Here is a 329,362-nt window from a genome sequence, read left to right on the forward strand (position 1 = left end):
CGGGGGGCTGGGGCTGGCCATGGGGCTGGACGGGCTCATCAACACCAGCGGCAGTCCCCTTTGCTTCCGGCCCTGCAGCCCTCCCCTTCTGGATACCATGAGCCTGATCTGGAAACGGGGCCAGCTGTTCACCCCGGCCGTCCAGGGGTTCCTGGATCTGCTGCTGCAGAATTTTGGGAAGACGGAATAAAAAAGGCTGTTGAGAAAAATCGGGAGTGCCTGAGGCACTCCCGATTTTTCTCAATCAAACTTCCGGTCATACAGATCGCTGTTGGCCAGGAACTCTTCCACTGTGGCAAAGCCCAACTTTTTCAGCAATTCGATCACGTAAGGATTTTCCGCTGGAGTCTTGTATTGGGCCTCATCGCTGTAGGCCTGTACGTTTTTCTTGCCTTCCTCCCGGTTCACCAAAGCCTTGGGACCGCCTACGCAGCCGCCCTTGCAGCCCATGCCTTCGAAGAAGTTCCCTTCATGGTTCCCCTTCAGGATGTTGTCGATCATGGCCCGGCATTCAGGCACGCTGTCCGCCCGGCGGATCTTCATCTCGATCTTCCGGTGGGGATTCAGCTTCTTCACCGTAGCATCCACAGCCGCCGCCACCCCGCCGGCGTAGGCGTAGCAGATCCCCGCCTTGGAGGCGTGGGGCACATTGTCCTCTTCCAGGGAGGCCAGATCCAAGTTGGTGGTGGAGAACAGGTCCCGGAGCTCTTCATAGGTGAGCACGTAGTCAATGGCTCCCTTCAGATCCGGTTCCTTGATTTCCGCTTTTTTGGCCATACAGGGCCCGATGAATACAGTCTTGGCTTCGGGATGGAGCACCTTCACCGTCCGGCCCCCCGCAATCATGGGAGAAACGGAACCAGGCACATTGGGCATCAGCTGGTGGTACAGCCGGCGGATCATGGCGATCCACATAGGGCAGCAGCAGCTGGTCAGCTGGAAGTCTCCTTCCTTGTTGACGTTCTTGTCAAATTCCAAAGCTTCCTTCAAGGTCAGGATATCGGCGAACACCGCCACTTCCAGCATCCCGGAAAAACCCAGCAGCTTCAGGGCCGTCCGCAGCTTGCCGGCGGTGACTTCCGGACCGAACTGGCCGGAGAAGGCAGGAGCCACCAGGGCATAAATGGGGGTATCCCCCTTCTTCAGTTCTTCCACCACGGGAATGATATCCTTCTTGGTCTTCAGGGATTCCAGTTTGCAGGCATCCACACAGGCCTGGCAGCCCACGCATTTGTCCGGATCGATCTGGACCCCATCGACACTGGGATGCATGGCGTCCCACTGGCAGACCTTCACGCAGTCCGCCTGCTTGTCTTCCGAACAAGTACAGGGCTTCACCCGCCACACCAGGCTGGTTTCTTCCGGATGGGCCAGACATTCGATCATCTTGGGATCGGCGTTGTCGATGTCTTCCACATTCTTCCCTTCCGCCGCCCGTTTCAGCATCTTGTGATACAGTTCATCCAAAGTCAGGTTTTTCGCTTTGCTGTCTTCCATTTTTTCTCCCCTCGTCAATGGAGATTGCTGCATGGCAGCAATCCCAAGCCGGAAGTCTGGAGTCCAAAGTCTGGAGCCTCCGGATAGGACCTGTCTCAACAGCCAGGTCCTTTTGATGATGCAGAACCAGGACCGAAATCATCATGAGATTCCCTTTCGATTAATGGTTTTACACATTCAAAAAATTTGCCTGCAAATTTATCATTCGGCTTCTGACTTCTGACTTCTGACTTCTTTACTCCTTACACAATCTTCGTGGACCATCCCTCGATGTTCCACACCTGGTCCACCCAGTCTTCGTAGAATTCCGGTTCGTGGGATACCAGGAGCAGGGTCCCCTTGTATTCCCGGAGGGCCCGCTGGAGCTCTTCCTTGGCCTCCACATCCAGGTGGTTGGTGGGTTCGTCCAAGACCAGCAGATTGGCCGGTCGCTGCATGATCTTGCACAGCCGCACCTTGGCCGCTTCGCCTCCGGAAAGGGCCGTCATCTTGGTGGTGATGTGGTCGTTGGTGAGACCGCAGGCGGCCAGGGCCCCCCGGACTTCCGAATTGGTCATCCCCGGGTATTCCTGCCACAGTTCCTCCAAGGCGGTGTTCTGGTTCCCTTTGGCACTTTCCTGTTCGAAATACCCTACGGACACGAAATCTCCCTGTTCCACACTGCCTGCCACCGGAGGGATCATCCCCAAAAGGGTCTTCAGCAGGGTGGATTTCCCCAGGCCGTTGGTACCCCGGATGGCGATTTTCTGGCCCCGTTCCAGCTTCAGGTCCACCTGTTTGGTCAGGGGCACATCATACCCCAGCACCAGGTTGCTGGCGGTAAGCACGAACCGGGATGGGGTCCGGTCTTCCAGGAACCGGAAATGGGGTTTGGGCTTTTCCGCCCGTTTGGTAAGGATCTCCATTTTGTCCAGTTTCTTCTGCCGGCTGTTGGCCATGCCCCGGGTGGCCACCCGGGCCTTGTTCCGGGCGATGAAGTCCTGTTCCTTTTTGATCTCCGCCTGCTGCCGTTCGTAGGCTGCCTCTTCCTGGCGCCGCTTCAGGGCTGCCATCTCCTCGAACTTCTCGTAGTTCCCGGTATACCGGTCCAGCTTCAGGTTGTCCACATGCCAGATGATGTTGGTCACGGCATTGAGGAAGGGTACATCGTGGGAAATCAGGATGAAGGCGTTTTCGTACTCCTGGAGGTACCGGGTAAGCCACTGGATGTGCTCCGCATCCAGGTAGTTGGTGGGTTCGTCCAGCAGCAGGATATCGGGATTTTCCAGCAGCAGCTTGGTGAGCAGCACCTTGGTCCGCTGGCCCCCGGACAGTTCGTCCACCTTGTGTTCCAGTCCGATGTCCCGGAGTCCCAGGCCTCCGGCCACTTCTTCGATCTTGGCATCCAGGTTGTAGTAGTCCGCCGCTTCCAGCCGTTCCTGGATCTCCCCCACTTCCTCCATGAGCCGTTCCATCTCTTCCGGGGAAGCGCTTTCCATTTTGTCATAGTCCGCCAGCATTTCCTGTTCCTGTTCCACCAGGTCCTGGAAGGCGGTGCGGAGGGTTTCCCGGATGGTCTTCCCGGGCTCCAGGGCGGAATGCTGGTCCAGGTAGCCCACTTTGGTCCGCCGGGCCCAGGTCACCTTCCCCTCATCGGGGGTCAGTTTCCCGGTGATGATGGACATAAAGGTGGATTTCCCTTCCCCGTTGGCCCCCACCAGGGCCACATGTTCCCCCTTTTCCAGGCGGAAAGAAACATCGTCGAAAATCTCCCGTCCCCCATAACTGTGGGAAAGATGGGCAACATCCAAAACACTCATGCAAGAACTCCTTTTGCTTGGGTCTCGAGACTCAAGGCTCAAGACCGGATTGCCTCTGACAATCCTTCTATAATCGGTTAAGTATACCATAAAATCCTCTTCCCGTTCAATGATTCCAATCGTTGCAGGAACAACAGACATCTGTACAGACTATCTGTTATAATATCCCTGATAGGGGTCTGCCGCACGGGCGGCGGACCCATGACCCTTATAACTGCGCTGCAAGAGGAGAAAAACATGGGTTATCAACTGACACAAGATGGGCTCCGTCAGGTATTCGCCGACTGGAGCCGGGAGTATGACATCTACGCTCCCAAACGGTTCGAAGGGACCGGCCGCTTTTCCGAAACGGACGTGATCCGCTACGGTACCGTCCGCACCCCGGAAGAAGTCGTCTGGGACCAGCGGTCCGACTATTCCTGGAAGGAAGCGGTGCTGCCGGTCTGCCAGACTCTGCTGTACTTTACAGAAGAAACGGTCACCGAAGCCAAGGATCCGGAACGGGGCAAGATCGTCCTGCTCCGGAGCTGCGACCTGGCTGCGGTGAAGCGGTTCGACTATATCTTCCTCCAGAATGGACCGGAAGATTCCTATTACAAAGACCGCCGGGACAAGATCAAATTCGTCCTCATGGGCTGTGACCATTCCTTTGAGGGCTGTTTCTGCGTCAGCATGGGCACCAACCGTACCGCCGGCTGGGACGCAGCCCTGAACCGCCGGGAAGACGGCTACCAGGCTGAAGCCGCCGACAGCTTCCTGGCCGCCGCGCTGGAAAAGGCCGGCACTCCCTGCGGGGATGTGGTCCCTGACGGGGTGGACGCCAACGACTTCACCGTTACTGTACCGGAAGACCTGACCAGTGCCGTGGCCCAAAGCACCATCTGGGATGAATACGACAAACGGTGCTTCAAATGCGGCCGGTGCACCCTGGTGTGCCCCACCTGCACCTGCTGGTCCATGCAAGATCTGTACTACACGGAAAACGGCCAGGCCGGAGAACGGCGCCGGGTCCAGGCTTCCTGCATGATCGACGGCTACACCGATGTGGCCGGCGGACTGAAGTTCCGCCAGAAGGGCGGAGAACGGATGCGCTTCAAGGTGCTCCACAAGGTCTTGGACTTCAAGAAACGGGCAGGCTACCAGATGTGCGTGGGCTGCGGCCGCTGCGACGCCATCTGCCCGGAATACATTTCCTTCGTCCGCTGCATCGAAAAACTGGCGGACGGCATGAAGGAGGTCACGGAAAATGAAAAATAACACCTACCTGCCCTTCCGGTCCGAGATCCTGGAAGTGATCAAGCACGCGGAACTGGAATATACCTTCCGGATGGCCTACGACCGGGGTGCAGAACATCCGGTGAAACCAGGCCAATTCTTCGAGATCTCCATCCCCAAATACGGAGAGGCCCCTATTTCTGTCAGCGGAATCACTGACCATTCCCTGGATTTCACCATCCGGAAAGTGGGCAGCCTCACCAATGAAATCTTCGAAAATTACGTGGGCGGTCATTTCTTCCTCCGGGGACCCTACGGCAACGGCTTCGACGTGAATATGTTCAAGGGGAAAGAAATCATCCTGGTGGCCGGTGGTTCCGGCCTTTCCCCCATCCACGGGGTCATCGACTACTTTGCAGACCACATGGATGAATGCGAACGGCTGACAGTGATCGTAGGCTTCAAATCCCCTCACGACATCCTGTTCCGGGACGACCTGAAACGGTGGAAACAGAGCGGCATGAACCTGATCTACACCGTGGACAAGGCGGACGACGACCCGGACTATGACGGCCATGTGGGCCTGGTGACCCAGTATATCCCGGAAATGAACCTCCAGGATCCGGACAACGCCATCGCTGTGGTGGTAGGTCCTCCCATGATGATCAAATTCTCCATCAAGACCCTGCTGGGCCTGGGCTTCGACGAAGAAAAGATCTGGGTCTCCGAATCCCGGAAAATGTGCTGCGGCGTAGGCAAATGCGGCCACTGCCGGATCGGCGAAATCTACGTGTGCCAGGATGGACCGGTGTTCAAATACACCCAGGTCCGTTCCTTCATTGACTAGGAGGCGTCCCATGCTGGATATGGATTGTGGAAAACTAAAAAAGAACGCCTACCGGGTGACCAAGCACCGGGGCATCACCTCTTCCCGGGTGCGGGTGCCCGGTGGCCATCTCACCGCCGATGTACTGGGGAAAATCCAGGAAATCGCGGAAACCTACGGCAACGGCCAGGTCCATCTGACCATCCGCCAGGGCTTCGAGATCCTGGGGATTCCCTTTGAAAAGGTTCCCGAAGTAAACAAGGCTCTCCAGCCCATCATCGAGGAACTGGACATCAACCAGGAAGCCCCCGGCACCGGCTATCCCGCTTCCGGGACCCGGAACATCATGGCCTGTGTGGGGAACCGGGTGTGCCCCTTCGGGAACTACGACACCACGGCTCTGGCCAAACGGATCGAAAAGGCCATCTTCCCCAACGATCTCCATGTGAAGGTGGCCCTTACCGGCTGCCCCAACGACTGCTGCAAGGTGCGGATGCACGATTTCGGGATCATCGGCATGACCGAGCCCCAGTTCGATCCCTCCCGGTGCATCAGCTGCGGCGCCTGTGTGAAGAAATGCAAACAGCTTTCTGTGGAAGCCCTCCATATGGACAAATTCCGCCCGGTGCGGAACGTAGAAAAATGCATCGGCTGCGGAGTCTGTGCCCATGCCTGCCCCAACCGGGCCTGGACCCGGAGCAAGACCCAGTATTTCCGGATCACCCTCTTGGGCCGCAGTGGCAAGAAGAATCCCCGGATGGGCGTGGACTTCATCAAATGGGCGGATGCGGACAGTGTGGTAAAGATTGTCAGCAATGTGTATGACTACGCTCGGAAGTACATCGACCCGGAAGCCCCTGGCGGCAAGGAACACATCGGCTACATGGTGGACCGGACCGGTCCGGAAGAATTCCTCCGGTACATCCTCCGGGACGTGCACCTGCCGGAAAAAGCAGAAGTATACAAACCTCTCTACTGGAACGGGATCCGGTATTGGGGATTGAAATAATCAGGACTGTTGCATAGGCAACAGCCCCGTCAACAGTCAGCTGTCAACGGTCAGCGGCCTAAGGAAAGGACCTGCTCCTCAGAATGGAGCAGGTCCTTTTGAATATGCGGCATCCGGCCACTGGCCGGTTCTCTGCACTCTGCACTCTTTACTCTTCCCTTTCCCAGCCTCTCCCATGCTATAATACATCCATAAGAAAGGATGATGCCCATGAAATACATGATTGCTTCGGATATCCACGGTTCCGCCCTGTATGCCCGGAAAATGGCGGAGGCCTTCCGCCGGGAGGAGGCGGACCGGCTGATCCTCCTGGGGGACCTTTTGTACCACGGGCCCCGGAACGACCTGCCGGAAGGCTATGCCCCCAAAGAGGTGATCGCCCTCCTGAACGGCCTGAAGGACCGGATCTTCTGCGTCCGGGGCAACTGCGAAGCGGAGGTGGACCAGATGGTCCTCCAGTTCCCGGTGCTGGCGGACTATGCCCTGCTGGAATGGAACCATCACCTGATCTTCGTCACCCACGGCCACCGGTACAACCTCCAGCACCCACCTCTTCTCCAGCCCGGAGACATCCTCCTCCACGGCCACACCCACATTCCCGCCGACGAGCCCTGGGGCCAGGACAACCGGTACTGGAACCCGGGCTCCGTCTCCCTGCCCAAAGCCGGCACTCCCCACAGCTATATGGTGCTGGAGGAGGACCGTCCCCTCTGGAAAGCATTGGAATAGGAGGAACAGGATCATGATTCCTTCCAGAAAGATTTCGTTTTCTCTTTTCCTGGCGGTGCTGGGAATGGCTTCTTTCGGGTTCCGTCCCTTCCCGGCCCTGACCCGGGAGGAAGCCTCTAAAGTCTCCCATGCCCAGAAGGCGGTGCCCCATCCCCAGGCGGCGCCCGTGCTCCTGGGCCGTACCCCCGGCAAAGAGACTCCGGTGATCGACGCCCACAGCGCCGTGGCCAATACAGACCTGATGCCGGTGGCTGCCGGGGTCACAGTGATCACCCGGCAGGAAATCGCCGACAACCATTATGATTCGGTGGCAGAAGCCCTGACCTATGCGCCGGGGGTCACCGTCACCGGCGGGGTGGTGAACACCTCCCAGCGGATCATCCGGATCGACGGGGACGAACGGGTAGCGGTATTCATCGACGGCCACCGGATGAACCTGGAAAGCGGCCTCACCAACGGCCGGAGCACCTACGACCTGGACATGGCGGTCCCCACTTCCGCCATCGACCGGATCGAAGTGATCCACGGAGCAGCAGACGGCGGATACCTGAACTACGACACCCCCGGAGGCGCCATAAACATCATCACCCGGAAAGGGTCCGGCCGCCAGTTCCAGCTGGAGGGAGCCCGGGGCCCCTACGATGGCTGGCGGTGGAACGCCCATCTGGAAGGCAGCGCCGAAGGCTGGAGCTGGCTGGCCACAGGAGGCCGTTCCAACCTGGATGCCCTCCACTACCGGGACAGCTCGGGAGACCGGCACACCATGCCCGATTCTGCCCAGAACCGCCGGGAAATGTTCTACCGGTTCGACCGGCAGTTCACCGATTCCACCTCCCTCGCCCTGTCCTACGCCCATTTCAGCAACAGCCGGGGGCTCTGGCTGGGCCGTTCCTACTGGGACACCCACCGGGAAAATTACGAGGCGGAAAAGCTGGCCAACAACGTGAACCTGACCTACAACTACAAAGAGGACACAGCGGCTCCCGGCTGGATCTCCCTGTACCACAACTACAACCAGGCTGATTCTTACTACCCCGCAGGAACGGAGGAGCAGGACCGTCTCCCCAGCTACAGCCGGTGGAAAGCTTATACCAATGGCCTGGACTGGCGGGACGGCTGGAAGGTGGGGAAGCATTTCACCGTCACTGCCGGGCTCACCTGGCAGCACACCTCCTTGGATACGGAGCAGAACCTGCTGGACGCCCGCAACTTCGCCAAGAATTACAACCAGGGCATCAGCAACCTGTCCGCCTACGTGACCACCAAGACCCGCTACGGCAAGCTGTCCCTCCAGAGCACCTCCCTGTTCAACCACAACACCCGATTCGACAATGAATATGTGTATGGGGATTCCCTGGAATACCGGCCGGACGACAGACTGACCTTCTACGGCTCCCTCCAGCGGATCTATTCCGTCCCCACCCTGGACGAACTGTACTACAGGAATTACAACCGGGATTCCGACGGGGCCTGGAAGATCCGAGGGAACGAACATCTCCAGCCGGAAACAGGTTTCAAATGGAACGGGGGCATCCGATATAAGATCAGCAGCCACAGCACCCTGGGGATCAACGCCTTCGTGTCCCATATCAACAATCCCATTGTGTGGTACAAGGAGGCAAGGACCTGGACGCCCAAGAACCTGGAAAGCCAGAACAAGGACGGGATCCAGGTCACCTGGGAGGACCAGCTCAGCCCGAAATACGGCTTGACCGCCTCCTACGCCTGGACCCGGACGGATACTACTTACGGCAGCGGCATCGATCCCCAGTACACCGATGAAGCGGCCCCCCACGCCGTCAAGGCAGCCTTGACCTACAGGGACAAACGCTGGACCAACAGCCTGCTGTTCCAGGCCGCCTGGGGCCGGGACAAGAGCTGGTACACCGGCAACGCCTTCACCCTGGACGCCAACGTCAATTACAAATTCAATCAGCACTGGAGCGCCTGGCTGAAGCTCCGGAACCTGCTGGACGAAAGTTACGAAGATGTAGGCTCCCGTACCCTGGGCGACTGCCCCGCCTATGGCCGGACGGCACTGGTGGGAGTGACGTATGCATTGTAAAAGAGGGGGTGCTGCACGCAACGTGCAGCACCCCCCTCTTTTTTCACTTCCCCGGTTCTTCTGCGATGACGCCGCCGCAGTGGGGGATGAGGTTCAGGGTATAATCCTTTTTCCCCTCCCGTTCCAACTGGGCCTGGGCCTTTTCCCAGGCTTCAGCGACGGTGGCGCAGGGGATTTGGTTGGTCTTCCGGATGGCCTCGAAATTCTCTTTTTTCGTCACCAGGTAGATGGTGTACCGGTGGGTCATGCAGAACAGGTTAAAAGCCACGAAGAAGGGAATGCTGAAATTCTTCCGCAGATCCTTTTCCATTTCCTGTTCACTGTCATACTTGAAACTGCCCAGATATTCTGGCGGTTCATACAGGTCACTGGCCTCCATGATGGCAATGATGATGCCCCCCGGTTTGGTGGTCACATCCGCCGGATCGTAGCATTTGCAGCCCTGGTATAGGGAAACATCCTTGGGATAGCCCCCAGCGCAGGCAAAGGTCACATCCGCCCGCTCCTTAAAGGAAACCGCCTGGTTGTCATGGCAGATCCGAGTCCCTTCCAGCCAAGCCTGGTAGGGATCCCCGGCCACGATATTGCAGATTTCTCCCTCATTGTTGATGATGGAATGGACCAGGAAAGTGGGCCGCACCATATCCATAGCTTCCAGCATATCGTAGTTCACTGGGTTGTCATGGAGCACCCCGTTCCGGGTCTTGGGATTGATGCCATCTCCGAAATGGTCCGCCAGGGCGTGGCAGTGGTTCTCCTGGATGGTATCCCAGCCGGCCACACCGGGCAGGAGCAGTTTCCGTCCGCCTCCATAGCCGGCAAAGAGATGGGCAGTGATCCCATCGATGATCACGATCTTGTCGGCTTCCACCACCCGCTTGTTCAGCATCACTTTGGTCCCGAACCGGGTAGTCCCTACACAGGTCAGTTCATCCTTGTTCCGGCAGTGGTGCTGGTACATCCGGATCCTCCGGGCCACTTCTTCTCCCACCACCCGGACATTTTCCTCCGGGGTCTGCTCCCGGTGGGTCCCTTGGGCAAAGACGATGTACATATCTTCATCCGGCACACCGGCCAGGTTCAATTCATTGACCACATGGATCACATATTCTGAAGAGCGGTTCCAGGAACGGGTCACATCGGCGATGACCAGGCAGACTTTGTCCCCTTTTCGGAACATTTCCTGCAGAGGCTTGCAGCCGATGGGATGACGCATAGCCTCCAAAGCGGCCTGTTCCACATCCACTGCCGGCACCGGACGTCCTTCGATGATGCTGCTGATCCGTTCCTCCGGCAGTTCCACTTCCTGGGTGGACCTGCCAAAATTAAAGCTGAATTTCCTGAGTCCCACGATATCTTCCTCCCTTTCAGATAGAAACTGCAGAATGCTGGAATAAAAAAAACTGTTTATACAGAATATTATAGCACAATCCTTATTTTTTTCTCTTCCCACCATAAAAAAGGTAGGTGTCAACAAGTTCTCGGTGATGGGCGGCCGGGCTGCCCGGTGGTGGGGGTAGATTCTGAAAAGACCGCATACCTTGCCGGATGTATGGGATCCACCATCCAAAGATACAGGAATGGGTTTGCAAGTGAGCCGCTCTTTCACCCCATGTTTCTTACCAAACATTTTCTTCAGCAATTATTACTGTACTCAAGGCTATACTCAAAAAAGTGATTTCTCCTTGCACACTTTCCCCGGAAGCACTATAATACTACGTATTGGGGCACTAGCTCAGCTGGGAGAGCGCAAGGTTCGCAATCTTGAGGTCAGGGGTTCGATCCCCCTGTGCTCCACCAGACCAAAAGCAAGCATCCATGCGGGGTTTGACCGTGTGGGTGCTTTTTTGTGCGCAAAAATCCCTGTGAAGGTTATCTCAAAAGCCATCCATTTGACAGCAGGGAAAGATGTGAACTGGGCGGGCGGCTCTGGCAACATTTTGCCGGAGGCAAAAATTTTGACCCGCCCCTACGGCATCCTATTCAGTTCCTGCGTCCTTTATACACATCAAAAGGACCTGGCCATCAAGCCAGGTCCTATCCTGAGATTTCCGACTCCAGACTGAAGGGGCTGCTGCTCCTGCAGCAGCCCCTCTTTTCACAACCCCTTCTTTTTCTGTTTTTCCACCAGATCTGCCAGGGTGGTGTTGTCCACGATGCTGTCGATGGCGTCCTGGATTTCTTTCCACAGGTCCAGGGTGACGCAGTGGGCGGCCCGGCTGCAGATCACGTGGCCAGGTTCCAGGCAGGCCACCGGGGCCAGGGATCCTTCCACAGCCCGGAGGATCTCTCCGGCAGTGTAGTCATGGGGGTCACGGACCAGTTTGTATCCCCCCTGAGCTCCTCTGGCGCTTTTCACCAGTTTGGCGCGGGAGAGCTGGGTAATGATCTGTTCCAGGTATTTTTCTGAGATTTCCTGTCTTTGAGAGACGCTTTTGATAGGTACATAGGATTCGGTGCCGTTCATGGCCAGATCGATCATCAGGCGCAGGGCATACCGTCCCTTGGTAGAGATTTTCATGTTTCCTCCTCGCAGCAAGAATAATTTCCTATAATTGTACTATAGAATTTTCCAAAAGGGAAGGTGAATCCCTAGTAATTTTTAGGAAATCCCTTTAGGATATCCTGCCAAAAAAATTTCAGTTCTTTTGAGATTTATCAGATTTTTCTATCGAAATTGTTGACATTATTTGCTCTGAAACTGTAAAATAAAGGCGTATCTGTTCATTTTGTTTTCAGAAATCGAACCAGGATTCTTTAAAGGGGGAGAAAATCGTGAGTCGTTTGCAAATCGAGACCCCGGGACGGGCCCAAACGGTCCTGAACGGCCTGTATCAGGATATGCACCGCCGGATCAGTGCCAGTTCGCCGGGGCTCTGTCCTGTGGATATGGCGTTGAATTTCCTGCGCTTCTGCCATGCCCAGAGCTGCGGGAAATGTGTCCCCTGCCGGGTGGGGCTGGGACAGCTGGAATCCCTGATCGAGCAGGTGCTGGAACGGACGGCGACCCTGGAAACCATCGATCTGATCGAGGATACTGCCCAGGTGATCGCCGATTCTTCGGACTGTGCCATCGGCTATGAGGCAGCGTATATGGTGCTGAAGGGAGTCCGAGGCTTCCGGGAAGATTATGAAGAACATGTGCTCAACGGCCGCTGTATCTGCGGGCTCAGCCATCCAGTACCCTGTGTCTCCACCTGCCCGGCCCATGTGGATATCCCCGGCTATATCGCCCTGATCCGGGAAGGCCATTACGAAGAGGCCCTGGAACTGATCCGCAAGGACAATCCGTTCCCAGCGGTCTGTGCCTACGTCTGTGAACATCCCTGCGAGCTCCACTGCCGCCGGCAGATGGTAGATGATTCGGTGAACATCTGCGGACTGAAGCGGTTCGCTGTGGACCATGCCAAACCGGCCCAGGCGCCTTCCCCGGCCCCGGCTACCGGCAAGACAGTGGCTGTGATCGGCGGCGGCCCGGGAGGCCTGACAGCTGCCTACTACCTGGCCCTCATGGGGCACAGCGTCACCGTCTACGAACAGCGGCCCCAGCTGGGCGGCATGCTCCGGTACGGCATCCCCAACTATCGGCTGCCCCTGGAGATCCTGGACAAAGACCTGGCTTACATCCTTTCTGCAGGGATCCAGGTCCACACCGGCGTATCCGTGGGGACGGACCTTTCCGTCGAAGAGCTCCAGCAGCGGTATGACGCGGTCTACATCGCCATCGGGGCCCACAGCGACAAGAAGCTCCATCTGGAAGGAGAAGAGGCCCAGGGAGTCTACAGTGCGGTCCGGCTGCTCCGGGACATCGGGGAAGGCCGGGTACCGGATTTCTCCGGCAAGCGGATCTGCGTCATCGGCGGGGGCAACGTATCCATGGATGCCACCCGCACGGCCAAACGCCTGGGAGCCGCTTCCGTCCAGTGCATCTACCGGCGGCGGCTGGAAGATATGACCGCACTGGAAGAAGAAATCCAGGCGGCCATGGCGGAAGGCTGCGAGATCGTCACCTTGGAAGCTCCAAGCCGGATCGAGACGGACGGAAACGGCCAGGTGACAGCCCTCTGGACCCAGCCCCAGCACATCGGCCCCTATAACGGCAAGAACCGGCCCAACCCGGTGAAAGCGGACCTGCCGGAACGGCGCTTCCCCTGTGATGCCATCATCGTGGCCATCGGCCAGTCCATCGTCACCAAGCCCTTCGAAGCCATCGGGGTCACGGTCAGCCGAGGGACCATCCAGGCGGACCTTTCCAGCAGCATCCCGGGCCTGGGGAACCTGTTTGCTGGCGGTGATGCGGTTTCTGGTCCCGCCACGGTGATCAAGGCAGTGGCAGCCGGCAAGGTCGCTGCGGACAACATCGATTCCTTCTTTGGATACCATCACCGGATCTCCTGCGGAGTGGAGATTCCGCCCGCCCATTTCACCAACACCCCTCCCTGCGGCCGGGTGAACCTGAAGCAGCACTGCACCCCCCATTGTGTGGGAGATTTCCGCTTGGTCTCGGAAGGGATGACCCCAGAAGAGGCCCTGCAGGAAGCCAGCCGCTGTCTGCGCTGTGACCACTTCGGCTACGGCAGCTTCAAAGGAGGGAGGAACCGGGAATGGTAACCTGTACCATCGACAACAAAACGTTCCAGGTGCCGGAAGGGACCACCATCATGGAAGCGGCCCGCAAGGTCCAGATCCAGATCCCTCATCTGTGCTACCTGAAAGACCTGAACGAAATCGCCGCCTGCCGGGTCTGCTGCGTGGAGGTGGAAGGAGAACACGCCATGGTGACGGCCTGCAACAGTCCTGTCCGGGACGGCATGGTGGTCCACACCAATTCTCCCCGGGCCCGGCGTACCCGGAAGATCAATGTGGAGCTGATCCTGTCCCAACACGACTGCCGCTGCGCTACCTGTGTCCGCAGCGGGAACTGCCGGCTCCAGACCCTGGCCAACGATCTGGGGATCCATGACAGCCCCTATGAAGAACAGCTGCCCAAGGGGCTGCGGAAAGCCTGGACCACCACCTACCCCCTGTACCATGATTACAACAAATGCATCAAATGCATGCGCTGCATCCAGGTCTGCGACAAGATCCAGGATATGCACATCTGGGATGTGGCAGGCACCGGCGGCCGGACCACCATCGATGTTTCCGGCAACCGGGTGATCAAAGATTCGGACTGTACCCTGTGCGGCCAGTGCATCATCCACTGCCCGGTGGCAGGGCTGCGGGAACGGGATGATACGGCAAAACTTTATGAAGCCCTGGCAGACCCGGAAAAAGTGACAGTGGTCCAAGTGGCACCGGCGGTCCGGACAGCCTGGTGTGAAGCTTTCGGCCTGCCCCGGCGGGAAGGGACCATCGGGAAGATGGCAGCAGCCCTCCGCCGGCTTGGCTTCGACCATGTGTATGACACCACCTTCGGAGCGGATCTGACCATCATGGAAGAGGCCAATGAATTCTTAGAACGTTTTTCCAAAGGAGATACCCGCGAGTATCCCATGTTCACCAGCTGCTGTCCCGGATGGGTCCGTTTCCTAAAGGGACAGTATCCGGAACTCACCAGCCAGCTTTCTACCTCCAAATCCCCCCAGCAGATGTTCGGGGCCATGGCCAAGACCTGGCTGGCGGAAAAACTGGGGGTGGAACCGGAAAAGGTCTATTGTGTTTCCATCATGCCCTGCCTGGCCAAAAAGGCAGAATGCGCCCTGCCCACCATGCGGACGGTCCATGGACCCGATGTAGACCTTTCCCTGACCACCCGGGAATTCATCCGCATGCTCCGGGCGGACCATCTGGATCCGGCCCTTTTGCCGGAAGAGCCTTTGGATGACCCCATGGGGACTTTCACCGGCGCCGGGACCATCTTCGGTGCCACCGGCGGCGTCATGGAAGCAGCCCTGCGGACGGCTTATGCCAAACTCATGGGGAAAAATCCGGACCCGGACTATTTCGCCGCCATCCGCACCGGTCCGGCTCTCCGGGAAGCCACCTATACTTTAGGAGGCAAAGAACTGCGGTGTGCCGTAGTCAGCGGTCTGGGCAATACCCGGAAGCTGATCCGGGCCCTGAAACGAAAAGAGGTCCATTATGATTTCGTAGAAGTGATGGCCTGCCCGGGCGGCTGTGCCGGCGGCGGAGGCCAGCCCATCCCCCAGCACGATGAAGAATTCCAGGAAGTGCGGGGCAAACAGCTCTACCGGCTGGATGCGGAAAATCCCCTGCGGTATTCCCACGAGAACCCCCAGATCCAGCGGCTGTACCGAGAATTCTTGGGAGAGCCCCTGAGCTCGAAAGCAGAAGAACTGCTCCATACGGATCATTTTGGATGGAAGATATAAAAATGGGAGCTGTTGCATGTGTGAGATTTTCACACATGCAACAGCTCCCACTTTTTCAGCACTCCGTCCCTCCGCTCACTTTCGCGTCTTCCTCGTTTTCTACCGCCGTCTCCACGGCCGCTTTCAGGCCTGCCACGATGGTCTCCAGGGCCATGCTGGGCTGGTCTTTCAGCCGGGCAGCCTGTTCCGGCAGGTAGGGCACGTGGATGAAGCCGCCCCTGCGTTTCCGGGTATCGTGGGCCAAGAGGTCCATCAGCCCGTAGAACACATGGTTGCACACAAAGGTCCCGGCCGTGTTGGAGACTTTGGCCGGAATCCCTTTGGCCGTCAGGGCCGCCACGATCTTCTTGATGGGCAGGGTGGAGAAATACCCCACGGGACCGCCGGGCACGATGGGTTCATCCACCGGCTGGTTCCCTTCATTGTCCCCAATCCGGAAATCATCGCAGTTGATGGCTACCCGTTCCACCGTAAGGTCCGTCCGTCCCCCGGCCTGGCCGATGCAGATGATGATATCCGGATCAAAGGCAGCGATGGCTTCCTTCACTTTGGCGATGGCCTTCAGCCGCACTGTGGGGATTTCCACCGTGTGGACCTGGGCCCCAGCCAGGGTCAGGCCGTCCAGCTTCTTCACCGCTTCCAGGGCCGGGTTCACCGGTTCCCCGCCAAATGGATCAAAACCTGTAATCAGTACGCTCATATCTTCTCCTCCTCTTTTTTCTTATTCGTTCTCCCAAGGAAAAGTCCTGCAGCTGGACAAAATATCCTTTTTTGCTTTATGATAAGAACTGAAATTTCAGTGAAAGGAAGCTGCTGTATGACCCATTGTATTTCCACCCTATTCCTCGCCGGTTTTGCATCCCTTGTCCTGCTGACTTCTCCGGTCCTAGCTTCTCCTGCAGGACTTGCAGTCCGAAAGCCGGTGGCGCAGCCCCAGACTGCTGCTCCGTCCACCCCTCCGGCAGCGGGCACGTCCCCCGCTTCCCAGCCTGCTTCTCCAGCACTGGATCCGACAGACATTGCAAAGGCCGCTGTTCCTGCCCCGGCTTCTTCTCCTGCAGCACTTGAGGCCCCCGTGTCTCCTGCTCCGGCTCCCCAGCCTCCTGAGGACCCCGTCACCACCCTGACGATCAGCGCTGCTGGAGACTGCACCCTGGGTACGGAAGAAAGTTTCGGCTATGAAGGGACTTTTCCGGCCGCCTGGGATGCAGCAGGCGGAGACAGTTCCGTATTCCTGGCCGGTGTGCAGCCCATTTTTGCCCACGACGACTTGACGGTGGTGAACCTGGAAGGGCCGCTTACCACCCGGGGAGAACGGCAGGAGAAGACCTTCGCCTTCCGGGGAGACCCGGCTTATGTGGAACTGCTGAAGGACGGCAGCGTGGAAGCCGCCACCCTGGCCAATAACCACAGCTACGACTACGGCAGCGACGGTTTCTGGGATACTTTCAAAGACCTGGGAGACAACGGCATCATGCCCTTCGGCTATGAAGAAAGCCAGCTGGTCACCGTCAAAGGGATCCCGGTGGGCCTGGTAGGCATCAACGTGCTGGAAGGAGGCGCCCCAGACCTCCTGCTGTCGGAAATGAAAAAAGTGAAGGACAAAGGTGCCCGGTTGGTGGTGGTCTATTTCCACTGGGGCAGCGAACTGGAAACCCGCCCGGATGAAGACCAAATCTATTTGGCCCACCTGGCCATCGACCAGGGAGCGGATCTGGTGCTGGGGGCCCACCCTCACGTGATCCAGCCCCTGGAGACCTATAAAGGCCACACCATCTGCTACAGCCTGGGGAACTTCTGTTTTGGGGGCAACAGCAACCCCCGGGATAAGGATACCTTCATCTACCAGCAGACCTTCCAGTTCCAGAAAGGCCATCTCCTGGGTGCTGACCCGGGGAAGGTGATTCCCTGTCGGATCTCCTCCACTCCGGACTGGAACGACTACCGCCCCACCCTGGTGGAAGGGGCGGAAGCGGAGCGGATAAAGGGGAAAGCAAAAGGAGCTGTTGCCTGAGCAACAGCTCCCCTTCACGCCCCCAAGATCCCGCCTACCACCATGCCCAGGTAGGTGCCGATCACGTAGCCGAAAGTCCCCACCAGCATACTGGGGCCCACCAGGCTGGTCCAGCCCTGGGAAATGGCCATCCCTGCTGCTGTAGTGGGCCCTCCGATATTGGCGTTGGACGCCAACACGATATCCTCCAGGCTGAAATGGAACAGCTTGCCGCCCACAAAACAGAAAGCCATGTTCACCAGGACCATCAGGAAACAGAACACGAACAGCAGCGGTGCGTTCCGGAGGATTTCCAGGACAGAAGCGGGCACCCCGATGGCAAAGAAGAACAGGTAAATGAAATACGTACCGATTTCCTGGGCACCGGCCAAGGCCGCCGCCTGTTTTTCAAAAAAGGTGGCAAAACCCATGGAAAACAGGGTGATCCACACATATTGGCTGCTGAAGAAGGTGTTGGCCATATGCCCCAAGCCGCTGCCGGCAGGAATGGCCGCCCCCAGCATCTTCCCCAGATTCTGGGAAAGGGTCACCACCGCCACAGCGTAGAACAGGTCCAACGCAATGTCTTTCAGAGAAATGTTCTTGGCCTGCCAATAGGCTGCCGCTTGGGTCTGGGCACCTTCCCGTCCCTCCCGGGCCACCCGGTCCATATGGGGATGCGGATAGTGCTTCTGGAAAAAGGCGCTGCTCACACATTTCAGCAGCACCAGGAAATAGACCGCCATGTTCAGGTTGTCCGCCACCACCGTTGCAGAAACCAGGGTGCCTTCCGTGTGGAAGGCATCGGCCAAAGCCACGAAATTGACGCCGCCCCCGATGTAGGATCCTGTCATCATAGCCGCTACCTTAGCCAATCCGTCGATCCGGCTCCCCAGCAGCCAGCACCCCAAGACGGCGCCACAGACAGTCCCTGCCGCCCCGATGAGGAAAATGAAGAGCAGCCGTCCCGTTTCCTGCCAAATCTTGCTCAGGTTGGCCTGGAGCAACAGCAGCGGAATGGCCAAAGGTACTGCGTACCCCCAGATCATATCATCATAAATGGGCGCATGGCTGGGAATCACGTTCAGGTTGACCAACACAATGGCCGCGATAAGAGCCAGTACAGCTCCGGAGATCCGAAAGGCCCAGGCATAAGTCTGTTCCAACCAGATGGCCCCTGCTACCACACCGCAGGTCAGAGCCAGCAGCAGCCAGGTATTTTCCGGTGCAATCAATGTATCCATAAACAACTTCCTTCCTTATTTCATTATTTCATTCTTTGCACACATCCACCCAGCGGTCCGAGCCTACCAGGCTTTCCAATTCCTCCACAGTGAGCCGGACTCCGCTGTGGTCATCTCCAGCGGCTGGATACACCACTGGATGCTTCTTCAGGCTCACATCCAGGTACACCGGTACCTCCGGATTGGCCCCGAAAGGACAGACTCCGCCGGGAGCATGGCCCACCAGGGTTTCCACCTGGTCTCCCGGGATCATCTTCGCCTTGGTGTGGAACACCTGCTTGAACTTGTGATTGTCGATCCGGGCCGTCCCTTCTGTCAAGATCAGGATGGCCCCGCCGCCCATCAGGAAAGAAAGGGTCTTGGCAATGGCTCCCGGTTCCGCTCCGAGAGCTGCAGCGGCCAATTCCACCGTGGCCGTGGAGGCTTCCGGTACGATGATCCGGTCTCCATATCCCTTTGCTTCCAGATATTTCCTTGCTTTTTCCATTGACAATGGAATCACCTGCCTATTTGCGTGATAACTTTTAGTATACTTCTCCCAGCCGGAAATGGAAAGGGGGTTGTTGACAGCTTTTGCTCTGCCTTCCTATAATAAGAAACAGACTGAAATACACTACTGGAAAAATAGGATTTTACAGTTCCTGCTTTTTCCCAGGAAAGGATGGCATCATGGATTCGGAAGGAACGAAGATTTGTCTCATTGCACCTACAGAAAACCTGGCAGTCAGGGCCCGTGCCTTGATTGCCCGGCAGGGGCTCCAAGTACGGGTGGAAGTGGCAGAGCTGGAAAACGCGGTGGCCTTGGCCCGTACCCTGCTGAAGCAGGGGGACTGGCTGTTCATCAGCCGCCGGGGCACCCGGGACCTGCTGCGGAAGAAACTGAGGATCGACGTGGTGAACATCCCCAGCGAAGCCTCCGACTATATCCAGGCTATCCAGCGGCTGCGGGACGAGACCCGGCCCATCGCTTTCTTTTCCTTTGAAGAAGAAATCAGCAATGAACTGCGGACCATCTGCTACCTGCTGCATCTGAAGATGCAGCACTACTCCTTCAAAGACAGCACCGAATGCCGCCGAGTGGTGAAACAGGCCGTCCACGATGGGGCTGCTTGGGGCCTGGGCGGTGTTGTCTCGGAGCACTATGCCGACCTTTTCCACCTGCCCTATATCCGGGTGGAAAGTTCCGATGCCGCCATCCTCCATGCCTTGGAAAATGCCCAGCAGCTGTATCTGAACAAACAGGAAAATGCCCGGAAACAGGAACAGCTCCGGATCCGGCTGGAACGCTACCAAAACATCCTGGATTATACCCACGATGCCATCATCGCCATCGATGAAGAAGGGAAGATCAGCACCACCAACCAAATCGCCAATGAACTGCTCCGCCCAGCCAGGCCGCCCTTCACCGGACGGCCCATCGAGGAAGTCCTTCCCAACACCCATCTCACCAACGTGCTCCGGACTGGGAAATCAGAAATCGGCCAAATGATGCAGCTCCAGGGCAGCCTGGTTTCCACCAACCGGGTCCCCATCCTGGTGGATGGCCAGGTAAAAGGAGTGGTGGCCACCTTCCAGGATATCAAGACCCTCCAGTCCACGGAACGGGATATCCGGGTGAAGCTCCACGAAAAAGGACTGGTGGCCAAATACCATCTGTCCGACATCCTGGGGAATTCCCCTGGCATCGCCAAAGCCCGGAAATTGGCCCGGGATTTCGCCTCTTCCCAGTTCACCGTGATGATCTACGGGGAAACGGGCACCGGCAAGGAGATGTTCGCCCAGGGGATCCACAATGCCAGTCCCCGGAAGAACGGTCCCTTTGTGGCCGTCAACTGTACCGCTCTGAACCGGGACCTGTTGGAAAGCGAGCTGTTCGGCTATGCGGACAGTTCCTTCACCGGAGCCCGGAAAGGCGGCAAGGCCGGGCTCTTTGAAATGGCCCACGGAGGCACAGTGTTCCTGGATGAAATCGGCGACCTTCCTCTGGAATTCCAAGCGCCTCTGCTCCGGGTCCTCCAAGAGAAGGAAGTCCGCCGGGTGGGTGACGACCGGGTCATCCCGGTGGATATCCGGGTCATCGCCGCCACCAACCGGAATCTCCTGCGCCTGGTGGAAGAAGAAAAATTCCGTCGGGACCTGTACTATCGGCTGAATGTGCTCAGCCTCACCATCCTCCCCCTGCGCCAGCGGGAAAATGATTACCTGAAGATTGCTAGGACCATCTACCGTCAGGTAGCTCTCCAGCAGGACCCAGAAAAAGAAAAAAGTTTCCTGCGGATCATGCGGGCCTGCAAAACATACCCCTGGCCCGGGAATGTCCGAGAACTGACCAATGTGGTGGAACGGATCTCCCTCCTGCTCTCCTGCGGCCAGACAGAAGGAGAAATCTTCCAGATTCTCCAGGCCGATTGGGAAGTCCAGCGGAAAGCGGCAGCACCTGCAGAAGATTCCGTCCCCAGCCAAAGAGGAGAGCTGGACCTTCCTGCCCTTCAAGAAGCCCTGGAGCGGAACCGCGGGAATGTTTCCCAGGCTGCCCGGGAATTGGGGATCAGCCGCAGTACCTTTTACCGCCATCTGAAACAGTGAGCTGTTCCATTCCTGTCCCATCCGCAACAGATTTGGGACAACTGATACAATTGGGGCAGCCATCGGATCAGGTTCCCTGCCCTATGGAGGGACCCTAAAAAGCAAAAAATCCTGTGAAAGAGACCGAAGCCATACCTTCAGCCGTCCTTTCACAGGATTTTTTATGGAAAAATGAAAAAAAATAGAAAAATCGAATTTTTGGCACGTCATTTGCATGATAGAAAGGCAAATGAATTGAATCGATTCGTTTGGAACCTTTTTCCGGTATGGCCAATCGGGAAAAAGCTGAGGGAGGTAACTATTTTGAATTCGACTCTTGCCATTATTTCTTTACTGATTTTAGTCAGTGTCATCATCACAGGATTTGTCCTGAAAAAGAATGTAGGCCTGGTAGCCATCCTGGCCGCCACCATCTTCGGAGCCTCGATTGGAGAAACCGATTCCATCATCATCAAAGGCTTCAGTTCCAGCACTTTCATCATGCTGCTGGGAGTTTCCCTATTGTGCACCATTGCCACCAACAACGGGACCCTGGAACTTACGGCCAAGAAATTCCTGAATCTGTCCGGAGGCCATGTAAAAGCCGCCCCCATCATCATGTACCTGATCGGCTACATCATCGCCGCCATCGGTCCCGGCTGTGTGCCGGCCCTGGGGATCGTAGCCGCTCTGAGTCTGCCCCTTTCCAAGACCACCGGCTACAATTCGGTGATGCTGGCCGCCATTGGGGAAATCGGATCCATGGCCGGACGGTTCTCCCCCCTGACCCCGGAAAGCGTCCTGATCGGGAACCTGGCCCAGGCACAGGGAATCACCGGCTACCAAAGTGCTGTACTGATTTATTCCACCGTGACCACCATCGTCCTTTCCTTTGTAATCTATTTCCTGTACAAAGGCTATAAAGTCAAGGAAATCACTGCCCAGGAACAGGAAGCCCTGCCGGCCCTGAACCGGAAACAGCTCACCACCCTGGCCGGTTTCCTGGTGATGATCATCCTGTGTGCCGCCTTCAAACGGAATGTAGGCCTGATTTCCTTCGCGGTCTCCATCGTCCTCCTGATCTTCAATGTGGATAATGAAAAAGCCACCATCAAGGCCGTGCCCTGGTCCACCCTGATGATGGTCACCGGCGTGGGCATGCTCATGAGCATCGTTTCTGCCGTAGGGGGCGTCACCATCATGTCCGCAGGCCTGGCCGCCATCATGACCCCGAAAAGCGCGGTGGCCATCCAGGGACTGTCCGCCGGGCTCCTTTCCTGGTTCAGCTCTGCCATCGGTGTGGTATGGCCCACCATGGTGCCTACGGTGGGTTCCATTGCCGAACAGGTGGGAGTACGGCCGGAAGGGCTGATCACCATCATGTGCCTGACGGCTTCTTTTGCCGGATTCAGCCCCGCTTCCACTGGGGGCAGCCTGATCCTGGCAGCCAATGCCACGGACCCTGCATTCACCAAAGAAAAGGAAAACAAGATGTTCGTCCAGATGTTCGCCCTGTCCGCCCTGCTGCTGACCCTGACGGTTTCCGCCGGGCTGGTGGGCCTGTACAGTGTCATTTAAGTCTTATTTCAGTCTTCACATCAATTTAAATTTACATGATAAAGAAAGAAGGATGCAAAATGGATGATGCAAAAGGTTTATTGGAAGGTATTGTAATCTTGGATCTGACCCGGGTACTGGCAGGACCTTACTGCTGCGCACTCCTGGCCGATATGGGGGCCACGGTGATCAAGATCGAGAACCCCAAAGGCGGGGATGATTCCCGTCACATGGGACCCTTCATCAACGACAACTCTGTATACTACGCCAACTTCAACCGCAGCAAATATGGCTGCACCATCAACTTCAAAGCTCCGGAAGGCAAAGAGATGTTCAAGGAAATGGTGAAACAGGCCGATGTGGTCATTGAGAACTACCGGCCCGGCACCATGGAGAAACTGGGCCTGGGCTATGACGATGTGCTGAGCAAGATCAATCCCTCCCTGATCTACGGTGCCGTTTCCGGCTTCGGCCAGACCGGCCCCTACAGCCGGCGGGCGGGCTATGACATCATCGGCCAGGCCATGGGCGGCATGATGAGCACCACCGGCTGGCCCGGCGGCGAACCCACCCGTGTAGGCACCCCCATCGGGGATGTATTGGGCGGCCTGAACCTGTGCATCGGCGTCCTGGCAGCTCTGGTGAACCGGGTAAAGACCGGCAAAGGTGAAAAGGTGGATGTGGCTCTGGTGGATTCCGTGGCCGCGGCTATGGAAAACATCACCATGATCTACCAGGCAACGGGCCGGATCCCTCAGCGGATCGGCAACCGGTACGAATCCACCTATCCGTACGATTCTTTCCCGGCCAAGGACGGCAACGTGATCATCGGTACCGCCAACAACAAGCTTTATGACATCCTCTGTGACGTGATGGGCAAGCCGGAACTGAAGACCGATCCCAAGTTCAAAGATGTGAAGGACCGGGTGGCCAACCATGTGGAAATGCGGAAAATCGTCTCCGACTGGACCAGCCAGTACACCATCGACGAAGTGGTGGAGACCTTGAACAAAGCCGGCGTGCCTTCCTGCCAGGTGAACACCCTGGACCGTCTGGTGAAGGAACCCCAGGTGGCCGGCGATCGGAAGATGTTCCCGGAAATGGATCAGCCGGGCATCGGCAAACTGAACATCACCGCCGCGCCCCAGCACTTCACCCGGACCAAGGCCTGCATCCGGAAAGCAGCTCCTCTCCTGGGCGAAGACAATGCAGCCATCTTCAAGAAGTTCCTGGGCTATGATGCAGCGAAACTGGCAGAACTGAAAGACAAAGGCGTCATCTGAGGGGAAGGTGCAGGAAATCATGGGAAAGAAAATCGAAATCGTCGAAGTGGGGCCCCGTGACGGGTTCCAGAACCTGAAAGAATACCTGCCGGCAGAAAAGAAACTGGAAATCATCGATTCCCTGATCGCCTCCGGCGTGAAGCATATGCAGATCACTTCCTTCGTCCATCCCAAGGCCATCCCGCAAATGCGGGATGCGGCCCAGGTGGCGGAGACCTGCCTGAAGAAATATCCGGATCTGGACCTGTTCGCCCTGATCCCCAACTACAAAGGAGCAGAGAACGCCCGGAAAGTGGGTATGAAGAAGGTCACCAACGTGATTTCCCTCAGCGAATCCCACAACAAGGCCAACATCAACCGGACAAGAGACGAATCCTTCGAAGGGCTGGAAAAAATCGTGAAGGATTTCTCAAAGGACATGGAAGTATGCCTGGATGTGGCTACCGCTTTCGGCTGTCCCTTCGAAGGGAAGTTCTATGATGTGAAGCCTCTCTTGGCCTTCCTGAAACGGGGCCATGACATGGGGATCCGTTCCTTCACCCTGTGCGATACGGTGGGCCTGGCGGATCCGAAACAGGTCCGGGAATTTGTGAAAGCCTCCCTGGAAGAATTCCCGGATTCCCATTTCGAAGTCCACATCCACGATACCCGGGGCATGGGCCTGGTGAACACCCTGGCGGCTGTGGAAGCCGGCATCAGCGGTGTCCAATCCACCCTGGGCGGCTTAGGGGGCTGCCCCTTTGCACCGGGAGCTTCCGGCAACACGGCTACAGAAGATCTGGTATTGATGTTCAACGAAATGGGCTACGACACAGGCATCGATTTTGCCAAGATCCTGGCCGCAGCCAAGAAAGAACATGCAGAAGTGGAGGGGAACTATTCCGGCCACAACATCAATATCCAGAACAATACCGGCTGCTGCACACCTCCCCAGCAGCATAACGAATAAAACTGTCGGCTTAAAAAAAGCTGCTGCGCGTAAAAACCATACGTGCAGCAGCTTTTTTGTCATGCTTCTTTATACAGGCCTGTCTTGATATACATCTCCATAATCTGACTCATAGTAGACAGATCATTCCGATTGGCATCTACCAGATTGGTAACGCCCAGTTCCGGATGGTTGTGGATATAGGTCACGAATTTATCCACTCTTGCCCGCAGGGGTGCTTCTTGGGCATTCTTTGCCTCTTTCTGCTGATTCCGGATTTCATTCGCCTTCCGGAAATATCCGTAGAACCGATCCTAATCGATGGCATAGGCCTTTATTACATTTGCAGATGTAAAATAGCGTGTTTTGTATGATAAATTCACTTTTCTAGGAAAACAGGATATATGTCTTTATAATAAATATACAAATACTAATTATTTATTCTTTATATTACATTTTTCTTTTTATATTGTCAATGATTCAGTAAAGTGCTACAATAAAATTGCATTGAATTTAAAATTTTCAGAGGAGTTGATTGCCATGGAATTGAAAAAATGGGCTGTGCTTCTAGCTTTGGGTGCCACTTTGGCAGCTGGAACGGCTTTTGCTGCAGGTTCTCCAGATTCTCCCTTCAAGCCGGATGAACAGGTCTACCCCAAAGAGGAGCTGTTCACCTTCGATAAACAGGATGTAGCCAAAGGAAAAGGTACAGCTTATGGGAAGTTTGCCTTTGCCCGGGATAAAGCAGCCCCGGATTCCGCCATCAAGGAAATCTGCTACCTGACTTTGGAAAAAGGTTCTTCCATCGGCTGCCACAAACATGGTTTCAATGAAGACGCCTATATCATCATTTCCGGGGAAGGGATCTTTACCGACGGCACAGGGAAAGAAACCCCGGTAAAGGCAGGAGATGTGACCATTGCCCGTCCTGGACAATTCCACGGCCTGCGCAACGAAAAGGAAACTCCTCTGGTCTTCCTGGATGTCATCGCCCAGAATGACACCTATCTGAAGGACCATCCGGAAGCAGCACCGAAGAAATAGTCCGGCCGTCCACAGTTCCCTGGGATTGCAAGAGAGGGATAGGGTCAGCCGTATATGTCAACCTACCAAAACAGAATAGAAAAACCCGGTGCTGCAACACCGGGTTTTTCTTTGTGTCAGATGAACACATTCTTTCGTTTCGCCTGCCAACTGCAAAAATACCCTTGCGGTCTTCCAACCGCAAGGGTATTGGTTTTTCATTTGGTGGAGACAAGGAGGATCGAACTCCTGACCTCTTGCATGCCATGCAAGCGCTCTCCCAGCTGAGCTATGCCCCCAAACGACTTCTTAAGTATACCTCAAAGAAAAGTCCTTGTCAACGACTTTTTTTATTTTTTGACCAAACTCGTCCACCCGTTTTCCTGGGTGATCTTCCCTTCTTTCATCAGCCGTCCCAAGGCCCGTTTGAAAGCGGCCTTGGAAATGCCGAAGGCGTCCTTGATGATTTCCGGAGGGGTGGCATCGCTGTAGGGCATGGTGCCCTGGCGCTTTTCCAGAAGGGCCAGGATACGTTCGCTGTCGGTGACCATGGCTTTTTCCTTCACTTCCCGGAGGGACAGATCCACCCGGCCGTCTTCCCGGACAAAGGTAACCCGTCCAGTGACTTTCTGGCCGAAATCCAGCCGTCCTCCAGGGACTTCGCTCCGGTGGATGAAGGCCAGATACCGCTGGGTGGTCAAAAGGAAGAACCCTTCCGGCAGGATGTTGTAGACGGTGCCAGTGAGTTCGTCCCCCACCTTCACATCTTTGGCCGGCACGGAAGCCCGGACCATATCCTCTTCCACCCGCATGGTCACCGCCTGGCGGCCGCTTTTATCCCGGTAGAGCTTCACCCACACCAGCTGCCCCGGAGACACATGGCCCCGCATTTCGCTGTAAGGCAGGAAGATTCCCCGTTCAGCGCCGATATCCACGAAACCGCCCTGCCGGGTCACGGACAGGACCTTCACATATCCCAGTTGCCCTTCCCGCATCTTGGGGAGCTTCATGCTGGCGGTCATCCGTCCTTTGGCATCCAAGTACAGGTAGACCTTCACTTTGTCCCCTGCCTTCACCGGACTGGTCTGCTGGTGCTGGTGGAGCAGGATGTCATCGGAAGTATTGCCGGTGCCCGCGTCCAGGAAAGCGCCCACTTCCCCTACCCGGCCCACGGTCATCTCGCACACATCTCCCACCCGGTACCGGCCCACGGTCTTAACGGTCACCGGTCCATGTTCTTTCCTCATGCTTCCGTCTCCGTATAGCTTTCGCTGGGTGCGTCCGCCCACAGCTGTTCCAAGTTGTAGAAATTCCGCTGGGATTCCTGGAACACATGGGCCACACAGTCGCCGTAATCCAGGAGCACCCAGTTCCCTTCGCTGTAGCCCTCCTTATGGGCCGGCAGCTTCCCTTCCTGGGCCAGTTTATCTTCGATGCCGTCGGCGATGGCCCGCACCTGGGTGGTGCTGGGAGCCGAGCAGATCATGAAGTAGTCGGTCACGGAAGAAAGCCCTTCCATGTTCAGCAGCAGGATATCCCGTGCTTTTTTGTCGGCAGCAGCCGCTGCAATCTTGTTGGCCAGTTCTTTTCCGGTCATTTTCATCCTTCCTTTCCTAAAAACTTTCTATTTCGTTCCACTGAACGTCCTTTGGTTCAAATACTGGGGATCCGCTTGTGGGGGATCTTCAGCTCATCCAGGGTAGCTGCAATCTTGGAGGGGGTGGTGACCCAGTAGCTGACGCCGCCGATGTCCCCGAAATCCCCTTTCAGGCTGGCGCTCTTCACGCCGCCTTCACCGAACAGCCGCAGGCAGTTGGCTGCCTTCACCATCTGGAGGAAGTCCATATCCGTCTTCACATAATCGGTGGCGGTACCGATGATCATGGGCAGTTTCACCATATTCCCCACGGTAAAGGCCTGTTTGGCCAAAGCCTTCATGAATTTCTGCTGCCGTTCCACCCGGCCGATATCCCCCATCTCATCATGGCGGAACCGGACGTACTCCCCGGCTTTTTCCCCGTTCAGATGCTGTTTGCCTTTTTTCAGGTGGATCTTCAGATCCGCATAGGGGTCTTCATAATCCATGTCCTGTTCCACATCCAGGTCCACGCCGCCCAGCATATCTACCACTTTGATGAAGCCCTGCCAGTCCACCTGCATGTAATGGTTCACTGGCACCTGGAGCAGATTGGCCACGGTCCGTTTGGCTAGGTTCACACCTCCGTAGGCATAGGCCGCATTGATCTTGTCATGGCCCCGCCGGCCGGGGATGGTCACCCGGGTATCCCGGGGCAGGCTCAGGACGGAAACCTGGCTGTTTTCCGGGTCGAAGCTCACCAGCAGCATGGCATCGGTCCGTTTGGGCGTATCCTTGCCGAAATCCTCGCTGTCCCCGTCATCGGTCCCCAGGAGCAGCACATTGATCCGGTTGGAAAAGCCTTCCGTAGTGAGGCTCTCCTGCTTGGTTTCGGCCACCTGGGACCGGGGCCGGAAGAAGCGGTTGTAGATCCGCATGCCGGCCGCAAAACAGCTGGCCATGAGGAAAAAGATCAGGACCAGGGAAAAGAACACTCTCCCTTTCCGCAGCCGTTTCTTGTAGCGCCGGGTCCCGGTTTTCTTTTGGTCTGTCATTTTCTGCTCCTGTCAGTTCTGGTTCTCTTTCTGTTTCAGGGTAAGTTCATTGTAGCCGGCCAGGCAGTCGGGATGGATCAAAAGGCCCTGGCTCAGGAGGTAGCTCATGGTATGGATATATGCCTTCCGCATGCCGTTTTCCAGTCCCTTCTCCACTTCTGCCCGCATGGTATCCACCCCGGGGAAATCCCGGTTGGGTTCCACCAGGTCCGCCAGGTAGATGACCATATCCAGGGGACTCATATGGGCCGCTCCGGTGGTGTGCCGGCGGATGCTGGAGAGGATTTCCGGATCCGTGACACCGAATTCATGCTGGGCATAATAGACTCCCAATTTGGCATGGATCAGGATGGGCTGGTGCTTTTCGATTTCGTCCAACGGGATGCCCAGTTCCGCTGCTTTGGCGATGAATTCCTTTGTAGAGATCTGCCGACCGCTGTCGTGGAGCAGGCCTGCAATGGCCGCCTTCTTTTCATCCACCCCGTACCGGCGGGCCAGTTCTACGGCCGTTTCGCTGACGGCCAGGGTATGACGGAAGCGTTTTGCCGGCAGTTCCTTTTCCAGCCGGGCTTTCATTTCCTTGATTTCCATGTGCATTTTCCCTCCCAAGAAAAAACAGAGAGCCCCTACTGACGGTAGAGGTCTCTCTGTTCGATGTATTCCGCTACTGCCTTGGGTACCATCGTGTCAACAGGTTCGCCCTTCCGGATCCGTTCCCGGATCTCTGTGGAAGAGAGGTCCAGTTCCGGCGTATCCACCCAGACCAGGTTCCGAAGTCCCTGCCGGACCAGATCTTCACTGACTTTCTCCTTCTGGGGGGCGAACCCGGGACGGGCGGCCGCCGCAAAAGTGGCATAGTGCATAGCCTCCCGGATGTTGTGCCAGGTGGGCAGCTGTTCTGCTGAATCGGCTCCGATGATAAAGTACAGGTCGTAGAACCGATGCCATCTCCGGTGGAGCTGCCGGAGGGTATCGCAGGTATAGGACACCCCGCCCCGTTCCAGTTCCATAGCAGAAACCGTATACCGGGGATCCTCTGCAGCCGCCAGGATGGTCATGGCCAGCCGGTCGGCGGAGGGAGAACAGTGCCAGCCCTGTTTGTGGGGCGGGATATAGTCCGGGATGAACAGGATCCTGTCCAGGCCCAGCTGTTCCTGCATGGCACGGGCGATCATCAGATGACCGTTGTGGATGGGATCGAAGGTCCCCCCAAAGATGCCCAGGCGCTGACGGCCCATGGTCCTCCACTCTCCTTTATCATGGTGATACCAGAGTATTATATCAGGGAAAAGAGGCGAAAACAAGAATGAAGCAGTGACAAATGTATGAAGGGAATGCTGCATGGGCAGCAGTCCCTATTCACAAAGCATCCGCTTCCGTTCTTTATAGTACACCAGAGTCAGTCCTGCTGCGTCGGCGATGGCTTTCCCTTTGGCGAAATCCCGGCCTACGTGTTCCTTGTAATGGGCGTCGCTGCCCAGGGTGGCGTACTTCCCGCCCAATTCCCGGAACCGTTTGTACAGTTCCAGAAGGGGTGGGATGGTACTGTCATCTCCCAGCCGGCGGGTATTGATCTCCAGGGCCTTGTTTTCCTGGATCAGCAGTTGGAATACCCGGTCCCACAGGTCCGGATGGTCTTTGTAATGGAGGTTGGGATCCTCATAGGGCATGTACCGGGAGATGTAGTCGATGTGGCCGTAGGAATCGAAATCAGGCTTCCTCTCCAGGCACCGGACGGAGTCTTCCAGATATCGGCGGACGGCCTGGTCCTTGGTGAGCCCTTCATAGGTGGTGGGTTCGTACATATCCAGCCCGTCGAAGCAGTGCATGGACCCCACCACTTCGTCAAAGGGATGGGCCTGGACCATCTTCCGGTCTTCCTCGATGGCCCTGGGCTGGAGCCCCACTTCGATGCCCAGGAGCACCCGGCCGCTGCGGAAAGGACCGTCTTTTTTGAAATAGTCGTCGATATCGAACAGGAACATCTCCGGATTGGTGGGATAGTACCGGTCCCAGTGTTCCGTCAGGATGATCCCGATTCCCTGGGCCTCAGCCGCTGCGGCAGCCTCCTGGATGGTCTGTTCCGCATCACAGGAATAATCCGCATGGGTATGGGTATCAAACAGCATGGACATACACCTCTTCCTTTTCCGTCTATTATACGTTGAAGCGGAATTCCACTACATCCCCATCCTGCATGATATAGTCCTTGCCTTCCAGGCGCACCAGGCCTTTTTCCTTGGCCGCCTGTTTGGACCCGCACTTCACCAAGTCATCGTAGGAGACGATTTCTGCCCGGATGAAGCCCTTTTCAAAATCCGTATGGATCTTGCCGGCAGCCTGGGGTGCCGTGGATCCTTGGACGATGGTCCAGGCCCGGGATTCCATTTCCCCGGCGGTGAGGAAAGTCTGGAGCCCTAGCAGCTTGAACCCGGCTTTGATAAGACGGTCCAGACCAGCCTCGGAAAGGCCTTCCATTTCCAGGTATTCCTTGGCTTCATCCTCCGGCAGCTCCGCGATTTCTTCTTCCACTTTGGCAGAGATCACGATCACCTGGGCATTTTCTTTGGCAGCGTAGGCTTCCAGAGCCTTTACATAGGAGTTCCCGGACCAGTCAGCGGCTTCTTCTTCCGCCACATTGGCCACATAGAGGATGGGTTTGGAGGTGAGGAGATCCAATTCCTTCAGGCCGTCTTTTTCATCGTCGGTCATATCCACCCGGCGCACCGGGATCCCTTCTCCCAGGGCATCGGAAATCCGCTGGAGCAGCGCAGCCCGGGTGGCCGCTTTCTTGTCCCCGGCCTTGATCAGCTTCTGGGCCTTTACCAGCTGTTTCTCCACACTTTCCAGGTCTGCCAGGCACAGTTCCGTGTCGATGATCTCCACATCCCGGACCGGGTCGATGGAGCCTTCCACATGGGTGATGTTCCCGTCTTCGAAACAGCGGACCACTTCTGCGATGGCATCGGTCTGGCGGATGTGGGACAGGAATTTGTTCCCCAGGCCTTCCCCTTTGGAAGCCCCCTTCACCAGGCCGGCGATGTCCACGAACTTCATGCCCGCCGGCACGATCTTTTTGGAATGGAACATGTCCGCCAGGACTTTCAGCCGGGCATCGGGCACATCCACCACGCCCACATTGGGCTCTATGGTACAGAAAGGATAGTTGGCCGCTTCGGCCCCTGCTTTGGTGATGGCATTGAACAGGGTGCTCTTGCCCACGTTGGGCAGGCCCACGATCCCCATTTCCAGATTGGTAGAACTCATATTGTATCTCTCCTTCATGCAGACTATTGTTTATTATACCATATTCCTGGCCTAGTGACCCATCTCCACCACCCGGAACCGGAACTTCCTGCCCCCCTTCAGGTATTTCAGCAGGAACCGCTCTTCTTCCGGGATCCGGCCCAAGACATCCACCCGCCGGTCTGCCGGCAGTTCCGTAAGGCAGATTTCCAGTTCCCCGGCATACCGTCCGTACCGGGGGTTGTCCAAGGTCACATCTCCGGCGTGACAGCGGCGGAAGGGGAATTCCGGGATCTCCGCTTCTTTCCACAGGGCCCGGCTGTTGACGGTCCGGATCACTTCTTCCGCTTCATCCGGACGGGTCTCGTACACATGGCCGGCCAAAATCTTGTACAGAGGCCGCGGTTCCCACACCTGGAGGGTCAGTTCCAACACGTCTCCAGAAAGCCGGGCCAATGCCTCCAGTTCCTGCCGGTCCGGCCCATCGTCCCCGATATACACCGCATCGGTCCCCAGGGCTGCCAGCTGCCGGGCCGCCAGGGAGACCTCCCGATGCCGGTCCTGTTCCAGGGTGGGGAGCCCCTCCTCCAGGGGCCCCCGTCTCCCGGCTTGGCTGGCCACAAAAGCACCCACCGGGATCCCCGCCTCATGGAACAGTGTATTCTGCTGGAGCAGATAGCCCTCCGAAAGGCCGGTATGGGGATGGGGATAGAAATTGTGCAGGGCTTCCACCCGGGAGAAGTCCACCCCTTCCCGAGCCAGTTCCCGAAGCTGTTCCCTATTCATGGCCGAAGCATTGAGCACCAGTTTCCGCCCTGGATACTTTTGCTGCAGCTCAGCCATGTCCGCCCCGGTAAAACCGTCATCCAGGCGCAGGGCCGTCAGCTCTTCCGGCACCGGATTCCCCGGCACCAGGTCCCCCACTGTTTCCATATCCCAGGCCCGGGCAGCCCGGAGCAGGGGCTGCACCGTTTCCCCAAAAGCAGCCGGATCCGTTTCTGGGATGTGGAAGGACAGGAACAGCCGGGAAATCCCCATTTCCGCAGCCGTCCGGAGCTGCTCCAGATTCTCCTCCAACGAATGCTCCAACCCCGGATACAATGAAATCCCCTTTGCCAAATCAGTCATCGTTGCACGCCTCCTTGATTGCGTGGTCAGGTCATAAATGGTTCAGTGGTTAGGTGTTTTTTCTCTTTACTCTGCACTCTTATCCTCAAACCCCATCACCCACGTGGCTGCGAAGCCAACTGCGTAAGACACCAGGAGCCCCGCCAGATACACGGGCACATTGGTGGTGCTGGGGGCCAGGGGCAGGCCGGAAATCCCCAGAGCTCCGGCTCCCACCTGGAAAGCCGCCTGGACCGCACCCCCGGCAGCTCCTCCGATACAGGCCCCCAAAAAAGGACGGCCCAGCGGCAGGGTCACGCCATAGATCAGCGGTTCCCCCACCCCCAGCAGTCCTGCCGGAAGGGCTGACGCCACCACTTTCTTCACCTGGGGATCCTTTGTCTTCAGATAGACAGCCAGGGCAGCCCCCACCTGTCCCCCGCCGGCCATGGCCAGGATGGGCAGCAGGATGGTATAGCCATATTGGGCGATCAGCTGGGCATGGATGGGGGTCAGTCCCTGATGGATCCCCAGCATCACCAGGGGCAGGAAGCCGCCTCCCAAAAGGGCTCCGGTCAAAGCACCTCCCTGGGCAACAGCCCCGGTAGCCGCAAAGCCGATGCCTTCCGCCAGCCATCCCCCCAGGGGTTGGAAGAAGAACAGGGTGGCGAAAGCCATGATTCCCAGCACCAGGAAAGGAGTCAGGAAAAGGTCCAAAGCCTCTGGGATGATCTCCCAGAGTTTCCGTTCCAGCAGGGCACCCAAGGCTGCCACCAGCAGCACGGCTACCACCCCGCCCCGGCCTGGGATCAGAGGCTGTCCGTACAGGCTCACCTCCGCCAGGCCCGGATGGCTGATCAGGGCCCCCAGGGCGCCGCCCAGCACCGGGGAACCGCCGAACTCTTTGGCCGCGTTCCAGCCTACGAACAAGTTCATCCCCCAGAACACGGTACTGCCCGCCAGCCCCAGGATCTGGAAGAAGGCGTGGCTGGCCAGGGCCGGATCCAGACGCCGGACCATGTTCAGGATCCCGGTGAGGAGACCGCAGCCGATGAACCCAGGGATGAGGGGCACAAAGATCCCGGAGATCCGTTTCAGGAACAGTTTCCCCGGGGTGGCATTCCGCTTCCGGATGGCTTGGTGGAGAGCTTCTCCCTCCCCTACTTTGCCGGCAAATCCCTGGAGCACCGTTTGGCCCGCCGGAGTTTTTTCCCCTGCCTGCTGCTGGGCCTCCGCATCCTCCCGGAGCAGCGTCTGGAAAGCCGCAGTCACCTGGGCTGCCTTCCCCGGCCCTAGGATGATCTGCAGCTCCGGCCCTGCCACATTGACTCCCATGACGCCCGGCAGCTTTGCCAGGGCCTCCCGGTCCACATCCTGGTCCTCCAGCTGGAGACGCAGCCGGGTCATGCAGTGGCTGGCCTGGCGCACATTCTTCCGGGGACCGGTGATGTCCAGGATGGCCTGAGCCAGCTCCTTATTTCCCATGGGCCGCCTCCCATTCCTCCACGGCCTTCCGGGCGCTTCCCCGGTTCCGGGCCAGGCTCAGCCGGGCTTCTTCCCGGGTGCAGCCGGTCACGGTGCAGACGATGTGGAGGGCCCGTTCCAACAGTTTCTCATTGGTGGCCCGGACATCGATCATCAGGTTGCCCCGGACTTTCCCCAGTTTCACCATGGCCCCGGTGGTGATCATGTTCAGGACCATTTTCGTAGCCGTCCCAGCCTTCATCCGGGTAGAGCCGGTGATCACTTCCGGACCCGGCAGCACCGTCAGGCACAGATCCGCCACTTTGGCCATGGCGGACTGGCGGCTGCAGCAGAGCCCCAGGACGGCACAGCCCCGTTCCCGGGCTTCCTTCATGCCACCCAGCACATAGGGTGTCCGGCCGGAGGCGCTGATGCCCATCACCACATCCAGCGGAGTCAGTTCCTTGTTCCAGATGTCATCCCGGCCCTGTTCCTCACTGTCTTCCGCCCCTTCCTTGGCCCGGAAGATGGCTTCATAGCCTCCAGCGATGAGGCCCTGGATCTGTTCCGGCTCGGTGCCGTAGGTGGGCGGGCATTCCACCGCGTCCAAAATGCCCAGCCGGCCGGAAGTGCCGCTGCCCATATAGAACAGCCTCCCTCCCCGGCTCAGCCGGTCCGCCACCAGATCCACCGCCAAGGCAATGGCCGGCAGGATCTTCTCTACTGCATCGGCCACCTTGTGGTCCTCCCGGTTGATGATTTCCACCAATTCCTGGGTGGATACTTTATCAATGGCAACGGAAGCAGGATTCCGCTGTTCCGTAGAAAGTCTGTCCAAATCGATCATTGCTATGAAACCTCCAGCCCTATGCTATAATGAAAGAGTCCCGTCCATATGCCCATCTGTTTCCTGCGCCATGGACGGCCAGAAAAGGAGATCCTGTATGAAAGCGATATGTAACGGCAGATTTATTTTACCACAAGAAATCCGGGAGGGACAGGCACTGCTGTTCCAAGAAAAGATCCTGGGCTTCTGCAGCCCGGACCGGATCCCTCCGGAAGCAGAACGGATCGATGTCCAAGGGGACTACGTATCCCCTGGGTTCCTCAATCTCCACATCCACGGCTGCGGGGGAAAGGATGTGATGGACGGCACCCAAGAGGCTCTCAGGACCATGAGCCGGCTGCTGCCTTCCACCGGAGTCACCGGCTGGCTGCCCACCACCATGACCAGTGGCAGAGGAGCCATCACCCAGGCCCTCACCGCCATCCGGGGAGCCCAGGGCACAGTGGCCGGAGCGGAAATCCTGGGTGCCAACCTGGAAGGGCCCTTCATCAGCGAAAAATACAAAGGAGCCCAAAAGGCCTGCCACATCCGAAAAGCCAGCTGGGAACTGGTGGAACCTTTCGCCGGCCTGATCCGGATCCTGGCCCTGGCGCCGGAGACCCTGGAGGACACAGATTTCATTTCCCGGTGCCACCAAGCCGGGATCATCGTCTCCCTGGGCCACAGCGATGCCACATTTGAAGAAGCTGCCCAGGCCGTGGCCACCGGCGCCAGCCACATCACCCACCTGTTCAATGCCATGAGTCCCCTCCACCACCGGAAGCCCGGTTTGGTGGGAGCGGCCCTGACCCTGCCGGTGACCTGCGAACTGATCGCCGATGGGATCCATATCCACCCGGCCGCCTTGGAACTGGCGGTCCGTGCCAAAGGGTTGGACCGGGTGGTGCTGATCACCGACTCCATGCGGGCCTGCCTCCTGGGAGAAGGAAAAAGCGAATTGGGAGGCCAGACGGTCTACGTCAAAGATGGCCGGGCCACTTTGGCAGATGGGACCCTGGCCGGCAGCATCCTCACCATGGAAAAAGCCGTCCGGAACATCTGGAAATGGGGTCATCTGACCCTGCCCCAAGCCGTCCAGCTGGCCACCGCCAATCCAGCCCGAGAACTGGGCCTCACCGACCGAGGCACCCTGGAACCAGGGAAACAGGCGGATATCACTGTGTTCGATGAGGATTTCCGGATCCTGCGGACATACGTAAAGGGGTGCTGCGCATTCTGCGCAGCACCCTGGTCTCGGGTCTCAGGTCTCGCGTCTCGAGCCGAATGAGAAAATTTGCAAGCAAATTTTTGAACGGGTAAAATCTGATCCGCTCTCGATAAAATATCCGTTTCTATATCCAGCACGATCCTGATTCTGTACTTTCAAAAGAACCTGGCCATGGGACAGGTTCTATCCAAAGGCCCGAGACTCGAGACCCATAGCTCGAGACCCCAAAGAGGGGCTGTTGTGATGTGACTCCAAAAAGTTAGACCTTAGTAACGAGATGGTTTTTACTGTCTCGTTACTTTTTTATGCTGCCAGCAAAGAAAGCCTGTATTGAACAGGACTTTTCCAGCCCAGTTTTTCCTTGATCCTTTGTTCGTTATAGTATTTGATGTATCGTTCGATAGCGGCTTTTAGTTCTTCGTAGCTGTAGTAGATCACTCCATAATACATTTCCTGTTTCATTAAGCCGAAAAAGTTTTCCATTACAGCGTTATCATGACAGTTACCCTTTCGAGACATGCTCTGAAAAATTCGTTCTTTTTTTAGTTTCCTGGTATAGGCCTTCATTTGGTATGCCCAGCCCTGATCGGAGTGAAACGTTCTTCGATATGGACAATCAGCAGTAATTTCGATTGCTTCAGCTTGAGCTTCCAGTATGCTTTCAGCCGAAGGACGTTTGGCTATTCCATAGCTGATGATTTCATCATCGAACATGTCCAGGAAAGGATCCAGATAAAGCTTGTGCAGGGTCAGATGTCCCTGTGTATCTACTTCATAATATTTGAATTCTGAAGTATCGGTCGTAATCTTCTGATGTGGGATATTCGTCTCAAAACGACGATGTATTCTATTCGGAGCAATGGTCCCTACCTTACCCTTATAGGAACTGTATTTACGGCTTTTCCGGGTAAAGGATGTTACCTGAAGGCTCAGTTTCTGCATGATACGTTGAACTTTCTTCTTGTTCACGCAAATCCCTTGATTCTTCAGCTCACCGGTCATGCGCCGATATCCATAATCTTTATGCTGGCTGCGGATTTCCTGTATTTTGTCCTCTACTTCCTGGTCTGGATTCACGCGGTCAAACCGTTTCTGCCAGTACATATAGGTCGCTTTGGGCATTTGAGTATAGGAGAGAAGGTCTTTCAATTTGAATGATCTTCGGAGACTGGAGATGATTTTCGCAACTCTCTCATTTTTGCTTCGTCCTCTAAACGCAGTCTCCTCAGTTCTTTTAAAAAAGCATTCTCTATACGGAGTTTAAGATTTTCATCCTCTAACTCCTTGACATGTTCCACACTGATGTCGACCATCGGCTACTGAACCTGGGTATCTGTTTTTTTGGTTTGAGATTTGTTCAAAGTTCTCTTCCTGCCTTTTTTATGTGACCGTAAAGCATCTGGTCCCGCAATTCTAAATTCATTGACCCATCTGGCAATCATTGATGGGTTGTTGATCCCTACTTGAATTGCTAGTTCCTGATATGAGATTTCATTTGTTAAGTAAGACTCTACCACAGAAAGTTTTTCTTTGAAAGAGTATATTTTTTGAGAGCGGGATCTTTTCAGTCCATCATCACCAAATGCCTTGTAAGCAGCAACCCACTTTAGCAGCTGGCTGCTACTTGCCATCCCATATTTACGTGAAATAGAAATACACCCTTCGTCACTGTTCAAATATTCCAGTACTATTTTTTTCTTAAATTCATAGCTGTGTTTTGCCATAAAAAACTGACCCCCAATTGTTAGATTTTTGGTCTAACAATTGGGGGTCAGCTCATAGCACACGCAACAGCCCCTCTTTCTTACACCGCTACACTCATGGCATCCAGGCCCAATTCCGCCCGGACTTCTTCCCAGATCACGATCTTGGCTTTCCGGAAGCCGTTGAAAGTGGTGGCGGAAGCGGAGGTATAGGCCCCGCACACCGGCACCAGCAGCAGATCGCCCACTTCCAGGGGTTCCGTCATCTTCCCCCGGAACATGATATCCAAGGAATCACAGCTGGGCCCTGCAAAGGTGGCGGGGATTTTCTTCCCTTCCTTGAAGCTGATCAGTTTGAAATCCCACTGGTCGAAGATCACTCCGGAGAAGGTCCCGTAGATCCCGTCATCCAGGAAATACCAATGCTGTCCATTCCGTTCGTTTTCCCCGATCACCCGAGTGATCAGGTTCACTGCCGTACCGCACATATACCGGCCCGGTTCAGCCCAGATCTCCAGATCCGAGAAGTCTTCCCGGAGCCGGGCAGCTACCTGGTCCAGGAGCGCCGTCAGGTTGTAATGGACGCCCGTTTCCGGGATGGGGAAGCCGCCCCCGATATCCAGCACCCGCATGGTCAATCCCTTGGCCCGTGCTTCTTCCATCAGTCCCTTGGTCACATCCATGGCATGGAAATAGGGATCCGCAGCGACCGTCTGGCTGCCCACATGGAAGGCGATTCCCGCCACATCCAAGCCGGCCGCTTTGGCCTTCAGCATCAGATCCAGGGCTTTTTCCCGGGGACAGCCGAATTTCTTGTTCAGGTCCACATGGGCCTTGGGATTGTCGATCCGCAGCCGGAGCAGCACCGTAGCGCCTGGACAGTGCTGGGCGATCTTTTTGATCTCGCTTTCGCTGTCATAGGTCATCCGGTAGACACCGGCATCGTTGCAGGCCCGGAAGCCCGCATCCAATTTGATGGGATTGGCGTAGATCATCCGGTCCCCAGACACCCCCAACTGGCTCAGGGTACGGATTTCTCCATCACTGGCCACATCGAAGCAGGCCCCCTTGTTGATCAACAGATCCAGGATCCGGAGATCCGGATTGGCTTTCATGGCATAATGTATCTTCAGCTGCGGGATATGGTTCCGCAGGATCTCGTAGTTTTTTTCAACCTGTTCCAGAGACAGCACCAGAAGAGGAGTTCCATACCTTTCTGCCAGGCTGGTGACTGCATCTTGTGACAATTGGAAAAAGCTTTGTTCGTTCATTATCCATCCCCCTTTGGGCCTTGAAAAGAGTCCCGGTCTTTCGCCGGAACTTTCCGGGCCATCCTTAAATTCGTAGTTCATTATACTACGGTTTGGGGAAAGTGCAAGAGGAAAATCGAGGAAAAAAGAGGAGTTTTGAGGACTTTTAAGGACCTTCAAGAAAAATATTCACCATCCTGTTTTAATCACAATAACGCGCATTTTTTCGATTTTGTCCAAAATAAAGCGATTCAGTGCGTATGAGCCAGCATGGTCCAGTTCTGTACAGACAAAACACCCGCCACAAAGGGCGGGTGTTGTATATTTATGCAATTGTAGCGAATATCCAAACTTTATCAGGAGTTGACTCCGGTGATCACATCACAGCCCATGTAGGGACGGAGCACTTCCGGCACCACTACGGACCCATCGGCCTGCTGGTAGTTTTCCAGGATGGCGGCCACCGTACGGCCCACGGCCAGGCCGGAGCCGTTGAGGGTATGGACGTATTCCGGCTTGGATTTGGCATCCCGGCGGAACCGGATGTTGGCCCGGCGGGCTTGGAAGTCTTCCGTATTGGAGCAGGAAGAGATTTCCCGGTATTTGTTCTGTTCCGGGAACCAGACTTCCACATCGTAGCATTTGGCCGCAGAGAAGCCCAGATCGCCAGTGCACAGGCACACCACATGGTAAGGCAGCTTCAGGGCCTTCAGGATGTCTTCTGCATTGCCCACCAGTTTTTCCAATTCATCGTAGCTGGTTTCCGGTTTGCAGAACTTCACCATTTCCACTTTGTGGAACTGATGCTGCCGGATCAAGCCCCGGGTATCCCGGCCGGCACTGCCGGCTTCGGCCCGGAAGCAGGGAGTCATAGCGGTAAGGTAGATAGGCAGGTCGTCCCCGTTCAGGATCTCACCCCGGTAATAGTTGGTGAGAGGCACTTCTGCCGTGGGGATCAGGTACATGTCCTGGCCTTCCACTTTGTACATATCTTCATGGAATTTGGGCAGTTGCCCGGTCCCTGTCATGGACGCGGTATTCACGATATAAGGGGGGATCACTTCGGTATAGCCGTCCTTCCGGGTATGCTGGTCCAGCATGAAGTTATAGACGGCACGTTCCAGACGGGCACCAGCCCCTTTGTAGTAGTAGAACCGGGCACCGGAAACCTTGGCAGCCCGTTCCGCATCCAGGATCCCCAGTTTCTCCCCGATTTCCCAATGGGCTTTCGGTTCGAAATCAAAATGGGTGGGTTCTCCCCATTTCCGCACTTCCGGGTTTTCCGTATCGTCTTTGCCTACGGGCACATCGGCCGCCGGCATGTTGGGGATGGTGAGCATCACAGCTTGGAGCCGGGCTTCCACATCCTTCACCTTTTTGTCCGCTTCTGCGATCTTGTCCCCCAGGGCCCGCATGGCGGTGATTTTCTCCGTTGCGTCTTCCCCATTGCGCTTCATCTGGCTGATTTCAGCGCTGACCGTATTCCGCTGGCTTTTGTCCGCTTCCACTTCCTGGAGCAAGGACCGGCGTTCCTGGTCCAAAGCCTTGAATTCTTCCAGATCCACTTTCGCATGACGGTTTTTCAGAGCCTGGGCAACCTTTTCCGTGTTGTCCCGGACAAATTTCAGATCCAACATAACTATAACCCCCAAAAATTCTATGCAATACTGTTGACATTATAGCACAAAACCGTAAGGAAAAGTATGCTTATCCTGCCACAATGCGTACAAATCAGCCAGCCCGCCGGTCTCTGACAGAAAAGGCTGCTGCACGCAGATCGTTTTGAGCTGACCCCCAATTGTTAGACCAAAAATCTAACAATTGAGGGTCAGTTTTTTATGGCAAAACACAGCTATGAATTTAAGAAAAAAATAGTACTGGAATATTTGAACAGTGACGAAGGGTGTATTTCTATTTCACGTAAATATGGGATGGCAAGTAGCAGCCAGCTGCTAAAGTGGGTTGCTGCTTACAAGGCATTTGGTGATGATGGACTGAAAAGATCCCGCTCTCAAAAAATATACTCTTTCAAAGAAAAACTTTCTGTGGTAGAGTCTTACTTAACAAATGAAATCTCATATCAGGAACTAGCAATTCAAGTAGGGATCAACAACCCATCAATGATTGCCAGATGGGTCAATGAATTTAGAATTGCGGGACCAGATGCTTTACGGTCACATAAAAAAGGCAGGAAGAGAACTTTGAACAAATCTCAAACCAAAAAAACAGATACCCAGGTTCAGCAGCCGATGGTCGACATCAGTGTGGAACATGTCAAGGAGTTAGAGGATGAAAATCTTAAACTCCGTATAGAGAATGCTTTTTTAAAAGAACTGAGGAGACTGCGTTTAGAGGACGAAGCAAAAATGAGAGAGTTGCGAAAATCATCTCCAGTCTCCGAAGATCATTCAAATTGAAAGACCTTCTCTCCTATACTCAAATGCCCAAAGCGACCTATATGTACTGGCAGAAACGGTTTGACCGCGTGAATCCAGACCAGGAAGTAGAGGACAAAATACAGGAAATCCGCAGCCAGCATAAAGATTATGGATATCGGCGCATGACCGGTGAGCTGAAGAATCAAGGGATTTGCGTGAACAAGAAGAAAGTTCAACGTATCATGCAGAAACTGAGCCTTCAGGTAACATCCTTTACCCGGAAAAGCCGTAAATACAGTTCCTATAAGGGTAAGGTAGGGACCATTGCTCCGAATAGAATACATCGTCGTTTTGAGACGAATATCCCACATCAGAAGATTACGACCGATACTTCAGAATTCAAATATTATGAAGTAGATACACAGGGACATCTGACCCTGCACAAGCTTTATCTGGATCCTTTCCTGGACATGTTCGATGATGAAATCATCAGCTATGGAATAGCCAAACGTCCTTCGGCTGAAAGCATACTGGAAGCTCAAGCTGAAGCAATCGAAATTACTGCTGATTGTCCATATCGAAGAACGTTTCACTCCGATCAGGGCTGGGCATACCAAATGAAGGCCTATACCAGGAAACTAAAAAAAGAACGAATTTTTCAGAGCATGTCTCGAAAGGGTAACTGTCATGATAACGCTGTAATGGAAAACTTTTTCGGCTTAATGAAACAGGAAATGTATTATGGAGTGATCTACTACAGCTACGAAGAACTAAAAGCCGCTATCGAACGATACATCAAATACTATAACGAACAAAGGATCAAGGAAAAACTGGGCTGGAAAAGTCCTGTTCAATACAGGCTTTCTTTGCTGGCAGCATAAAAAAGTAACGAGACAGTAAAAACCATCTCGTTACTAAGGTCTAACTTTTTGGGGTCACATCATTTCCCTCCGTGCAGCAGCCCCTCTTTTCCCTACAGTTGGATATGCTCTTTTTCTGCCAAGGCAGCGAACACCCGATCCATGTCTTCCGTCAGAGACAGCGTCTCTGCCTTCAGCCGGACGGAAAGGGGGTCCCGGTTCAGGATCACCAGCCGTTTCCCGTGGAAATAGTTGATGAAGGAAGCCGCCGGATATACCGTCAGAGAAGTACCGGCGATGATCATCAGATCCGCCTCCGAAATGGCCCGGACCGCATTTTCCACCGCTTCCTCAGGGAGCATCTCTTCATAGAGGGTGATGTCCGGCCGGATCACACCCCCGCAGGAGCAATGAGGGATGGGTTCTTGGGATTCGAAGATGTAGTCCGCCGGGTACCGTTTCCCGCAGCTCATGCAGTAGTTCCGCAGGGCACTGCCATGGATCTCGAACACCTTCCGGCTGCCGGCCTTCTGGTGGAGCCCATCGATGTTCTGGGTGACGATGCCCGTAAGCTTCCCGGTCTTTTCCAAGGCCGCCAGGTATTTGTGGGCATTGTTGGGCTGGATCTTCCGGGTATCCATCTTCTGCCGGTGGAATTCGAAATAGACTTTGGGTTCATTCACCAGACAGCTGTGGCTCAGCAGGTATTCCGTCCGATACTGTTCAAAGCGTACATCGTGCTGGTTGTACAGTCCGTCCTTGCTGCGGAAATCCGGGATCCCACTGGCCGTGGAAACTCCCGCACCTCCAAAGAATACGATATGCTGTGCTTCCTGGATCCAGGCATCCAGCTCTGCGATGGCCTGGTCGAATTTTTTCTGTTCCATGGATATCAGCTCCTTCTTGCAGTCCGCTCATTCTCCCCCATACTTGATCCGAGCCGGGGGTTCCGGTCCTTTTTTCCCGGTCCGGACGGCTGGCTCCGCCTTCTTCCACTGGAGGCTGTCCACTGAATGGTCAACGATTTTCTGCAGGCTCTCCCGGCCCATTTCCGTATAGTCCAGAGAAAGCAGCATTCCATCCTGGAGGAACACATATCCCAGCTGCGTGCCTCCTGGGGTCACCATTTCCTCCACCAGGCAGGTCCGGCCGGCGGCCTTGGAAAAATAGGTCTTGTTCTCCTTCAGGGGCCATCCCGGGTTCTTTTCCTGCCATTTGTCCTTCCGGGTTTCTGTCATCAATCGGCAGAGGTTCGCCTGGTCGCGGGGATCCAATCCCTCCAGGCTGTCCGGCAGGAAAGCATAGTCCAGGCTTTCCCGCAGCGGCTGGTACAGGACCGCCGTCACCAGAGAATGATCCAGATGGAGCCGGGTCAGCTGATGGAGGTCTCCCGGTTCCACTTCTTTCTGGACATCCACTGCCCCATAGGGGATTTCGTAGGAGATTCCGGTATGGGGCAATTCGATCCGTTCATAGGCTTCCCCGATCTTCAGGGTATCCAGCACCTGCTGGATCTCCGGTTCCAACGTTCCGAATTCTTTTTCCGCCGCCAGGAAGCTGAGGCTGTACAGGTTCTTCCGGTCCCCGAAGAAATACCGGTCGGAAACCTTGTCCCCTTCCTTCTGCCGGATGTGGATCCCCTCCCGGCCCGCAAAGGTCCCGATGGCAAGCCCCTGGACGGGGATCTTCTTGGCCTTGGCTTCTTCTTCATAGCTGCGCCAGGTCAAAAGCAGCATCACCTCCTGGGACTGGAAGGGCCGGGCTTCCTTCTGGCCATCGGTCTTCATCATGGCCCCGTTGGCCATGTAGACCAGGAGGGTGTCTCCCCGAGCCGCCCGCATGAGGATGTCTTCCTGTTTTTTCCCCCGGGCATAGATTCCCTGGATCTGGAACCCTTCCGGCAAAGAAAAGGTCACATCATTCCGGGGATCCTTGAAGGTCACCGGTTTCTTTTCCTGATTCCCGTATTTGGCCAGGAGCTCTGCTTTCAGGTCCTTCTGCCGGGTGGAGCCGGATTCCGCCAGAGGCTGGGCAGTTTCCAGATGGTCAGCTGCGGCATTCTTCTTGGGAACCGCCGTGACAGCTGCGGCTGTGTCTTTTTCACTTGCTGTGCTGCCGGCAGCCCAGGCTCCCGGCAGCAGGCTCCCCCAAAGCAGCATTGCCAGGAGCAGCCGTTTCCCTTTGGTTGCTTTCATAGGAACTCCCTCTGGGCCCAGAGGCCCTTTCTGTTGGATGATTCGATACAGTTCCTATTATAATCCATACGGGGGCAGGAAAAAAGAGGGGCTGTTGCACGTTCGGTGCAACAGCCCCTCTTTTTACGCTACAAAGTCTCCGTTCACGTCCACCAGTTTCCCTGGATTCATGATGTTGTTGGGATCTAGGGCCTGTTTGATGGCCTTGATCAGCTTCACTTCCCCTTCGGGGGTGCAGCGGGCGAATTCTTCCAGCTTCTTGTAGCCGATGCCGTGTTCGCCGCTCATCTTGCCGCCCAGTGCATAGACCCGGGGGAACAGATCCGCATGGAAGGCCTTGATGGTCTTGAACCATTCTTCCGGGGACAGGCCGTATTTGTTGAGGGGCAGTACATGGATGTTCCCGTCCCCGATATGGGCCACGGTCACCGTGTACAGGTTGTACTTCTTTTCCAGTTCCGGAATCTGGGCGGTCATTTCTGCAATCTTATCCAGAGGCACCACGAAATCTTCGGTCTGGAACATCCGGTCGATATCCCGAGCAGCTTCCGCGAACTGCTTCCGCAGGGTCCAGATCCGCTGGTCCGCTTCGAATTCGTCGATGGAACCGTTGGCTTCTGCCAGGTCGCAGAGTTTTTCCATCTTCCGGTCAGATTCTTCTTCATCGAAACTTTCCACCGTAACGATCACATAGCAGCAGCCTTCATCCACATGGGGCATTTCCATGTTGTCCAGGTATTTGCAGGTCATGGCAATGGCGGAATTCCCCATATATTCGATGGAAGTGGGGTCGATCCCAGCTTTCAGGATCTTATTGGGCAGGGCAAAAGCTTCTTTGTCCGTATTGAACACGCAGACCATGTTGAAGGAATAGGGAGGCAGAGGACGGAGCTTCACGGTGACTTCGGTGATGATCCCCAAGGTCCCTTCGCTGCCCGCAAAGAGCTGTTCCAGGCACAGACCGGTGGAGCATTTCTTCAGCCGGGCCCCTACATCCACGATGTCCCCGGTGGGGGTGACCACTTTCAGGGCATAGATCTGGTCCCGGGTGGTTCCGTACCGGACGGCCCGGTTGCCACCGGCATTATTGGCCACGTTGCCGCCGATCTGGCAGGATTCTGCACTGGAGGGATCCCCGGCATACATGACCCCGGCTTTTTTGGCTTCCGCCTGGAGCTGGCCGGTGAACACCCCAGTCTGACAAACTGCATAAAAGTAGTCTGCATCCAGCTTCAGGATCTTGTTCATCCGCTGGAGTTCCACCACCATCCCATGGTAGATGGGGATGGCGCCGCAGGCCACCCCGGTGCCGGCAGAACGGGGAGTGATGGGGACCAGATATTTGTTGGCCAGTTTCACCACTTCCGCCACTTCTTCCGTGGTGCCGGGGAACACGACGACTTCCGGTTTCTTGAAGAAATGGGGATTCCCCTCTTCATCGGTCTGGTACTGTTCCAGATATTCCTCATCGGTCTTTACATACCGATCGCCCACTACTTTTTTCAGTTCTTCTACCAGTTCCGGAGTCACTGGATTGTACGTTTGTGCCATTTTCGTTTCCTTCTTTCCAGTATATTGTAACTTGAACAGTTTTTCGTCTTTGTCTTGTTGACGATGATGTTCCCTAGTATATCACATTTTGTATACAAGTAAAGGATTTTTTTATCTTGTTCCAGGGCCTTTATACATCTATCCCCTTGTTTTTATACATAAATCACTATAATATGTAACATCTAATATAGAAAGTCTCTGATTTTCTGCATATTTTCCATGTGAATCATTTTTGGATACAGCTTTTCCTTCTCTTGTACATAAACGATTGTTTTTATTGTAGAGACATCCCTACAAAAAAAGAAACCCCGGAAGCACCGCTCCCGGGATTTCTTTGAAGGGAAATGGATTCTTTTTACAAGGAATCAGCCTTGGACAGGTTTGTCGGCAATATCCAGTTCGCCCCGGTCCACTTTCTTAGCCCGTTTCCAGAACAGGCAGAAAGCAACGATGGCGAAGACAATGCCTACAGGGTATGCAATGGAAGTGCTCAGCTGCAGCCCTTCCTTAGCAACCAGGATGTAGGTGCAGGAAACGGCACTCATGAAGGTTGCAGGGATGATGGCGATCCAGGCATTACCCTTATTGGCATACAGGTACATGGCACCGGACCAGAGCACCAGCATAGCCAGGGTCTGGTTGGTCCAGGAGAAGTATCTCCACAGGATGGTCACATCTACCTGGGTCAGGATGCCGCCCACAGCGATGATGGGCACAGCCAATTTCAGACGGGAAGCCAGGGTGTGCTGGTCGATCTTGAACCAGTCCACAATGGTGTACCGAGCGGAACGGAAGGCCGTATCAGCAGAGGACACAGGGCAGGCGATGACGCCGATCATGGCGATGACGGTGCCCAGATAGCCCATCAGGCCAGAGCAGATGTCGTAGACGACGCCGCCGGCACCATGGTACTTCACGAAAGCTTCGCCCAGGCCAGCGGTATTGCCGTAGAAGGAAACACCGGCAGCAGCCCAGATCAGAGCGATGATCCCTTCGCAGACCATGGCTCCGTAGAAGATCTTGTGGCAGTCCCGTTCACTCTTGATGCAGCGGGCCATGATCGGAGACTGGGTGGAATGGAAACCGGAAATGGCACCGCAGGCCACAGTGATGAACATGATCGGCCAGATCGGGGTTCCTTTCGGATGCATGTTGGTCAGGGTGATTTCAGGGACATGGTACCCTTCCACGAAGAGCATGGTCCCAACGCCCACAGCCATGAAGATCAGGCAGAATCCAAAGAACGGATACAGTTTCCCGATGAGCTTATCCACCGGCAGGAAGGTAGCACAGAAATAATAGATCAGTAAGATGACCAGCCAGAAGTTGTAGCTCAGAGGAGTGATCTTGGTCAGCAGGCCGGCAGGGCCCGTGGTGAAGGCAACGCCTACCAGGATCAGCAGCACGACGGAGAACCCACGCATGATATGTCTCATGGTCGTTCCCAGATATTTGCCGCACAGTTCGGAAATGGAAGCCCCATCATTCCGTTCGGACAGTACGCCGGAGATGAAGTCATGGACACCGCCGGCAAACACCGTACCGAAGGTGATCCACAGGAATACAGCCGGCCCCCACATAGCACCAGCCAGAGCACCGAAGATAGGACCCAGGCCAGCGATGTTCAGCAGCTGGATCAGGAAAACCCGCCAGTTTTCCATAGGTACGTAGTCAACACCATCTTCCAGACGATAGGCAGGAGTCTTTCTGTCATCGATCGGAGGACGGAAGCAGCTTTCTACGTATCCGCCATAGATGAAATAACCACCAATTAAGATAGCAAGACACACAAAGAAGCTAATCATTGAATAAACCCCCTTCTGCGGACCCCTTCAATCCGCAAGTTTCACTGTCGGGTCCATTATAATCCTTCTTACACAAAAAATCCATATGAATTGTAGTAATTCTGTGTATATTTACTATATTTGGTTAAATCAAATGGGAAGGTGTATCACCTTCCCATTTATTGTAAACACATGTTGGTTTGTCAGTAGACACTGCAAAATCTTACTTCTTCAAACCCCATTGGCTGAGCACATGGAGGCCGTCGGCTTCCGGCACCAGCCCGGTAAGCCGTACCAAGTCGAAGAGATTGAAGCCCTTCACCTTCAGCTGGGACAGCCGGCTCTTCTTGATCACTTCCGTGAAGTCCACGGTCAGGCTCTGGTCATTGAAGGTGCAAATCAGGTCGTCCCGGTTCACCACCGTCATATTGAAGATGGCGTTCACCAGGCTCATGATGATCCGGGTCCCCAGGAGACGCACCAGCAGTTCGCCCAGCCGATTGTCTGCAATGGAGAAATCATGGATCCGGAACCGGGCATAAGAGGCCGTATTGTTCAGGGCCAGGGCTTCGATTTCTACATCCGCCGTCAGGGATCCATATTTTTCATGGTCTACGGTGACTTCCAGCTGGTTCTCTCCCTGGTACCGGCATTCCCGGAACTGGAATTCGCTGTCCTTCATGGCTTCCCCCAATCCCTTGGCCAGATCGGTATAGGGGATCACCAGTTCTCCCCGGCGCAGCTGTTCGAAGGTCTGGGCATTCACCCACCGGCTCACCGCTTCTTTGAAGGGAGCCACCAGCACATTGAAATCTTCCACATAGGTGCCCATGTTTTCCGCCACTTCACCCAGGCGGTCTGCGGCTTCATCAGCCTTGCCCTTCAGTTTGTCGAACAGAGGCCGGGCTTTTTCTGCCACTTTCTTCCGTTCATCCCCCAGGGGCAGGTTCTTATTCTTATCCTTGGTGAATTCCCGGAATCTTTCCATGCCTTCCTTCCGGGCCTGTTCATACATCTCCTTGAACTGGCTCAAGTCATCGGGCCGGCCTGCATCCAGCCAGGCATTGGCCGCTTTCCCCACCGCATAGGTGATGCCCACGGCCATGGGGACCTGGAGAGGCGGGAAGGGGATGAAGGTGAACACGGTCTGGCCCACGAAGGAAGCCCCCAAAGAACCGATCAGCCCGGCAATGGCGCCGGTTTCCAGTTCCACGCCCCGGAGATCGCACAAGCGGGTGATCATGTAGACTTCATTGGCCATCAGGGCCAGGCTGCCCAGGAAGGGCGTCATGACGATGACACTGGCCCGGGCTGCGCCCCAGCGGATGATCCGTTCCGATTCCCGGGCGATGTCCTCCGGTCCCAGGTTTTCTTCCTCATCCACTGCTCCGTCCATAGGACGAGCTTCCGCTTCGATGGTTTCTTCATCTTTTTCCACAGCGTCCCGTTTATCCATTTCTTCTGTCATAAGAATCCCTCCTGTCATTGTCCGCAGCTTGCTTTGCGGAGATCCATCCTCTACCGTAAGTATAGCATATTTCCCTCAGCCCGTCAGGCTTTGGGGCCAGGTATCGGAAAAGTGTCACAAACCTCCATTCAGTCCGGGATCACCGCCACCCGGCCGTCCGGGAACACCCCTCGGCAGCAATCCGTATAGACTTCCACAAAGGCGTAGCCTCCGTACAGGGCCAGGCTCCGTCCCTTGTCCAATCCTTCCGGCAGGGCTTCCCCCAGATGGTAATGGCGGAGGATTTCCAGCCGGTAATCCAGGGTATGCACATCATAGGTATCGTCGATGTAGCACTTGGCCAGGACCCCCAGGAACTGCCCCAGGCAGCGGACGGCCGGGAACTCCTTCCGGATCTCCTCTGCCACCCGGGCGGCGAACCGGGGATCCAGCCTCCCATCCCCAGTATCCAGTTTCCCCAAAAGGTCCACATAGGCCGGGTTCCGGGTCTCCCGCAGGAGCCGGGCATTTTCCCCTGTAAGGGTCCCTGTCTCCGTAGGGGCGCCACCCTGGGTCCGGAGCTCGGTGCCGGAACGGGCCAGGGCTTCCTGCCGTTTCTGTCGGCTCATGAACATGGTCACTCCCCCTTTCTCCGCACCAATACCCGCCGGGCCAGGTTCCCCGTATGGGAGGGCAGCTTTTCTTCCCCGATGGGCCGTCCAGAAGCCGGCACTGCCCTTTCTTTGCCCCAACTGCGGATCTGGTCGATCTTTTCCGGGCTGGTCTGGGAAAGCGGCACCACATTTTGGAAGGAGGACAGGATCTCGCTCCGGGTCAGGTCATGCTCCGGCTCCGCCACCTTCCGGTAGGCCAATTCCCGCACCGCCGATTCCAGATCTGCGCCGGTGAACCCATCGGTGAGAGTCACCAGCTGCTTGGCGAACCCTTCATTGGAATGGATGTCCACCTGGAGATACCGCTGGAAGTACAGGTGGAGGATGTCCTCCCGTTCCTCTTCCGTAGGCAGGTCCACAAAGAACAGTTCATCGAACCGGCCTCGACGGAGGAGCTCCGAAGGCAGCCGGGATACATCGTTGGCCGTGGCCACCACGAACACCGCCTTCCGGCATTCCTGGAGCCAAAACAGGAACTGTCCCACCATCCGGGTGGAGACCCCTCCGTCATTGGAGGAACCGGCCCCAGCCAGGCCTTTTTCGATCTCGTCGATCCACAGGATGCAGGGGGACACATTCTCTGCCGTAGCCAGGGCATCCCGCAGCTGCCGTTCCGACTGGCCCACATAGCTGCCCTGGACCGTGGCGAAATCCAGCCGATAGAGGGGCAGTTCCCAGCTGGCCGCAATGGCCTTGGCGGAAAGAGATTTCCCGCAGCCCGGCACCCCCACCAGAAGGATGCCCCGAGGCGGCTGGAGATGGAGCCGGCGCATGAGTTCCTTTTTTTCCGGCCGGAGCAAGGTCTTCTTTTCATCCAGCCAAGCCTGGAGCCCCTGGAGTCCGCCCACTTCCTTCATGGTCGGGTCCACCTGGATCTTTTCCAGGCCGGAAATGTTGGAGAACAGGCGGTTCTTGGCATTCCGCACTTCACCCATATCTTCTTTGGTCACTTTGCCCTTGGCCAGGAGGGCCGAAAGCACATTGGTGGCTTCGATCTGGCTCACTCCGGCCAGGGTGGCCGCCGCCTCCCGGATATCCCCTTCATCCCACTGGATATCTACTTCATCCCGGTTCACATCCAGCTGGGAATGGATCAGCTGGGTCATCTCCTCTTCATCGGGCATGTCCAAGGTCACGATGAGGCCGTGGCGCTGGAGGTTGTTCCAGACCGGCCGGTGGCTCACCACCACCAAGGTCCCGTACATCTCCGATGCCAGAGAGACAAGGTCCAGCATCCGCTGGGCGTCGCTGCAGTCCTGGCTGATGTCGGGGATCTCCGTCAGGATCAAGGTCTGGTATTCCTTCTTTTCCTGGCGCATCTTCCCGATGAGGAAATCCCCGGCTCCCAGGACGGATTTGGCATTTTCTTCCACGCTCCGGTTGGTACACAGCTCATAGACACCCTTGCTCAGGGTATGGGCGAAGAAGCTCTGCTGGTCCAGCCAGTGCTCCTGGTCCAATTCCAGGGCGATCTCCCTCAGCAATTCCAAGGCCCGGGGCACTTCGATGGTCTGGAGCACGATGAAGGGGATCCGGGCGATGAGATACTGCCGCAGCAGCTGTTTGGCTTCTTTACGATTGCTCATGTTTCTCCTCCCATCGGTTCACTGGATACAGCTGTAGGAGATGCTGCAGCACACTGCTGTGGTCCTGAGCGGCCGAAGCTTCCAGACTGGTCTGGACCCGGTCCGCTCCCTTCTGGATCTCGGCCGGGAATTGGTTCCGGAGAGATTCCGGCAGGCCGGGGAGGGTGACCGCTGCCTTCAGCCGACCCAGCCCATCCCGGAGACCTCGGATCGTCCGTTCCGCCTGGTCCGGAGTCTGCAGGGCTCCCTGGGCCTGGAATTCTCCCACCAGATTTTCGAACCGCTTTTCCATGGCCTCATCCAGCCGGGCAGTGAACCGTTCCAGGACCACCTGGAAGCAAGGGATCTTCCCTGCCTGCATGGCAGGCAGCACTTCCCGGTCATTCTTCCCTTCTGCGAACTGTTTCAGCAGGGGGATCCACTCCCCATAGATTTCCGGTGGTTTGATCATCCCTTATTCCCTCCCCGTACCGGCATCCGGGGCGGCATCAGGTCCCAGTCCGGGAACTGATGGCCCTGGCGGCTCTGCTGCTTTTCCTGTTGGGCTCCAGACTGGGGCCCAACGGAAGCAAAGGGGCTCCCCTTTTCTTCTTGTTCCATCCTGCTTCCTCCTTTATGAATGGCGGATCCGCCGCTTCTGCATCATTTCAGCTTCTTTTTCCAACTGGGCGAACTGGGCCCGGATCTTTTCCTGTTCCCCGGTATAAGCCCGGTAATGGTCCCGGAAATCCGCTGTCTCCGCACAGGATCCCCGGACCAGGGCTTCCAGGGACTGCCACAGCTGTGCCCGGTCCTGGGCGAACTGCTTGGCCAGGGGCCGCTTCTTCCAATACTGCCAGAAGGTCATGAGTCCCAGGAAGACCACCATCCCCAAAAGAGGGGACTGGACATGGGGCATGGCCATGTGGAAGAGGGCCAGGATCACTATGGACCCCATGAACGAAAAAAAGAAGCTGGTGGATCTCCTCGCCATGAAGAAGCAAAAGACCCCTGTCCCCAAGGTAAAGAGTACACTGTGCTGGGCCATGAGCCTTCCCCCGTTCCCGTACAAGTACATCCCGGCCAGGAACCAGGGCAGGGTGGTCTTCATAGCGGCCCACCGCCAGTCTGCGTACCGCCGTTCCTCTGCCAGGGCCCCATCCATGCTTTCCTGGCACTGCCGGACCACGTCCCTTTCTTCCATCCCATCCTGGATGTCGCAGCTGAAGCAGTAGTTCTGCCGGTGGAAGGTATAATTGAAATTGTAGCGGATGGGCCCCGGTACCAGCCGAGCGGTTTCCCCTGTCACATCATCGAAGGCTTGGTGCAGCCAGCGGGCCGAATGGGCCAGCAGGAACCGTTCCACCCGAGGACTGGGCACCCCATCTTTTCCCTGTTCCGTCTGCCGGAGGGAAAAAGTCAGGAAATCACTGTAGGTCCCCTTCCAGATGGCCGCCGGCAGCTGCAGGCATTCAGACCGGAGGAAGGCTTCCAGCAGCAGACGGCACCCTTCCCGCATCTCCTTCCAGATTTCCTGCCGGCTTTGGTGCCGTTCCAAGAACTGTCCCACCGGCCGGGCCAGGAGTGCCCCTTGGAGCAGGGTCCCCGCCGTGGTCCCGGGCAGTTCCCGGAGATACTGGTACTGGTCCAGCTGAGGGAGAGCGATGTTCTTCCGCAGCTCCCGGAAATACCGGCGCCACAGATCCACCTGCCGTCCTTCCGCCTCAGCGGACCGGGACAGTTCTTCCTCCCAGCCTGCCAGCACCGTCTCCAGTTTCTTCCCTCCTGCCGGAGAAAGGGCCTTCCGGGCCCACAGTTCCAGCAGATACCGGAAGTCCCCGGTCACCAAAAGCTCGTTCTGGTTCCGGAGATACCTCTCCAGCCACCGGTCGCTCATAGGATCCCGCTGCTGCCAAGCCGCGGCCAGGAGGAAGAAAAGAGACGTCTTTTCCTCCTGGAGCCCCAGGGCCCGGTCCAAGGCCTTCTGGGCAGATCCCGGTTCATCACAGAACCAGAACACCAGGGCTGCCATACTGTAGCTGAGCCAATCCTGGGAGGCCCGCACCACCCATTCCCGGGCCCGGGCCAGCCAGCCCGCATCCGGGATCAATCCCTGTTCCAGATTCCGCAGTACGCCGATGTAATAATTCCCTGTCTTTTCGCCCCGGCAGGCCTTTCCCGCCCCCGGAGAAACCCCTTCTGCCATACTGATCATTCCCCTGTATCTTTACTTGTCAATTCTTTTCCATTGTACAACAAAAAAGGAGGTGATGCACGCGTGAAAACCACACACGTGCATCACCCCCCGATCAACCGTCAATTGCGGCTGGCCACCATCTTTTCCGTTTTGCGCTGTTTCACCGGCACCGTCAGCTTCTGCCCTGGCTGGATGGCCTGCCGCAGGTCTAGGTGGTTGGCCTTGGCGATCCGGTCGATCACTTCCCGGACATCTTCTTCCGGATGGGTATACCGCCGGGCGATGCCCCACAGGCTGTCCCCCCGCATCACCACTACCTGTTCTGTATGATAACTGGTGGGCGCCGCTTCCATCTGCAGCACCCCATACCCGGAAACCCCAAATAAAAGCAGCACCAGACCCAGTAAAATCCTTTTCATTTTTCGTCCCTCCATTCGAACTTTTGTTCGTCATGGCAAGGCTTTTATGAATATATGTTCGTTTTTTTCAGGATAAGCCATATCCTCTGGCTATAACCGTTCCCCCTCTGTTGGAAACCCGGAAAGTGGGCTATAATGAAAGGAAAAAGCAACGGAAGGAGCAATGGTATGTCGCTGATTTATTGTGTGGAAGATGACGAAAATATCCGGGAGCTGGTCCGCTACGCCCTGCGCAGCCAGAATTTCCAGGCAGAGGCCTTTCCCGACGGCACGGCTTTCTGGAAAGCCCTGGAAGAAAAAATGCCCGACCTGGTCCTCCTGGACATCATGCTGCCGGGAGAAAGCGGCCTGGACATCCTGAAGAAGCTCCGGGGCCAGGCTGCCACTTCTTCCCTTCCCATCATCATGCTCACCGCCCGGACCAGTGAATATGACGTAGTCACCGGGCTGGATGCCGGAGCGGATGATTACATCTCCAAACCCTTCGGGATCATGGAACTATTGAGCCGGGTGAAGGCCGTCCTCCGCCGGGGCAGCATCCAGAAACCCCAGGCCCAGGATCTCCTGGTCTGCGGCGACATCACCTTGGACCTGAAGAAACACCAGGTCACCACCCAGGGAGAGCCCTGTGAACTGACCGTCAAGGAATTCGACCTGCTCCATTACCTGATGGCCAATGCCGGCATCGTCCTGAGCCGGGACCAGATCATGGAAGCAGTCTGGTCCTTCTCCTACGCAGGAGAGAGCCGCACCATCGACATGCACATCCGGAGCCTGCGCCAGAAGCTGGGAGAAGCCGGCCGGATCATCCAGACCGTCCGGGGTGTGGGCTACCGGATCCAGTAAAACAGGGAGCCGTCTATGAAAAAACAGATCTATCTCCATCTGTTCCTGGTGGGGCTGGCCTGCATCCTGATCACCGCCTTAGTCTGTGCCTTTGCCTCCTGGCAGACCGCCAAACGCCAGACCTTGGCAGACCTCCAGCAGGTGGCCCAAGTCATGGGCACCGAGATGGAACATTACAGCGATCCCTATGTTTTCCTCCGTCGTTCCAGTAAGTCTTCTGTGGATCTGCGCTTCACCTGGGTGGACCACCATGGCACCGTACTCTACGATTCTTATGAAGAAGCATCCCGGATGCCCAACCACCGGGAGCGGCCGGAAATCGCCGAAGCCCTGGGAGAAGGCCAGGGCAGCGATGCCCGTCATTCCACCACCCTCCAGGAAGTGACCCTCTATGCGGCCCAGAGGCTCTCCAATGGCAGCGTGCTCCGGGTGGCCCGGACCCAGACGGAACTGTTCCGTCCCCTGGAAGCCCTGCTGCCCTGGTGGATTGTTTCCCTCCTGCTCTTGATCCTCATCTGCCAGTTCACCGTACGGCGGCTCACCCAGGGGCTCCTGGACCCATTGGACCAGGCCACCCGGTATCTGTCCCAGATCGGCCAAGGAGATACCACGGAAGAAGAACGGCAGCTGTTCCACACCTCCTATCCGGAATTGATCCCCTTCCTGGCCACCATCGACCGCCAGGGCAAACAGCTGGACCAGAGCCTGCGGAACCTGGAACAGGAACGGAACACCATGAAACGGATCACCGACAGCCTGAAAGAAGGTGTCATCCTCCTGGACGACCAGATGCGGATCCAGTGGATCAATGCCTGGGGGTTCCAGCTGCTCCAGCAGGAAGAACGCCCCACCGCCGGCCGGCCCCGTCTCCTGGGGAAATTCCTCATGCCCTTCCTGCCCCCGGAAGCCCGGATCCCCCTAAATCAGCTCAAAGATGGACGCTCTTGGACCCAGACCGTGAAATACCGGAGCCGCCAGTACCAGCTGGATCTCCAGTTCCTCACCCCGCCCCAGGGCCGGGCCACCCGCATGCTGATCATCCAAGACATCACGGAAGCCCGGGAACGGGAACAGCTGCGGAGGGACTTCACTGCAAACGTGACCCATGAGCTGAAGACCCCCCTGACTTCCATCAGCGGCTTTGCTGAACTGATGGCCGCCGGGATGTACCAGAAGAAAGAGGATATCACCCATTTCGGCCAGCTGATCCGGAAAGAAGCCGGCCGGCTGCTGGAAATGATCAACAGCATCATCTTCCTCTCCCGGATCGAAGAGATGCCGGCCAATGCTCTCCAGGAAGAAGTACCCCTGGGCGGGCTGATCCAGTCCGTGGTGGAATTCATGGATCCGTTCTGCAAGGACAAACAGGTGACCATCCACTGCCAGCTCACCGAAGACAAAGTCCGGGGCAGCAGCAGCATGCTCCGGGAAATGGCCATGAATCTCATCGACAACGGAGTCAAGTACAACCGGCCCGGAGGCCATGTGTACGTGACCATGAAACGCTCCGGGAGCCAAGTGATCCTCACCGTGAAGGATACCGGCATCGGGATCCCGGAAGACGTCCAGGAACGGGTCTTCGAACGGTTCTATCGGGTGGACGGCAGCCGGAGCAAACAAAGCGGCGGCAGCGGCCTGGGCCTTTCCATCGTGAAGCACATCGTGGAACAGCACCGGGGCAACATCAGCCTCACCAGCCGGCTGAATGAAGGGACCACCATAGAAGTCCATCTGCCGGGAGCGTGAAAATGGGGGGTGTGAAAAAATTCACACCCCCGGTCACGGGCCACGAGTCACGGGTCGCGAGCCTTGACGTTTAAGCCGTTTGTTCTTTTTCTATAGGATGATAAGGCAAAATCCATTGGAATTTGCAAAACGGGATTTTCGGCTTGCACCAACAAGCCCGCGGCTCACGACTCGCGACCAAAGGGGCTGTGAAAAAATGATTCTTCATTTTTTCACAGCCCCTTGTTTTATTCCACGATCTTCCGCTCATAGGGATCACTGCTGATCCCTTTGGCCAAAATTTCCTTGGCCCATTCCTGGGCACAGAACAGAGAATGATCCTTGTAGTTCCCACATTCCTTTTCTTTCGTTCCGGGCACCTGGTCCCAGGTGGTCTTGACCACCAGTTCCAAGGCTTCCTTCAATGCCTTGGCCACGTCTTTGGGATCATGGACGCCCCAGCACAGGAGATGGAACCCAGTGCGGCAGCCGAAGGGAGAACAGTCCAGATAGCCCTTGATCCGAGGCCGCAGGTAGAGGGCCAGGAGATGTTCCAGGGTGTGCATCCCCCCGGTAGGGATTTCCTGCTGGTTAGGCTGGCAGAGCCGGATGTCGAAGTTAGAGACGATATCCCCATGTTCCCCGGTCTCCTGTCCAATCAGCCGCACATAAGGGGCTTTCACTTTCGTATGGTCTAGAGTGAAACTTTCGATGATGACTTTTTCCATATTCATTCCTCCAATGAAAGAAGTGTTGCACGGTTCTGTGCAACACTTTCTTGTCAGCTGTCAACAGTCAGCGGTCAGCGGCCGTTGACCGTTGACGGGGGTGCTGCCCATTTGCAGCACCCCCTTTTTCATTTCTGCAGTGCCGGGTTGTCCCGGTTGGCAATCTTTTTCTGGTATTCTTCTTTCACGAAGTTGGTGGCCAGCATGTCGATTTCTTCCACCGTAGCCACCCCATGGCGCAGGTTTTCCTCTAGGAACGGATACAGCAGTTCGATCTGTTCCTTCTTGTCGATCATGGTGATGACCACCGGCAGGTTGATGGCTTCGGAAACACTGATGAACAGTCTCCGTTCCTTTCCCCGCACCCGGCTCCCATAGCCCTGGGTCCCCCGCATCACCGTACAGCCGGCGATCTTGTATTTCCCAGCAATGTCAAAGATGGCCTTGTAAAAAGGTTTGTCCTTGTAGAAGAAGTCCTCCCCTACATAGATGGTCAGTTTGGTCAGTTTCAAGAATTCAGCAGCCATACGTCTTCCCTCCATTTCGGATGAGTTTCTCTTTTCTTGGTTTTATTGTAACATAAATTAATTATTTTCGTAATAGGAAAGGATGATGTGAAAATACTTTTAAGCAAGAAGGCAGACTCGGCCCTTAATAAGAAGTCAGACTGGCCCTTACGGGCCTTTCAGATGTCAGACATAAGCTTGTTGGCGATGAGCAGGACGGACCAGCATCTAAGCCGAGCGAAGCTTACGTCTGACGTCTTAAGGCCCGTTAGGGCCGTTTCTAACTTCTTCTTTTTTCTCTTACAACACTTTCTTCCACTTAATGACGGCTTTTTTCCACTCAGGAAGGAAGTTCTTGTTTCTTAACGAATGGTATCACCATTGGACCCTTGCAAAAATAACAGAAAGATGGTGATTCCATGAAAATCTCTACCACTGTTGCCCAGGATCTGGGCACGTGGCAGGAAGAACAGGCGCTGGATGCTGCCTGCTGCCGACTTTTGGCTAACAAAATCATCCTGGCTCATATCCTCCAGGGCTGTCTTCCGGAATATGAGCATTGTTCCATTCCCGAACTGCTTCCCTGTCTGGAAGGGACTCCTGCCGTCTGTTCTGTGGCCGTGGATCAGGATGCCCTGAATCCCGGACGCGTCAGAGGCGAAAACACAGCGGACAAAAGCATCACAGAAGGAAATGTGAATTTCGATATCCTGTTTTCGGCGCGTACTCCTGACGGCAGTGATTCCCGACAAATTTTCATCAACGTGGAAAGCCAGGATACCTGGAGTCCTGGTTATCCCCTGCTGAAGCGGGCTGCCTATTACTGTGGAAGGCTCCTGTCCCGGCAGAAAGGGATTGTCTTCCAGAATTCCGACTACCAGAAACTCCAGAAAGTCTATTCTCTCTGGGTCTGCCTGGATCCGCCGAAATCCAAGGAGAACACCCTGACTGCCTTCCATATAAAAGAGGAAAATTTGGTAGGAAATGCCAAATATGGTAAAATGAATTATGATATGGTGTCCATGATGATGATTTGCCTAGGACAGCCGGACCATCGGCAGGAGGACATCATCCACCTGCTCAGTGTCCTCCTGTCCACAAAAATGGACCCTGACGTAAAGAAAGAGATCCTGGAACGGGAATATGATATTCCCATGACCATTGAGATGAAAAAGGAGGCGGAGACCATGTGCGGTATCGGACACGCCATTGCAAGGAAGAACTTGGAAAAAGGCATAGAGCAAGGCATTGAGAAGGGCTTGGAAAAAGGCCGCATGGAAGAACGGGAAGCCAACATTGTTGCTATGCTGAAGGAAAAGATCCCCATGGAGACCATTTCCCGGATCACCCATTACTCCCTGGATCAGATCCAGAAGCTGGGGAAATTGCATGGACTGCTGTAAGTAGGATAAGACATCAGAGCAGACCTTAATAAGAAGTCAGACCGGCCCTTCCGGGCCTTTCAGATGTCAGACATAAGCTTGTTGGCAATGAGCAGGACGGACCTGCATCTAAGCCGGACAAAGCTGACGTCTGACGTCTCAAGGCCTGTCAGGGCCGTTTCTGACTTCTTTTTTTGATATCTCAAAGCCCGCGTCAGGGCCATTTCTGACTTCTTTACACGGCCTCCCGGCTCTTTTGGACACACTAACGTACAGTGTTCCTTATTTTTCCCTTATACAGTTCTCTTCTCCAAATACTGCCTAATAAAACTTTCAATGACTTGGAGGACTTCATCTTGGACCCAGTATGCTCCCCCATGTCCGGCACCCGGTATCACATACCGTTCACTGGGGATTCCTTGGGCCCGGAGAGCTTGGAAAAGCAAATCTGTCTGGCTGGGAGAGACTTCCAAATCTTCACTTCCATGCATCAACAAGATGGGAGAACTTTTTTTACTGATATAACAAAGGGGATTGGCAGCTGCTGCTCTTTCCGGATTGGCCTGAAGGCCTCCCGGACTGCCTCCAATCTGAGGTATTCCATTGACAAAAAGCGATTGGAGAGACCCTTCTGACCTATGGAATGCCTGGATTTCTTCACGATAGTCCTCGGCTGCTTTGGAAAGATCTGAAGGTCCATACAGACTGACTGCACAGCTTACGTCACTTTTTACCTGCAGGTTCTCCCCTTTATCAAACCGCGCTACACCATTTGTGATGCCAGCAAAAGAAGCCAGATATCCACCGGCACTGGCGCCTACCAGTGCTATCCTCGTGGCATCCAGATTCCATCTCTCTGCATGGGACCGTAAATAACGGACGGCCCCTTTTACATCTTCCAGCGGTCCCGGGAACTGGGTACCGGGGGTCACCCGATACGCAACAGAGGCTACGGCGTACCCTCTTTCTGCCAGATAGTACCGCAGCTGCACTCCATTGTCCCGGTTGCTGAAGATAAATCCCCCGCCAGTAAGGAAAATGACCAGAGGCAGCGGCCCTTCCTGCTGGGGCTGCAGCAAATCCAGTGCCATAGGCATATTGGGGTATCCATGGCAGGAGACCTGCTCATAGATGATCCCAGAAATTTGTTTGATTTCCTGCTTTTTCAAGGAAATTTCCAGGAAGTGACTGAAACCATACGTACTCGATCTTTCGTTGATCATATCCATTGCTTACCTCCCAAAGTCAATTTTCAGCCAGAAAAAATCTTTCACCAGGTGAATCCTTTTCCCACGACTTCATTCACATCCTGTATGGCCACAAAAGCCTGAGGATCCTCTTCCTGTACGATGGCTTTCAGCTGGGCCAGCTGGGTCAGTTTCAGGACCACCAGGAGGACTTGCAGTTTTCGGCGGGAATAAGCTCCTTCTCCCTGGAGGAAGGTCACCCCCCTGTCCAGTTCATGAAGGATCCGGGTACTGATATTCTCCGGCCTTTCTGTAATGATCAGGATGCTTTTCTTGAAATCGAACCCCACCACGAAGGTATTGGTAGATTTGAAGATCACAAAGAACATCATCATGCTGTACAGCACTGGAGTCAGCCCCAGAAAGAAAAGAGCCGCCAGCATCAAGGTAAAATTGTACAGGAAATTGGTGGTCCCCACCGAAACATTGTAGTATTTCTGGCTCAGGAACCCTAGGATGTCCACTCCACCTGTGGTGGAACCGGCCCGGAAAACCAGTGCATAGCCCAGTCCTGTCAGGACTCCGCCGGCAGCCAAACCGAGGATAGGATCCTCTACCTGGACTTTTCCCTGGAGAAAAGCCAACCCATCCAATGCCGCTGAAAAAAGGAAGGTTCCAATCAGGCTGTCCACAAAGAATTTCCGGCTGATATACCGCCAGGCCAGATAGAACAAAGGGAAATTCAGCAGAAAACCTACCATCCCAGGAGGCCACCCGAAAAGATAGTAGAAAATAATGGCCAGCCCGGTAAGGCCCCCTGTCAGGAAATGATGGGGAACAAAAAAAATATGGAAAGCGCCAGCCATCAGGACACATCCTGCAAGGATGCTCCCATAACGGAGAAATGTCTGGGAAAAGGGTGTCCAGGGCTTCAACTTTCGACAGTCAGCCAAGATGGAACCCGTTCCAGCAGGGGATCCCCGTATAGGTTTTGGGTTCCTCTTCTCCGGTAAGGACCCGCAGGGCACCAGCTGCCAGTGCCTCCATTTCAAATTCTCCGGCCATTATTGTAACCGGCGCAATGAACTGCAGTTTCCGTTTCAGTTCTGCATCCACATAGGGATCATAGCTGATGCCCCCGGTCAGGACAATACCGTCCACCTTTCCTTCCAGGACTGCCGCCATGGCTCCGGCCTGTTTGGCAATCTGGTAAATCATGGCGTCATAGACCAATTTGGCATACCCGTCCCCGGCAGCGATCCTTTTTCCCACTTCCCGGGCATCACTGGTCCCCAGATGATCCACCAGGCCCCCATTCTTGGTGATTTTCTGATAGATTTCTTCTTCTGTGAACTTTCCGGAAAAGCACATCCGTACCACATCTTTCACCGGCAGAGCACCGCAGCGGGTAGGCGCCATCGGTCCGTCTCCCTGGGCGATGTCATTGGAATCGATCATCTTCCCTTTCCGATGGGCGGTAACGGAGATGCCGCCCCCGATATGGCAGATGATCAGATCTATCTCTTCATATCGTTTCCCCAGGCTTTTGGCATAACGGATCCCCACTTCTTTCTGGTTCAGGGCATGGAGCTTGCTTTCCCGGTAAAGGCCCTTGAGCCCGGTGATCCTAGCCTCATCGATGAACTCATCCACATCAGGAGGATTGACGATGAAAGCCTGTCCCCCGTACTCTTCTACGAATTCATGGGCCAGCTGGGCTCCCAAAATGGCTGGATGCTGGACACTGACTTTATTGCGCTGATCGGCCAGGATCCTGTCATTGACGGGATATGTACCCCCTACCACACTGACCAATCCTCCTCCCCTCCCTACGAAAGCATCGGTACCAGTAAGGCTCTGATTGGCTTCTTGGAGAGCTTCCAGGATAGATTTCTTTCGATAAGCCAGCTGATCCAGGATTTCCCGGAACTGCTTCAGTTCAGCAGCTTCATGGGTGATATTTTTGCTGAACACTTCCACGTCTCCCTGGAAAAGGGCAATTTTAGTAGATGTAGAGCCTGGATTGATGGCAAATACTTTATATTCCTTCATCATATGATTCCTCCCAACAGGATAAAAAGAGCCAGGAACGGAAATCTTGTAAATTTCCAGCTCCTGGCAAAAGCAGCATCACAGCATGAAAAGCGGATACAGAAGCCCCAGCCAGATGACCATTAGGGCCCCTCCGATCCGGGTGGAAATAGAGGCAAAAGCCAGAAGGTCCATCCGTTTGGCAGCGGTCAGCACGGCGATATCTCCGGAACCGCCGATATTGCAGCAGCACAGGCCGGCGGTAACTCCGGCTTCATAGGGATACAGCCCGGCAAGGCGGCCGAAAAGCATGGCCCCCACCATGGCACCCAAGACTCCCAAGAAAATCACAAGCAGCACGCCGCCGGAGAAATAGCTGGTCAGGTCGGTGATGCGCAGGGAGCAGACCCCGATGCCGGCAATCAGCATGGGCAGCATGGCCTTCAGGGCAAACTGCATAGAATAGACGCAGTCATAGGACACATCTTCCGGCAGGATGTTAGTGGTCTTGATCAGAATGGCCAGGATGATGGTCCAAGCCAGGCCGGCAATGTGATTCAGCCCCGGGATGTGGGCCAGCAGGACGCCAGCCAGGTAGAGGACCAGAGCCATGAAGATGCCCCCGCCCAGTTTCTTGTAATCGGCAGAAGTCACGTCTCTCTTTTCCCCCTTGACTTCATCTTCTGCTTCAATAGCATCTTGGTTCATCAGGATCTTCCCCCGCCCGTTGAGACCAGGGATCTTTTCTGTAAGAGGACCGCCGACAGCGGCAAAGAGTACGGCCAGTACATTGGAAATGGAGGCATAACAGAGGAACTGTCCTGCCAGCCCCGTCAGATCCTTTCCCGCCAGATTGGAATACAGAGCCGGCAGCGTGGTCATAGCACCGGCAGAACCGCCGGACATGCAGGGAGCGCCTACATAGAACATTCCTTCTTTCCAGCCGAACCCGGTGAGCCAGCCTCCCAGGATGCAGAAGCCCAAGGCAAAGACCTGGCTTCCTACCACTGTGGGCAGATACCGCACGGTAGCCTTCATCAGCACTTTCCGATCCATGACCAGGACGGATCCCACCAGCAGGAGAGCGATATAGGCATCCTGGAACCCTGTTTTCATCAGGACACGGCATCCATTGACCAAAGTCTGGGGAATCATGCCCATATAATTCATGAGAGAGGCCCCGAACAGAGGCAGCAGGCAGGAACCGCCCAGATATTTATTGACGATGGGAACCGCGTCCCCAAGCCAGAAAAAGAGCCCGCCGACCGCCATCAGGAAAGCTCCAGTGGCAATGTAGTTGGTCGCCACATATTTTCCTGCTGTATTGGCATAGACCGTGGTGGTAGGCAGCCAGCCCATATAGGTACAGATCATGATGATCAGGAAAAATGGCAGGAAATATTTGAACTGCAGTCCGCAAACTTGGAATTGGATATCTTGTTTCATATGAAATTCCCCTTGTCTTTTAACAGCCGTGGCCGATCAGGGCAGCCACTACAATGGACATGTATTTATCATCGGCAGAAGCGGCCCGGGAAACCAGGAGCACCGGAACTTTTGCACCCAGGACCACCCCACCGGTCCTGCCGCCTCCGATGACCGTGATGGCCTTGGCCACCGCATTGGCTGCCACGATATCCGGCAGTACCAGCAGATCCGCATCCCCTGCCACCGGACTTTCATAGCCTTTGATCCGGGCCGCTTCCGGATCCATGGCCAAGTCCAGACTGATGGGCCCTTCCAGTGTGCAGCCGGGGATACCTTCCCGTTTGATGGCATCCGCTTCCACCGTTTCCGGCATCTTGGGGTTCACTTTTTCCACAGCAGCAAGCATGGCCACCTTAGGATCCTTTTCTCCCAAAGCATGGAAAGCGCCTACCGCATTGCGGATTTCCGCTTTTTTCTGTTCCAGATCCGGATAGGTCAGAAGAGCCGGATCCGTAATGGCGAATACTTTGTGGTAATAAGGACTTTCAAAGAATCCCACCAGGCTCATGATGTCCCCAGTGCGGATTCCCGTATCCTTGTTCACCAGGACCTTCATCAACGTCCCGGTCTGACATTTGCCCTTCATGATACAGTCCACCCGGCCTTCCCGGGCCAAGTCCGCTGCTTTCTGGATACATGCCACCGGATCTTCCAGGTCGATGATGTCCACTTCCAGTTCTGGGCAGCCGATTTTTTCCAGGATTTCCAGGATTTCTGTTTCTTTTCCAATCAGTACCGGACGGACCAAACCGTCCCGAGCAGCCTGGCTCACCGCCTGGAGGGTATGTTCATCCTGGGCTACAGCTACTGCCACCCGCCGTTTCCCCTGCTGCTGCCGGAGCATTTCTTTCATCTGTTCAAAATTTTTCAGCATCACGGCACTTCCTTCTCAAAGTTTCCGAGGATCAGTCACTACGCCAGTAAGAGCCGTAGCCGCTGCCACTGCTGGACTGCATAGATAGCTCAGGGTCTTCTTGGTTCCCTGCCTGCCGATGAAATTCCGATTGGCTGTAGAGAGGATCCGCTCATCGTCATACATCAGCCCATAGGGCATACCGCAGCACAGCCCGCAGCAAGGATGGCAGATGACAGCCCCTGCTTCGATGAAGGTCCGGATATAGCCTCGCCGGATGGCTTCCTTAAAGACCGCATTGGTGGCAGGAACCACAATGAACCGCATGGTTTCCGGCACGTGTTTTCCCTTCAGGATTTCTGCAGCAATGGCCAGGTCCTCGATGCTCCCGTTGGTACAGCTGCCCAGATAAACTTCATCCATGGGAGTCCCTTCCACCTCTCGGATAGGATGGACATTATCCACGCCCTGAGGACAGGACAGCTGGGGTTCCAATTCATTCACATCATAGGTCAGTACTTTTTCGTACTGGGCCTCTTCGTCCATGGTCACCCAATCGATTTCCGAAAGGGGGACGCCATAGTAATCGGCCGTTTTCTGATCTGCCTCAAAAAGACCGCATTTGGCTCCTGCTTCCAAGGCCATGTTGGCCACAGTGAACCTAGCATCCATGCTCATTTCATGAGCGGCCGGACCGGTAAATTCCAGGCTCTTGTATTGTCCTCCATCCGCCTTGATATCCCCCAGGATTTTCAGGATCACATCTTTAGACAGGACCCCTTTGGGCAGATGCCCATTCAGGACGATTTTGATGGCTTCCGGGATCTTGAACCACAGTTCCCCGGTAATCAAGGCCGCCGCCATTTCCGCCGTCCCGATGCCGCTGCAGAAACACCCGGCTCCTCCGTAGGTGGTGGTATGGCTGTCCGTTGCTGTGGCTACGCAGCCCGGTCTGGCATACTTTTTTTCATGCATCAGGCTGTGGCAGATCCCTTCCCCGATGTGGAGTTTTTCGATTCCGTACTCTTTGGCCAGTTCCAGTCCTGCATCATAATGAGCCGAGTCATTTTTCGCCACCGCCGTAGGCATGCAATGGTCGAACACAATGGTCACCCGGTCCGGAGCAAAGATTTTTTTGGCTCCGATTTGGTGAAGGGTATCCAGCAGATAAGGGGTATAGATATCATGGATCATGAACATATCCGGGTGGGAAATCACGATATCCCCTGGTTTGACCTGTTCTACTCCCGCATTTTTCCGCAGAATCTTTTCCGCCAGGGTAAAGCCTTTCCTGCGCCGTTCCCGGTCATCCAGTTCTTTATGGGGTTCCGGCTGGAACCCTCCTGCCAATCTCCGTTTCGTATCGGCAATCAACCCACCGTGAGCTACGATATCGAAAAGATTCTGGGGAATGGCACCTACAGGGAACTCCTTCCCATTGGCGCTGACCTTGTGCTGTTCCAGGTCGACAGTGACGATGTCACCTCCCTTTACCACATCCTGGATCCCATCACAGGTCAGCAGGATGATGCCGCTGTTAAAGGCATTCCGAAAGAAAATCCGAGCAAAGCTTTTGGCGATGATGCACCGTACTCCATTGTGGCTGAGGACCGTAGCTGCCTGCTCCCGGGAAGACCCGCAGCCGAAATTGCTGCCTGCCACCAGGATATCCCCTGGCCGTACCGTAGACCCAAATTCCGGTTTCAGCAGCTCAAAAGCATACTTCTTCATTTCTTCGATGGTGGGAATGGTGCCTCGCTTGCCGGGGATGATGGTATCCGTATCGATATCATTGCCAAAGGTCCAGATCCTTCCGCTGAAAACTTTCTCCATAATTGCTTCTCCCCTTTTATAAACTCTTGGTCCAGGATGCCCGGATCACCGTTTCCACAGAAGCCGTATACACGGAGGAGTCCGGCACCCCCATACAGCCGGCATAGGTATAGAGCCCCGTAGTCACCAGAGTTTCTCCCCTGCCGATGACGCCGGCTCCCTGCCGTACTTCACTGCGGTCCCCTGCTGCCTGGATCTGTGCCCCATAATCGATGAAGTGTTCGATGATTCCTTCCTCCATTGCCTTGATGTAATCTGCGCTGGTGGCCGGGCAAACGCTCAGCCGGAAGCCCTTGGCCAGTTGCTTTCCCTGGATCAGATGATCAGCCCGCCGCAGGTCCTCGATGGTCCCGCCTGTATACCCGCCGATCTGGCCGGCTTCCACCGACCTGCCCCGCAGTTGAGAAACTGGGAAGATGGGCGCCGTCTTTTGATTTTCCCGGCGGCCGCAGGGGCCTACGGCCATGGCTCCGCAGCCGTCCAATTTCAGGACCCGGTCAGGCGTCCCGGCATCTGTACAAATCGCTGAAAAAGCGCCGGTTCCGCAGACCATGCTGCAGAACACGCTTTTCTGATGGAGATTCCACTGGGGAGCGATGATCTGGAGCATTTTCCCTGAAATATCCTTATTTTCAGTTAAAAACTGCAAGGCCGCATCCATGCTGCTGATTCCTTCCGGCAGGGTTCCCTGGATTCTCACCGTCAAGGTCTCTGGTACCACCACCTGATAGCTTCCGCTTTCCAAAATCCTGGCCAATTCCAAGGGGCTAACATCGATTCCCAAGGCACCTGCGGCCCCCAGAATGGAAGCATGAAAGCCGCCGCCCACCAAGATCTGTCCCGGCTGGACGATATGGAGCAGGCATTCATACGCACTTCCCAGCGCCTGATGAAAAGCAATCCCATATTTTTTAGCAAAATCTCGGAGGATGTCGAACACATGGGACGCTTCCGGATCTCCGGTCGGGACATTGTGGTCAAAATAAAGCTGGACCTTGGCTGGCTGTGCCACGTTCTGTGCTTCCAGTACCGCTTGATGGGCCACGCCATTGGTCACCAGCAACCAGTCCGGCTGGAAGGAAACCACAGTCCCTGCAGGAGCACCCAATATTTTTTCAATCAAGGGAGTTGCCATTTTTTACCGTCTCCTTTTTATCAAGCCGCTTTCCTCTGCTTCTTCCCAGGAAGCAGAGGAAATACAGCCTGTTCTTCCATTTCTGATGCTGTCTGTTATTGATTTTCTTTCATTGCCGCCAGTTCTTTGTAGCAGGCAAACCGTTCCCGAGCATCCTGTTCACTCTTGGCATAGAGAGCCGGCGCAATTTCCGGGAACTTCCGAGCCAGGCTGGAATACCGCACTTCTCCTTGGAGAAAAGCCTGATAATCGCCGGTAGGTTCCTTGCTGTCCAACTGGAAAGGATTCTTCCCTTCTTCGATCCGACGGGGATCATACCGGTACAGCTGCCAGTAGCCGCATTCTACAGCTTTCTTCATCTCCGCCATCACATTCCCCATGCCGCAGCGCAGGCCATGGTTGATGCAGGGAGAATAGCAGATGATCACAGAAGGGCCAGGATAGCTTTCCGCTTCCTGGACGGCTTTCAGCAGCTGGCCAGGATTGGCCCCCATTGCTACCTGTGCCACATAGACGTCCCGATAGCTCATGGCCATCATGCCCAGGTCCTTTTTCTTGGTCCGTTTCCCCGCGGCCGCAAACTGGGCCACAGCAGACCGGGGACTGGATTTAGAAGCCTGTCCGCCGGTATTGGAATAGACTTCTGTATCGAAGATCATCATGTTCACATTGGCTCCGGTGGAAATCACATGATCCAAGCCGCCGTAGCCGATATCATAAGCCCAGCCGTCACCGCCAAAGATCCAGATGGATTTTTTCCGCAGGTGTTCTGCATTGGCTCGGATATAATCCAGGGTTTCCTGAGCCCGAGCCGGGACCTGGGCCTGTGCCAACGCCTTTTTAAAGGCATCGCTGGCCGTCCCGCTCAGCTTTTCATCATCGAAGCTGTCCATCCAGGCTCTGGCAGCTTCCGCCAGTCCGCTGTCCGCCGGCAGGGCTGCCAGCAGTTCTTCCACCTTGCTGTACAGTGCTTTCCTCTGCTGTTCCACGGAAAGGCTGATCCCCATGCCGAATTCCGCATTGTTTTCAAACAGGGATCCTCCCAGCGCCGGTCCGAACCCTTTCTTGTCCTTGCAGTACGGGAAGCTGGGGAAGCTGGTGGCCCAGACCTGGCTGCAGCCGGTAGCCGTGGCAATGTACATATGGTCCCCATAAAGCTGGGTCACCAGTTTGGCATAAGGTGTCTCTCCGCAGCCGGCGCAGGCACCGCTGAATTCCAGCAGGGGCTGGTTGAACTGGCTGTTTTTGACAGTCTGTACCCCGTAGGGATTCCGGACTTCCGGCAGCCCATCCAGATATTCCCAGTTGGCTCCTTCTTTTCTCTGGCTGTCCAGAGGTTCCATGGAAATGGCCTTCACCGGACAGACACTGACGCAGCTGCCGCAGCCCTGGCAGTCCAGGACAGCCACCTGCATGCGGAATTTGAGATTGCTGGCTTTGGGCCGGGTGTCGGCCACCGCCATGGGTTCCGGAGCCTTCGCCACTTCTTCCGGTGTCAGCAGGAAGGGCCGGATGGCCGCGTGGGGACATACATAGGAACACTGGTTGCACTGGATGCATTTGGCAGCATCCCAGGCAGGGACTTTCACCGCTACGCCCCGTTTTTCATATTTGGAAGTGGCCTGAGGCCAAGTTCCGTCATTCCAGTCTTTGAAAGCGCTGACAGGGAGTTCGTCCCCGTGCATGGCATTCACCGGTTCCAAGATTTTCGTGATGAATTCGGGCACATCCTTCCGAGGCTGGGGCTTTTCATCCGGTAAATCGGCCCAGGATTCCGGATAATGGATTTCCACGGCACCGCCGATGCCCCGGTCCACTGCTGCATAGTTCATGTTCACGACCTTTTCCCCTTTGCGGCCGTAGCTCTTCAGAGCAGCTTCTTTCATATACTGCACTGCCTGATTATCAGGGATGATCCCGGTAATGTGGAAGAAAGCTGCCTGGAGGATGGTATTGGTCCGATTGCCCAGCCCCAGTTCTGCCGCAATGGATACGGAATCGATCACGTAGAAACGGATGTGTTTTTGGGCAATGGCACGGCGCATGGCAGCCGGCAGATGGGCATCCAGTTCCTCTACCGTTTTCCAGTCACAGGCCAGGAAGAAGCTGCCTTCCGGCTTCAGGTCGCTGATCAGGTCATAGGTCTGTACATACGCCTTGTTGTGGCAGGCCACGAAATCAGCATGGCGCACCAGATAACTGCTGCGGATAGGTGTATCCCCGAACCGGAGATGGCTCTTGGTGACCCCGCCGGACTTCTTGCCGTCATATTCGAAATAGGCCTGGACATATTTGTCCGTATGGTCTCCGATGATCTTGATGGTGTTTTTGTTGGCTCCCACCGTCCCGTCAGAGCCAAGGCCCCAGAACTTGCAGCTGTAGGTACTGCTCGGGATGATGTTGATTTCCTTCCCAACAGCCAGGGAACGATGGGTCACATCATCGTTGATGCCGATGGTGTAGTGGTTGGCTGGGGCCACCTGTTCCATGTTTTTGTACATAGCCACGATCTGGGCCGGAGTGGTATCCTTGCAGGCCAGGCCGAAGCGGCAGGCATACACTGGAAGATTGCTGCGGTATTCCTTCAGGACGGAGCAGACATCTTCATAAAGAGGTTCCCCGGTAGCTCCCGGTTCCTTGGTCCGGTCCAATACCGTCACAGCTTTGACGGTGGAAGGCAGAGCCTTCAGCAGATACTGTACCGGGAAAGGCCGGTACAGATGGACATCCAGATAGCCCACTTTCTTTCCCTGCTGCCGCAGGTAATCAATAGTTTCTGCGGCAGTTTCCGCCACGCTGCCCATGCCGATGAGGACCAGCTCCGCTTCCGGATCACCGTAATAATTCACACAGTGGTATTCTTTTCCGGTGAGGGCGCTGATTTTCTCCATATAGCCTTCTACAATGGCTGGCAGCGCATCATAATATGGATTCATAGCTTCCCGGCATTGGAAATAAGTATCTGCATTCAGACCCGCAGTCCGCAGCAGGGGCCGTTCCGGATTCAAGCTCCGCTTCCGGAATTTTTCCAATTCCTGCCAGTCCACCAGCTTGGCCAGATCCTGGAAATCCAGCACATCGATTTTCTGGATCTCGTGACTGGTCCGGAACCCATCGAAGAAATGGAGAAAAGGCACATGTCCTTTGATGGCGGACAGATGGGCCACGGCCCCCAGGTCCATGCATTCCTGCACGCTGGAAGAAGCCAGGAGGGCAAAACCGGTCTGCCGGCAGGCCATCACATCGGAATGTTCTGCGAAAATGGAAATGTTGTTGGCAGCCACGTTCCTGGAAGCAGCATGGATCACCGCCGGCTTCAGCTCCCCAGCAATCCGGTACATGGTAGGGATCATGAGCATCATGCCCTGACTGGCGGTATAGCTGGTGGCCAGGCTCCCGGCATCCAGTGCCCCGTGCATGGAGGCCACTGCACCGGCTTCGCTCTGCATTTCCACCAGTTTCACCGGCTGCCCAAATATATTCTTCATTCCATTGGCCGCCCAAGTGTCCACATGGTCGGCCATGGGGCTGGACGGAGTGATCGGGTAGATGGCTGCTACCTCCGTAAACGCATAAGAGGCATAGGCCGCAGCTTCATTCCCGTCCATGGTTTTCTTGTGTGCCATTTGAATTCTCCCTTTCTAATGCTTGTTTTTCAGGTTACGCGTGACTCAAAATAGCTAAAACGTTTTACTTGATTGCATTATAGTAAATCGTTTTAGCATTGTCAATTCTCCATAACTGTACATTTTATTTAATCAGTTTTAACGATTCATTCCCATAATTTCTTGATTTTGCTTTTTTATATTACATATTTCATCCTATCATTAACTTTACTGAACTTACTAACCATTGACGATTTTACTGATATTTACTATAATTTACTAAACAATATGTTCTGCAAAAAGGAGCTTTTCTATGCCAACCATAAAAGATGTGGCCGCTGCGGCCAAAGTCTCTCCCACCACCGTCTCCCTGGTCATGAACGGCCGGGGACCGGAACATCGGATCCCGGAAAGCACCATCGAACGGATCCGGACCGCTATGCGGGAACTGGGATACCAGCCCAATCTCAGTGCCCGCCGTCTCCATGATAAGGATGAACACAAACCAGTCATCGCCTTTTTCTGGCCGTTGGACTATCGGGCCAACCTGATGGGGTATTTCCTCTCCCTGATCCAGAATGCCCTAAAAGAAAAAGGGAAAGACTGCGAACTGTTGGTCCGTCCCTACATCAACGACCGGATCTCGAAATCCTGTTCTGAGCTGATCAAGAACAATTACACGGGGGCCATCATCGGAGCTGCCAGTGAAAAAGACATCCGTTATCTGGAAAGCCTGGATCTCCAACTGCCCCTGGTGCTGATCAACCGGGAAAGCAACAAATTCAGCACTTCCGGCTGTGACAGCAATAAAATCGCTCTCCAGGCGGCCAGCCTGATCCGTCAGAAAGGCTATAAAAAGATTGCTCTCATCCAAAGCGGCACTCGTTATATGGCTACATCCCGAAGGACGGAAGCCTTTCTCTTTGTCTGCCGGCAGTTCGGGATCCAGGTTCCGGATAGCTGGATTTTCCATGGGATCAACAACCCAGAGGGCGGAGCAGCTGCCACAGAAAGCCTCTGCGCCCAAAAAGAAAAGCCTCAAATGATCCTGTGCGAAAGCGATGCCATGGTCTCCGGAGTCCTCTATACTCTGCACAGATACGGCTTCCGAGTTCCCAGGGATCTGGAACTATTGAGTTTCGCCACCCAGAATCCCCAGAATACTCGTTACCTGATTCCCTCGGTCAGCACCGTGGCCATGCCCAGTGACGACATCGTCCGGCAGGCGGTGAATGCTTTGCTGGCCCAGATCAGTACGGGAAGCCGGGAACCGGTCCACATCGAAAATGAAGCCCGGATCGAGCTCCATGAGTCCTTTACCCTGTGACCCATCACAAAAATGGAGGGGTGCTGCACGAAATATGCAGCACCCCTCCATTTTTTTATTGACAAAACAAAAAAATCATGCAAAAATAAGTTAAACGTTTTAGTGAAACGATTTAGCAAGCTTGCAAAAAGAATTCTTTGATCCCTTAGACAGGGAAAGGAGTTGTGATGGAATTGTCGGCGGAACAACAGACAAAAAAAACAGGACCCTCTACTGGCGGGCCTTCTTTTGCCAGTACAGCACCTGTCCAGTTCAACAGTGTAGAATTCCGGGATGGAATCCAGTCCCTGCTGGCTACCCGGGTAAAAACCGAAGAAATGATCCCGTTTCTTTCCCGGATGGACCAGCTCGGCTATGCATCCATGGAAATGTGGGGAGGCGCAACTTTTGACGTCTGCATCCGCTTTCTCCAGGATGATCCTTGGGACCGGGTCCGTACCTTCAAACGGTATATGAGACATACTCCGCTGAAAATGGTCCTCCGGGGCCAGAATCTGGTGGGCTACCATGCTTATCCAGACGACATCGTGGAAAAGTTCGTGGAATGTGCTGCCAAGGCCGGCATCGATGTTTTCCTGATCTTCGATGCCCTGCAGGATCTGCGGAACTGTGAGACCGCCTTCCGGGCGGTACAAAAAATGGGCAAAAAAATCGAGGGGAGCCTCCAGTACAACCTGAGTCCCCTCAACACCATCGATACTTTTGTGAAAAACGCCCTGACGCAGCAAAAAATGGGAGCCCAGCTCATGCATGTGGAAGACATGGCCGGCCTGATGACTCCTCCTATGGCTTATACCCTGATCCACGCCCTGAAAGAGGCTCTGGATATCCCAGTCCATCTCCACTGTCACTGTACCGGAGGCATGGCGGAAATGTGCTATTGGGAAGCCATCCGGGCGGGCGCTGACGGAGTAGATGTGTGCGTTTCAAGCCTGGGCCTGGGGCCCGGACATCCCCCCATCGAAAGTTTCATTGCAGGCTTGCGTGGGACCTGCCGGGATCCCCAGATCGACTTGGCTCCCTTTGCAGCCCTGAACAAGGGATTCCAGTATCTCCGGGAGCTCCACAAGGATGTAGAAAGCCAGCTGATCGGGGTTGATGTGGGATGCCTCCAGCACCAGGTACCGGGCGGGATGCTCACCAACCTGGAAAACCAGCTGAAAGCCATGAACGCCTTGGACTGTCTCCCGGAAATCCTGGAAGAAGTCACCCGGGTCCGGAAGGACATGGGTTATCCTCCCCTGGCTACCCCCAGCAGCCAGATCTGTGGGGCCCAGGCCACCAGCAATGTGCTGATGGGAGAACGGTACAAATTCATCAGCAAGGAAATGCGGGACTACTGCCGAGGCATGTACGGCTGTCCTCCCGGTCCCATCGCTCCGGAGCTGCTGCAGAAAGCCCTGGGCGGAAAAGCGCCCATTGACTGCCGGCCGGCCAGCCTGCTGGAACCGGGCTGGGAAAAAGCCAAGAGAGATGCCGGAAGCCTGGCCCGCAGCGAGGAAGATGTGCTGACCTATGCTCTCTTCCCCACCGTTGCACCGGATTTCCTGAAGAAAAAGTACCATTGGGAGGCCTGAAATCATGAAACAAGAAAATCTTGAAAAACTGGCCCAAAGCCGCCAGTTCCTGGCACAACTGAAGCAAGCCCGGGGAGGGTCCATTATGGACAGCCACCGGAAAATGGGCAATGACCCCATGCTGGTCAAAGCTTTTCTGGACGGGTACAAAGACAATGCGTCCGATACCCAGATTCCCCGAAAGTATCGGGAACTGATCGTCATGGCTATCGGCATGGCCACAGGTACCGATACCACCATGAAAGTCCATGCCCGGCTGGCTCAGGAAAATGGCGCCACCGTAGACGACATCTGCGAAGTCATCCGGATCATCTTCTTCACCTGCGGCGTCACAAAACTCCTGCCCATCCTGGAAAAGCTGGATCTGGAACCAGTGGAAGATTGAGCCGGTCCACATCTCTACTCTTGCATACCTTCTGAAGATTGTCCATAAACCACACAAAACCCTGTTGGATGCTCCCCCTCTTTCATCCAACAGGGCTTTGCTTTATTAGGAAAAGGACTGCGGCTCACGCCCCAGTCCCCTTCATCCTTTTCCGTTTCCGGTAATAGGCGTCTCCTACGCCGCCTACCACCAAGAGCACCATGAGCCAGCCGGCGGCTTTCACCGGGTTCAGGTAGGTGACGGTGGCATCCATGGGTGTCTCTTCTCCCAGGGGCAGTTTCCAGGTGAGGACCCGTTTGTCATCGCTGACCTGGGTAGCGTTGGTGGCGTCCACTCCCGTGGGCAGGATCAGGGTGAACCGCAGGTCGAACTGTTTCATAATGGTCTGGAGCACGGCCTGGGCATCCCGGTTCTTCAGTTCTTCTTTGGGGGCCATGTTGATCCCCGTATGGACGCTGATGGTATCGAAGAGCAGTCCGCCCTGGAGCTGGACGATGGGTTTCTTCCCTTCCTTAGGAAGTTCCGCTTTTTTCCCCGTTCCCCCGTTCTGGGGACCGGCCGCGTCCTGGGCCGCATTTTCCCAGGTCCGGATGTCGAAGGTCTTCAGCACCTTGGAATCCTTGATGTCTTTCACCTGGTTGTAATGCTTGGTGGCGAGGAAACCTTCATACTGCCCTTCTTTAGCAGGCTGGACAGCGTAGCCGTCCTTCTGGAAATCTTCCTGGAAGGCGTCCACGGTGGGTTTCAGCACCGGTGCTGTCACCAGTTTACAGGTCAGGTCGGCCGCCCCCAGGCGGGTGATTTCCAAGGTGATATGGCCTTTGGCGCAGCCGCTGAAGAGAAGGCTCAGCAGCAGGCACCCAAGGAGCATGATTTTTCTCATAAAGCCCTCCCGGCTGTTCTGTTCTTTTCTAAAAGTTTCAAGGTTTCTTCCTGGAGCACATTCTTCCGGACTTTCCCCAGTCCGGTCCGGGGAAGTTCCCGGGCCAGGAAGTATTTTTTCGGGATTTTGTAAGGGGCGATCCGGTCCAGTAGGTACCGGCGCAGGGCGCGGAGATCCACTGCCGTCCCCGCTTCCGGAACCACCCAGGCTGCCGCGGATTGTCCCCGGAGGGGATCCGGATATCCGATCACCGCTGCTTCCGCCACTCCGGGATACTGGAGGAGCACCTGTTCCACTTCCCGGGGATAGATGTTCTCTCCGCTGGAAATGATCAGGTCCTTCAGCCGGTCCACCAGGTGGAGGAAGCCCTCCTGGTCGAAAAAGCCCACATCTTCCGTATGGAACCACCCATAGCGGAAAGCTCGTTCCGTTGCTTTTTCCTGGTTCAGGTAGCCCAGCATCACATTGGGTCCCCGGACGGCGATTTCCCCGGTTTCTCCCGGCGGAAGCTCCTGCCCCTGGGGATCCAAGATGGCCACTTCCACATCCCGGATGGGGATCCCGATGGTCCCGAACCGGGCCTTTCCTGGCCGATTGAAGCTGACCACCGGGGACGTTTCTGAAAGGCCGTACCCATCTAACAGGGGTTTGCGGCTCCAGGCGGCGAACCGCTCCCCCAGTTCCTTCTTCAGGACCGCTCCGCCGCAGATGAAGGCCCGCACCGAAGCCAGATCCGGCAGAGGGGCGCCGTCCAAGAGCAGTTCCATCACTGCCGGCACCCCCACGAAGATGGATACCTGCTGCCGGACCACCAGCCGCAGGGCCGTCTTGAAATTGTAGCTGGTCTGGATCACGATCCGGGCCCCCAGGAGGAGGCCGCTGGTGACGCAGACCGTCCAGCCGTAGCAGTGGTACATGGGCAGGAGGCAGAGAATCCTGTCCTCCGGCAGCAGTCCCACCGCTTCACAGTAGGCCCGGGCGTTGGTCAGCAGGTTCCGGTGGCTCAGCATGGCTCCCTTGGGATGCCCGGTGGTCCCAGAAGTGTAGATGATGGTGCAGTTATCCTCTTCCCGGCGCTCCGGCGGCTGGAAAGTCCATTCCACCGGCTCATCCAGATTTTCGTACAGGAACTGCCGGACCCCGCTGATCCCCGCTTCTTCCAGAGCTTCCCCAAGCTCCAGAGGACGGCGGCTGATCAAAAGGGAGATCCCGGCATCTTTCAGGATATAGGCGATTTCCCGGGGGACCAGTTGGAAATTGAGGGGGACGATGACGCCCCCAGCCCGGATCACCGCCAGATAGGCGGCCACAAAGCCATTGCAGTTCCGGCTCACCAGAGCCACCCGCTGTCCTTTCTGCAGCCCCTTCGCCTGGAGGAACGCAGCCCAGCGGTCCACCTTTGCCTCCAGTTCCCCATAGGTCAGCTCCTCTTCCTGGTCTACCAGGGCCAGACGGCCAGGAGCCTTCCCCTTCAGCAATTCATCATAAAACATGCTGCCTCCTTGCCTTTCCTGTGAAAAACGAGTAAGATGGAATTGTCAAAAATCTAAAAGAGAGAAGTGGATACCATGAAAGAATTCCGTATCGGCGCCGTGGGCGAAGCCACGGATACCGTTCTCCACACCAACACCGCAGCCGCCATGGGCAGCGGTTCCCTGGAGGTCTATGCCACCCCGGCCATGCTGGCCCTGATGGAAAAGGCAGCCTGCAATATCGTCAATCCCTGCTTGGATGAAGAAACCACCAGCGTGGGGATCAGCGTGAACCTGTCCCATGATGCCGCCACCGCCGTAGGCAAGACCGTTACGGCCAAAGCCGTCCTAGTAGGCGTGGACGGACGGAAACTGACCTTCAAGATCACTGTTTCTGACAACTATGGCACCATCGGCCAGGGCACCCATGAACGGTTCCTGGTGAACAAGGCCAAATTCCTTGGCAAGCTGGCTGCCAAGGACAAGAAATGATCAGAGGCGGCAGGTCAGGGTCTCCATCACCATCAGGTTGCTGACCACACCCACTCCGCCGGGAACCGGGGTATAAGCGGACGCTTTGGCGATCTTCGCCGCTTCGGACACATCCCCCACCAGTTTCCCGTCTACGGAATTGATGCCCACATCCACCACCACAGCGCCTTCCCGGATCATATCTTCTGTGATCAGGTTGGGTTTCCCTACGGCGCTGAGGATCACATCTGCCTGCCGGGTGATGGCGGGCAGATTTTTTGTGCGGGAACGGCAGACGGTCACGGTGGCATAACGCCCCATGAGCATCAGGGTGAGTGGCCGCCCCACCACTTCACCATAGCCCACCATCACCACATTCTGTCCCACCAGGGGGATCCCGTAATAGTCCAGGATCGCCATACAGGCTCGGGGGGTGCAGGGGGCCCAGGGTGTGATGCCCAGATAGAACTTTCCCCCGTTGATGGGATGGATGCAGTCCATGTCCTTTTCCGGATCCATCTGCTGGACCAGGTCCAGCCGCCGGATGTGTGGAGGGAAGGGAACCAGGGGCAGGATGCCGCTGATTTGGGGATCATCGCTGAGTTCCCGCAGGACTTTTTCTGCTTCTTCCTGGCTGGTCTCTTTGGGCAGTACTACATCCCGGGTATGGATCCCCAGGCTGGCGGCCGTCCGGAGCAGGCTCCGTTTGTAGACCTGGGCCGCCGGATTGTCCCCGATGAGGAAAGTGGCCAGGGTCAGGTCCTTTCCTGCGAATTTTTCCTGGAGTTCCCTGCGTATTTTTTCTGCGACCGGTTTCCCGGCCATGATGATCTGTTCCATGGTATCTCCTTGTGAGGGGCTGCTGCTTGCGCAGCAGCCCCTCTTTCCTTTTCTATTATTTTACACCCTGCTGCCGCGGCTGAAAAGAGCCGGGCAGCAGGGTGTGTGTTTACCGGAAATAGACGGTCACCGTATCCCCGCTGTGGAGGACCGTCCCTGGGGCCGGGGTCTGCTTCCAGCTGGTGCCGCTGCCGATGGGGATCAGGGACAGCTTCGCCCCGCCCAGGGCCGCCGCCACCTCCCGGATGGAATGGCCTGCCAGGTTGGGCAGTTTCACAGAGCCGTCTTCTCCTGCTTCCAAGGTAGCCAGGGGTGCCGCCTCCTTGGCCGTTTTGGACAGCAGGGATTCCACCGTAGGCAGCCCGTCCCAATTGCTGGGCTGGATACCTTCCGCCACCAGGATCTGCTGGAGGGTATCCCGGAAAATCGGTGCAGAGACCTGGGACCCGTAGAAGGCCCCCTTGGGAGAATCCAGCATGATGATCATGGCGTATTTGGGGGCATCACTGGGGACAAATCCCACAAAGGAGGCGATGTACACCCCAGGGATATAGCCTCCCTTGGGAGAGAGCTTCTCGGCGGTCCCCGTCTTGCCAGCGATCTTATAGCCCTTGATCTGGGCCGTCTTGCCGCCCCCTTCCGAGACGACTTTTTCCATCATGGTCCGCATCTCTTCTGCCACTTCCGGGGTGATCACTTTCCGGACTGCTTCGGTTTTCCCTTCTTTCAGGACGGTCCCGTCAGGAGCCACGATCTTCTGGACGATATACGGCTTCAACAGGGTACCCCCGTTGGCGATGGCGCAGATGGCCCGGAGCATCTGGAGGGGGGTCACCGCGATCCCCTGGCCGATGGCCATGGTGGCCACATCGGAAGGCACCATGTCTTTGGGATCGTACAGAATCCCGGCCTCTTCTCCCGGCACATCGCTGCCGGTGATGCTGCCGAAGCCGAAATCCCGGGCATAAGCCGTTTCCCGTTCGCCCCCCAGTTTCAGCCCCAGGGCGGCCATCCCCGTATTCAGGGAGAACTTGATCACATCGGTGAAGGTCACATGGCCCATCCCTTTGCCGTCCCAGTTCCGGATCCGCCGTCCCCCTACGTCGATGGAGCCTTCATCGTTGAAGGGCGTATTGGGGGTGATGACGCCTTCCATGAGGCCGGCAGACCCCATGATGGGCTTGAACACGGAACCCGGCTCATAGACGATGCCCACTCCCCGGTTCATAAACGCTCCCTTGGGGGCATCCCCGAAGTGGTTGGGATCGAAGGTGGGCCGGCTGGCCATCCCCAGGATCTCTCCGGTGTTAGGGTCCATCAGGATAGCCGCTGCACTGGCTGCGTGGGTCTTCTTGATGGCCTCATCCAGGCTCTTTTCCAGGATGAACTGCATCCGGGCATCGATGGTGAGCTGGACGGTGTTCATCCGCCGGGCCTGGACCTGGTTCATGGCACTGGGGCCGACCAGATTCCCTTTGGCATCGAAAAAGCTGCGTTTTTTCTGGTTCTGGCCCTTCAGGTACTCATCCTCAGAGGCTTCGATCCCTTCCAGGCCCTCATCATCGGTGCCCACAAAGCCCAACACCTGGGCGGCCAGGTTGTTCTTCGTGTAGAACCGTTTGCTTTCTTCTTTGAAATGGAAGCCGCTGAGCTTCTGGTCCTTCAGAATCTCTTCCACCCGGTCCGCCTCATGGGGGTCCAGGGTCCGTTTCACCCAGACGAACCGGCGGTCCGGCTCACAGAATTCCCCATAGAGTTCATCGGCCTTCAGGTCCAGCACCGGTGCCAGGGCTTCCGCCGCTACTTTTTTGGGGTCCCGGCTGGGCATTTTCCCCAGCGGCCACCGGGCCGGGTCATCCACCAGTTCCTGGGGATCCACATAGAGAGATTTGCTCACCACGCTGACTGCCAGCTCTTCGCCGTTCCGGTCTAGGATGCTGCCCCGAGGGGAGATCTCGATATGTTCCCCGCTGATCTGATCCAGGGCTTCCCGTTCCATGGCCCGTCCCTGGACCACTTGGAGATAGAACAGTCTCCCCACCACCAGGAGGATGCCGAACCCCAGGACCCAGCCCAGGGTGGTCACCCGGCGGTTGCCCTTTTCCAGCACATCCTGATGGGAGGAATCCAGGTGCAGCAGGGAAGACTCCCTAGCTTTTTCTGCGTTTTTTTGTTTTGCTGCTTGCTTTTTTGGGGCTCCCGGAAAGCCCGGGAATTTGGGAAACTTCAAGGCCGCCACCTCCCTGTTCCTTTTCTTTCAGCCTGGTGCCGGAAGGCTCCCTGGGGAGCTTCCGCCCTTTCCCTGCCTGCTTTTTCCAGCCGGCAGACAGAAAGCACCAATCCGATGGCAGCCTGGGTGATCACGAGGGACGTGCCCCCATAGCTGATGAAGGGCAGTGGGACCCCGATTACCGGCAGGATGCCGCAGACCATGGCCATATTGGCAATGGCCTGGCCCACCACCAGGAAATTGACCCCGGTGACCAGCAAAAAGCCCCGCCGGTCCTGGGTCTCCTTTCCGATCCGGTACAGGGCCAGCCCCATGATGATAAATACCAGGAGCATCAGCAGGGCTCCCAAAAAGCCCCATTCCTGACAGAAAACGGCAAAAGCGAAGTCCGTATGTGCCTCGGGAAGGAAGAAAAATTTGCTGGAACCCATCCCATGGCCCATGCCACTGATCCCTCCGCTGCCGATGGCCACAAAGGATTGGACGGCCTGATAGCCGTTCCCCTGGGGATCCGACCAGGGATCGAGCCAGACCAGGACCCGGTTCAGCCGGTAAGGGGCCTGGATGACGGCTGCCGTGGCCAGGGCCGCTCCCGAAGCCAGGAGGACGAAGATTTCCCGGTAGGGGAGTCCGGCCACCACGTACAGGACGATCATCAGGGCCAGGATGATGGCGGCGGTGCCCATATCCGGCTGGATCAGCACCAAAAAGGACATGAAGGCTGCTTCCAGGAAGGCCAGGCAGGTGTCCTTCCGGAGCAGATGGGGCTGTTTTCCCTCTTCCATCAGACGGCCCAGATAATTGGCCCCCAGGAGGATCACTGCCAGTTTCACCAGCTCTGAGGGCTGGAAGGAGATCGGCCCCAGGATCAGCCAGCGCTGGGCCCCTTTGAGGGTTTTCCCGTAGCCATCCACAAAGAGCAGGAGCCCGATCAAAAACACACAGATCCGCTGAACATACGGGAAGAGCTTGTGGTAATCCCCTTTCCGTCCGATAGCGTGCATCAACACAAGGCCCGGCAGCCCAAAGGCCCAGTAGCGGATCAGGTAGTGGTATTCGTTGCCGAACATATCCTGGGACGCTACGAAGCTGGCACTGAAGATGTTCTCTCCCCCCACGAGCATCAGCACATACACCAGGCTGACCAGGGCGTCCCTAGGATCTGCCCAGAGTAGTAAAAACCGTTTTCCCATGCTTTGCCTCGGTCCTTTAAAAAACCACTTCGCAGAAATTGATGTTCTTGCCCCGGGCGCTGAACTTCTGCTCGTATTCCGTCTGGGCCTCGTTGAGAATGTCCGTATGGTGGAGGTCCGTAGAAAGTGCCACGATTTCCAGTCCGAATTCTTTGAACTCCTCTACAGAAAAGGCGAATAGGTCATCATTGTCCGTCTTGAAGCGGAGATGGCCGCCGGGCTTCAGGATCTCTTTGTACTGGGACAGGAAGGTCCGGTAGGTGAGCCGCCGTTTGGCATGGCGGGCCTTGGGCCAGGGGTCGCTGAAGTTCAGGTAGATCTGGTCCACTTCCCCGGGCGCGAACCATTCCAGGAGATGGGCGGCGTCCGCATGGACGATCCGGGCATTGGGGATCTCCCCCTCCCGGAGCTTTTTCACGGCATAGTAGCAGACTTCCCGCTGGGTCTCGATGCCCAGGTAGCCGATTTCCGGATGGAGGCCGCTCATGGCAGTGAGGAACTGTCCCTTGCCGCAGCCGATTTCCAGTTGGACCGGGCGCCCGCCCAGGACCAGTTGGGACCATTTCCCCTTATACTGTTCCAGATTGTCTTCCAGCAGTTCTTTCCCCCGAAAATCTTCCAGGGCCTGGGGGATCCAGGGTTTCTTACGTAAACGCATGCCATCTCTCCTTATCGTCTGAATAAGCGGGCTGTTGCATTGGCAACAGCCCGTCGGTTTACTCTTTTTTCGCTCTCTTTCCCCGTGCCTTCTTTTCTTCCGGGCCCAGGTTGAACTTCTTCAGATACCGGTACAGAGTCACCCGGCTCACATCCAGCATCAGGGCCAGTTTGCTGATATTGCCCCCGGCAGCTTTCCAAGCGGCCACGAAGGCATCCTTGTCATGTTTCCAGGATTTTTCGATCCGGTGTTCTCCCGGCAGTTTGATGTGGGAAGCTTCGATGACGCTGCCGGAGGTATGGAAGAAAGCCTGTTCGATGACCCCTTGGAGCTGTTTGATGTTCCCAGGCCACTGGCAGCTGTTCAAAAGCTGCAGGGCTTCCTTGGAAAGGGTCTTTCCGGGCATATTGTGCCGGGCGGCCATTTCGGTGAGGATGTGGTTGGCGATCACTTCCACGTCTTCCACCCGTTCCCGCAGAGGCGGTACCCGGATCACAGTCCCGATGACCAGTTCGTACAGGCTCCGGGAGAAGAGCCCTTTGTCCGTCAGCCGTTTCAGGTTGGAATCGCAGGCAGCGATCACCCGCACGTTGAATTTCCGCCGGGTCCCGGTCTCCCAGTTCAGTACTCCGTTGCGCAGGGCATCGGCCAGCACATCTTCCAGCCGGGTGGGGAATTTTTCGATTTCATCCAGGAACAGGGTCCCCCCGTTGGCCAGTTCCAGGGCCCCTGCCGTCACATGGCCGGCCCCGTCGTCACTGCCGAAGAATTCGGCTTCCAGTTCCGCTTCCACCCCTTCATGGCCTCGAACGGTGATAAGAGGCGCCGCCGCCCGGGGGCTGGCCTGATGGATCCCGTGGGCCAGCCGCTGTTTGCCGGTGCCCGGTTCGCCCTGGAGCAGCAGGTTGTTGTCTCCCCGGGCCACCCGGGCGGCCTTGTGCTGGAGTGCCAGGAATTCACTGGAATTCCCTACCATGCTGTACAGGCTGTACCGGGAACTGTATCCGGTGGCGTGGGCGATGGTGGTCTTCAGGTCCTCGATGGCCATGGTGATGATCACCACACTGTCCACCTTGCCCCCGGCCCGCACTGGCAGTACGCTGGTCACATCTTCATAAGTCCGGTCCTGGGTGATCCAGGTGATTTCTTTCCGGATGGTGCTCTTCCCCGAAAGGCCTTTCTGGATGGGGATATGTTCGTAATTCAGGAACACTTCATCCAGCCGGTTCCGGCCTTCCAGGCGCTTTTTCCCGTTGGAATTGCAGTAGCGCAGGGTCCCGTCCGGGTTCACCCAGTACACAGAAGCCGGGATCTCTTCAGAGATCAGTCCGCAGACCTTCCAGTAGGCCAGCATGGTCAGGAAATTCTCTACGGAATACTTCATGGTCATCAAAAGGCTCAAGAGGATGTCGTAGGGCAGATCGTTCTGATCCAAGGAGAACAGGGACAGGATGTACCGTCCCTGGCCTGCCACATCGATGGGCGCCGAGCAGGCATCCCCGGAATGGCTTTCCCGGATCCACATTTCCGGTCCGAACATCAAAAAGGGCACATTGTGGCTCCGGGCCACGCAGATGCTGGAGGTGCCCACATCTTCTTCCAGGACCCGCATGCCCTGGATGTCTTCGATGCTCCGCTGGAAGAACGGCAGGGCATAGTTCTTCAGCACATAGCCGTCTTCATCCACCAGCAGCATGCTCAGGTTGTGGGAATTGAAATACTGCTTGTTCTGTTCAAAGAGCCCATCCACATATTTCACCACATCCTCATGGACTTCCAGGGCTCTTTCCAGTTCCTGAGGAGACAGCCGCACCCCATGGGCCGGCATGGTTTCATGGTTCAGTTTCCGGGCTTCGCACCGGCACCAGGACTCCGCTACCCACGGATGGACGTTGGGATCTATGATTCCTTCGTCAATGAACTTGTTGTAGTAGCTAGTCAATTTTTCCTTATTGCGTCGTTCCCTAATCATCGATTTACCCCCTGATTCGCTTCAGCGATATGATTTGTGTACCGGGACCAGGACCCGCTTGGCACCGTAGTATCTTGCTTTCCAGTAATCGTCGGACAGGCTGCACAGCCGCACTCCCTGGGAAGAGGTGGCATTCCAGAACAGCCCGTTCCCTGCGTAGATCCCCACATGGGAGGCCCCAGGTTCGTAGGTGGAGAAAAATACCAGATCCCCCGGCTTCAGCTGCCGCTGGGTCACGAAGAGCCCTTTTTCGAACTGCAGGTCCGCGGTCCGGGGCAGCTGGGCCTTGTGCTGTCGGAATACATACTGGACGTAGCCGGAACAGTCAAAGGCCCGGGGAGTGGTCCCTCCGAAGCTGTAGGGTACGCCCTTGTAGCGGGAAGCCGTCCGGACCACATCTTCTCCCTTCACCCCGTGGATCCCTTCTTTTTCAAAGGCGGCTTCCTGGATCCGGAAGTAGGTGGTGTCATCCACTTTTCCCGTGGCCTGCAGCTTGTGGCTGCGCTGGAAATTCCGGACCTGCTCCTCCAGGTCCCGGGTATATTTCCCGGTCATGGGTGTCTTCATCCCGATGGCATTCAATTTGATCTGTACCGTCTTGACTTTCCAGCCCTTGTCCCCCACTTTCAGAGGAGCCGCCTTCCGGGCAGCCGCGCCTGCTGAAAGGGGCAGAGCCAGCACAGCCAGGACCAGCGCTGTGATGAGTCTATGCAGTTTCATACAAGGTGCCTCTTTTCCTGAACCAAAGGATCCTTTCAGATCCGACAAAAATGAAACATTCTCAATACTCCATATTAGTATAAACTTCCCAATCCGTCAATTTGGAAAGTTTCCCGATGGACACTTCCAGTTCCCGGAGCAGACGTTCCTTATCCTGGGGCAAGGTGCCGGCCAAGGCCACGTAATTAGAAATGTGGTTGCTGCGGAACAGGGTATGGTTCTCCGGCCGGATCTCCACATTTTCCAGCATGGTGTGGGCTTCCTGGGCCAGGCCTGCCGGAGAAAGCAGTTCGAATTCTCCCTTTTCGAACTGCCGGAGCATCTCCGTCCCCTTGTACAGCCGCAGGGTCAGCACGCTGAGCATATTGGGCTGGATGGCGGTGACAGCTTTGCCGGTCTCCACGGCGTGGCGCTCACTGTCAGCTTTCCCGCCCAGGCCGGCGATCACCATCATGGAAAGCTTCATCCCGCTGCGGACCACCTTTTGTCCGGCAGCGATGGCTTCTTCTGCCGTGACGCCTTTCTTGATCCGGGCCAAGAGGGCATCGTCTCCCGTTTCCAGGCCGAAATACAGCATCTTCAGCCCAGCCTCCCGGAGCTGTTCCATTTCTGCATCGCTTTTCCGCAGGATATCCCGAGGGCCGGCGTAGGAGGTCACCCGCTGGAGATGGGGGAAGGTCCGGTAGAGCACTTCCAGGATCTTCAGCAGTTTCGAGGTGGGGAGCACCAGGGCATCCCCATCCGCCAGGAAGATCCGCTTCACCTGATCCTGGGCGTACCGGGCCGCCAGGGCAATCTGCCGAGAGATTTCCTCATCCGGACAAAGGGCGAACTGCACGTCCTTGTACATGGCACAAAAGGTACATGTATTGTGGGCACAGCCCCGGGTCACCCGCAGGATGAAGCTGTTGGCTTCACTGGGGGGCCGGAACACCGGTGTCTCATAATCATCGAAATACAATCCGAACATAGGCGCTTCCTCCCGCATGCTGTAAATTCTCTTCATTATATATACGAAAGTGTAGACAGTTTTTTCATAAGATTTTTCAAATTCTTACATTTGTACAAAAATCCTCCTGCTACGATCATTATTATAAACTATTTTACACTCTCCTGCATGTTTTTTTGTAAACTTTTTGGGAAGAAAAATTTTCCCCGCTTTCTTCCCCCTTCCTCTAAGAGAGTCTTTTCAGCCCCTTGTTTTTTGTGATTTAACAATATATAATTTTTACTTGAAGTTGACACATGAAAGGTTAGAGGTGAACTGAATGTCTGCACAAGAAGCAAGTTTCATGGGCGGTGTAGAAGTACCCCCCAGCAAGTCCTTGACCGACAAAGTGGCCATCGAAAGATGCCCGGCCCCGGACGTGGTGTACATTCCTCTTTCCCAGCACATTGGTGCTCCGGCAAAGCCGGTGGTCAAACCAGGGGATAAGGTCACGATCGGGCAGGTGATTGGTGAAGCAGGCGGCTTCGTCAGCACCAATATCCACGCCAGCGTAAGCGGCATGGTCATGAAATTGGAAAATCGGTATATGCCCAACGGCATGATTTCCCAGTGCGTGGTCATCAAAAATGATGGCCAGGATACCATGTGCGAGGATATCAAACCCCGCAGCGAAGCTGACATTACCCCGGATCTGATCCGTCAGGTCCTGCGGGAAAAAGGGATCGCCGGCATGGGCGGCGCCACCTTCCCTACGGCGGTGAAGTATGCTCCTCCCAAGGAAGGCCACTGCCCCATCGACACAATCCTCCTGAACGGTATCGAATGTGAACCCTTCGTCACGGCGGACCACCGTACCCTGCTGGAATACGCCGATGAGATCATCCAAGGCCTGAAGTATTTCATGCTGGCTGCCGGCGCTGCCAAAGGCGTCATCGGCATCGAAGACAACAAGCCCGATGCCATTGAACTGATGCAGAAGAAAGTGGCTGGAGAAGCCAATATCGAAGTCTGCGTCTGCAAAGAAAAGTATCCTCAGGGCTCTGAAAAGCATCTGATCTATGCGGCAACGGGCCGTACCGTTCCCGACCGGGGGCTGCCTGCGGATGTAGGCGTCATCGTGGACAACGTAGGGACGGCTGTGGCTGCCTGCCGTGCTGTGAAAGACAACATCCCCCTGTACGAAAGAGTCGTGACCATCAGCGGTGACGGCGTGAAGAAACCGGGGAACTATATCGTCCGTCTGGGGACTCTCTACAGCGATGCTGTGGAAAAAGCCGCCGGTGGCCTGGAAGGGGATCCCGGAAAGATCGTTTCCGGCGGGATGATGATGGGCTTTGCCGTCAACTCCCTGGATTACCCCATCACCAAGGGTTCCAGCGGTCTCCTGATCTTCAATTCCAAATCTCCTTTCGCCCAGTATCATGAACCGGATCCCTGCGTGCACTGCGCCCGCTGTGTGGATGCCTGCCCTATGAAGCTGGAACCCACGGAAATCGTCCAGGCTGTGAAGAAACAGAACTGGGATGATGCAGAACGGTTCTTCTGCCATGCCTGCATCGAATGCGGTTCCTGTGCTTTCGTATGCCCTGCCCACATTCCTCTGGTGCAGTACATCCGGATGGGCAAGCAATTTATCAGAGGGAAAGGTGACGGCGGTCACAACCCCTTCTATAAATTCGACAAATAATTTCGCGAAAGGACTGGATATCGATTATGGAACCTATTAAAGAACCGAAACCGCTGGTTCTCGTTTCCTCGTCTCCCCACATGCACTGTGGGCTCACCATCAGCAAGTCCATGCGGGAAGTCATCCTGGCACTGGTACCTGCTGTCCTGGCTTCTGTCTATTATTTCCGCGTTGACGCCGTACGGGTCATCGTGTGCTGCGTGCTTTCTGCTCTTATCTTTGAAAAACTGGCCAACAAGGTCATGGGCGTGAAGAAGGACACCATCAAAGATGGTTCCGCTGCTCTGACTGGTCTCCTGCTGGCCCTGTGCCTGCCGGCCTCCCTGCCTAGCTACATGGCTGTCCTGGGTGGCATGTTCGCCGTAGTGATCGGCAAGGCCATCTTCGGCGGCCTGGGCAAGAACATCTTCAACCCGGCCCACATCGGCCGTGCCATCCTGCTGGCTTCTTTCCCCCAGCAGATGACCACCTGGGTCATCCCCGCTACCAAGGCGGCTGCCGTCACGGCTGCCACTGCCGGGGCTGATGCCACCACCGCTGCCACCCCTCTGGCTGTGATGCGGATGACGGAAAAAGTATGGCAGGCCGGCGGTGCTGCCGCTTCCCAGCTGCCTCCCCTGTCCGATCTCTTCATCGGCAACATTGGCGGTTCCCTGGGTGAAACCTGCGTACCGGCCCTCGTCCTGGGCGGCCTGTACCTGATCTGGAAAAAACTCATCGACTGGCGCATCCCTGTGTTCTACCTGGCCACCGTGGCCGTGATCACTGGGATCTATGGTGCTGTCATGGGTTATCCCTCCACCTTTCCCCTGTACCATCTGTTTGCCGGCGGCCTGATGATTGGTGCCTTCTTCATGGCAACGGACTGGGTCACCTCCCCCATCACCAAAAAAGGCAAGATCATTTACGCCATCGGGTTGGGTCTCCTGACTTCCCTGATCCGTCTGCGGGGCAGCTACACGGAAGGCGTCTGCTATTCCATCCTGATGATGAACATGGTCACTCCTATGATTGACCGGTTCGTACGGAATGTATCCTTCGGAGGAGGTCAGAAGAAATGAGCAACCTCTTTGTTAAATACACCGGCATCCTGGCCGTCATCTGCGGCGTCAGCGTAGGTCTCGTCGCTGCTGCCAATGAAGGGACCAAGGATACCATCGCCAAGAAACACGAAGCCGATACCCGGGCCGCCTACAAAGTGGTGCTGCCGGAACTGGGCGATCTGAAGAAGCTGCCGGCTCCCGGCGGGCTGATCACCGATGTGCAGCAGTCTTCCAAGAACGGCAAGCCCAACGGCTACATCTACACCGTGACCCCCAGCGGCTACGGCGGAAAAGTGACCCTGATGGTGGGCATCTCCAAGGACGGGGACAAGATCACCGGGATCAAGGTCATGAACCACAGCGAAACCCCTGGCCTGGGTGCCAAGAGTACGGAACCCGCCTGGCAGGCCCAATTCAAAGGCAAACCTCTGAAAGATGCTCTGGTAGTTACCAAACAGGAAGCTGGCAAGCCCAATGAGATCAAAGCCATCACTGCGGCAACCATCACTTCCAGAGCCGTCGTCACCGGCGTCAACGCCGCCCGTGAGGACTACATGAAGAATCATGCCAATGGAAAGGACTGATCGAGATGCTGCATGAATTGACCAAAGGTATCATCAAGGAAAACCCGTTGTTCGTCCAGCTGCTGGGTGTATGTCCGTCGCTGGCAACGAGTACTTCCATGACCAACGCAATCGGTATGGGCTGTGCCTTTACCTTCGTTCTGTTTTTCACCAACATGATCATTGCTGCCATCCGGAAACTGATCCCGGATCAGATCCACATTCCCTGCTACATCGTGGTTATCGCTTCTGTGGTAACTGTGCTGGAAATGCTGATGAACGCTTTCGTACCGGCGCTGTATGCAGCCCTGGGCGTATTCGTCCCTCTGATCGTGGTTAACTGTATCGTATTGGGCCGTGCAGAAGCCTTCGCCTGCGACCACGGGATCATCGATTCCGCCCTGGACGCCATCGGCATGGGCATCGGCTATTCCTTCGCCCTGTGCTGCATCGCCTTCTTCCGGGAACTGGTCGGGGCCGGCAAACTCTTTGACCACGCCGTCCTGCCCGCTTCCTACCAGCCGGTGCTGATCTTCATCCTGCCGGCCGGAGCCTTCCTGACCATGGGCTTTGTATTCGCCGCGGTCAACTACTTCAAAGAAAGAGGTGCTCACAATGCATAGTACTTTCGGCATTCTCTTTAGCTCCATCTTCGTTTCCAACATCATCCTGTCCCGGTTCCTGGGGATGTGCTCCTTCCTGGGGGTTTCCAAGAACTTCAAGAACTCCGTGGGCATGAGCGCCGCCGTATCCTTCGTTATGCTGCTGGCCTCCATGCTGTCCTACGCCTGCTACCATCTGCTCCTGGTTCCCTACCATCTGGAATACCTGAAGACCCTGGTCTTCATCCTGGCCATCGCCACCCTGGTACAGCTGGTTGAAATGTTCATGAAAAAGGCCATGCCTTCCCTGCACAAGGCCATGGGTATTTACCTGCCTCTGATCACCACCAACTGCGCCATCCTGGGTATCGCTCTGATCAACGTGGAAAGCAATTACAACTTCATCGATTCCTGCGTGAACTCCATCGGTACGTCCATCGGCTACACCATGGCTATCCTGCTGTTCTCCTGCATCCGTGAACGTCTGGATGAAAAGGCCCTGCCCAAATGCCTCCAGAACCTTCCCATTGCTTTGATCACTGCCAGCTGCATGTCCATTTCCATGATGGGGATGAGCGGCATCCATTGAGTTAGGAGCTGAAAATTATGATTACGACTGCTGTGATTCTGGTCGCAGTGCTGGGCGGTGCGTTCGGCCTGGTACTGGCTACGGCCAGCAAGAAATTTGCCGTTGAAGAAGATCCCCGGATCGGGGAGATCACCAACCTGCTGCCCGGCGCCAACTGCGGCGGATGCGGGTTTGCCGGCTGCGGTGCCATGGCTGACGCCATTGTTTCCGGTCAGGAAAAAGACGCCACCAAGTGCGTGGTCTGCAGCGCAGAAAACAAAAAAGCCATTGCCGCCATCATGGGGGTGGAAAGCAACGATGACGAAAACGCCGTCCGCAGCATCCCCCGTCTCCACTGCAATGGCTGCACCGCCAACCGGACCCCTGTGGCCAACCGGGAAGGCATCAAGAACTGCTATGTGAAGGCTGCCAATGCCGGCGGCCCCGGCCAGTGCAACTTCGGCTGCTTCGGGGACGGTGCCTGCGTGGATGCCTGCAACTTCGGCGCCCTGAAGATCGGGGAAAACGGTCTGCCGGAATTCGACTACAACAAATGCGTCAGCTGCGGTGCCTGCTCCAAAGCCTGCCCTCAGCTGCTGATCGAAATGATCCCGGCAGACAAGAAAGTCCTGGTCCAGTGCAACAACCGGGAAAAAGGCAAAGCCGCCATGACCAACTGCAAGGTGTCCTGCATCAGCTGCGGCATCTGCGTCAAGACCTGCCCTAAACAGGCCATCACTTTGGAAGACGGCCCCAACGGCAGCATCCCGGTCATCGACTACACCAAGTGCGTGGGCTGTGGCCTGTGCACCATGAAGTGTCCTCGGAAGTGCCTGGTGAAGATCAACCCTGTCACCGGTACGCCTGAAGCCCCCGCCAAAGCAGAACCCACTGGCTGCGCCTGCTGTGCCATGGCCGACCAGTGCCCTTCCGCCCAGGCTCAAAAGCAGAAATAACATGAGGACCTCTATGAAAAAACTATTAGCTTCGCTTCTGGTTTTCAGCAGCCTGACTTGTGCAGGCTGCTTTTTTCAAACCGAAAAACACGAAGACACCCGGTTCATGATGGATACCATCGTGACCATCACCACCACCGGTGACAGCCAAAAAGATCTGACCGATGCCACCAATGACGCTCTCCAGCTGTTCCAGACCATTGCCAACCAGACGGATCCCTATACGGCACAGGGACCGGAGGACCTGTACGCGGTGAATCAGAGTGCTGGAAAAGGCCCCCACAAAGCTTCTCCCTATCTCATGGACATCCTGAGCAAAGTCCAGCCCATGGGGAACCGGGATCTGGATCTGACCCTGGGCCCTGTGATCCAGGTATGGAACGCCCATAAGGAAGCCAAGACCGTCCCCAGCCAGGAAGAAGTGGCCCAGGCACTGGCCAAAACCGGTCCTGAGAAGTATACTTTAGACACAGCCGCCAATACGGTGACCCTGGCCCCCGGTGCCCAGCTGGATCTGGGAGCGGTGGCCAAAGGCTATGCAGTGGAACAGACCGCAGACCTCTTGAGCCGGGACAAACGGATCAAGACCGCCCTCATCAACGCAGGAGGCAACATCAAGGTGCTGGGCACCAAAGACGATGGCAGTCCTTGGAAGATCGGCATCCAAGACCCCCGGAACCCCCAGAAGATCCTGGGGACCCTGGCAGTGAAGGACGGTACGGCCATCGCCACCAGCGGGGATTACCAACGGTACTATGAAGTGGACGGGAAGCGGTACCACCACATCCTGGATCCCCAGACCGGCTGGCCTGCCTGGCATGCCCGTTCCGTCACCGTGGTCACCCATTCGGCCTTCTGGGCGGATTATTATTCCACCCTGCTCTTTGTACTGCCGGAAGACAAGGCCATGGCCCTGGTGGAAAAAGATCCCAACCTGGAAATGCTCTATGTGGATCTAGAGGGGAAGACCTATGTATCCTCCGGCCTGAAAGACATCTATACCCCAGAAAAATAAGGAGACCTTATGCGCAAGAATGATTTTTGGCTGATCTTGGTCCTGCTGGTACTGGCAGCCGGGAGCTGGTTCCTGTTCCGTTCCGACAGTACGGCCCGGGATAAAGTCCTGGTGGTCCGGAAAGACCAACAGGTGCTCCAGCGGATCGAACTGAAAAAAGTGACTTCGGAGACCAAGCTGATCGTACCGGTGGAACATGGAGAAATGGTCATCGCCTATGACAGAGAAGGGGGCCGGGTGCTCTCCTCCCCCTGTCCGGACCAGGTCTGCGTCCACCAGGGAAAGATCACCCGTTCCGGCCAGACCATCGCCTGCGTACCGGAAAAGGTCCTTGTCACCATTACCACAGCAGCAAAGGAAAATGATCATGATGCCATCCTCCGCTAAACTATCCATCCACGAAATCACCCAGCTGGGCGTCCTCCTGGCAGCTGCCATCGCCCTCCGGCTGGCAGAAACCAGCCTAGCCTGGCTGCTGCCCCTGCCGGGAGCCCACCTGGGGCTGGCCAATACGGTGACCATCATCGTCCTGTACCTCTACGGCCCAGGCAAGGGAGCGCTGTTCCTGGCCAGCCGGATCCTCCTGACCGGTCTCCTGTTCACGGGGCTTTTGAGCCCCGGTTTCCTGATCGGGCTGGGAGGCGCCGCCCTGAGCTTTGTGGGCATGGCCCTGGGAGAGAAGCACCATTGGTTCTCCACCATCGGGATCGGCCTTCTGGGAGCCTTCCTCCACAACTGCGGCCAGATCCTGATGGCGGTGGTCATCATGCGGACCCCGGCCCTGTTCTCCTACCTGCCGGTGCTGATTGCCATCGGCATCCCCACCGGCCTGTTCACCGGATTTTTGGCCGGGTTCTTCCTGGAGAGGATGAAGGAGAAGGGGCCTGCTGCCTGAACAGCAGGCCGTCAACCATACAAGGAGCATACAAATCCATGGAACCTGCAAACTTTGACGAACTGAAAAAACAGCTGGAAGACTGCACCGCCTGCCCCCTCCGCCAGGACTGCCAAGCCCCGGTAGGCTGGTTCGGCAGCCTGGAAAGCCCTCTCATGATCGTGGGAGAAGGCCCCGGAGGCGTGGAGGATGACTACGGCTGTCCTCTCATCGGCCCCAGCGGCCAGCTGCTGGACCGAGCCCTCTGGTCCGTCCGGATCACCCGGGACCGGGTCTATACCACCAATGTAATCAAATGCCGTCCCAAAGGAAACCGGACCCCCACCGTGGAAGAAGGGGCCTTCTGTGCCCAAAAATGGCTGGAACAGGAAATCCGTCTCCTCCAGCCCAAGGTGATCCTGGCGCTGGGCAGTGTGGCTCTCCGGTATTTCAAAGGCCCGGAAGCCCGGATCACCCGAGCACGGGGCCAATGGTTCACCACTCCCGAAGGGATCCCCTGCCTGGCCACTTTCCACCCCTCCTATCTGCTCCGGCTCACCGGCCAGTCCCAGATTGCCGCCAAGTGGGAAGTCTTTCACGATCTGGAAGCCGTCAAAGCCAAAGTGGAGGAACAGTGCCCCGGGTACAGCTGGAACAGCGGCGCCCCGGTCCATCTGTTTGAGTTGTTCAGGAAAAGGAGCTGAAAAGGCTGCCGCAATGCGGCAGCCTTTTCTGTGCTAAAATAAAGGAAAGAGAGGTGTTTCCTATGACAATCCTTGCTTCTTTTGCTGTCCCCCATCCCCCCATCATCCTCCCGGAAGTCGGCCGGGGGGAAGAGAGGAAGATCGCCGCTACTACGGCCGCCTATGAGGCCGCCATGAAACAGGCGGCGGAATTCCAGCCGGATACCCTGATCATCACCAGTCCCCATGCGGAAATGTACCTGGATTACTTCCACATCGCCCCAGGCCGGGAAGCCCAGGGGAATTTCGCCCAATTCGGCGCATCCCAGGTAAAAATTTCCGTCCAGTACGACCGGGATCTGGCAGCCCTGATTGCCGATGAGGCAGAAAAATCCGGCATCCCTGCCGGACTTGAAGGCGAACGGAATCCGGACCTGGACCACGGTACCCTGATTCCCCTCTATTTCTACCGGAAATTCGGGTCCCTGGAAAAGGTCCGGATCGTGCGGATTGGCCTTTCCGGCATGTCTCCTGCGATCCATTACCGGTTCGGCCAGTGCATCCGGGATGCAGCAGAAAAACTGGGTCGCCGGGCGGTGTTCATCGCCAGCGGAGATCTGTCCCACAAACTGAAAGAAGACGGCCCTTATGGGTATGTACCGGAAGGCCCTATCTTCGACCGGCAGTGTACGGAAGCCCTGGGCCAGGGAGATTTCTTCCGCCTCCTGACCCTGGACCATTCCCTATGCACCCGCGCCGCCGAATGCGGCCTCCGTTCCTTCTGGATCATGGCCGGTGCCTGGGACGGCACTGCGGTCCGATCCCGTCTCCTGTCCTATGAAGGACCTTTTGGGGTAGGGTACGGGGTAGCTTCCTTCCTGGGAGAAGGGCCGGACCCCAGCCGGAAATTCCTCCGTCCTCTGCTGGAAACAGAAAGAAAGCAGCGGGCAGAGCGGATTGCCCAGGAAGATCCCTATGTGAAGCTGGCCCGCTTGGCCGTGGAAACCTATATAAAGAACCATGAAATCGCCCCCCTGCCGGCTGATCTTCCCTCGGAAATGCTCCATACCCGGGCCGGTGCCTTTGTGTCCCTCCATCTCCAAGATCAGCTCCGGGGCTGCATCGGCACCTTCCTGCCCACCCAGGACTGCCTGGCCCGGGAAATCCTGCTGAACGGGATCGCCGCCGCCACCCGGGATCCCCGTTTTCCCGCCGTCCGCCTGGAAGAACTGCCTTATCTGGAATACAATGTGGATGTGCTCAGCACCCCGGAACCGATTTCTGGGCCGGAGGAACTGGATCCTCGGAAGTATGGGATCATCGTGAAAAGCGCTCAGGACGAACGGAGAGGCCTTCTGCTGCCCGATTTGGATGGAGTGGATACCGTTGATGCCCAAATCTCCATCGCCCGTCAGAAAGGAAATATCGCGGCCAAAGAGCCTGTCAACTTATTCCGGTTCCAGGTGGTGAGGCACAGATGACGGAAGCGCAATCCCTCCTCACCTGCTCCCTCTGTCCCCATCACTGCCAACTGGCCCCGGGACAGACCGGTTTCTGCCGGGCCCGGAGCCATCGGGAGGGGAAGATCCGCCCGGACAATTATGGATTCCTCACCTCCCTGGCCCTGGATCCCATCGAAAAAAAGCCCCTCCGCCGCTTCCATCCCGGAAGCCAAATCCTGTCCCTGGGCAGCTGGGGCTGCAATCTCCGCTGCCCCTTCTGTCAGAACGCCTCCATTTCCCAGGCCGGGGCAGAAACAGCTCGGCTCCAGCTTAATCCGGAACAGCTGCTGGCCCTGGCCCTAGAATACCGGGATAAAGCCGGCAGCATCGGAGTGGCCTTCACCTACAACGAACCCCTAGTAGGTTATGAATATGTCCGGGACTGCGCCCAGCTGCTGAAGGAAAATGGGCTCTGCACCGTCCTGGTGACCAACGGGACTCTCTGCCGGGAGCCTTGGGAAGCCCTGCTGCCCCTGGTGGACGCCGCCAACATCGACCTGAAAGGGTTCACCCCGGCATTCTACCAGTGGCTCCAGGGGGATCTGGAAACAGTGAAGACCAATATCCAGCTGGCGGTGGAAGCCGGCTGCCATGTGGAAGTGACCACCCTGGTGATCCCAGGCAAAAACGACGGAGACGAAGACATGGAAAAGGAGGCCCGTTGGCTGGCCTCCCTATCTCCGGATCTCCCTCTCCATATTTCCCGATACTTCCCCCGCTGGCACTTGGAACTCCCTCCCACTCCGGTAGAAACGGTCTATCATCTGGCCGCCCTGGCCCGGAAGTGGCTGAAGTACGTGTATGAGGGGAATTGCTAAAAAAGGGGTGTTGCGCAAAACGTGCAACACCCCGGTCGCGGGCCGCGAGCCGCGGCCCCAAAAAGAAGGAGCTGTTGCCCACGCAACAGCTCCTTCTTCTTTATCTCCACCACCCTGCTTTCTGCTGCATGGGCGGACGTTTTTTGTTCTGATTCTGCTGACGCTGTCTCCGTTCTTCTTCTTTTCTTCTCCGGATCTCTGCTTCCCGTCTCTTCCGGGCTTCCGCTTCCCGTTTCTTCTGGATTTCCTTCTGGCGTTTTTCAAAAGCCTTCTGGTTCCCATTGTCCCGCCGTTCCATCCGAGGTCCTTGGTTGTTCCAGGGAGTGGCCGCTTCGGCTTTGCTGCTCACCATGGCGCTGGCACCCAGCACCAGGGTCACGCCCAGCAGGAAGATGCTGGTCACTTTTTTGAAACGGTCCTTCAGGGTTTCATAAGGTTTGGCCATTGCATAGGTCACGATCTTTGTCATAATGGATTACCTCCTTCAGTCCAGCAGCTGCTGGATGGGATTCAGTTTATGGACCTGTCCATGGAGGACCTGTCCGTTTTGGGCATCTACCAGGAACTGGTAGCGCATGCCGTCTTTTTCACACCGGGCCAGATACACTCCCGGGAAAGATTTGGCCGCTTTGGCCATTCCCGGACGGGGCATTCCCTGCTGGTCCATGGCACCGGGCTGGTTCTGGATTCCCTTCCGGTTTTCCTGCACACCGTTCCGTCCAGGCTGTCCTGCCGGCTGCTGTCCCTGGACATCTCCCTGTCCTGGCCGGTTCTCCTGGCTGCCGGGCTGACCGTACTGGCCAATCTGTCCAGGCTGCCCCTGCCGGTTTTCCTCTTTCCGTCCGGATTCTTCCCGGCGGTCGGACTGTTTCTTGCTGTCTTTTCTTTCCTGTTTCTTTTCCTTCTTGCTGTCCTTCCGGTCTTCTTTCTTTTCTCCCGGCTTCCGGTCATCTAAGGTGATGCTCTGGAAAGTGATGGTGGAAGGATCGGTCCCCAGGGTGCTGGCAATGTTTTCCTTCACTGCATCGGTAGAAACCAGGGTGATATTCTGTTGGGCCGCCAGATTCTGGAGCATCCGGGTCTTAGCCTGGGCTTCCTGGATCTTGGCCTCTGCCTTGGCCTTGTGCATGGCGAATTTCCCGCCCCCTGCTACAATGGCCAGAGCCAGGAGACAGCCGGCTCCCTTTTTCAGCCGCTGAGGGGTGATCTGTTTTCTGCCCCAGTTTGCTGCTTCAACCAAACGTGCTTTGCATTGTTCCATCTTTTCTTTTTCCATGTCGAACCCTCCTCAGGACTTTTGTGGTTTCCCTTTGATGGTTCTCAGTATACAAAGGAAAAATGAAGCGGAAATGAAAGGAAGCGGGAGCTCTGTGAACTATTTTTCACAAAACTCCCGCCAACTCTCCGGTTATCTTTCCTGGGGAGGCAGCCAGAGAAAGAAGGTGCTGCCCTTCCCCATCTGGCTTTCCGCCCGTACCTTCCCTTTCATCAGCTTAGCAGCCGCCGCTACAAAGGAAAGGCCCAAGCCCAGGCCCATATTCTGTTTTTTGTTCCGGGAGGGATCTGCCTGGTACAGCCGGTTCCAGATCTTATCCAATTCTCCCGGTGGGATCCCATTGCCGTCATCCTCTACGGCAAGACAGATCCCTTCCTGTGTTTTTTTCAGGCTCACAGCGATCCGGCTCCGGGCAAACTTCAAGGCATTATCCAGATAGTTGCTCAGGATCCTGTGGAGGAGAGGTTCATCCCCCAGCACCTGGAGGCCCGATTCGATCCGTTCCTCCCACTGGAACTTTCCGGATTGGGGCAGCTTCTGGTAATCTTCCAGGGTTTCTCTGATCAGTTTGCTCAGATCCACGGGGACCAGCTCCAGGTTCTTCCGGTTCCCCAGCCGGGACAGTTCCAGCAGCTGGTTGATCAGCTGGCTCATCCGCCGGGACTGTTGGAAGATATGTTGGAATTCCTCCCGGGCTTCTTCCAGGTTGTCCGTATAATCCTTGCCGAACTCGCTTTCCGCCATGATCACCGCTGTAGGGGTCCGCAGCTCATGGGATACATCGGAGGTGAACCGCTTCTCCCGCTCCAGCAGTTCCTCCAGCTGCCCCAGCATCCAGTTGAAGGTCCTCCCCATCTGATGGATCTCATCCCGGCTGTCATCCAGAGGGATCCGCTGGGATAGGTCCCCGGTTTCCCCGATGGCCCGAGCCGCCTCGCTGATGGCCCGGACGGGAGCAAAGCTCCGTTTGATGATCTTGTAGCCTCCCAATGTGACCAGGAGCAGGAACAGGGGCAGAGCGATCAGGGCCCCCACCAGAAGTACCCGGTAATACCGGGAATACACCGTATCTGCCAGATACCCCCGGACAAACCGGCCCGGTCCATGGAACTTCCCTTTACGGATTTCCTCCTTATCCGGACGCAGGGGAAGATCCAAGTAATGGTAGGGAACGCCGTTGATCACCACAGGCTGAGGTCCCCGGCCAAACATCGGTTCTGCTGCCCGAGGCGCATTTTCTGGCTGCGTCCCTTGGAGCAGTTCTCCCTGATCGCTCCAGAGGGCCAGATATACATTGTCGTCGTAGGCCCGGAACTTCCCTTCTTTTTCCATATACCGGTCCCCGGCTTTTTCCACCGCTTTGATCAAGGTCCGGGTGGCTGTCCGTTTCTCATAATCTTCCCCCATCTTCAGGATCACTCCGGTAAAAAGGAGCAGGATGAGGGACAAGAACAGGGTATACCACAGGGTGACCCGGAGAGAGACCGGCAGGTTCTTCAGCTGTTTCAGCCGCCGTTTCAGCCAGCGGCAGTACCGGCTATTCTTTAAGGACATAACCCGCCCCCCTTACCGTGTGGAGCAGTTTGGGTTCGAAATCTTTATCGATCTTCTTCCGCAGGGTCTTGATATACACATCCACCATATTGGAATAGCCTTCATAAGAAAAATCCCAGGCATGTTCCAAGATCTGTTCCCGGGAAAGGACGGTCCCCTGGTTCCGCAGGAGATAATCCAGCACGGAAAATTCCTTGGGAGTCAAGGTGATCTCCTGGCCGTTCCGGGTCACCTGATGGGTCCGGGTATCCAGGGTCAGATCCGCCAGGGACAGCTGGGTCCGGGCCGTCTGCTGGGAATTGCTCCGTCGGAGCAGGCTGCGGATCCGGGCCAGCAGTTCATCGAATTCAAAAGGCTTCACCAGATAATCATCTCCGCCGCAGTCCAGTCCGGTGACCTTGTCCTGGGTGCTGTCCAGCGCCGTCAAAAACAGCACAGGCACCTGGCTGCCCTGGCTCCGGACTTTCTTCACCAGGGTCAGGCCATCCATTTCCGGCATCATGATATCTACAATCAATAAATCATATTCGGCAGCGTCCAAGTATTCCAAAGCTTCCTTCCCGTTGAAGGCGCAGTCTACGGAATAGGCTTCGATCTTCAGCCGCTTGGCAATGATTTTATTCAAGGTGGGTTCATCTTCCACCACTAAGATCTTCATCCGACATCCCTCCTATACTTCTACATTGTACAGGATAGCAGGGGAAAATGAAAAGGCAATGAAAAGGAAAGTGGGAGGGAAAAGATTTGTTTTTATGGTTAGTGTTAACTAAATTATAGCAAGTCGGATTACGTCCGCATTTCACCTTGCTTTTTAACAAAAAAGAAGTACAATATCTATGGGGAGAAAACAAGAGAAGAAAAAGCTTTAAAAGTTTTTTCGAAAAAAGCTTGCATCCTGTCTGGATGTATGCTAGAATAACTCCTGTAAGTAAAGACTAACCGCATTGTCTTTATTTTTTTCAAGGCTAATGGTTAGAATTTCCTAACCATTAGCCACTCCCCTTGCTTATTGTCGATGAAGAACTTGCCTCGGCCGGTTTTTCAACTCATTGTCATAGGAAATGCCGGAATGTGTGCCCCGGCATTTTCAACTCCCTCTCAATGGGAGGAACCGCCACTCCTCAGGTTCCTCCATCCAAACCCTTTTTTATTGTCAACCTTCAAGCAAAAACAGCGGCAGAGAAGCGCAGCTCTGCCGCTGTTTTTGTTGTGCCTGCTGCAAACGCAGCAGGCACTTTTTGATTACATCTGGAACACGCCGATGATCCCGGCAGCGAATACGGTAATGATGCTGAGGATCCACAGATAGGGAGCGGAAAATTTCAGCTGTTCCTTCAGGGATACCCCGGCCATGCCGATCAGCAGCCAAGTGGTGGCGTTGTGAGGAGTCACCATGATGCAGAAGTCCTTGCCGATCAGCATGCTCATGGCAATGTCGTGAGCAGCCACCCCAAACTTCTCCGCCACCCCGATGCACAGCGGCATGAAACCGAAGAAGAAGGAGTCGGTGCCCAGCATCATGCCAAACGGCACGGACAGGCAGCCCATGACAGTAGCCAGTTTGGGTCCCAGAGCATTGGGCATGATGTTGATCAGGATATTGGCCATGCTCTTCATCATCCCAGTGCCGTTCAGGATCCCTAAGAAGATCCCGGTGGTCAGCAGGATCATGGGAGTCAGCAGAGCAGCGGAAGCGTGGCGTTTCACCGCGTTGGCCTGTTCCGTAGCGGACCGGAAGTTGATGATCAGAGCGGCGGCCAGACCGATCATGAAAGCTCCGTACAGAGGGATCTTGGTGAAGCACATGAGCAGGATGACCACCAGGGTCACCAGCCAGTTGATCCACACCAGTTTGGGCCGTTTCAGGCTGGGATCAGCAGGAGCATCGTTCCCGGCCATGCTCATGTCTTCGGTGAGTTCAGCCGCTTTTCCAGTAGGGTTCAGGCCAGCGCCCCGTTTCTTTTCCAAGAGGCCCATGTAGATACAGAAAGCCAGGACAATGATCAGGCCCACACCCTGGAGGGGCAGCAGTTCATGCCACAGGATGCTGGCATCGGTTTTCAGGATAATGGCGGTACGGGCCACAGGACCGCCCCAGGGAGTCAGATTCATGATGCTGATAGCGGCGGAAATGATGCAGCACAGCACCACGGGACGGATGTGGAGCTTTTTGTACAGGGGCAGCATGGCAGGGACGGTAATCAGGCAGGTGCCGGCGGTGGTGCCATCCAGGTGGGCGATGGTGGCGATGATCCCGGTAGCGATGGTGACCAGGACAATGTTGTTCCCGGCTTTCTTGGCCAAGAAGTTCATGAGAGGATCGAACATGCCCACATCATTCATCAAAGCAAAATAAACAATGGAGAACAGGAACAGGATGGCGGTGGACATGGTGGTGCCCACGCCTTTTTTGATGAAGGCGAATACCTCTGCAGGAGCAAAGCCGCAAAGCAGGGCAATGATAATGGGGAACGCCACGAAAATGGGAATGGCATTCATTTTGGAGGAGATCAGACAGTACACGACCAATCCGATCAGTACGAAACCGGCAATACCTAACAACATGTTTTTCTCCTTTCTGCTAGGAAGGAGGAGAAGGAGGGGCCAGTCCCCGCCTTCCCCGCTTCAGCATGGACGGCAGATCTTACTTTTTGCTCCCGGCATAGTAATTGATCAGGCAGCCTGCAGCCAGGATGTCTTTCTGGGACGGTTCCACGCTGCCCAAATGCAGGGTGATCTCCGCCGTCTTCTTTCCATCCCGGATGACATAGGCCTTGTAGGTGTCCGTCTCTCCCAGAAGGATTTCCCGCACGTGGGGCACATAGACCAGATCTCCCACGGCCAGTTTTCGAGAATCTTCATAGGAAGCCAGGAAGGGAAGCATCCCCCAGTTCATCACATTGCTCCGGTACCGCTTGGTGGCATATTCCAGGGCGATGTTGGCAGCACCGCCCAGCACCCGCTGGCAGGAAGCTGCCTGTTCCCGGGCAGAGCCGTCACCGGGCTTGTTGGCATAGACCACGGAGCCGAGGGAAGTATCCTTTGCCATCTCTTCCACTGTTTCCGGCAGGGCCAGGGCTTCTTTCACAGTGCGGTAGACGGCTTCCAATTCTCCGCTTTCCGTTCCGTCCTGTCTGGCTTTTTCCAGGCACCGTACTGCTTTAGCCCGCCCCACATATTCCGGCACCTTCCGGCTCAGGGCAAATTCACTGAGGGCATAAGGATCGCTCCGGTAGGAAGAAGTTTCCCCGGAAGGGATCAGTTCATCGGTGGTGGTCACCGGATCATCGATATACGCCGCCACTTTCAGCAGCAGGTTCTCGTTCATAGGTTCAATGGAAGGCCAAGGCTTGATGGAAGGGCCATAGACCAGTTCTTCCTTCTTATCCGGCTGGCCGATGCCATCGAACACTTTATGGTCATAAGGCAGGGAATCATAATGGTAGGGCGGGATGGTTTCATCATATTCCACTTCCGTAGCCGGCGTCAGGGCTCCCTGATTGGCAGCGGTAGCAGCCACGCTCCGGGCATCCATCAGTGCCACAGAGGCGATCTGCCCCTTCCCCGGTTTGCTCCCTTCCCGGTTGGGGAAATTCCGAGTGGTATGACGGATGCTGAATCCCTTGTTGTTGGGCGTATCTCCAGCCCCGAAGCAAGGACCGCAGAAAGCGGAACGGACCACGGCGCCGGCATCCATCAGATCGGCCAGAGCTCCATTGCGCATCAGTTCCATGTAAATGGGATGGCTGGAAGGATAGACACTGAAGGCGAACCGTTCGCTGCCGATGCTCTTCCCTTTCAGGATATGGGCAGCCGCCACCAAGTTCTCATACAGCCCGCCGGAGCAGCCGGCGATCAGGCCCTGGTCGCAGTGCATCTTCCCATCATAATATTTGTCTGCCAAGCCCAGGGACAGTTCCTTGTTGTCCAGCATATTCACTGCCTGTTCTTCGATTTCCGCCAGCAGGTCTTTGCCGCCTTCATTCAATTCCTTGATGGTATACACATGGCTGGGATGGAAGGGCATGGCAATCATGGATTCCACCTTGTCCAGATCCACCACTACAGCCCCATCATAGTAAGCCAGGTTTTCCGGCTGCATCTCTTTGTAGGCTTCCGGCCGGTGATGGAGTTCCAGATATTCTTTCACCGTAGTATCCGTGGCCCAGATGGTGGTGAGGCAGGTGGTCTCCGTGGTCATCACATCGATGCCGTTCCGGAAATCCATGGACAGTCCGGCGATGCCAGGGCCCATGAATTCCATCACCTTGTTCTTCACAAACCCATTCTTGAAGACCGCTTTTTCAATGGCCAGTGCCACATCCTGGGGGCCCACCCCATGCCGGGGTTTCCCTTTCAGATAGATGGCGATGACCTGGGGCCGCCGGACATCATAGGTGTGGCCCAGAAGCTGCTTCACCAGTTCCGGTCCCCCTTCCCCGATGGCCATGGTCCCGAAAGCCCCGTACCGGGTATGGCTGTCAGAACCCAGGATCATCTTTCCGCCACCGGCCATTTTCTCCCGCATGTATTCGTGGATGACGGCCATATGGGGCGGTACGTAAAGGCCCCCGAACCGTTTCACCGCAGACAGGCCGAATACATGGTCATCTTCATTGATGGTTCCCCCCACGGCAGCCAAGCTGTTGTGGCAGTTGGTCAGGATGTAGGGGATGGGGAAATGATCCAGCCCGCTGGCGATGGCCGTCTGGATGATCCCTACGTAAGTGATATCATGGCTGGTCAGGGCATCGAATTTCAGATGCAGATCTTCCATCCCTGCTCCCTGCTGATGGGCTTTCAGTACCTGATAGGCCAGGGTCTTCTTGGCACCCTTCCCAGCGTCCGCCTGGATTCCCTGAGCGGCCAATTCGCTGCCTGTAAGCAGTTGTCCGTCTTTGTAATAAACTCCCTCATGGATCAGTTCTACCATTTTGACTCCTCCGTATCGAACCAAATCAGATTTTCTGTATCTTGCTTGTCTCTATAGTAGAATTCTCTGTGAAATAATACAAATACCTGTTTTTTGGTATCTGGTATCGATTTTTTTTATGCCTTTCAGAAGGCTGGAACAGAAAAAACGGCAGCTTCCGCTGCCGCCGTTTTTTCCGTTGCTGGTTTTCTGAGGTTGGAATCTTCCTTTTCAGGAATTGCCCGTGATTCCTTCCTGCAGGGACCAGTCTACCTGTTTTCAGCCCAAAAAACAAATAGGAATTTATTCGGATTTGCGATAAAATAAATCTATCTTTGAAATGAGGAGGCCAGCCATGGACAATAAGGATATCCTGCTGCTGAAAACCCTGTATGAAGAAAAGAACATCACCCATACCGCCAAACGGCTGTTCCTCTCCCAGCCAGCCCTGACCGACCGGCTGAAGCGCCTGGAGGCAGAATTCGGCTGCACTCTTTTTTTGCGCCAGCCCAGAGGCATCCAGTTCACTTCCGAGGGAGAGCTGCTGTACCGGTATTTTCTCCAGGCAGAAGCCTCCTATCAGAAAATCCAGGATACCCTTTCCGATGCCCGGATCCACCCGGCTGGCACCCTGTCCATTGCCTGTTCCAATGTTTTCGCCAAGTACCACATGCCCCGGATCCTCACCCAGTTCCGGAAAACCTATCCCCGGATCGAGATCCACATGAAAAGCGGGTTCAGCCATGACCGGTATCGAGATTTCCTGGAAGGCAAATACCACATCTGCATCGTCCGGGGTGAACACAACTGGAACGAAGAGAAACGTCTCCTGTGGCAGGATCCTCTCTGTGCCTTCAGCAAGGATTCCCTGAACATGGACCTCTTGCCCAGCTATCCCTATATCCACTATATGACGGATCCTTTGTTCCAGAACGTGCTGGATGACTGGTGGTACGCCCATTACAAGAAACCGCCCTTTACCATCATCGAAACCGATGCCATGGATACCTGCCTGAAAATGGTCCAGGAAGGGCTGGGATTCACCCTGCTTTCCCGGAGCTGCGGCCAGGACACTCCCCATATCCATCCCACGGTGCTGACCACCGTGGAAGGGAAACCCCTGCTGCGGGAAACCTGGATGTTCTACCGGCACAATTACCATCTCCTGACCAGCGTCAAGGCGTTCGTGGATTTTATGAAGGAGAAATATTAGGGGGCGGCGCTAGTGCCGTCCCAGTCAACGGCCAGCTGTCAACAGCCGCTGATCGCCGACTGTTGACAGCTGACAAAAAAGGACCGTGAAGAAATGTACAATTCATTTCTTCACAGTCCTTTTTTACATATGATGCATCCCGTCCATCTGGTGCATCTGCGCCGGCATGGGCTGCCAGCCGGTAATGGTGGGATCCACCATGCCGAACACCATGGCCACGTGGCTCACCACCAAGAACCCGATCAAAAGACCGAAATGGCGCAAGGTCCGCTGCTGGTCCGTGAGATGCTTCCCAGTGATTCCCAGTTCCATGAGAGCAATGGCCCCCAGGGGGAAGATGCCCAAAAGGTAGGCCGCGATAGCCAGCTGATCCGCCCAGCCCTTCCAGTGGATCCCGGGGATCACATTCACCAGAAGGTACAGCACCGCCAGGGCAAAATAAGCCCCGGCTGCGATCCCCAGCCGATGGTTCCAGGCTTTCCAGCCGGCTGCCCTGCCGCCATAATAGGTGGTATAGAACTCCGTAGCCACCAGAGATTCCGCCAATACCACCGGGATCACCATGAAAAGGATCAGGTTCCAGGGCTGGTTGGCCGCCAGCAGATCCATATAATTCGTCATAACCATTGCACATCGCTCCTTTGCTGCATTTCCTTAAAATCATAGTTGTATTATAGGGATAGAATGTGCAGATGGTGGGAAGAGAATATGAAGAAAATATGAAGGGGCTGCTGCTTATGCAACAGCTCCTCTACAATTCCACCACAAACTCCGCCCCGCCCTCTTTCCGGTTCCGGGCGGTGATGGTCCCGCCCTGGGCTTCCACGAAGCTTTTGGCCAGAGAGAGCCCGATACCGCTGCCTCCGGAAGCCCGGTTCCGGGATTTGTCTCCCCGGTAGAACTGTTCAAAGATATGGTCCAGGTCTTCCGGCGCGATGCCCGGCCCTTCATCGGCAATGATCAGGCGCACCCGCTTTCCGACCGGTTCCGTCTGCAGCAGGATGGCCGTCCCGGGATGGGTGTACCGGATGGCATTGGTGATCAAATTGTAGAGGATCTGGTTCACCCGGTCCGGGTCCAGCTGCCGCACCGGAAGAGAAGGTGCCATATTTTTGACGAAATGGAGCCTCTTTTCTTCCAGCAGCGGTTCCAGCAGCTCCGCCGCCCGTTCTGCCTTTTCTCCCAAATCCACCGGCTGGAGATGGAGTTCCAATTGATGCACCTGGGCCAGGGAAAGATCCCGGAGATCCCCCACCAGCCGAGTCAGCCGCATGACTTCTTCCTGCATGGAAAACAATTTCTCCGGCTCCGGTTCTTCCACTCCGTCCAGCATGCTTTCCAGATGCCCCTGGAGCACTGCCAGAGGCGTTTTCAGTTCATGGGCGATATTGGCCAAAAATTCCTGCCGGTTGCTTTCATTGGCAGCCAGCTCGGCAGACATCTGGTTGAACACAGCCGCCAGCTGCCCCACTTCATCCTGGGTCTCCACAGGCACTTCCTGCTTCAGATGACCCTGACGGATCTTTTCAGCCGCCTGGGACAGCTGCCGCAGGGGCCGGGTGATATTCCCGGACAGGAAATAACTCACCACCAAGCCCATTCCGGCAAACAAAAAGCCGATCCACCACAGGGACTTGTGATAAGATTCCACAAAGGTCCGTTCTGCTGCCCCCAGCATCATCCGATGGTGCATGCCTCCCATGCCCATCATCCCCCGGCCCATGCCCCGGCCATACCCGCCGGCAGCCTGACCGCCCTGGCCCGCCAGGGCAGAAGGATCCTGGAGATACTGGAAGAAATGGGTTTCCATCTGCTGGCTGCAGATGTAGATCACCACCAGGGCACAGATCAGGATCAGCAGGAAGGTGCTCACCATCATCTTATTCCGAACACTGTGAAAGCGCATGTTCAGCCTCCGAATTTATAACCGATGCCATAGACCGTCAGGATGTACCGGGGATTCCTGGAATCCGGTTCGATTTTCTTTCGCAGGTTCCGGATATGGGCATCGATGGTCCTTTCATACCCATCAAAAGCAAACCCATGGCTATTTTCCATTAATTGCAGCCTGTTATATACATGTCCAGGGCTTTTCATAAGGACTTCCAGCAAACTGAATTCGATGGGTGTCAATTCAATGGGTTTCCAGGTCTCCGTTCCCGGTTCCTTTTGGAACAGCAGGTGCCGGTCCATATCCAGTTCCAGATCCCCTGCCCGGATCACAGTTTCCGCCGGACTTTCCTTACCTTTGCCATACGCCCCGTAGGTCCGCCGAAGCAGCGCCCGGACCCGTGCCACTAGCTCCCGCATGCTGAAAGGCTTGGTCACATAGTCATCCGCCCCCAGTTCCAGCCCCATGAGGCGGTCGAATTCCGCATCCCGGGCCGTCAGCATGATGATGGGCACCGTGCTTTCCTGCCGGATGGTCCGGCACACATCCCGGCCGTCGATCTTGGGCAGCATCAAATCCAGCACCAGCAGCTGAGGCTGATCCTTCCGGAACACCCGCAGGGCTTCCTCCCCGTCCCGAGCCGTCAGGACTGTGAACTGCTCCTTCCGGAAATAATTGGCCAACAGTTCCAGCAGCTTGGGATCATCATCCACCAGCAGTACAGAATAGTTTTCCATAGTTCCCTCCTTGCTGGGAACATTATATAAAAAGGGGGTGTTGCTGAGCTGACCCCCAATTGTTAGACCAAAAATCTAACAATTGGGGGTCAGTTTTTTATGGCAAAACACAGCTATGAATTTAAGAAAAAAATAGTACTGGAATATTTGAACAGTGACGAAGGGTGTATTTCTATTTCACGTAAATATGGGATGGCAAGTAGCAGCCAGCTGCTAAAGTGGGTTGCTGCTTACAAGGCATTTGGTGATGATGGACTGAAAAGATCCCGCTCTCAAAAAATATACTCTTTCAAAGAAAAACTTTCTGTGGTAGAGTCTTACTTAACAAATGAAATCTCATATCAGGAACTAGCAATTCAAGTAGGGATCAACAACCCATCAATGATTGCCAGATGGGTCAATGAATTTAGAATTGCGGGACCAGATGCTTTACGGTCACATAAAAAAGGCAGGAAGAGAACTTTGAACAAATCTCAAACCAAAAAAACAGATACCCAGGTTCAGCAGCCGATGGTCGACATCAGTGTGGAACATGTCAAGGAGTTAGAGGATGAAAATCTTAAACTCCGTATAGAGAATGCTTTTTTAAAAGAACTGAGGAGACTGCGTTTAGAGGACGAAGCAAAAATGAGAGAGTTGCGAAAATCATCTCCAGTCTCCGAAGATCATTCAAATTGAAAGACCTTCTCTCCTATACTCAAATGCCCAAAGCGACCTATATGTACTGGCAGAAACGGTTTGACCGCGTGAATCCAGACCAGGAAGTAGAGGACAAAATACAGGAAATCCGCAGCCAGCATAAAGATTATGGATATCGGCGCATGACCGGTGAGCTGAAGAATCAAGGGATTTGCGTGAACAAGAAGAAAGTTCAACGTATCATGCAGAAACTGAGCCTTCAGGTAACATCCTTTACCCGGAAAAGCCGTAAATACAGTTCCTATAAGGGTAAGGTAGGGACCATTGCTCCGAATAGAATACATCGTCGTTTTGAGACGAATATCCCACATCAGAAGATTACGACCGATACTTCAGAATTCAAATATTATGAAGTAGATACACAGGGACATCTGACCCTGCACAAGCTTTATCTGGATCCTTTCCTGGACATGTTCGATGATGAAATCATCAGCTATGGAATAGCCAAACGTCCTTCGGCTGAAAGCATACTGGAAGCTCAAGCTGAAGCAATCGAAATTACTGCTGATTGTCCATATCGAAGAACGTTTCACTCCGATCAGGGCTGGGCATACCAAATGAAGGCCTATACCAGGAAACTAAAAAAAGAACGAATTTTTCAGAGCATGTCTCGAAAGGGTAACTGTCATGATAACGCTGTAATGGAAAACTTTTTCGGCTTAATGAAACAGGAAATGTATTATGGAGTGATCTACTACAGCTACGAAGAACTAAAAGCCGCTATCGAACGATACATCAAATACTATAACGAACAAAGGATCAAGGAAAAACTGGGCTGGAAAAGTCCTGTTCAATACAGGCTTTCTTTGCTGGCAGCATAAAAAAGTAACGAGACAGTAAAAACCATCTCGTTACTAAGGTCTAACTTTTTGGAGTCACATCATGCTGTGCAACACCCCCTTTTTATCAACTCTGCTGCCCCTGCCCCTGGCTGTCATCTCCCCAGCAGGGGGGCTGATCCTGGTTCCAGCAGCCGCCTCTGCGTCCGCCTCTCCAGTGCCGGCCGTTCTGGTTGTAATAAGGACATCCAACCTGGTTGTCCAACGCTTGTACAACCGGCTGTTTACCGCTTACTGCTTCCGAAGCATGGACTGCTGGTGTGGAAAACAGCCGAGGACCGGCCACGCTCCCTGCTGCAAAGAAAACAGCTGCCATTGCCATTGTCTTGAATTTTGTTGTCATGATGGATCATCCTTTCTTCCTCATCCAGGAGGGTTTCACTTCTCTTTGTCTTTATTATACCCGTTCCCTATGCAGGAGTTGTTGGGGAATTATGAAGAAAATGTGAAAGGAAGGGTTCACGAGTCGCGGGCTTGTTGGTGCAGACCGAAGAACCGGTTTGGCAGATTCTGACCGATTTTGTCTTATCATCCTATAGAAAAAGAACAACCGGCTAGAACGTCCAGGCTCGCGACCCGCGACCGGAGGCTGCTGCTTGGGCAGCAGCCTCCTTACTTCAGGCTCTTATAGATCCTCTCCAGGTTCTCTTCCATCTGCTCCAGATAGCCGCCTTCTCCCTCGCTGCCTTCCAGGGTATGGATGGGCACTACTTTCGCGCCCACTTCCCGGGCCAGGGATTCGCTGGTCTTGGGACTGACTGCAGCCTCCGTAAAGATGGTACGGACCTGATGGGCTCTGCAGTATTCCACCAGTTTCGCCAGCTGCCGGGCATTGGGTTCTCCGGCGGCAAATACCCCTTCCACACTGTTCTGCTCCAGTCCGAAATCCCGGCACAGATACGCAAAAGCCGCATGGCCGGTGACGAATTCTTTCCGAGAAAGGCCCTGGAATTTCCCTTTATAGGTTTCTTCCATCTGCTGCAGACGGCTGATGAATTTTTTTCCATTGGCCTGATACTCAGCTGCATGGTCCGGGTCTGCCTGGGACAGTCCCTGGACAATGGCCTCCGCTTCCAGCCGGGCGCAGGAAGGACTCAGCCAGGCATGGGGATCATATTGGCCATGTTCCCGGATTTCTTCCTGGTCTTCATTGGCAATGGGAACTACCTTTTGGGCAGCTATGATCCTGACCATATTTTTGTTTTCCGCCGCCCGGACCATTTCCTCCGCCCAGGGTTCCATGCCCAGTCCCTGCTGGACAAACACCCGAGCCTGGCTCAGCGTCTTCATGCTTTTGGTGGTGGGCTGGAACTCATGGGGTTCCGTCCCTTCCGGGATCAAAGAAGTCACTTCCACCCGATCCCCGCCGATGGCTTCCGTCATTTCTTTCATGGCATAGAAACTGGCCACCACCGGCAGTTTCCCCTGACCATCTTTCTTCGGAGCCGGCTTTCCGCCGCATCCAGCCAGCAGCATCAAAAGACCCGCCAGCAGCAAAAATAAGATTCTTTTCATCGCTCTGTTTCCTTTCGTTGGGAGATTCCCATACTGTGCAAATCTGAACCGCGGGCGACGGGTCCTGCCGTCCCTACGGTTCCGTCTTACACGTTCAAAAAATTTGCCTGCAAATTTTATCCGACCGCCGTTGACTGTTGACAGCTGACCGTTGTGACCGGGGCGTCTCAGCACCCCCAATTGCAAACCATTTGCATTTTCGCGAGAGATATCATATCATATAGAATATGTTCCGTCAATAAACGCAAATCATTTGCATTTGCAATTTACAGAAAGAAGAATCGTTATGCTGCAAATTTCCCATCTTTCCTTTGCCTATGAGCAGGGTCCCTACCTGCTCCATGATCTGTCCATGGAAATCCGCGACGGCGACTATGTAGCCATCGTAGGTGAAAACGGCAGCGGCAAAAGCACTTTGGTGAAGCTGATCCTGGGACTCCTCTCCCCCAGCAGCGGCACCATCTCCAGCACCTTCCGCCGGCCGGCCTACGTACCCCAGCCCACGGATATGATCAACAAACAGTTTCCCATTACCGTCCGGGAAGTCCTGGATTATACCCGCCAGGTCCTCCAGATCAAGGACCGGAATGCGGTGGACCGGGCCCTGGACCGGATGCACATCGCTTCCCTCCAGGATCATCTGATCGGGGCCCTTTCCGGCGGCCAGTACCAGAAAGTCATGATTGCCAAAGCCCTCTTGGGCAAACCGGATTTGATGATTTTCGACGAACCTTCCACCGGCATGGACCTGAAGAGCCAGGACGACCTATATCCCCTGATCCACCATCTCAATGAAGAACGGGGGATCACCGTCATCACCGTGGAACACAATCTCCGGTATGCCGCCCACAACGCTTCCAGCTTCTTCCATGTAGTCCGGGGCCAGGGCCATTTTTGCACCCCCCACGAATATATCCAGGAATACCTGACCGAAAATGGAGGTGACTGCGCCCATGTTTGATTATGCCTTCATGCGGAATGCCTTCCTGATTTCCCTGCTGATTTCCCTGATCTGTCCCCTGATCGGCACCTTCCTGGTGCTCCGCCGTTATTCCATGATTGGGGATGCCCTGAGCCATGCGTCCCTGGCCGGAGTGGCCACCGGCCTCTTGTTCCATGCCAACCCCATCATCAGTGCCTTCTGCCTCACTTCCTTCTTCGGCCTGCTGATCGAAGTGCTCCGGGAGAAATTCCGCCGGTATGCGGAACTGACCCTGGTCATCGTCCTTTCCCTTTCCGTAGGGATCGCCATCACCATCATCAGTTCCGGCCTGGTCCACGCCAATGTGGATTTTTTCCTGTTCGGCAGCATCCTGACCGTCAGCCAGGGAGAAGTGACCACAGTGGCCATCCTGACGGTGGTTTCCCTGCTGACCATTTTCGGTCTTTTCCCCCAGCTGGTCCTCCTTTCCTTTGATGAAGACGGGGCCCGGATCCTGGGAGTCAAAGCCCGGGCCATCAATTACATCTTTTCCATCCTGGTGGCTGCCACCATCTCCGTCTCCATCCGGATCGTAGGGATCTTGGTGATCAGCTCTCTGATTGCCCTGCCCGTAGCCACTGCTCTCCAACTCCGCCAGGGATTCAAGAAGACCATGGCGCTGGCCGTCTTTTTCAGTTTCCTGGACGTCATGGCCGGTCTCCTCGCCTCCTATTACATCGGTGCCGCTCCGGGAGGGATCACGGCCATTGTCTCTGTGCTGCTGCTTCTCCTGGTGATTTTCTTCCAATCCTGCAGCCAGAAACGGGAGGTGCCCCATGCCCAGTCCTGAACCACCCCTCAATGCGGAACATCTGATCCGGCAAAGCGGCCTGAAATGCACCCGCTCCCGGCTCCAGGTGCTGGAAATGCTCCTGGCACAGCGGGAAGTGCTCACGGCCGATGAAATCTATGAAAAACTGCTCCAGACCGGAGCCCGCCTGAATTTTTCCACGGTCTACCGGATCCTGGAAAATTTCACGGAAAAGAAACTGACGGAAAAAGTCCTGCTTCCTCAAAGCCGGAAATACGGATTCCTGCTCTACACCCTCAGCCATACCCATCACCTGATCTGCCTGGGCTGCCACAAAGTAGTGAACATCGACGGCTGCCCCCTCCACGGTTTCGAAGAAGACCTGGCCCAAAAGACCCATTTCGAAATCGTGGGCCATTATCTGGAACTGTATGGGTATTGTGAGGAGTGCAGGAAAAAGGGGCGCTGCTGACGCAGCGCCCCGTCAATGTTGAATTGTCAATGGCTGAACCATTCTCTTTATCAAGAACACTTTTAATAGGAATCGTCTCTATTTGGGCAGTCCATCAATCCGGAACCCTTTATATTCTATTCGGTAAGATGGAAGGAAAAGCCTCCGATATCCTCTTTCAGATAGACAAAGATGATTTTTCCGTCAGCGTTCCGGCGGATGGTATCTTCCTGGAAAGAGATCCCTTTCCGGGCCAGGTCCGCCATGGCCAGCTCCACATCGGGAGTCTGGAGGGCAATGTGCCCATGTTTTCCCCGTTTGCTGTTCTTCATTACTTCAAACAGCCCGGAAGCAAAAATATGGGTATCATTTTCATTTCCTGTCTCCAGGTCAAACAGGCTGCATAAAAGAGATACCAGCTGTTTGGCCTCCTTTTCATTCTCACAATTGATACCCACATGCTTTAGTTTGTAAGGAATTTTGTTTGTCATGGCATATACCTCCTGAATCAAAAGACTCTGCTGCGGGAATGTATCGTTTTCTCTTTATTCTACCTGAAAAAAGTCCTTTTTGTCAGCATGGAAACAGGGGCTGTTGTACGCAACGTGCAGCAGCCCCTCCTTTTATTCTTCCTTCCCCTTCGTAAACCGATTGGCCGCCACAGTGATGCAGAAAGCACAGAAGGCGGACAGGAACATGCAAAGGGCAAAGCCCAGTACATTGTTGGACAGGGTGGGCGCCACGATGCTGGGCACATAAGCCGTCCCCCGCACATTGAAGTAGCCCACGGCCACGCCGCCTACGCCGGCAGCAATGATGGCGCCGGCCATCACTACTTTATTGGAAAACATGAAGGGATACGCCGCTTCTACAAAGGTCCCGAAAGCCATGTTGATGAACAGTCCCGGGATGGCCAGGGCCCGGTCGTCTTTCCGCCGGGGAGCCAGGATGTTGGCAGCCATGATCCCGGCAGAGACCATCACCAGCCCCACCATATCGATGGCGCCCAGGAAGGAGTTCCCGGTCTTTTCCATTTCCAAAAGGATGATGGGCAGGATGGCTGCATGGTACATGCCTCCCATGATTGCCGGCCAGATCAGGAGCCCGGCCAGGCCCCCGCAGAGCACTGGATGGATGGAGAAGGCCCAGTCGATCACATAGCGGATCCCGTTGCCCACCGCTTCCGCCAGGGGAGCAATGAACAGATAGATCAACAGGCCGGCCGCCAGCCCGGCAATACCTCCGGCCACGATATTGGCCGTGGTGGCAGGAAAGTTCAGTTTCAGACATTTGAGCAGCAGGGACTGGACCAGGATCCCGGCGATGATGCCCCCGATGATGCCCCCGATGAGCCCGCCCTTGACGGACAGGATCCCGGTGACCACCCCGGCCACGATGGCTACATCCCCCATGCCGGAAACCTGTTTGGCAGCCACCGTGGCTACGATCACCGGCAGGGCGTCGATCATCACATTGAAGATCTTTTCAAAGTAGTCCAGTCCAGGCACCTTACTGAGGATCAATGTCAGCGCCATGGCGATGAACCCGGGCAGGGAGGCCATCAGGATCCCCCGAACGCTGATCCGTGCCAGGAGGCTGGTCCTTTCTCCCGGCCCTTCCGTGGTCACGCCTCCATTCATGGCCGGACGATAGCTCAAGTTCCAAAACTTGGCCAGGGCGAATACGTTGGCAATGGCCCGGGTCCGGTTGGTGGTACCGGTGGTCCCGGAAACGGCCACCACATTGAGCCCCATGGATTGGGCCAGGGCCATGGAGGTCCCGCCAGTACCGGTGGCAGCCAGCTTCTTTTCCGCAGCAGCCGCCATGGCCCGGGCATTGGCACCCTTGGGGTCGCAGCTGGCCAGGATCAGCCCGTCCACTTTCCCGGCATCGATGAGCCCGGCAATCTTTTCATCTTCCAGGACCGCTTCCCGGTTCACTTCTTCCAAGGTTCCCCGGAAAATGACCCGAGGCTGCTCACCGTCCCAAGTCCACAATGCCGCCTTGGTTTCCGGCTTGGCCGTATCCATGGAAGCTTCTGCTGCGATGAACTGGATAGCCGCCAGCTGGATGCCCGCCGCCTTGATCTGCCGGACCATTTCCCCCAACAGGGATTCCGGATCCTTGCCTCCCAGATTGTATAGGTTTCCCCCGCTGCTGCCCAAGATTGCTGCTGCTTTTGCCATATGCATGACCCCCTCAGAAATTGAAACGGTCCGTCTTCCTCAGCCGGACCGTTTAGTTGTTTTACTTTACTCCGCTAGTGTACTAAAATATAGGGATCCTGTCAAGATGCGGCTCCCGCAGCAGCGGAATTGTCCCTTCACTCGATCCACCGGATCCATTCTTCCCGGAACCGATGATGCTCCTTGATTTCCCCTGCTGGATACCCCAGGGAAAACATGGCAAAGGCTTCCTCTTCCGCCGGCAGGCCGGCAATTCCTCCCACAGCCGCCATCCGCTCTGCCCGGGGATAGACTCCCATCCAGACGCCCCCCAAGCCCTGGGCATCCGTTTCGATCCAAAGATTTTCCAAGGCCGCACTGGTATCTACAGGGGCAAATTCCGGCAGCTGGCAGTCTTTCCGATAGCTGATGACCAGAAGCACCGGAGCCTCCGCTGCAAAGGCCGAAAAATGGCTGACAGCCGCCAGCTCCCGGATCTTTTCCCGGTCCGTCACCACCGTAAAGCGCCAGGGCTGTTGGTTGCAGGCGGAAGGAGCCGCCATGGCTGCCCGGAGGATCTCCAGGATTTTTGCTTTTTCCACCGGTTTTTCAAGATATTTCCTCACACTGGTACGATGAAACAGATTTTCCATAAGCCAGGATCTCCTTTTCCTATTTTCGTAAGTTTACTATACCAAAGCAGCCAGGCACCTGCAAGAGAGAACCCTGCTGTCCCTGTTCGAGAGATTTCATTCCAGTCATTTATTGACAGATTCCGACGTATATGATACAATCCGTCTCATATTTCACGAATCTGTAACATAAATTGTTTTGACTTGCATTCTCTGAAGAGTCTTTATTTCTTCCCTTCAGGGAATCTATGCTGTTTTACAGGAGGTTTTTTCGACAGATGAGTATGTGGGTTGCTTTATTGATTGTCCTGGCGGTCTTTGCCTTTGGAGATGTGGTTTCCCGGCTCACCCGGGCCCGGCTCTCTTCCCTGTTCGTGATCATGATGACCTTTCTGGTGCTGTTCATTTTCAAGGTCATCCCTGGGGACATCATCAAACAGGCCGGCCTCACCACATTGGCGCCCATTTCCATGGTGATGCTGCTGCTGAACATGGGGACGACCATCGATCTGGCCATGCTGAAGCGGGAATGGCGTTCCGTGGCCGCCAGCTGCATTGCCATGGGCATTGCGATCGTTTCCTGCCTGGTGCTGATTCCTTTCATCGGACGGGCCAATGCCCTGGCAGCTGCCCCGGTAATCAACGGCGGCATCATCGCCACCACCACCATGGTGAAAGCCGCTGCGGATCAAGGTCTGGCCATGACCGCTGCCCTGGCCGCTTTTCTGTATGCCACCCAAAAATTCGTAGGGACCCTGCCGGCCTCCTATTTCGGCCTGAAGGCTGCCCGCCGGTATGTGGAAGAATTCCGCCAGCTGAAGGCAGAGGACCCGAAAGCCGTCCTGTCTGAGGAAAGCCTGCCCCAGGACAGTCCCCGGCAAAGCTGGGCGGAACGGAATACCCGTCGGTTCACCATCTACATCAGCCTGTTCATCGGAGCGGCTGCCGCCTGGCTGGGCACCCTCGGCGGAAAGCTGACCCACAACTGGGTGGGGATGTTCCTGTGGTGCATGATCATCGGCCTGGTGCTCCGAAACCTGGGCCTGGTGCCCGCCAATCTGCTGAAAAAGAACGCCAATGCCAGCGGTTTCTTCATCTTCGGTGCCCTCACCGCCATCGTCCCTTCCTTGGCCAAGGTAGATTTCAGCATGCTGGGACAGCTGGGAGTCACAGTGGTTGCCGTATTTGCCGTCACCGTAGCCGGCATCATCCTGGCCTTTAAGATCCTGCCGCTCTGGAAAATCGTAGGGGACAAGGACCTGTGCATCGGCATCGCCATGTGCCAGATGATCGGCTATCCGGGCACCCAGCTGATCAGTGAGGAAATCGCCAAAACCGTGGGAAAGACACCGGAGGAAATCGACTACCTGGAAAAGCGGATCGGAACGGCCTATGTGATTTCCGGATTCACTTCCGTAACCGTCCTTTCCATCGTCGTGGCCACCATCATGGCCAAAATCCTGTAAGAGCCGGCTGGCAAGGAGGAGAAAATGGATATCATTGAAGAATTCAAGGAACTGGTCATGATCGATTCGGCTTCTGGCAAAGAAAGAGCCATTGCCGATGCCTTGACAAAGAAGCTCCGGGATCTGGGTTTTGCCGTGAAAGAAGACCGGGCTGGAGATACCTTTGGGGGCGATACAGGGAACCTGACCGCCGTCCGGGAAGGGACCCGTCCCGGTGCCATCCTGTTCTGCAGCCACATGGACCGGGTGGCCAAAGGGCTCAGCATCCATCCTCAGGAAAAAGACGGCTATCTGGTATCTGACGGCACCACCATCTTGGCAGCCGACGATGTGAGCGGCATCTGCGCCATCCTGGATGGGGTACGGCGGGCCATCGCTTCCCAAAAGCCCCTGCCCCGGCTGGAAATCGCCTTCACAGTGGGAGAGGAAGCCGGTCTTTGGGGAGGACGGGCCCTGGACCTGTCCCAATTCCAGAGCCCCTTCTGCTATGTGCTGGACAGTCCTGGCACCCTGGGCCGGCTGATCAACGGAGCTCCCGGCCTGGCCAAACTCCAAGTAGAAGTCCGGGGCAAAGCGGCCCATGCAGGGAACGAGCCGGAAAAGGGCATCAATGCGGCCCATATCCTATGTCATATCCTGGATACCCTGAAAGACGGCCGGTTGGATGAAGAGACCGTCTCCAACTTCCCCCTCCTGGGCACCGGCAACACAGCCACCAACATCGTCTGTGCCCAAGCCTGGGCCAAAGGCGAGAGCCGCAGCCGGGATCGGAAAAAGCTGGAAGCCTATATGGCCTACTTCCAATCCCATTGCCAGGAAAGTGCCCAAGGAACCGGAGCCGCCGTCACCACCCAGGCAGAAATCTCTTTCGCTCCCTTCCTGCTGGAAGAAAACGAACCGGTGATCTGCCATGCCCGCAAAGCCCTGGAAGCCATGGGGATCGAGCCCCGGATCGAACAGGGCGGCGGAGGGATGGATGCCAACATCTACAATGCCAAAGGCCTGCCCTCCTTAGGAGTGGCCACCGGCTATACCAAAAACCACACCTTGGAAGAGAACCTAGACCTGGCCAGCTTCACCCGCAGCGGAGAACTGGTAGCAAAACTGATTGAAACCATTTCCTGAATGGACTAATGGGCTGTTGCATGCGCAACAGCCCATTCTTTTTCTCTCCCCTTAGTGTAAAATAGTTCTCGGTAAAAAGTGAAACGAGCAGCACCGAAGAGGAAGATAATGTCAGGAAACTGCGGGATTACCTGGAACGGAATTGGGAACACCTGTTACGGATTGCAGTACTGAACTGGTGACAAGAACGGCCCCAAAGTCCGCCCTGTGAGGGGCGGGGGACCGTGCGGAGCACGGTGGTGGGGGCATCGGCGACAGCCGATACTTCGCAGGACCGGCCGAAAACAAGGGAGTGTCTGGCAGAAGTAGAAATATGATGACCGCAGTATCCATTGCTGGCTCTCAGGTAGATAGTTTCCATACCACCGTCAAGGTATTCGGTCCTTTCAGGACCTCATGCCCCCACCACCGGGCAAGCCCGGTCCCCCGCCCCTGCAGGGCGGACTTGGCCTCTGGCCTTGCTGGTATTTTGTGCGGGTATACATCGATTCTCCAGGAGCCGGGAGGGCAGGCCCAGGAGGAGTCGGCGGGATAACATCGGCAGTAGTCGCTTCACGAGTGGAGCACGCGGGCGAGGCCATCCGGCTTCCTGGTCCATAGCCGCTGCCTTTGACCGTCAGGGCAAGGCGATAGGCTGTGAGCCTCCCGCCAGGGGACGAACGGGTCTGCTCTCCCGGCGGAGAGCCTTCACGGGTGAAAGGGTATAGAAGCTTTTTGCCCTCTGGGCGGCCGGGATGGGCTTCCCACGGGAAGCCCCTACAGCGTCAGGGTCAGAGTATGGTACAGATGGCGGACCGCCTGGTGTGCGGACCCTACAATTCTGTGCTCTGCACTCTGCACTTTCGGCCCATGAATGAATAACTATACTGTGGTGAAGGTCCTCCTGAGAACTTGTTGACACATACGTGCCGGGATCGGGAAATATAAAGAATCGGAAAAGTATGTTATAATAAAAGTTAACGACTATAAACTCTCCAAAAGGCAGGTGATTCCATGGTACATTCCAAGACGAAAGATATGACGGCGGGCAGCATTCCCCGCCTGATCCTGGAATTTGCCCTGCCCCTCATGATCGGCAATATTTTCCAGATGCTGTACAATACGGTGGATTCCATCGTCGTAGGGAATTTCGTAGGGACCCAAGCCCTGGCCGCCGTCAGTTCCACCACCATGATCACCAACATGTCCGTATTTTTCTTCAATGGGTTCTCCATCGGAGCTACGGTGATCATCGGCAAATATTTCGGAGCCAAAGACCACAAACTGCTCCACCGCGCCGTAGAGACCACCATGGGGGCCACCTTTGCCCTTTGTCTGCTGTTTACCGTATTTTTCCTGGCCGGCACCGATTTCATGCTCCGCTTCATGAAGACCCCTGCCGATGTATTCGACCAGGCGGCGCTGTACCTCCGTATCTACTTTGCCGGCGTCACCGGCCTTCTCCTCTACAACATGGGCAGCGGCATCCTCCGGGCGGTGGGAGATACGAAACGGCCCCTGTACTTCCTGATCCTCACCAGCATCCTGAATATCTTCCTGGACCTGCTCTTTGTCCTGGCTTTCCATTGGGGCATTGCCGGTGTGGCCTATGCCACCATCCTGGCTCAGTTCATCTCTGCCGGGGCCACCATGGCCGTCCTCCTGCGGACCCGGGATATCTACCGTTTTTCCTTTGCAGATCTGTGCCTGGACCGGGGGCTCCTGAGCCAGATTTTCCGGGTGGGCCTGCCCACGGCCATCCAGAGCATCATCACCTCTTTTTCCAATATTTTTGTCCAGTCCTATATCAATTTCTTTGGAGCCATCGTCATGGCCGGCTGGGGCTGTTACAACAAACTGGACCAATTCATCATGCTGCCGGTCCTTTCCATGGCTATGGCTGCTACTACCTTCGTAGCACAGAATATGGGAGCCCACAATGAAAAGCGGGCCATCGACGGAACCGTCACTTCCATCCTCATGAGCCTGGCCATTACAGGGGCCATCGCTGCCCTGCTTTTCATTTTTGCCGATACGTCCATGCGCCTATTCACGGGAGACGAACCTGTGATCAAAGCCGGCGTAGCGCTCATCCACATCAATATTTTCTTCATGCTCTTCAACTGCGTGAACCAGGTCTTGGCCGGTGCCCTGCGGGGACGGGGCGATTCCATCGGTCCTATGGTCATCATGCTGCTGTCCTTTGTCCTGATCCGCCAGATCTACCTCTACCTCATGACCCGATTCATCAGCAACACCCCGCTTACCGTCGGTTTCGGCTACCCAGTAGGCTGGATGACCTGCTGCGTGCTAGAGGTACTGTATTTCTATCTGTTTTGGAAGCATAGGAAGTGAAAAAAGAGGAGCTGTTGCGCACGCAGCAGCTCCTCTTTTTTACAATACAAATGCCACGATGAAATTATAGGCAGCCGCTGTCAGTACACTGACAGGCACAGCCCGGAGCAGCAGCTTGTTGAACAACGTGTTCCGGTCCTCCTCTTTGGGTGTGGACCCTAGGATCAGGGAACCGCCGGAAGAAAAGGGGCTGATGGCACTGGACTGGGCGCCCAGTACGGTGCAGGCAAAGAGCACGGCAGCCGACAGCCCGGTACTTTCCGCCAGTCCCGGAATCAGCGGGAACAAAGCCGGTGTCACGACGCCAGTGGTGGAGCTGAAGAAGCTCATGATGGCGGCGATGATGGAGAAAGCCAGGGGAATCAGAGGCGTGGGCACATGGGCTCCCACCCAGGCACTGAGCATCTTGATGGTCCCGGCCTTCACCGCTACGGCAATCAGCATGCCGGCTCCGGCAATCATGATGATGGTATTCCAGGGAATCTTCGAAATGGCTTCCTTCTGGGGAGCCAGCTTCATCAGCAAGGCGATCACCGCGAAAATAATGGCCACCAGGCCCACATCCACTTTAGCGGCCAGGTAAGAGATGGCTGGATTTCCCGGCATCAGGATCTTCAGCAGCGGGAAGATCAGGACCACCACCATCATCACCAGCATCAAAGTCAGCGTCCGGCTCTGGATCGGGGTAAAAGGCTCCGGTTTTTGGAAGGTCACACCCTGGCCGATATTCCGGTTGGCTTTGATTCCATACCGGAACACCGTAATCAGGAGCAGGGAGAAAACAAGAGAAAGCAGGAAGATTTCCATTTCCATGTTGAATGAATCCATAGGTGCCTTGACTTTCAGGGCCTCATAAGCGGAATCGGAGAGACCGCGGAAAATCACCCCCAAGTTGGACGTAGGGAAATTCCCGCCGCACAGGGCTCCGCAGTTGATGGCCACAGCCCCGGTCAGTTTGTCCATTTTGGATTCATCACAGATCAACATGGTGATGGGCGCCAGGAAAGCCAGTACAGTAAAATACGTCGCTCCCATCACCGAAAGGATCACCGCCACTCCAAAAAGAGCGTAGGGCAGCAGACCCGGAAATTTCCGGCAGGAATACAGCAGGGATCCGGACATCTTTTCCAGGGTCCCGTTAATGGCAGCCACATTGTAGAACAGCGAAACGGATAAAATCACAAACATGGTACTGACAGGCCAAAAACCGATGATGGCCTTCGGTTTCAGCCCCATCACCAGGCACCCGATCAGATAGGCAAAGACGATACAGAACAGGCCGGTGTTCAGGCCGGTCTTATAACCCAGATAAATGGCGATGGCAATGGATAGGATAATGACGGCACTCAGCATATGTGTTCCTCCTCCGGATCAGGCTTCAGTCCTTGGCTGCGCCCACAGGTTCCTCTTTGATGCCCAGCAGACGGTAGGGAATGGTCTTGGTCATGTAATAGACCTGTTCTTCCGGGATCCCGTATTCCACCAGGTAATGCATGTATTCATAGATTTCCGTTTCCCAATCCGGGTTTTCCGTCTGGCCTCCGTCCGTATCCACCATCACATGCTGGTACCCCACGGCCTGGATCAATTCGGCATTTTCCCGCAGATTCAGATGGTACTTCTTCCCTTTCCCCATATTTTGGGCATAGCACCGTTCCAGGATCACATCATAATCTTTCACCAGCCGGAGCTGATCTTCCAGGGTATAGCCGCAGACCCACCATTCCGGATGGGTGATCACGATTTTTCCCACGCCGGCTTTCTGGGCAGCTTCCACCACCACAAAAGCTTCTTCCGGAGAAACATGGGCCGTTGCCAGCACCGCATCATAGTCTTTGACCAGACGGAATACGGTTTCCAGTTCCGGGATCACTTTCCCGTCTCGGATCAGCTGGATTCCATCAGCGGGATCTTTCCCCATTTTTTCCAGATGCCGCCGGGCCGACTGGGTAGGCAGCCAGATGACCTTGGCTCCCAGTTTCAATCCCTTTTCCACAGCCTCCGGATTCACGCCCCCGATGACTTTGTTCATCACCACGCCGCCATACATGGTGAACGGAGTGTTTTCTCCATAGACTTTTTTCACATAGGCATTGGCAATGGCCGCCCGATTGACCGTAAAGCCCAGATGGGATTTGATGACAATGGCACGGGCCCCCACCCTGACAGCCGCATCAGCCAGCTCCAGATCGTTGTAGGCCCGCAGCCGCAGGTCCGGATTGGTGTGGACGTGCATATCGCAAATTCCCTGCAAAGATACTCTGCTCATATTCTTCTCCCCTTGTTTCACAAGTATTCTGAATAGCCTTGCTTTTAGTGTAGCTTGTGCAAGGCTATTGCAGAACGGGAGAATATGCTATATGATGTATCGGAAAAACCGATATCCAAGGAGGTTTCTATGGATCTGCGCGAACTGCATTACCTGATTGCCATTGCCGAAGAAAAAAGCATTTCCCGGGCGGCAGAACGGCTGTATATGGCCCAGTCCAGCCTTTCTCAATTTTTAAGTATGACAGAGGCCCATCTGGGCTATCGCCTGTTCATCCGGACCGCCAGCGGTGTCCGTCCCACGGACCAAGGCAAACGGCTGATCCAGTTTGCCCGGGATACCCTGACGGAATTCCACAGAGCCAAAGATGAAATGCAGGACATCAGTGAACTGAAAGGAGGCAAGGTGATCCTGGGGATCAGTTCTTTCCGGGGATCCTTCCTGCTGCCCCCGGTCCTCCAGACCTTCCGGACCCGCTATCCGGGCATCCACGTCCAAATCGTAGAAGAAAATTCCCTGGATCTGGAACAGATGCTGCTGACCGGAGAAATCGACCTGGCCCTCCTGGTTATGCCGGAAAAGCACAGCCGCATCCAGACCCGTTTCCTGATGAACGATGAAATCTGCCTGATCACCCATCCCAGCCACCCAGTGATGGAGCTGGTGCACCAGGGCCAGGACGGGCAGCATCCCTCCCAGCTTTCCCAATACATCGATATCGAAGAAGCCGCCCAGTTCGAATTCCTGCTCAGCGGCTACGACACCATCCTGGGACGGGAAGCCCGCAGGATTTTCCTGCGCCATGGGATCAACCCTACAGCCTACAATGAAAATCTTTCTGCCCTGTTCGCCGCTTCCCTGGGAGCCAACGGCCTTGGCCTAGCCTTTACCTATGCCAGTTCCCGCCAGTATTTCCACAAAGCCCAGCTGCTTTCCTTGGGCAAAGACGGCACCTCCATCGCCCTGGGCACCGCCATGGCCCCGGGCCGCTACCATTCCAAAGCCACCCAGGCCCTGGATCAGGTGATTTTCGAGACACTGGGGAGATGAGAGACAATCCATAAAAAATAAATTTCGTACCAAAAATATTGCAAAATCAATATTTTTGGTACGAAATTTATTCTATGTACAGCCTATTTCCCTTGAAAAATATTGTTTTATGAGATATGATGGACAGGAAAGGAGGTTCCATCCATGCTGAAACGAAAAATCAATCAACAACTGGCAGCCTGGAAAAAGCGACCGAATCACCAGCCTCTCATCATCAAGGGAGTCCGGCAATGCGGAAAGACCGCTTCTGTACTGGATTTTGCCCATTCCCACTATGCCCATACTGTTTATCTTAATTTTTTCGAAAATCCTCAATATGCCAAAATATTCCAGAACAGCCTGTCCGTGGATACCCTGACCATGCTCATGTCCGTCCAGCTCCCAGACGCGGTCTTCGAACCGGGCAGCACCGTTATCATCTTGGACGAAATCCAGGAATGTCCAGAAGCCCGGACGGCTTTGAAGTTTTTTAGCCTGGACGGGCGTTATGATGTAATCGCCACAGGGTCTCTGCTGGGCGTCAGCGGCTATGGAACCCCCAAATCCATCCCAGTGGGCTATGAACAGCTCATGATCATGTATCCCATGGATTTCGAAGAATTCCTTTGGGCCCAAGGCATCAAGCCGGAAGTCATTGGTTTTCTCCGCACCTGCCTAGAAAAAGAACAGCCCGTTCCTTCAGCCCTCCATGAAAAAATGAGGGAACTGTTAAAGCTGTATACGATTGTGGGCGGGATGCCAGCTGTCGTCCAAAGCTTTGTAGAACGGCACAATCTTCAAGAAGTCCTTCTGCTCCAACGAAATATCATCCATTCTTATGAAGATGACATGGTCAAGTATGCAGAGAATCGGGATAAAGGCCGCATCCGTCAGTGCTTTGCTTCTATTCCCCGGCAGCTGGCCAAAGAAAATAAGAAATTCCAATATTCTGTAGTAGAGTCCCGGGGCAATGCCAAAAAATTCAGCAGTTCCCTCCAATGGATCGAAGATGCCGGCATCATCTGCCGGTGTTACAATCTGTCTCTGCCAGATTTGCCCCTGGAAGGGTATGCGGTGGACAACATATTCAAAGTCTATATGGCAGACACAGGACTTTTCGTCAGCATGCTGGAAGACGGCACCCAGTCAGATATCCTGCACGGGAATATGTTGGGATACAAAGGTGCCATTTATGAAAATCTAGCCGCTGATTTTTTCCACAAAATGGGACGAAAACTGTACTATTTCCATAAGGATTCCGGGCTGGAGATTGATTTTGTCATCCGTTTAAAAGGAAAAGCCACTCTGGTAGAAGTAAAAGCCACCAACGGGTACGCCAAGAGCCTGAAAACCATCCTGTCTCAGCCAGAACGGTATCCAGTAAACCAGGGAATCAAACTAGCCGACACCCAGCTGAACCGCCAGGGAAAAATCCTGAACCTGCCGTTCTATATGGGATTCCTGCTGACGGAAGTATAAACAAGGGACTGCTGCAGAGCTAGAGTCTGCGTTCAGAAACGGCGCTCATTATTCCTTCTCATTAAACAGATATTTCTTCTCCAGATACCGGAGGAAAGGACGGGCATCCAGCCCCTTGCCCGTCAGCCGCTGGAGCATTTCCGTCCCCGTAAACATACATCCGTACTGACGGATATGGCCATCCAGCCATTGGTTCAGCCGGGCAAAATTCCCCTGGCTCAGATCTTTTTCATAATCAGGGAGATCTTGCTGCAGCCGTTCCAAGATCTGCCCATCATAGATATTCCCCAGGGCATAGCTCTGGAAATACCCGATATAATCTCCGGCCCAATGCATATCCTGGAGGATCCCTTCCGTGTCATTGGCCGGCTCCACGCCCAGCCATGTCCGATATCCTTCATTCCAGGCATCCCGCAGTTCTTCTGCTTTGATCTTTCCCGCAAAGACATCCCGTTCCAGCTCGAACCGCAGGATGGCGTGCAGGCTGTAGGTCACTTCATCTGCAGAAATCCGCCGGGGAGAAGGTTTGACCCGATTGACAGCCCGATAGAAAGTTTCTTCTGCGACTTCCTTGTAGCGGGGAAATACCTGCTGCAGCAGGGGATAATAATGCTCCCAGTAGCCCCGGCTCCGGGCCACCATATTTTCATTCAAACGGGACATGGCTTCATGGAAGCCTCCCTCGATGCCTCCCCACAGGTCCGCCCCATTCACTTCTGCATTACCCCCTGTGGCATACATGGCATGGCCGGCTTCGTGCATACAGGTAAAGATCAGCGCAATGCTTCCATTCCGATACGTGGAAATACGGGAATCCCGAGGCCCCAGAAAAGAAGTGAACCCATGGACCACTTGATCATTGAAATGGCCCTTTTGCGGATCGTACCCGCTCTCATAAGCCAGCTGATGGGCAAAGGCTTCCATCCGGTCTGGGTCCTCCTGCTGCTCCAAGAAATCATCCGCCGGGCTATTTTGCGCAGCCAACGGAAGCTTTTCCAGCAGCTGACGGATTCCCTGCTTCAATACCGTGAACTGTCCACTGACTTCCCGGCAGTCCAATCCTTCATCCGTCATCCCCACCAAAGTATCAAACGCAGGCTGTCCCGGTTCGATTTTTTCTGCAATCTGCTTTTTCAATTGGAAAGCCTGTTCCAGCCAAGGTCTGAAAATATGGTAATCCTGCTGCTTCCTGGCTTCCTGCCATTTCTGCATCAAAGTCACTCGTAACAGGTTGTACTGTTCCAGGACTTTTCGGGGCATCCGCACCGCATTGCGGTACCGGAACAGAAACAGGCGGACCAAGCCTCTTTCCAGATCAGAATCAATGGTCTGCCAATCCCCTCCCGAAAAATAAGCAAAAGCTTCTGCGGCCCCAGGAGATGTAAACAGGGCGTTTTTCTGATCAGCGACAAACGAGCCCACCTGCTGCCGATAGGCAGCACCTTCCGGGGGAAGCGCAGACCACTGATCCAGTTCGAACAGGGATTCAATGGATTTGTAACAGCGGAACGCATGATTCAGCTCTTTCACCACAGCAAGCTGTTCCTGATATCCCATGATGGCTCCTCCTCTCAGTGCAGGAAGACGCCGGCGCCCGGTCCCAACGGAAGATTGAACGCCATCCATACACAGACTTGTACGATCCAGACCAGCAGGAAAGCAATGGAGTACGGAAGCATCAGGGAGATGATGGTTCCGATCCCGGTTTCTTTATTGTATTTCTGGGCCATCCCAATGACGATGGGCAGATAGGGATAGATCGGGGTAATGGGATTGGAACAGGAATCCCCGATACGGTACACCACCTGGGCAAAGGCCGGAGAATATCCCAGCAGCATGAACATGGGCACAAAAATGGGAGCAAAGATATACCATTTAGCTGAACCGCTGGTCATGACGAAATTCACCAGGGTGGTCAGCAGGATCATGCTGAGGACCAGCGGGATTCCCGTAAAGCCAGCATTTTTCAGGGCATCGGCTGCATTGACGGCAATGACCATACCCAGATTGGTATACCCAAACATGGCGATGAATTGAGCAATGACAAAGACAAGGACAATATACCCCGTCAAGGAGCGCAGAGAATCAGCCATCATGACCGGAACCTGGTTCATGTCCTGGATGGTCCCCACCGTTTTTCCGTAAACAATACCGGCCAGGACAAAATACAGGATCAGGATCGGTACCAGTCCGTTGATGAAGGGAGAATTGATGATGCTGCCTTCTTTCCCGCGCAGCAGGCCGTTTTCCGGCACCAGGCACAGCAGCAGCAGGAACAGGAAGAAGAGGGTGAACAAGCCGGTCTTCCGCAGGCCTTTTCTTTCAATATCGGTGATCTGCCGTTCTTCCGCTTTTTCCGTTCCCTGATACACACCCAGCCGAGGCGTGATGATCCTGTCATTGACAAAGACGCCCACTGCCGTCAGCGTGAAACAAGAAACAAACATGAAATACCAGTTGATGGCAGGAGTCAAAGTGACAGAAGGATCAATCAATTGGGCCGCCTGCTCTGTGACCCCATACAGCAGCGCATCCGTCCCCGTCAGGATCACAGCCGCCGTAAATCCTGCATTGGTAGCCGCATAGCCTGCGATCAGCCCTGCCAAAGGGTTTTTCCCCACTGCCTGGAACGCGGCCGCCGCCAGGGCTGGCACAACGATAATGGAAGCTTCGGAAGCAATGCTGCCGTTGATCCCCAAAAATAGGACCGTTGCGCTCAACGCCCACAAGGGAACCCCCAGGATGGCTTTTCTCATGAACGTGGTCAGGAGTCCGGCCCCCTCTGCCAGGCCAATGGCCATCTGCATCGCCAGCACAAGCCCTAGAGGGGCAAAATTAGAAAAGTTCTTCAGCATATTCTGGAGCAGCCAGACCAGACCGTCCCGACTGATGATGCTGCGGACAGCGACAATTTTGCCGGTGGTCGGATTGGTGACCTGGACCCCCATCCCAGCCAGGACGGCTGACAGGACCATCAAAGCTCCTGTGATGTACAGAAAAAGGATGAACGGATGAGGCAATGCATTCCCGATTCGCTCAATGGTCCCCAAAAACCCCTTCATTTTTGGTGCTGCAGCATTTTCAGCCATATTCTTCCCTGCCGCTTTCATAAACATCCCTTCTTCACTCGATTTTTAAATATGACCGCGGTCATATTTATACATTGATTATAGTGCAGGGGACTCCCTGTGTCAATTTCCTGGATAAGGCAGTTTGAAAAAGTCATTTTTGAAAACCTTGCAGCAATGCGTCTGTAAAATCCTTTGTCTCTTTCCGCAAATCGAAATTCCCATTTTCCATGGTCCATTCATAAAATACCCCTCTGATGGCACGGATCAGCCAGATGGTCATTGTGTGAGCAGTCCACTTGCGGCAAAAGATCTTTTGTTCCTGCCCCTGTTCAAAAAAATGCTTGAAAAGCTGATAAAGCGGACGATGGTAATCCATTTCTCCCTGCTCTGCCGGATTTTTATGCAGCTGTTGAATATATAAAACCCGTATCAGATCCACTCCGATGGTTTCACAGGTGAATCTGCAGGATTCCCCAATCAAGTTCTGGATCGCTGTCAGTGGCGAACAAGGATACGGAAGCCGGGCTGCCGTTTCTTCATACGTATCATCATAGTAATGGAGCATTTCTGTAACCACGGCTGCTTTAGAGGGGAAATGGATATAGAAAGTCCCTTTGGCCGTCCCTGCTTCCCGGGCGATTTCACTGATGGAAACATTCTCGTATCCTTTTTCGCGGAAAAGCCGGAGAGCCGTTGTATAAAGCTCCTTTTTGGTCTTATCCCCTTTCGTCTCTCTGTGCTTTCCTTTTGCCTGCTCTTCGATTTGACGCGACATAACGGCCTCCTGTTTCCTTATATTCTTTCTATTAGTATAACAGATAGAAAATGGTGCTGGGAACTTCTTGGCTGGCCCGAAAAGAAAAACAGGGCTGCAGGACATCGGTTTTGCTTGCCGATATCTTCTGCAGCCCTCTTGCATAGGGAACGCTGTACGGTCTTTTTCTCAGTGCACAAACAGGACGGACAGGATGTATACCACAATGATGGTAGTGATCCCCATGACTCCGGTCATACCGGTCTGGCATTTATAAGCCTGGGAAGTACTCATATCCGAAAACTGGGAGACCACCCAGAAATAGGAATCATTGGCATGGGAAACGGTCATGGAACCGGCCCCGATGGCCATGATGATCAGCACCCGTCCCAGAGGAGAGGTAAAGCCCATGGCCCCCAGCATAGGAGCCACCATGGCGGATGTGGTGATCATGGCCACTGTGGAGGCCCCCATAGCGCATTTCAGCAGTGCCGCGATGATAAAGGGCAGGAACACCCCCACCCCCATGCCCATCAGAGAAGAGCTGATGACATCGGCAATGGGGAGCTTCTGGATGATGGCCCCAAAGGACCCGCCGGCCCCAGTAATGGCCAGGATCCCTGCAGAACTGGTGACCCCTTCCGTCACCCAGTCCAGCACATTTTTCTGTTCACTGCCGGGGATCAGGGTCATGGCCAGGAACACCCCTAGGATCAGGGCGATCACCGGATTCCCGATGAAGGAGAAGAAATATTTCACTGCCCCATTCCCAAAAGGAGCAGAAGGGAAATCCCCGATGGATTTGATGGCAATCAGCAGGATGGGAACCAGGATGGGAGAGAAACTGTGGAGAGCCCCCGGCAGTTTTCCGTATTTTTCCACCAGTTCTTCCACTGTGAATTCTGGATTGGCCGGAATATCGATCTTGGAAGAAATGTATTTGGCATAGAGATAGGCTGCCAAGGTAGCCGGGATGGAAATCACCAACCCTACCAGGATGGTCAGTCCCAGATCCGCATCCAGGGTCCCGGCCATGGCAATGGGGCCAGGGGTCGGTGGAACCAGGCAGTGGGTGGCATAAAGGCCTCCGGAAAGGGCCGTAGCCATGACCGCCAGGGAAATATTGGACCGAGCTGCCAAAGCCCGGGAAATAGGGCTCAGGATGACAAATCCAGAATCACAGAAAACCGGGATCCCGGTCACATACCCAGTAATGGCCATGGTCAGCACACTGCGGCTTTTCCCCACCAGTCCCAGGATGGTATTGGCCATGGTCAGAGCCGCACCGGTCTTTTCCAGGATGGTCCCGATGATGGTCCCGCAGAGGATGACGATACCGATATTCCCCATGATGCTGCCGAACCCATTTTTGATGATGACAATGACCTTTTCCGATGGGATTCCGCAGACCAGCCCTACCAGGACAGAAATCACCGTCATCACCAGGAACGGATGCATATTGAATTTCTGGATGGCAATGATCATCAGCAGTACAGCAACGAAAATCACCAGAAAATAGAACATGATACTCCTCCTTACTTTTTCCCCTTGTTCTCTGCCAGCAGCAGACGGATCACAAATTCTCTGGCAAACCCTGAAGTATTCTCCAGGCCCAGTCCTTCATACAGTCGGTGGAGCCGATACTGCAGGGTGTTCTTGTGGATGGCAAGTCTGTCCGCCGCTTTCTGGAGAGCTCCTTCTTCCTCATAATAAGCCCGCGCCGTATCCAGCAGCATCCGTACCTGGCCAGGAGAGACTTCCTGCTCCAGTTGATGGAGTTTCCGCCGGGCCAGGGCACCACCCCCATGGTTTTCCATCCGGGCCAAGAGATAACAGACGGCATCTTGGGGATTTTCTGCAGAAGCAACAGCTCCTTCCCCCTCCTCCAGAAGGAGCTCCACTTCCCTCCCCGCTTCCGGCAGTTCTTCCAAGGTTCCGCAGCAATGGCTGGCCGCCAGCTTCAGAAAAGATTTCCGTTCTGCCTGATCCAGGAGTTTTCCCAAGAGACCCTCTCGGATTTCTCCTAGATTCCGGAGCCGTTCCCTTTCCCCTTTTTCCAGAGAATGGAGCACCAGCAGGATCTGGCCCGGCATCCCGAAAAGATTTCCCCGGCGGAGCAGCCGGTCCGTTTCCCACCAACTGTCCATCTGTTCTGCCAAGTCCTGGAGCGTTTCCGTGTCCTGCTGCGCTCCGATCCCCAGCAGTATAAAAGGCGGCTGCAGCTGCAGTCCTAGCGCCCGGCAGAGGCTCTGGGCCTCATCATTTTCTTCCCGGATCCCGGAAAGCAGCATCTGCAGCAAACGGGTGCGGTTTTTCTGGCGGGATTTCTTTTTCCGGTACTGCCTCTGCTGCCGGAAGAACTGGGTCACATAACCCCCCAGCAGATTCGCCGCATCCCGGATTTCTTTTTCTTCTCCGTAAAGTCCCACCACCCCGATGACCTGTCCGTTATCCAGTATGGGCAGATTGGCGCCTTCTTTGGCCCCAGGATATCGGCTCACATTCTGCGCATCGATGATCACCGGTTTTCCGGTTTCCGCCGCCAGCCGGGCTCCATGATGATAGGTCCCGATCCGTTCCTTTTCTGTAGAAGCCAAGATGGTCCCATCCGCCGCCATGATGTTGATGGTCCGCCCACTGACCAGAGGAGATGTCGCTTCTACAAAAGCCTGGGCCAGAGCTGCAAATTCCGTCTGTTTCAAGTGGTTCATAGTCTTCCTTTCATTCCAGGAATAAGGTATCTCCCGCCCCGAGATACATGGCATGGAGATCCGGTTCTTTCCTGACCCGTTCCCGGAAGGTTTCCCCTGTACAGTGGTTGAAGCCGATCAATTTCATCCCGAACTTCTTCATCTGCACCAGGGTTTCCCCGATCCGCGCTTCGGAAGCTTCCATCAGGTGGGTACCGCCGGCCACCCCGATGATGGGCTGTCGGTATTGTTCCTGTACAGAAGACAGGATGTTCAAGATTCCCGGATGGGAACAGCCCACCAACACGAACAGCCCTCCCTTCAGCTGATGGACCAAACAGATCTCATCGTCGAAGAGATCCGGTTTCCATTCCTCACCTTGACGCAGCCGGAACCGCTCCGGAATGGTTTCGAAGGAATGGCTCCGCCGGAATCCTGTCATCACGGAAACGGAAGGTGACAGCGGAAGCACTCCGCTGCACTCTTTGTGGAGGATACCCTTCTCTTCCAGGAAATTTTCGTCGAAACCCACCCCCAGATAGGTGGCCCGGATGTCTTCCACCGCGTATTTTTCTGTAAAATATCCCTTCCCGGTCACAAAAGGCGCCCGGACCCCCGCTTCCACAAAAGCCGGGTATCCTCCCCCATGGTCATAGTGCCCATGCCTGCCCACAGCAAACTGGATGCTTTCCAGAGGCACATCCAGCTTCCGGGCATTTTCCACTGTGTCCGGGCCCGGTCCAAAATCGAACAGGACCTTTGCATCCGGGAACTGGGCATAGAAAGACAGGCCGTGTTCATGCATCAGGCCAAGATTCTCTCCAGCGCAGTTGTCCATCAGCGTAACCAGTTTCATCGCCTCACCCCATTCTTCAACAAACGCCAATGAATAGACAAATAATTCTAACTTTATTATAGCAAACCCCATTATTTTTTCATTGGTCTGGGGACTAAAATTCCAGATTGTTTTTTGGCACCGTCTCTATTTCGTTTTCTTACCATTCCCCTCCCGATTTTCAGCTGTCTTTCCCCATGATAGACTTGCTTCAAAATCTTCCATATGTGTCATTCGCTTCGCTGAAGGGCTGAAAGAGTAAAATCCTATAAAAATATCGAGGCCTTGTGGACAATTCTGTTCACAAGGCCTCTTATCTTACGGTAGAATAAGACGTTCTCAAAATACATTTCAATCCGACCGCCATGAAGATCTGACTAAAAGATAGAAATATTTTCTTTTTATTTTATCGGAAAAGCTTCCATGAAAAGTGCGTTCAAACAAAGGAATCCTTAACAAAAGATTAAAGGGGCTGTGAAAAAATGATCTTTCATTTTTTCACAGCCCCTTTGCTTCATAATTCGTGGATCACATCGATGATGCTGCCATCCCGGTATTCCACCACGCCGCAGATCTTGTCGCTGAGTTCCAGGGGAGAGGCTTTGCCGGAGAGCTTCACGGCTTTTTCCCGCAAGGCTTCGATGGAAGTGAGGGGCAGCCCTTTGCCTTTCAGGCATTCAGCAATATCCGGGCGCCGAGGATTCACGGCGATTCCATATTCTGTCACCAGTACATCCACACTTTCGCCCGGGGTGACTACGGTGGTCACATGGTCCAGCAGCATGGGCAGGCGTCCCCGGAGGAGAGGCATGGTGATCAGGGTCATCTGGGCTCCGGCTGCCGCATCCGGATGGCCGCCGGGAGCGCCCAGCAGTTTGCCATAAGAATCCGTCAGTACATTCACGTTGAAATCCACATCGATTTCCGTAGCACTGAGCACGGTGAAATCCAGCATGTTCACATAAGGACAGGCGGAGAAGGGATTGGCATAGGCGGAAGCAGAAATCTCGTGATGTTTGATATCCGTCCGCAGGGAATCGATGGCGGTCAGATCGAAGTCCTGGGGATCATAGAAGGTCTTGATCAGTCCTTCCTTCAGCATCTGGACGTGGAACCCAGAAACCCCGCCGACCCCGGCAGCTGCTGTATAGTTCTTTTTCAGCATCTCCTGCCGGATGTAGCCGGCCGTAGCGATAGCCATGCCGCCGCTGCCGAACTGGAAGACCATATTGTCATGGAAGTAGGGTGTAGCAGCGATCACCTGGGCAGCGTACCGGGAAATCAGCAGTTCCGCCGGGTTCTTGCTGACCCGGATGGAGCCTGTGGCAATGCCGGCCGGATCCCCGATGGAATCCACGGTGGTCACATAATCCACCTGGGTCTGAGGAATGCTCACATAATCCAGTGGGGTATCGGAAAGCCCGTCGGTGACGGCAATCACATGGTCCGCATACTCTGCATCGGGCATGGCATAGCCCAGGGATCCGCAGGCACTCTTGCCTTCCACCCCGTTCAGGTTGCCGAACCGGTCGCAGGCAGGGGCTGCAATGAAGGCGGCATCGATATGGAGCTCTCCTGTTTCAATGGCCCGGGCCCGTCCTCCGTGGGTACGGAAGATGGCCGGTTTTTTCAGGCCGCCTTTCTGGATGAAGCTCCCCAGCTTGCTCCGGGCACCGCTGGTATCCACGGCCGTGATCACTCCGCTTTCAAAATAGGGCAGCAGGCAGTCTTGGACCTTGCTCAGGGAAGAGGCAGAGAGGGTCAGGTCTTTGATCCCTTTTTTGGCAATGGAGTCCACCACATACAGCATGACCGCATCTCCGTTCCGCAGGCAGTGATGGAAAGAGATGGTCATCCCGTCTTTCAGCCCAATGGCATCCAGGATGTAATCCAGGCTTTTCACTTTGTCCGTACCGGGACGGAAGAATTTGACCGGGCGGGGAGCCATCCGAGAACCTTCCGGATGGGCATTGTAGGCACCGGAAAAGGCCTGTTTTGTTTCCCATCCAGGGACTTTCCGGATTTGTTCCATATATTTTTCGTCAACCATGGGTCAGATCTCCTTTCCGGCCGCTTTGGCATAGGCCAGTACGTCCTTGGCCCGGGTCACGATGGGCATATCGATCATCTTTCCGTCCAGAGCGATGACACCGGAAGCGTTGGCCATGGCTTCTTCATAGACAGCTACCACCTTTTTAGCATGTTCGATTTCCTTATCAGTGGGAGTATAGACTTCATGGACCAGCCCGATCTGGGTGGGGTGGATTACGGATTTACAGGTGAAGCCAAGCATTTTCCCAAAGGCTACGTCTTTCTTGAAACCTTCCGGATCCTTGAAATTGCTGTTCACGTAATCCATGGGGATGACCTTGGCAGCATGGGCACAAAGGGAAATCTGGTTCCGGGCAAAAAGGATCTCTTCCGCATCTTCGCTGCGGGCCATCCGCATATCCGTGCGGAAATCCTCGGCCCCCAGGCCGATGGCGAAGACCCGGGGAGATGCTTTGGCAATCTGATAAGCATTATAAACGCCAAGAGCCGTCTCGATGGAGCAGGCAATTTTTATCGTCCCAACGGAAATCTTGTTGGCCTGTTCCACTTCTGTAATCAGCGCATCCAGAGCCTGGACATTTTCCGCGGTCTCCGATTTGGGCAGGCGGAGGAAATCCGGTTTCAGGGGGACCATAGCCCGGACATCGTCTTCATAATAGGGCGTATCCTGGCCGTTGATCCGGATCCCAATCCGGCAGTCCGGCCGGTACGTGGAAAGGAAACTGCTGACCAAATCCCTGGCAGCATCTTTTTCATTGACGGAAACCGCATCTTCCAAGTCATAGATTAAACAATCGGCTCCATAGATTTCTGCTTTGGCGATTTTTCCAGAGGCATTCCCCGGGACAAAGAACATGGTCCTATATAAAGAATTCATGCCGGTTCGCCTCCTTTTTGAGCCAGTGCCCGCTTCACGGCGGTGCGGACCCGTGCCTTGATAGCGAAGTCCCAGGCTCCCAGATCATCGATCTGGATCTTTACGCCGCGGATCCCGAATTCGTCCAGGACCTGTTCCACATCCTCCTGGATGGCTTCTCCGAATTTCTTTTCCACTTTGCTGTGGATTTCCACTTCTCTGGCATCTCCGCCCAGTTCCAGCTGGACCATCAGGTCGTGCTTGGCATCACTGCCTGCACGGACCGCATTTGTAGAAAACTCCATCTGACAAGACCTCCTCTAAATCAAATCCAGCAATCAGTATCATTCAGCATGTTTCACATAACTGAAAATAAATGCAGCAAACATACAGACACTTGAAGCATTAGAAGCCCAGGGATATAACGTCTTCCGTATCCACACCAGCAAGCTCCCATTCCCACTAAAAATAGCCATTGTCTGGATCAGCACAAGGGCAATCCCCACCAGCATAAATAATGGCATCGTAATTTCAAAAATTGTCATACACAACGTTTTTAATGTTTTCTTCATCTCTCCATCACCTCACGCACCAATAACAGGGATGATCCTTGCCATAATCAGTATCGCTAGAAACATGGTAGGCAGAACATAATAAACCATGATGGGACGGAAAATTTTAGAGGGGTCCTCCAATCCCGAAATCCCACTGGCAATGTAAAGAGGGGCCGCATTGGGAGGGATTGCGCCTTCATTAGAAATCAAATTCAAGAAAGCAACACAGCAGACGACGGGGGGCAGCCCAATGGCCCGTAAAGCTGCATATACGGCAGCTCCCAGTGCACTTGTAGTCGCAGTCCCTGAAAAAGGACCATCCATCATAGTAATCAGTACCGCAATGACGAGGATGACAAGGAGCGGTGAATAAGATCCCAGATGGGCAAAGATATTCTTGACTTCCTGGGTCATGCCTAATTGATTGAGGACCCCGGAAGCAGCAAATGCCGTGAAGAGCAGCATGCCGACATCTGCATATTTTCCGATGGATTCCTTAATCATTTTTCTCCATCCAGCGAAAGTATGGGGAAGATATTTCCATCCTTCAATCATGGTAAACAAAGACATCCAGATGGGAATCCAGAATACGATGGAAATAGATTTAAAAGCTTTCGGAAATGAACCATTCATAGCACTCTTTACCCACGCCCCAGTAGGTCCCATCGTAGCTGCCAAAGGAATCAGGACACCCAGGAAAATCAGCAGAGAAGAGCCATTTTCTTTCAAAGCCTGTCCAAAAGGCATGATTTTTTCGGCAGGAATGGGTTTCAATCCCGATTTTTTAGCAAAATAATAAATCACTGCCAAGCGATATGCCAGGATAATAAAACCAGCCCCCAGCAAGCCTACATATAATGTCCCTGGAGATAATTCTTTTTCAATACTTTCCATCCCCAACAGGAGCAGCATGGAGGTAGAGGGTGGAAAAATCATTCCCATCCCGGCATTGCCGGCACAAATCAAGGTTGCCTGTTCAACAGACCAACCGGTCTGCATCATCCAGGGAATCGTTATGGAACCGATGGCTGCTGCATTTCCCGATCCGGAACCTGACACCATACCAAAAAGAGCAGAACCAATGGTGGACACATAGCCACTCCCTCCAGGCAGACGTCCGATTACACTGTTTAAGATATTGACCAACCGCATGATCACGCCTGTTTTTTCCATCAGATAAGACATGAATACAAATGCCATTGCAGCATAAACAACTTCAGCATGGATTCCGTAAGAAAAACTTTTTACAAAGACCGACTGCAGTGAATGTTTTGAAAAAGCTCCCGCAATGGCTACAATAATAAGATATGACCACATCATCGCTTCAGAAGCTCGGCGTTTGAATCCCACATTGAGTATTAAGATAATTGCAACATACAAAACCAATGAGATAATTCCCAATCCAATCATGCCGCCCATTTACAATGCTCCTTTCATGAATCCTTTCCTGCCAGAACCGGTTCATCCTGTGCCTCTTATACTTCAAATATATCTGAATATTTTCAGTTTGTATAATGGAATAATTGGATGACCATCATAACTAAAGTGCATGGTAGAACTCACAAAAAAGCACCTTGCAAAAATCCTGCAAAGTGCTTTTACCAGTCATCCGTTAAAGGGGATTTCTTTAGGCTGCAAAAAATCTTTAAATTCTCGTTCTTTTATAAACTCAAGGAAATTTTTCAATAACGATGTATTGATATTCTTTTTCTTAAATATCAGCCAGGTATGCCGTTGAATCGGAGAACCATTCTTATCTTTTAAAATCAGCTGATGGAGAAAAGGCGCATCCGTGAGCAGCACAGAAGGCAAAAGTCCAAACCCGATGCCGCTGAACACCATCTCCCTGCAAAGATCCAGACTGTTGACCAACACTTCCGTATGGGGCGGTGTCTTGAAATTATTGTCCCACCATAAGTCCAGCATTTTCATATAATATGCATCCGTTGTATAAGCAACACGGCTCATATTTGCCAGATCTGCCAGCTGAAAAGGCTGAGTGGAGGCTGCTGCAATGAAATTTGTTGCCAGATGGATCCGTTGGCTCTCATCCCAACCAAAATCATTCCGTAAAAAACCAAAATGGCATTTGTTGTTGTTCATCAGCGAAACCACTTTGCTGGAAGGCGCCATGGTAATGGAAAATTTCACCTCAGGATAGATTTTCTTAAATTCCTTGATCAACGTCGGGAAATAATATTCACAAATAATATTGGGAGCCGTCAATTTGATGATGCCGGCATTCCTGTTGTCAATGGCCGTAATCCTCGTTTTTAATTCATCATAATGGCGCAGTGCCTCATCCGCATATGCTGCTGTTTCCATGCCGGTTGGCGTCAGTGCGATCCCTTTATTGGTACTCCGGATCAAATGAGTGCCCAGCTCTTTTTCCAGTTGTTGGATTCTCTTTGTCAAGGCCGGCTGAGAAATAAACAATGCGTTTGCCGTCTTGGTGATATTTTTGAACTCCGCCAAATACTTTAAAATCAGTAAATCTCTGTCATCCATACTTCCAAATCCTCACAAATCGATCTGCTTCTGTTTGCTCTGCTTCGATTGGGTTACTCCCTGCCATATAAGCGTTCAGTATATCAAGTTCCCGCTCTTTTTCCCCTTTTCCATCAGAAGTTCCCGTCGCAAAAGGAATTCCATCTCCTATTATAAAGAAAAGCAGCTCATCTCTCAAGGAAGAGCTGCTTTAATAAATTTCAAAACGACAATACAACAAAAATGAAGGAATATCCTGCCTATAATAGCAGGAATTGATTGCACGATTAAAGACTCCCTGCTGCATCACTGCCATGCTTTTTGATTTTCTTATTCAACTGTCACTTTATCGCAATTTCTAAAAGCTGTATCAGATAATTCCTGTCCAATGCCCGGTAAATCCGGTATTGAAAAGGCTCCATTATGAGGTTGATAATCATATTTACACAGTTCTCTGTTACAGGGGGACAAATTATAGGTATGGTGCTCATGGATTACAAAATTGGGAATGGCACACTCTACCTGCAGCGCCGCAGCTGTCGAAATGGGGCTGCCGCAGGCATGAATCTGGACCCCAACATCAAAAGTATAGGCCATATCACAAATCTTCTTCACTTCTGTAATTCCGCCACAGGTTCCTATATCCGGCTGGATGATTTGAATTGCATTTTGTTTGAAATATTCAATGTATTGCCACCGAGTATAGATCCTTTCTCCGTTGGCAATGGGCAGACCTGTTTCTTCATGGACAAATTTACAAAGTTGAGGCGTGGGGGTCGTCGGTTCTTCAAAATAAAAGATATGATATTTTTTCAGCATTTTTCCCAGCTGGCTGGCAGATTGAGCATCAGTATAGGAATGGTTCTCTACAATCAAATCCACATCTTCACCAATTGCTTGTCGGACCGCCTGCACCCTTTTTTCAAACATACGCATGTATTTGGGTGCCAGAAGCCCAATCCTATCTTCTGCTGTATAGTTCCCCTCATCTGGTCTGAACGTAAAGAAATCGATTTTAATGGCATCATAGCCCTCCTGGACCGCTTTCAAGGCCTCTCGGGCATAATCTTCCGGAGTCCGCTGCGGAATGATATCAGGACCCCAGCCAAATTGAAGCTGACTGGCATAGGCTCTTAAGGTTTTTCGTCTCTTTCCTCCCAACAGCTGATATACCGGAGCATGGTAATATTTTCCCTTGATGTCCCACAGAGCAATATCGATGGCACTGATTCCCGCAAAAATGACGGGACCTCCATTTTGTCCCCAAAAAGTAGACCGATATAATTTATCCCATATGATTTCATGATTCAGTGGGTCCATCCCAATGATTAGTTTTGCAAAATTTCTTAAAATACCAAAAGCGGCAAACTGTGCTTCACCATAAGCCAGGGCGGCTTCCCCATCTCCATAGATCCCTTCATCTGTATAAATGCGGCAGACAATGGGCCGCCAATGCCCTCCTTTCTTCAAATTGGTTTTCAGATGCAGGATGTCAACCTTAACAATTTCCATGAAATTTTCCTCCTTATTCCCTCTTACAGATATCGAACATCTCATAAAAAAATGAGATGTTCGATATTTCTTCTGTATCTTATTCCAGCTTTTGCATCAACTTTTCTTTAGGATTGGACATCATAGACTGAAGGGTCCACTATATGAGGCCACCGCTCACCCTTGCAGACGGCGACACATCCTTTGGCACATTCCACGCACATATTTCGCAATGCTTCTTTCGTCAGCGCCGCACTGTGAGGAGTCAAAATGGTATTCTTTGCATGGAGCAGCGGATTGTCCATAGTTATCGGTTCTGTGCTGAACACATCGATTCCTGCCGCTGCAATGCGATTTGCGTTCAACGCATCAGCCAGGGCTTTCTCATCCACCACAGCTCCTCGACTGGTATTGATGAGAATGGCACTTTGTTTCATCAGTGAGATTTCCCGAACTCCCAGTAAATGCTTGGTATTTCCCTTCAACGGAACATGGAGTGTGATGACATCACATTCTGACAGCATATCATCCAGGTTTTCACAATATGCACACCCAGCCGCTTCAACTTTGGCACGGTTATGAGAGTGACTGTAACCGAAACATTCCATTCCGATTGCAGAGCACAGTTGTGCAACCAGTTTCCCAATGGCACCTACACCAATGATGCCCACTTTCCGTCCGGCCAGTTCCACAGCTTTCCCTGCATCACGGATCAACCAATTGCCCTTGCGGATCTCACTGTCTGCTTCTTTCATGTTTTTCGCACAGGCAAACATCAGCGCCAAAGCATGTTCCGCAACGGACCGGCTATTTGCTCCGGGTGTAATGACAACAGGAATGCCATGTTTTGTAGCGTAAGAGACGTCTACATTGTCATACCCGACTCCGGTCCGTCCAATGACTTTCAAATGAGAGCATTGTTCAATAATTGAGGAATCACAAACTCCAACTCGCAGGATAAATGCATCCGCCGTTTTCAGTTGATCAATATAACTAGATGGATTAGGAGAGTTGGCAACATATAAAACAAAACCTTGTTTTTTTAAATAATCGACAGCTGCTGGATCGAGCTGATGAGAAGCAACAATTTTCATATGCAGTACACACTCCTTATTTTTAAGATAATGCTAGATATCAGGATATAGTCAGATATCCACTCCAACCATATCCTGATAATATGCCAGCTCCGTTTTACCCTTGCCCGAAAAATTATGATAAGTGTTTTACTAGTTCTCTAATACGCCGGAATCCTTCTTTAATGTCTTCTTGTGAGGCCGCATAAGAAAACCGGACATAAGTATCCGTCTCTTCACCCAATCCAATAGCTGGAACAGTTGCTACATAGGCTTCTTCCAGGCATTTTTGGCTGAATTCGGTTCCTTTCATGTGAAGCCCACTCACATTGACAAGAATATAAAAAGCTCCCTGAGGAATACTGTATGAAAGTCCCGGAATGGTATCCAGTTCCTGCATGACCAAATCTCGACGGGCAGCAAACTCCTTCAGCATGCTGTCTACTTGCTTCCGAGTCAAATCCGAGTTCATCGCCTCTGCCAAAGCAACTTGGATAAAGGTGGGAGAGCAGGTTGTGGAATATTGATGACACCGGAGCAGCACCGGAAGATATTTTGCAGCGGTACAAATATAACCTATTCTCCATCCCGTCATGGCAAAAGTCTTGGAAAAGCCACTGACAACTATGGTCCGTTCTTTCATATCAGGGAAGGAAGCAACCGAATAAAATTTCGCATCTCCATAAATCAGCCGTCCATATATTTCATCAGCCAAAATGATAAAGTTATATTTTTTCGCCAGCTCACAAATCCCCTTCATCGTTTCATAGGGAATCACCGCTCCCGTGGGATTGCACGGATTATTCAAAACCAGCATCTTTGTTTTTGCAGAAACAGCCTTTTCCAAATCTTTTAATTGGAGTTGAAAATTATCTTCTCCCCGCAGCGGGATTTCTACTATGGTTGCACCGCACATGGCTGTCAGGGCTTTATAGGTTACAAAGGAAGGTGTAGGGATAATGACTTCATCCCCCGGATCTACAAAGGCAAACATCGCATTGTTCAAAGCTTCTGCAGCACTGCTTGTAACAAAGATTTCCGTTTTGGGTTCAAAATAAACTCCGGTAAACTCTTTCATGTACTTGCTGATTTCTTCCCGCAAAGGATCAAACCCCTTATTAGAAGTATAATGCGTATAATTATTGGTAATTGCCCGGATTGCGGCTTCTTTAATGTCCGAGGGAGTGTTGAAATTGGGTTCTCCTGCACTGAACTTGATAACAGGCTTCCCTTCCTCCTGCAATTCAGCTGCCCGATTCATAATGGTACGAATTAAAGATGCCGGTACATTGGCCATGCGCTTAGCGCCTTGTGTAAAATCATATGCTTTATCCATCATCACTGCTCCTTTCATAGTCCCATAATTTTTTCATTTTTTCTGCAGCACATTTTGCAGAAGTTTTTCCTTAGAAGCAACCCAGTTATTCGATTGCTTTGATATATTCCTTCACTTCCTCATGTTTCAATGCTGTCTGGATGGCAAAATCTGACAGTTCTTGACCGATACCGGGACGATCAGGGATATGGTATTTGCCATGAATGGGTTGCATTTCATATTTACCCAGTTTATTGATACATTCCTGGGTAGTTCTAAAATGATGTTCATGGATAGCAAAATTGGGGATAGCTGCTTCCAGCTGCAAGGAAGCAGCATTGGTGATGACTGCTCCTGCAACGTGTACCTGTACTCTTGCATCGAATACATGAGCCATATCCGCAATCTTTTTTAACTCAGTGATTCCTCCGCAGTTGCAGGTATCAGGCTGGATCAGCTGGAGGGAATAATCCTTGAGAAAATTATAATATCCCCAGCGGGAATAGATGCGTTCTCCCCCTGCCAATGGAGTTTTGACCCGCTGGTGCAGCTCTTTCATAATTTCTGGATTCAACATACTGACTGGTTCTTCAAAGCAATACATATTATATTTGTCACACAGTTCTCCCATACGGGTCGCCGAAGTCAAATCCATCTGACAATGATTTTCAACCAGGATATCCAAATCAGGATAGACTTCCCGTATGGCATTCATCCGTTCTTCAATCATCTTGAAAAACTTACCGTCAACAAAGCCTTCTTTCACGTTATGAGGAAGCAGCTCTCCATTTTCATCAAAGGTAGTAAAGTCAATCTTTACAGCATCATAGCCTTCTCCCACTGCATGGGTAACAATATCAACATATTCTTTCGGCGATCCCCAAGGTCCGATTTTCGTTGTCCATCCATATTGGATCTGAGAAGCATAACACCGAAGCTCATCCCTGGTTTTCCCTCCTAGCAGCTGGTATACCGGAACCCCCAGGACCTTTCCTTTAATATCCATTAAAGCAATATCAATTGCGGAAATGGCTGAAAATATGACGACACCGCCTCCCTGTCCCCAAAAAGTTCCTTTATAGAGTTCTTCCCAAATGGATTCTGTCTTCATTGGATCATAGCCAATGATATGATGAGCTACATCAATTAGCATGCCATAAGCACCGCGCCAACCTGTGCCATACGCGACCCCTGCTTCTCCATCTCCGTAAAATCCCTCATCCGTATAGATTCTGCAGCAAACAGGATGTCTTTCACTTCTTTGTTCACCAGCATCCAAGACCCAAACATCAACCTTCGTTATTTTCATCAAAACTCCTCCTTTGGATTAGAAAATAAATTACGATTTCAAATAAATACGTGCTACTCGTTCTGTAATATGGGTAAACATTGCCAATCTGGTTTCTCCCATCAAATGGCCGATTTCCAATCCGGAAATACGGTTGCCCAACCCGTCTTCTCCAAATAAAGTCACTGTATCACCAATTTTACAGGGGATTCCCGTCACATCGATGAATGCCTGATCCATACAAATGCCTACGAAGCGACATCTTTTTCCGTTGATCAAGACAGGCGCACCGGCCATGGCGAAGCTTCTTAAATATCCATCTCCATAACCAATTCCAATGGTAGCCACTTCCGTATCTCTGACTGGCATGAAATTACGGCCATAGCCGACGCTTTCCCCCAAATGTACTTTCTTGAGATTCACAATAACTGTTCTCCAAGAGGCACATTCCTGGACACCAATCGGATTCCAATCATCCTGGATGGAAGAATAGCCCTGATACAGGCTGCCGATTCTGACATGGGTACTGACCGGATAGGCTTCTTTCAGCCAGGTAGTGGCTCCTGTATTGCAGCAGTGTACCATGCGGGGAGATATGCCCGCTTGATGAAGCTGCTCCAGCGCAAGTTTAAAGAGACGGAATTGTTCTCTTGTGAAATCATTTCCCTTCCCATGTTCAGCAATGTCAGCCGTTGCAAAATGCGTATATACTCCATCGATTTCGATATTTCCCGCTTTTTGGATTCCATATAATAATGATTTCAAACCATCCCCCGGTTTCACGCCGATCCGATTCATGCCTGTTTCAATTTTCAGCTGTGCCTTGACTTTTTCTTTTCCTTGTCTTCTGGCCTCTTCGCTCAGTATCTTTACTCCCTCTTCATGAAAGACAGGAATTTGGATGTCCCTTGCTACCGCAATAGGGACAGAATATGCTGGAACTGGACCTAGAATCATAATGCCAGCTTGATTACAGCCTGAATCCAGAATCTGACATGCTTCAAAAATCCGTGCCACGGCTAAAAAACGGATGCCACATTCCTGGACTAGATATTTGGCAATTTCTACAGTCCCCAAGCCATATGCATTGCTTTTGACTGCTGGAAGTACTTCCAGTCCTCCAGTATACTTCCGGATTTTATTGATGTTCTCTTTGATTCGGTTCAAATGGATTTCTAAATAACTGTTATAATACTTTGGATCGTTTTTTTCCATACCTCTTTACTTCCTTTCAATCTGCTTTTTTTGATTGATGGGTGCCTGATCAGCACGAATCGGTTTCCCTGTTTTGGGATCCACATACCATACGGCTACGCCAAGAAAAGCAAAGATCAAAGAAATAATCGGTGCCAGGTAACACAGATATACGTAAGGGATATATTCAGCATACGTTACCCCAAGCGTTCCTGTAAAGAAAACAGCATTGGTATGCCAAGGCATCAGCGTACCCCCAAGTGTCCCGCAATCTTCCATGGTTCTGGAAAGCACATCCGGAGAGACCCCTTCTTCCCGATAAATCGGAGCAAACAGTTTCCCTGTAATCACATGTGCCATGGACATGGTGCATCCAATGGCTCCGGATAAATAAGAAGTAGCCATGGTAGCAAAGACAAGGCTGCCCAGAGAATGGATTTTCTTGATAAACAGATTGATGAAATTTTGCAGGACACCCATCCGTTCCAACATCCCGCCAAGACCCATGGCAAAAATCATAATCATCATGATATCGTACATACTGGTGATACCGCCGCGGTTCAACAGTTTATCCACCAGGAAAATACCAGATTTGATGGAAAACCCCTTATGCATGACTTTGACCACGGTAATAAAAGTTGCTCCCTCACCGATCATGGCCACAGCACCGCCAAAAACTGCTCCCAAGAGAATCGTAGGAAGTGCCGGTGTCTTCAAGACCAGCATGGCAATGACAAGGAACATGGGAATGAGGGGAAGCAGGCCAATATGGAAATGGCTGGCCAATCCAGCCATATATTCATTAATGGTCGTAGGATCGTATGTACCAATGGAATAACGGCTTCCCATGATGGCAAATATCACAAGCGTAATGATCCAGGCAGGAATCGTATTGTAGCACATGGACCGAATATGGCCGTACAATGTCCCTTTTGCCATAGCAGGAGCCAGATTCGTCGTATCAGAAAAAGGCGACATCTTATCCCCAAACAACGCCCCGCAAATAACGGCGCCGGCAATCACTCCTGCAGGGAACCCCATGCTCAGGCCAATTCCCATGCAGGCCAGTCCTGCAGAAGCAGCCGAACCATAAGAAGTACCCGTTGCAAGGGAAAGAATAGTACAAAGCACCAGCGTTGCCGGCAAGAAAATACTGGGCTGGATGACCTGGAGGCCAAAATAAATCAAAGTGGGAACTGTTCCACACAAAATCCATGCTCCAATCAAGCAGCCTACAGCTCCCACGATTACAACTGACTGGAAACCATCCCGTACACTTTGTAAGGCATACCCCTCTATTTCACCCCAGTCATATTTTTTGATCAGGCTATAGACGTACATGATGACCCATGTCAAAAATAGCGGAACAGCCAAATTCAATCCGCCTCTGACACAGGTAACGATTTCGGCAATAATGACCAGCATCAAAACAACCGAATCAAACATAGGCACTTGTATCTTGCGTTCTTTTTCTTCCATAGTTTTCTCCTCCTCAGCCTTAATCCAGAGTTCTTCCATGATTCCAAAAAATGAACTTTATGTTATATTAAGCAAAAATCATGCCAGTTTATCTTGCCTATGCGATTCTCTTTTACGATTTTTTTTGTATTATATAAAACACATCTACATTACATACTGCCGATTATGATGCTAATAAAGTGCAAATGCGCAATTTTACACAACTTTCTTTGCACATTTGCACTTTATGTTCGTTTTTTTTACGATTATAAAAGGACCATAGGAGCAATAATACACAAAATAATCACACTAATGACAAATAACGGTCCACCGATTTTTACATAATCAATAGGTTTGTAACCTGCCGGCAAAATCTGCATGTTCACGGCAGTCCCAATATGGGAAGCAATGGCCATATTGGTCGTAGCACCGATGATGATGATAAAGGGCAATGGGCTAATACCCAAGATTTTAGCCATGGAAATAAAAATCGGGGAAAATGCTGCAGCCACACTTCCATTCTGCATGAACAGCGTCAAAACACTGGTGAAAACAATCAGTACGGTCATCAATTGAGAAACTGAAGTATTTGCCCCTTCAAAGAACTGATTCAGAACACCATTGGCCAGTACTTTCCCTGCACCAGATACATCGATACCAGTCCCCAAAGCGGTAACGGCTCCAACCATGATCAGGATATCCCAGTCAAGTTTGGCAAGAGTCGGTTTCAGCGGTACTGTCTTGGTCACAAAAAGGATAAGAGCACCAATCATAGCCACATCAGCAATGTTCAAGAATTTTTTGAAGAAAGGATGGCCTGACAGTACAAAACCAATGATACAAAGGACCATCACAAATACAGACATCTTCCCTTTCCATTCAGGAATACTGTCAAATTCATGGTCGTCCAGATTAGAAGATGCTGTAGCATAACAATTACCCTTATCAAAATCCGGGCTGCCCGGTTTCAATGCCCAAACGAGGATATTGTACCCAAAAGTTCCCCAATACACCAGCTGCAGGAGGCAAATCGGCCACATGATTTTGGTCATATCAAAGACACCCATGCCGGCTTCATAACCAGGGGTCCCCATCAACACTGCATTGGCTGCGACCTGAGAGACGGAACCTGTCAATGTCGCCCCACCGCCAATGATACAGGCAATCCCAGCAGGCATAATGACCATCTTGGAACGGATTTTCCCTTTTGATCCGGCAGCAACGGCAGCAATGATGGGCATCCACATGGCGATACAGCCTGAATTGCTCATGAAGGCAGACATCAAGGTACAAATGGTTACAACCACAAGGATAAATACTTTTTCATTTTGGGCAATTTTATACTGGCAGATTTTGGCACCGATCCGCTGGGCAATGCCTGTTTGGAACAGGGCATCGCCTACAATCATCATTCCGGCGACCATCACGATGGAACTCCCGCCAAAGCCGGAATAGATTTGTGAAAGTTTCATTTGCGGAATACAGATACCCATCGCCAGTGCACAACCGACGGCTGTGACACTCATAGGGAATTTCCCTACGAAGAAGAATACCATGGTAATCGCAGCAATGATAATTGCAACGGTACTGCTTGTCATTTTACTCACCCCTCGTTAAAATTTTCATGTATTTTGAATTTTTTGTATTTTATGTTTAGCAGTTGTGTGGATAATCTGCCTTATCCACACAACTGCTGCTATTCACTTTTTGCTGTAATCGTACCAGCCCTTACCAGTTTTACGGCCCAACTCCCCTTTCTTCACTTTTTCAATCACCAGCGGGTTCGGTGCATCTCTCTCGTCATGGCTCTCTGCATATCTATCTTTTCTCACCAGATAGTTGACATCAATTCCCGTCAGATCCATCAGACGGAAAGGTCCCATGGGATAGTTCAGTCCATTTTCACAGGCAGTATCGATATCTTCCACAGAAGCAACGCCTTTTTGCAAAAGGTCAAGGGCCTCATAGGTAACCGCTGCATTGATGCGGTTAGCCACAAACCCGGGGATTTCTTTCCGCAAGATGATAGGAGTTTTCCCCGTCTGGGCAGCAAAGGCTTTGGCTAGCTGAGCCGTTTCTTCACTAGTATGGGGTCCTTTGACCACTTCAACCAGCTTCATGACCAAAGCAGGATTGAAATAATGCATATTGCACAGTCTTTCCGGATTCTTGGTTACATCTGCCAATTTCGAACTAACGATGTTGGAAGAATTGGTAGCCAATAGAGCATCCGGCTTCGCAATCTGGCTTACATGGGCGAACAGATCTCGTTTGGCATCCAATTTTTCAATGATGGCTTCAATAATCACATCAGCTTCCGGCACATATTTATCCGTATCCAAAGATACCGTCCAGCGAGAAGCGATCGTATCCGCTTCTTCCTGGGTGATCCTGCCTTTTTTTACACGGCCGGCCAGGTATTCCTTGGCCCAGGCAGTAGCACTTTCCACCGCTTTGGGAAAGCTGTCGCACAAAGTGACGATGTACCCATACTTACGGCCATTCAATGCAGTGTTCATGGCAATCTGCCGTCCCATGGCACCGGCCCCAACTACAACCACCTTTTTAACATCTTCTATTTTCATATCCAATCCCTCCTCTGGACTGTTTTTTAAACTCTTTCGATCATGGTTGCCATGGACTGGCCGCCGCCGATGCACAGCGTTGCGAGACCGGTCTTGCCGCCCGTCCTGATCAAGTTATTCAGCAGAGTAACAATCAATCTGGCACCGGTGCATCCCAGCGGATGCCCCAGGGCAATGGCGCCTCCATTGATATTCACCTTTGCAGGATCCAGTTTCAAATCTCTTACACAGGCTACCGCCTGAGAAGCAAAGGCTTCATTCAATTCCACCAGATCGATCTGATCCACTGTCATATCCAGTTCTTTCAGCAGTTTCGTCGTAGAAATCACAGGACCATATCCCATGATTTCAGGATCCAGAGCAGCCCGTGCGATTCCCTTTATTTTAGCCAGAGGCTTCAGGCCGGTCTCTTTTACTTTGCTTTCACTCATCAAGACCAGAGCAGAAGCACCGTCATTCAAACCGCAGGCATTCCCAGCCGTTACAGTCCCTCCGGGTTTCACAATGGGTTTCAGTTTAGCCAAAATTTCCATTGTGGTTTTCGGTTTGATGAATTCATCTTCCGCAAAATCAAATTCCTGGTGTTTCAACTTCACATGGACAGGAACGATTTCATTTTTAAAGTACCCTTTTTCCCGTGCTTCCGTTGCCCGTTTTTGGCTTTCACAAGCAAAAGCATCCTGCATTTCCCGGGTAATCCCGAAACGCTCTGCCACATTTTCTGCCGTCTGGGACATGCTCATCAGCCCATACAAAGAAGCCGGCTGGTCTGCCAATCCCCCTTCGATATTGGAATCGACCAGTTTCATCGGGCCGTCGCCCCAACGGCCTTGGCGGATATACATAGGAGCCCGACTCATATTGTCCGTTCCGCCGGCAACTACGGTATCTGCCATCCCCAGCCAGATTTCTTCACATCCATTCAGCGTTGCCTGCATGGAAGATGCACACAGCCGGTTCACAGTATAGCCAGGGACGGTTTCCGGCATACCCGCTTCCAATGCCACATACCGTGCGATATTAGAAGCTTCGGAGCTTTGCCGAACCTCTCCCAGGATGACTTCATCCACCATATCTCCGGTAACATGCGTCCGTTCCAGAACACTTTTCACAACCGTAGTGGCAAGAGTATGAGCAGGAATGCTTTTCAAAGATCCGCCATATTTCCCAATGGCAGTCCGGCAACCGCCCATGATGTATACATTTTCCATAAAAACTCCTCCTTTATTCTCTTTTCAATAGAAATTCCTTTCAAAAAAGTATCTGCAAAAATTATGCCAAAAAGAATGAGTCTTTTGTCTCTTTCATGGAGTTTCTTTTTCTCACAAATTATATGGAATTTGAGGAATTCTTTCTGTCTGTTCGTTATTGATTTACCCATAAATGATATATGTAAATTTTGCACTTTATCGTGCAATAAGTGCATATTTGTGCACTATATGCATTTATTGCACTTGTTGTAATATTCTAATTTTTATTTCATTTTTCATTTTTATATTGTCCACTCCCTAAGCTTGTAAAAACAAACAGCTTTATTAAATTGGCATGGATTTTGCATAATAAGAAAATAGACAAAGGAAAATTCTTCAAGGAGGCTGCTATGGAACTGCATAATGTACTCTATGAAGTCAAAGAAAGCATATTGTATTTGACTTTGAATCGACCGGATGTGTATAACGCACTTTCTCCGGAAATGTGGAAAGATTTAAATACGGCGATTGACGCAGCACGTAACGATCCAGAAATCCGCGTCATTATCATTACAGGCGCTGGAGACAAAGCATTAGCCAGCGGTGCCGATATCAAAGAATTGCACAGCCGCTATTATATGGAACAGATGAAAGGAACGGCAACATTGGCCCTGCGGAATCTGGAAACCCTGTACAAGCCGGTCATCTGTGCCATCAACGGGTATGCATTGGGGGGCGGATGTGAATTGGCAGAAGCCTGTGACATCCGGATTGCAACGAAACGTTCTAAATTCGGTCAACCGGAAACAGGTCTTGGTATTATCCCCGGAGCCGGCGGGACCCAGCGTCTGGTACGGATTGTCGGCGTGGCAAAAGCCAAGGAACTGATCTTTACAGGAAAAATCATCCCAGCAGAAGAGGCTGAAAAAATAGGCCTGGTCAACCAGGTTACAGAAGATTCCCGTGAAGCTTTGATGGAAGCTGCAACAGCCATGGCAAAACAGATTGTGAAAAAAGGTCCTGTTGCTTTGAGCATGGCAAAGATTTCCATCACCTATGGCCAGGATTCCTCCATTGAAACTGGATTGATGATGGAAAGACTGGCACAGACCATTGCTCTGAGCACAGAAGACCGTAAAGAAGGAACAGGAGCTTTCATTGAAAAAAGGAAGCCGGTATTTACCGGTCGTTAAATCATATTAAAGGAGGATACAAACCATGAAACCTTTGGAAGGAATTAAAGTCATCGAAATGTCCACCATGCTTGCCGGTCCTATGTGTGCCCGGATTCTGGCTGAATGGGGTGCAGATGTAATCAAGGTCGAAACGGTGCATGGTGACGCCTGGCGCAAACAGGGTGGAACGACCATGTCCCCTACCACTGACGTAGCCAACCCCAACTTCGATATGCAGAATATGAATAAACGATTTATTTCTCTTAATCTGAGGTCCCAAGCCGGTAAAGATGTCATGATGAAGCTGTTAAAAGATGCAGATGTCCTTGTCACGAACTTCCGGGAATCTGCATTGGAAGGCATGGGTCTTGCTTATGATCAGTTAAAAGAAAAATTTCCTCGCCTCATCCATGCCGGTGTCCTTGGATATGGTGAAAAAGGTCCTGATGCCAATAAACCCGGTTATGACTACACTGCATATTTTGCCAGATCCGGCTTGATGATTGATCTGGCTCCCAAAGGTGCTGGTCCGTTGATTCCTGTGGGCGGCATCGGGGACCACAGTGTGTCCGTCGCTCTGGCAGGCGGGATTGCGGCCGCACTGTACGAACGGGAACGTACTGGCAAAGGAGACAAAGTGGATGTATCTCTGCTGCAATGTGCCACTTTCATTCTTTCCACCGGTATCCTCAATGGTGTCAATGGACGTGAACTTCCCAGAGACCGTTATGACTGCGGCCATGCCTGCAGCAACAACTACCAAGGATCTGACGGTGAATGGTTCTATCTGGCAGTCATTGACTACCGCCGGTTTAAAGAATTTGTCACTTTGATTGGTCTGCCTGAGCTGGCGGATGACCCTCGTTTCAATACCCAGCCGGCATATTATAAAAACAAAGCAGAACTGACCCGAATCTTTGACAAAAAATTTGCGGAACATCCTGTGGCTTATTGGCACAAATTACTGGAAGAACATGATATGCCTCATGAAGTCCTGCGTCATTTCAAAGACGTTCCTGACGATCCTCAAATCATTGCGAACAATTACGGATTCAAATACACTTATCCGGATGGCATCAAGACCTTCCTGACAAATGGTCCTGTCCATTTTGCATCCATAGATCCTGCCAAGATCCCCTTCAAGCCTTCTCAGCATCTGGGCCACGATACCCGTCCCGTGTTGGAAGAGCTGGGATATTCTGATGAAGAAATCAATAACATGTACACAAATGGTGAAATCAAATAAAGGAGGCTGATTTCATTATGCCAGAAACAATGAATGCTGCTACTGCCACTGCAACGGGAGCCGCACCCAGCAAGCCAAAACGGCCGAAAGCCAAATCCATGCTGATGCTGGGTGAACAAACCAACGATTTGTATGAACGTGCCCGCAAAGCCAAAGAAGCAGGAGAAAAGGTTGGCTGGTCCGCTTCTATTTTCCCCCAGGAAATCGCGGAAACGCTGGGTCTGGTTGTCTTGTATCCTGAAAACCATTCGGCCGGGATTGCTGCCCGGCACCAGGCTGACCCCTTCCTCCAGGAATGCGAGGGTCCTCTGGGATATAATAATGACCTGTGTGCCTACGCAAAAGTCAATCTTGCCTATGCTTCCACACTGGAAGGCAAAAGCCACGTAGAACTGCCTGATGGAGGTAAGATGGTCAAACCAGATTTTCTTCTGTTGACCAATAACATCTGTACCCAGCTGACCAAATGGTATGAAAATCTGGCTTATTCCATGAAAATCCCTGTCTTTTTCATTGATACCTGTTATAACCCCTGGGACCATGTGACAGAAAGCCGAGTCCGTTACGTCCGTTCTCAAATCGATGCACTGATTGAAAATCTATGTAAATTCACTGGTAAGAAATGGGACGAAGAACGGTTCAAGAAAATCATGAAAATCAGCCAGCGAAACAGCTATCTCTGGGAACGTGCCAACAATTTAATGGATCATATTCCTTCTCCCTTAAGCGGTTTTGAGCTGTTCAACTATATGTCCTGTATGGTATGTCACCGTGGCAGAGAATCTACCACAGCCATTCTGGAACAATTAAACAAAGAAATCGAGCAGCATTTAAAAGATGGGACTTCCACCTATCCTGTCAAAGAACAGTATCGTGTTTCCTGGGACGGCATTGCCTGCTGGCCTTATTTGAAGCACAACCTGCATACCCTGAAACAATACGGGATCAACATGGTAGCTTCCAGTTATGGGAAAGCCTGGGCCATTGAGTATGAAGACCTGGACGGGATGGCACGCGCTTACTGCTTTGCTTCCACCAACGGGGACAACGCCAGCACCATGATCCATCGCCGTCTGGAAGCTTTGAAGCGTTTTCATTGCGAAGGAACCATCTATCATGTGAACCGCAGCTGCAAAGTGATGGACTGTCAAATGATGGAAGTCCAGCGGCAGCTGGCTAAACTGGCCGGTGTTCCTTTCACTGCCTTTGATGGTGATCAGGCAGATTACCGGAACTACAGTGAAGCGCAATTCGAAACACGGATCCAGGGCCTGGTGGAAATCATGCAGGAAAATAAAGAAAAAAAGGCAGAGGAGGCTAAATGAAATGTCCGAATTACAGGAAAAACTAAAACAGCTGGAAACTGCCTGTACACATCCTCGTCAACAATTGGACGCCTATTTAAAGGCAGGGAAGAAGGTCATTGGCTGCTTCCCTGAATTCACACCCGAGGAACTGGTACACGCCAGTGGGATCATCCCTATGGGATTATGGGGTGGAAACATCACCCCTTCGCTTGCGAAAAGTTATCTGCCTCCATTTGCCTGTCCGCTCATGCAGTCAAACATGGAATTTGGTCTAAAAGGAACCTATAAAGGGCTTTCGGCAGCCATTATCCCTACCCTGTGTGATACTCTCCGCTGCATGACCCAAGACTGGCGGTTCGGCGTGACTTCCATTCCCATGATTCCCATTGTCTACCCCCAAAACAGGACTGCCCCTGCTGCGGTTGATTATCTGGTAGATGAATTTGAGACCGTCCTGACCATCATTGCTACCGTTACCGGAGAAATGATGACGGAACAGGCTCTTTGTGACACGATTCAGATTTACAACGAACACAATGCTATAATGCGTGAATTTGCAAAGACTGCCAACAATCATCTGGATATCATTACACCAAAAGTCCGCCACTACGTGATGAAAAGCTCCTATTTCTTTGAAAAAGCAGAACATACGGCCATTGTAAAAGAAATCATAGACGAGCTGAATCAACTGCCGGCTTATCAATATACCGGAAAACGGATTTTACTGACAGGAGTTACCTGTGAACCGGATGAAGTGCTGGATTTATTCAAAGAAAATGAAATGGCCGTAGTATATGATGACTTGATGCAGGAATCCCAGCAATTCCGCACGGATACTCCCCTGCACGGCGGTGGCGGCATCAAACGTCTGGCACTGCAATGGATGGATCGTTATGGCTGCAGCCTGCTCCATGAAGACGGCAAACCCAGAGGAGCCATGCTGATCAAGATGTGTAAAGAAAACCAGGTCGACGGAGTCATCAACTGTATGATGAAGTTCTGTGATCCAGAAGAATATGATCAGCCTTATTTGGAGAAAGATCTGCAGGGAGCCGGCATTCCCGTTACCGATCTTTCCATTGATCAGCAGAAAGACAGTATCGAACAGCTTCGTACCAGGATTGAAGCCTTCAGAGAAATGCTCTAGTTATTTCAATAGTGAGAGGGTGTTGCCCGTTTTGTGCAGCACCCTCCTTTTTATTTCTTTCTCAGCTTATACAGTGTGCTTTTTTTATGCTATAATGATAACAGTCACTTTGATGGAGGCCTCCAATAATGTTCAATCCATTTGAAGAATTACAAAAGCACCTGTCAATTGTTGATATCCTTGATAATATCGATGCCGGAATCGTAATCTATGATGCCAGGGGAAACTTTGTCTTTATGAACACCATGATGGTCAATTGGCGGAATATTCCCCGTGATGAATATCTGAAGATGAACGTCCATGATTTTACGAATGTCTTAGATGTCTGCGTCTTTGATCTGGTATTGCAAAACAAAAAGAGGGTTTCCCGACTGCAAAATTATCGCGACTATCAAAATGTAAGCAGCGAAATCCGATTGCGGATGGTTACAGGCACACCGATCTTTGATGACTCCGGAAATATCAGATATGTGGTCATGCTGATGCAGGATATCCAGGATTTTGAACACCAGTACCATACTTTGCTCAAAAGCCACGCCATCCTCAATAACGGGTTATCAGGAGGACGCGAAAGCAAAACTGGAATGGTGGCAAAAAGCAAAGAAATCCTTCGGCTATTATCAGTCACCGATAATATCTCCGTGCTTGACTCCACCGTATTGCTTTATGGAGAGTCAGGATGTGGGAAGGAAGTTTTTGCCCATTATATCCATGAACATTCAAACCGAAAAGATGCTCCCATGATTACGGTAAACTGTGCAGCCTTTCCAAAAGATTTGATTGAAGCAGAATTGTTTGGCTATGAAAAGGGCAGCTTCACAGGAGCCAATAAAGAAGGGAAAAAGGGACTGGCCGAGGCGGCCAATCATGGGACCCTGTTTTTAGACGAAATCAATTCATTACCCCTTTCCGTCCAAGGAAAAGTGCTGCGCATGATTGAAGAAAAACGGATCCGTCCCATCGGATCGGTTCAGTCCAAACAAGTTGATTTTCGGCTCCTTGCGGCCACCAATCGAGATCTTCGAAAAATGGTCGAACTGGGAACATTCCGGGAAGATCTATACTATCGCCTGAATGTAATTCCCCTCATGATTCCGCCGCTGCGCAACCACCGTGATGATATTATCCCCTTATGTTTGCATTTCTTGTATCATTTCTGTCAAAAATATAATTTGCGAAAATCTTTTTCAAAAAAGGTCTTAAATGAACTTTACCAATACAATTGGCCTGGGAATATCCGGGAATTAAAAAATTTTGTAGAAAGGATTGTCGTCATGACGCCTTCCTCAACAAAAGAAATATTGGAAATTCCCCACGGTTTATTGGGCGATGTTTTTTCGTCCTTGCCGTCATCTGATTCCAACCATGAACCAATGACTCCACCTCCAGTGACCATGCCGACCTATTTCCCGCGAAAATTGGGCAGACAGGAAATTCTCGATGCTCTTTCCATCTGTGGGGGAAACCGTGAAAAATCAGCGGCCTATCTTGGCATTTCCCGTCGCCAATTACAATATAAAATAAAGCTCTATCATCTCTCAAACAGATGTGTTTATAATGAATAATAAAAATACCCTGCAGGGACTCTCCAATAGTCCCTGCAGGGTATTTTTATTATTGTTAAAGCAAAGCAGAATAGCCAGGTCCCACCGGTAAGCCTGCCATCACCCAAACTACCAGGAATGCAATCCAGACAACGCCTGTAATCAGCGTATAAGGAAGCATGTAAGCCATGACGGTACCAACTCTGGCCCGCGGTTCATAAATTTGAGCATATCCCAAAATAGCTGCCAGATAAGGAAATACCGGTGCAATATTATTAGTCAATCCATCTCCCATTCGATATGCTACCTGGATAGCCGCCGGATTGATTCCAGCAATCATCATCATGGGAACAAACATCGTAGAAATCAATGCCCATTTCCCAGATGCTCCCGTCATAAACAAATTGATGAAGCTTGCCATCACAACGAAGCCAGCCAATAAAAGTGCTTTTGGCAGCCCTAGATGAACCAGGAAATCACCGCCCCAGATTGCTATAATGGTTGCGATGTTACTTTTTCCAAAAACTGCAATGAATTGAGAAGCAAAGAGACAGACCATGATAAATCCAGAAAGACCCTTTATTTCTTCAGTGATCATAGGTATGGTGTCCCCAAATTTCTTAATGGTGCCCACTGTCTTTCCGTATACATAACCGGGCAAGAAGAACATGAACATAATCAGAGTCGGGATGCATTTGAACAATTTCCCCGTCGTTATGCTTCCTCCTTTAGGAGCCGCAAAAGGCATCCCCGGCAGGCACATAAGGGCTACTGCAGCAAAGAACAGAATCAGCATCAGTAAAGCACGTTTCATCCCCGTTTTTTGAAGGTCACTCAATGCTTCATTTTCGATATCTTCCGTTTCATTTGATTGTCCCATTCCCATCCCGGTCTTTGCCAGCCGAGGTTCTATCACGTAGATGCTCACAGCAGCGCAAACAATCGTAACAACAAAAGTTGAAGCAAACAAATAATACCAGCCCATGGCAGCATTGGCGACAAAATTCGCATCGACAATGACTGCTGCAGCCTGCGTGAGCCCTGCCAGCGAAGCGTCAGCTGACCCAATGAGCAGATTTGCCCCAAACCCCACAGAAACACTGGCATATCCTAAAAACAAGCCGGCGAGTGGATTGCGATGGACACTTTTAAAAAGCATGGCCACCAGGGGCGGAAAAATGAGGAAAGCGGCATCCCCTACCAGGTTGGCATTGACTCCAATAAAAGATACTATCAGCGCAACACTCCAGATTCCCTCACAGTGTCCTGTAAGACGCAGACCTGCTTCCAACAGCCCAGTTCTGCTTGCAATGGCAAGTCCTACCGTGCATACGGGAACCGTCAGCAAGGGAGCAAAATTCATCCATCTTTTATTGATATTCTGCAGAAAGTCTGCCGTATTCGCTGACGTGAACAGATTGATTACAGAAACGGTCTTCCCAGTAACGGGATTCACCGCAGAAACCCCCATGGTGCTCATAATAAATGAAGCAATATAGGTAATAACGAACAATCCCATAAACATAAATGCAGGACCAGGGATTTTATTGCCAAGTTTTTCCACCAGTCCATAGAATCCCGTCATCTGGCACTCTTCGTTTTTCACATCGATCACCGCAGTGCCCATACTTTGATTTGTTTTAATGGTTCCTGTTGCCGCCATTTCAGCCATCTCCCCTCAAAATCAAACCAAGATCCTTCACCCTTACAGTACTTTTTTACTGGGCAAGATATTGTTGAACAACTGCAATATATGCAGCCATACCTATAACCATGCTGTTCTCATCGATATTAAAATTACAGGAATGCAGCGATTCCTTCATTTCCTCATTTCCTGTTCCCAGGAAGAAGAATACAGAAGGTTTCTCCTGGGCATAATAAGCAAAAGAATCACACCCCATAAATGCATGAGGCAATCTGCCCACATTTTCCATCCCGATAACTTCTCCTGCTGCCTGATTAAAAAACTCTGTCAACTGCGGATTGGAATACAATGCGGGATTGCTTTTCTGCCGTTCCAGTTCATAGCTTCCACCAAATGCAGCAGTGATTCCTGCTAAGAGTCCCTTGATTCTCTGGTTTAAGAATTCTCTCGTCTCCCCATTCAGGCTCCGTATAATTCCATTGATCACGACTTCATCACAGACTATATTTCTCGCCGTACCTCCCTGTATTGTGCCAAAGGTAATGATAGCTGACTGAAAAGCATCTTTTTCTCTCGCCATCATCGTTTGGACTGCAAGGATGAAATGACAGGCCATCGTCATCGCATCAATTCCCAGATGTGGCATGGCGCCATGGGCAGACTTCCCCATGATTTTAATGATCAGTCGGTCAGAAGCAGCCTCCATTTCTCCTGGACACGTATATACAGTCCCTACCGGAAATCGATTTTCGCAATGCATTCCCACCACTGCATCCGCATCGTCCAGTACCCCGTTCTTTATCATAAACTGGGCACCGCCAATATCTTCTTCTGCCGGTTCAAACATGAGTTTGACATTGCCCTGCAATTCTGACTGATGTTTGACCAATATAGCGGCCGTTTCCATGAGAGTGGCACAATGACAGTCATGTCCACACGCATGCATGACACCGGGAACTGTAGATTTATAAGGGATATCATTTTTCTCTGTAATATGCAGTGCATCCATATCCGCCCGCAAAGCAATGGTCCTCCTTTTTTGGGCACCAGGAATGACAGCCACCACACTGGGCAAATCTCCGCCGTACGTTATCTGTACCTGCAGACCTAAATCCTCTAAATATTTCTTGATGTAAGCTGCTGTTTGAAATTCATGCTTACTCGGTTCAGGATGCATATGAAAGTAACGCCGAAGTTGAATGGCTTGCTGCAAATGTGCTTTTGCTTCTCCTAGACAATCAATCATATTTGCGCCTCCAAATACGAATTATTTTTTATTTATGCATTTAATAGTTCTTGTTAATATCGAACTTTATTAAAGTATAGTACAATAATAATCGTTTTTAATCGTGTTCACGCTTTTTTCACATTTCCTTGTGTTGATTCATGAAAGTTGTAACCATTTTTATAAATCCGAATCAAATCACCCCTCATAGACCAAATCATGACAGTAATTGTGACTCACCTCAATAAAATGAATCACCTTTACCATGTCTCAATAATTTACCCTCCATAACACCTTGAAAAACGTCATCTTTCACCACACATTTTCCTCCTATCCAAACATATACAATTCCCTGTCCTCTCTTTTTCGAATCAGTAAACGTTGCCAAATCTTTTATAGTTTCTGGATTGAACAAAACCAAATCGGCATCCATCCCGATCCGGATCAGTCCTTTTGTCTGCAGGCCATAAACCTGAGCAGGCAGAGATGTCATTTTCCGAACGGCATCTTCCCATTTAAGGATTTTCTTCTCTCGGACATACTCGCCAAGGACCCGGAGGAACGTCCCAAAAGCACGGGGATGGACTCCTGCGCACCCTTTATAATACAATCCATCAGAGCCGATCATGGTCCTGGGATAACGCATGATCCGTTCCACATCCTCATCCTGCATACAGAAATAAATTCCATTGGTTGTCAAATGATCATCGCATAGGACATCCATAACCAGCTCACAGGGATCTTTTTGAAGGTCACGGGCCACGTCAAGGACCATCTTTCCCGTATATTCAGGGTGTGCAGGAGAAGCACCAAACATCGTTGTCCCGAATCGCTGTTCCGGGTTCATACCAGCCAGGATTGCATTCTGCATCATGCTTCTCTGTTCTGGATCTGACATCAGAGAAATCAGCTGATTTTCCCCCAAACTATGCAAATGCTGCGGAATCCGGGATTTCAGGCCAGTCGAAGAAGCTGTGTAGGGATATTGATCACAGTACACATTGCATCCCCTTTGATTGGCCTGTTCTATCAGGGAAAGGGTCTTTTGAGATTTTCCCCAATTAGGCTGATTAATGGCTTTATGATGCGAAATGACCAGCTTACAATGGCTGGATCTGGCGACCTGGATCATTTTCTGATCCGCTTCCAGCAAATGGTTTCCCTCATCCCTGACATGAGCGGCTATGACACCATCGTATTTGGCTGCTACAGACGATAAATGGACCATCTCTTCAGTTGATGCATAAGCACCTGGAGGATACTGCAGCCCATAAGAAATCCCCAACGCTCCCGCCTCCATACATTGGTGCAGCGTCTCTTCCATTTTTTGTAATTCCACCGAGGTAGGTTCTCTGTCATCCATGCCCATGACAAAAGCCCGCAGTGTCCCATGGCCTACCATCAGGACATAATTATTCCCTGCCGGGATATGTTCCAGATGATCCAGGTATTGTTGATAATCAAACCGGCATCCGGCCGATTGCAGAAAATCACAATCCACTACTGTGGCAGCGATCTCCAGGGCACTATCCAGATGAGTTTCAGAAAAAGGAGCTGCCGATATGCCGCACATTCCCTCAATCTGGGTAGTGACACCTTGCTCCACTTCCTGAAAAAAAGAAGGATCCAATTCAAACATCATGTCCCCGTGACTGTGTGAATCAATAAATCCAGGGCATAAGGTCAGTCCATCCGCATCGCAAGTTTCTCTGGCAAGGCCAAGGTCATTGCCTATGCCAACGATTTTCCCATCCTGTACCGCCACATCTCCCCAAAAAGAAGGACTTCCCGTGCCATCAATGATCCGTGCACGCTTGATCAAAATATCGTACATTCTGTTCCGCCGCCTTTCCTCCAACCAACAAGGTTCTCACTAATGAAAAATACAGGAATGGAACCTCCGATCCCGGACTTCCACTCCTGTATGCAGATTAAAATTGAGCGTTATAAATTGCCGGATATCCAGGACCCATGGGAATATCAAGAGCGATCCAAATCATCAGGAATACAATCCATACAAAGGTGCAGATCAGTGTATAAGGCAGCTGATAGGCAATGACGGTTCCTGTCTTGGCACGAGGATCATATTGCTGGGCATATCCAAGCAATATTGCCAAATAGGCCAAAGTAGGCGTTATATTGTTAGTTACACCATCTCCCATCCGATAGGCAGCTTGAGCCGTGGCTGGATTGACTCCGGCAATCATCAGCATGGGTACAAACACAGATGAAATCAGCGCCCACTTTCCATTGGCAGATCCCATGAATAAATTCAAAAAAGCAATAAGGATGACAAAAATGCCTGCAAGGGCCCACGCAGGAAGTCCTAATCCTTTTAACCATCCGCCGCATATTACGGCGATTACAGTGGCAATTTTACTGGCGCCAAAAATGGAAATGAATTGGGATGCAACGAAGCAAACCAGGAAGAAGCTGGCCAATGTACTCAGTTCCTTGGTCATCATAGGAATCGTATCACCAAAATTTTTAATTGTCCCGGCAACTTTCCCAAAAGCATATCCGGAAACAAAAAACAGCACAAAAATAATGGTCGGAATACATTTCCACAAATATCCAGTCATGATACTGCCATTTTTAGGTGCTTGAAAAGGCATACCTGGCAAGCAAAGAAGACCGCAAACGGCAATGACACCGACCATGCCCAACAGCCCCGCCCTCATGGCTTTCTTTTCCTGTGCCGTCAATTCGAATTTATCTTCGTTTACGGGTTTGATATATGCTGTTCCTAAATTTTCACGATTCAGCCGAGGTTCGACGACTTTTAAATTGACCCAGGCACACATGAATGTCATCACGAAGGTTGATACAAACATGAAATACCAGGACATGACCGGCGTTGCGATAAAATTTGGATCCAAGGTCTGGGCAGCGGCTTCCGTCATGGCCGCCAAGGATGCATCGGCAGAGCCTGGTAAAAGATTGGCCCCAAATCCGATGGACACAGATCCATAGGCCAGAAACAGTCCGGCAAGGGGATTCCGATTGGTGGCAATGAACAGCATGGCCACCAGAGGCGGAAAGACGATAAAGGCAGCATCTCCTGCCAGATTGGCCATGACACCAATGAATGCTACAACAAGACACATTTTCCAATCACTTTTTGTAGCGCCAGCACTTTTTAGCATAGCGTTCATCATCCCGCTATGGGTCGATACAGCCATGCCCAAGGTACACAAGGGCACCGTCAGCATAGGAGCAAACGTCATCCACGTTTTCCCCATATTTCTTAAAAATTCAGCCCATTTTTGAGAAGTCATCATATTCACAACTGTTACTGTTTTGCCATTTGAAGGATTAATGACAGAAATCCCAAGAGAGGACATGATCCACGATGCAGCCAGTGCCAATATCCATAGACAGATAAATAAATAGACTGGATGAGGAATTTTATTCCCCACTTTTTCAATAAAAGAAAAAAATCCACCGTTCTTTTCTGCAGCTTGGCCGTCCATAAATACCCCTTCCCTAATTTGTCTTTCGTCTAACCTATACATACCAAAACATAATTATTTAGTTTTTGTATGTATAATATTATCATTTTATATTATAACGTTCAATTTATTTTCGAACTTTTTTATATAAATTAATATTTTTATTCATATTTGTTTCATTGTTTTCATTTTTAAATTTCTATTAAAAAAGGTCTAAAAAAATTAGATGAAACTACGTTTTCCTACCATTCCCCTCACGATTTTCAGCTGTCTTCCCCTGTGCTATACTTAATTCAGAATCTTCCATTTTTATTTCACAGGAGGTAGGACCATGCCATTTATTACAACCAACGACAATGTATCCATTTACTACGAAATCCATGGAGAAGGAAAGCCTTTGTTCATGCTTCCCGGCTGGACCTGTTCTACGAAATTCTGGAAATACAATGTAGAGGAACTTTCCCGGCATTTCCAGGTTGTCCTGATGGATATGCGAGGCCATGGGGAATCTGAAAAAGTGCTCCACAGCCACCGCATTTCCCGGTACGCCATGGATGTGAAGAATTTGCTGGATGCTTTGGACCTGAAAGATGTTACGGTACTGGGCTGGTCCATGGGCGCTTCCATCCTCTGGAGCTATATCGAATTGTTTGGGAACTATCGGATCGACAGCCTCATCTGCGTGGATCAGTCTCCGGCCCAATATGTGAAACCTGACTGGCCCTGGGGACAGAAAGCCTGTTTCGATGTAGAAACCTTCATGGAAACCTGTTTCGCCGCCAAAAGTGATCCCCGAGGAGCTGCAGAAGGGCTTGTGGGGGCCTGTCTGAAACATGCTCCTTCAGCTGAGGACCACAAAATGCTGGTGGATGAAATCTGCAAATGCCCGCCCTATGTGCGGATCGAAATCATGCGGGACCACACCAACCTGGACTGGAGGGATTTCCTGCCTCACATCCAGCTTCCTACCCTGGTCTGCTGCGCCCGGGAAAGCAAGGTCTTCGATGTGCACGGAAGTGCCTGGGTCGGAGAAAACATCCCCGGCGCCCAAACAAAGATTTTTGAAGACTGCAGCCATATGCTGTTCTGGGAAAAACCGGAAGAGTTCAACCAGTGTGTCATCAGCTTTATTGAAGGGCTGAAGAAATAAATTCCAAGCTGTAACAAAGTCCCATAAAACGCAAAGAAAAGGCCCGCTGGACTGGCATTTTTGAACATGCCGTCCAGCGGGTCTTTTTTCTTCCTTTAGATTTATTTTTTCATCATATCCACAGTCCGGATCATACCATCCGGGTTAGGAACAAACCCCTCGATTTTCTTGGATAATCCAAAGACATTGTTGTCATGATACAGGAAAATATAGGGTTCATCCTCACTCAGCTGGGCCATGATCTGCTGGTACATTCCTTTTCTCTGATTCTGATCCGTCAATCCCCGGGCTTTTTCCAGCAGTTCGTCTACAGCAGGATTGCTGTATTTCATATAATTCATGCTGGTTCCCGTATGGAACCAGTCATACAGATTACCGTCCGGATCCATCCGGCCGCTCCAGCTGATGGTAGCCGCTTCAAAATCGCCTTTTTTGCCCCGGTCCAGCAAGGTTCCGAAGTCCATTTTCTGGATCTGCATATCAATATTGATTGTCTTCAGCTGTTTTTGGATGACTTGGCAGACCTGTTGGGAAATGGGATCTGTATCAGTCTGGATCGTAAAGGAAAATCCTTCTGCCTTCCCTGCTTCAGCCAACAATTTCTTTGCCCCTTCAATATCCTGGGCGGGTGCCTTGTCCAAAGCTTCATCATATGCCCAGCTGGATTTGGACAGGGCAGAATGGGCAGGTGTGCCCACTCCCGAAAGGGCAACAGAAACGATGGCATTTCTGTCCAATGCCTTATCGATAGCTTGCCGTACCCGTTTATCCTTGAATTTTTCGTTGGCCGTATTCAGGACAATCCCTTTGAATCCAGGACTGGGTTCGTTGATAACAGCAAAGGACTGTTCGTTCTGGGATTTTTTCACTTCATTAAGTGGGAACCGGTTGATCATGTCCACTTGTCCGCTTTTCAGATTGACCAAAGCAACGTTCCCATCAGTCATGATCTTATAAACAAGAGTATCTGCTTTGGGAGAATCCTTCTTCCAATAATCCTTGTTTTTAACCAGGACGATACGATTGCCTTTAGACCTTTCTTTAAAAGCATAAGGGCCCGTCCCCACAGGATGATTCAAGAACTTGTCTTCATCTTTCTTCACGGCAGTGGGAGAACACATCATGCCTGCACGGTCTGTGAGATTGGCCAGCAGCGGTGCATAAGGCACATCCAGATCCAGTTCGACGGTGTAGGGATCAATCACTTTGACGGCAGTGACAGCTTTCAGTTCATTCCTTCTGTTGGACTTTTTCTGTTTGTACCGTTCCAGATTGAACTTTACCGCCTCCGCATTGAACTCTGTTCCATCATGGAATTTGACTCCCTTCCGCAAATGGAAAGTGTATTTTTTCCCATCCGGGCTGATTTCCCACTTTTCGGCCAGCATGGGAACGATATTCCCCTTGCTGTCAAGATCCACCAGTTTATCAAAGACAGACTGGAAGACCATACGGTCAACAAAGGCCGTCGACATCATAGGGTCCAGCTTGGGCGGATCCTGGTGCAACGCGATATTGATGGTCTTTCCTCCGCTCCCGGAGCTTTTTCCACCTCCGCAGCCTGCACTCAGCATCCCCAAAGCCAAAATACCCGGCAGAAGCAAACTCGTGATTTTTTTCCATGATGTTTTCATAGATTCTCCCCCCATCCAGATCTAATCTTAAAGAAGAGCCGTTATGGTTGAATCAGATGACAAGCTGCAAAATGATTTTTCCCCACCTCCCGAAGTTCAGGGATTTTTTCACTGCATATAGGTTTTGCATAAGGACATCTTGTATGGAATACACATCCTGAAGGCGGATTTGAGGCACTTGGGATGTCCATTCCCAAAAATATCTTTTTCTTTTCTCGGCGCCGGTCAAGTCTGGGAGACGCAGCCAAAAGGCCCTGGGTATAAGGATGCAGGGTATGGGTAAACAATTCTTCTGTTTCCGCCACTTCCATGACTTTTCCCAGATACATGACAACGATCCGATCACTGATGTAGCGGATCACGGACAGGTCATGTGAGATGAACAAATAGGTGAGCTGATACCGTTTCTGCAGATCCTGCATCAAGTTCAGGATCTGGGCCTGCACAGAGACATCCAGGGCAGATACTGCTTCATCAGCGATAATCAGTTCTGGTTTATTGATCAATGCCCGTGCAATGGCAATCCTTTGCCGCTGCCCCCCGGAAAATTCATGAGGATAACTGCTGTAATGGCGATTATCCAGCCCCACTTCTTCCAGCAGGTTCTCTACCGCTTGCCTGCGGCTCTGGGCATTTCCAATCTGATGGATGAGAAGTGGTTCTTCCAGAGTCCTTCCAATAGTCATCCGCGGATTCAGCGATGCATAGGGGTCCTGGAAGACCATTTGTACAGACTTGCGCAGCTGGCGCATTTCTTCCGGAGACAACTGCACAATATCCTTCCCATGGAAAAGCACTTTTCCGTCAGTGGGTTCGATCAACCTTAAGATTGTTTTTCCCAAAGTTGATTTTCCGCAGCCAGATTCTCCGACAATACCCACTGTTTCACCTTTATTCACGGCAAAGCTCACATCATCGACGGCTTTTACGTCTCCTTTTTTGCGTCCCAGAAGCCCTCCGTTGTCATAAATCGGGAAATATTTCTTCAAATGCTGGATCTCTAAAAGCGGTTCTCCGTTTGTCAACTGACTGCACCTCCCTGTACTCCTTCTCCGTTGCAGTAAAGGCAGCGCACCGATCTGTGTTCATCCAGACGCCGAAGCGGAGGCGGCGCCATACGGCAGAGCTGGGTACAGTACTGGCAGCGGTCTGCAAACTTACACCCAGTGATTTTGGTTCCTGGCGGAGGGACCGTACCCGGTATACTGTACAGCCGTTCTCCTCCCAGCCACCGTTCCGGCATAGAATTCAAAAGCCCTTGGGTATAAGGATGCAGGGGATGATCCAGCAGATCATCGATGGCAGCTGTTTCCACGATCTGCCCAGCATACATCACATACACATATTTGCACATTTCAGCCACTACTCCCAAATCATGGGTAATGAGGATGATCGCCATATCCAGCTCATCTTTCAGGGCATTCATCAGGTCCAGAATCTGTGCCTGCACGGTCACATCCAATGCCGTAGTGGGTTCATCTGCAATCAGGAGTTTGGGATTGCAGGACAAAGCCATGGCAATCATGATCCGCTGCCGCATCCCTCCTGACAGTTCAAAAGGATAACTTTTCAGCATCTGTTCAGGTCTCGGTATCTCTACTTTTTTCATCATATCGATGGCCTTTGCTTCAGCTTCTTTCTGGCTGATTCCCTGATGCAGGATGATCCCTTCTGTCAGCTGTTTTCCCAAAGTGTAAACTGGATTCAAAGAAGTCATGGGTTCCTGGAAAATCATGGACATGGCATCCCCTCTGACTTTTTCAAGTTCAGATTCTTTAAGAGAAAGGAGTTCTTTTCCTGCCAGTTTGATACTGCCGTGACTGATGCGGGAGTTGTGGGGATCAAGGAGCTGCATAACAGCCAGGGATGTAGTAGATTTTCCACACCCTGATTCTCCTACCAGCCCAACGGTTTCACCAGGAAAAATATCCAGGGATAAATGATCGACTGCTGTAATACTCTTTCCTCTGTCCAAAAAATCAACGCATAAATCTTTTATCTGCAATACTGGTTCTGTCATGGCATGCATCCCCTTCTTCAGTCTTTGATTTTGGGATCCAGAGCACGGCGCAGCCCATCTCCCATCAGGTTAAACCCCAATACGACTATGGAGATGGACAATCCTGGAAAAAATGCCACCCATGGCTGTGTGCCCAGATAGCTTTGTGCAGTACGCAGCATGGAACCCCAGCTTGGCTGTTCAGGGCTTGCACCCAACCCGATATAAGACAGGCCTGCTTCAGAAATAATGGCACTGGCCATAGCCAGCGTAATCTGGACCAGCAGGGTGGGCATGACATTCGGCAGGATATGGACGACTGCAATCCGCAGGTCCGAACAGCCAATGGAACGTGCAGCCTGGACATATTCCAGATTTTTGATTTGGATGACCTGTGCCCGGGTAATCCGGATAAAAGCCGGCAGGAATCCGATTCCGATGGCCAGCATGGCATTCATGAACCCTCCGCCCAGCATAGCCGCCAAAGCAAGTGCCAGGACCATGGAAGGAAATGCCTGGAGGGCATCTACGATCCGTGTGATGATCCACTGATCGATGAAGCCGCCCTTATATCCACTGTACAGACCAATGGGAACCCCCACGCAAAACGCAAATGCAACGGGCAGGATTGCAGCCGCAGCCGTCAGCCTGGACCCGTACACAAGACGGGTAAAAGTGTCTCTCCCCAAATCGTCTGTACCAAAGATATGTGTTCCTCCCGGAGAAGCCAGGACAGCACTGTAATCCTGATCATAGACAGGATCATACTGGGTCAAAAGAGGCGCACATAAGGCAGCCAGCAGCAGAAGTCCGACAATGACAGCTCCCAGGATTGCCTGCCGGTTGCTGCAATACCTTCTGATGAAGATTGACAGCATCGAACGTCTTTCAGGAAACTCTACCATACTATGCTCCCTCCTTTCCCAAACGGATTCGAGGGTCAACCAAGGCATAGAGGATATCGACTGCAATATTGACTACAACGACAAAAACCGCTGAAACAAGGATGGCACTTTGCACTGTAATGAAATCCCGATTGAATACAGAATCGATGATCAGTTTTCCATAGCCGGGAATGTTGAAAATCGTTTCTGTAATGACAAGTCCTCCCAATAAACCGGCCAACATGATTCCACTTGTAGTGATAACAGGAATCATAGCGTTTTTCAAAGCATGACCAAACAAGATTGTTCTCTCTCCAAGGCCTTTGGCCTTGGCCGTGCGGATATAATCCGACTGCATGACTTCCAGCATACTGCTGCGCACCATACGGGTAAGGACCGCACTTTCTCGAAATCCCGTAGCAACAACAGGCAAAATGATTGTTTTCAGGTTTTCTACAGGATCATCGAAAAACGGAACATATCCGGATGCCGGCAGGATTCCCAGTTCTACCGCAAATAAAATGATACACATCATGCCCAGCCAAAAATGGGGAATAGACATCCCAATCAAAGAAATGAATGTGCAGAAATGGTCAATGACCGTATTTGGCCGTGCCGCAGATAAAATGCCGCAGGGCAACGCAATCAGCAAAGCAACCAGAAAAGAACCAAATGCCAGTTCCAACGTCGCTGGAAGCCGCTCGGCAATCAAATCATTCACGCTGGTCCCGTCAACCAGTGACTGGCCCAAATTTCCCTGCAGTACATTTCCCAGCCAATGGAGATACTGGATGAGCAAAGGCTGATTCAGTCCAAGCTGTTCCCTCATGGCTTCAACCGCTTCAGGTGTTGCTTCCTGTCCTAAAATAACTGTTGCCGGATCCCCCGGCAACAGTTGAAGCATGAGGAAGACCATGATACTCACTATAAACAGGACCGGTATCGCTGCTGCAATTCTCTTAATAATGATTTTCATGAGCCGCACCTCGTTTAACCTTATACGTTCTTATTCTTTTGTCATATCCAAAGTACGGATCATGCCGTCTGGAACAGGAGTAAAGCCCTTTACAGCTTTCGAAAGACCGAATACATTGTTTTCATGGTAAAGGTAGATATAAGGAACATCCTCATTCAGTTTCTGCATGACTTTTTTATAGACTTCCTTACGTGCTCCCTGGTCCGTGAGGCTGCGTCCTTCTTCCAGGAGCTGATCCATTTCGGGATCGCTGTACTTCATGAAGTTGTCCGTGCCTTCAGAATAGACCCAGCTGTAGAAGTTTCCATCAGGATCAGTTCTCCCGCTCCAACCCATATAGGCCATCTGGAAATCACCCTTTTGGGTCCGGTCCAGTAACGTCCCAAAATCCTGTTTCTGGATTTTCATATCGATATTGATGGCTTTCAGCTGCTTCTGGATCAGCTGGCAGGCCTGTTGAGAAACCGGATCCGAGTCAGTAAGGATAGTGAAGCTGAATCCATTTTCTTTTCCCGCAGCTGCCAGGAGTTTTTGGGCACCCTCCACATCAACGGCCTGTGGTTTATCCGATTCAGCATCATAAGCCCAGCTGGTGGGAGACAAAGCCGACCGTCCAGGCGTCCCTACTCCAAACAGAGCTACTTTGACAATGGCTTCCCGATCGATCACTTTGTTGATTGCCTGACGGACCCGTTTATCCTGGAAAGCTGGATCCTTCAAATTGAATATTATACCCTTGAAACCAGGCCCCGGCTGATTGACGATCCCGATTTTGCTGTCGCTGGCATACTTGCTGACTTCATTCAGAGGGAAGCGGTTGGTCATATCCACTTGACCGCTTTTTAAATTAACCAAAGCCACATTGGAATCGGTCATGATCTTGAAAATCAATTTTTCGGTTTTCGGATATCCTTTTTTCCAATAGTCCGGATTCTTTACCAGGACAAGCTGATTGCCTTTTTTCCGTTCCTGGAATTTATAAGGACCTGTCCCCACAGGATTGTTCTGGAATTTATCCCCGTCTTTCTTTACAGCTGCAGGAGACACCATCATCCCTGCCCGGTCCGTCAATTGGGAAAGCAGCGGTGCATAGGGTCTGCTCAGCACGATTTGTACTGTCAGTGGATCAACGACTTTGACCTCTGCCACAGCACTGAGTTCTCCCTTTCGGTTGGAATTTTTCTGCCGGTCTCTGTCCAGATTGAATTTAACGGCTTCAGCGTTGAATTCCGTCCCGTCATGGAATTTTACGCCCTTCTTCAAATGGAAAGTATACGTTTTCCCATCAGGGCTGATTTCCCATTTTTCGGCCAGCATGGGAATGATATTGCCTTTGCTGTCAAGATCCACCAATTTGTCATACAGGTTCTGGAAAACAATCCGATCCACAAATGCACTGGAAAGCATAGGATCAAGTTTCGGTGGATCCTGATGCAGCGAAATCGTAATCGAATTCTTTGCACTGCTGCTTTTCTGGCTACCCTTGCCACATCCCGAAAGCATTCCCATCAGTAAGATTCCTGGTAAAATAATGCTAACTGTCTTCTTCCAATTTTTGAACATTCAAAGCACCCCTCATCAAAATATGGTTCATATTCAGCTAAATCCATGAACAAGTTGTTTTAAAATAATTACATATTAATAAATTATTTGCTTTTATGTCCCTCTCTTTGTAATTTTATTTTGAACGTTTTTAATTATAAATCCTTATTTATTCATTTATATATTTTTTGTTTCGTGTCACATTAAATTCACATCTTCTTTTTTAAAGTGTATCTTTTTTTATATATCCTATCTCCGACAGGAAACATCGCAAAAAAAAATGATTTGTTGCACGTACTTTTCCATGTGCAGCAAATCATTTTTATGGACTCAATAAGCCGCGACGGTTCCATCAGTCCTCGGTTCCGTTGCTCCCGCCAGGACTCCTTCTTTATTTCTCCAGATAATCTGTCCTCTGCCAAAACCGGTCCGGTCTGTTTTTACGATGACCTGGTGGCCTCTTGCTTCCAGCTCTTTTATAATTTGAGGATCTGTCTGGGCCTCGATTTCTACTTCTTTCCCTTGGATCCACTGCCACCTGGGGGCATCCAGAGCAGCCTGCGGATTCATATGGAAATCAATGGTATTCAGGATCATCTGCAAATGTCCCTGCGGCTGCATGAATCCGCCCATGACGCCAAAAGGTCCTACGGCTTCTCCGCCCTTGGTCAAAAATCCTGGAATGATCGTATGATAAGGTTTCTTTCCTGGGGCCAGACAATTATCCATAGATGGATCCAGGCTGAAATTATTCCCTCTGTCATTCAGAGCGATACCAGTCCCAGGAATGACGATGCCTGAACCAAACCCTCGGAAATTGCTCTGGATGAAAGAGACCATATTGCCCTCCCCATCAGCGGAACACAGATAAACGGTCCCTCCGCTGAAAGGTTTTCCACAGGTGGGAAGAATTGCCTTATCACTGATGAGTTTCCTTCTTTCATCAGCATAGGCTTCACTCAGCATATCTTCCACCCGGGTTTTCATATACCGAGGATCAGCCACATACTGTCTGGCATCTGCGAAAGCCAATTTCATCGCTTCGATCTGTTTATGATAACTGTCTGCTGTTTCCCGCGCTTCCAGATGGAATCCCTTCATGATATTCAATGCCATGAGAGCCGTGATACCATGTCCATTGGGCGGAATCTCCCATACATCAAAGCCTCTGTAATCTACATGGATGGGATCGACCCATTCTGCCCGATAAGAAGCCAGATCTTCCTTCCGGAGATAACCACCGGTTTTTCTGCTGAAGCGATCCATCCTTTCAGCCAGTTCTCCCCGATAGAAGCTTTCTCCATAACTTTCGGCAATTTTTTTTAATGTTTTTACATGATCGGGCAAAGCCACCGTTTCCCCAACCTGAGGGACTTTTCCATCCGGCATAAAAGTTTCGAACCAGCCTGCAAAAGCCGGATCGCTTTTATACTTCATGAAAAGATTTTTCCCCGCTTCCCAGAATTTCTGGATTGTCGGAGAGACCGGATATCCTTCTGCAGCATATTCTATAGCTGGTCCAAAAAGCTTTTCAAAGGGAAGTCTGCCAAACTTTTTATGAAGCTCAGCCCATGCAGAAACAGCACCTGGAACAGTCACCGGGAGCCAGCCTCTTTGCGGCATTTCATCATGTCCAGCACTTTTCACAACATCCCGTGTAAGCAAAGCAGGTGCATACCCACTCCCATTCAGTCCATACAGCTTGTTTTTGAACCACACCAGTGCAAAAGCATCACTTCCCAACCCATTACAGTTGGGCTCTACCACGGTCAAACAAATTGCCGTGGCAATGGCTGCATCGATGGCATTGCCCCCTTCCTGGAGGATACGAAGGCCAGCCTGTGCAGCCAGTGGCTGCCCCGTACAAACCATCCCCTTCCGGGCAAATACGACCCTTCTACGGGAAGCATATGGGTAAGCGGACGAATCAAAAGAAAACCCCACTGCTGTTCATCTCCAATCGTCAAAAGTTTCCATGAATACGTTTTTATAAACATATAAGCTATGATGTTTTGCAAAATTTCTTTTTTATTGTAATCTTTCTTCCTGGAAATTTCAATATTTTCTTATGAAAAATGAGCTATGGCACAGAAATCCGTTTTCCATGCCATAACTCTTCTGCCTCTTCCATTCACAGCACATTCCTGATTTCGTCGATCACTGTCCCATCCCGGTATTCCACTTTGGCCACTACCCGGTCCCCGGTCTGGAGGGGCTGGGGGATGCCGTTGATCTGTTCCGCCATATCTTTCAGTTCCTGGATGGACCGCACGGGCAGCCCGGCCTGCTTGAATTTGGACAGCAAGTCCCCCCGCTGGGGATTGACGGCGATTCCCCGCTGGGTCAAGATTACATCGATGCTCTTTCCGGGCGTGGAAATGGTCTGGACCCGGTCTACGATCAGGGGCATCCGGGCCCGGCTCAGAGGTGCCACGATCATAGCCAGTTTGGCCCCGGCCGCTGCATCGCTGTGGCCCCCGCTGCCCCCCATGATCACGCCCTGGGAATTGGTATGGACATTCACATTGAAATCCACATCCACCTGGGTAGCACCAAGGATCACCGCATCCAGGCTGTCCACGATGCTGCTTTTGGCCAAAGGCGAAGCATAATGGCTGGCAGAGACCTCCACATGCCTGGGGTCATGGGCCAGAGATTCCACCGCTTTCAGATCAAAGCACTGGACATCCAAGATGTTCTGGAAACAGCCGGCTTCCAGCATATCCACCAGGTACCCGGTGATGCCTCCCATGACGAAACTTCCTTTGATCTTTTTCTCCACCATCAGATCTTTCAGGAATACGGCAGCTGCCAGAGATGCTCCTCCGGCACCGGTCTGGAAGGAAAATCCGTCCCTCAGCAGGCCGGAAGCCCGGATCACCTTGACCGCCATGTCCGCCATCCGAAGTCCCACTGGATCCCGGGTAATCCGGGTGGTCCCGGAAACGATCCCTTTGGGATCCCCGATGGCTTCCACCTGGACCACATAATCCACTTCTGTTTCCGGGATAGAAAATCCTCCCAGCGGATAGGGAACCAGTTCATCGGTGACCACCACCACCTTATCGGCATGGGCCGCATCGCTCATGGCATACCCCAGGGCCCCGCAGGCAGATTTTCCATACTTTCCGGTGCAGTTTCCCTGTTCATCTGCCTGAGACGCCGCAATGAACGCTACATCGATGTGGCTCCGCCCTGTATCGATGGAAGCCGGACGTCCCCCATGGGTCCGGAACACCACTGGTTTGGCCAGGATCCCGTGAGAGATCCCTTCCCCAACGGCCTTCCCCATGTAATCGGTTTCGATGCCGCCCACCGTTCCTTCCTGGATGTGTTGGAGCAAAGGTTCATGGACATCGAAAAGGGAACTGGCATTGACCGTCAGATCTTTGATGCCCAGGCTCCGGACGGCGTCCAAGACACTGTTGAGCACATAATCCCCATTACGGAGATGGTGATGGAACGAAATGGTCATATGGTCCTTCAGCCCGCATTTCTGTATGGCCTCGGTCAGCGAAGCTACCAGCTTAGTCATCCGGGAACACCTCCTTTTTCATATGGGAAGCCATTTCCAGTACATGGGCAGCCCGATCCACGATGGGCTTGTCGATCATCTTCCCATGGAGGGCCACAGCCCCCCTGCCCAGTTTCTTTCCTTCCTCGATGGCCTCGAAGACCATCCTGGCATAGGCAATGTCTTCTTCCGAAGGAGAGAACACTTCATTGACGATATCCACCTGCCGGGGCGATCCGCTGCTGCTGTCCTCCGGAAAGATCGCTGGGATAGACTTCTTCCATCCCATCCAGGCTGGTATGGTGCAGGGCCTCTTTCACCCGCTGTACGATGTCCGCCTTGGGCAGTTTCCGGATCTGCAGCGGGAAGGCTACATTTTCGAAGATATTCATATGGGGCCAGACAGCGAAGGCCTGGAACACCATCCCCAATCCCCGCTCTTCCGGAGGCACATAGATGTTCTTCTCTTTGACGGAGACGGGGCGGCCGCACAGTTCGATTTCCCCTTCTGACAGGTCTTCGAACCCGGCGATCATCCGCAGGGTGGTACTTTTGCCGCAGCCCGATGGTCCCAGGAAGGAAAAACATTCCCCTTCTCGGACGGTCAGGTTGAAATCATTGACAGCTGTGATGGTGCCCAATTTTTTGGTGGTAAAACGTTTGGTCACGTGCCGCAGCACAATTTGGTCAGTCACGTTTTACACCCCCTTCTTGTCTTTGGTGATCTGGGTAACGATGAAATTGCAGATGATGATGATGCAGATGGCCACGGCCGCCAGCGCCGAAGCCTGAGGGATCTGTCCGCTGTCCCGGAGGGCGAAGATCTGCACCCCCAGAGTCCGAGTATAGGGTCCATAGAGCAGGATGGAAGTGGTCAGTTCCCGCATGGAGGGCAGGAAAATCAGGAAGAACCCAGCTACCATGGCCGGCCGGATCAGAGGCAAGGTGATGTCTTTCAGGGATTCCGTATGAGACGCCCCACAGGCACGAGCCGCTTCTTCCAGGGACGGGTGGACCTGCTGGAGTGATGCGGAAGCGCTCTTCATAGAGAAGCTCAGGTACCGGGCCATGTATGCCACCAAAATAATCCAGATGGTGTTATACAGGCTGATGCCCAATTGGCCGGACCAGGAAAGGATCACCCCGATGGCCAGCACAGTCCCAGGGATGGAATAAGGCAGGACGGAAAGCATTTCCAGGATTTCCTTCCCTTTGGGTTTGATCTTGATGACTACATAGGCGATCATCACGCCCAGGAACATACAGAGGACCCCGGCGCTGACAGACAGGAACAGGGAATTCCGGATGGCATCCATGGTCTGTTTGCTGGTGATGATGTTGTGGAAATTGTCCAGGGTGAAGTTCGCCGGGATCAGCGGCAGCCCATAGGCTTTCACCAATCCTTCCAGGAAGATCATGATGAGGGGGACCAGCACGATGAGGACCAATGTCAGCACCGCCAGCAGCAGCAGGGGATATTTGGCCCCCCGGAGCTTGATCAGGGTGGGACGCATGCTCTTGCCTTTGATGATGTCATAGGACCCGCTGGAAAGGACCACTTTCTGCAGGATCAGTGCCATGGTGACCACAAAGACCAGGAGGATGGACAGGGCTGCTCCCTGACGGATCCCCTCAAAGCTGCCCCCAGCCCGGTCGATGTAGGCATAGATCACCGTAGGCAGGGTATAGATCTGTTTGGAGAAGCCCAGGATGGCTGGCACCCCGAAATGGGCCAGGGAAGAGATCAGGATCAGCAGGGCCCCTGCGGAAATGGCCGGAGTCACCAGCGGGATGGTGATTTTCCGGATGACGGTCCCCTGGCTGGCCCCAGCGATCCGGGCACTTTCTTCCAGGGTGGGGTCCATCCGCTCCAGGGCGCTGACCACCTGCATGAACACAAAGGGGAAATAATAAGAGACTTCCACGAAAATGATACCGCCCAGGGAATTGATATTGAACGGCGGCGACGCCAGGTGGAAGGTGTTCATCAGCCAGGTGTTCACATAGCCGCCCCGTCCCGAAAGGAGCATATCCCAAGCCATGGCCCCGAAGAAGGGCGGGAACATGTAAGGGATCATGAACAAGGCCCGCATCAGGTTCTTGCAGGGGATGTCGCTGCGCCCCAGCAGCCAGGCATAGAAAAGACCGATAATCGTCCCCACCACCGTCACGCTGAGGCCGATGATGACAGTATGGGTCATGGCACTGATATTATCCTGGCTGAATACAACGGTCTTGAACATCTCGATGTCCAGATGCCCTTCATAGAAGAAAGCATTGTAGACGATCATGAAAATGGGGATAAAGACGATGACGAACAGCAGGACGAAGCTGACCAGCGTCATGGCCTTATCCAGGCTGAAGGTTTTTCCGTCCAGGGCCGCCAGATCGGACGACCCCTGGCGGGTTCTACGCAGATTCATCATGGTCCTCCTTTCTGGCTTCATAATACCGGGGCTGGAGGAAACGCAAACCCACTTCCTGGCCTTCCTCCACCTTATTGTTCTGCATCACATCCAGGGCATTGACCTGCATCCGGATCTCCCGGTTCCCCAGCTGGATGAAATACACGTATTCGCTTCCCAGGAACACGCTCCGGGTGATTTTTCCCCGGATAGGAGACTGGTCGTCAAAGACCATATCGTTGAGACGGCTCCCCATTTCCATGGGCTTGCCGCTGGCAAAGATTTCCGGAGGGCATTCATCATAGAGGAATTTCTCTCCGGCCACCAGATAGGTGTGTCCATTTTCCCGCACCAAAGGGAAGAAGTTGGATACCCCGATGAATTCAAAGACGAACCGGTTGGCCGGCCGCAAGATGATGTCCTCATCTTCCCCGATCTGGCACAGCTTCCCTTCCCGGTCCATGATGGCCATCCGGTCACACAGCTGGAGAGCCGCCTCCTGGTCATGGGTGATGTACAGGATGGTAGTCCCGATATCATGCTGGATCAAACGGATCTCGGTGAGCATTTCTTCCCGCAGCTTGGCATCCAGGTTGGTGATGGGTTCGTCCATGACGATCACTTCATCACTGCTCACCAAAGCACGGGCGATGGCCACCCGCTGCTGCTGCCCCCCGGAAAGCTGGCTGGGGAGATGTTCCTCATAGCCCAGCATCCGCACTTGTTCCAGGGCATGATGGGCTCTTGCCTTCATCTCTTCTTTGGGCAGCCGCATCTTCTTCATGGGATACAGCACGTTTTCCAACACGGTCATATGGGGCCACACCGCATAATCCTGGAATACCACCCCGATGTGACGATGCTCCGGAGATACGTCGATGCCTTTTTCCGCGTCGAACAGGCAGCGGTCCCCTACATAAATGGAGCCTGTCTCCGGTTTGATGAACCCCAAGAGGCAGCGGACCAAGGTCGTCTTGCCGCAGCCGGAAGGGCCGACCAGACACATGATCTGGCTTTCTTCCACGGTCAGGGAAAGATCTTCAAAGATGCACTTTTTCCCATAGTGGAAGGTAATATGGTTGAACCGAACATCGGCCATACTTTCACCTCCTGAAAAACGGACGGCAGACTGTCCTGCCGTCCGTTCCGACGTTAATTTTTCTTGAAGATGGCATCGAATTCATCCAGTACATTCTTGGCATTGGCAGCCAGTTTCTCCAGATCCACCTTCATGGCATTCTTGGCGATTTCCTCAATGGTCACACCCTTCTGTTTCACATCTTTGCGGACGGACAGCATATTGTTTTGTACCAGGACTTCCTGGCCTTCTTTGGAAAGGATGAAGTCATAGAGCTTCTTGGCATTTTCCTCGTTCTTGGCTCCCTTCACCAGGGCGATGGGGCTGTAGATGGAGATGATGTCCTGCTTCGGATAGACGAATTCGATGGTGGAACCTTTGCTCTTCAGGTTTTCCGTGACGTAATCCAGGCACATCCCTACTTTATAAGCACCGGCCGCAATCTGGTTGTGGGTCGCCGTGGTCCCGGACTGGAGTTCCGTGCCGTTCTCCTTCAGTTTTTCAAAATAGGCTTTCCCGTACTTGGAATTGGAAATCAGGGCCCCTACTGCATATTTTGTGGTACCCGCCGTGCCGGGATCCGTCATGACGATCTGGCCCTTCCATTTGGGATCCAGGAGATCTTCCCAAGTCTTGGGAGCTTCTTCCTTGGAAACCTTCTGGGGATTGTAGGCAATGCCCATGTTCATCATCCGGGCACCGGTGTAGTAGCCTTCCTTGTCAATGAAGACCGGATCGATGGCCTTGGCTTCCGGAGAAGTGTATTTTTGGAGGATCCCCATTTTCTTGAAACCGATGTAGTCCGCCGGGTCCCCTACCCAGATCACATCTGCCGCCACCTGGCCGGATTTCGCTTCCGTAGCGATTTTGGTAATCACTTTCCCGGTCCCGGCAAAGTAATAATCCAGTTTGATATCCGGATATTTCTTTTCAAACGCTTTCTTGATGGCATTCAGCTGGTCTTCCTGCATGGAAGAATACAGCATCACCGTATTCCCTGCAGATTTCTTGTCCTGTTTGGAACCGGGGATCGCCCCGCCTCCGCCGCAGGCACTGATTCCTGCAGCCAACACGCACAGCATCCCTACAGACAGCCACTTCTTCAGATTCATGGTAATTCAGCCTCCCTTATTGGAATCTCTTTGCCGGGCAAAGTGTTTTACGAGGTTATTTTACCATATCTTTACTGAATTTTTACATGTTTTTTACAATTCAAACAAAGCTGTCCGGAAGTGTATGGTTCGTAACAGAAGAAGGGGGTGTTGCACGTTGCGTACAACACCCCCTTCTTCTGTTCACTTCTCATAACATGCAGTCCCGCAGATCCGGGTCTTGGTGATTTTTCCTCCGGTGACTTGGGTCTCTGCCCGGATCAGGCTGGGCCGGCCCATGGCTTCCCCCTGGTAGACGGTGCAGGGGTTCCAGCCTTCCGCCACCGGGATCAGCTGATGACGGACCAGATAGGCCCCCAGTGCGGAAGCCGCCACTCCCGTTGCCGGATCCTCATTGTAGCCGGATCGGTTGGGGAACTGTCTGGCATGAAAAACAACGTTGTCTGGGCGGTTGTTTTCCGGTGCAAAGATATAAAACCCAGTTGTTTCACAGCGGTCACAAAGGTCCCAAAGCGCCGGGAAATCCGGTTTCACTTCATGGACCCAGTGAGGCGCTGCCAAGGGGACCATCAGTTTCATCCGAGAAGTCGCTGCCGATTCCACTGGCCCCTTTCCCAACGCTTCCTGGGGGATCCCCAGGACCCGGCACAGTTCCTCATCGGAAGGCCGCTTAGCCTAGAATTTCGGCAGGAACTGCTCCACCCGGATCAGGATCTCTCCGTCTTTCCGTTCCCATTCCACCGGCAGCGGGCCGTAATGGCTTTCAAAGACAATGGGAGAATGCTGGATGATGCCCTGATCCACCAGCACCATGGCGCTGGCAACGGTGGCATGGACACACATCTCCATTTCGTGGAGAGGGACGAAATACCGAGGTTTCACATCACAGCCCGGCGCAGTAGGAGACAGTAGGAAAGCCGCTTCCTGCTGGAACTGGAAAGTCATCTGCTGCATCTGTTCCCCGGTCAGCCCATCTGCCTCCAGGGTCACCGGGCAGGGATTGCCGCCTCCTGGCCCATATTGAAATGCAACGGTATGGAAAGTCTTCATGGTGACGCTCCTTTCTTGTTCCAAAACGGGTTCCGCCTTATTTTTCCTGGATTTCTTCATCCCGTACCGGCGGCTGCCCCAGCCAATCCAAGGCTTCATCCAGATCCAGGGTCACCTTGCCGTCCTCCCGGACAAAAGCAGGGATCCCGATGAAGGACTGTCCCTTTTCCCCTTGCCGCACAGGCGCAAAAGCCGGTTCCCGGTCCCGCAGAGTCAGGAAGGCCTTCATATTGGCCGTATCCGCCGTCATATCTACAAAGCGGAACTGATCTTCCAGGTTCCGTGCCTGCAGGACAGCCAGGGTGTTCCGGCAGTCGATGCAGATTTTACTTCCATAGAATAGAATCATGGTGCACTCTCCTTTGGGTCTTTTCTTCGTATTGTAGCGGTTCCGGAATCCAGATGCAAGAGGGGGGCTGCTGCACATTGCGTGCAACAACCCCCTTACCAGTCAGTCTTTCTTCTTCATCCGGAAGCAGAAGGTGCAGTGATGGTCTTTATACATGATATGGTCATGTATACATTCCAGATCTTCATTGTAGCCCTTGCAGATGGCCGGATCGATGTTTTCGCAGTAAATGCGTCCATACTTCTCTTCCCCGGCATCCATCCAGGTCTTGGCGAATACACAGCGGTCGAAATCCTGGTTGATTTCCTCCTTGCCGTATTCCGTATCATATCCGAACAGCTCGCTGCGCTCCATATCGTAGTTGGGCAGATAAGCAGCCAGATCATTTTTCTGTCCCCGTTGGGCAGCCCGGCGGGCAATGTCTTTGCCCCGTGCCACCCCCCAGTCGATGACGCTTTGTTTCAGGATTTCCAGGCCCTTGGCCCCGAATTCCTTTTCCAGGTTCTTCGCCAGGATGGAAAAGAAACGGGCGAACAGGACAAACATGGAAACCGGTTCCTCCATTTTTTGCGGTTTCAAGTTTTTCACTCCCCTTTTTGCTTGCACACACCGTCCTCTGTTTTTCGGACAGCCGGACAACGCTCCAGAATGCCTTATTTGCTGTCTTTGATATGCTGTGCCAGGCCATTCAGGTAATACAGGAAGGCCCAGTTGACCACATGGGCCGCCGTCTGCAGGGTAAACACTTCCGGATATGTTTCCACGAAGTCGATCCCCCGCGCGCCTGCCAGTCCTGCTTCATGGAGCATCATGAGCAGTTCATAAGAAGTCAAGCCCCCCATATCCTGGGGTGCCTGCGGCATGTTGGCCGCATCCAGGCTGTCTGCACAGACGGTGATATAGATGTATTCCGTATCTTTGCTGACCACTTCCAGAGCTTTGGAAATGGCAGCTTTCCAGCCATCTTCATGGACGTCGATAGCCCGGATGACTGTTGCGCCATATTTCATGGCGTTGTTGTATTCTTCCCGATGGTTTCTGGGTCCCCGGATCCCGATATGGGCAATCTTCGTAGGATCCATATTGGGATCGTTGTATACCCGGTAGAAAGGAGAACAGCGGGACAGTTCGTCATCCCCGAAATGGGAGTAGTTATCCAGGTGGGCATCGAAATGCAGGACCCCGACCTTCTTGGGATGCCGTTTGGCGATTTCACTGATGATGGGGTAAGCGATCCCATGGTCCCCGCCGATGGTGATGGGAATGATCTTGGCATCAGCCAGTTTGCCGATCCGTTCCCGGATGGATTGGAAGGTAAAGTCATAGTTGCCGTTCTGGGTGGCTACGTCACCAGAATCTGCCACTCGCAGATAATCAAAGCAGTCCAGATTATAATCCGGCAGGAACCCCGTGTAACGGATGGAAGTGGAACGGACCGCCTTCGGGCCTTCCGTGGTGGAAGAATAACCGCCGATGGTGCAGCCCCCTTCCCAGGGCACCCCTACCACTGCCGCATCGATTTTCTTCAGGTCCTCGTCGTTTTCGATCACGGACAGATTCAGCCAGGACGGCACCCCGCTGTAAATCATATTGGGCAGGAAATTGGGATCATAAATCGTTGGCTTGCTTTCTCTCATGTCAAAACATCTCCTTTAAAATATAACAGTCAGGCCAAAGGCCTTTCTTACAGCAAACTGATGACACTGCTGACACCCAGGATCAGAGAGATGATGAAAATCGCTCCCCCCAGCACATTTTCCAGGGTGCTGTTGGCAAACTGCCCCATAATTTTCCGGCTGGCCGTCAGATAAATGGTCACTCCCACCACTACGGGCAGCACCACACCATTGACCATCTGGGCCGCCATGATGAGGGCAATGGGGTTGAACCCGGCACCGGCAATGATGATTCCGGTCAAAAGAACCAGGAAATTGGTGATGGTATACCGTTTGTCACTGCGGTTGGTTTCCCAGCCGAAAAGGCCGGCCAGTACATAGGAAACTCCCATAGGAGTGCAGACGGCGCTGGAAACCCCGGCGGCCACCAGACCGATGGCCATGAAAGGTTTGGCAAAGGTCCCCAGAGTGGGTTCCAGCTGGATGGACATGTCCATGGCGTTCCGGACAGGCATCCCCAGCATGACGGTTGCGGCCGTCACCATAATGGCCCCGGTGACGATGCCGCCGATGATCATGGGAACATTGGTCCCGAACCGGCAGAGGGGCAGTTCATCGGTACTGTGCCAGGTCCGTTTGGCAGAAGCTGCATGGAGGAACATATTATAGGGCACCACAGTGGTCCCGATCAGGGACAGGCAGGTCATCAGACCACCCTTGGGAATGCTGGGCATACAGCCGGCCAGCAGTTTTCCCAGATCCGGTTTCACCACGAACATGGTCACCAGGAACACCACTGCCATGATGATGACACAGGCTCCCAACAGTTTTTCCAAGTATTTCAGGGCATCCCCGGCAAAGCTCAGGAGCAGCAGGATGCAAAGGCCCCATACGGGAGCGATGATCCGGGTAGAAATCCCCGTAAGGGCACTGATGCCGATGGCCGTCCCGGTCAGGTCCCCGCTCATATAGGCAAATCCGCCAATGGTGATGGCCACAGCCACCAGGCCGCACAGCAGAGTCCGCAGCACAGGGCGGTTCTCAAAATCTTTCACCAGGTTCTGGGCCAGTCCCATCTGGGTCACGATTCCCAGCCGGGCTGCCATCCCCTGCATCACAATGACCGCAATGACTGAGAAAATGATGCACCAGAACAGCTGGAAACCATAATCGGCCCCGGCTTTGGTGGAACTGGTCACCGTCCCCGGCCCGATGAAGGAGCCTACGATCAGGAAACCAGGTCCCAATGCTCCCAACTTTTCCTTTAGGGTAAACTGCTTTTCTTGTTTTTCTGCCATTTTTTCTCCCCTTTTTTCAAAATAGTAAATCCTACGCCGCATTACCCTAGTGATTCACTTCTGTTTGACTACATTGTCGTTTTTATTTTTGCATTGTAGTTTTATACAGGTTTTATATCACCAATATTCCTGTTTGTCAATCAAAATCTTTTGTGTTACTCTAATTAAAGAAAATGGTCTGTCCAAAGGAGTTCTTTTATGGAAAAAAAGTTACAAAAACCCATCCAGTCCATCCAGCGGGCCGTGCAGATCCTGGACTGCTTCACCCCTACGACGCCCAGTCTTCCCCTGGCCGCCATCAGTGAAAGGACCGGACTGAACATCAATACTGCCCGGGGCATCGTGAACACCCTGGTAGAAAGCCAGCTGCTCCTCCGTGACCGGGAAAGCGGCTTCTACAAACTGGGCTATTATTTTATGACCAAGGCTTCCATGATCCGTCAGGATATCGACCGGTATGTGGAGCTCTTTAAGCCCTTGGTAGATGCGGTTGCTGAGAAATACCATTTTTCTGCCAGCCTCCAGATGGTCTACCAGAATCAGATTTTCAGCGTCTACTGTGCCTATCCCACCAAACAGGCCTACTACATCGTCATGAGTGAATACACGGATCTGCCCCTCCATGCCACCAGTTCCGGCAAACTGCTGCTCCTGGATGAAGTGACCCATGGCCGGGAAGAGCTGCTGGAACAGCTGGAATACCGGGCCTATACCCCCTGCAGCATCCAATCCAGCAGAGCGCTCCGGGAACAGCTGAAAGTCATCCAGGCAAACGGCTATGCTACGGAAATCGAAGAATTCTTCAATGACGTAGGCAGCCTGGCCGTCCCTTTGTACGATGAAAAAGGCCGTCTGCTGCTGACCATCAGTGCCACTTTCTTTGTCAAATCTCTGCCCCAGATCAAAGCGGATCTCCTGGCAGATTTCCAGAAAGCAGTACAGACCTGGAAACAGGCCTTACGAAAGGAGTCCATACAATGAAAACACTGCAAACCATCTGGCAGGAACTCTTCCAACCGCTTTCGGCTTTTGGTTATGAAAAAGGCCAGGGGACTACCCGGCTTTCCTGGTCCAAGCCTTTCCTAGAAGCCCAGCAGTATCTGCGCCATTATGGTGAGGCCATCGGCCTCCAGTGCAGGCGGGATGGCTGGGGCAACCTGCTCATGACCGTACCGGGAGAAACGGATCTTCCGCCGGTGTATACCGGATCCCATCTGGATTCCGTCCCCCATGGGGGAAAATATGACGGGGCCCTGGGCATCACTGTCCCGCTGGCCATCGCAGCCGCCTGGCACGAGAAGGGATTCCGTCCCTACCGGCCGCTGACCATCATCGCCTTTGCAGAAGAAGAAGGGACCCGCTTCGGGACACCCTGCCTGGGCAGCCAGGCCATGGCCGGAAAACTCCAGGGCAAAGATCCTGACCGTTTCGTGACAGCAGAAGGCCGTACCCTGTCCCAACTGCTCCAGGAAGCCGGCTTGGAAGGGGATCCCTTTGCACCCCATCTGCTGCCTGGAAAATGTTTCTTGGAACTCCATATCGAACAAGGGCGGGCGCTGGAAGATGCCAAACTGCCCCTGGGAATCGTTTCTGCCATTGTAGGTATCCGCCACTTCACCGTGACCATCACCGGCACAGCCAACCATGCCGGCACCACGGCTATGAAAGACCGGAAGGATGCCCTGGCAGCCGCCGCCCGGTGGATCTCTGCCGTATTTGAGAAAGCCCTGGCTTCCCAGCAGCAGTATGTGGCTACCGTAGGCCATATCCGGGTCTTCCCGGATGCCGGGAATGTGGTCCCAGGGAAAGCCGAGCTGTCTCTGGAAATCCGTTCTGCCAGCGATCAAACCATGGATGTTGCCCTGGCAGAATTCCAAGAAGAGCTCCAGAAAATCGCCCGGACCTTCCAGGTCACATTCCAGTGGAAGCAGCTGGACCAGATCCCGCCCCTGCCCATGGAGCAAAGCCTGATGGATCTTTTCGAACAGGAGGCCCAGGACTTGAAGATCCCTTATCAGATCCAGCCCAGCTGGGCCGGCCACGATTCCATGATCCTGGGGCATGAACTGCCCACAGCCATGCTCTTCGTCCCCAGCGTAAAAGGGATCAGCCATTCTCCGGACGAATATACGGAGCCAGGACCCATCGGCCAGGCAGCAGAAGTACTGGAAAGGGTTTTGAAAAAATTGACAGCAAAATAAAAAACAAGGGGTGCTGCACAAAACGTACAGCACCCCTTGTTTTTTCCGTTATTTTACATATTTCCCATATGCCTTTTCCATCCGTTCCAGGGCTTCCTGGATATACCGGGTGGGACAGGCCAGGTTCCACCGCTCGAAGCCTTCTCCCTGTTTTCCAAAGATGTATCCTTCATCAAAGAAAAGCCGGGCCTCCTGGCGGTTGATCCGTTCCAGTTCCTTATGATCCAATCCCAGGCCCCGCCAATCCATCCAAAGCAGATAAGTCCCCTCCAGCCGTTTGACTTTGATCTGGGGGAATTTCTGCGCCATGGATCCAACAACCAGTTTCCGGTTGGCATCGATGACCTGGAGACATTGATCCAGCCAATCCTCACAGTGCCGGTAGGCGGTCTCACAGGCAAGATATCCCAGGAGATTGCACTTGGGATTGGGGTTGATTTCTTTTAAGTACGCCATATACTGAGCCCGCAGCGAAGCATTGGGGATGAAGATGTTGGAAGTCTGCAGCCCGGCCAAATTGAAGGTCTTGCTGGGAGCCGTCAGCACCAAACAGTTCTGCCCGGCTTCTTGGGAAAGAGAGGCGTAAACCGTATGCTCATAACCTGGCATGATCAGATCATCGTGGATTTCGTCAGAGACCACCAAGACTCCATTGGCCAGACAGATTTCGGAAATCTTCTGGAGTTCCTCCTGGGTCCAGACCCGACCGGTAGGATTGTGAGGACTGCAGAGGATCAGCATCTTGGTCCGGTACGCTTTGGCCTTTTGCTCGAAATCGGCAAAATCGATTCCATAACTGTCCCCCTGCTCCACCAGCGGGCAGTCCACCAGCTGCCGTCCCGTATCCAGGACCGCATGGTACATGGGATAGTAGACCGGAGTCAGCAGCATGACTCCATCTCCCGGCTGGGTATAGGCTTTCACCGCTGTGAAGAAAGCATCCACCACCCCATGGGAAGGACATATCCATTCCGGTTTGGCTGCCCAGTGATGCCGTTTTTCCTGCCATGCACAGCAGGCTTCCCGATAAGATGCCGTGGGATTGGCATACCCCAGCACAAAATCATCGATTTCTTTCTTCAATGCTTCTTTGATTTCCGGCGCCGTTTCCAGTTCCATATCCGCTACAGAAAAAGGAATGATGTCTTCCTCCGGACGGACCCCATACCGTGCCATTTCCTGCCATTTAAAGGACCCTTTCCCATACCGTTTGTTGATGGTGGTAAAATTGTATGCCATAGGATACTCCTCCCCAGTCTTTTTTTATTATTCTAGCTTCCTGAGAAGGATTTATCAATAAGCAGGAAAAGGGGCTGTTGCAAACGCAGCAGTGATGTGACCCCAAAAAGTTAGACCTTAGTAACGAGATGGTTTTTACTGTCTCGTTACTTTTTTATGCTGCCAGCAAAGAAAGCCTGTATTGAACAGGACTTTTCCAGCCCAGTTTTTCCTTGATCCTTTGTTCGTTATAGTATTTGATGTATCGTTCGATAGCGGCTTTTAGTTCTTCGTAGCTGTAGTAGATCACTCCATAATACATTTCCTGTTTCATTAAGCCGAAAAAGTTTTCCATTACAGCGTTATCATGACAGTTACCCTTTCGAGACATGCTCTGAAAAATTCGTTCTTTTTTTAGTTTCCTGGTATAGGCCTTCATTTGGTATGCCCAGCCCTGATCGGAGTGAAACGTTCTTCGATATGGACAATCAGCAGTAATTTCGATTGCTTCAGCTTGAGCTTCCAGTATGCTTTCAGCCGAAGGACGTTTGGCTATTCCATAGCTGATGATTTCATCATCGAACATGTCCAGGAAAGGATCCAGATAAAGCTTGTGCAGGGTCAGATGTCCCTGTGTATCTACTTCATAATATTTGAATTCTGAAGTATCGGTCGTAATCTTCTGATGTGGGATATTCGTCTCAAAACGACGATGTATTCTATTCGGAGCAATGGTCCCTACCTTACCCTTATAGGAACTGTATTTACGGCTTTTCCGGGTAAAGGATGTTACCTGAAGGCTCAGTTTCTGCATGATACGTTGAACTTTCTTCTTGTTCACGCAAATCCCTTGATTCTTCAGCTCACCGGTCATGCGCCGATATCCATAATCTTTATGCTGGCTGCGGATTTCCTGTATTTTGTCCTCTACTTCCTGGTCTGGATTCACGCGGTCAAACCGTTTCTGCCAGTACATATAGGTCGCTTTGGGCATTTGAGTATAGGAGAGAAGGTCTTTCAATTTGAATGATCTTCGGAGACTGGAGATGATTTTCGCAACTCTCTCATTTTTGCTTCGTCCTCTAAACGCAGTCTCCTCAGTTCTTTTAAAAAAGCATTCTCTATACGGAGTTTAAGATTTTCATCCTCTAACTCCTTGACATGTTCCACACTGATGTCGACCATCGGCTGCTGAACCTGGGTATCTGTTTTTTTGGTTTGAGATTTGTTCAAAGTTCTCTTCCTGCCTTTTTTATGTGACCGTAAAGCATCTGGTCCCGCAATTCTAAATTCATTGACCCATCTGGCAATCATTGATGGGTTGTTGATCCCTACTTGAATTGCTAGTTCCTGATATGAGATTTCATTTGTTAAGTAAGACTCTACCACAGAAAGTTTTTCTTTGAAAGAGTATATTTTTTGAGAGCGGGATCTTTTCAGTCCATCATCACCAAATGCCTTGTAAGCAGCAACCCACTTTAGCAGCTGGCTGCTACTTGCCATCCCATATTTACGTGAAATAGAAATACACCCTTCGTCACTGTTCAAATATTCCAGTACTATTTTTTTCTTAAATTCATAGCTGTGTTTTGCCATAAAAAACTGACCCTCAATTGTTAGATTTTTGGTCTAACAATTGGGGGTCAGCTCACAGCCCCTCCCTTTTATACCCTAAATTCCCGTCTTACCATCCCCGGGACCTCCACTTCATACCCGGTGATCTTGGATTCTGCCGTACTGGAGTCCAGCGTCCCCAGGGTCAGGATTTCCAACAAGATTTCCAATTTTTTCGTCATCGCATAACCGCTCTTGGCTGTCATTCCCATGATCCATCCCTCCTGCTCTCTTACTTTTCTGCCAGGGACCGATTCCTTTTATTCGAAATCGAAATATCCCATGGGATCCCAGTCCTTCAGACTGGGGACATCGCTTCCGGACAGGCTGGGAGCGAACAGTTCCAGGATCTTCTCTTCTACACCAGCGGTTTCTTTGCGAGCCATTGTTTCCACTTTGCTATTCATTCCCATAATAACCCTCCTTTTTCGTTCGGTTATTTCCGAACTATCTTTATTATAACTTATAAATAGTTTATGTATAGTGTTTCACATTTCGTTCACATTTCATTGTTTCATTTGCGTTTGAATTGTAAATAGTTTTACGGAATTTAAGATAATTTAAAAAAGGCTGTGAAAAAATGATTTCTCATTTTTTCACAGCCCCTTTACCACTCTTTTCTCGCGCTTTTGTCTCCGATGCCCATCTTGACCCGATACTTGTTCACCGTCCGCCGGGCCATGCGGATGCCCTGCCGGGCCAGGGCATCACAGATTCCCTGGTCACTGAGAGGTTTCCGCTTGTCTTCTTCTTCGATTACTTTCCGGATCAGCTCCTGGAGTTTTTCCTCGGTCACCGCCCCCGCAGACTGGGTAACCGCCTGTCCTACCAAGAAGCTCCCTGCTGGAAAGCTTCCCCAGCGGCAGGCAATGACCTTATGCTGGAGGGCCCGGCTCACCGTAGAAATGGCCAGCCCTGTCTCTTCTGCCAGATCAGCCAGTTTCAAAGGCTGCCGGTGCCCGGGTCCCAGCCGGAAGAAAGGTTCCTGATGGCTTACCAGAGCCTGGAACACCAACAGCAGGGTCTGCTGCCGTTCTTTCAGCATCTGCTGGAGCTGCCGGGCTTTTCCCAGCTGCTCCTTCAGGTAGGCTTTTACCTGCCCATTCCCCTGCTCTCCGGCCCAGTCCAGATATTCCTGGTTCAGGACGAATTTCCGTCCCCAGGTATCGTACACCGTGACTTGCAGCCCTGCTCCAGTATCATCCACCCGGGCATCCTCCCGCTGGTACACCACTGGTCCGGCTTCCGCAAACCGGGCTCCCGGCTTGGGATCTAAAGCACAGATCTGGGCTTTGGCATCCAGGACTTCCCGAGCCGTCACATGGAATTTCCTAGCCAAGGCCGGGATTTGGTTCTGTCCCAACTGTTCCAGTCCCGACTGGATGATCTTCCGTGCCAGTTCCGTCCCCTCCGGTGCCTGTTCCAGCTGCAGCAGCAGGCACTGGGAAAGATTCTGTGCCCCTACTCCTGCCGGCTCCAGCTGCTGGACCTTTTGCAGCGCCTGCAAGACCTGCTCTTCAGGAACTCCAAAGGCCCGGGCGGTTTCTTCCACACTCTCCGTCCACCAGCCCCGGCTGTCCAGGGTCCCCGCAATATAAAAAGCCAGGGCCCGCTCTTGATCAGACAAAGACAGGCAGCCCAGCTGTTCTTCCACCACCTGCTGGAGAGTCTTTTCCTGCCGGGAAGCATTGGCCACCGGATCCGGAAGGGGGTCATCCTCCTTATCCCGGATCCGTTTCCCCCGATATGCTTCCTGGGCCGTTTCCTGCCAGGCCGGACCTGTCACTTCACTGGGGAATTCCAGGAGAGGATTGGCCTCCACCGCCTCCTGGACGTACTGTTCCAGTTCCAGGGCTCCCAGTTGGAGCAGTTTCATCTGCTGGACCAGATGGAGATTCAGCTGCTGTTTCTGCTGGGGAGCCAGTGTCAATTTGGTGATGCCCATAATGAGAGAGGGCCTCCTTTCTTCCATAGTTTTTGTATAAAAAAATCCCATAGCCTGTAAGGGCTATTAGGATCAGGATCCAGGAGATTGGATACGATAAGTATACCATTTCCACCCCGCATTGGGGAAGGGCTAGCTGTACAGATCTTCCACTCCCAACAGGAGGGCTCCTTCCCTGGCTGCCCTTTCTTTAACCGGTTGGGTATAGCCTCCCTTGCTGAAAAACAGCAGATATTTTTCACGGATCTGGGGAAATGCCAGGGTGGCAGTGAGCAAATCTTCGTATTCCTCCATGGGCAGCGGCCGATTCCTGTATTTGCATTCGCAGAAAAGGCCTCGGGTCCCGGTCCGGTCCAAGGCCAGGATATCCACATCATCCTGCTGCCGCAGCACTGGATTGTTCCCCCACCATTTACCTATCTTGGCCGGAACGAAAGGCAGTTTTCCCGCTCGGGCTTTATCCTGGAGATACTGCTTGCAAATCCGTTCAAACACAGGCCCCATATAATCCGGAAGGTTTTCCATGATTTCACGGGCTGCCTCTTTTTCTCCCAACAATTGATTGTAATTCTCCCGGCTGAACACAAACCGATACCAGAAGGTGTAAAAGAAATCCGTCAGTTCATAAATCCCCTTTCTGCTCCGTTCCGGCTCTCCGCAGGGAACGGTCCGCTGCACCAGCCGCAGGGTCTGGAGTACCTGCAGGTATTTGCTGCATTTTTCATTGGATTCATGGATCCGGTCCCCGATCCGGGTCACCTGATTGGCCCCATTTGCGATGGCCTCCAGGATGCTGTTATAAACCCCCGGTTCCCGCAGTTCCATCCGCAGGAGCATCTGGGGTTCGTCATGAAGAAAAGCATTGGGAGAAAGGATTTTCCGAGCAATGTTCTCTTCCAAGGACAGCCCGGGATCAAAGGCCCGAAGATACCGGGGAATCCCCCCCAGGATCCCGTAAGCCAGAAGCTGCTGTCCCGGATCCCAATTAGGAAAAAAAGCAGCGGCTTCCCAATAGGAAAAAGGCTGGACTTCCATCTGTCCGGTAATCCGTCCGTAAAGAGGACTCTGGTATCCCATGATCTCATTGACCATGAAGCTGACACTGGAGCCGCAAAGGATCAGAAAAATATTCTTCCCTTCCCAGGCATGGTCGATCACATGCTGAAAAATGCTTTTAATGGAAGGATTCTGCCCAGCCAGAAACGGAAACTCATCGATGATGAGAACGGTTTTTTCTTGGGGATTGACCCGAGCGGTAATGAAATCCAGGGCCTGTTCCCAACCCTCAAAAGGAGCCACCGGACTGCCCAGCAGCCGGGTCTGGATCAAACGGGAAAAATCCTGGAGGTTCAGGGCATCATTCTTTTCCTGGGCCGAGAAAAACAGACAAGGGTGCCTGTGGGCAAATTCTTGGAGTATGGTGGTTTTCCCTACCCGACGGCGGCCATACATCACCAAAAACTGGAATCCCTTCGTTCCATAGGCTTCTTCCAGTACCGAAAGTTCTTTTTCCCGTCCGATCATATCCTTCCCCCCTTAAAAAATATACTCGTAAGTATTATACTTACGAGTATTATACTTTAAAGTATATTATTTTTCAAGAGAAGCAAACGCCGCCTTCAGCTGCTGGAAGGCCTTTTCCACTGTGGACCGGGGACAGGCCATATTGAACCGTTCGAACTGGGCGGTAGCCGGTCCGAAGATCTTCCCGGAATCCAGCCACAGTTTGGCCTCATCAGTAACCAAGTGTTCCAATTCATCATCAGAGAGTCCGTAGCCGGAAAAATCGATCCACACCAGATAGGTCCCTTCCGGCTCCACAAAGGTGGCTTTGGGGAAATTTTCCTTCACGAAATCCCGGACCCAGGCGATGTTCCCGGCAATGTACTCCACCAGTTCCTTCACCCATTCATCCCCTTTGGTGTAGCAGCTCTTCACCGCCACCTGGCCCATGATGCTGCCCTGGCTGTAGCCGGCGGCGGCGTTGGCCTTCCGGTATCTCCGGCGGAGTTCTTTATTGGGGATAATGATATTCCCGGGCTGGAGTCCCGCCACATTGAAGGTCTTGCTGGGGGAGTTGAAAACAACCAGGTTGTCTCTGTACTTTTCATCCAGGGCCAGGAAGCTGGTAAAATGGTGGGGCGCATAGACGAAGTCGCAGTGGATCTCATCGTCCAAGATGATCACGTTGTGTTTCAAGCAGATATCCCCCATCCGGGTCAGCTCTTCTTTGGTCCATACCCGTCCTGCCGGGTTGTGGGGGCTGCACAGCAGGAATACTTTTACATTGTTATCTTCGATTTTCTGCTCAAAATCAGTGAAGTCTATGGTATATTTTCCATTTTCATAATGGAGCTGGCTATTGACGAACTTCCGGCCATTGTCTTCGATCACTTCTCTGAAGGGGTAGTACACCGGCTGCTGGATCAGCACTGCATCCTCCGGCTCCGTGAATGCCTTCACCCCAGTGGCCAAGCCATAGACCACGCCGCAGCCCAGGGTCACCCATTCCGGCTGGATATGGTAGCCGTGATGGACGGAGAACCACCGGTCCAGCGCTGCGTAATATTCGGCATCCGGATCCGTATAACCGAAGATCCCGTGGTCGATCCGTTTGTGGAAGTCAGCCAGGATCTCTTCCGGCAGGGCAAAATCCATATCCGCCACCCACATAGGCAAAAGATCCGTGCGTCCCTTCCGCTGCATGCCGAAGTCATATTTCAGGCAGCTGGTGTTCTTCCGGTCGATGATCTGGTCAAAATTGTATTTCCCCATAGTATCGCTCCTTTTTCCTAGTAAAAATCTATACAATATATCATACTGGATGGAGCCAGGGTTGGCAATGGAAAAGGCTTAAAGAAGGCTAAAACAACATCTATCCTACGTTTGTAAGACATAAGTTGTTTATCCTATCCTGATCCAATCCATTCCAAAAGAATTTTTTCTCCCCTTTTCCAATCCTGCTATAATAAAGCCATCTGAAAGGAGAAGAATGATGATGAAAAAACGATGGTTTCTCATTACGGCGCTGCTCACGATGCTAGCCTGCATCCTGCCCATGGCCCCTATGGACCACACCGTCCAAGCTCGGCGTTACGAACGGATCGTTGTATGCAGCGATGTCCATTATGGCAGCAAGACCTTGGACCCGGACCTCCGGACCCGAAAAATGAAGAACAAGGAGAACGCGGTCCGGGAAATCAACGGATGGGACGATGTGGACCTTTGTGTATTTACGGGAGATATGGTCCAGAAAACCGGCAGCTCGGCCGATTACAAGCTGGCCCGGAAACTGACGGACCGTGTCAAGAAGCCCAAGGAATTCCTAGCCGGGAACCATGAAGTCATCTACAGCAGTGAACTTTCCAGCACCGGCCGTCTCCGGCCGGCAGATTCCTATGAACGGTTCCGGCATATGGAAGACTATGAAAAAAACTTCGGTCCCCTGTACCATTCCCGCAAGCTGGGACAGTACTTCCTGCTGTTCCTTTCCCCGGATACCCTGGAAAGCAAGTATGCAGTGGAACTGTCCAAAGAACAGTTGGACTGGCTGAAGAAGGAACTGAAAGACCATCGGCAGGAACCCACCTTGATTTTCTGCCATGCACCCGTTTCCGGCACCCTGCTCCCCGGCAGCAAGCTGGACAAACCCCGGAACTATGCCCAACCAGCCAAAAAACTCCAGAAGCTGCTCCAGGAAAATCCCCAGATCCTGCTTTGGGTTTCCGGCCACACCCACACCTCTCCCAAAAATCCCAGTTTCACCAATCCAGTAAACAAAATCACCGGAACAGAAATCCTGGATGTCCACAATCCCACCTGGGATGGGAAACAAGTCTGGACAAATTCCCTCTTCCTGTATCCGGAAAAAATTGAGATCCGTACCTACAGCCACAAAAAGCACCAGTGGCTGCTTCAACTAGACCGGACTGTGACGGTACCATGGGAAATGAGAAAGGGGGTGTGAAAAAATTCACACCCCCAGTCACGGATCGCGAGCCTGGATGTTGAAACCGTTGGTCCTTTTTCTATAGAATGATAAGACAAAATCGACAGAAATCTAGAAAACCGGATTTTCGGGTTCCGCCAAGAAGCTCGCGACTCACGGCTCGAGACCCGAGACCTCAAAAGGGGAGCTGCTGCGCATGCAACAGCCCCTTCTTATAAAGTACTGTAAACTGTTTTCTTCCCGCTTTTTTCCGGATTCTTTTGGATGGACGCGAAATAATGCTCCGTATCTTCCACCAGGCTGTTGGTGAGAAGGCTGCGGAAGGCTGCGGGTTCCATCCCCTGTCCTTGGACAGCGAATACATAATTCCCGGTTTCCCACCGGGCGGCGTAGGATTGCGGCCCAAGCTGGGCAATTTCCATATTCGTCTCATTTATACGTTGCTTATGCCATTCCGCTCCATATATTCCACTTAATTCTTCTTTACTTATCTCTTTTTTCAAGGCTGTACGGATCCGCACTTTGGCCTCTGGCTGTCCCAAACGAAGGAAAGATAAGTCTGCGGACCGTCCGCCGATTACAGAATATCCTTCAGGGGTGTACCCGGAATCTCGGCTGAGAGTCAGAGGCGCAAAACCCAGGACCCGGGCAGCGGAGCCATAGGTCCCGTAGCTGACTATGGGATTGGGGATCTGTTCCCGGCCGGTGGCAGGCGCCCCAGCCACCACACTGGAAGCTCCCAAGATCAGCAGGGAGACGGATGCTGCAAAAAGCTGTTTCGTTTTGAGAGAGAACTTAACAGGACCTCATTTCGGATAAAATAGAAAGGCATGCCTTCTGGATAAGTGTAGCACGGGAAGGAGAACCGGACAAGGCCAAAAAGAGTCATGGAAAAGGGGGAGGCACCGGGGGAAAGGAAAAGTGAGTAAAAAAAGTGCAGGAATTTGCAGAAAAAAAGGGATGGGCTGCTGCAGAAGCAGCAGCCCCTGTCTCTGGTCAACGGTCACTGGATGTAGAAAGAAACCCGCGGCTGGCTGCGTTTTCCTTCTTTTCCTTTTCCACGCAAAAAAGAAGCTGTTGCCGGAGCAACAGCTTCTTTTCATTTTAAATTGGTGGGATTATGCGGATTCGAACCGTAGACCTCATCGATGTGAGCGATGCGCTCTAACCAACTGAGCTATAATCCCGATAAATTGTATTATACTCTTACTTGCCGCAGAATGCAAGAGGATTTATAAAAAAAGTCCTGCGCCCACGCCAGCCACCAGCAGCCCCGGCAGCATATTTCCCACTCGGATCTTCAGCAGATGGGTCATATTGATCCCTACTCCCAGGATCATCAACCCGCCGCTGGCGGAAATCTCCTGGACCACGGTCTGGCTCATATAGGGACCCAGGATACCGGCCAACGCCGTTAGGATCCCCTGATAGATCCCTACAGATAGGGCAGAGAACAAAACCCCGATACCCAGATTGGCGGCATAAATGATGCCGCTGAGCCCGTCGATCATGGCTTTGGTGTACAGGGTAGTGGCATCCCCGCTGAGCCCGTCCTGGATGGAGCCTACGATGGCCATGGCCCCTACACAGTACAGGAGGCTGGTGGACAGGAAGCCGTCTACAAAAGCTTCCGTCCCTGCATCTCCCTGGCCTTTTGCCTTCTGGACTTTCCCCGCCAGCCAGGTACCGGCCTGTTCCAATTTTTCTTCAATGCCCAGGGCCTCCCCCAAAATAGAGCCGATCACCAGGCTGATGATGGTCAGGAGGATATGCTGCCCCTGGAGGGCCATCTGGATACCCAAGAGGATCACGCACAGGGCCAGTCCATAGATCACCGTTTCCTGGTATTTTTCTTTGATACCCCGGCCTACCAGGAGGCCGACCAGGCTGCCGCCTGCAATGGCGGCCACATTCACAAGGGTCCCGCTTCCAATCATCCTGCCCTCCTCAGACCGTAAAGGGACTGGCTTTTTTCCGGCCTCCGGTCCGCTCCGGTCCTTTCAGCAGATCATAGAGCCGTTCCAGATCCTCCGGACCGTAATATTCGATGAGGATCCGTCCTCCCCGCTCTTTCCGGGAAGGCTCGATCCTGACCCGGGTCCCCAGGTATTGGATAAGCTTTTCTTGGAACGCTTTGGTATCCACATCCATTTCCTCTGTGGAAGCGGCCAGGAGCTGATCCAAGCTTTTTTGCGGCTTTTTGGCAGACCGGTTCCCTTTGGCAGGAGGGATCAAGTTCTCTTCGGTCTGCATATAGATGTGATAGGGCTTGCCCTCCCGTTCTGCCTTGACCACTTCTTCCATGATACGGGCAGACCAGCCTCCCGCTGCCGCCCGCCGGGCCAGCTCCACCGCCTGTTCCGGTTTTGCCAGTCCCAGCAGAGGACGGATTTGACCCACGGACAGTTTTCCTGCCGATACCATTTCCGCCACTTCCGGAGGCAGTTTCAGCAGCCGGAGGGCATTGGCCACCGCAGCCCGGCTCTTGCCCAGTTTCCGGGCCGCTTCTTCCTGGGTAAGCTGCAGGGATGCCATGAGATGCTGGATGCCCCGGGCTTCTTCCATGGGATCCAAATCGCTGCGCTGCATGTTTTCCACCAGCGCCACTTCCATCATGGCGGCGTCGTCATAGTCTCGTACCACCACCGGGACCTGGTCCAGGCCCGCTGCTTTGGCTGCCCGCCAACGCCGTTCCCCGGCCACGATTTCATACTGCCGGCCCTTTTTCCGGACGATCAACGGTTGGATCACACCGCTCTGCCGGATGCTCTCTTCCAGTTCCTTCAGCTGGTCCGGATCAAAAGTCTTCCGGGGCTGGTAGGGATTGGGTTTCAGGTTCTTTACGGGGACTTTTCCCACCTGTTCCCCCGCTTTCTTTTCTTCCACCACAGGCGCCGGTGTCTTCTGTTTCCGGACACCGAACATCTTATCCAGCCCGTTCGTGCCCAGGCCGCTTTTTTTACCTGCCATGACGCTTCACCTCCCGTGCCAGAGCTCTGTAGGCCTCTGCCGCCTTGCCGTGAGGGTCGTAGACCGTAATGGGCTGCCCGTAGCTAGGTGCTTCCCCCAGCCGCACGGAACGTGGGATCATGGTTTTATACACCAAATCGGGAAAATGTTCCCGGACCTGGGCCACCACATCATTGGACAGATTGGTCCGGCTGTCCGTCATGGTCATGACGATTCCCTCGACAGCCAAATCTGGATTGGTGGACTGCCGGATCCGGTCCACAGTGGACAGCAACTGGGAGACCCCTTCCAGGGCATAGAATTCACATTGGATGGGGATCAGGACGCTGGCAGCGGCTGTCAGGGCATTGACCGTCAAGAAGCTCAGAGAAGGCGGGCAATCGATGATGATAAAATCATAATTGTACGTAATTTTGGACAGATGTTTTTTCAAGGCATTGGCTGGATTCTTTTTTTCGATCAGATCGATTTCCGCCCCGGCCAAGTTCATGGTGGCCGGTGCCACCCACAGATTTTTCCATTCTGTGGGCTGGATGATTCCATCCATTTCTGTATTGTTGATCAGCACATCATACATGCAGCGGGACAGACTGCTCTTATCGATGCCCAGACCGCTGGTGGCGTTTCCCTGGGCGTCCAGATCCACCAGCAAGGTCTTCTTCCGGCCTTCAGCCAGACAGGCAGCCAGATTGATGCTGGTGGTGGTCTTTCCCACCCCGCCCTTCTGGTTGGCCACAGCAATGACTCGGGTCATAGGGTCCACTCCTTTCCTTATTTCCTTTGGGACACTGTAGGATATTGTAACATAGAAATGAGGTTGTTGCACATATAAGCAACAACCTCAGGTCACGAGCTATGAGTTGCGGGTCACGGGCTTGTTCCTGCAGCTCTTTCTGTCTTTTTCTTTTCAAAAGAACGGCAATGCAGTTATTCCCTGACTCCAGGACAGTACCAACTATCCCATACCAACAAGCCCGGGATTCACGGCCCTAGATCCTGTACCCTCTCTTCCCGATTTCCACCACCGTTTCACAGGCCTTCACCAGGCTGGGGATGGGCAGATATTCGAACCGGCCATGGAAATTGGCCCCGCCCGTGAAAAGATTGGGACAGGGCAGTCCCTGATAGGACAGCCGGGCTCCGTCCGTACCGCCCCGGATGGGTGCCACGCAGGGTTTCACGCCCACTGCCTCCATGGCCCTCCGGGCCAGTTCCACCACTTCCAGATGGCCGTCCCGGATCTTTTCCAGCATATTGTAGTACATATCATGGTGTTCCACTTCCACACTGCCGGCTCCGTATTTCTCATTCAGGAAAGCAGCCAGCTGGTCCAGGAACGCCTTCCGTTCTCCAAACCGGTCCTTGTCATGGTCCCGGATCAACATATGCATCCGGCAGGTCTCCACATCTCCCGTCACCTTGTGGACATGGAAGAATCCTTCATACCCTTCTGTATATTCCGGTTTCTCCCCTGCCGGCAAGGCCTGCTGCCATTCCGCAGCCATGGTCAGGGCATTCTTCATTTTTCCTTTGGCGGAACCGGTATGGACACTGCGGCCGTGGAAGGTAATCACCGGATTGTCCGCATTGAAATTTTCATATTCCAAGCCTCCCAGTTCCCCGCCATCCACTGTATAAGCAAAATCCGCTCCGAATTTTTTGACATCGAAACCGGAAGAGCTCCGGCCGGTTTCCTCATCCGGGGTAAAGCCCACCCGCAGGGTCCCATGGGGGATCTCTGGATGATTCTGGAAATATTCCAGAGCCGTTACAATGGCTGCCACCCCAGCTTTGTCATCGGCTCCCAAAAGGGTAGTACCGTCGGTGAACAAGATATCCTGTCCCCGGTATTTCCGGACTTCCGGAAAATCTTCTGCAGAAAAGACGATGTGTTTTTCCGGATGCAGCAGGATGTCTCCGCCTTGGTAATTCCGGACCAGGAGCGGTTTCACATCTTTGCCGGAAGCTTCCGGGCTGGTATCCATATGGGCGATGAAGCCCACCGTAGAACCGCTGATCCCTGCCGTAGCCGGAAGGGTTCCCATGACATAGCCCTGGCTATCCACCGAAACATCTGCCAGTCCCAAGGCTTCCAGTTCCTTTGCCAGGGACCGGGCAAATACCATCTGCCCCGGCGTACTGGGCAGCACAGCTGTATTTTCTTCATCTGATTGGGTATCAAAAGAGACATACCGCAGGAAGCGGTCCACCAATTTTTTCTCTTCGATCATCTTCCTCTTCCTTTCGTTACTTTTTTTGTTCAAACAGCCAGTCTCGGATCCCATCGATGTCATAGGCAAAAGTCCAAGTATACATATGGTTTCCTTCCCGGAATACAGTATAGTTGATGGGCGATTCCTGTTCCTCCATCACTTTCACCATCTGTGCGAACTCTGGTTTCCCAGCAGTGCTGTCCCACATCCGGCTCCGGGCCACCCGTGCCCCGGCTTTTTCCCACAGGGCTGTGGCTTCATTCATACCCGGAAAAGCCTTGCCATCGCCCTGACAGACGGTGATCCAGAGATTCTTATCCTTCAGGGCCTCCATTTCCCGGGTATCCCACTGGCAGGCTACCAGGTATTGGGCTGCAAACAGCTCTGGATACCGGTCGCTGATGGCGATATTGGCCATCCCTCCCTGGGACTGGCCTGTCCCATAGATCCGCTGAGGATCCACTTTATACCGTTTCTTCACATCCTGGATCAGGTCCGTCACCAGCTGGAGCCCCTTGGTCCATTCGTGGGTATCCGTAGTCATCATACCGATGGAACGGATCAAGTCTTCGGTATACTGGGGAGCCAGCACAATGGCAGGATGCCGGGCCTGTTCTTCTGGAGAGGCCCAGACAACAGCCCCATTCCCCTGATACAGCACCGCCTGGGGATCATTGATATTGGCGCTGGCATCTGCGATGAACACTACCATGGGATAGCTCTTTCCCTGTTCATACCCCTTGGGCAGATAAAGATTATACGGCATGGTATAACCGGTGGCCGGATCCCTGTAAGTGAAAGTCCGGAAACTTTCCTTCACCGGGTCCACGGTCTTTTCGGCTGCCAGCGCCGTTTCCCAGGGGCCATAGACCGTGCCGTCTTCTCCAAAGACCGTGCCAGTCTGGCGGACAGCAACAGAAAGGTCCGGTGCTTTCCGGTCGGAATACATGGGAGCATCCCCTCCTGCCAAGGCCCCCGCTTCTTTCTCTTTTCCTGTATCCCGATGGGCAGCCTGAGAGGCTGCTGTGGGAAGCGGTGCTGCCGGATGGTCCAGTTCCAAGATCACATAAGGTCCCTCCTTGGAAACAGCAGGGACTTCCGGGCGGTCGTTGGTCTTGACAGCACGGATGGCCTTGCCTTCCACTTGGAACGCAGCCGCCTGGAAGCGCTTTTCGTCAATGGTCTTAGGATAGCGGAGGACCACTGCCGAGACACTTTCTCCGTCCCCATAGACAGTACTGATGGCCGTGATTTGGGGGCGCACAGCAGGAATTGCTTTCTGGACTGCGACGGTATTTTCTCCCGTGGCTGAAAGAGTAGCTTGGCTCCCGGCTGAAGCGCCAGCTGTCAGCGGCAGGCTGCAGAGACTGCACCACAGTGCCAGTCCTAGAAAAATACTTCTGTTCATCAGATCAGATCCCTTCTTTTTCAGAAATCATGCAGCCGGATCACAGTTTGAAATCCACAATGGCACTGACGCCGACCCCTTCCACCCGATTGATATTGCTGATACTGGTGGCATCGATGGGGATCATGGCTTTGATCCGGGCCACGCTGGCAAAATTCCCTTCCAGCTGACCCACGGCTTTTACTTGGTCCACCTGGGCCTTGGGGCCTACTACTTGGACGGCACCGATATAACTGCCATTTCCCAGGCTGAGGATGGGGACCACCTTGGTAGCATATTGGGTATCCAATCCTTTCTGGAGGGTCAGTTTGTTGATAAAGGTATTGATTTCTTCTCCGTACCGGCTGACCAAATAGCTGATCCCACCCAACTTCAGGACAGATCCCAGGTCAAAAGCCTGGACCGGCAGGGCATGGGAGGCAGCTCCCAGCAGATAGGCAGAAAGGACAGCTGCAGCGATTTTCTTATTCATAGATGGAACCTCCTTGTCTCTGTATCGGGTTCAGGATACCACAAAGAAGTTACGTTTGTGTGACATGGAGAAACAAAAGCTCCTCTTTCAAAAGTCAAAAGGACAATGTTTCACGTGAAACATTGTCCTTTTGACTTTTTATTCCTTTATTGACTGCCTGCTGCCAACAGGTTCCTTATAATGGCTTTTTCACCGCCGTCCCAGCCTTCCGGGGATATTGTTTGGGCGTGGGACGCACTTTCTCGACAGTGATGATGGCCCGCTGATCTGCCAGCCCGGGAAGCCGGACCGGCCGGACAGCTGTGATCCGTCCGCCCAGTACTTCCACTGCATGATGGGCTGCTTCCACTTCTTCCTGGTATCGGCTGCCTTTCATGGCATAGAATACACCGCCGACCCGGACCAAGGGCAGGCAGTATTCCGCCAGGACCGGCAGAGCCGCCACGGCCCGGGCTACCGCCACGTCGAATTTTTCCCGCAGGGCAGGATCCTTTCCCGCATCTTCCGCTCGGGCATGGACGCACCGGACCTGACCCAGTCCCAATTTTGCCACCACCTGTTCCAGGAAGTTCAGCCGTTTCTGGAGGGAATCGATAAGGGTCACCCGCATCCCTGGGTCATAGATCTTCAAAGGCAGTCCTGGGAACCCGGCCCCCGTCCCCACGTCCACGATGGTATGGTTGTGGAACCGCTGGGGATCATAGACCAGGAGGGAATCCACCATATGTTTCACCGCCACTTCATCCGGATCGGTAATGGCCGTCAGGTTCAGGCTTTGGTTGGTTTCCAGCAGGAGATCCGCATACTGGGAGAACTGTTCTAGCTGCTGTCCGCTGAGAGAGAAGCCGGCGGTTTCCGCCGCCTCCTTCAAAGTTTCCCGATAGCTCATGCCTCTCCTCCTTTCCGGCGGAGGGTTTCCAGATAGACCATCAGCACGCTGATGTCCGCCGGAGAGACCCCGGAGATCCGGCTGGCCTGTCCGATGGAGACCGGCCGCTGTTTGCTGAGTTTTTCCATGGCTTCCGAAGACAGTTCATGGATCAAGGTGTAATCCAAGTCTTCCGGCAGCAGTTTATCTTCCAGTTTCAGGGCCCGTTCCACTTCTTGTTTCTGTTTTTGGATATAACCCTGGTACTTCACCTGCACATCCACTTGTTCTGCAGCATCCACCGGCAGTTTCTCCAAATCGAAGGCTTCTGCCAGCTTCTCATAGGTGACTTCCGGACGGCGGAGCAGATCCAGCATGTTGATGGAACTGCGCAGGGCCGTGGACCCCATGCCGGTGATCTTTTCCTGGTTTTCCTCACTGGGAGCCAGATTGATCTGGGCCAGATTGGACAGGGTCCGCTCAATCACATCCCGTTTCTTCGTAAAGGCCTCGTACCGTTCATCGGTCACCAAGCCCACATCCCGGCCCTTCTGGGTCAGCCGCAGGTCCGCATTGTCCTGGCGCAGCAGCAGGCGGTACTCTGCCCGGCTGGTCATCATCCGATAGGGCTCGCTGGTCCCTTTGGTCACCAGATCATCGATCAGCACTCCGATATAGGCATCGCTCCGCTTCAGGATCAGTGGCTTCCGCCCCTGGAGTTTCAAGGCTGCATTGATTCCGGCCATGAGCCCCTGAGCCGCTGCTTCTTCATAGCCGCTGGTACCGTTGGATTGACCGGCACTGAACAGCCCGCTGATCTGTTTGTGTTCCAGATTGGCTTTCAGCTGGAGAGGATCCAGACAGTCATATTCGATGGCATAGCCGGCCCGCATCATCTTGCAGTGTTCCAAGCCCGGGATGGTCTGCATAAAAGCCACCTGGATCTCAGCCGGCAGGGAAGAGCTCATACCTTGGACGTAGACTTCATTGGTCCGGAGTCCTTCCGGCTCCAGGAACAGCTGATGCCGTTCTTTATCAGCGAAACGGACGATCTTGGATTCGATGCTGGGACAGTACCGGGGTCCCACCCCTTCGATCATCCCGTTGAACATACAGCTCCGGTCCAGATTGTCCCGGATGATCTGATGAGTCCGGGGATTGGTATAAGTGAGATAACAAGGCACCTGGTTCCGGGTGGTGATGGTGCTCATGAAAGAGAAATTCCGCACCCGTTCATCTCCGTACTGGGGTTCCATCCGGCTGTAGTCCAGGCTCCGGGCATCTACCCGGGCCGGAGTCCCAGTCTTGAAACGCATGAGCTGGAGCCCGGCTTCCTGGAGGGAGCCGGTGAGCTTCATGGCAGAGCGCTGGCCGATGGGACCGGACATATAAGCCACTTCCCCATACAGGATCTTTCCTCGGAGGTAGGTCCCGGTGCAGAGGATCACACAGTCTGCTTCGAACACTTCTCCGGTTTCGGCTTCCACGCCCTGGACCTGGCCATTGTGCACCAGCAGCCGGTCGATCATCAGCTGCTTCACATCCAGGTTCTCCTGATTTTCCACCACTTCCTTCATGATGGTATGGTAGAGGGGTTTATCTGCCTGGGCCCGGAGAGCCTGGACTGCATAGCCCTTCCCGGTGTTCAGCATCCGCATCTGGATGCAGGCTTCATCCGCCGCCAGTCCCATCTGCCCCCCCAGGGCATCGATTTCCCGGACCAGGTGGCCCTTGGCCGGTCCCCCTACGGATGGATTGCAGGGCATCAAGGCGATATTATCCATGGACAAAGTGGCCAGGAGGGTCTTCTGCCCCAGCCGGGCCGCTGCCAGGGCCGCTTCGCAGCCTGCATGGCCGGCCCCCACCACCACAACATCATAATGATCCACGACGATCATGTTCATTCCTCCGCAACTTACTTGCCCACACAGAATTGGGCAAAGATCTCATCGATGATTTCATCGGGGACATCTTCTCCGGTGATTTCGCCCAGATCATGGAGTGTCTGGGTCAGATCGATGGTCAGACAGTCATAGGGCAGGTGCTGCCGGGCCCCCTCCAGGGCATCCTCTAGGCTCCGGAGCGCCTTTTCCAACAGATCCTGCTGCCGGGCATTCTGGGTCATACTGCTGCTTTCGCTGTCGGATCCTTCCCCGTAGACGAACTCCCGGAGCCACTGTTCCACCTGTTCCATGCCTTCTCCGGTCTTTACCGACAGGACGATCACATCGGAGCTGCCATATTCCCGCTGGAGTCCTTCCGTGTCCAGCATCTGGGGAAGATCCGATTTGTTGACCAGGATCAGCTTCTTCCGATCCTTCAGGCTCCGGAGCAGTTCCCGATCCTCCCCGCTGAGGGGCTGGGACCCATCCAGCACCACCAGAGCCAGCTGGGCATCTTCCAGGGCGGCCCGGGACCGTTCCACCCCGATTTTTTCCACCAAGTCCTCCGTATCCCGGAGCCCTGCAGTATCCGTCAGGACCAGGGGAATGCCCCCGATGGTCATCTGTTCTTCGATGATATCCCGGGTGGTCCCAGGAATGTTGGACACAATGGCCCGGTCCGCCTGGAGCAGGCTGTTGAGCAGGCTGGACTTTCCCACATTGGGACGGCCCACGATGGCGGTCCGGAGCCCTTCCCGGAGGATCCGTCCGGCACTGCCCTGGCGCACCAGCCGGGCCACCGCTGCCTGGCCTTCTGCCAGCACCTCTGCCGCCCGATCGTAAGTCACTTCTTCAATATCTTCTTCCGGATAATCGATGGCGGCTTCCAGCTGGACCACCAGGTCCCGGAGTTTCTTCCGCAGTTCCCGGACTTTCCGGGACAGTCCCCCCTCGTGGCCCCGGTTGGCAGCCACCAGAGCCTGCCGGCTCTTGGCATTGATGATATCCATGACGCTTTCCGCTTCTGCCAAGTCCAGCCGTCCATTCAGGAAGGCCCGCTTGGTGAATTCCCCCGGCTCTGCCGGCCGGGCTCCCGCCTGATAAGTCAGGGAGAGGATTTCCTGCAGAGCCTGTCGGCCTCCATGGCACTGGATCTCACAGACATCTTCCCCCGTATAAGAATGGGGACCCGGCATGTAGACAGCCAGTACTTCATCGATGGGCTGCCCTTTCCAGTCAAGGATATGCCCGTACAGAAGCTTCCTGGCATTGTCCTTTCCAGGCTTTTCCCGTCCAGCAAAGATCCGGTCTGCAATGGCCAGGCTGTCCGGCCCGCTGAGCCGGATCACGCCGATGGACCCCACCCCAAGGGCGGTAGCAATGGCACTGATCGTATCGTCCATATTCCCTCCAAAAAAAGAGCTCCGAACAAGTCTGTCCGGAGCAACGTTCTAGCTATATTATTTCAGATCGATGACTACTTTGCGGTAGGGTTCTTCCCCTTCACTGTAGGTAGTGATCGCCGGATCGTTCTGCAGGCTCATGTGTACGATCTTCCGTTCATACGGATTCATCGGTTCCAGCATGGCCTTTTTGCGGGTCCGTTTCACCCGGTCCGCCAGGTTCTTGGCCAGCCGTTCCAGGGTCTGCCGCCGCCGCTCCCGGTAATTTTCCGCATCCAGGATCACCCGGTTCCAGCTCCGGTGGCCCTTGTTGCCGGCCAAATTGGTCAGATACTGGAGGGCATCCAGCGTCTGACCGTGTTTGCCGATCAGCACACCGATCCCTTCCCCATGGATCTTCAGGATGATCTCATCCTCTTTTCGACTGATGAACTTTTCGATGAGCAGATCCATTCCCATGGCTGCAAAGATGTTTTCCAGAAAAGCCTTGGCCGCCGCTGCCGTTTCCTGACGTTCTTCTTCCCGTTCTACAGCAGGATCTCCGCTTCCGTCATCTGCCGCCGGTTCGGCTTTCTCTGCTTCAGCTGGTTCTTCCGTAACGGCAGGCGCTGTTTCCGGTTCTGCCGGAATCTCTTCCCGGACAGTGACCCGGACTTTGGCGTCCCGTCCTCCAAAGAGGCCCAGGATGGAACTCTTGGAAGCTTCCAGGACTTCCACATCAACCTGTTCCCGGCTGACGCCCAATTCAGCAAGAGCTGCCTGCACCGCGTCTTCGACGGTTTTGCCCGTCTTTTCCACCACGTTCATCTTCCTGCCTCCTTACAGGCCATTACGGCACTTTTTATGATTCTTTCTTATTCCGGTCCAGCAGGAACTGCTGGCCGATCTGCATGATGTTCATGACCACCCAGTACAGCACCAGGCCTGCAGGGAATTTCAAGCTGATATACCCGATGAAAAGAGGCATGAAATACAGCATGATCTTGCCCTGGGGATTGTCCGAAGGGGGCATGGTCTGTTTGGATTGGATGAAGGTAGTGGCTGCAGACAGGATGGGAAGGATGTAATAAGGATCCGGATCCGCGATGCTCTGCATCCACAGGAAAGAACTGGGCCCTGCATACTGGAAATCACGGATGCCGTAGAAAATCCCGATCATGATGGGCATCTGGATCAAAAGAGGCAGACAGCCGGCCAAGGGGTTGACGCCCTCCTGCTTGTACAGTTCAGACATCTTCTGGTTCAGGGTCACCTTGTCGTCCTTGTACCTTGCCTGGAGTTCCTTCATCTTAGGCTGGATCCGGCTCATGGCACGGGTGGAAGCGATCTGCTTGGCCGTCAGGGGAGACAGGATCAGCTTGATTAAAATGGTCATGATAATGATGGCCAGCCCGTAACTGGGTTCACCGATCAGACGGGTCAGTTCATAGATATGGGCCACCACCTGTTGGACAAACGAGCTTAAAATTTCCAAAGTTCGACTCCTTTTCTTCCTGTCCGTTACGGCACAGGATCATATCCACCCTTGTGGAAAGGATGACATTTCAGTATTCTCTTCACAGCCAGATAGGATCCTTTCAGAAAACCGTATTTCTGCACTGCCTCCAGCGCATATTGGGAGCAGGTAGGATAAAACCTGCACCGGGGCGGAAAACAGGGAGAAATCCACACCTGATAAAAACGGATCAGGGCAATCGCAATTGTTTTCATAGGCCTCTCCGGTACTACAGTTACAGCAGCCCGGCCTTCCTGGCCAGCCGCCGGAAAACTTCCTGATAGACTCCGTAGGGAGCATGGGCCAGACGATGGCGGGCAACCCAGACGATGGCGTTCTTTCCCTTCAGGCCGGCCTGTTCCTTCCGGAACACCTCCCGCATCCGCCGTTTCACCTGGTTGCGCAGCACAGCATGCCCCAGCCGTTTGCCCACAGCCGTCCCCAGCTGGTTCCGTCCAGTGGCGGAGGGAAGCACATAAAAAACGCCGTACCGGTCCACGTAAGACCTGCCTTTTTCATAGATTTCCTGGAACCGCTCATGGGACTTGACCCGATTGGCCTGGGTATATTTCTTTCGGGGAACATTCTGTTCCAAAGTCCTGCACCTGCCTTGTAGTAAAATAGGCCGCGAAGAGCGGCCTATCTTATTCTTTATGCAGACAATCTCTTTCTGCCTTTTGCACGTCTTCTCTTTAAGACTTGTTTACCACCCAAAGTCTTCATTCTTTCTCTGAAGCCATGAGTCTTTTTTCTCCGATTGTTATTCGGTTGAAAAGTTCTCTTCATGTTCCTAACCCTCCCTTGCCTCCAAAGATACGTCAAGATCTATAATATGTAAATCGTTTGACAGCTCATATCATTATAAGAGGAAAAAGGAAGAGTGTCAATATATTTACAAAGAAAACCGAAAAAACCTGGATTTTTTCTTACTTCTCATGGACCCGTTTCCCGGTCATGTGTTCTGGGATCAGTTCCAGCATGGTTACCCGGCTGGCGGCACGTGTCATCACATCATCCACTGCGGCTTCCGTAGGATAATATTTCAGTCCGATCTGCCGCAGGAGGGCCATTCCCCGTTCCCGATCCTCCAGGATCCGGAGGCGGCCGAAAATGATCACGGAACGCACCGTATAGGCCCAGTCTCCCTCCAGTTTCACGCCTTCATCATGGACACAGAATGAAACTTTGTCGCAGCGCCGGAGGGCATCGATTTTGTGTCCTTCACCAGCACCGTGGAAATAGATCCGGTGGGATCCCGGATCGAAATAATAATTGATGGGCAGGGCGTAAGGATAGCCCTCATCGCCGGCAAGGGCCAAAGTTCCCCGCCTGCCCTCTTTCAGGACTTCCAGGCATTCCTCTTCCGGGAGAGCCTGTTTGAAACGCCGCATAGGACGGAACATGGTATCAACCTCCTTTGTGTGAGGGGCTGCCGCTTGGACGACAGTCCCCTTATTTCCCATACGCTCTCGGCATCACTTCTGGGGGAATGGGGCATCGATAAGTCCGGCCAGACAGCCGTTTCTGCAGTTCGGCTTTGGCTGCTGCCAGCACGTCCGGCTGTCCATACAGGATCTTTGCCCCTTCTGCCAGGACCCGGGCCGCAAAGAAACAGCCCTTCAAGGCTGCGCTCCCTTTTCCCTGGGCCACCCACTGCCAGGAATGGGCGCTGGTACCGATGGCGAAACAGGCTGCAGCAAACTGTCCCAGGGGCGTGATCCAGCTTACATCCCCCGTATCCGATGACCCCATGGCTGAAACACTGGTGGGCTGATAGGGCAGGAGGAAGGCCCCGGAGGGGTCTTTCCGGATCAGTTCTTCCCGGAGTTCCGGATCTGGAAAGGGAGCCATCCCCGGGTCTTTCAGCACCCGTTCTTCCCCGGCCAATTCCTGGAACTGCCCCAGGAACGCTTTTTCTTCTCCGGTCCGTACCGGGACTCCCACACGTTCCATAGCATCATGGAGGACCTGCCCCAGGACCCGATTGGGGATGATATTGGAAACCGCTTTGTCGAACCGGACAGTCATTTCGGTCTCCGTCATCAAGGCTGCTCCCCGAGCAATGTTCACTACTCGTTCATACAACCTTCTGGTTTCCTCATTGGTCCGGGAACGGATCAAGTAGAGGACTTCTGCTTTGGGTTGTACAACGTTGGGTGAAACGCCTCCCGCATCCAAGATGGCATAATGGACCCGTTCATAATCGGCCATATGTTCCCGCAGGTAATTGACCCCTACATCCATCAGTTCCACGGCGTCCAAGGCACTCCGGCCGTTCTGGGGAGCTGCCGCCGCATGGGCCGCCCGGCCCCGAAAAGAAAAAGACGCCTGGATATTGGCCTGGTTGGATCCCACCATCACTTCGTTCTGGGTCCCCGGATGCCAGGTCAGTGCCCCATCTACATCTTGGAAGAGCCCTTCCCTGACCATATAGGTCTTGCCGCTGCCCCCTTCTTCCGCCGGACAGCCATACACCCGTACTGTCCCTTTCCCAGGGTGATCCTCCAGGTATGCCTTCAGCAGGAGTCCGGCGCCGGCTGCTGCTGTTCCCAGAAGGGAATGGCCGCAGCCATGGCCGTTGGCACAGTCTTTCCGGGGCAGAGGACGGAAGGTCCCTGCTTCCTGGCTGAGTCCGGACAAAGCATCATATTCTCCCAGGATGGCGATCACGGGCTTCCCCGTACCATATTCTGCCAGGAAAGCCGTGGGCATATGGGCCAAGCCTCGGGTGATCCGGAAACCGTGCCGCTCCAGCAACCCGGCCATGGCTTCTGCCGAACGGAACTCCCGGAATTTCAGTTCCGCGGCATCCCAGATCAGGTCATTCAGTTCTGTCAGTTCTTTTTCATAGGGTTCCAGCCCCTCCATAGGTCCCCTCCTTTTTATAAACAACTGTTGTACGATGATTGTAGGACACTGGTTGTTTTACTTTTCCCGCCGGGCGTCCAGTTCCTCCAGCAGCCTTTCCCTGGCCAGGTCGTAGCAGGCATCGATGTAGGCCTGTCCAGCCTGCCGGACCAGCTGATACCCCAAAAAGGCAGAAGCGGCCTGTCCTACCACCGGGACCGCTTTCAGGAAACTCCTGGCAGCGAATTTCCGCCCCAAGGTCTTGATGATCACCTTGATGCCTTCCTTGCTCATCCCTCCCAGGATCATGGCCTTGTGCCCCAAAGAAACCTTCCGGCTGCTGTGGACCACTTCTGGCGTGATGCCAAAGGCCTCCCGGATACATCCGTACATCTGATAGAGGATCAGCAGATCCACCGCTGCATCCACCCCGATGATGGGATTGACACCATTGTAGGCCGCATACGCACAGCTGCGGCGCACATAGCTCCGGGCCGCTTCCCGTTTGGCATCCAGCTGTTCCCGGGTCCTGGCTTCCGCTGTCAGGATGTATTTTTCCCGCCGGGCCGCCGGCATCTTTGCCATAATGGCGTCATTCAACTCTGCCAAGCCGGCAGGGGCATCCTGGCGGGAGCAGACAAAGACCAGGGTGAAATCTTCCCGTCCCAGCTGTGCGGCTACGTCGTTCCGGATGGCCTCCTCGCTTTCTTCCAGGCTCATGCCTTCCTCATAGATCAGATCCGTCTTGTTCCGCACGAAGATGCAGGGCTTCCCATGGGCTGTCAGCTGCCGGAACAGTTCCGTATCTCCCTGATGGAGCTTGTCGGAGAACACACACAAGAACAGGTCATACGCCAGGAGATGGAACTGCTCCAGGAAATCTTTCCAGGGAAAGGTCTGGGTCCCATATCCAGGCAGATCGATGAAGGTGGCATCTCCATGCTCCACCAGGAGCGGTTCCCGGGTAGTATCTGTTTCCACCCCCACAGGAGCCGCCTGATAGCCGCAGATGGCATTGATCAGGCTGGATTTTCCGGAGCCGGGCTGACCGAAAAGGACGATGCTCACATTCTCTTCATCCAGTTTTTTCAGTTTTTCTCTGATTGCATTTCCGTCACTTGTCATGGTTCCCCCATCTGGATCTCTGCCCGGAGCCGTTCCAGAGCATACCGGTAACAAGCATCGATATACTTCTGCCCCAGGAAATAGAGACTCCCTGCATTGAAGCCCATTACGGCGGCACCGCCCACCACGGGGATTGCCTTGGCTGCCCTGCCTGAGGCCTTCTTCCGGAGCAGCCAGGTCAGTCCTTTGGTGACCCGTTCTCCAGTGACCCCTTCTGCCAGTTTCTTCACGATCTGGGAACTGGGCCCTTCCGGCTGCACCTCTTTCTCATTGACCCCGAACGCTTCCCGGATGGACCGGTACAGCCCCTTCAGGATCTGGGCATCCAAGGCCGCATCCATCCCGATCACCGGATTCAAGCCGTTGGCTGCCGCCAGTACCATGAACTTTTTCAAAGACCGTTCTGCGCTGGCCCGTTTCACCAGCAGCGCTGCTTCCGTATAGGCTTTGGCATGGCGGAAAAACCGATCCCTCCGGGCTTCCGGCAGGAGCATCCCCATGGCCGTTTCCAATTCTGGGAGCCCCCGCTCTGCCGCAGGCTTATTCCGCCGGCAGCTGGTGAACACCACTTTTTCCCGGGGACCCACCAAGCTATGGACATCCTGCAGGATCCGGCGTTCCAGCTCTTCCCGGCTGCAGGACGGATCATAGAGCCCGTCGCATTTATTCCGGACAAAGAGACATACCCGGCCGGTCCGGGCGATTTTCCCGAAGAAATCCACATCCGCCCGATGGAGCTTTCCAGCAAAGACACACAGGAACAGATCGTACTGGAGGGGATTGAATGCACTGAAATAGGCATTTTCCGGGAATGCACTGGTATCATAGCCGGGCAGGTCCACATAGATCACATCAGGACATTCCACGATCTGGGCCTGCCGGGTAGTATCCGTGGCCTGGCTGACCCGGGCCACCCTCTGTCCCGCCAGTTCATTGATCAGGGAACTTTTCCCGGCTCCTGGCTGTCCGAACAGGCAGATCTTGATTTTATGATCCCGCTCCCGCTGCCAGGCCTGCAGGAACTGGGCTACGATGGCTTTGGTGTCCCCTGCCATTTTACCGCCTCCTTTATTCCGGCTGTTCATTGGCCAGGCTCCACATGAGCCGGGTCACAGCCGCTTCCAAGGTCATAGGACCGCCGGATTCTACTCCGGCCTGGGCCGCCAGGATCCCCATGGGATACAGGGACAGGTCCACTCCATCAAACAGGCACTGGCTGACACAGACCACTTTCACTCCTTTTTTCACCGCACGGCGGATAGCCGGCAGGAAGTTCTGCTGTTCCGTGTTCACCCCTCCGGCTCCGTAACATTCCAGCACCAGGCCCTTATACCCCCGGTCCACTGCATAATCGATGATATCCGGCTTCAGTCCAGGAGTCATGGTCACCGCCATGACCCTGGGTTCCAGTTTTTCTTCCACCCGGAAGCCTCCCACATTTTCCCGGCTGGGCAGGTTCTTTTTGACCCCTTCTTTACCGAAATAGAGGACCGGCGCCTCGTTGACACTTTCGAAAGCATTGGGATTCCGGGTAAAGATCTTCTTGGCACAGTCTCCCTTGATCACCTTGTTCCCAAAAGCCACAAATACGCCCGGAAGGCCGCTGGCCGCCACGGAAAAAGCCAGTTCCAGGTTGCTCCGGGCATCGCTGTTGGTCAGGCTCAGGGGCACTTGGGCTCCGGTGAGGACCACCGGCTTCCCCAGATTGATCAGCATCCGGCAGAGAGCGCTGGACGTGTAAGCCAGGGTATCCGTACCATGGGTCAGGACAAAGGCATCATAATCGCTGTAATTGTCTCCGATCAGACGGGCCCAGGCACTCCAGTGGGCCGGTTCCAGATTGCTGCTGTCCAGGAGGGTCAGATCCCGCACTGTGATTTCCCCCAAAGTCCGGAGCTCGGGCACCTGTTTCAGGATGTCCTCCCCCTTCAATGTCGGTTCCAGTCCATCATCCGTCACCGTACAGGCAATGGTTCCTCCGGTGGTCAGAAAAAGTATTTTTTTCATGGATTTTTGGTTCTCCTTGTCCTATAATCTTATCAAAATAATTATATCATATGTGTCCGGTTCGGACAGAGGAAGTGGGACGGTTTCAAGAAATTTCACGGTTGTATAAGGTTGTTTTGTAATAAAACAACGATTGTTTTGTGGTTGTTTCTTTCTTTTTTGTTACTTTCGAAAGGGATGTTTTTATGGAATGTCGGCTGACCCAGAAACTGAAAAAGAAACTTTTCCCCGTTCTGTCAGGACTGCTGCTCACCAGTGCCTTCACCCTGTCCCCGGCAGCCCTGCCGGCAGCGGAAGCCTTTGACTGGAGCAATGCCATCGGCTCCGTGATCCTGGTTTCCGCCCAATACAGCATGCTGAACAAACAAGTGGCCTACTTGGACGGCAAGGGACGAGGCGAATACCTGGAACAGATCAAGGGACAGGAGGGCGTCAACGAGGATCCAGAAGCCAATGCCATGCTGGACCGGGTCATGGGACGGCTTTCCACAGCCATTGCCAAGACGGACCCCTCCATCGAAAAGAATCCCTATCATTATTTCGTCAACGACAGCACCAAATTCAATGCCTACTGTACCTTGGGACACAATGTATCCGTCAATATCGGCCTGTTCACCACCCTGAACTACAACGAAGATGAATTGGCCTTCGTCCTAGGCCACGAACTGGGCCATGGGGAACAGCATGACCCGGCCAACGGCGTCAAACGGACTTTCCCCATCGCGCTCCTGGCAGCAGTGGCTGGCAGCCAAAGCAATATGCTGGAAGCGGTGGGCACCAATCTTTTGGCCAACCTGGGCAGCGCCAAACTGGTGACCCTGCCCATGGAAAAGAAAGCCGATGTGCTGGGCTTTACCTACGCTACAGAAGCAGGATACAACCCAGGAGCCGGCAGTGCCCTCTGGCAGCGGGTGATGGAAAAGATGGGCAACAACCGGGAAACCTTCCTGGGAACCATCTTCATGCCCAGCGACCATCCCAACAACGGATCCCGCCGGGACAAGTATACCCAGCGGATGTATGAATACAGCGGAAAACATGTGAACGTGGATAAAAAGACTGGGGCCATCCTAGTGAACAAGAAAGACCTGGGCTTGGTCCAGCCCGGAGGCGATATGAGCAGCCGGGAACGGACCTATCTGGTAGCCGGCAGCCTGGCCAAAGTTTACCATGACCAACCTTCCATACAACCTTCTGCTGAACAGGACGGAACCAATCTCTACTTCGGCGGCCAGCGGATCATGAGCCTTCAATATAGGGACAACGGAGCAGAATGGGCGGAAAAGCTGAACGCAGCAGTTGGAAAGAAAAAAGAAAAACAACTGGCTGAACAACCAGTTGTTTTGAAGGGAAAAGGGGCTGTCGATTTGCTTCCTGCCTCAATCGGCCATTGACATTTGACCAATGACAGGGGGGTGGAAGAGGTTTGATCACACCCCTTCAGTCATAAAATCAGAAGTTGGAAGTCTGCTGCAGAAAATCGATTCCTACGAACTTATTCCGCAGATTTTATGATATTGAACCGATTAAATTTCTGCTGTTTCATGATAAGTGAAAAGCGAAACAATGATCAAAAGAACAACTGAGAGCAATGAACTTGCGATATCTACGGGAATTCCCAGAAAAGAGACTCCATGCCAGCCCAATGCAACAAAGAACAATCCCCCCAGAAGCCCGGCAAAGGCACCTTGCCGGGTTGCTTTTTTCCAAAGCAGCCCACAGACTACCGGTGCAAAGACTCCGGCAGTGAACAAGGTATAAGAAGAATTCAGTACAGCTAGGACGGAAGGAATGGCTAAAGCGATGACGGTAGAAACGATTCCCACCGCAACCGTCATGATTTTGGACAGTCGCAGCAGTTTCTGCTGGGTTTGCTGGTCTTTCAGATCATCTTTGCAAAGATACCGCACATAAATGTCATTCACCACATGAGAAGTTGCCGCTGTAAGGATGGAATCCGCTGTTGAAACCACTGCTGCAATGATAGCCGCCAATGTAAATCCGGAAAAAACAGGAGGCAGCATGGCCCTGATGATGGTTGGAATCGCAAGAGAAGGATTGGAAAGCTGAGGAAAGAGACCTCTGGCTGCCATTCCCAAAATCACAGGAAAAGCACAGATAATCAGCAGGCAGATACAGGAAAGTACAGCAGAACGATAGGCTGTACGGGTATCTTTGGCCGCGAAAAACCGCTGATACACATCCTGTCCGATCAAAGTGTAGATAAACATAGGAAGGATCAGCCAAAGGACATAGGAAGGCTGGGTCCCCTGCAAAAGATGGAAATAATTGGAAGGCACGTTCGCCGCTTCTATTTGGGCAATGACAGAACTCCACCCTCCTCCCTTATAAATGATGAAACACGCCGCGGAAATCAGACCCAGGGCTGCAACAATGATTTGGATGAAATCCGTAACCGTCACTGCCCACAAACCACCGAAAGCCGTGAAGCCAACAAAAAATGCAGATACAATGATTGCACAAACGGTTGTATTACCAATCCCCAAAGAGGCCAGGATACTTCCTGCGGAATTGATCTGTCCTGCCAAAATCCCCAACAAAGCCAATAGGGATAAAATCGTAGTCAGAAGCCGGAGCAGGGGACTTTGATAGCGGTTCTCCATGATTTCTGTTACCGTATAGACTCTCATCCCTTCCATTTTTTTCAAAACGAGGCAGACAGCCAAAATCCCCACAGCCCCTGCAATAGGACTCCAATAGGAACTGGCCCCCATTTGGTAGGCTTCGCTTCCCACCCCGATGACATAACCTCCTCCAAAATAAGTTGCCACCAGGGTCCCTGTAGCCAGGCCAAGGCCCAATCGACGTCCTGCCAATAAGTAGTCATCAATTGTGTTATTGAATTTATTGCAATAAATTCCAACCCCAAAAATAGCTATAAGATAAAAAATGATGATTGCCAGTTCCATATACGGACACCTCCCTGTCAAACTCCGTATTCCTCCGGGAATTTCCCAAAGGGATCAAAACAGCAGTTTTCCGATCTGCTTTTCAACCAAAGCAATCAGGGACCCATTCCGGACCTCAGCAAGGATCCAGACAATATCAGGATACAAGAAACGATCGTTTTCTACAAAAGGTACTTCCCGACGCACATAGTCCCGGACTGTCTGGACTACAGGAGATGGTTCCAGTGGCTTGAGGAAATCCAGGGCCTGCAGTGCCACATAGATTTCAATGGCCACCATATACTGGAATTTTTCCACGGCCTTCATGGCCTTTTTGGATGCATAGTAGGCCATGGAAACTGGATCTTCCTGATTGGCACAGGTAGAGATGCTGTCAATGGTCACTGGGATGGCCAGATGTTTCAGTTCATTCTGCAGCCCGGCAGAAGTATACTGGGTAATCATAAGACCGCTGTTCAATCCGGGATTTTTCACCAAAAAAGCAGGCAGACCGTCATTCAGGTTCCGGTTGAGCATCCGGTCGGTGGCTCTTTCCACCAAATTCCCCAGAATAGCACAAGCCATAGCAATCATGTCCGCATGTTCTCCCACATAGGTCCCGTCGAAATTGCCGCACATGAGAGCAACACCGTCCTGTTCCCCTGTAGCAAAGATTTCCGGATTGTCGCTGATGGAATGCATTTCATCCAGGATGACTTCATACGCTTCTTTGATCAGCTTATTGGCAGCGCCCTGGATATGGGCCATGGAACGAAGCACATAACAGTCCTGTACTTTATGATCTCTGTATTTTTCCATAATGGCGCTGCCTGCCAGGATCTTGCGGAGATTGGCCGCCGCATTCTGCTCTTCTTCATGGAGCTTCATGGCATGGATCCTCGGATCCAGGGCTTTGGTCGTCCCACGCAGCGCCTCATAGCAGAGTGCTCCGGCAATTTCTGCAGTCTGCACGCTGAGGATGGATTCATACAATGCCAAAAGCCCCAGGGCCGTTACCGTAATGGTCCCATTGAGCATGGAAAGACCTTCTTTGTAAGACAGTTTGACAGGCTTCAGCCCGTATTTTTGCAAAATCATCCCGGCAGGAAAAGTCCTTCCATTTTCATAAATCTTCCCTTCTCCAATATACGCCATGGCCAGATGCCCCTCCACGCCCAAATAACCGACGGACCCTTCCCCCGGAGCAAAGGGGATCAAATCCTGGTTCAGCATCTGGCGGATCAGTTCCAGTGTTTCCAGCCGGATCCCAGAATGGCCTTTCCCTGCATTCAGGATGGTCATCAGCATGATGGCCCGTACCTGTTCCCGGTTGAGGGGCTCTCCTACAGCCACAGAATGAGTCCGGACGATATTCTCCTGAAGGGTTTCCGCATCCTTGGGTGAAATGGTGTAGCGGACATTTTCGCCAAATCCAGTGGTTACGCCATAGATGATCCTTCCCTCCTGCAGGAACCGTTCCAGGAGTTTCCGATTCTCATTGACCTTGTCCTTCATTACCTGAGAAAATTCGAGTATTGCACCAAATTTGGCAACAGCAATGAATTCTTCCAAAGAAGGTTTGCAGTCCGTCAGTACAACCTTTTGGATTTTTCTTGCATTTCTTACTGAAATCATCATGGGATCCTCTCCTTTTCCATTTATGGATTTTCTCACCTGCCTTTTTCCATGCAAATTCCGTGCCAATGCCAATTCTACACTTCGTCAGCCGCCGCAGCTCTACCCAGCCCGTCCCAAAGCCATCCTTCAAAAAAAATTGCCCTCCATCAGGAGAGCAATTTTTTGTCTGAAAAATAATTTAGCGCCAAATTATTTTTCTTTTTTCATTTGGAGATGATATTTCCTGGCATAATATTGGAAATTCTGTCTGCTGATCTTCAATAGTTCCGCCGTCTTTGTGGCATTGCAGCCGCAGTGCAGATAAGCATCTGCCAGGAGCTGCTTTTCATACTCCTGGACCAAGCTGTTCAGACCCTGCCCATAATCCACTGTCCTTTCTGAAGCCGTAGGAAGGATCTCCTTAGGACGCTGCTGCTGATGCCGCAAAAAATAAGTGGGGAAATCCTCTGTATCCAAGATTCCATTTTGGGACATACTCAAGGCATAATTGAGGATATGGAACAATTCCCGGACATTGCCCGGCCAGTCATGGTTCCGGAGCAGCTGCCAAAACTGGGGAGTGATGGTATGGATGGGCTGGCTGCCCCCATCCTTGTGTTTTTGCAGATACCAACTGACCAGCTCATCCAAATCCCCCATCCGTTCTCGTAAAGGAGGAACCTCGATGATCACAGACGCCAGCCGATAGAACAGATCTCTGCGGATCTTTCCTTGTTCCATCAACTGAAAAGGGTCTTCATTGCAGGAAGAAATCACTCTTACATCTATAGGAATTTCCCGAGTACTGCCGATTCTCTGCACTTTCTTTTCTTCCAGCACTCGGAGGAGTTTGGCCTGCATTCCCAGGCTCATGGAATTCATTTCATCCAGGAACAGGGTTCCATGGTTGGCAGCTTCCAGGAGTCCCGCCTGTTCCGTGCTTCCCGTAAAAGCCCCTTTGCTGGTACCAAAAAGCATGGATTCAATCAAAGATTCCGGAAAAGCCGCACAATTCACAGCAAGGAATTTCTCCTTTTTCCGAGAGCTGAATGCATGGATTCCCTGGGCAAACAGTTCTTTCCCGCTTCCTGTTTCTCCCTGGATCAGGATATTCATTTCTTTCAAGGCCATTTGCTTGGCCAGCTGCACCGCTGCCTGGAGGAGGGCGCTGGAGCCGATGATGTCGTCAAAAGTGTACCGCGTCTGAGAAGCATTGGATAACTGCCGGGTCAGATGCCGGGTCAGGATCTGTTGGTTCTCTTGGAGCCGTGCCAGTTCTTTTTTGATCATACCCACATCCTGCTCCCGTACAACAGCTCCCAACAGAGAGCCGTCCGGCCGGAATACCGGCCACCCGTCATTGACCGTCATCAAGTCCTTTCCCGTAGTGGATTTATAATGATCATACCGCTGGGCAACCGGCTTCCTGGTAGCCAGGGCCGTCAACGTAGTGCTGTACTGGGGATCCACAGCAAAAACATCCAAAAGACGCTGTCCTCGGATTTCATCTTTCAAAGAAATGCCCATCATCCGCCGGGCAGCCCGGTTGAAAAACTGGATATTTCCCCCAGCGTCATACAGCTGCAGCGCATCCGTCATACGATTCACGATTTCAGCCAATAGCTGTTCACAGACATTTTCTTCTTGGATCAGCAGCAGGCTTCCCGGGGGATCCTCTATCCGACAGCAGGAAAAATGACATCCTTCCCACACCAGGGTCCCTTTTTCCAGATCCAATTGAAAATGAGGGATTTTCCCCACGGGGACTCCCACCAGAGATCCTGCTGTTTTTCTCAACATCCCCTCTGCAAAACCAGAAGAAAAAAGGACCTTTTGCACTTCATTTTTCCCATTCAGCCGGATCATCATCCCATAGAAAGGCATCTGCACACACCTCCAGATTCACAGAGAACACGCTGCCAAGAGGCAGCTCTTTTATTTCATCTCCTCCGGCAGGATGAAATTCAGCACTACGGCCACTACGAACACCACTGCCACACAATTTTCGGCAAAGACACTTTTCATCAGATCCGGAAAGATCTTGAAAATGGAGGGATTTTGGGTAAATCCGATGCCGATGGACAGGCTCAGGGCGGCAATGATCATATTCCGCTGGCTGTAGCCGCAGCTGCCCAGCATCCGGACCCCGCTGACCACAATGGAGCCGAACATCATCAGGGTGCAGCCGCCCAGCACCGCTTCCGGCAGGGAGGCCAGGATCACCCCCAGCACCGGGAACAGACCGGCTAGGATCATGATGGCTGCCCCACTGGCCACGGCTTTCCGGTTCACCACATGGGTCATGGCGATCAGTCCTACATTCTGGCTGAAAGAGGTGATGGGCAGGCAGCCGAACAAGGAAGAAAGGGCACTGATGAAACCATCCACCCCGATGGATCCTTCGATTTCCTTATCGGTGGCATTCCGGCCAAAGCCCATGACCGTCAGGGCAGAAGTATCCCCCAGGGTCTCTGTGGCGGACACCAGGAAAATCAGGAATACGGAAAAAATGGCATCTGGATGGAATTCCAAGGCATAGGGAAGGGGCTGGGGCAGAGAGAACACTCCGGCCGTTCCCAGTTTGGACAGGTCTACCATACCGTAGAAGAAAGCCGTCACATACCCCACCACCAGACCGAACAGTACAGAAAGCTGTTTGTAGAAAGACTTGGCCTTGATGTTGAAGATCAGACAGGAAAGCAGGGTCACAGTCCCTACGATCATATAAGGAGCTTCTCCAAAATGAGGATTGCCGAAACCTCCCCCGAAGGAATTGGCTCCGATGCCCAGCAGGGAAAACCCGATGGAAGTGACCACGCTGGCAGAGACGATGGGTGGGATGAACCGGCGCCACCAGCGGGCGATGAGCCCCAGACAGCCTTCCAGGCATCCGCCTACCAGTGCCGCCCCCAAAATGGCACCGTAGCCGTATTTGGCTCCAATGACACAGAAAGTGGAAACAAAGGTGAAGCTGATTCCCATGATGATGGGCAGGCGGCTGCCCAAGGGGCCCACTGGGAACATCTGGAACAGGGATCCCACGCCAGCCATGATCATGACAGCCTGGATCAGGGCAGCCGCCTGTTCTGTGGGCATCTTCACGGCGCCGGTGACGATCAGGATGGGAGCGATATTGGCCACAAACATGGCCAGCACATGCTGGAGCCCAAAGGGGACAGCTTTCTGCAGACTGATTTCCCCGTCAAACCGGTAAATGGGATCGGACAGATCCAGAGGCTGGGATTGCTGGTTTTCCTTTTCCATAGGACCTCCTTCAGCGGAACAGGATGGATCCGGTAGCCGCATCCATCTTTTCGATAATGGCCAGGCTCTTCACATCATATCCCTGTTTCCGCAGGGCATCTCCACCGCCCTGGAAGCCTTTTTCGATGGCAATGCCCACGCCTTCCACTTCTGCTCCGGCCTGATGGACCAGATCGATGAGCCCTGCTACCGCACAGCCGTTGGCTAGGAAATCATCGATGATCAGCACATGATCCCCGGCATTGAGATACTTTTTGGAAACGATCACATGGTTCACCTTGTTGTGGGTGAAGGATTTGATTTCCGTACTGTAGACTTCCTGATCCATGTTGCTGCCGGCACTTTTTTTGGCAAACAGCACCGGGACCCGGAAATGGACAGCCGTAAGACAGGCGATCCCGATTCCTGAAGCCTCGATGGTCAGGATCTTGCTGATAGGCCGGTCTTTGAACAATTCGTAGAATTCCTTTCCCAATTTGCTGATGAAAGGAACGTCGATCTGGTGGTTCAGGAAGCTGTCCACCTTCAATACATCGCCGCTTTTGATGGTCCCGTCGGCCAAGATTTTTTTCTGCAGTAAATTGTACTCTGCCATGTTTTCCTCCCCATTTTTCCAGACAGTGAAATTCTTTTTCCGTGAAAGAATATTATATCATAAACACCTTTCTCGGAAAATAAAAAAGCCTGCCGCCATAGCGACAGGTTATTTCTGAAATTGGAGCGGGCAATGGGAATCGAACCCACCTCTAAAGCTTGGGAAGCTTTCATTCTACCAATGAACTATGCCCGCATCAGATAAAATATATATTAGCAAATTTTTTTCTATTTGTAAAGAGGGATTTTCTCATCCCTCTTTTTTCATCTCTTCCACCCGTTTCAGGAAATCAGCAAACAGCTGCTCCATCTCCGGATGCTCCTGCCACATATTTTCCGGATGCCACTGGACAGCCACCACCTGCCGGTGATCATGGCTTTCCACACTTTCCGCCACTCCGTCAGGAGCTTCCGCTGTGACTTCCAACCCTTCGGCCACCCGGTGGATGGCCTGATGGTGACGGGAATTGACAAAAGCCCGGGCCCCCAGGGTCTCATACAAGCTACTGCCCGGCTGCAGATCCACATGATGGGTGGGATAGCCTCCCGGCGCTCCCTGAGAATGGCGGATGGTACACTGGGGATTTTCACTGGGCAGATCCTGATACACATTGCCTCCCAAGGCAATATTGATCAGCTGGCAGCCCCGGCAGATCCCGAAAATCGGTTTGCCGGCCTGATAAAAAGCACGGAACAGTGCCAGTTCGAACAAATCCCGTTTATAGTTGGTCCGACCGATTTTCCAAACTGGTTCCTCTCCGAATAGGGTAGGATCCACGTCCGCTCCCCCGGGAAGGATCAACCCATCAAACATTTCCACATACGCTTCTCCCCTCACACCGGCAACATCCGGAAGGATCACCGGGACAGCCCCCAAACGGGCGAGGACTTCCACCAGCCCCCGGGGAGCAAAAGGAGCTTCCACCAAATTGGTCACTTCAGAAGCATAGGGATAGGTATCAGCAGTAATGGCAATGCGCAGTTTCCCAGACATCATGTTCTCTCCTTCCCACAGGCCGGTCCGGCTGGAACCCTGCCGCGGATATTTTGGTGGTTCCATTATAGGAAATCCATCGGGAATGTGCAAGAAATGCTGTTTTCCATAGAACATCTGTTTGAAATTTCCCTTCCTGCCCCGTGTTTCCAGACTTGTCCCCAAAGTTATCCACACCTGTGGATAACTTTCTGTGGAAAACTCTTTTTCCTGTGGAAAAGTCCTCAAACCGGCCGCGTCCTATCCTCCAGCCCTTTTTCCGCTCTACTTATCCACATGGCAGGAATATGCTATAATGAAAAAAAATCCCCAAGGAGAAAGGAGGTTTGCCATGACGAAAAAAAAGCCTGTAGAATTGGATCTGTTTGCCGAACAGGATCCGTTCCCCCCTCTTCCCGCCAAACCTCCGGAAAAGAAAAAACGGACAGTTCCTTCCCGTCCTTTCATCACCAATCTTTCTCCCCGGTATACGTTTGAAAATTTCGTAGTGGGCAATTCCAACCGTTTTGCCAAAGCCGCCTCCATGGCAGTAGCCAACAATCCAGCCTTTGCCTACAATCCCTTTTTTCTGTTCAGTGATTCCGGCTTGGGCAAGACCCATCTGATGAACGCCATCGGGAACCAGATCCTCCAGAACCATCCTGAAATGAAGGTCCTGTACATCTCCAGTGAAACCTTCACCAATGAACTGATCGAAAGTGTGGAACACAACCGGCTGGAAGCCTTCCGGGAAAAATACCGGAATATCGATGTCCTGCTCATCGATGATATCCAGTTCCTGCGGAATAAAGAATCCACCCAGGAAGAATTTTTCCACACCTTCAATACCTTGGAAAAGGCCAACAAGCAGATCATCATTTCCAGTGACCGTCCCCCAGCCGAATTGGATACCCTGGAAGAGAGGATGATCAGCCGGTTCAATTCCGGCCTGACTGCGGATATCCAGCACCCTGACCTGGAGACCCGTATGGCCATCCTCCAGAACTTGGCCCACAAAGACAGCGTCCTTTTCCCCAATGATGTGATTTTACTGATTGCCAGCAGTGTCACCAGCAATGTCCGGGAACTGGAAGGTGCCTACAACAGGGTCTGCGCCTACGCCAGCATGACCAAACAGCCCATCACTCTGGAACTCAGCCGGGCCGCTTTGAAGGAACTGAACCTGCTGGATACCCCCCAATTCGTTACGGTGGATACCATCCAGCAGCAGGTGGCGGACCATTTCCGGCTCCACCGTTCCGAACTGATCGAAAAAAAACGGACCAAACGGATCGCCGTTCCCCGGATGATCGCCATTTACCTGACCAAAGAAATGGCCGGGCTTTCCCTGAAAAAAATCGGAGAATGTTTTGGAGGCCGGGATCACAGTACCATCATCCATGCCTGTGAAAAGATCCAAAAAGACCGGCAAAAGGATCCGGAACTGAACCGGGAAATCGAATCCTTGATCCTGGAACTGAAAAAATAGAAGGTGTTGCATTTTCTATGTAATAACCAGCCTTTAATCCGGGTGCTCTGTAACCCATGTCCCTGCCCTTTGCACAGGGACATGGGGATTTTTTTGTCTTTGAGATAGAGTTTTCCACAGGGAAAAATCTCCGTCCACAGACCGGAAGCCCCATGAAACGGCCTTATCCACAAAGTTATCCACATCTGTGGATAACTTTCAGTGGAAAACTTACTTTCCTGTGGAAAACCTCCAGTCCCCCCAACTAAGCCAGATTCCAGCTCTTATCCCCAAACTTATCCACATGTCCACTGGAGGTGTTGCACGAAACAGGGAACACCTCCTAAGTCGGGAGTCAGAAGTCTGCTGTCGGAAACCAGTAAAACTGGCTTTGAACAACGGAAAATACATGCAACAGTCATTGTTTCAAAATCAATTTATAAGAATTGATTTCCAACGGCCGCTGACTGCCGACTCAAGATATCCACACCCCCTCCTCCCTCTCCAGCCCCGTATACTGGGCTTATCCCCAAAGTTATCCACACCTGTGGATAACTTCCAGTGGAAAACTTTTTTCCTTGTGGAAAACCTCCAGCCCCCCCTTTTCACGCCCTTCCTTTCCCTTTCCCAGATTCTTTTATCCACAGACAAGCCAAATATGCTATACTATATCCATACAACCTTTGGAACTGACTGGCTCCCCTAAAATACAACGTTGTATGAAGTTTGCAGGATGCCAGTTGTCTGAGAAACCGCTGAACACTCGGCGGTTTCTTCCCGTTCCGGAAATCTACACCATACTGAGGGATGCCTGTCATGATCACCATCAAAGACTACGCCAAACAAAAAGGGGTTTCCTATGAAGCCATCCGCAAACAGATCAAGCGGTACGATGCAGAGCTGGAAGGCCACCTGATCAAACAAAACCGGTTTCTTATGCTGGATGATGAAGCCGTCCAATTCCTGGATGGAAAACGTTCGGAAAACCCTGTCATCGTCTATGAACAAAATAAAGATGAAGAGCTGGAACAGCTGCGCCAGGAAAACAAGATGCTCCTGATCCAGATGAACACCGTCCAAGATCAGCTTGGAAAAGTCCAGCAGAAGCTCATTGCGGAAATGAGCACCACCAAGCTGCTCACCCAGGAAAAGGTCCAGTATCTGGAATACAAAGCCCAGTCGGAACAAAAAGAACTCCAGCTCCAGGATCTAGCCAAAGCCAGAGATGCCGCCCAAGCCAGAGCTGATCAGCAGGAAGCCGTCCTGCGCCTGAAAGAACAGCAGATCGGAGCCCTGACAGCAGCCAAGGAAACAGCTGCTGCCAATCTGCAGGAAGCCCGTGTCCGTATAGAGGAAGCGGAAGCTCGTGCCAAAGCAGCTGAAGAAGAAACCGAAAGACTGAAAAAACGCAGTTTCTGGGATCGTCTTTTCAACCGCTGAAACGGACTGCCGGAAGAAGTTATCAACAGCTGTGGATAACTCCCTGTGTATAACTTGGCTTTTGTGGATAACCTTGAAAGACCGCTGCTACTGTTTCTTCCTTTCTTTCCAGCCGGAAGTTATCCACACTGTCCACAGATTTTTCCACAGGTTCGTGATATAATGGAATCTCTATAAAACCACAAAGGATGGATCGGATATGATGACGAAAAACCTGGCCCAGGTCTGGGCCGAAATGCTTGCTGCCGTAGCCGCCAGCAGTGAGGGAGGAAGCTGGAAGATTTGGCTGGATCCGGCGCATCCACGCACCTTGACGGAAGACAGCCTTTCTCTCGACGTACCCAACAACTATACCAAGACCACCATTCAGGAACGGTTCCTTCCCATTATGGAAGAAAGCCTTTCCCAAATCTGCGGCCGTCCCATGAAGATCCTCATGGAAGTCATGGAACCCCCCAAAGTGGAGCAGACCCTCTTTCCGGAATCCACACCCCCTGCTCCACCAGCCTCCGCACCTGTCACAGCAGCACCTGCTCGGCCAGCTCCGGCTGTCCAAGAATTCGACTCCCACCTTTCTCCCAAATATACTTTCGACAATTTCATCCGGGGCAAATCCAATGAAGAAGCCTTCAATTTCTCCATGGGTGTGGCCAATGCCCCGGCCAAAAGCTATAATCCCCTGTTCCTGTACAGCGATCCCGGACTGGGCAAGACCCACCTGATGAATGCCATCGGCAACTATATCCACCAGAAATTCCCCCAGATGAAGATCCTCTATACCTCCAGTGAAACCTTCACCAATGAATTGATCGGCGCCATCCAGCACAATACCAACGAAGCGTTCCGAAACAAATACCGGAACATCGATGTCCTGCTCATCGACGATATCCAGTTCCTGCGGAAAAAAGAATCCACCCAGGAAGAATTCTTCCATACCTTTGAAGCCTTGAAACAGGCGGATAAACAGATCATCATCTCCAGCGACCGTCCGCCCAAAGAACTGGATACCCTGGAAGAAAGGCTGACCAGCCGCTTCATGCAGGGGCTGATCATTGAAATCAACCATCCTGATTTTGAAACCCGCAGTGCCATCCTGCGGAGCATGGCAGAAAAAGATCATCTGGAATTCCCCTTGGAAGTCATCCAGCTGATTGCCACCAACGTAAAGACCAATATCCGTGAATTGGAAGGCGCCTATACAAAAGTCAGTGCCTTTGCCAGTCTGAACCAGCAGCCGGTCACCATGGAGCTGGCCAGGAAAGCCCTCAAGGATCTGGATATGGGAAGTACGGCGGAAAAAGTCATCACCGTGGAAGCCATCCAAGAATTGGTAGCTGCCCATTACAAGATCCGGGTGGAAGACTTGAAGGCCAAGAAACGGACTCGTTCCATCGCCTATCCCCGTCAGATAGCCATGTACCTGACCCGAGAGCTGACCGATCTTTCCCTGCCCCGGATCGGTGAATATTTTGGCGGCCGGGACCATACCACAGTGCTCCACGCCTGTGACAAGATCGCCGAAGACAAAAAAAATCATCCCAATCTGGAACGGCAGCTGGCCAAACTCATAGAAGATCTAAAAAAATGAGACTGTCCCCCTGCTGACTCGTCCTGTTCCAAGTTATCCACAAGTTGTGGATAATGCTGTGTATAACTTGTTGTTAAATTTGTGGATAACTGTAAAAGTCCCTGAAAAAGTGGATATGTGGATAAATGGACAAAGGTTATCCACAAGGTTATCCCACTGGCTTTTCCGGCTTTCTACAAGGCCGGATGGACTTTTCCACATACCCACAGGCCCTACTACGAAGACTACGGATTTTTAATATTTCATCGTTTTAGAAACAAGGAGGTACTGCCATGCAGTTTTCATGTGAAAGCAAAGAACTGGCGCAAAGCGTCAATATCGTAAAAAGAGCCATTTCATCCAGTAACAATGCACCGATTTTTTCAGGGATCCACATGATCCTCCAAGAAAACAACCTGCAGTTGATTGCCATGGACAACACGTACATGATGAACAAACAGCTGGAAGTCAACGGTGAAGAACCAGGAGATATCTTGATCCCTGCCAAGGCTATCGGTGATCTTTTGGCTCGGTTCGATCCTGATGAAGTCCTGACGCTCCAGCAGCTTCCCGGTGAAAAAGAAATGACCTTGAAAGCAGCTAAGGCAAGAGGCCAGTACCATATTCCCCTGATGGATCCGGAAGAATATCCAGCCATGCCTCGGTTCCAGGGTGAGCGGGTTTTCCAGCTTTCGGAAGAAGTCATCGGAAAACTGATCGACACCACTGTTTATGCCTGCTCCACCGATGCCAGCCGTCCCCTGTACACTGGGGTTTACCTGGAAAAAACAGGAAAAAGCCTGACCGCCGTCGGGACCAATACCCATCGTTTGGCCATTAAGGAAGCGGAACTGGAAGAAGGAGATGACAGTGAATTCTCCATGCTGATCCCGGCTCGGCTCCTAAAAGAAATCCGCAGCAACCTGAATGGAGAACTTCCTGAACCTGTGACCCTAAGCCTTCAGGGGCGGCAGATCATGGCCCAGGTGGGGAATTTAACCATTATTTCAAGCTTGATTGAAGGAAAATTCCCCGATTACAAACGACCTATCCCGCCTTCTTTCAGCAACCGGACAGTATTCAATCGAGTGGATATGGAAAAAGCCATCCAGCGGGTCGCACTGTTCTCTCAGTCTGATTACAACATCGTCCGGCTGGCCATCGATACGGACGGGATCACTCTTTCTTCCGCCGTCAGTGATATGGGGCAGGGAAAAGAGATCATTGCCTGCCAGACCATCGGGGAATCCCTGCCGCTGAACATTGCTTTCAATTCCCGCTACATGATGGATTTCTTTAAGAACTGCGGCAGCGAACAGATCAGTCTGGAGACCAATACATCCCTGTCCCCGGCCCGGCTGATGCCAGAGGGCGACACCAGCTATACCTATATCCTGACACCGGTCCGGGTCATCTTCTGATGCGCCTGGAACACCTCCGGCTCCTCCATTTCCGGAATTATCAGCAGGTGTCCATCCCACTGGAACATGACATAACCGTTTTTTATGGGGATAATGCCCAAGGCAAGACCAACCTGCTGGAGGGTATCTATTTTGCGGCCCGGGGATTCTCCTTCCGGACCCGGCATGAAGAGGAAATCCCCAGCTTCGGAGCAGAGGAATGGGCGGCTGAACTGCAGTACGGAGACCGGTATGGGTCCAGCTGCCTATTGGTGAAGCGGTATAAGGTACGGGGTCGGCTGAAAAAAGAGAATCTCTTGAATGGGAATCCGGTGAGCCCCAGGGAACAGTACGGCCGGGTGAATCTGGTGCTCTTTACGCCGGATGATCTGCAGCTGGTCAAGGGGGATCCGGCTCTGCGCCGGAAGTTCCTGAATATGGAGATCGCCCAGATCAGTCCGCTGTATTATGATCTCCTGGCCCAGTACAATCGGGTGCTCCAGCAGCGGAATCGATTCCTGAAACAGTGCAGGGAACGGGAGAAACTGGAGGAAGCCCAGCTGTCTGTGTGGGATGGGGCTCTGGCCCGGCTGGCCGGTGGGATCCTGGATTTCCGGCTCAAGGCGCTGGAAGGGATCCGGACTGCAGCACGGCAGGTCTATGACGGCATCACCGGTACCCAGGGAGCCCTGACCCTTTCCTATGTCCAGAAACAGGGCAGCGGGGAAGCCGTGCTGGAAGAAAATCTAGGCCCGGCAGCCTGGGAAAAATTTTATCGAGAACAGCTGTCTCAGCGGCACCAGCTGGATTATCTCCGGGGTTATACCAGCCTGGGACCCCATCGGGATGATCTGGAGATCTTCCATGCGGGACGGCCGCTGCGGATCTATGGGTCCCAAGGACAGCAGAGGACCGCTGCCCTGGCCCTGAAACTGTCAGAACTGGAATTCATCCGTTCCGTCCGGGAAGAATATCCGGTCCTGCTCTTGGATGACGTGCTCAGTGAACTGGATGAGCACCGCCGGGAAAAATTGCTGGGCTTCATCAATGGGACGGTGCAGACCTTCCTGACAGTGAATGACCGTTCCTTGGCTCCGGTCAGGGGAGATGCAGCCGCTTACCGAGTACGGGAGGGCAGACTGGAGGCGGAAGGATGAAAGATTCAGAACTCCTGGTCCTAAAAGTGCTGCGGACTCCCTGGGCCCGCCAGCAGTTTCTGCTCCACTGGCTGCGGAGCCATTGGGCGGATATCCTGGGCCATACGGCGGCCGATCATTCTCAGCCCTACCGGCTGGAGAACGGGACACTCTACGTCCATACGGACAATCCTATGTGGTCCAACCAGCTCCACATGATGCAGGGAAAACTGCTGGGCCAGCTGAACCGCCAGCTGGTACCGGCTCTCCAGGGGCGGAAGCGGATCCTGCGGGAAATGAAGTTCTACCATGGCATCATCCAGGAGGAAATCCAGCCCCGGGAGGACAAGGGTCCGTTCATGCCCAAGGTGGATCCTTCCCGCCGCTGTCCCGTCTGCGGAGTACCGCTGATCGGGGAGGAAGAAATCTGTTCTGCCTGCCGGCGGGAACAAGTCCAAACCCTGCGCCGGGAAATCCGGAAGCAGCTGGTGCTCCGTCCCTGGCTCCGGTACGAAGATTGCCGGGAACTGGTGAAATGTGATAGAATAACATTTACTGACGTGAAGGCAGTACTGGGAGAATGGGCCTTGAACCGGGCTTTGGATCCCAAGGCGACTGCCCAGGAGAAGGCTTTTGCCGTGCTGCTGGAAACTGGGCTCCGCCCGAAAGAACTCCAAGAGGAGACCATTGTCCGCACTTTGGAAAAAGCCAGAAGGAGCCGTTATTATGTACCTGCACGTAGGAAATAATTATGTGGTCCGCTGTGATGAGATCATCGGGATCTTCGATATCCGGAACAAGCGGACGAATATCTACCGGTTTTTCCTGAGACCCAAACTGGGGAAAGCAAATGTCATCGATCTGACAGACGATTTTCCGCCTTCCAGCTGCGTGGTGACCCGGGATAAGATCATCCTCTCAGGGATTTCCAGCAAGACCTTGCAAAAACGCTGACATCGGGAGGTTTGTATGGCGAAAAAGAAACAGACGATTGAAGAAGAGATTGCCGTCCACGGAGATTACGGGGCGGAACAGATCCAGGTCCTGGAAGGCCTGGAAGCCGTGCGGAAACGTCCCAGTATGTATATCGGCAGCATCAGCGGCCGGGGGCTGCACCATTTGGTGTATGAAGTCATCGACAACAGCATCGACGAGGCTCTGGCTGGATACTGCGACCATATCCATGTGACGATCCATCCGGACAACAGCATCACAGTCACGGATAATGGACGGGGCATCCCGGTGGAAATGCACAAGGTGGGGAAACCGGCCATCGAAGTGGTCATGACCGTCCTCCATGCCGGGGGAAAATTTGGCGACGGCGGCTATAAAGTCTCCGGAGGGCTCCACGGGGTGGGGGTTTCCTGCGTCAATGCCCTGAGCAAAAAAATGGTGGTGGAAGTCAAGAAGAACGGGAAGGTCTATGGCATCGAATTCGCCAAAGGAAAGACCACCCGTCCTTTGTATGTGAAAGGGGAATGTCCGGAACAGGAAACAGGCACCAGTGTCACCTTCTGGCCTGACGATACCATCTTCACGGAAACGGTCTACAGCTATGACACCCTGAAACACCGGATCCGGGAACTGGCCTTCTTGAACAAGGGTGTGAAGATCCAGCTCACCGATGAACGGAGCGGTCAGGACGAGACGTTCCATTACGAAGGCGGCATCGTCTCTTTCGTGGAATTCATCAACAAAGGCAAGGAACCCCTCCATGACAAACCCATCTACGTGGAAGGGGAGCGCCAAGACACCATCGTGGAAGTGGCCATGCAGTATACGGACGCCTACACGGAAAACATCTACACCTTTGTGAACAACATCAATACGGAAGAAGGGGGTACCCACCTGGCCGGCCTGAAGCAGGCCCTGACCCGCTGCATCAACGATTATGCCCGGAAAAACGGGATGCTCAAGGATAATGAGGAGAACCTGTCCGGGGATGATGTACGGGAAGGGCTCACCTGCGTCATGAGCCTGAAGGTGCGGGAACCCCAGTTCGAAGGGCAGACCAAGACCAAACTGGGGAACAGTGAAGTCCGGGGCATCGTGGACAATATGGTGACCGATGCCCTGACGGAGTATTTTGAAGAGAATGCCCCCATTGCGAAAAAAATCATCGAAAAAGCCATCATGGCCAATCGTGCTCGGTCTGCTGCCAGAAAAGCAAGGGACCTGACTAGACGGAAATCTGCTTTAGAAGTGAGCAGCCTTCCTGGGAAACTGGCAGACTGTTCCAGCAAGAATGCAGAGGAAACCGAGATCTACCTGGTGGAAGGGGATTCCGCAGGAGGCAGTGCCAAGCAGGGACGGGATCGGAATTTCCAGGCCATCCTGCCGCTCCGGGGCAAGATCCTGAACGTGGAAAAGGCCCGCCTGGACAAGATGCTCAACAGCCAGGAGATCCGGGCCATGATCACCGCTTTTGGCTGCGGCATCGGAGATGAATTCGATATCAGCAAGGCCCGCTACGGGAAAATCATCATCATGACCGATGCGGATGTGGACGGGGCCCATATCCGGACCCTGCTCCTGACCTTCTTTTACCGCTACATGAAACCTCTGATCATCCATGGGAATGTGTTCATCGCCCAGCCGCCCCTGTATCTGATCCGTACCGGCAAGAAGCACACTTATGCTTACAGCGATGAGGAACTCCAGAAGAAGCTGGATGAAGTGGGCCGGCAGAACAATCCCTATGTCCAGCGCTACAAAGGGCTGGGGGAAATGAATCCGGAACAGCTGTGGGAGACCACCATGGATCCCAGCAAGCGCACAGTGCTCCAGGTACAGCTGGAAGATGCCGCTACTGCTGATTCTGTCTTTTCCATCCTGATGGGGGATAAAGTGGAGCCTCGGAGACAGTTCATCGAAGAAAATGCCGGGAAAGTGACCAATCTGGACTTTTAAGGAGAGCCGTTATGGATAAGGGCATCCAGCTTCCCCAGGGACGGATCCAGTGGAGCCGTCCGGGCGGAGAGACAATCGTGGTGGTGGCCGGCGGAAGGCGGCCCGATCCCCAATGGCTGCGGAAGGCAGCCGCTGCTTTTCCGGTGGCTGCGGCGGACCGGGGAGCCGATCACTGCAAAGCCGCCGGGGTGGTGCCCGGTTTTCTCTATGGAGACCGGGACAGCACAGCTCCGGGAGCTTGGGAAGAATTTGTCCGGAAGGGGGCACGGGCCAAGACTTATCCGGTGAACAAGGATGACACGGATCTGTCCCTGGTCCTCCAGGATCTGCCAGGAGACCGGACGGTGCTGGCTACCGGCATCTGGGGAGGCAGAGCCGACCATCTGTTCGGCAACCTCTATACCCTTCTGGCCTATGTGGAACGGGGCGGTTCCGCACTCTTGGCAGACGACCAGGAAGTGCTCTGCTATCTCTTGCCGGGAGAAGGACTTTCTTTTACGGCGGGCAAGCATCGGCCACGGGCCGTCAGCCTGCTTCCCCTGTCCGCTTTCTGCCAGGTCAGCATCGACGGAGTCCGCTGGCCCCTTGACCGGGCGGAATTGACCCAGGCCAATCCTTATGCGGTGAGCAACAAGATGACCGGGAACGTGCTGCACGCTTCCTGTCAAAAAGGGATCGCCGGCGTCTATTTCACCTGGAAGGAGTAAAGCCATGCTGGAATTCCATTGGCAGGAACTGTTCTTTCTGCTGGGTGCCGGATTCGTAGGTTCTTTTGTGGATGCAGCCGTGGGAGGCGGCGGACTGATCACCCTGCCGGCCTTCATGGCCACCAGCGTCCCCACTCCCTATGCCCTTGGCTCCAACAAATTTGCCGCTTCCATCGGAGCGGTCACCAGCTTCTTCACCTTTGCCCGTTCCGGCAAGGTAGATCCCAAGATTTTGAAGCTGATGCCCCTGTCCTTTCTGGGCAGCGGTGCCGGGGCCTGTATCGCTTATCTCCTTCCGGAACAACTGCTCCGGATCATTGTGGTCCTGGCTCTGGTAGGCACCGCCTGTTACACCTACCGCCGGAAAAACTGGGACGGCATGGGTCGGGTGGATGCCATGACCCGTTCCATGGCCTTTGGCATGGCTGCCATGGCTTGGTTCCTGGGGATGTATGATGGTTTTTTCGGACCGGGGACCGGGTCGTTCCTGATCTTCGGATTTTTGTATTTCGGTTACGACTTCGTGACGGCTGCAGGGAATACCAAAGCCCTGAACCTGGCCAGCAACATCGGAGGCTTGATTGCTTTCCTGCTGCTGGGGCGGGTCTATCTGGCCTATGCTCTGCCCATGGGAATGGTGGAAATCATCGGAGCTCGGCTGGGCGCGAAGTTTGCTATAAAAAAAGGGGTGGGATACATCCGCACCCTGTACCTGATCATGACTGTGGTGCTGATCGGCAAACAGGTCTATGATCTCCTTTGGAAATGACCGCGTCACAGGACGCAGGAAGGAAGCGTGAGAACGTGGATGATCAGCAGAATGACAAGCAGACCATTACTGCAGGCAAAGTGATCCCCGTTTATGTCGAAGACGAGATGCAGAAATGCTATATCGACTACGCCATGAGCGTCATTGTCCAGCGTGCTCTGCCGGATGTGCGGGACGGCCTGAAGCCGGTCCACCGCCGCATCCTTTATGCCATGAATGAGGCAGGGATGCTGCCCAACAAGGCGTATAAAAAAAGTGCCCGTATCGTGGGCGATGTTTTGGGGAAATACCATCCCCATGGAGACTCTTCTGTGTATGACGCCATTGTGCGCCTGGCCCAGGATTTCTCTACCCGGTATCTGATGGTGGACGGCCACGGGAACTTCGGTTCTGTGGACGGGGATCCACCGGCTGCCATGCGGTATACGGAAGTCCGTATGGGAAAGATTGCCGTGGAAATGCTCCGGGACATCGAAAAGGATACGGTGGATTTCATCCCCAACTATGATGAATCCCTGAAGGAACCTACGGTGCTCCCGGCTAAGGTCCCGGCACTCCTGATCAATGGATCTGCGGGCATCGCCGTAGGGATGGCCACCAACATCCCGCCGCACAATCTGGGAGAAGTGGTGGATGCCTGCGTGATGCTCATCGACCATCCTGATGCCACCATCGAACAGCTGATGACGGCCATCAAAGGGCCGGATTTCCCCACCGGGGCTAAGATCCTGGGGCTTTCCGGGATCCGCCAGGCCTATACTACCGGCCGGGGTGTGGTGAAAGTCCGGGCCAAGGCCCATGTGGAACCCATGCCCAAGAACAAGAACCGGATCGTGGTCACGGAAATCCCCTATCAGGTGAACAAGGCGAAACTCATCGAGAACATCGCCCACCTGGTCCAGGACAAGACCCTGGAAGGGATCACCGACCTGCGGGATGAATCGGACCGGAAGGGCATGCGCATCGTCATCGAACTGCGCAGCGATGTGGTCCCGGAAATCATGCTGAACAAGCTGTACAAGCACACCCAGCTCCAAGATTCCTTCGGCATCATCATGCTGGCCCTGGTCAGCGGCCATCCCCGGATCCTGAATCTGAAACAGATCCTGGAGTATTACCTGGAACACCAGAAGAACGTGATCACCCGGAAATGCCGGTATGAGCTGAACAAAGCCCGGGAGCGGGCCCATATCTTGGAAGGTCTGAAAATTGCCCTGGACCATCTGGATGAGGTGATTGCCACCATCCGGGCCAGCGCCAACGGAGATGTGGCCAAGGCTGCCTTGATGGAAAAGTTCGGCCTCAGCGAACGCCAGGCCCAGGCTATCCTGGATATGCGTCTCCAGCGCCTCACCGGCTTGGAACGGCAGAAAATCGAGGATGAATACAAAGAAGTCATGGCTACCATCGCCTATTTGGAAGATGTGCTCAGCGATGAACACAAAATCATGGGAATCGCCCGGGAAGACCTGCTGGATGTGAAGAAACGGTTCGGGGATGCCCGCCGGACTTCCATTGTGCCGGATACCGGGGATCTGGAAACGGAAGATCTGATCGCCGAAGAAGATGTGGTGATCACCATCAGCCACCAGAGCTACATCAAGCGCCAGGCGTTGACCAATTTCCGGAACCAGAACCGGGGCGGCCGGGGCATCAAAGCCGGCAGCGGGAAAATCGTCAAGGAAGACAATAAGGTAAAGGGTGATTTCTCGGAACACCTGCTCATGGCCAGCACCCATGACAATATCCTGTTCTTCACCAACCGGGGCCGGGTCTACCGGCAGAAGGGATTCGAGATCCCGGAAGCCAGCCGGACAGCCAAGGGGACTTTTATCCGCAACCTGCTCCCGCTGGAGGAAAACGAAAAGGTCAATGCGGTGATCGCTGTGAAGAGCGGCATCAGCGAAGACGAGAAGAAATTCCTGTTCATGGCTACCAATCTGGGGGTCGTGAAACGGACCAGCGTCAGCGAATTCAAATCGGCCCGGAAGGGCGGCCTGATCGCCATCAACCTGGACGAAGGGGAAGAACTCATCGACGTGAAGCTGACCAGCGGCCACAACGATATCCTGTTGGCCACCCGGGATGGGTATGCCATCCACTTCCAGGAAGATGATGTACGGCCCATGGGCAGGACCAGCCACGGGGTACGGGGCATCAGCCTGCGGCCTCATGACAGTGTGGTTTCCATGGACAGCTGTGTGGATGATACGGGAGAAGTGCTGACTGTCACGGACAAGGGACAAGGCAAGCGCACCGATATTTCCGAATATCGGGTCCAGAGCCGGGGCGGCAAGGGCATCATCAACCTGAAGGTGACCAATAAGACCGGCTTGATCGTTGGTTCCAAATTCATCAATGAGTCTCAGGAAATCATGCTGATTTCTGCAGCGGGAATCATCATCCGGATGAATGCGGCTGATATTTCCACCTATGGACGGAATGCCCAGGGCGTCAAGCTCATGGATCTGGACGAAGGGGACAAAGTAGCGGCATTGGCCGTGGTGAATACGGTAAGCGAGGAAGAATAAGAAAAAAGGGGGTGTGAATTTTTTCACATCCCTTTTTTCTGTGGATATCCTGTGCACAAGTGGAAAAGTCCCTCTGGATATAGTGGGGTGAACAGTCTTTTGCACTATATCTGGGACTTACCCACAGAGTTATCCACAGGAATTGTGTATAACTTCTGGATTTTTGTGGATAAGCCTGTGTATAAGTGGAAAACTTGACGGGATTCCGGAGATGCTTTATCCTGTAAAGAAAGAAAGCGGATACAGTCCCGCTGAAGGAGGATATAAATGGCAGAATTGAATCAGAAAGCGGAAAGCTTCAAGCATTTTGTAGAAAAGAAAGACCCCAAAGCTTTTGTGGTAGATCCCATCAAAGACGATCCTTTCCATACAGTGGTATTCCGGTCCCATATGGATGTAGATGGGACTCCGCTCCAGCTGATCGTGGTGCTGGATGACAGCGCCTTCGGAGTGATCCGGGTGCTGTTGGCTCCCAAGGCCCTGAAAGAAGGAAACAAAGAAGCCCTGCTTTCCCTGCTGAATGAGTATAATAGGACTTACAAGGCTTTCAAATTCTATCTGGACAAAGAAGAATCCCTGATCATGGATACCTGTGTGATCTTCCGGGAACCCCAGGTGGACGGGAATATGATGTACGGTCTGTTCCAGATGATCAGCAAGGAACTGAACGAAAAATACAAGGATATCATGAAGACCATTTGGGAATGAACCTTGCAGCAAAGGACGCGGCCAGGGGCTGCCGACTGTTTCTAAACAGTCGGCAGTCCCTTTTTTACAAACCGCACGAACTCTTCCATGGCCGGATTGAAATGGAGATCTTTGTTCCAGTCCAAGGTGATATAGGCCGGGCGGAACTGACGGACGGAAATGGCATGGAGGTCCGGTTCCTGCTGGGCGATTTCTTCTGTCAGGAAACCGGCTGCTCCTTCTGAGCGGATGTATTCCAGGATGGTGAATACCTGGGTGGTCTGGTGGACAATCCAGGGATGGACTCCGCTTTGGGCGAACATGTGGCGGATGTAGGCAGTCTGGTCGAAATGATCGGAAAAAAGGACCAGAGGCGTATCTTTCAGTTCCGTCAGATCTACAGCTTCCCGTTGGGCCAGGGGATGGTCCTGGCGGACGAACAGCTTCAGATAGCTTTTCCGGAGCAGCAGACAATGATTGGGTTCTTCTGGCAGCCGGTTGGTGACGCAGAGGGCAAAATCGATTTCTTGCCGGTCCAGGAGTTCATAGAGGACCTTGGTGGTTTCCTCCACCGTTTCAATGGTGATCTGGGGATGGGTCTTCAGGAAGGAGCCGTGGATCTGGGGAAAAATGGTATTGCCCCGCATGGTAGCGATCCCGATCCGGATCAGGGCCTTGCCGGTGCTCAGAGAACGGACCACTTGGCACAGGTTCCGGTAATGGTTCTCAAATTGGCGGGCATGTTCCAGCAGGATCCGTCCCCGACGGGTGATCTGGATGTTGTTCCGGTTCCGTTGGAACAGGGCCACCCCGCATTCTTCTTCCAGTTCCCGGATGGCTTTGGAGATGCCGGGCTGGGAGATGTGGCATTTTTCTGCGGCTCGGGAAAAGCTTCCGCATTCGCAGACGGTGATGAAGTATTCGATTTGAGTGAGTTTCATGATGGACTCCTTGTGAAAATCGGGCAGCCTGGCTGCTCGCAGACAAAATGGCTGTTTATAGCAGCCATTTAATTATAACCTAAAGTTTGGGTCAGAGAAAATAAAATATTGTACTTTTGGGAGCCAGGTGGTTACAATGGAGCTATGGAAACAAGCAACAGGAAATATCTTTGTGCAGTGGGAAAGAGAGGAATACCATGGCAACCAGCAAACGTGGGTATGATTTACTGAATGATCCATTTTTAAATAAAGGGACGGCTTTTACCCGGGAAGAAAGGAAAAAGTACGGTCTGATCGGCATCCTGCCTCCTCAGGTGGAAACCATCGAACTCCAGGACCAGCAGGCTTATGAAAACTTCTGCGAACGGCCCAATAAGGCGGTCCAGCGCCATTACCTGATGAAGCTGTTCAGCCGGAACCGGACCCTGTTCTTCCATTTGTTTTCCCATCATCTGGAAAAACTCATGCCGGTGCTCTATGCCCCGGGAGTGGCGGAAAGCGTCAAGCAGTACAGCGAATATTTCACCACCCCCCAGAACGCCGTATACCTGTCCATCGACAATATGGACGATATCGAGGAATCTCTGAAGAACAGGGCCTCCGGGCGGGATATCCAGCTGATCGTGGTCACCGACGGGGAAAGCATCCTGGGCATCGGGGACTGGGGGACCAATGGAGTCAGCATTTCCACCGGGAAAATCCTGGTCTATACGGCGGCTGCCGGCATCGATCCGGCGAAAGTGCTGCCGGTAGTATTGGATGCCGGGACCAACCGCCAGAGTCTGATTGCTGATCCTCTGTATCTGGGCCTCCATCACGAACGGATCAGCGACGGACGGTATGATGCTTTCGTGGATGCATTCATCCAAACGGCAGAAAAACTCTTCCCCCAGCTGTACATCCATTTTGAGGATTTCGGCCGGGAAAATGCAGCCCGTCTCCTGGATCGGTATGAAGAGCATTATGCGGTCTACAATGACGATATCGAAGGAACCGGAGCTGTGACCTTAGCGGCCATCCTGGGCGGGCTGAAAGCTTCCGGAGAAAAACTGACGGACCAGACTTTCCTGTGTTTCGGGGCTGGTACTTCCGGTATGGGGATCGTCCGGCAGGTCTTTGCAGAAATGCAGCTCCAAGGCCTCAGTGAAGAAGAGGCAAGGAACCGATTCTATCTGGTGGATCAGCAGGGCCTCCTGTTCGATGATATGACGGACCTGACGCCCCAGCAGAAACCGTTTGCCCGGAAACGGAGCGAATTCCCGGCGGGTGCAGGATTGGGTACCCTGGAAGAGGTGGTAAAAGCCGTCCATCCTACCATCTTGGTAGGGGCTTCTACGGCTGCCGGAGCTTTTACGAAAGAAGTGGTGCAGGAAATGGCGGCCCATACTCCACGGCCCATCATCTTCCCCCTGAGCAATCCGGCCGATTTGGCGGAAGCCAGTGCGGAAGATCTGCTCCATTGGACGGCTGGGAAAGCCCTGGTGGCTACCGGGACAGCTTCCCGGAAAGTGGCTTACCACGGGACTGTCTATGAAATCGGCCAGGCCAACAATTCCCTGGTATTCCCAGGGATGGGACTGGCGGTGGCTGCCTGCCGGGCCAAAAAAGTATCTCCGGGGATGCTGGCTGCGGCTGCCCATGCCCTGGCAGATCTGGTGGACATGGAAAAACCGGGAGCTTCTGTACTGCCTCCTGTCCGGGAAATGGGGAATTTCACCAAGATCTTGGCGGAAAAAGTAGTGTGCCAAGCAGTGAAGGAAGGGCTCAACCGGGTACCGGTAGAAGATCCGAAAAAAGCCATCGAAGCCATCCAGTGGAAAGCGGAATATCGGGAACTGTAAGAGGAAAGGGCTGTTGCGAAAGCGGCAGCTCTTTTTTCGTGCCCAAAGGAGAAAGTTCCGCGGCCCTCCTTGTTTTCAGAAAATGTTCTTTAAATAAATACAAAAATCCTTTCCAGACGAACTAGTTTAAAAATGTACATAAAACAACTGTATATTTTTTAAAATGGCAATCTGTTTTGTAAAAAAGAATGTTGCAAAAATGTGAATTAGTGCGTATAATAACTGTAGCTTGCAAGGCCGACCGGTTGCTACACGGGTCCCCGGCAAGAAATCTCAAGAAAGCAAAGGTGTTGTTGATGAAAGCATGGAAAAAAGCGGTCGGCGCGCTGGCGATGACAACTCTCGTAGCGTCTATGTTTACCGGCTGCGGCAAAAAAGATGCAGCGAAAGACAATAGCAATGAAATCAAGATCGGTGCTTTGTTTGAACTGACGGGGAACGTGGCCAACTACGGCAAATCCACCTACAAAGGGGTACAATTGGCGGTGGAACAGATTAATGCCAAGGGCGGCATCAACGGCAAGAAGATCAAACTGGTGGAAGCGGACAACAAGTCCGAGCCTTCTGAATCCGGGAACGCAGCTACCAAACTGATTACCAAGGATAAAGTTTCCGTCATCATCGGGCCGGCAACCAGCGGCTGCGTATCGGCTGCTACGCCGGTGGTGACCAACAGCAAGGTGCCTCTGATGGCTCCTGTGGCTACGGCTCCCGGCATTACGGTGGACGAAAAAGGCAAGGTCCGCCCCTTCATTTTCCGGGCCTGCTTCACCGATCCTTTCCAGGGCAAACTGATGGCGAAATTCGCTGTGGAAACCCTGAAACTGAAGAACATCGCGATTTTCTATGATTCCTCCAGCGATTATTCCAAAGGGCTGATGGATGTATTCGGCAAGACCTTGGAAGAAAAAGGCGGCAAAGTGGTGGGCAAGGAAGCCTTCCTGGCCAAAGACCAGGATTTCAAATCTGCGCTGACCAAACTGAAAGCCTCCAATCCGGAAGCGCTGTACGTCCCCGGCTATTATGAAGAAGTTTCTAAGATCATCAAACAGGCTCGTGAAGTGGGCCTGACCTGCCCGATCCTGGGGAGCGACGGCTGGGATTCTCCGAAACTGGCCCAGATCGCCGGTGCAGAAGCCCTGAACGGCACTTATTTCACCAGTGCTTATTCTGCACAGGATAAGGATCCTCATGTCCAGCAGTTCATCAAGGACTACAAAGCCAAATTCAACGAAGAACCGGATACCTTCGCCATCCATGCGTATGATGGGACCCTGGCTGTGGCAGAAGCCATCAAACAGGCTGGCGGTACGGACGGCACCAAGATTGCAGAAGCCCTGAGCAAGATCAAGGATCTGCAGGTCGCTACCGGTAAATATACCCTGGACAAGGATCACAACCCTGTATCCGGCGGTATCATCATCGAAATGAAAGACGGCGTACAGACCTTCAAACAAAAGATTACGCTGTAAGATCATTCATAATGCGGCGTCGGATCGGGTCTCCGGTCTGACGCCAAACTTTTTCACAAGGAGGGGTGCTTATGGATACAGGATCCTTTGCCCATCAATTTGCCCAGCAGATTGTCAATGGGGTATCCCTGGGCAGTATCTATGCTCTGATTGCCCTGGGATATACCATGATCTATGGGATCATCAAACTCATCAACTTCGCTCACGGGGATATTTACATGCTGGGGGCCTACATCGGTTTTGTGGCCATCACCAAAGCCGGGCTGCCCTTTCTGCCGGCCCTGATCGTTTCCATGATCGGTGCAGCTCTGGCAGGGATCATCATTGAACGGATTGCCTATCGGCCCATGCGGCATGCGCCCCGAATCGCTGCTCTGATCACGGCCATCGGCGTATCTTTCTTCCTGGAAAACGGGATGATCCTGCTGGTTACGCCTCAGCCCCGGACCTTCCCGGCGGTGTTCGCTCCTACGGTATACCATATCGGCGGCGTGGTAGTGAACAACCAGCAGATCCTTATCCTGGCCAGTGCCCTGCTGCTGATGCTGGCGCTGACCTATATCGTCAACAAGACCAAGGCGGGGAAAGCCATGCGGGCTGTCAGCTATGATTCTGATGCTGCCAAGCTCATGGGCATCGATACTGACCGGGTGATTTCCACTACTTTTGCCCTGGGTTCTTCTCTGGCCGCCGCTGCCGGGGTCTTGGTAGGGATCTACTACAACTCCATCGATCCTCTCATGGGCATGATGCCCGGGATCAAAGCTTTTATCGCGGCAGTGGTAGGAGGCATCGGGATCCTGCCCGGCGCCATGCTGGGAGGCATCATCATGGGACTGGTGGAAGCCATGGTCTCCGGTTTCTTTTCTTCCACTTACCGGGATGCAGCGGCTTTCGCCATCCTGATCCTGATCCTGCTCTATAAGCCTACGGGGCTTCTGGGCAAGAACGTGAAAGAGAAAGTGTAGGTGGATGCCATGAAGAGTTTACGTCAATCCCTGCATAAACAGGACCTGCTGGGCCTGGGCATCATGGTCGTCCTCTTTGCGGTCTTTTATCTGCTTTTTGAGGAAGAGATCCTGGATGACTACTGGGAAACCAACGTGGTCCTGATCTTGATCAACATCATCATGTCCGTGAGCCTGAACCTGATCAACGGCCTCACCGGACAATTTTCCATCGGTCATGCGGGCTTTATGGCTGTAGGAGCCTATACTTCGGCCATCATTACGGTGAAACTGGGGATGGATTTTCCCATTGCCCTGATTGTGGCCACGGTTTCAGCGGCTTTCCTAGGCTTCCTCATCGGTATGCCCACCCTGCGGCTGAATGGGGACTATCTGGCCATTGCCACCCTGGGCCTGGGAGAAATCATCCGGATCGCCATCCTGAACATCGATTATGTGGGCGGGGCTTCCGGCTTCATGGGGATTCCCCGGCTGACTACGTTCCCCATTGCGTTCTGGATCACTGTCTTTGTGGTCTACTTCATCAAGAACTTCAAGAATTCTGCGGACGGACGGGCCTGCCTGGCCATCCGGGAAAATGAAATTGCAGCAGAGACCATGGGCATCAACACCACCAAGTACAAGGTCATGGCTTTCACCATCGGCGCCGGGTTCGCCGGGACTGCTGGAGCCTTGTTCTCCCACTATTACTATATCGCCCATCCGGCTTCCTTCACCTTCATGCGTTCCTTCGACGTCCTGACCATGGTGGTGCTGGGGGGACTGGGATCCATCAGCGGGTCCATTTCCGGGGCCATCCTTTTGACAGGGATCTCGGCTGCCCTGGCTGACTATCCGGAGTGGCGGATGGTGATCTATTCCATCGTCCTGATCGTCCTGATGCTGAACCGGCCGCAGGGGATCTTCGGCAACAAGGAACTGAGCCTGAAGATGTTCCAATCTATCAAACTGGGAGGTGGGTCTCGTGGCGGAACTGCTCAAAGTGAATAATGCATCCATGATCTTTGGGGGCCTGCGGGCTGTATCCAACCTGACCATGCAGATCGATGAAGGGGAACTGATCGGCCTGATCGGTCCCAACGGCGCCGGCAAGACCACGGCATTCAACATGCTCACCGGCGTGTATGAACCTTCGGAAGGCGAGATCACCTTCAATGGGCAGCGGATCAACGGGAAGAAACCCTACCAGGTGACCCAGATGGGCATTGCCCGTACTTTCCAGAATATCCGGCTCTTTTCCGAACTGTCCGTGCTGGACAATGTGAAAATCGCCTTCAACAGCCAGGTCCGTTACGGCTTGGCGGAAGCCATCGGCCGTTTCGGCCGGTATTTCAAAGAAGAAGAGACCATCGAGGAAAAAGCCCTGGCCCTGCTGAAAATCTTCCACCTGGAAAAGCTCCGGGACGAAACGGCCAAGAACCTGCCCTATGGGGAACAGCGGCGGCTGGAAATCGCCCGTGCCCTGGCTACGTCTCCCAAACTGCTGCTCTTGGATGAACCGGCAGCCGGGATGAATCCCCAGGAAACCAAGGAACTGATGGAAATGATCCGTTGGATCAAGAAGGAGTTCAGCCTGAGCATTCTTCTGATCGAGCACGATATGGGACTGGTCATGAATGTGTGTCAGCGCATCTACGTACTGGAATATGGCATCTGCATCGCCAACGGCACCCCTGATGAAATCAAACACAACAAACGGGTCATCAAAGCCTATTTGGGCGAGGAGGTATCCTGATGCTCACCATTAAAAATCTAAATGTCTACTACGGTTCCATCCACGCCGTCAAAGACCTGAACCTAGAAGTGGGGGATGGGGAAATCGTGACCCTGATCGGATCCAACGGGGCGGGGAAATCAACCACCCTCCATACCATTTCCGGTCTGATCAAACCCAAGACCGGCAGCATCCTTTACAAGGGGAATGAAATCGTAGGGATCCCGGCCCATAAACTGGTGGGACAGGGGCTGGTCCAGGTTCCGGAAGGCCGCCACGTATTCGCGGAGATGACCGTTATGGAAAACCTGGACATGGGGGCTTATCTTCGGAAGGACAAGGATGGGATCGCCCGGGATAAAGAAAAAGTCTTTGAGAAGTTCCCCCGGCTGAAGGAACGGATCAGCCAGACTGCTGGAACCCTTTCCGGCGGGGAACAGCAGATGCTGGCCATGGGACGGGCTCTGATGAGCCGACCCCAGCTGCTGCTCCTGGATGAACCCTCCATGGGGCTGGCCCCCCTCCTGGTGCGGGAAATCTTTTCCATCATCAAAGAAATCAACAGTGAAGGCACCACGGTCCTTCTGGTGGAACAAAATGCCAATATGGCCCTTTCCATCGCCGACCGTGCTTATGTACTGGAAACCGGACGGGTGGTCCTGTCCGGAACAGCGGCGGAGCTGGCAGCCAGCGAAGCCGTGCAGAAAGCCTATCTGGGCGGCTGATAAGGAGGCAGAACCATGCAAGTCAAAGATTTGATGACCAAAGTCGTAAAAGTGGTTACGACCAATCAGTCCCTGCTGGAAATCCGGGAGCTGATGCTGAATAACAACCTGCGGCGGATCCCTGTGGTAGATGGAGACGGCTATCTGAAAGGCATCGTCACCGATGGAGATGTCTCCCGGGCCACTCCGTCCGATGCCAGCACCCTGGACCGGTATGAAGTCAATTATATCCTGGGCAAACTGAAAGCCAAAGACCTGATGACCAAGGCTGTGATCACGGTGAAGGCAGAAGACGGAGTGGAAACAGCTGCCTATCTCATGTACAAATTCAAGATCGGGGCGCTGCCGGTGGTAGATACTTCCAACAAAGTGGTGGGGATCATTTCCGATACTGATGTGTTCAAGGCTTTTGTGGATCTTTTAGGGTATGCCAAGACCTCCACCAAGATCACCGTGGATACCCAGGACCGGGTAGGTGTCCTGGCAGATCTGGCGAAGATCTTCAAAGACAGGGGTGTCAATATCATTTCCGTCCTGACCCGGAAAATCGGTCCCAAACGGGCTGCCATCACTGTGCGGGCCGATCTGACCAACGCCATGGACATCATCCAGACCATCCGGGATGCTGGTTTCGTGATCACTGATATCTCTACCCTGAAAGTAGATGGTGCCCATGAAGAATGATACGGATTATAAAGTGGGGGATATCGTCCGGATGAAGAAAGCCCACCCCTGCGGGTCCTACGAATGGGATGTACTCCGGGTGGGGATGGATTTCGGCATCAAATGCCGGGGCTGCGGCCATTATGTACTGCTTCCTCGAGCCAAATTCGAAAAGGCCGTACGGGAAGTCCTGGTCCATAAGGAAGACTGACTGAGGAGGTGTGAAAAACATTTTTTCACACCTCCCTTATTCATGCTATAATGGTCAAAGCGGCGAAAAAAATAAAGCGATGAGAATGGGATTCCGGAGGTGTCGGTTATGAGAAAATGGCTTGGAGCCTGTGTGGTGGGGCTGCTGCTGACGGTCCTTCCCCTGCCTGCCCTGGCGGTGCACTGGATGCCTTTGGGAGAAAGTGAAGAAGGACAGATCTTTGTGGACCGGGACAGCCTGAAACGGCCGGTGGATACTTCTCTGACCGTATGGGAAAAGGTCATTTGGACAAAACCGGATCCTCAGGGCCGGACGGGAGAACTCCGACACCGGGAATACGATATGAAAAATAAGAAATGGCGGCAGCTGAGCAGCTATCAGCTGGATGCCAGAGGGCGCAAGACTGCTGGAAACCGGAAAGTACAGGAATGGCAGGAATTCCTGCCCATGACCAGTTTATTTACCCGTGCCCGGTACGAATGGGATTATTCCCGGTGGCGGGGACCCTGGGTCTTCATCAAGACACTTCCCGGACTGGGGCGGAAATGGTTCAATCCGGAATCACTGGAAAAGAAGGGCCCCAATTCCTATCAGGTATGGGAAAAGACCGTGATGAAGAAACCGGTGAACGGTACCAAGATCCTCCTTTCCCAGACTCGGTATGATGTGAAGAATGAAAAAGCAAGGACTTTGTATCTGTGTACCTTTGATGAGCAGAACAATATGACGGATCATTATGCCGTCAATGATGTGTGGAACAAGAAAAGTGACACCTATGGTGAATTCATCGGGGATCAGCTGGCTTCCTACTATGCCAAGCATCCCCGGAAAAAATAAAGGAGAAAGCTATGAAAACCTGTCCAAAATGTCATAAAATCTATGAGGACTCCCAGAAGTTCTGTTCTGAATGTGGGACCCAGCTGGTCCTGACCCCAGTCAGTCAGGCTCTGCGGGGAGGCGGAAACGGCGGGAATCAGCAGGAAGGCGCAGGGACTCCGGTGCAGGACCAAAGTACAGGAGAAGGCACGCAGGAACAGGGGAACAGCCAGCCGGGAAACAATTGGCAGCAGTATCAGCAGCAACAGCAGTATCAATATCAGCAGAATCCCTATGGCCCCGGGAACAATCCCAGTTTTGGAGCCCGCTTCCAAGCCAATATCCCAGATGCCAACACCTGGAAGCCCATGTATTTCTCTTTCGAAGGAAGGATGAGCCGGGGAACCTATGTGTGCCGGTGGCTGATCCTGCTGCTCAGTGCCGTGGTGATCGGCTTGATCTGCGGGATCATTTCGTTCTTGGCTCCCTTGGGGCTGGTGGCCCTGATCGCTCTGGCCGTTTCACAGATTTCCTTGGCTGTCCGGCGGCTCCACGACCGGGGACATTCCGGCTTATGGCTCCTGGTCTGCGTGGTTCCGGCCCTGAATCTGCTGATGTTCGTCTACCTGCTGTTTGCCCAGGGGCAGCCCGGACAGAATGAATACGGCATGGAAGAATAAAACAGTTGACAAGAAGACCTATATTTGGTAATATATACAAGCTTTCTCTTTGAGGAAGCAGCAGATGATCTGCTTTTCAACAATGGAATGTTTCAGTTGAAACATTGAAAGAAAAAAGTTGTTGACAAGAATGATCGAATCTGCTAATATATAATAGCTGTCACTGAGACGGCAAGACGAACTTTGAGAACTGAATATTGTTGACAGATGTGCGGGTCAAGTCACCTTTACGGTGATGAGATCGAGTCACCTGGATGACAACCAGGTTAAAAAATCAAAGCTAGTTTTTCAAGAGCCAAGCGGCTCTTCAAAATATCTATTTTGGAGAGTTTGATCCTGGCTCAGGACGAACGCTGGCGGCGTGCTTAACACATGCAAGTCGAACGGAGAACTTTCTTCGGAATGTTCTTAGTGGCGAACGGGTGAGTAACGCGTAGGCAACCTGCCCTCTGGTTGGGGACAACATTCCGAAAGGGATGCTAATACCGAATGTGATCCCCTCTCCGCATGGAGAGGGGATGAAAGATGGCCTCTACTTGTAAGCTATCGCCAGAAGATGGGCCTGCGTCTGATTAGCTAGTAGGTGGGGTAACGGCCCACCTAGGCGATGATCAGTAGCCGGTCTGAGAGGATGAACGGCCACATTGGGACTGAGACACGGCCCAAACTCCTACGGGAGGCAGCAGTGGGGAATCTTCCGCAATGGACGAAAGTCTGACGGAGCAACGCCGCGTGAGTGATGAAGGCCTTCGGGTTGTAAAACTCTGTTGTCAGGGACGAACGTGCCGATCTACAATACATTTCGGCAGTGACGGTACCTGACGAGGAAGCCACGGCTAACTACGTGCCAGCAGCCGCGGTAATACGTAGGTGGCAAGCGTTGTCCGGAATTATTGGGCGTAAAGAGCATGTAGGCGGGCTTTTAAGTCCGACGTGAAAATGCGGGGCTTAACCCCGTATGGCGTTGGATACTGGAAGTCTTGAGTGCAGGAGAGGAAAGGGGAATTCCCAGTGTAGCGGTGAAATGCGTAGATATTGGGAGGAACACCAGTGGCGAAGGCGCCTTTCTGGACTGTGTCTGACGCTGAGATGCGAAAGCCAGGGTAGCAAACGGGATTAGATACCCCGGTAGTCCTGGCCGTAAACGATGGGTACTAGGTGTAGGAGGTATCGACCCCTTCTGTGCCGGAGTTAACGCAATAAGTACCCCGCCTGGGGACTACGATCGCAAGATTGAAACTCAAAGGAATTGACGGGGGCCCGCACAAGCGGTGGAGTATGTGGTTTAATTCGACGCAACGCGAAGAACCTTACCAAGGCTTGACATTGAGTGAAAGGCTTAGAGATAAGCCCCTCTCTTCGGAGACACGAAAACAGGTGGTGCATGGCTGTCGTCAGCTCGTGTCGTGAGATGTTGGGTTAAGTCCCGCAACGAGCGCAACCCTTATCCTATGTTACCAGCACGCAGCGGTGGGGACTCATAGGAGACTGCCAGGGATAACCTGGAGGAAGGCGGGGATGACGTCAAGTCATCATGCCCCTTATGTCTTGGGCTACACACGTACTACAATGGTCGGCAACAAAGGGCAGCGAAGCCGCGAGGCGGAGCCAATCCCAGAAACCCGACCCCAGTTCGGATCGCAGGCTGCAACCCGCCTGCGTGAAGTTGGAATCGCTAGTAATCGCAGGTCAGCATACTGCGGTGAATACGTTCCCGGGCCTTGTACACACCGCCCGTCACACCACGAAAGTTGGTAACACCCGAAGCCGGTGAGATAACCTTTTAGGAGTCAGCTGTCTAAGGTGGGGCCGATGATTGGGGTGAAGTCGTAACAAGGTAGCCGTTCGAGAACGAGCGGCTGGATCACCTCCTTTCTAGGGAGAACCGAAGGAGTCCAAGGACTTTCTTCTATTCTTCGTCGACGCACATCTGTCAAGAACAATATTCGGTTCTCAGGGCTCGTCCCTGAAACATGAACCTTGAAAACTTCATAGAAGAGACAAACAAAGTCTTATCTGATGTGATGATCAGGTAAGCACCTCTGATCTAAATGCGAATTTAGAAACGAGTAACGAGAACTAGGCACACGTAAGTGTGACCTTAGTAAAAGAACCGGAGTCTTAAAGTAATTTAAGATTCAAGCTCGCGAAGAGAAATCGGATGGATGCAAGGAACGCCGAGCACAGCGAAGGAGACTATACTCAAGTATGTCGACTGAGCGGAGCGGAGGCGTGACGCAGCAGACGCCGGTTTATCGCAGCGAGGAAGTCAAGCTACTAAGGGCATACGGTGAATGCCTTGGCACTAAGAGCCGATGAAGGACGTGGTAAGCTGCGAAAAGCCACGGGGAGCCGCAAGCAGGCTTCGATCCGTGGATGTCCGAATGGGGAAACCCGCCATCCGTCATGGGATGGCATCCTTCGGGAAGGGAACCCGGTGAACTGAAACATCTAAGTAGCCGGAGGAAGAGAAATCAAACGAGATGCCCACAGTAGCGGCGAGCGAAGAGGGCAGAGCCTAAACCAGAGAGCTTCGGCTCCCTGGGGTTACGGACTGGCATAAGCGAAGTCCAATCTAGTCGAATCACCTGGAAAGGTGAGCCACAGACCGTGAGAGCCGGGTAGATGAAAGATCGGATGAGTGGCCAGTATCCAGAGTACCGCGAAGCACGAGGAATTTTGCGGGAAGTCGGGGGGACCACCCTCCAAGGCTAAACACTCCTTAGTGACCGATAGCGCATAGTACCGTGAGGGAAAGGTGAAAAGAACCGCGGGAGCGGAGTGAAAGAGAACCTGAAACCGTATGTCTACAAGCAGTCGGAGCGCAAGCGACGGCGTGCCTATTGAAGAATGAGCCAACGAGTTACGGGCACCAGCGAGGTTAAGCAGGAAATGCGGAGCCGTAGGGAAACCGAGTCTGAAAAGGGCGGATAGTTGGTGTTCGTAGACCCGAAACTGTAGTGATCTACCCATGATCAGGTTGAAGCACGGGTAAAATCGTGTGGAGGACCGAACCGGTGAGTGTTGAAAAACTTTCGGATGAATCGTGGGTAGCGGTGAAATTCCAATCGAACGCAGAGATAGCTGGTTCTCCTCGAAATAGCTTTAGGGCTAGCCTCAGGCAGTAAGCATAGGCGGTAGAGCACTGATCGGGATAGGGACTGTAATGGTTACCGAACCCTGTCAAACTACGAATGGCTATGCTGCAGAGCCTGGGAGTCAGACTACGAGAGATAAGTCCCGTTGTCAAAAGGGAAACAGCCCAGACCATCAGCTAAGGTCCCCAATGCCATACTAAGTGGAAAAGGATGTGGGGTCTCATAAACAACCAGGATGTTGGCTCAGAAGCAGCCACCATTTAAAGAGTGCGTAATAGCTCACTGGTCGAGAGGCCCTGCGCCGAAGATTCCCGGGGCTAAAGTATGGAACCGAAGCTATGGATGCATGCTCAGGCATGCGTGGTAGAGGAGCGTTCCCATCGGGCTGAAGCCGTACTGGAAGGTGCGGTGGACTGGTGGGAAGTGAGAATGTTGGCATGAGTAGCGAAAAGAATGGTGAGAATCCATTCCACCGAAAGCATAAGGATTCCTGAGCAACGATCGTCGTCTCAGGGTAAGTCGGGACCTAATCCGAGGCAAAGAGCGTAGGAGATGGACAACTGGTCGATATTCCAGTACCGGCAGTGATCGTTTGAACGAAGGAGTGACGCAGGAAGGCAGGTCCGCACGAGATTGGTAGATCGTGTGCAAGCGTGTAGGCTGGTTGCCAGGCAAATCCGGTAACCAAGGCTGAGGCGTGACGCGGAGGGAACTTGTTCCCGAAGGGATTGAGCCTACGCTGCCGAGAAAAGCTTCTAGTGAGAAAGCTGCCGCCCGTACCGTAAACCGACACAGGTATGCGGGGAGAGAATCCTAAGGTGCGCGGGAGAACCCTCGTTAAGGAACTCGGCAAAATGTACCCGTAACTTCGGGATAAGGGTAGCCACAAAGGTGAAGGGACTTGCTCCTGGAGCCCGGTGTGGTCGCAGAGAAGAGGCCCAAGCGACTGTTAACCAGAAACACAGGTGCCTGCGAAAGAGAAATCTGAAGTATAGGTGCTGACACCTGCCCAGTGCTGGAAGGTTAAAGAAGGATGTCCGGGTTCGACCCAAAGCATTCGACTGAAGCCCCAGTGAACGGCGGCCGTAACTATAACGGTCCTAAGGTAGCGAAATTCCTTGTCGGGTAAGTTCCGACCCGCACGAAAGGTGTAACGATTTGGGCACTGTCTCAACGAGGGACCCGGTGAAATTGAAATACCTGTGAAGATGCAGGTTACCCGCGACTGGACAGAAAGACCCCATGGAGCTTTACTGTAACCTAATATTGGGTTCTGATACTTGATGCACAGGATAGGTGGGAGGCATGGAAGGCAGTCCTCTGGGATTGCCGGAGCCGACGTTGGGATACCACCCTTCAATTATCGGGATTCTAACCGGGCGAGCAACGATCGCCGGGACAGTGTTAGGCGGGCAGTTTGACTGGGGCGGTCGCCTCCTAAAGAGTAACGGAGGCGCCCAAAGGTTCCCTCAGCGCGGACGGAAACCGCGCGCGGAGTGTAAAGGCAGAAGGGAGCTTGACTGCGAGCCAAACACGGCGAGCAGGTACGAAAGTAGGGCTTAGTGATCCGGTGGCATCCAAGTGGAAGGGCCATCGCTCAACGGATAAAAGCTACCCTGGGGATAACAGGCTAATCTCTCCCAAGAGTCCATATCGACGGGGAGGTTTGGCACCTCGATGTCGGCTCATCACATCCTGGGGCTGAAGTCGGTCCCAAGGGCTGGGCTGTTCGCCCATTAAAGTGGTACGTGAGCTGGGTTCAGAACGTCGTGAGACAGTTCGGTCCCTATCCATCGCGGGCGCAAGAGATTTGAAGGGGGCTGCTCCTAGTACGAGAGGACCGGAGTGGACGGACCGCTGGTGTACCAATTATCCTGCCAAGGGTATAGTTGGGTAGCTACGTCCGGAACGGATAAACGCTGAAAGCATCTAAGCGTGAAACCATCCTTAAGATGAGATCTCTCACAGCGTAAGCTGGTAAGACACCTGGAAGATTACCAGGTTGATAGGCAGGGTGTGGAAGCGTAGCAATATGTTAAGCTGACCTGTACTAATATGTCGAGGGCTTGACTTAAATCGGGCCGTTAGATGAAAGAACGTCTCTTCATGAAGTTTTGAGGGCTCATGCCTTCAGTTACATAATCCGGTGGCGATAGCTAAGGGGATCCACCTGTTCCCATGCCGAACACAGCAGTTAAGCCCTTATACGCCGAAAGTACTCGACTGGAAACGGTCCGGGAGGATAGGGAGCTGCCGGTTAGGAAAATTCCGCATCTGATGGATGCGGAATTTTTTTATGTCAGCTGTCAACGGTCAGCGGGCGATGGAGGAAACCCGCCCCTGGCGGGTTTCTACCTTTCCTTCTATAGAAAAAAACAAACGGATTGAACTTACAGGCCGCGACCTCAGATTTTTATTGAAGAGCTTGACAGGAACCCTACCACTTATATAAACTATACAATAAACATCCTTTGAAAACGAGGTTCTGTGTATGTCCATCCATGAATTAGAAGAAGCCAACCGGTGTCTCCAGTGCAAAAAGCCCCTATGCCGGGAAGGCTGTCCCATCCATACCAATATCCCGGAAATGATCCGGCTGTTCAAGGAAAATGATTTGCTGACCGCAGCCCAGATGCTGTTCGACAACAATCCCCTTTCTGTGGTCTGCAGCTTGGTGTGCAACCATGCGGCCCAGTGTGAAGGGCACTGTGTCCGGGGCATCAAAGGTGCTCCGGTGCACATTTCCGCCATCGAAAATTATATCTCTGATTCCTGTTTCGACCGGCTGAAGATCCAGCAGGCCCCTTCCAATGGGAAGAAAGTAGCCATCATCGGTGCCGGGCCTGCAGGGATCACCATTGCCATCATCCTGGCCAAACGGGGGTATCAGATCACCGTCTTTGAATCCCGGGATAAGATCGGGGGCATCATGCGCTATGGGATCCCGGATTTCCGGCTGCCTCGGTACATCCTGGACCGGTTCGAGGAACGGATGAAGGCAATGGGGATCAAGTTCCGGTTCAACTTTACCATCGGCGGGAACATCACCCTGAAGGACCTGTTCGCTGACGGCTATCAGTCCGTATTCATCGGCACCGGTGCCTGGCGGCCTAAGCGGATGCGGATCCCAGGAGAGACCTTCGGGAATGTCCACTATGCCATCAGTTACCTGAACAACCCGGATGCCGTAGATCTGGGCCAGAGTGTGGCCATTTTCGGTTCTGGGAACTCCGCTATGGACGTGGCCCGTACCGCGGTACGGCACGGCTGCAAGAGCGTCACGGTCTATGTGCGCCGGGATCATGTGTCCGCTTCCCAGGATGAATATGAGTATTCTCTCCTGGACGGCGTGAAGTACGAATTCAACAAGACAGCCGTGGCCATCAAAGACGAAGGCCCTATGGTGGCAGATACCAAAGTGGAAGACGGCCATGTGACCGTCCTGGAAGATACGGCCCGGCTGGTGCCCGTGGACAGCGTGGTGATTGCTGTTTCCCAGGTGCCCAAGCACCGGCTGGTGGAACACAACCAGGGCTTGGAGCTGAACGACCGGGGGAATCTGAAAATCACGGAAGACGGAGAAACCACCCTGCCCGGGGTCTTTGCTTCCGGAGATGTGGTCACTGGTGCCAAGACCGTGGTCCACGCCGTGGAATATTCCAAGAAGATCGCCGATGAAATGGATCTTTACATGAAAAATTTGGATAAAAAGGGTTGACAAATCCTGCGAAATCAAGCTATAATAATTAAGCTGTAACGCAATGATTCACTAGCTCAGCTGGTAGAGCACCTGACTTTTAATCAGGGTGTCCCGGGTTCAAGTCCCGGGTGGATCACCATTTGAATGTTGAAAGGCCTGTCCTGTGGAGGACGGGCCTTTTTTCTTTATCCTCCCTTTTCGTTTGACAAACGAACATTGCTATGAAATAATGCAGGTATCATTAGAAAGCGAGGGGAACAGCATGGCAAAAAAAGAGGAATGGCGTCTGGAACGGGATTCCATGGGAGAAATCAAGGTCCCGGCGGACAAATACTGGGGTGCTCAGTCAGAACGGAGCTTCGAGAATTTCAAGATTGGGACGGAAAAGATGCCCATGGAAGTGATCCGGGCTTTTGCCTACCTGAAAAAAAGTGCTGCCCAGGCCAATGAAGCCTTGGACAAGCTGGACAAGAAACGCTGCCAGATCATTGGCAAGGTCTGCGACGAGATCCTGAAGGGAAAATTGGACGGCAACTTCCCTCTGGCAGTGTGGCAGACCGGCAGCGGGACCCAGAGCAACATGAATGTCAATGAAGTCATTGCTCATCGGGGGAATGAACTGGCCGGAGAAGCACTCCTCCATCCCAATGACCATGTGAACATGTCCCAGAGTTCCAACGATACCTTTCCTACGGCCATGCACATTGCTGCCGTCTGGGAACTGGAAAAACAGCTGCTGCCGGCCCTGGATGAATTGGTAGCTGCCTTCAAGAAGCTGGAAAAGGCCAACAAGGGCATTGTGACTACGGGACGGACCCACCTCCAAGATGCAGTGCCGGTGGCTTTTTCCCAGGAGATTTCCGGCTGGCGGACCATGCTGGAGCGGAATCGGCAGGAAATCAAGGCTGCGGAAAAGGGCCTGCTGGAATTGGCCTTGGGAGGGACGGCGGTAGGCACCGGCCTGAATGCACCCAAAGGCTTTGACAAAAAGGTGGCTGGGTACATCGCCAAGAACACGGGCTTTTCCTTTGTGACAGCACCCAATAAGTTCCATGCCCTGACCAGCTTGGATGATATGGTCTTTGCTCACGGCGCTTTAAAGGCTCTGGCAGCCAACCTGATGAAGATGGCCAACGACGTCCGCTGGCTGGCGTCCGGGCCTCGGGACGGCTTGGGAGAAATCACCATTCCCGCCAACGAACCGGGTTCTTCCATCATGCCTGGGAAAGTGAACCCTACCCAGTGTGAGGCGGTGACCATGGTGGCGGTCCAGGTCATGGGGAATGATGCGGCCATTGGATTCGCTGCTTCCCAGGGGAACTTCCAGCTGAACGTGTTCCTGCCAGTGACCATCTACAATTTCCTCCAGTCCGTCCGGCTCCTGGGAGATGTGATGGTGTCCTTCCGGAAGAACTGTGTGGTGGGGATCAAAGCCAATAAGGAAAAGATGGCCCACAACCTGCACAATTCCCTGATGCTGGTGACGGCCCTGAGCCCGTATATCGGCTATGACAAATGTGCCCAGGTGGCCAAATTGGCTTTCAAAGAAAATATTTCCCTGAAAGAAGCGGTCCTGAAGCTGGGTTTCATGGAAGAAGGAGAATTCGACAAAGTGTTCCATCCGGAGAAGATGGCGTAAAAAAACGGGGCTGCTGCATAAGCAACGGCCCCGTTTTTTTTATTCCCCCAACATCTCCAGGATCTTGGCCCCTGCGGTGCAGGCGGGGCAGAAGCAGTATTTGCCCCCTTCGGCCTTGACTTTCTGGCCCTGGGCCAGCATCTTGGCAGCGGTTTCTTCCCCGAAGGCCTTTTTGGCCGCATCGGATGCAAAGAAGGGCAGCACTTGGTCGATGGTGCATACGTCTTCTTTCAGGGCAGCCCGGAGAAGGGCCGTCAGGTTGGCCTGGGCTGCCGTTCCTTCTGCAGTCAGCCACTTTTCTGCCAAGTCCTTCAGCCCGCTGTATACACTGGGGGCTGCTGCCAGATTTTTGACTTCTGCGACCAAAGCTTCATGGTTTTCCATAGAGATCATCCTTCCATGTAATATTAGTAATTATATCATATACTTTTTTTGGGGGAGTGCAAGCCCCTGTTTTTGCAAAAGAATTGTGATAAAAAAGGAAAAGACAAAGAAAATTCACAAATAAAAAGCAAAAAAATGCAAACAAGGAGCGCCTTTTGTGACAGGGCCCAGTCCCCTTTGGTATAGTGGAAACGTGGAAATAGACCACAAGCCTGGAACGAAGAGAAGCGCAGGATTGCCGGCGCCTGTAGAGGAAACAAGGCCACTCGCACAGAACCCGGGAAGCAGGCGGTTCCCTTCCGGAAAGGAAATTACCAGAAGGGGGATTTTATCATGAAAAAAACCTTAGTGTATGCTCTGGCCATGGCTATGGGCATCAGCGCCACGGCATTTGCCGCCAACCCGTTCTCTGATCTGCCGGCAGGCCACTGGGCTTATGGAGCCGTAGCAAAACTGGCAGCGGCCGGTGTGGTGGACGGATATCCGGATGGCACCTTCAAAGGTGACAAAACCATGACCCGGTATGAAATGGCACAGATCGTAGCCAAAGCCCTGGCCAAAGGTGCCATCGGTGCCGATGACAAGCTGGTCAGCGAATTCGCTGATGAACTGGACAACCTGGGTGTCCGGGTGGCCAAACTGGAAAAGAATGCCGACAATGTGAAGATCACTGGGAATGTCCGGCTGAGCTATGACCACAGCAGCGGCGGTGCCGTCAACAGATGGCAGGCTGCCAAAGCCGGCCGTGACAACGACGACGCCCGGCTCCGTACCCGTCTGTTCCTCACCGGGGAAGTCAATGACAACTGGCATTACGTATCCATGCTGGAAAACAACCAGCACTTCATCGGCAACAACGAATCCGGTGATGATGATACGGATTTCCAGAGAGCCTATCTGACTGGGAACATCGGTGTGGTCAACCTGACTGGCGGCCGGTTCCAGGATTTCATCGCTGACGGGAACATCTACGATAGCCGGGTAGATGCCATCAAAGCCAATGTGAAGATCGGACAGGCCTATATCACCGGGGTCTGGGGCAAGATGGCCAACAAGAGCGAATACAGCTGGAGCGATTCCAACAACGATTCCGTAGCTGACAAATATTGGAGAGCTGAAGTAGGCGGCCGTTGGGGCAACCTGAACATGGCAGCCAACTATGTCCGGGCAGATGATGTAACCGCCATGGGCATGGGTGGCGATGATGATTCCATCTGGACCGTAGGGGCTGACTACACCGCCGGCAAGTTTAACTTCGGGGCCATGTACCTGAATGGGGACAATGATCACCTGGATGACATGAACAAAGATGACGACGGGGTTGTAGCCTGGCTGAAATACGGCGGTGCCACCGCTTCCAAACCGGGGAGCTGGGGCCTGTTCACCAAATACTATGATCAGGCTGCTACCACTACCATTGCTCATACCATGAACGGCCGGTATGATGTGTTCCCGGAAGAAGGGTTCAAGGGCTGGCACTTCGGCGGCAACGTAACCCTGGCCAAGAACATGGTGGCCCAGGTGGAATACTTCGACCTGAAGGGCAAGGACAGCGACGAACATGCCCGGACCCTGTGGTCTCAAATGGTGGTAACGTTCTAAAAGAAGGAAATACGGAGGGGGACTGCACACTGGCGGCAGCCCTCCTTCTTTTTTGCCGGGACGAAGGGAAAGTTCTGGTATAATGGGCATGAAAAAGCCTGCATGCCAAAGGGGGAACTTGTTATGGGAAGAAGAAAAAAGGGGGAGACCCTCCAGGAGGAGAACAAGGAACTTCAGAAAAGGATCCGGCATACCGCCAAGGAAATGTTCCTGGAACTGGGCTATGTCCGGACTACCCTGCCCAAGATCGCTGATGCGGCTGGAATCCCGCTGCGTCAGCTGAATATCCTGTATCGGAACAAGGAAGAACTGCTGAACGATCTGGCCAGCCAGCTGATGGAACGGACCCGGGAATACATCTTCCACACCCTGCTGCCGGAAAAAGCCTTCCCAGAAACCTGGTCACCGGAAGAAGCCGCCTTGTACCGGTATGTGATGCTGCTGGGGATGGAAATGGAAGTGCTGGACTCCAATACCATGCTGTGGAGTTTCTGGAAAACCGCTTACTGCATCCCCCATCTGTTCGAACGGATCGTGGAGCGGCATTACCAGTATGTGACGGCGCTTTTCTCAGTCCGGATGTCCAGCCAGTTCAGTTATGAGAAGGTGCTGCTGGTGTGTTCAGCCCTGGGCGGTTATGTGATGGCCCACGGCTTCCGGCAGCCCTACAACTGGCCGCGGATCCGCCGGACCTTCCTGACCCATTCCCTGCGGATCTTCGGGATCTCCAGCGGGACCATCCAGAAAATGTTGGACAGGCTGGAAGAACAGCGTCCTCAGTTGACGGAAATCAGCGGAAAAATCCTGGAGACCTTATAGGCATTCCTGGAAAAATCTTTTATAATAAAGAAAAAATGATGGATGCCTGACAGGGCTCTTCCGGAAGGAGGGGTGCCGGGGCGGCGAAAGGAACGATTTCCATGCAATTTTTTCCTGCATTGACTTCTGCGGTGCTGGCAGGCATATTGGCGGCCGGTCTGTCCCTTCCGGCGGGAGCGGCTTCCAGCCGGAATTTCAGCGATGACATGAAATTCCAGGAGCCGGCCAAGATTACCGCGGATCAAGGGGCTGCTTCCCTGGAACGGAAGCTGGATCACAAAAAATCCATTTATTATGCTCATCCGGATTTCTACCACATGCATTCCAAAGGATCCCTGGTGCTGCTGCCGGCTTTCAAGACACTCCAGCAGTCCAGTGAATGGTCCTGCGGACCAGCGGCGGCCCTGATGGTGCTCCGGTGGTATGACCGGCAGAAAGACTGGACGGAACAAAAACTGGCAGATCTGCGCCACCCCCTGCAGGATGTGGCAGTCCCCGGCTTCCCGGAGGGCTATCCGGGCACCACCTTGGAACAGATGAAGGATATTTTCCGGAAGGTAGGGGGCTTCGATCTGGTGACTACAGAAGACTATGTCAAGGCCGGAAAGATCTTTGGCCCGGAAGACATCAAAGCCACCCTGAAGGCCGGAAAACCCATCTTGGTGGGGTGGATCGACTGGGGCGGCCACTGGCAGGTGGTCATCGGTTATGACGACATGGGAACGGCCGATCCCCAGGATGATGTGCTGATCGTAGCGGATCCCTATGATACCACGGACCACAACCAGGACGGCTATGGCATCTACCCGGCTGCCCGCTTCTTCTCCACCTTCGACATGTACGGACAGTTCCCGGAAAAAGAGGGAGGGAACCACAACCTGTTCCTGATTGCATCTCCGGCAAGGGTGAAGCTGTGATTTTTTAAGGGAGTGTTGCAAGTATGTGGTTTTCGTACGGGCGACACTCCTTTTAAAAAGTCAAAAAAACTTTGACTTTTTAGCACTCAACGCTTGACAGTGCTAACAATATGTGCTATTATAATACCAGAACGAAGGAAAGACCACTGAGAAGGGTTCCCAAGGAACCTGGAAAGTAGGACGGGCTCCAAAGGGGGCCCCGGGAATCCAAGCCTTTCGGTAGTTCCAAAAGCTGACCTTCAAGGCCAAGATTGAATGGAGGAATGGCTTATGTTACTGCCTGCTGTTTTCAATGACAATGTGTTCGATGATCTGATGAATGACTTTGACGATGTGTTCTCTGCACGGAATCCTCTGTACGGAAAACATGCCAGAAATATGATGAAGACCGATGTACGGGATGTGGGCGACCACTACGAACTGGATATCGATCTGCCGGGCTTCAAGAAGGATGAAATCCATGCACAGCTGGAAAATGGCTATCTGACCATTAGTGCCAGCAAGGGTGTGGACAAGGATGAAAAAGATAAGAAAGGCCAGTATATCCGCCGTGAACGTACTTTTGGCCAGTGCGCCCGGAGCTTCTATGTAGGGGAAGGCGTCACCGAGGCTGATGTGAAAGCCAAATACGAGAACGGGATCCTGGAACTGAGCGTTCCCAAGAAGGAACCCCAGAAGGTGGACAGCAAGAAATACATCGCTATCGAAGGATAACGAGGCAGGGAGGTCTCGGAAGAGGATCGGGATCTCCGATAGGAACCGGAAGGGACTGCTGCAGGGGCAGCAGTCCCTTCCGGCTTTATTTTTGACTGTCCGGTCACCTTAAAAAGCGGATAGTTTACAGGGGCTTCAAGGGATCTCTGTGGCAAAAAAATGAAAAAGATGAATTTTTTCGCAGAGAATTGATGGAGGTTTTGTCACGTGCTATAGTATTTTATTATAGAGGTCATTTATAGGATAAAGAATGGAGTCATAGGTTTTATGGGCAGAAACAGAAAACAAACGTTGGTAGACGCTACTCCCCAGGATCAGGCCATCCGGAACCAGATCCTGCGTACGGCAGCCAAATTGCTGCAGGAAGTGGGATACCAGCGGACGACCCTGAGCCGGATCAGTGAAGTGTCCGGGGTGGGGCCTACAGAACTCCGTCACTGGTACAGGACCAAAGACGAGATCCTGGCGGCGCTGACGGAACAGCTGCTGACCCGTTCCCAGGAAGTGATGGAAAAAGAACTGGCACCTTCCGAAATCCTGCTGAAAGAAAATCCCAAAGAGATGCTGGCCCTGTACCAGTACATTATCCCTTTGGCCATCGCTCTGGAGGCCATGGATGCAAGCGCCATACTCTGCAGCATCTACAAGACCATGTATACCACACCCCGGCTCTTTGAAATGCTGGTGGACCGGCATGCTTCCTATGCCCACCTGACTTTTGCCCGGGATTTTACGGCCCAGGAATGCTATGAGCGGGTACTGGTGGTGCGGTCTTCCCTGAGCGGGTATATCCTGGCCCATGAATTCCGGTATCTGTTCCCCCGGGAGCAGCTGAAGCGGCTGATCCTGACCCAGGCACTGGAAATCTTCGATGTGCCGCCGGAGAAAACCGAAATGGTCCTGGTGGAACTGGAAACCCAGCGGGAGAAAATGTTGGAAGTGGGAAAGCGGATCTTTCAGATGGTATGAAGAAGGGGCTGCTGCACGTGTGAAAAACATACACGTGCAGCAGCCCCTTTTTCCTTGACATCCTCCCCGCTGCCCCATAAACTATATTCTATAATCCATTGCAGCAAAGGAGCATCGTATCATGGATAAACCGATTCCGGATCTGATTACGGTGGAAGCAGCACGGGATACCCATCGCTGGGTGGCGATGACGGCGCTGCTGCTGGCCATCGGTGTCATCCTCCATACCATCAGCCCCAATGTGGGCGGGGTGACCCCCAACTGGACCATTGCCATGTATTCCATCACCATCAGCCTGACCAAACCCGGTCCCACCCGGGCCTTGGGCATCGGGTTCGTGGCTGGACTGACTTTGATCCCCTCTTCCAAATCCGCTTTTCCTCTGGGAAATATCGCCAGTGAACTGAGCGGAGCCCTGACGGCCTGCCTCCTGGTGAAGGCATTTGCCCTGGCCCATCTGGAAGGGCTGAAGGTCAAACCGTTCATCATCGGCTTCTTGGCTACCTCCGTGAGCGGCAGCGTGTTCACCTATATCCTGAAGCTGGTACTGGGACTGCCCCTTACGGTGTGGACCCATGCCATGCTGCCGGTGGTGCTTACCGTGGGCGTCCTGAACGGAGTGGTGACCCAGGTGCTGTACGGCCCGGTCCGGAAGATTTTCTTTGCCACGGAGGGAAAACGCCATGAGTGATACAGCCATCCGGATTACGGATTTTTATTTTGCCTATCTGAACAGTGACCTGGTGCTGAAGGATATCAACCTGGAGATCCAGAAAGGCAGCTTCACCGCCATTGCCGGGCCCAGCGGCGCCGGCAAGACCACTTTGTGCAAGGCCATGACGGGAATCGTCCCTCATTATTACGGCGGCCGGTACCATGGTTCCGTAGAAGTCCTGGGAGAAGACATCCGGGGCCGGAAGATCTCTGAAATCGCCATGCGGGTGGGGATCATGATGGACGATTACGAAAGCCAGATGGTTTCCCTGACGGCCGGAGAAGAAATCGCCTTCGGCCTCTTGAACCACGGCTTCTCTCCGGAAGAAGTGGACAAGCGGGTAAGCCAGGCCCTGGCGGATGTGGGCCTTCCTGGCCGGGAAAACTATCAGCTGGATGAACTGTCCGGGGGCCAGCGCCAGCGGCTGCTGCTGGCTTCCGTGCTGGCCTGCCGGCCGGAAGTGCTGATCTTGGATGAACCGGTTTCTGCCTTGGATCCGGATGGGGCCCGGTCTCTGTATGCCCTGCTGTACAAGATCTACCAGCAGCACCGGATGACGGTGGTGGTAGAACATGACCTGAACTATCTGCTGCCCTATATGACGGATCTGGTGCTGATCAGCGGCGGCGAAGCCCGGGTGCAGGGCAGATTCGAAGCAGCGGCCCGAGCTGCCTTTGCCCAGGAAGACCTGCGGGAGAATCTGCCGGAACTGTGGCTGGTGAAGCTAGGCTTGGAAGAAAAGTATCAGGTGCGGTTGGGCAGCTGGAGAACGGAAGAAGAAGCAGAGAAAGAACTGCTCCAGAAATTTCAGGGAGGCGGCAAGGCATGATTGAAGCAAAAGCAGTGAACTTTGCCTATCGGCGGGGCATCCCTGTGCTCCAGGACATCAGCTGCCGGATCGAAGACGGGGAAGCGGCAGCCCTTCTGGGGCGCAACGGCAGCGGCAAGACCACCCTCAGCCGGCTGTTCATGGCCCTGAACCATCCTCGGAGCGGACAGGTGCTGGTGGATGGAGTGGATATCGTGGATTACGAACCGGCGGACCTGGCCGACAAGGTGGGATACGTATTCCAGAATCCGGATCTGCAGCTTTTGGGAGATACGGTCTACGATGAAGTGGCTTATGGGCTCCAGAATCGAAAAATGCCCAAAGAAACCTTGGACCGGCAGGTGCGGGATGCGGTGGAAGCCATGGGGCTGACCTCCTATCTGGACCAGTATCCCCGGGGACTCTCTTTTGGCCAGAAACGGCGGCTGGGAGTGGCGGTGGCTTTGGCCCTCCAGCCCCGGACCCTGATCCTGGACGAAATCACCAACGGCCAGGATGAACAGGAAAAGCAGCATATGATGACGTATCTGGCCCGACTCCAGAAAGAGAAGCATATGACGTTGATCTTGATCACCCATGATATGGAGATTGCCCGGAAGTATACGGACCATGCCCTGGTGCTCCATGACGGACAGCTGGTCTATGACGGGAAAACGGCGGAACTGTTCGACGGGCAGCGGCCTATAGGGGAATGGGGACTGCGGCAGCCGGTCCTGGCCCGTCTGGGAGCCCTGTTCCATGTGGAAGCCGACAGCCCGGAGGCCTTGTGCCGTCAGCTGCAGCTGAAAGAAGGTGGCAAGGCATGAAAATCACAGCCTTTACGAAATTGATCCTGGTGCTGGCGGTGACGGCCTGGGTGTTCCTGCTGCCGATCCCGGCGGTGGCCACGCTGCTGGTATTGGAACTGGTGATCCTGCTGTACATCAAGCGGGACCGGATGACCATGGCCGCCATCGGGACCTTGACGGTGTTCACCGGCATGATGGTGGTGCTCCAGCTGCTGTTCGGCTCCCCCCTGTATGTGGCTCTCACCGGGGGCCTGCGGATGTTCGTCATGACCACCGCTTTCCTGTGCCTCCTGGCTTCTACCCGGATCCAGGACATCGCCCAGGCCCTGGTGGAAAAATTCCATATGCCCTATGAATATGCCTTCATGCTCACTACGGCCCTGCGGTTTGTGCCGGATTTCCTGTCGGATTCCGCCATTACTCTGGACGCCCAGTCCTGCCGGGGCTATTCCAACCGGGGGAATGCCTTCAAACGGCTCTATGCTTATCTGGCGGTGGTAAAACCCCTGGTGATGTGGGCCGTGGCCAAATCCGATACCTTGGCCCTTTCCATGGAACTGAAAGGCTTCGGACCCAATACCTATAAGAACCGCCGGCCCATGCGGCTGCATCTGGGGGACTATGTGACGCTTGTGATCGTCATCGTGCTGAGCACGTATCCCATCTGGGTGAAGCATATTTAAGGCTGACGCATAACCCAGGCGCACGATATGGGCCCATCTGCTTTGTCAGGAGGGATTTGGAAGCCGGGCATATACCGGCTATGTATTATGCCCAACTTCCAAATCCCTCCTTTCGCGCATCTGGACCCATCTCGTGTGCCTGGCCCACCCTCCTTATATCCGCCCTTTTCAAGGGCGGGGGATCATCCGTAAGGATGGTGGTGGGTTAGCAGCCTCCGGCTGCGTCTTTTTTCCAGAAAACCGCGGTGCGGTTTTCCTCCTTTGGCCAGAGACCAGAGACCAGAGACTAATGACGTGTGCGGCTGCTTGGACAGCCGCACACCTTTTCACGAAAGGACAATAATATGAAACAAACTGACATCGCCCCGGTCATTGCCCGGGAACTTTCTGTCCAGCCCTGGCAGGTGGAAAAGACCGTGGAACTGCTGGATGGAGGGAATACGGTTCCCTTCATCGCCCGCTACCGGAAGGAGATGACGGGGTCCCTCTTGGATGAACAGATCCGGACCATCGAAGAACGGCTGGGGACTCTCCGGAATCTGGTGAAGCGCCAGGAAGAGATCCTGGCCAAAATCGACGAACAGGGGAAACTGACCCCGGAACTGCGCCAGGCTATCGAAGGAGCAGAAAAACTCACAGAACTGGAAGATTATTACCTGCCCTATAAACAAAAGCGGCGGACCCGTGCCCAACAGGCTCGGGAAAAAGGACTGGAACCTTTGGCTGCGGCGTTCCTCCTTCAGCGGGAACAGAAGGGGGATGCCCTGACTGCTGCCCAGGCCTATGTGGACCCGGAAAAAGGCGTGGAAACGCCGGAAGAAGCGTTGGCCGGAGCCAGGGATATCGTGGCAGAACTGGCGGCAGAAGATGCCGCTCTCCGGCAGACTCTCCGGGAGCAGCTGTGGAACCATGGATTCCTCCAGACAGAACTGGTGGAAGAGGCTCCGGAAGCCCAGACTTTCCTGATGTACAAAGAGTACCGGGAACCGGTGCGGACCCTGCCTTCCCATCGGGTGCTGGCCATCAACCGGGGAGAAAAGAAAGGCTGTCTGAAAGTCCATTTGGTATGGGAAGAAGAGACGGCTATCCGCCGGATGGAACGCCGGGTCTTCCGCCGTCCCTGCATCTATACGGACCAGCTGAAGGAAGCCTTGGCGGACAGCTGGAAACGGCTGCTGTTCCCGGCCCTGGAACGGGAAATCCGGAACCAGCTGACGGAACAGGCAGAGGCACAGGCCATCAAGGTGTTCGGGGCCAACCTGCGGCAGCTGCTGCTCCAGGCCCCTCTGGGCGGCCATACGGTGATGGGCTTGGACCCGGGTTACCGGACCGGCTGCAAGGTGGCGGTGGTGGATCCCACCGGCCAGGTGCTGGACCATGGAGTGATCCAGGTGACCCAGGGAGAGGGGCAGAAGAAAAAAGCGGAAGAGCTGCTCCTGTCCCTGATCCAAAAGCACCATGTGACCCTGCTGTCCATCGGCAACGGCACGGCTTCCTATGAAACGGAACAGTTTGCGGCCCAACTGATCCAAGAACACCATCTGCAGGATGTCCATTACCTGATCACCAACGAAGCGGGGGCTTCCGTGTATTCTGCGTCCAAACTGGCCCAGGAGGAACTGCCGGAATACGATGTGACCATCCGGGGTGCGGTATCCCTGGCCCGGCGGATCCAGGATCCTCTGGCGGAACTGGTGAAGATCGATCCCCAGGCCATCGGAGTGGGACAGTACCAGCATGATGTGGATCAGAAGGCACTGGCAGGGACCCTGGACGGGGTGGTGGAAATGGCGGTGAACCATGTGGGCGTGGACCTGAATACGGCTTCGCCGGCCCTGCTCCGCCATGTGGCCGGAATCACCGCTGCCACCGCCGGGAATATCGTAGCTTACCGGAACGCCAACGGCCGTTTCACCGGCAGGCGGCAGCTGCTGAAGGTGCCCCGGCTGGGACCGGCAGCCTTTACCCAGTGTGCCGGGTTCCTGCGGATCCGAGACGGGAAATCCCCTCTGGATGCGACCCCTGTCCATCCGGAATCTTATGGCCTGGCCGAGAAACTGCTAGAGAAGCTGGGCTTTGCTCTGGACGATTTAAAAGATAAAGAAAAGCTGGCCCTCTTGGCCGCTAAACGGAAAGAAGCGGACGAAGCCCGGCTGGCCCGGGAACTGGGGGCGGGGGAACCCACCATCCATGACATCCTGGATGCATTGGTGGCACCGGGCCGGGATCCCCGGGCGGACCTGCCGGCTCCTTTGACCCGGCAGAACATCGTCAAACTGTCGGATATCAAAGTGGGGACGATCCTCCGGGGCACGGTGCGGAACGTGACGGATTTCGGCGCCTTTGTGGATATCGGCATCAAGACCGCCGGCCTGATCCACATCTCGGAAATGAGTGAGCGGCGGATCAAGCATCCCCTGGACGTGGTCAGCGTGGGAGAGACGGTCCAGGTCAAGGTCATCAGTGTGGATGAGAAGAGGGGGCGGATCGGCCTTACTTTGAAAAAATAAAATGGAAAAAATCTAAAAAGTTCCTTGAAAAATGGACCCATTTCTTGTAAAGTGTAAGGAGCTCAGTAAAATCATGAACCGTATCCCATTGGAAAAGAAAGAGGAGTCCTATGCTTCAGCGCAAGATCGAAAAGTTCCTGCAGACCTGGAAACGGGTCCCGAAACACAATCCCCTGGTGGTCAAGGGATGCCGCCATTGCGGAAAGACCACCTCCATCCTGGATTTTGCCAGGAAGGAATATGCCCATGTGGTATACTTGAATTTCCTGGAAAAACCAGATTATGCTGCCATCTTCCAGGATTCCCTGGATGTGAATTACCTGGTGATGCTGATTACAGCACTGGTAGGGCCGGAAGCGGTCTTCGAACCTTACCGGACCGTGCTGGTGCTGGATGAGATCCAAGAATGCCCGGAAGCCAGGGCTGCCCTGAAAGCCTTTAAACTGGACGGAAGGTACGATGTGATCGCAGCCGGATCCCTGCTGGGGGTCAAGGGCTATGGGAAAGAACCCGCCCCTATTGCCGTAGGCTGTGAGACCGTGGTGAATATGGTCCCTCTGGATTTCGAGGAATTTCTCTGGGCCAACGGGATCACCACTCCGGTGCTGGATATGCTCCACCAGAGCCTGGACCGGGAAACTCCGGTGCCGGAAGCCCTCCATCTGCGGCTGAATGAACTGCTGCGCCAGTATGTGCTGGTGGGGGGGATGCCGGCCGTGGTGGAAGAATACGTCCGGAGCCATGACCTGCAGAAAGTCCTGGAGATGCAGCAAAAGATCCTCCAAGATTATGAGGAGAACCTGTTCGTCCAGGTGAACAAGCGGGCCCGGGCCAAGCTGAAGACGGTGCTGGATGCCGTCCCTCTCCAGCTGAACAAGGAAAACAAGAAATACCAGTATGCCCAGCTGAAGAAGGGGTCCAAGGCCTCTCAGTTCGAAGGGGCTCTGCTGTGGCTGGAAGAAGCCGGGATCGTCACCCGGAGCTACAACCTGACGGAACCGGGGCTGCCCTTGGAGCGGCATGCCATCGATTCCATCTTCAAAGTCTATTTGAAGGATGTGGGGCTGTATGCAGCGATGCTCGCCGGGGAAGACCGGCAGAAGCTCCTCCAGGGGGATCTGTCCGGCTGCCAGGGAGCTGTCTATGAGAGCCTGGCGGCGGATCTCCTGAGCAAGAGCGGACGGAAGCTCTATTATTATCACAAGAATTCCGGACTGGAAGTGGATTTCGTCATCCTCCACGAGGGGAAAAGCACCCTGGTGAAAGCGACTCCTTCCACCGGGAATACCAAGAGCCTGAAGACACTGCTCCAGCAGCCGGAAAAATACCAGGTGGAACAAGCTATCCAGCTGGGGATGGACAATGTGGCCCGGAAGGGAAAAATCCTGGAACTGCCTTTGTATTTCGGCTTCCTGGTGGGAGCCTACTGAAAAAACAGGAGGTGCGGAAATGGAATTTGATGCGTCTGTGTATCCCTATGCTTCCCGGAGGCGGACCATCTTTGCCCGGAAAGGCATGGTGTGCACCGGTCAGCCTCTGGCAGCCCAGGCCGGGCTCCGGATGCTGCTCCAAGGGGGAAATGCAGTGGATGCGGCCTTGGCAGCAGCCATCTGCCTGACCGTGGTGGAGCCTACCAGCAATGGGCTGGGCAGCGATGCTTTTGCCCTGGTGTGGACGGGCGGGAAACTGTATGGCCTGAACGGCAGCGGTCCGGCTCCCGGTCTCCTGAACCGGGAGAAAGTCCTGGATGCCGGGTACCGGGAGATGCCTCAGCGGGGCTGGCTGCCGGTGACGGTGCCGGGAGCGGTGGCAGCCTGGGCAGAACTCCATCGCCGGTTCGGTCGGCTGCCTTTTGCCAAACTGTTTGAACCAGCCCTGGAATACGCTCGGGAGGGTTTTCCGGTTTCGCCCACCATCCGGAAATTATGGAAGGCGGCAGAAGGGACCTTCGCCCCTTACCGGGAAGATCCAGCTTTTGCCGGCTTGTTTGCCACCTTTTTTTCGAAGGGACGGGCACCGGAAGTGGGAGAGACCGTCACTCTGCCGGACCATGCCCGGACTTTGGAGACCCTTGCCCAGACGGAGGGGGAGGCATTCTACCAGGGAGAACTGGCGGACCGGATGGACCGTTTCAGCCGGGAGACCGGGGGCTGCCTCCGGAAGGAAGACCTAGCCGCCTACCAGGCCGAGTGGGTGGAACCTCTCCATGTGGATTACCGAGGCTATGATGTCTGGGAGATTCCTCCCAATGGCCACGGGATCACCGCTCTGATGGCCCTGAACATCATGCAGGGATTCCAGCTGGAACAGCGGGAGACGGTGGACAGCTGGCACAAACAGATCGAAGCCATGAAACTGGCCTTTTCCGATGCCCAGCACTATGTGGCCGATCCCCGGTTCATGCACACCCGAGTGGAAGATCTGCTGAGCCCGGCCTATGCGGACCAGCGCCGGAGCCTGATCGGAGAACAGGCCCTCCTCCCCCACTGGGGCAAGCCTTTCAGCGGCGGCACTGTGTACCTGTGTGCGGCGGACGGGGAAGGAAATATGGTTTCCTTCATCCAGAGCAATTTCCGGGGCTTTGGCTCCGGCATCGTGATCCCTGGGACCGGCATCGCCCTGAACGATCGGGGGAACAATTTCAGCCTGGATCCGGCCATGGACAACTGCCTGGCTCCGGGAAAGAAGCCTTATCACACCATCATCCCCGGTTTCCTGACCAAAGACGGGCAGGCTGTAGGGCCTTTCGGAGTCATGGGCGGTTTCATGCAGCCTCAGGGCCATCTCCAGGTGCTGCTGAATACCTTGGATTTCCACATGAACCCCCAGGCCGCCCTGGATGCTCCCCGGTGGCAGTGGATCGAGGGGAAAAAAGTGGAAATCGAAGCCCAGGCTGGGCCGGAAATCATCGAAGGTCTCCGGCAGCGGGGCCACGAGATCGTGGTGAAGGAGGACCGGACTTCTTTCGGCCGGGGACAGATCATCTGGCGCCGGCCGGATGGGACCTTGGTAGGGGCCACGGAGCCGAGGACGGATGGGACGGTGGCGGCTTATTAACGGGCTGCCGCATAACCCAGGCGCACAATATGGACCCATCTGCTTTGTCAGCGCGGGATTTGGTCCGTGACATGTACGACCTTGTACTATGCCACGAACCAAATCCCGCGCTTTCGCGCATCTGGATCCATCTCGTGCGCCTGGAAGGAAACCGGGGCCTATTTCCTGGCCGCTGACCGTTGACAGCTGACCGCTGATAGGAGGTGCTGCCAACGGCTGAACCTCTTTGTTGACATTCCATTGCAAGGGCTGTATAATGCAACACATCAAGCATAGAGGGGTTGATGGGAATGGCATCCGTAAATGTAAATATCCGTATGGATGCGGAACTGAAAAAAGAATTTGAAGCATTCTGCAGCAATGTGGGAATGAACATGACTACTGCATTCACCATTTTTGCCCGACGGACAGTCCGGGAGAACCGGATCCCTTTCGAAGTATCGGCTGACTGCCGGAGGGAAGAGGGACGTCCCGCAGTGGCTGAGGCGGGCGAAGGGCTGTAAAGAGAATGTCATAAAGGGGCTGTTGCATGTGCAACAGCCCCTTTTCATATACAAATGAGCATATACAAAAGACAAATTAATAAAGGAGACACATTCAAGGAACGATATACTCAATAAATAACGAAGATTGACAAGTGACTGACAGGTCAATATAATGGAACCAGTTTTATTTTCTTTTTAAGTTCCTGTCATAACTGTTTGCCTGTCAAACAGGAAGACAAAAAGAGGTTGTTCTTTAGCAATCAGTTTGAGCTGTCAGGAGGAATTCAATGATGAATAAAATCTATAAAGTCATCTGGAGCCGGGTCCGGAACTGCTATGTGGTGGTTTCGGAGCTGGCCAAACGGGCTGGAAAGGAAAAAAATTGCCATCTGGGACCGGCGGCCCATTTGGCGGCCGGGGCCCTGTGTCTAGGCCTCTTGACCTTTGGGGGCCAAGTGCTGCCGGCGGAAGCTGCCGGAGAACCCACCGTGGCAGATACTACCCAGAACCAGTATGTAGCCTTTAGGGTCACCGTGAATGACGGGAATGTGAAGGGCAACGACAACGGCCGGGACACCAACACCTTCAATGGAGCCATTTACCATAAGGTGACCCTTTCCGATGGCAAGACCCAGTACTGGGTCAGGGATGGGTATACCCTGACGGAAGGGACGGCGGAGAAATACACCGCCCTGTCTCGGACGGACAGCAAATTCGATGTGGCCTATACAGGCAGCGGGAAACAGCCGGCGGACATCCTGTCCAGCGCCACTTCGGCTGTTTCTTCCGCCGGGGTCTCTACCAATGCGGGGGAAACCCTGAACCAGGTCACCGCCAGCGCCTTTGAAGGCCTGAGCCAGGGGGGAGGGACCCAAGTGCCTGGGAACTGGGACTATATCATCTACGATCCTTCCTGGGAGGGGCATACCCAGGCCAACACTTCCACCCGTACCTATTACAAGGACGGCTATGCGGATATGTACAACCGTTCTGCCAGCGCCACCGGGTCCCCGTTGGGCTTTGTGACCACCACCGATGCCAATACCAAGCTGGTGTGGAATGGGACCCTGAACCAGTACACCTACAATGGCCATGCAGTGGATACCTCCCATCTGTATGTGATCGGGGGCAAACTGGGGGTGTTCACCTCCTATGACGGGTCGGAAGTCTATACAGGAACGGTGTACGGCGCCAACAACGAAATTCTCATGACGGCCATGAAAGACGGGAAATATTACAGCTATTGGGCGGCGCCTGTAACGGACCCCAATGCTACGATGGGCACTTACCGGGTATCGGACTATAACAAAGACCTGGAAACCCTGAAGGATAATGATGTGGCTCTGTACCACAATGACATCAAGTCGGTGGATCTGGCTAAGGGCGGCGATACGGCCAATCCCAGCCTGACCATCACGGCCATGCGGAACGGCAGCGGCACGGCCCAGGCGGTGGATGGGGCCATCACCGTCACCGGCGGGGGCGGCACTGGCGGTCAGGATACCACGGTCACCTTGTCCAACACCACCAATGGATCCACGGTGTCCCAAGTCTTCACCACCGGGTCCAAAGTGACGGCCAATACCACCGCCGCTCCTTCCGCCGCCACGGAAATGAAGAGCCTCACCATCAACGGCACCACCTATGCCACGGATCTGAAATTCGGCGGGGATAACCATGCTTCCGCCACTCTTACCAAGAATCTCAGCGAAGAACTGGATATCCTGGGGGGAGCGGACAGCACCAAACTCACCGATGGCAACATCGGAGTCAACGCTTCTGACGGCACCCTGAAGGTCCAGCTGGCCCAGAACGTGGATCTCACCAGCGCCGGTTCCCTGACCGTGGGGAATACAAAAATCGATACCAGCGGCCTGACCATCACCCATACGGACAGCACCGGGGCCAGCAATAATGTGATCCTTACGGGCAGCCAGGTCTCCATGGGGGGCAACCAGATCACCAACGTGGCTTCCGGAGGCGATACGGGTACCAATGGGGCTAACATCAACGATATCATCCGGGTATCCCAAGCCAAGAACATTGCCACTGGGGACAAGAATATCACTGTGACCTCTTCTACGGATACCAGCACCAATGTGCGGACCACCACGGTGGAGCTGAATGATACGGTGACCTTGGGCAGCAATGCCGCCAACCAGGTGACTTTGGACGGGACCAAGGGCACAGTTTCCATCGGGAATACCGGGGATGCTTCCAGCAAAAATGCCATCCAGCTGGACGGTACGGCGGGCACGGCCAAAGTAGGGGCCATCACCATCGGCCAGCAGACCTTCGATTATTCCTATCAGCAGCCGGTGGTGAGCAGCAGCGGCGGACTGTCCCTGCAGACGGCAACCGGCACGGCCAGCGGCACCTTTGTCACCGGTCTTTCCAACACCACCTGGACCCCAGGGAACTATGTGAGCGGCCGGGCGGCTACGGAAGATGAACTGGAACAGGCGGGACGCCATTTCCTGAGCATCGGAACGACGGTGGCGGAAAATACTCTGGCCAACTACTACAATGACGGGGCCACTGGGACTAATTCCATGGCCTTCGGGGTGGGGACAAAATCCAGCGGCAATTTTGCTGTTTCCATGGGCATCAATTCCACCGCCAGCGGCCTGGGAGCCTTGGCTGTAGGGTATAATTCTGCGGCTTCCGGTACGGAATCCGTGGCTGTGGGCACCCAGAACAATGCCAGCGGAAACTACTCAGTGGCCCTGGGGGTGGGGGCCAATGCGGGGACCGCCAATACAGATTCCTCTTCCACCGCCAACGGGGCAGCGGTAGCTGTGGGCTTTACGGCTTTAGCCACCAGGACCGGGAGTTCCGCCTACGGCTACAACGCCCAAGCTACGGCCGATGAAGGTACAGCTCTTGGCGTGGCTTCCATTGCCAGCGTGGAAGGGGGCGTGGCCCTGGGCGCTCATTCTGTGGCCAATACGGCAGAAGGAGTCAAAGGCTACCTTGCTGAAACTACCGATACTTCTCCTACCTGGGTTTCTACTGGGGGCGCCGTGTCCCTGGGAGGCAAGACCACCGATGAAGAGGGCAATGCCATCACCGTTTCCCGGCAGATCACCAATCTGGCTGCCGGGTCTGAAGATACGGATGCAGTGAACGTGGCCCAATTGCGGTCTCTGGAACGGGAAGGGATGAACTTCCAGGGGAACAATACGGATACCACCGTCCACATGAACCAGGGAGGCACCCTCCAGGTCCAGGGCACTGGCACCAAGGCGGCCACGGAATATTCCGGGGAAAATATCTTGGTCACCGGGGTCAGCGAAACGGCCGATGACGGGAAGACCGTCACCACCAAACTGAACATCGGCTTGGACAAGAACATCCGGGTGGACAGCGTTACGGCTGGTCAGGCTACTACGGATTCCGTCCAAGGTTATGCCGGTTCTGTGAAAATCGTGGGACCCAGCGCTGACAGTACCCAGTATGTGGCGACCTCTCTGGGGGTGGGCTACGGGACGGCAGACGTCACCGGCACCAATATCAACCGGCTCCAGTATATCGATGGGGACGGCACCACCCGCCATGCTGTGGCTACCCTGGAGGATGGGCTGAAACTGGCCGGGGATGCGGGCACCGGAACGGTGAAACTGGACAGTACCCTGAGGGTCACCGGCGGGGGAGGGGGGTCTGCCAATCTGGNTTCCGTCACCGCCGGGACCGTGGTCATGGGCAGCCAGGCCGATGGCAGTGACGCCACCCAGACTGGAGATTTTGTCACCGGCCTGGACAATAAGACTTGGACCGTGGGGACCACCAAAGCCGTCAGCGGCCGGGCGGCTACGGAAGACCAGCTGCAGAGCGTGGCTACGGTGGTGGACACCAACCGGACGAAAATTGCTGCCAATACGGCGGACATTGCCAAAGGGCTGAACTTCACCACCAACACTGCTGATGCCAGCGATACTACGGGTTACAAAGTAGTGAACAAGGCCCTGGGGGATACGGTATCCATCAAGGCCCATGATGCCCAGAGCGGCCATACTTACAAGACGGACAACCTGACTACTTCTATCGATGACAGCGGGAACATCACCATTGCCATGGATACCCAGCTGACGGCGGACAAGATCACCGTGGGGACGGGGAGCAACGCCCTGACTTTGGATGGGTCCAATGGTACCCTGACCACCGGCTCTTCCGCTCTGAACGGCACCGGGCTCACCATCACCGATGGTCCCAGCCTCACCACCAGCGGCATCAGCGGCGGCAGCCAGCAGATCACCAAAGTGGCCAGCGGAGCCAGCGGAGTGGATACGGCCGGGAAAGCCGTCTATGGGACGACGGACAACGCTGCCAACATCGGCGATGTGAAGACCATCGCCGCCCAGATGGTGACGGTGAGCAAGGACAGCACCAAGAACAATACGAAAGTCACCAAGACCACCAAGACGGATGGCACCGTGGATTATGAAGTGGCCCTGAACGATACCCTGACATTAGGGGATAACAGCTATGCCGTACTCAACGGCACGGCCGGGACCCTGTCTTTGGGGAACCTGCTGTTCCTGGACGGGAGCAATGGATATGGCACCATCGGGAGTCTCCATCTGGGGAATTATTCCGGTACGGACAGCTCCTGGACCCTGACAGACAACAAGAATGGAACCGTGGCGGCAGGCACCTATCTCACCGGCCTTACCAATACTGCCTGGACCACTGCGGACCCCACCTATGTGAGCGGCCGGGCGGCCACGGAAGATGAACTGGCAGCCGTTTCCTCTACGGTGAACACGGGCTGGAATGCCCAGGTGGATGGGATCACCCTGAAAGCAGTCACCCCTGCCAGCAATCTGAACTTTGCCGCCGGGGACAATATGCAGCTGACCGGCAGCGGCAGCACCATCACCATCGCCACCCAGCCCGATGTGGACTTTACCACCGTCCGGGTGGGCGGTACCAAGGGCACCGACGGCACCTATACGGGGGGCATCTACATGGGCAGCCAGGCCGGCGGGGGAGCCAACAGCGGCACGGGATTCTATATCACCGGGCTGTCCAACACCAACTGGGATGCGGACAATATCGTGGGCAACCGGGCGGCCACGGAAGCCCAGCTGAAAGCCGCCATCAATGACGTGAATGAAGGGACGGTGGCCAACGACAACTATGTGACGGATGGGTCAGTCACCGATGATACAGCCAATCCCGGTTCCATGACAGCCTCTCTGACCATGCGGAACAAGAATAAGGTGAACATTTCCGGCCTCCACGATTACTATGTGACCGGGGGCAGTGTTTCCACGACTGCAACTACGGCAGATGATGGAACTACATCTACTGCCGCTACCCTGACCCTGAACAAAAACAATGGCACCAGCGTGGATGTGGATCTGTCCAGCCTGTCCAACATGGATTACCATCTGGTGGAAAATTCTGCTTCCGGTTCCAATGGAGCTTATTCCGTGGACGCCAACGGGGATGTGAAGCTCACCGTGGCCAGTCCTACGGATACGGTGGGGAAGGAAATCACCATTTCCGGCCTGGCCAGCAAGACGGCATTGGAACAGGGCCTGACCTTTACCGCCAGCGCTCTGGCGGACGGTGCCACATCCCTGACCCACACGGCCCAGCTGGGGGATACCATCGGTATTTACGGTGGGACCAAACAGGACGGCCATACTTACAATACCAACAACATCACCACCACCATCAGCGATAAAGGGGATATCCGGGTGCTCCTGGACGACAACTTGACGGCCACCAGTCTCACCGCCGGTTCCAAGACCACTGATGATGCCGCCGGAGTGGATGGCAGCGTCATGGCCACCGGCCAGGGCGGGGCCTATCTGAAAATGAACGGGGCGGATGGTTCCCTGCGCATGGGGGACGCCAGCGGGAATTTCGCCGCCATGGTCCAGAACTATGGGGGACCCAAATTCCTAGACAGCACCGCGGCCGGTTCTCCCCGGATCCAGTACTGGGCCGCTAGCGCCGGCCAGACGGAAAGCGACGCTTCCCAGACCCTCTATACCCTGGCGACCCTCAATGATGGGCTCCAGCTGGCGGGGGACAGCGGTACCGGATCTGTGGCTTTGGACAAGACCCTGACAGTCACAGGCGGGGCCACAGCTTCTTCTGACCTTTCTTCCGGCAGCAATATCGGAGTGACGGCTTCCGGCAGCACTCTCCAGCTCCAGCTGGCCAAGAAGCTCACCGGGCTCACTTCTATTTCCCTGGGGAATGACCTGGTGCTGGGGAACCAGGCTAGCGGCTCGGCCACCGGGGATTACCTCACCGGGCTGGACAACACCACTTGGAGCGGTACGCCGGTGAGCGGCCGGGCGGCTACGGAAGACCAGCTGAAATTGGTCAGCGACAGCCTCAGTGAGGGGACGAAATCCACCGGGGGCTTTGGCCTTACGGCGGATGTGGCGGACAGTACCACCAGCAGTCAAGATGTGAAGCAGAGTTTGGGCAAGACCATCAAGATCACCGCAGAAGATGATGACAACCTGACCACCACGGCGGATGCCACCAATACGGCTATCAAGCTGTCCCTCAGCAAGAATCTGAAGCTGACTTCCGCCGCCTATACAGATACAGCGGGGAACAACACCACGGTAACTGGCACGGGGATCACCATTGCCAAGGCCGGTTCCACGGACGCAGGAAAAGTATCCCTGACCACCGCCGGACTGGACAACGGTGGCAACCAGATCGTGGATGTAGCCAGCGGTCTGGGAGGCACAGAACTGGCCAAAGCTGCCGGGGAAACCCTGAACCATGCGGCTACCATCGGAGACCTCCAGGCGGCGGCCAAAGGGGTGACGGACAGTTCTGATACCAAGGGACTGAACTTCGTGGGGAATAGCAACCCTGTGGACAGCACCACTGGCAGTACAGCGGCTCTCCACGCCAATCTGGGAGGCACCGTATCCATCCTGGGGACGGGCACCGATGAGGATGGTAACTATTCCGGCCGGAACGTAAAGGTGATCAACAAGAATAACGCCCTCTATGTGGAACTGGACAAAGACCTGGAAGTCCGGTCCCTCCAAGCAGGGTATGGGGAAAGCGGCAATAATGTCCAGGGCCAGCTGCTGCTTTATGGAGCCGACAACGACGGAACCTATTCCAATCTGATCCTGGAAAGCCAGTATATGGACGGGAAACCCTACCTGACCAATACCACGACCAATGGGAACAAGCGGCTTGTCTATAAAGAAGGTGAAGACAGCACAACTGTCCATACCGTAGCCACCATGAGCGATGGCCTGAAGTTCAGCGATGACAACGGCAGTACAGCGGCGGTGACCCTGGGCAGCACGCTTGCAGTCACTGGCGGTGCCGCCCAAGAGAAGCTGGCCAAAGACGCCAACGGAAACCTGATCACCGGGAACATCGGTGTGGTGGCAGCAGAGAATGCCGACGGCACCAGCGGCAGCTTGGCCCTCCAGCTGGCTAAGGATATCAACTTGGGGAGCCAGGGCAGCCTGACGGCGGACAAGACCAAAGTGGGATACCAGACAGCCACTACCAAGGTGAACCAGTCTGCTGAAACCGGGGATTATGTCACCGGCCTCACCAACACTACCTGGAGCGGTACCGATTATGTCTCCGGCCGGGCGGCTACGGAAGACCAGCTGAATGTGCTGAGCACCCAGTTGAAAGACAATCTGGCCAACAGCACCTACAGCATCACCGCCGGAGGTTCTGGAAATACAGGTACGGATACGGTGACGGCCAAATTGGGGACCGGCACCATCCGGATCTTCGGGGATGCCCCGGTAGTGACCAGCGGCGGTGACGGGGATGGTTGGGACCGGAGCAAGGCCAACATCCTCACCAAGGTGAAATATGACAGTGCCAACAACAGTTATGTTTCTGTGGAACTCCAAGATCATCTGGAAGTGGGGGTCCATCAGGTCACCGATGCCAGCGGCAATGTGACCACGGAAGGTGTGGACGGGACCATGCAGTTCAAGGGTTCCGGCAGTTCAGAAGTGAACATCAGCGGGGACAATGGCATCACCCTGACCCATATCCGGTCCGACGGCAACCCGGCCGCTTCCAGCGTCCGGATCACCGGTCCCAGCGAAAGCGATGGGAAAGAACTGAACGGAGCCATGTCCATCACCACCTTTAACCAGACTGCTAAAACCACTGATTCGGCAGCCAGTATCTACGGGGAAAGCGGGGAAGGGCATCTGTACCTGAATACGGTGAACCCGGGAGAAGGCCAGGGGAATGCGGCCGGTCTGGGGGCTTCTGCCGATGTGGTGGCCCAGTACGGGGCAGCCAGCCTGGATGCAGAGAAAAATGACAGCCCCAGCTCCGGCGGCGCTGCCGGGACACCCATCATGACCCGGCTCACCTATACGGACCAGAGCGGCAAGACCCATCAGGCGGCCACCATGGATGATGGTCTGCTCCTTACCGGGGACAGCGGCACCGTGACCCGCCTCCTGAACAGCACTTTGAAACTGTCGGGAGGGGTAACAGATAAAGACAAACTATCTGACGGGGCCAATCTGGGCGTGGTGGCCAATGCAGCCGGTGACGGGTTCGACATCAAACTGGCCAAAGATCTGACCGGGCTTGACTCCATCACCCTGAACGGCGGGCTGAAGATCAGCGGCAGCACGGCCGGGGCCAATACCATCACCGGATTGTCCAATACCACCTGGAACGGAACGGCAGTATCCGGCCGGGCGGCTACGGAAGACCAGCTCCAGGCGGCGGTGGCCGGTGTCACCGATGCCTCCAAAGGCGGCGGTTTCGGACTCACCGATGATGCAGGGAAGGCCGCCAAGGCAGACCTGGGCGGCACGGTAGGTATCCATGGGGACCGTAATATTACTACGTCTGTTTCCTCTGATGGCAAGTCCATCAATGTCGGCCTGAACAAGGATGTGGATTTAGGAAATGACGGTTCCATCAAGGCCGGAGGCGTAACCATAGACAGCTCCGGCATCGATGCGGGGAGCAAGAACATCACCAATGTGAAGAGCGGCATCATCAATCACGATGCCAGCGACAATACCAACGCCGCCAACATCGGTGATGTGAAGAGTATTGCCAGTGATGCAGCCAATGCGGCGGTATCCGGGGGCCGGGTCTTCCAGGGAGATGACGGGGCGGACAATAAGGTCACGGTGACCATGGGGACAGCCCTGAAGCTTACCGGAGGCCAGACAGATACCGCGAAACTGACCGATGGGAACATCGGAGTGGTGAAGAACGCCGATGGGGACGGACTGGATATCAAGCTGTCCAAGGAGCTGACGGGGTTGACCAGCGTCACCGCAGGAAACAGCACCCTGAACAACGAGGGCCTTACCGTCAATAACAGTGCCGGATCCGCTGGGACCACCGTAACCGGAAGCGGCATCAAGATCGCGGCCAACGGGGAGAATACCCATGCAGTGGAAATCAGCAACAGCAACGTCTCCCTGGGCGGCCAGCAGATCCATGATGTGGCGGCGGGGACGAAACCCACCGATGCGGTGAATGTGAGCCAGCTGGGCGGTGTGGTCAGCGGTGTCAGCAATGCCATCACCCGCCTGGACAGCCGGGTAGACCGGGTGGGAGCCGGTGCCTCTGCCCTGGCAGCCCTCCATCCTCTGGAATATGACCCTGAGGACAAACTGAACTTCGCCGCCGGTTTCGGTCATTACCGGAGCGCCAATGCGGCGGCTATCGGGGCTTTCTACCAGCCCACGGAAAGCGTCCGCGTCAATGTGGGCGGCAGCTTCGGCGGCGGGGAGAACATGGTGAATGCCGGGGTGACCTTCTCTCTGGATCCCCAGCGGCGGGACCGGTTCCAGAGCCGGATCGCCCTGATACGGACGGTCCAGCAGCTGCGCAGCGACAACGAAACCCTGCGCCAGGACAACCAGAAGGTCCATGCCCAGCTGGATGCCATGAACGACCGGCTGAACCAATTGTCGGCCCTGGTGGAACAGCTGAGTGCAAAGAAGTAAGAGATTGTCGGCGGCCAGCGGCCGAAGGAAAGGACCCGCCCTTTTTGGGGACGGGTCCTTTTTTTATGGGATAAGACTGTACAGGGCGGGCGGACCGGGAGACACGGCTGCCCAGAGGGCAAATCCGTCCAAAGCCGGCGGAGCCGGCCTCCACAACGATGAACGACAAATGATGGACCATTTACCCCCGCCCCTAATTCCGCCCCAAAATCTTCACCCATCTTTCTTTTATCCATGTTATAATAATTTATTATCCCGGTTGATACTGGAGTAAGGTATCTGAGATCTGATTTCAATGCGGCTTTGGGGACGTGGATTAGGCCGTTCCCAAAGATCGGGCGCTCTGCCATGCTCATGTTTACACAGCTTCCTAATAGGCGAAATGCTCCGGGGAAAATTTACGAAGGCCCATAGGATTTATGGAGCCGGAGAAGGGAGCCATTTTACAATGGAAAGAGAAGATTGGATCAAAACGGGTTTGGTTGCTGGAGGCGCTGTACTGGGCCTTCTGGGAGAACGGGTGGTCAAATCCAAGCTGGTGAAGAAAGCCCTGGTCAAGACTACCGCTGCGGCCCTGCGGGTGCAGAAATGCGCTGCGGAAAGCTCTGCTTCCCTCCAGGCACAGGCTGACGATATCGTAGCTGCTGCCAAGGAAGAAAACCAGAAGCTGGAAGACGCGGAAGCTGCAGAGAAAGCCAAGGAAGAAGCGGCTGCTGCCGTTGTTGAAGACCAGGCCAAATAAGCTCTTTTCTTTAGAGAAAGGAGCAGAAGCCTTATGAAATTCCAAATTCAACATGAAACAGCCGGCCGTCTCCGGGTCCGCTGCCTGGCCCAGGAGGGACGGATGGTCCGTTCCTTCAGCCTGGAACAGGGTGCGGCCATCCTGGGCGGTCTGGAACGGGTCCCCGGGATCCGGAAGGTAAAGCTGTATTCCGGCGCTGCCGGGATCGCTGTCCTGTACCGGCCCGATGACCTGGGGAAAGTCTGGGAAGGGATCCTCCAGGCCCTGGCCCGGCTGAACATGAACGATCCGGAACTGCGGAAAGCCACCAAGGAAAAAGCCGGAGCCCTGATGCTGAATCGGCAGTACCGGAACCGGCTGCTGACCCTCCTGGCCCGGCATTTTGCCTGCAAGTGGTTCCTGCCCCTGCCGATCCGGATGGCAAGAGGCTGGTACCATACCCTGGGCTTCATCCGCCTGGGACTGAAATCCCTGCGCCACGGCCGGCTGGATGTGCCGGTACTGGATGCCACGGCCATTACGGCGGCCATGCTCCAGAAGGACATCAGCACCGCCGGTTCCGTCATGCTGCTGCTGCGGATCGGGGAACTGCTGGAAGAATGGACTTACAAGAAATCCGTCCATGATCTGGCGGACAACATGTCCCTCCACATCGACACAGTGTGGAAAGTGGTGGATGGCACGGAAGTGGAAGTATCCCTGTCCGATGTGCAGGCCGGGGATCTGGTCAGCGTGAAGATGGGCAGCACCATCCCTCTGGATGGGGAAGTGGCCAAGGGCGACGCCATGGTGAACCAGGCCTCCATGACCGGGGAATCCATGCCCGTCCACAAGACACCGGGCCTGACGGTATACGCCGGCACCGTGGTGGAAGACGGGGAAATCACCGTCCGGGTGAAAGGCGGGGCCGGCAGCAACCGGTATGACCGGATCGTGAAGATGATCCAGGATTCCGAAGCCTTCAAGTCCAACCTGGAAAGCCGGGCCAGCCATCTGGCAGACCGTCTGGTACCCTGGTGCCTGGGCGGGACCCTGCTCACCTATCTGCTGACCCGGAACCTGACCCGGGCCATGTCCATCCTGATGGTGGATTTCTCCTGTGCCCTGAAGCTTTCCATGCCTCTGGCGGTACTGTCCGCCATGCGGGAATGCAGCACCCACAAGATCACCGTCAAAGGGGGCAAATTCCTGGAAGCGGTGGCCCAGGCGGATACCATCGTCTTCGACAAGACCGGTACCCTGACCCTGGCCAAGCCAAAAGTGGCTGACGTACTCTGCTTCAACGGGTACGACCGGGCTACGGTGCTCCGGTATGCAGCCTGCCTGGAGGAACATTTCCCCCATTCCGTGGCCAACGCCATAGTGCGCCAGGCAGCGGACGAAGGGCTCACCCATGAAGAGATGCACAGCAAAGTGGAATACATCGTGGCCCACGGGATCGCCTCCCGGGTGGATGGGAAACGGATCGTGATCGGATCCGGCCATTTCATCTTCGACGACGAGAAATGTGTGATCCCTGCAGGGGAAGAAGCCTTGTACGAAAGCCGTCCGGAAGAATATTCCCATATCTATATGGCCCTGGACGGGAAACTGGTGGCCATCATCTGCATCCAGGATCCTCTCCGGCCGGAAGCACCGGCAGTGCTCCGGGAACTGCGGAAAGCCGGCTTCAAGCAGCTGGTGATGATGACCGGGGACAGCGAACGGACTGCGGCGGCAGTGGCGGCGAAAATCGGCGTGGACAAGTTCTACGCAGAGGTGCTGCCGGAAGACAAGGCCCGGTTCGTGAAAGAGGCCAAAGCCAGCGGCCACCGGGTGGTCATGGTGGGAGACGGGATCAACGACTCCCCGGCCCTGTCCGAAGCGGACGCCGGTGTGGCCATTGCCGAAGGGGCGGATATCGCTCGGGAAATCGCGGATATCACCATTTCGGCCCACGACCTGCGGCAGCTGGTGGTGCTGAAACAGATCAGCACCCTGCTGATGAAGCGGGTGAACTTCAACTACGATTTTGTGGTATCTTTCAATGCAGGCCTGATCGGCCTGGGGGTGATGGGCATCCTGCCCCCGGCCACCACAGCCCTGCTCCACAACGGATCGACCATAGCCATCAGTCTCCACAGCATGACGGATCTGATGGAAGCGTAAAAAAAAAGGAGGCTGTTGCATGTGCAACAGCCCCTTTTTGAGGTCTCGAGACTCGAGACCGAGCCGCTATGCGGCTCATGAGGCCGGGGTGTTGCACATAACGTGCAACACCCCCTTTTTTCACGGCTTCAACGGTTCCAGTACGAATCCAATCAATTTGTCCAGCAGCTGTTCTGCGGGATGGCCTTCCGGGTTCAGGGACAGGGGCCGGTCCTTGATCAGGAACAGCATTTCTGTAATGGCCGTCAGGATGAAGGCGACATATTCATATCCGTGGTCCTGCTGGGGCGTCTGGAGTTCTCCTGCTGCCACCCCTTTCACCAGCAGGCTCTGGATGTAATCCCCCAGCCGGGTGAGCCGCTGCCAGGAATCGTCATTGAGGAGCCCGGAAGGAGTGAGCAGTTCTTGGTACAGGATGATCATGTGCTGGTGGGGATCCAACTGGCTCTTCAAAATGGCGTGGAGGTACTGCTTCAGCCGCTGGAGAGGCGGTTTATCCTCTTTTTCAATGGCTTCTTCCAATCGGTGGAGCACTTCCAGCTGGCTGTCGATGATGGACTGATACAGGGCCTGCTTGCTCCCAAAATGATAGGAGATCAGGGCGCTGTTGCAGCCGGCCAGCCGACCGATTTCCTTGATGGAGACATTGTGATATCCTTTTTTGTCAAACAGTTCCGCTCCAGCATCCATCAGCCGCTGCATGGTTTCTTCCGAATTCCGTCTATGCATGATTGCTCCCCTCTTTACTTAAAATAATTAGTTATGTGATTAATTTAATTATAACGCAGAAAAGGGAGGGGGTAAAGGGGCTGTTGTATAAGCAACAGCCCCGTCAGCGAGCAAAAGCCGAAGGAAAAGACCTGACTCCTATGAAGGCGGGGCTTTTTTGAATTTATGCCCTCTGGGCGGCCGGGACGGGCTTCCCTGCGGGAAGCCCCTACAACGTTGCTGTCAGACTTTCTTACAAAATCCAAGAAACGAAGGTACCGGGAATCCCGTTTTCCCGACCGTTGCAGCCGAACCTCCGACTCCAACGGTGTAGGGGTGAGCCGCAGGCCCGCCCGTCCGTGGCCGCCGGTTTTAATCCTTCAAAGGAACCCGCTCCGGCGGATTCCTTCCATCGGCTGCGGACTGGTGACTAGTGACTGCCGGCAGAGGACTGTTGTCCTGCAGCAGTTCTCTCTATTAAAACACCTGTTCGCCACTCTTCTTTTTTGCTATAATGGAAGAAGAATTTTACGAAAGGCGGAAACTGTCATGGAAACCTTTTTGCTGGGGGCGGTGCTGTGCGCCCTCCTTGTTTTGATTGTAATGCTGGTACAGCTCCAGCGTTCCTTGACGGCCGGGGAAGAAATCCGGAACCAGCAGGCCCGGGAAGAGGCGGACCGGCTCCGGGACAGCCTGGACCAGAAAGTGACCCTTTCCATGAGCGTGGTCAGCGACCGGCTGGCCATGGTGAACCGGGGGTTGGGATCCATGCAGTCCCTGGCCCAGGGGGTGGGAGACTTAAAGAAGGTCCTGACCAATGTGAAGAACCGGGGGATCTGGGGAGAAATGCAGATGGGGAACCTCCTGGGGGACATGCTGGCCCCAGAACAGTACGGGACCAACGTGGCCATCCGTCCCCGGAGCCAAGAACGGGTGGAATTTGCCATCCGCCTGCCGGGACGGACTGGGGAGAATCCGGTGTGGCTGCCTATCGATGCCAAATTTCCCCTGGAAGATTACCAGCGGCTGGTCCAGGCTCGGGAAGAGGGAGATGCCGATGCTGAGACCCTGGCCCTGAAGCAGCTGGAAATCCGGCTGAAAAGTGAGGCAAAGGACATCCGGGATAAATATATCGCGCCGCCCTATTCCACCGATTTTGGACTGCTGTATCTGCCCCTGGAGGGGCTTTTTGCAGAAGCGGTGTCCCGGCCCGGCCTCATCAGCGAGCTCCAGCGGAAATACCGGGTGACCCTGGTGGGCCCCACCACCCTGGCCGCTGTAGTGAACAGCCTCCAGATGGGCTTTCGAACCCTGGTGGTCCAGAAACAGACTAGCCAGATATGGCGTCTGGTGGCCCAGATCAATACGGACCTGGGTGTTTTCGAAACGGCGGTGGAACGGGCGGAAAAGAAACTGGCGGAAGCCCAGTCCGCCATGGAGTCCGTGGGAGACCGTACGAGGATTCTAAAAAAACACCTGGACCGGGCAGAAAAATTTACGAAAGCTCTTGACAATAGCGGGGAGAATGACTAAAATCGTAAGCAAGTGCTTGAACTGCCTAAATTGATATACTGAAGAAAGTGTCCATGAAGGAACCAAGTACACAAGATCTTTTCTGACAGAGAGCTGCTGGCTGTGGGAAGCAGCGGAGGGTTTTGTGGAATCCACTCCTGAGACGATGGGGGCAGCAACCCATCCGGCCAAGCCGTTATCCTGGAAATGAGGCTGCACTGCAGCGAAATAAGGTGGCACCACGTGAGAGGTTCTCCCGTCCTTGACATACCCGTTTAGGGGGTCAGGCACGGGAGTTTTTATTTTGCCTTTCGGCGGAAAACAAGGAGAGGAAAAAGCATGGATAAGAAAAAAGTCATCGTGGTGGAACGGATTTCGGACAAAGGTGTGGAAATGCTGAAAGCCCAGCCGGATCTGGAAGTGGATGTGAAATTCGACATCCCCCGGGAAGAATTGCTGAAGATCGTAGGGGATTATGATGCCATCATCGTCCGCAGCGTCACCAAAGTCAATGAAGAATTCTACAAGGCAGCCAAGAATCTGAAAGTGGTGGGCCGTGCCGGCAACGGGGTGGACAACATCGATATCGAAGGGGCCACCAAACGGGGGATTATCGTGGTGAATACTCCGGAAGCCAATGTGATCTCTGCGGCGGAACACACCATCGGCTTGATGCTGGCTTCCTGCCGGAACACGGTACGGGCCCAGAAGATGATCGAAAGCCGGGTGTGGGACCGGAAGAACCTGAAGGGCGTGGAACTGTACCACAAGACCCTGGGCATCATCGGCCTGGGCCGGATCGGCACCTTGGTGACCAAACGGATGCAGGCTTTTGAAATGAAGGTCATCGCTTATGATCCCTATATCCCCGATGCCCGGTTCAAACGGCTGGGGGTGGAAAAATGCGAAACCCTGGATGAACTGCTGGCTAAGGCGGATGTGATCACCATCCATACTCCCAAGACCGAAGAAACCATCAACATGATCGGCAAGGAAGAACTGAAGAAATGCAAGAAGGGGGTCCGGCTGGTGAACTGCGCCCGGGGCGGCCTCTACAATGAACAGGCAGTGGCGGACGCCATCAAAGAAGGCCAGGTGGCCAGCATCGGCCTGGATGTGCTGGTGGATGAACCCAAACCCATCTCGCCTCTGATCGGCCTGGACCAGTGCGTCCTGACTCCCCATCTGGGAGCCGATACGGCGGAAGCCCAGGACAAAGTGGGCATCTCCATTGCCCAAGAAGTGGTGAACGTACTGAAAGGCCAGATGGTGCCCAACGCGGTGAACCTGCCGGCTCTCCATCCCCAGGAACTGGAAGGGATGCTGGGGTATCTGCAGCTGGGTGAATGCTTGGGCAAACTGTATTACCAGATGGAAAAGGATCCGGTGGACAAGGTGGAAGTGGTCTATGAAGGACCGGCCGCCAACTTGGAGACGACCCTGATCACCCGGAGCATCCTGAAGGGACTGTTCGATCCCATCCTGAAGGAACGGGTCAATATGGTCAATGCGGAACTGGCTGCGGAAACCCGCGGGGTGGCCGTGGTGGAAGGCAAGATGAACGGAGAGAACCGGCTGAACCGGGTGGCTGTGAAGTTCTACAGCGGCACTAAGGTGTTCACGGCGGCTGGGATGGTGGCACCGGATGAAACACCCCATATCACGGAAGTCCAGGGATATCATTACGATCTGGTGCCGGAACGCTATATGATTTTGGCCAAGAACGATGACAAGCCCGGGATGATCGGCCAGATGGGGACCCTCTTGGGGGCGGCCCATGTGAACATCGCCAATATGCAGGTGGCTCGGAAACCCAAGACTGGCAATGCCATGATGATCATGACCGTGGACAGCCCGGTGGAAAAGGCGACCCTGCAGATGATCGCTGGGCTGGATGGGATCCAGAGCGCTGATTTCGTGACACTGTAAATAAGCAGGGGCTGTTGCACAGGACGTGCAACAGCCCCTTTTTAAAATTCCTTCGTATCGAATACATGGAGCCCCAGGGATTCGGACAGCACCCGGAGGATCCGTTCTCCCCCTACGCTGTTCCCTTTCTTGTTCAGCATGGGGCCGAAGGTACCGATGCCGACGCCGTGCCGGGCAATGGCACAGATGCCGCCGCCCACACCGCTTTTGCTGGGCAGGCCGATCTTCACCGCATATTCTCCCGATTCGTCGTACATGCCGCAGAGCATCATCAACGTGGTGACGATCCGGACGATGGTGGAATCCACCAGCTGTTTTCCGGTCTGGGGATCCACCCCGTGGTTGGACAGGATCATCCCGTAATGGGCCAGATCCCGGGCCGTCACCATGACGGAACACATCCGGAAATACACATCCAGGACTTCCTCCGGTTCTCCGTCCAGCACATTGTCGCTTTTCAGCAGGTAGGCGATGGATCGGTTCCGGGTCCCAGTCTTTTTCTCCGAACGGTACACCGATTCATTGAGTCCGATCCGGGGATTCCCGCACAAGGTCCGGACCAGCTCCAGGAAGGACTGGTAGGGATCCGGCGTCTCGATGCAGCTGGCCGTCACGATGGCCCCCGCATTGATCATAGGGTTGAAGGGGCGCCAGTCTTTCAACTCCAGCTGGAGGATGCTGTCGAACCGGTCCCCGGTGGGTTCCATGCCGATCTTGCTGAATACCTTGTCGTAGCCGGCAGTCTGGAGGGCCAGGATCAGGGAAAATGTCTTGGAGATGCTCTGCATGGTAAAGGGAATGTCATAATCCCCGGCACAGTACACACTGCCGTCTTTGCGCATGAGACAGACCCCCAGATTCCCAGAGTTGGCCTTGGCCAGTTCCGGGATGTAGCTGGCTACCTTACCTTCGTACAACACATTCCGTCCTTCCGCCAGTGCCTTTTCCAATATTGCCTGGATCTCTTCCTTGTCCATGACCATGCTTTCATCCCCCTTGGTGCTTCTATTGTCCGGTGCATTATTGTGTAAATTATCTATTAACTTATTATAGCATACAGAGAGGTCAAGAAACAGAGGGGGTTGCAAATTGTCGTGTGGTAAGACATATCAAATATCTTTATATACAGAAAAGGGATAGAATAAAAATAAATACTAAATTTTCTGGAAATTAAGTGTTGACATCTATAATTTGGTTTATTATACTAAAGTCATAAAACATCAGACAATCAGATATCTGATGAACGGAACAATAAAAGAAGCCATTCAATTATTTCATACAAGACCTACCAAGAAAGTTACCAGTGCATCGAATCAGGACAGAAAGAGGTTTATATGTTTAGAGTAAATGCTACAGATATTGTTGTGAACTCAGTGAAGGAGGCCCTGCAAACCGGGAAGCTGCATGTAGGAGACAGATTGCCAAAAGAAGCTGATATGGCGAAAGAGTTGGGCGTTGGCCGTTCTTCTCTGCGGGAGGGCATGAAAATCCTGGCTGCTTATGGAGTCATTGAATCTCGTCAGGGTGAAGGAACTTTTGTAGTTGATCATTGTGCCCAAAATTTTTCCGAGTTTCTGGGCTTTTTCCCAAGTCAGGAAAACAGAATGCCATTCTTGGAACTGCGGAGAGTCATCGAAGTGGGAAATATCCTTACCATTTATGACAAGGTCACGGAAGAAGATTTTGTTGTGCTGGATAAGCTGGTGACAGTGTTTGATGAAAAACATCCAGAAAGGGATTACGTGGAAGCTGATAAACAGTTCCACGCTTATCTGTTGGAATTGACGAAAAATCCGATGCTGACACAAATCAGCAAGCTATTGGAAAATATGAGAACCGAATTGCTGTGGAAGTTGTTTGAGCATAAAGAAATCATTGAAGACGCAAGAATTGCCCATCATCGTATCTTGGATGCTTTGAAGTCCAGAAATCGGGTGGCCTGTGCTGAGGCGGTGCTGCAACATCTGGATACGACTGCCAAACGAGTGATTCTCATATCTCACGGTAAGGAGTAAGGAATAAGAGCTATATACAAAAAGAGATATAAGGGGAGATGAGTGTATTACAGTCAACAAAAGGTCTGATGACCTGATTAATAATAGACTAAATATACAGAAAAATAAAAAACAAATAATATAGACAATTTAGAGATGGTAGTACCTCGTCATAATTTTATTTGTGATGAGAAAAATAAAAACTTATTTTTATCAAGGGGGAAGGGCAATGAAGAAATCATGGCAAAGGAAAAGCATGATAGCGATGGCGTTACTTTCTATGAGTTTACTAATCTTTACAGCAGGCTGTGGCGGAAATTCATCAGATAAGAAAGCTGCATCAACAGAAAAACAAGGTGTAGTCACGTTATCCTGGGCCCATGGTTCTTCACCTGAAGACCGGTTGGGAAAAGCCAGTGAAAATTTCAAAAAGAATGTAGAGAAGAAATCAAAAGGGACCATCTTGATTAACCATTACCCAGCCAATCAGCTGGGATCGGAACGGGAAGTGATGGAAGGGGTTTCCTTGGGCAGCATCGACTGTGGGGTTATTTCTTCTGCAGTGGTCGCTGGTTTTTCCAAAAGCGTAAACGTAACCAATTTACCCTATATGATCGAAAATCGACAAAAAGGTTGGAAAATTTACGATGGTCCCTTTGGTCAGAAGTTAGGTGCTCTGACTGAAAAAGAAGGAGGATGGAAATTTCTTGGATGGGCAGAAAATAGCTTACGCCAATTTTCCAACTCCAAGAGAGAAATCCGCACGCCAGCTGATATGGCAGGCCTGAAAATCAGGACCCAGGAAAATGATGTGCATATGAAAATCGTTAATGATTTGGGCGCTTCTGCAACTCCCATCGCTTTTGGTGAACTTTACACAGCTTTGCAGCAGGGAACCGTGGATGGACAGGAAAATGGTGTAGCACTGACCTATTCCATGGGATTTGCTGAAGTCGTAAAATATATGACCCTGCTGCCCCATATTTATGATCCGTATATTGTAGCCATCAGCAAAGAAAGTTGGAACAAACTTTCCCCCGATCAGCAGAAAATCTTCCAGGAATGTGTGAAGGAATTCATCAAAGATGAAAGAAACCTGAATGAACAAAACGATAAGGAATTCCTGTCCATCATGGAAAAGAAGAATGGACTGAAGACTTATACGCCTACGGCTGCTGAAGCTGCTCAGTTCAAGGCAGCTACAAAAGATGTGGAACCTATGATCCGCAGCAAAGCGGGGGATGAAATCGTGGATGCTTTCAAAAAAGCAGTTACAGAATCTTAAGGTATCATCCGGAACAGGAGTCGACGGAAAAGATGATTGAGCGATTTTCCGCCGGCTCTTTACGGAGAGAGGTGTTGACATGAAAAGGATTATTGATTTTATCGATAATGTACCGGTTACCCGCTGTATTTCCAGTATTCTCATGATGGCCATGGCCGTGATTATGACATTGAATGTGGTCCTTCGCTATGGATTCGGTTTTTCGTTTAATTGGGGGGATGAAATCCTACGGTATATCTGCGTATATATGTCCTTTCTGGGCATTGCTGCAGCCTGGCGGTATAACTCTCATGTACGTGTGGCATTGTTCGTGGAAAAACTTTTTCCAGAATGGCTTAAGGTACCAACTCGGATATTAACTTATATTATAACGATTGTTTTTATGGCAGCATGTACGTATTTTGGACTGGTTTTGGTAGAACGTATTATTCAAAGTGGGCAGATATCACCAGCTCTTCACTTGCCGATGTATTTGCTGTATGGAATTGTTCCACTGACCAGTATCCTTTCTATCATACAACTTCTTTTGCAGCTTTTTAAACATCGAGCTTATCGAGTTCCAATGGAATGAATTGATTTAAGTCAAAAATAGAAAGGGATTTTACAAGCCAAGAATGGTTTTTTTGAGAAAGGAAGGCAGCTATGATTACCGTATTGTTCATCGGCTTGGCGGTCCTCCTGTTTATAGGAGTCCCTATTGCCGTCTGTATTGGAGGCGCCCCTCTTTTGGCTATGGCGGTTGCTGGAAATAGCCGACAGATGTTTATCGCAGCCCAGCGGATGATTACCGCACTGGATTCTACTCCTCTCCTGGCTATTCCTCTATTTGTATATGCTGGGGTCATTATGGGAAAAGGTGGGATTTCAAAGCAGATTGTTGACTTTTGTTATGAGCTTTTTGGCTGGATCGATGGCTCTCTGGGTATTGTGGCTACCATCGCCTGCATGTTTTTTGCAGCGATTTCTGGTTCGGCTCCGGCTACGGTGGCTGCCATTGGAAGCATCATGATTCCGGCCATGATCAATGATGGGTATCCTCCAGGTTTTGCTGCTGCTCTGGTGGCCTGCGGTGGGATTATTGGGTGCATCATTCCTCCCAGTATCCCCTTTGTGAATTATGCGCTGATTACAGGGCAGTCCGTCAGTGAACTGTTTGCAGCAGGCGTAATCCCTGGGATTATTATGGGATTGGCTCTTTGCTTGATGACCTATGTCAAAGCACGGAAAAACCGCTGGGGCAGTAAAATGGATGGAGTCCATCTGGACCGAGTAATCAAAACATTTTTTAAAGCCATCTGGGCAATTTTAATGCCGGTGATTATTCTGGGGGGGATCTATTCAGGAGTTTTTACGCCGACTGAAGCAGCTGCGGTAGCTTGTGTGTATGGGTTCCTGGTATCTTGGCTGGTGTATCATGCGCTGAAACCCAGTGATATGATGGAAATATCCTTTGAATCGGTAAAAACTTCTGCGATGATTCTTTTTATCGTAGCTACGGCCAATATCTTCAGTTTTATCGTTTCTACTCAGCAGGTTCCTATGAAGCTGTCCAACTTGGTTTTGGGGATTACTCACAGCAAAGCCTTGGTCCTTTTGTTGATTAATATCATACTGTTGATCAACGGGTGCTTCATGGAAACCACTGCTTCTACATTTATTTATACACCGATTCTGTATCCTTTGATAAAAAAATTGGGAGTGGATCCTATCCAATTCGGTGTGATTATTGTGATGAACTTAACTATGGGACTCGTGACACCGCCTTTGGGCATTAACCTCTTTGTTGCTGACGGTTTGGATAAGCGAGTGAATTTTAACGAACAAGTAAAGAATGTCTGGCCACTTTTTATTGCGCTGGTCGTGGTACTGATGCTGGTTACCTATGTACCCGGATTTTCAACTTTCCTGGTTGAGCTTATGCGTGCTCATAAATGAGACTAAATGATTTGGAAGGGGGAAAATTGATGAGAAGTTTTACATTTAAAGTTCCGCAAAATGTTGTCTTCGGGCGGGGTGCTCTGAAGCAGCTGCCTGATATCCTACAAACAGAGAATGCGGCTTCCGTATTTTTGGTTGCGGATAAAGGACTGCAGCAAGTGGGTCTGGTGGATAAGACGAAAGCAATCTTGGCGGAAAAAGGAATCGCCTGTCAGGAATTCATCGATCTATCGGTCAATCCTACGGTAGGAAATGTGGAAACAGCGACGGAAGCATTCAAAGCGTCCGGGTGTAAAAGCATTGTGGCCTTAGGAGGCGGCGGTCCTATGGATGTGGCCAAATCGGTAGCCATCCTGGTGACCTATGGGGGGAAGATCACGGATTATGCCGGATTGGGAAAAGTGCCCGGCCCTGTCCTTCCTTTGATCGCCATTCCTACGACTGCTGGGACTGGCAGTGAAGTGACGGCTTCCTCTGTGATTACGGATGAAAAAACTCATTTCAAGATGGCAATCATCAGTTACAATATCTGTCCTACCTATGCGCTCTTAGATCCAGAACTGGTCATGACAGTGCCCCGTTCGGTAGCAGCAGCCTGCGGTGTCGACGCGTTCATCCATGCTATGGAAGCCTATGTGTCGAAGACATCGTCACCTTTCACGGATGCCATGGGAGAACATGCCATGCGGATGATTGGTGGGAATATCCGGCGCTATGTGGCTTCCCGAGATGATGAAGAGGCAGCTTCCAATATGCTAGTTGGGTCCATGCTGGCCGGTTTGGCCTTTGCCTGGGGGAAGTTGGGCAATATCCATGCCATGAGTCATCCGGTCAGCGGATTTTTCCATGTGCCTCATGGTGTGGCAAATGCCATTTTAATGCCAGTGATTGTGGAATATAATGCCTTGGCTGATCAAGGAAGATATCGAGTAATCTATGACAGCATTACTCAAGGTGCAAAAGCCGATGAATATTTCATTCCGGAAATGCTGGTGGAAGAATTACGAAATTTGAATCGGGAACTGGGAATCCCGGAGAAACTGTCTGATGTGGGTGTGACGGAAGACAAGATCGGCGTGATGGCCATTGATGCCATGAAGAGTGTCAATGTGGTGGTCAATCCACGGCAGACAACGATTCAGGATATTGAAGCTCTGTACCGGAAATTGTTGTAAAAATAAGTCTGATGACCTGATTTTTAAATGGAAAAATTAGTAAGTAATTGGTTCCCTTAAGGAAAAGGATATTTGGAAAGGAGTATATGATTATGGAACAGGCAGTAAAAGATTATTTAGATAAAATGGTTGCAGCTTCTCGCATTGCACAGCAGGAATTTGCTACATATCCTCAGGAAACAGTTGACAAGGCCGTGCGGACAGTGGGGAAAGCCATTTATGATAATGCCGAATTGTTGGCTCATATGGCAGTCGATGAAACCAAAATGGGGAACTATGCAGATAAGATTGCCAAATGTGTCAATAAATCAAAGAGTGTCTGGTGGCGGATGAAAGACAAAAAAAGTCGGGGCATCATCAAACGGATCCCGGAACTGGGGCTGGTGGAAGTGGCCAAGCCCATAGGGGTGATTGGGTGCGTAGCGCCAACTACGAATCCCGTCATCAATGTGATGCAAAATGCAATGTGTGCCCTGAAATGCGGAAATTCTATGATCGTAAGTCCGCATCCCCGGGCAAAACATTCCAGTGTGAAAACGGTAGAAGTAATCAATGAAGCACTGGCTGCATTGGGAATGCCGAAAAATCTGATCCAGGTGATTACGGAACCTAGTATGGAACTTTCTGCGGGACTGATGAGTGCGGTAGATCTGTGCATCTGTACCGGCGGTCCTGGGCTTGTCAAGGCTGCTTATTCTTCCGGAAAACCGGCTATCGGCGTGGGGCAGGGAAATGTCCAGGTCCTGGTAGACCGGGATGCGGATTTGGATCAGGTAGCCGCCATGGTCATCAAAGGACGGACTTTTGATAATGGGGTATTGTGCACCTGTGAACAGAATGTCATCTGTCCGGAAGATAAAAAAGAAGAGATGATTGCTGCCCTGAAGAAACATGGTGCTTATTACATCGGCAATTCGGAAGATGCAGCTAAGCTGAGAGATACAGCGTTCCCCAACGGTGGTCCTGTGAGCAAGGAATATCCTGGGGCCAGCGTGAAAAAAATCGCTCAGCTGTCCGGTATCCAAGGGATTCCAGAAGATGCCAAAGTCATCGTTTCCTGTACTCGCGGTTATGGGAAGGATGAACCTCTGGCCAAAGAAAAACTTTTTCCTGTGCTGGCCTTCTTTACCTATGACAAATGGGAAGATGCCATCCATATTGCCAAGACTAATCTGGAAATGGAGGGCATTGGGCACAGCGTGGTGATCCATTCCAATACGCCGGAACATATTGAAGCTGTGGCAGAAGCAATCCCGGTCAGCCGTTTTGCCGTGAACCAGGTGGGCGGCACCAACCTTGGGGGTGCTATGGATAACGGGCTGAATCCCACCACTACCCTGGGCTGCGGGACCTGGGGCAACAACAGCATCAGTGAAAACTTTACTTATTATCATCTGATGAACCTGACTCGCGTTTCTTACCGTGTTCCGGATATGTATATCCCTACGGATGAAGAAATCTGGGCCGAATAAGTCCTTTCCTTTCTCATAGCGGGAAGCGGCTGCAGGGATGCCTATGGGCAATGCAGCTGCTTTTCGCCTGAAAAAGGACGGATGCGACAGGAGGGGAAGAGTCAATGGAGCGCTATCTTCATAAATACGTGAGCCCTGATAAAGCTGTGGAATTGGCAATAAAATCAGGAGATTGGGTGGATTTTGGCTTTGGAAACGGATTCCCGGAATTGATGGATGAAGCTCTGGCCCGCCATAAAGAGAAACTACAGGATGTAAAAATCCGCGGGGGATTGGTTTATCGGCCTATCATCCATACCATCGACTGTGACCCGGATATGAAGCATTTCCAATATTACAGCTGGCATCTGGGAAACTATGAACGAAAGATGTTTACGGCCAAGAGACTGCATTTCGTTCCCATGCTGCTGCGTCTTCTGCCGGAGATGTATCGGGATTATCTTCAGGTGGATGTGGCCATTGTTCCAGTATCTAAACCGGATAATCAGGGGTATTGCGGCCTTGGCTTGGCAAATTATTGCTGGAAGACCATCATCCAGAAAGCCAAGACGGTCATTTTTGAAATCAATGAAAAGATGCCCAATCTCCAGGGAGTGGATGGTTCTCATCGTGTTTCCTTGGATGAAGCCGACTATATCGTGGAAGGGGAACATCAGCCACTTTGCGTATCCAGTTATCGGGCACCCAGTGAGGCGGATCTGCAGATTGCCAAAAATGTAGTTCGAGAAATTCCGGATCGTGCGGTTCTATCTCTGGGAGTGGGGGCCATTCCTTTTACCATTGCCCAGCTTCTGGCGCAATCGGAACAGGAAGATTTGGGCTGTCATACGGGGACGCTAAGCGATGCCTTTCTCATGCTCCATAAGGCGGGAAAACTGACCAACCGTTGGAAGGAAGAAAAAACGGGGCTTTCTTCCTGGAATCTAGTCAGCGGATCCCAGGAGCTGTATGATTGGCTTCAGGAAAGGCCAGAGGTCTTTTATCCTGCTGAACTGGATTACATCCATAATCCCCGTGTGATGGAGCGGATTTCCCGATATATCAGTATCAATGGGGGAATCCAGCTGGATTTGATGGGGCAGGAAAATGCCGAATCCGTGAGTACCCGCCAGATTTCCGGCGTGGGAGGACAGCTGGATTTCCTGGAAGGAGCGTTCCTGTCCCGGGGCGGTGCAGGATATATTTGTATAGAGTCTTCTCGGGTGGACAAGAAAGGTGTGCGTCATTCGAATATCGTTCCGGCCATTGCTGCCGGCAGTGCCATTTCAGGGCCTAGGGCTTTGATCCAAAATGTGGCCACTGAATACGGGGTGGCTCATTTAACGGGATTGTCCCTAGAAGAAAGAGCAGAAGCGATGATCCGCATTGCTCATCCGGATTTCCGGGAAGAGCTGCGGGAGTATAAAGCCAGAGTGTTCTCCTGAAATCATTTATATGGCAGCAAGACTCCCTCTTGGGAAAAGAGGTTTGTACAGAGTGAGAGTGTTTGTGCGGATAACGTATAGACACTCTCTTTATTTATCTTTTTTGACGATTTCCCGATACCCTCTATGGTATAGTCTTGCCAAATATCCCTTTTCGACCATGGAGGTGCGTGATGAAAATTTTGCAAGGACTGCTTTCTGCCATCGCTGCCGGGTTCTGCATCGGATTGGGCGGGGCCGTGTTCCTGCTCCAGTCGGAAAAACTGGTGGGGGCGCTGCTGTTCTGTGTAGGGCTTTATACCATCTGTGAGATGCAGTTCCATCTGTTTACCGGCCGGGTCTGTTATGCGCTGGAACAGCCGTTATGGAGCTGGTTCCGGTTTCCCCTGATCTGGATCGGCAACTGGCTGGGGGCCGGATTGGCAGCCAGTCTGCTGGGCCTGACCCGGGTAGGGCCGGCGGCCCGGCAGGCGGCTTTGGTCCTGGTGGCAGGAAAAAATGGGGATACCTTTTTGAGCCTGTTCATCTTGGGCTTTTTCTGCAACATTTTTGTTTACATCGCCGTAGAAGGATATAAGACATTTCCTCTGGCACTGGGAAAATACCTGGCCATTTTTGTGGGTATCACGGTATTCATCATGAGTGGGTATGAGCACAGTGTAGCTGATATGTTCTATTATTTTATGGCCGGGCAGATGGATCAGGAAGCCCTGGTGCGTCTCTTGGTGATCACCGGCGGCAATATCTGCGGGGGGCTGACAGCCTGGGGAGCCCGGCAGGCAGCTAGGAAGGCCGCAGGCTGAGCAAGGATGGGACTGGCTTCCCAGAGGCTTTTTTGCTATACTCGAAGTATCTTTTGTGAGGAGGAAGGCTGATGGACTCATTTCAAATCGATATTCCTACCAAGGTGCTGTTCGGACCTGGTCAGCTGGGGCAGCTCCATGCCCAGGAACTGCCAGGGAAACGGGCACTGATCGTGATTTCTTCCGGCAAGTCTACCCGGGTCAATGGCTACCTGGAACGGACGGAAAAAGAACTGGCTGCCGCCGGAGCTGTGACGGAAGTGTTCGACCGGATCCAGGCCAACCCTACCCTGGCATCGGTGGAAGCTGGGACGCAGGCGGCCCGGGATATGGAAGCGGATCTGGTGGTGGCCCTGGGAGGCGGGTCCGTCATGGATGCAGCCAAAGCCATCGCCTTGATGGCTGTCAATGAAGGGAGCCTGTGGGATTATGTCAATGCGGGAACGGGAAAAGGTGTACAGCATGCCCATCGGGCACTGCCGGTGATTGCCATCACCACTACGGCAGGGACTGGCTCGGAAGTGGATGCCTGCAGTGTGATCACCAACCAGGGGACCCATGAAAAGATCGGCCTGAAGCTGCCGGATCTGTTTCCTTGGCTGGCTATCGTCGATCCGGAACTGATGTTGACCGTCCCTCCTCGGCTCACCGCTTACCAGGGCTTCGATGCCCTGTTCCACAGCTTGGAGACCTATGTGAGCCGGAAGGCCAACCCCCTCAGCGATATGGTGGCGTCTACGGCCATCCGGGCGATAGGCCGGTATCTGCCCCGTGCCGTAGTGGATGGCAGGGACCTGGAGGCTCGGACCCAGCTGGCTTTTGCCAACACCCTGTCCGGGTACGCTATGGTCACCGGAGGCTGTACCAGTGAACATTCCTTGGAACACGCCATGAGCGCCTACCACGAGACCCTTCCTCATGGGGCCGGGCTGCTGATGATCACCCTGTCGTATTTTGGCTGGATGCTGGAACAGCATATCTGTGATGACCGGTTCGTAGAAATGGCCAGATTCTTGGGAAAAGAAAATGCCAAAAAACCTTACGAGTTTTTAGATGTTCTGCAAAAATTGCAGGAAGCATGCGGCGTAGCCGGACTGAAGATGAGCGATTATGGAATCTTGCCGGAAGAATTCCCTAAAATGGCGGAAAATGCTTCCACGGCCATGAAAGGACTGTTCCTGAATGATCGGCGGTCTCCCTCCCGGGAAGAATGTGTGGTCATTTATCAGAAGGCCTATCGGTAAGACAGAAACCGTATACAACCTTAAAACAACGGTAGTACAACCATATTGCACAGGAGGCGCAGAAGGTTTTTTCGCCTCCTTTCCGTTATGCTATAATAGAAGGACTCACAATCTTGCGGCAAAGGATGGCGTTTCCATGGATCTTACTTTTCTTTCTCCCCGTTCCCGGATGCTCCTGGCCCTGGTCATTTTTGGGACGATTGGCCTGGTGCGCCGGTACATTCCCCTGGGGTCCGTGCCTCTGGCATTCCTGCGGGCTGCCCTGGGCTGCCTGACCATGCTGTTCCTGATGCGGGCGGGCCATATCCCCTTCCATTGGGATAAATTGAAGGACCGGGCACCGAAGCTTCTGCTCAGCGGGCTCCTTTTGGGGTTGGACTGGGTGTTTTTCTTTGAATCCTTTAACCATACCACGGTGGCCATCGCTACCCTGTGTTATTATATGGCGCCGGTGTTCATGCTGGCGGCGGCACCCCTGGTCTTCCGGGAACAGATCACGCGGCGGAAAATGGTGTGCGGCGCCATTACCGTTGGTGGCATGCTGCTGGTTTCCGGGGTCTTGGGCAGCAGCGGAGACGTGGGCGATATCACTGGGGTGTTCTGTGCCCTGGCAGGAGCCTTCTTTTATGCAGGGATCATCATCATCAGCAAGACCATCACCGGGCTGGACCCTTATGAACAGACTTCCGTACAGCTGGGGACGGCAGCCTTTTTCCTGCTGCTCTACTGTCTGCTGACAGGGCAGCTGGATTTCCACACCATGGATGGGGCTGGGTGGGCTCTGACGATGCTTTTGGGCATCGTCCATACGGGGCTGGCTTACGGGATCTATTTCGGCAGCCTGACCCAGGTGCCGGCCCAGACTACTGCCCTGCTCAGTTATGTGGATCCGGTGGTTGCAGTGTGTATTTCCGTATTCCTGCTCCAGGAACCCATCACTGGACTGCAGCTGGCTGGGGTCCTGTTGGTGCTGGGCGGCATGATCGGCGGGGAAAGGAGAAGATAAATGGAAAATCGTATTTTTCATCCAGGGGATATCGTGCGGCATTTCAAGCGGGAACGGCTGACGGAAGAGGAAAAACGGACCAACCGGTATCTGTACCGGATCATCGGACCGGCGGTCCATTCGGAAACCCGGGAACCTTTGATGGTGTATGAAGCCCTGTATGGGGACTTTGGCCTGTATGTCAGGCCAGCCGCCATGTTCTACAGTGAAGTGGACCATAAGAAATATCCGGAAGTGAAGCAGAAGTACCGGTTTGAGAAGGTGTAGGGGGCTGCCTTTTGGCAGCCCGGTCACTGGTCTCTTGTCACTAGTCACTGGACGAAGGAAGGCAGCCGGGCTGCGGCTGCCTTTCATTGTATGATGCTGGCTCAGACGCGCCTTTGGCTTGTCCTTGCCTTTCTAGAAGAAACTAAGACAAGCAACGGATGAAAAGAAAGGCACATTTCTATTTTTTATTCGGAAGAACCCGTCAGCCACGGGTTCTTTCCATCGGCCAGTGACCAGTGACCGTTGACCAGTGACAAAAAGGGAATGTGAAAAAATAATTTCTCATTTTTTCATAGCCCCTTTTACGTTAACTATACTAAAATACTAGGTTGACTAAATAGCCCGCTTCCTGTATGGTAAGGAAGTCTGAAAATTCTGGAGGTGAGGCTGTGCGTTTGCGTGAAATGGTGTTGTGCGGGCTGTTCATTGCCCTGGTGGCAGTGGGGGCCCTGATCCGGATCCCGGTGGGGAGCGATGTGTACACCCTGCAGTTCATGTTCACCCTGCTGGCGGGACTGCTGCTGGGAGCCCGGCTGGGGGCCCTGGCGGTAGGGACCTATGTGGTCATGGGCCTTGTGGGAATCCCGGTGTTTGCTTCCGGAGGGGGCCCTCCTATGTGCTCCAGCCCACCTTTGGGTATCTGGTGGGGTTTACCATCCAGGCCTGGGTCTGCGGGAATCTGGCCCGGCAGGGAGCTGCTGAGGTGACCCTGTCCCGGCTCCTGGGGATCAACCTGGTGGGGATGGTCATCGTCTATGTGCTGGGGATCAGCTATTTCTGGCTGTCCTCCAACTATCTGGTCCAGGCCCCCATCGGCTTCTGGGCGGCCCTGTGGTACTGCGGGGTACTCCAGGTGGTGCCGGATTTCCTCCTGTGCCTGGGAGCGGCCTTTGTAGGGCTCCGGTGCCGGAAAGCGGGAATCTGGGTGTAAGGAGAGGAATGGAATGGGTAAAGCGATATTCATTACGGGAACGGGTACGGATGTGGGGAAGACCTATGTGACCGGGCTTCTGGTGAAGAAGATCCGGGAAGCGGGGCTGGACGGCAGCTACTACAAGGCCGCCCTCAGCGGGGCGGAACCGGACGGAAACGGGAACCTGGTGCCCGGGGATGCGGCCTGGGTGAAGGAAACCGCCGGGATCCCGGACCCTCTGGAAGATCTGGTGACCTATGTGTACCGGGAAGCGGTGTCTCCTCATCTGGCGGCCCGGATCAACAACCATCCGGTGGACCTGGACAAGATCCGGCAGGCCTTCCGGAAGGCCAAAGACCGGCACCAGTATCTCACCATGGAAGGCAGCGGGGGCATCCTGTGTCCTCTGGGCTGGGAAAAGGATCACCACCTGCTGCTGGAGGACATGATCCAGGCTCTGGACCTGGGCTGCCTTCTGGTGGCGGATGGGGGACTGGGGACCATCAACAGTACGGTGCTGACGGTGGAATATCTCCGGCACCGGGCCATCCCAGTCCGGGGAATCCTGTTCAACCGGTGGAAACCGGGAGACCGGATGCAGGAAGACAACCGGATCATGGTGGAAGAACTTACCGGCCTGCCGGTGCTGGCCTGCGTAAAGGAAGGTGACCGGGAACTGGAAGGCCCTCTGGACAGACTGCTGGAAGCTTATACCTAAGGAGACGAAAATGGAACACAAAACAATGGAACAGCGGGACCTGGACCTGATCTGGCACCCCTGTTCACAAATGAAAGATTACGAAACCCTGCCTCCCATGGTCATCGATCATGCCCAGGGAGTCTGGCTCTACGACATCCACGGCAAAGCCTATCTGGACATTGTCAGCTCCTGGTGGGCCAATCTGCTAGGCCACCGGAATCCGGTGCTCAATGGACGGATCAAAGACCAGCTGGACAAACTGGAACATGTGATCTTTGCCAATTTCACCCATGCCCCGGCCATTACCCTGGCGGAACGGCTGAAGGCCCTGGTGCCGGAAGGGCTGTGCCGGTTCCAGTTCCACGACAACGGATCGGCGGCAGTGGAAGCGGCTCTGAAGCTGTGTTTCCAGTACTGGGCCCAGACCGGCCATCCGGAAAAACAGCGGTTCATGTGCCTGACGGAAGGGTACCACGGAGAAACCATCGGGGCTCTGTCCGTGGGGAGCATGGATCTGTTCGCCAAACTGTACAAGCCCATGATGATGGACAACATCCATGTGGAAGCCCCGGACTGTTTCCGCTGCCCCTATGGAAAGGACCGGGACCACTGCCAGTGTGAATGCTTCGCCAAAGCGGAAGAGGCCTTTGCCCTCCACGGCCGGGAAACTGCCGCCATGATTGTGGAGCCCCTGCTCCAGGGCAGCGCCGGCATGCGGGTGTACCCGGCTCTCTATCTCCAAAAGCTCCGGGCGCTGTGCGATGCCTATGAGGTGAAGCTGATCGCCGACGAAATCGCTACCGGCTTCGGCCGGACCGGTACCCTGTTCGCCTGCGGCCAGGCAGGGATCACCCCGGATGTGATGTGCCTGTCCAAAGGACTGACCGGAGGGTACATGCCCATGTCCCTGACGGTGACCACCCGGGAGATCTATGAGGCTTTCTACGACGATTACGGCAAGCACAAGGCCTTCCTCCACAGCCACACCTATGCCGGGAATCCCCTGGGGTGTGCGGTGGCCCACGGGGTGCTGGATGTGCTGGAACAGGAACAGATCCTGCCCCGGGCCCGGGAAACCGCCCGGTGGCTCACTGGAGAAATGGAAGCCCGGTTCGGGAACCATCCCCTGGTGGGAGAAATCCGCCACATCGGCCTGATCCACGCCCTGGAACTGGTGGCGGACAAAAAGACCAAAGCCCCCTTCCCGGCGGAAAAACGGCTGGGGTATTACTTCTATCAAAAGGCCCTGGAACGGGGAATGGTACTCCGGCCTTTGGGAGATGTACTGTATTTCAACCCGCCTCTCACCATTACCCGGGCGGAACTGACCCAGGCCATGGATATCCTGGAACAGGTGCTGGCCTGAGAGCCGGCTGCCTGGGATAAGGTAAACCAAAAATAAAATAAGGTTGACACAAAACGTAATCTGTCCTATACTAAGGACAACGAATTCAACGAGCCTGATTTCGTCCTGATCCGTCCCTCCGGATCGGCCCATGAGAAACTCTCAAAAGGAGCTGCTGTACGTTTTCCGTGCAGCGGCTCCTTTTTCGTGGTAAGATGGGGGAGCATGATCATAGAAGACAACAGGAGGAACATCCTATGGCTATTTTGGAACATGATATCCTGATCAGTGAAGACTTGCGCCGGGTTCCCCGGGAAGAACTGGAAAACCGGCTGACACGGCTGCGGGAAGCCCTGGACCGTCAAGAGCCAGGCTGGCAGATGGCCGTGATCACAGATAAATTGGATATGTATTATTTTACCGGTACCATGCAGGAAGGAGCTTTTATAGTCCGGCCCCAGGACGCCATCCTGTGGGTGCGCAGGAGCCTGGCCCGGGCCCTGAATGAAAGCCTCCTTCCGGAAGGCTGGATCCGCCGGATGCACAGCTATCGGCAGCCGGCGGAATACTATGGGGCGGATCTGCCATCAGAAGTGTATCTGGATGAAAAGCACACCTCTCTGGAATGGCTCCGGTTCTTCCGGAAATACTTTCCTTTCGAAACCAGGAGAAACTTGGATGCGGTGCTCAGCGGCCTCCGGAGCGTGAAAAGCGACTACGAGCTGGCCCTTTTGAGCCGCAGCGGACAAATCCATGCCGATGTGCTCATGGAAGAAGCTCCGGTGTTCCTGAAAGTGGGGATCAGCGAAGCGGAATTGGCCATCCAGCTGTACCTGCGGATGGTACTGAAGGGCAGCCAGGGGGTAGCCCGGACCAATCGGCCCACAGGAGAAGATGCCATCGGTCTGGCTTCTTTTGGGAAGAGCGCGCTGGTGCGGACGGCCTTTGACGGACCTGGAGGGACCAGCGGTACCTGTGTGGCGGTCCAGAGCATTGGCTCAGCCTTCCGGCTGCTGAAGCCGGGCCGTCTGGTTTACTTGGATATCCCCTGTGGGGTGGATGGGTACAATACGGATAAAACGGTGGTGTATTATTTCGGGGATTTGGAACGGGATCCGGCCAAAGAGGAAATCCTCCGGGCCTACAACTATTGCCTGGACCTGGAACAGCAGACTCTGGCCCTTTTGAAACCAGGGGCTGTTTTGGGAGAAATCTACGACAAGGTGATGGCTGATTTCGATCCCTACTATGAAAATATGTTCATGAACGGGGGCCGTTTCCTGGGACACAGCATTGGTATGTGCATGGATGAGACACCGGTGATCGCCGGCGGCGTCAAAGATCGGGTGGAGGAGAACATGGTTTTTGCGGTGGAACCCAAGATCGCCCTGCCGGGACTGGGTATGGTAGGGACGGAAAACACCTACCGGATCGGACCGGAGGGACCGGTCTGTTTGACGGGAGGATCCCAGCCGCTGCGGGTCATCCGTTGATTTTCCCTTGCCGGAAATGGTAAAATAACAAAATAAAATCTTTCAGGACAGCGGGTTGGCTGCAGCCTGGAAACAAGGGGAGTAAAAGAAAAATATGGCAACAGAAGAAAATGGGCTCCTGGATAAACAGGATTTCCTGGAACAGAAAGAAGTCATCAAAAAGCAGATCCTGGGGAACGGGAAATTGACAGGGCCTCAGAAACGGCAGTCGCTGCAGGTCCTGGAAGGGTTCGAAAAATCCATCCTCCAAGGAGGCGTCCGCCAGCACGGCATCACCAAGGCCATGCTAAAGACCGCTCTACCGGTATTCGGGAAAATGAGCGAGGACAAGCGGCATAACGAAAAGGAACTGCGGGTGCTGAAATTCCTCACCTATTTCGTGCTCCAGGGGATCCGGAAATGAGTGCGCTGACCCTATTCCTGCTGGCAGTGTCCCTTTCCATGGATGCTTTCGCTGTATCTGTCTGCGGAGGGCTGAAAATGGAAGGTCGGGAACGGTTCAAAGGCGGGCTGATCTTCGGTGCCTGGTTCGGGGTGTTCCAGGCCCTGATGCCGCTGGTCGGCTACGAGCTGGGCAGCCATTTTGCCAAGGTAGCGGAGGCTTATTCCCATTGGATCATTTTTTTGATCCTTTCTTATATTGGCTGGAACATGATCCAGGAAGCGGGAGAAGACCAAGAAAAAGAAAAAGTCACTGGCTTCCGGACTATGCTGGGACTGGCGGTGGCTACCAGCCTGGATGCCTTGGGAGTGGGCGTGGGCTTTGCCTTCTTGGATATCCGGATCCTGCCGGCAATACTGGAAATCGGCACCATTACCTTTTGCCTTTCTTTCCTGGGCTGTGCCTGCGGATCGGTGATTGGCATGTGGGGCAAGGAACGGGCGGAGAAAGCCGGCAGCTTTGTGCTGCTGCTGATCGGTCTGAAGGCTGTCATTGAGCATTACGGGATCCTGGACAACTGGACGCCGTTTCTGTTCTAAGCCAGCGGAGCTGGCTTCCTTTGGCCATTGACAATCGACCATTGACGGGGGCTGTTGCGTAAGCAACAGCCCTTTTCCAAAAGGAGGCATCAAGATGGTCCGCCAACGTTACATCATGCATGTGGATATGGATGCATTTTTTGCTTCTGTGGAACAGCTGGACCATCCGGAATACCGGGGAAAACCGGTGATTGTGGGAGGCCTTTCCGGCCGGGGCGTGGTTTCCACCTGCTCCTATGAAGCACGGAAGTTCGGGGTCCATTCGGCCATGCCCATGGCCACGGCCCACCGGCTCTGTCCCCAGGCCATTTATGTCCAGGGCCGGTATGGCCGCTATCAAGAAGTATCCAGGGAGATCCGGAAGATCTTCCAAGAATTTTCTCCCCTGGTAGAGCCCTTGTCCATTGATGAAGCCTTCTTGGACCTGACGGGGATGGAAGCCCTGGCGGGAGATGTATATGCCCTGGGACCGAAAATCAAACAGGCAATCCGGGAACGGACCGGCCTCACCGCTTCCGTGGGGCTGGCTCCCAACAAATTCCTGGCCAAACTGGCCAGCGACCTGCGGAAACCGGACGGAATGGTAATCATCCGGCCGGAGGAAGCAGCTGCCACAATCGCACCCTTGCCAGTGGGCCGGATCTTCGGACTGGGACAGCGCTCTGTGGCTGCACTGGAAAAAATGGGCATCCGGACCATCGGACAGCTAGCTGCCTGCGATCCCCGGCTGCTGCGGCCGCTCTTGGGGAAAAATGCGGAAGAGATCCGGAATCGGGCCCAAGGCTTGGACAGTCGGCCGGTGGTGCCGGATGAGCAGCGGAAATCCCTGGGGAAGGAGAATACCTTTCCCGTGGATCTGGTGGGCATGGAAACCTGTCTGGGGGCCCTGTGGGACCTGTGCCAACAGGTGGGATGGCGGCTGCGCTGCGCCGGCCTTTCCGGCTGCACCGTGACCCTGAAGGTGAAGACCGGGACTTTTCAGCTGCTGACCCGGAGCCGGATGGTGGAGGAGCCTCTGTCTCAGGATGAGGAGCTGATGGAACAGATCCGCCTGCTGGCCCGGCAGCTTTCCTGGAGCCAGCCGGTACGGCTGCTGGGGGTCAGCGTCAGCCATCTGGTGCCGGCAGGTTCCCAAAGCCTGGCCTTGGACGATGAACGGCGGCAAAAACGGAACCAAGCCCTGGATGCCCTGAAGCAGCGGTTCGGGGAGGACATCATCCGGAAGGGCTGGGGAAAACGGTAAAATCCAGCTGGCCAGAGCTCGGGAAAAAAGGTAGAATAGAACTGTCTGAAGGAGGGGGCCGGAGGGCGGAAAGGAGACGGGCAATGGAACGGCGGAAGAAAATCGGTGTGGGCATGGTCCTTTTGGGGGCCGGGCTCTGGGGAAGCAGCAGCAATAGTGTGGAATATCTGATGGTGCACCAGCACTTTACCTGGGCGGCTATCCTATTCTGGCGGATGGTCTGTACCGGTGTGGTATTCCTGGGCACCTGCCTGTATCAGAAGCAGGACCTCCTGGCCCCCTTGAAAAACGACTGGAAATGGCTCCTGAAATTCGTCCTGCTGGGGATGTACCTGATGCAGGTCACTTTTTTCAAATCCATCTATTACAGCAATGCTGCGACGGCTACGGTGCTCCAGTACACCATGCCGGCCATCCTTCTGTTCATGTACCTGATCAAGGAAAGGAGACGGCCTACCCGGCGGGAAGTAGTGGCTGTGGTCCTGGCCTTGGTAGGGACGGCGCTGATTGCCACCAAGGGAGAAGGGGCGGCCTTGGCCATCTCGCAGGAGGCACTGTTTTACGGGATCCTGGGTGCTTTTGGGATGGCGTTCTATACAGCTTATGCAGCCGTCCTGCTGAAAAAATACAGCTGCTTCCTGATCCTGGGCTGGGGAAGCCTGGGGAATGCTCTGCTGTTGGGAATCTTCAATCATCCTTCCTTGGAAGGCGCTCTCTTCGATCTCCATACGGCGGAGGCGTTCGGCATCCTCTTCGTCCTGGGGACGCTGGTTGCTTACTACGTGTATCTGGAAAGCACTAAGTACATCCCTCCGGCGGAAACCGGGGCCCTGGCGGCGTTCGAGCCCCTGTCCGCGTATTTCTTTTCTGTGGTGGTCATGGGCAACAAGGTGGGACCGGTAGAAATGCTGGGAGCTCTGTGCATCATGGTCATGGTCGGCGTCTTGGCACGGAATGACTGATACGGGAAAAAGAAAACAAATTCTATTGACAGACTGAATTTGAGTGCCTATAATGTAAATCATATTAAAATAGTGGTAATTAAACGGGAATGAATAGGGAGGCAATGACAATGAGCGAAGAAAAGAAGTATCATTTTGAGACGCTGCAGCTCCATGTGGGGCAGGAACAAGCTGATCCGGCAACGGATTCCCGGGCAGTGCCCATCTACCAGACCACTTCTTATGTGTTCCGGAACAGCCAGCATGCCGCTGATCGGTTTGCCCTGAAGGATGCAGGCAACGTTTACGGCCGGCTCACCAACCCCACGGAAGATGTCTTTGAAAAACGGATCGCAGCCCTGGAAGGCGGGGTGGCGGCCCTGGCAACGGCCAGCGGTGCTGCTGCCGTGACCTATGCCATGCAGGCACTGGTCCATGCAGGCCAGCACATTGTCTGCGCTACTACCGTATACGGCGGGACCTACAACCTGTTCGAACATACTTTTCCGGATTTTGGCATCGAAACCACTTTTGTGGATCCTACCAAAGGGGTACAGGTCTTCGAAGATGCGGTACGGGAAAATACCCAGGCCATCTACATTGAATCCGTGGGCAACCCCAATGCCAACCTGATCGACATCGATGCAGTGGCCGCCATTGCCCATAAGCATAAGATCCCTCTGGTGGTTGACAGCACTTTCGCCACTCCCTATCTGCTGCGTCCTTTTGAACACGGCGCTGACGTGGTGGTCCATTCTGCCACCAAGTTCATCGGCGGTCATGGTACCACCCTGGGCGGCATCATCGTGGACAGCGGCAAGTTCGACTGGGTGGCTTCCGGCCGGTTCCCTTGGCTGGTTGACCCCAACCCCAGCTACCATGGCATCAGTTTTGCCAAGGACGTGGGCGCTGCTGCCTATGTAACCTATATCCGGACCCTGATCCTGCGGGATACGGGGGCTACCATTTCTCCCTTCAATGCCTTCCTGCTGCTCCAGGGCACCGAAACCCTGTCCCTGCGGGTGGAACGTCAGGTGGAAAATGCCCTGAAAGTGGTGGAATTCCTGGCCCACGATGCCCATGTGGCCAAAGTGAACCATCCTTCCCTGCCCAACCATCCGGATCATGAACTGTACAAGAAGTACTTCCCCAACGGCGGGATTTCCATCTTTACCTTTGAGATCAAAGGCGGTGCCGCCGCTGCCCAGAAGTTCATCGATCATCTGAAGATCTTCTCCCTCTTGGCCAATGTGGCCGATGTGAAGAGTCTGGTGATCCACCCGGCTTCCACCACCCATTCCCAGATGAACGAAGAAGAGCTGGCCGCTTCCGGAATCACCCCGGCTACTATCCGGCTGTCCATCGGGACCGAACATATTGACGATATCATCGATGATCTGAAACAGGCTTTTGCCGCTTTGGATTGATCCAAAAGAAAACAGGGGGCTGCTGCATCTGCAGCAGCCCCCTGTTTTTTCTTTTGAAATGTAACGGCCGTAACAACAATTAACAATATAAGAATAAATCAATACTAAATATAATAAAAATGTTGCAATCCTCCAAAGATATGCTACAATAAAACGGCAACACGAATAATAAAAAACGTAAAGTGTAAAGTGTTCGCCCTATACAATCTTTGCAATTAGAAGGAGGAACTCCTATGCGCGCCATCCACAAGATCCTGGTCCCCAACCGAGGGGAAATCGCTATCCGGATTTTCCGGGCCTGTCATGAACTGGGCATCCGTACCGTTGCCGTCTATTCCCAGGAAGATATCCTGTCTCTGCACCGCAGCCGGGCAGATGAAGCCTATCTGGTGGGAAAAGGGAAAAAACCGGTGGATGCTTATCTGGATATCGAAGACATCATCCGGATCTGCAAAGAACATGAGGTGGATGCCATCCATCCAGGCTATGGGTTCCTGGCAGAAAATGCCCAGCTGGCCCGCCGCTGTGAGGAGGAAGGGATCATCTTCATCGGTCCCCGGGTGGAACATTTGGAGATGTTCGGGGATAAGGTGAATGCCCGGATCCAGGCGGAGAAAGCGGGAATCCCCATGATCCCTGGCACCAAAGGAGCGGTGAAGAGTTTTGCGGAAGTGAAGGCCTTCGCGGAAGAAGTGGGCCTGCCGGTGATGATCAAGGCGGTCAATGGAGGCGGCGGCCGAGGCATGCGGAATGTGGACCGGATGGAAGACCTGGAAGAAGCTTACAACCGGGCCCGTTCAGAGGCTCGGATGGCTTTTGGGGACGAAGATATCTATGTGGAGAAATGCATCCTGAACCCCAAACACATCGAAGTCCAGATTTTGGGAGATGAACAGGGCCATGTGGTCCATCTCCATGAACGGGACTGCTCCATCCAGCGGCGGCACCAGAAGGTCATCGAAATGGCTCCGGCCTGGTCCCTGCCTCGGGAACTGCGGGAGGCCATCTGCCAGGCAGCTCTGAAACTCATGGAGAATGTCCATTATGTGAATGCCGGGACGGTAGAATTCCTGGCGGATCAGGACGAAAAGCATTTTTATTTCATCGAAGTCAATCCCCGAGTCCAGGTAGAACACACGGTGACCGAAGCCATTACGGATGTGGATATCGTGAAGGCCCAGATCCTGATCGCCGAGGGACATGGCTTGGATGATCCGGAGATCCATGCGGGGCGGCAGGGAGACATCCCCTGCAACGGGGTGGCCATCCAATGCCGGATCACCACGGAAGATCCCCAGAACCAGTTCATGCCGGATACGGGGAAAATCATTGCCTACCGGAGCGGCGGCGGACCGGGGATCCGTCTGGATGCGGGGACCGCGTATCAGGGAGCGGTCATCACCCCTTATTATGATTCGCTGCTGGTCAAGGTGACGGCCCATGCTATGGATCCGCTGGCCACCATCCATCGGATGCTCCGCTGCCTGGACGAATTCCGGATCAGCGGAGTGAAGACCAATATCTTCTTCCTGAAGAATATGCTCCAGGATCCAGCGTTCCAGGCTGGGGCCTGCGATGTGAACTACATTGACCGGCATCCGGAACTGTTGGTGGATCCCGAGGAAGTCAGTGACCGAGGGACCCGGATGCTGACCTATATCGGAGAAGTGACGGTGAACGGATATCGGGGGAATGGCCATCATACCAAACCGGAATTCCCGCCGCCGGTGCGGCTGGAAACGGACGGAAGCCCCTGCCCGGCCGGGACGAAGCAGCTCCTGGATCAACTGGGACCGGACGCTTTTGCCCGCTGGATCCTGGATCAGAAACAGGTGCTGCTGATGGATACCACCTACCGGGATGCCCACCAGTCCCTCCTGGCCACCCGGATCCGGACCCGGGATATCCTGGGGGCCATCCATTATACGGCCCAAAAGGTGCCCCAGCTGTATGCTTTTGAAAACTGGGGCGGTGCTACCTTCGATGTGGCTTACCGTTTCTTGGATGAAGATCCTTGGCAGCGGCTCCGGCTCATGCGCCAGGCAGCCCCCAACATCCTGTTCCAGATGCTGACCCGGGGAGCCAATGCGGTGGGGTATACCAATTATCCCCCGGAAGTGATCCGGGAATTTCTGACTTTGGCGGCGAAAAACGGGGTGGATGTGTTCCGGATCTTTGACTGCTTGAACCAGCTGGATCATATGACCTTCTCCATCGAAGCGGTCCGCAAGCTGGGGAAAGTGGCAGAAGGGACCATTTGCTATACGGGGGATATCTTGGACGACCGGCGGCAGAAATATTCCCTGCAGTATTATACGGATCTGGCCAAAGCCCTGGCTGATGCCGGGGCCAATATCATCGCCATCAAGGATATGGCAGGGCTTTTGAAGCCGGAAGCGGCCTATGCTCTGGTGTCGGCCCTGAAGGACGCAGTGGATCTGCCCATCCATCTCCACAGCCATGAAGGAGGCGGCTGTACCCTGTACAGCTATGCCAAAGCGGTGGAAGCCGGGGTGGATATCCTGGATGTGGCCACCAGTGCCCTGTCCGGCGGGACCAGCCAGCCATCCATGACGGCGCTGTGCTATGCCCTGGAACATACGCCCCGGCAGCCGAAGCTGGATCTGGATGCCTTGGAGACCATCGACCGGTATTGGCAGGTGGTCCGGAAGTATTATGCCGGAGTGGATGCCCGGATGACCTGTCCCAACACCACGGTGTTCCAACATGAAATGCCGGGCGGGCAGTATTCCAACCTGCAGCAGCAGGCTGCCGCGGTGGGACTGGGAGACCGCTGGCCGGAAGTCTGCCGGATGTATGCACGGGTGAACCAGCTGTTCGGGGATGTGATCAAAGTCACGCCTTCTTCTAAGGTGGTGGGGGATATGTCCCTGTTCATGGTCCAGAACCATCTGACGGAGGAAGACATCTACCAGCGGGGAGATACCCTGGACTTTCCCCAGAGCGTGGTGGATTTCTTTGACGGAAAATTGGGGACGCCCTATGGCGGGTTCCCAGAACTGCTCCAGAAAATCATCCTGCGGGGTGCCAAACCTCACTTGGAGACGCCTCCCCAGCCCATCGATCTGGACAAACTCCGGGAGGATCTGAAGAAACTGCACATCCCGGATACTCCGGAGGCTGTCAGCAGCTGCTGCCTGTATCCCAAGGTCTATAAAGACTATATACAGAGGTACCATCAATACGGGGACATGAGCATCCTGGATACGCCCACGTTCTTCTTCGGCATGAAGCCAGGGGAAGAAATCCGGGTGCACATGGATGGAAAAATGGTGCTGGTCCGGCTGAATTACCTGACCCGGCCGGATCCGGAAGGGTATCGGGAGGTCCAGTTCGAAATCAACGGGATGCCCCGGGAAATCAAAGTCCGGGATGCCAAGGCTTCGGAAGGCAGCAGCCTGGCCCGGAAGGCAGATCCTACGGTGCCGGGAGAAGTGGGAGCCACCCTGTCCGGCTCGGTGCTCCGGGTCCAGGTGGAACCGGGAACTGTAGTGAAACAGGGAGATCCGCTGATGGTCACGGAAGCCATGAAGATGGAAACCACCCTGACGGCGCCGGTGGACGGCCTGGTCAAGGAAGTGCTGGTCAAAGCCGGCAGCCGGATCCAGTCCGGGGATCTGCTGGTGGTGATCCAGTGATGAGAGATAAAAGGGGCTGTTGCACGTTAATGGTCGATATTCGAATCCGCTTCCCGCCAACGCGCTGACGATTGAACGAGGCTCCCAGCGGATGAGCGAAACCGAAAATTTCTTCACGCTCCGCTCAAGGGTCGTTCAGCGGTACCCCGCCTGGCTCTGGCCTACTGCTTTCTAAAAAACTAAAAAAAAGACTTTCGGTCTCCAGGAGGCCGAAAGTGGTGTAAAATTTTAGTATGAGAGAAAAAAATTTTACAAAAAGATTATACAAAATTGGGCATGGTTTTGCAACTTCATTTGCCCATGGATATTGAATTTTCGATCCCCAAAGACAATCCGGTCTGGCTGGTCCACGATGGTGTAGAAAGGATGGATTTAAGCAAGCTGTATGGCACCTACGCTCATTTGGAAAGCAATGAAGTGACCCCTCGTCAGATGCTGAAACTCGTTGTCTTTGCTGCAATGCACGGAGTACGCAGTTCCCGTGCCATCGAGGATTTCTGCCAGAACCGGATCGACTGCCGGCTCCTGCTGGATGAGAAGAAAGCCCCGGACTACTCCACCATTGCCCGGTTCCGTTCCCTCCATCTGGCAGCCTGTGCCAAAGACGTCCTGGTAGAGATGGACCGCTATCTGGGGTACCACGGTGAACTCTCCGCTGATACGCTGTTCATCGACGGGACCAAGATTGAGTCCTTTGCCAACAAGTACAAGTTTGTGTGGAAAAAAGGCGTCACCAAGCGTCTGGGCAAAATGATGGAGGAGATTCCGGCATTCTTCCTGGAAACGGAGACGTCTTTCGGAATCTGCTGTGAAGACGCTGCTTCCTTTCCTTGAAGATATGCGGAGCCATTTGGGAACCAACTACCGAAAGATAGTGGCCGATGCGGGATACGAAAGCGAAGAAAATTACGAATATCTCAAGAAAAACGACATGACTTCCTACATTAAGCCAAAGACCTACGAATGTGAGAAAAAGCGGTCTTTCAAGAATGCCATCGGCAACCGGGAAAACATGACCTATGATAGGGTTACGGACAGCTATATCTGTGCCAACGGGAAACGGGTGGAATGCCAAGGGACCAAAAAAGGAAAGAGCCGGAACGGGTACGTAACTGAAAAAACGGTATATGCGTGCCATGACTGTGCAGGATGTCCGTACAAGAAGGACTGCATCCGGGGCAACAACTCCAAGCTGCCACTGGAACAGAGAGAGAAACATTTTGAAGTTTCAAAACGTTTCCTGGAACTGCGGGCAGAAGACAAGGAACGGATAACGTCGGAAGAGGGAAAAATGCTGAGGATGAACCGGTCGATCCAGTCGGAAGGAGCCTTTGCGGATGTGAAGGAAACCCAGCTGTTCCGCCGCTTCCTGGGGACCGGGCATCTGAACGCGCTTACAGAGACCGTGATCTGTGTCCTGGCGCACAACTTCAACAAATTGCACCACAAGATCCAGAACGGGACCCAGGGCCGATATCTGTTTCCCTTGAAAAAGCTGGCCTAACTTACTTGAAGAACTAAAAAGTGGCAAGAAAAAAGCCGCCAAAATGGACGGCTTACATTATTGTACTCAATTTTAGGGAACTTGAGATATTTTTTTGATTTTCCATTGAAGACTTTAAAACTGAAGAAAAAAGAAAGCTGTTGCATGTGTGAAAATCTCACACATGCAACATCCCCTTTTTTCCGCTGTCCGGCTTGAAGAACCTCCGGATCACAAAGGGCACCCCCATGGCCAGCATCAGTACCCGGACCAGCTGATAGGTGAGGATTACGGCCACATCCTGGTGCATTTCCATGCCGGTGAGGCACATTTCTGCAATGCCCCCGGGAGCCAGGGCCAGGAAGCCCGTGAGGGTGGAAAAACCGTACAGACGGGACATAAAGACGGACAGGGCGGCACTGGAAGCTACCATGAGCAGGGAACCCAAGAGCACATTGGGAATCAGTTCCCGGGTCTTCAGCAGCTTCTCCCGGTCCAGCATGGTGCCGATGTACAGTCCGATGTGGAGCTGGGCAAAGGCCATCGCGGGCGCCGGGACTCGGGGCACACTGCCCTGCCAGAGAGCGAACAGAGAAGTGACGATGATGGGGCCCAGCAGCTGCCCGGTAGGCATATGGATGGCTTTCGCGATGGACCGGCCGATCAGGACCAGGGGGACTACCAGCAGCCAGCCAGGATGGAAGAGGCTCAGGAAATCGGCCATGGAGGTGGACCATAGGCTGGCTCCTGCCGAGCGGGTGACTTCTCCGCCGAATAAGTTGATGGCCAGGAAGGGCACGCTGACTTCTACTACGAACAGGCGCAGGCATTGGGAGACTACCACCACATTTTCATCCGCTTCCTCATAGTCGTCCATCAGCACGGTCATGGCTGTCAGGCCCCCGGGCAGGCAGCCCATGATGGAGCTGAGCAGGTTGGCAAAAGTGTGCCGGTGCATATGGACAGCAACCCCTACAGATACGGCAAGGGTGAACAGACAGGCTCCGAAAATCCCCAGGGTTTCCTGGCTCAGCTTGAAAAATGTGTCAGGAGTGCAGTTGCTGCCGATGCCGTAGCCGGCTACCCCCAGCATCAGGCCCCTCCAGGAACGGGGCCATTGGAAGGCATTGTCCAGGAAGGAACGGACCGCAAACCCGGTGACGATGCCGCCCAGCATATAGGGAATGGGGATACCCAGCTGCCGCAGCAGGAATCCGATCAGGGCTGCAGCCAGGAATGCAGTGAATCTTTTCATCATAAAGGCTCCTTCCGGCGGTACAAAATGGCTGTTTGTACGGTAAGATACTTTTATTATAGACAATCTGTTCCATAGTGTAAAATCTTAATAGTATAATAGGACTATAGCAAAAATGATATGGTAAAGAAAGGAGGGAACTTTATGTTCCATGAGAAATACCTGCGGGACTTCCTGCTGGTCTGTGAGAAGGGGAATATCACGGGGGCGGCTAGGCAGCTGGGCCTTTCCCAGCCTTCTCTGAGCCGGATCGTCAAAACAGTAGAAAAAGAAGCCGGGATGCCCCTTTTGGTACGGGATCCCAACGGAGTCTATCTGACCCAAGCCGGGGAGATCTATGCCCGGATGGCCCGGAAACTGTTGGAGGAATACCGGGAAGCCCTCCAGGAAATCCATGATATCCGGGATTCCCGGAGCGGACAGATCCGGCTGGGGCTTTCCCGGATCTCCAGTGAAACCCTGCTGCCGGTGATCTTGGAGCAGTTCCGTGCCCTGTACCCTCGGGTGGAACTGCTGCTGACGGAGACCTTGATCAGGAACTTGAATCCTCTGCTCCACCAGGGACGGCTGGACCTGGCCCTGACCTATTTCCCTGATGACCCGGAACTGGCCTATACAGAGCTGCTGACGGATACGGTATATCTGGAGGCCCCTCCTTTTTTCTACCGGCAGCGGCCTGGCTGGAGGTACGGCACTGGCAATGTGCTGGAAGGAACGGCCTGTCTCCAGCAGCAACCCTTCATCCTGCTGAAACCAGGGCGGGGACTGCGGTATATGGCGGAAAACTTCTTCCGGCAGGAAGACCTCCAGCCCCGGATCATCTTGGAAACGGACAGTGTGGAATTGGCCCACCGGCTGGTCCTGGAAAACCATGGGTTCACCCTGATCCCTGGGCTGGCCTTCCACACCCTGCAGAAAGTGGACCAGTCGGTCTTTTACCAGGTCCCCCAGCAGCCTTTGAAAAGGACCCTGTATCTGGCCAGCCGCAAGGGGGCCTATCTGACCCGGGCTATGGTGGCCCTCTGCGGACTGATCCGGAGCAGCGTAGCCGAAAAACCTCCCTGCTGACGAAGGGATTTCTATGGTACAATAGGGCCAGGAAACGGAGGTGTTTTCCATGGACAGAAAACAGATGACTCTGCTGCTCGGACTTTCTCTGGCCCTGGGACAGACGGCTTTTGCGGCCGATCATGTGGCCGTGGTGGAGAAAGACGGGAAACAGGGCGTGATCGACCAGGCGGGCAAGGAAATCCTGCCCCTGGCCTATAAAAAAATCGTGGTAGGGGATCCCAAGGAAGATCCGGTGATCCTGGTCCAGCTGAAGGGCAAATACGGCCTCTATGACCGGGACGGAAAACAGCTGCTGGCACCCACTCTGAAGAAGATCACCGATATCAATGAAGGGATCATCGGGGGAGTGGCAGAAAAGAAATGGAATTTCTATACTCTCCAGGGGGAAAAGCTGCCTGGGGAGTATGATGAAGCAAGAGCCTTCCAGGAGGGGCTGGCTCCTGTAAAGGTCCAGGGCAAATGGGGCTTTGCAGACAAGACGGGGAAACTGGTGATCCAGCCCCAATACAAAGAAGTGCGCAGTTTCAGTGAAGGGCTGGCTGCTGTGAAAAAGGACAGCCAGTGGTTCTATATCCATAAAGACGGCAGTCTGCTGCCCAGTATGAGCGTGAAAAAGGCCGGGGACTTCCACCAGGGGGTGGCTGTGGTGGACGGAGGCTGGCTCATGGATACCCAGGGCAAAAAGTACGCCAAGCTGAAATCCTACGCCTTCGTAGGGGACTTCCAGGAAAACGGACTGGCGGAAGTGGGGGTCCGCCGGGCCAGCCACAGCTTCCTGGATTACATCTCCATCGGCTGGGGCTGGGGAGACGGCTGGGGCTGGGGCGGCCCCTACTGGGGCGTGGGCCCGGGCTGGGGTCCCTATTGGGGAGACTACGGCTATTACCATTACCACCACCATCACGGTTGGGGCGGCAGTATCGGCATCTCTCCGGGAGCGGTGATGCCTTCCAGCCTGTACCGGGGCTATGTGAACAAACAGGCCCAGGAAGTGATCTCTCCTACTTACAGCTATGTGTCTCCTTTCTATGGGAAACTGGCTCTGATCCGGGATGATGGCCACTGGGGCATGGTGGATGCCAAAGGCCAGGTGGTGATCCCTGCTGCTTACGATGGACTGCTGCCTTTCAGTGAAGGATTGGCAGCCTTCCAGTCGGATAAAAAATGGGGCTTCATCGATGAAACCAACAAAGTGGTGATCCCCAACCGGTTCGACAGTGCCCAGAGCTTCTTCCAAGACCGGACCACGGCTGTGGAGAAGGAAAAGGGAGGCATCATCGACAAGGCTGGCAATCCGGTGGCTCCCTTCCGGAGCGAACTGCGGGAACTGGGGCCCCTTACGGCGGACCGGGCAGCCTACCGGGATCCCAAAGAGAAGAAATGGGGTTATGTGGACGAGAATGCCAAGATCGTTATTTCTCCGCAATATGACAAGGCTGGAATATTTGACTGAATTCAAAAAATCGCTACAAAAAACTATTGACAGAAAGAATCGTCAATGGCATAATGTAAACCATACCATTTCAAACGAAAACAGGTAATGAACGGGAGCGGATCCTCAGGGATTTCCAGAGAGCTGGCGGCCGGTGCGAGCCAGTAAATTCCAGGGAGCCTTCTCACCCGGGAACCGCAGGGATGAACGTGAGTAGTTCCTGCCGTCGGCAGTGCGTTAAACTGAATGAGAACCAACATAGGGTGGTACCGCGATCCTTCGCCCCTATCTGCTTTGCAGCAGGTAGGGGCTTTTTGGTGCAAGAAGAGAGGGGAGTCAAACATTATGGGAATGACAAGAACACAAAAAATCCTGGCCCGCCATGCCGGCCGTCCGGAGGTGGAAGAAGGGGAACTGCTGGTTTCCCAGGTCGATCTGACCCTGGCCAATGATATTACCGGGCCTCCGGCCATTGATGAATTCGATAAGATCGGCCGTCCTGTATTCAACAAGGACAAGATTGCTTTGGTGCCGGATCACTTTTCTCCCCCCAAAGACATCAAATCCGCTACTCTGTGCAAGCATATGCGGGACTTCGCCCGGAAACACAACATCACCAACTACTTTGAAGTGGGCCGGATGGGCATCGAACATGCTTTGGTTCCGGACAGCGGCCTGGTGGCGCCCGGGGAACTGGTGATCGGGGCCGATTCCCACACCTGTACCTACGGAGCCGTCAATGCTTTTTCCACTGGGGTGGGCCAGACGGACCTGGGGGCTGCCATGGCCAGCGGCCAGACCTGGTTCAAGGTCCCCAAGGCCATCAAAGTGGTGCTCACCGGGAAGAAACCGGACTATATCTCCGGCAAGGATGTGATCCTGACCCTGATCGGGATGATCGGTGTGGATGGGGCCCTGTACCAGTCCCTGGAATTCTTCGGGGAAGGGGTAGGAGAACTGTCCATGGCGGACCGGTTCACCATCTGCAACATGGCCATCGAGGCGGGGGGCAAGAACGGGATCTTCCCGGTGGATGACAAGACCCGGGCTTACTTGAAGGAACGGGGGGTCACCCGTCCTTGGGAAGCCGTAGAAGCTGATGAAGATGCGGTCTATGACCGGACCGTGACCATTGCACTGGATGAACTGGTGCCGGTGGTGGCCTATCCCCATCTGCCGGAAAACACCCATCCGGCGGCAGAAGGCAAAGACATCGCCATTGATCAGGTGGTGATCGGATCCTGCACCAACGGACGGTATGAAGATCTGGTTTCTGCCGCCCGGATCCTGAAAGGACGGAAAGTGGATCCCCGGGTGCGCTGCATCATCATCCCTGCTACCCAGGAAATCTACAAACGGGCTATGGACAATGGGCTGCTGGATATCTTCATCGATGCCGGCGCGGCGGTTTCCACCCCCACCTGCGGCCCCTGCCTGGGCGGCTACATGGGGATCCTGGCTGCTGGGGAACGGTGCGTTTCCACCACCAACCGGAATTTCCGGGGCCGTATGGGCCATGTGGACAGCGAAGTCTATCTGGCCAGCCCGCTGACGGCAGCAGCCAGTGCGGTAACCGGCCACATCACTGATCCCAGGGAGGTATTGAAATGAGTAAAGTATGGCGTTACGGAGACCATGTGGATACGGATGTGATCATTCCTGCCCGCTACCTGAACATCTCCGATTTCAAAGAACTGAGTGAACATGCCATGGAAGACATCGACACCACCTTTGCCCCCCATGTGCAGCCCGGAGACATCATCGTGGCCGGCCGGAACTTCGGCTGCGGGTCTTCCCGGGAACATGCTCCCATTGTGATCCAGCAGAAAGGCGTGGCCTGCATCATTGCAGAAAGCTTTGCCCGGATCTTTTATCGGAATGCCATTAACATCGGCCTGCCGGTGCTGGAAATCGGGGAAGAAGCCAAAAAGATCCAGGCTGGCGACCAGGTGGAAGTGGATTTCGACAAAGGGGAGATCCATGTGGTCAATAAGGGACTGACCATCAAGACCCATCCGCTGCCGGCTTTTGTCCGGAAAATCGCGGAAGCCGGCGGTCTGGTCAATTATGTGAAAGGAGCGCAGGACTGATGAAGATTACAGTACTGGCGGGAGACGGCATCGGTCCCGAGATCACCGATGCGGCTCTGGCTGTCATGGAGAAAACCGCGGAAGTATTCGGACTGGATATTTCCTATGATCATAAACTCATGGGGGGCTGTGCCTATGACCGATTCGGCACCCCTCTGCCGGAAGAAACGGTTGCCAGCGCCAAAGCGGCTGATGGAGTGCTGCTGGGTGCTGTGGGCGGCCCCAAGTGGGACCATATCGAAGATGTGACCAAACGGCCGGAAAAGGGCCTGTTGGGCATCCGGAAGGCTCTGGGACTCTACTGCAATCTGCGGCCGGTCCAGGTACGGCCTTATATGGCCCATCTCTCTCCGCTGAAGACGGATCGGGCAGAAGGGGCCGATCTGGTCATCGTCCGGGAACTGACCGGGGGCATCTATTTCGGGGAACACAAGGAAGCTGCCCTGGTGGACGGGGTGGAGACCGCTTCCGACGTGGAGAAATATACCCGTCCGGAAGTGGAGCGGATCGCTGTAAAGGCGTTTGAGGCTGCCCGGCTGCGCCGGGGAAAAGTCACCAGCGTGGATAAGGCCAATGTGCTGGGGTCTTCCCGGATGTGGCGGAAAATCGTGGAGGAACTCCATGATGCCAAGTATCCCGATGTGGAACTGAACCATTTTTACGTGGACAACTGCGCCATGCAGCTGGTGCTGAACCCGAAACAGTTCGACGTGATCCTCACCAACAACATCTTCGGGGACATCTTGTCTGATGAAGCTTCTACCATTGCCGGCAGTATCGGGCTCCTGCCTTCTGCCAGCCTGGGAGACGGCACCGGGCTCTATGAGCCCATCCACGGCAGTGCGCCGGATATTGCCGGGAAGGACATCGCCAACCCTCTGGGGACCATCCTGTCCGCCGCCATGCTGCTGCGTTATTCCCTCCATCAGGAAGAAGCAGCCCGGGCCATCGAAAAGGCCGTGGACGACGTAATGAAAGCTGGTTATCGGACTCCGGATCTGGCCGGAGAAGGCCTGACTACCGTGGGCACGAAGGAGATGGGCCGATTGGTGGCGGAAGCGGTGAGAAAATAAGGGGTCTGTTGCGTGGGCAACAGACCGTCAGCGGTCAGCTGTCAATGGTCAGCGGCCGAAGGAGAAAAAGCTGCCTGGAAAGGCAGCTTTTTTGATGAAGGAGATGAAAATTATGACCCAATGGGCGGACGGAAAACAGCGGTGCTTCTGGGCCAACCCCAACAATCCCCGGTACATCCGGTACCATGATGAGGAATGGGGCCGGCCGGTCCATGAGGACCGGAAGCTGTTCGAAATGCTGCTTTTGGAAACCTTCCAGGCCGGTCTTTCCTGGGAATGTGTGCTTAACAAACGGGACGGGTTCCGGCAGGCCTTTGACGGCTTCGATCCGGAAATCATTGCCCGTTATACAGAAGAAAAAATAGAAGCACTCCGGCAGGATCCTGCCATTATCCGGAACCGGCTGAAGATCCGGGCGGCGGTGGCCAACGCCCGGGTGTTCCTGGCCATCCGGCAGGAATGGGGAAGCTTTGACCGGTACCTGTGGCACTGGACCGAAGGGAAGACCTTCCGGGAAACCGGCCTCACCCATTCCCCTCTGTCCGATGCCCTGTCTAAGGACTTGAAGAGACGGGGTATGAAGTTCGTGGGAACCACGGTGATCTATTCCCTCCTCCAGGCTGTAGGAGTCATCTGGAGCCATGAGAAGGGGTGCTGGCTGGAGCGGCAAAAGGGGGTGTGAAGAATCCCCCCCCCGGTCGCGACCCGCGACAAAAAAAGCTGTTGCATGTGTGAGATTTTCACACATGCAACAGCTTTTTTTCATTTACATCTTCTTCACCGGCACCAGTCCCCGTCCCAAGGAAATCTGTCCGGTCCGGGCGATTTCTATGATTTCGTAGTCCTCCAGGACTTCCAGCAGGGCGTCGATGTGGTCCTCCCGGCCGGTGAGCCGGAGCACCAGGGATTTTTTCTGCACGTCCACCACTTTGGCATGGAACAGCTCTGCCAGGTTGGTCAGTTCTTCCCGCACTTGAGGAGTGGGGGCGCTGACCTTGATCATGGCCAGTTCGTAGCTGACAAAAGGCGCGTCGTCCAGGTTCACTACCTTGATCACGTCGATGAGCTTGGCCAGCTGCTTGATGGCTTGGTCCAGCTCGTACCGGTCCTCCACGGACACCACGATGTTGATCCGGGTCACGTCCCGTTCTTCCGTATAGCCGGCATTGATGAACTCGATATTGATGGCCCGGCGGCTGATGAGTCCGGCTACATGGGTTAGGACCCCGGGCTTGTTGTCGGCCAGGATGGCCAGATGCTGTCGGATCATGGTTGGTCGCCTCCTGTTACTACCATTTCATCCAGTTTCTTCCCGCCAGGGACCATGGGATAGACATTTTCGTCCGGGGGAATGGTGACTTCCAGGAGAGCCGGACCTTCCTGGGCAAAGAGCTGGCCCAGGGCTTCTGGCAGCTGGTTCTCCTTTTCCACCGTCCAGGCTGGGACGCCCATGGACCGGGCAATCCCTGCGATGGAAGGATTGGCTGTCAGATCGGATTCCGCAAAGTGTCCTTTGTAGAACATCCCCTGCCACTGATGGACCATGCCCAGGGTGTTGTTCCGCAGGACCACGGTCTTGACGGCGATGCCGTATTTGTGGAGGGTGGCAAATTCCTGACAGTTCATCAGGATGCTGCCATCCCCGGTTACAAGGACCACCGGTTTGTCCGGTTCTCCCAGCTGGGCTCCCAGGGCGGCAGGCAGGCCATAGCCCATGGTGCCAAGCCCGCCGGAAGTGATGAAATGATGGGGCTGGGACACTGGATAGAACTGGGCCGCCCACATCTGGTGCTGGCCCACATCGGTGGCCACGATGGCTTCCGGACCGGCTTTCCGGGCCAGCTGCTCCAGCACCACCTGGGGGGAGAGGCCTTTGGCAGAAGAGGGCCGGGTCCCAGAGGGATGGCCGGCTTTCATTTCCTGGAGATCCTGGCGCCAGGTGACGGTCTGGACTGCCGGGATGGGATGGGCTTCCAGCTTCTTCCAGAAAGCCGGCAGGGACCAGCGCAGATCCCCGTTCACACTGAGATCTGCATGGACAATCTTGTTGATCTCCACCTGGTCGATGTCGAAATGGACAATCCGGGCTTTGGGAGCGAAATTGGCTACGGAGCCGGTGACCCGGTCGTCGAACCGGGCACCCACTGTCAGCAGCAGATCACACTGGGTGATGCCCATGTTGGCCGTCCAGGTGCCGTGCATCCCTGCCATGCCCAGGTTTTCTTCCCAGGCATCGGGAATGGCACCTTTGCCCATGAGGGTATAGACCACCGGCAGGCTGGCTGCCTGGACGATCTTCCGCAGGGGGGCCGCCGTATTGGACAGGACCACTCCGCCTCCCACCATCAAAAGAGGGCGGTGGGCCTGCCGCAGGGCTGCCAGGGCTGCTTCCACTTCTTCCTCCCGGCCTTCCTGGAGAGGCTGGTAGCCCCGGAGGGAAACCGTTTCCGGATATTCATAGTCAAAAGAGGTGTCGAACACATCTTTTGCTACGTCCACCAGTACCGGCCCCGGCCGGCCGCTCCGGGCGATGTAGAAAGCTTCTTTCAGTACCCGGGGCAGATCCTGGACCTTTTTCACCAGGTAATTGTGCTTGGTGATGGGAGTGGTGATGCCGGAAATATCCGCTTCTTGGAAAGAATCCCGGCCAATGAGGTGGGTGGCTACCTGACCGCTGATCACCACCAAAGGGATGGAATCCATATTGGCGGTGGCGATGCCGGTGACCATATTGCAGACCCCGGGACCGCTGGTGGCGAAACAGACGCCTACTTTTCCCGTAGCCCGGGCATACCCGTCCGCTGCATGGACGGCTCCCTGTTCATGGCCGGTGAGGATATGGGGGAATTTCATCCGGTACAGGGCATCATACAGGCTCAGCACCGCACCTCCAGGATATCCGAAGACGACCTGGACCTGTTCTTTCCGTAAACTTTCTATGACCGCTTCTGCGCCGGTGATTTTCATGGCTTCCCCCTGCCTCCTTTAAAATTGGATTTTTGGATTACTCGTTCTTGTCGTTTTCATGGAGCCAGGGCATCATGCTGCGCAGTTTTTCCCCGACTTTTTCGATAGGATGTTCGGCATGCTGGCGGCGCATGACCAGGAAGTGAGCCCGGCCTCCTGCACGGTTTTCCAGCAGCCAGTCTTTGGCGAAAGTGCCGTCTTGGATGTCTTTCAGGACCTGTTTCATAGCAGCCTTGGAATCCTGGCTGACCACTTTCGGGCCGGCGGTGTAGTCCCCGTATTCAGCGGTGTCAGAGATGGATTTGCGCATCTTGGCCATGCCGCCTTCGTACATCAGGTCCACGATCAATTTCATTTCATGGAAGGTTTCAAAATAAGCGATTTCAGGCTGATAGCCGGCTTCGCACAGGGTTTCGAACCCGTTGGTGATCAATTGGCAGACCCCGCCGCACAGGACAGCTTGTTCCCCGAACAGGTCGGTTTCCGTTTCTTCCTGGAAAGTGGTCTGGATGACCCCGGCACGGGTGCCGCCGATGCCTCTGGCATAGGCCAGGGCCAGATCGAAGCATTTGCCCGTGGCATCCTGTTCCACGGCGAATACGTCAGGCACGCCGCCGCCTTCCACGAAAGTCCGGCGGACCAGATGGCCCGGGCCTTTGGGGGCGACCATGAATACGTCCACATCAGCGGGAGGGACGATCTGTTTGAAATGGATGTTGAAGCCATGGGCAAAAGCCAGGGCGCTGCCGCTCTTCAGGTTGGGAGCGATTTCGGCTTTGTATACATCGGCTTGTTTTTCATCCGGAATCAGGATCATGGTCACATCGGCGGCTGCAACGGCTTCCGGAACGGTCTTGACTTCCAGGCCGGCGGCACGGGCCACAGCGGCCGATTTGCTGCCTTTGTACAGGCCGACCACCACATTGACGCCGCTTTCTTTCAGGTTCAGGGCATGGGCATGGCCCTGGCTGCCGTAACCGATGATGGCCACCGTCTTGTCTTTCAGTACGCTCCAGTTAACGTCCTTGTCATAAAATACTTTTGCCATGGGAAACATCTCCTTTGAAAATAGAAATAAAATGGGGGGGGATACGCAGCAGAGTCGGGTTTCTCGTATAAAAAAATCCGTCCCTATAGAAATAGGGACGGAAACATTTCCGCGATACCACCCTGGTTCTCCGGCCATTGCTGGCGCGAAGCACTCTGCAACGTACTAACATACGCGTTCCGTCTAACGGGGGAATACCGTCCATGCTTACTGGCTTTCAGCAGGCTCCTGGGGGAGGATTTTCGTTTGCCGGTTTCTGCTGACTCCCACCACTTGTCAGCTCTCTGGGAGAAACGGGAGGCAAAGTACTCGTTCCCTTCATGGGATTTGCCTTGTTCACTTGGTTTGAAAAGGATGTGCTCAGTATACATGGCGCGTGAACAGATGTCAACAGGATTTTTGAAAAAAAGTTCCAAAACGAAAAGTAAATAACGAAAAATGTAAAGATTGTAATAACCGCTGCTTCCTATTTCCGGAACCGGTAGCCCACACCCCACACCGTTTCGATATATTCCGGCTTGGTGGTGGAGGATTCGATCTTTTCCCGGATCCGGTTCACGTGGACGGAGACCGTGGCGGTGTCTCCCAGGGAATCTTCTCCCCAGATCCGTTCGAACAGGGTTTCCTTGCTGAAAACCACCCCGGGATTTTCTGCCAGGAACAGCAGCAGGGAAAATTCCTTGTTGGGCATGGGGACTTCTTTTCCCTTGAGATAGACCCGATGGCCCTCCCGATCGATGGACAGGTCTCCCCGTTGGAGCAGCTGGTTCCCGGTATGCTGCCCGGTCAGCTGCTGGTACCGGTGGAGATGGGCCTTGACCCGGGCCACCAATTCTCCTGGGCTGAAAGGCTTCACGATGTAGTCATCGGCGCCCAGGCCCAGCCCCCGGATCTTGTCCACATCTTCCTGCCGGGCGGAGACCAATAGGATGGGGATGTTCCTTTTTTCCCGGATCTGCCGGCAGACCTGGAATCCGTCCAGGCCCGGCAGCATGATATCCAGCAGGACCAGATCCACATCGGCTTCCAAAGCCTTACGGATCCCCTCTTTTCCATCACTGGCAATCTCCACCCCATAGCCGTTGGCTTCCAGGTAATCTCGTTCCAATTCCGCGATATCCTGGTCATCTTCCACTATCAAGATCTTTTGCATTGGTTCGATTCCTCCAAAGAAAATTCCATGCAGATTTTCAGGCCCTGGGGCTCGTTGGCCTCGGCCCAAATCTTACCTTTCATGGTTTCTACGATCTTCCGGACTACGGCCAGTCCCAGTCCGCTGCCGGCTGCCACATGGCTCCGGGCCCGGTCCGTCCGGTAAAAGCTTTCAAAGATCCGGTCCAACTGGTCGGGAGCTACGCCGGACCCGTTGTCCGCCAGTTCCAGCCGTACCCGGCCAAGGCCGGATGATGTGATCCGGAAGCAGGCCTTGCCGGTTTTTTCTGTTTTATATTTCCAGCTGTTGCTCAGGAGATTGTCCAATACCCGGGCGAACTGATCTCGATCCATACGGACCGGGGCACGGTCCAGCGTACTTTCCAAAACAATCTGGAGACCATTCTGCGCCCAGTGGTCCCGCTGCTCTTCTACATAATCTGCCAGATACCGGCACAGATCCACCGTTTCCCATTGGAAAGGGACTTGATCCAGGTCCAGCTTGGAAAAGAGGAAAAGGGTCTGGTTCAGTTTGGCCATGCTTTCTGTGGTTTCCAGGATTTTCTGGAGATAGCGCTGCTGTTTTTCCGGCGTATCGGCAATCCCGTCCTGGAGTCCTGAGGCATAGCCCTGGATCTTGGTGAGGGGCGTAGCCAGGTCATGGGCGATTCCCGCCAGCATTTCTTTCCGGCTCCGGTCATACTGTTCCCGTCTCTCCCGGGCGTGGCGCAGCTCTTGACGGGTCAGTTCGAAGGCACGGAGGGTGTCCCCGATTTCATCCCGGCTGTCAGCCTTCACCGGGGTATCTAAGTCCCCTCGGCTTACTTGGGAGGCCACCTGACGCAGCTTGCCCAGAGGCTTCAGCAGCTGGACGGCCATGAGCCGGCTGAGGGCCAGTCCCACCAGGGCCGCTGCCAGCATGACCAGGAGGAAGGCACCGATGAAGCTGCCCTTGAACAGTTCCTTGGAATACATGGAGAACCGGTCATCGCTTTCCACCAGGGGATCCGCCCCTATCACATAACATTCTACCCCGGTCTGGAGGGAATGGTAGTAGAAGGCAACGCCCTTTTTCCCCCAGCTGATGCCGCCTCGGCCTTCCGGAACCTGCTGGAGGGTGGAAGTGCGGATTTCGTCGGGCTGCTGTCCTTCTGTCACGTAGAAGGGCTGCCCATTCTGTTCCAGCAGCACCCGCAGTCCCTGGTCCTCCAGGTGATCGCTTACCAGCAGGAGGGGACGGGGTTTGTCCGGATCATAATGGTCCGACCGGACCCGGAGCCGGGTCAGTTCGAACTGGATGGACAGGGTGGGGCCGCTTTCCGGCCAGATAAAGGATAAGACGCTGCTGCGGTTCAGGTTCTCCATCCCGAAGATCCAGAAAATCCCCACACTGAGCAGCATGAAGCAGAGGACGGGGGTCAGGATCATCAGGTAGTTGGCTGCCAGCAGCCGTTTTCGGATGGGAAGGTCTTTCCAGCGCATCATGGTTCCAGCCTCCGGTCCCAGGGCGGAGGCACTCCTTTCTTTGCAAAGTCTTTCTGCTTTGTATTATACCATTTTCTTTTGCCTGGCCCCAGTATGGTTCCATTGTTTCAAAAGATTTTAAATCCATACAGTGTATATTCCTTTACATTATGAAAAACAGATTCCTGATTTTGCAACTTTTATACTTTCTTTTATTGACATTCGTCCAGGCAAAGGCTAGAATATACCCAATTCACAATTTCAAATCCCAATCCCAGGATGGGAAAAAGTACTTCTGAAGGGCTTTGCAGAGAGGCAGCGGATGGTGAGAGCTGTCAGGCCGGGCAGGAGGAAACTGGTCCCGGAGGAGACAGGCTGAACCCACTGGCAGTAGGCCTGGACGGCATTCCCCGTTACAGGAAGCGCGTATGATTGTACGTGGCAAAGTGTCCCGGAGCAGCAATGCCCGGGGAATCAGGGTGGTACCGCGGAGCTTTCCGTCCCTTTTCCAGGGACGGATTTTTTATTTCTGCGGCACTGTCAAATCGACTTTCCACAGACTAGGGTCACGATACCAGGACCCATTTGAAAAGGATACGGGCTTCGATACCAGAGCCCATTTGAAAAGGACAGAGTGCTAAAAGGAGGAACCTTATGGAAATGACCGGCGCAGAAGCCATCCTTGCAAGTTTGAAAGAAGAACAGGTCCCGGTGGTCTTCGGGTATCCCGGAGGCGCTGTCCTGGGCCTGTATGATGCCATTTACCGCACAGGGTTCCCCCATATCCTCACTGGCCATGAACAAGGGGCGGTCCATGCAGCGGATGGGTATGCCCGGGCTACGGGAAAAGTGGGGGTCTGCATCGCTACCAGCGGTCCCGGAGTCTGCAATATGGTCACCGGGATCGCCACCGCCAATATGGATTCCATCCCTCTGGTGATCATCAGCGGCCAGGTGGCTACTTCCCTGATCGGCCAGGATGCCTTCCAGGAAGCGGACACGGCGGGGGTCACCACCCCCACCACCCAAAAC

284 protein-coding genes, 5 tRNA genes, 3 rRNA genes, 3 pseudogenes and 3 other annotated features (1 of these 298 running past the window's edge) are annotated in these 329,362 nt (G+C 53.7%); of the genes and pseudogenes, 135 read left to right on the forward strand and 160 right to left on the reverse strand.

Annotated elements, in window-relative coordinates; genetic code table 11:
• Window positions 1-190: the final stretch of a LysR family transcriptional regulator gene (locus tag BQ2657_RS01890; RefSeq protein WP_075579121.1), read on the forward strand. 692 nt of this gene lie to the left of the window's left edge; 190 of the gene's 882 nt are visible here — the last part of the coding sequence; its start codon lies off the left edge, out of view; the stop codon is at window positions 188-190.
• A 50-nt stretch (window positions 191-240) separates the two neighbouring features.
• On the opposite strand, the gene BQ2657_RS01895 is transcribed toward BQ2657_RS01890, so the two are convergent.
• Entirely contained in the window at window positions 241-1,497 is a 1,257-nt protein-coding gene (locus BQ2657_RS01895) for a [Fe-Fe] hydrogenase large subunit C-terminal domain-containing protein (RefSeq protein ID WP_075579122.1), read from the reverse strand.
• 242 nt (window positions 1,498-1,739) lie between these two features.
• Window positions 1,740-3,296 carry a ribosomal protection-like ABC-F family protein gene (abc-f, locus tag BQ2657_RS01905; RefSeq protein WP_075579124.1) on the reverse strand — a complete coding sequence of 519 codons (1,557 nt, stop codon included), beginning with the start codon at window positions 3,294-3,296 and terminating at the stop codon, window positions 1,740-1,742.
• A 237-nt stretch (window positions 3,297-3,533) separates the two neighbouring features.
• On the opposite strand from abc-f, the gene asrA reads away from it, so the two are divergent.
• The 5 genes from asrA to BQ2657_RS01930 all read left to right on the forward strand — a co-directional run bounded on the left by asrA (window position 3,534) and on the right by BQ2657_RS01930 (window position 9,140).
• Window positions 3,534-4,553 carry an anaerobic sulfite reductase subunit AsrA gene (gene asrA, locus BQ2657_RS01910; RefSeq protein ID WP_075579125.1) on the forward strand — a complete coding sequence of 340 codons (1,020 nt, stop codon included), beginning with the start codon at window positions 3,534-3,536 and terminating at the stop codon, window positions 4,551-4,553.
• Window positions 4,543-5,358: an anaerobic sulfite reductase subunit AsrB gene (asrB, locus tag BQ2657_RS01915; protein ID WP_075579126.1), complete on the forward strand. Its 816-nt coding sequence runs from the start codon at window positions 4,543-4,545 to the stop codon at window positions 5,356-5,358. The genes asrA and asrB overlap by 11 nt, the downstream gene beginning before the upstream one ends.
• 10 nt (window positions 5,359-5,368) lie before the next feature.
• On the forward strand, window positions 5,369-6,346 hold the full coding sequence (gene asrC / locus BQ2657_RS01920) for a sulfite reductase subunit C (protein WP_198524506.1): 978 nt from the start codon (window positions 5,369-5,371) through the stop codon (window positions 6,344-6,346).
• 210 nt (window positions 6,347-6,556) lie between these two features.
• The gene (gene yfcE / locus BQ2657_RS01925; protein ID WP_075579127.1) at window positions 6,557-7,075 is read left to right on the forward strand and encodes a phosphodiesterase; all 519 of its coding nucleotides are present in this window, start codon (window positions 6,557-6,559) and stop codon (window positions 7,073-7,075) included.
• Between the two features lie 13 nt (window positions 7,076-7,088).
• The gene (locus tag BQ2657_RS01930) at window positions 7,089-9,140 is read left to right on the forward strand and encodes a TonB-dependent receptor plug domain-containing protein (RefSeq protein WP_075579128.1); all 2,052 of its coding nucleotides are present in this window, start codon (window positions 7,089-7,091) and stop codon (window positions 9,138-9,140) included.
• A 43-nt stretch (window positions 9,141-9,183) separates the two neighbouring features.
• Here the strand turns inward: BQ2657_RS01930 and larAH10 are convergent, their stop codons facing one another.
• Window positions 9,184-10,491 (reverse strand): NPN-dependent 2-hydroxyacid racemase, LarAH10 family, encoded by a 1,308-nt coding sequence (larAH10, locus tag BQ2657_RS01935; protein ID WP_075579129.1) that lies wholly within the window; start codon window positions 10,489-10,491, stop codon window positions 9,184-9,186.
• Window positions 10,492-10,864: 373 nt separating this feature from the next.
• Here larAH10 and BQ2657_RS01940 point away from each other — a divergent pair.
• Window positions 10,865-10,940: transfer RNA gene (locus tag BQ2657_RS01940), tRNA-Ala, on the forward strand.
• Window positions 10,941-11,238: 298 nt separating this feature from the next.
• Here the strand turns inward: BQ2657_RS01940 and BQ2657_RS01945 are convergent.
• A complete protein-coding gene (locus BQ2657_RS01945) occupies window positions 11,239-11,661 on the reverse strand; it encodes an RrF2 family transcriptional regulator (RefSeq protein WP_075579130.1) in 423 nt (140 codons plus the stop codon).
• 254 nt (window positions 11,662-11,915) lie between these two features.
• Between BQ2657_RS01945 and BQ2657_RS01950 the strand changes: the two genes are divergently transcribed.
• Both BQ2657_RS01950 and BQ2657_RS01955 read left to right on the forward strand, forming a co-directional pair.
• On the forward strand, window positions 11,916-13,751 hold the full coding sequence (locus BQ2657_RS01950; RefSeq protein ID WP_075579131.1) for an NAD(P)-binding protein: 1,836 nt from the start codon (window positions 11,916-11,918) through the stop codon (window positions 13,749-13,751).
• The gene (locus BQ2657_RS01955; protein ID WP_075579132.1) at window positions 13,745-15,475 is read left to right on the forward strand and encodes a [FeFe] hydrogenase, group A; all 1,731 of its coding nucleotides are present in this window, start codon (window positions 13,745-13,747) and stop codon (window positions 15,473-15,475) included. Before BQ2657_RS01950 ends, BQ2657_RS01955 begins: the two co-directional genes overlap by 7 nt.
• A gap of 55 nt (window positions 15,476-15,530) precedes the next feature.
• Here BQ2657_RS01955 and pcp read toward each other — a convergent pair whose 3' ends face one another.
• Entirely contained in the window at window positions 15,531-16,175 is a 645-nt protein-coding gene (gene pcp / locus BQ2657_RS01960) for a pyroglutamyl-peptidase I (protein WP_075579133.1), read from the reverse strand.
• Window positions 16,176-16,292: 117 nt separating this feature from the next.
• Here pcp and BQ2657_RS01965 point away from each other — a divergent pair, with 117 nt between their 5' ends.
• A complete protein-coding gene (locus BQ2657_RS01965) occupies window positions 16,293-17,489 on the forward strand; it encodes a CapA family protein (protein WP_075579134.1) in 1,197 nt (398 codons plus the stop codon).
• 14 nt (window positions 17,490-17,503) lie between these two features.
• Here BQ2657_RS01965 and BQ2657_RS01970 read toward each other — a convergent pair whose 3' ends face one another.
• Together BQ2657_RS01970 and BQ2657_RS01975 are read right to left on the reverse strand one after the other, a co-directional pair.
• The gene (locus tag BQ2657_RS01970) at window positions 17,504-18,712 is read right to left on the reverse strand and encodes a DUF819 family protein (RefSeq protein ID WP_075579135.1); all 1,209 of its coding nucleotides are present in this window, start codon (window positions 18,710-18,712) and stop codon (window positions 17,504-17,506) included.
• 28 nt (window positions 18,713-18,740) lie between these two features.
• On the reverse strand, window positions 18,741-19,205 hold the full coding sequence (locus BQ2657_RS01975; protein WP_075579136.1) for a YbaK/EbsC family protein: 465 nt from the start codon (window positions 19,203-19,205) through the stop codon (window positions 18,741-18,743).
• 176 nt (window positions 19,206-19,381) lie between these two features.
• Between BQ2657_RS01975 and BQ2657_RS01980 the strand changes: the two genes are divergently transcribed.
• From BQ2657_RS01980 to BQ2657_RS01995, 4 genes are all read left to right on the forward strand, one after another.
• A complete protein-coding gene (locus tag BQ2657_RS01980) occupies window positions 19,382-21,298 on the forward strand; it encodes a sigma-54-dependent Fis family transcriptional regulator (protein WP_075579137.1) in 1,917 nt (638 codons plus the stop codon).
• A 303-nt stretch (window positions 21,299-21,601) separates the two neighbouring features.
• Window positions 21,602-22,855: an SLC13 family permease gene (locus tag BQ2657_RS01985; protein ID WP_075579138.1), complete on the forward strand. Its 1,254-nt coding sequence runs from the start codon at window positions 21,602-21,604 to the stop codon at window positions 22,853-22,855.
• A 59-nt stretch (window positions 22,856-22,914) separates the two neighbouring features.
• A complete protein-coding gene (locus BQ2657_RS01990; protein ID WP_075579139.1) occupies window positions 22,915-24,117 on the forward strand; it encodes a CaiB/BaiF CoA transferase family protein in 1,203 nt (400 codons plus the stop codon).
• A 19-nt stretch (window positions 24,118-24,136) separates the two neighbouring features.
• A complete protein-coding gene (locus BQ2657_RS01995) occupies window positions 24,137-25,066 on the forward strand; it encodes a hydroxymethylglutaryl-CoA lyase (RefSeq protein WP_075579140.1) in 930 nt (309 codons plus the stop codon).
• 59 nt (window positions 25,067-25,125) lie between these two features.
• Here the strand turns inward: BQ2657_RS01995 and BQ2657_RS12945 are convergent, their stop codons facing one another.
• On the reverse strand, window positions 25,126-25,266 hold the full coding sequence (locus BQ2657_RS12945; RefSeq protein WP_154667099.1) for a hypothetical protein: 141 nt from the start codon (window positions 25,264-25,266) through the stop codon (window positions 25,126-25,128).
• A gap of 319 nt (window positions 25,267-25,585) precedes the next feature.
• Here BQ2657_RS12945 and BQ2657_RS02000 point away from each other — a divergent pair, with 319 nt between their 5' ends.
• Window positions 25,586-26,089, forward strand: coding sequence for a cupin domain-containing protein (locus BQ2657_RS02000; protein WP_143224819.1), 504 nt, complete (start codon window positions 25,586-25,588; stop codon window positions 26,087-26,089).
• Between the two features lie 202 nt (window positions 26,090-26,291).
• Here BQ2657_RS02000 and BQ2657_RS02005 read toward each other — a convergent pair.
• The 11 genes from BQ2657_RS02005 to murQ form a co-directional block, all read right to left on the reverse strand.
• Window positions 26,292-26,367, reverse strand: a tRNA-Ala gene (locus BQ2657_RS02005).
• 51 nt (window positions 26,368-26,418) lie between these two features.
• A complete protein-coding gene (locus BQ2657_RS02010; RefSeq protein WP_075579141.1) occupies window positions 26,419-27,315 on the reverse strand; it encodes a CvfB family protein in 897 nt (298 codons plus the stop codon).
• On the reverse strand, window positions 27,312-27,665 hold the full coding sequence (gene rsfS / locus BQ2657_RS02015; RefSeq protein ID WP_012937544.1) for a ribosome silencing factor: 354 nt from the start codon (window positions 27,663-27,665) through the stop codon (window positions 27,312-27,314). The genes BQ2657_RS02010 and rsfS overlap by 4 nt, the downstream gene beginning before the upstream one ends.
• Window positions 27,666-27,721: 56 nt before the next feature.
• On the reverse strand, window positions 27,722-28,699 hold the full coding sequence (locus tag BQ2657_RS02020; protein ID WP_075579142.1) for an LCP family protein: 978 nt from the start codon (window positions 28,697-28,699) through the stop codon (window positions 27,722-27,724).
• A gap of 12 nt (window positions 28,700-28,711) precedes the next feature.
• Window positions 28,712-29,290 (reverse strand): bis(5'-nucleosyl)-tetraphosphatase (symmetrical) YqeK, encoded by a 579-nt coding sequence (yqeK, locus tag BQ2657_RS02025; RefSeq protein ID WP_075579143.1) that lies wholly within the window; start codon window positions 29,288-29,290, stop codon window positions 28,712-28,714.
• A gap of 35 nt (window positions 29,291-29,325) precedes the next feature.
• On the reverse strand, window positions 29,326-29,937 hold the full coding sequence (nadD, locus tag BQ2657_RS02030; protein ID WP_075579144.1) for a nicotinate-nucleotide adenylyltransferase: 612 nt from the start codon (window positions 29,935-29,937) through the stop codon (window positions 29,326-29,328).
• A 117-nt stretch (window positions 29,938-30,054) separates the two neighbouring features.
• Complete coding sequence (locus tag BQ2657_RS02035; RefSeq protein WP_232708987.1) at window positions 30,055-30,834, reverse strand: histidinol-phosphatase HisJ family protein; 780 nt, start codon at window positions 30,832-30,834, stop codon at window positions 30,055-30,057.
• Between the two features lie 22 nt (window positions 30,835-30,856).
• Entirely contained in the window at window positions 30,857-31,966 is a 1,110-nt protein-coding gene (ychF, locus tag BQ2657_RS02040) for a redox-regulated ATPase YchF (protein ID WP_075579145.1), read from the reverse strand.
• Window positions 31,967-32,017: 51 nt separating this feature from the next.
• Window positions 32,018-33,073, reverse strand: a complete 1,056-nt coding sequence (locus tag BQ2657_RS02045; RefSeq protein ID WP_075579146.1) for a MupG family TIM beta-alpha barrel fold protein — start codon at window positions 33,071-33,073, stop codon at window positions 32,018-32,020.
• 66 nt (window positions 33,074-33,139) lie between these two features.
• On the reverse strand, window positions 33,140-34,537 hold the full coding sequence (locus tag BQ2657_RS02050) for a PTS transporter subunit EIIC (RefSeq protein ID WP_075579147.1): 1,398 nt from the start codon (window positions 34,535-34,537) through the stop codon (window positions 33,140-33,142).
• On the reverse strand, window positions 34,527-35,363 hold the full coding sequence (gene murQ, locus BQ2657_RS02055) for an N-acetylmuramic acid 6-phosphate etherase (RefSeq protein WP_075579148.1): 837 nt from the start codon (window positions 35,361-35,363) through the stop codon (window positions 34,527-34,529). The genes BQ2657_RS02050 and murQ overlap by 11 nt, the downstream gene beginning before the upstream one ends.
• A gap of 97 nt (window positions 35,364-35,460) precedes the next feature.
• On the opposite strand from murQ, the gene nagA reads away from it, so the two are divergent.
• A complete protein-coding gene (gene nagA, locus BQ2657_RS02060) occupies window positions 35,461-36,630 on the forward strand; it encodes an N-acetylglucosamine-6-phosphate deacetylase (protein WP_075579149.1) in 1,170 nt (389 codons plus the stop codon).
• 243 nt (window positions 36,631-36,873) lie between these two features.
• Here nagA and BQ2657_RS13510 read toward each other — a convergent pair whose 3' ends face one another.
• The 5 genes from BQ2657_RS13510 to serS form a co-directional block, all read right to left on the reverse strand.
• A complete protein-coding gene (locus BQ2657_RS13510; protein ID WP_408607743.1) occupies window positions 36,874-37,749 on the reverse strand; it encodes an IS3 family transposase in 876 nt (291 codons plus the stop codon).
• A complete protein-coding gene (locus BQ2657_RS13515) occupies window positions 37,716-37,883 on the reverse strand; it encodes a hypothetical protein (protein WP_408607741.1) in 168 nt (55 codons plus the stop codon). Before BQ2657_RS13515 ends, BQ2657_RS13510 begins: the two co-directional genes overlap by 34 nt.
• A gap of 3 nt (window positions 37,884-37,886) precedes the next feature.
• Window positions 37,887-38,294 (reverse strand): transposase, encoded by a 408-nt coding sequence (locus tag BQ2657_RS13520; protein WP_408607742.1) that lies wholly within the window; start codon window positions 38,292-38,294, stop codon window positions 37,887-37,889.
• Between the two features lie 80 nt (window positions 38,295-38,374).
• Complete coding sequence (locus tag BQ2657_RS02075; RefSeq protein ID WP_075579150.1) at window positions 38,375-39,544, reverse strand: type III PLP-dependent enzyme; 1,170 nt, start codon at window positions 39,542-39,544, stop codon at window positions 38,375-38,377.
• Window positions 39,545-39,879: 335 nt separating this feature from the next.
• Window positions 39,880-41,160 (reverse strand): serine--tRNA ligase, encoded by a 1,281-nt coding sequence (gene serS / locus BQ2657_RS02080; protein WP_075579151.1) that lies wholly within the window; start codon window positions 41,158-41,160, stop codon window positions 39,880-39,882.
• A gap of 201 nt (window positions 41,161-41,361) precedes the next feature.
• On the opposite strand from serS, the gene BQ2657_RS13525 reads away from it, so the two are divergent.
• Both BQ2657_RS13525 and BQ2657_RS13530 read left to right on the forward strand, forming a co-directional pair.
• A complete protein-coding gene (locus BQ2657_RS13525; protein WP_075578809.1) occupies window positions 41,362-41,940 on the forward strand; it encodes a helix-turn-helix domain-containing protein in 579 nt (192 codons plus the stop codon).
• Complete coding sequence (locus BQ2657_RS13530) at window positions 41,910-42,782, forward strand: IS3 family transposase (protein ID WP_408607740.1); 873 nt, start codon at window positions 41,910-41,912, stop codon at window positions 42,780-42,782. Before BQ2657_RS13525 ends, BQ2657_RS13530 begins: the two co-directional genes overlap by 31 nt.
• A gap of 92 nt (window positions 42,783-42,874) precedes the next feature.
• Here BQ2657_RS13530 and BQ2657_RS02095 read toward each other — a convergent pair whose 3' ends face one another.
• The 11 genes from BQ2657_RS02095 to BQ2657_RS02140 all read right to left on the reverse strand — a co-directional run bounded on the left by BQ2657_RS02095 (window position 42,875) and on the right by BQ2657_RS02140 (window position 54,593).
• The gene (locus BQ2657_RS02095) at window positions 42,875-43,648 is read right to left on the reverse strand and encodes an NAD-dependent protein deacylase (protein WP_075579152.1); all 774 of its coding nucleotides are present in this window, start codon (window positions 43,646-43,648) and stop codon (window positions 42,875-42,877) included.
• Window positions 43,649-43,675: 27 nt separating this feature from the next.
• Window positions 43,676-44,956 (reverse strand): hypothetical protein, encoded by a 1,281-nt coding sequence (locus BQ2657_RS02100; protein WP_075579153.1) that lies wholly within the window; start codon window positions 44,954-44,956, stop codon window positions 43,676-43,678.
• 123 nt (window positions 44,957-45,079) lie between these two features.
• Complete coding sequence (locus BQ2657_RS02105; protein ID WP_075579154.1) at window positions 45,080-46,507, reverse strand: FAD-binding oxidoreductase; 1,428 nt, start codon at window positions 46,505-46,507, stop codon at window positions 45,080-45,082.
• Window positions 46,508-46,872: 365 nt separating this feature from the next.
• Complete coding sequence (locus BQ2657_RS02110) at window positions 46,873-48,312, reverse strand: carbon starvation CstA family protein (RefSeq protein WP_075579155.1); 1,440 nt, start codon at window positions 48,310-48,312, stop codon at window positions 46,873-46,875.
• Window positions 48,313-48,514: 202 nt separating this feature from the next.
• On the reverse strand, window positions 48,515-49,759 hold the full coding sequence (locus BQ2657_RS02115; protein ID WP_075579156.1) for a hypothetical protein: 1,245 nt from the start codon (window positions 49,757-49,759) through the stop codon (window positions 48,515-48,517).
• Between the two features lie 128 nt (window positions 49,760-49,887).
• Window positions 49,888-50,373: a hypothetical protein gene (locus BQ2657_RS02120; protein ID WP_083236137.1), complete on the reverse strand. Its 486-nt coding sequence runs from the start codon at window positions 50,371-50,373 to the stop codon at window positions 49,888-49,890.
• Between the two features lie 2 nt (window positions 50,374-50,375).
• A complete protein-coding gene (locus BQ2657_RS02125) occupies window positions 50,376-51,998 on the reverse strand; it encodes an AAA family ATPase (RefSeq protein ID WP_075579157.1) in 1,623 nt (540 codons plus the stop codon).
• Window positions 51,985-52,449 carry a hypothetical protein gene (locus BQ2657_RS02130; protein ID WP_075579158.1) on the reverse strand — a complete coding sequence of 155 codons (465 nt, stop codon included), beginning with the start codon at window positions 52,447-52,449 and terminating at the stop codon, window positions 51,985-51,987. The genes BQ2657_RS02125 and BQ2657_RS02130 overlap by 14 nt, the downstream gene beginning before the upstream one ends.
• Window positions 52,446-52,598 (reverse strand): hypothetical protein, encoded by a 153-nt coding sequence (locus tag BQ2657_RS12950; RefSeq protein ID WP_154667100.1) that lies wholly within the window; start codon window positions 52,596-52,598, stop codon window positions 52,446-52,448. The genes BQ2657_RS02130 and BQ2657_RS12950 overlap by 4 nt, the downstream gene beginning before the upstream one ends.
• A 13-nt stretch (window positions 52,599-52,611) precedes the next feature.
• Window positions 52,612-54,192 (reverse strand): hypothetical protein, encoded by a 1,581-nt coding sequence (locus BQ2657_RS02135; protein ID WP_143224820.1) that lies wholly within the window; start codon window positions 54,190-54,192, stop codon window positions 52,612-52,614.
• 101 nt (window positions 54,193-54,293) lie between these two features.
• Window positions 54,294-54,593, reverse strand: a complete 300-nt coding sequence (locus BQ2657_RS02140) for a LysM peptidoglycan-binding domain-containing protein (RefSeq protein WP_075579160.1) — start codon at window positions 54,591-54,593, stop codon at window positions 54,294-54,296.
• Window positions 54,594-54,761: 168 nt separating this feature from the next.
• On the opposite strand from BQ2657_RS02140, the gene BQ2657_RS02145 reads away from it, so the two are divergent.
• Entirely contained in the window at window positions 54,762-55,439 is a 678-nt protein-coding gene (locus tag BQ2657_RS02145; RefSeq protein ID WP_075579161.1) for a response regulator transcription factor, read from the forward strand.
• 15 nt (window positions 55,440-55,454) lie between these two features.
• Window positions 55,455-57,185: a sensor histidine kinase gene (locus BQ2657_RS13195; protein WP_075579162.1), complete on the forward strand. Its 1,731-nt coding sequence runs from the start codon at window positions 55,455-55,457 to the stop codon at window positions 57,183-57,185.
• Window positions 57,186-57,412: 227 nt separating this feature from the next.
• Here the strand turns inward: BQ2657_RS13195 and BQ2657_RS02155 are convergent, their stop codons facing one another.
• The gene (locus BQ2657_RS02155; protein WP_083236138.1) at window positions 57,413-57,892 is read right to left on the reverse strand and encodes an S-ribosylhomocysteine lyase; all 480 of its coding nucleotides are present in this window, start codon (window positions 57,890-57,892) and stop codon (window positions 57,413-57,415) included.
• A gap of 128 nt (window positions 57,893-58,020) precedes the next feature.
• Window positions 58,021-58,419: a DUF190 domain-containing protein gene (locus BQ2657_RS02160; protein ID WP_075579164.1), complete on the reverse strand. Its 399-nt coding sequence runs from the start codon at window positions 58,417-58,419 to the stop codon at window positions 58,021-58,023.
• A gap of 398 nt (window positions 58,420-58,817) precedes the next feature.
• Between BQ2657_RS02160 and BQ2657_RS02170 the strand changes: the two genes are divergently transcribed.
• On the forward strand, window positions 58,818-59,801 hold the full coding sequence (locus BQ2657_RS02170) for an RpnC/YadD family protein (RefSeq protein ID WP_075579166.1): 984 nt from the start codon (window positions 58,818-58,820) through the stop codon (window positions 59,799-59,801).
• A 272-nt stretch (window positions 59,802-60,073) separates the two neighbouring features.
• Here the strand turns inward: BQ2657_RS02170 and BQ2657_RS02175 are convergent, their stop codons facing one another.
• From BQ2657_RS02175 to nifJ, 8 genes are all read right to left on the reverse strand, one after another.
• Entirely contained in the window at window positions 60,074-61,009 is a 936-nt protein-coding gene (locus BQ2657_RS02175) for an alpha/beta hydrolase (protein ID WP_075579167.1), read from the reverse strand.
• A 41-nt stretch (window positions 61,010-61,050) separates the two neighbouring features.
• On the reverse strand, window positions 61,051-61,920 hold the full coding sequence (locus tag BQ2657_RS02180; RefSeq protein ID WP_390621263.1) for a YitT family protein: 870 nt from the start codon (window positions 61,918-61,920) through the stop codon (window positions 61,051-61,053).
• Complete coding sequence (gene buk / locus BQ2657_RS02185) at window positions 61,913-63,019, reverse strand: butyrate kinase (protein WP_075580950.1); 1,107 nt, start codon at window positions 63,017-63,019, stop codon at window positions 61,913-61,915. The genes BQ2657_RS02180 and buk overlap by 8 nt, the downstream gene beginning before the upstream one ends.
• Window positions 63,020-63,097: 78 nt before the next feature.
• Window positions 63,098-64,444, reverse strand: coding sequence for a 2-hydroxycarboxylate transporter family protein (locus tag BQ2657_RS02190; RefSeq protein WP_075579169.1), 1,347 nt, complete (start codon window positions 64,442-64,444; stop codon window positions 63,098-63,100).
• 19 nt (window positions 64,445-64,463) lie between these two features.
• Window positions 64,464-65,360: a phosphate acyltransferase gene (locus tag BQ2657_RS02195; protein WP_083236140.1), complete on the reverse strand. Its 897-nt coding sequence runs from the start codon at window positions 65,358-65,360 to the stop codon at window positions 64,464-64,466.
• Window positions 65,361-65,375: 15 nt separating this feature from the next.
• A complete protein-coding gene (locus BQ2657_RS02200; protein WP_075579171.1) occupies window positions 65,376-67,172 on the reverse strand; it encodes an aconitase/3-isopropylmalate dehydratase large subunit family protein in 1,797 nt (598 codons plus the stop codon).
• Window positions 67,173-67,188: 16 nt separating this feature from the next.
• The gene (locus BQ2657_RS02205; protein WP_075579172.1) at window positions 67,189-68,307 is read right to left on the reverse strand and encodes an aconitase family protein; all 1,119 of its coding nucleotides are present in this window, start codon (window positions 68,305-68,307) and stop codon (window positions 67,189-67,191) included.
• Window positions 68,308-68,402: 95 nt separating this feature from the next.
• Entirely contained in the window at window positions 68,403-71,933 is a 3,531-nt protein-coding gene (gene nifJ / locus BQ2657_RS02210) for a pyruvate:ferredoxin (flavodoxin) oxidoreductase (RefSeq protein ID WP_075579173.1), read from the reverse strand.
• Window positions 71,934-72,225: 292 nt separating this feature from the next.
• On the opposite strand from nifJ, the gene BQ2657_RS02215 reads away from it, so the two are divergent.
• The 3 genes from BQ2657_RS02215 to BQ2657_RS02225 all read left to right on the forward strand — a co-directional run bounded on the left by BQ2657_RS02215 (window position 72,226) and on the right by BQ2657_RS02225 (window position 75,201).
• Entirely contained in the window at window positions 72,226-73,239 is a 1,014-nt protein-coding gene (locus BQ2657_RS02215; protein ID WP_075579174.1) for a LacI family DNA-binding transcriptional regulator, read from the forward strand.
• 167 nt (window positions 73,240-73,406) lie between these two features.
• A complete protein-coding gene (locus BQ2657_RS02220) occupies window positions 73,407-74,816 on the forward strand; it encodes a pyruvate carboxylase subunit B (protein WP_075579175.1) in 1,410 nt (469 codons plus the stop codon).
• Window positions 74,817-74,820: 4 nt separating this feature from the next.
• Window positions 74,821-75,201 carry a carboxymuconolactone decarboxylase family protein gene (locus BQ2657_RS02225; RefSeq protein WP_075579176.1) on the forward strand — a complete coding sequence of 127 codons (381 nt, stop codon included), beginning with the start codon at window positions 74,821-74,823 and terminating at the stop codon, window positions 75,199-75,201.
• Window positions 75,202-75,325: 124 nt separating this feature from the next.
• Here BQ2657_RS02225 and BQ2657_RS02230 read toward each other — a convergent pair whose 3' ends face one another.
• A complete protein-coding gene (locus BQ2657_RS02230) occupies window positions 75,326-76,084 on the reverse strand; it encodes a hypothetical protein (protein ID WP_075579177.1) in 759 nt (252 codons plus the stop codon).
• Entirely contained in the window at window positions 76,081-77,577 is a 1,497-nt protein-coding gene (locus BQ2657_RS02235; RefSeq protein WP_075579178.1) for a class I adenylate-forming enzyme family protein, read from the reverse strand. The genes BQ2657_RS02230 and BQ2657_RS02235 overlap by 4 nt, the downstream gene beginning before the upstream one ends.
• 75 nt (window positions 77,578-77,652) lie before the next feature.
• Between BQ2657_RS02235 and BQ2657_RS02240 the strand changes: the two genes are divergently transcribed.
• The gene (locus BQ2657_RS02240) at window positions 77,653-78,048 is read left to right on the forward strand and encodes a thioesterase family protein (RefSeq protein ID WP_075579179.1); all 396 of its coding nucleotides are present in this window, start codon (window positions 77,653-77,655) and stop codon (window positions 78,046-78,048) included.
• Here BQ2657_RS02240 and BQ2657_RS02245 read toward each other — a convergent pair whose 3' ends face one another.
• From BQ2657_RS02245 to BQ2657_RS02275, 7 genes are all read right to left on the reverse strand, one after another.
• The gene (locus BQ2657_RS02245; protein WP_075579180.1) at window positions 78,049-78,867 is read right to left on the reverse strand and encodes a bifunctional 5,10-methylenetetrahydrofolate dehydrogenase/5,10-methenyltetrahydrofolate cyclohydrolase; all 819 of its coding nucleotides are present in this window, start codon (window positions 78,865-78,867) and stop codon (window positions 78,049-78,051) included.
• A gap of 109 nt (window positions 78,868-78,976) precedes the next feature.
• Entirely contained in the window at window positions 78,977-81,106 is a 2,130-nt protein-coding gene (locus BQ2657_RS02250; RefSeq protein ID WP_390621264.1) for a penicillin-binding transpeptidase domain-containing protein, read from the reverse strand.
• Window positions 81,094-82,290 carry an FtsW/RodA/SpoVE family cell cycle protein gene (locus BQ2657_RS02255; protein WP_075579181.1) on the reverse strand — a complete coding sequence of 399 codons (1,197 nt, stop codon included), beginning with the start codon at window positions 82,288-82,290 and terminating at the stop codon, window positions 81,094-81,096. Before BQ2657_RS02255 ends, BQ2657_RS02250 begins: the two co-directional genes overlap by 13 nt.
• A 16-nt stretch (window positions 82,291-82,306) precedes the next feature.
• Window positions 82,307-82,948: a tRNA (guanosine(46)-N7)-methyltransferase TrmB gene (gene trmB, locus BQ2657_RS02260; protein ID WP_075579182.1), complete on the reverse strand. Its 642-nt coding sequence runs from the start codon at window positions 82,946-82,948 to the stop codon at window positions 82,307-82,309.
• Window positions 82,949-83,006: 58 nt separating this feature from the next.
• Window positions 83,007-84,920 (reverse strand): sigma-54-dependent Fis family transcriptional regulator, encoded by a 1,914-nt coding sequence (locus BQ2657_RS02265; RefSeq protein ID WP_075579183.1) that lies wholly within the window; start codon window positions 84,918-84,920, stop codon window positions 83,007-83,009.
• A 21-nt stretch (window positions 84,921-84,941) separates the two neighbouring features.
• Window positions 84,942-85,640, reverse strand: coding sequence for a C40 family peptidase (locus BQ2657_RS02270; RefSeq protein ID WP_075579184.1), 699 nt, complete (start codon window positions 85,638-85,640; stop codon window positions 84,942-84,944).
• Between the two features lie 61 nt (window positions 85,641-85,701).
• The gene (locus BQ2657_RS02275; protein ID WP_187119162.1) at window positions 85,702-86,610 is read right to left on the reverse strand and encodes a radical SAM protein; all 909 of its coding nucleotides are present in this window, start codon (window positions 86,608-86,610) and stop codon (window positions 85,702-85,704) included.
• Between the two features lie 298 nt (window positions 86,611-86,908).
• Here BQ2657_RS02275 and rsxC point away from each other — a divergent pair, with 298 nt between their 5' ends.
• The 12 genes from rsxC to amrS all read left to right on the forward strand — a co-directional run bounded on the left by rsxC (window position 86,909) and on the right by amrS (window position 96,900).
• Window positions 86,909-88,276, forward strand: a complete 1,368-nt coding sequence (rsxC, locus tag BQ2657_RS02280) for an electron transport complex subunit RsxC (protein WP_075579185.1) — start codon at window positions 86,909-86,911, stop codon at window positions 88,274-88,276.
• Between the two features lie 26 nt (window positions 88,277-88,302).
• Window positions 88,303-89,337 carry an RnfABCDGE type electron transport complex subunit D gene (locus BQ2657_RS02285; protein WP_075579186.1) on the forward strand — a complete coding sequence of 345 codons (1,035 nt, stop codon included), beginning with the start codon at window positions 88,303-88,305 and terminating at the stop codon, window positions 89,335-89,337.
• Window positions 89,334-89,903, forward strand: a complete 570-nt coding sequence (locus BQ2657_RS02290; protein WP_075579187.1) for an RnfABCDGE type electron transport complex subunit G — start codon at window positions 89,334-89,336, stop codon at window positions 89,901-89,903. The genes BQ2657_RS02285 and BQ2657_RS02290 overlap by 4 nt, the downstream gene beginning before the upstream one ends.
• Before the next feature lie 5 nt (window positions 89,904-89,908).
• Window positions 89,909-90,505 (forward strand): RnfABCDGE type electron transport complex subunit E, encoded by a 597-nt coding sequence (locus BQ2657_RS02295; protein WP_075579188.1) that lies wholly within the window; start codon window positions 89,909-89,911, stop codon window positions 90,503-90,505.
• On the forward strand, window positions 90,498-91,073 hold the full coding sequence (locus tag BQ2657_RS02300; RefSeq protein WP_075579189.1) for an electron transport complex protein RnfA: 576 nt from the start codon (window positions 90,498-90,500) through the stop codon (window positions 91,071-91,073). The genes BQ2657_RS02295 and BQ2657_RS02300 overlap by 8 nt, the downstream gene beginning before the upstream one ends.
• Before the next feature lie 17 nt (window positions 91,074-91,090).
• The gene (locus tag BQ2657_RS02305) at window positions 91,091-92,008 is read left to right on the forward strand and encodes an RnfABCDGE type electron transport complex subunit B (protein WP_143224821.1); all 918 of its coding nucleotides are present in this window, start codon (window positions 91,091-91,093) and stop codon (window positions 92,006-92,008) included.
• A 13-nt stretch (window positions 92,009-92,021) separates the two neighbouring features.
• The gene (locus tag BQ2657_RS02310; RefSeq protein ID WP_075579190.1) at window positions 92,022-93,023 is read left to right on the forward strand and encodes an FAD:protein FMN transferase; all 1,002 of its coding nucleotides are present in this window, start codon (window positions 92,022-92,024) and stop codon (window positions 93,021-93,023) included.
• A gap of 9 nt (window positions 93,024-93,032) precedes the next feature.
• Window positions 93,033-93,410 (forward strand): NusG domain II-containing protein, encoded by a 378-nt coding sequence (locus BQ2657_RS02315; protein ID WP_075579191.1) that lies wholly within the window; start codon window positions 93,033-93,035, stop codon window positions 93,408-93,410.
• Complete coding sequence (locus BQ2657_RS02320) at window positions 93,391-93,918, forward strand: Gx transporter family protein (protein ID WP_232708989.1); 528 nt, start codon at window positions 93,391-93,393, stop codon at window positions 93,916-93,918. The genes BQ2657_RS02315 and BQ2657_RS02320 overlap by 20 nt, the downstream gene beginning before the upstream one ends.
• Before the next feature lie 38 nt (window positions 93,919-93,956).
• Complete coding sequence (locus BQ2657_RS02325; protein ID WP_075579192.1) at window positions 93,957-94,601, forward strand: uracil-DNA glycosylase; 645 nt, start codon at window positions 93,957-93,959, stop codon at window positions 94,599-94,601.
• A 62-nt stretch (window positions 94,602-94,663) separates the two neighbouring features.
• Window positions 94,664-96,061, forward strand: a complete 1,398-nt coding sequence (gene amrA / locus BQ2657_RS02330) for an AmmeMemoRadiSam system protein A (RefSeq protein WP_075579193.1) — start codon at window positions 94,664-94,666, stop codon at window positions 96,059-96,061.
• Window positions 96,058-96,900, forward strand: coding sequence for an AmmeMemoRadiSam system radical SAM enzyme (amrS, locus tag BQ2657_RS02335; protein WP_075579194.1), 843 nt, complete (start codon window positions 96,058-96,060; stop codon window positions 96,898-96,900). Before amrA ends, amrS begins: the two co-directional genes overlap by 4 nt.
• 100 nt (window positions 96,901-97,000) lie before the next feature.
• Here the strand turns inward: amrS and BQ2657_RS02340 are convergent, their stop codons facing one another.
• The 6 genes from BQ2657_RS02340 to BQ2657_RS02365 form a co-directional block, all read right to left on the reverse strand.
• Window positions 97,001-97,369: a hypothetical protein gene (locus BQ2657_RS02340; protein ID WP_075579195.1), complete on the reverse strand. Its 369-nt coding sequence runs from the start codon at window positions 97,367-97,369 to the stop codon at window positions 97,001-97,003.
• Window positions 97,370-97,384: 15 nt separating this feature from the next.
• Window positions 97,385-98,176, reverse strand: coding sequence for a hypothetical protein (locus BQ2657_RS02345; RefSeq protein WP_075579196.1), 792 nt, complete (start codon window positions 98,174-98,176; stop codon window positions 97,385-97,387).
• 132 nt (window positions 98,177-98,308) lie between these two features.
• A complete protein-coding gene (locus BQ2657_RS02350) occupies window positions 98,309-99,730 on the reverse strand; it encodes a HAMP domain-containing sensor histidine kinase (protein ID WP_075579197.1) in 1,422 nt (473 codons plus the stop codon).
• Window positions 99,714-100,388, reverse strand: a complete 675-nt coding sequence (locus tag BQ2657_RS02355) for a response regulator transcription factor (RefSeq protein WP_075579198.1) — start codon at window positions 100,386-100,388, stop codon at window positions 99,714-99,716. The genes BQ2657_RS02350 and BQ2657_RS02355 overlap by 17 nt, the downstream gene beginning before the upstream one ends.
• Before the next feature lie 584 nt (window positions 100,389-100,972).
• Window positions 100,973-102,295: a CitMHS family transporter gene (locus BQ2657_RS02360; protein ID WP_075579199.1), complete on the reverse strand. Its 1,323-nt coding sequence runs from the start codon at window positions 102,293-102,295 to the stop codon at window positions 100,973-100,975.
• Between the two features lie 79 nt (window positions 102,296-102,374).
• Window positions 102,375-104,663, reverse strand: a complete 2,289-nt coding sequence (locus BQ2657_RS02365; protein WP_075579200.1) for a hydratase — start codon at window positions 104,661-104,663, stop codon at window positions 102,375-102,377.
• 334 nt (window positions 104,664-104,997) lie between these two features.
• Here BQ2657_RS02365 and BQ2657_RS02370 point away from each other — a divergent pair, with 334 nt between their 5' ends.
• The gene (locus BQ2657_RS02370) at window positions 104,998-105,855 is read left to right on the forward strand and encodes a LysR family transcriptional regulator (protein ID WP_075579201.1); all 858 of its coding nucleotides are present in this window, start codon (window positions 104,998-105,000) and stop codon (window positions 105,853-105,855) included.
• Window positions 105,856-105,978: 123 nt separating this feature from the next.
• Here the strand turns inward: BQ2657_RS02370 and BQ2657_RS02375 are convergent, their stop codons facing one another.
• From BQ2657_RS02375 to BQ2657_RS02385, 3 genes are all read right to left on the reverse strand, one after another.
• Window positions 105,979-106,482, reverse strand: coding sequence for a DUF6803 family protein (locus BQ2657_RS02375; protein WP_075579202.1), 504 nt, complete (start codon window positions 106,480-106,482; stop codon window positions 105,979-105,981).
• Between the two features lie 124 nt (window positions 106,483-106,606).
• Window positions 106,607-107,761 carry a sensor histidine kinase gene (locus tag BQ2657_RS02380; RefSeq protein ID WP_075579203.1) on the reverse strand — a complete coding sequence of 385 codons (1,155 nt, stop codon included), beginning with the start codon at window positions 107,759-107,761 and terminating at the stop codon, window positions 106,607-106,609.
• A 2-nt stretch (window positions 107,762-107,763) separates the two neighbouring features.
• Complete coding sequence (locus BQ2657_RS02385) at window positions 107,764-108,483, reverse strand: response regulator transcription factor (protein ID WP_075579204.1); 720 nt, start codon at window positions 108,481-108,483, stop codon at window positions 107,764-107,766.
• 99 nt (window positions 108,484-108,582) lie between these two features.
• On the opposite strand from BQ2657_RS02385, the gene BQ2657_RS13535 reads away from it, so the two are divergent.
• Both BQ2657_RS13535 and BQ2657_RS13540 read left to right on the forward strand, forming a co-directional pair.
• Window positions 108,583-109,161, forward strand: a complete 579-nt coding sequence (locus BQ2657_RS13535; RefSeq protein WP_075578809.1) for a helix-turn-helix domain-containing protein — start codon at window positions 108,583-108,585, stop codon at window positions 109,159-109,161.
• A complete protein-coding gene (locus BQ2657_RS13540) occupies window positions 109,131-110,003 on the forward strand; it encodes an IS3 family transposase (RefSeq protein ID WP_408607740.1) in 873 nt (290 codons plus the stop codon). Before BQ2657_RS13535 ends, BQ2657_RS13540 begins: the two co-directional genes overlap by 31 nt.
• 85 nt (window positions 110,004-110,088) lie before the next feature.
• Here the strand turns inward: BQ2657_RS13540 and BQ2657_RS02400 are convergent, their stop codons facing one another.
• Entirely contained in the window at window positions 110,089-110,364 is a 276-nt protein-coding gene (locus BQ2657_RS02400; RefSeq protein WP_143224822.1) for a hypothetical protein, read from the reverse strand.
• Window positions 110,365-110,633: 269 nt separating this feature from the next.
• Entirely contained in the window at window positions 110,634-111,536 is a 903-nt protein-coding gene (locus BQ2657_RS02405; protein WP_075579206.1) for a metal ABC transporter solute-binding protein, Zn/Mn family, read from the reverse strand.
• Between the two features lie 286 nt (window positions 111,537-111,822).
• On the opposite strand from BQ2657_RS02405, the gene BQ2657_RS02410 reads away from it, so the two are divergent.
• From BQ2657_RS02410 to BQ2657_RS02420, 3 genes are read left to right on the forward strand one after another with little or no spacing between them, the layout of a single operon-like run.
• Window positions 111,823-112,497 carry a metal ABC transporter ATP-binding protein gene (locus tag BQ2657_RS02410; RefSeq protein ID WP_075579207.1) on the forward strand — a complete coding sequence of 225 codons (675 nt, stop codon included), beginning with the start codon at window positions 111,823-111,825 and terminating at the stop codon, window positions 112,495-112,497.
• The gene (locus BQ2657_RS02415; protein WP_075579208.1) at window positions 112,490-113,308 is read left to right on the forward strand and encodes a metal ABC transporter permease; all 819 of its coding nucleotides are present in this window, start codon (window positions 112,490-112,492) and stop codon (window positions 113,306-113,308) included. Before BQ2657_RS02410 ends, BQ2657_RS02415 begins: the two co-directional genes overlap by 8 nt.
• Entirely contained in the window at window positions 113,295-113,741 is a 447-nt protein-coding gene (locus BQ2657_RS02420; protein WP_075579209.1) for a Fur family transcriptional regulator, read from the forward strand. Before BQ2657_RS02415 ends, BQ2657_RS02420 begins: the two co-directional genes overlap by 14 nt.
• Before the next feature lie 116 nt (window positions 113,742-113,857).
• Here the strand turns inward: BQ2657_RS02420 and BQ2657_RS02425 are convergent, their stop codons facing one another.
• The 3 genes from BQ2657_RS02425 to BQ2657_RS02435 all read right to left on the reverse strand — a co-directional run bounded on the left by BQ2657_RS02425 (window position 113,858) and on the right by BQ2657_RS02435 (window position 116,538).
• Entirely contained in the window at window positions 113,858-114,211 is a 354-nt protein-coding gene (locus BQ2657_RS02425) for a VOC family protein (RefSeq protein WP_075579210.1), read from the reverse strand.
• A gap of 132 nt (window positions 114,212-114,343) precedes the next feature.
• A complete protein-coding gene (locus BQ2657_RS02430; RefSeq protein ID WP_075579211.1) occupies window positions 114,344-115,906 on the reverse strand; it encodes a PTS sugar transporter in 1,563 nt (520 codons plus the stop codon).
• A gap of 137 nt (window positions 115,907-116,043) precedes the next feature.
• Window positions 116,044-116,538, reverse strand: a complete 495-nt coding sequence (locus tag BQ2657_RS02435; protein ID WP_075579212.1) for a nitroreductase family protein — start codon at window positions 116,536-116,538, stop codon at window positions 116,044-116,046.
• A gap of 257 nt (window positions 116,539-116,795) precedes the next feature.
• Here BQ2657_RS02435 and BQ2657_RS02440 point away from each other — a divergent pair, with 257 nt between their 5' ends.
• From BQ2657_RS02440 to BQ2657_RS02450, 3 genes are all read left to right on the forward strand, one after another.
• Window positions 116,796-117,983, forward strand: coding sequence for a hypothetical protein (locus BQ2657_RS02440; protein WP_075579213.1), 1,188 nt, complete (start codon window positions 116,796-116,798; stop codon window positions 117,981-117,983).
• Window positions 117,984-118,007: 24 nt separating this feature from the next.
• Complete coding sequence (locus BQ2657_RS02445) at window positions 118,008-119,108, forward strand: M20/M25/M40 family metallo-hydrolase (protein ID WP_075579214.1); 1,101 nt, start codon at window positions 118,008-118,010, stop codon at window positions 119,106-119,108.
• A 993-nt stretch (window positions 119,109-120,101) separates the two neighbouring features.
• Window positions 120,102-121,442, forward strand: coding sequence for an MATE family efflux transporter (locus BQ2657_RS02450; protein WP_075579215.1), 1,341 nt, complete (start codon window positions 120,102-120,104; stop codon window positions 121,440-121,442).
• 39 nt (window positions 121,443-121,481) lie between these two features.
• Here BQ2657_RS02450 and BQ2657_RS02455 read toward each other — a convergent pair whose 3' ends face one another.
• Together BQ2657_RS02455 and BQ2657_RS02460 are read right to left on the reverse strand one after the other, a co-directional pair.
• On the reverse strand, window positions 121,482-122,795 hold the full coding sequence (locus BQ2657_RS02455) for an SLC13 family permease (RefSeq protein ID WP_075579216.1): 1,314 nt from the start codon (window positions 122,793-122,795) through the stop codon (window positions 121,482-121,484).
• Between the two features lie 25 nt (window positions 122,796-122,820).
• Window positions 122,821-123,711: a DUF6282 family protein gene (locus tag BQ2657_RS02460; RefSeq protein WP_075579217.1), complete on the reverse strand. Its 891-nt coding sequence runs from the start codon at window positions 123,709-123,711 to the stop codon at window positions 122,821-122,823.
• Between the two features lie 129 nt (window positions 123,712-123,840).
• Here BQ2657_RS02460 and BQ2657_RS02465 point away from each other — a divergent pair, with 129 nt between their 5' ends.
• Complete coding sequence (locus BQ2657_RS02465) at window positions 123,841-124,761, forward strand: LysR family transcriptional regulator (RefSeq protein WP_075579218.1); 921 nt, start codon at window positions 123,841-123,843, stop codon at window positions 124,759-124,761.
• A 144-nt stretch (window positions 124,762-124,905) separates the two neighbouring features.
• Window positions 124,906-126,219: an ATP-binding protein gene (locus tag BQ2657_RS02470; protein ID WP_075579219.1), complete on the forward strand. Its 1,314-nt coding sequence runs from the start codon at window positions 124,906-124,908 to the stop codon at window positions 126,217-126,219.
• A gap of 48 nt (window positions 126,220-126,267) precedes the next feature.
• Here the strand turns inward: BQ2657_RS02470 and BQ2657_RS02475 are convergent, their stop codons facing one another.
• The 22 genes from BQ2657_RS02475 to BQ2657_RS02580 all read right to left on the reverse strand — a co-directional run bounded on the left by BQ2657_RS02475 (window position 126,268) and on the right by BQ2657_RS02580 (window position 151,133).
• A complete protein-coding gene (locus BQ2657_RS02475; RefSeq protein ID WP_075579220.1) occupies window positions 126,268-127,776 on the reverse strand; it encodes a gluzincin family metallopeptidase in 1,509 nt (502 codons plus the stop codon).
• Between the two features lie 14 nt (window positions 127,777-127,790).
• Complete coding sequence (locus tag BQ2657_RS02480) at window positions 127,791-129,308, reverse strand: AbgT family transporter (RefSeq protein WP_075580955.1); 1,518 nt, start codon at window positions 129,306-129,308, stop codon at window positions 127,791-127,793.
• A gap of 133 nt (window positions 129,309-129,441) precedes the next feature.
• A complete protein-coding gene (locus BQ2657_RS02485) occupies window positions 129,442-130,209 on the reverse strand; it encodes a TetR/AcrR family transcriptional regulator (RefSeq protein ID WP_083236143.1) in 768 nt (255 codons plus the stop codon).
• A gap of 24 nt (window positions 130,210-130,233) precedes the next feature.
• Window positions 130,234-131,568 (reverse strand): GntP family permease, encoded by a 1,335-nt coding sequence (locus tag BQ2657_RS02490; RefSeq protein ID WP_075579222.1) that lies wholly within the window; start codon window positions 131,566-131,568, stop codon window positions 130,234-130,236.
• A gap of 11 nt (window positions 131,569-131,579) precedes the next feature.
• The gene (locus tag BQ2657_RS02495; protein ID WP_075579223.1) at window positions 131,580-132,755 is read right to left on the reverse strand and encodes a CdaR family transcriptional regulator; all 1,176 of its coding nucleotides are present in this window, start codon (window positions 132,753-132,755) and stop codon (window positions 131,580-131,582) included.
• Window positions 132,756-132,765: 10 nt separating this feature from the next.
• Window positions 132,766-133,590 (reverse strand): MBL fold metallo-hydrolase, encoded by an 825-nt coding sequence (locus BQ2657_RS02500; protein ID WP_075579224.1) that lies wholly within the window; start codon window positions 133,588-133,590, stop codon window positions 132,766-132,768.
• Window positions 133,591-134,083: 493 nt separating this feature from the next.
• The gene (citF, locus tag BQ2657_RS02505; protein ID WP_075579225.1) at window positions 134,084-135,619 is read right to left on the reverse strand and encodes a citrate lyase subunit alpha; all 1,536 of its coding nucleotides are present in this window, start codon (window positions 135,617-135,619) and stop codon (window positions 134,084-134,086) included.
• A 3-nt stretch (window positions 135,620-135,622) separates the two neighbouring features.
• Window positions 135,623-136,498 carry an HpcH/HpaI aldolase/citrate lyase family protein gene (locus BQ2657_RS02510; protein WP_075579226.1) on the reverse strand — a complete coding sequence of 292 codons (876 nt, stop codon included), beginning with the start codon at window positions 136,496-136,498 and terminating at the stop codon, window positions 135,623-135,625.
• The gene (gene citD, locus BQ2657_RS02515; protein ID WP_075579227.1) at window positions 136,495-136,782 is read right to left on the reverse strand and encodes a citrate lyase acyl carrier protein; all 288 of its coding nucleotides are present in this window, start codon (window positions 136,780-136,782) and stop codon (window positions 136,495-136,497) included. The genes BQ2657_RS02510 and citD overlap by 4 nt, the downstream gene beginning before the upstream one ends.
• Window positions 136,783-136,821: 39 nt before the next feature.
• Window positions 136,822-137,049 carry a hypothetical protein gene (locus BQ2657_RS02520; RefSeq protein WP_075579228.1) on the reverse strand — a complete coding sequence of 76 codons (228 nt, stop codon included), beginning with the start codon at window positions 137,047-137,049 and terminating at the stop codon, window positions 136,822-136,824.
• A gap of 12 nt (window positions 137,050-137,061) precedes the next feature.
• The gene (locus BQ2657_RS02525; RefSeq protein WP_083236145.1) at window positions 137,062-138,450 is read right to left on the reverse strand and encodes a TRAP transporter large permease subunit; all 1,389 of its coding nucleotides are present in this window, start codon (window positions 138,448-138,450) and stop codon (window positions 137,062-137,064) included.
• A gap of 186 nt (window positions 138,451-138,636) precedes the next feature.
• Window positions 138,637-139,539 (reverse strand): LysR family transcriptional regulator, encoded by a 903-nt coding sequence (locus BQ2657_RS02530; protein WP_075579229.1) that lies wholly within the window; start codon window positions 139,537-139,539, stop codon window positions 138,637-138,639.
• Window positions 139,532-139,717 (reverse strand): hypothetical protein, encoded by a 186-nt coding sequence (locus tag BQ2657_RS02535; RefSeq protein WP_075579230.1) that lies wholly within the window; start codon window positions 139,715-139,717, stop codon window positions 139,532-139,534. The genes BQ2657_RS02530 and BQ2657_RS02535 overlap by 8 nt, the downstream gene beginning before the upstream one ends.
• Before the next feature lie 131 nt (window positions 139,718-139,848).
• Window positions 139,849-141,030, reverse strand: coding sequence for a mandelate racemase/muconate lactonizing enzyme family protein (locus BQ2657_RS02540; RefSeq protein ID WP_075579231.1), 1,182 nt, complete (start codon window positions 141,028-141,030; stop codon window positions 139,849-139,851).
• 107 nt (window positions 141,031-141,137) lie between these two features.
• Window positions 141,138-142,103, reverse strand: a complete 966-nt coding sequence (locus BQ2657_RS02545) for a hydroxyacid dehydrogenase (protein ID WP_075579232.1) — start codon at window positions 142,101-142,103, stop codon at window positions 141,138-141,140.
• A gap of 115 nt (window positions 142,104-142,218) precedes the next feature.
• Window positions 142,219-143,421, reverse strand: coding sequence for a pyridoxal phosphate-dependent aminotransferase (locus BQ2657_RS02550; protein ID WP_222704315.1), 1,203 nt, complete (start codon window positions 143,419-143,421; stop codon window positions 142,219-142,221).
• 82 nt (window positions 143,422-143,503) lie between these two features.
• Window positions 143,504-144,706 carry a mandelate racemase/muconate lactonizing enzyme family protein gene (locus tag BQ2657_RS02555; protein ID WP_075579234.1) on the reverse strand — a complete coding sequence of 401 codons (1,203 nt, stop codon included), beginning with the start codon at window positions 144,704-144,706 and terminating at the stop codon, window positions 143,504-143,506.
• A 30-nt stretch (window positions 144,707-144,736) separates the two neighbouring features.
• The gene (alr, locus tag BQ2657_RS02560) at window positions 144,737-145,900 is read right to left on the reverse strand and encodes an alanine racemase (protein WP_075579235.1); all 1,164 of its coding nucleotides are present in this window, start codon (window positions 145,898-145,900) and stop codon (window positions 144,737-144,739) included.
• Between the two features lie 6 nt (window positions 145,901-145,906).
• The gene (gene nhaC / locus BQ2657_RS02565) at window positions 145,907-147,358 is read right to left on the reverse strand and encodes a Na+/H+ antiporter NhaC (RefSeq protein WP_075579236.1); all 1,452 of its coding nucleotides are present in this window, start codon (window positions 147,356-147,358) and stop codon (window positions 145,907-145,909) included.
• Between the two features lie 245 nt (window positions 147,359-147,603).
• A complete protein-coding gene (locus BQ2657_RS02570) occupies window positions 147,604-148,935 on the reverse strand; it encodes an SLC13 family permease (RefSeq protein WP_075579237.1) in 1,332 nt (443 codons plus the stop codon).
• A 102-nt stretch (window positions 148,936-149,037) separates the two neighbouring features.
• Entirely contained in the window at window positions 149,038-149,922 is an 885-nt protein-coding gene (locus BQ2657_RS02575; RefSeq protein WP_075579238.1) for a 3-hydroxyacyl-CoA dehydrogenase family protein, read from the reverse strand.
• Window positions 149,923-149,948: 26 nt separating this feature from the next.
• Window positions 149,949-151,133 (reverse strand): thiolase family protein, encoded by a 1,185-nt coding sequence (locus BQ2657_RS02580; protein WP_075579239.1) that lies wholly within the window; start codon window positions 151,131-151,133, stop codon window positions 149,949-149,951.
• Between the two features lie 389 nt (window positions 151,134-151,522).
• Between BQ2657_RS02580 and BQ2657_RS02585 the strand changes: the two genes are divergently transcribed.
• From BQ2657_RS02585 to BQ2657_RS02605, 5 genes are all read left to right on the forward strand, one after another.
• Window positions 151,523-152,305, forward strand: a complete 783-nt coding sequence (locus BQ2657_RS02585; RefSeq protein WP_075579240.1) for an enoyl-CoA hydratase/isomerase family protein — start codon at window positions 151,523-151,525, stop codon at window positions 152,303-152,305.
• 25 nt (window positions 152,306-152,330) lie between these two features.
• Window positions 152,331-153,533: a CaiB/BaiF CoA transferase family protein gene (locus tag BQ2657_RS02590; RefSeq protein ID WP_075579241.1), complete on the forward strand. Its 1,203-nt coding sequence runs from the start codon at window positions 152,331-152,333 to the stop codon at window positions 153,531-153,533.
• A gap of 17 nt (window positions 153,534-153,550) precedes the next feature.
• Window positions 153,551-154,858, forward strand: coding sequence for a 2-hydroxyacyl-CoA dehydratase subunit D (locus BQ2657_RS02595; protein WP_198524507.1), 1,308 nt, complete (start codon window positions 153,551-153,553; stop codon window positions 154,856-154,858).
• A gap of 1 nt (window position 154,859) precedes the next feature.
• A complete protein-coding gene (locus BQ2657_RS02600) occupies window positions 154,860-155,987 on the forward strand; it encodes a 2-hydroxyacyl-CoA dehydratase subunit D (RefSeq protein ID WP_075579242.1) in 1,128 nt (375 codons plus the stop codon).
• 128 nt (window positions 155,988-156,115) lie between these two features.
• Entirely contained in the window at window positions 156,116-157,552 is a 1,437-nt protein-coding gene (locus BQ2657_RS02605; protein WP_075579243.1) for a sigma-54 interaction domain-containing protein, read from the forward strand.
• A 55-nt stretch (window positions 157,553-157,607) separates the two neighbouring features.
• On the opposite strand, the gene BQ2657_RS02610 is transcribed toward BQ2657_RS02605, so the two are convergent.
• The 4 genes from BQ2657_RS02610 to BQ2657_RS02625 form a co-directional block, all read right to left on the reverse strand.
• A complete protein-coding gene (locus BQ2657_RS02610) occupies window positions 157,608-159,203 on the reverse strand; it encodes an AbgT family transporter (RefSeq protein WP_083236147.1) in 1,596 nt (531 codons plus the stop codon).
• A 46-nt stretch (window positions 159,204-159,249) separates the two neighbouring features.
• Window positions 159,250-160,422 (reverse strand): M20 metallopeptidase family protein, encoded by a 1,173-nt coding sequence (locus tag BQ2657_RS02615; protein ID WP_075579244.1) that lies wholly within the window; start codon window positions 160,420-160,422, stop codon window positions 159,250-159,252.
• Between the two features lie 220 nt (window positions 160,423-160,642).
• Entirely contained in the window at window positions 160,643-162,235 is a 1,593-nt protein-coding gene (locus tag BQ2657_RS02620; RefSeq protein ID WP_075579245.1) for an N-acyl-D-amino-acid deacylase family protein, read from the reverse strand.
• Window positions 162,236-162,332: 97 nt separating this feature from the next.
• A complete protein-coding gene (locus BQ2657_RS02625) occupies window positions 162,333-163,874 on the reverse strand; it encodes an AbgT family transporter (protein ID WP_075579246.1) in 1,542 nt (513 codons plus the stop codon).
• A gap of 310 nt (window positions 163,875-164,184) precedes the next feature.
• On the opposite strand from BQ2657_RS02625, the gene BQ2657_RS02630 reads away from it, so the two are divergent.
• On the forward strand, window positions 164,185-165,003 hold the full coding sequence (locus BQ2657_RS02630) for an alpha/beta fold hydrolase (RefSeq protein ID WP_075579247.1): 819 nt from the start codon (window positions 164,185-164,187) through the stop codon (window positions 165,001-165,003).
• Between the two features lie 101 nt (window positions 165,004-165,104).
• Here the strand turns inward: BQ2657_RS02630 and BQ2657_RS02635 are convergent, their stop codons facing one another.
• The 18 genes and pseudogenes from BQ2657_RS02635 to BQ2657_RS02725 form a co-directional block, all read right to left on the reverse strand.
• Window positions 165,105-166,637, reverse strand: a complete 1,533-nt coding sequence (locus BQ2657_RS02635) for an ABC transporter substrate-binding protein (protein WP_075579248.1) — start codon at window positions 166,635-166,637, stop codon at window positions 165,105-165,107.
• 41 nt (window positions 166,638-166,678) lie between these two features.
• Window positions 166,679-167,662: an ABC transporter ATP-binding protein gene (locus BQ2657_RS02640; RefSeq protein WP_075579249.1), complete on the reverse strand. Its 984-nt coding sequence runs from the start codon at window positions 167,660-167,662 to the stop codon at window positions 166,679-166,681.
• A complete protein-coding gene (locus tag BQ2657_RS02645; protein ID WP_315968729.1) occupies window positions 167,659-168,666 on the reverse strand; it encodes an ABC transporter ATP-binding protein in 1,008 nt (335 codons plus the stop codon). Before BQ2657_RS02645 ends, BQ2657_RS02640 begins: the two co-directional genes overlap by 4 nt.
• A gap of 8 nt (window positions 168,667-168,674) precedes the next feature.
• On the reverse strand, window positions 168,675-169,541 hold the full coding sequence (locus tag BQ2657_RS02650; RefSeq protein ID WP_198524508.1) for an ABC transporter permease: 867 nt from the start codon (window positions 169,539-169,541) through the stop codon (window positions 168,675-168,677).
• Between the two features lies 1 nt (window position 169,542).
• Window positions 169,543-170,496 carry an ABC transporter permease gene (locus BQ2657_RS02655; protein WP_075579251.1) on the reverse strand — a complete coding sequence of 318 codons (954 nt, stop codon included), beginning with the start codon at window positions 170,494-170,496 and terminating at the stop codon, window positions 169,543-169,545.
• 30 nt (window positions 170,497-170,526) lie between these two features.
• Window positions 170,527-171,885, reverse strand: coding sequence for an ABC transporter substrate-binding protein (locus BQ2657_RS02660; RefSeq protein WP_187119163.1), 1,359 nt, complete (start codon window positions 171,883-171,885; stop codon window positions 170,527-170,529).
• A gap of 483 nt (window positions 171,886-172,368) precedes the next feature.
• On the reverse strand, window positions 172,369-173,910 hold the full coding sequence (locus tag BQ2657_RS02665; RefSeq protein ID WP_083236149.1) for a gamma-glutamyltransferase family protein: 1,542 nt from the start codon (window positions 173,908-173,910) through the stop codon (window positions 172,369-172,371).
• A 259-nt stretch (window positions 173,911-174,169) separates the two neighbouring features.
• The gene (gene citF / locus BQ2657_RS02670) at window positions 174,170-175,573 is read right to left on the reverse strand and encodes a citrate lyase subunit alpha (RefSeq protein WP_075579254.1); all 1,404 of its coding nucleotides are present in this window, start codon (window positions 175,571-175,573) and stop codon (window positions 174,170-174,172) included.
• Entirely contained in the window at window positions 175,566-175,775 is a 210-nt protein-coding gene (locus BQ2657_RS02675) for a hypothetical protein (protein ID WP_075579255.1), read from the reverse strand. The genes citF (BQ2657_RS02670) and BQ2657_RS02675 overlap by 8 nt, the downstream gene beginning before the upstream one ends.
• 1 nt (window position 175,776) lies before the next feature.
• Window positions 175,777-176,247, reverse strand: a pseudogene (locus tag BQ2657_RS02680) (ABC transporter ATP-binding protein); the annotation flags it as partial.
• Window positions 176,248-176,250: 3 nt separating this feature from the next.
• Complete coding sequence (locus BQ2657_RS02685) at window positions 176,251-177,975, reverse strand: ABC transporter permease (RefSeq protein WP_083236150.1); 1,725 nt, start codon at window positions 177,973-177,975, stop codon at window positions 176,251-176,253.
• A complete protein-coding gene (locus BQ2657_RS02690) occupies window positions 177,962-179,056 on the reverse strand; it encodes an ABC transporter ATP-binding protein (RefSeq protein WP_075579256.1) in 1,095 nt (364 codons plus the stop codon). Before BQ2657_RS02690 ends, BQ2657_RS02685 begins: the two co-directional genes overlap by 14 nt.
• Before the next feature lie 53 nt (window positions 179,057-179,109).
• The gene (locus tag BQ2657_RS02695; protein ID WP_075579257.1) at window positions 179,110-180,147 is read right to left on the reverse strand and encodes an ABC transporter substrate-binding protein; all 1,038 of its coding nucleotides are present in this window, start codon (window positions 180,145-180,147) and stop codon (window positions 179,110-179,112) included.
• A gap of 183 nt (window positions 180,148-180,330) precedes the next feature.
• Window positions 180,331-181,296: pseudogene (locus tag BQ2657_RS13200) on the reverse strand (PhzF family phenazine biosynthesis protein).
• Window positions 181,235-181,546: a hypothetical protein gene (locus BQ2657_RS02710; RefSeq protein ID WP_075579260.1), complete on the reverse strand. Its 312-nt coding sequence runs from the start codon at window positions 181,544-181,546 to the stop codon at window positions 181,235-181,237. Before BQ2657_RS02710 ends, BQ2657_RS13200 begins: the two are co-directional and overlap by 62 nt.
• A gap of 102 nt (window positions 181,547-181,648) precedes the next feature.
• Window positions 181,649-182,125, reverse strand: a complete 477-nt coding sequence (locus BQ2657_RS02715; RefSeq protein WP_083236153.1) for an L-2-amino-thiazoline-4-carboxylic acid hydrolase — start codon at window positions 182,123-182,125, stop codon at window positions 181,649-181,651.
• A gap of 74 nt (window positions 182,126-182,199) precedes the next feature.
• Window positions 182,200-183,183 (reverse strand): agmatinase family protein, encoded by a 984-nt coding sequence (locus tag BQ2657_RS02720; protein ID WP_075579261.1) that lies wholly within the window; start codon window positions 183,181-183,183, stop codon window positions 182,200-182,202.
• A gap of 47 nt (window positions 183,184-183,230) precedes the next feature.
• A complete protein-coding gene (locus BQ2657_RS02725) occupies window positions 183,231-184,460 on the reverse strand; it encodes an Nramp family divalent metal transporter (RefSeq protein ID WP_075579262.1) in 1,230 nt (409 codons plus the stop codon).
• A gap of 198 nt (window positions 184,461-184,658) precedes the next feature.
• On the opposite strand from BQ2657_RS02725, the gene BQ2657_RS02730 reads away from it, so the two are divergent.
• A complete protein-coding gene (locus BQ2657_RS02730; RefSeq protein WP_075579263.1) occupies window positions 184,659-185,441 on the forward strand; it encodes an IclR family transcriptional regulator in 783 nt (260 codons plus the stop codon).
• Complete coding sequence (locus BQ2657_RS02735; protein WP_075579264.1) at window positions 185,438-186,661, forward strand: M20 family metallo-hydrolase; 1,224 nt, start codon at window positions 185,438-185,440, stop codon at window positions 186,659-186,661. The genes BQ2657_RS02730 and BQ2657_RS02735 overlap by 4 nt, the downstream gene beginning before the upstream one ends.
• A 48-nt stretch (window positions 186,662-186,709) precedes the next feature.
• Here the strand turns inward: BQ2657_RS02735 and BQ2657_RS02740 are convergent, their stop codons facing one another.
• The 8 genes from BQ2657_RS02740 to BQ2657_RS02765 form a co-directional block, all read right to left on the reverse strand.
• The gene (locus BQ2657_RS02740) at window positions 186,710-187,900 is read right to left on the reverse strand and encodes a MalY/PatB family protein (RefSeq protein ID WP_075579265.1); all 1,191 of its coding nucleotides are present in this window, start codon (window positions 187,898-187,900) and stop codon (window positions 186,710-186,712) included.
• A 154-nt stretch (window positions 187,901-188,054) separates the two neighbouring features.
• Window positions 188,055-188,930, reverse strand: a complete 876-nt coding sequence (locus BQ2657_RS13545; RefSeq protein ID WP_408607743.1) for an IS3 family transposase — start codon at window positions 188,928-188,930, stop codon at window positions 188,055-188,057.
• Entirely contained in the window at window positions 188,897-189,475 is a 579-nt protein-coding gene (locus BQ2657_RS13550; RefSeq protein WP_075578809.1) for a helix-turn-helix domain-containing protein, read from the reverse strand. The genes BQ2657_RS13545 and BQ2657_RS13550 overlap by 34 nt, the downstream gene beginning before the upstream one ends.
• Window positions 189,476-189,543: 68 nt before the next feature.
• Entirely contained in the window at window positions 189,544-189,705 is a 162-nt protein-coding gene (locus BQ2657_RS12955) for a hypothetical protein (RefSeq protein WP_154667101.1), read from the reverse strand.
• 48 nt (window positions 189,706-189,753) lie between these two features.
• Window positions 189,754-189,906 carry a hypothetical protein gene (locus BQ2657_RS12960; RefSeq protein ID WP_154667102.1) on the reverse strand — a complete coding sequence of 51 codons (153 nt, stop codon included), beginning with the start codon at window positions 189,904-189,906 and terminating at the stop codon, window positions 189,754-189,756.
• Window positions 189,907-190,100: 194 nt separating this feature from the next.
• Window positions 190,101-191,438, reverse strand: a complete 1,338-nt coding sequence (gene rpoN / locus BQ2657_RS02755; protein ID WP_075579266.1) for an RNA polymerase factor sigma-54 — start codon at window positions 191,436-191,438, stop codon at window positions 190,101-190,103.
• 132 nt (window positions 191,439-191,570) lie between these two features.
• A complete protein-coding gene (locus BQ2657_RS02760; protein ID WP_075579267.1) occupies window positions 191,571-192,962 on the reverse strand; it encodes an ATP-binding protein in 1,392 nt (463 codons plus the stop codon).
• A 66-nt stretch (window positions 192,963-193,028) separates the two neighbouring features.
• Window positions 193,029-194,213, reverse strand: a complete 1,185-nt coding sequence (locus tag BQ2657_RS02765; protein ID WP_075579268.1) for a MalY/PatB family protein — start codon at window positions 194,211-194,213, stop codon at window positions 193,029-193,031.
• 223 nt (window positions 194,214-194,436) lie between these two features.
• On the opposite strand from BQ2657_RS02765, the gene BQ2657_RS02770 reads away from it, so the two are divergent.
• A complete protein-coding gene (locus BQ2657_RS02770) occupies window positions 194,437-195,405 on the forward strand; it encodes a metallophosphoesterase family protein (RefSeq protein WP_232708991.1) in 969 nt (322 codons plus the stop codon).
• A 194-nt stretch (window positions 195,406-195,599) separates the two neighbouring features.
• Here the strand turns inward: BQ2657_RS02770 and BQ2657_RS02775 are convergent, their stop codons facing one another.
• From BQ2657_RS02775 to BQ2657_RS02875, 21 genes are all read right to left on the reverse strand, one after another.
• A complete protein-coding gene (locus tag BQ2657_RS02775) occupies window positions 195,600-196,130 on the reverse strand; it encodes a hypothetical protein (RefSeq protein ID WP_143224824.1) in 531 nt (176 codons plus the stop codon).
• 367 nt (window positions 196,131-196,497) lie between these two features.
• A tRNA-Val gene (locus BQ2657_RS02780) sits at window positions 196,498-196,574 on the reverse strand.
• Window positions 196,575-196,619: 45 nt separating this feature from the next.
• The gene (locus BQ2657_RS02785) at window positions 196,620-197,324 is read right to left on the reverse strand and encodes a DUF554 domain-containing protein (protein ID WP_075579271.1); all 705 of its coding nucleotides are present in this window, start codon (window positions 197,322-197,324) and stop codon (window positions 196,620-196,622) included.
• 10 nt (window positions 197,325-197,334) lie between these two features.
• Window positions 197,335-198,357, reverse strand: a complete 1,023-nt coding sequence (locus tag BQ2657_RS02790) for a ParB/RepB/Spo0J family partition protein (RefSeq protein ID WP_075579272.1) — start codon at window positions 198,355-198,357, stop codon at window positions 197,335-197,337.
• Window positions 198,347-199,111: a ParA family protein gene (locus BQ2657_RS02795; protein ID WP_075579273.1), complete on the reverse strand. Its 765-nt coding sequence runs from the start codon at window positions 199,109-199,111 to the stop codon at window positions 198,347-198,349. Before BQ2657_RS02795 ends, BQ2657_RS02790 begins: the two co-directional genes overlap by 11 nt.
• A gap of 235 nt (window positions 199,112-199,346) precedes the next feature.
• Window positions 199,347-200,588, reverse strand: a complete 1,242-nt coding sequence (gene pepT / locus BQ2657_RS02800; RefSeq protein ID WP_075579274.1) for a peptidase T — start codon at window positions 200,586-200,588, stop codon at window positions 199,347-199,349.
• A 16-nt stretch (window positions 200,589-200,604) separates the two neighbouring features.
• Window positions 200,605-201,978 carry an alpha/beta hydrolase-fold protein gene (locus BQ2657_RS02805; RefSeq protein WP_075579275.1) on the reverse strand — a complete coding sequence of 458 codons (1,374 nt, stop codon included), beginning with the start codon at window positions 201,976-201,978 and terminating at the stop codon, window positions 200,605-200,607.
• Between the two features lie 40 nt (window positions 201,979-202,018).
• Window positions 202,019-202,450, reverse strand: a complete 432-nt coding sequence (locus BQ2657_RS02810) for a hypothetical protein (RefSeq protein WP_075579276.1) — start codon at window positions 202,448-202,450, stop codon at window positions 202,019-202,021.
• 175 nt (window positions 202,451-202,625) lie between these two features.
• Window positions 202,626-203,339 (reverse strand): 16S rRNA (guanine(527)-N(7))-methyltransferase RsmG, encoded by a 714-nt coding sequence (gene rsmG / locus BQ2657_RS02815; protein ID WP_075579277.1) that lies wholly within the window; start codon window positions 203,337-203,339, stop codon window positions 202,626-202,628.
• Window positions 203,336-205,216, reverse strand: coding sequence for a tRNA uridine-5-carboxymethylaminomethyl(34) synthesis enzyme MnmG (gene mnmG / locus BQ2657_RS02820; protein WP_075579278.1), 1,881 nt, complete (start codon window positions 205,214-205,216; stop codon window positions 203,336-203,338). The genes rsmG and mnmG overlap by 4 nt, the downstream gene beginning before the upstream one ends.
• A gap of 17 nt (window positions 205,217-205,233) precedes the next feature.
• Entirely contained in the window at window positions 205,234-206,604 is a 1,371-nt protein-coding gene (gene mnmE, locus BQ2657_RS02825) for a tRNA uridine-5-carboxymethylaminomethyl(34) synthesis GTPase MnmE (RefSeq protein ID WP_075579279.1), read from the reverse strand.
• 57 nt (window positions 206,605-206,661) lie between these two features.
• Entirely contained in the window at window positions 206,662-207,411 is a 750-nt protein-coding gene (jag, locus tag BQ2657_RS02830) for an RNA-binding cell elongation regulator Jag/EloR (RefSeq protein WP_075579280.1), read from the reverse strand.
• A gap of 34 nt (window positions 207,412-207,445) precedes the next feature.
• Complete coding sequence (locus BQ2657_RS02835; RefSeq protein WP_075579281.1) at window positions 207,446-208,078, reverse strand: YidC/Oxa1 family membrane protein insertase; 633 nt, start codon at window positions 208,076-208,078, stop codon at window positions 207,446-207,448.
• Window positions 208,079-208,104: 26 nt separating this feature from the next.
• Window positions 208,105-208,314, reverse strand: coding sequence for a membrane protein insertion efficiency factor YidD (gene yidD, locus BQ2657_RS02840; RefSeq protein WP_071141718.1), 210 nt, complete (start codon window positions 208,312-208,314; stop codon window positions 208,105-208,107).
• Between the two features lie 20 nt (window positions 208,315-208,334).
• Window positions 208,335-208,694, reverse strand: a complete 360-nt coding sequence (gene rnpA / locus BQ2657_RS02845) for a ribonuclease P protein component (protein WP_075579282.1) — start codon at window positions 208,692-208,694, stop codon at window positions 208,335-208,337.
• A 56-nt stretch (window positions 208,695-208,750) separates the two neighbouring features.
• Window positions 208,751-208,885, reverse strand: a complete 135-nt coding sequence (gene rpmH / locus BQ2657_RS02850) for a 50S ribosomal protein L34 (protein ID WP_075579283.1) — start codon at window positions 208,883-208,885, stop codon at window positions 208,751-208,753.
• Window positions 208,886-209,025: 140 nt separating this feature from the next.
• Window positions 209,026-209,502 (reverse strand): pyridoxamine 5'-phosphate oxidase family protein, encoded by a 477-nt coding sequence (locus tag BQ2657_RS02855; RefSeq protein WP_075579284.1) that lies wholly within the window; start codon window positions 209,500-209,502, stop codon window positions 209,026-209,028.
• Between the two features lie 49 nt (window positions 209,503-209,551).
• Entirely contained in the window at window positions 209,552-210,967 is a 1,416-nt protein-coding gene (locus tag BQ2657_RS02860; protein ID WP_075579285.1) for an amidohydrolase, read from the reverse strand.
• A gap of 57 nt (window positions 210,968-211,024) precedes the next feature.
• Entirely contained in the window at window positions 211,025-212,071 is a 1,047-nt protein-coding gene (locus BQ2657_RS02865) for a GTPase (RefSeq protein WP_075579286.1), read from the reverse strand.
• Window positions 212,068-213,126 (reverse strand): GTPase domain-containing protein, encoded by a 1,059-nt coding sequence (locus tag BQ2657_RS02870; protein WP_075579287.1) that lies wholly within the window; start codon window positions 213,124-213,126, stop codon window positions 212,068-212,070. The genes BQ2657_RS02865 and BQ2657_RS02870 overlap by 4 nt, the downstream gene beginning before the upstream one ends.
• Before the next feature lie 13 nt (window positions 213,127-213,139).
• On the reverse strand, window positions 213,140-214,078 hold the full coding sequence (locus tag BQ2657_RS02875; RefSeq protein WP_075579288.1) for an asparaginase: 939 nt from the start codon (window positions 214,076-214,078) through the stop codon (window positions 213,140-213,142).
• 185 nt (window positions 214,079-214,263) lie between these two features.
• Here BQ2657_RS02875 and BQ2657_RS02880 point away from each other — a divergent pair, with 185 nt between their 5' ends.
• Window positions 214,264-215,472, forward strand: coding sequence for a M48 family metallopeptidase (locus BQ2657_RS02880; protein WP_075579289.1), 1,209 nt, complete (start codon window positions 214,264-214,266; stop codon window positions 215,470-215,472).
• Between the two features lie 132 nt (window positions 215,473-215,604).
• Here BQ2657_RS02880 and BQ2657_RS02885 read toward each other — a convergent pair whose 3' ends face one another.
• Window positions 215,605-217,008, reverse strand: coding sequence for a sodium:solute symporter family protein (locus tag BQ2657_RS02885; RefSeq protein WP_075579290.1), 1,404 nt, complete (start codon window positions 217,006-217,008; stop codon window positions 215,605-215,607).
• Between the two features lie 54 nt (window positions 217,009-217,062).
• Window positions 217,063-218,502, reverse strand: coding sequence for an HAL/PAL/TAL family ammonia-lyase (locus BQ2657_RS02890; RefSeq protein ID WP_232708992.1), 1,440 nt, complete (start codon window positions 218,500-218,502; stop codon window positions 217,063-217,065).
• A gap of 43 nt (window positions 218,503-218,545) precedes the next feature.
• Here BQ2657_RS02890 and BQ2657_RS13205 point away from each other — a divergent pair, with 43 nt between their 5' ends.
• Window positions 218,546-218,842: a hypothetical protein gene (locus BQ2657_RS13205; RefSeq protein ID WP_222704337.1), complete on the forward strand. Its 297-nt coding sequence runs from the start codon at window positions 218,546-218,548 to the stop codon at window positions 218,840-218,842.
• Here the strand turns inward: BQ2657_RS13205 and BQ2657_RS02895 are convergent.
• The 5 genes from BQ2657_RS02895 to BQ2657_RS02915 all read right to left on the reverse strand — a co-directional run bounded on the left by BQ2657_RS02895 (window position 218,815) and on the right by BQ2657_RS02915 (window position 223,456).
• Window positions 218,815-220,488, reverse strand: coding sequence for a sigma-54 interaction domain-containing protein (locus BQ2657_RS02895; protein WP_143224825.1), 1,674 nt, complete (start codon window positions 220,486-220,488; stop codon window positions 218,815-218,817). The two genes, BQ2657_RS13205 and BQ2657_RS02895, sit on opposite strands and share 28 nt — an antisense overlap.
• 51 nt (window positions 220,489-220,539) lie before the next feature.
• Complete coding sequence (locus BQ2657_RS02900) at window positions 220,540-221,868, reverse strand: uracil-xanthine permease family protein (protein WP_143224826.1); 1,329 nt, start codon at window positions 221,866-221,868, stop codon at window positions 220,540-220,542.
• Between the two features lie 10 nt (window positions 221,869-221,878).
• Complete coding sequence (locus tag BQ2657_RS02905; protein ID WP_075579291.1) at window positions 221,879-222,463, reverse strand: xanthine phosphoribosyltransferase; 585 nt, start codon at window positions 222,461-222,463, stop codon at window positions 221,879-221,881.
• Between the two features lie 121 nt (window positions 222,464-222,584).
• A tRNA-Gly gene (locus BQ2657_RS02910) sits at window positions 222,585-222,658 on the reverse strand.
• Window positions 222,659-222,712: 54 nt separating this feature from the next.
• Complete coding sequence (locus BQ2657_RS02915; protein ID WP_075579292.1) at window positions 222,713-223,456, reverse strand: gamma-glutamyl-gamma-aminobutyrate hydrolase family protein; 744 nt, start codon at window positions 223,454-223,456, stop codon at window positions 222,713-222,715.
• 331 nt (window positions 223,457-223,787) lie between these two features.
• On the opposite strand from BQ2657_RS02915, the gene dnaA (BQ2657_RS02920) reads away from it, so the two are divergent.
• The 12 genes from dnaA (BQ2657_RS02920) to BQ2657_RS02975 all read left to right on the forward strand — a co-directional run bounded on the left by dnaA (BQ2657_RS02920) (window position 223,788) and on the right by BQ2657_RS02975 (window position 238,071).
• Complete coding sequence (gene dnaA / locus BQ2657_RS02920; RefSeq protein WP_075579293.1) at window positions 223,788-224,924, forward strand: chromosomal replication initiator protein DnaA; 1,137 nt, start codon at window positions 223,788-223,790, stop codon at window positions 224,922-224,924.
• A 795-nt stretch (window positions 224,925-225,719) separates the two neighbouring features.
• Window positions 225,720-226,343: a hypothetical protein gene (locus BQ2657_RS02925; protein ID WP_075579294.1), complete on the forward strand. Its 624-nt coding sequence runs from the start codon at window positions 225,720-225,722 to the stop codon at window positions 226,341-226,343.
• A 199-nt stretch (window positions 226,344-226,542) separates the two neighbouring features.
• Window positions 226,543-227,931, forward strand: coding sequence for a chromosomal replication initiator protein DnaA (gene dnaA, locus BQ2657_RS02930; RefSeq protein WP_075579295.1), 1,389 nt, complete (start codon window positions 226,543-226,545; stop codon window positions 227,929-227,931).
• A gap of 272 nt (window positions 227,932-228,203) precedes the next feature.
• Complete coding sequence (gene dnaN / locus BQ2657_RS02935; RefSeq protein ID WP_075579296.1) at window positions 228,204-229,331, forward strand: DNA polymerase III subunit beta; 1,128 nt, start codon at window positions 228,204-228,206, stop codon at window positions 229,329-229,331.
• Window positions 229,331-230,467 (forward strand): DNA replication/repair protein RecF, encoded by a 1,137-nt coding sequence (gene recF / locus BQ2657_RS02940; RefSeq protein WP_075579297.1) that lies wholly within the window; start codon window positions 229,331-229,333, stop codon window positions 230,465-230,467. Before dnaN ends, recF begins: the two co-directional genes overlap by 1 nt.
• The gene (locus tag BQ2657_RS02945) at window positions 230,464-231,195 is read left to right on the forward strand and encodes a DciA family protein (RefSeq protein ID WP_075579298.1); all 732 of its coding nucleotides are present in this window, start codon (window positions 230,464-230,466) and stop codon (window positions 231,193-231,195) included. Before recF ends, BQ2657_RS02945 begins: the two co-directional genes overlap by 4 nt.
• Entirely contained in the window at window positions 231,173-231,400 is a 228-nt protein-coding gene (gene remB / locus BQ2657_RS02950; RefSeq protein WP_075580965.1) for an extracellular matrix regulator RemB, read from the forward strand. The genes BQ2657_RS02945 and remB overlap by 23 nt, the downstream gene beginning before the upstream one ends.
• Window positions 231,401-231,415: 15 nt before the next feature.
• Window positions 231,416-233,356: a DNA topoisomerase (ATP-hydrolyzing) subunit B gene (gene gyrB / locus BQ2657_RS02955; protein WP_075579299.1), complete on the forward strand. Its 1,941-nt coding sequence runs from the start codon at window positions 231,416-231,418 to the stop codon at window positions 233,354-233,356.
• An 11-nt stretch (window positions 233,357-233,367) separates the two neighbouring features.
• A complete protein-coding gene (locus BQ2657_RS02960; protein ID WP_075579300.1) occupies window positions 233,368-234,063 on the forward strand; it encodes a thiamine diphosphokinase in 696 nt (231 codons plus the stop codon).
• Window positions 234,064-234,067: 4 nt separating this feature from the next.
• Entirely contained in the window at window positions 234,068-234,832 is a 765-nt protein-coding gene (locus BQ2657_RS02965; RefSeq protein ID WP_075579301.1) for a sulfite exporter TauE/SafE family protein, read from the forward strand.
• A 35-nt stretch (window positions 234,833-234,867) separates the two neighbouring features.
• Window positions 234,868-237,363: a DNA gyrase subunit A gene (gyrA, locus tag BQ2657_RS02970; protein WP_075579302.1), complete on the forward strand. Its 2,496-nt coding sequence runs from the start codon at window positions 234,868-234,870 to the stop codon at window positions 237,361-237,363.
• A gap of 267 nt (window positions 237,364-237,630) precedes the next feature.
• Entirely contained in the window at window positions 237,631-238,071 is a 441-nt protein-coding gene (locus tag BQ2657_RS02975; RefSeq protein WP_083236154.1) for a type III secretion system chaperone family protein, read from the forward strand.
• Window positions 238,072-238,112: 41 nt separating this feature from the next.
• On the opposite strand, the gene BQ2657_RS02980 is transcribed toward BQ2657_RS02975, so the two are convergent.
• On the reverse strand, window positions 238,113-238,991 hold the full coding sequence (locus BQ2657_RS02980) for a LysR family transcriptional regulator (RefSeq protein WP_075579303.1): 879 nt from the start codon (window positions 238,989-238,991) through the stop codon (window positions 238,113-238,115).
• A gap of 170 nt (window positions 238,992-239,161) precedes the next feature.
• On the opposite strand from BQ2657_RS02980, the gene maeA reads away from it, so the two are divergent.
• The 16 genes from maeA to fumC all read left to right on the forward strand — a co-directional run bounded on the left by maeA (window position 239,162) and on the right by fumC (window position 256,518).
• Entirely contained in the window at window positions 239,162-240,832 is a 1,671-nt protein-coding gene (gene maeA / locus BQ2657_RS02985; protein WP_261796368.1) for an NAD-dependent malic enzyme, read from the forward strand.
• Between the two features lie 296 nt (window positions 240,833-241,128).
• Window positions 241,129-242,304 (forward strand): ABC transporter substrate-binding protein, encoded by a 1,176-nt coding sequence (locus tag BQ2657_RS02990; protein ID WP_187119165.1) that lies wholly within the window; start codon window positions 241,129-241,131, stop codon window positions 242,302-242,304.
• Window positions 242,305-242,375: 71 nt separating this feature from the next.
• Window positions 242,376-243,272, forward strand: coding sequence for a branched-chain amino acid ABC transporter permease (locus tag BQ2657_RS02995; protein WP_075579306.1), 897 nt, complete (start codon window positions 242,376-242,378; stop codon window positions 243,270-243,272).
• Between the two features lie 9 nt (window positions 243,273-243,281).
• On the forward strand, window positions 243,282-244,262 hold the full coding sequence (locus BQ2657_RS03000; RefSeq protein ID WP_075580968.1) for a branched-chain amino acid ABC transporter permease: 981 nt from the start codon (window positions 243,282-243,284) through the stop codon (window positions 244,260-244,262).
• Between the two features lie 7 nt (window positions 244,263-244,269).
• Window positions 244,270-245,007 (forward strand): ATP-binding cassette domain-containing protein, encoded by a 738-nt coding sequence (locus BQ2657_RS03005; protein WP_075580967.1) that lies wholly within the window; start codon window positions 244,270-244,272, stop codon window positions 245,005-245,007.
• Window positions 245,007-245,711, forward strand: a complete 705-nt coding sequence (locus BQ2657_RS03010) for an ABC transporter ATP-binding protein (protein WP_075579307.1) — start codon at window positions 245,007-245,009, stop codon at window positions 245,709-245,711. Before BQ2657_RS03005 ends, BQ2657_RS03010 begins: the two co-directional genes overlap by 1 nt.
• Window positions 245,712-245,726: 15 nt before the next feature.
• Window positions 245,727-246,395, forward strand: coding sequence for a CBS and ACT domain-containing protein (locus tag BQ2657_RS03015; protein ID WP_075579308.1), 669 nt, complete (start codon window positions 245,727-245,729; stop codon window positions 246,393-246,395).
• Window positions 246,385-246,585 carry a DUF951 domain-containing protein gene (locus BQ2657_RS03020; RefSeq protein ID WP_075579309.1) on the forward strand — a complete coding sequence of 67 codons (201 nt, stop codon included), beginning with the start codon at window positions 246,385-246,387 and terminating at the stop codon, window positions 246,583-246,585. Before BQ2657_RS03015 ends, BQ2657_RS03020 begins: the two co-directional genes overlap by 11 nt.
• Window positions 246,586-246,693: 108 nt before the next feature.
• On the forward strand, window positions 246,694-247,422 hold the full coding sequence (locus BQ2657_RS03025) for a hypothetical protein (RefSeq protein WP_075579310.1): 729 nt from the start codon (window positions 246,694-246,696) through the stop codon (window positions 247,420-247,422).
• 11 nt (window positions 247,423-247,433) lie between these two features.
• Complete coding sequence (locus BQ2657_RS03030; protein WP_075579311.1) at window positions 247,434-248,081, forward strand: DUF805 domain-containing protein; 648 nt, start codon at window positions 247,434-247,436, stop codon at window positions 248,079-248,081.
• Between the two features lie 318 nt (window positions 248,082-248,399).
• Window positions 248,400-249,956 (forward strand): 16S ribosomal RNA (locus BQ2657_RS03035).
• A gap of 392 nt (window positions 249,957-250,348) precedes the next feature.
• Window positions 250,349-253,253 (forward strand): 23S ribosomal RNA (locus tag BQ2657_RS03040).
• A gap of 68 nt (window positions 253,254-253,321) precedes the next feature.
• Window positions 253,322-253,438: ribosomal RNA gene (gene rrf / locus BQ2657_RS03045) — 5S ribosomal RNA — on the forward strand.
• The 16S, 23S and 5S rRNA genes sit together here, the layout of an rRNA operon.
• Window positions 253,439-253,670: 232 nt before the next feature.
• Window positions 253,671-254,897 (forward strand): NAD(P)-dependent oxidoreductase, encoded by a 1,227-nt coding sequence (locus BQ2657_RS03050; protein ID WP_075579312.1) that lies wholly within the window; start codon window positions 253,671-253,673, stop codon window positions 254,895-254,897.
• A gap of 45 nt (window positions 254,898-254,942) precedes the next feature.
• Window positions 254,943-255,018 (forward strand) — tRNA-Lys (locus BQ2657_RS03055).
• 123 nt (window positions 255,019-255,141) lie between these two features.
• Window positions 255,142-256,518 (forward strand): class II fumarate hydratase, encoded by a 1,377-nt coding sequence (fumC, locus tag BQ2657_RS03060; protein WP_075579313.1) that lies wholly within the window; start codon window positions 255,142-255,144, stop codon window positions 256,516-256,518.
• A 39-nt stretch (window positions 256,519-256,557) separates the two neighbouring features.
• Here fumC and BQ2657_RS03065 read toward each other — a convergent pair whose 3' ends face one another.
• The gene (locus tag BQ2657_RS03065; RefSeq protein ID WP_075579314.1) at window positions 256,558-256,902 is read right to left on the reverse strand and encodes a heat-shock protein Hsp90; all 345 of its coding nucleotides are present in this window, start codon (window positions 256,900-256,902) and stop codon (window positions 256,558-256,560) included.
• Window positions 256,903-257,235: 333 nt separating this feature from the next.
• Here BQ2657_RS03065 and BQ2657_RS03070 point away from each other — a divergent pair, with 333 nt between their 5' ends.
• The 16 genes from BQ2657_RS03070 to BQ2657_RS03145 all read left to right on the forward strand — a co-directional run bounded on the left by BQ2657_RS03070 (window position 257,236) and on the right by BQ2657_RS03145 (window position 283,836).
• Window positions 257,236-258,504, forward strand: coding sequence for an S-layer homology domain-containing protein (locus BQ2657_RS03070; protein ID WP_075579315.1), 1,269 nt, complete (start codon window positions 257,236-257,238; stop codon window positions 258,502-258,504).
• 123 nt (window positions 258,505-258,627) lie between these two features.
• Window positions 258,628-259,323, forward strand: a complete 696-nt coding sequence (locus tag BQ2657_RS03075; RefSeq protein ID WP_075579316.1) for a TetR/AcrR family transcriptional regulator — start codon at window positions 258,628-258,630, stop codon at window positions 259,321-259,323.
• A gap of 101 nt (window positions 259,324-259,424) precedes the next feature.
• Window positions 259,425-260,240, forward strand: coding sequence for a C39 family peptidase (locus BQ2657_RS03080; RefSeq protein WP_075579317.1), 816 nt, complete (start codon window positions 259,425-259,427; stop codon window positions 260,238-260,240).
• A gap of 270 nt (window positions 260,241-260,510) precedes the next feature.
• Window positions 260,511-260,954 (forward strand): Hsp20/alpha crystallin family protein, encoded by a 444-nt coding sequence (locus BQ2657_RS03085; protein ID WP_075579318.1) that lies wholly within the window; start codon window positions 260,511-260,513, stop codon window positions 260,952-260,954.
• Window positions 260,955-261,221: 267 nt separating this feature from the next.
• A complete protein-coding gene (locus tag BQ2657_RS03090; RefSeq protein ID WP_083236156.1) occupies window positions 261,222-261,923 on the forward strand; it encodes a TetR/AcrR family transcriptional regulator in 702 nt (233 codons plus the stop codon).
• A 121-nt stretch (window positions 261,924-262,044) separates the two neighbouring features.
• Complete coding sequence (locus BQ2657_RS03095; protein WP_075579320.1) at window positions 262,045-262,614, forward strand: tryptophan transporter; 570 nt, start codon at window positions 262,045-262,047, stop codon at window positions 262,612-262,614.
• Window positions 262,607-263,467 carry an energy-coupling factor ABC transporter ATP-binding protein gene (locus tag BQ2657_RS03100; RefSeq protein WP_075579321.1) on the forward strand — a complete coding sequence of 287 codons (861 nt, stop codon included), beginning with the start codon at window positions 262,607-262,609 and terminating at the stop codon, window positions 263,465-263,467. The genes BQ2657_RS03095 and BQ2657_RS03100 overlap by 8 nt, the downstream gene beginning before the upstream one ends.
• On the forward strand, window positions 263,464-264,273 hold the full coding sequence (locus tag BQ2657_RS03105) for an energy-coupling factor ABC transporter ATP-binding protein (RefSeq protein WP_075579322.1): 810 nt from the start codon (window positions 263,464-263,466) through the stop codon (window positions 264,271-264,273). The genes BQ2657_RS03100 and BQ2657_RS03105 overlap by 4 nt, the downstream gene beginning before the upstream one ends.
• Window positions 264,270-264,938: an energy-coupling factor transporter transmembrane component T gene (locus BQ2657_RS03110; RefSeq protein WP_075579323.1), complete on the forward strand. Its 669-nt coding sequence runs from the start codon at window positions 264,270-264,272 to the stop codon at window positions 264,936-264,938. The genes BQ2657_RS03105 and BQ2657_RS03110 overlap by 4 nt, the downstream gene beginning before the upstream one ends.
• A gap of 344 nt (window positions 264,939-265,282) precedes the next feature.
• Entirely contained in the window at window positions 265,283-267,448 is a 2,166-nt protein-coding gene (locus BQ2657_RS03115) for a Tex family protein (RefSeq protein ID WP_075579324.1), read from the forward strand.
• A 110-nt stretch (window positions 267,449-267,558) separates the two neighbouring features.
• Window positions 267,559-268,878, forward strand: coding sequence for an ATP-binding protein (locus BQ2657_RS03120; RefSeq protein ID WP_075579325.1), 1,320 nt, complete (start codon window positions 267,559-267,561; stop codon window positions 268,876-268,878).
• Window positions 268,879-268,897: 19 nt separating this feature from the next.
• Complete coding sequence (locus tag BQ2657_RS03125) at window positions 268,898-270,505, forward strand: gamma-glutamyltransferase family protein (protein ID WP_075579326.1); 1,608 nt, start codon at window positions 268,898-268,900, stop codon at window positions 270,503-270,505.
• A gap of 290 nt (window positions 270,506-270,795) precedes the next feature.
• Window positions 270,796-271,008 carry a type II toxin-antitoxin system RelB/DinJ family antitoxin gene (locus BQ2657_RS03130; RefSeq protein WP_075579327.1) on the forward strand — a complete coding sequence of 71 codons (213 nt, stop codon included), beginning with the start codon at window positions 270,796-270,798 and terminating at the stop codon, window positions 271,006-271,008.
• 272 nt (window positions 271,009-271,280) lie between these two features.
• Window positions 271,281-280,946, forward strand: a complete 9,666-nt coding sequence (locus BQ2657_RS03135; protein ID WP_075580969.1) for an ESPR-type extended signal peptide-containing protein — start codon at window positions 271,281-271,283, stop codon at window positions 280,944-280,946.
• A gap of 448 nt (window positions 280,947-281,394) precedes the next feature.
• A complete protein-coding gene (locus tag BQ2657_RS03140; protein ID WP_075579328.1) occupies window positions 281,395-281,688 on the forward strand; it encodes a DUF6110 family protein in 294 nt (97 codons plus the stop codon).
• Between the two features lie 33 nt (window positions 281,689-281,721).
• Window positions 281,722-283,836 (forward strand): heavy metal translocating P-type ATPase, encoded by a 2,115-nt coding sequence (locus tag BQ2657_RS03145; RefSeq protein WP_075579329.1) that lies wholly within the window; start codon window positions 281,722-281,724, stop codon window positions 283,834-283,836.
• A 120-nt stretch (window positions 283,837-283,956) separates the two neighbouring features.
• Here BQ2657_RS03145 and BQ2657_RS03150 read toward each other — a convergent pair whose 3' ends face one another.
• The gene (locus tag BQ2657_RS03150) at window positions 283,957-284,565 is read right to left on the reverse strand and encodes a TetR/AcrR family transcriptional regulator (protein WP_075579330.1); all 609 of its coding nucleotides are present in this window, start codon (window positions 284,563-284,565) and stop codon (window positions 283,957-283,959) included.
• A 528-nt stretch (window positions 284,566-285,093) separates the two neighbouring features.
• Here BQ2657_RS03150 and BQ2657_RS03155 point away from each other — a divergent pair.
• Complete coding sequence (locus BQ2657_RS03155; protein WP_075579331.1) at window positions 285,094-286,077, forward strand: DNA recombination protein RmuC; 984 nt, start codon at window positions 285,094-285,096, stop codon at window positions 286,075-286,077.
• Window positions 286,078-286,121: 44 nt separating this feature from the next.
• Window positions 286,122-286,323, forward strand: a binding site (T-box leader).
• A gap of 72 nt (window positions 286,324-286,395) precedes the next feature.
• Window positions 286,396-287,985, forward strand: a complete 1,590-nt coding sequence (serA, locus tag BQ2657_RS03160) for a phosphoglycerate dehydrogenase (protein ID WP_075579332.1) — start codon at window positions 286,396-286,398, stop codon at window positions 287,983-287,985.
• Window positions 287,986-288,026: 41 nt separating this feature from the next.
• Here the strand turns inward: serA and glsA are convergent, their stop codons facing one another.
• Window positions 288,027-288,968: a glutaminase A gene (gene glsA / locus BQ2657_RS03165; RefSeq protein ID WP_075579333.1), complete on the reverse strand. Its 942-nt coding sequence runs from the start codon at window positions 288,966-288,968 to the stop codon at window positions 288,027-288,029.
• A gap of 351 nt (window positions 288,969-289,319) precedes the next feature.
• Between glsA and BQ2657_RS03170 the strand changes: the two genes are divergently transcribed.
• The 23 genes and pseudogenes from BQ2657_RS03170 to BQ2657_RS13050 all read left to right on the forward strand — a co-directional run bounded on the left by BQ2657_RS03170 (window position 289,320) and on the right by BQ2657_RS13050 (window position 314,799).
• Window positions 289,320-290,000 (forward strand): FadR/GntR family transcriptional regulator, encoded by a 681-nt coding sequence (locus tag BQ2657_RS03170; RefSeq protein ID WP_075579334.1) that lies wholly within the window; start codon window positions 289,320-289,322, stop codon window positions 289,998-290,000.
• Window positions 290,001-290,208: 208 nt separating this feature from the next.
• The gene (locus BQ2657_RS03175; protein ID WP_187119166.1) at window positions 290,209-291,264 is read left to right on the forward strand and encodes a DctP family TRAP transporter solute-binding subunit; all 1,056 of its coding nucleotides are present in this window, start codon (window positions 290,209-290,211) and stop codon (window positions 291,262-291,264) included.
• Between the two features lie 79 nt (window positions 291,265-291,343).
• Window positions 291,344-291,835 carry a TRAP transporter small permease gene (locus BQ2657_RS03180; RefSeq protein WP_075579336.1) on the forward strand — a complete coding sequence of 164 codons (492 nt, stop codon included), beginning with the start codon at window positions 291,344-291,346 and terminating at the stop codon, window positions 291,833-291,835.
• Window positions 291,836-291,906: 71 nt separating this feature from the next.
• Window positions 291,907-293,199 (forward strand): TRAP transporter large permease, encoded by a 1,293-nt coding sequence (locus BQ2657_RS03185; RefSeq protein WP_075579337.1) that lies wholly within the window; start codon window positions 291,907-291,909, stop codon window positions 293,197-293,199.
• Between the two features lie 29 nt (window positions 293,200-293,228).
• Window positions 293,229-294,377: an iron-containing alcohol dehydrogenase gene (locus BQ2657_RS03190; protein ID WP_075579338.1), complete on the forward strand. Its 1,149-nt coding sequence runs from the start codon at window positions 293,229-293,231 to the stop codon at window positions 294,375-294,377.
• Between the two features lie 92 nt (window positions 294,378-294,469).
• Complete coding sequence (locus BQ2657_RS03195; protein ID WP_075579339.1) at window positions 294,470-295,849, forward strand: aldehyde dehydrogenase family protein; 1,380 nt, start codon at window positions 294,470-294,472, stop codon at window positions 295,847-295,849.
• Between the two features lie 104 nt (window positions 295,850-295,953).
• Window positions 295,954-297,273, forward strand: a complete 1,320-nt coding sequence (locus tag BQ2657_RS03200) for an acetyl-CoA hydrolase/transferase family protein (RefSeq protein ID WP_075579340.1) — start codon at window positions 295,954-295,956, stop codon at window positions 297,271-297,273.
• A 173-nt stretch (window positions 297,274-297,446) separates the two neighbouring features.
• Entirely contained in the window at window positions 297,447-298,076 is a 630-nt protein-coding gene (locus BQ2657_RS03205; protein WP_075579341.1) for a formate/nitrite transporter family protein, read from the forward strand.
• A gap of 71 nt (window positions 298,077-298,147) precedes the next feature.
• Complete coding sequence (locus BQ2657_RS03210) at window positions 298,148-299,320, forward strand: iron-containing alcohol dehydrogenase (protein WP_075579342.1); 1,173 nt, start codon at window positions 298,148-298,150, stop codon at window positions 299,318-299,320.
• 136 nt (window positions 299,321-299,456) lie between these two features.
• Window positions 299,457-300,326, forward strand: a complete 870-nt coding sequence (locus BQ2657_RS03215) for a DMT family transporter (RefSeq protein WP_075579343.1) — start codon at window positions 299,457-299,459, stop codon at window positions 300,324-300,326.
• Window positions 300,327-300,593 (forward strand): DUF1653 domain-containing protein, encoded by a 267-nt coding sequence (locus BQ2657_RS03220; RefSeq protein WP_075579344.1) that lies wholly within the window; start codon window positions 300,327-300,329, stop codon window positions 300,591-300,593.
• A gap of 389 nt (window positions 300,594-300,982) precedes the next feature.
• A pseudogene (locus BQ2657_RS03225) lies at window positions 300,983-301,524 on the forward strand (biotin transporter BioY).
• 13 nt (window positions 301,525-301,537) lie between these two features.
• On the forward strand, window positions 301,538-302,224 hold the full coding sequence (gene bioD, locus BQ2657_RS03230; RefSeq protein ID WP_075579345.1) for a dethiobiotin synthase: 687 nt from the start codon (window positions 301,538-301,540) through the stop codon (window positions 302,222-302,224).
• 10 nt (window positions 302,225-302,234) lie between these two features.
• On the forward strand, window positions 302,235-303,572 hold the full coding sequence (bioA, locus tag BQ2657_RS03235) for an adenosylmethionine--8-amino-7-oxononanoate transaminase (protein ID WP_075579346.1): 1,338 nt from the start codon (window positions 302,235-302,237) through the stop codon (window positions 303,570-303,572).
• A 236-nt stretch (window positions 303,573-303,808) separates the two neighbouring features.
• Complete coding sequence (locus BQ2657_RS03240) at window positions 303,809-305,044, forward strand: M24 family metallopeptidase (RefSeq protein WP_075579347.1); 1,236 nt, start codon at window positions 303,809-303,811, stop codon at window positions 305,042-305,044.
• A 94-nt stretch (window positions 305,045-305,138) separates the two neighbouring features.
• On the forward strand, window positions 305,139-305,447 hold the full coding sequence (locus tag BQ2657_RS03245) for a hypothetical protein (RefSeq protein ID WP_075579348.1): 309 nt from the start codon (window positions 305,139-305,141) through the stop codon (window positions 305,445-305,447).
• On the forward strand, window positions 305,444-306,025 hold the full coding sequence (locus BQ2657_RS03250; RefSeq protein WP_075579349.1) for a manganese efflux pump MntP: 582 nt from the start codon (window positions 305,444-305,446) through the stop codon (window positions 306,023-306,025). Before BQ2657_RS03245 ends, BQ2657_RS03250 begins: the two co-directional genes overlap by 4 nt.
• 94 nt (window positions 306,026-306,119) lie before the next feature.
• Window positions 306,120-307,268: a DNA polymerase IV gene (dinB, locus tag BQ2657_RS03255; RefSeq protein WP_075579350.1), complete on the forward strand. Its 1,149-nt coding sequence runs from the start codon at window positions 306,120-306,122 to the stop codon at window positions 307,266-307,268.
• Window positions 307,269-307,351: 83 nt separating this feature from the next.
• Window positions 307,352-308,230, forward strand: coding sequence for a DMT family transporter (locus tag BQ2657_RS03260; RefSeq protein ID WP_075579351.1), 879 nt, complete (start codon window positions 307,352-307,354; stop codon window positions 308,228-308,230).
• Window positions 308,231-308,340: 110 nt separating this feature from the next.
• Complete coding sequence (locus tag BQ2657_RS03265) at window positions 308,341-309,636, forward strand: O-acetylhomoserine aminocarboxypropyltransferase/cysteine synthase family protein (RefSeq protein ID WP_075579352.1); 1,296 nt, start codon at window positions 308,341-308,343, stop codon at window positions 309,634-309,636.
• Window positions 309,637-309,869: 233 nt separating this feature from the next.
• A complete protein-coding gene (locus BQ2657_RS03270) occupies window positions 309,870-313,295 on the forward strand; it encodes a pyruvate carboxylase (protein ID WP_075579353.1) in 3,426 nt (1,141 codons plus the stop codon).
• 300 nt (window positions 313,296-313,595) lie between these two features.
• Window positions 313,596-314,129: a transposase gene (locus BQ2657_RS13045; protein ID WP_198524510.1), complete on the forward strand. Its 534-nt coding sequence runs from the start codon at window positions 313,596-313,598 to the stop codon at window positions 314,127-314,129.
• A gap of 4 nt (window positions 314,130-314,133) precedes the next feature.
• Complete coding sequence (locus BQ2657_RS13050) at window positions 314,134-314,799, forward strand: transposase (protein ID WP_232709090.1); 666 nt, start codon at window positions 314,134-314,136, stop codon at window positions 314,797-314,799.
• Window positions 314,800-314,956: 157 nt separating this feature from the next.
• On the opposite strand, the gene BQ2657_RS03280 is transcribed toward BQ2657_RS13050, so the two are convergent.
• Window positions 314,957-316,036 (reverse strand): AbrB family transcriptional regulator, encoded by a 1,080-nt coding sequence (locus BQ2657_RS03280; protein WP_232708996.1) that lies wholly within the window; start codon window positions 316,034-316,036, stop codon window positions 314,957-314,959.
• Between the two features lie 141 nt (window positions 316,037-316,177).
• On the opposite strand from BQ2657_RS03280, the gene BQ2657_RS03285 reads away from it, so the two are divergent.
• The 6 genes from BQ2657_RS03285 to BQ2657_RS03310 all read left to right on the forward strand — a co-directional run bounded on the left by BQ2657_RS03285 (window position 316,178) and on the right by BQ2657_RS03310 (window position 322,381).
• On the forward strand, window positions 316,178-317,101 hold the full coding sequence (locus BQ2657_RS03285; RefSeq protein WP_075579355.1) for a LysR family transcriptional regulator: 924 nt from the start codon (window positions 316,178-316,180) through the stop codon (window positions 317,099-317,101).
• 49 nt (window positions 317,102-317,150) lie between these two features.
• Window positions 317,151-318,557: a WG repeat-containing protein gene (locus tag BQ2657_RS03290; RefSeq protein WP_143224827.1), complete on the forward strand. Its 1,407-nt coding sequence runs from the start codon at window positions 317,151-317,153 to the stop codon at window positions 318,555-318,557.
• 324 nt (window positions 318,558-318,881) lie between these two features.
• Complete coding sequence (gene leuC, locus BQ2657_RS03295) at window positions 318,882-320,147, forward strand: 3-isopropylmalate dehydratase large subunit (RefSeq protein ID WP_075579357.1); 1,266 nt, start codon at window positions 318,882-318,884, stop codon at window positions 320,145-320,147.
• Window positions 320,144-320,626: a 3-isopropylmalate dehydratase small subunit gene (locus tag BQ2657_RS03300; RefSeq protein ID WP_075579358.1), complete on the forward strand. Its 483-nt coding sequence runs from the start codon at window positions 320,144-320,146 to the stop codon at window positions 320,624-320,626. The genes leuC and BQ2657_RS03300 overlap by 4 nt, the downstream gene beginning before the upstream one ends.
• Window positions 320,626-321,699 carry a 3-isopropylmalate dehydrogenase gene (gene leuB / locus BQ2657_RS03305; RefSeq protein WP_075579359.1) on the forward strand — a complete coding sequence of 358 codons (1,074 nt, stop codon included), beginning with the start codon at window positions 320,626-320,628 and terminating at the stop codon, window positions 321,697-321,699. Before BQ2657_RS03300 ends, leuB begins: the two co-directional genes overlap by 1 nt.
• Window positions 321,700-321,811: 112 nt before the next feature.
• Window positions 321,812-322,381: a DNA-3-methyladenine glycosylase I gene (locus tag BQ2657_RS03310; RefSeq protein ID WP_075579360.1), complete on the forward strand. Its 570-nt coding sequence runs from the start codon at window positions 321,812-321,814 to the stop codon at window positions 322,379-322,381.
• Between the two features lie 84 nt (window positions 322,382-322,465).
• On the opposite strand, the gene ilvN is transcribed toward BQ2657_RS03310, so the two are convergent.
• The 5 genes from ilvN to BQ2657_RS03335 form a co-directional block, all read right to left on the reverse strand.
• Entirely contained in the window at window positions 322,466-322,969 is a 504-nt protein-coding gene (gene ilvN, locus BQ2657_RS03315; RefSeq protein ID WP_075579361.1) for an acetolactate synthase small subunit, read from the reverse strand.
• Window positions 322,966-324,666 carry a biosynthetic-type acetolactate synthase large subunit gene (gene ilvB, locus BQ2657_RS03320; RefSeq protein ID WP_075579362.1) on the reverse strand — a complete coding sequence of 567 codons (1,701 nt, stop codon included), beginning with the start codon at window positions 324,664-324,666 and terminating at the stop codon, window positions 322,966-322,968. Before ilvB ends, ilvN begins: the two co-directional genes overlap by 4 nt.
• 37 nt (window positions 324,667-324,703) lie before the next feature.
• Window positions 324,704-325,714: a ketol-acid reductoisomerase gene (ilvC, locus tag BQ2657_RS03325; RefSeq protein WP_075579363.1), complete on the reverse strand. Its 1,011-nt coding sequence runs from the start codon at window positions 325,712-325,714 to the stop codon at window positions 324,704-324,706.
• A gap of 90 nt (window positions 325,715-325,804) precedes the next feature.
• Window positions 325,805-326,045 (reverse strand) — a binding site (T-box leader).
• Window positions 326,046-326,180: 135 nt separating this feature from the next.
• Window positions 326,181-326,867, reverse strand: a complete 687-nt coding sequence (locus BQ2657_RS03330; RefSeq protein WP_075579364.1) for a response regulator transcription factor — start codon at window positions 326,865-326,867, stop codon at window positions 326,181-326,183.
• Complete coding sequence (locus tag BQ2657_RS03335; RefSeq protein WP_187119167.1) at window positions 326,852-328,351, reverse strand: sensor histidine kinase; 1,500 nt, start codon at window positions 328,349-328,351, stop codon at window positions 326,852-326,854. The genes BQ2657_RS03330 and BQ2657_RS03335 overlap by 16 nt, the downstream gene beginning before the upstream one ends.
• Before the next feature lie 246 nt (window positions 328,352-328,597).
• Window positions 328,598-328,838 (forward strand) — a binding site (T-box leader).
• 146 nt (window positions 328,839-328,984) lie between these two features.
• Here BQ2657_RS03335 and BQ2657_RS03340 point away from each other — a divergent pair.
• A partial coding sequence (locus BQ2657_RS03340; protein ID WP_315968730.1) for a thiamine pyrophosphate-binding protein occupies window positions 328,985-329,362 on the forward strand: 378 nt, incomplete at its 3' end.

The organism is Acidaminococcus massiliensis, from assembly GCF_900095825.1.
Lineage (GTDB): Bacteria > Bacillota > Negativicutes > Acidaminococcales > Acidaminococcaceae > Acidaminococcus > Acidaminococcus massiliensis.

Coding starts and splice junctions, on each gene's coding strand:
- BQ2657_RS02865 (WP_075579286.1), bottom strand. CDS start 212,071: ATGACAAGTGACGGAAATGCAATCAGAGAAAAACTGAAAAAACTGGAT.
- BQ2657_RS02770 (WP_232708991.1), top strand. CDS start 194,437: ATGAAAAAACGATGGTTTCTCATTACGGCGCTGCTCACGATGCTAGCC.
- BQ2657_RS02240 (WP_075579179.1), top strand. CDS start 77,653: ATGAAAGAATTCCGTATCGGCGCCGTGGGCGAAGCCACGGATACCGTT.
- rpoN (WP_075579266.1), bottom strand. CDS start 191,438: ATGGGCATCACCAAATTGACACTGGCTCCCCAGCAGAAACAGCAGCTG.
- BQ2657_RS02425 (WP_075579210.1), bottom strand. CDS start 114,211: ATGACAAACAAAATTCCTTACAAACTAAAGCATGTGGGTATCAATTGT.
- BQ2657_RS02590 (WP_075579241.1), top strand. CDS start 152,331: ATGAAACCTTTGGAAGGAATTAAAGTCATCGAAATGTCCACCATGCTT.
- BQ2657_RS02730 (WP_075579263.1), top strand. CDS start 184,659: ATGGAAAAAAAGTTACAAAAACCCATCCAGTCCATCCAGCGGGCCGTG.
- BQ2657_RS02110 (WP_075579155.1), bottom strand. CDS start 48,312: ATGATTAGCTTCTTTGTGTGTCTTGCTATCTTAATTGGTGGTTATTTC.
- glsA (WP_075579333.1), bottom strand. CDS start 288,968: ATGGTCATGGACAAGGAAGAGATCCAGGCAATATTGGAAAAGGCACTG.
- BQ2657_RS01995 (WP_075579140.1), top strand. CDS start 24,137: ATGGGAAAGAAAATCGAAATCGTCGAAGTGGGGCCCCGTGACGGGTTC.
- BQ2657_RS02315 (WP_075579191.1), top strand. CDS start 93,033: ATGCGCAAGAATGATTTTTGGCTGATCTTGGTCCTGCTGGTACTGGCA.
- BQ2657_RS03290 (WP_143224827.1), top strand. CDS start 317,151: ATGGACAGAAAACAGATGACTCTGCTGCTCGGACTTTCTCTGGCCCTG.
- BQ2657_RS02595 (WP_198524507.1), top strand. CDS start 153,551: ATGCCAGAAACAATGAATGCTGCTACTGCCACTGCAACGGGAGCCGCA.
- mnmG (WP_075579278.1), bottom strand. CDS start 205,216: ATGATCGTCGTGGATCATTATGATGTTGTGGTGGTGGGGGCCGGCCAT.
- BQ2657_RS02105 (WP_075579154.1), bottom strand. CDS start 46,507: ATGGCACAAACGTACAATCCAGTGACTCCGGAACTGGTAGAAGAACTG.
- BQ2657_RS02540 (WP_075579231.1), bottom strand. CDS start 141,030: ATGGAAATTGTTAAGGTTGACATCCTGCATCTGAAAACCAATTTGAAG.
- BQ2657_RS02520 (WP_075579228.1), bottom strand. CDS start 137,049: ATGAAGAAAACATTAAAAACGTTGTGTATGACAATTTTTGAAATTACG.
- dnaA (WP_075579295.1), top strand. CDS start 226,543: ATGATGACGAAAAACCTGGCCCAGGTCTGGGCCGAAATGCTTGCTGCC.
- leuB (WP_075579359.1), top strand. CDS start 320,626: ATGAAGATTACAGTACTGGCGGGAGACGGCATCGGTCCCGAGATCACC.
- BQ2657_RS12950 (WP_154667100.1), bottom strand. CDS start 52,598: ATGGAACAAGAAGAAAAGGGGAGCCCCTTTGCTTCCGTTGGGCCCCAG.
- amrS (WP_075579194.1), top strand. CDS start 96,058: ATGACGGAAGCGCAATCCCTCCTCACCTGCTCCCTCTGTCCCCATCAC.
- BQ2657_RS02200 (WP_075579171.1), bottom strand. CDS start 67,172: ATGGAGAAAGTTTTCAGCGGAAGGATCTGGACCTTTGGCAATGATATC.
- BQ2657_RS02510 (WP_075579226.1), bottom strand. CDS start 136,498: ATGAATTCTTTATATAGGACCATGTTCTTTGTCCCGGGGAATGCCTCT.
- BQ2657_RS02245 (WP_075579180.1), bottom strand. CDS start 78,867: ATGGAACAGATCATCATGGCCGGGAAACCGGTCGCAGAAAAAATACGC.
- BQ2657_RS02050 (WP_075579147.1), bottom strand. CDS start 34,537: ATGGGAAATAAGGAGCTGGCTCAGGCCATCCTGGACATCACCGGTCCC.
- BQ2657_RS03075 (WP_075579316.1), top strand. CDS start 258,628: ATGGGAAGAAGAAAAAAGGGGGAGACCCTCCAGGAGGAGAACAAGGAA.
- BQ2657_RS02990 (WP_187119165.1), top strand. CDS start 241,129: ATGAAAGCATGGAAAAAAGCGGTCGGCGCGCTGGCGATGACAACTCTC.
- BQ2657_RS03195 (WP_075579339.1), top strand. CDS start 294,470: ATGGAACAGGCAGTAAAAGATTATTTAGATAAAATGGTTGCAGCTTCT.
- BQ2657_RS02860 (WP_075579285.1), bottom strand. CDS start 210,967: ATGGAGGGGCTGGAACCCTATGAAAAAGAACTGACAGAACTGAATGAC.
- BQ2657_RS02655 (WP_075579251.1), bottom strand. CDS start 170,496: ATGAAAATCATTATTAAGAGAATTGCAGCAGCGATACCGGTCCTGTTT.
- BQ2657_RS02405 (WP_075579206.1), bottom strand. CDS start 111,536: ATGAAAAGAATCTTATTTTTGCTGCTGGCGGGTCTTTTGATGCTGCTG.
- BQ2657_RS02500 (WP_075579224.1), bottom strand. CDS start 133,590: ATGAAACTGGTTACGCTGATGGACAACTGCGCTGGAGAGAATCTTGGC.
- BQ2657_RS13045 (WP_198524510.1), top strand. CDS start 313,596: ATGGATATTGAATTTTCGATCCCCAAAGACAATCCGGTCTGGCTGGTC.
- bioA (WP_075579346.1), top strand. CDS start 302,235: ATGGAACACAAAACAATGGAACAGCGGGACCTGGACCTGATCTGGCAC.
- BQ2657_RS03170 (WP_075579334.1), top strand. CDS start 289,320: ATGTTTAGAGTAAATGCTACAGATATTGTTGTGAACTCAGTGAAGGAG.
- BQ2657_RS02555 (WP_075579234.1), bottom strand. CDS start 144,706: ATGAAAATAACGAAGGTTGATGTTTGGGTCTTGGATGCTGGTGAACAA.
- BQ2657_RS02550 (WP_222704315.1), bottom strand. CDS start 143,421: ATGATGGATAAAGCATATGATTTTACACAAGGCGCTAAGCGCATGGCC.
- BQ2657_RS03005 (WP_075580967.1), top strand. CDS start 244,270: ATGATCTTTGGGGGCCTGCGGGCTGTATCCAACCTGACCATGCAGATC.
- ilvC (WP_075579363.1), bottom strand. CDS start 325,714: ATGGCAAAAGTATTTTATGACAAGGACGTTAACTGGAGCGTACTGAAA.
- BQ2657_RS03080 (WP_075579317.1), top strand. CDS start 259,425: ATGCAATTTTTTCCTGCATTGACTTCTGCGGTGCTGGCAGGCATATTG.
- BQ2657_RS02220 (WP_075579175.1), top strand. CDS start 73,407: ATGGAATTGTCGGCGGAACAACAGACAAAAAAAACAGGACCCTCTACT.
- BQ2657_RS02870 (WP_075579287.1), bottom strand. CDS start 213,126: ATGGCAGGGGACACCAAAGCCATCGTAGCCCAGTTCCTGCAGGCCTGG.
- BQ2657_RS02650 (WP_198524508.1), bottom strand. CDS start 169,541: ATGGTAGAGTTTCCTGAAAGACGTTCGATGCTGTCAATCTTCATCAGA.
- BQ2657_RS02385 (WP_075579204.1), bottom strand. CDS start 108,483: ATGGAAAACTATTCTGTACTGCTGGTGGATGATGATCCCAAGCTGCTG.
- BQ2657_RS02915 (WP_075579292.1), bottom strand. CDS start 223,456: ATGTCTGGGAAACTGCGCATTGCCATTACTGCTGATACCTATCCCTAT.
- BQ2657_RS03220 (WP_075579344.1), top strand. CDS start 300,327: ATGGAAAATCGTATTTTTCATCCAGGGGATATCGTGCGGCATTTCAAG.
- BQ2657_RS03020 (WP_075579309.1), top strand. CDS start 246,385: ATGAAGAATGATACGGATTATAAAGTGGGGGATATCGTCCGGATGAAG.
- BQ2657_RS03185 (WP_075579337.1), top strand. CDS start 291,907: ATGATTACCGTATTGTTCATCGGCTTGGCGGTCCTCCTGTTTATAGGA.
- BQ2657_RS02310 (WP_075579190.1), top strand. CDS start 92,022: ATGAAAAAACTATTAGCTTCGCTTCTGGTTTTCAGCAGCCTGACTTGT.
- BQ2657_RS02960 (WP_075579300.1), top strand. CDS start 233,368: ATGGATAAGGGCATCCAGCTTCCCCAGGGACGGATCCAGTGGAGCCGT.
- BQ2657_RS02765 (WP_075579268.1), bottom strand. CDS start 194,213: ATGGGGAAATACAATTTTGACCAGATCATCGACCGGAAGAACACCAGC.
- BQ2657_RS03285 (WP_075579355.1), top strand. CDS start 316,178: ATGTTCCATGAGAAATACCTGCGGGACTTCCTGCTGGTCTGTGAGAAG.
- BQ2657_RS02785 (WP_075579271.1), bottom strand. CDS start 197,324: ATGATTGGAAGCGGGACCCTTGTGAATGTGGCCGCCATTGCAGGCGGC.
- nifJ (WP_075579173.1), bottom strand. CDS start 71,933: ATGGCACACAAGAAAACCATGGACGGGAATGAAGCTGCGGCCTATGCC.
- BQ2657_RS03200 (WP_075579340.1), top strand. CDS start 295,954: ATGGAGCGCTATCTTCATAAATACGTGAGCCCTGATAAAGCTGTGGAA.
- BQ2657_RS02420 (WP_075579209.1), top strand. CDS start 113,295: ATGCCCAGTCCTGAACCACCCCTCAATGCGGAACATCTGATCCGGCAA.
- BQ2657_RS13550 (WP_075578809.1), bottom strand. CDS start 189,475: ATGGCAAAACACAGCTATGAATTTAAGAAAAAAATAGTACTGGAATAT.
- recF (WP_075579297.1), top strand. CDS start 229,331: ATGCGCCTGGAACACCTCCGGCTCCTCCATTTCCGGAATTATCAGCAG.
- ilvN (WP_075579361.1), bottom strand. CDS start 322,969: ATGATCCGACAGCATCTGGCCATCCTGGCCGACAACAAGCCCGGGGTC.
- BQ2657_RS02900 (WP_143224826.1), bottom strand. CDS start 221,868: ATGGAAAAGGAAAACCAGCAATCCCAGCCTCTGGATCTGTCCGATCCC.
- BQ2657_RS02265 (WP_075579183.1), bottom strand. CDS start 84,920: ATGATTAGGGAACGACGCAATAAGGAAAAATTGACTAGCTACTACAAC.
- BQ2657_RS02740 (WP_075579265.1), bottom strand. CDS start 187,900: ATGGCATACAATTTTACCACCATCAACAAACGGTATGGGAAAGGGTCC.
- BQ2657_RS03180 (WP_075579336.1), top strand. CDS start 291,344: ATGAAAAGGATTATTGATTTTATCGATAATGTACCGGTTACCCGCTGT.
- BQ2657_RS03120 (WP_075579325.1), top strand. CDS start 267,559: ATGCTTCAGCGCAAGATCGAAAAGTTCCTGCAGACCTGGAAACGGGTC.
- murQ (WP_075579148.1), bottom strand. CDS start 35,363: ATGATCGATTTGGACAGACTTTCTACGGAACAGCGGAATCCTGCTTCC.
- fumC (WP_075579313.1), top strand. CDS start 255,142: ATGGCAAAAAAAGAGGAATGGCGTCTGGAACGGGATTCCATGGGAGAA.
- BQ2657_RS02130 (WP_075579158.1), bottom strand. CDS start 52,449: ATGATCAAACCACCGGAAATCTATGGGGAGTGGATCCCCCTGCTGAAA.
- BQ2657_RS02600 (WP_075579242.1), top strand. CDS start 154,860: ATGTCCGAATTACAGGAAAAACTAAAACAGCTGGAAACTGCCTGTACA.
- BQ2657_RS03115 (WP_075579324.1), top strand. CDS start 265,283: ATGAAACAAACTGACATCGCCCCGGTCATTGCCCGGGAACTTTCTGTC.
- serS (WP_075579151.1), bottom strand. CDS start 41,160: ATGTTGGATCTGAAATTTGTCCGGGACAACACGGAAAAGGTTGCCCAG.
- BQ2657_RS03100 (WP_075579321.1), top strand. CDS start 262,607: ATGAGTGATACAGCCATCCGGATTACGGATTTTTATTTTGCCTATCTG.
- BQ2657_RS02045 (WP_075579146.1), bottom strand. CDS start 33,073: ATGACTGATTTGGCAAAGGGGATTTCATTGTATCCGGGGTTGGAGCAT.
- yfcE (WP_075579127.1), top strand. CDS start 6,557: ATGAAATACATGATTGCTTCGGATATCCACGGTTCCGCCCTGTATGCC.
- citF (WP_075579254.1), bottom strand. CDS start 175,573: ATGACTAAGCTGGTAGCTTCGCTGACCGAGGCCATACAGAAATGCGGG.
- BQ2657_RS02580 (WP_075579239.1), bottom strand. CDS start 151,133: ATGGAAAATGTATACATCATGGGCGGTTGCCGGACTGCCATTGGGAAA.
- BQ2657_RS02525 (WP_083236145.1), bottom strand. CDS start 138,450: ATGGGCGGCATGATTGGATTGGGAATTATCTCATTGGTTTTGTATGTT.
- BQ2657_RS02445 (WP_075579214.1), top strand. CDS start 118,008: ATGGATATCATTGAAGAATTCAAGGAACTGGTCATGATCGATTCGGCT.
- BQ2657_RS02430 (WP_075579211.1), bottom strand. CDS start 115,906: ATGGCAAAAGCAGCAGCAATCTTGGGCAGCAGCGGGGGAAACCTATAC.
- BQ2657_RS01895 (WP_075579122.1), bottom strand. CDS start 1,497: ATGGAAGACAGCAAAGCGAAAAACCTGACTTTGGATGAACTGTATCAC.
- citD (WP_075579227.1), bottom strand. CDS start 136,782: ATGGAGTTTTCTACAAATGCGGTCCGTGCAGGCAGTGATGCCAAGCAC.
- BQ2657_RS02115 (WP_075579156.1), bottom strand. CDS start 49,759: ATGACAGAAGAAATGGATAAACGGGACGCTGTGGAAAAAGATGAAGAA.
- BQ2657_RS03335 (WP_187119167.1), bottom strand. CDS start 328,351: ATGATGCGCTGGAAAGACCTTCCCATCCGAAAACGGCTGCTGGCAGCC.
- BQ2657_RS02295 (WP_075579188.1), top strand. CDS start 89,909: ATGCTGCATGAATTGACCAAAGGTATCATCAAGGAAAACCCGTTGTTC.
- BQ2657_RS03065 (WP_075579314.1), bottom strand. CDS start 256,902: ATGGAAAACCATGAAGCTTTGGTCGCAGAAGTCAAAAATCTGGCAGCA.
- BQ2657_RS02620 (WP_075579245.1), bottom strand. CDS start 162,235: ATGTACGATATTTTGATCAAGCGTGCACGGATCATTGATGGCACGGGA.
- BQ2657_RS02615 (WP_075579244.1), bottom strand. CDS start 160,422: ATGATTGATTGTCTAGGAGAAGCAAAAGCACATTTGCAGCAAGCCATT.
- BQ2657_RS03330 (WP_075579364.1), bottom strand. CDS start 326,867: ATGCAAAAGATCTTGATAGTGGAAGATGACCAGGATATCGCGGAATTG.
- BQ2657_RS03070 (WP_075579315.1), top strand. CDS start 257,236: ATGAAAAAAACCTTAGTGTATGCTCTGGCCATGGCTATGGGCATCAGC.
- BQ2657_RS02975 (WP_083236154.1), top strand. CDS start 237,631: ATGGCAGAATTGAATCAGAAAGCGGAAAGCTTCAAGCATTTTGTAGAA.
- BQ2657_RS02170 (WP_075579166.1), top strand. CDS start 58,818: ATGAAAATCTCTACCACTGTTGCCCAGGATCTGGGCACGTGGCAGGAA.
- BQ2657_RS02125 (WP_075579157.1), bottom strand. CDS start 51,998: ATGAGCAATCGTAAAGAAGCCAAACAGCTGCTGCGGCAGTATCTCATC.
- BQ2657_RS02400 (WP_143224822.1), bottom strand. CDS start 110,364: ATGACAACAAAATTCAAGACAATGGCAATGGCAGCTGTTTTCTTTGCA.
- BQ2657_RS02905 (WP_075579291.1), bottom strand. CDS start 222,463: ATGGCAGAGTACAATTTACTGCAGAAAAAAATCTTGGCCGACGGGACC.
- rsfS (WP_012937544.1), bottom strand. CDS start 27,665: ATGACCGGAAAAGAACTGGCCAACAAGATTGCAGCGGCTGCTGCCGAC.
- BQ2657_RS03015 (WP_075579308.1), top strand. CDS start 245,727: ATGCAAGTCAAAGATTTGATGACCAAAGTCGTAAAAGTGGTTACGACC.
- BQ2657_RS02345 (WP_075579196.1), bottom strand. CDS start 98,176: ATGGAAAAAGAAAAGATGGAACAATGCAAAGCACGTTTGGTTGAAGCA.
- BQ2657_RS02365 (WP_075579200.1), bottom strand. CDS start 104,663: ATGGTAGAACTGATCCATGAGGGAGTTTATTACAAAGACGGACAACTG.
- nagA (WP_075579149.1), top strand. CDS start 35,461: ATGAAAGCGATATGTAACGGCAGATTTATTTTACCACAAGAAATCCGG.
- BQ2657_RS02720 (WP_075579261.1), bottom strand. CDS start 183,183: ATGAGAGAAAGCAAGCCAACGATTTATGATCCCAATTTCCTGCCCAAT.
- BQ2657_RS03250 (WP_075579349.1), top strand. CDS start 305,444: ATGAGTGCGCTGACCCTATTCCTGCTGGCAGTGTCCCTTTCCATGGAT.
- mnmE (WP_075579279.1), bottom strand. CDS start 206,604: ATGGACGATACGATCAGTGCCATTGCTACCGCCCTTGGGGTGGGGTCC.
- BQ2657_RS02010 (WP_075579141.1), bottom strand. CDS start 27,315: ATGAGGAAAGAACATGGACCGGTGACCGTTAAGACCGTGGGCCGGTAC.
- BQ2657_RS02810 (WP_075579276.1), bottom strand. CDS start 202,450: ATGAATAAGAAAATCGCTGCAGCTGTCCTTTCTGCCTATCTGCTGGGA.
- dinB (WP_075579350.1), top strand. CDS start 306,120: ATGGTCCGCCAACGTTACATCATGCATGTGGATATGGATGCATTTTTT.
- BQ2657_RS02020 (WP_075579142.1), bottom strand. CDS start 28,699: ATGACAGACCAAAAGAAAACCGGGACCCGGCGCTACAAGAAACGGCTG.
- BQ2657_RS02895 (WP_143224825.1), bottom strand. CDS start 220,488: ATGCCTTTCTATGGGATGATGATCCGGCTGAATGGGAAAAATGAAGTG.
- BQ2657_RS02435 (WP_075579212.1), bottom strand. CDS start 116,538: ATGGAAAATCTGTTTCATCGTACCAGTGTGAGGAAATATCTTGAAAAA.
- BQ2657_RS02375 (WP_075579202.1), bottom strand. CDS start 106,482: ATGGTTATGACGAATTATATGGATCTGCTGGCGGCCAACCAGCCCTGG.
- BQ2657_RS02305 (WP_143224821.1), top strand. CDS start 91,091: ATGATTACGACTGCTGTGATTCTGGTCGCAGTGCTGGGCGGTGCGTTC.
- asrC (WP_198524506.1), top strand. CDS start 5,369: ATGCTGGATATGGATTGTGGAAAACTAAAAAAGAACGCCTACCGGGTG.
- BQ2657_RS03270 (WP_075579353.1), top strand. CDS start 309,870: ATGCGCGCCATCCACAAGATCCTGGTCCCCAACCGAGGGGAAATCGCT.
- BQ2657_RS02855 (WP_075579284.1), bottom strand. CDS start 209,502: ATGTTCCGTCCTATGCGGCGTTTCAAACAGGCTCTCCCGGAAGAGGAA.
- BQ2657_RS01970 (WP_075579135.1), bottom strand. CDS start 18,712: ATGGATACATTGATTGCACCGGAAAATACCTGGCTGCTGCTGGCTCTG.
- BQ2657_RS03105 (WP_075579322.1), top strand. CDS start 263,464: ATGATTGAAGCAAAAGCAGTGAACTTTGCCTATCGGCGGGGCATCCCT.
- BQ2657_RS02225 (WP_075579176.1), top strand. CDS start 74,821: ATGAAACAAGAAAATCTTGAAAAACTGGCCCAAAGCCGCCAGTTCCTG.
- BQ2657_RS01965 (WP_075579134.1), top strand. CDS start 16,293: ATGACCCATTGTATTTCCACCCTATTCCTCGCCGGTTTTGCATCCCTT.
- BQ2657_RS02610 (WP_083236147.1), bottom strand. CDS start 159,203: ATGGCTGAAATGGCGGCAACAGGAACCATTAAAACAAATCAAAGTATG.
- BQ2657_RS02805 (WP_075579275.1), bottom strand. CDS start 201,978: ATGAACAGAAGTATTTTTCTAGGACTGGCACTGTGGTGCAGTCTCTGC.
- pepT (WP_075579274.1), bottom strand. CDS start 200,588: ATGATCGAAGAGAAAAAATTGGTGGACCGCTTCCTGCGGTATGTCTCT.
- ilvB (WP_075579362.1), bottom strand. CDS start 324,666: ATGAAAATCACCGGCGCAGAAGCGGTCATAGAAAGTTTACGGAAAGAA.
- BQ2657_RS13515 (WP_408607741.1), bottom strand. CDS start 37,883: ATGGTCGACATCAGTGTGGAACATGTCAAGGAGTTAGAGGATGAAAAT.
- BQ2657_RS03125 (WP_075579326.1), top strand. CDS start 268,898: ATGGAATTTGATGCGTCTGTGTATCCCTATGCTTCCCGGAGGCGGACC.
- BQ2657_RS02095 (WP_075579152.1), bottom strand. CDS start 43,648: ATGGAACAGAAAAAATTCGACCAGGCCATCGCAGAGCTGGATGCCTGG.
- BQ2657_RS02945 (WP_075579298.1), top strand. CDS start 230,464: ATGAAAGATTCAGAACTCCTGGTCCTAAAAGTGCTGCGGACTCCCTGG.
- BQ2657_RS01990 (WP_075579139.1), top strand. CDS start 22,915: ATGGATGATGCAAAAGGTTTATTGGAAGGTATTGTAATCTTGGATCTG.
- BQ2657_RS02075 (WP_075579150.1), bottom strand. CDS start 39,544: ATGAACGAACAAAGCTTTTTCCAATTGTCACAAGATGCAGTCACCAGC.
- buk (WP_075580950.1), bottom strand. CDS start 63,019: ATGAAGGAATATAAAGTATTTGCCATCAATCCAGGCTCTACATCTACT.
- BQ2657_RS02205 (WP_075579172.1), bottom strand. CDS start 68,307: ATGGCAACTCCCTTGATTGAAAAAATATTGGGTGCTCCTGCAGGGACT.
- BQ2657_RS02360 (WP_075579199.1), bottom strand. CDS start 102,295: ATGTTGTTAGGTATTGCCGGTTTCGTACTGATCGGATTGGTCGTGTAC.
- BQ2657_RS03085 (WP_075579318.1), top strand. CDS start 260,511: ATGTTACTGCCTGCTGTTTTCAATGACAATGTGTTCGATGATCTGATG.
- BQ2657_RS01980 (WP_075579137.1), top strand. CDS start 19,382: ATGGATTCGGAAGGAACGAAGATTTGTCTCATTGCACCTACAGAAAAC.
- jag (WP_075579280.1), bottom strand. CDS start 207,411: ATGAACGTGGTGGAAAAGACGGGCAAAACCGTCGAAGACGCGGTGCAG.
- BQ2657_RS02625 (WP_075579246.1), bottom strand. CDS start 163,874: ATGGACGGCCAAGCTGCAGAAAAGAACGGTGGATTTTTTTCTTTTATT.
- BQ2657_RS02175 (WP_075579167.1), bottom strand. CDS start 61,009: ATGGATATGATCAACGAAAGATCGAGTACGTATGGTTTCAGTCACTTC.
- BQ2657_RS02100 (WP_075579153.1), bottom strand. CDS start 44,956: ATGAAAGCAACCAAAGGGAAACGGCTGCTCCTGGCAATGCTGCTTTGG.
- BQ2657_RS02980 (WP_075579303.1), bottom strand. CDS start 238,991: ATGAAACTCACTCAAATCGAATACTTCATCACCGTCTGCGAATGCGGA.
- BQ2657_RS02710 (WP_075579260.1), bottom strand. CDS start 181,546: ATGATTCTATTCTATGGAAGTAAAATCTGCATCGACTGCCGGAACACC.
- BQ2657_RS02695 (WP_075579257.1), bottom strand. CDS start 180,147: ATGAATCTGAAGAAGTGGCTGTCTGTAGGGATGCTGTGCGTGTTGGCT.
- BQ2657_RS02465 (WP_075579218.1), top strand. CDS start 123,841: ATGGATCTGCGCGAACTGCATTACCTGATTGCCATTGCCGAAGAAAAA.
- BQ2657_RS02470 (WP_075579219.1), top strand. CDS start 124,906: ATGCTGAAACGAAAAATCAATCAACAACTGGCAGCCTGGAAAAAGCGA.
- BQ2657_RS02760 (WP_075579267.1), bottom strand. CDS start 192,962: ATGATCGGACGGGAAAAAGAACTTTCGGTACTGGAAGAAGCCTATGGA.
- BQ2657_RS02290 (WP_075579187.1), top strand. CDS start 89,334: ATGAGCAACCTCTTTGTTAAATACACCGGCATCCTGGCCGTCATCTGC.
- BQ2657_RS02585 (WP_075579240.1), top strand. CDS start 151,523: ATGGAACTGCATAATGTACTCTATGAAGTCAAAGAAAGCATATTGTAT.
- BQ2657_RS02320 (WP_232708989.1), top strand. CDS start 93,391: ATGATGCCATCCTCCGCTAAACTATCCATCCACGAAATCACCCAGCTG.
- BQ2657_RS13205 (WP_222704337.1), top strand. CDS start 218,546: ATGAATTCTTCCAAAGAAGGTTTGCAGTCCGTCAGTACAACCTTTTGG.
- BQ2657_RS02545 (WP_075579232.1), bottom strand. CDS start 142,103: ATGAAAATTGTTGCTTCTCATCAGCTCGATCCAGCAGCTGTCGATTAT.
- BQ2657_RS02490 (WP_075579222.1), bottom strand. CDS start 131,568: ATGTTCTATTTTCTGGTGATTTTCGTTGCTGTACTGCTGATGATCATT.
- rsxC (WP_075579185.1), top strand. CDS start 86,909: ATGTCTGCACAAGAAGCAAGTTTCATGGGCGGTGTAGAAGTACCCCCC.
- BQ2657_RS02485 (WP_083236143.1), bottom strand. CDS start 130,209: ATGCAAGAGGGCTGCAGAAGATATCGGCAAGCAAAACCGATGTCCTGC.
- BQ2657_RS02190 (WP_075579169.1), bottom strand. CDS start 64,444: ATGAAACAAGATATCCAATTCCAAGTTTGCGGACTGCAGTTCAAATAT.
- BQ2657_RS02140 (WP_075579160.1), bottom strand. CDS start 54,593: ATGAAAAGGATTTTACTGGGTCTGGTGCTGCTTTTATTTGGGGTTTCC.
- BQ2657_RS03050 (WP_075579312.1), top strand. CDS start 253,671: ATGTCCATCCATGAATTAGAAGAAGCCAACCGGTGTCTCCAGTGCAAA.
- BQ2657_RS12955 (WP_154667101.1), bottom strand. CDS start 189,705: ATGGGAATGACAGCCAAGAGCGGTTATGCGATGACGAAAAAATTGGAA.
- BQ2657_RS13535 (WP_075578809.1), top strand. CDS start 108,583: ATGGCAAAACACAGCTATGAATTTAAGAAAAAAATAGTACTGGAATAT.
- BQ2657_RS02325 (WP_075579192.1), top strand. CDS start 93,957: ATGGAACCTGCAAACTTTGACGAACTGAAAAAACAGCTGGAAGACTGC.
- BQ2657_RS02645 (WP_315968729.1), bottom strand. CDS start 168,666: ATGCATGCCATGACAGAACCAGTATTGCAGATAAAAGATTTATGCGTT.
- BQ2657_RS03145 (WP_075579329.1), top strand. CDS start 281,722: ATGAAATTCCAAATTCAACATGAAACAGCCGGCCGTCTCCGGGTCCGC.
- BQ2657_RS02195 (WP_083236140.1), bottom strand. CDS start 65,360: ATGCTGAAAAATTTTGAACAGATGAAAGAAATGCTCCGGCAGCAGCAG.
- trmB (WP_075579182.1), bottom strand. CDS start 82,948: ATGCGTTTACGTAAGAAACCCTGGATCCCCCAGGCCCTGGAAGATTTT.
- BQ2657_RS03130 (WP_075579327.1), top strand. CDS start 270,796: ATGGCATCCGTAAATGTAAATATCCGTATGGATGCGGAACTGAAAAAA.
- BQ2657_RS02135 (WP_143224820.1), bottom strand. CDS start 54,192: ATGATCAGTATGGCAGAAGGGGTTTCTCCGGGGGCGGGAAAGGCCTGC.
- BQ2657_RS02440 (WP_075579213.1), top strand. CDS start 116,796: ATGAGTATGTGGGTTGCTTTATTGATTGTCCTGGCGGTCTTTGCCTTT.
- BQ2657_RS02000 (WP_143224819.1), top strand. CDS start 25,586: ATGGAATTGAAAAAATGGGCTGTGCTTCTAGCTTTGGGTGCCACTTTG.
- BQ2657_RS02530 (WP_075579229.1), bottom strand. CDS start 139,539: ATGGATGACAGAGATTTACTGATTTTAAAGTATTTGGCGGAGTTCAAA.
- BQ2657_RS02925 (WP_075579294.1), top strand. CDS start 225,720: ATGATCACCATCAAAGACTACGCCAAACAAAAAGGGGTTTCCTATGAA.
- BQ2657_RS02880 (WP_075579289.1), top strand. CDS start 214,264: ATGGAATGTCGGCTGACCCAGAAACTGAAAAAGAAACTTTTCCCCGTT.
- BQ2657_RS02630 (WP_075579247.1), top strand. CDS start 164,185: ATGCCATTTATTACAACCAACGACAATGTATCCATTTACTACGAAATC.
- BQ2657_RS03025 (WP_075579310.1), top strand. CDS start 246,694: ATGAGAAAATGGCTTGGAGCCTGTGTGGTGGGGCTGCTGCTGACGGTC.
- BQ2657_RS02890 (WP_232708992.1), bottom strand. CDS start 218,502: ATGAAGGACAAGGTCAATGAGAATCGGAAACTCCTGGAACGGTTCCTG.
- BQ2657_RS02735 (WP_075579264.1), top strand. CDS start 185,438: ATGAAAACACTGCAAACCATCTGGCAGGAACTCTTCCAACCGCTTTCG.
- BQ2657_RS01930 (WP_075579128.1), top strand. CDS start 7,089: ATGATTCCTTCCAGAAAGATTTCGTTTTCTCTTTTCCTGGCGGTGCTG.
- BQ2657_RS02480 (WP_075580955.1), bottom strand. CDS start 129,308: ATGGCTGAAAATGCTGCAGCACCAAAAATGAAGGGGTTTTTGGGGACC.
- asrA (WP_075579125.1), top strand. CDS start 3,534: ATGGGTTATCAACTGACACAAGATGGGCTCCGTCAGGTATTCGCCGAC.
- BQ2657_RS02270 (WP_075579184.1), bottom strand. CDS start 85,640: ATGAAACTGCATAGACTCATCACAGCGCTGGTCCTGGCTGTGCTGGCT.
- BQ2657_RS02875 (WP_075579288.1), bottom strand. CDS start 214,078: ATGAAAAAAATACTTTTTCTGACCACCGGAGGAACCATTGCCTGTACG.
- BQ2657_RS02450 (WP_075579215.1), top strand. CDS start 120,102: ATGGTACATTCCAAGACGAAAGATATGACGGCGGGCAGCATTCCCCGC.
- BQ2657_RS02635 (WP_075579248.1), bottom strand. CDS start 166,637: ATGAAAACATCATGGAAAAAAATCACGAGTTTGCTTCTGCCGGGTATT.
- BQ2657_RS02455 (WP_075579216.1), bottom strand. CDS start 122,795: ATGCTGAGTGCCGTCATTATCCTATCCATTGCCATCGCCATTTATCTG.
- BQ2657_RS02495 (WP_075579223.1), bottom strand. CDS start 132,755: ATGAACCACTTGAAACAGACGGAATTTGCAGCTCTGGCCCAGGCTTTT.
- BQ2657_RS02235 (WP_075579178.1), bottom strand. CDS start 77,577: ATGTTTTATGATGAATTGCTGAAGGGGAAGGCTCCTGGCCGTCTGGCC.
- amrA (WP_075579193.1), top strand. CDS start 94,664: ATGACAATCCTTGCTTCTTTTGCTGTCCCCCATCCCCCCATCATCCTC.
- BQ2657_RS02215 (WP_075579174.1), top strand. CDS start 72,226: ATGCCAACCATAAAAGATGTGGCCGCTGCGGCCAAAGTCTCTCCCACC.
- yidD (WP_071141718.1), bottom strand. CDS start 208,314: ATGAAAACAATTGCGATTGCCCTGATCCGTTTTTATCAGGTGTGGATT.
- BQ2657_RS02370 (WP_075579201.1), top strand. CDS start 104,998: ATGGACAATAAGGATATCCTGCTGCTGAAAACCCTGTATGAAGAAAAG.
- BQ2657_RS03240 (WP_075579347.1), top strand. CDS start 303,809: ATGGCTATTTTGGAACATGATATCCTGATCAGTGAAGACTTGCGCCGG.
- BQ2657_RS02380 (WP_075579203.1), bottom strand. CDS start 107,761: ATGCGCTTTCACAGTGTTCGGAATAAGATGATGGTGAGCACCTTCCTG.
- BQ2657_RS02415 (WP_075579208.1), top strand. CDS start 112,490: ATGTTTGATTATGCCTTCATGCGGAATGCCTTCCTGATTTCCCTGCTG.
- BQ2657_RS03010 (WP_075579307.1), top strand. CDS start 245,007: ATGCTCACCATTAAAAATCTAAATGTCTACTACGGTTCCATCCACGCC.
- BQ2657_RS13050 (WP_232709090.1), top strand. CDS start 314,134: ATGCGGAGCCATTTGGGAACCAACTACCGAAAGATAGTGGCCGATGCG.
- BQ2657_RS02255 (WP_075579181.1), bottom strand. CDS start 82,290: ATGGGAAAACGGTTTTTACTACTCTGGGCAGATCCTAGGGACGCCCTG.
- BQ2657_RS02300 (WP_075579189.1), top strand. CDS start 90,498: ATGCATAGTACTTTCGGCATTCTCTTTAGCTCCATCTTCGTTTCCAAC.
- bioD (WP_075579345.1), top strand. CDS start 301,538: ATGGGTAAAGCGATATTCATTACGGGAACGGGTACGGATGTGGGGAAG.
- BQ2657_RS02285 (WP_075579186.1), top strand. CDS start 88,303: ATGGAACCTATTAAAGAACCGAAACCGCTGGTTCTCGTTTCCTCGTCT.
- leuC (WP_075579357.1), top strand. CDS start 318,882: ATGGGAATGACAAGAACACAAAAAATCCTGGCCCGCCATGCCGGCCGT.
- gyrB (WP_075579299.1), top strand. CDS start 231,416: ATGGCGAAAAAGAAACAGACGATTGAAGAAGAGATTGCCGTCCACGGA.
- BQ2657_RS03150 (WP_075579330.1), bottom strand. CDS start 284,565: ATGCATAGACGGAATTCGGAAGAAACCATGCAGCGGCTGATGGATGCT.
- BQ2657_RS03095 (WP_075579320.1), top strand. CDS start 262,045: ATGGATAAACCGATTCCGGATCTGATTACGGTGGAAGCAGCACGGGAT.
- BQ2657_RS03300 (WP_075579358.1), top strand. CDS start 320,144: ATGAGTAAAGTATGGCGTTACGGAGACCATGTGGATACGGATGTGATC.
- BQ2657_RS03140 (WP_075579328.1), top strand. CDS start 281,395: ATGGAAAGAGAAGATTGGATCAAAACGGGTTTGGTTGCTGGAGGCGCT.
- remB (WP_075580965.1), top strand. CDS start 231,173: ATGTACCTGCACGTAGGAAATAATTATGTGGTCCGCTGTGATGAGATC.
- BQ2657_RS03210 (WP_075579342.1), top strand. CDS start 298,148: ATGGACTCATTTCAAATCGATATTCCTACCAAGGTGCTGTTCGGACCT.
- BQ2657_RS03190 (WP_075579338.1), top strand. CDS start 293,229: ATGAGAAGTTTTACATTTAAAGTTCCGCAAAATGTTGTCTTCGGGCGG.
- BQ2657_RS03265 (WP_075579352.1), top strand. CDS start 308,341: ATGAGCGAAGAAAAGAAGTATCATTTTGAGACGCTGCAGCTCCATGTG.
- nhaC (WP_075579236.1), bottom strand. CDS start 147,358: ATGGAAGAAAAAGAACGCAAGATACAAGTGCCTATGTTTGATTCGGTT.
- BQ2657_RS02155 (WP_083236138.1), bottom strand. CDS start 57,892: ATGGAAAAAGTCATCATCGAAAGTTTCACTCTAGACCATACGAAAGTG.
- BQ2657_RS02160 (WP_075579164.1), bottom strand. CDS start 58,419: ATGGCTGCTGAATTCTTGAAACTGACCAAACTGACCATCTATGTAGGG.
- BQ2657_RS02570 (WP_075579237.1), bottom strand. CDS start 148,935: ATGACAAGCAGTACCGTTGCAATTATCATTGCTGCGATTACCATGGTA.
- BQ2657_RS13520 (WP_408607742.1), bottom strand. CDS start 38,294: ATGGCAAAACACAGCTATGAATTTAAGAAAAAAATAGTACTGGAATAT.
- BQ2657_RS03000 (WP_075580968.1), top strand. CDS start 243,282: ATGAAGAGTTTACGTCAATCCCTGCATAAACAGGACCTGCTGGGCCTG.
- BQ2657_RS03155 (WP_075579331.1), top strand. CDS start 285,094: ATGGAAACCTTTTTGCTGGGGGCGGTGCTGTGCGCCCTCCTTGTTTTG.
- pcp (WP_075579133.1), bottom strand. CDS start 16,175: ATGAGCGTACTGATTACAGGTTTTGATCCATTTGGCGGGGAACCGGTG.
- BQ2657_RS03280 (WP_232708996.1), bottom strand. CDS start 316,036: ATGATGAAAAGATTCACTGCATTCCTGGCTGCAGCCCTGATCGGATTC.
- BQ2657_RS02690 (WP_075579256.1), bottom strand. CDS start 179,056: ATGGCCGATGTTCGGTTCAACCATATTACCTTCCACTATGGGAAAAAG.
- BQ2657_RS13195 (WP_075579162.1), top strand. CDS start 55,455: ATGAAAAAACAGATCTATCTCCATCTGTTCCTGGTGGGGCTGGCCTGC.
- BQ2657_RS02725 (WP_075579262.1), bottom strand. CDS start 184,460: ATGGCAGAAAAACAAGAAAAGCAGTTTACCCTAAAGGAAAAGTTGGGA.
- BQ2657_RS02885 (WP_075579290.1), bottom strand. CDS start 217,008: ATGGAACTGGCAATCATCATTTTTTATCTTATAGCTATTTTTGGGGTT.
- BQ2657_RS02355 (WP_075579198.1), bottom strand. CDS start 100,388: ATGAAGATCTTAGTGGTGGAAGATGAACCCACCTTGAATAAAATCATT.
- BQ2657_RS02340 (WP_075579195.1), bottom strand. CDS start 97,369: ATGACAAAGATCGTGACCTATGCAATGGCCAAACCTTATGAAACCCTG.
- rpmH (WP_075579283.1), bottom strand. CDS start 208,885: ATGAAGAGAACTTTTCAACCGAATAACAATCGGAGAAAAAAGACTCAT.
- dnaA (WP_075579293.1), top strand. CDS start 223,788: ATGACGAAAAAAAAGCCTGTAGAATTGGATCTGTTTGCCGAACAGGAT.
- BQ2657_RS03110 (WP_075579323.1), top strand. CDS start 264,270: ATGAAAATCACAGCCTTTACGAAATTGATCCTGGTGCTGGCGGTGACG.
- BQ2657_RS03030 (WP_075579311.1), top strand. CDS start 247,434: ATGAAAACCTGTCCAAAATGTCATAAAATCTATGAGGACTCCCAGAAG.
- BQ2657_RS01945 (WP_075579130.1), bottom strand. CDS start 11,661: ATGAAAATCTCTACCAAGGGACGGTATGCCCTGCGCCTGATGATCGAT.
- BQ2657_RS02795 (WP_075579273.1), bottom strand. CDS start 199,111: ATGACCCGAGTCATTGCTGTGGCCAACCAGAAGGGCGGGGTGGGAAAG.
- BQ2657_RS03205 (WP_075579341.1), top strand. CDS start 297,447: ATGAAAATTTTGCAAGGACTGCTTTCTGCCATCGCTGCCGGGTTCTGC.
- yqeK (WP_075579143.1), bottom strand. CDS start 29,290: ATGGAAATCAAGGAAATGAAAGCCCGGCTGGAAAAGGAACTGCCGGCA.
- BQ2657_RS03245 (WP_075579348.1), top strand. CDS start 305,139: ATGGCAACAGAAGAAAATGGGCTCCTGGATAAACAGGATTTCCTGGAA.
- BQ2657_RS02575 (WP_075579238.1), bottom strand. CDS start 149,922: ATGAAAATAGAAGATGTTAAAAAGGTGGTTGTAGTTGGGGCCGGTGCC.
- BQ2657_RS02790 (WP_075579272.1), bottom strand. CDS start 198,357: ATGGCAGGTAAAAAAAGCGGCCTGGGCACGAACGGGCTGGATAAGATG.
- BQ2657_RS02350 (WP_075579197.1), bottom strand. CDS start 99,730: ATGTCCTTAAAGAATAGCCGGTACTGCCGCTGGCTGAAACGGCGGCTG.
- BQ2657_RS13525 (WP_075578809.1), top strand. CDS start 41,362: ATGGCAAAACACAGCTATGAATTTAAGAAAAAAATAGTACTGGAATAT.
- rsmG (WP_075579277.1), bottom strand. CDS start 203,339: ATGAGCTATCGGGAAACTTTGAAGGAGGCGGCGGAAACCGCCGGCTTC.
- BQ2657_RS02605 (WP_075579243.1), top strand. CDS start 156,116: ATGTTCAATCCATTTGAAGAATTACAAAAGCACCTGTCAATTGTTGAT.
- BQ2657_RS02460 (WP_075579217.1), bottom strand. CDS start 123,711: ATGAGCAGAGTATCTTTGCAGGGAATTTGCGATATGCACGTCCACACC.
- BQ2657_RS02035 (WP_232708987.1), bottom strand. CDS start 30,834: ATGTCCATGCTGTTTGATACCCATACCCATGCGGATTATTCCTGTGAT.
- asrB (WP_075579126.1), top strand. CDS start 4,543: ATGAAAAATAACACCTACCTGCCCTTCCGGTCCGAGATCCTGGAAGTG.
- BQ2657_RS01955 (WP_075579132.1), top strand. CDS start 13,745: ATGGTAACCTGTACCATCGACAACAAAACGTTCCAGGTGCCGGAAGGG.
- serA (WP_075579332.1), top strand. CDS start 286,396: ATGGATAAGAAAAAAGTCATCGTGGTGGAACGGATTTCGGACAAAGGT.
- BQ2657_RS02475 (WP_075579220.1), bottom strand. CDS start 127,776: ATGGGATATCAGGAACAGCTTGCTGTGGTGAAAGAGCTGAATCATGCG.
- BQ2657_RS02995 (WP_075579306.1), top strand. CDS start 242,376: ATGGATACAGGATCCTTTGCCCATCAATTTGCCCAGCAGATTGTCAAT.
- BQ2657_RS02275 (WP_187119162.1), bottom strand. CDS start 86,610: ATGTTCGGATTGTATTTCGATGATTATGAGACACCGGTGTTCCGGCCC.
- nadD (WP_075579144.1), bottom strand. CDS start 29,937: ATGGGCCGTCAGCGCCTGGGCATCTTTGGGGGGACCTTCGATCCCATC.
- BQ2657_RS03260 (WP_075579351.1), top strand. CDS start 307,352: ATGGAACGGCGGAAGAAAATCGGTGTGGGCATGGTCCTTTTGGGGGCC.
- BQ2657_RS02145 (WP_075579161.1), top strand. CDS start 54,762: ATGTCGCTGATTTATTGTGTGGAAGATGACGAAAATATCCGGGAGCTG.
- citF (WP_075579225.1), bottom strand. CDS start 135,619: ATGGTTGACGAAAAATATATGGAACAAATCCGGAAAGTCCCTGGATGG.
- BQ2657_RS03310 (WP_075579360.1), top strand. CDS start 321,812: ATGACCCAATGGGCGGACGGAAAACAGCGGTGCTTCTGGGCCAACCCC.
- BQ2657_RS03090 (WP_083236156.1), top strand. CDS start 261,222: ATGGGCAGAAACAGAAAACAAACGTTGGTAGACGCTACTCCCCAGGAT.
- dnaN (WP_075579296.1), top strand. CDS start 228,204: ATGCAGTTTTCATGTGAAAGCAAAGAACTGGCGCAAAGCGTCAATATC.
- ychF (WP_075579145.1), bottom strand. CDS start 31,966: ATGAGTTCTACCAATCTGGAAATGGGGATCGTGGGCCTGCCCAACGTG.
- BQ2657_RS02685 (WP_083236150.1), bottom strand. CDS start 177,975: ATGAATCTGCGTAGAACCCGCCAGGGGTCGTCCGATCTGGCGGCCCTG.
- BQ2657_RS02230 (WP_075579177.1), bottom strand. CDS start 76,084: ATGAGAAAAATCATGCTCCTTGGGTGCCTGCTGCTGAGCCTTCTCTTC.
- BQ2657_RS02665 (WP_083236149.1), bottom strand. CDS start 173,910: ATGGTTTGTACGGGGCAGCCACTGGCTGCACAGGCTGGCCTTCGTATC.
- BQ2657_RS02410 (WP_075579207.1), top strand. CDS start 111,823: ATGCTGCAAATTTCCCATCTTTCCTTTGCCTATGAGCAGGGTCCCTAC.
- BQ2657_RS12960 (WP_154667102.1), bottom strand. CDS start 189,906: ATGGGAATGAATAGCAAAGTGGAAACAATGGCTCGCAAAGAAACCGCT.
- BQ2657_RS02965 (WP_075579301.1), top strand. CDS start 234,068: ATGCTGGAATTCCATTGGCAGGAACTGTTCTTTCTGCTGGGTGCCGGA.
- BQ2657_RS02120 (WP_083236137.1), bottom strand. CDS start 50,373: ATGTTCATGAGCCGACAGAAACGGCAGGAAGCCCTGGCCCGTTCCGGC.
- alr (WP_075579235.1), bottom strand. CDS start 145,900: ATGGAAAAAAACGATCCAAAGTATTATAACAGTTATTTAGAAATCCAT.
- BQ2657_RS03175 (WP_187119166.1), top strand. CDS start 290,209: ATGAAGAAATCATGGCAAAGGAAAAGCATGATAGCGATGGCGTTACTT.
- abc-f (WP_075579124.1), bottom strand. CDS start 3,296: ATGAGTGTTTTGGATGTTGCCCATCTTTCCCACAGTTATGGGGGACGG.
- BQ2657_RS03215 (WP_075579343.1), top strand. CDS start 299,457: ATGGATCTTACTTTTCTTTCTCCCCGTTCCCGGATGCTCCTGGCCCTG.